Annotated in this window: 348 protein-coding genes, 4 pseudogenes, 4 riboswitches and 2 other annotated features (1 of these 358 running past the window's edge); of the genes and pseudogenes, 97 read left to right on the top strand and 255 right to left on the bottom strand. The window is 47.0% G+C overall.

Features of this window, described 5'->3' with window-relative positions:
• Positions 1 to 319 precede the first annotated feature (319 nt).
• The gene (locus tag AC2TF5_RS02510; protein WP_491300740.1) at positions 320 to 1,576 is read left to right on the top strand and encodes an MFS transporter; all 1,257 of its coding nucleotides are present in this window, start codon (positions 320 to 322) and stop codon (positions 1,574 to 1,576) included.
• A 159-nt stretch (positions 1,577 to 1,735) separates the two neighbouring features.
• Here the strand turns inward: AC2TF5_RS02510 and ligA are convergent, their stop codons facing one another.
• The 14 genes from ligA to AC2TF5_RS02440 all read right to left on the bottom strand — a co-directional run bounded on the left by ligA (position 1,736) and on the right by AC2TF5_RS02440 (position 19,184).
• Positions 1,736 to 3,748: an NAD-dependent DNA ligase LigA gene (ligA, locus tag AC2TF5_RS02505; protein ID WP_491300738.1), complete on the bottom strand. Its 2,013-nt coding sequence runs from the start codon at positions 3,746 to 3,748 to the stop codon at positions 1,736 to 1,738.
• A gap of 52 nt (positions 3,749 to 3,800) precedes the next feature.
• Positions 3,801 to 6,128 carry a DNA helicase PcrA gene (pcrA, locus tag AC2TF5_RS02500; RefSeq protein WP_491300736.1) on the bottom strand — a complete coding sequence of 776 codons (2,328 nt, stop codon included), beginning with the start codon at positions 6,126 to 6,128 and terminating at the stop codon, positions 3,801 to 3,803.
• Positions 6,129 to 6,245: 117 nt separating this feature from the next.
• Positions 6,246 to 6,941 carry a heptaprenylglyceryl phosphate synthase gene (pcrB, locus tag AC2TF5_RS02495; RefSeq protein WP_491300734.1) on the bottom strand — a complete coding sequence of 232 codons (696 nt, stop codon included), beginning with the start codon at positions 6,939 to 6,941 and terminating at the stop codon, positions 6,246 to 6,248.
• 175 nt (positions 6,942 to 7,116) lie between these two features.
• Positions 7,117 to 8,517 (bottom strand): undecaprenyl-phosphate glucose phosphotransferase, encoded by a 1,401-nt coding sequence (locus AC2TF5_RS02490; protein ID WP_491300732.1) that lies wholly within the window; start codon positions 8,515 to 8,517, stop codon positions 7,117 to 7,119.
• On the bottom strand, positions 8,514 to 9,425 hold the full coding sequence (locus AC2TF5_RS02485) for a glycosyltransferase family 2 protein (RefSeq protein ID WP_491300730.1): 912 nt from the start codon (positions 9,423 to 9,425) through the stop codon (positions 8,514 to 8,516). Before AC2TF5_RS02485 ends, AC2TF5_RS02490 begins: the two co-directional genes overlap by 4 nt.
• Before the next feature lie 104 nt (positions 9,426 to 9,529).
• A complete protein-coding gene (locus tag AC2TF5_RS02480; RefSeq protein ID WP_491300728.1) occupies positions 9,530 to 10,459 on the bottom strand; it encodes a glycosyltransferase family 2 protein in 930 nt (309 codons plus the stop codon).
• A gap of 84 nt (positions 10,460 to 10,543) precedes the next feature.
• Positions 10,544 to 11,422: a dTDP-4-dehydrorhamnose reductase gene (gene rfbD, locus AC2TF5_RS02475; protein WP_491300726.1), complete on the bottom strand. Its 879-nt coding sequence runs from the start codon at positions 11,420 to 11,422 to the stop codon at positions 10,544 to 10,546.
• Positions 11,422 to 12,441 (bottom strand): dTDP-glucose 4,6-dehydratase, encoded by a 1,020-nt coding sequence (gene rfbB / locus AC2TF5_RS02470; protein ID WP_491300724.1) that lies wholly within the window; start codon positions 12,439 to 12,441, stop codon positions 11,422 to 11,424. The genes rfbD and rfbB overlap by 1 nt, the downstream gene beginning before the upstream one ends.
• 14 nt (positions 12,442 to 12,455) lie before the next feature.
• Positions 12,456 to 13,004, bottom strand: coding sequence for a dTDP-4-dehydrorhamnose 3,5-epimerase (rfbC, locus tag AC2TF5_RS02465; protein WP_491300722.1), 549 nt, complete (start codon positions 13,002 to 13,004; stop codon positions 12,456 to 12,458).
• A 24-nt stretch (positions 13,005 to 13,028) separates the two neighbouring features.
• A complete protein-coding gene (locus AC2TF5_RS02460; RefSeq protein WP_491300720.1) occupies positions 13,029 to 13,766 on the bottom strand; it encodes a sugar phosphate nucleotidyltransferase in 738 nt (245 codons plus the stop codon).
• Positions 13,763 to 14,887, bottom strand: a complete 1,125-nt coding sequence (locus tag AC2TF5_RS02455) for a glycosyltransferase family protein (RefSeq protein WP_491300719.1) — start codon at positions 14,885 to 14,887, stop codon at positions 13,763 to 13,765. The genes AC2TF5_RS02460 and AC2TF5_RS02455 overlap by 4 nt, the downstream gene beginning before the upstream one ends.
• Before the next feature lie 36 nt (positions 14,888 to 14,923).
• Complete coding sequence (locus AC2TF5_RS02450) at positions 14,924 to 17,077, bottom strand: methyltransferase domain-containing protein (RefSeq protein WP_491300717.1); 2,154 nt, start codon at positions 17,075 to 17,077, stop codon at positions 14,924 to 14,926.
• A gap of 37 nt (positions 17,078 to 17,114) precedes the next feature.
• Complete coding sequence (locus tag AC2TF5_RS02445; RefSeq protein WP_491300715.1) at positions 17,115 to 18,368, bottom strand: ABC transporter ATP-binding protein; 1,254 nt, start codon at positions 18,366 to 18,368, stop codon at positions 17,115 to 17,117.
• Positions 18,369 to 18,380: 12 nt separating this feature from the next.
• Positions 18,381 to 19,184 (bottom strand): ABC transporter permease, encoded by an 804-nt coding sequence (locus tag AC2TF5_RS02440; RefSeq protein ID WP_491300713.1) that lies wholly within the window; start codon positions 19,182 to 19,184, stop codon positions 18,381 to 18,383.
• A gap of 134 nt (positions 19,185 to 19,318) precedes the next feature.
• Here AC2TF5_RS02440 and AC2TF5_RS02435 point away from each other — a divergent pair, with 134 nt between their 5' ends.
• Positions 19,319 to 21,784 carry an O-antigen ligase family protein gene (locus tag AC2TF5_RS02435; protein WP_491300711.1) on the top strand — a complete coding sequence of 822 codons (2,466 nt, stop codon included), beginning with the start codon at positions 19,319 to 19,321 and terminating at the stop codon, positions 21,782 to 21,784.
• Positions 21,785 to 21,868: 84 nt separating this feature from the next.
• On the opposite strand, the gene galU is transcribed toward AC2TF5_RS02435, so the two are convergent.
• Positions 21,869 to 22,750, bottom strand: coding sequence for a UTP--glucose-1-phosphate uridylyltransferase GalU (galU, locus tag AC2TF5_RS02430; RefSeq protein ID WP_491300709.1), 882 nt, complete (start codon positions 22,748 to 22,750; stop codon positions 21,869 to 21,871).
• A gap of 95 nt (positions 22,751 to 22,845) precedes the next feature.
• Positions 22,846 to 23,550 carry a CPBP family intramembrane glutamic endopeptidase gene (locus tag AC2TF5_RS02425; protein ID WP_491300707.1) on the bottom strand — a complete coding sequence of 235 codons (705 nt, stop codon included), beginning with the start codon at positions 23,548 to 23,550 and terminating at the stop codon, positions 22,846 to 22,848.
• A gap of 88 nt (positions 23,551 to 23,638) precedes the next feature.
• On the opposite strand from AC2TF5_RS02425, the gene AC2TF5_RS02420 reads away from it, so the two are divergent.
• Positions 23,639 to 24,406 carry a MerR family transcriptional regulator gene (locus tag AC2TF5_RS02420; RefSeq protein WP_491300705.1) on the top strand — a complete coding sequence of 256 codons (768 nt, stop codon included), beginning with the start codon at positions 23,639 to 23,641 and terminating at the stop codon, positions 24,404 to 24,406.
• Positions 24,407 to 24,504: 98 nt separating this feature from the next.
• Here the strand turns inward: AC2TF5_RS02420 and AC2TF5_RS02415 are convergent, their stop codons facing one another.
• From AC2TF5_RS02415 to AC2TF5_RS02395, 5 genes are all read right to left on the bottom strand, one after another.
• Positions 24,505 to 27,018, bottom strand: a complete 2,514-nt coding sequence (locus tag AC2TF5_RS02415; RefSeq protein WP_491300703.1) for a U32 family peptidase — start codon at positions 27,016 to 27,018, stop codon at positions 24,505 to 24,507.
• A 273-nt stretch (positions 27,019 to 27,291) separates the two neighbouring features.
• Entirely contained in the window at positions 27,292 to 28,377 is a 1,086-nt protein-coding gene (locus AC2TF5_RS02410; protein ID WP_491300701.1) for a DNA alkylation repair protein, read from the bottom strand.
• A 179-nt stretch (positions 28,378 to 28,556) separates the two neighbouring features.
• Complete coding sequence (locus AC2TF5_RS02405; protein WP_491300699.1) at positions 28,557 to 30,491, bottom strand: copper amine oxidase N-terminal domain-containing protein; 1,935 nt, start codon at positions 30,489 to 30,491, stop codon at positions 28,557 to 28,559.
• 2 nt (positions 30,492 to 30,493) lie between these two features.
• A complete protein-coding gene (locus AC2TF5_RS02400) occupies positions 30,494 to 31,627 on the bottom strand; it encodes a S1C family serine protease (protein ID WP_491300697.1) in 1,134 nt (377 codons plus the stop codon).
• Positions 31,628 to 31,808: 181 nt separating this feature from the next.
• Positions 31,809 to 32,024, bottom strand: a complete 216-nt coding sequence (locus tag AC2TF5_RS02395) for a hypothetical protein (protein WP_491300695.1) — start codon at positions 32,022 to 32,024, stop codon at positions 31,809 to 31,811.
• A 397-nt stretch (positions 32,025 to 32,421) separates the two neighbouring features.
• On the opposite strand from AC2TF5_RS02395, the gene AC2TF5_RS02390 reads away from it, so the two are divergent.
• On the top strand, positions 32,422 to 34,050 hold the full coding sequence (locus tag AC2TF5_RS02390) for a nitrite/sulfite reductase (RefSeq protein WP_491300693.1): 1,629 nt from the start codon (positions 32,422 to 32,424) through the stop codon (positions 34,048 to 34,050).
• 308 nt (positions 34,051 to 34,358) lie between these two features.
• Here AC2TF5_RS02390 and uvrA read toward each other — a convergent pair whose 3' ends face one another.
• Both uvrA and uvrB read right to left on the bottom strand, forming a co-directional pair.
• Complete coding sequence (uvrA, locus tag AC2TF5_RS02385) at positions 34,359 to 37,244, bottom strand: excinuclease ABC subunit UvrA (RefSeq protein ID WP_491300691.1); 2,886 nt, start codon at positions 37,242 to 37,244, stop codon at positions 34,359 to 34,361.
• 160 nt (positions 37,245 to 37,404) lie between these two features.
• Positions 37,405 to 39,396 carry an excinuclease ABC subunit UvrB gene (uvrB, locus tag AC2TF5_RS02380; RefSeq protein ID WP_491300689.1) on the bottom strand — a complete coding sequence of 664 codons (1,992 nt, stop codon included), beginning with the start codon at positions 39,394 to 39,396 and terminating at the stop codon, positions 37,405 to 37,407.
• 201 nt (positions 39,397 to 39,597) lie between these two features.
• On the opposite strand from uvrB, the gene AC2TF5_RS02375 reads away from it, so the two are divergent.
• Both AC2TF5_RS02375 and AC2TF5_RS02370 read left to right on the top strand, forming a co-directional pair.
• Positions 39,598 to 40,392, top strand: a complete 795-nt coding sequence (locus AC2TF5_RS02375; protein ID WP_491300686.1) for a flagellar motor protein — start codon at positions 39,598 to 39,600, stop codon at positions 40,390 to 40,392.
• Complete coding sequence (locus AC2TF5_RS02370) at positions 40,376 to 41,164, top strand: flagellar motor protein MotB (protein WP_241930947.1); 789 nt, start codon at positions 40,376 to 40,378, stop codon at positions 41,162 to 41,164. Before AC2TF5_RS02375 ends, AC2TF5_RS02370 begins: the two co-directional genes overlap by 17 nt.
• 508 nt (positions 41,165 to 41,672) lie before the next feature.
• On the opposite strand, the gene AC2TF5_RS02365 is transcribed toward AC2TF5_RS02370, so the two are convergent.
• From AC2TF5_RS02365 to AC2TF5_RS02355, 3 genes are read right to left on the bottom strand one after another with little or no spacing between them, the layout of a single operon-like run.
• On the bottom strand, positions 41,673 to 42,830 hold the full coding sequence (locus AC2TF5_RS02365; RefSeq protein ID WP_491300684.1) for an ABC transporter permease: 1,158 nt from the start codon (positions 42,828 to 42,830) through the stop codon (positions 41,673 to 41,675).
• A complete protein-coding gene (locus AC2TF5_RS02360; protein WP_491300683.1) occupies positions 42,823 to 43,992 on the bottom strand; it encodes an ABC transporter permease in 1,170 nt (389 codons plus the stop codon). Before AC2TF5_RS02360 ends, AC2TF5_RS02365 begins: the two co-directional genes overlap by 8 nt.
• 43 nt (positions 43,993 to 44,035) lie before the next feature.
• On the bottom strand, positions 44,036 to 44,971 hold the full coding sequence (locus AC2TF5_RS02355; protein WP_491302791.1) for an ABC transporter ATP-binding protein: 936 nt from the start codon (positions 44,969 to 44,971) through the stop codon (positions 44,036 to 44,038).
• Positions 44,972 to 45,163: 192 nt separating this feature from the next.
• On the opposite strand from AC2TF5_RS02355, the gene AC2TF5_RS02350 reads away from it, so the two are divergent.
• Together AC2TF5_RS02350 and AC2TF5_RS02345 are read left to right on the top strand one after the other, a co-directional pair.
• Positions 45,164 to 46,333 carry a sensor histidine kinase gene (locus AC2TF5_RS02350; protein ID WP_491300681.1) on the top strand — a complete coding sequence of 390 codons (1,170 nt, stop codon included), beginning with the start codon at positions 45,164 to 45,166 and terminating at the stop codon, positions 46,331 to 46,333.
• Between the two features lie 36 nt (positions 46,334 to 46,369).
• The gene (locus AC2TF5_RS02345; RefSeq protein WP_491302790.1) at positions 46,370 to 47,041 is read left to right on the top strand and encodes a response regulator; all 672 of its coding nucleotides are present in this window, start codon (positions 46,370 to 46,372) and stop codon (positions 47,039 to 47,041) included.
• Between the two features lie 736 nt (positions 47,042 to 47,777).
• Here the strand turns inward: AC2TF5_RS02345 and AC2TF5_RS02340 are convergent.
• The 5 genes from AC2TF5_RS02340 to ftsE form a co-directional block, all read right to left on the bottom strand.
• Positions 47,778 to 49,106: a PDZ domain-containing protein gene (locus AC2TF5_RS02340; RefSeq protein WP_491300680.1), complete on the bottom strand. Its 1,329-nt coding sequence runs from the start codon at positions 49,104 to 49,106 to the stop codon at positions 47,778 to 47,780.
• Between the two features lie 98 nt (positions 49,107 to 49,204).
• On the bottom strand, positions 49,205 to 50,674 hold the full coding sequence (locus AC2TF5_RS02335; RefSeq protein WP_491300679.1) for a S41 family peptidase: 1,470 nt from the start codon (positions 50,672 to 50,674) through the stop codon (positions 49,205 to 49,207).
• Between the two features lie 110 nt (positions 50,675 to 50,784).
• Entirely contained in the window at positions 50,785 to 52,110 is a 1,326-nt protein-coding gene (locus tag AC2TF5_RS02330) for a murein hydrolase activator EnvC family protein (protein WP_491300678.1), read from the bottom strand.
• Between the two features lie 97 nt (positions 52,111 to 52,207).
• Positions 52,208 to 53,125 carry a permease-like cell division protein FtsX gene (ftsX, locus tag AC2TF5_RS02325; RefSeq protein ID WP_491300676.1) on the bottom strand — a complete coding sequence of 306 codons (918 nt, stop codon included), beginning with the start codon at positions 53,123 to 53,125 and terminating at the stop codon, positions 52,208 to 52,210.
• Positions 53,115 to 53,801 carry a cell division ATP-binding protein FtsE gene (ftsE, locus tag AC2TF5_RS02320; RefSeq protein ID WP_491300675.1) on the bottom strand — a complete coding sequence of 229 codons (687 nt, stop codon included), beginning with the start codon at positions 53,799 to 53,801 and terminating at the stop codon, positions 53,115 to 53,117. Before ftsE ends, ftsX begins: the two co-directional genes overlap by 11 nt.
• 212 nt (positions 53,802 to 54,013) lie before the next feature.
• Here ftsE and AC2TF5_RS02315 point away from each other — a divergent pair, with 212 nt between their 5' ends.
• On the top strand, positions 54,014 to 55,444 hold the full coding sequence (locus tag AC2TF5_RS02315) for a VanW family protein (RefSeq protein WP_491300674.1): 1,431 nt from the start codon (positions 54,014 to 54,016) through the stop codon (positions 55,442 to 55,444).
• A 137-nt stretch (positions 55,445 to 55,581) separates the two neighbouring features.
• Here the strand turns inward: AC2TF5_RS02315 and AC2TF5_RS02310 are convergent, their stop codons facing one another.
• From AC2TF5_RS02310 to AC2TF5_RS02300, 3 genes are all read right to left on the bottom strand, one after another.
• The gene (locus AC2TF5_RS02310; protein WP_491300673.1) at positions 55,582 to 56,307 is read right to left on the bottom strand and encodes a hypothetical protein; all 726 of its coding nucleotides are present in this window, start codon (positions 56,305 to 56,307) and stop codon (positions 55,582 to 55,584) included.
• Positions 56,308 to 56,376: 69 nt separating this feature from the next.
• Positions 56,377 to 57,102, bottom strand: coding sequence for a bactofilin family protein (locus tag AC2TF5_RS02305; protein ID WP_491300672.1), 726 nt, complete (start codon positions 57,100 to 57,102; stop codon positions 56,377 to 56,379).
• A 204-nt stretch (positions 57,103 to 57,306) separates the two neighbouring features.
• Positions 57,307 to 58,290, bottom strand: coding sequence for a phosphotransferase enzyme family protein (locus AC2TF5_RS02300; RefSeq protein WP_491300671.1), 984 nt, complete (start codon positions 58,288 to 58,290; stop codon positions 57,307 to 57,309).
• 171 nt (positions 58,291 to 58,461) lie between these two features.
• On the opposite strand from AC2TF5_RS02300, the gene AC2TF5_RS02295 reads away from it, so the two are divergent.
• A complete protein-coding gene (locus AC2TF5_RS02295; protein WP_491300670.1) occupies positions 58,462 to 59,238 on the top strand; it encodes an alpha/beta hydrolase in 777 nt (258 codons plus the stop codon).
• Positions 59,239 to 59,406: 168 nt separating this feature from the next.
• Here the strand turns inward: AC2TF5_RS02295 and argH are convergent, their stop codons facing one another.
• The 77 genes from argH to prfA all read right to left on the bottom strand — a co-directional run bounded on the left by argH (position 59,407) and on the right by prfA (position 143,613).
• Positions 59,407 to 60,825, bottom strand: coding sequence for an argininosuccinate lyase (argH, locus tag AC2TF5_RS02290; RefSeq protein ID WP_491302789.1), 1,419 nt, complete (start codon positions 60,823 to 60,825; stop codon positions 59,407 to 59,409).
• A gap of 174 nt (positions 60,826 to 60,999) precedes the next feature.
• On the bottom strand, positions 61,000 to 62,232 hold the full coding sequence (locus tag AC2TF5_RS02285) for an argininosuccinate synthase (RefSeq protein WP_491300669.1): 1,233 nt from the start codon (positions 62,230 to 62,232) through the stop codon (positions 61,000 to 61,002).
• A 70-nt stretch (positions 62,233 to 62,302) separates the two neighbouring features.
• Positions 62,303 to 63,259, bottom strand: coding sequence for an ornithine carbamoyltransferase (gene argF / locus AC2TF5_RS02280; protein WP_491300668.1), 957 nt, complete (start codon positions 63,257 to 63,259; stop codon positions 62,303 to 62,305).
• Positions 63,260 to 63,320: 61 nt separating this feature from the next.
• Positions 63,321 to 64,565, bottom strand: a complete 1,245-nt coding sequence (gene argD / locus AC2TF5_RS02275) for an acetylornithine transaminase (protein ID WP_491300667.1) — start codon at positions 64,563 to 64,565, stop codon at positions 63,321 to 63,323.
• Positions 64,566 to 64,633: 68 nt separating this feature from the next.
• Positions 64,634 to 65,470 carry an acetylglutamate kinase gene (gene argB, locus AC2TF5_RS02270; RefSeq protein ID WP_491300666.1) on the bottom strand — a complete coding sequence of 279 codons (837 nt, stop codon included), beginning with the start codon at positions 65,468 to 65,470 and terminating at the stop codon, positions 64,634 to 64,636.
• A gap of 115 nt (positions 65,471 to 65,585) precedes the next feature.
• A complete protein-coding gene (argJ, locus tag AC2TF5_RS02265) occupies positions 65,586 to 66,812 on the bottom strand; it encodes a bifunctional glutamate N-acetyltransferase/amino-acid acetyltransferase ArgJ (protein WP_491300665.1) in 1,227 nt (408 codons plus the stop codon).
• Between the two features lie 15 nt (positions 66,813 to 66,827).
• Positions 66,828 to 67,883, bottom strand: a complete 1,056-nt coding sequence (argC, locus tag AC2TF5_RS02260) for an N-acetyl-gamma-glutamyl-phosphate reductase (RefSeq protein WP_491302788.1) — start codon at positions 67,881 to 67,883, stop codon at positions 66,828 to 66,830.
• Positions 67,884 to 68,007: 124 nt separating this feature from the next.
• Positions 68,008 to 68,577: a GNAT family N-acetyltransferase gene (locus AC2TF5_RS02255; protein ID WP_491300664.1), complete on the bottom strand. Its 570-nt coding sequence runs from the start codon at positions 68,575 to 68,577 to the stop codon at positions 68,008 to 68,010.
• Between the two features lie 266 nt (positions 68,578 to 68,843).
• Complete coding sequence (locus AC2TF5_RS02250) at positions 68,844 to 69,734, bottom strand: YitT family protein (protein ID WP_491300663.1); 891 nt, start codon at positions 69,732 to 69,734, stop codon at positions 68,844 to 68,846.
• 18 nt (positions 69,735 to 69,752) lie between these two features.
• Positions 69,753 to 70,866 (bottom strand): peptide chain release factor 2 gene (prfB, locus tag AC2TF5_RS02245; RefSeq protein ID WP_491300662.1). Its coding sequence is split into 2 segments (ribosomal slippage): positions 69,753 to 70,793 and positions 70,795 to 70,866, totalling 1,113 coding nucleotides; the frame shifts between segments, so codons are not numbered across the junction.
• 247 nt (positions 70,867 to 71,113) lie between these two features.
• Positions 71,114 to 73,621, bottom strand: a complete 2,508-nt coding sequence (gene secA, locus AC2TF5_RS02240; RefSeq protein ID WP_491300661.1) for a preprotein translocase subunit SecA — start codon at positions 73,619 to 73,621, stop codon at positions 71,114 to 71,116.
• Positions 73,622 to 73,944: 323 nt separating this feature from the next.
• Positions 73,945 to 74,505 (bottom strand): ribosome hibernation-promoting factor, HPF/YfiA family, encoded by a 561-nt coding sequence (gene hpf / locus AC2TF5_RS02235; RefSeq protein WP_491300660.1) that lies wholly within the window; start codon positions 74,503 to 74,505, stop codon positions 73,945 to 73,947.
• Between the two features lie 289 nt (positions 74,506 to 74,794).
• The gene (locus AC2TF5_RS02230) at positions 74,795 to 74,992 is read right to left on the bottom strand and encodes a cold-shock protein (RefSeq protein WP_491300659.1); all 198 of its coding nucleotides are present in this window, start codon (positions 74,990 to 74,992) and stop codon (positions 74,795 to 74,797) included.
• 270 nt (positions 74,993 to 75,262) lie between these two features.
• Positions 75,263 to 75,598 (bottom strand): hypothetical protein, encoded by a 336-nt coding sequence (locus AC2TF5_RS02225; protein WP_491300658.1) that lies wholly within the window; start codon positions 75,596 to 75,598, stop codon positions 75,263 to 75,265.
• Positions 75,591 to 75,986, bottom strand: coding sequence for a flagellar export chaperone FliS (fliS, locus tag AC2TF5_RS02220; RefSeq protein WP_491300657.1), 396 nt, complete (start codon positions 75,984 to 75,986; stop codon positions 75,591 to 75,593). The genes AC2TF5_RS02225 and fliS overlap by 8 nt, the downstream gene beginning before the upstream one ends.
• 18 nt (positions 75,987 to 76,004) lie before the next feature.
• Positions 76,005 to 77,495 (bottom strand): flagellar filament capping protein FliD, encoded by a 1,491-nt coding sequence (gene fliD / locus AC2TF5_RS02215; protein ID WP_491300656.1) that lies wholly within the window; start codon positions 77,493 to 77,495, stop codon positions 76,005 to 76,007.
• A 12-nt stretch (positions 77,496 to 77,507) separates the two neighbouring features.
• Positions 77,508 to 77,885 (bottom strand): flagellar protein FlaG, encoded by a 378-nt coding sequence (locus tag AC2TF5_RS02210; RefSeq protein ID WP_241930973.1) that lies wholly within the window; start codon positions 77,883 to 77,885, stop codon positions 77,508 to 77,510.
• Positions 77,886 to 78,087: 202 nt separating this feature from the next.
• Positions 78,088 to 79,140: a flagellin N-terminal helical domain-containing protein gene (locus AC2TF5_RS02205; protein ID WP_491300655.1), complete on the bottom strand. Its 1,053-nt coding sequence runs from the start codon at positions 79,138 to 79,140 to the stop codon at positions 78,088 to 78,090.
• A 335-nt stretch (positions 79,141 to 79,475) separates the two neighbouring features.
• Entirely contained in the window at positions 79,476 to 80,567 is a 1,092-nt protein-coding gene (locus AC2TF5_RS02200; RefSeq protein WP_491300654.1) for a flagellin N-terminal helical domain-containing protein, read from the bottom strand.
• 150 nt (positions 80,568 to 80,717) lie between these two features.
• Entirely contained in the window at positions 80,718 to 80,951 is a 234-nt protein-coding gene (gene csrA, locus AC2TF5_RS02195) for a carbon storage regulator CsrA (RefSeq protein ID WP_491300653.1), read from the bottom strand.
• Between the two features lies 1 nt (position 80,952).
• Positions 80,953 to 81,408 (bottom strand): flagellar assembly protein FliW, encoded by a 456-nt coding sequence (gene fliW, locus AC2TF5_RS02190; protein WP_491300652.1) that lies wholly within the window; start codon positions 81,406 to 81,408, stop codon positions 80,953 to 80,955.
• Positions 81,409 to 81,596: 188 nt separating this feature from the next.
• Positions 81,597 to 82,160, bottom strand: a complete 564-nt coding sequence (locus tag AC2TF5_RS02185; RefSeq protein WP_491300651.1) for a DUF6470 family protein — start codon at positions 82,158 to 82,160, stop codon at positions 81,597 to 81,599.
• Positions 82,161 to 82,173: 13 nt separating this feature from the next.
• A complete protein-coding gene (gene flgL, locus AC2TF5_RS02180; protein WP_491300650.1) occupies positions 82,174 to 83,103 on the bottom strand; it encodes a flagellar hook-associated protein FlgL in 930 nt (309 codons plus the stop codon).
• Between the two features lie 13 nt (positions 83,104 to 83,116).
• Complete coding sequence (flgK, locus tag AC2TF5_RS02175) at positions 83,117 to 84,706, bottom strand: flagellar hook-associated protein FlgK (RefSeq protein WP_491300649.1); 1,590 nt, start codon at positions 84,704 to 84,706, stop codon at positions 83,117 to 83,119.
• Between the two features lie 16 nt (positions 84,707 to 84,722).
• Positions 84,723 to 85,226, bottom strand: a complete 504-nt coding sequence (locus AC2TF5_RS02170; protein WP_491300648.1) for a flagellar protein FlgN — start codon at positions 85,224 to 85,226, stop codon at positions 84,723 to 84,725.
• A gap of 11 nt (positions 85,227 to 85,237) precedes the next feature.
• The gene (gene flgM, locus AC2TF5_RS02165; protein WP_491300647.1) at positions 85,238 to 85,522 is read right to left on the bottom strand and encodes a flagellar biosynthesis anti-sigma factor FlgM; all 285 of its coding nucleotides are present in this window, start codon (positions 85,520 to 85,522) and stop codon (positions 85,238 to 85,240) included.
• A 139-nt stretch (positions 85,523 to 85,661) separates the two neighbouring features.
• On the bottom strand, positions 85,662 to 86,075 hold the full coding sequence (locus tag AC2TF5_RS02160) for a TIGR03826 family flagellar region protein (RefSeq protein ID WP_491300646.1): 414 nt from the start codon (positions 86,073 to 86,075) through the stop codon (positions 85,662 to 85,664).
• A 111-nt stretch (positions 86,076 to 86,186) separates the two neighbouring features.
• Positions 86,187 to 87,065 (bottom strand): ComFC family protein, encoded by an 879-nt coding sequence (locus tag AC2TF5_RS02155; RefSeq protein WP_491300645.1) that lies wholly within the window; start codon positions 87,063 to 87,065, stop codon positions 86,187 to 86,189.
• Positions 87,066 to 87,090: 25 nt separating this feature from the next.
• Positions 87,091 to 88,983, bottom strand: a complete 1,893-nt coding sequence (locus tag AC2TF5_RS02150) for a helicase-related protein (RefSeq protein ID WP_491302787.1) — start codon at positions 88,981 to 88,983, stop codon at positions 87,091 to 87,093.
• 382 nt (positions 88,984 to 89,365) lie between these two features.
• Positions 89,366 to 89,797 carry a hypothetical protein gene (locus AC2TF5_RS02145; RefSeq protein WP_491300644.1) on the bottom strand — a complete coding sequence of 144 codons (432 nt, stop codon included), beginning with the start codon at positions 89,795 to 89,797 and terminating at the stop codon, positions 89,366 to 89,368.
• A 195-nt stretch (positions 89,798 to 89,992) separates the two neighbouring features.
• Positions 89,993 to 90,715 carry a response regulator gene (locus tag AC2TF5_RS02140; protein ID WP_208917482.1) on the bottom strand — a complete coding sequence of 241 codons (723 nt, stop codon included), beginning with the start codon at positions 90,713 to 90,715 and terminating at the stop codon, positions 89,993 to 89,995.
• Positions 90,716 to 90,719: 4 nt separating this feature from the next.
• Positions 90,720 to 91,874, bottom strand: coding sequence for a sensor histidine kinase (locus tag AC2TF5_RS02135; RefSeq protein ID WP_208917481.1), 1,155 nt, complete (start codon positions 91,872 to 91,874; stop codon positions 90,720 to 90,722).
• A 45-nt stretch (positions 91,875 to 91,919) separates the two neighbouring features.
• The gene (locus AC2TF5_RS02130; protein WP_491300643.1) at positions 91,920 to 94,619 is read right to left on the bottom strand and encodes a stalk domain-containing protein; all 2,700 of its coding nucleotides are present in this window, start codon (positions 94,617 to 94,619) and stop codon (positions 91,920 to 91,922) included.
• Between the two features lie 319 nt (positions 94,620 to 94,938).
• Entirely contained in the window at positions 94,939 to 96,141 is a 1,203-nt protein-coding gene (metK, locus tag AC2TF5_RS02125; protein ID WP_491300642.1) for a methionine adenosyltransferase, read from the bottom strand.
• A 233-nt stretch (positions 96,142 to 96,374) separates the two neighbouring features.
• The gene (locus tag AC2TF5_RS02120) at positions 96,375 to 96,665 is read right to left on the bottom strand and encodes an alpha/beta-type small acid-soluble spore protein (RefSeq protein ID WP_491300641.1); all 291 of its coding nucleotides are present in this window, start codon (positions 96,663 to 96,665) and stop codon (positions 96,375 to 96,377) included.
• A 104-nt stretch (positions 96,666 to 96,769) separates the two neighbouring features.
• Positions 96,770 to 97,273 (bottom strand): hypothetical protein, encoded by a 504-nt coding sequence (locus tag AC2TF5_RS02115; protein ID WP_491300640.1) that lies wholly within the window; start codon positions 97,271 to 97,273, stop codon positions 96,770 to 96,772.
• A gap of 281 nt (positions 97,274 to 97,554) precedes the next feature.
• Complete coding sequence (locus AC2TF5_RS02110) at positions 97,555 to 101,064, bottom strand: S-layer homology domain-containing protein (protein WP_491300639.1); 3,510 nt, start codon at positions 101,062 to 101,064, stop codon at positions 97,555 to 97,557.
• Positions 101,065 to 101,443: 379 nt separating this feature from the next.
• Entirely contained in the window at positions 101,444 to 101,788 is a 345-nt protein-coding gene (locus AC2TF5_RS02105) for a hypothetical protein (protein ID WP_491300638.1), read from the bottom strand.
• 151 nt (positions 101,789 to 101,939) lie between these two features.
• On the bottom strand, positions 101,940 to 105,821 hold the full coding sequence (locus AC2TF5_RS02100) for an S-layer homology domain-containing protein (RefSeq protein WP_491300637.1): 3,882 nt from the start codon (positions 105,819 to 105,821) through the stop codon (positions 101,940 to 101,942).
• Positions 105,822 to 106,018: 197 nt separating this feature from the next.
• Positions 106,019 to 107,143, bottom strand: a complete 1,125-nt coding sequence (locus AC2TF5_RS02095; RefSeq protein WP_491300636.1) for an MraY family glycosyltransferase — start codon at positions 107,141 to 107,143, stop codon at positions 106,019 to 106,021.
• Between the two features lie 114 nt (positions 107,144 to 107,257).
• Entirely contained in the window at positions 107,258 to 108,016 is a 759-nt protein-coding gene (locus AC2TF5_RS02090) for a WecB/TagA/CpsF family glycosyltransferase (RefSeq protein WP_491300635.1), read from the bottom strand.
• A gap of 4 nt (positions 108,017 to 108,020) precedes the next feature.
• Positions 108,021 to 109,145 carry a polysaccharide pyruvyl transferase CsaB gene (gene csaB, locus AC2TF5_RS02085; RefSeq protein WP_491300634.1) on the bottom strand — a complete coding sequence of 375 codons (1,125 nt, stop codon included), beginning with the start codon at positions 109,143 to 109,145 and terminating at the stop codon, positions 108,021 to 108,023.
• On the bottom strand, positions 109,121 to 111,139 hold the full coding sequence (locus AC2TF5_RS02080; RefSeq protein ID WP_491300633.1) for a DUF5693 family protein: 2,019 nt from the start codon (positions 111,137 to 111,139) through the stop codon (positions 109,121 to 109,123). Before AC2TF5_RS02080 ends, csaB begins: the two co-directional genes overlap by 25 nt.
• Before the next feature lie 95 nt (positions 111,140 to 111,234).
• On the bottom strand, positions 111,235 to 112,953 hold the full coding sequence (locus tag AC2TF5_RS02075; RefSeq protein ID WP_491300632.1) for a phospho-sugar mutase: 1,719 nt from the start codon (positions 112,951 to 112,953) through the stop codon (positions 111,235 to 111,237).
• A 48-nt stretch (positions 112,954 to 113,001) separates the two neighbouring features.
• Positions 113,002 to 113,433, bottom strand: a complete 432-nt coding sequence (fabZ, locus tag AC2TF5_RS02070) for a 3-hydroxyacyl-ACP dehydratase FabZ (protein WP_491300631.1) — start codon at positions 113,431 to 113,433, stop codon at positions 113,002 to 113,004.
• A gap of 313 nt (positions 113,434 to 113,746) precedes the next feature.
• A complete protein-coding gene (locus AC2TF5_RS02065; RefSeq protein WP_491300630.1) occupies positions 113,747 to 113,947 on the bottom strand; it encodes a DNA-directed RNA polymerase subunit beta in 201 nt (66 codons plus the stop codon).
• Between the two features lie 12 nt (positions 113,948 to 113,959).
• On the bottom strand, positions 113,960 to 114,781 hold the full coding sequence (locus tag AC2TF5_RS02060) for a flagellar hook-basal body protein (protein ID WP_491300629.1): 822 nt from the start codon (positions 114,779 to 114,781) through the stop codon (positions 113,960 to 113,962).
• 50 nt (positions 114,782 to 114,831) lie between these two features.
• Complete coding sequence (locus AC2TF5_RS02055) at positions 114,832 to 115,713, bottom strand: flagellar hook-basal body protein (RefSeq protein WP_491300628.1); 882 nt, start codon at positions 115,711 to 115,713, stop codon at positions 114,832 to 114,834.
• Positions 115,714 to 115,757: 44 nt separating this feature from the next.
• Positions 115,758 to 116,756: a rod shape-determining protein gene (locus tag AC2TF5_RS02050; RefSeq protein ID WP_491302786.1), complete on the bottom strand. Its 999-nt coding sequence runs from the start codon at positions 116,754 to 116,756 to the stop codon at positions 115,758 to 115,760.
• Between the two features lie 198 nt (positions 116,757 to 116,954).
• The gene (gene spoIIID, locus AC2TF5_RS02045) at positions 116,955 to 117,242 is read right to left on the bottom strand and encodes a sporulation transcriptional regulator SpoIIID (RefSeq protein ID WP_491300627.1); all 288 of its coding nucleotides are present in this window, start codon (positions 117,240 to 117,242) and stop codon (positions 116,955 to 116,957) included.
• 259 nt (positions 117,243 to 117,501) lie between these two features.
• Positions 117,502 to 118,239, bottom strand: a complete 738-nt coding sequence (locus AC2TF5_RS02040) for a peptidoglycan DD-metalloendopeptidase family protein (protein WP_491300626.1) — start codon at positions 118,237 to 118,239, stop codon at positions 117,502 to 117,504.
• Between the two features lie 59 nt (positions 118,240 to 118,298).
• Entirely contained in the window at positions 118,299 to 120,287 is a 1,989-nt protein-coding gene (gene spoIID, locus AC2TF5_RS02035) for a stage II sporulation protein D (RefSeq protein WP_491300625.1), read from the bottom strand.
• An 866-nt stretch (positions 120,288 to 121,153) separates the two neighbouring features.
• Positions 121,154 to 122,494, bottom strand: coding sequence for a UDP-N-acetylglucosamine 1-carboxyvinyltransferase (gene murA, locus AC2TF5_RS02030; RefSeq protein ID WP_491302785.1), 1,341 nt, complete (start codon positions 122,492 to 122,494; stop codon positions 121,154 to 121,156).
• Positions 122,495 to 122,915: 421 nt separating this feature from the next.
• On the bottom strand, positions 122,916 to 123,173 hold the full coding sequence (locus AC2TF5_RS02025) for a DUF1146 family protein (RefSeq protein WP_491300624.1): 258 nt from the start codon (positions 123,171 to 123,173) through the stop codon (positions 122,916 to 122,918).
• Between the two features lie 364 nt (positions 123,174 to 123,537).
• On the bottom strand, positions 123,538 to 123,951 hold the full coding sequence (locus AC2TF5_RS02020) for a F0F1 ATP synthase subunit epsilon (RefSeq protein ID WP_491300623.1): 414 nt from the start codon (positions 123,949 to 123,951) through the stop codon (positions 123,538 to 123,540).
• A gap of 92 nt (positions 123,952 to 124,043) precedes the next feature.
• Positions 124,044 to 125,444 carry a F0F1 ATP synthase subunit beta gene (gene atpD, locus AC2TF5_RS02015; protein ID WP_491300622.1) on the bottom strand — a complete coding sequence of 467 codons (1,401 nt, stop codon included), beginning with the start codon at positions 125,442 to 125,444 and terminating at the stop codon, positions 124,044 to 124,046.
• A gap of 102 nt (positions 125,445 to 125,546) precedes the next feature.
• Positions 125,547 to 126,404 (bottom strand): ATP synthase F1 subunit gamma, encoded by an 858-nt coding sequence (atpG, locus tag AC2TF5_RS02010; protein ID WP_491300621.1) that lies wholly within the window; start codon positions 126,402 to 126,404, stop codon positions 125,547 to 125,549.
• 271 nt (positions 126,405 to 126,675) lie between these two features.
• On the bottom strand, positions 126,676 to 128,190 hold the full coding sequence (atpA, locus tag AC2TF5_RS02005; protein WP_491300620.1) for a F0F1 ATP synthase subunit alpha: 1,515 nt from the start codon (positions 128,188 to 128,190) through the stop codon (positions 126,676 to 126,678).
• Between the two features lie 18 nt (positions 128,191 to 128,208).
• Complete coding sequence (locus AC2TF5_RS02000) at positions 128,209 to 128,754, bottom strand: F0F1 ATP synthase subunit delta (protein WP_491300619.1); 546 nt, start codon at positions 128,752 to 128,754, stop codon at positions 128,209 to 128,211.
• On the bottom strand, positions 128,751 to 129,239 hold the full coding sequence (atpF, locus tag AC2TF5_RS01995; RefSeq protein ID WP_491300618.1) for a F0F1 ATP synthase subunit B: 489 nt from the start codon (positions 129,237 to 129,239) through the stop codon (positions 128,751 to 128,753). The genes AC2TF5_RS02000 and atpF overlap by 4 nt, the downstream gene beginning before the upstream one ends.
• A 95-nt stretch (positions 129,240 to 129,334) precedes the next feature.
• Positions 129,335 to 129,547, bottom strand: coding sequence for a F0F1 ATP synthase subunit C (atpE, locus tag AC2TF5_RS01990; protein ID WP_208917457.1), 213 nt, complete (start codon positions 129,545 to 129,547; stop codon positions 129,335 to 129,337).
• Positions 129,548 to 129,645: 98 nt separating this feature from the next.
• A complete protein-coding gene (gene atpB, locus AC2TF5_RS01985) occupies positions 129,646 to 130,413 on the bottom strand; it encodes a F0F1 ATP synthase subunit A (protein ID WP_491300617.1) in 768 nt (255 codons plus the stop codon).
• A gap of 34 nt (positions 130,414 to 130,447) precedes the next feature.
• A complete protein-coding gene (locus AC2TF5_RS01980; protein ID WP_491300616.1) occupies positions 130,448 to 130,828 on the bottom strand; it encodes an ATP synthase subunit I in 381 nt (126 codons plus the stop codon).
• A complete protein-coding gene (locus tag AC2TF5_RS01975; RefSeq protein WP_491300615.1) occupies positions 130,821 to 131,054 on the bottom strand; it encodes an AtpZ/AtpI family protein in 234 nt (77 codons plus the stop codon). Before AC2TF5_RS01975 ends, AC2TF5_RS01980 begins: the two co-directional genes overlap by 8 nt.
• A gap of 176 nt (positions 131,055 to 131,230) precedes the next feature.
• Positions 131,231 to 132,388 (bottom strand): non-hydrolyzing UDP-N-acetylglucosamine 2-epimerase, encoded by a 1,158-nt coding sequence (wecB, locus tag AC2TF5_RS01970; RefSeq protein WP_491300614.1) that lies wholly within the window; start codon positions 132,386 to 132,388, stop codon positions 131,231 to 131,233.
• Positions 132,389 to 132,437: 49 nt separating this feature from the next.
• The gene (gene upp / locus AC2TF5_RS01965; RefSeq protein ID WP_208917452.1) at positions 132,438 to 133,067 is read right to left on the bottom strand and encodes a uracil phosphoribosyltransferase; all 630 of its coding nucleotides are present in this window, start codon (positions 133,065 to 133,067) and stop codon (positions 132,438 to 132,440) included.
• A 491-nt stretch (positions 133,068 to 133,558) separates the two neighbouring features.
• The gene (glyA, locus tag AC2TF5_RS01960; protein ID WP_491300613.1) at positions 133,559 to 134,809 is read right to left on the bottom strand and encodes a serine hydroxymethyltransferase; all 1,251 of its coding nucleotides are present in this window, start codon (positions 134,807 to 134,809) and stop codon (positions 133,559 to 133,561) included.
• A 59-nt stretch (positions 134,810 to 134,868) separates the two neighbouring features.
• Positions 134,869 to 135,456, bottom strand: coding sequence for a TIGR01440 family protein (locus AC2TF5_RS01955; protein WP_491300612.1), 588 nt, complete (start codon positions 135,454 to 135,456; stop codon positions 134,869 to 134,871).
• A 130-nt stretch (positions 135,457 to 135,586) separates the two neighbouring features.
• Positions 135,587 to 136,042 (bottom strand): ribose 5-phosphate isomerase B, encoded by a 456-nt coding sequence (gene rpiB / locus AC2TF5_RS01950; protein ID WP_208917450.1) that lies wholly within the window; start codon positions 136,040 to 136,042, stop codon positions 135,587 to 135,589.
• 141 nt (positions 136,043 to 136,183) lie between these two features.
• Positions 136,184 to 136,265: riboswitch (ZMP/ZTP riboswitch) on the bottom strand.
• Positions 136,266 to 136,385: 120 nt separating this feature from the next.
• Complete coding sequence (locus tag AC2TF5_RS01945) at positions 136,386 to 136,964, bottom strand: low molecular weight protein arginine phosphatase (protein WP_491300611.1); 579 nt, start codon at positions 136,962 to 136,964, stop codon at positions 136,386 to 136,388.
• A gap of 38 nt (positions 136,965 to 137,002) precedes the next feature.
• Complete coding sequence (locus tag AC2TF5_RS01940) at positions 137,003 to 137,563, bottom strand: manganese efflux pump MntP (protein ID WP_491300610.1); 561 nt, start codon at positions 137,561 to 137,563, stop codon at positions 137,003 to 137,005.
• Between the two features lie 212 nt (positions 137,564 to 137,775).
• Positions 137,776 to 138,885 (bottom strand): L-threonylcarbamoyladenylate synthase, encoded by a 1,110-nt coding sequence (locus AC2TF5_RS01935; RefSeq protein WP_491302784.1) that lies wholly within the window; start codon positions 138,883 to 138,885, stop codon positions 137,776 to 137,778.
• Positions 138,886 to 139,026: 141 nt separating this feature from the next.
• Entirely contained in the window at positions 139,027 to 139,191 is a 165-nt protein-coding gene (locus tag AC2TF5_RS01930; RefSeq protein WP_491300609.1) for a hypothetical protein, read from the bottom strand.
• A gap of 69 nt (positions 139,192 to 139,260) precedes the next feature.
• On the bottom strand, positions 139,261 to 139,956 hold the full coding sequence (gene spoIIR / locus AC2TF5_RS01925) for a stage II sporulation protein R (RefSeq protein ID WP_491300608.1): 696 nt from the start codon (positions 139,954 to 139,956) through the stop codon (positions 139,261 to 139,263).
• A 425-nt stretch (positions 139,957 to 140,381) separates the two neighbouring features.
• Positions 140,382 to 141,566: an FtsW/RodA/SpoVE family cell cycle protein gene (locus AC2TF5_RS01920; RefSeq protein ID WP_491300607.1), complete on the bottom strand. Its 1,185-nt coding sequence runs from the start codon at positions 141,564 to 141,566 to the stop codon at positions 140,382 to 140,384.
• A gap of 99 nt (positions 141,567 to 141,665) precedes the next feature.
• On the bottom strand, positions 141,666 to 142,541 hold the full coding sequence (gene prmC, locus AC2TF5_RS01915) for a peptide chain release factor N(5)-glutamine methyltransferase (RefSeq protein WP_491300606.1): 876 nt from the start codon (positions 142,539 to 142,541) through the stop codon (positions 141,666 to 141,668).
• 4 nt (positions 142,542 to 142,545) lie between these two features.
• Complete coding sequence (gene prfA, locus AC2TF5_RS01910) at positions 142,546 to 143,613, bottom strand: peptide chain release factor 1 (RefSeq protein WP_208917444.1); 1,068 nt, start codon at positions 143,611 to 143,613, stop codon at positions 142,546 to 142,548.
• A 279-nt stretch (positions 143,614 to 143,892) separates the two neighbouring features.
• Between prfA and AC2TF5_RS01905 the strand changes: the two genes are divergently transcribed.
• The gene (locus AC2TF5_RS01905) at positions 143,893 to 144,462 is read left to right on the top strand and encodes an RNA polymerase sigma factor (RefSeq protein WP_491300605.1); all 570 of its coding nucleotides are present in this window, start codon (positions 143,893 to 143,895) and stop codon (positions 144,460 to 144,462) included.
• On the top strand, positions 144,434 to 145,573 hold the full coding sequence (locus AC2TF5_RS01900) for a DUF4179 domain-containing protein (RefSeq protein ID WP_491300604.1): 1,140 nt from the start codon (positions 144,434 to 144,436) through the stop codon (positions 145,571 to 145,573). Before AC2TF5_RS01905 ends, AC2TF5_RS01900 begins: the two co-directional genes overlap by 29 nt.
• Positions 145,574 to 145,638: 65 nt before the next feature.
• Here AC2TF5_RS01900 and ychF read toward each other — a convergent pair whose 3' ends face one another.
• The 5 genes from ychF to fni all read right to left on the bottom strand — a co-directional run bounded on the left by ychF (position 145,639) and on the right by fni (position 151,244).
• Positions 145,639 to 146,739, bottom strand: a complete 1,101-nt coding sequence (gene ychF, locus AC2TF5_RS01895; protein WP_491300603.1) for a redox-regulated ATPase YchF — start codon at positions 146,737 to 146,739, stop codon at positions 145,639 to 145,641.
• 85 nt (positions 146,740 to 146,824) lie between these two features.
• Positions 146,825 to 147,655, bottom strand: a complete 831-nt coding sequence (locus AC2TF5_RS01890; protein WP_491300602.1) for an energy-coupling factor transporter transmembrane component T family protein — start codon at positions 147,653 to 147,655, stop codon at positions 146,825 to 146,827.
• The gene (locus AC2TF5_RS01885; RefSeq protein WP_491300601.1) at positions 147,648 to 149,354 is read right to left on the bottom strand and encodes an ABC transporter ATP-binding protein; all 1,707 of its coding nucleotides are present in this window, start codon (positions 149,352 to 149,354) and stop codon (positions 147,648 to 147,650) included. Before AC2TF5_RS01885 ends, AC2TF5_RS01890 begins: the two co-directional genes overlap by 8 nt.
• A gap of 20 nt (positions 149,355 to 149,374) precedes the next feature.
• Positions 149,375 to 149,935 (bottom strand): ECF-type riboflavin transporter substrate-binding protein, encoded by a 561-nt coding sequence (locus tag AC2TF5_RS01880; RefSeq protein WP_241931026.1) that lies wholly within the window; start codon positions 149,933 to 149,935, stop codon positions 149,375 to 149,377.
• Between the two features lie 268 nt (positions 149,936 to 150,203).
• Positions 150,204 to 151,244, bottom strand: coding sequence for a type 2 isopentenyl-diphosphate Delta-isomerase (gene fni / locus AC2TF5_RS01875; protein ID WP_491302783.1), 1,041 nt, complete (start codon positions 151,242 to 151,244; stop codon positions 150,204 to 150,206).
• Between the two features lie 290 nt (positions 151,245 to 151,534).
• Here fni and AC2TF5_RS01870 point away from each other — a divergent pair, with 290 nt between their 5' ends.
• Positions 151,535 to 153,025 carry a phospholipase D family protein gene (locus AC2TF5_RS01870; RefSeq protein ID WP_491300600.1) on the top strand — a complete coding sequence of 497 codons (1,491 nt, stop codon included), beginning with the start codon at positions 151,535 to 151,537 and terminating at the stop codon, positions 153,023 to 153,025.
• A gap of 173 nt (positions 153,026 to 153,198) precedes the next feature.
• Here the strand turns inward: AC2TF5_RS01870 and cls are convergent, their stop codons facing one another.
• Positions 153,199 to 154,701 carry a cardiolipin synthase gene (gene cls / locus AC2TF5_RS01865; protein ID WP_491300599.1) on the bottom strand — a complete coding sequence of 501 codons (1,503 nt, stop codon included), beginning with the start codon at positions 154,699 to 154,701 and terminating at the stop codon, positions 153,199 to 153,201.
• A gap of 257 nt (positions 154,702 to 154,958) precedes the next feature.
• On the opposite strand from cls, the gene AC2TF5_RS01860 reads away from it, so the two are divergent.
• From AC2TF5_RS01860 to AC2TF5_RS01840, 5 genes are all read left to right on the top strand, one after another.
• A complete protein-coding gene (locus AC2TF5_RS01860; RefSeq protein WP_491300598.1) occupies positions 154,959 to 155,540 on the top strand; it encodes a TetR/AcrR family transcriptional regulator in 582 nt (193 codons plus the stop codon).
• 33 nt (positions 155,541 to 155,573) lie between these two features.
• A complete protein-coding gene (locus AC2TF5_RS01855; protein ID WP_491300597.1) occupies positions 155,574 to 155,921 on the top strand; it encodes a DMT family transporter in 348 nt (115 codons plus the stop codon).
• Positions 155,921 to 156,235 (top strand): DMT family transporter, encoded by a 315-nt coding sequence (locus AC2TF5_RS01850; RefSeq protein ID WP_491300596.1) that lies wholly within the window; start codon positions 155,921 to 155,923, stop codon positions 156,233 to 156,235. Before AC2TF5_RS01855 ends, AC2TF5_RS01850 begins: the two co-directional genes overlap by 1 nt.
• 210 nt (positions 156,236 to 156,445) lie before the next feature.
• Positions 156,446 to 157,387 (top strand): TetR/AcrR family transcriptional regulator, encoded by a 942-nt coding sequence (locus tag AC2TF5_RS01845; RefSeq protein WP_491300595.1) that lies wholly within the window; start codon positions 156,446 to 156,448, stop codon positions 157,385 to 157,387.
• 47 nt (positions 157,388 to 157,434) lie between these two features.
• Complete coding sequence (locus AC2TF5_RS01840) at positions 157,435 to 160,668, top strand: efflux RND transporter permease subunit (RefSeq protein ID WP_491300594.1); 3,234 nt, start codon at positions 157,435 to 157,437, stop codon at positions 160,666 to 160,668.
• A gap of 206 nt (positions 160,669 to 160,874) precedes the next feature.
• On the opposite strand, the gene AC2TF5_RS01835 is transcribed toward AC2TF5_RS01840, so the two are convergent.
• Complete coding sequence (locus tag AC2TF5_RS01835) at positions 160,875 to 161,579, bottom strand: TorD/DmsD family molecular chaperone (RefSeq protein WP_491300593.1); 705 nt, start codon at positions 161,577 to 161,579, stop codon at positions 160,875 to 160,877.
• Between the two features lie 398 nt (positions 161,580 to 161,977).
• On the opposite strand from AC2TF5_RS01835, the gene moaA reads away from it, so the two are divergent.
• Complete coding sequence (gene moaA, locus AC2TF5_RS01830) at positions 161,978 to 162,982, top strand: GTP 3',8-cyclase MoaA (protein ID WP_491302782.1); 1,005 nt, start codon at positions 161,978 to 161,980, stop codon at positions 162,980 to 162,982.
• A 30-nt stretch (positions 162,983 to 163,012) separates the two neighbouring features.
• Here the strand turns inward: moaA and AC2TF5_RS01825 are convergent, their stop codons facing one another.
• Together AC2TF5_RS01825 and mobA are read right to left on the bottom strand one after the other, a co-directional pair.
• Entirely contained in the window at positions 163,013 to 163,630 is a 618-nt protein-coding gene (locus AC2TF5_RS01825; RefSeq protein WP_491300592.1) for a LysE/ArgO family amino acid transporter, read from the bottom strand.
• 41 nt (positions 163,631 to 163,671) lie between these two features.
• Positions 163,672 to 164,376, bottom strand: coding sequence for a molybdenum cofactor guanylyltransferase (gene mobA / locus AC2TF5_RS01820; RefSeq protein WP_491300591.1), 705 nt, complete (start codon positions 164,374 to 164,376; stop codon positions 163,672 to 163,674).
• A gap of 204 nt (positions 164,377 to 164,580) precedes the next feature.
• Between mobA and AC2TF5_RS01815 the strand changes: the two genes are divergently transcribed.
• Positions 164,581 to 165,810, top strand: coding sequence for an MFS transporter (locus AC2TF5_RS01815; RefSeq protein ID WP_491302781.1), 1,230 nt, complete (start codon positions 164,581 to 164,583; stop codon positions 165,808 to 165,810).
• Positions 165,811 to 165,900: 90 nt separating this feature from the next.
• On the opposite strand, the gene AC2TF5_RS01810 is transcribed toward AC2TF5_RS01815, so the two are convergent.
• Positions 165,901 to 167,628, bottom strand: a complete 1,728-nt coding sequence (locus AC2TF5_RS01810; protein WP_491300590.1) for a glutamine--tRNA ligase/YqeY domain fusion protein — start codon at positions 167,626 to 167,628, stop codon at positions 165,901 to 165,903.
• Positions 167,629 to 167,876: 248 nt separating this feature from the next.
• Here AC2TF5_RS01810 and AC2TF5_RS01805 point away from each other — a divergent pair, with 248 nt between their 5' ends.
• Both AC2TF5_RS01805 and AC2TF5_RS01800 read left to right on the top strand, forming a co-directional pair.
• A complete protein-coding gene (locus AC2TF5_RS01805) occupies positions 167,877 to 168,131 on the top strand; it encodes a DUF2164 domain-containing protein (RefSeq protein WP_491300589.1) in 255 nt (84 codons plus the stop codon).
• A gap of 40 nt (positions 168,132 to 168,171) precedes the next feature.
• The gene (locus tag AC2TF5_RS01800) at positions 168,172 to 168,720 is read left to right on the top strand and encodes a GNAT family N-acetyltransferase (protein ID WP_208917423.1); all 549 of its coding nucleotides are present in this window, start codon (positions 168,172 to 168,174) and stop codon (positions 168,718 to 168,720) included.
• A gap of 204 nt (positions 168,721 to 168,924) precedes the next feature.
• Here AC2TF5_RS01800 and AC2TF5_RS01795 read toward each other — a convergent pair whose 3' ends face one another.
• The 15 genes from AC2TF5_RS01795 to AC2TF5_RS01725 all read right to left on the bottom strand — a co-directional run bounded on the left by AC2TF5_RS01795 (position 168,925) and on the right by AC2TF5_RS01725 (position 190,094).
• A complete protein-coding gene (locus AC2TF5_RS01795) occupies positions 168,925 to 169,578 on the bottom strand; it encodes an MOSC domain-containing protein (RefSeq protein WP_491300588.1) in 654 nt (217 codons plus the stop codon).
• Between the two features lie 115 nt (positions 169,579 to 169,693).
• Complete coding sequence (locus tag AC2TF5_RS01790) at positions 169,694 to 170,188, bottom strand: GNAT family N-acetyltransferase (protein WP_491300587.1); 495 nt, start codon at positions 170,186 to 170,188, stop codon at positions 169,694 to 169,696.
• A gap of 70 nt (positions 170,189 to 170,258) precedes the next feature.
• Positions 170,259 to 173,636 carry a GH36-type glycosyl hydrolase domain-containing protein gene (locus tag AC2TF5_RS01785; RefSeq protein WP_491300586.1) on the bottom strand — a complete coding sequence of 1,126 codons (3,378 nt, stop codon included), beginning with the start codon at positions 173,634 to 173,636 and terminating at the stop codon, positions 170,259 to 170,261.
• Positions 173,637 to 173,675: 39 nt separating this feature from the next.
• Positions 173,676 to 175,805 carry a beta-glucosidase BglX gene (gene bglX, locus AC2TF5_RS01780; RefSeq protein WP_491302780.1) on the bottom strand — a complete coding sequence of 710 codons (2,130 nt, stop codon included), beginning with the start codon at positions 175,803 to 175,805 and terminating at the stop codon, positions 173,676 to 173,678.
• A 240-nt stretch (positions 175,806 to 176,045) separates the two neighbouring features.
• Positions 176,046 to 176,807 carry an alpha/beta hydrolase gene (locus AC2TF5_RS01775; protein ID WP_491300585.1) on the bottom strand — a complete coding sequence of 254 codons (762 nt, stop codon included), beginning with the start codon at positions 176,805 to 176,807 and terminating at the stop codon, positions 176,046 to 176,048.
• Between the two features lie 41 nt (positions 176,808 to 176,848).
• On the bottom strand, positions 176,849 to 177,838 hold the full coding sequence (locus tag AC2TF5_RS01770; protein WP_491300584.1) for a LacI family DNA-binding transcriptional regulator: 990 nt from the start codon (positions 177,836 to 177,838) through the stop codon (positions 176,849 to 176,851).
• Between the two features lie 42 nt (positions 177,839 to 177,880).
• The gene (locus AC2TF5_RS01765) at positions 177,881 to 178,699 is read right to left on the bottom strand and encodes a carbohydrate ABC transporter permease (protein ID WP_491300583.1); all 819 of its coding nucleotides are present in this window, start codon (positions 178,697 to 178,699) and stop codon (positions 177,881 to 177,883) included.
• Between the two features lie 43 nt (positions 178,700 to 178,742).
• On the bottom strand, positions 178,743 to 179,648 hold the full coding sequence (locus tag AC2TF5_RS01760) for a carbohydrate ABC transporter permease (RefSeq protein WP_491300582.1): 906 nt from the start codon (positions 179,646 to 179,648) through the stop codon (positions 178,743 to 178,745).
• A 105-nt stretch (positions 179,649 to 179,753) separates the two neighbouring features.
• The gene (locus AC2TF5_RS01755; protein WP_491300581.1) at positions 179,754 to 181,007 is read right to left on the bottom strand and encodes a sugar ABC transporter substrate-binding protein; all 1,254 of its coding nucleotides are present in this window, start codon (positions 181,005 to 181,007) and stop codon (positions 179,754 to 179,756) included.
• Between the two features lie 458 nt (positions 181,008 to 181,465).
• Positions 181,466 to 182,701: an MFS transporter gene (locus AC2TF5_RS01750; protein WP_491300580.1), complete on the bottom strand. Its 1,236-nt coding sequence runs from the start codon at positions 182,699 to 182,701 to the stop codon at positions 181,466 to 181,468.
• Between the two features lie 192 nt (positions 182,702 to 182,893).
• On the bottom strand, positions 182,894 to 184,672 hold the full coding sequence (locus AC2TF5_RS01745) for a sensor histidine kinase (RefSeq protein ID WP_491300579.1): 1,779 nt from the start codon (positions 184,670 to 184,672) through the stop codon (positions 182,894 to 182,896).
• Positions 184,669 to 186,243, bottom strand: coding sequence for a helix-turn-helix domain-containing protein (locus tag AC2TF5_RS01740; RefSeq protein WP_491300578.1), 1,575 nt, complete (start codon positions 186,241 to 186,243; stop codon positions 184,669 to 184,671). The genes AC2TF5_RS01745 and AC2TF5_RS01740 overlap by 4 nt, the downstream gene beginning before the upstream one ends.
• 181 nt (positions 186,244 to 186,424) lie before the next feature.
• Complete coding sequence (locus AC2TF5_RS01735; protein ID WP_491300577.1) at positions 186,425 to 188,122, bottom strand: extracellular solute-binding protein; 1,698 nt, start codon at positions 188,120 to 188,122, stop codon at positions 186,425 to 186,427.
• 66 nt (positions 188,123 to 188,188) lie between these two features.
• Positions 188,189 to 189,088, bottom strand: a complete 900-nt coding sequence (locus tag AC2TF5_RS01730; RefSeq protein WP_491300576.1) for a carbohydrate ABC transporter permease — start codon at positions 189,086 to 189,088, stop codon at positions 188,189 to 188,191.
• Positions 189,089 to 189,116: 28 nt separating this feature from the next.
• Positions 189,117 to 190,094 (bottom strand): ABC transporter permease, encoded by a 978-nt coding sequence (locus AC2TF5_RS01725; RefSeq protein ID WP_491300575.1) that lies wholly within the window; start codon positions 190,092 to 190,094, stop codon positions 189,117 to 189,119.
• 420 nt (positions 190,095 to 190,514) lie between these two features.
• Between AC2TF5_RS01725 and AC2TF5_RS01720 the strand changes: the two genes are divergently transcribed.
• Positions 190,515 to 191,432, top strand: coding sequence for an aldo/keto reductase (locus AC2TF5_RS01720; RefSeq protein WP_491300574.1), 918 nt, complete (start codon positions 190,515 to 190,517; stop codon positions 191,430 to 191,432).
• A gap of 106 nt (positions 191,433 to 191,538) precedes the next feature.
• On the opposite strand, the gene AC2TF5_RS01715 is transcribed toward AC2TF5_RS01720, so the two are convergent.
• On the bottom strand, positions 191,539 to 193,605 hold the full coding sequence (locus AC2TF5_RS01715) for a molybdopterin-containing oxidoreductase family protein (RefSeq protein WP_491300573.1): 2,067 nt from the start codon (positions 193,603 to 193,605) through the stop codon (positions 191,539 to 191,541).
• A 285-nt stretch (positions 193,606 to 193,890) separates the two neighbouring features.
• On the bottom strand, positions 193,891 to 194,736 hold the full coding sequence (locus AC2TF5_RS01710) for a formate/nitrite transporter family protein (RefSeq protein WP_491300572.1): 846 nt from the start codon (positions 194,734 to 194,736) through the stop codon (positions 193,891 to 193,893).
• A 230-nt stretch (positions 194,737 to 194,966) separates the two neighbouring features.
• Here AC2TF5_RS01710 and AC2TF5_RS01705 point away from each other — a divergent pair, with 230 nt between their 5' ends.
• Positions 194,967 to 196,376: an amino acid permease gene (locus AC2TF5_RS01705; protein WP_491300571.1), complete on the top strand. Its 1,410-nt coding sequence runs from the start codon at positions 194,967 to 194,969 to the stop codon at positions 196,374 to 196,376.
• 91 nt (positions 196,377 to 196,467) lie between these two features.
• Here AC2TF5_RS01705 and AC2TF5_RS01700 read toward each other — a convergent pair whose 3' ends face one another.
• From AC2TF5_RS01700 to AC2TF5_RS01665, 8 genes are all read right to left on the bottom strand, one after another.
• Positions 196,468 to 197,352 carry a GNAT family N-acetyltransferase gene (locus AC2TF5_RS01700; protein ID WP_491300570.1) on the bottom strand — a complete coding sequence of 295 codons (885 nt, stop codon included), beginning with the start codon at positions 197,350 to 197,352 and terminating at the stop codon, positions 196,468 to 196,470.
• Positions 197,339 to 198,586, bottom strand: coding sequence for an MFS transporter (locus AC2TF5_RS01695; RefSeq protein ID WP_491300569.1), 1,248 nt, complete (start codon positions 198,584 to 198,586; stop codon positions 197,339 to 197,341). Before AC2TF5_RS01695 ends, AC2TF5_RS01700 begins: the two co-directional genes overlap by 14 nt.
• Positions 198,587 to 198,725: 139 nt before the next feature.
• Entirely contained in the window at positions 198,726 to 199,322 is a 597-nt protein-coding gene (locus AC2TF5_RS01690) for a TetR/AcrR family transcriptional regulator (RefSeq protein ID WP_491300568.1), read from the bottom strand.
• Between the two features lie 188 nt (positions 199,323 to 199,510).
• Positions 199,511 to 200,107, bottom strand: coding sequence for a DUF4352 domain-containing protein (locus tag AC2TF5_RS01685; RefSeq protein WP_491300567.1), 597 nt, complete (start codon positions 200,105 to 200,107; stop codon positions 199,511 to 199,513).
• Positions 200,108 to 200,281: 174 nt separating this feature from the next.
• Entirely contained in the window at positions 200,282 to 201,643 is a 1,362-nt protein-coding gene (locus AC2TF5_RS01680; RefSeq protein ID WP_491300566.1) for an FAD-dependent oxidoreductase, read from the bottom strand.
• 411 nt (positions 201,644 to 202,054) lie between these two features.
• Complete coding sequence (locus tag AC2TF5_RS01675; protein WP_491300565.1) at positions 202,055 to 202,534, bottom strand: glutathione peroxidase; 480 nt, start codon at positions 202,532 to 202,534, stop codon at positions 202,055 to 202,057.
• Positions 202,535 to 202,706: 172 nt separating this feature from the next.
• Positions 202,707 to 203,057: a DUF3243 domain-containing protein gene (locus tag AC2TF5_RS01670; RefSeq protein WP_491300564.1), complete on the bottom strand. Its 351-nt coding sequence runs from the start codon at positions 203,055 to 203,057 to the stop codon at positions 202,707 to 202,709.
• A gap of 92 nt (positions 203,058 to 203,149) precedes the next feature.
• Positions 203,150 to 204,844, bottom strand: coding sequence for a DEAD/DEAH box helicase (locus AC2TF5_RS01665; protein WP_491300563.1), 1,695 nt, complete (start codon positions 204,842 to 204,844; stop codon positions 203,150 to 203,152).
• Positions 204,845 to 204,979: 135 nt separating this feature from the next.
• On the opposite strand from AC2TF5_RS01665, the gene AC2TF5_RS01660 reads away from it, so the two are divergent.
• Positions 204,980 to 205,597, top strand: a complete 618-nt coding sequence (locus tag AC2TF5_RS01660) for a hypothetical protein (protein ID WP_491300562.1) — start codon at positions 204,980 to 204,982, stop codon at positions 205,595 to 205,597.
• Here AC2TF5_RS01660 and AC2TF5_RS01655 read toward each other — a convergent pair.
• The 6 genes from AC2TF5_RS01655 to AC2TF5_RS01630 form a co-directional block, all read right to left on the bottom strand.
• Positions 205,544 to 207,214, bottom strand: a complete 1,671-nt coding sequence (locus AC2TF5_RS01655) for an ABC1 kinase family protein (protein WP_491300561.1) — start codon at positions 207,212 to 207,214, stop codon at positions 205,544 to 205,546. The genes AC2TF5_RS01660 and AC2TF5_RS01655 overlap by 54 nt on opposite strands.
• A complete protein-coding gene (locus tag AC2TF5_RS01650; protein ID WP_491300560.1) occupies positions 207,215 to 207,532 on the bottom strand; it encodes a phasin family protein in 318 nt (105 codons plus the stop codon).
• Between the two features lie 127 nt (positions 207,533 to 207,659).
• Positions 207,660 to 208,298, bottom strand: a complete 639-nt coding sequence (locus AC2TF5_RS01645) for a ThuA domain-containing protein (protein ID WP_491300559.1) — start codon at positions 208,296 to 208,298, stop codon at positions 207,660 to 207,662.
• Positions 208,299 to 208,424: 126 nt separating this feature from the next.
• Complete coding sequence (locus AC2TF5_RS01640; RefSeq protein WP_491302779.1) at positions 208,425 to 209,246, bottom strand: uroporphyrinogen-III synthase; 822 nt, start codon at positions 209,244 to 209,246, stop codon at positions 208,425 to 208,427.
• A gap of 146 nt (positions 209,247 to 209,392) precedes the next feature.
• Complete coding sequence (locus AC2TF5_RS01635) at positions 209,393 to 210,223, bottom strand: winged helix-turn-helix domain-containing protein (protein ID WP_491300558.1); 831 nt, start codon at positions 210,221 to 210,223, stop codon at positions 209,393 to 209,395.
• Positions 210,199 to 210,594, bottom strand: a complete 396-nt coding sequence (locus AC2TF5_RS01630; protein WP_208917392.1) for a Fur family transcriptional regulator — start codon at positions 210,592 to 210,594, stop codon at positions 210,199 to 210,201. The genes AC2TF5_RS01635 and AC2TF5_RS01630 overlap by 25 nt, the downstream gene beginning before the upstream one ends.
• A gap of 185 nt (positions 210,595 to 210,779) precedes the next feature.
• On the opposite strand from AC2TF5_RS01630, the gene AC2TF5_RS01625 reads away from it, so the two are divergent.
• The 4 genes from AC2TF5_RS01625 (at position 210,780) to AC2TF5_RS01610 (ending at position 215,054) form a co-directional block, all read left to right on the top strand.
• Complete coding sequence (locus tag AC2TF5_RS01625; protein ID WP_491300557.1) at positions 210,780 to 211,775, top strand: D-alanyl-D-alanine carboxypeptidase family protein; 996 nt, start codon at positions 210,780 to 210,782, stop codon at positions 211,773 to 211,775.
• 237 nt (positions 211,776 to 212,012) lie between these two features.
• Positions 212,013 to 212,708 carry a response regulator transcription factor gene (locus tag AC2TF5_RS01620; RefSeq protein ID WP_491300556.1) on the top strand — a complete coding sequence of 232 codons (696 nt, stop codon included), beginning with the start codon at positions 212,013 to 212,015 and terminating at the stop codon, positions 212,706 to 212,708.
• Positions 212,701 to 213,804 (top strand): sensor histidine kinase, encoded by a 1,104-nt coding sequence (locus AC2TF5_RS01615; protein ID WP_491300555.1) that lies wholly within the window; start codon positions 212,701 to 212,703, stop codon positions 213,802 to 213,804. Before AC2TF5_RS01620 ends, AC2TF5_RS01615 begins: the two co-directional genes overlap by 8 nt.
• 131 nt (positions 213,805 to 213,935) lie before the next feature.
• Entirely contained in the window at positions 213,936 to 215,054 is a 1,119-nt protein-coding gene (locus tag AC2TF5_RS01610; protein WP_491300554.1) for a GGDEF domain-containing protein, read from the top strand.
• 66 nt (positions 215,055 to 215,120) lie between these two features.
• Here the strand turns inward: AC2TF5_RS01610 and AC2TF5_RS01605 are convergent, their stop codons facing one another.
• The gene (locus tag AC2TF5_RS01605) at positions 215,121 to 216,062 is read right to left on the bottom strand and encodes an aldo/keto reductase family protein (protein ID WP_491300553.1); all 942 of its coding nucleotides are present in this window, start codon (positions 216,060 to 216,062) and stop codon (positions 215,121 to 215,123) included.
• A gap of 276 nt (positions 216,063 to 216,338) precedes the next feature.
• On the opposite strand from AC2TF5_RS01605, the gene AC2TF5_RS01600 reads away from it, so the two are divergent.
• Entirely contained in the window at positions 216,339 to 217,895 is a 1,557-nt protein-coding gene (locus tag AC2TF5_RS01600; protein ID WP_491300552.1) for an FAD-dependent oxidoreductase, read from the top strand.
• Positions 217,896 to 218,206: 311 nt separating this feature from the next.
• Here the strand turns inward: AC2TF5_RS01600 and AC2TF5_RS01595 are convergent, their stop codons facing one another.
• The gene (locus tag AC2TF5_RS01595) at positions 218,207 to 219,505 is read right to left on the bottom strand and encodes an NCS2 family permease (RefSeq protein ID WP_491300551.1); all 1,299 of its coding nucleotides are present in this window, start codon (positions 219,503 to 219,505) and stop codon (positions 218,207 to 218,209) included.
• Between the two features lie 194 nt (positions 219,506 to 219,699).
• Here AC2TF5_RS01595 and AC2TF5_RS01590 point away from each other — a divergent pair, with 194 nt between their 5' ends.
• From AC2TF5_RS01590 to ccmA, 6 genes are all read left to right on the top strand, one after another.
• Positions 219,700 to 220,563, top strand: coding sequence for a sensor histidine kinase (locus AC2TF5_RS01590; protein ID WP_491300550.1), 864 nt, complete (start codon positions 219,700 to 219,702; stop codon positions 220,561 to 220,563).
• Positions 220,532 to 221,173, top strand: coding sequence for a response regulator (locus tag AC2TF5_RS01585; protein WP_491300549.1), 642 nt, complete (start codon positions 220,532 to 220,534; stop codon positions 221,171 to 221,173). Before AC2TF5_RS01590 ends, AC2TF5_RS01585 begins: the two co-directional genes overlap by 32 nt.
• A 78-nt stretch (positions 221,174 to 221,251) precedes the next feature.
• Complete coding sequence (locus AC2TF5_RS01580) at positions 221,252 to 222,595, top strand: right-handed parallel beta-helix repeat-containing protein (RefSeq protein ID WP_491300548.1); 1,344 nt, start codon at positions 221,252 to 221,254, stop codon at positions 222,593 to 222,595.
• Positions 222,592 to 223,167, top strand: a complete 576-nt coding sequence (locus tag AC2TF5_RS01575) for a nitrous oxide reductase accessory protein NosL (protein WP_491300547.1) — start codon at positions 222,592 to 222,594, stop codon at positions 223,165 to 223,167. The genes AC2TF5_RS01580 and AC2TF5_RS01575 overlap by 4 nt, the downstream gene beginning before the upstream one ends.
• A gap of 6 nt (positions 223,168 to 223,173) precedes the next feature.
• Positions 223,174 to 223,995: an ABC transporter permease gene (locus AC2TF5_RS01570; protein ID WP_491300546.1), complete on the top strand. Its 822-nt coding sequence runs from the start codon at positions 223,174 to 223,176 to the stop codon at positions 223,993 to 223,995.
• Positions 223,988 to 224,707, top strand: a complete 720-nt coding sequence (ccmA, locus tag AC2TF5_RS01565) for a heme ABC exporter ATP-binding protein CcmA (RefSeq protein WP_491300545.1) — start codon at positions 223,988 to 223,990, stop codon at positions 224,705 to 224,707. The genes AC2TF5_RS01570 and ccmA overlap by 8 nt, the downstream gene beginning before the upstream one ends.
• Positions 224,708 to 224,928: 221 nt before the next feature.
• Here ccmA and AC2TF5_RS01560 read toward each other — a convergent pair whose 3' ends face one another.
• The 7 genes from AC2TF5_RS01560 to cidR all read right to left on the bottom strand — a co-directional run bounded on the left by AC2TF5_RS01560 (position 224,929) and on the right by cidR (position 234,341).
• Complete coding sequence (locus AC2TF5_RS01560) at positions 224,929 to 225,501, bottom strand: MarR family winged helix-turn-helix transcriptional regulator (protein ID WP_491300544.1); 573 nt, start codon at positions 225,499 to 225,501, stop codon at positions 224,929 to 224,931.
• Positions 225,502 to 225,557: 56 nt separating this feature from the next.
• Complete coding sequence (gene rsgA, locus AC2TF5_RS01555; RefSeq protein WP_491302778.1) at positions 225,558 to 226,652, bottom strand: ribosome small subunit-dependent GTPase A; 1,095 nt, start codon at positions 226,650 to 226,652, stop codon at positions 225,558 to 225,560.
• A gap of 458 nt (positions 226,653 to 227,110) precedes the next feature.
• On the bottom strand, positions 227,111 to 229,399 hold the full coding sequence (locus AC2TF5_RS01550; protein ID WP_491300543.1) for an ATP-dependent DNA helicase: 2,289 nt from the start codon (positions 229,397 to 229,399) through the stop codon (positions 227,111 to 227,113).
• Positions 229,400 to 229,539: 140 nt separating this feature from the next.
• Positions 229,540 to 230,334: a delta-lactam-biosynthetic de-N-acetylase gene (gene pdaA / locus AC2TF5_RS01545; RefSeq protein ID WP_491300542.1), complete on the bottom strand. Its 795-nt coding sequence runs from the start codon at positions 230,332 to 230,334 to the stop codon at positions 229,540 to 229,542.
• Between the two features lie 109 nt (positions 230,335 to 230,443).
• A complete protein-coding gene (locus AC2TF5_RS01540) occupies positions 230,444 to 231,484 on the bottom strand; it encodes an oxidoreductase (protein WP_491300541.1) in 1,041 nt (346 codons plus the stop codon).
• Between the two features lie 149 nt (positions 231,485 to 231,633).
• The gene (locus AC2TF5_RS01535) at positions 231,634 to 233,235 is read right to left on the bottom strand and encodes a catalase (RefSeq protein ID WP_491302777.1); all 1,602 of its coding nucleotides are present in this window, start codon (positions 233,233 to 233,235) and stop codon (positions 231,634 to 231,636) included.
• A 218-nt stretch (positions 233,236 to 233,453) separates the two neighbouring features.
• Positions 233,454 to 234,341: a cidABC operon transcriptional activator CidR gene (cidR, locus tag AC2TF5_RS01530; RefSeq protein ID WP_491300540.1), complete on the bottom strand. Its 888-nt coding sequence runs from the start codon at positions 234,339 to 234,341 to the stop codon at positions 233,454 to 233,456.
• A 128-nt stretch (positions 234,342 to 234,469) separates the two neighbouring features.
• Between cidR and AC2TF5_RS01525 the strand changes: the two genes are divergently transcribed.
• The 3 genes from AC2TF5_RS01525 to AC2TF5_RS01515 all read left to right on the top strand — a co-directional run bounded on the left by AC2TF5_RS01525 (position 234,470) and on the right by AC2TF5_RS01515 (position 237,614).
• Positions 234,470 to 234,841, top strand: coding sequence for a CidA/LrgA family protein (locus AC2TF5_RS01525; protein ID WP_491300539.1), 372 nt, complete (start codon positions 234,470 to 234,472; stop codon positions 234,839 to 234,841).
• Positions 234,838 to 235,527 carry a CidB/LrgB family autolysis modulator gene (locus tag AC2TF5_RS01520; RefSeq protein WP_491300538.1) on the top strand — a complete coding sequence of 230 codons (690 nt, stop codon included), beginning with the start codon at positions 234,838 to 234,840 and terminating at the stop codon, positions 235,525 to 235,527. Before AC2TF5_RS01525 ends, AC2TF5_RS01520 begins: the two co-directional genes overlap by 4 nt.
• Before the next feature lie 221 nt (positions 235,528 to 235,748).
• Positions 235,749 to 237,614 carry an LTA synthase family protein gene (locus AC2TF5_RS01515; protein ID WP_491300537.1) on the top strand — a complete coding sequence of 622 codons (1,866 nt, stop codon included), beginning with the start codon at positions 235,749 to 235,751 and terminating at the stop codon, positions 237,612 to 237,614.
• A gap of 93 nt (positions 237,615 to 237,707) precedes the next feature.
• On the opposite strand, the gene AC2TF5_RS01510 is transcribed toward AC2TF5_RS01515, so the two are convergent.
• Positions 237,708 to 238,586: a GNAT family N-acetyltransferase gene (locus AC2TF5_RS01510; protein ID WP_491300536.1), complete on the bottom strand. Its 879-nt coding sequence runs from the start codon at positions 238,584 to 238,586 to the stop codon at positions 237,708 to 237,710.
• A 261-nt stretch (positions 238,587 to 238,847) separates the two neighbouring features.
• On the opposite strand from AC2TF5_RS01510, the gene AC2TF5_RS01505 reads away from it, so the two are divergent.
• Both AC2TF5_RS01505 and AC2TF5_RS01500 read left to right on the top strand, forming a co-directional pair.
• Entirely contained in the window at positions 238,848 to 239,165 is a 318-nt protein-coding gene (locus AC2TF5_RS01505; protein WP_491300535.1) for a hypothetical protein, read from the top strand.
• A 122-nt stretch (positions 239,166 to 239,287) separates the two neighbouring features.
• Positions 239,288 to 240,562, top strand: coding sequence for a hemolysin family protein (locus AC2TF5_RS01500; RefSeq protein WP_491302776.1), 1,275 nt, complete (start codon positions 239,288 to 239,290; stop codon positions 240,560 to 240,562).
• A gap of 71 nt (positions 240,563 to 240,633) precedes the next feature.
• Here AC2TF5_RS01500 and AC2TF5_RS01495 read toward each other — a convergent pair whose 3' ends face one another.
• The 7 genes from AC2TF5_RS01495 to ade form a co-directional block, all read right to left on the bottom strand.
• Entirely contained in the window at positions 240,634 to 241,692 is a 1,059-nt protein-coding gene (locus AC2TF5_RS01495) for a hypothetical protein (protein WP_491300534.1), read from the bottom strand.
• 157 nt (positions 241,693 to 241,849) lie between these two features.
• On the bottom strand, positions 241,850 to 243,238 hold the full coding sequence (gene fumC, locus AC2TF5_RS01490) for a class II fumarate hydratase (RefSeq protein ID WP_491300533.1): 1,389 nt from the start codon (positions 243,236 to 243,238) through the stop codon (positions 241,850 to 241,852).
• A 223-nt stretch (positions 243,239 to 243,461) separates the two neighbouring features.
• Positions 243,462 to 245,231 (bottom strand): thiol reductant ABC exporter subunit CydC, encoded by a 1,770-nt coding sequence (gene cydC, locus AC2TF5_RS01485; RefSeq protein WP_491300532.1) that lies wholly within the window; start codon positions 245,229 to 245,231, stop codon positions 243,462 to 243,464.
• The gene (gene cydD / locus AC2TF5_RS01480) at positions 245,228 to 246,979 is read right to left on the bottom strand and encodes a thiol reductant ABC exporter subunit CydD (RefSeq protein ID WP_491300531.1); all 1,752 of its coding nucleotides are present in this window, start codon (positions 246,977 to 246,979) and stop codon (positions 245,228 to 245,230) included. Before cydD ends, cydC begins: the two co-directional genes overlap by 4 nt.
• The gene (gene cydB, locus AC2TF5_RS01475; RefSeq protein ID WP_491300530.1) at positions 246,979 to 247,992 is read right to left on the bottom strand and encodes a cytochrome d ubiquinol oxidase subunit II; all 1,014 of its coding nucleotides are present in this window, start codon (positions 247,990 to 247,992) and stop codon (positions 246,979 to 246,981) included. Before cydB ends, cydD begins: the two co-directional genes overlap by 1 nt.
• Positions 247,982 to 249,385: a cytochrome ubiquinol oxidase subunit I gene (locus tag AC2TF5_RS01470; protein WP_491300528.1), complete on the bottom strand. Its 1,404-nt coding sequence runs from the start codon at positions 249,383 to 249,385 to the stop codon at positions 247,982 to 247,984. Before AC2TF5_RS01470 ends, cydB begins: the two co-directional genes overlap by 11 nt.
• Positions 249,386 to 249,625: 240 nt before the next feature.
• Positions 249,626 to 251,431: an adenine deaminase gene (gene ade / locus AC2TF5_RS01465; RefSeq protein ID WP_491300527.1), complete on the bottom strand. Its 1,806-nt coding sequence runs from the start codon at positions 251,429 to 251,431 to the stop codon at positions 249,626 to 249,628.
• Positions 251,432 to 251,627: 196 nt separating this feature from the next.
• Positions 251,628 to 251,729, bottom strand: a riboswitch (purine riboswitch).
• 313 nt (positions 251,730 to 252,042) lie between these two features.
• Between ade and AC2TF5_RS01460 the strand changes: the two genes are divergently transcribed.
• Positions 252,043 to 252,423, top strand: coding sequence for a hypothetical protein (locus AC2TF5_RS01460; protein WP_491300526.1), 381 nt, complete (start codon positions 252,043 to 252,045; stop codon positions 252,421 to 252,423).
• Between the two features lie 111 nt (positions 252,424 to 252,534).
• Here the strand turns inward: AC2TF5_RS01460 and AC2TF5_RS01455 are convergent, their stop codons facing one another.
• Positions 252,535 to 254,274 carry a sensor histidine kinase gene (locus tag AC2TF5_RS01455; RefSeq protein ID WP_491300525.1) on the bottom strand — a complete coding sequence of 580 codons (1,740 nt, stop codon included), beginning with the start codon at positions 254,272 to 254,274 and terminating at the stop codon, positions 252,535 to 252,537.
• Positions 254,271 to 254,993, bottom strand: a complete 723-nt coding sequence (locus tag AC2TF5_RS01450) for a response regulator transcription factor (protein ID WP_491300524.1) — start codon at positions 254,991 to 254,993, stop codon at positions 254,271 to 254,273. The genes AC2TF5_RS01455 and AC2TF5_RS01450 overlap by 4 nt, the downstream gene beginning before the upstream one ends.
• Positions 254,994 to 255,134: 141 nt before the next feature.
• Here AC2TF5_RS01450 and AC2TF5_RS01445 point away from each other — a divergent pair, with 141 nt between their 5' ends.
• The 4 genes from AC2TF5_RS01445 to gdhA all read left to right on the top strand — a co-directional run bounded on the left by AC2TF5_RS01445 (position 255,135) and on the right by gdhA (position 258,762).
• The gene (locus tag AC2TF5_RS01445) at positions 255,135 to 256,346 is read left to right on the top strand and encodes a DUF418 domain-containing protein (RefSeq protein ID WP_491300523.1); all 1,212 of its coding nucleotides are present in this window, start codon (positions 255,135 to 255,137) and stop codon (positions 256,344 to 256,346) included.
• Positions 256,347 to 256,472: 126 nt separating this feature from the next.
• On the top strand, positions 256,473 to 256,784 hold the full coding sequence (locus tag AC2TF5_RS01440; RefSeq protein ID WP_491300522.1) for an antibiotic biosynthesis monooxygenase: 312 nt from the start codon (positions 256,473 to 256,475) through the stop codon (positions 256,782 to 256,784).
• A gap of 286 nt (positions 256,785 to 257,070) precedes the next feature.
• Positions 257,071 to 257,202: a DUF4023 domain-containing protein gene (locus AC2TF5_RS01435; RefSeq protein ID WP_491300521.1), complete on the top strand. Its 132-nt coding sequence runs from the start codon at positions 257,071 to 257,073 to the stop codon at positions 257,200 to 257,202.
• A 189-nt stretch (positions 257,203 to 257,391) separates the two neighbouring features.
• Positions 257,392 to 258,762, top strand: coding sequence for an NADP-specific glutamate dehydrogenase (gene gdhA, locus AC2TF5_RS01430; RefSeq protein ID WP_491300520.1), 1,371 nt, complete (start codon positions 257,392 to 257,394; stop codon positions 258,760 to 258,762).
• Between the two features lie 341 nt (positions 258,763 to 259,103).
• Here gdhA and menA read toward each other — a convergent pair whose 3' ends face one another.
• The 6 genes from menA to AC2TF5_RS01400 form a co-directional block, all read right to left on the bottom strand.
• On the bottom strand, positions 259,104 to 260,057 hold the full coding sequence (gene menA / locus AC2TF5_RS01425; protein ID WP_491300519.1) for a 1,4-dihydroxy-2-naphthoate polyprenyltransferase: 954 nt from the start codon (positions 260,055 to 260,057) through the stop codon (positions 259,104 to 259,106).
• A 210-nt stretch (positions 260,058 to 260,267) separates the two neighbouring features.
• Entirely contained in the window at positions 260,268 to 260,861 is a 594-nt protein-coding gene (locus AC2TF5_RS01420) for a DoxX family protein (protein WP_491300518.1), read from the bottom strand.
• Between the two features lie 141 nt (positions 260,862 to 261,002).
• Positions 261,003 to 261,917 (bottom strand): cysteine synthase A, encoded by a 915-nt coding sequence (gene cysK, locus AC2TF5_RS01415; RefSeq protein ID WP_491300517.1) that lies wholly within the window; start codon positions 261,915 to 261,917, stop codon positions 261,003 to 261,005.
• Between the two features lie 51 nt (positions 261,918 to 261,968).
• On the bottom strand, positions 261,969 to 262,709 hold the full coding sequence (locus tag AC2TF5_RS01410; RefSeq protein WP_491300516.1) for an ABC transporter ATP-binding protein: 741 nt from the start codon (positions 262,707 to 262,709) through the stop codon (positions 261,969 to 261,971).
• Between the two features lies 1 nt (position 262,710).
• Complete coding sequence (locus tag AC2TF5_RS01405) at positions 262,711 to 263,529, bottom strand: ABC transporter permease (protein WP_491300515.1); 819 nt, start codon at positions 263,527 to 263,529, stop codon at positions 262,711 to 262,713.
• A gap of 37 nt (positions 263,530 to 263,566) precedes the next feature.
• Positions 263,567 to 264,619: an ABC transporter substrate-binding protein gene (locus tag AC2TF5_RS01400; protein WP_491300514.1), complete on the bottom strand. Its 1,053-nt coding sequence runs from the start codon at positions 264,617 to 264,619 to the stop codon at positions 263,567 to 263,569.
• Positions 264,620 to 264,866: 247 nt separating this feature from the next.
• On the opposite strand from AC2TF5_RS01400, the gene AC2TF5_RS01395 reads away from it, so the two are divergent.
• Both AC2TF5_RS01395 and AC2TF5_RS01390 read left to right on the top strand, forming a co-directional pair.
• Positions 264,867 to 265,727 (top strand): lipoate--protein ligase family protein, encoded by an 861-nt coding sequence (locus AC2TF5_RS01395; RefSeq protein WP_491300513.1) that lies wholly within the window; start codon positions 264,867 to 264,869, stop codon positions 265,725 to 265,727.
• 251 nt (positions 265,728 to 265,978) lie between these two features.
• The gene (locus tag AC2TF5_RS01390) at positions 265,979 to 268,273 is read left to right on the top strand and encodes a helix-turn-helix domain-containing protein (RefSeq protein WP_491300512.1); all 2,295 of its coding nucleotides are present in this window, start codon (positions 265,979 to 265,981) and stop codon (positions 268,271 to 268,273) included.
• Between the two features lie 119 nt (positions 268,274 to 268,392).
• Here the strand turns inward: AC2TF5_RS01390 and AC2TF5_RS01385 are convergent, their stop codons facing one another.
• The 11 genes from AC2TF5_RS01385 to AC2TF5_RS01335 all read right to left on the bottom strand — a co-directional run bounded on the left by AC2TF5_RS01385 (position 268,393) and on the right by AC2TF5_RS01335 (position 282,342).
• Entirely contained in the window at positions 268,393 to 269,427 is a 1,035-nt protein-coding gene (locus AC2TF5_RS01385) for a glycoside hydrolase family 18 protein (RefSeq protein WP_491300511.1), read from the bottom strand.
• 19 nt (positions 269,428 to 269,446) lie between these two features.
• Positions 269,447 to 272,065 carry a transglutaminase-like domain-containing protein gene (locus AC2TF5_RS01380; RefSeq protein WP_491300510.1) on the bottom strand — a complete coding sequence of 873 codons (2,619 nt, stop codon included), beginning with the start codon at positions 272,063 to 272,065 and terminating at the stop codon, positions 269,447 to 269,449.
• A 6-nt stretch (positions 272,066 to 272,071) separates the two neighbouring features.
• Positions 272,072 to 273,094 (bottom strand): carbohydrate-binding family 9-like protein, encoded by a 1,023-nt coding sequence (locus AC2TF5_RS01375; RefSeq protein WP_491300509.1) that lies wholly within the window; start codon positions 273,092 to 273,094, stop codon positions 272,072 to 272,074.
• A 38-nt stretch (positions 273,095 to 273,132) separates the two neighbouring features.
• Positions 273,133 to 274,419 carry an alpha-L-fucosidase gene (locus AC2TF5_RS01370; RefSeq protein ID WP_491300508.1) on the bottom strand — a complete coding sequence of 429 codons (1,287 nt, stop codon included), beginning with the start codon at positions 274,417 to 274,419 and terminating at the stop codon, positions 273,133 to 273,135.
• A gap of 69 nt (positions 274,420 to 274,488) precedes the next feature.
• The gene (locus AC2TF5_RS01365) at positions 274,489 to 275,877 is read right to left on the bottom strand and encodes an alpha-L-fucosidase (protein WP_491300507.1); all 1,389 of its coding nucleotides are present in this window, start codon (positions 275,875 to 275,877) and stop codon (positions 274,489 to 274,491) included.
• Between the two features lie 136 nt (positions 275,878 to 276,013).
• Complete coding sequence (locus AC2TF5_RS01360) at positions 276,014 to 277,621, bottom strand: extracellular solute-binding protein (RefSeq protein ID WP_491300506.1); 1,608 nt, start codon at positions 277,619 to 277,621, stop codon at positions 276,014 to 276,016.
• Between the two features lie 42 nt (positions 277,622 to 277,663).
• Positions 277,664 to 278,572 (bottom strand): carbohydrate ABC transporter permease, encoded by a 909-nt coding sequence (locus AC2TF5_RS01355; protein WP_491300505.1) that lies wholly within the window; start codon positions 278,570 to 278,572, stop codon positions 277,664 to 277,666.
• A gap of 16 nt (positions 278,573 to 278,588) precedes the next feature.
• Positions 278,589 to 279,551, bottom strand: coding sequence for an ABC transporter permease (locus tag AC2TF5_RS01350; RefSeq protein ID WP_491300504.1), 963 nt, complete (start codon positions 279,549 to 279,551; stop codon positions 278,589 to 278,591).
• A 438-nt stretch (positions 279,552 to 279,989) separates the two neighbouring features.
• On the bottom strand, positions 279,990 to 280,844 hold the full coding sequence (locus AC2TF5_RS01345; RefSeq protein WP_491300503.1) for an HNH endonuclease: 855 nt from the start codon (positions 280,842 to 280,844) through the stop codon (positions 279,990 to 279,992).
• A gap of 101 nt (positions 280,845 to 280,945) precedes the next feature.
• Positions 280,946 to 281,395, bottom strand: coding sequence for a hypothetical protein (locus AC2TF5_RS01340; protein WP_491300502.1), 450 nt, complete (start codon positions 281,393 to 281,395; stop codon positions 280,946 to 280,948).
• A gap of 47 nt (positions 281,396 to 281,442) precedes the next feature.
• Positions 281,443 to 282,342, bottom strand: coding sequence for a LysR family transcriptional regulator (locus AC2TF5_RS01335; protein ID WP_491300501.1), 900 nt, complete (start codon positions 282,340 to 282,342; stop codon positions 281,443 to 281,445).
• A gap of 147 nt (positions 282,343 to 282,489) precedes the next feature.
• Here AC2TF5_RS01335 and AC2TF5_RS01330 point away from each other — a divergent pair, with 147 nt between their 5' ends.
• Both AC2TF5_RS01330 and AC2TF5_RS01325 read left to right on the top strand, forming a co-directional pair.
• Positions 282,490 to 283,539, top strand: coding sequence for a YeiH family protein (locus AC2TF5_RS01330; protein WP_491300500.1), 1,050 nt, complete (start codon positions 282,490 to 282,492; stop codon positions 283,537 to 283,539).
• 246 nt (positions 283,540 to 283,785) lie between these two features.
• Positions 283,786 to 285,261 carry an alpha-amylase gene (locus AC2TF5_RS01325; RefSeq protein WP_491300499.1) on the top strand — a complete coding sequence of 492 codons (1,476 nt, stop codon included), beginning with the start codon at positions 283,786 to 283,788 and terminating at the stop codon, positions 285,259 to 285,261.
• 24 nt (positions 285,262 to 285,285) lie between these two features.
• On the opposite strand, the gene AC2TF5_RS01320 is transcribed toward AC2TF5_RS01325, so the two are convergent.
• Both AC2TF5_RS01320 and AC2TF5_RS01315 read right to left on the bottom strand, forming a co-directional pair.
• On the bottom strand, positions 285,286 to 286,182 hold the full coding sequence (locus AC2TF5_RS01320; protein WP_491300498.1) for an ABC transporter permease subunit: 897 nt from the start codon (positions 286,180 to 286,182) through the stop codon (positions 285,286 to 285,288).
• A 12-nt stretch (positions 286,183 to 286,194) separates the two neighbouring features.
• On the bottom strand, positions 286,195 to 287,103 hold the full coding sequence (locus AC2TF5_RS01315) for an ABC transporter permease subunit (RefSeq protein WP_491300497.1): 909 nt from the start codon (positions 287,101 to 287,103) through the stop codon (positions 286,195 to 286,197).
• Positions 287,104 to 287,263: 160 nt separating this feature from the next.
• Between AC2TF5_RS01315 and AC2TF5_RS01310 the strand changes: the two genes are divergently transcribed.
• Complete coding sequence (locus AC2TF5_RS01310) at positions 287,264 to 287,746, top strand: glutathione peroxidase (protein WP_491300496.1); 483 nt, start codon at positions 287,264 to 287,266, stop codon at positions 287,744 to 287,746.
• A gap of 61 nt (positions 287,747 to 287,807) precedes the next feature.
• Here AC2TF5_RS01310 and AC2TF5_RS01305 read toward each other — a convergent pair whose 3' ends face one another.
• Together AC2TF5_RS01305 and AC2TF5_RS01300 are read right to left on the bottom strand one after the other, a co-directional pair.
• A complete protein-coding gene (locus AC2TF5_RS01305; protein ID WP_491300495.1) occupies positions 287,808 to 288,764 on the bottom strand; it encodes a class I SAM-dependent methyltransferase in 957 nt (318 codons plus the stop codon).
• A 100-nt stretch (positions 288,765 to 288,864) separates the two neighbouring features.
• Positions 288,865 to 289,596, bottom strand: coding sequence for an HAD family hydrolase (locus AC2TF5_RS01300; protein ID WP_491300494.1), 732 nt, complete (start codon positions 289,594 to 289,596; stop codon positions 288,865 to 288,867).
• A gap of 189 nt (positions 289,597 to 289,785) precedes the next feature.
• Between AC2TF5_RS01300 and AC2TF5_RS01295 the strand changes: the two genes are divergently transcribed.
• The gene (locus AC2TF5_RS01295) at positions 289,786 to 290,652 is read left to right on the top strand and encodes a class I SAM-dependent methyltransferase (protein ID WP_491300493.1); all 867 of its coding nucleotides are present in this window, start codon (positions 289,786 to 289,788) and stop codon (positions 290,650 to 290,652) included.
• A gap of 119 nt (positions 290,653 to 290,771) precedes the next feature.
• Here AC2TF5_RS01295 and AC2TF5_RS01290 read toward each other — a convergent pair.
• The 4 genes and pseudogenes from AC2TF5_RS01290 to AC2TF5_RS01275 all read right to left on the bottom strand — a co-directional run.
• Positions 290,772 to 291,312: pseudogene (locus AC2TF5_RS01290) on the bottom strand (glycerate kinase); the annotation flags it as partial.
• A 138-nt stretch (positions 291,313 to 291,450) separates the two neighbouring features.
• A complete protein-coding gene (locus AC2TF5_RS01285; protein WP_491300492.1) occupies positions 291,451 to 291,600 on the bottom strand; it encodes a hypothetical protein in 150 nt (49 codons plus the stop codon).
• A gap of 154 nt (positions 291,601 to 291,754) precedes the next feature.
• On the bottom strand, positions 291,755 to 292,204 hold the full coding sequence (locus tag AC2TF5_RS01280) for a threonine/serine exporter family protein (protein WP_491300491.1): 450 nt from the start codon (positions 292,202 to 292,204) through the stop codon (positions 291,755 to 291,757).
• Between the two features lie 14 nt (positions 292,205 to 292,218).
• Positions 292,219 to 292,944 carry a threonine/serine exporter family protein gene (locus tag AC2TF5_RS01275; protein ID WP_491302775.1) on the bottom strand — a complete coding sequence of 242 codons (726 nt, stop codon included), beginning with the start codon at positions 292,942 to 292,944 and terminating at the stop codon, positions 292,219 to 292,221.
• Positions 292,945 to 293,187: 243 nt separating this feature from the next.
• Between AC2TF5_RS01275 and AC2TF5_RS01270 the strand changes: the two genes are divergently transcribed.
• From AC2TF5_RS01270 to AC2TF5_RS01245, 6 genes are all read left to right on the top strand, one after another.
• Positions 293,188 to 293,514 carry a YnfA family protein gene (locus AC2TF5_RS01270; protein ID WP_208917280.1) on the top strand — a complete coding sequence of 109 codons (327 nt, stop codon included), beginning with the start codon at positions 293,188 to 293,190 and terminating at the stop codon, positions 293,512 to 293,514.
• A 123-nt stretch (positions 293,515 to 293,637) separates the two neighbouring features.
• Positions 293,638 to 294,162, top strand: coding sequence for a PadR family transcriptional regulator (locus AC2TF5_RS01265; RefSeq protein ID WP_491300490.1), 525 nt, complete (start codon positions 293,638 to 293,640; stop codon positions 294,160 to 294,162).
• A gap of 80 nt (positions 294,163 to 294,242) precedes the next feature.
• A complete protein-coding gene (locus AC2TF5_RS01260; protein ID WP_491300489.1) occupies positions 294,243 to 294,941 on the top strand; it encodes an ABC transporter ATP-binding protein in 699 nt (232 codons plus the stop codon).
• 167 nt (positions 294,942 to 295,108) lie between these two features.
• Complete coding sequence (locus AC2TF5_RS01255; protein WP_491300488.1) at positions 295,109 to 295,885, top strand: ABC transporter permease; 777 nt, start codon at positions 295,109 to 295,111, stop codon at positions 295,883 to 295,885.
• Between the two features lie 286 nt (positions 295,886 to 296,171).
• The gene (gene serS, locus AC2TF5_RS01250) at positions 296,172 to 297,458 is read left to right on the top strand and encodes a serine--tRNA ligase (RefSeq protein WP_491300487.1); all 1,287 of its coding nucleotides are present in this window, start codon (positions 296,172 to 296,174) and stop codon (positions 297,456 to 297,458) included.
• Between the two features lie 154 nt (positions 297,459 to 297,612).
• Positions 297,613 to 298,656 carry an LLM class flavin-dependent oxidoreductase gene (locus AC2TF5_RS01245; protein WP_491300486.1) on the top strand — a complete coding sequence of 348 codons (1,044 nt, stop codon included), beginning with the start codon at positions 297,613 to 297,615 and terminating at the stop codon, positions 298,654 to 298,656.
• Between the two features lie 89 nt (positions 298,657 to 298,745).
• On the opposite strand, the gene AC2TF5_RS01240 is transcribed toward AC2TF5_RS01245, so the two are convergent.
• From AC2TF5_RS01240 to uxaC, 7 genes are all read right to left on the bottom strand, one after another.
• Complete coding sequence (locus AC2TF5_RS01240) at positions 298,746 to 299,150, bottom strand: MarR family transcriptional regulator (protein WP_491300485.1); 405 nt, start codon at positions 299,148 to 299,150, stop codon at positions 298,746 to 298,748.
• A 269-nt stretch (positions 299,151 to 299,419) separates the two neighbouring features.
• Positions 299,420 to 300,058, bottom strand: a complete 639-nt coding sequence (locus AC2TF5_RS01235) for a nitrite reductase (RefSeq protein WP_491300484.1) — start codon at positions 300,056 to 300,058, stop codon at positions 299,420 to 299,422.
• Positions 300,059 to 300,086: 28 nt separating this feature from the next.
• A complete protein-coding gene (locus AC2TF5_RS01230; protein ID WP_491300483.1) occupies positions 300,087 to 302,528 on the bottom strand; it encodes a heavy metal translocating P-type ATPase in 2,442 nt (813 codons plus the stop codon).
• Between the two features lie 44 nt (positions 302,529 to 302,572).
• On the bottom strand, positions 302,573 to 302,773 hold the full coding sequence (locus AC2TF5_RS01225) for a copper ion binding protein (RefSeq protein WP_491300481.1): 201 nt from the start codon (positions 302,771 to 302,773) through the stop codon (positions 302,573 to 302,575).
• A gap of 308 nt (positions 302,774 to 303,081) precedes the next feature.
• The gene (locus tag AC2TF5_RS01220; protein WP_491300480.1) at positions 303,082 to 303,405 is read right to left on the bottom strand and encodes a metal-sensitive transcriptional regulator; all 324 of its coding nucleotides are present in this window, start codon (positions 303,403 to 303,405) and stop codon (positions 303,082 to 303,084) included.
• A 128-nt stretch (positions 303,406 to 303,533) separates the two neighbouring features.
• The gene (locus AC2TF5_RS01215) at positions 303,534 to 303,698 is read right to left on the bottom strand and encodes a hypothetical protein (protein ID WP_491300479.1); all 165 of its coding nucleotides are present in this window, start codon (positions 303,696 to 303,698) and stop codon (positions 303,534 to 303,536) included.
• 58 nt (positions 303,699 to 303,756) lie between these two features.
• Positions 303,757 to 305,157 carry a glucuronate isomerase gene (gene uxaC, locus AC2TF5_RS01210; protein WP_491300478.1) on the bottom strand — a complete coding sequence of 467 codons (1,401 nt, stop codon included), beginning with the start codon at positions 305,155 to 305,157 and terminating at the stop codon, positions 303,757 to 303,759.
• A 106-nt stretch (positions 305,158 to 305,263) separates the two neighbouring features.
• Between uxaC and AC2TF5_RS01205 the strand changes: the two genes are divergently transcribed.
• The 4 genes from AC2TF5_RS01205 to trpS all read left to right on the top strand — a co-directional run bounded on the left by AC2TF5_RS01205 (position 305,264) and on the right by trpS (position 309,756).
• Positions 305,264 to 305,926 (top strand): GntR family transcriptional regulator, encoded by a 663-nt coding sequence (locus AC2TF5_RS01205; RefSeq protein ID WP_491302774.1) that lies wholly within the window; start codon positions 305,264 to 305,266, stop codon positions 305,924 to 305,926.
• A 436-nt stretch (positions 305,927 to 306,362) separates the two neighbouring features.
• Positions 306,363 to 307,454: a mannonate dehydratase gene (uxuA, locus tag AC2TF5_RS01200; protein ID WP_491300477.1), complete on the top strand. Its 1,092-nt coding sequence runs from the start codon at positions 306,363 to 306,365 to the stop codon at positions 307,452 to 307,454.
• Positions 307,455 to 307,468: 14 nt separating this feature from the next.
• Positions 307,469 to 308,323: an SDR family oxidoreductase gene (locus tag AC2TF5_RS01195; protein WP_491302773.1), complete on the top strand. Its 855-nt coding sequence runs from the start codon at positions 307,469 to 307,471 to the stop codon at positions 308,321 to 308,323.
• Positions 308,324 to 308,433: 110 nt separating this feature from the next.
• Positions 308,434 to 308,716 (top strand) — a binding site (T-box leader).
• A 53-nt stretch (positions 308,717 to 308,769) separates the two neighbouring features.
• Positions 308,770 to 309,756 (top strand): tryptophan--tRNA ligase, encoded by a 987-nt coding sequence (trpS, locus tag AC2TF5_RS01190; RefSeq protein ID WP_491300476.1) that lies wholly within the window; start codon positions 308,770 to 308,772, stop codon positions 309,754 to 309,756.
• Between the two features lie 141 nt (positions 309,757 to 309,897).
• Here the strand turns inward: trpS and AC2TF5_RS01185 are convergent, their stop codons facing one another.
• The 3 genes from AC2TF5_RS01185 to AC2TF5_RS01175 form a co-directional block, all read right to left on the bottom strand.
• On the bottom strand, positions 309,898 to 311,205 hold the full coding sequence (locus AC2TF5_RS01185) for a 6-phospho-beta-glucosidase (protein ID WP_491300475.1): 1,308 nt from the start codon (positions 311,203 to 311,205) through the stop codon (positions 309,898 to 309,900).
• Positions 311,206 to 311,256: 51 nt separating this feature from the next.
• A complete protein-coding gene (locus AC2TF5_RS01180; protein ID WP_491300474.1) occupies positions 311,257 to 312,222 on the bottom strand; it encodes an N-acetylglucosamine kinase in 966 nt (321 codons plus the stop codon).
• 134 nt (positions 312,223 to 312,356) lie between these two features.
• Positions 312,357 to 313,226 carry an AraC family transcriptional regulator gene (locus tag AC2TF5_RS01175; RefSeq protein WP_491300473.1) on the bottom strand — a complete coding sequence of 290 codons (870 nt, stop codon included), beginning with the start codon at positions 313,224 to 313,226 and terminating at the stop codon, positions 312,357 to 312,359.
• Between the two features lie 347 nt (positions 313,227 to 313,573).
• Between AC2TF5_RS01175 and AC2TF5_RS01170 the strand changes: the two genes are divergently transcribed.
• The gene (locus AC2TF5_RS01170) at positions 313,574 to 314,722 is read left to right on the top strand and encodes an MFS transporter (RefSeq protein ID WP_491302772.1); all 1,149 of its coding nucleotides are present in this window, start codon (positions 313,574 to 313,576) and stop codon (positions 314,720 to 314,722) included.
• A 129-nt stretch (positions 314,723 to 314,851) separates the two neighbouring features.
• On the opposite strand, the gene AC2TF5_RS01165 is transcribed toward AC2TF5_RS01170, so the two are convergent.
• Positions 314,852 to 315,616 carry a TrmB family transcriptional regulator gene (locus tag AC2TF5_RS01165; protein WP_241934067.1) on the bottom strand — a complete coding sequence of 255 codons (765 nt, stop codon included), beginning with the start codon at positions 315,614 to 315,616 and terminating at the stop codon, positions 314,852 to 314,854.
• A gap of 499 nt (positions 315,617 to 316,115) precedes the next feature.
• Positions 316,116 to 316,316, top strand: a riboswitch (cyclic di-AMP (ydaO/yuaA leader).
• 104 nt (positions 316,317 to 316,420) lie between these two features.
• A riboswitch (cyclic di-AMP (ydaO/yuaA leader) is annotated at positions 316,421 to 316,588 on the top strand.
• A 123-nt stretch (positions 316,589 to 316,711) separates the two neighbouring features.
• Here AC2TF5_RS01165 and AC2TF5_RS01160 point away from each other — a divergent pair.
• From AC2TF5_RS01160 to AC2TF5_RS01135, 6 genes are all read left to right on the top strand, one after another.
• Positions 316,712 to 317,125, top strand: coding sequence for a hypothetical protein (locus tag AC2TF5_RS01160; protein ID WP_491300472.1), 414 nt, complete (start codon positions 316,712 to 316,714; stop codon positions 317,123 to 317,125).
• A gap of 150 nt (positions 317,126 to 317,275) precedes the next feature.
• Positions 317,276 to 317,353, top strand: a complete 78-nt coding sequence (locus AC2TF5_RS01155; RefSeq protein ID WP_491302771.1) for a potassium-transporting ATPase subunit F — start codon at positions 317,276 to 317,278, stop codon at positions 317,351 to 317,353.
• A 30-nt stretch (positions 317,354 to 317,383) separates the two neighbouring features.
• Positions 317,384 to 319,063, top strand: coding sequence for a potassium-transporting ATPase subunit KdpA (gene kdpA, locus AC2TF5_RS01150; RefSeq protein WP_491300471.1), 1,680 nt, complete (start codon positions 317,384 to 317,386; stop codon positions 319,061 to 319,063).
• A 21-nt stretch (positions 319,064 to 319,084) separates the two neighbouring features.
• On the top strand, positions 319,085 to 321,118 hold the full coding sequence (gene kdpB / locus AC2TF5_RS01145) for a potassium-transporting ATPase subunit KdpB (protein ID WP_491300470.1): 2,034 nt from the start codon (positions 319,085 to 319,087) through the stop codon (positions 321,116 to 321,118).
• Between the two features lie 55 nt (positions 321,119 to 321,173).
• Positions 321,174 to 321,779: a potassium-transporting ATPase subunit KdpC gene (gene kdpC, locus AC2TF5_RS01140; RefSeq protein ID WP_491300469.1), complete on the top strand. Its 606-nt coding sequence runs from the start codon at positions 321,174 to 321,176 to the stop codon at positions 321,777 to 321,779.
• Between the two features lie 101 nt (positions 321,780 to 321,880).
• Positions 321,881 to 324,199, top strand: coding sequence for a histidine kinase (locus AC2TF5_RS01135; protein ID WP_491300468.1), 2,319 nt, complete (start codon positions 321,881 to 321,883; stop codon positions 324,197 to 324,199).
• Positions 324,200 to 324,361: 162 nt separating this feature from the next.
• On the opposite strand, the gene AC2TF5_RS01130 is transcribed toward AC2TF5_RS01135, so the two are convergent.
• On the bottom strand, positions 324,362 to 324,943 hold the full coding sequence (locus tag AC2TF5_RS01130; protein WP_491300467.1) for an LOG family protein: 582 nt from the start codon (positions 324,941 to 324,943) through the stop codon (positions 324,362 to 324,364).
• A gap of 97 nt (positions 324,944 to 325,040) precedes the next feature.
• On the opposite strand from AC2TF5_RS01130, the gene AC2TF5_RS01125 reads away from it, so the two are divergent.
• Positions 325,041 to 325,370, top strand: coding sequence for a MazG nucleotide pyrophosphohydrolase domain-containing protein (locus AC2TF5_RS01125; RefSeq protein WP_491300466.1), 330 nt, complete (start codon positions 325,041 to 325,043; stop codon positions 325,368 to 325,370).
• Positions 325,371 to 325,457: 87 nt separating this feature from the next.
• Here AC2TF5_RS01125 and AC2TF5_RS01120 read toward each other — a convergent pair whose 3' ends face one another.
• From AC2TF5_RS01120 to AC2TF5_RS01095, 6 genes are all read right to left on the bottom strand, one after another.
• Positions 325,458 to 326,228 carry an SDR family oxidoreductase gene (locus AC2TF5_RS01120; protein WP_491300465.1) on the bottom strand — a complete coding sequence of 257 codons (771 nt, stop codon included), beginning with the start codon at positions 326,226 to 326,228 and terminating at the stop codon, positions 325,458 to 325,460.
• A 288-nt stretch (positions 326,229 to 326,516) separates the two neighbouring features.
• On the bottom strand, positions 326,517 to 327,326 hold the full coding sequence (locus AC2TF5_RS01115) for a GNAT family N-acetyltransferase (RefSeq protein ID WP_491300464.1): 810 nt from the start codon (positions 327,324 to 327,326) through the stop codon (positions 326,517 to 326,519).
• A 51-nt stretch (positions 327,327 to 327,377) separates the two neighbouring features.
• Positions 327,378 to 327,625 (bottom strand) — a binding site (T-box leader).
• 244 nt (positions 327,626 to 327,869) lie between these two features.
• The gene (locus AC2TF5_RS01110) at positions 327,870 to 329,261 is read right to left on the bottom strand and encodes an erythromycin esterase family protein (protein ID WP_491300463.1); all 1,392 of its coding nucleotides are present in this window, start codon (positions 329,259 to 329,261) and stop codon (positions 327,870 to 327,872) included.
• Positions 329,262 to 329,449: 188 nt separating this feature from the next.
• Complete coding sequence (locus AC2TF5_RS01105) at positions 329,450 to 330,901, bottom strand: FAD-dependent oxidoreductase (RefSeq protein ID WP_491300462.1); 1,452 nt, start codon at positions 330,899 to 330,901, stop codon at positions 329,450 to 329,452.
• Positions 330,902 to 331,094: 193 nt separating this feature from the next.
• On the bottom strand, positions 331,095 to 331,382 hold the full coding sequence (locus tag AC2TF5_RS01100; RefSeq protein WP_208917204.1) for a DUF6509 family protein: 288 nt from the start codon (positions 331,380 to 331,382) through the stop codon (positions 331,095 to 331,097).
• 220 nt (positions 331,383 to 331,602) lie between these two features.
• Positions 331,603 to 335,925 (bottom strand): S8 family serine peptidase, encoded by a 4,323-nt coding sequence (locus tag AC2TF5_RS01095; protein ID WP_491300461.1) that lies wholly within the window; start codon positions 335,923 to 335,925, stop codon positions 331,603 to 331,605.
• Positions 335,926 to 336,520: 595 nt separating this feature from the next.
• On the opposite strand from AC2TF5_RS01095, the gene yedE reads away from it, so the two are divergent.
• Both yedE and yedF read left to right on the top strand, forming a co-directional pair.
• Positions 336,521 to 337,675 carry a selenium metabolism membrane protein YedE/FdhT gene (gene yedE / locus AC2TF5_RS01090; protein ID WP_491302770.1) on the top strand — a complete coding sequence of 385 codons (1,155 nt, stop codon included), beginning with the start codon at positions 336,521 to 336,523 and terminating at the stop codon, positions 337,673 to 337,675.
• Positions 337,665 to 337,892: a sulfurtransferase-like selenium metabolism protein YedF gene (yedF, locus tag AC2TF5_RS01085; protein ID WP_208917198.1), complete on the top strand. Its 228-nt coding sequence runs from the start codon at positions 337,665 to 337,667 to the stop codon at positions 337,890 to 337,892. The genes yedE and yedF overlap by 11 nt, the downstream gene beginning before the upstream one ends.
• 148 nt (positions 337,893 to 338,040) lie before the next feature.
• On the opposite strand, the gene greA is transcribed toward yedF, so the two are convergent.
• The 3 genes from greA to rlmN all read right to left on the bottom strand — a co-directional run bounded on the left by greA (position 338,041) and on the right by rlmN (position 340,524).
• Positions 338,041 to 338,523 carry a transcription elongation factor GreA gene (gene greA, locus AC2TF5_RS01080; protein WP_491300460.1) on the bottom strand — a complete coding sequence of 161 codons (483 nt, stop codon included), beginning with the start codon at positions 338,521 to 338,523 and terminating at the stop codon, positions 338,041 to 338,043.
• Between the two features lie 67 nt (positions 338,524 to 338,590).
• Entirely contained in the window at positions 338,591 to 339,352 is a 762-nt protein-coding gene (locus AC2TF5_RS01075; RefSeq protein ID WP_491300459.1) for an AAC(3) family N-acetyltransferase, read from the bottom strand.
• Positions 339,353 to 339,462: 110 nt separating this feature from the next.
• Positions 339,463 to 340,524 (bottom strand): dual-specificity RNA methyltransferase RlmN, encoded by a 1,062-nt coding sequence (gene rlmN / locus AC2TF5_RS01070; RefSeq protein WP_491300458.1) that lies wholly within the window; start codon positions 340,522 to 340,524, stop codon positions 339,463 to 339,465.
• 272 nt (positions 340,525 to 340,796) lie between these two features.
• Between rlmN and AC2TF5_RS01065 the strand changes: the two genes are divergently transcribed.
• The gene (locus AC2TF5_RS01065) at positions 340,797 to 341,894 is read left to right on the top strand and encodes a PRK06851 family protein (RefSeq protein WP_491300457.1); all 1,098 of its coding nucleotides are present in this window, start codon (positions 340,797 to 340,799) and stop codon (positions 341,892 to 341,894) included.
• Positions 341,895 to 342,064: 170 nt separating this feature from the next.
• Positions 342,065 to 342,739: a lysoplasmalogenase gene (locus AC2TF5_RS01060; RefSeq protein ID WP_491300456.1), complete on the top strand. Its 675-nt coding sequence runs from the start codon at positions 342,065 to 342,067 to the stop codon at positions 342,737 to 342,739.
• A gap of 104 nt (positions 342,740 to 342,843) precedes the next feature.
• On the opposite strand, the gene AC2TF5_RS01055 is transcribed toward AC2TF5_RS01060, so the two are convergent.
• The 3 genes from AC2TF5_RS01055 to AC2TF5_RS01045 form a co-directional block, all read right to left on the bottom strand.
• Positions 342,844 to 343,971: an anti-sigma factor gene (locus AC2TF5_RS01055; RefSeq protein ID WP_491300455.1), complete on the bottom strand. Its 1,128-nt coding sequence runs from the start codon at positions 343,969 to 343,971 to the stop codon at positions 342,844 to 342,846.
• Positions 343,968 to 344,468 carry a sigma-70 family RNA polymerase sigma factor gene (locus AC2TF5_RS01050; protein WP_491300454.1) on the bottom strand — a complete coding sequence of 167 codons (501 nt, stop codon included), beginning with the start codon at positions 344,466 to 344,468 and terminating at the stop codon, positions 343,968 to 343,970. The genes AC2TF5_RS01055 and AC2TF5_RS01050 overlap by 4 nt, the downstream gene beginning before the upstream one ends.
• A 130-nt stretch (positions 344,469 to 344,598) precedes the next feature.
• Positions 344,599 to 345,648 (bottom strand): NAD(P)/FAD-dependent oxidoreductase, encoded by a 1,050-nt coding sequence (locus AC2TF5_RS01045; protein WP_491300453.1) that lies wholly within the window; start codon positions 345,646 to 345,648, stop codon positions 344,599 to 344,601.
• A gap of 191 nt (positions 345,649 to 345,839) precedes the next feature.
• Between AC2TF5_RS01045 and AC2TF5_RS01040 the strand changes: the two genes are divergently transcribed.
• The 4 genes from AC2TF5_RS01040 to AC2TF5_RS01025 are packed head-to-tail and all read left to right on the top strand — an operon-like array spanning position 345,840 to position 349,595.
• Complete coding sequence (locus AC2TF5_RS01040; RefSeq protein WP_491300452.1) at positions 345,840 to 346,688, top strand: ABC transporter ATP-binding protein; 849 nt, start codon at positions 345,840 to 345,842, stop codon at positions 346,686 to 346,688.
• Complete coding sequence (locus tag AC2TF5_RS01035) at positions 346,636 to 347,571, top strand: iron-hydroxamate ABC transporter substrate-binding protein (protein WP_491300451.1); 936 nt, start codon at positions 346,636 to 346,638, stop codon at positions 347,569 to 347,571. The genes AC2TF5_RS01040 and AC2TF5_RS01035 overlap by 53 nt, the downstream gene beginning before the upstream one ends.
• A gap of 9 nt (positions 347,572 to 347,580) precedes the next feature.
• Positions 347,581 to 348,591, top strand: a complete 1,011-nt coding sequence (locus AC2TF5_RS01030) for a FecCD family ABC transporter permease (protein WP_491300450.1) — start codon at positions 347,581 to 347,583, stop codon at positions 348,589 to 348,591.
• Positions 348,588 to 349,595, top strand: coding sequence for a FecCD family ABC transporter permease (locus AC2TF5_RS01025; RefSeq protein WP_491300449.1), 1,008 nt, complete (start codon positions 348,588 to 348,590; stop codon positions 349,593 to 349,595). The genes AC2TF5_RS01030 and AC2TF5_RS01025 overlap by 4 nt, the downstream gene beginning before the upstream one ends.
• Before the next feature lie 198 nt (positions 349,596 to 349,793).
• On the opposite strand, the gene AC2TF5_RS01020 is transcribed toward AC2TF5_RS01025, so the two are convergent.
• From AC2TF5_RS01020 to AC2TF5_RS00980, 9 genes and pseudogenes are all read right to left on the bottom strand, one after another.
• Positions 349,794 to 350,402, bottom strand: a complete 609-nt coding sequence (locus AC2TF5_RS01020; protein ID WP_491300448.1) for an acyl-CoA-like ligand-binding transcription factor — start codon at positions 350,400 to 350,402, stop codon at positions 349,794 to 349,796.
• 181 nt (positions 350,403 to 350,583) lie between these two features.
• A complete protein-coding gene (locus AC2TF5_RS01015; protein WP_491300447.1) occupies positions 350,584 to 350,949 on the bottom strand; it encodes a hypothetical protein in 366 nt (121 codons plus the stop codon).
• A 35-nt stretch (positions 350,950 to 350,984) separates the two neighbouring features.
• Positions 350,985 to 351,209, bottom strand: a complete 225-nt coding sequence (locus AC2TF5_RS01010; protein WP_491300446.1) for a hypothetical protein — start codon at positions 351,207 to 351,209, stop codon at positions 350,985 to 350,987.
• Positions 351,202 to 352,131, bottom strand: a complete 930-nt coding sequence (locus tag AC2TF5_RS01005) for an ABC transporter ATP-binding protein (protein WP_491300445.1) — start codon at positions 352,129 to 352,131, stop codon at positions 351,202 to 351,204. Before AC2TF5_RS01005 ends, AC2TF5_RS01010 begins: the two co-directional genes overlap by 8 nt.
• 413 nt (positions 352,132 to 352,544) lie before the next feature.
• On the bottom strand, positions 352,545 to 354,068 hold the full coding sequence (locus AC2TF5_RS01000; protein WP_491300444.1) for an MFS transporter: 1,524 nt from the start codon (positions 354,066 to 354,068) through the stop codon (positions 352,545 to 352,547).
• Between the two features lie 215 nt (positions 354,069 to 354,283).
• Positions 354,284 to 354,735: pseudogene (locus AC2TF5_RS00995) on the bottom strand (hypothetical protein); the annotation flags it as partial.
• 62 nt (positions 354,736 to 354,797) lie between these two features.
• Positions 354,798 to 355,832: an alpha/beta hydrolase gene (locus AC2TF5_RS00990; protein ID WP_491300443.1), complete on the bottom strand. Its 1,035-nt coding sequence runs from the start codon at positions 355,830 to 355,832 to the stop codon at positions 354,798 to 354,800.
• 188 nt (positions 355,833 to 356,020) lie between these two features.
• Positions 356,021 to 356,692: a response regulator transcription factor gene (locus tag AC2TF5_RS00985; protein ID WP_491300442.1), complete on the bottom strand. Its 672-nt coding sequence runs from the start codon at positions 356,690 to 356,692 to the stop codon at positions 356,021 to 356,023.
• 5 nt (positions 356,693 to 356,697) lie between these two features.
• Positions 356,698 to 357,861 carry a sensor histidine kinase gene (locus AC2TF5_RS00980; protein WP_491300441.1) on the bottom strand — a complete coding sequence of 388 codons (1,164 nt, stop codon included), beginning with the start codon at positions 357,859 to 357,861 and terminating at the stop codon, positions 356,698 to 356,700.
• 263 nt (positions 357,862 to 358,124) lie between these two features.
• Here AC2TF5_RS00980 and AC2TF5_RS00975 point away from each other — a divergent pair.
• A pseudogene (locus AC2TF5_RS00975) lies at positions 358,125 to 358,397 on the top strand (hypothetical protein); the annotation flags it as partial.
• Between the two features lie 203 nt (positions 358,398 to 358,600).
• Here the strand turns inward: AC2TF5_RS00975 and AC2TF5_RS00970 are convergent.
• From AC2TF5_RS00970 to AC2TF5_RS00960, 3 genes are all read right to left on the bottom strand, one after another.
• Complete coding sequence (locus AC2TF5_RS00970) at positions 358,601 to 359,494, bottom strand: carbohydrate ABC transporter permease (RefSeq protein WP_491300440.1); 894 nt, start codon at positions 359,492 to 359,494, stop codon at positions 358,601 to 358,603.
• 12 nt (positions 359,495 to 359,506) lie between these two features.
• Positions 359,507 to 360,442 (bottom strand): ABC transporter permease, encoded by a 936-nt coding sequence (locus AC2TF5_RS00965; protein WP_491300439.1) that lies wholly within the window; start codon positions 360,440 to 360,442, stop codon positions 359,507 to 359,509.
• A gap of 62 nt (positions 360,443 to 360,504) precedes the next feature.
• Positions 360,505 to 362,097, bottom strand: a complete 1,593-nt coding sequence (locus AC2TF5_RS00960) for an extracellular solute-binding protein (protein WP_491300438.1) — start codon at positions 362,095 to 362,097, stop codon at positions 360,505 to 360,507.
• A 290-nt stretch (positions 362,098 to 362,387) separates the two neighbouring features.
• On the opposite strand from AC2TF5_RS00960, the gene AC2TF5_RS00955 reads away from it, so the two are divergent.
• Both AC2TF5_RS00955 and AC2TF5_RS00950 read left to right on the top strand, forming a co-directional pair.
• Positions 362,388 to 363,482 (top strand): GntR family transcriptional regulator, encoded by a 1,095-nt coding sequence (locus tag AC2TF5_RS00955; protein ID WP_491300437.1) that lies wholly within the window; start codon positions 362,388 to 362,390, stop codon positions 363,480 to 363,482.
• Between the two features lie 36 nt (positions 363,483 to 363,518).
• Positions 363,519 to 365,711 (top strand): GH92 family glycosyl hydrolase, encoded by a 2,193-nt coding sequence (locus AC2TF5_RS00950; protein WP_491300436.1) that lies wholly within the window; start codon positions 363,519 to 363,521, stop codon positions 365,709 to 365,711.
• A 105-nt stretch (positions 365,712 to 365,816) separates the two neighbouring features.
• Here the strand turns inward: AC2TF5_RS00950 and AC2TF5_RS00945 are convergent, their stop codons facing one another.
• Positions 365,817 to 366,503: an FHA domain-containing protein gene (locus AC2TF5_RS00945; protein ID WP_491300435.1), complete on the bottom strand. Its 687-nt coding sequence runs from the start codon at positions 366,501 to 366,503 to the stop codon at positions 365,817 to 365,819.
• A 156-nt stretch (positions 366,504 to 366,659) separates the two neighbouring features.
• Between AC2TF5_RS00945 and AC2TF5_RS00940 the strand changes: the two genes are divergently transcribed.
• The 4 genes from AC2TF5_RS00940 to AC2TF5_RS00925 all read left to right on the top strand — a co-directional run bounded on the left by AC2TF5_RS00940 (position 366,660) and on the right by AC2TF5_RS00925 (position 371,804).
• Entirely contained in the window at positions 366,660 to 367,652 is a 993-nt protein-coding gene (locus tag AC2TF5_RS00940; RefSeq protein ID WP_491302769.1) for a glycerophosphodiester phosphodiesterase family protein, read from the top strand.
• A gap of 434 nt (positions 367,653 to 368,086) precedes the next feature.
• On the top strand, positions 368,087 to 369,442 hold the full coding sequence (locus tag AC2TF5_RS00935) for a sodium-dependent transporter (protein ID WP_491300434.1): 1,356 nt from the start codon (positions 368,087 to 368,089) through the stop codon (positions 369,440 to 369,442).
• Between the two features lie 138 nt (positions 369,443 to 369,580).
• Entirely contained in the window at positions 369,581 to 370,543 is a 963-nt protein-coding gene (gene mraY, locus AC2TF5_RS00930) for a phospho-N-acetylmuramoyl-pentapeptide-transferase (protein ID WP_491300433.1), read from the top strand.
• A gap of 52 nt (positions 370,544 to 370,595) precedes the next feature.
• Positions 370,596 to 371,804, top strand: coding sequence for an MFS transporter (locus AC2TF5_RS00925; protein WP_491300432.1), 1,209 nt, complete (start codon positions 370,596 to 370,598; stop codon positions 371,802 to 371,804).
• 64 nt (positions 371,805 to 371,868) lie between these two features.
• Here the strand turns inward: AC2TF5_RS00925 and AC2TF5_RS00920 are convergent, their stop codons facing one another.
• Positions 371,869 to 372,225: a nucleotide excision repair endonuclease gene (locus AC2TF5_RS00920; protein ID WP_491300431.1), complete on the bottom strand. Its 357-nt coding sequence runs from the start codon at positions 372,223 to 372,225 to the stop codon at positions 371,869 to 371,871.
• 381 nt (positions 372,226 to 372,606) lie between these two features.
• Here AC2TF5_RS00920 and AC2TF5_RS00915 point away from each other — a divergent pair, with 381 nt between their 5' ends.
• From AC2TF5_RS00915 to AC2TF5_RS00905, 3 genes and pseudogenes are all read left to right on the top strand, one after another.
• Positions 372,607 to 373,719: an amidohydrolase family protein gene (locus tag AC2TF5_RS00915; protein WP_491300430.1), complete on the top strand. Its 1,113-nt coding sequence runs from the start codon at positions 372,607 to 372,609 to the stop codon at positions 373,717 to 373,719.
• A 7-nt stretch (positions 373,720 to 373,726) separates the two neighbouring features.
• Positions 373,727 to 374,020 (top strand): annotated as a pseudogene (locus AC2TF5_RS00910) (ArsR family transcriptional regulator); the annotation flags it as partial.
• A gap of 249 nt (positions 374,021 to 374,269) precedes the next feature.
• Positions 374,270 to 375,037 carry a YybI family spore inner coat protein gene (locus AC2TF5_RS00905; RefSeq protein ID WP_491300429.1) on the top strand — a complete coding sequence of 256 codons (768 nt, stop codon included), beginning with the start codon at positions 374,270 to 374,272 and terminating at the stop codon, positions 375,035 to 375,037.
• A gap of 5 nt (positions 375,038 to 375,042) precedes the next feature.
• Here AC2TF5_RS00905 and AC2TF5_RS00900 read toward each other — a convergent pair whose 3' ends face one another.
• From AC2TF5_RS00900 to AC2TF5_RS00890, 3 genes are read right to left on the bottom strand one after another with little or no spacing between them, the layout of a single operon-like run.
• Positions 375,043 to 375,522 carry a methylated-DNA--[protein]-cysteine S-methyltransferase gene (locus AC2TF5_RS00900; protein WP_491300428.1) on the bottom strand — a complete coding sequence of 160 codons (480 nt, stop codon included), beginning with the start codon at positions 375,520 to 375,522 and terminating at the stop codon, positions 375,043 to 375,045.
• The gene (locus AC2TF5_RS00895; protein ID WP_491300427.1) at positions 375,515 to 376,423 is read right to left on the bottom strand and encodes a DNA-3-methyladenine glycosylase family protein; all 909 of its coding nucleotides are present in this window, start codon (positions 376,421 to 376,423) and stop codon (positions 375,515 to 375,517) included. Before AC2TF5_RS00895 ends, AC2TF5_RS00900 begins: the two co-directional genes overlap by 8 nt.
• Positions 376,420 to 376,959, bottom strand: a complete 540-nt coding sequence (locus AC2TF5_RS00890; protein ID WP_491302768.1) for a bifunctional transcriptional activator/DNA repair enzyme AdaA — start codon at positions 376,957 to 376,959, stop codon at positions 376,420 to 376,422. The genes AC2TF5_RS00895 and AC2TF5_RS00890 overlap by 4 nt, the downstream gene beginning before the upstream one ends.
• Positions 376,960 to 377,155: 196 nt before the next feature.
• On the opposite strand from AC2TF5_RS00890, the gene AC2TF5_RS00885 reads away from it, so the two are divergent.
• Positions 377,156 to 377,473 (top strand): hypothetical protein, encoded by a 318-nt coding sequence (locus AC2TF5_RS00885; protein ID WP_491300426.1) that lies wholly within the window; start codon positions 377,156 to 377,158, stop codon positions 377,471 to 377,473.
• A 566-nt stretch (positions 377,474 to 378,039) separates the two neighbouring features.
• Here the strand turns inward: AC2TF5_RS00885 and dhaK are convergent.
• Together dhaK and AC2TF5_RS00875 are read right to left on the bottom strand one after the other, a co-directional pair.
• Positions 378,040 to 379,800: a dihydroxyacetone kinase subunit DhaK gene (gene dhaK / locus AC2TF5_RS00880; protein ID WP_491300425.1), complete on the bottom strand. Its 1,761-nt coding sequence runs from the start codon at positions 379,798 to 379,800 to the stop codon at positions 378,040 to 378,042.
• A gap of 1 nt (position 379,801) precedes the next feature.
• Positions 379,802 to 380,938 (bottom strand): glycerol dehydrogenase, encoded by a 1,137-nt coding sequence (locus tag AC2TF5_RS00875; protein ID WP_491302767.1) that lies wholly within the window; start codon positions 380,936 to 380,938, stop codon positions 379,802 to 379,804.
• Positions 380,939 to 381,160: 222 nt separating this feature from the next.
• On the opposite strand from AC2TF5_RS00875, the gene AC2TF5_RS00870 reads away from it, so the two are divergent.
• Together AC2TF5_RS00870 and AC2TF5_RS00865 are read left to right on the top strand one after the other, a co-directional pair.
• Complete coding sequence (locus AC2TF5_RS00870) at positions 381,161 to 382,210, top strand: PocR ligand-binding domain-containing protein (protein WP_491300424.1); 1,050 nt, start codon at positions 381,161 to 381,163, stop codon at positions 382,208 to 382,210.
• 210 nt (positions 382,211 to 382,420) lie between these two features.
• The gene (locus AC2TF5_RS00865) at positions 382,421 to 383,677 is read left to right on the top strand and encodes an MFS transporter (RefSeq protein WP_491300423.1); all 1,257 of its coding nucleotides are present in this window, start codon (positions 382,421 to 382,423) and stop codon (positions 383,675 to 383,677) included.
• Between the two features lie 168 nt (positions 383,678 to 383,845).
• On the opposite strand, the gene AC2TF5_RS00860 is transcribed toward AC2TF5_RS00865, so the two are convergent.
• A complete protein-coding gene (locus AC2TF5_RS00860) occupies positions 383,846 to 385,129 on the bottom strand; it encodes an RCC1 domain-containing protein (protein WP_491300422.1) in 1,284 nt (427 codons plus the stop codon).
• A gap of 287 nt (positions 385,130 to 385,416) precedes the next feature.
• Positions 385,417 to 385,752 carry a zinc ribbon domain-containing protein YjdM gene (locus tag AC2TF5_RS00855; RefSeq protein WP_491302766.1) on the bottom strand — a complete coding sequence of 112 codons (336 nt, stop codon included), beginning with the start codon at positions 385,750 to 385,752 and terminating at the stop codon, positions 385,417 to 385,419.
• Positions 385,753 to 386,011: 259 nt separating this feature from the next.
• Between AC2TF5_RS00855 and AC2TF5_RS00850 the strand changes: the two genes are divergently transcribed.
• On the top strand, positions 386,012 to 386,434 hold the full coding sequence (locus AC2TF5_RS00850) for an SRPBCC family protein (RefSeq protein ID WP_491300421.1): 423 nt from the start codon (positions 386,012 to 386,014) through the stop codon (positions 386,432 to 386,434).
• A gap of 5 nt (positions 386,435 to 386,439) precedes the next feature.
• Positions 386,440 to 386,766: an ArsR/SmtB family transcription factor gene (locus tag AC2TF5_RS00845; RefSeq protein WP_491300420.1), complete on the top strand. Its 327-nt coding sequence runs from the start codon at positions 386,440 to 386,442 to the stop codon at positions 386,764 to 386,766.
• A 79-nt stretch (positions 386,767 to 386,845) separates the two neighbouring features.
• On the opposite strand, the gene AC2TF5_RS00840 is transcribed toward AC2TF5_RS00845, so the two are convergent.
• Both AC2TF5_RS00840 and AC2TF5_RS00835 read right to left on the bottom strand, forming a co-directional pair.
• Positions 386,846 to 387,220 (bottom strand): RidA family protein, encoded by a 375-nt coding sequence (locus AC2TF5_RS00840; RefSeq protein ID WP_491300419.1) that lies wholly within the window; start codon positions 387,218 to 387,220, stop codon positions 386,846 to 386,848.
• An 81-nt stretch (positions 387,221 to 387,301) separates the two neighbouring features.
• Positions 387,302 to 388,219, bottom strand: a complete 918-nt coding sequence (locus tag AC2TF5_RS00835) for a helix-turn-helix transcriptional regulator (RefSeq protein ID WP_491300418.1) — start codon at positions 388,217 to 388,219, stop codon at positions 387,302 to 387,304.
• Between the two features lie 415 nt (positions 388,220 to 388,634).
• Between AC2TF5_RS00835 and AC2TF5_RS00830 the strand changes: the two genes are divergently transcribed.
• Entirely contained in the window at positions 388,635 to 389,540 is a 906-nt protein-coding gene (locus tag AC2TF5_RS00830; RefSeq protein WP_491300417.1) for a cation diffusion facilitator family transporter, read from the top strand.
• 48 nt (positions 389,541 to 389,588) lie between these two features.
• Here AC2TF5_RS00830 and AC2TF5_RS00825 read toward each other — a convergent pair whose 3' ends face one another.
• The 4 genes from AC2TF5_RS00825 to AC2TF5_RS00810 form a co-directional block, all read right to left on the bottom strand.
• Positions 389,589 to 390,005 carry a hypothetical protein gene (locus AC2TF5_RS00825; RefSeq protein WP_491300416.1) on the bottom strand — a complete coding sequence of 139 codons (417 nt, stop codon included), beginning with the start codon at positions 390,003 to 390,005 and terminating at the stop codon, positions 389,589 to 389,591.
• A 166-nt stretch (positions 390,006 to 390,171) separates the two neighbouring features.
• The gene (locus AC2TF5_RS00820) at positions 390,172 to 390,942 is read right to left on the bottom strand and encodes a DODA-type extradiol aromatic ring-opening family dioxygenase (RefSeq protein WP_491300415.1); all 771 of its coding nucleotides are present in this window, start codon (positions 390,940 to 390,942) and stop codon (positions 390,172 to 390,174) included.
• Between the two features lie 32 nt (positions 390,943 to 390,974).
• Positions 390,975 to 391,619 (bottom strand): alpha/beta hydrolase, encoded by a 645-nt coding sequence (locus AC2TF5_RS00815; protein WP_491300414.1) that lies wholly within the window; start codon positions 391,617 to 391,619, stop codon positions 390,975 to 390,977.
• Positions 391,620 to 391,630: 11 nt separating this feature from the next.
• On the bottom strand, positions 391,631 to 392,047 hold the full coding sequence (locus AC2TF5_RS00810; RefSeq protein WP_491300413.1) for a DoxX family protein: 417 nt from the start codon (positions 392,045 to 392,047) through the stop codon (positions 391,631 to 391,633).
• Positions 392,048 to 392,196: 149 nt separating this feature from the next.
• On the opposite strand from AC2TF5_RS00810, the gene AC2TF5_RS00805 reads away from it, so the two are divergent.
• The gene (locus tag AC2TF5_RS00805; protein ID WP_491300412.1) at positions 392,197 to 392,748 is read left to right on the top strand and encodes a helix-turn-helix domain-containing protein; all 552 of its coding nucleotides are present in this window, start codon (positions 392,197 to 392,199) and stop codon (positions 392,746 to 392,748) included.
• 68 nt (positions 392,749 to 392,816) lie between these two features.
• Here AC2TF5_RS00805 and AC2TF5_RS00800 read toward each other — a convergent pair whose 3' ends face one another.
• The gene (locus tag AC2TF5_RS00800) at positions 392,817 to 393,170 is read right to left on the bottom strand and encodes a winged helix-turn-helix transcriptional regulator (RefSeq protein WP_208917091.1); all 354 of its coding nucleotides are present in this window, start codon (positions 393,168 to 393,170) and stop codon (positions 392,817 to 392,819) included.
• Positions 393,171 to 393,375: 205 nt separating this feature from the next.
• On the opposite strand from AC2TF5_RS00800, the gene AC2TF5_RS00795 reads away from it, so the two are divergent.
• Together AC2TF5_RS00795 and AC2TF5_RS00790 are read left to right on the top strand one after the other, a co-directional pair.
• On the top strand, positions 393,376 to 394,263 hold the full coding sequence (locus tag AC2TF5_RS00795; RefSeq protein ID WP_491300411.1) for a hypothetical protein: 888 nt from the start codon (positions 393,376 to 393,378) through the stop codon (positions 394,261 to 394,263).
• Positions 394,264 to 394,497: 234 nt separating this feature from the next.
• A complete protein-coding gene (locus tag AC2TF5_RS00790; protein ID WP_491300410.1) occupies positions 394,498 to 394,977 on the top strand; it encodes a GNAT family N-acetyltransferase in 480 nt (159 codons plus the stop codon).
• A 67-nt stretch (positions 394,978 to 395,044) separates the two neighbouring features.
• Here AC2TF5_RS00790 and AC2TF5_RS00785 read toward each other — a convergent pair whose 3' ends face one another.
• The 7 genes from AC2TF5_RS00785 to AC2TF5_RS00755 form a co-directional block, all read right to left on the bottom strand.
• Positions 395,045 to 396,100, bottom strand: coding sequence for an NAD(P)/FAD-dependent oxidoreductase (locus AC2TF5_RS00785; protein WP_491300409.1), 1,056 nt, complete (start codon positions 396,098 to 396,100; stop codon positions 395,045 to 395,047).
• 17 nt (positions 396,101 to 396,117) lie between these two features.
• Positions 396,118 to 397,119, bottom strand: coding sequence for an ABC transporter substrate-binding protein (locus AC2TF5_RS00780; RefSeq protein ID WP_491300408.1), 1,002 nt, complete (start codon positions 397,117 to 397,119; stop codon positions 396,118 to 396,120).
• A gap of 43 nt (positions 397,120 to 397,162) precedes the next feature.
• Positions 397,163 to 397,999 carry an ABC transporter ATP-binding protein gene (locus AC2TF5_RS00775; protein ID WP_491300407.1) on the bottom strand — a complete coding sequence of 279 codons (837 nt, stop codon included), beginning with the start codon at positions 397,997 to 397,999 and terminating at the stop codon, positions 397,163 to 397,165.
• A 31-nt stretch (positions 398,000 to 398,030) separates the two neighbouring features.
• On the bottom strand, positions 398,031 to 399,746 hold the full coding sequence (locus AC2TF5_RS00770; protein WP_491300406.1) for an ABC transporter ATP-binding protein: 1,716 nt from the start codon (positions 399,744 to 399,746) through the stop codon (positions 398,031 to 398,033).
• A gap of 30 nt (positions 399,747 to 399,776) precedes the next feature.
• Positions 399,777 to 400,787, bottom strand: coding sequence for a FecCD family ABC transporter permease (locus tag AC2TF5_RS00765; protein ID WP_491302765.1), 1,011 nt, complete (start codon positions 400,785 to 400,787; stop codon positions 399,777 to 399,779).
• A gap of 24 nt (positions 400,788 to 400,811) precedes the next feature.
• Positions 400,812 to 401,864: a FecCD family ABC transporter permease gene (locus AC2TF5_RS00760; RefSeq protein WP_491300405.1), complete on the bottom strand. Its 1,053-nt coding sequence runs from the start codon at positions 401,862 to 401,864 to the stop codon at positions 400,812 to 400,814.
• 65 nt (positions 401,865 to 401,929) lie between these two features.
• Positions 401,930 to 401,987, bottom strand: partial view of a hypothetical protein gene (locus AC2TF5_RS00755; RefSeq protein ID WP_491300404.1) — the 3' portion only. 275 nt of this gene lie beyond the right edge of the window; the window shows 58 of its 333 coding nt (coding positions 276-333); its start codon lies beyond the right edge, outside the window; its stop codon occupies positions 401,930 to 401,932.

Raw genomic sequence — 401,987 nt, 5'->3', positions numbered from 1 at the left:
CCGCTCTTCGTCGTTGATATTTCATATCAGCGCCTCAGCAGCGTAGGTTTACATTATATCAAGTGTTTCGATTGCTGTCAACACTTTTTTCGACAACTTTCGACGCCGTGTAAATCTGATGATTAGCTTGCGTCAAAAGCGACAAGAAATAATATACCACGCTGAAAGATATTTATCAAGCTTTTTTGCAAAATAAATTTTCCAAGGCGAAGTCATCCTCATTATAAACATAAAAATGAATTGATTTCCAGTTCGAAAGGTTTTAAGGTAAGTTCATTGCTTCATATCACCTTATATTATATAGAGAGGAGATGACCTGATGTCGGATAAACCGCTGATTCTGAACAATACCGCCTCTCCATCCAAGCCCATCCAAAACAACACACAGCAGGCTACGGTATACAAGATATTACTTGCAATCAGCTTTGTGCATTTGTTCAATGATTCAATCCAGTCGGTGATTCCCGCTATTTTTCCTATATTAAAAGACAACCTACTGTTGACGTTCACTCAGGTTGGGTGGATCTCGTTCGCCATCAACTTCACTTCATCCATCATACAGCCGGTTATTGGCTATGCTGCAGACAGGCGACCGACACCGATTCTCCTGCCCATTGGCATGTGTTTCACTTTTGCCGGAGTTTTTATCCTGGCTTATGCAGACTCTTACTTATTCGTGCTCTTCTCGGTGGTCTTGATTGGTCTCGGGTCTGCAACGTTTCATCCAGAAGGGATGCGTGTTGCCCACATGGCTGCGGGTATGCGCAAGGGGCTGTCCCAATCGATTTTTCAGGTGGGAGGTAATGCCGGGCAATCTTTAGCTCCCCTGCTCACCCGATATGTGTTCATTCCTTTCGGTCAAGTTGGCGCACTTGGATTCACGATTGTGGCCGCTGCAGGCATTGTTGTCCAGACATATGTGGCCCGTTGGTACAGAAGCATGCTGGACGCAGGCTATACGTTCAAAAAAAGAACTGGCGCCCGTCTCATGGATCCAGCCCGGCGCAAAAGCATCCGAAACGCAACCTTCATTCTGGTCACCCTGGTGTTTGTTCGTTCATGGTACGGCGCTGCCATCAGCAGCTACTATGCTTTCTATTTGATGGATGCATATAAAATATCTATAGATAACGCACAAATTTACATCTTCTTGTTTTTGGCTTCAGGGGCCGTCGGAACATTCCTCGGCGGTCCGCTGGCCGACCGCTTTGGCCGCCGAAATCTGATCATGTTGTCCATGATCGGAACAGCACCGATCGCGATTGTCCTACCGTTCGCCTCGCCTTTCTGGGCTGCCGTGCTGCTCGTGATTGGCGGATTCATCCTGCTTTCAAGCTTTTCCGTTACTGTTGTGTACGCCCAAATGCTGCATCCAGGCAACATCGGTACCGTCTCCGGCCTAATTACTGGCTTTGCGTTTGGTATGGGCGGTGTAGGTTCGCTTGCACTCGGGAGTCTCGGGGATGTATGGGGGATCGGAAACGTGATGATCGCTGTAGGATTCCTGCCGCTGCTTGGTCTGCTTGCCCTGCTCCTTCCGGGAGATGCTCAGCTTGACCGTTGGTCTACAGAGTAACTCGACTAGTTCCCTGAGGAAAGGGAAATGCAATCAGAGGTTAACAGCTTACCGATAACAGAATATGCTAGGTGAGTAAGCTTGCTAGTAAGAGGCTCATGTCAAAAAAGACACCTTCACTTGCGCAAATAAGCGCTTGAAGGTGTCTTTTTCAATTATCTATTCATTTAACAAGCGTACGAACTCATTTTCATCCTCAATGACCTGAATACCGAGCTGCTGGGCTTTGGCGAGTTTGCTGCCTGCTTTCTCCCCGGCGATCAAGAGATCGGTCTTCTTCGATACGCTGCCAGTAACCTTCGCACCAAGGCTCTCCAGCCGTTCTGTCGCTTCCTCACGGGTAAGCAAGTGGAGCGTGCCGGTTAGGACAACTGTTTTACCGCTGAAAAAAGAATCTGTACTCACAGGGCGCGGCGCTTCCGGCGCTTTAGCCTGAACTCCCAGGGATAACATCTTCTCAATACTTGTTTGTGCAAACGGATCGGCAAAATATCCGGCGATACTTTCCGCCACAATACCACCGACATCAGGTAAACCTACCAGTTCCTCCGCTGTGGCCGCCATCACCAGATGGAGATCGCGATAGTGATCCGCTAGCATTTTGGTCGTGGACTTACCGGTGTTCGGAATACCGAGTGCATAAAGGAAAGATGCGAGATCCCGCTCCTTGCTCTTCTCGATGGCATCCAGCAGGTTCTGCGCTTTCTTCTCCCCAAATCGCTCAAGCTTCACAAGGCTGTCAAACGACAGAGTGTACAGATCGGCCGGCTCACGCACATTTAGTTCCTCGTACAGCTGATTCGCTGTTTTGTCGCTGAAGGTTTCAATGTCCATGGCATCACGTGAAGCAAAATGGGTGATCCGCGCGATGGTCTGCGGTTTGCAGCCCAGCTTGTTGTTGCAGAATAAATGCGCACCCCGCTGCTCCAGTGGGAAACCGCATGCTGGGCACTGCTCTGGATAGATGATTTCCTCACCGTCATTCTCCTCCGTAACCTTGCCGAGAATTTCGGGGATCACGTCGTTAGAACGGCGAATGAACACGCGCGCGCCGAGTGCGAATTTGAGGTTTTTGCGTTCAATGTCACCGACATTGTTCAGCGTGCAGTTCTGCACCGTCACACCTGCCAGCTCTACCGCTTCCACACGGGCGAGCGGCGTGATTTTGCCGGTTCGGCCTACGTTCCAGGTAACTGATTCCAGAATCGTTGTTGTTTCCTCAGCCTCAAATTTATAAGCAACAGCCCAGCGAGGAAATTTATCCGTATAGCCAAGCGCTTCGCGGGTACGGATGTCCGTTACCTTCAGAACCGCTCCGTCAATCAGGTAATCCAGTTCTGATCGGCGTGCTTCGATGTCAGCCAGCTGCTCCATGACGTCGTCAAAGTTCTCGAAATAGAAAATGTACGGATTCACCTTGAACCGGTTGTCGCGCAGGAAATCCATCATTTCTTTGTGATCGTTGAACGTGATGTCATCCGAATAACCTACATTGTAAAAATACGCACTGAGTCTCCGCTCTGCCGTCACCTTCGGATTCAAGTTCCGCAGTGCGCCGGCTGCAGCGTTACGGGCGTTCTTAAGCGGTTCAGCTGCCGTCTTATTGTAGTCCTCCAGAACGCTCAGGTTCATAATGCCTTCACCCTGCACTTCGATCGTACCTTCCGTATAAGGAATCGTGAGCGGCAATGATTTAATCGTCTTGACCTGAGCCAGTATTCCCTCACCAACCGCACCGTTGCCCCGGGTGGATGCCTGAACCAGTTTACCGTCCCTGTAAGTCAGATTAAGTGTAAGTCCGTCAAACTTCAGTTCCAAAGCATAACAAGGGGTCGGCAGAGGATTGTCCGGATTTTTAGTATTGAAGTCATTGACCAGCCTGACCACACGTTCATGCCAAGTACGAAGTTGCTCGATATTTTGAGCCTTGTCGAGACTCCAAAGCGGAGCCAAATGGCGGTGCGGTGCAAAGCCCTTTAAAATATCTCCGCCCACCCGCTGTGTCGGCGAGTCCGGAAGCGCGGTTCCGGTTTCCTTCTCCAGTGCTACCAACTGATCGTAAAGGACATCGTATTCCTTGTCGCTCACAAGCGGCTGATCCAGCGTGTAGTAATGGTAGTTGTAATTGTTCAGCTCCGCGATGAGCTTCTCCATCTTTTCCTTGAAATCCATGCAGGGGCAAGCCTCCTTCGTATTTATGCTTAAATCAGCAAGTCTGTTGTCTCTATTCCACTTTCGTAATCGGTGCAAAACCAGCCAGCAGACGCTTAACACCGACAGGTGCCGGGAACGCGATCTGCAGCTCCATATCATTGCCCGATCCTTTTACGGAGACGATTGTTCCAGTCCCCCACTTGCCGTGGGCTACCTTATCGCCGGCCTTGAATCCATCCGAGCTGCCAGCAGATGTCGCCGGGCGGGTTGGCGCTCCCGTTGTAACCGTCACGCGGCTCTTCTGGGCTGCTGCTGCGGAAGCCGTTGAGCCTCCGAGCGATAAATCCTTGGAGCGGCCTCCTCCGAAGTTGCTGCCTCCCCCGCTGCCGAAGCCGCGTCCAGCATATGAGCCACCAACATTGCCGCCCCGACGGTAGCGATCTTGAGCCATTTGGGTGTCTTCTTTCAGCTCATCCGGAATTTCCTCCAGAAAACGGGAAGGCGGGTTGGCGGTCGTTCGGCCAAACAAGGTCCGCATCCGTGCACAGGAGAGAAACAGCTGCTTCTCCGCACGGGTAATACCAACGTAAGCCAAACGGCGTTCCTCTTCCAGCTCTTCGTTATCCGAAAAGGTACGGCTGTGCGGGAACACGCCCTCTTCCATACCGATGATGAACACGACAGGAAACTCCAGACCTTTGGCGCTATGCATTGTCATAAGTACGACGGCATCGCTGCGATCCTCTTCCTCATCATTCATGGAATCGATGTCGGCAATAAGCGCAAGATCGGTGAGGAACGAAACGAGGGATTTGTCCTCGTTATTTTTCTCAAATTCCTGCGTAACAGACAAGAACTCGTCAATGTTCTCAAGTCGGGATCTGGATTCAATCGTATTCTCTGTCTGCAGCTCCGTCCGGTATTGGGACATCTCCAGTATTTTTTCCGTCAGCTCGGTTACCGACAGGAACTCGACCATTCTGTTCAATGCTGCAATCATATCGTAAAACTCGACCAGTGCGTTGCGGGTACGGCCAGCAAACCCGAGGTCGTCCACCACTTCAAGCACACGGAAGATCGACGTTCCACGTTCACCAGCCGCAGCAGCCAACTTGCCAACGGTCGTGTCACCGATGCTTCTTTTCGGCACATTGATGATCCGCGTCAGGCTAATGTCGTCATCCGGGTTGGAAATCAGCCGCAGGTATGCGAGCAGATCCTTGATCTCTTTGCGATCGTAGAACTTGATGCCGCCGACGATCTGGTAAGGGATATCCGACTTGATCAAAATTTCCTCGATTACCCGGGACTGGGCGTTGGTACGGTACAGAATGGCATGGTCTTGATAGGACTTACCTGTTTTCACGTTTTTGTTAATTTCAGAAGTGACAAAATAGCCCTCGTCATGCTCCGAATCACCGCGGAACACCTTAATCTTTGGCCCTTCTCCCTGCTCGGTCCACAGGTTCTTGGGCTTACGTCCTGTATTTAGAGCTATGACCTTGTTCGCCGCGTTCAAAATATTCGAAGTGGAACGGTAATTCTGCTCCAGCAAAATCGTCCGCGCCTCCGGATAGTCCTCTTCAAAGTTCAAAATGTTGCTGATATCTGCTCCGCGCCAACGGTAAATGGATTGGTCACTGTCACCCACCACGCAAATACGATGATGGCTGTCAGCCAGCATGCGGCACAGCATGTACTGCGCCCGGTTCGTGTCCTGATACTCATCAACATGAATGTATTGGAACTTGCGCTGGTAGAAGTCGAGCACTTCCGGTACTTCCTTAAACAGCTGGATCGTTGTCATGATGAGATCGTCGAAATCGAGGGAATTGTTGCTCTTGAGACGTTTTTGATATTCGATGTATACCTTGGCAACGAGACTTTCAAAATAATCGCCCGCTTTTTGCTCATACTGCTGTGGAGAGATAAGTTCATTTTTGGCCGCACTCATCGTCGCAAGAATCGCTTTTGGTTCGAACTTTTTAGTATCGATGTTGAGATGCTTCATACAATTGCGGACAACCGACAGCTGGTCGGTGGAGTCCAAAATGCTGAAGTTTGAGGTGAATCCGATCCGTTCGATATCTTTGCGGAGGATACGCACACACATCGAGTGGAATGTAGATACCCAAATGTCTCGACCCTCATTGCCGACAAGTTTGGATACCCGCTCCTGCATCTCTCGGGCGGCTTTATTCGTAAAGGTTATAGCTAAAATGCTCCATGGCGGGGCTTTGCGCGTAGCGATGAGATAAGCAATCCGGTGCGTAAGCACTCGTGTCTTGCCTGATCCGGCTCCGGCCATAATAAGCAGCGGTCCGTCAGTCGCTTCAACGGCTTTCCGCTGCTCAGGGTTGAGGCGCTGGACGGCCTCTTGTATGTTAATGGGCTGCATAGGTTCAGTTGCCTCCTATTTGTATAGAGTAAATGAAAGTCTCAAATGAGTACTATTATATAGTAGAAAAGTCTGTCTTTGGGAGCTTGCGAGATGAGTTGTACTTGATTAATCCAATTAGCCTTTCACAGCTTTAACTGTTTCTAGTGCCTGAGCCAAATGATCATAAATTACGTTGCCGACCACTACGGTATCTGATACGGAAGCCGCTTCAGCTGCTTGTTCAGCTGTCGTAATCCCGCCGCCATAGAACAGTTGAGCGTTATCCAATGATCTGCGAACTGTACGCACCGTATCCATATCGCCAAAAGTACCGCTATACTCCAGATAGACAACCGGCAGGTTCATCAGCTTGTCCGCAATTTGGGCAAAAGCCGCCGCTGATTCTTCGCTGATCTGTGCCTCTGCTCTGGTAAGCTTGGCTACCGTGGCATCCGGGTTCAGTACAATATAGCCCTCGGTGACCACCAGATCCCATGGAATCATATATCCATAACGCTCGATTCCCTGGCGGTGACGTTCCAGGATCCATGTCGGGTCAGGCGTGTTAAGGACCATCGGAACCATATACAGGTCAAAACCAGGCACAACCGCCTCCAGATCGGATACCTCCTGTACACACGGAAGCTCGTAGCGGCGTACGCGTGACATCAAATCTACAGTATTTTCATAGGTCACTCCTGTAGAGCCACCCACCATAATCGCATCGGTTCCCGACATGCATATCTCATCCAGTGCGTCATCATGGATCTCTTTCTCGGGATCGAGCTTAAATACATGCCTCCAAGGCTTTATTATTTCTTTCAACGTCATTCCTCCACGTTAACGGTCTACTACTAAATTAAGTCTATGATAGCAACGTGAGCAAGTCAATTTATGTTCGCATAAAATGCGAACATTTTTATTGGTAATGGGATCACCCGCAAGCAAAATGCCCGTCATCCCTTATGAAAAGGAAACGGGCATATATTGAAGCTAAATGTTTAGATTAGTATGCATTTTTGAAGCCGTTGCGGATGGTTCGCAGAATGATTTTAATATCAAATAATATCGACCAGTTCTCAATATAGAAAATATCGTGTTTGATCCGTTCTTCTATAGAGGTATCTCCCCGTAAGCCGTTGCTTTGGGCCCATCCGGTGATGCCGGGACGCACATGATGCTTGACCATGTACTTCGGAATCTCTTCACGAAACTGCTCAACATAGTAAGGGCGTTCCGGACGGGGACCGACCACGCTCATATGGCCAAACAACACATTAAAGAACTGCGGTAGCTCGTCGAGACTGGTTTTGCGTAAGAATGAGCCGAACTTGGTGCGACGCGGGTCATTCTCGACCGTCCAACCAGTGTCCTCCACTCCCTCCGGTAAAAGCTTCATCGAACGGAATTTATACATATAAAATGTACGACGGTTCAATCCTACCCGTTCCTGCTTAAATATGACCGGACCTGGGGACGTCAGCTTCACTCCGGCGTATATACATGCCATCACTGGCAAAGTGATCAGGATCGCCACGAATGAGAAGGCGATGTCAAACATTCGTTTAAACAGACGGTTCCCCACCAGATCGAGCGGAATGTCGCGCACATTAATCATCGGCATCCCGGCAAAGTTATCAAATATCGGCCGGGCAGGCAAGAAGTCGAAAAAATCCGGAATGATGAGCGTACGAACACCGGCTTTTTCACAGGCTGCGATGATTTCTAGGTATTTGTGATGGGCGTTCAACGGGAGCGCTAGGATAACTTCGTCAATCATCATCTGATCTAAGACGGAAGCAAGTTTGTCGACGGTACCTAAAATCGGTTTGAAATGTTTAGCCTCTTCCTCGTTCCACTGTTGGTAGTCATCGAGAAAGCCGATCACTTCATACCCGAGCTCTGGGTACAGCCTTAGGTTGTTGTAAAAAGTTTTTCCCAGCGTACCTGCACCAACGATGAGAACAAACTGGCGGTTAAACCCCTTTTCGCGAAAATGATTTAACATCTTCTTCAGGAAGTAACGGTACAGGATGATATTCACAACGTTTAGCGTCATATAAATCGCCAGGTACCAACGGGAGATATTGACCTCTTTCACAAAAAACATCAAGCTAAGCAGAATAAACATGCCGACAAAGTGAGTCTGGAATATTTTCAGAAATTCATCAGCATAACGTTTCTTACGTTTCGGAGAGTACACTGCTAACATAACTCCAACTACAATTGCTACTGCTCCGTAAACAAGACTCCACATCGCATAAGATTCAATAGGAATTGGCTTCTCGTAAGGAATCCATCCACTCTCGAATTTAATCCACCATGCCAGAAGGAAAGAAACCTGTATGAAAGCGAAGTCCGAAAGCATATATAGCTTAGTAAGAAATCTTTGATTTTTGCGGATCATAGCTTCACCTCAGCCTGGTGATCAGAAGTTAATGACGTGGCCGGACGAACTGCCTTTAACCGATTGAACAGCAGTGCGAGAATTAGTTTGAGTCCAATGCCTGCATAGACTGTCCCGTTTACAAATATGTTGTATCGTTCGCGGTAATGCTTACGGTGGAACAGAATCATGGCCCGATGGAATTCATAGATGATCTTTACAGGTCGACGGCGAGCGCTGCCGCCTTTGAAATGAATGATGTGCGTCAGCGGATAGTAGTGAATTCCCCAGCCCGCCTCCTTGATGCGGTAACACCAGTCAATATCTTCACCATACATAAAAAATTCCTCATCAAGTCCCCCCACTTGCTCAATCGTCTCGCGGCGAACCATCATAAAGGCGCCCACAAGGCAGTCCACAGGATACTCTTGATCCGGATCGAGATAGCCCAACTGGTATTGGTTAAACCTCGGCTTGTCCGGGAACAGCTTGCTCAAACCGAAAGCATAATAAAAAGAAGCCGATGGCGTAGGGAAGCCTCTTTTGCAGGCTTTATCCAGCGAGCCGTCCGGCAGGAGCACTCTGCAGCCTGAAGCTCCGGTTATCGGGTTCTTGTCCATAAATGCGATCATGATATCCAGCGTATCTTCAAGCACAACCGTATCGGAGTTAAGCAGCAAGATATAACGCCCTTGGGCGATGTCCATTCCCTGGTTGTTGGCTTTGGCGAACCCGTTATTATCCGAGTTTACGATCAGCGTGACCTGCGGGAATAACTCAAGGATCGTCTCCACAGACTTGTCTTCCGAATGATTGTCGATGACGATGACCTCAAAGTTGTATTCCGTCTTCGAGGCAAATACTGAATGCAGACAATCCACTGTCAGCTGACAGGTATTGTAGTTAACGATTAGGATACTTATATCCATAACATGACTTCTCCTGCCAAAATTAGTAATCTATCGTCATTATAGCATATTAGAGGTAGGTGTCAGGGTAAGATTATATTGTACAGTTGATCTACAGCAGCAGTTTATATGTACTTTACTAATACCAAAAACTTAAACAATATATTTTCAACTAAAGATTGTCTGTAAAGTTTAGATTGGCTTAAATATCTGATTCGATCGATTAGCCTAGGACGTGCCTGTAAAAACAGATCCAGTTGCTCTTTTTTCTCCGGCGTTAATTTCATACCATAAACTCTTTCAAATTCCAACGCTTGATGGAACAACAGGTGTTTACCAAAGTGTTTTCTAAAGCTATTGAATTTATCTTTTAGTTTCTGGATCAGCGAGTTGCTGCCACCAACAAAGTTGTTTCCATGCTGACGATACATCATGGATGGCTTTTCCTCGTAAATAACCGTTCCAAATGCGGACACTAAGATGTAAAACCACCAGTCGTGCATTAATATTTTGCTTCTATCAGGCTGATGGTTCTCCAGGAAGAAGTTTCGGGAGTCTTTATTGAAAGTAATAGTGGCCCCGACTGCGATATTTTGTACCAATGCATTGTAAAAAGAGGGCTCTCTGGAAGGGGACTGCGGCCACGTACCTTTACTATTCAATTTATCATCTGTTAGCTGCGTTGAAGTAAATACCATAGCCGGTTCACCTACATGCGATATGGTGTCCAGATGAGTTACCGCGGACTTCACTTTATAATCAAACCACACATCGTCCTGGTCACAGAAACAATAGAAGTCAGCTTCAGAATCCGAATGAATCAAAAGCTCAAAAAAACTGCCGATTACACCTATATTAGACCCAGTGATCATCTGAATCCGACCCGGATAGAATTGCATAAGTTGCTGTACGATGTATATGGTTCCATCTGAAGATCCGTCATCACGAACAAGGACAGACACATCCGGATAACTTTGCTTCATAATACTTTCAATCTGTTCTGAAATGTATCGCTCACCATTATAGGCGGACAACAAAACTTGTACTCTTTTCACGCACCCGAACCTCCCAAGTAGCGAGCCATACAAAATAAAAAGCCCGATCATACAGATCAGGCTCGTTCAATCGCTGTATTTATTTCAGTATAGTTCAGGGTTATGTTTCATATCCAGTAAAAACTCCTTTAACGCCTCTCGCCAATGTCGAAAGTCATCAAACTCGTTGTTTCGAATAGCAAAGTGCTCCAGCACCGAATTTCTGGGTCTCGGAGCTGGCCGAGGAAACTCATCAGTCGCGCATGGTTCTAACTTAGCGGAAAAAGACAAGCCGAGCAGTTCATGTGATTCTTCAAAAATGGCCTTCGCAAACTCATGCCATGTACATGAACCGCTATTGGAAGCATGATAAACCCCGTACTTTTCTGTAGCTATTAAGTCCAATAAAAAACGGACTAAATCAACTGTATAGGTAGGTGATCCTTTTTGGTCGTTTACAACCTGAAGGAGAGGTTTCTCCTGCCCAAGACGCAACATGGTTTTGACAAAGTTACTTCCATAAGGACCGAAAACCCAAGAAGTTCTTACAATGAACCATTTGGAGCACAGACTTTGAACCAAGGACTCCCCGGCCCGTTTGGATTTTCCGTAGATTGTTTGAGGATCTGTATTATCATACTCATGATAAGGGTGAACGGCCTTGCCATTGAAGACGTAGTCCGTACTAATATAAACCAGTTTGGCCCCGACCTGCTCAGCCGAAAACGCAATATTACGGGTTCCTATTGCATTAACCAGGTATGCTTCATCAACGTTCGTTTCAGCCGCATCGACCGCTGTGTAAGATGCACAATGAATAATGGCGTCGGGAAGATAAGCAGATATCATCTGCTGGCATTGATCCATATTCGTGACATCCAATTCCTCTCTGCCACAACCGATAACCTGGTGACCTGCCTCACCAAAAAGCGAAACAACATCCTGTCCAAGCTGACCCTGAGCGCCCGTTACAAGTACCTTCATCAGGATCCACCCAAACGCCTACCGTATTGTCTCGTTACATACTCACGATAAACGCCCGATTGAATTCTTGTCCACCAATCCTTATTGTCAAGATACCACTGAATTGTTTCCTGAATACCTGTTTCGAAGTTATATTTAGGCTCCCACCCCAGCTCCTTCATAATCTTGGTCGGATCAATGGCATAACGGCGATCGTGTCCAAGGCGATCCTCCACGAAAGATATGAGAGATTCCGGTTTCCCGAGCTGCTCCAAGATCGTTTTGACGATATGGATGTTCGTCCTCTCGTTATTCCCTCCAATGTTATACACTTCCCCATTACGCCCTTGATGAATAACAAGATCAATGGCGCTGCAATGATCCTCGACGTACAGCCAATCGCGTATGTTCAAGCCATCACCGTAAATAGGGAGCGCGTCGTCACTCAAAGCACGGGATATCATTAATGGGATTAACTTTTCAGGGAATTGATAAGGGCCATAGTTGTTCGAACAGCGGGTTATATTAACTGGCAAACCAAATGTCTCATGATATGCCCTGACCAGTAAATCTCCTCCCGCTTTGCTTGCGGAATACGGGCTATTCGGTGCGAGCGGTGTCGTTTCAGAAAAAAGACCGTTCTCTCCTAGTGAGCCGTAAACTTCATCTGTAGAAACTTGAACAAACTTAGTTGCGCCGTATTTCTTAGCCGCATCCAAAAGTACCTGAGTACCTAATACGTTAGTGTTCACAAACACTTCCGGCTCCAAAATACTTCGATCCACGTGAGACTCAGCTGCAAAGTTAACAACCACGTCGATCCCCTGCTGGAAGACTTGATCTACGGCTTGTTTGTCTGCAATATCAGCCTTAACGAATGAATAATTAGGATCATTTTCAATGGATTTTAAGTTCTCGAGATTTCCCGCATACGTTAGCGCATCCATATTAATAATGTGATAGCTCGGATGCTGCTGCATCATATATAAGATAAAATTACTGCCAATAAATCCGGCACCGCCGGTTACAAGAAGTTTCATCTTGAAAAGCCCCCCTACTCAAAATTCACTTCTGCATCTTGTAGTAATGGATGCCGCTGATCTTTGTCAGACAGAATTGGGTTGGATGTTGGCCAATCAATTCCCAAAGCTGGATCATTCCATAGTATGCCGCGATCATGTTCAGGGGAATAGTACTCATCCACTTTGTAGAGTACTTGCGTGTTCGGTACAAGCGTGCAGAAGCCATGGGCAAAGCCTTTAGGAACAAGTAGCTGGCGCTTGTTGTACTCGCTTAGAATGACGCCGGTCCACTGTCTATAGGTGGGTGAGCTTTTACGTATATCTACGATGACATCGTAAATGGCTCCTGTTAGGACGCGGATAAGTTTCGTTTGAGCTTTGGGATTAAGCTGGTAGTGAAGCCCCCGAATTACTCCGGGTTCTAAGGACAGGGAGTGATTGTCTTGGATGAAGTTGTGATTTATGCCATGTTCATGAAATATTGTTGCGTTGTAACTTTCCATAAAAAAGCCCCGGTCGTCACGATGAACTACCGGTTCCAATAAACTTACACCATTTAATTTTAGAGGAGTTTTTTTCATTACATGTTTACCCCTTATCTACAATTAGAACTTACCAAATTCATCACCTAGTTCAATGTTTTTAGCTAATTCATTTGCACGAGCCAATGAGATATGTGTTCCAGCATCTGTCCACCAGCCCTGCAGAATATCAAAAGTAAGCTCTCCTCGTTCAATATATGCATTATTAACGTCTGTAATCTCCAATTCACCCCGCGGGGACGGTTTCAAGGTGCTGATAATATCAAAAACTCGACGATCATACATATAAATACCGGTTACAGCATAATGGCTTTTAGGCGCTGTTGGCTTTTCCTCGATTGAAATAATTCGATCACCTTGAATTTCCGGTACACCAAATCTTGAGACATCATCCACCTGTTGAATAAGTATTTTTGCTCCTGCCTTCTGCCTTCGAAATTGGTTAACATAAGGAGTAATATCATCAAGAAAAACATTATCCCCTAGAATAACGACCACTTGATCTTCTCCGACAAATTGCTTTGCCAAACCAAGTGCTTGAGCAATTCCCCCAGCTTCGTCCTGAACTTTATAGGTAAAAGAGACGCCTAGTTCACTGCCACTTCCAAGCAAGTTAACAACGTCACCCATGTGATCCCTACCGGTAATAATAAGGATATCGTGAAGACCGGCTTGTTTTAGTTTCTCAACTGAATAAAATATCATTGGGTATTTCCCAACCGGGAGTAAATGTTTGTTAGTCACTTTAGTTAAGGGATAAAGCCTAGAGCCAGTTCCTCCTGCTAGGATTATGGCTTTCATAGTGGTTCTCCTTCCAAAACTCGAACAATTTGTTTACATCGTTCACTCCACGTACTTCTCATTAAAAAACTCAACCTATCTTCAGCAGTATAGCTCTTCTCGTTATATTCATGAAGGTTCCTTACTAGTGCCAGAAACTCCGCTTCATTATTGTACAATTTTACATAAGGTAAAAACTTATCCATTTCCCCATAGTGAATAGCAATAATAGGTTTATTAAAATGAATATACTCATAGATCTTTACCGGATCAACCGCCCGAACCAGTTCGTTTAGAATAAATGGCATGATTAAAGCATCTGCCTGCTCAGCATAACATGGAATTTTGTCGTGTCCCATGACACCTAAATAATTCAAACGTGAATGTTGCGGAACTTTTGTGTCAATAGGACCGATCATAGTAACCATACTATTTGGTATCTGATGAAGAATACTTAGAATAAGCTCAAAGTCAATCCATCCACCAATTGTTCCGATGTACATTAAGTTCAACATATCATTTGGTAGGGTCAACTTTTCATTTTTCTTTATATACTTTATTTCATTTCTATGTAAAAAGGTCTCGCTCAATCCGTTATTGACCAAATATGGGGGGGCACTTATATATGCATAGTAACTAGATATAATTTTATCCCTAAGATAACTCGATGAAGTAAATATCACGTCAGCTCGTTGGATTAGATGAACCTCAAGTTCTCTCAATCTGGAAACCACATCCACATCTCGATAAAAACTCAAAAAGTCATCCATACAATCGTAAATGATGGTCTTTCCTTTTAATCTTTCCAGAGATACAAAATCCAGAATGATCGGAGAGGTAACCCAAATGTAATCATATTTCTCCAATGAATTTAATGCTTTTCGATTTATTAACTTTTCTAAGCCCTGTAACGTCCTGTATCGTCCCGATAAAGGTAACTTTGTCAGCGTAATAACATTTGAATCTGAATAACTATTTCGAGAATTCAAATTTTTGTTATGGTGACTGTCATAAAGCTTATCAATATAGAACAAATCCACATTATAGTATCGGGTCAATTCCTCATATAAAAAATGGGGGCGCTGCTTTATCCAATCCCAGTTTACATGCATTAGATAAGCCATTTTGGGTTTGTCTAACAAGCAATCAACTCCTCTTACCTACCTGAAAACTTTAATTTATAAATTTTGTCTAAGGAGACTTGCAATTACTTCGGCCTTTGAATCCCATGTATTTTCTAAAGCTTCTTTTTCTAGGATTTCTTCATATTGCTTGTCGCCTCTTAGTGTTAAACTTTTGTCTATTAATCTTATAAATTCATTTGAGTTTTTTCCAATAAGTACGGATTTATATTTTCTGCATTCAGGCATATCAGTTGTAACAATAGGCCGTCCTAGGGCCATATATTCAAATAATTTAATTGGAGAAGTTGAATCTGTAATGTCATTAATTTTAAAAGGAATGATAGAAACATCAAACCAATAGGCATATTCAGGGAGAACTTTATAATCAATTGGGCCGATTATTGAAATATTATCGTACTCATTCAGCTTAAACTGGTCCATCGAATTGTCATATTTCCAACCAATTAATAAGATCTGATATTCGGGCCTTTCCGTTGCTAGTTTTATAATTAATTCATAGTCAAACCAACTGGCAAATGCACCGTAGTAACCGATGACAGAGCTTTTTTTATTTAATACATTTTTAATTAATTCAGGTGCATCCTCATAACTGTAACTTTTTCGAAAATGATTGTAATCTACGCCATTTGTTACTAGTTCAAAATTGTTCATTCGAACGCTTTTAACCTCATCATACAATTTGTTAGCAGACGCTACTACAACACATTTTTCATTTTTCAGAATAAAGTCATGTTTCTGTATAACGAATTCCGGAATACTGCCAGAAAGCTCCTCATGAATCTCATCAATATATTCGTAAAAAATAAGATCACCATTCTCAACACTTTGTTCAATTAAGGCGTTTGTAGGATTCATATCCGTTGAATACAAATGAATAATTTTCTTAGTATCTAATTCCATCAATAAATCAAGTCGATTAGTCAAATAACACGAAGTATCAATTTCCTGAAAACCATTCACATTATCGTAACTGTTAGGTGAACAATAGAAGTACAAAAAACCGTGTTGGGCAAGCTTAAGCGCAATGTGTTGTGGTCTTTGAAATAATGGGATATTCCAGTCAACTAAATGAGGGAACACAATTATCTGCTTGTTTTTATGTTTTCTTAAAATTCGCTTTAATTGCTTTTGATGTTGATAAGAGTGAATCGTTTTATTTTTCACAAAAACTTTATCATATAGCTTTCGTAAAAAAACTCTTACTCCCGATGATTTAATGATTTTAGCTGACTTATAAATGTACAGAAATGGCTTGGTATCGCGGATTTTGTAATATTTTAATGCTAATTTCCAAACGCCAGAATTGTAAATTTCATTAAGTTCATTTTCTGACCTGAAAACTCTTTGACTAAGTAATTGGCTTTCTCTCTCCATTTCTTGCAGATTATTCTCCAGTCCACTTATGTTTTCTTGGAGAGTGATTGAATTGTTCTCTAATTTTTCTATTACTTTTGTTTTTTCATTTACTTCATTAATAAGTTTATTTTGAATTTCAGTGAGACTGCTAATATGTCTATTTATTATTGGAATATTTCCATTTGCCGACTCTATACTAAAATTGCTGTAGTCCACCGTTTGTTCATTGCTGTATATAATCATTATTTGCTTACCCTGCCAGTGGCTTGAATTTTCAAGAGTGCAGTCAATTTCTTGATAGTACACTAAAAGATAGTTCTTAAGCTTTAATGGAAAACTCTTATAATCAAACGTAAAAAAATGTTCTTCTATAAGAGAATATTCTTGAAACGGAATTAGAAACACCATGAATTCTTCGCTATTTTCTGTTAACTTCTCCATTATACTTATGGGGTTTGAAAAATGTTCTAATGTATTAGAAGAAAAAATAACATCATACTTTTCTGTCAGATGATTTACATCACCACTCTTAAAGTTCAAGTTGGGGTAGTAAAATTGCGCTCTTTCTATCGCTTCTTCAGAAAAATCAATTCCTACCACTTCTGAATCCACAAACTTCTGTGACAATAGTTGAGTCGCATCACCTTCCGCGCACCCAATGTCAGCTATACTCAACTTGTGATCAACAACTTCCCTAACAAACCATTCAGGAAACATGTTTAGAGCAAGTTGCCCAAAAAAAGCTGTTTGGCCTCTTCCCTTGTTATCCTCCCAGTCGGTTGTAAATCTGTTATTCCAATATTCTTTGCTATTCAATACTTGGTTACTCATTCCAATAGCTCCTTATTGATTATTTATGAGATAGGACCTACTTAAGAAAAGTGATATTTTGTTCAACCGGAACGTTAATTAAGCCGAATAGCTGCTTCTTAGAGGTGACTTTGAAATATGCCGCCCCTTCTATATAGTCATAGTATTCTGGGGATGGGTTTGTTCTATCTTCTAGAGCGGCGATTAAAACATAGTCCCCTTGATTCAAATAGTTATTCAAAGTGAATTGGACTTCGATAAGACAGTCTTTCCTGTTGATTCCTTTCAATTCATTATCATAAGTAGTAGATACAATTAAGTCTTGCCCTGTCGTATTTTTAATCGAGAAGGCTACACTAAGTGTACTCGCATTAACATCTGAGGAAATATAGGCTGTTATCTTTATTGTAAATGGCTCTCCAACTTCAAGAACTTCTGTCTCACGCAAAGAACTATTAAATAGAACAGCCGATTTAATTAGACCCACATTTCTCCCCCATCTATTAATAGGATTAAATTGAGTCACCCTTTCTTGAACATCCTCATTGACATCATTAGCAATTGCAGAGGTTTGATCTCTATTCATGTATTCAACGTAACTAGCAGTTACCTCAATAGTTGCACCGACTTGCTGTAGCTGCCCTTCATTAATCCAAATAACCCTATCACAAAAATTCCTAACCGAGTATACGTCATGGCTCACGAATAAAATAGTTACACCTGTTTCTTTTAGTTCTTTGAACTTCTTAAAACACTTCGCCTGAAATCTTACATCTCCTACCGCCAATGCCTCATCAACTATCAATATTTCAGGTTCCACATTAATAGCTACAGCAAAAGCCAGTCTAGCGAACATACCGCTCGAATACATTTTGACTGGCTGGTTTATGTAGTCTCCAATTTCAGCAAATGATAAAATATGATCTAATTTTGAATCCATATCTTCTTTTGAAAAACCCATTATGGTTCCATTCAAATATATATTTTCTAAACCAGTAAATTCAGGATTGAAACCAGCTCCCAGTTCCAACAATGCTGATATTTTCCCATCTACATAGATGCTACCAGAAGAAGGGGTTAATACTCCCGTAATCAGTTTTAACAAGGTGGACTTACCTGATCCATTTTTCCCAATGATCCCTACCGTCTCTCCCTTTTTAACTTCAAACGATATATTATTTAAAGCAAAAAATTCATGATAGTACTTCTTTCGACCGGGATGTAGAGTTTCTTTTAACCGCTCTATAGGTTTGTTATATAATTTGTATAACTTCGAAACATTAGATACCTTTATAGAAAGATCTGAAGACATAAGTTTAACCTCCTATAAAACGTCTGCAAAATGAGGCTTGAGCTTCTTATACAAAAACATGCCTATTGTAGAAAAAACTAAAACGACCAACCAGAAATATATTGTTTGATAATAGTGGTGCCAAAATCCAACTTGATGAATCATTGAGTCTCTGTATCCTTCAATAATATAAAATAAAGGATTTAACTTAAAAATAAATTGATATTCTGTTGGAACAACATTAAAAGACCAAAAAATAGGAGTCATCCAATAAAAAATTTGTAAAAACATTGATATTAATTGACCGAAATCTTTTATAAAAACAACTAAAGATGAAGTAATCCATGACAAACTTAAAACTAAAGCAATCATACATATTAAATAATAGAAGACTTGTAATTGATATAGACTTGGTGAGTACCCATACAGAAAAAAGAGTAGAAATAATATGAATACAAAAAACAAATGAATAAAAAGGGCACCAATTATTTTGATTAGTGGAAGAGCACTGACCTTAAAAACTACTTTTTTCACCAGATAGCTATTTTCAACAATTGAATTCATTGCACCTGTCATGGCATCAGAGAAAAAGAACCATGGGATTATTCCGGATATGAGCCAAAGAACGAATGGAAAATCTTCTACGGGGTTACTTTTAAAACCTACTTGAAATACAAACCAATAGATTAATATCATAAATGTAGGTTGAATAAATGCCCAAATAATGCCCAGATAATTGCCAAGATACTTTGATTTAAAATCTTTTTTTGCCAAACTGAAAATCATTTGTCTACTTTTATAAATATCTGTAATGAAATTACACAGATGTTTTAGCATTCTTTCGCTCCTTCCAAAGTTACATTTACGTTCTAGAACTACCCATTTATTAGAAACTACTCACCTCTAAACGTAGTTTCAATACATATACTATGATAAACTATCGTCGTACCTATAGGAAAAGGAGCTAATTAATGTTGCGGAAAACAGTAATTGGTAAAAAATCTACTACTCCCTCGAAGGGCAACAATAAGATACCTGCGTTATCTTGGATTCTATTGATTGGAACCATGTTATTTCTAGCCTGGACGCCGTTCCAAACCGCGTTGTTTAATGGCCAAATGCTAGAGTTTGAGAAGCCCATTTTCCAGGCAGCTGCTGCTGCTTGTGTTCTGCTGTTCCTATGGATCGCCAAATATTTTAAAAACATCCGATTGGATGATCAACGAGATTGGCTAATAGTAGGCGTCCTTCTTCTTCCTTTATCCTATGTTATTTCATTGTTAGGGGCTGCTTCCCATTATCTCGCTATGAACATGGTTATTGTCCAGTGCATTTATGCCATTATGTTTTTGATTGGATTATATCTGCTGCAAGATAAATTTGGCAACCGAGTAATCCAAACAACTATCATGACGGTAGCCTATGCTATCGTAGGTTTCGGACTTTTGCATTGGTTTGGACAGGGAAAGACCGCAGGTGCAATTGTAAACTGGTTCTCCAAGACGGTTCTGAACGGCATTTACACAAACGCTGTAATGGTAGACTCGAACGGCCTGCGTCTAACTTCCGTCTTTCAGTACGCTAATACATATGCTGCATTTCTAATGGCATTTTTGTTCGCAGCTGTCTTCTATATTACTACTTCACGTAAATGGTACAGCCAGGTTTTCCACAGCTTCATGCTGGTGCCAATCATCGTATCCTTACTGCTGACATTGTCTCGGGGCGGGCTTGTAATGCTGCCGGTAGTATTCGCTCTACTTCTCATGTTCCTGAAGCCTGCGAAGCAGATTCTCTGGATTCTATATTGCGCTATTGCAGGTGTGGCATCGTTACTCATCTCCAAACCCGTCACTGAACTGGGACTGCAGCTGAATGAAAAGTTTAACGCTGGTGGTGCCCTCAAAGGTTGGGGAATCTTGCTCGGAGTGTCCGTAGTAGTCGGATTACTCGGATGGGCCATTCAAACGTATGTTGCTCCAATGCTAGATAAAGCGCTGGAAAGATGGTCTGCGAAAAAAGGATCCAGTCTATGGATTCCGGTCAGTTCCGTTGTTCTTGGCGGACTGTTGATCTTCCTATTCATCGGCACGAGTGTGAAGAACATTCTGCCGCAGAACATCGCTATCCGTCTGGATAACATCAATCTTAACCAGCACAGTGTTCTGGAACGCTTTACATTTTATAAAGATGCGATGAAGGTGGTTGCCGATTATCCCGTATTCGGAGCTGGCGGAGGGGCTTGGGCCTCGCTTTACGAGCAATACCAAAACAACCCATACACCAGCCGTCAGGCTCACAACTTCTTCTTACAGTATTTGATTGAAGTTGGGATTGTCGGATTTCTTATTTTCATATCGTTTATATTGTTTATTTTCTATAAATATATTCGCGGTTACGTTAAAACCGATGAAGAGGACCGTAATTCTCACTTCTTGTATGTCATTATCGTGTTATCTATATTGATACACAGTATTTTGGACTTTAACATGAGTTATGTTTTTATCGGGATTCTAGTATTCCTTGGACTCGGTGGTATGGCAGCCGTGATGGACAGCAAGCCGCTGACAAAATGGAAGATGAAAGATACGACAGCCAGAGGGATGTACAGTGCTGCCGTAGGAATCGGTGCAATCGTGATCCTGATTACGTCTATTCGATATATTCAGGCAAGCAGTTCAGCACTGGAAGCTCGGAAATTGGCCCAAACAAGCAAGTCTTATAATGAGATTAAAGCACCTCTCGATAAGGATCTTAGCATACGCCCGAGCCATCCGGACTCCGTGCTTCTCCTGTCCTCTCTATATCACTCAGTTTATAAGCAGACCCAGGATGAAGCATTCTACAATATGTCCGTCGAGCTTCTGAGCAAAGCTCTGAAAGACGAGCCGAACAACAAGTTCATGATCAATCGCCTTATCCAGGGCCATCAACTGAAAAATGAGAAAGATAAAGCCTTCGATCTTCTTATGGCGAATGCCAAGAAGTTCAAGTGGGATATTGAATGGCATGAGCAGATTATTAATCAAGCCTTTGACCTGGGCTATCAAGCATTGGGAACAGACGATACGGCCGCCAAAGATAAGTACTTCAATAGTGGCACCGAGGTTTTCGAGAAAGTGCAAACAGGTATTAAGCATCTCACTACACTGCCAGAAGGCCAACTCCAAGGCCGGGCGTTTGAAAACACTCCTGAAATGATCCTGAACACGGGCAAAATGTACTTCATGACCGATCAGCCTGATAAGGCAGCCGTAGCGCTGAAGATGGGCCTTCAGGATGATCTGTCTCAGACGGCCAATCAGGATATTGCCCAATGGTACCTTGCCTCCCTTCAAAAGCAGGGGCAAAGCGATGACGTTCTAATGGACAAACTGATGCAAGTCAATCCGAATTCTAAGCAAGAAATTCAGCAGTTAGCTGAGCTACAATTCTAGAAAAACAGAGGGGCAGCTCCGGTAGAAATTATCTACCAAGAGCTGCCCCGCTTTATTATTGTATTTATGAAATGTAGTTATTATCTATTGCTTTGCAGTCTCTTTACACATTACGTCTTTCATATATTCCAAAAGTTCTTCACGCAACTCTTCCTTCTGCAACGCATAATGCAAATTAGTTTTTATAAATCCTAGTTTTTCCCCCACATCGTGACGCATACCCTCAAACTGATAAGCTAAAATTGGTTCTAACTGAGCCAATGTAGACAACGCATCCGTAAGCTGTATCTCACCGTTTTTCCCTGCCTTTTGTCCTTCTAATAAAGCAAAAATATCTGGCGGTAAAATGTAACGCCCCATAATAGCAAGATTGGAAGGCGCCTCATCTCTAGAAGGTTTCTCTACCAGTCTGGATGTCTCATAAATCCGATCCGCCTTTTCGCGCCCATCCACAATTCCATATCGATCCACTTCATCCCAAGATACCGGTTGTACACCTACAACAGCAGAATGATAGGTATCATAGACGTTTATCATCTGCTTCAGACACGGCACGTTGGCCTCTACAATGTCATCTCCGAGCAAAACCGCAAAAGGCTCGTCTCCGATGAACTTACGGGCGCACCAGATCGCATGACCGAGACCCTTCGGTTCCTTTTGCCGAATGTAATGGATATCTGCCAATTCAGAAGGACGACGCACTTCCTCAAGCAAACCCCACTTCCCTTTTCCCGCCAGATTATGTTCCAGTTCGAATGAAGAGTCAAAATGATCTTCAATTGCTCTTTTACCCTTGCCTGTAACAATAATAATATCTTCAATTCCAGATGCTACTGCCTCTTCAATGATATATTGGATCGTCGGTTTATCCACAATCGGAAGCATCTCTTTAGGCATGGCTTTAGTTGCGGGAAGAAACCGTGTGCCGAGCCCCGCCGCCGGGATAATGGCTTTACGTATTTTCATGTCTGGGCTCCTTTCAGAATAGGATGGAATAATCTGCCTAACATCTGTCTTTCAGACTATTATATCAGTCATCTGAGCCTTTTACATAGATATACCTACCCAAGTGCCGTTAATACCACAGCAATCCCATTCACCAACCCATGAATGATAACCGCCGGCCATATCGAATTCGTCCGCTCATACGCCCATGCAAAGACAACGCCGCACAAAAAATTTACCGGCATCGCATTATATGTTGGAATGTGGACAACCGTAAAAATCAGCGAGCTCAGTAGAATCGCCCAGCGCATACCTATACGTGTACGCAGCCAGCGGTATAAAAAGCCGCGATAAAATATTTCCTCATAGATCGGTGAAATAATTGCTGCTGCTACAAAAGCGATAAACACAGTGAAGATGGTTACGTTTTGCTGCATAGCCTCTGTTTTACTGTTCTCATATGTATTCCCGATAAAACTGGTAAGCACCATGACCAGTACACTACCAACAATTAATAGAAGCGTCCATAAAAGAATGCGTCCCCAATCCTTCGCCGGAAATGATCTTATGCCCACTTCACTCCATGACAACCGTTTGGGACGAAGTGCAACAAAATACACACCTGATATCAAAACAACTGCTATCGTGAGTCCCGTCAATGTTCCCGAATACAGCTCGTTTCCAAGCCACTGTGTATAAGCAGGTTTTACTACAAATTTGATAAATCCAATTACAAAAACAAACTCGAGCAGTAGCAAAGCTACAAACTCTTTCCATGTCCAGTTGTCTTGTTCCTTCCATCTCGTCACGCTGCTATTCATTGCTCATACCCCTTTATCTTCTGTGATATAATTTCACTATATAAGGTGACGCAACGTCACCTGCAAGCTTTTTATTAGGAGGTACAGCATGAATCGATGGACCACCGGACAAGTATCGAAGCAGAGTAATGTTTCTGTCCGCACACTGCGTTATTATGATCAGATCGGTCTTCTCACCCCCAGCTTTAAAGATGATAACGGCCGGCGTCACTACTCTGAAGAAGATCTTTTCACCCTTGAAAAAATCACACTGCTTAAATCGCTCTCACTGCCACTCGAGGAAATCCAAAATGTGCTGGAAAAGCTGTCATTTCGGGATATTTTAATCGCACATCACAATCATCTCCAAGAACAGTTGACCCTACTTCAGAGCAGTATTTCGAACACGAATTCCTTAATCAATATGATAGATCTGGAAGGCTCAATATCGTGGGAGAGAGTATCCAGTCTCGTGCGAATCGCTCAAACCAGCTCTAAAAAATGGATGGATTACTTTGAAGATGATGAACGTCTGTTCTTGAAGCAAGCTCTTCCCAATCTCAGTAACAACGACCGGATGACCCAGCAATACATTTCCTTATTACGGCGTATCGAATGCTGTGTAGAGCAGTCTATTGCACCAGAATCGGAAGAAGGATATTTAATTGCATCCGATTTGATCGAGGTTTCGAATGAAACCTTCGGAGGTGACGAGGAGCTGATGAACAAGTTCTGGGAGGTGCGGAAACAGCCTGTAGAAAAGTCTGGGCTGTACCCAGTATCTGAGGAAGTTCTGGATTTTGTGGAGCGGTGTATTTCCTATGCTATGGAACAAGATAAGCGAACGGAAGCAGCGTTGGTCATGGAAAAGCAATAATAATGATTTCATATGTAAAATAATAAAAAAGAGCACGATTGAGGCTTTATCCCTCGATCGTGCTCTTAAATATTTGTAGAGTTTAACCCGCTTCAACCCTACTTCACCAGTTGCCCACGCGTTACGCCGAGCTGGTTGGTCGCCTTCAGCTTCTTCCATACCTGTGTGCCGCTGATCTCGCCGCGAAGAGCGCGGTTGTAGAGGTCGATAACTTCGTGCACTTGCTCTGGAGTCTCTTCCAGGAATTCGACTCGGTAGCTTGATACACCGAGCTCCATGAAGTTCGCCAGATACTCTGCACCGGACTGCTCGATGGCGTTGTATACTGTGTTACGGCAGCCTTCGTCCACCCGTACAGGGTGAGACATGCCGATCCGGTCTTGAAGCGATACGCGCTGCTCCTCACAAGGACGGCCGCAGTTCGTAAAGTCCGTTCCTTCGCTCAGGAACGTGCAGTACACGCAGTGCTCCGTATGGAACATCGGCAAATGCTGATGGATAACAATCTCTATATTGGACGTATCCGCCTTGCCTAGCAAGTCAACCATCTGCTGGATGTTCAAGTCATACGACGGTGTGACAGCGTCACAGCCAGCTTCGAGGAACAGATCGACCGCTTTATGATTGGCGATATTCAGCGAGAAGTCACCGATGAGGCGCGGATGCTTCTTGTCCGGGTTCTCCATCCGGTGGCGCAGGTAGAAATACAGCGCACCAGTGTTGCGTACCAGCACGGCATCCGGCTGCAGGCGCAAAATATTGTTGTGGTAACCGTTCTCGCCCGGCATATGGATGCGCGGCGTAGCCAGCGCAATCTGCTTGCCCGCGGCGTGCACGGCTTCTACTGCTGCCGGGAACTGCTTGATAAACTCGAAGTCGGCGTATATCATCTCCACGCCGGCTTCGATTGCAGCCTCTACCTGCGGGAGGCTGCGGCACAGCGCGGTAAGCTGCGCTTCACCGCGCATGACTGGCGCTGCTGGCTTCGCCGCATCGCCATAAACCGACACTGCCCGCTTCACATACACGGGCGGCTTCGGACGCTCGCCTTCGAGCAGCTCCACCGCACGGCGGCGGATGCTGTTCAGCTCGCGCATAGGGACGATGACGTCTCCGTACAACTCGACGTCAAGCTGTTCCAGCTGGAACACCGTTCCGCCCAAGCGACCGAACTGCTCCTCAAGGAGCTCACGGTTCATTGGACGCTTCTGGGCGATCTCCAGTTCCAGCTCCGAATCCACCTGGACCGTTGTGCCCTTCTGCACGTCGGTCCACCAAGTTGACAGCGGCTGTCCAGGACGTCCGCTGACACGCACATGTACCGGGAATACCCGGTACGGCTTATCTGTCTCATACGTCTGCCGTAGACGTTTGTCGAGCGCCGGATCGTTAGTCTTCCAAATCCGGTCACCAACATGAAGCTTTCGCAGGTCCACATCACTGCGGCCTGGTACGATGTCGATGATCCAACCTTCCTCAGCTTCGCTCTCGAGCTTCACACCTTTACGGCGCACGTCGTACACGCGGCCGCCTTCTTCCTTCTTCGTCGGATCTCCAGCGTCAAACACAATACCGTCGCCGCGCTTCAGCGGTGCTTCCAGCTTACATACAACACCGTCGCGAAGAATCTGCTCTACCCGACCCAGATACACACCCCGGCTTTTCGGGAACGTGCCTTCCACCAGCTTTTTATTGTTCGTTCCGTCCAGGAAGCCGTGCGTAAATCCGCGCGAAAAGCTCTGCTGCAGCTCCCGTACCTCTTCCTTGCTCGGCTTCGAATCATCCCCATCAAAATACCGGTCGATGACCTTCCGATATTTACTGACCACATTCGCAACGTATTCCGGACTTTTCAGACGTCCTTCGATTTTAAAGGACATGACGCCCGCTTCAATCAGCTCCGGCATCAGATCAATGGCCGCCAAATCTTTTGGAGACAACAGGTATGCCACATCGCCCATCGGCTTTTGTTCGCCATCCACCATGAGATCATACGGCAAACGGCATGCTTGCGCGCATTCTCCGCGGTTCGCCGAACGGCCGCCCCACATCTCGGAGGTCAGGCACTGACCAGAGTAGGATACGCATAAAGCCCCGTGCACGAACACTTCCATCGGCAGTTTTGCCTGCTCACCGATTTTTTGAATCTGCTTCAAATTATTCTCGCGGCCCAGTACAACCCGCTCCATATCAAAAGGCTTCGTAAACTCCACCGCTTCCGGTGATGTAATCGTCATTTGTGTCGAGCCGTGGATCGGAAAATCCGGAGAGATCTCACGGATCAGCTTTACCAAACCAAGATCCTGCACAATCACCGCGTCCACACCTGCATCAACACAAGCGTCGATCAGTTCCTTGGCATCCTCCATCTCATTCTCGAACACCAAAATGTTAAACGTCAAAAATCCCTTCACACCATAACTGTGCAAAAATCCCATGATCTCCGGCAGCTCGTCCATCCGGAAGTTATTGGCACGTGCCCGCGCGTTAAACTTCTCTACCCCGAAAAAGATCGCGTCCGCACCATTTGCCACGGCAGCACGCATGCAGTCCCAATCCCCTGCGGGTGCCAGCAGCTCCACGTCTTCTCTTCGCAAATCTTTTGTATCCATCTATATCCTCCCAAACCAGCAAGTCCTGCCGGTTACTGTAAATATTTCATCACTTTCAGAAAACATTGCATATCCAACGTCAACAGCAGCTCTCTTTACGTGAATCATACCGTCTAGAGACCTATGGTTCTTTAACTTGTCTAGTGTACCAAATGTGGGGGGATACCGAAAGCTTTTCTATGAAATGGCAGAGGCGAACTCACGACTAAATTGACGCGTTTACGTAAAACGCTAACTCCTCTCGGTGGTCGTCAAGATCCACGTCCCAACCAGCTACTCCTCCAGCACAAACGAAACGGACGCCATCCTCTTTCCGTTAACCAAAATATCCAGACTGTGCTCTCCGGGATAGAAGCGCCGAGTTGAGATTACTTTAAAGGATTGCTTTTTCGTCACCTTATGACCGCCTGGAGCGTACACCTTATCCGAACATTTATAGCGCTTTGGCGCCTGCTTCCCATTCGCCTTCATGTACCCGATCTCATAGTCAATCCGAAGCGAGCTCGCTTGATCACTCCCGTTGATTAACGTAAAAGAAAATTCCAAGTCCTCACCCACGGCAATGACCGGATGCTTCACCTGCAGGGATGCAACCTCCATGGTTTCCTCAAGCTCTTCGTATCCAAAAATCGCCAAGGCCCGTACATCACCCCGTCTCAGCAGCGTGCGCAAAGCATGTCTTACAATCCAATCCGTTAGCGGATGACCTCCGTACCACTTTCCTGCCAGGTCTAACACCAACTCCGGATGATCCTTCGAAATGTCATTCAGATGGTTCGCCACACTTTTCCGAACATATAGCGACTTATCTTCCTTCAACTGTGTCAGAATCGGCAAAACAGGGCCCGGATCACGGATTAGCTCAGGCAACTGCTGCCCCCAAGGAAGACGCGGTCTGCACCCTTCACTGGCAAGCCTGCGTACATGTTCATTATCGCTCTGCGCCCACTCTGTTATCTGAGCAATCATCTTATCCTGTTCCCGAATAATGAACGGCCGAACGGCAAACTCCGAGGTAGAGAACTGAGTAAAGAACTGAAGCGCCTGCATGGATCGTTCAAAATCCTCCATCCCGTTCACCTCGACAAAGTCCGGGATAAACAAATGCTCAATTCCTCTGCATTCTGGGGCCACCTTATAAAGAACATCTAAAGCTTCGACATAAGAAGGCGGAAGCGTCCCCGTCAGAGCATGTGTAATATGCCTTATGCGCTGCTTAAACTCCTCAGCCTCCCAAGTCTCATCGTGAATTAGCGACTTGAATTGCTCTGTATTAAAAGCCGGATATTTCTCTTTTACCTTAACAGCAAACGATTCCACAAAAGACGTTGAAAACATATCTTTTAAAGACTCTCTCATTCCATCCCCTCTTCCTCTTCATTAAAAATGAAATTCATATGAATGTCATAAAGCGCACACGAATTAACGATATAAAAAGCCAAGCAGTCGTAAACTGTTTGGCTCTTTATCAAATGGTACTATCCAAGAAAACTCATTCATTCATTTAATAATTTATCATCTTAATAATAGCCTAACCCTCACTTCACCAATTCAAACGAGGCCAGTGCCTTCTCAATGGCTTGTTTCTGAGCTTCCGTGGCATTTGAATCATTGAGCACCGTCGATATGGTATACGTTATACCGTCGCTTTCAAAAACGATCTGATTGGACGTATACGCAATTTCATCCCTTATCTGGTACGCCTTGAACGATACAGCCGGAGCTCCGGCAAACGTAATGTTGTCTGTTCCGAGAAGTTTAACTTCACTATTGCTGCCTGAAGTTGCTTCCTTGTAATACTGCTTCAGCCCGCTGATCACGTATTCCGCCTTTGTCTCTTTATCAGCCGTTATCTCGAAGCTGCCTCCGACGAACCCGTATTCTACCTTTGATGTATCAAAGCGGTCACTGATCGCTGTCCAGTAGCGCGGAATAGCTACGTTGTAACGATAAGTGTTGGAGCTCTTGACTGTCATTTTAGACTTATCCATCAAAAAGTCTTCATCATCGATCCGGCCAAAGTTGGCGGGAACAACATCATAATCAATATATATCGAATTCAGCACATCTTTCCATGCCTTGGCGGTCTCTTCTTGTCCCTCAGGTACGGTATATTCCAAATAATAGCGGTAGCCATTCTCTTGCAGCATGACTTCGTACTCCGTCGTCCAACCGTCGCCAAAATTGTAGCGGACCTCCTGAACTTGACCTTTTACATCGTTAATAATCACTGGGGTTAATCCAACCACTTCGTAGGCTTCCGGCACAAATGCTTCCGCGAGCCAACTCTTCATCTGATCGACCCAGCCGTTAAGTGTGCCCGCCATTCCCTTCGGCGCAGAGGTCACCCTTATGGACAGATAGCCCTTCTCTTCATCTCCATAAAACATCTCCTGATTGTTGACCGCCCAGCTTGCCGGAACACCCGCCACAATACCGTAGTCCGGATTCACGACACTGCGGAGTCCATTTTCAATCGAAGAAAGATCCTTTAGACTCTTATCCCCTGTATTAAAGGATGGCTTGAAGGAATTAAGCAGTCCAGCGTATTTATCCAAATCCTTATAGTGCGAAGCATCACCATCGGCGAAATAAATTCCGTACACCTTGTTGTTCGCGTAATACCCCCGGCCTTCCCATAATACGCCTTCCGAATCACGTGAAATGATGCGTGCATAAGGCACTACTGCCCGCATCACAATCTCCCGGTCCAGCACAATATCTCCTGAACTGCGGGCGTCCTTCACCAGCCTCTGCAAAAGATCCTCGGTATCCAGCTTCACCTGCTGCGGCGTGGCATGAACCTCCAGATAATAACGTCCGGTCGCATCAGAGAACACCGCAACGCTCTCATTATCTGCACCGCCTCCGATAACCATGCCGGAAGGGTAATTCATGCTCCATTCGTAATAGCTATTGCCAATCCGTGTCTTGCCAGCCGTAGCGTCGATGCCCGTATTGTTCTGTGTCGACTCATCTTTATCCATCACGTCCAAGCTGATGCTCAGCTTGCCGTTTTTGTCAGCATATACCTTGGCTCCGATTCCTTCTGCTACCGGACGAAGTGGGACCATCAGTGTACCTGACACCATCTGAGGTTCCACCGTTAGGTTGATCTTCTTCCCATCCACCCATGCTGTCGTGCTACCGATGGACATCACAACAACATGTGGTCCCTGGAGAACCCGGACTCGGCTACTGCCTTCCAACTTAATTTGGCTACCGAATGCTTTTTTGAACACACCGACAGGAACCATAACCGTGCCTTGCTTGATATACGGTTTGGCAATCGTATAAGACTCGCCGTTAACGACAGCTGCACTGCTTCCCTTCTGCAGAGTGAGCACCCGTTTCTCTATCGAGTCTCCCCACACCGGCAGCGATAAGGAGGCGCTGAGTACGAAGGCAGCCAGTAGTGCGGCGGATGTTCGCCATACTTTATTGTGAACAAGCGTGTTCTCTGACTTCATCATTACTACTCCTCCCCTGCTGCCGCTATAGCCGCTACAGCTTCTGTTTTATTTTCACTACTAAGTGTGAGCGTGCGGTTTACGATATCCCCATCGCTTTGCATCAATACATTAACCTTTGCCCCAGGCATAAAATCCTTCAGCATTTCATTGATATCCACTACCGAATATACCCGTTTCCCATTGATCGAGTAGAGCACATCATCTTCTTTAATTCCAGCTTTCTTGGCTTGAGCCGACAGCACCTTTGTGACAGTTAGCGGATCATCACTCGGAAGGCCCACGATCGCAGACCAACTTTCCTCCAGTGAGAGTCCCAGTCCTGCCCGTTTCACTTCACCATACTTCAGCAGATGACTGGTCACATATTGGACAGTTTCCGTCGGAATGGAGAAGCCCATATTTTCGACCTCTACGCCAGAGAACTTCATACTGTTAATACCGATGACCTCACCCTTCAGGTTAACGAGCGGTCCGCCGCTATTCCCGGGGTTAATCGCCGTATCCGTCTGAATCAGCCGGTATGAACTGTCCACACTCCGGTCGAGGCCGCTGACCACACCTACCGTCGCAGAATTACGGAGCGTGAAATAGACCGGTGTACCAATCGCGATAACCTTCTCACCTACCTGAGCCGAACGGCTGCTCTTGGCGAACTTGGCAGGTGTTAGCGACTTAGCGTTGATTTTGACCAATGCTATATCACTAGTCGTATCGCTGAATACTTTTTCTGCTTTGTATGTTTTATTGTCAGCCGTAACGACCGTAATACCCGTATTCCCATCGACAACATGTGCGTTCGTAATAATCCAACCATCCGATTTGAAAATAACCCCTGTACCGTGAGTCAGATTATAGCGGTCTTCTCCGCTTTGAGTGTTTCCTCCGGATGTCTTACCGATGATTCCAACAACGGAGGGCGACATATTTTTAATCACTCGCGGAACCGGATCCTGTTCGTATGTATAGTTGGCACTGCTTGTATTTTCGCTAACAGATTTTGCCTCTGCCGTTGTCACGAAAATTGGCGACAGCCCCACGCCGAGTAACAGTGTTATACTCAATAGCGTGCCTACGGCCTTTCTACTCCCAGAAATCCTCATCTCTTCACCCGTTCCTCTCCATACGTTAGCCTGCATGGCTACGTGTACTCCTCAATGTATCACAGGGGCATGGCCCGTACAATTGCTATAAGACCTAATTTCCACCTAATATTTTCCTCCATTTATGCAAAATCTCTATCCTAGTAGACGCACATAGACGAAAAAAAGACGCCCTCACTGTGTCACAGCGGGACGTCCTCTTATGTATCTTGTTCATTCACTGACTGGTGCTGAACCAATTCATGACCATCGCATAGTCCGAGTAGAGAAAAACCAGCAGACTGACAATGCCGAAAGCGATTGCGAATTTATTCTTCTGACGGGCAGTTAACAAGCGGACTACACCGATAAAGATCAGGATCGTAAACAAAATCATGAAAATATCAAATGTTTTGAAATTGGAACCGGTTTCCGCAGCTGCTGCAAGGAACATAGAACGAACCTCCTCGTGGTTTCTCGGGCATTTTACATATCTTCTTCTATGTTATCCGCGCCCACGCCCTTATGCAAGCCCTTCCTCTCAAAAAAAGTAAAAAAGTCACAACTTTTTCTCATATTTAATCATTAATGCAACACATTTTATGAATTCCTTCCTTGACTAAAAATATTTGACCTAAAAATCACCCCGTCAGATTGTCTCTCCACTTGCCCGCAGACTCCATATTCCAAAAACAATCGATTTGAAAATTTGATAAAGAAATCCATTTTTTCATTTACGGACACGATGATGTGTGATAATATCAACTTCAATATCATACTATTCAAATCGGAATTAATTATTTAACAGCATGACATAACACTCAAATCATGATGCAGGAGGCGTTATTCACATGGCTTATGAACCGATATGGACGGCTAACCCCGACAAGCTGAACAAATTTGAATTTGTAAAGCTTGAGAAGGACGGATTGGACGTAATCCGTACCATTATTGAAAAATATGCAGTAGAAGGCTTTGACTCCATCCCCGCCGATGATATGGACCGGTTTAAATGGGCCGGTGTTTACCAGCAAAAACCGAAGGACGGACATTTCATGATGCGTGTCCGGATCAACACAGGAATCATGACGACTGCCCAGGCTCGTGCCTTGGCCGATATCGCCAGACTATATGGTCGTGATCTGGTTGATGTGACGACACGCCAGGCGATCCAGTTTCACTGGCTCACCGTCGAAAGCTTACCTGATATTTTCCAAAGACTTGAAGATGTCGGTCTATACTCCTATGAAGCGTGTGGAGACTGCCCGCGAACAATTGTTGGCAATCCCTTGGCGGGCATTGATCCGCATGAGCTGATGGATACAACTGAGCTTGTGGAGGAGATCAACAGCTTTTTCCTGCTGAACCGTGATTTCTCCAATCTGCCGCGTAAATATAAAATTTCGATTTCTTCGAACCGCTACAACAACGCCAATGCTGAAATTAACGACCTAGCATTAACTCCAGCGGTGAAAGTTATCGATGGTAAGGAGGTTATCGGCTTCCACGCGATGGTAGGCGGCGGCCTCTCTGCCAAACCTCATTTGGCTCAGTCTCTCGATATTTTTATCCGTCCGGAAGAAGCGCTAAAGGTTGCAGTCGGAGTCACCACGATCTTCCGTGATAATGGATATCGCGAGAAGCGGCACCATGCCCGTCTTAAATTCCTTGTTGCCGATTGGGGCCCGGATAAGTTCAAGGAGAAGCTCGTGGAACTGGTCGGTGAACTCCCTTCACGGGGAGAGGATAAAACCATTGGCTGGCAAGCAGCCTACTTCGACGGTGTTCACCCACAGCGCCAGAAAGGGCTCAACTATGTCGGATTGAACGTTCCGGTAGGACGCCTGAATGCCAGTGAGTTAGTGCAGCTTGCGGATCTGTCTGACAACTACGGGGATGGAAAAATCCGTACTACTATGTCGCAAAACATCATCCTGAGCGGTGTACCAGATCATCAGGTTGAAGAGCTGCTCAAGGCTCCTATCTTTCAGCGTCTTACCCCAGCTCCGAAACATTTTATGAGCCGTACGGTTTCCTGCACCGGTAACGAATTTTGTAACCTTGCTGTAGTGGAAACGAAACAACGTGCGAAAGTCGTTGCGGAGTATCTTGACGAGCATGTTGAACTCGATGAGAAGATTCGTATTCACTTTATTGGATGCCCGAACTCCTGCGGCCAAAAGCATATCGCGGATATCGGTCTACAAGGCACCTTGATCAGAACGCCAGCTGGTATGGTGGACGCATTCGATATTGCTGTTGGCGGATCGCTTGGACCAGGTGCACAGCTGAACAAAGCACTTAAAGGCCGGGTCAAAGGGGATAACGTGGGTCCCGTGCTCGCACAGCTCCTGTTGTTCTACAAAAATAACCGCCTGTCACCAGAAGAAAGCTTCTTCGAATACGTACAGCGTGTCGGTGTGCCAGCATTCCAGGAGAAGCTGACAGAAATTCTAGCTTCCGAAGTGGTCGCTTCCTAGTCCAGACCGCACTTAGCGATAGTTTTTCTTGCGAGATTAGGATCTGCTTACTCCGAAGTTTATACTTTCTCATCTTCAAAAAAAGAACCGAAGCCCTTGATGACAAAGGCTTCGGTTCTTTATGTTTCCTGTAAAGCTTTTCCCTCGCTGAATGATTACCCGTCACACATCGTTTTTAAGCGGGTAAAGCTCCCCGGAAGTTACTTCGGTTGATTCTTGACTGGTTACATCCAGTCTCGCCATTGACCTGCACCTCATGCAGAGCCATTAGACTTCCAGTCATGGAGAAGGCACATTGACTCTTACAATTACTTCGCCGCAGACTCCTCTATAACCGCATTTTCTTGATTCCAAACTTCCGTCCGTTTCGTATCCCGTTCCAGAACCGGTTTAAGATACTTGCCGGTGTAAGATTCAGACACCTTCACTATCTGCTCCGGTGTACCGGTGGCGATAATTGTACCACCGCCGCTGCCACCCTCCGGTCCAAGATCGATCAGGTAATCCGCGGTCTTGATGACATCGAGATTATGCTCGATTACGAGGACCGATTCGCCGGAATCCACCAACCGGTGCAGCACGACAAGCAAACGGTCAATATCATCAACGTGCAGACCGGTGGTCGGCTCATCGAGAATATACATCGTCTTGCCGGTGCTGCGGCGATAAAGCTCGGAAGCAAGCTTCACCCGCTGGGCTTCCCCGCCAGACAATGTGGTCGCAGGCTGACCCAGCTTGATGTATCCGAGACCCACATCCATGAGTGTCTGCATCTTCCGGTGAATCTTCGGAATGTTCACGAAGAATTCTGTTGCATCCTCAACTGTCATCTCCAGTACATCGGAAATATTCTTCCCTTTGTACTTCACTTCCAGTGTTTCACGGTTGTACCGCTTGCCCTTACATATCTCACATGGCACATAAACATCCGGCAGGAAGTGCATCTCAATCTTGATGATTCCGTCACCGCGACACGCCTCACAACGGCCGCCCTTCACGTTAAAGCTGAAGCGGCCCTTCTTATAGCCGCGAACCTTCGCTTCGTTCGTCTGGGAGAAAATATCACGGATATCATCGAACACCCCGGTATAGGTCGCTGGGTTGGAGCGCGGAGTCCGGCCAATCGGCGACTGGTCAATGTCAATAACCTTCTCGATATGCTCTAGACCGCGCATTTCACGGTACTGACCCGGACGAACCCTTGCCTTGTTCAAGTCGCGCGCCAGCGTCTTGTACAGAATTTCATTCACAAGTGTCGATTTACCGGAGCCAGATACACCGGTAACGGCAGTAAAGACACCGATTGGAATTTTGACATTGATATTCTTGAGGTTGTTCTCCTTGGCACCCCGAATTTCCAACCATCGGTCATCCGTCTTGCGGCGCTTGCTGTTAACCGGAATAAACTTACGTCCGCTCAGGTACTGTCCTGTCAGCGAATTCTCGTCTTCCATAATTTCTTTCGGAGTACCTTGCGCGATAACTTGACCGCCGTGGATTCCCGCTCCCGGACCGATGTCAATAATGTAGTCCGCCGCCATCATCGTATCCTCATCATGCTCTACGACGATCAGCGTATTGCCGAGGTCACGCATATGCTCCAGTGTTGAGATCAAACGGTCGTTATCCCGTTGGTGCAGACCGATGCTCGGCTCGTCCAAAATGTAAAGCACACCCATCAGACTCGAACCGATCTGGGTTGCAAGCCGGATCCGCTGAGCTTCCCCACCGGACAGCGTGCCGGCCGAACGGCTCAGCGTCAAATAATCCAGTCCGACATTGACCAGGAAGCCAAGACGGCTGTTGATCTCCTTCAGAATCAGGTTCGCGATCTGACTCTCTTTCGGGGTTAGTTCCAAATTTTCAAAGAAACGTGTGGCTTCCCCGATAGACAGACTTGTGGCATACGCCATATTCTGGTCGTTAATCGTTACAGCAAGGGTTTCTTTCTTAAGACGGTGTCCCTTACACACATCACAAGGCTTTGTGCTCATATATCCTTCAATGTGCTCGCGAATGCCGTCGGAGTTCGTATCACGGTAACGGCGTTCCAGATTCGGGATAATCCCCTCAAAAGTTACCATTGCTTCCTTCCGTTGCCCAAAATCATTCTCGTATTTAAAATGCACTTTCTGGCTGCCTGTTCCGTACAGCAGTTTATCCATCTGATCCGGGTCCAGCTCGCTTACCGGCACATCCTGCGGAATCTTGTAATGTTCACACACGGATCTGAGGAATTGCGGATAGTAGGTTGATGTACCTCCGGCCCATGCTTGAAAAGCACCGTCTTCAATGCTTTTGCTTGTATCCGGCACAAGCAGATCAGGGTCCACAATCATCTCAACACCCAGACCGTCACAATCAGGACAAGCCCCGAACGGCGTGTTAAAAGAGAACATCCGCGGAGACAGCTCGTCCATACTGAACCCGCAGACCGGGCAGGCAAAGTTCGAACTGAAGCGCAGCTCCTCCTGACCCATGATATCCACCAGAAGCTGTCCTCCCGATAGATTAAGTGCCGTCTCGATCGAATCAGCCAGTCGGGCTTCAATATCCGGCTTTACCACAATCCGGTCAACTACAACTTCAATCGTATGCTTCTTGTTCTTTTCCAGCTCGATATTTTCTGATAGGTCTCGCAGCTCACCATCCACGCGTACGCGTACAAAGCCCTGCTTCGTGATATCCGCGAACAGGTTCTTGTGCTCGCCTTTCCGCCCGGAAATAACCGGCGCGAGAATCTGCAGGCGCGTCTTCTCCGGATACTGAATGATACGATCTACCATCTGTTCTACCGTCTGGGATGTAATCTCAATCCCATGCTCCGGACAGTGAGGGTGGCCTATGCGGGCAAATAACAACCGCAGGTAATCATAAATCTCCGTAACGGTTCCCACCGTGGAGCGGGGGTTACGGCTTGTCGTCTTCTGATCAATCGATATGGCTGGAGACAGTCCGTCGATGGAATCGACGTCCGGCTTCTCCATCTGGCCCAAAAACTGACGGGCATACGCCGACAGTGATTCTACATAACGACGCTGTCCTTCTGCGTAGATCGTATCAAACGCAAGCGATGATTTACCGGAGCCGCTCAGTCCGGTAAGCACTACGAACCGGTCCCTCGGGATCGTTACGTCGATATTTTTCAGGTTGTGGGCACGCGCGCCCTTAATCACGATATTGTCACTTGCCAAAAGATATCATCTCCTCACTGCTTCACACAGCCAAACTATTATTCCAAGTAGAAACGGCTTTGCCTTCCTTATAAAGGCGGTGGCCGTTTCTATGCTCACTCTTTTATTACGATTACTCCAGACAGCGCTACATGCGCATTCTGCAGCATGCCCATTCCAATTATTCAGCCTTCAGTTCAAGCAGTGCATCGCGAAGCTCTGCAGCCCGTTCGAACTGAAGATTCTTGGCAGCTTCCTTCATCTCGACTTCCAGTCGCTCGATCACCGATTGGCGGTCTTTCTTGGACATCTTGCTGGCGGCACCTGTCAGGTAATCCGCCTTGCTCTCGGCTACCTTCGTAGCTTCGATTACGTCGCGCACCTTCTTGCGGATCGTTTGCGGCGTTATGCCGTGCTTCTCGTTATACTCCTCCTGGACGCTGCGGCGACGTTCCGTTTCCTTAATGGCTCTGTCCATGGAGTCGGTGATCTTGTCACCGTACATGATAACCCGACCTTCCGAGTTCCGCGCCGCACGACCGATCGTCTGGATCAGCGATCGATCCGAGCGGAGAAAACCTTCCTTGTCGGCATCCAGTATCGCAACCAAGGACACCTCCGGAAGATCAAGACCCTCTCTTAGCAGGTTAATACCTATCAGCACATGGAATGTACCAAGGCGAAGATCCCGCAAAATTTGCATCCGCTCAAATGTCTTAATATCGGAGTGCAAGTAACGGACCTTAATTCCGATCTCTTTTAAATAATCGGTCAAGTCCTCCGCCATCTTCTTCGTCAACGTTGTCACAAGCACCCGCTCATCGCGTTCGATCCGCTCATGAATCTCACCGATCAAGTCATCAATCTGTCCTTCGGACGGTCTTACATCAATCAGTGGATCAAGAAGCCCTGTCGGACGGATAATCTGTTCCACCATGGTGTCACAGTGCTCCTGCTCATACGGCCCTGGGGTCGCAGACACATATATAATCTGGTTTACCTTATCCTCGAACTCCTCAAACTGCAGCGGCCGGTTGTCCAGAGCCGATGGCAGGCGGAAACCGTGATCCACTAGAACGGTTTTGCGTGCACGGTCACCGTTATACATCGCCCGGATCTGCGGCAGCGTCACATGAGACTCGTCGATAACAATCAGCATGTCGTCCGGGAAATAATCCATCAGTGTGTATGGTGTTGCCCCCGTCTCCCGGAACGTAAGCGGTCCGGAATAGTTCTCGATACCTGAGCAGAAACCGACTTCCTTCATCATTTCGATATCATAACGCGTGCGCTGTTCCAACCGCTGCGCCTCCAGCAGCTTGCCATCGGCACGCAACATCTCAAGACGCTCCTCCAACTCCCGTTCGATATTGACAAGCGCAACGCGCATCGTCTCTTCCCGGGTAACGAAGTGAGATGCCGGGAAGATCGCAACATGCTCGCGTTCACCGACAAGCTCGCCGGTCAGAACGTTGATCTCGGTAATTCGTTCGATCTCGTCACCGAACAGTTCTACACGGACGGCATGTTCTCCCTTGGATGCCGGGAAGATTTCGATGACATCACCCCGTACACGGAACGTGCCGCGCACAAAGTTAATATCGTTGCGCTGGTACTGAATATCAACAAGCCGCGCCAAAATCTGATTGCGCGGCTTCTCCATACCTACCCGCAAGGAGAGCAGCAGTTCTCCATACTCCTGCGGTGAACCCAAACCATATATGCAAGATACACTGGCCACAATAATAACGTCCCGCCGCTCGAACAGTGAGCTCGTTGCGGAGTGGCGCAGCTTATCGATCTCTTCGTTAATACTTGAATCCTTCTCGATGTACGTATCCGAGGAAGGAATGTAAGCTTCCGGCTGATAGTAATCGTAGTAACTCACGAAATAATCAACCGAGTTGTGCGGAAAAAATTCCTTAAACTCGCTTGCCAGCTGTGCGGCAAGTGTCTTGTTATGCGCAATGACCAGCGTAGGCCGGTTTAACTTGGCAATGGTCTGCGCGATCGTAAATGTCTTTCCCGTTCCGGTAGCGCCAAGCAGTGTCTGATGCTTCTTGCCCTCTTGAATCCCCTCAACCAATTCGGTAATCGCCCCCGGCTGGTCACCCTGAGGCTGAAATTCCGACTCAATTTCAAAGGATTTGGTACTGACAACTATATCGCTCATTTGTCCAATATCACCCTTATCGTCTAGAATAGGTATACTAAAGGTTATGTCGAATTTTCCCGATAATATATGGAAGGGAAATTCATCCCTAAACATCCAATAAATAAGAATGCGTGTTCCCCTTCTATTATACTCTCTTCGTTTTTTCTATGCAAACACTATATATACAATTTTCATATATAAAGGAGATGGTTCATTGCTATGGATATAACTATCGTTATCGGAATATTAGCCGGTCTTGTCGCATTAATCGGAGGTTTCTTATGGGAAGGTGGACATATCAGCGGATTGCTGCAGAGTGCCGCTGCGCTTATTGTATTTGGCGGCACCTTTGCCGCTGTCATGATCAGCTTCCCCGCCTCCCGTCTACGCAAAATTCCGGAAGGCCTCCGAATTGCCTTCGGACATCGGAACCGTTCTTCCCAGGGGCTTATCGATGACATCGTGAGCATGGCATCTGTCGCCCGCAGGGATGGCGTACTCGCCCTGGAGCAGGTTTCTGCCGATCACCCTGATTCTTTTTTGCGGGAAGGAATGCAGATGGTCGTCGACGGTACCGATGCCGAGCTCGTTCAGCAAATTCTTGAACTTGAGATTCAGGCAACTGAGCTGAAGTACGAAAATCACGCCAAAATATTTGAGTCTGCCGGTGGCTATGCCCCAACGATGGGAATTATCGGTACCGTCATGGGCTTGATCCATGTCCTCGGCAATCTTCAGGATCCGACCCAGCTCGGCCCCTCCATTGCCGTCGCCTTTACGGCCACACTGTACGGTGTCGCAAGTGCCAATATTATCTTTCTTCCCATTGCATCCAAGATTAAAGCACGTGGTGAAGAAGAAATTGAAAATATGGAGCTTCTGCTTGAAGGTATTATAGCAGTACAGAACGGGGAGCACCCACTTCTCGTGCGCAAGAAGCTGGCTTCTTATGCTTCCGCCGACTTCTCCATTATCCCTGAAGCAAGGGGGACGGCTCATGAGACAACCGATTAGAAGACGCCGCAGAAAGCAGAACGCTGGCGGTGACCAGCGGGACCGATGGATGATCACGTATGCCGATCTGATCACACTGCTGCTGATCTTTTTTGTCGTCATGTATGCCATGAGCCGACTGGATACCGAAAAGTACAAGCTTGTCACTGATTCTCTGCAATCCACCTTCCGGAGCGGAGACTCCATCCTCGAGCAGGGATCCGGCCTAACAGGTACTGCGGACACCGAGAAACACAAAAACCCGCCGGCAGCAGCTACGGGAGAGAAAGACCCGGAACCAATGACCGAAAGGGAGCTCGCCTTCCGGAAGCAGGAGGAAGAACTCGCGGAGTTCATGAATGTAATTAAACAATATGTGCAAGACAATCAACTTCATAACGACATTTTTATTTCGGATGAACCTCAGGGCATTGCAATCACGCTCAGCGACCGCTTCCTGTTTGATCCCGGTCAAGCTGAGCTGAAAGAAGGTGCTGATCCGGTGCTCAGCAAGCTCGCCAGTCTGTTCCGTGATCTCAATACAACGGTCAGCATCGAAGGTCATACCGACAACGTACCTGCAGGTCCCTTCTATAAAGATAATTGGGAGCTTTCCGGTGCTCGTGCCATGTCGGTACTGCGTTATTTTCTTGACGTAAGCAAACTGAGCCCTGACATCTTTCAATATGCAGGGTATGCCGACACCCGTCCCGCCGCCGATAACACTACCGCTCAGGGGCGGCAGAAAAACCGCCGAGTTGAAATCACGGTACTGAGACAGTTGCGGCAGTAGACGTAGAACGAGTCGTATATAACCAAGAAGAAACGGCATTGCCATCCTTATAGAGGTTGTTTAAAAAGTCCGCTTTTGATCACGAAGTGAATCAGGAAGTGGACTCGGCATCGAATCTTGAATTCAGCCGGTCCTAAGTGGATGCTTACGAAGTATGTTTCCTCCGGAAACATTTTAGGTGCTCACGTACCCAAAACAGCTTATGCTTCCAAAGACGTTTTCTACGAAAACGTGCAGCTCCGCTCCTCAGTCCCTAGCTTCATCCAACTCAAGCGTTTTGAAAAAACGCATATCGGAAGCATATGCTTCGGTGCTGAAAACCGACCTTTTTGAACACGCACTTATAAAGACTGCGACCGTTTCTGCGAGTAGATTTTGAAATTCAATATGATTGCAAAAGGATCGATCCTCTTTTTTAGAGAACCGATCCTTTTTGTATTGTTAAACCTCAGACTCCTTCGCTAGATTCCTCTGTTCAAGGAAACCTGAACCCGCAGATACTTATGCCTTACGCATTCACACTCGTTTCGCTAGGTCGCAGAATTACGGAGCCTAACCCCAGCAAGATAACCGCCATCAAACCCAAGATAAGCAGCGGCAGTTGGATATCCGCCAGTGTACCACCCGAAGCAGCCGTCTCCACCGCTTCGATTGCCCATTTCTGAGGAATGAAGTTGGCGATTTTTTTCAGGAAATCCGGCATGATCGACAGCGGCCAGAAACAGCCCCCAAGCATGCACGTCGGTGTAATGATCAAGGAATTGAGCATCCCGGCATTTTGAGGATTGCGGATCATCCCTGCAACGGTACTGGCTATGCCCATCGCAACGAGCATGAACACCGTCAGGATTAAAAAGTGCATGAAAAACGGAATACCATATTCATAACCAAGCACATATTTTGTCAGGATTAATACAAACAGAACCTGTAGAGCACCTAAAGCAAAACTGCCGAGAAAGTTCCCAAGCGCAATCTGATACGAGCGAACCGGGGCGGTAAAAATACGTGACATGGTGCGCATTCTCCGGTCTTCCACGATAAGCATAACTGCACTAGAGATGAGACCCATCATGAACATGAGAGTAAAACCCGTTACGTTGGTTAAACCCGGCTTGGCGTACAGCCCCATATCCGTGCTGACGGCTTCGACCTGGTGTTTTGCCATCTGATTCAATATGTTCTCAAATGCAGCCTGTGGATCCTGATTCTTATCACTGTCATCGCGGATGACGGTGGCAGCATCCCCCATGCGTCCGATCGTTCCATTTACCGTCGTATTGACCAAAAAGGATGCCTCGCTGCTGGACAGCTCAAACAATTCTACTGTGGGTGTGTCGCCTGCCAGAAGAGCTTCACTAAAGTTTTCTGGTATCCAAATGCTGATCTTCCCTTTTTGCCGAATGATGGACTCCTTGAGTTCTTCTTCTGAACTGATTGGCTTCAAAATGTACTCTTTCGTGCGGCTTAATTCCTCTATCAGGTGCTTGCCCGCTGGACCGGTATCTGAATTCACGTAAGGGATCGTTACGCTGGTTGTCTCTTCATTTCCGAGGAGCGCTACAGCTGCTGTAACAACGACACATGGAATGATGACATAGGAGATCCAGCCTTTCTTACGGCCTAGCGTCCGTTTGATCATCTGCCAAGCGATGGTAAGACTATGCATGGTAACCCACCTTTCGATAAGCGATCATGGCCGCGGCGGACAAACCGAGCGAGATCGCACCCAAGACCCCGACACATGTTAAAATTTGAGATAACTCTGTGTTTAGCATCATGCGCAGAATTCCTTGTAGCGCCCAATGGTTCACGGTGAACTCACCTAAAGCCTGAATGAAATCCACCGGAAGCGGCGTAAATCCTCCGCTCAGGAATGTCATGGCAATGACCACAGCTTGAATAATCGCGGTTGCCGTCGAGGCAGTTTTGGTAACTAGCGAAACTATGATCGCAATGGTCATGGAAGTCATCGTAATCAGAACACATACCAGCATTAACAGCCAGACATGGTCGCCCCAATTTACTCCATACATCCAGCTAGAGCCCACAACGATCAGAATGGCTTGCATCACCGTCACAACGCTGCATCCCAGAATTTTGCCCGCAAAAATAGTCGCGCTAGAGACCGGTGTCGACTGCAGCCGATACAGCGTATGATTTTCTTTTTCCGAAAACAGGCTGTTGCTCGCAGTTAAACCCGAGTACAGCAGAAACATAACTAACATCGATGCGGCATAATACTGTACGGCCGAGTAAGTCTCGCCTTGGTCATTCAGCTTGCCGGTTTCTACATATGAAGGGCGTTCGTTCTCAGCGGAGCTGCTGTTCGTAAGCACTTGCGGTCCCACAATGACGGCCTGCGCCTGCTTACTGTTGGCCTCATCCATAAAAGCGCCGAACATCGATTCCGCAATCAAATTGCGCATACGGTTTTTTCCAAGGAGCATTTCCAATTGGACTTTACCGCCCAAAAATATCTGAGTATCAAGGTCCTCCGGTACCGTGATGGCAAAGTCAATACCGCCTGTGCGGAGCTTACTCTCCGCTTCCTTCTGCGTAAGTCCCATGGATGGAACTAGTACTTTTGCAATCTCTGGCGCCTCGATAAAGGTCCTAAAGCTTGATGGAAGCGACTCGCCGGACTCCACGCCAATGATTCCCACCATCACCTGCTCCGGGACATATTCCTCCACGCCGCCGAAAAAACTTGATAACGCCGATCCCAATATAAAAATCAATAACATCGGCAGCAAGAACAGGTTAAATAATACCGTTCGGCTTCGAGATATTCTTCTCAATTCAAACCATGTAATGGTTCTTATATTCACTGTGGTTCCCTCCTTCACATTGTTCCGCATTCAATCTTGGTATCTAATCGCGCAGCGTCCGGCCGGTCAGACTGAGGAAAAGTGTCTCGAGATCCGGTTCTTCGCATTGGATACTTTGGATAACCGCCTCATGCTTGCTGCATATAAACAAAACATCCTGCAGGTCATTTTGCGCCGACGGCAGATAGATCTCCAGAACACGCTCATCCCGATGAACTCGGGACACTCGGGGATGTGTGGTCAGTTCATCTACCATAGCTTGTGTGATGCCTTCCGCAGTCAACACGATTTTCTCTTCATGGGCAACCCGCTCTCTCAGTTCCTGCTGGGTCCCGAAAGCAATCACATGCCCTTTATCCATAATCGCCACACGGTCGCTGATCGCGGAAACCTCTTCCATGTAGTGGCTGGTATAAATTACGGTAGAGCCCATTTCGTTAAGCTTTCTTACGGATTCCAAAATATGATTTCGGGATTGCGGATCGATGCCGACGGTCGGCTCATCCATAATGATCATCTTCGGATGATGGGTTAAGGCACAAGCGATGTTCAATCTCCGTTTCATGCCGCCGGAGAAGGTCGAGGGTGCGTCTTTCGCCCGATCCTGCAGGCCGACAAACGTCAGTGCCTCTTCTACCCGTTCTTTCAACAACTTTCCCCGGAGACCGTACAACTTGGCGAAAAAGGACACGTTGTCGGCAGCGGACATTGTCTCATACAGCGCAAGATCCTGAGGGACGAGTCCAATTCTTTTTTTCACTTCCAGTGGTCGGTCCTTAATGGAGATGCCGTCCACTTCAATGCTGCCCTGATCGATTTTGAGCAGTCCGCAGATCATGTTGATCGTCGTGCTTTTGCCAGCCCCGTTGGGTCCCAGCAGTCCAAAGATTTCGCCTTCGTTTATGGTCAGGTTCAAGTGATCCACCGAAAGCTTACTTCCATATCGTTTGACCACATCGTTCATTTGTAAGAATGCCATTGTTCTTCGCTCCATTCTGATTTCCGTTTTCCATTTCTTGATTTCATTGTACCGGATCAGAATCTCCTCCACAGGTAGATTAAGTCATCCTCTCGGGTGACCAAAGTCACCTCTGACAGAAGCACGCGTTATGCTATAATGAAGCGAACTAATATAGGTCCCATTTCATGGAAAAAGGATGTCTTTTCATATATGCGTTATTCACTGACCCCACTTCGTTTTGGTCTCATTCTCCTCCCCGCTGTCGCAGGGCTATATGTGGACAGAATCGACCATTATGACCAGTACACCCTCTTTATCCTGTTATTTCTTGCTTTGGCCGTGCTTGGCCGTTACTTCGGCACAAGTCCGGTCATCATCACCGTAGCTTTTCTGGAGTTCATCATCTCGGGTTGGCTGTGCCAACAGTACGGCCTGCTGATGGTTTTTATCTCTTTGTCGACCGCTTGCACGTATCTGGCCTTATCCAATGTACCGCTTCGGTACATCCTCCTCGGCATCCATCTCCTGGTGCTTAATGTATCGCTTCAGGGTTACGATGTCTTATGGCTTATCTCTGCCAATTTCCTGTTGATCCTAATCGCCGTATTCATCGGCATACTGGTTAACACTTCGGTAAGCCGAGAGGAAACACTGCGACTGTATGATGAGCTTAAACGTAAACATTTCGAACTGGAAGAGGCTCGCAGCCGGATGCAGCAGTTCGCCTACCAGGTTGAAGGCGCCGCGCAGGCTGAGGAAAGGAGCCGGATTTCCAGGCAGCTTCATGATGACATCGGACACCGGTTGATTCGGGTAAAAATGATGATGGAGGCGGCTATTCACACCGTGCCGCAGGATAATGCCCGTGGGATGGAGCTGCTATACCAGATCCGTGATCAAATCGGGGCCAGCATGGATGAAATGCGGTCTGCGGTCAAACAGATGAATCCGGGCAGGCAGCTGACAGATGCTTACTCCTTGGACCGCCTGCTTGAAGAAACCGGTCGTGAAACCGGCATCCGGACAGGTCTTCGAATGGAAGGCCTTCCGTATCCACTGTACCCGAGCCAGCAGGTTGTCCTGTACAAAAATGCACGCGAAGCCATTACGAATGCGATTCGGCATGGGCACGCAGACAAAGTCGATGTGCTCCTCCGTTATAGGGATAACGAGATCTGTATGGAGGTTTCGAACAACGGGGAGGTCGCAGCCGAAGAAGTCTTAGCTGCGGAATGCTCCGGGATCGGAAAACAGGGCATCGGGCTCAGCGGTATGCTGGAGCGCACCAAAGTCATCGGAGGGACACTGGAAATTCACAGGCAAACGCCTTTTACCGTGATCACGCGGCTGCCTGTCTACCGGAAGAGTGAGATTGTGTAGGGAGTATAGATGATAAGAAAGAAAGTGAGTGTTCATATGATATCTGTACTGATTGTGGACGATGACCCGTTTATCCGGGAAAGCTTGAAACTGTTAGTCGGCATGGATGCTGAAGTGGAGGTTATCGGGGCTGCAGCTCACGGAGCCGAAGCGCTGGAATTGCTTGAGGGCGGGGCTGCGGCAGACGTCGTGTTGATGGATATCCGAATGCCGGTATGCGACGGCGTCGAGGGAACCAAACAGATCCGAGAACGGTTCCCGGATGTGAGGGTTCTGATGCTAACCACCTTTGACGACGACGATTATATCGTTGAAGCGCTGCAAAACGGTGCCAGCGGTTATTTGCTCAAGAACATTCCGCCAGACCGGATCATTCAAGGCATCAAGACGGTCCATGACGGCAACATGCTCATTCATCCCGATATCGCACGCAAGCTGACCGGGATGCTCCGACCGGCCCCGCACAACGCGTCAATGAAGCCTGCTGCAATGGACCACTATGGTCTCACACCAGCTGAGAAGAATATCGTCTCCTTGATTGCAGATGGCCTTTCGAACAAGGAAATTGCAGGCCAGCTGTTCCTGAGTGAAGGCACCGTCAAAAACTATGTAACCGAAATTTTAGGAAAGCTGAATCTCCGGGACCGGACACAAATCGCCATTTTTTATTTAAAAAAGGGGCAGGGATCGGTGGGAAACAGAGGTTGAAGTAACTTGAGGTATATTCCTTCATACGCTAAGATAGCAATAAATAAGGAGCAGCCGGCCAGCTGCTCCCCGTACAGCATTTGTGGTGGGATAACCTCCTCAAATGAATCGTGTGAAGTAACCCGTCAGGCCTTCAACCTGTGGCGGGTTACTTCTTTTTTGCATCGATATACGTCAGTAAAGCGACAACAAATGACGTAAAAATGGCCTCTGAACCCCTAGCCGTAACTGCCTGATTATGTGTACAAATCCTCCAAAGACGATAACCGGGATGAGCAGACTTTCTCTAGCTCTCAACTTCACCGACAGCATGAAGTAATAAGTAATTGTTGTATAACATACAATTTTGGAAGAGCTAGATGCCTGAACCTACTGATATTGTTGTAGATTCTACAGCAATTCGTCCTGTAAAGAGGACAATCGATGATTTCCTATCCGGATTGTTGTATGGAATACAATAATCCGGACTTCGCCGCTGTATGACGAAATAAAGTTGCATTTTATACAACATTCGTACCGCGCGCATCCCCTAGAGAGGTACGTTGTTACATAACGGCGGTCGACCCCAGACCCTGTTAGATGATATGAATAAGTGACATTCTAAACGAACGAAGTTCATACGCGCAGTGATGTATAACTGTTATAGTTAAGCTAAATCACTAAAAAAGCGATCTTCCTTCGTAATAAACGAGGAAGATCGCTTTTTAGATTCCATTAAGTCTTATTCAGACCCATTCTAAACCTCGACCGTCTCCGGCTTGTCCGTCGTAGAATCGGCCTTCGTCTGGCTGGGACTTCCAGCCACCTTATTCTTCACGTTCAGCTTCATCCCAAGAAGAGCAAACACACTAAGTGGCTTCAACTTCACCGACAAGTTGTCGTCTGGGTCCGGCGCAACGATGGCCCCAAGCTGGTGATGGTCACCAGCATATATCGCCCGCTGCATAAACTTGCTCTCACCTTGATGATTCTGAACCTCCAACTTGCAAAACGCCGAATTCTGTCGGAGAGCAGCATGCAGCTGTTCCTTGTTGTGTACAAGTGTCCCGTTCGCTTTAAGAATCGTCTCACCTGCCAATATGCCCAGCTCATCTGCGGGACTTCCCGGCAGCACAGCCAGTACACGTAAACCATGTGATGGATGAACAAAAACGGGACTCCGCTCATTCTCCTCGTTACGGCTGTACCAGACCAGTCCTTCATGTAGGACCAATGCTGCAATAGCAGCGATAACCATAAGCGGCGACCACCACTCGGCAAGAAGACTCATTACAAGTATCACAGCACTGTAAACGACAAGTCTCTTGGATGTAACTGCAGCCTTCTGCCGTGGTAGCATGCTGTGTGTCATCTCTCCAAAGCCGATCAGTACGGGCAGCACCAGCATACTGAACCCGCCGCTCCAAGCCTCACCGCCAAAGAACGGCGTCCAAGGCAATACCATGCTGCCACCGGAAGCCGGTATCAGCAGGAAGAGTGGCAGCGGCCAGAAGCTCTGCATGTGATAACCGCCCACCAGTTTACCCCGCTTCCCTTCCAGGAACAGCGGTGTTGCAAACTTCGAGCCCTGCAGTACAACAAGCGCCGCTTCTGCAAAGTGAAGCACAGCCGCTAACGCAAGCAGAGCAGGAATATCGAGGCTGCTTATCGTAGTTATCGCGCTCCCCAGCAGACCCTCAGGCTGCCACTCCGGAAACCAGCTTAATATGAACTGGATTATACCGAGCACGCCTATGGAATAAGCAAAGCATAAAAATCTCACCCGGAACAGCATTAGCACGAGCGCCGTTACCCATATGCATATGACGGCTGCAAAGGTGAGGGATATTCCGAAAAAGGCCATTGCAATCGAAACGGCAATCCCGGCAACGAGCCCTCCAAGAAATGTTCTCCATGTCTGCATTCCCCAACCATTTAGACGTACATGAAACAGCTTGCGCTCCAAAAGCACCTGCCTGCGATAAAGCAATGCAATAAAAATAATAGAAATATAATAAAACGGCTGCATTAACAGCTGTAATCCTGCATCCATCCCGAGCCACAGCAACTCTTTGGCTGTCTCCAAAAGCTTGCCACACTCCTTCCTCTTAAGGCGCTCCTTCGAAACATACTTCCTTTACATCTTTAATCTCAAGAAAAAAAGAAGGCTAAAGTTCAGCCTTCTTATTTCTTCGACGCCTTGGCCGCGATTTCCTCCCGGATTTCGGCGATTCCGCGATTCAATTGATTGTCATTCTTCGGATCTTGAATCTTCTTGATCAATGCAGCCTCAAGGGCTTCAGCTGTTGCGGTATTCACCATTCCGTCTGCTTTAAGCTTCTGGCTGCTTTGGAAGCTCTTCACGGCTTTTTCGGTAGCCCGGTCGAAGTAACCATCCTTCCGGCCTGGCTTATAGCCGACTGCCTCGAGCATGATCTGGGCGTTCATCACGTCAGAGCTGTTCATATCATATTTCAATGTTTTCTTCTTATCAATCGGTGCAACTGAGAAATAATCCGGCTGATCCACTTTCAAATCAGGTTTGATTCCTTTTTCATGAATCCATGAACCGTTAGGTGTTAGCCACTTAGCAATAGTTACCTTAAGCAGGCTTCCGTCTCCAAACTGCTTCTCAAAGCTGGTCTGTACCGTACCTTTACCAAATGTGTTCTCACCGATCAATACAGCTCCGGCTGATTGTTGCAGCGCACCCGCCAGTATTTCAGAAGCACTGGCACTGCCTTTGTTCATCAACACTGTAATAGGATATGGTTTGGATTGTCCGTTAGAAGGATGCTTCTCCCGTTTCTTGTCTTTATTCTCAACCTGGACGATTAATTTGCCCTTCGGCACGAATTGTTCAGCAATATCGATGACTACGGCGAGCACACCACCCGGGTTGTTCCGTACATCAATCACGAGTCCTTCCATCCCTTGCTCTTCTAACTTCTTCAACTCTTCCTTAAAGCGGTCACCTGTATTAAGGGAGAACTGTGAGATCTCAATAATACCAACTTTATTGCTCTCCATTCTAGCCGTAACAGTTTCCAAGTTCACGTTTTCTCGAATAATAACAAATTCAATGGGTTCAGACGAGCCGGCACGTTTCACTTTGATGACCGCTTTCGAGCCCTTCGGACCTTTGATTTTGGCCACTGCAGCATTCAAATCCAGACCTTGTAATGATTCACCGTTGACCGATAAAATCACATCCTTGGCCCGAATACCGGCTTTATCTGCTGGCGATCCCTTGATTGGGGACACGACCACAACATTACCGTCAACCGAGGAAACCTCTGCACCAATACCGCTGAACGAGCCCTCAATGCTTTCCTCAAATTGAGCCGCTGTCACCTTGCCCATGTAATTGGAATAAGGATCTCCAAGTGATTCCATCATTCCGTTAATCGCTCCATCAACCAGCTTGTCCCGGTCAATGTCTTTGTAATAATTGCTTTCAATTATGTCGAGGGCGGTACCAATTTTCTTGGCTTCATCCTGCTCCAACCCGTTCTTAGCGATGCTGGCCAGAAGGCCTTCCCCGCTAGCACTCGAACCTGCAAAATTCGGCAGTTGCGTGAACGCCATCGTCAGAAGTCCACCGCACAGCATAGCAGCTACAACGAGAAATACGACCGTTCTTTTTCTTAACATGAATTTCACCGCCTTTGTACGTATCAGCTATTTCGCTTCGCAGCTTCCCGATCATCCTAGTATATGATTAACTTCCGGGGAATATTTATACAGCGGCTTATACTTTTTAACTACAGATAAGGTGTCGGATTTACAGCAGAACCATTAATCCGCACTTCAAAATGCAAGTGAGGGCCTGTGCTTCGTCCTGTGGAACCAACCTCGGCGATTTTCTGTCCGCGGCTGACCTGTTGTCCTTCACTTACCTTGATGCCACCGTTACGGATATGGCCGTAAAGCGTCCATACACCGCCGCCATGGTCGACAATAACCGTATTACCATAGGTGCTCCACCATTCAGCAAGAATGATAGTACCGCTCTCCGCTGCCCGAATTTCTGTGCCTTCAGGTGCGGCAAGATCTTGTCCGGTGTGCATCGACATTACTTGACCGGTGACCGGGTGAGTACGTGGTCCGTAGCCGGAAGACAGGTAAGCACCGGATACCGGCATAGCGAACGGACCTCCATTGCCCGTAAACGCACCTCCGCCGCCTGAAGGTTTGGACGAAGCGACCGAATTCTTTTTCTTCGCAGCAGCTTCAGCTGCTTTAGCTGCTGCTTTAGCTGCTGCTTTAGCTCTTGCCTCAGCTTCAGCTTTGGCTTTAGCCGCTCTTGCTGCAGCTTCTTCTGCTGCGAGCTTATTTCTCTCCTGTTGGAGATTCGAACGCTTCGTAGCGAGCGCGACAAGCATTTGCTCCTGCTCAGCAGAAAGTTCATCAGATATTTCAATCTTCTGGTCGTACTCGGCAATGAGAACTCTCTTCTCTTTTTCTTTCTCATTCAGATCATGTTTACGGTCTTCCATCTGAGCGTACAGGTCCTTAGCCTTGGCGTACTGTCCCTCCAACTCTTTTTTCTTATCCAGCACGAGGATCTTATCCTGTTTATGCTGAACCAGAAGATCCTGGTCTTGATCGACAATAGTCTTGAGCGAGTCTGCACGATCCAGGAAATCTGTAAAGCTTGTCGAAGACAGAAGCACATCCAGATAGGAAACTTGCCCCTCCATGTATATTAAACGAATACGCTTCTCTAAAAGTTTCTCGCGGGCTGCGATTCTTTCTTCCGCTGACTTCAGTTCTTGCGCAGTCACGTGAAGCTCCTCTTCCGTTTCATCAATTTTCATCGTGATTTTGGTAATTTCGCCGCTGACGATATCGATCTGGTCCATTACATATTCCAAGGTTTTGTTTGTCTTATTCTTGTAATGCTGCGCCTCTTGCTTGTCTTCTGCAGCTTTGTTCTGCTGGTTGCGGGCCTGACGGACCTGCTCCTGAAGAGCTTTGATTTCACGATCAACATCAGCAGATGTTTTGTTTTCGGCTAATCCGACTGACGGTTGGAATACGACTGCGGCCAATAGTACGGCGGCTAATCCGGCGGCGATCTTTTTCAACTTGCGCTCCCCATCCTTTTTCAGTGTTTTAGTTAAAAATTTCATGACACTATTTAGAATAAATTGAAACTATTAGACGATCTCAACAGTTATAAGGTTATACCTTCAAGAACTTTCGAATAGACACCGTGCTTCCCCAAATGCCAATCAGCATTCCCAGTAGGAGTATCAATCCCCCAAGCAGCATCCATATATCTCCCAGCGGTATCAAACTTTGTGACAGGGTAATGTCACCTTTAACCGAGTTATGTAGACGGTCGTATCCGAAGAACAACACGCCAACTGTAACCAACGAGCCCATAAACCCTATCAAGGCACCTTCCACGAAGAACGGCCAGCGAATGAAATTATTCGTCGCGCCTACCAGCTTCATGATGCCAATCTCGCGGCGGCGGGCCAATATCGTAACCCGGATCGTGTTGGAGATCAGGAACATCGACATCAGGCCGAGTCCGCCAACAAAAATAAATCCGATATTACGTACGGTGCGGGTAATTTTGAACAGCGTTTCAACGGTACCTTCCCCGTACTTCACTCTTAGGATCGGCTGCTCCGGGTGTTTCTTGTTAAGCGTGCTAATCTTATCGGCTACAAAAGAAACTGTAGTAGGTTCAATAACCTGGATGACAAATGAGTCCGGCAAAGGGTTCTGGTCTTTGGTGTTGAACCCATCCAACATTCCCTTGCCTTCTTCTCCTAGGCTTTCGGTAAGCTCCTTCATTCCCTCGTCTTTCGAAACAAAAGTGATGGAGCTGACTTCAGGCATCGCCTTGATTTCTTTATGGATAGTCTCGCGCATCTTCTCATCGACGTTCAGATTAAGATAAGCGCTCACCTGTACTTCACTATCGGCTTTATCGGCCAATGCGTTTACATTCAATACTAATAAAATAAATACGCCCAAAATAAATAATGACACTACGATCGAGGTTACAGACGCTACGGACATCCAGCCGTTCCGGAATACGCTTTTGACCCCTTCCCGCAAGTGCCGTAGGAAGGTTTTAAAAGTCATATCCGTACTCCCCTCTGACCTGATCTCGGACGATTTGTCCGTGTTCAATGGCGATAACGCGTTTACGCATCGTATTTACGATATCTTTATTATGGGTTGCCATCACGATGGTTGTTCCTCGGAAATTGATCTCATCAAGCAACTGCATAATTCCCCACGAAGTCTCCGGATCCAAGTTACCTGTAGGCTCGTCCGCTATAATCACAGACGGATTGTTCACAATCGCCCGAGCTATGGCAATCCGCTGCTGTTCCCCGCCAGACAAATGAGCTGGTAGGCGGTTTGCTTTGGATTTTAGACCCACAAGATCAAGCACTTCCATGACCCGTTTTTTCATCAGACGCGTAGGCGCCTCAATTACTTCCATAGCAAAGGCTACATTTTCATAAGCTGTCATCTTCGGCAGGAGTCGAAAATCTTGAAAGATAACCCCGATATTACGCCGAACATAAGGGATTTTGCGCTGTTTCAGCTTGTCGATATTAAATCCGTTGACTGAAATCTGCCCTTTGGTAGGTACTTCTTCTCTATAGATGAGTTTCATAAATGTCGATTTACCAGCGCCGGATGGTCCGACGACGTAAACAAACTCATTGCGGTCGATTTTTACCGAGACCCCTTGAAGTGCATGGGTGCCGTTCGGATAGGTCTTCCACACATCCTGCATTTCTATCACTTCATCACTTCCCATTACTTGATTAGCCCTTATACTTTCGACACTTTCCATGTAATTCCTTTAAAATCCAATAAAAATCCTCATGACATCAACATCAACCATTGTAACAAATTTGTTACCTTTTGAGTACCCGAAAGTTTATCGGCCCTGTGACATATACATTAGAAGGTGCTTGAACTACGGTTAATCAGAAGTAAAAAAGGTGGTTTCGCATGAAAAAAATTCACATTGGTCTCATCGTTGTCATTAGTCTGCTGTTAATCGGGTCTATTTGTTATGGCGGACTGGCCCTCTATGCCAATCAAAATATCCTGCCTAAAGGTGTAATGCTATCCGGTTGGGACATCGGAGGAAGGCCCGCTCGTGAAGTTCTAAATGAACTGAATAAACGCTTAGAAGCTATGGAATCGATTCAGGTACAATTCATCGGGGGCCATCTTAATGGAGACGAAGAGACGCTTAGCCTGAGGGAAGCCGGGGTGCAGTATAAAGTGGACGATTTCCGCAATGCTGTATCCAAGTTCACAGAGGGGAACCTGTGGGAACGGGTTTTATATCGGTACCATTTCGAGAAAATCTGGAGCATCCACCCTGATTGGGATCTCGACACTCTAAAGAAGAGATTCCACACGGAATGGGAAAAAGACCGCTTCGGAGAACCGGTCAATGCGGTACGCAGGATTACCGACGACATCGTGCGCTATACACCTGAGCAGACGACGTTCCGGATTGATTGGACGGCGCTTAGCGATCAATTAGGGGCAGCCATTCCTGGCGATTTCTCTGTCCTGCAGTCTGATCCCCCTGAGATCATTACGGTTGAGCTGCCGCTCACTTTGCTTGTGCCGGATGTAACGGTAAAGTCTCTGCAAGCTGAGGGCATCGAACGGAAAATCATACAGTTCTCTACCCAACTAGGCGCAAGCGGGCCGGGCCGAGTACACAACATCACGGCTGCCGCCAAAGCCGTGAACGGGATGATTCTGAAACCGGGCGATGAATTTAACTACGCCGAAGTGGTGGAGAGAGCCCAGCAAAAATTCGGATTCAAGCAAGCGCCGGTCATCGTTAGCGGCAAGCTCGTGCCGGGGATTGGCGGAGGAATCTGTCAGGTGTCCAGCACTGTATACAATGCCGTTCTGTTGACCGGACTCGAAGTAACGGAACGAAGGAGCCATTCCCTTCCGGTCAATTATTTGCCCAAGGGTCAGGACGCCACCTTTGCTGAGGGATACATTAATTTCCGATTCCGCAACAATACCGGCAAGCATCTGCTGATCCACGCCGAGGTCACCGGTCGGACCCTGACACTCAAGTTTTTCGGAACTTTTCCGAAAGACACCGTCTATTCACTCGAATCAGAAACCGTGCAGAGTATTCCTGCTCCGCTAAAGTATGTCCAAGACGGTTCATTATCTCCCGGCAATCACAGGGTACTGCAGGATGGCAAACCCGGGTATGTCGTGGAAACATATCGTATCAAGAAGGTAAACGGAAAGGTAACCGAACGCATTCGAATTTCCCGCGACATTTATCGGGGGCAAAGCACAATCGTCGGTATGAATCCGTCAGATGGTGAGCTGCCTGGCGCAAGAGACCTGCCTGAAGCACCTGTTGTCGAGGATGGAGTCAGCAATCCGTAGTCTCATGTGGTCGACTGCCGTCATGCTGCGCCACACCGTACGGTTGGAAACTGTACGCGGTGCGAAACGATACACACAAAAAAGAACAGAGGCACTTCATGCCTCTGTTCTTTTTTACACCTTTATACTTTTTATATTCATATGCGCTCAGCATTCAAAATCTCCGCGCTCCTGTCCGTTCTCAGTTCCTCGCTATATTCAACCAGCCCAATGACGCATCCCTGGCCTATAGTCACCCTGCGACCGCGGACTGTGTCTGCTATCGTATTTTCTATAAAGATATCGTCACCCTCAATATGTCCGGTCTTCAGGCTACTAAAGCGAAGTGATCCAATTACTCTGGCAAGACGAGAAATAGATACTGAAATAGATCCCCCCGTCATTCTGGACACTTGGGAAGAGCCACCATGGAGCTTGATATTGATCTCTCTACCATACAGCGCTCCGCCAGCCTTAATTCTCCCTCTAACTGTCAAGTTCTCGGCACCAATCTCATCCCGGGCCTCCAAGGTTCCATTTACCGTCAGCTTTACAGCTGACAATGTGCCCCCAATCGACAAATCTCCATTGGTGTGAGTGTGGCCGATGCGGGCACTGCCGCCCGCCTTCAATCCACCGTTAATCTTCATTTGCTCCGCTTCCAGATTATCATTTACGTTCAACTGCCCATTAACCCGGGAATCCCGGGAGCGCAAGCTTCCTTCCACCTCAGCGCTTCCGTTGCACCGAAATATCAGACAATCCGCATCTCCATTAATCCGCCCGTCTCCATTAACACGCAGCTTACCCAGAATCCCTCCGTTAGAGGTCCCGCTGCCCATGATCGATACATTTTTTCTTACCTCTGTTTCATATACTGTCACCCAGAGTTCCCCTTTCAGCTTTCTACTATATACGTGTTACATGCTTTTATCTAACGATTCGGTTGCAGATCAGATTAAGCGTACTTCTCCAACCTCTGCAGAGGGGTCTTGAATAAGCTCTTCTCTGTATTCAACCAGTCGTACATTACAGCCCGGTCCAAGAATGATCCGGTTTCCACGGATAATATCCGCTTCCGTCTGCTCCACCTCGACCCTATTTCCTTCCAGGAATCGAACATACAAGCGAGCTGGCCTGAATGAAAAAGAGAGTTTTTCCCAGATACGATTTCCTTTTTTTCGTACCGTGATGTGATCTCCATAAATTTCCCGAGCTTCGCAGCGGTCATACAGTTTAACCTCGATCGTATCCGCTTGAATCACGCCGTCTATTTTAAATCCTCCCTTTACCTCGATGCTTTCCGTTTGAATATTTTCCGCTTTCAGACTTCCGCTCAGTTCTATTTTTTTTGCCGTCAATTTGCCGTAAATATGACATCTACCGCCCACCGTTATCTTTCGTGCACGTACATCAGATTTTATTTTGGCGGAACCGCCCACATTCACGTCCAGCGCATCCATGGGGCCATCCACACTTCCAGTACCATTAATACGGACCGTTTTTGCAGTAAGTGCACCTTTGACACTTACCGAACCGTTTCCAATAAAATCATCACAGTCCAGGTTCCCGCCGATCGTGCCCATGCCATCCAGCTGAACCTTGGCGTATACTCCTCCCTCTATTTTTCCAGCTCCCGCAATATGCAAGTTATCACGTTTTTGTACGAACTCTTCCATTCCGTTATCCCCCGTTTCTTCATGCTAGTGTTACTAGAGCGTTTTATCCGTCACATAGCTAATACCAGTAATGTAACATGAGACGACTGATCAGCAAACATTCTTTTGGCGGAAGTTTATCTCCGTCTAGAGACGGAGAAGCACTAAAAGAAACCCGATAGCCTTACATAGAAGTGGTTTGAGTGTTCTTCATTTTGTATGAGACTATAGATTGTAGAATATTCGCTCTCCAGATAGAAAGGGAATGCAATGATTAGCACATAATAACGGCATTCGTTCGCGCATCCAAGGATGAACAGCTTCGTTCTCTATCTGAAATGCATAATAACCAATAATCGCAACCAACATAAATCCTTCTAATAGAAGTATATCTTCCTCCGTTATTTCTTCATGACCATAATATCCCTCAAGAAAATTATTTCTGCGTTCAGATGGAATCATTAAGGCCCCCATAGATACGTCTAACAAATAATATCCGGATCCGAAAAAGCCAAAATCAATGAAACTCATATCCACCTGACCGGTTACGATAATATTCCCCATGGACAGATCGCCGTGAATAAGTCCCCAGGTATGTACTGACTTCCCTTTATCTTTGAGGCGCAAGTTAATCAATGTAATCGTTTCCTCAATAATATAAACATCTGAAGAAGCGAACAATCCCAGATCCAAACCGCGCTTTATCTTCGTGAGCATCTGATGGTTATAATCCATACCTTGACTAGGTCGTTTATCAGGGCTGACACCCTTATAATGACGGAAGAACGAATGAAGATCGGCAATTTGAGCTCCCAGCTTTGTAACAACGTTCTGATCAGAGACATCTTCCTTTTGCAGATCTCTTCCCTCTAGCCACGTAAGCACTGAACAATTTAGGCTGCGTCCTTCATGTTCTATGACCGTAAGCAAATCTCCATGAATGTTTCGTACTGGGGATTGAACGATAAGATCTGTATGGGCTGCCAAATTCTCCAGCATTTCCAATTCGGTTAATAACCCGTGATAGGTATGCTGCAGGCCTGTCATATTATCTTTAATGGGTTGATGAATGCGCAGTAAAAATGAGTTTCCACTAGCTGTATCATCAATTTTGTATGTTCTATTCTCATTATGTCTTAGAAACTTAATAACAGGCTCATGAATTCCATAGTACTTTATTAAAATAGCTATAAGAGCGTCATTCGTCATATAACAGACATCCTTTCATTGCTACATATAAAGTCTCACATTACATATTACCATTTATTTATGCTATCATCTGAGATAAATAGGAAACTCGACCTTATATTCTACGGCTACCATCATTGATTCAATTAGTTTTATAGACTGCTATAAGAAAACGAGAGGGGATATTTACGCATGGCACTAATGCAATGTCATTTTTTCTCGGAAGCACTCGGGCTTAGTACAACAATGACCGTCATTCTCCCGCAAAACACATCTACGCAAATCGGTATGGAAAACCGTGCAGGCTCGCATCGCCATCCCACACTCTATCTGCTCCACGGTTTATCCGATGACGATTCCATCTGGCTGCGCCGTACATCCATCGAACGGTATGTAGCATCTATGGGAATTGCGGTTGTCATGCCGCAAGTACATCGCAGCTTTTACACGGACATGGAGTACGGCGGTAAATACTGGACCTTTATCAGTGAGGAGCTTCCCGCTCTGGCCCGCTCCTTCTTCCCACTGTCGGATAAGCGTGAAGATAATTTCGTAGCCGGGCTATCGATGGGTGGATACGGCGCTTTCAAACTTGGACTGCGAAAGCCTGAGATGTTTGCAGCAGCGGCCAGCTTGTCCGGTGCATTGGATCTGGCCGGAAGTTCTTTGAACGACGGCCTTAACCGAGAGATGCAAATGATCTTTGGAGACAGCCCGATTCAGGGAAGCGACAACGACCTCCTATCACTTCTGCAGCAATTGGACCAATCCGAAGGGCCTAAGCCGGAGCTGTATCAATGCTGCGGAACGGAAGATTTTCTGTATGATGACAACCAGACGTTCCTGAAGGCCTGCCGAGATACATCGCTGGATTTAACTTACGAGGAAGGTCCCGGTGCACATGATTGGGGTTATTGGGATGACAAAATTCAGGACGTATTGAACTGGCTACCACTTCGCAAAGACTGATCAACAACCAACCGGCTTCCAATAAAGATACGTACACTTTTTTACTAGCTCAGGAAGCATGCGTTTTATCTATTTTGAAAATGAAGCAGGGGTGCCCCCACTGTAGAACAATCTACTTGGGGGCACCCCTTTAAACTGCGGATATTTTGCGGGTCAAACGGTTATTTTTTACTTATTCACTCCTGCAGAATGAGCTTGAATCCATTCAGCCGATGCCGACAAAGCCTGCTCCGCACGGTCGATCGCTGCCTTCACCTGAGGCGTAGCCGTGCCGCCATATACGTTACGGGCGTTAACGACCGTCTCCGGCTGCAGTACCTGATAGATGCTGTCGTCAAACAGTGGTGAGAACTGCTGGAACTCTTCCAATGTCAGATCAAGCAGGAACTTGTTGTTCTGGATGCAGTACAACACGGTTTTACCAATCACTTCATGCGCCTGACGGAACGGAAGCCCCTTCCCTACGAGGAAGTCGGCGATATCTGTCGCATTGGAGAAGTCGGTATTCACTGCTTCACGCATCCGGCCCTTGTTCACTTTCATCGTTGCGATCATCGGTGCGAACAGCTGCAGCGCACCTTCGAGTGTGGCTACGGTGTCGAACATACCTTCCTTGTCTTCCTGCATATCCTTATTGTAGGCAAGCGGTAGCGACTTGAGGACCGTAAGCAGCCCCATCAGATTGCCGTATACACGTCCGGTTTTTCCGCGGACAAGCTCAGGCACATCAGGATTCTTCTTCTGCGGCATGATACTACTGCCTGTGCAGAACGCATCGTCCAGCTCAATGAAGTTGAACTCCGTGCTGCTCCACAGTACAAGCTCTTCACTCAGGCGGGAGAGGTGCATCATAATCATAGAAGCATCCGACAAGAACTCCAAGATGAAATCACGGTCGCTCACAGCATCCAGACTGTTCTCATACACGCCGTCAAATCCTAGCTGCTCCGCTACAAAATGCCGGTCAATCGGGAAGGTTGTGCCTGCTAGAGCACCTGCGCCAAGCGGCAGGATGTTAATCCGCTTATAACTGTCGATCAGACGGCTAATGTCACGTTGGAACATGGACACGTAAGCCATCAGATGATGTGCGAACAGGATCGGCTGTGCACGCTGCAGATGCGTATAGCCTGGAATAATCGTGTCGAGATTGTCCTTAGCCTGTCCAATCAGCGCTGTCTGCAGTTCATGCAGCATTCCAGTCAACTCAACAACGCGGTTGCGCAAATACAGATGCATATCGGTTGCGACCTGGTCGTTCCGGCTGCGTCCTGTATGCAGCTTGCCGCCCACAGGCCCTACTTCTTCGATCAGATTTTTCTCGATGTTCATATGAATGTCTTCGTCAGAAACCGAGAACTCAATCTCGCCCTTACGGATCCGCTCCAACACTTTGTTAAGGCCAGACTTGATACTCTCAACATCCTCCTGCGGCACAATGCCGCATTTGCCCAGCATGGATACATGCGCAAGGCTACCCTGGATATCCTCCTCGGCCAATTGCTTATCAAAACCGATAGATGCTGTATATTCTTCTACCAAAGCATTGGTCTGCTTCGTAAAACGTCCTCCCCACAACTTGCTCACTACGTTTGCCCCACTTTCGTTTAAGGCAGAGGGCCGTCTCCCGTCATGGCTATGAAACTCATCCCCGTAAGAGATATGCTTCACATTACCATCTGACATGAAACGGCCTTCGCCTGTTTAAGTATAGTTATTATTGTTCTTGCTAGCCGATCTACGATATCCACTGACGAGTGGTTATTGATTCTGGTCTACGCCGGTAGCTACTTTCAAACGCAATGCGTTTAAGCGGATAAATCCGGTAGCATCGCCTTGGTCATAAGCTTGTGTCGGGTCCGCTTCCATCGTAGCGATGTCAGGATTGTACAGGCTGACAGGGCTTTTCACACCAGCCGATATCACGTTGCCTTTGTACAATTTCACGCGAACGGTTCCGGTTACGTTCTTCTGGCTTTCTGTGACGAGTGCTTGCAGAGCCAGACGCTCCGGTGCGAACCAGAAGCCGTTATACACAAGCGTGCTGTAACGGGTAATGAGACTGTCGCGCAGGTTCATCACTTCACGGTCCATCGTGATGGACTCCATTTTACGATGAGCGGTGAACAGAATCGTTCCGCCTGGAGTCTCATAGACGCCACGGCTCTTCATACCCACAAAACGGTTCTCCACCATATCCACACGGCCGATGCCATGCTTGCCGCCGAGTTCGTTCAACTTCTCCATCGCCTGGAGCGGACTGAGCGATTCGCCGTTCAGTGCCACACAGTTCCCTTTTTCAAATTCCAGCTCCAGGTATTCAGCTTCATCCGGAGCATCTTCAGGAGACACGCTGAGCAGGTACATGTCTTTACTTTCCGGTGCACTCGCATCAAACCATGGATCTTCAAGCACGCCACTCTCATAACTGATATGTAGCAAGTTGCGATCCATAGAGTACGATTTCGCTGCCGACGCAGTTACCGGAATGCCATGCTCTTCTGCATAGGCGATCATCTCGGCACGTCCCGGGAACTTGTTGCGGAATTCTTCGATACGCCAAGGTGCAATCACATCAATGTCAGGAGCAAGCCCTGCTACACCAAGCTCAAAACGAACCTGGTCATTTCCTTTACCCGTAGCACCATGCGCGATCATCGTTGCGCCTTCAGCGCGGGCAATGTCAACCATACGCTTCGCGATCAGCGGACGTGCAATGCTCGTGCCGAGCAGATACTGCCCTTCATAAAGAGCGCCGGATTGGAACATCGGATAGATGAAATCCTCAGCGAACTCTGCACGCAGATCGTCAATATATACTTTCGAAGCGCCGGTAGCCAGCGCTTTTTCTTCCAAGCCGTCAAGCTCTTCTTTTTGTCCGATATCAGCCGTAAATGCGATAATTTCAGCATCGTAGGTTTCCTTAAGCCATTTCAGGATAACCGAGGTGTCCAGACCGCCGGAATATGCCAGTACGATTTTTTGTTTTGCCATGATTTAAACTCCCTCTCTATATCGCTAGTAAATCCTGTGCTGCCATTGCTGCTGTTTCTATTACTGCCATTTAACCCATCAAGGCAACCATCAATGCTTTTTGGGCATGCAGACGGTTCTCCGCCTGGTCAAAAATAACCGAGTTCGCGCCATCAATGACACCCTCGCTTACCTCTTCGCCGCGGTGGGCTGGCAGGCAGTGCAAGAACAGATAATCCGGCTTCGCAACCTTAGCCAGCTCTTCATTGACCTGATAGCTCGCAAACGCAGCTTCCCGCTGCTTCTGCTCTTCTTCAAAGCCCATGCTTGCCCATACGTCCGTATAAATCACGTCTGCATCTTTCGCGGCTTCCTGTGGATTCTTCGTCACCGTAATTTCTGCTCCAGTCTCACGGGCGATTTCCCGGCTCAGCTGAACAATTCGCTCATCAGGCTCATATCCATCTGGGCTGGCGACCGCTACGTGCATACCCATCTTGGCGCCTCCGATCAGCAGTGAATTCGCCATATTGTTGCCGTCTCCGATAAATGCCATCTTGAGACCTTTCAGCGTGCCCTTGTGCTCAAGAATCGTCTGAAGATCCGCCAGAACCTGGCACGGATGCGCCATATCACTGAGACCGTTAATGACCGGAATCGATGCATAACGGGCAAGGTTGATGACATTGTCATGCCCGAAGGTACGGATCATGATGCCGTCCAGGTAACGCGACAACACCTGCGCCATATCACTGATCGGCTCGCCGCGTCCAAGCTGGATATCATTTTTGCTCAAAAAGAGCGCATGTCCTCCCAATTGGAACATTCCGGTTTCGAATGAGACTCTCGTCCGTGTGGACGATTTTTCAAAAATCAATCCGATCGTCTTGCCTTTGAGCGGCTCATATACCTCACCGTTCTTTTGCTTGCGCTTGATATCGATTGCTGAGTCGAGCAGATACTGAATTTCCTCTGTCGTGTAATCATCAAGCTCGATCATATCGCGTCCTTTAAAGGTCAACTCCTGCACTTGTCCGGTCGGGGTCATATGCTGCATCCTCCTTATACCATTTGCTTGATTTATCCATTGTATCACGGTGAAACTGCATTTACATTGGGTTCACTGCGGCTGCCGTATGTTCATGAATAAGCTGTGCCAGAATGCTCACTGCCTGATCGATCTCTGATTTCGTCACGAGCAGATTCGGCAGCAGACGGATCACATTCGGACCTGCTGTTACGAACAGAAGACCGCGGCACTGACCTGCAAGAACGATATCCCCGACAGGCTCCGCACATTCAATTCCGATCAAAAGCCCCATTCCGCGAATCCCTTTTACAAACGGATGGGCCCCGAGTTCCGCGTTCAGGCGCTCGGTTAAATACTGCCCCATTTCTGCAGCACGCTGTGGTGCCTGCTCCTCCAGTATGCTTTCGATTGTTGCGGTCACGACAGCCATCGAGAGCGGCGTTCCGCCAAAAGTCGAGCCGTGACTGCCCCCTGTAAAAGCTTCACGCAGATAGCCCTTACCAAGCATCGCGCCAACCGGGAATCCCGATCCGAGTCCTTTTGCCACTGTAAAAATATCAGGTTCAATCCCGTAATGCTCATGCGCGAACAACTTGCCTGTACGGCCCATGCCGGTCTGTACCTCATCAATGATAAGCAGCAGTCCGTGCTTGCGGCAAAGTTGATCCACAGCCTTCATATATTCCGGCTCCACGAGATAGACGCCGCCTTCAGCCTGCACCATTTCAATCATAATTGCAGCTGTATCCTTGTTTATCGCTGCTTCAAGAGCAGGGAGATCATGAAGTGGTACGCTTTTGAATCCGGCAGGAAGCGGAAGAAAGCCTTCCTTAACCTTGTCTTGACCTGTAGCTGTCAGTGTTGCCAGCGTCCGTCCATGAAAGGATTGCGTAAACGTGATAATCTCGAAGCGGCCCGTGCCTTTTACCTTCTGATGATAACGGCGGGCAATCTTAATCGCAGCCTCGTTCGCTTCCGCTCCGCTGTTGCAGAAGAAGACGGCATCCGCGCACGTGTTTGCAGTCAATAATGCAGCTGCTCTTTCCTGGCCGGGAATGTGGAACAGGTTGGATACATGCCACAGTTCGTCGAGCTGTGCCTTAAGCTTTTCCTTAACCTTCACCGGTGCATGCCCGAGATTCGTTACCGCGAGGCCGCACATGAAGTCCAGATATTTATTGCCTTTGTCATCCCAGAGCCAGCTGCCTTCCCCTTTGACCAAGCTGATCGGGTATCTTGCATAGGTTGGAAACAAAGAGCTTTCCGCTGCTGCTCCGTTCGAGCTTGTTCCACCACTCAACTGTACCTCACCACTATTGCTCATTCCTGCCACACTCCTATCCCTTAACGTATTCTGGCCGGATGGCTCCGGCCGGGGTATTTCGTTCCAGTCTACATGCGTACGATGCGCGTCCCGATGACCTCTCCGGACAACACTCGGCTCAGCACGCCTGGTTCGCTGCCGTCAACGATCACAACTTCACGGACTTTGCCGTGGATGCAGCTAATCGCTGCTCTCACTTTTGGAATCATGCCGCCGTAGATTTCACCGGTCCCGATCATATCCTCAATTTGTTGAACGGTTACGGTAGGAAGAACTTTTTTCTCGCTGCCTGAGCCTTTCATAATGCCCGGTACATCCGTCACCACGATCATGCGGTTCACGCCAAGATGAGAAGCAACTGCTCCTGCGGCCGTGTCAGCATTAATGTTGTATCGCTGTCCCGAAGCATCGACGCCGATTGGAGCAATGACGGGCATATATCCCATATCCAGCACACCTGTAATAATAGATGATTTCACTTCAGTTACATCGCCGACCCAGCCGACCTTCGCGCTGCCCGCTACCAGTTTGGCCTGAATCAATCCTCCATCCGAACCGGACAGCCCCAGTGCCTGCCCTCCGGCACTCTGAATGCGGCGTACAATCTGTTTGTTAATGCTGCCCGCAAGCACCATCTCCACCACATCCAGCACTTCTTCGGTTGTTTTACGCAGACCGTTCACGAACTCCGTCTCGATCCCGAGCTTCTCCAGATTCTCAGAAATGGCAGGTCCGCCTCCATGCACGATGACAGGGGTCACACCCTTCTGCTGCAGCTTCTTCAGATCTTCAAAAAAAGCTTCAGGCAGAGCAGCAAGCGTACTCCCTCCGCACTTCATCACAAAATTCTCTACGATTGCCGCGTTTTGCGGCTGCTCCGTACGATTGTCAGCGATCGTCTCCATACCGTTCCCCTCCTATGTCACTCTCCATAGTTGAACTAAAGATTCTAGCCTGAGCATCACTACGAATTCGGACTACTCTTTCCTTTCTTTAGTTCAATCTATATAGATGCAGCTCTTATGTCCGGTAAGCCGCATTAATTCGAACGTAATCATAAGTCAAATCACAGCCCCATGCCGTTGCACTTCCGCTTCCAATATGGAGATTCACATCGATATTGACCGTATCTCCTTGCAGGTATACGAGTGCAGCATCCTCATCAAAAGGGATCGGGCTGGACTGCTCCAACACCTGAATCGGGCCGATCGCAATGTCCACCGTTTCCGGGTTCACCGGTCTGCCTGCACGGCCGACAGCGGCGATAATCCGGCCCCAGTTGGCGTCGGCGCCGAATACAGCGGATTTCACGAGGCTGGAACCTACGATCGTCTTGGCGATCGCCTGCGCATCATCGTCACATTCTGCTCCTTGTACCCGAACCTCAATTAAATGTGCCGCTCCCTCGCCGTCCCTTGCAATCGCGATGGCAAGCATCCGGCACACATATTCAAACCCGGCCGCAAAAGCGCTCCAATCCGGATGACCCGGCGTCAAAACATCGTTACCGCCAAGCCCGCTCGCCATGGCAATCAGCATATCGTTCGTACTTGTATCCCCATCTACCGTAATCATGTTGAACGTCAGGTCGGTAGTGCCGCGCAGCAGTTGCTGCAGGGCTTCCTGTCCGATGACCGCGTCCGTTGTCACAAAACCGAGCATCGTCGCCATATTCGGGTGAATCATTCCCGAGCCTTTGGCTGCCCCTGCGATCGTAATATCACGGCCGTCTACCTTCACGGTGACGCAGGCTTCTTTTTTAACCAAGTCTGTTGTCAAAATAGCCTGGCTAAAGCCTTCCGCACCCGCGGCTTCCCCACTGATCCGCGATGGAAGTCCGGTTATGCCCGACTGTACACAATCCATCTTCAACAATTCCCCGATGACACCGGTGGAAGCTACGGCCACATCCTCATCGGCGATATCGAACTGTGCCGCCGTCTGTGAACGCATCGTATACGCGTCCTCTTCCCCTTGCTTACCGGTACATGCATTGGCGTTACCGCTATTTACGACTATTGCACGCAGTATGCCGTTCTGCAGACTTTCACGTGTTACCTTCAGCGGAGCCGCCTGGATCACATTCATTGTATAGACTGCTGCCGCAACCGCCGGTACATCACACACAATTACGCCGAGATCATGGCGATCCGTCTTCTTCAGTCCGCAGTGCAGTCCTCCAGCCTTAAAGCCCTGCGGCGAAACAATCGTTCCACCGCTTACGATAGTATATAAACTGTCTCCCATATGCTTTCCCCATCTTTACGGATACACTGGCGTATACGTAAGTCCGAGACTTTCCTCCCATCCCATCATCAAGTTCAGGTTCTGAATCGCCTGCCCTGCGGCGCCCTTCACCACATTATCAATTACGGATACAAAAGTGACTCTTCCCGTCCGGGAATCCACCGAAAAACCGATATCGCAATAATTCGAGCCGCTGACTTCCTTCGTCGCCGGCCAAGTACCTTGATCACGGACACGCACAAAACGGCGATCCTTATAGTACTGGCGGTACAGCTCTACAAAATCCTCCTCAGTATATGCGCCCAGTAGAGAGGCGTACATCGTACTCATAATTCCTCTTGTCATAGGGGCGAGGTGGGTCGTAAAGGTAACCGTCACCTTTTCACCGGCCACTTCGCTCAACACCTGCTCGATCTCTGGAATGTGCTGATGCTTATTCACCTTATAGGCTTTGAAATTCTCGTTAATTTCCGCATAGTGTGCCATCAGGCTGGTACCGCGTCCCGCTCCGGACACACCTGATTTGGCATCGATGATGATGCTTGCTGGATCAATCCAGCCTGCGCTGATCGCAGGGATCAGACCAAGCAGCGTCGCAGTCGGATAACAGCCTGGGTTCGAGATGAAATCCACGTCCGCGACCTCTTCCCCGAACACTTCACATAAACCGTATACCGCTTGTGCGAGCACATCGTCATCTGGCGCTTCATGCTTATACCATTCCTCGTACACGCCGCCATCCTTGATCCGAAAATCACCGGACAGATCAATGACCTTAAGTCCAGCTTCCAGCAGCTGCGGCACCAGCTTGGCACTCACGCCTGACGGCGTTGCAGTAAACACAACATCCGCTCGTTCCGCAATCTCCGCCGGTACAACACCGTCCAGGTTCCGTTCCACGATATTCGTCAAATGAGGAAATCCGTCAGATATCGGCACGCCTGAACTGGAAGAGGAGATGACCGACGTAATCTCCACTTGAGGATGATGCTGAAGCAATCGGATCAGCTCCACCCCTCCATAGCCGGTTGAACCGACAATTGCCGCTCTCAAAATCTTCTGTTCTGTCATCATGCTCATCCCTCTCTCCCACTCGCGTCTGGTAGATTTTCACTATCCCGTCTCATAAATATGTATTATTATACGTCCGTATTCATATTAATACAACAGATAAATTTCATTTAAATAAAAAAAATTATAGCTGCAACTCATATTCCTCTTTTAAAATAGCGAACGTTTTAAGGTCCCAGTGTACCCCTTTAATCTTCGCGGCTTTACGCTGAGTACCCTCATATGTCATTCCGATCTTCTCCATCACTCTTCGAGAACCTATGTTTTCGGCAAAACAACGCGCTTGAACACGGACCAGATCCATCTCCGCAAACCCAAAACGCAGCAGCTCTCTTGCCGCTTCCGACATATAGCCTTTGCCCCAATAGTTCTTATTCAACACGTATCCGATCTCCGCCAACTGATGCTGAGGTTTCCAAAAAACAAAATCAATCGTCCCAATCATCCGGCCGCTTTCCTTATCTTCTATGGCCCAAGGAGCTAATGCCCCATTGTCATACTGCTGCTCAATAAAATGAATGAATCCTTTACTATCCTCGATCGTCTGATGTGTATTCCATGTCACGTATCTGGACACGTCCTCGTCTGATGCATAGGCAAACATATCCTCGGCATCCCGCATGGTTACTTTCCTTAGAAGTAACCGTTCAGTTTGAAGCTGCGGAATGTTACCATATATTTCTTCAATTTCCATTTCGACACCCCCAATAGATTAGTTATCATTATATCGTGTACTCGCAAAAATAAAAGGAGAATATGTGTTAGGAGACGCTGTGGTCACAGGAAGCATCGATCCACTACAAACAAAACGGGTCAGCCAAGGATAAACCCTTGACTGACCCGTTTTTAATTTTTAACCTTTATTACATTGGACAACGATCCTCTTATAAGCAGGTATCACAAGTGTGTTAGATTAAACTAACAATCTGACGCAGACAAGGATGCCAGGCGACATAACAATCAAGCTTTAACCTTCTGGAAGCCTTCACCGAGCACCTCATGTGCATTGCTGATAATAACAAAAGCATCCGAATCGACAGATTGCACCAACGTCTTTAGCCTTGGAATTTCACTTTGGCCCACAACAACCATAAGCACGGTCCGGCTTTCCCCGGTATAGCCTCCCTCGGCGTTCAACTTGGTAAGACCACGATCCAAGTCCTGCAGGATAGCCTTCGTAATCGGCTCTGTATGATCAGAGATAATGTAAGCGACCTTCGTATAGCTAAAGCCAAGCTCGATTGTATCAATAACTTTACCTGTGACGTACAGAGCAATTAATGCGTACAGCGCCTGTTCCAGCGACAGCACCAACGCCGCCGAACTAATGACAAGCGCGTCAAGCATCACAACACAGATGGAGAAGCTGAGTCCGCTGTATTTTTGCACAATCTGCGCCACGATCATAAGCCCACCGGTAGAACCGCGCCCCCGGTAGACAAGACCGATTCCGGTACCCACACCAATCCCTCCGAAAATGGAGGCGAGGAGAGGGTTCGAAGTAGGCTCGACCCAGTCCTTAGTTATGAAAACAAACAGCGGCAGAACCACACTGCCAAGCAACGACCTAATTCCGTATTCCCGTCCCAACAGCCAAAAGCCAAGTACAAAAAGAGGAATATTGAACATCCACTGCGTATACGCCGGCTGAATGCCGAAGAGCGCTTCTAGCAGAACAGATATTCCCGAGACACCGCCAGAAGCGATGCGATTCGGGAGGAAAAACGAATTAAACGATAGTGCCATAATAAACGAACCAGCAATGATAAACAGCGTGTCTGCCAATTGGCGGATCGGGCCGTTCACCGGAATGAGTGGTTCTCTTCGTTTAGTGCGTACAGATTGGGCCATGATGGTTACATTCTCCTCTTACTCTACATCCTGCTTAATCTGACTGCGCAGGTATCCGTCGATAAAGCCGTCCAGATCGCCGTCCATCACAGCACCTACATTCCCGGTCTCCACCTGAGTCCGGTGATCCTTAACCATGCTATACGGATGGAATACATAAGAACGGATTTGACTACCCCAGGCAATTTCCGATTGCTCACCACGGATTTCATCCAGCTGCTGCCGCTGCTCCTCAATCTTACGCTCATACAGCTTGGAACGGAGCATCGTCATGGCTTGTTCACGGTTTTTAATCTGGGAACGCTCATTCTGGCAGGTTACGACAACACCGGTCGGCAAGTGCGTAATCCGTACCGCAGAGTCTGTTGTATTAATATGCTGACCACCCGCGCCGCTGGCACGGTAGGTGTCTATTTTCAGATCTTCGGTGCGGATTTCAATGTCCACATCGTCCGTAATTTCCGGTACGACATCACAGGATACGAAGGAGGTGTGACGGCGGCCCGAGGAATCAAAAGGCGAAATACGAACAAGACGGTGTACACCTTTCTCAGCCTTCAGATAACCATAGGCATTGTAGCCCTTAATGAGGAGCGTAACGCTCTTGATTCCCGCTTCATCACCCGGCAAATAATCAAGTGTCTCTACCTTAAAGCCGCGTTTCTCGGCCCAGCGAGTATACATACGGAGCAGCATTTGTCCCCAGTCCTGTGACTCGGTTCCGCCTGCACCGGGATGGAGCTCCAAGATGGCATTTAACTTATCATAAGGTTGGTTCAGCAGCTGTTGCAGTTCGAACTCTTCGACACGCCTCACGATTTCTTTAATGGACTCTCCAATTTCACCAGTAAGGCTTTCGTCGCCCTCTTCATCAGCCAGCTCAATCATAACAACCGCATCATCATAATCCTGCTGCAACTTCTCATACTGATCCACACTTGATTTCACGGCATTCATTTCAGCAATGAGACTCTGTGCCTTTTCGTTATCGTCCCAGAAATCGGGAGCGGCCATCTTCTCTTCGAAGTTCGCAATCATTTCCTGCTTAAGATCTAAGTCAAAGAGACCCCCTAAGATTGGTTAATTTCTTGCTAATTTCACGCAGGTCCTGCCTCACACTTGGATCGATCATGACACCTCGCCCTTTCTTTTCACTTATAAGTTCATTATACCCTTCATACTAACAAAAGCGTTCCTGGGTCAATCGGATTTGAGTGTACACCGTATTTTCTTATTTCTTCAGAACAACTCCCTTAAGGGTGCACAGGGGAATACCCGATGCGCATTAAAGCCATCCCGGTATTCCCTTGTTTACTCTCAAGGGAGTCTGTAATTGTACCGCTTGTCACAGCGGCACGCCTAACTATTTAATTGACATCTTATGCGTTCTGTCCATGGCAATGCTTATACTTCTTACCGCTACCGCATGGACAAAGATCGTTGCGCCCGATTTGATCAGCGACCTGAACAGGACGTTTCTCGGCAGGCTCACCGTTCGTGGATACCTTGCTCTCTTCCACAACCGCCTGACGCTCCTGGTTGGTCTCGATATGTGCCTTCATGATATATGTCGACACTTCCTCCTGGATGCTGGCGATCATCGCATTAAACATCTCGAATCCTTCGAACTGATACTCGCGAAGCGGATCTGTACCGCCGTAAGCACGAAGATGGATACCTTGGCGAAGCTGATCCATCGCGTCGATATGGTCCATCCACTTGCTGTCTACGGCACGAAGCACAATAACTTTCTCGAACTCACGCACCAGCTCTTCGCCAATGGACTGCTCACGTTCTTGGTACTTCTGCATCACACGCTCGAAGAGGTGTTCGGAAATTTCATTAGATTCCTTACCCCACAGCTCGTCTCGTGTTACAACACCTTCATCAAGAAGTTTGCTGTTCACGTAATCCGCAACATCCTGCAGTTCCCAGTTCTCCGGAATATCATCGCTACAGTGTGCATCAACGACACGGTCAATGACCGGTTTAATCATATCAATAACAATCTGCTTGATATCTTCGGATTCCAAAATCTCACGACGCTGCTTATAAATAATCTCCCGCTGCTGGTTCATCACGTCATCATACTGGAGGACGACTTTACGAAGATCAAAGTTATTGCCCTCAACACGCTTCTGAGCGGATTCTACAGCACGGGTAATCATCTTGCTCTCAATCGGCTGGTCTTCCTCAAAACCGAGGCGTTCCATCATATTCAATACATTATCCGTACCAAAACGCTTCATCAGTTCATCACCAAGAGACAGGTAGAACTGGGTCGAGCCCGGGTCACCCTGACGACCGGCACGGCCGCGAAGCTGGTTATCAATACGACGGGATTCGTGGCGTTCTGTACCGATGATGTGCAGACCGCCTACTTCCTGTACGCCTTCCCCAAGCAGGATATCCGTACCACGTCCCGCCATGTTGGTGGCGATCGTTACAGAGCCCGGCTGACCAGCGCGGGAGATAATCTCCGCTTCTTCCGCATGGTACTTGGCATTCAATACTTTATGCTGCACGCCTTTACGCTTCAGCATATCCGACAAACGTTCGGAGTTCTCGATGGACACCGTACCCACCAGTACTGGCTGATTCTTCTTATGTCGCTCCACAATCTCGACCACAGCTGCTCTAAACTTGCCTTCTTCGCTCTTGTACACGACATCTGGCATGTCAGCCCGCTGGTTCGGCTTGTTCGTAGGGACCTGTAGCACTTCCAAGCCATAGATCTTCTTGAACTCTTCTTCCTCTGTCTTCGCTGTACCGGTCATACCAGCCAGCTTGCGGTACATACGGAAGTAGTTCTGGAACGTAATTGTAGCGAGCGTCATGCTCTCGTTCTGAACCTCGATGCCTTCTTTGGCTTCGATCGCCTGGTGCAATCCGTCGCTGTAGCGGCGTCCTGCCATCAGACGGCCCGTAAATTCGTCAACGATTACAACTTCATCTTCTGTTACGACGTAGTCCACATCAAGGCGCATAATGACATTTGCTTTCAGCGCTTGAACCACATGGTGGTTCAACGTGACATGGTTGTGGTCATATAGGTTGTCGATCCCGAAGGCGCGTTCCGCTTTAGCCACACCTTTTTCCGTAAGAGAAACGGCTTTGACTTTAATATCCACCGTGTAATCCTCTTCCGCCTCAAGAAGCTTTACAAAACGGTCAGCCGCATAGTACAGCTCAGTCGATTTCTGGGCTTGTCCCGAAATGATGAGTGGAGTACGGGCTTCGTCAACCAGAATAGAATCCACTTCGTCAATAATGCAAAAATGAAGCGGACGCTGTACCATCTGCTCTTTATAAAGCACCATATTATCACGCAGGTAATCGAACCCGAACTCGTTGTTCGTTCCGTACGTAATATCGCAAGCATAAGCTTCTTGTTTATACGCATGGTCCATGCCGCTCAGGTTAACCCCAACCGTCATGCCCAAGAAATTATATATCTGCGCCATTTCTTCACTATCACGTGTCGCCAAATAGTCATTGACGGTAACCACGTGCACACCTTTGCCAAGAAGCGCATTTAAATAAACCGGCAAGGTTCCTACAAGCGTCTTCCCTTCCCCGGTCTTCATCTCTGCAATTCTGCCTTCATGGAGGGCCATCCCTCCAACTAGTTGAACGTCATAATGACGCTTGCCCAGTGTCCGCTTGGAGGTTTCACGGACTGTCGCAAACGCTTCTGGAAGCAGCTCATCCAGCGTCTCACCCTTCTCGATCCGCGCACGGAACTCCTCGGTTTTCGCTTTAAGCTGTTCATCCGAGAGCGCCTCGAATTCCGGTTCCTTTTTGTTAATTACATCGACTGTCTTCATGAGACGTTTGACATCGCGCTCGTTGGTGTCGCCGAAGATCTTTTTGACAAGTCCTAGCATGGTTAACCCCTTTCGTGCAAAACAGATGATAGAATCAACTTCATTAAGTGCCAAAGGGTTGTATGATGAAATCGATTCATTGAAACTAAATGAAAATTTTTCATTCCTGGCAGACAAAAACATACCTGCAGGATTAGTTTGTTTGCATAAATTGTAACAGTTTGTAAGAGATGCCGCAACATATTAAGGGATCTCTTCTTATATACGTATAAAGAGCCTTCCCCCGCTGTTCACGGGTGAAGGCTCGTCTTCCACTTTTCATGTTAAGCCGTAAATTCGGATCGTACGAGTACAGCTACATTTCCGGTAAGAGTTCGGTGAGCCTAATCCCTCTCGATTAAACCGTACTTTCCGTCATCACGTTTGTAAACGACATTCACTTCTTGTGAATCAATGTTGGTGAATACGAAGAAATTATGACCGACCATATTCATTTGCAAAATGGCCTCTTCCACATCCATCGGTTTCATGGTGAAACGCTTCGTACGGACTACTTCCAATTCATCTTCGTCGTGTTCCTCTTGTTGGACAGCTACGGAACCTGCTGCTCCATTCTCCACAAACAGCGTCTTCAGACTACCTTCCTGGCGGAACTTGCGGTTCAGCTTCGTCTTGTGTTTGCGGATCTGTCGTTCCAATTTGTCCACAACAGCGTCAATGGAAGCGTACATATCGTCGCTTCGATCTTCCGCCCGCAGGACAACGCCTGGCAGCGGAATGGTCACTTCCACCGTGTGCAATCCTCGAATGACACTTAGTGTTACGTATCCTTCAGAGGTAAGGGGTGCATCAAAATACTTCTCAAGTCTGTTGATCTTCTTATCAACGTAGTCCTTTAAAGCCTCAGTCACTTCAATTTGTTGACCTCGAATACTGTATTGCATAGGGCACTCCTCCTTTGCACCTTCATTATAACACTTTGTTAAGCCCATGTAAAAAGTCGAAATTGTGTATGTTATCAAGCTTATAAGCACTTCCGGATGGAGTGTAAAGGAACCCGTTCAGGGACAGTTGCGAGGCCCTTATTTGAAGGGGATTTAGTGCTGGAAAAGCGCTTGTTTTTATTAAAAAACCGAATAAAAAAGACTCCAGCATTCACCGGAGTCTGTCGCTATCGAATCTTCAATTGTTAACCATCTATACCGCATATGTAGGTCGGCTGAGCCGGGATGATTATATATTGATTACGTTAGCTGCTTGCGGTCCGCGGGCACCTTCAACGATTTCGAACTCTACGGATTGTCCTTCTTCCAGAGTCTTGAATCCTTCAGTCTGGATTGCGGAAAAATGTACAAATACGTCGCCGCCGTCTTCAGTCTCAATGAAGCCATAACCCTTCTCTGCGTTGAACCATTTAACTTTACCTTGCATGCACTAACATTCCCTTCATTATCAAATAAAAGTGTGTGTAGACACCTTTTGTCCACATTTCCGACTATATCATCCAAAGATATCCATTGTCAATGGAGATATGGGTATCCGTTAGCCAGAAAATGAAAGGGCTATCATTTTGTAATAATGAATTATTTAATTTCCTCGAATGACTATATTGAACGTAAAAAAAGATGACCTATTTCAAAAACTCAAGGTCATCTTTTTATTTGCCTCACATTTTATTATTTCATAGAGGCTCACAATATATTATTTTCTCTGATCCATCAACAAGCTATCTACGGAATAAGCACTTTCGTAAGCATTACGCTGTACCTTGGCAGCATCTCGCTGTCGTAGCCAATCCGAAGCCTCCTGCTTAAGAGATCTCATACGAGCTTCGATTAATATGTCATTATGGAGCAGCTTCTGAATCCGATCTCTTTGGTGGTGACTAAGAGCACCATTCGAAATTAATGCAGACATCTCATCCAGAATAGGTTGTCGGGATTCAACAAATGCAACCAACTCTTCATATGTGGTCTGATCAAGTTGTTCTACTACGGACTGACTCAATTTCTCTAAATTAAGAATCAAGTTATCCATTGGCAGTATCAGCACCTTCAGCCAAAGCCATCTTTGCCGCCTGTGCCCATGTTTCGCGGAGCTCTATCAGATATCCTAGCGCTTCTTCTGCGGGTGCTGCCTCTTTTTTAATATTGGCTTGTATCAATAAATGATTGATATATTCATACAGTGATGCAAGACCCTTGGACACCTCAAAACTATAGTCTAGCGTAACTATTAACTCACTAACAATCGTCTGTGTCTTATTCAGAAACGTATTCGCTTTCTGATAATCTTGTTCCCTGAGTCCATCAAGGCCCCCTCTAACAAAGCGGATAGCTCCATCATACGTCATAAGTAACAATTGGGCTGGAGTAGATGTTTGTACAGACGATTGTCTATATTTATCATAAGGAGATGCAATCATTACGCTCACCCCTTTTTCTTATTGTCCCATGAAACCAGCCAAGCTGGCTGACTGGGAATTCAGTTTATTAATGGCTTTCTCCATAGCAGTGAATTGTGTGTAGAAGTTGTTTTCAATCTGGGTAAGCTTTTTTGCTAATGTCGATATACGACTGTTCAAATCCGTCAATTCTTTACCCATGGTACTCTGCTCATTCAACGATATTGTAATATCTGTGCTGTATTTCGATGTTCCCGCTTTTTCAGACATTCTAGATAGTGTTACATTTAAATTATCGTACATATTATCAAAAATGCCTTTTCGGGTGCCGTCTGTTGACCCAATAAACAATTCCATTACTTGCTCCGGATTGTCTTCGATTGCTTTCATCAGCTTTGTCTCATCACTGAGATAAAGCTTACCATTCTCCGTATAGGCTCCCGTTGTAATACCAATAGATGCTAGGTTTATGGACTTGTCTCCAAATTTCACAGAAGAAGAAGACAGCAGAGTTCTCATACTGGAAAGTCCCTCGACCAATATCTCATCATTTCTCAATAGACCACTTTTAGCTCTTGCTTCCCAGTTTTTAATATCATCCTCTGTCATATCTTTTTTCTGCTCAGCTGATAACGGGGTATAGGTTCTGAATTTCTGTTCTGATACTTTACTGTTTAACGTGGCAATTAAAGAGTTGTAATCTGAAATAAATGACTTAATGGTTTCGATTGCTTTTTTGCCATCGGGTTTTGTGGTAATGGTGGCCAAGTCAGTTTTCCCCGTCTCCTTAAGAAGGGTGATCTGAACACCATTAACTGTCAGCTGGTTGGATGAAGGATTATATTCAGTACCGTTTATGAATACAGAAGCGGCTTGGCCCTTTGTTGTAGCTGTTTTCGGGTCAGTTCCAAAAGCCCCCGTTAATAAATTACCTTCAAACCGGACGGTTTCATTGCCGTATTCTTTAGACTTAATTATGAATTTCTTACCAGCCTCGTCAAAGGTCGCGCTTATACCTGCACTAGAATCCCCATTCAGTTTCTTTAGAACATCCTGTATTGTATCATCTTTAGAAAATTCAAATGTTTGCTTAACCGGTGAAGTTTCACTTCCTCGTAAGACAGTAAACGTAAATGGACCTGAGCCCGAATTAAGACTACCAAGCTTTGTACTGGCTGTGGTTCCAGCACCCAATGATGCTGTCTCTAAGGTGGTTTGGGTAGCAAGTGCATCCACCTTTACAGTCATAGGTACTTGATTTGCGGAAGTAGTTGCCTTTACACTTATCGCATCCTTATTTCCAGATACCTCAGCACTATAGATGTTCATCTCTGACACTTTTCTGTAGTTATTCAGCTTGTTCTGTCGGAAGTCTACCAATGCGCTATTCATGGTTCTGTAGCTGTCTCTGCGCCATTCCAGAATTTGTTTATTCTGATTCAACTTGTCCAGCGGTGCTCGCTTGGCAGTCATCATTTGTTTGACTAAGGTATCAATATCCATTCCTGATGATAATCCACTTACTCTCATATGTACTTCCTCCTATCTTCGCTCATCAATGATGAGACCTGCAAATTCCATCATTTTCGCCACGATTTCCAGTGTCTGTTCCGGTGGTATTTCTCTAATAATTTCCCCAGTTTCTTTATTTAGAACTTTGATCATAATGGCCTGCGTCTTCTCATGTACATTAACTTCTACCATGGTTTCGGGCCCTTGCAGCGCTTTAATGGCTCGGTCAATCGAACGGACTAATTGCTGTTCCCCCAAGGTGACATATTCACCTTGTCTTTCCATGCGATGAAGTTCTTTCTCCTGATTCACAAGTGGTTTAGGTTCGACTCCGTTCTTAGATGGCTGAGTATACGTTGTGTTCGAAGCCGCATGATTTCCTGTGATAGAAATTTGCAGATTCACCATTGCACCTTCCTTCGCGAAAATTACTATTGTTATATTTATCGGATATTTTGTTGGGATGTATTAGGAAAAAACCAACTTATACATATGTTATATCTAATGATGGCATTTCTACTAATATCGACATCTGGATCTATAAAATTTAGTCCAATAAAAATAAAAGAGACCTTGGAGATATCCAAGGTCTCTAGATGAAGCCATAAAATTAACGAAGCAATTGCAGAACGCCTTGTGGTTGTTGGTTAGCTTGAGCCAACATCGCTTGAGCAGCTTGAGTAAGAATGTTGTTCTTAGTGAAGGACATCATTTCTTTAGCCATGTCCACATCACGGATACGGGATTCAGCAGCAGTCAAGTTCTCGGAAGTAGCTCCCAAGTTGTTGATCGTGTGCTCCAAACGGTTTTGGTTCGCACCCAATTTGGAACGCTCTTCGGAAACTGTGTTCAAAGCATTGTTGATGGTAGTGATTGCTTTGTCAGCAGAAGATTGAGTGGAAATGTTAACTGCGAGGCCAACTTCCGTATCGGCAGCCAATGCAGCGTCAGCTTTAAGGAGTAATTTACCGTCTGCATCATAGTAGCCAGCGGCTGTAGCTGGTGAAGCTGGGGTCGGTGCTACATAGCCAGCGTCCCCAGGGTCCCCTCCAGTTCCTGGATCAAATTCAACAGCTTCAGCAGCAGCCTGCCACGTACCAACAACATCTCCAGCGGCATTCGTCAGGTCGTCTCCAGCAGCAGTAACTTTTTGAGATACTCCCAATTTTTCTGCGCTCATATCACCAATGCTCAACTTAATACTTTGCCCTTCGTTAGCACCGATATGGAAAGTTTTATCGGAAAAATCTCCGTTCAGAACTTTTTGGTTGTTGAACTCAGTGTCTGTTGAAATACGTGTGATTTCTTTAGCAAGCTCATTAACTTCAGCTTGCAGCTTCTCACGGTCAACACCTTCGTTAGTGTCTGAAGAAGCTTGAACAGCGAGCTCACGCATACGTTGCAGGATGCTGTGAGTTTCAGTCAGCGCGCCTTCAGCTGTTTGAATCAGGGAGATACCGTCTTGAGCGTTCTTTTGAGCCATGTCCAGACCGCGGATTTGGCCGCGCATTTTTTCGGAAATTGCCAGACCTGCAGCGTCATCTCCTGCACGGTTGATACGAAGACCGGAAGACAATTTCTCCAAGTTTTTAGAAGAAGCACCTGTGTTAGCACCGAGTTGACGGTGTGTATTCAATGCAGCAATATTGTGGTTGATAATCATTTGAATTTCCTCCTTGAAATGGTTTGTCCCACATCCATGTGGTTTCGCTTGCTTTCGTTAAGGTCGGCCGCCCCTCCGAAATAGCGTCTAATATTTATATCGTCAGATGGTTAATTCAACTTTAGAGTTTTAAGCATGGCTTAAAAAAATATTTGGTTTCTGCGGACTCTGACAGATCATATTCATAATTAGGGTGACAACAAATAGGGATATTCTAAGTAGCTCAAAATGGCTATCCTGCAAAAACTGCAGAAAGTGCACGGTCCGTCTAAAAGATCTATAATATTCAAATCAAAGGGACCTTGGAATACCAAGGTCCCTGAATGATTATAAAATTAACGAAGCAATTGCAGAACGCCTTGTGGTTGTTGGTTCGCTTGAGCCAACATAGCTTGAGCAGCTTGAGTAAGAATGTTGTTCTTAGTGAACGACATCATTTCTTTAGCCATGTCCACGTCACGGATACGGGATTCAGCAGCAGTCAAGTTCTCGGAAGTAGCTCCCAAGTTGTTGATCGTGTGCTCCAAACGGTTTTGGTTGGCACCGAGTTTGGAGCGCTCTTCAGAAACTGAGTTCAAAGCGTTGTTGATGGTAGTGATTGCTTTGTCAGCAGTAGCTTGAGACGAAATGTTAACTGCGAGGCTAACTTCCGTATCAGCAGCCAATGCAGCGTCAGCTTTAAGGAGTAAGTTACCGTCTGCATCATAGTAGCCAGCGGCTTTAGCTGGTTGAGCTGGGGTTCCTGGAGTTGCTGGAACAGCAGGAGTTATTACTGTTACACCATCATTAGGGTCAATTTCTGCAGGTATTTCTGGGGTTCCAGGGACTGCATCTTGAGCTTCTTGAGCTGCTTGCCAAGTACCTACAACCTCGTCATCAGCATTCTTCAGCTCGTCTCCATCAGCAGTAACTTTTTGAGATACTCCCAATTTATCTGCGCTCATATCACCAATGCTCAACTTAATACTTTGCCCTTCGTTAGCACCGATATGGAAAGTTTTATTGGCAAAATCTCCGTTCAGAACTTTTTGGTTGTTGAACTCAGTGTCCGTAGAAATACGTGTGATTTCTTTTGCAAGTTCGTTAACTTCAGCTTGCAGCTTCTCACGGTCAACACCTTCGTTAGTGTCGGAAGCAGCCTGAACAGCCAGCTCACGCATACGTTGCAGGATGCTGTGAGTTTCAGTCAGCGCGCCTTCAGCTGTTTGAATCAGGGAGATACCGTCTTGTGCGTTCTTAGAAGCCATATCCAGACCGCGGATTTGACCACGCATTTTTTCGGAAATTGCCAGACCTGCAGCGTCATCTCCTGCACGGTTGATACGAAGACCGGAAGACAATTTCTCCAAGTTTTTAGAAGAAGCACCTGTGTTAGCACCGAGTTGACGGTGTGTATTCAATGCAGCAATATTGTGGTTGATAATCATTTGAATTTCCTCCTTGAAATGGTTTGTCCCACATCCATGTGGTTTCGCTTGCTTTCGTTAAAGGTCGGCCGCCCCTCCGAAATAGCGTCTATTTCTTTTATCGTCATGTGCTTTATATAACTTTAGTCTTTTAAGCATGGTTAAAAAGAATTATTTCGGATTATTATAATGTTTTAACAGTTCTTCTACACCGATGGAGGACTGATTAGCCGATTCCCGGTTCGCTTCCTGAATCGATAAGTAAATTTCCTTGCGAAACACATCGACACTTTTCGGTGCGTTTATTCCAAGCCTTACATTATCACCGTCTACTCCAAGTATCGTTATTTCAATCTCGTCCTGAATGATGACGGATTCTCCCTTTTTACGCGACAGTACCAGCATGCTACTCACCCGCCTTTTCAGATGGAGTTGGCTTCTCACCGCTTAACCATAGAGGATGTCTTGATTGATATTCAGAATTGTGCAGGATCACTTGTCTCGCACTCTTATTCTCCAAATTAAAAATGAGCGGAGCCAGCAGATTGATCGTCGATTGGGCTGCATCCTCATTGATCGTTACGATACAGCGAATCAACAGAGCAGAATTCAGTTCCATTTCCTCTACAATCGATTCCGGCAGATCGAACTCATAGTTCTGGTAAAAAACAAAAGGATCTGTCATTAACAAAGAAATTTGACTCTCCTGCAAAGACTGCAAGTAAGAGAAAGGACCTTCACCGACATCTATGACCGCAAATCTCGAATGACTCTCAAATCCCGGTATTCCTTTGGAAAAATGATAGACTTGTTCATCAGGCACTTCTAATTGTCCAAACTGGGCTGTTTCTACGTTCATCATTCGCACTCCTTAACGTACTGAAATATTTTTTAACAAGAAGAAACGCCTTCGGCGTCCTTATTTAATGGGCAGCGGCGTTTCTTCGATAAATATAAGCCAAGTATGAAATATGGAACTTATACTTTCTTATATTTTAAAACAAGCTATAGATGGTAGCACGCCCCCCTATAGCTTGTAAATTTGAACTATTACATTGTCATATCGATTTGAGGTGGAATAATCTCAATCGATCCATACTGCTTCATTCGAATTTCTAAAAAGCCCGGATGGTACTCAATCTCTGGTGTGTACGCCTGGGCTGTAATTTGCGGTGCAATCGGCTCGATGTCAATCTCAGGACGGTTTCTATTCACATAGATATCTACGTTATCGTAAGAGGCCGGTGCACGATATTCCACAAACGGATCCCGCTTCCAATCCGAACCATAAATCTCGCTAATGGTGTTACCCGGCAAGTGGATCTCAGCCATCCGATTCCCTTGCTCTACCCGCTTAGCCAGACCCTCTAGAAATAAGGCAGGCAATTCCGAATAAATCTGCTGATTCATCTCAAGCGCAGTACCACCATTATAAGCTCTCCATGCTTGATGCTGATCAATCTCCATGTCCGGTCTGGGCTGACTTATATCCATATTGGCTTGTGAAGTTTCAATCTGCATATCAGGTCTTTGTTGTCTTATAGACAACTCTGCCTTCTTTGAATTCATTTCTTGCAAGGCAGGCTGACTAACAATCTGAAGCTGGGGAATCACAGGAGATCACCACCTATCTCAGAAAATCAACCAGCGAAGTGGAAATAATCTTCGCACCTGCTGAAAGTGAAGCATTATAAATGCTCTCCTGAATCTTCGATTGAATAATTACTTTCTCATAATCTGCATCTTCGGCCTTGGACTTCATTTCTGTTAAGTTTATTCCCATATCTTCGAGTCTACCAGCCATCAGCTCAATACGATTAGTTTTGGCTCCGATCTCGGCACGGGCTGTTACCACCTTATCCAAACGGGTGTCCAATTTGTCGAGTTCTGCAGAAATCGCAGGAAAGTCACTGGTGCTCATAGCTGTGGTCAGTCGATCAATCATCGTAAACAAGTGGTCGTCGTCTTTTTCAGACGGGCTTCCGAATATGTCATTCCCTGTCATATTGATCGGCATCTGAACACTTTCGCCAACGATGAAATGGATACTTCCCGGATCTGTCAACAAGTCGCCGGCACCGCTCGTATCCGACAAATTATTGCCGTCTTTCACAAAATCATAAGGTTTCTGATCATATTGCTCACCATTGAAAATATATTTCCCATTTAACTTGCTGTTGCCGATATCGATTAGTTGCTCCTTAAGCTGCTCAATTTCGGTCTGGATAGCGGTTAACGCAGATTGAGGATTGGTTGAATTGGATGCACGTACTGTAAGTTCTTTCAAATGCTGAAGAATATCCCCTACTTGTCCTAGCGCCGTATCATTATAATCGAGCCAAGACAAAGCACTGTCAACATTGCTCTGATACTGTGTATTCGCTGAAAGCTCTGTACGATAACGTAGAGAGTAGGTCATACCTACAGGATCATCTGAAGGCTTATTGAGCTTGCGCCCGGTAGCAAGCTGCAATTGGTTCTCATTCATTGCCCGCCCGTTACGGTTCAAATTCATCAGCAGTTGTGAATTCATCATATTGGATGTGACTCTAAGCATGGCTATTCACTCCTTAACGTCCTACTACACCAGTGGAATTAATTAATTTGTCTAACATTTCATCAAATGTGGTCATGAAACGGGCTGAGGCACTATATGCATGTTGGAATTTAATCATATTCGTCATTTCTTCATCCAATGATACCCCGCTCACTGACTGCCTCCGGCCTTCGACCTGTGTCACCAAGGTATAGGCGTTGTCTGTCTGCCGATTCGCTTCCTGCGCCTGAATACCAAGCTGTCCGACCATAGAGCTGAAAAATGAAGCAATCGTTCCCTTTGTTCCCCCTGCATCGCTAAATTTTGCAACGTTCAAACCGGCGATTAAAAGGGCTAGCGTATTGTTGCCTTTAACAACTGTTTCAGCCGTTCCTGTTCCCTGAGTTCGCATTGAGGTAGCTATCTTACTTGGGTCTGCCGCAATCTCAGGATTGAGGTTGATATTCAATTTGTTATTCTCACCGATAGACATCGTAAAGAAAGGAAGCCCGGGATTCGTTGTCCCGTCCATCGTATATCCCAATTGATGAAGTCCATTCAATCCCTTCACCGTCACTGTAGCTTCTTTGGCCAGCACAGCATCAGCAGGAACCTGTTGTCCTGCCGTAACGGTACTCACTGTGCCATTGACGGATACTTCAATATCTACATCAAAGGTAGACCCATCCGGAATTCTAGAGCCCGACGGAATCGTTACAGGCACATCCCCGCTCACAATGGTACTAGCCAAATTATTTAACTGGTTCTTATATTCCGTAACGTAAGTCCTTCTGGATACGAGCATTCCGTGAACTTCGCCGCCTTTAAGATCCCCAGTGGTAAACGCATTGTCTAAGGTAATGGCATTTACGTTAACAGGATCATTATCCCCTTCAAGGAGCACCTGATTTCCCATTGAAATATTGTAGCCGTTCTCGCCCTCGGTTACGGTAATATTAATGATTTTGGACAATTCATCGGTCAATAAATCACGTTGGTCACGAAGGTCATTCGCGTCATCGCCAAGGGACTCAATTCGTGCAATGGATCGGTTCAAGTCCTGAATCGATGTCAGATGCGTGTTGATTTCCATCGCTTTAACGTCAACATTCTTCCCAAGATCTGCATCAAGGTTGTCCAGTTGTCCACTCATATAATTTAAGGCATCTGTAAAAGCTTGTGCTGTCTGTACTACGATCTTGCGAGCTGTAGGATCCTCGGGATTCTTGCTTAAATCGGACCAGGATGAGAAGAACTTGTCCATAACCATCCGAAGGCCCGTATCTGAAGGCTCTGCAAAAATAGCTTCCAGTTTACTCAATGTATCGGCTTGTATATTCCAGCTCCCAAACGAAGTGTTCTCACCGCGGAATTGATCGTCGAGAAATTGCTCTCTAATCCGATTAATGCTAGTGAACTCAACGCCTGTACCCATCTGTCCAGCGATAGTGGAACGTGACAAACCGTAGGCTTCCATTGGAAGAGACGCTTGCATCTTCACCACTTGACGGGAGTACCCTACCGTATTGGCATTAGCAATATTATGACCTGTCGTTCCGAGTGCGGCTGTCTGTGTAAACAGGGCCCGCTTGGCTGTTTCTAATGAATGAAATGTAGATCGCATGACAAAATCCTCCTGTTTACGCTCGGGTATCGAACAGGCCCGGCCGTCCTGTGCTGCCGCCTTTGTCAGACGGGTGATGATATGTGACCTCGTCCTGTGATGACTTTCCAGTCAGCATGTCGAGGGAGAAATCGATGAAATCGAGAGATTGCACCAGCAACTGCTGATTCAGATCATTCTTCTCCTTTAGCTCATGAAGCGTGCGGGACAAGCGGGACTGAACGTCTAGCAGCTTCTCTTTTTCCTCCGGATCGAATACGAGTCGTGCAAGCTCAGTTAGTGTTAACTCCAGCTGTGACTTAACTCCCCGGCTCTGCAAAAAAGTATACGCAGCTTCGACGCGATTCCTCTCCAGCTGCTCAATCGTCTTCATTCCTTTAGACTCTCGATTCAGCAACTGGACGACGGCATCCACATCGTTCTTCATAATGGCCTGTTTCTTATCGTCAGCCACAGCCAGCATGTCGTTATATACCATTTCTAGCCGCTGCAGGGAATCAATCAATACCTGTACTGTCATATCAGACACCTTTAGTTCTCAGGAAACTGCTTAAAATAAGGCAGCAGCTTCTCCGCAAGTTTATCGGCACTCACTTGATAAGTCCCCGAGGAGACCTGTTCTTTCAGGGATTGAATCTTCTCTATGCGCGCCGGATCGCCAGCTCGTTCCTGAGCCTGAAGCATTTCCTTCGCTTCCGTTGAAATAGACACCTCGTCCTTGCGACGAGTCTTATTGTGTTGTTCCTGTCGGTGGGCCTCCATATTTCGTTGGTACGATTGGACAGCGCCAACGCGTCCGGTTTCGTTAATCTTCATAACGCTCACCTTCCTTTTATATAGAAAAAACCTGTACATACATTCTACAAAGAACTTAGAATAATGTGAAAAAACCGATAACCTTTACTAAGATTATCGGTCGGGAATGAAACATAGTTAATAGTTCGATTGTAGCGTTTTAGTATTTTCGTAATTTGTCAACTGCTCTATAGGTATGATCGTTCTTCTTACTTTGACTGTCGTTTCCAGATTCGTCATCCGCAGAAACGCTTCTTAATTCCTTCGTTAACCGTGTTCTGCACGATTCACACATATTGCTCTCGCGTATCAACGTTCCGCAAACCTCACAAGGATACGACAAATTCGGTGCGTTAGCAATTGAAATCCGCCCTTCACGAATAAACTTTGTGATCTGACGAATCGTAACTCCTGTCGCTTCGGATACTTCATGGATTGTAGCACCCTTTGTATCTCGTAAATATTGAGCGCAATCCTGGTACTCTACCTCAATGCCTTTTAAACAGTCAGAACACATATCCCGGAAGTTCAGCGCGTACAATTTACCGCACCGAGGACAATTCCCTAAGTTCATACTAACCGCCCTCCATGACGCATAGATCCTTTGATACCCCTAGATTAACTTATATTAGTCCTTGCGTCCATATTTTGCAGGAAAAATATTACGTATTTATTCCTGATTCTATCAAGAGCGTGCCCATGTCAGACTATACACTTCTACCAAGATTCCTTGTGCCTCCCCCGCGGCCTTTAGCTCTCTGGAACAAGCATTAACGGTGCTACCCGTTGTATAGATATCATCTATTAATAATATTCGTATTGGAAATGTACTGTCCGTTGGGACCTGGAATGCTCGCTGGGGAAATCTTGTATATGTATGGTTTGCTTGAAAGTCTAGTATTTCTCCCGCTTCCGGCATGCAGCGAAAAATCCCCTCCATATCTTTCAATCGATTCATCCGGCTCTTGAAACTCTGTTTGTCTGTGTGCCGATCACGCTGGAGCATTTCAGCATACGGTATCTTACAGGCAGCGGCCAAGCCGCGCGCAAGTATCTCTGCTTGGTTAAAGCCCCTTTCCTTAAGTCTCGTCTCACTAACTGGAACCGATGTAACGAGATGGGCACGCCAGTGCAAACCCGACTTTTTGACAGCATCATGTGAAGATATGAATAACTGCCATCTCTTTTGTGCCTCTCGCTGCAACTGATGGTACGCCCGCTCCAACATGCCAATCAAAAGAGGAGCATAAGACTCGTTCCCACGGTATTTATACTGTGCCAACCACTCCCTCATATCGGCGTTATATGCCGCTGCGCTTCGGTTACATACAAAATGCCACGGTTCAGTGCTCTCACGGGTACAATCCGGGCAACCAATATGTCTTCCGCAATACATACATCTTGGATTCGTAATCCACGGAATCGATAGGTAACATGTTCTGCATAATCCGAGGTGTTCACGTGACAAAGCTGTCGTTTTACCGCAGGTAAGGCACTTCTGACCAGAGACTGCCAGCATTCGGTGGAATGGTTTCAGAAATCGGTCCAGCGTATCCATTAGCATGATTATTGGCCTCCTAAGCTCTCACTCATACTTTCAGATAATTCCCCTTCCTAGCAATCCGGTTCATTCGCTTGATCTGGTTCACAGCCAAACGCTGAGACCGTGTCCATTGAGGTGAGCCAAATACAACCTTCCCTGCTGGATCATCCTTGGAACGGCCGGCCCGACCGGCCATTTGGATCAGCGCCGCTTCATCAAAAAGATCACTGTCTGCATCCACAATAAATACGTCACTTTTCGGCACGGTGACACCACGCTCCAATATCGTAGTCGTTACAAGCAGACGGATATCACGGTTTCGAAACGACATCACTTTATTTCCTCTGCCGGGGTCCACAGAAGATGTTCCTTCTATCGTAGTTTCCGAAAAATAGCGGCGTAACAGCTGCAAAAACGAATCAATATGGCGGATGCGCGAAACGAATAAAAAGACTTGGGCTCCCCGGTTAAGAGAGCTTTTAAGCTCACGCACCAGACTTGAAGGAAGGTTCTTTTGCGTCAGACAACGCTGGATGGAGGGGATTTTGAGAGGCTTCGGCACAGGCAGGGGATGACCGTGAAAACGTGCGGGTACTTTGGCATGAGGCAGTCTCCCTGCAGCCGCCTCACGCTGTAGCTTCGAGGGCGGGGTCGCGGACAGGTAAATATACTTCCCACCCGGCTTACACGCTCCCTTGGCGGCAAAATCCAGCATCGGATCGTTATGATACGGAAAAGCATCGATCTCATCAATGACAACCAGATCAAAAGCGTGACGGAAACGCAGCAGCTGATGTGTCGTCGCCAAGGTAATGCTGCCTCGCTTCCAGCGGTCCGGGCTTCCTCCATACAGCGTCACGATGCTCTCACTCGGAAAGGCGGTGGCTAGTCGTGGTGCTAGCTCCAGGACCACGTCTCTTCTAGGCGCTGCCACCAGCACCCGCCCGCCCGCTTCCAGTACGGCTTGAAGCAGCGGGAAGATCATCTCGGTCTTCCCGGCGCCTGTCACCGCCCAGATCAGAAAGCGGGCGGCCGCGGAGCCCGCCTCCGGCGGCTCCGCCAAAAACCGCAGCGCGGCGCCAGCAGCGACGCCTTGCGCTGCGCTTAGCCCCCACCGGCCCAAGGCCCCGGTGGGGGAACCCCCGGCCGTGCCGCGCACGGCCGGTTGCGCTGCGCCCTGCAGCAGCAGCGCACAAGAGCGGCTGCGCCCCATCGCGAGGCAGGCCTCGCAATAGGCGCAAGCCGCCGAGCCGCACGTGGCGCATGCCGTGCGGCTAAGGGCCTCGCTGCCGCAGCGCCGGCAGCGAAGGGCCATTGCCCGGCTGCGGCGCAGCCAGCCGGGCTTCTCACGCGGGGCGGGCTGTGCCAGCCCCGCATCCAGGCGCAGGCGGCCCAGCAGGCAGCCAAGCTGGGCCGCGGCAAGCCAGCCGACGGACAAGTCCGCGCCGGCCTGTGGTCGCGCGGCATCGTGCGGCGCCGCATCGCGTTCTGGAAGCTTCACACAGTCAGAAGCCTCCTCCAGCAAAGCCTCCACCTCGCCGGCCAGCAGTGCCCGTCCTTGCAGTCGTTCCCCTAACTCCTCCGCTTGCACAAGCAGCCTGTCCCACACGATAGCATCCTCAAATCCGGTATTTACTCCAGCTATTTGCTCGGACGTCCACATCACCATATCCTCAGCCTTGCCTATCAGTTGTTCTCCCTGACCTTGCGGCTCTGCGGCTAAATGCACAGCCAGAGACTGCAGCACATATTTGCGCCATTCGTTTAAACCCCAACGATCCATCACTCGGTTTCCACTGAATCTTTCCCTCAAACTGACTGCCCAGTCCAATGGCAAACTCCAGGCTAACAGGACAAACCGTTCTACTAATTGCGTATTCAGCCACCACTGTACATCCACTCGGACGTCCAGCGATACCTCAATTCTCCAAGCCCCCATACTCTTCACCGCATACAAAGCTGCCTGCACCAGACATCCTCCTTTCAACCTCTATTTCTAGCCATACAAATCTCAATACAGTGTGACTTTTCAAAACGAAGGTCGTGTACAAAAAGCTTGCCTTTCTCTTCTACAGACATATAACTAATCGCTGTCAATTCAATAGTAGTTAAATAATAGACGAAATTGCTCAATATAACGGAACGTGAGTCCGCTCGCATACTTCGGCTTCATACCCAATGGAACCATTGCCTATCACCTGACACCTACCCCCTCGTAACGCAAAAAAGCACCCTCCTCTCCCTTTAAAGGTTGGAGTGTGCTTCACGCCATAACATCTATAGCCCGGATAACAAAGCCGACATAACCACTTTCCTGCCGCCTAACCCTGTACATAGGGGATTCGGACAGCCTCACTTGGGATTCGCAGATCAATGCGAATAATATGTTCATCACTTTCAGAACTTATCTTCTTTATACCCTTGTTCGCGTCCTCATCTGAATTCAAGTCGCCAACATACAGCCCTATACCGGACAAGTTCGCCAATCTGTTCACAATTTCCATCGTACCATCATCCGACCGGTCATCAAGGACGGTAACGCGCACCCGCGTCCCGCTTAGCAGGGCATACAGTGAAAGGGCTCTCAAATACCATTCCACCTGCCGCTCATGGTTGGATGTAATCAGCATATAATGTTTCCGTGTACGCAGGTCTTCCGGCGATCCTCCACGACGCCGACGGGCATGCAGGATGTGTACCAACGCGACTGCGATCCCGTATATGGCCAGTATCCACAGTAAATGGGCAACCATGAGACTCACCTCCTTCTCTTGCCGACAGTATATGCCGAACAAAGAAAAGCGGTGACAAGGATGACACTGAAGCCCACACATTAGCCCCTGGTCACGGCACTCATTCTATTCCCACAAAAAACACAAAAGGAACCGCCACTTCCTGGCGATCCCTTCCCCCATGTGTACAGCCATGTCCGTGCTTCGGACGGCGGCTTACAGTGTCACCCAGCCATATTTGATGGAGTTGATAACCGCTTGCGTGCGATCGTCGACCTCCATCTTTTGCAAAATGCTGCTGACGTGGTTTTTTACGGTTTTTTCACTAATGAATAGGTATTCCCCGATCATCTTGTTGCTCTTACCCTCAGCCATCAGACGAAGCACTTCAGCTTCGCGGCGTGTCAACGGGTTATTCTCCCCAGCCACAAATTTAACGCCAGCTTCACGTGTACCGCCTTCCGCCATAGCTCCGGCTTCATTCACGTAAGTCATGCGGCGAAGCTGCTGGATAAGCTTACCCGTTACTTTCGGATGAATGAAGGCATAGCCCTCGTGAACGGAGCGGATCGCATTGATCAGCGATTCAGCTTCCATATCCTTCAGCAAATATCCATTTGCCCCTTTACGGAGCGTCTCAAACACATAGCTCTCATCATCATGAATAGAAAGAATAATAACTTTAATCTCAGGAAATAACTCACGCAGCTTCTCGGTAGCCTGCACGCCATTCTCCGTAGGCATATTGATGTCCATCAGAACGATGTCCGGCTTAATCTGATTGCAGAATTCCAGCACCTGAATGCCGTCTCCACATTCACCGATGACGTCAATGTCATCCTCCATATTTAAGATGCGTTTCAGCCCTTCACGGAAAAGCTGATGGTCATCTGCCAAAAGCACTTTAATGACCGGGTTTTCATTCTCGAAGTTTTCCATCCTGTTACTCCTTTCTCTTCTCTACGTTCGTCGGGATATGGATAATGATCTTAGTACCTTGATTCTCAGCTGATTCAATTTCCATTCTCCCTTCGAGCAGTTCGACCCTCTCCCGCATGCCGATTAACCCAAAGTGATCCTTGCTCTTCTGTTCCAGTAATTCAACCTTGAATCCTAGTCCGTTGTCTTGTACTACGATTTTAACCATTTGCGCCTGATATGTAAGTTCCACTAGCACATATGTCGGGTAAGCATGTTTGGCCGCATTTGTAAGTGCTTCCTGCACCAACCGGTAGATGGCCGCCTCCATCGCAGAAGAGAGACGATGCTCCTTGCCACGTGTTTCAAACAACATGCGGATTTTGGTTTTCTCTTCAAAATCATGCACGTATTTACGGAGTGTGGGGATAAGCCCCAAATCATCGAGTGCCATCGGACGCAGATTAAAGATAACTTTGCGCATTTCTTCAAGGCTGGATCGGACCTGCCCCTTCAAATCTACTATTTCGTCCTGGACCATCTTAAATTCCTGCTTAACAAGCATTCTTTCTACAATTTCCGTCCTAAGAACCAGATTAGCCAGCAGCTGTGCCGGTCCATCATGGATTTCACGTGCAATGCGCTTGCGTTCTTCCTCTTGAGCCAAAATAATCTTCAACCCAATAACCTGACGATTCTTGGCGGACTCGATAATCCGGGACACCTGTCCGAGTTCCCCTGACAAGTATTCCAACACTACACCCATTTGCGATCCGATGGATTCCGCTCGTTCCACCGAGCTCTCGACACTGCGAGCCCGTTTCTGGAGCTCGTCGCGTCTTGCTTTCAAGTACATTTCCTTCTCGCGATAAATCATGAGATCAAGCTGAAGCTGCGTTGCCTTCTCGTACGCCTGCTTGATGTCCTCTTCCTTATACCGGACAAAATCCCGGCTGACTTCCGTCAGCCGGATCCGGGAACGGCGGTAGTTCAGTTCCAACTGATCTACCTTCTCCAAGGTTTCCGTCGTTTCTTTCAATACCTGCTGCAATTCCTGATTGAGAGACACGAGCTCATCGCGCGATGTCTCCAATATTTCAAACATCTGGTATTTGCTGTCTTCCATCACTTGGATGGCGTTCTTTATGACACGGTCGATGGCATCAGCTTGATAATCCACGCACTCTACTCCATTTCTAACGTTTCATACACACATCATACCATATCATGATTTGATCGTAACGGTCTTCGTGTTCTTGTCCCATTTTACATTAAGGCCCAATTGCTCTGATACAAGGCGAAGAGGGACCAAAGTCCTACCGCCAGAGATGATAGGTGCAACCGACGCCGATATCCGCTTGCCATTTAAGACAAAATCCTTCTTGCCAACCGTAAGATCCATCAGCTTTCCGCCGCGAAGTACAGTTACACGCTGAGCTGATGAGTTCCATTTAGCCTGACCGCCAAAGGCGTCCAGCACGTGTTTGATCGGAACGTATGTTGTACCATTTTTCAGGATTGGAGCCGAATCAATAGCTACTTTTTTACCATTCATTGTTAATGATTTCTGACCAATTGTCATGACCGCTGTACCCGTTGGCAACCCTGCATCACTCGAAAGCGCAGGCATCGTAAACCGGATATCGTCAAAAGATACCGAACCGGTCAAAGCACGCTCATCCTGTCCTTCCTCCACGTTGACTACGTACATTCTTTTCAACTGTGCCGGGAAAGCAATGTTATAACCGCTCAGATCAATACTGAGTGTTTTCCAGCCGGTCCAATCGATCACTTTAGCCAAGTCAACATATACAGTTTTACCGTTGTTGTCTTTTAACTCCGCGCGGAGCCAGTTTAGACTATTATCCCCGGCCACGTCAAGCGTCATGGCTGTTGCCGCTGCCGGTATCGTTTTGCCGGTAGAGTTGTTTAACTCGGCGTAGGCGTACATTTTCTGCCCAATTCCACCGTTCATATCGTAATCCAGTTTCAAAACTTTGGAATTTGCATGAGTGCCGCTTCCCTTCACAACCGATGCGTTTCCGGTTACCCCAGACACATTCGTTGTAAAGTTAATCGGATAGTTCACATTTTCAAAATCCTCCCATGTGCTTTCCCCTGCTGCTGAGAGGATAACAACGGTGCTGAACCCGTCATAACGGGCGATAGCGTATCCTACTTTCGTATTCGCATTTACAGATGAAACGGTTAAACGGCCGTCCGTTACTTTACCTTTAAAACCGATAAATTCCCACTTGAGCGCGCTATCCGGAACCTCGATGCTCTTTCCATTGTTCAGTGTGGCTGTTACGGGCACAGAAACGGTTGTTCCTGCTGCTAATGGTGCTGCTGCTGTGCCGACCTTCAGGGATGCTACATCGGCTCCGCCAAGCACCTGTACCTGCATGGTTGCTTTAGCGTTTCCGCTAACAGCAGTTACCGTCGAAGTTCCTGGCGACACTGCTTTAACGTTCTGTCCACTCACCTTTATGTTGCCATTGCTAGACTTCCAAGTCGGATTCATAGATTTCATGTCAACCGGGTTATAGTACGTATCATAGCCTTTCAGTTGGTAAGAACCCGTCTGCCCGATTAACAGAGTCGTGTCACCGCTAACCTTAAAGCCCTTCAACGAACCTTTAGGTGCCGTAGAGAACACACCGAGCGCATTGACGATACTGCGCTGAGCCGTACCATATTCCGTGTTAAACGTTAAAGTTGTGTTCATCTCGGCCAATGGACGGTTAACCATCGTTGTCGATCCACCACCATCCAGATTAAGTCCCTTCCATACGCCGATTTCGGTCATGAAACTCTGCAGCTGTCCGAGTGACATGCCTGCACTTCCGCTATGTTTTTCCGTAGCAATCAGATAAGCGTATCGGCCATCTTTGGAATAGCCCACCGCTGTACGCGCACGATAACCACCGATGCTACTGACGTCCCGCGAGAACGATGACGGTTTTCCGTCATTTACCAGAATCGTATGCCCGCCAATCATGATCTGAAGAGATTCTGGATTAATCTGCTTACCGGTTTTCTTGGAGACTAATGAATAATCAGCCGTAAGTTTTTGTCCGACCGCCAGATTATTTTTCACAAAATTGGCCGCTGTGCCATGTGTCCGCAAAATATAGCTTCCTTCCGGAATGGACTTCTGGATGCTGGCTTTATCCGAGATTTCTGTAATGACTCCATCCTTTACCATGACTTCGGTTGGCGTGGTTGAGCTGTTTGTCGGACGCTCTACTGCTTTCCATGCACTAGTATATATATAGGCTGCATTTAAATGACTAAACGTGGAAGACGTTCCTTCCGGTACATAAGCCGATTTGTTCATGCCAGCAAGCGTAAATTTCTCACCATTCTCCGCGGTTACGCTGCCGGAGAACGTAAATTCATCAACCATCGGCGTGCCGTCTTTAGTCACTGCAAATGCGTACATTCCCTTCAGCACTGACGGTGTTGACATAAGCAAACCACCGGATACTTGTCCTCCCATAGGAGCACCTTGTGCACCGGTATTAAAAAAATCACCATTGATCGCCGCAACTGCACTGTTTTCCTTCGCCATCCCGCCTGTGCTCTGTTTCGTCGTAAAGTAACCTTCTTTACCTGTCATCACGTCGAGCTTCACGTTAGAGTTCTTCAAATCTACTCGAATGACGTTAGCGAGTGACTTCTGTGAACCTGCTGTGAATTGGTATTTCATTAGAATTGTACCGGATGTAATAATTTCTTCACCTAACTTTTTAGCTGAAGATGAAGCTGCCTCTACTACCGAAGAAGATAGTGGCCCATTCAGCACCGGGATTCCATTTCCCAGTACCGGACCAACCCAGATGACACCAGCAAGTGTAATAACCAACCATTTTTTCCCCGAATGACCTTTTGGTGACGGATTCAACTCTTCCTTACGCATCATGATTATTGTAACTCTCCCATCTATTAGTCCTAGCGACTCTACTGCAGAACGTTTTAAGTCTCTAATTAATAGACTGATTTTAAGAGGAAAAGTTACGAAAAAGGTCCGATAATCTACTAGTTTCGCAAAATTATTCTTGGTTTTGTACCAAATTTCAACATATTGAAACTAGTAACCACTGAATGACTCTACCTGAGACAAAAAAAGAAGCTGATACCTGAGATTCAGATATCAGCTTCTATATAGTTTTACTAGTAATTGTTGCTTCATGATTCGGGTATTGCTTACGTCCGAATCTTGTTTAAATGAGTCGTTTTGCTTAGATGCCTGCTTGAGCTTTCAAAACATCTGCTTTGTCCACTTGTTCCCAAGGCAACTCCAGATCGGTACGTCCGAAGTGTCCGTAGGCTGCAGTCTGCTTGTAAATCGGACGGCGAAGGTCCAGCATACGGATAATGCCTGCAGGACGAAGGTCGAAGTTGTTACGAACCAGCTCAACCAGTGTTTCTTCGCTTACTTTACCAGTACCGTAAGTATCTACACTGATGGAGACAGGGTTAGCTACACCGATCGCATAGGCAAGTTGAATTTCGCATTTATCAGCCAAACCAGCTGCAACGAGGTTCTTAGCTACGTAGCGAGCCGCGTAAGCTGCAGAACGGTCCACTTTTGTCGGATCCTTACCGGAGAAAGCGCCGCCGCCATGACGAGCATAGCCGCCATATGTGTCAACGATGATCTTACGACCAGTCAGACCGGCATCACCTTGAGGTCCGCCGATTACGAAACGGCCTGTTGGGTTAATGAAATATTTGGTTTCTTCATCAAGCAGTTCCGCAGGAACGACTGGAAGAATAACTTGTTCTTTAATATCCTTCTGGATTTGCTCCAGTGTAACTTCTTCTGCATGCTGTGTCGATACAACGATAGTATCTACACGCACTGGCTTGTTGCCATCATATTCAATCGTAACTTGTGTTTTACCATCTGGACGAAGGTAGTCCAGTGTACCGTCTTTACGCACTTCCGACAAGCGGCGTGCAATACGGTGGGACAACGCGATTGGAAGTGGCATCAATTCAGGTGTTTCGTTCGTAGCAAAACCGAACATCAGACCTTGGTCGCCTGCGCCAATGTTCTCGGTTTCCTGATCCACTTGGGAAGGGTCACGATTCTCCAGTGCAGCGTTTACCCCTTGCGCGATATCTGCTGACTGCTCGTTAAGCGATGTCAACACGGCACAGGTATTGTAGTCAAAACCGTATTTTGCACGGGTATACCCGATTTCCTTCACGGTATTTCTTACGATGGACGGGATGTCCACATATTCGGATTTCGTGCTGATTTCACCAATGACCAACACTAGACCTGTAGCTACGGACACTTCACATGCAACCCGTGCGTTGGGATCGTTGGCCAAAAAAGCGTCGAGTACCGCGTCGGAAATCTGATCGCAGATTTTATCCGGATGTCCTTCAGTTACGGACTCAGAAGTAAATAAACGTCGCCCTGTTACAGACATGAGATCAACCTCCCATATGGATAGTATGTTTAAGAAGAGATCCTACACAAAAAATGAACCTTTTCCGATTGGAAAAGGTTTGAATGTACAATCCTCAACATGCATATTAACTTATTTGAAACCTGGTGTCAATCCAGTTTTCAAGCCATTTTTCAAGGATTTTCGCGATTTTTCTTTACATTTACAAACGACAAAATATTCATGTAATAAGTACTTGTATTCTGTGAAAAATACTACAGTTGACCATACATGCTTTGCTCAGCTTGTCGAACCAGACGCTTCGTAATTTCTCCGCCTACAGAGCCATTTTCACGAGACGTTATATGTCCCCAGCCAGGACGGCGAGACGACGAATTCCCACCAATAGCCCCCAGTTCAGAACCAAACTCAGTATCAGCTCCATATGAGCTGCTGCCATGTCCTACGTTCAAACCAAATTCTGCAGCAATCTCATATTTCATCTGATTCAACATGTGGCGGCTTTCCGGTACGACCTGTCTGTTATTACGTCTGTTATTAGCCATTTCAATGCACCTCCTGCAATGTTGTTTACAGGAGTATTATTTGTGGTTTTTATCGTGCATACACGTATAAAACGTTGTCACATCTGGCAATAATTTGAGTAGGACTACTTAATGGTGTATCCACCGCGGACCATGACAATCAGATTGCTCTGCTGCCCTTCTTTAACCTGAATGCCCCGACCTTCACGTGGGAACGAAAGCAAATGGTTCTTAGGAGCAGCTTGTCCATTCAACAGGTCCTTACCATCTGTAAGATCGGCAACACCACTGGCAACTTCCGTGTAGATCACAGCATTACCTGAACGCACGATGAACTCCGTTCCTGCATCGGCAATCAGAAGCTTGCCAGGTTTCAGTGTTACGTTCTTGACTTCTTCAGCACCTTGGGATGGTGGAGTCGGATTCGTTGGGTTCGTAGATCCTCCACCGCCACCGTTTAGGGCTTGCTGAATTTGTTGGTCTACATAGCTCTTGGTTACGACAGGATCGTCGGTGGTGCCGGGTTGGCTTGTTCCTGCCCCAATGGCAGTGTTGCTATATGCTGCCCCGATCCATACGCCAGCTCCAATCGCCAGTGCAGCCAGGGACACTTTCCAATATGATTTCATGTTAGTCTAGTTCCTCCTCTGGTAATCTATCTCATTTTACTATAAAGAAAAAACGGAGTTGCGACAAGTGAAACCTCGCGGTTGATATATCAGAAACGAGGCTGACTCAATTGTTGAAGACGTCTTAACACTCTTCATTTGGGAAGCTCGGACTTAATTATAGCTGTAGTTTTGAATTGGTAAATCGGAATCGATACAAGTTCTCTGTTGTTATTTTGGATATAAAAAACACACCAGAGAACATTTTGTTCTCTGGTGTGTTATGGATGTTAATAAGTTAATTAAAGAACGATACCGGAATTTAGTTGAGCTTCTCTGTCATTGTTATTTGCGTCTTTGAAAGTAACTTTAGCTTTCAAACTTTTACTAATAACATCTTCAGTGCCCACGTTAACTACGAAGCTGTCGCCAGCAACAAAGCCAATAACGTCTTTAGCTTCACCATTAATTGTAACTTCCTTGACTCCAGTGATATCTTTAGTCAATTTAACAGTCAATTGACCTGGTACAGCCTCTTTACCACCTGTAAGTTTGAAAGTCGCAGTATCAATTGCTCCTGTAGACTGACCTTTTCCAACTTTGTATTCCAAGTTTTCAGTTTTTGCAACTTCAGCAACGATCTCTTCAACTGTAGCTTTTTCATTTACTGAAATTGCGTTTCCTGTTACTACAACGTTAGCTGATTGATCAGCACTATCAACTTTGGTCAATGAAACCGAAATCGTATCACCATCAACTCCAGGCTTCACAGCAGTTACTTTCAGACCAATTTGATCTGCATAGGATGCAACAGCAGCTTCGCTTGCTTTAACCGCAAAAGATTTAACTTTTACAGACTCAGCAATTGTAGAAGGAGCAGATACTTGATATTCGTCAGATTTAGCAGCCTTTGCATCTGAACCCAAAGCAATCAGGTATTGTGCGTCACTACGAACTTGAACCGAGATAGGGTTAAGTTTAGCTTTAGGGTCTTCAATTTTAATTTTAACCTGATTACCATTAACTGTAGCAGTGTAACCATCAATCGGGCTAATAATTGGGGAGTTTTTCTCACCAAGATTTCTAACAATAAAGTCATTTTTAACATCAGCATTAACTTTAAGATTTGTAGAGAAAGTCACAATGAATTCATTCTCATCATTTCTGGATTTTTCCACTCCTGTTACTCTAGGAGCTACAGTATTGTTAGCTGGCAATTCGATGCTGCTAGACAGGTTAAGTTTGTTGTTAGAATAAGTCTCAATGGAGTTATTCGCGAACAAAGTGATATAACCGCCATTTTCGTCATCGTTAGTTTTCAAAGTTACTTTATTTTCATCAATGCTTACAGAAGCAGGGTATTTACCGTTAACGGTGAAATCGCTAGTGCTTGCAGAAGCAATTACTTGGTTAAATGTAACTTCGAAAGTTTTAGCATCTTTTTGCTTAGCTTCAGTTGCTTTCAACTGATTCTCTGTAGCAGTACCCAAATCTTTAGTATCCAAGGAAACGAATTGACCTGTTTTGGACTTAAGACCTGATGTAGTGATGGACTTAACAGATCCGTTTGGACCAAATGTAACTCTAGTTCCATCAATGTATTCTGGGAACTGAAGCACTACAGACTTACCGCCGTTAACAGCATTTACAGTAACTTCAGTTGGCAGAGCAATTTGTTGTGGGCTAGTTGCACTATTCTTTTGGAATGAAAGGTAGTAATGAACTTTACTTTGGAGAGTAGCGAGATCCATTTCTCTACCAAAGTTCAAAGTAACTTTACGAGTTGCTTCGTTATAGTCCATTTTGTTAATTGTTGGATTCGCAGTATCAACAGCTACAAACGTACCATTATATTCAACCATAGTGTTTTGCAGTGCAGTTCTGTCTTTTACATCTTTAATCTTCAAATCATAAGTACCGTAATCAAGTGTATTGAAGAAACTTACGTAGAAGATTTTGTTAGATGAATCAGCAGCCACTACATCTTTTACAGGAATAGTGTCGCTACCTTTTTTAACAGTGAAATATTTCTTGTCATTTGCATTTACAGCTTTGTCAAAGCGAACAGTCAATGTGTTTGTTCTGTCAGCTCCGAATGTAGTTTCAACAATGCGTGGTTGAACCAAATCAACAGACGCAGTGATTTTATGTTCTTTCACAGCATTTGCGTTACCGGAGTAGTCTTTAACTTCAACAAACAATGTTGACTCATAACCTGGCAAACGGTTGTCTGAAGAGAACTCAACTTCATACACGTTTGATTCGATTTGAGTAACTGTACCTGTTTTCTTGCTGTCGCCATTCTTCCAGTAGAAGCTGTCTTTAGTTACAGAAGCTGGATCGATTTCTTCATCGAACGTTACAGTTACTTTTTCCAAAGTAGCAGTAATTTCAGTAACCTTAGGACCTTCAGTATCTACGGCAACAGTGAAGTCTTTAGTGTCAGCCAAAGATTTCAGACCAGCATGGTCTTCAATCATGGAAGTTGTCAATTTGTGAGCGCCAACAGCGATTGCACCTGTGTAGTCTCTCAAAATTACTTCTCTTTGGTTTGCACCTAGAGTTACAGAACCAACAAACGCTTTGTCATCCATTTGGAAGTTGCTGCTGCTTGGATTTACAATCGGCTCAGAGAAAGTTACTTTGACAACTTTAGTTCCCAGAGCTTTTACTTCAGTAACTGTAGGCAAAGTGTTGTCAGAAGATGTGAAGGAAACTTCACCTTGTGGCAATACAGAACCGTTGTCACCTTTAACGTTCTTAACAACTACTTTATAAGTAGTACCTTGGGAGAATTTGCTGGATTCATTCAGCAAGACACGTACAGATTTACCATCTGGCAACAAGGTAACCGATTTGATTCCTTTGGAGTTAGAATCTACAGAGTAGTTGCCTTTGTCAGTAGCAGTTGCTTTGTCAACTTTACCGTCAAATACTACTTCAACTTCTTTCAGGTTGCTGGAAGTTGCGGATTCAACTTTAGTTGCAGAAGTTACAACCCAAGTTACACTTTCAGCGTAATCGTAGTTGTTGTATTGGAACTTCACTTCAGTTGCAGTGTTAGCTTTCAGAGCAGTTTCAAGTTCTACTTTAACAAGCTCGTTGTTAGCAAGTTTGAACTCAACTACTTTACCGCTATCTTTAACTTCGTAAGAAACTACTTTTGGTTTCTGCTGTTGAATGTGAATTTCATAAGCAGTGTCAACCAATTGTGCTCTTGTAGCGTTAGCTTTAGCGTTCACGCTAGGCTCGATGATCTTAGCATCGATTGCTGCTTGAACATAACCTTTAGCCCAATCGGATGCGTTGTTGTTAGGGTTAGCTGGCACTTCAAGTTTCATAGCACGAACCAATACGGCAGCCATTTCTTGAACTGTCACTTTACCTGTGTAGTCGAAGATCATCTTAGTTTGGTTCTTACCTTGCATCAGACCTGCAGCGTAAACTGCTTCGATGTAAGGAGTAGCCCAATAATTTTCTGTGTAGCCTTTGTCTTTAAAAGACACTTTGCCTGTGATTGGCTCAAGACCCATCAAATTGGCAACCACTTTCGCGAACTCAGCGCGATTCATGTCTTTATCGAGGCCAGCAGAACCATCTGCGTAACCAGTCATGATCTTAGCTTCTTTCAAAACGTCAAACTTTTCTTGGGATGTAAGTTTTGCAGAGTCACCGAATGCAACAGAAGCAAACATGGAGAATGCCATTGCTGTAGACAGTGCTACGGATAAAATTTTCTTCATAACCTTTTTTTCTCCTCCTTGAATCATAACTTGATTATTTTCTTTAGAATGATAGCTCGTGTTACTCATTAGCCGTACACCTCCTTTCCCGAGTTGAGCAGAAATCATATAAATGATGTCTGTGACGGGTATCACAGAAACCGGTTAACGAGAGAACATTACAAACTAGAGTAGATTCCTATAATCCTACCTAGGTATTATACAATGAGTCCCCACAACCGTAAAGAACATTTTTCTAATTTATAGACAAGTTTCTTCAATCGGTACATATTGGTTTCTCATTGGGTTCTACATCTTAAACGTTTGCCAGCTGAAAAAGTTGCGGATGTTTCCAATTTTTTTTTGTTTTTTTTGAAAAAGTTTATACAAAGGACTCAAATTGAGCGTAACAACGCCAATTCGTGGCATAAGAACAAAAACAGACGCCTTTCGGCGTCTGTGTCATATTCTAGCGAATTTTCATAGCGAGCTGGATAACCCGGGCACGCATTTGAGGATCATCATTCAGCTTATCGTACATCATTTCGATCTCAACTTTATTGTCGCGGTAAGTTTTCTCATGTTTAATCGTGACGTGGGACCACTGAATTAACGCATTCTCTGCCAACGTCAGTTCATTGAACGCATCGTGAAAGCCAGTTTCCAAAACCAGACCTTCCATGATTTCCTGAGTAATCTCATCATGGACACCGCGGGCAAGCTCAATCTTCTTCTCCATGACCTTGGCTTTATCTTCAAACTGAGTCTTTGCCTTCATATAGTCCACTTGCGCTTTCGATAAAATCGGCTTCATAAATTCGTCTTCACCCTCTAAAAAATAGTATGTACTCTCGTTATTGTATAGCATTCTACATCAAATTACAAAGAATTGTAAATGGAAAGGGTTTACTGTCATATAAATACTGCCCTATCCTCACGGATAGGGCAGTGCTGTGTAATCTGTGTTAACTCAGGTTTTTAGGGAAAACATTAGTGCTCTTCTTCAACAGCTCGACGGCAATTTTGCCGGCTTCCGCACGGGTCAGATTACCTTTCGGATTAAAGCTGTACTGCGGTTTCTTCTGTCCCGGCGGCGTAGATGCTGAGCCCTCCATAATCTTGGCTTTGGACACAGCCATAACGGCAGGACGGGCATATCTATCGATTTTGCCGGAATCCACAAAGGATTTGGCTAATGAAGCATCAAGCTTAGCATCGTTGTTAGCTAGTTTCAGCTTCAGAGCACGGGCAATCATGACTGCGGCTTGTTCACGTGTCAGCGGCTGATCCGGACCAAACACTCCATCCGTCAGACCTGTCACAATGCCTGCTCTTGCTGCTGTCTCAATGCTGTCGTAATCCCATGTTGCGGAACGCGCACCCGGCACAAGATCCACAAACGTACGATTATTGTCCGAGTTTATAGGCAGACTCAGTCCTTTAACGAGCAGCGTTGCAAATTCCCCTCTAGTCGTATGATCATCTGTACCGAACTGTTCAAAACGTAAATTGTTCATAAACCCTTTAGAATACAGACCATTTAAAATATTGCGTGCCCAGTTATGATTCGTTATATCATTATAGCCGCGACTTAACTTCATTACTTTATAATAACCGAATTCGTCAAACGGAACGGTTATCGTATGACTTCGCATGTCCACTTCCCCGCCTATGTTTACCCATTCGCGATTTGACGTATAGCGATACACAGTTATCGTTGTACCGGCTGCATCAACCACATTAGAGTTAAAGGACAAGGTTAGTTCCCCACGTTTCGATGGAGTAATCTTACGCTCTGCAGGAGTCTGCGGATCTCCGAACAATCCTTCCACCGAATATGGCGCTAGCCCATTCGTACTAGGCGCATAGTTGGCTGAACCCATGTCACCAGCTTCCCCCAGTCCGCCACTAATCCAGTATACCTGCGAGACTCGACTAAAGTTACTCGATTGAGCTATCGAGCCAAAGTTCAGCAAATATTCATCCGGTATACTCCATGACGGAGTGCCGCTGTTCTCTCCTGTTCCAGGAAACCCGATGACGTTGCCGTAATCATTCCGGCGTTCAACAATTCCGGTTATCGGCTCTGCAATACCAAACAGAAGCTTGGTATCCGGGTAGTACTTTGAAATTCCTCTTGTATCCGTACTCTCCATTACCGTCCCTTTAGGAAAACTAAGCTGCAGTTCCTTATTAAAGACGGTATACTTTGTTGCTACTTTTGGAGCCATATATTGTGCATCCACACCTACGGTTCCTGTATAAAATACTTCGATGGTGTCCGTAACTTTTGTACCGGCACGATTGATGGTGATTTTAATCTTATTGGACTTATCCTGTTTCAATCCAACATAATCGTACACAAAGCGGTGCTCCCCTAAATCCGTACGTTTCACGGCCTTTTCATTGCCAATCGTTACCTCGGTTGCTCCCTCTGCTTCAATATCAAAGCGGACAAAGTTCTTATTAACTACGATCTGTTTACCTACTGTCGGTTGAGGAGAAAGAATTCGATATGCCCCTACTTCTCGTACCAGTTCCAATCGCTGAGTTGTCTTAGCTCCGGTCTCATTTATCAATTCCAGAGTGTACACATAGGTACCCGGTGCATCCGCGACGAGATCTTGAACCCGCATGATAAAGTCGTTCTGATTCCCAGCGAAATCATACGAATATCTCTTATTCGGATCTGCAAATGTAACCTCTGCATTTGTCGTTGAGTTCACAGGCAGGTCGACAGACAGAATCTTCTGAGTACCCATGTTCAGATTCATCTTGACGGCTCCACTGCCTCGCAGAACCAGATCATACGTATTCAGGCTTGTTGTATACTTGTTATCGTTGTAAATAAACTCAGGAGTTAAATTAAAAATCTGTTTCAACTGCGGATCATCTGCATTGAATTCTTTAGGCGGAAAGCTTGGGCGATCTTTGCCCAATGCCGGCTGAAAGTTCTTAATCGTGGATACATTGTTATCCACAATATAGATCCGCAACTCTTTCCGAATCTCCCGCGCCTGACCCTTCTCGTCCTTTCCTGTTCCGGTCAGAATAATCTTATTCTCTCCGAATACCAACGGCCCGTCGGCCATTGAAATGTTCAGATTGATATTGAATGCTCCGGTGGCTGTGTTCAGCCACGAAGGTTCGAGATTCTCGGAAGTATTTGTTGACCTTACTTTTTTACCGTTAACGAAAACCTCAGCAAGAAAATATGGACTGTTGATCGTATCTTCAAAGTCAATATACTGACCCTTGACTAGTAGTGAATTGCCACTCCCTGAATCAATCGTATACGTCTGTCCGTCAATTAGATTCTCAACATAAATGTAGTTCTTGGATGCAAAGGAAATGGTAGCATCCTTGTACGCTGTCGAACCATTATAGTTAAAACGCACCGTCTGGTTACCGTTCTTCAATCCAACGACTTTGTAGATATGGCTCGTATCGGATTTGGACGAAACATATTCTACTCTGATTGGGCTTGTTCCCAGCGGAAGATAGTTCGCTGTCAAACCGGTCAGCGGATCCGGTCTTCCGTTCGTGGTAACCAGGATGTAGAAATCCCCTGAATCTACCTTCGCTCCGTTCAGCGGCTCGCCTGCCGGGAGGTTGTCGATGTTGCCGCCTTCATATCCTTTGAGATACTTCAGGTCGGTAATGACCGTCTGTCCTCTCATAAATTGAAAGTCCATCCGTTTGCTAACCGTCTTGGTGCCGTAGGTTACGGATAAGGTATGATTCTGATCAACCAGAACCGCGCCGTTCGCATCCTTTTTAAAAGCAACATCGTTAATATCAAAAGATACTAGATAATATGAAGGTGTATTATCCTTAACGTTCGGAATAAAGGTTTCTTCCGTGAACACAGGTGTCACTGTGGTATCGTTGACCTTAATCTCGGCGCTTTCACTAAATTTCGTTTTGTTGGCTTCATCTTGAGGAATTAACATCTGCACATGAACCTTCGCGCTCTCTCTATCCTCAGTAAAGACCGGCTGTACGCCAAGCATACTTTGAGCATTGCCGGTCGAATCCAGCAGGTCGAGCTTCACGATCGGATTCTTCTCATCGTAGTAGAATAAAGAATAGTTAAATGTGAGCGTGTCCGAACCGTTCTGCGCGACCAGCTTAAGATTGTTCACACCTGGGTTCAGCTTAAGCTGTGGCGAGAAGAAGCTGCCATCCTGCAGAAGCGATGTTGACAAAGCCTGACCGTTATTGATCGATACCGTCACCTTTGTCGTGTTCATAGCTTTACCCTGCAGAGTGATCTCTTGACGGTTCACGACAATCTGAGCACCTTCATTCAAATCCAGATTGTCCGAACCGCCGAGTACTTGGAGCTTCTCCACGTAAGGGACTTGGTCAAACAGAACATAAAACGTCTCGGAACGTTCAACTTGTCCTTGCTGACCCGTAATTGTAATTCTGTTCATACCCGGATAGAGGGTAACACTTGCTCTGAAACGCTGATCCGGTCTTTCTGTGTCGAGTGTGACAACTGCTGGTGAAATACGGGCCGGATCTTCAACCCACCGATTGTTAGTCTGATCCCAGTTCAGCAGTTGAGTGTTGGCTCCCAGTGTGGAATCGGTAACCATTCTGTACGTTCCAGTTATGATCTGCTGTGATTCTGTTACTTTGTATACTTTATCTCTGGCTATTTGATTGGGCCCTTGCGTCAATGTCAAATCAACCGTATTTCGCAATTCGGAAATATCCGGAGTGAAATAACTAGTCGGCTTATCTGCTGCCGATGCGACTGGTATAAGCCCTGCCGGTATTAACGATATAACCATGGCTACCATCATCAGCCAAATAATCGGCTTCTTCGTGCGCTGCATTAAATCATCTCTCCTCTGTAAAATCAGATAAGTCTTATATCGGCACCCACCACGCCAAATTTTAGAAAAAGCCACAAAAAAGCCTCACCCTTTTTGGGTGAGGCTGCTTGTACACATTTTGTGCAAGTATATGAAATAAATTTTACGATAACAGGAAACATCTCTATAAATAGTAAATCTTCAGGCTGTAGTGCTTATTATTTCGTCCGGGATTCCGCATTCGTCTTTACACGCAACCGGTTAATCAATCCGAGCAGCGGGCGCTTGGTCTTGCCAACCAATCCGATAATCTCAGCACCGATCTGCATAAAGAACATCATAATACAGATAACTACAAAAGTGACCCAGTTCGCTTCATGCATGGCCGCCGAGGACTGAATAACAGCCAGCACACCAAAGAATCCAGAGATCCCATAAATAACTAACACAGTCTGGCGATGGCTAAAGCCAAGTTCGCGCAGGCAGTGATGCAAATGCCCTTTATCTGGAGCAAAGATCGGCTTCTTCTGAATCTTCCGGCGAATGATCGCAAAGAATGTATCCGACAAAGGCACACCGATAATGATCAGCGGCGTAATGAAGGAGACAATCGCAATCTGCTTAAATCCAAGCAGGGACAGCATGGCCAGACTGAAACCAAGGAACAACGAGCCTGCATCTCCCATAAAGATCTTGGCCGGATGGAAGTTAAAGAATAGAAATCCTATAATTGCACCAAGCAAGAGCAGACAGATCATGGCTACTGTCGTGTTACCCATCAAGAAGGACATGACCAGAATTGTGCCGATGGCAATAGCAGAGACGCCTGCTGCCAGACCATCCAGTCCGTCAATCAAGTTAATGGCGTTTGTTACACCGACAATCCAAAAAATCGTAAGTGGGATAGATATCCAGCTTTCCAGCATCGAATAACTGTCCTGAAAAGGTATATTAACAAAATCAACAGTAATATTAAATCCAAATACGACGACACATGCTGCAACAATCTGAGCCAAAAACTTTACTTTTGCTGAAAGCTGAAAGCGGTCATCCAAAGCTCCGATCAACACGATCATAGATCCGCCAACCAGAAATGCCTTCAGAAAATTCGCATCGCGCAGTGACAGACTTTCAGGAATAAAAGGAAGCACGGCGATCAATCCAAGAACAAAAGCCAGATATATTCCTAATCCGCCCAGCCGGGGCATGATTCGTGTATGCACTTTCCGAGCGTCAGGAACGTCCACAGCGCCAACCTTTATCGCGAATTTCTTCACGAGCGGTGTCAAGAGAAGAGCTAGTACTAACGACACGACAAACCCGATGATGTATATCGTTACCATGTAATCATTCAACCCCCAATATTGTCTACCGTGTTGAATTATACTCCCTTCGCAACCGAAAACCAATGCCAATTTCCGGCGGTATCCCGGATTTTCCCCACAAAATTGAGTTAATTAGCTAGTTTTAGTGACTTTTTCTTTCTCTCGCAGCACTTTAACTGCGAATTTCGGGAGCGCAAGCATTCTTTTGAACCGGGTTGGTTCCCTAAGTAAACGGTAAAACCATTCCAGCCGCAGCTTTTGAAATACCTTCGGGGCCCGCTTGGACTTGCCCGAAATAATATCAAAACTGCCGCCAACACCCATCATGACAGGTACACCGAGCTGTTCCTTGTAACGGGCAATCCATGGTTCCTGTGTGTCAGCCCCACGAGCAACAAACAGTAAATCAGGAGATACCGCTTTTATGCCCTCAATGACCTCATCATCCTGTTCCGGTCCAAAAAAACCATCACGATAGCCGGCTATAATAGCTGCCGGATATTGCATTTGTAACCGCTCGGCTGCTTCCTGAATCACTTCAGGCGTTGTTCCAAGCAAGTAGAACTTCCATCTATATCTTTCTCCGACTTTCATCAATTCATGTAACATCTCAAAACCAGTAACACGCTCCGTAAGCGGATCACCGCCTACCCCCGCTGCCCATACGATACCGGTGCCGTCAGGAACAATCAAATCAGCGTTTTGCATCATTTTCTTATATTCCGGATCATCCAGTGCAGCCATCACCATAATCGGATTAGCAGTAATCACCTGATGTGGACGGCCGGAATTGACCGCTTCCGTTAAGTGTTTTACCGTATCATTCATATTCAGCTTGGAAAAAGGTATACCGAAAATAGAAACGCTCGGAATCGTAGTTGTCTGCTTCACCTTATCACCTTCTGTTACCTAGATATTCAACAATATGCCGGGCAGGAAGCTGAGCTTCCAGCTTGAGTTGTGTAATCTGAGCTTCATGTTCTTCTTTCCATGCCTTCAGGCCATCCAGCAGTGATGTCATGTGCCGAGTAAGATCCGCGGGAACAAGAGAATCACTGCTTCCTACTGCTGCACTATGGAGTCGATTCAGAAAATGATCGATCTTCGGATCATACGATATTCCAATGAGCGGTACTCTCTGGTTAGCTGCATAGATCAGGCTGTGCAGCCGCATGCCGAGAATCAACTGACAACGGCTTACCTCACGAAGCATGTCCTGCGGCTGCTGCTCTTCCCGGTAGAAACTTATTACTCCGCCGTATGATGTAATATCACCCATCCTGTCGGTAATATACCGGGAAGCTTCTTCATCATCCGGCTTATGAAACGGAAGGAACCGAAGATGCACAGGCCGTTTTTTCATCAGTTCCTTCAGGCCATCGGCTATTGCGTTCAACTCCCGGCGTTCCGGATCCCAGAAGCGGACAGAAATTCCGATAACCGGAAGCTCGCTTATGTGTCCATTCACTGAGGCTGTACTCTCAGGCAGCGGCAGGCCCATGACCGGATCGGGTACAACGTGGATGTCCTCAGCACGAATTCCCATCGATTGGAGAAGCTCGCCTGATTGAACATCCCTAACCGATATATAAGAACATTTCCGGAATACGGATCGAATCATCGGATTAAAAATCTTGCGGTTTACAGGCCCCACACCTTGTGCATATACAAAGGTTGGCTTCCGGAGCCACTGTGCCATTTTGATAATGGCCAGATAATAGGGAATCGTCTTCGGGCTGGTCGCATCCTGCAGCAGACTGCCGCCCCCGCTAATTAATCCATCACTTTCCTTAATAGCCCGTCTAACTTCGCCCAGCTGCATCCGGTGAACTGATCGTACACCGTACATCTTCGAGGTCCATTCAGGATCGATAGAAAGCACGACAGGCTCGATCATGATACCTGCCGCCTTTCCCTGTTCTTCCAGAGCCGTCAGGATGGACTTTAGCACCGCTTCATCGCCACTGTTCTTAAATCCGTAATACCCGGAAATGACTATTGTCTTAGAAGTGGAGACCATCTTTTCCAGATCCTTTCCGCGATTTGCCATACATAGATAGCAATCAGACCAATAATTAATCCGAGCACAAGACCAAGCAGGCCGCGAACCGTCGAAATGTAAATCGGCGAATGAATATGGGTGAATGTTCCGACGATAGACAATTGACCCATCGCACCGAATATTAGCAGATATGCCGCATGGCGGTATTTGAATGACAGGAACAGACCGAGCAGCATGATCGGGTGTGCGAACAGGAATTCTTTATTCCGTGGACGTACACCGAAGGTATTCTCCAGGAATGAACGGAATGCCATTTCAATGGACGATACCGACCCTGCATTTCCCGTACGGCTCAAGTAATACATTCCAGCGACACCCAAGATACCAGCAGCGACAACCATGGCAATATTGATCGGCGTTTTGAGCAGTGAAAGCACACCACCACGAGTTGCTTTACCACCGCGGTACAGCAGCACATATATCGCCGTCAAAAGCATAGGCGTCATTGCCAGCAGGTTAACTCCACGGAACTGATCAAGCACCAGCATGTAAGTTACATTATTAAGCAGCGCGATCACGAACGGTACGGCTGCAAGTGAAAGAATAGTTGTCTTGAGGAACAGCACAATCGCATGTGTCACTCGTCTTCCAACGCTCATATCTGACAAAGACTGGCTGCCTTCGTTTACTTTTCTTATCGCGAGTATCATGGCAACCGTAGGTCCGCTGATTGATGTTGCCAGAGCCAAGGCCTGTTCCATCATTTCTGGTCTCAACACGTATAGACCCGCACTTCCAATTAATCCGATCACAAAGGCTGGAATCGCCAGGAAAGGAATAAAATAAGAGATCATTAGTGAAATTAGTGCAATAGCACCAACCACAGCCACAGCTTTAAAGTAACGCTGCATGGAGGAATCAGTTACCTGGAATGCCTCAGCTTGTCCGATCGTAAAGCCATTATCCTGAATATCCTTTATCGCATTGCCCGGTTCCGTCAAGCTCTCAATCAGGTTATCCATCTGATCCGTGATCGAAGCTATTGTTGTATCTCTGAGCGGTTCGGCGTTCAAATAAAACATCCGAATGTTCCGGTCTTTCGATGCCAACACAAAGCGATCACTAATGACTTCCACATCCAGCGATGCATCTCTTTCGCTAAGGGAGTATAGACGCGCTACGTTATAATCCGTTAAATAGGCAAGTGTATTGAAACCTTTTTGTTGTTTCTTAATATTTTCGATCGCCGTAATCCCGATGTTATGCTTCTTCAGCAGTTCTCCGAAGGCTTCCAGACTTTCCATATCCTCGTCGTCACTAAAGCCTTTAACCGACTCACCGTCGAACAGGATACGTGTAACCCCATTGTCGGCAAAATAGGCCATGAGTTGTTCCATATACGCTTGATCATACGGTGTGCTGTCTGACAAACGTGGAACAATGGCAAAGCCTTTATCCCGAAGCATTTTGAACGTAATTGGATCTGGAGACATCGGCTTCAGCACAGCATTCGATCTAGGTGTCTCCAGTATCAATCCCTCAGCATCGTTGTAGGTCCATGGACGAACTGGTATGCCTAGTCTCGTAAACGTCTCTTCAATCAAAGGTTTAATATGAGTTACGCTTTCCTCATTAGTAAAGGCAACGTACGTATAATTCTCGTTAGGGGAGATGACCTTTCCTGTCAGATCGGCCACTTGCTGCCCGTCGTATAGCGTGATCCGCCGTGATTTGACGAACTCATCCAGCGTACTTTCAAATAAAGCCATACTGCCGACACCGGCCTGCTTCAACCGGTCTAGCTGCTCTGCTATATAATCTTGCGGACGCGTCCGATATACGGAGATATCTACCAAGTCACGATAATCAAACACAAACTCGACATTTTTGGATGTCGATTCCGTTTGTAAGCGGTCATAGCCTACAGGCAGGGCGGCCGCAACGCCCAGAACAACCAGAATCCACAGCCACTTGCGGGCGGCGATATTCCAGCGTTTCCAATTCTGATACACGAAAGTTCCTCCTCATTGAACTTACGGGATTCTTCCGCCTCTGAACATTCAAATGCGAAAGAATCCCGGTCGTTTAAATCTCTATTATTTATTCATTAAGCATCCACTCTGGCCATCACTTGACCTGAGAGGCTTTGCATTTTTTGCTGTGCATCTTCAAGAGATTGGCCTCGAACCGCAAAATACACTTTAATCTTCGGTTCCGTTCCAGATGGACGCAGGCAGAACCACGAACCGTCTGCAAGCATGTATTTAAGTACGTTCTCCTTCGGCAGCCCGTCTAAACCTTCCGCGTAATCTAACACGGTCTCAATCGCAACGCCGCCTACTTGCTCTGGAGGAGCACTCCGCCAATCACTCATAATGCCCTGGATTTGAGCAATCCCGTCCTTGCCCTTCAGTGTGCGGGATTCCAGGTTCTCCAAGAAGTATCCGAATTGATCATACAGCTCTTCCAGCACATTATAGAGCGTCTTGCCTTGCCCTTTGTAATAAGCAGCAGCCTCACAGATTAGCATAGAGGCAAGTACCGCGTCCTTATCCCGTGCATAAGTGCCTGCCAAATAACCGTAGCTTTCCTCATATCCAAACAAAAATGTATGCTGACCGCTCTTTTGGAACTGATTCATTTTTTCGCCAATATACTTGAAGCCTGTCAGGGTATTCAGCACAGTTGCCCCGTAATGCTCGGCAATCGTTGCCCCCATCTCGCTCGTTACAATTGTTTTAACCACAGCAGCATTATCCGGCATTTTGCCTGCTTCCTTCAGCTGGCTCAGCAGATAGTGGATCATAATTGCACCGGACTGGTTACCCGTCAATACGACATATTCGCCTTGGCTGTTCTTCACAACAGCGCCCATACGGTCGGCATCCGGATCTGTTCCGATCAAGATGTCCGCTCCTACTTCCTCGCCAAGCTTAATCGCCTTGGTGAACGCTTCGCGCTCTTCCGGATTCGGCGATTTCACCGTTGAGAAGTTCGCATCCCGCTGTTCCTGTTCCGGAACAATGTGCACATTCTTAAACCCGATTTGATCCAGCACCTTGCGGACCGGCATATTCCCTGCACCATGCAGCGGAGTATACACAATTTTGATGTCCTGGCCGAGGGTGGAAGAGATCGCGTCACGGTTGACACTAATGTCAGCTACTGCATCAATAAATGCTTGGTCTTCCTTCTCTCCGAGCCACACCAAGAGTCCTGAAGCTTCCGCTTCTTCCGGAGTCATCTTCTTCACTGCTGCAAAAGAATCGACTTCCTGAATGCGGGCAATAACTTGCTCTGCTTCATGCGGTACCAGCTGGCCACCCTCATGATTATATACCTTATAGCCATTGTACTCTGGTGGGTTATGGCTTGCCGTAATGACGATACCGCCGGTCGCACCCAGATGGCGTACGCTGAACGACAGCTGCGGAGTGGAACGCAGTGACGGATACAACTTCGCGATGATTCCGTTACCTGCAAGGACCAATGCCGCTTCGAGTGCAAATTCCGGAGAGAAATGACGGGAGTCATGGGCAATAACAACCGAAGGCTTGCCTTCCGCTGCACCATGAACCTCCAGGATATATCGAGCTAACCCTTGAGTAGCACGGCCCACCGTATATTTATTGATCCGGTTACTGCCCGCGCCGATAATGCCCCGAAGACCTCCGGTACCAAACTCCAGATCACGATAAAAACGTTCCTCCAGCTCCTGGGGATCATTTTCAAAAGTGCGGAGCTCTTGTTTTGTCTCTTCGTCCACATACGGATCGTTCAGCCAACGCTGAACCGTATCAATTGTTCTTTGACTCATTTCGGCCATTGGTTTCTTCCCTTCCTTATCCAAAGAATATGGTTAACGGAGTTTCACTTACGCTTTGTCTTGTAGCGCGAACATAATCTCGCCTTCGGCGACGATGCGGCCATCTACGGTAGCGGTCGCCTTTCCTTTGCCGATCATACCTTTGAGGCGGATGATTTCCACTTCAAGGCGCAGTGTGTCTCCCGGCACAACCTGCCCACGAAAACGGAACCCGTCAATGCCCGCGAGGAAACCGAGCTTACCACGGTTACTCTCTACGCTAAGCATGGCCACGGCCCCTACCTGAGCAAGAGCTTCAACAATCAGCACACCAGGCATCACAGCGTATTCCGGAAAATGACCAACAAAAAAAGGCTCGTTAATCGTAACGTTCTTGATTCCCACGGCACGCTTGCCGTCCTCGATCTCCACAATTTTGTCCACGAGCAGGAACGGTGGGCGATGAGGAATAATCTCTTGAATCTGTCCGATGTTCAGCACAAAAAAACTCCTTTCTTATATACGTACCCGCCACACACCGCCTGTGAAAGATGTGAATCGTTCCACAGAGGCCAGCTTCATGCCAAATCATGCATAAAATAAGGCGTTTACGGAAAAAACTAAGGATATCCTTCCACGACTGCAGACGTGAAGGTTGAGATAAGGGGCTTTCTCTACAGGCATCTACCTGGGAGGAGGCCCTTTTTTAAGCTATTGATGAAATAGTCCATCCCATTATACCGTTATACTGAAAAAAAAGAAAACTCCCTAAGGGAGTTTCAATTCGTTATTCGTTGTCAAATCCCCGCTCCGATTAAGGAGCAAAGACCAAATCATAAACATGTTTCCAAGTACTCCACTCGAAGGCTTCACCGATATCCCGTTTACCTAAAATGACATAACCGCAAACCATTCCACCGGCCAGCGCCAGCAGCAGAAAGATTGGAATCATAATTCTGAACGCAATTTTCCATCCAGATCTCTTACGCCGTGCTGGTTCACTAGCTTCACTCACGCTTCATACCACCTATCCTCGCATAGTGTTGGCAAGGTTCATCATGGTGTCGCTGGAGCTCAGTGCACGTGCAGCCAGCTGATATGACCGCTGAACTTCCATCATTTTCGTCATTTCTGCCGAATAATTCACATTGGACTGCTCCAAGAAGCCGGATCGAATTTCTGATTTCGGCGGCTGACCAGCATTAGCCGCTGTCTGTTCGAACACCTCCGCCTCCGTTAAGCCAGCAGCAAGCATGTACAGGTTCCCATCCATCTGTACCAGTCCTTCCGGACGCTGCAGCTCAGCGAGCTTCAGCACTCCGGTAACAGACCGCCCTAAAGGGGTTTCAACCAGGACCTGTCCTGCTGCATCTATAGCAACTTTACCGTTCTCGGGAATAAGGATCGGGTTGTTATCTTGGTCCAGTACCTTATAGCCCTGGTTGTTCACCAGGTTCACGAAGCCTGGATTTTGCGGGTCAGGCGATACATGAAAGCCACCTTCGCGGGTATACGCGATAACGCCGTTACCTTGCACCGCAAACATCGCGTTACCCTCAATCGCAAGATCGAGCGGGTCCCCTGTTTCCTTATGGGAACCTGGCTCCATATTCTCAACAATCGACGCGAGCCTCGCGCCAAAACCCATCGTGTATCCCGGAGGCGTAGCTCTTCCAGCCAAAGTGAAATCTTTATGATGTCCCTGCACCTGAGTCAGCACATCTTCAAAAGATGAATTCTTGCTCTTATAACCAATCGTATCTACATTCGCGATATTATCAGCAATCACATCCAGCCGCTGTTGAATCGCGTTCATGGACACCATGGCGCTAATCATGGAGTTATTCATACGTTAAACCTCCTGTGGTGTAGACATTAGCTTTATAGACAGATACTTTATCAGACTCTGCCGATCTCATTAACAGCCTTCTCGAGAGACTTATCATAGAATTGAACGACCTTTTGGTTCGTCTCATACGCACGGAGTGCTGCGGTCAGTTCAACCATCGATTGTGAAGGGTCCACATTGGACGCTTCGATAAAGCCTTGACGAACGATCGCATTATCACCTGCGGCGAGAAAACGTGCACCTTCTCCATCCGTGCTGTTGAGGCGAAAAACGCCGTTGCCTTCCCGGACCAGCTCATGAGGCTTGCCTACCACACTTATTCCCAGCCTAACGCCAGTAGGATTACCGTCTTCCCCCACGATTTGCCCTTGCTCATTCACTGTAAAGTTACCGGCTTGGCCTGTCAATACAATTGGCGCGTTATTGGCATCCAATACTTGGTATCCGGTAGATGTCAGTAGATTTCCATCCTGGTTCACATGAAATTGTCCGTTTCTCGTGTACCTTACTTCCCCATTCTCATCTTGTACCGTGAAAAAAGCTTGTGGTCGGTAAATCACTTCACCGTTCCCATCAATATATTTGCCCGAAGCGTCAAAAGTCATGTTCTCCCCGGTTGCCGGATCAACGAGCCCTAACTCGGAAACGATGGCGAAATCGGAAGTTTGCCCCGTTTCACGGAGATCTCCCTGTTTATGCAGCGACAAGCTCTCTTCCGCAAACACACCTGTACTCAACTTACCGAGTGTACGGTGCTCGTTACCTGGCTCACCGCCGATCATGGAGACGAGCACTTCAGGGAACGAGCGCTGAACGCTGTCCGTCTGCTTGTACCCTGTCGTATTAACGTTAACGATATTTTGCGTTATGGTATCATGACGCCGCTCTTGTGTGATCATACCTGCAGCTGCGTTATAAAGTCCTCTTAACATGAAGGCACTTCCCTTCAATTCATTTACCTATTTATATCGGAAGATTAGAATCGTTTCTTAACCACTTTATCCAAATTATCGAGCATAATGCCCGTTCCCTTTACAACGCAGTGCATCGGATCTTCAGCAATCAACACCGGCACGCGCAGCTCCTCCGTCAGAAGCTCGTCCACTCCGTGAAGCAGTGCACCACCGCCTGTCAATATAACGCCACGATCAATAATGTCAGCTGAAAGCTCTGGCGGTGTCCGCTCAAGAACCGATTTTGCCGCCACAACGATCGATGAGATTGGATCCCACAACGCTTCCTGCACCTCAGCAGAGGTTACCGTCACCGTAATTGGCAGACCTGAAACCATATCCCGACCGCGGATATCCATCTCCGCCTGACGTCCATCCGGACGGACGGTACCGATGGATACTTTTAAATCTTCAGCTGTGCGTTCTCCGATAAGCAATTTATATTTATTCTTAATGTATTTTGTTATGGCCTCGTCGAACTTGTCCCCTGCCATTTTGATGGAAGCGGCAGTCACCACATCGCCCATGGACAGGACGGCCACGTCTGTTGTGCCGCCCCCAATGTCCACGACCATGTTGCCACTAGGCTGGAATATATCCATGCCTGCGCCAATCGCTGCTGCTTTAGGCTCTTCCTCCAGGAACACATCTTTGGCACCGCTGTGTTCTGCCGCTTCCCGGATCGACTTCTGCTCCACAGACGTAATATTCGTCGGTGCGCAAATGAGGATACGGGGGCGGCTGTACCAGCTGCGAGCGCCTACGCGGTCAATAAAATACTTAAGCATCGTTTCCGTAATTTCAAAATCAGCGATGACCCCATCCCGGAGCGGGCGGATCGCCATAATGTTGCCTGGGGTACGCCCAATCATACGCCGTGCATCTTCCCCGACGGCAAGGACTCTTTTGTTCTCGCTCTCAATGGTCACTACGGAAGGTTCGTCTAGCACTACCCCCTTCCCTTTGACGTGAATAAGCACGTTTGCTGTCCCGAGATCGATTCCAATATCCTTGCTAAGCATCATGAAAAGCCCCCAAAGTGTTATTTTATGGTACGTGAATGTTGGTCCCGAGCATAACTGCCGAGGATCGACAAATAGCAGCATGGCATGATGCTATTCGGCATAACAAGGTCTCATCATTCGATATGATACCATCTTTTAACATATCATACTTCAGGGGAGGGATTCAACGTCAATCTAGCGACCTAAGCCCTATAATTAGGATTTCGCCGTTGTAACAGGCTCACGACTGCCACTGGTCGTCTTTTTGTATTTAATCTTGGTGGCTTCGCCGCCTCTCAGGTGGCGGATCGACTTGTGGTACTCGAGAATATGCTTAACCTGATCCGCCAAGTCCGGGTTAATCTCCGGCAGACGTTCGGTCAAGTCCTTATGCACCGTGCTTTTCGACACGCCAAATTCTTTGGCAATTGTCCGAACCGTATGCCTCGTTTCCACGATACAGCGTCCGATCTTAATGGTCCGCTCTTTGATGTAATCGTGCACGCTCCCGCCTCCCTACTGTGTGGATAGTTTGGTACATTATATGAGTGGCATGGCGGGATATTCGCGGTTTCACGGGGTGACAAGCTTCATCAGTCCCATTTATTTTAGGGACATGCTGACCTGACTGAGCGCTTTGGTCCATTTTATTGGGTGTCTGTCAGGGTGCCCGGTGCTTCCAAAGCCTTGAGGACAAAGAAAAAAAGGCAGGGATTCATCCTGCCTTTCATGCGCGGTGGGCGCGTTGTATCATCTAAAAAATTTAATTTTTCGGAAGAAGCTCTATCGGGTTAACCAGGTTTTCACCATCGTACACTTCGAAGTGTACGTGGTTGCCAAGGTCTTTTTCAAACTCGCTGTGTCCCGCAGAAGCAATCGTCTCGCCCTGCTTTACTTCTTTACCCTGCTCCACCTTCACACCGCTCAAGCTTTGATACACGGTCTTCAGATCTCCAGGATGGGTGATTTCCACCACAGTTCCATTAACCGGATGATCTTCAACACGGGTTACTTTGCCATCGAGCGCTGCAGTTACATCAAACGTCTTGTCATCTTTACGGGCCAGGTCAATACCAAGATTCGGCGTAAAGGTGTCGTTATACTGCACCATAGCTTCCTGATGCTCGTCAGCCGAAGCATTCGCATCGTAGAACGGCTTTACAATAGTAGCTTCTGCGCCATCAGCTGTCGGCCAGATCATACTCTGTGAATTTGCGATGACTTCCACGGCTTCCTCTTGTTTACCACCCGCTGCAGTCTTCGCCTCGGCTCCCTTATCGGATTCTGTTATAGCCGTCTGCTCTTTCAGCGGTTTTTGGCTGGCGTCCTGGTAGACCCACACGAGGGTTAGTATAATTGCCGCTGCTGCCAGATAAGCTGCCGGGTACACCCACCGTTTGGACAACATTTTTTTCCACGAAGACGACGTTGCCGCCGGTACTCCTTGAGCTGTTTTAGGAGCTTCTTCGCGGGGTTGACTATTCTTGTTCTGTTCATTCATTTGCAATCACCTCAGTAATCATTGTTACCGGGGTAAACTCTTTTATACGTGCATCTCTATTATTTTTTTGAAGAGAGAAGTTTTGAAGTTTCGTCAAAAGAAATGTCGGTATAATAGTGTTGCAGAATCTCCTTCGCCTTATAGCCTTCCCTTGCCATTCCTTCTGCGCCGTACTGGCTCATGCCTACACCGTGGCCATAGCCGTAGGAGACGATCTCTACCTCTCCGTCTTTCAAACTCCAGCTGAATTGACTAGAGCGCAAATCTAATCTCTCTCTTATTTCCCTACCTGTAAATTTTTTGCCCCCAACTCTCACTTCATTAATACGGTTTCCTTTCGTATACGAGATTACTTTCCATAAGCTAGAGCTTCCACTTGATGTTGACACCGACACTGGAATGGCTGTATCCGATAATCCCAGACGCTCAATAAATTCATCACGAGGCATCCGGACGGTAGTTTTATATTTAGGAGAGATTTGTTTGTCCCATGGACTCTCCACACTTCGAAGATACGGAATCTCGTTCTTCCAATAATCCTCTGAATTTTCCGTATAGCCATTGCTGGTCGAGAAAAAAGAAGCCGTGATCGGCTTACCTTTGTACGTCATCACAATCCCTTTCGTTTCCTCCACAGCCTGACGCAGCTTAGCCAGCTCACCTTCTTTGCCAAGAGCCGCCCATTCCTTCTCCAGTTTCTCCTTCGATATGTATGCTTGATGGGCAATCGTATCGGTTACATCACTCTTGTTGTCCGGTACACCGCTCTTGTCGCCGGACTTTAGCCGCTGCACGATGAACGTCCGTGCAGCGATGGCCTGCGCCTTGAGAGCCTCCAGCTGGAATTCCGCCGGCATTTCGGCGGCTACAACGCCGATAATGTAGGTTTCCAGCGGGAGGGTTTCTACGGTGTCCGTCTTCGTTAAGTAGACGGACACCATCGGTTCTTCCGCCGCCTGCGGAGCGGCGGAAGGGGCGGGCGCCGGCCCGGGCGCGGGCGGTGCGGGCTTGTGGTCGCCTGGGGCGACTACAAGCAGCGGCAACGCGAGCGCGAGGGCCAGCAGGCCCGCGGCGGCCCAGACGGCGGGGTGCAGCCGCACCCGCCGGCCGGGGGCCGCAGGGCGCCGCGCGGCAAAGCCGCGGCGCCGGAAGCGTGAGGGCCGCGCACGGAACGTGCGGCCCTCACGCGGTGCGCCGCCGCCGGCAGGAGGCGGCGCGGAGCGGGACCCGCCGAGCGAAGCGGCGGGGTCTCCGCTGCGAGGCGGGGGAACAGTGTCCCCACCGCCAGGTTCTGCAGTGGTGCGATGCGAGGGCGCAGAGACCTCACCGCCAAGTTCTGTTGCGACGCGATGCGAGGGCGCAGAGACCCCACCGTCAAGGTGTTCCGCAGAACGGGACGAGACCGCAGGGCCCCCACTCCCTGGCTGTCCCTCTGCGTGAGACATAGTTGCAGGAACCTCATCACCAGACTGTGGAGCAATACGAGGTCCAGACGCAAGGTCCCCATCATCATGCTGTGTAGCGGCACGAACCGGGGCCGCGAAGCTTCTACTGCCAGACTGGCCAGTAAAACGAGTCTCGGCCCCAGGCTGCCCAATCCCATTTTGTCCAGCAGCAGAGTTGTACGCATCACCTATTGGCGAACTGCTCAATGTTCGCTCTCGATCCTCTATATCGCTATTCATTGAGCCTACTTCCATCCTAGCCTTCTTATCGGACCTGCCTCCCTGTATCCTTTCTCTTCCCCCTCCTGATGTACCTACCACCTCTAATGTATCAAGTCGCTCTACTGATTCAACTTTTGATTGGTCTATCATTTTATCCTTTTTTTCAGATGCCTTTCCTGATGACGAATTGCTATCAGATCTATCTTTATCCTCCGTTTCCCCAGCCGTCTTCTCTAGCGGCGGAAACTTCCACTCCAGAACAGGTGTTTTTGATCCATTAACAATATGGAGTCCCTCTTTCTGTCTCCTATCCTGATTACCCGGTTGGCGTTCTTTTTCCGGAGTAACCGGAATTTGTATTCGAACCTTCGAATCTTTCATTCGGCTCTCTCCTTTGTACAGATTAGAGCATATAAGCTTTCGTCACCAATTCTATAAGTGCTTCTGCTCCTCTAATTGCTAGTACTCATTAATATGAGAGCCTTTCAGTTGATAGAACCCTTTTTAAGAGAGAGCTAGGGGTTACCTCAAATGTCACCACGAGATTTTCTTGTATAAACTGCATCAGATTCCACGCACCTTGCATGACAACTGTCGATTATATTGAACAATTAAATGGCTCTACTCAACCATAGTTGTTTGACAAATGTCAGCAGTCCATATGATTTAAGGCACGCCAGTACTTAAATCAACTTGTGTTGTGACACTACTCATAAAATCCAGCAGAATTCAGCCAATGTTGTATAAAGTGCAACTCTATTTCTTGATATAGCGGCGAAGGACAGATTGTTGCATACAATACAACAATAAGGATAGGGAATTATTTATTTACCTCTTTCCATGAGAAATTGCTGTAGAATCTACAACAATATCAGACGATTCAGGCATTCTGCTTCTCCAATGTTGTATAACATACAACTAATGTTTGTAACCCATTCCATTATTAATAATCGTCAAGCGCTAACTTAAGTGATAAGCCATTTAAATATTTTTTCTTTCTTTTAAAACTGTTTGATACGATCCGTCGTCTATACCATATAGTAATTCTAACCAAAACCACGTCGAACCGTGGACAACCTCTATTTGGTTATATCCCTGCTGGTTATATCTACACTGGCTTATATCTATGCTGTTTTTGCTGTTTTCACCTTTACCGGATATTTTCTTGGACACAAAAAGACCCTACCATTACGGCAGGGCCCTTCGTATAAAAATCATGTTCCATCATATGAAGTTGTAGATTGTTATTACACCCAAGTCGGCTGTACTTTGAACAACTTGCTGTCTTCGGCCTTAGTGGTCTTGGACACTTTTTCGTAATCCTTTTCCTCTGTCGAAATACGCCAGATATCTGCGCCCAATCCGGAGAGCTTCTCAGCCAAATGAACATATCCGCGGTCAATGTGGTGAATACCACTAACCTCAGTCGTTCCTTCCGAAACTAGTCCCGCCAAAATCAGAGCAGCGCCGGCTCGAAGATCCGTTGAGCATACCTTCGCCCCCGTTAAACGGGAACCTCCGGTCACAATGGCCGAACGGCCTTCCACTTTGATTTCAGCATTCATCAGCTGGAATTCATCCACATGCATGAAGCGATTCTCAAACACCGTTTCTGTAACCACGCTTGTGCCTTCGGAAACGAGCAGGAGAGCCATCATCTGTGATTGCATATCTGTAGGGAATCCTGGATATGGTAAGGTCTTAACGTCTACAGCCTTCAGTGGCTTATCCGCAATGACGCGAACTCCGTTTTCATCCGGCTGAATCGTTACGCCCATTTCTTCCATTTTGGAAATTACCGGTCCCAAATGATCCGCAATAGCGCCTTCCACATACACATCACCACCGGTGATTGCGGCAGCAGCCATAAAGGTTCCTGCTTCAATACGATCCGGAATAACATGATGCTTCACACCATGCAGCTTCTCGACACCTTCGATACGAATGATGCCGGTACCTGCTCCGCGAATAATGGCACCCATGCCATTCAAATAATTAGCCAAATCGACAATTTCCGGCTCTTTCGCCGCATTTTCGATTGTTGTTACGCCTTCTGCCAATGTGGCAGCCATCATAATATTTTCGGTAGCACCTACGCTGGCAACATCAAGATAAACCTTTGCACCACGAAGCCTCCCGTTACTTTTAGCTTCAATATACCCCTGCCCGAGACTGATCTCCGCGCCTAGCGCTTCAAAACCTTTTAGATGCTGATCAATCGGTCTTGTACCGATAGCGCATCCGCCCGGAAGTGAGATGCGGGTTCGACCGCAACGTGCCAGAAGTGGTCCCATGACCAAAAAAGAGGCGCGCATCTTCCGCACCCACTCATAAGGTGCTTCACATGTAGTTATGTGCTCTGCATTTACACGTATGACTTCGTCTTGATATGTAACGCCTGCACCAAGCGACTCCAATACTTTGCTGATTGTGATTACATCGTCAAGAGGAGGCGCATCGATAATGACACTTTCTCCTACTTCCCCTAAAAGAGAGGCAGCGATGATCGGAAGAACTGAATTTTTTGCTCCGCTGACTTTGACGCTTCCGGTCAGTCTTTTGCCACCGCGGACGATAAATTTGCTCATCATGGTTTCCCTCCGCGTCCATAATTTTGCTGTAATATAATTCATTGATTAAAGAATTGCTAATTCACTAACTTCCATCTTATCATTGATGTTTTTCGTCTTTCAAGCGATTTTAGGACTAATTTCTGCCATCAAGAAGCTATTACCTCAATTGTTAATGATGTTCCTGATATCTTTGTGAGAAACATCCGGTTATACGCAGTCTGGCTCTGTATAAGTAGCCTATGCTGGATATTATTCTTGGTGACAGAGTTCATAAACGGGTGAACATTATAGTCCGGAAGTCGTAAGGTTCGCCCGGTTAGAATACTTATTTTCAGTGTTGACATAATAAAATGTGTTTATTCGACATCTTACGCTCAGCAACCTAACAGAGATATAACCATTCAAACCATAATTAAAACAAACATACTAAACAGCTTCAAAACATATATCGGATCATTTGGCTCCACATGACATAGTCGATAAAGAATTCGGCTACAAAACGTCCGAGCACCACTGCAAGCAGCAAATGCAGCAACTTACCCTGTGGGCTTTTGGGATTGCGGATTACCAAATCTAACTTTAAAGTTTGCAATGCCCACCACGCCAGCGCTATACAGACAAGCGAAATGACAATAGATAACAATCCGCTTATGCCAACGGCACCGGTAACAGTGTTCGAAAAATCCTGATTCATTGCTCCCTCCTCCATTATTTCGATATATATCATCCTCAAAAGGACCGACTCTTCTATAATACTTGTCAGAGCGGTAAGAATCCAGTACTTTCTCATACCATTTCCTTGGAAATAAAAAAAATTGATCAGAAGGTCACAAAAATGAATTATTAGCTATTAAGCTAGTTTTTTATGACGGTGCACACGTTTGCTTAAAAGATATAAAGCTATTAGTTCGTGATCAAAAGCGGACTTTTTGAACAACCTCTATTACTTTTTTTCTTGCGAATGGGATACAGTTTACTCCAAAGTTTATACTTTCTTATCTCTTATAGCAAAAAAGGCAGCCCGCTGTTCATAGCGGACTGCCTTTAATCCTTTTATCTTACTGTCCTTTGCCGCCGGATATGTTAATCCGGTTCATTGCCCGTTGAAGAGCCAATTCAGCACGTCGGTGGTCGATTTCATCTTGTCGTCCGCGCACATGCAGACGGGTTTCAGCACGTTCCTTCGCGGCTTCAGCACGCTCCAGATCGATTTCTCCCGCTCTCTCAGCGCTCTCCGCCAAAATAACAACCTTATCCTTTCGGACCTCCACAAAGCCCCCTTGTACAGCAAAAGAGGTTCTTTCGTTTCCGATCTTCACGAACAAAGGCGCTACCTGAAGTGGAGTTACAAACGGGATGTGTCCTGGCAAAATTCCCAGTTCCCCTTCGACCCCGCGCACCGTAACACTGTTAACCTGCTCGGAATAAACGAGACGGTCTGGTGTTACGATTTCTAACAAAAAGGTGCTCACTTCCATCCCTCCTCACCGTTTTCCGCAGAAAACTCGCGTAGCAGGCGTCGTTCGTAGTTGTACGGACGGCCCGCCGATCACGGAGCGTCAGCTTACATAGTTTTTGCTTTTTCTACTGCTTCTTCGATTGTGCCGACGAACAGGAAAGCAGCTTCCGGAAGATTATCGTGCTTACCATCCAGAATCTCTTTGAAGCTACGTATGGTTTCTTTAACAGGCACGTAAGTACCTGGCATCCCGTTAAACGCCTCCGCTACGTGGAACGGTTGGGAAAGGAAACGTTCTATACGACGAGCACGGGAAACGATTGCTTTATCGTCCTCACTCAGCTCATCCATACCCAGGATCGCGATAATATCTTGAAGCTCATTATAGCGGGCAAGAATTTGTTTAACGCCTTGAGCTACATTGTAATGCTCTTCGCCGACAATTTCAGGCGCCAGAATCCGTGAGCTAGAAGCAAGTGGATCCACCGCTGGGTAGATACCCTTCTCGGAAATTTTACGCTCCAGGTTGGTTGTTGCATCCAAGTGAGCAAACGTCGTAGCCGGAGCTGGATCCGTATAGTCATCCGCCGGTACGTAGATTGCTTGAATGGAAGTAACGGAACCTTTTTTCGTAGACGTAATCCGCTCTTGCAGACGACCCATTTCGGTTGCCAGTGTTGGCTGGTAACCTACCGCGGAAGGCATCCGGCCGAGGAGCGCGGATACTTCAGAACCTGCTTGAGTGAAACGGAAAATGTTGTCGACAAACAGAAGAACGTCTTTTCCTTCCTGATCACGGAAGTACTCAGCCATCGTTAAACCTGTCAAAGCTACACGAAGACGTGCGCCCGGAGGTTCGTTCATCTGTCCGAACACCATTGCTGTTTTGCTGATAACGCCGGAATCATTCATCTCATGATACAGGTCATTACCTTCACGGGTACGCTCACCGACACCCGCAAATACGGAAATACCGCCATGCTCTTGAGCAATGTTGTTGATCAGTTCTTGAATCGCAACGGTTTTACCTACACCTGCACCACCGAAAAGGCCGATTTTACCACCTTTTTGATATGGAGCCAGCAAGTCGATAACCTTGATTCCAGTTTCAAGCATTTCTGCTTGTGTAGAAAGCTCATCATAAGCGGGTGCCTCACGGTGAATCGGGTTGCTAGTCTCAGAGACTACCTCACCTGCATTATCGATAGGTTCACCCAGCACGTTAAATACACGACCAAGGGTAGCAGATCCTACAGGAACTGTAATAGGTGCACCCAAATCTACGGCTTCCAGACCGCGAGTGAGACCGTCTGTCGACGACATCGCGATACAACGAACCAGATTGTCACCCAAATGGTTGGATACTTCCAAAGTCAGATCAATAGAACGGCCGCCTTCCACGGTGCCTTCAATTTTGATGGCGTTAAAGATCTCGGGAAGCTGACCGCGCTGAAATTCAATGTCAACTACAGCGCCTGTAATGCTGACAACGCGTCCTTTGTTCATCTTTTCGTTTCCCTCCTACCCGCCCGCCTTATATAGCGAACGATCATCGTAAAGCGGCATATCATGCCGTATATCCGTAACAGTATCTTTTAATCATAAAAATTATTGAGCGTCGGCACCGGCCACAATCTCGGAAATTTCCTGTGTAATCGCAGCTTGACGGGCACGGTTGTACGTAAGAGTCAGCTCGGAAATCATCTTACTTGCGTTTTTCGTAGCTGCTCCCATCGCTGTCATCTTAGCACCAAGCTCACTTGCTTTTGCATTCAGCATCGCACTGAAAATGAGCGTCTCCGCGTATTTCGGAAGTAAAATCTCCAGTACACCTTCTGGTGATGGCTCATATTCGTAGCTGGATACATTCACTCCGCCCCCAATGTTCTCCATTGGAAGCAATTGGTCCACTTCCGGATCCTGAGTTAAAGCATTCACGAAACGGTTGTAGCAAATAAAGAGCTCATCAATCTGACCCAACTCATATTGACGTACTGCCGCGTTCGCGATGGACTTGATGTCCGCGTATGTCGGGCTGTCAGACAAATCTGTCAGCTCTTCCACAACCGGGAGATCACGGCGGCGGAAGTAATCACGGCCCTTACGTCCGATAACGAAGATGGAGTACTCATCCTTAGACTGATGGCGTTCTGCTAGAATAGCCGATACTTTACGCAAAATGTTGGAGTTTGACGCACCGGCAAGGCCGCGGTCCGAGGTAATGACCAAGTAACCGGTTTTCTTAACTGGGCGCTTCTCCAGCATTGGATGACTGATCCCTTGGGTTCCAGCCGCGATGCTGCCTACCACTTCTTTCAGCTTTTCCGAGTAAGGAAGGGCGGAAGTTGCCTTCTCTTGCGCTCTTCTCAGCTTGGCAGCGGCAACCATCTCCATTGCTTTGGTGATCTGCTTGGTGTTCTGGATACTCTTGATCTGCCGTTTAATGTCACGTAATCCTCTTGCCATGTTTTCACCACCTTAAAGCTTTGGCGAAGCCAAAGCTAACTTCGTAAGCACAGACCAAGCTTTGGCGAAGCCAAAGCTAACTTCGAAAGCGTAAACTTAACTTTGGCGAAGCCAAAGTTACTTCGTAAGCATACTAATATTTGGCAAAGACAAAGCTAACTTCCTAAGCATTAACCTAGCTTTGGCTAAGCCAAGGACAGCATTCCATATAATGAAAGAGGATACCGGGCATTCATTACCCGGCTCCCCTCCTATTGCTCAGCCGAGGAGCTTACTTCGAAGCCGCAAAGCCTTTTTTAAATTGCTCAATGGTACTCTTCAGTGCGTTCTCGTTATCTGCCACCAAGTCTTTAGTATCGCGGATCGATTGCAGAATTTCTGGACTGTTGCTATTAACAAACGCCAAGAATTCTTTCTCGAAACGGCGAACATCAATAACCTCAATATCATCGAGGTAACCCTTAACAGCAGTATATAAACTCACAACCTGCTGTTCAACGGACAGCGGTTGGTTTACGCCCTGTTTCAAAATTTCCATCAGCTTGGAACCACGGTTCAGACGAGCCAATGTGGATTTATCCAAGTCGGAACCGAACTGGGAGAATGCTTGAAGTTCACGGTATTGGGCCAGGTCGAGTTTCATACCGCCGGCAACCTTCTTCATAGCTTTAATCTGTGCAGATCCACCGACACGGGATACGGAAATACCCACGTTGATCGCCGGACGCTGACCTGAGTAGAACAATTCGGACTCCAGGAAGATCTGTCCGTCTGTAATCGAGATTACGTTCGTAGGAATATATGCGGATACGTCGGAAGCTTGTGTTTCAATGAATGGCAGAGCGGTTAATGAACCACCGCCGAGCTCATCGCTAAGTTTCGCAGCGCGTTCCAGCAAACGGGAATGCAGATAGAACACGTCACCCGGATAAGCTTCCCGACCCGGAGGACGGCGAAGGAGCAAGGACAATTCGCGGTATGCCGCTGCTTGCTTCGACAAGTCATCATAGATAATCAGGGCGTGTTCGCCTTTATACATAAAGTATTCGCCCATTGCACAACCTGCATATGGAGCGATATATTGCAGTGGAGCTGGCTCGGAAGCCGAAGCAGTCACGATAATGGTGTACTCCAAAGCACCGTGACGGCGCAATGTTTCAACAACTTGTGCAACTGTGGACTGTTTTTGTCCGATAGCTACATAAATACATTTCACGCCATTGCCTTTTTGGTTCAAAATCGTATCAATAGCAATGGTTGTTTTACCCGTCTGACGGTCACCGATAATCAACTCACGCTGTCCGCGGCCAATTGGAACCATTGCGTCGATCGCTTTGATACCTGTTTGCATCGGCTCATGTACAGATTTACGGTCGATAACGCCCGGTGCGTTACCCTCAACTGGACGGAATTCAGTAGCCGCAATCGGGCCTTTACCGTCAAGTGGTTGACCCAGCGGGTTAACAACGCGGCCGAGCAAAGCTTCGCCAACAGGAACTTGCATAATGCGGCCAGTACGTTTAACCTGATCGCCTTCTTTAATCTCGGAATATGGTCCCAAGATAACAACACCGACGTTGCTCTCCTCAAGGTTGAGCGCCAAACCTACGACGCCGTTCGGGAATTCTAGCAATTCCCCGGACATAGCGTTCTCCAGGCCGTATACGCGAGCAATACCATCACTTACTTGAATAACTGTTCCTACTTCAGAGACAGCAATGTCGGATTTATATTCTTCAATCTGACTTTTAATTAAAGTACTAATTTCTTCAGGTCTGATACTCAACGTTTTCACCCCTATCTACTATGCTTGTCTGTTAAAAGACTTTTCAAGACGATCCAGCTTGCCTGACAAGCTGCCATCGTACAGCTTGTCACCGATGACGACCTTTAAGCCGCCCAGCAAACTCTCGTCAACGACATTGGTCACGCGGATTTTCTGCTGTGCCATCTGTCCGAATTCTGCAGCCACTTGCTCCTTCTCCTGATCACTCAGCGAGTATGTGGAGTATACCGTGGCATCGGCCATTCCGAGGCTAGCCCCCTGAATTTTCACATAGCTGTTCAGCAGTTCAGCGAACATCTCTGTGCGCCCCTTTTCCAGAAGCAACTCAATTGTGTTTAGAACAGGCTTTGATATTTTTCCTGCGAGTGCCTTGTTCAAGGCATCCATCTTCACGGAACGGGGAATATTGGGTGTGGAGATGAACTTCTGTATATCAGCGTCTCCCTCGACAGCCGATACAACTACTTTCAATTCCTGTTCCACTTCCAGACCCTTCTGCTGCTGAGCCGCCACTTCGAACAGCGCCCGCGCATACCGCTTGGCTGCTACCGTATCTTGGCTCATGGTCTGCCTCCTACCTCTTTAAGGTATTGATCCACCAATTCTTCCTGTACGTTATCGTTCTTCACTTCCCGCTCAAGCAGTTTAGAAGCGATCTTAACAGACACACTACCCAGCTCCTCACGAAGTGCAGCAACCGCCTTGTTCTTCTCACTTTCAATGTCGCGTACAGCTTCTGATTTGATACGGCTCACTTCTTCGTTAGCGAGTTCCAGGATCTGTTCAGCCTGTTTGTTACCTGTTTGCTTGGAACGCTCGATAATTTCATGCGCATCTTGGCGAGCTTGCTCAAGCGCCTGCTTCTGTTGTTCAACATAAGTAATTGCTTGCTCCCGGGTCTGGGAAGCTTCATTCATTTGGCTCATGACTAATTCACGACGCTTCTCCATAATGGCGAACAGCTTGCTGAACGCATATTTATTAAGAAAATAGTATAGAACGCCAAATGCAATAATTGTAATTAGCATATTTTCCCATAATACTGTCATTGAAGTCACTCCTTTCCACTATTGCGAAGTGCAGTTCTTAACAAAACGAAGGCGCGGATGGCATCGGCCCTCCCCGCCAAACCGTTGTAATGTTATTAAGAAAACATGATCAAGAAAGCGATAACGGTAGCAGCGAGTGGAACTACCTCGACGATACCAACACCGATAAACATCGTTGTTTGCAATGGACCACGTGCTTCCGGCTGACGAGCGATAGATTCTACTGTTCTACTTACGATCATACCGTTACCAAGACCTGCGCCCAATGCGCCCAAACCTACTGCAATAGCTGCTGCCAAATATTCCATTGTTAAATATCCTCCTTAAAATTGGTTCAAATTTGTAGTAATATAATATATCTCTGCTGAAATCCTTCGCTATGCGCGCCTGAATTTCTTGGAGTTTATTAATGCGCTTCTTCTTCGTGAATCGTTGTTTGTCCGATATATACCATAGTCAGGATGGTAAAGATAAAGGCTTGCAATGCACCAATGAATATACTGAAGCCTTGCCATACTGCCATGAACGGAATTCCAAAGAATCCCATCTTCAGAATAACCGTAATCAATACCTCACCAGCAAAAATGTTAGCGAACAAACGAATAGCCAGTGCGACCGGCTTCGCCAGGTTCTCAATAATGTTCAGCGGCAGGAATACAGGATACGGCTCAATGTAATGCTTCAGATAGTGCTTGCGGTTCAGCTTCAGACCCAAGTAGTTCATGAGCAGGAAGACGACAAGAGCCAGTCCCGCGGTAACCGATACGTCTGCTGTTGGCGACTTCCACCACAATACATGCGCAGAGTGACCAGGCTCAAGCCCGACTGTAGCTAAAATCGGTTTACCGAAAACTTTGAAATCGGCCGGTAAATCGGTGATTACAGAAAACGGCAATCCCAGCAGGTTAGCTACAAAGATAAACAATATCAATGTCAACCCGAGCGATATGTACGGTTTGCCCTTTTTCAGATCCATGGCACTCGATACGATACCTTGTACAAATTCAACGACCCATTCCATAAAATTTTGAAGCTTGGAAGGGTTCTCTACGGATAGATTTCGAACTGATAACCGTGCCAGTACAAATACAATAATCCCGGTTACCAAAAGCATTAGCACGGCCGACAGATCTAGATTAAATCCGCCAAGTTTAATAATTGGTGATTCATGCATTTAGTTGTTTTCACCCCTTTCCAATTAGCGCTAATCAATTCTTGTTTCGCAAGCTAACAATAATGCTGACTGGAATGGTCAACAGTTGGGGGATGAACAGTCCGGCAATGGTTGCACCGAGCGATACTTGCTCGAGCTTCGCCGCAATCATCACAATCAGAAACGCGATGCAAAGTCTTGTGACAAATCCAAAGCTGAACCGTTTACGTTCCTGGCTAATTGCCAAGTCAGCCAACTGCCGTACTTTAAAGGAAAGAAAGCGAACATTGATCAAGCCGCCTGCCAAACCCAATATAAGTCCTACAAAAATCGGGCGATAGTCGACATATAAAGCCCATCCCATGAAGAGGACGGACAATAAGAGCAGTGTCACTCTCGTTACAGCGTTCACAATGGATGTCGTCAAATCATTCACTTTGCGCCCCCAAAAACTTTTTAATGAGAAGAGCAATATTCAAAATCCCTACAAAGAGCCCTGTAACGGTTCCAATCGCAAGCCAGTATCTGGGCCCGTCCAGCATTTCAGCCAGCCACTTCCCTCCAAAAAAACCGATAAGGATGTAAACAGCCAGCAATCCACCGGCACCACTAATATAAAGTGCAATCAACCAAGGGTGATCTTGACTATTCGGATTTTTCATATGAACCTCTAATCCCAACTCATTTTACTTAATATGACAAGGCTTTGTCAATCAATCGAAAATTGCATTTTAGCGTATAAAATCAGGCGTTTTACGCAATCTCAATTGCGAAAAACGCCGCCAGAACCGTACAGTATAACTGTATGCTGTTAACTTTATCACCAGAAGCCACTTATTTAGGACTTTGTGAACATTTTGTGAAATTTTTCTGGACGTTCATTTACAACACTAAAATGGTGCAAAATCGCATTGACAATGCGTTCGGAAGCATGGCCGTCACCGTAAGGATTTGCTGCCTGACTCATGGAGTCATACAACTCTTTATCGGTAAGCAGAGCCTTAGTCCGCCCATAAACATCCTCTTCGTTCGTTCCCACCAGTTCAAGCGTTCCAGCATCTATGCCTTCCGGCCGTTCTGTCGTGTCGCGAAGCACCAATACAGGCACGCCGAACGAAGGAGCCTCCTCCTGCATACCACCAGAATCCGTTAAGATCAGGTGTGTATGGGCATAGATGTTATGAAAGTCTACCACATCTAGCGGGTCGATAAGCTTGATGCGGGGATGACTGCCCAAGATTTCGTGTGCAGGTTCCCTGACCGTAGGGCTTAGATGAACCGGATAAACAATCGCGATATCCTCGAACTCATCCGCAATACGTTTAATTGCACGGAAAATATTGCGGTGCGGCTCTCCCTGGGATTCACGCCGATGTGCCGTCATGAGAATCAGACGTTTGCCTGACGCCCAGTCCAGAACGGGATGTGTGTAATCGGGCTGTACCGTATATTGAAACACATCTGTTACTGTGTTGCCTGTGACGTAAATGGTTGACTCGTTTTTGTTCTCTTTACGTAGGTTATCCGCAGACCAATCTGTTGGAGCGAAATGAATATCCGCAAGGACGCCTGTTAGCTGGCGGTTCATCTCTTCCGGGTACGGGGAGAGCTTGTTCCATGTACGAAGCCCAGCCTCCACATGCCCAACTTGAATTTTCTGTAAAAACGCCGCATAACTGGCAAGGAACGTCGTCAGCGTATCACCGTGTACCAACACGATATCAGGCTTAGCTTCCCGCAGAACGGGCTCCAAACCTTCCAGCACGCGGATGGTTATCTCATTCAGTGTCTGGCGGTCTTTCATTACATCCAGATCATAGTCCGGGACAATCTTAAACACGTCCAGCACCTGATCGAGCATTTGACGGTGCTGCGCCGTAACGCAGACCACCGATTCAATATGCTCGGGGTGACGCTGCAATTCCAAAATGAGCGGCGCCATTTTGATCGCTTCAGGACGAACGCCGAATATGGTCATCACTTTCACTTTAGACATGTTCGCTTCCCCCTCTTTACTTACATTCCATACTTATACGTACATGTTGTTACTTGGTTCCGTAAAGTCGGTCTCCTGCATCACCTAGTCCAGGAATGATATAGCCATGATCATCCAGACCCTTGTCCAAAGCAGCTACATAGATATCAACATCGGGATGCGCCTCTTGTACAGCTTTAACACCTTCAGGTGCAGCCACCAGGTTCATCATCTTGATCTGCGTGCAGCCACGTTTCTTCAGGACGTCGATTGCCGCGATAGCGGACCCTCCCGTTGCGAGCATCGGATCAATGACGATCAACTCCCGCTCTGTTACATCCGTTGGAAGTTTCGTGTAGTACTCCACCGGCTGCAAAGTCTCAGGATCGCGGAACAGGCCTACATGACCTACCTTAGCCGCAGGCAGCAGTTTAACAACACCATCAAGCATACCCAGACCGGCACGCAAAATCGGAATCAGACCCAGCATACGGCCGGAAATAACCTTTCCTTCGGTCTCAGCTACCGGAGTTTGTACGGAAATCGATTCCAGCGGAATACTGCGGGTTATCTCATAAGCCATCAGTGTGGCTACTTCGTCAACCAGCTCGCGAAAATCCTTCGTGTTGGTCCGCATATCGCGGATAAATGTCAGTTTGTGTTGAATCAATGGGTGATCACAAATCACCAATTTTCCCATGTCATGTCCCTCCGGTTGGTTACGATATGTTGAAATATAAGAAAGCACAAAATGGATTTTTATACTTTTTTATATTTCTCGCAGAAACGTCATCGCCCTTTGGAAAAGGACAACGGAATCGTTTCTGCTTGTTCAATATGGGCGTAAAATCTAGTGAGCTCCATAAATCTTGTCTATTATATCACTCCGTGAGATGATTTTACACCTGTATCCGTCATGTTTCTTACCTGCGTAAAAGTCCGGCGGAACAAGTGTAAACGGCTTCACCGTTCTTATCGGTGAAGCTCACGTTTCGCGGAGAAATATAGGCCAAGTATACATATAAAAATGCATACTTTCCTATATTTAAAAAAAACCTGGCATTATACTATCGTTTCCATTCTGTTCAAAAAGATGCCAAATCGCGCTGACAGAACCAAAAGCCCCGCCTTCTACGAAGACGGGGCCTGAAGAGCACCTTACAATACCTCACCTAACCAAGTTCGCATTAATTAGTATTTTAATTCCGGATAAAGCGGATATTGATCTGTCAATTCAGCCACCATACGTCCAGCTTTAGTGAGTGTTTCCTCATCCTTCGGCTGACGGAGGGTCATAGCAATAACTTTACCGATCGTAACCATAGCTTCCTCATCCATGCCACGGGAAGTCACAGCTGGAGTACCGATCCGGATACCGCTTGTTACAAACGGACTTGTAGGGTCAAATGGAATCGCGTTCTTGTTCACGGTAATACCGATAGAATCCAGCACTTTCTCGGCGTCTTTACCGGAAATGTCCAAATTACGGGTATCTACCAGCATCAGGTGGTTATCAGTTCCGCCGGATACGATGTTAAGTCCTTCAGAAATCAGTGTGTCCGCAAGTACTTTGGCGTTCTTCACCACTTTTTCAGCATGCTCCTTGAAGGATGGGTCCAACGCTTCACCTAGCGCAACTGCCTTGGATGCAATGACGTGCATAAGCGGTCCGCCTTGGGTGCCCGGGAATACCGCTTTGTCGATAGCTGCAGCCCATGGCTGCTTGCACAGAATCAAGCCGCCACGCGGTCCGCGCAGTGTTTTGTGAGTTGTTGTGGTAACGAAGTGTGCGTAAGGTACAGGGTTCGGATGCAATCCTGTAGCAACAAGCCCTGCAATATGAGCCATATCAACCATGAACAAGGCACCTACATCGTTGGCGATGGAAGCTAGTGCTTCAAAATCAATAATTCGCGGATAAGCGCTTGCGCCGGCAACAATCATACGTGGACGATGTTTGAAGGCTGCTTTGCGCACTTCGTTATAATCAATAAGGAAGGTATCTTCCTGCACACCATATGCTACAAAGTTATATAGAAGGCCGGATGCATTGACAGGACTGCCGTGCGTCAAGTGCCCACCGTGTGCCAGGTTCATACCAAGTACTGTATCGCCCGGTTTCAGTGCAGCCAGATAAACAGCCATGTTCGCCTGTGCACCAGAGTGAGGCTGAACGTTGGCATGCTCTGCACCGAACAGCTGCTTCGCACGATCACGTGCCAGATCCTCAACAATATCAACGCGTTCGCAGCCGCCATAGTAGCGCTTACCTGGATAGCCTTCTGCATATTTATTCGTCAGCACGGATCCCATTGCTTCCATAACCGCTTCACTTACAATGTTCTCCGAAGCGATAAGTTCAATGTTGCTGCGTTGGCGCTTCAGTTCCAAATCCATCGCTTCCAGTACTGCCGGGTCACTCTTGCGCAAATGTTCCATCATATTCGTATCCTCCCTAAATTAAAAAATAATATATGGTTAATCATCAATCACAACTACATCTAATTACATGCCACCCTATCATTCTCCTGCTCCATCCGATATACAGCCCGTTCTCCACCGATCAACTTAGGTCTCGTCATTGCCGCTGTCACACGAGCCTTCCCGATGTACCGGATACTCGGCCGAAATGGCACCGCAACACGGCGCAGATGCATTCCGATCATCGTCTCACCGATATCGATACCCGCATGAGCGGAGATGCTCTCAGCCAGACACGGATCATGGAAGCTCCGGTAAGCAGCAGACGCCATAGATCCGCCCGCTTTAGGAACGGGCACTGCAGCTACTTCCGTCAGTCCCAATCGCTCGAGTAGTTCCCGCTCTACAACAAGTGCACGGTTCAGGTGTTCGCAGCACTGGTAAGCCGTATCGAAACCGAACTCAGCCTGTACCTCTGCGATTCCGTCCAGCACCTGCTGCGCAGTCTCCAGCACACCGCCGGTACCGATCCGGCGGCCGGTGATTTCACTTGTACTGGTCCCGACGACCAGCACCTTACCTGCCCTGAGGCCTGCAGCCTCAGCCAATTCTCGCATGATCATTACCGTTTGTTCTCTCAAGCCATGATCAACCGGGTAATCTGTCATGTGTTTCAGCCCTCCTTGGATACGATAGTCTGAAAGCCAACTGCCTGATGTCTTAGTTACTTAGTTACTTAGTGACTTAGTGACTTAGTGACTTAGTGACTTTAGTAACGTCCATCCTTACAGTACGAACTTATCCCTTCAGATAGCGTTCCTCAATGGCCTTGATTTTGTTCACCCTTCCAACATGCCGCTCACCCTGACTGAAATCTGTCGTCAGCCAAGCTGTAACGATTTCTGCTGCAAGGCCGGGGCCCACCACTCGTTCGCCAAGGGCCAGCACGTTGCTGTCATTGTGCTCGCGGGTAGCTTTTGCCGAAAATACATCATGTGTCAGCGCACAGCGAATTCCTGGAACCTTGTTCGCCGCAATGCTCATGCCGATTCCCGTTCCGCAGATCAGAATTCCACGGTCAGCTTCTCCGGATACGACTTTTTCACATACCGGAAGCGCAAAGTCAGGATAATCCACCGAATCGGAACATCCACAGCCCAAGTCTTCCACCTCATGCCCGAGATTCCGAATGACCTCTGTGATCTCCTCTTTCAAACGAATACCTGCATGATCCGTGCCCAATGCAATTTTCATATGAAAAACCCCCTCGTATGTTTCATCTTTTGTATCGGCATTTACAAAATGCTCGTAATAACAACTCGTTTCATTATAACCCAAATTGTTAGCAAAAGACGAAAAAAAGAGCAGTCCGCGCACGTGTAACGTGCACCAATTGCTCTTTGCCCAGGCGACCGGCCGTATGTTCCGGTGCTCCATCGTGGTTTCATCCACTTCGTCGCCAGTTACACCGGAATCCGTGTTTTTCCCCTTCATCTTAAAACATACGGAAAAGAAAAGCAACGGATATTTATTCATAACTATGATCGATTAATAACTTCAACTATAACGACAACTGAACACCCGCAAATCACGTTGCTTACTCTCTCTCCAGCTTGTCCAGCAATCGGAACAGCGCTGAACGGATTTCTGCCGCTGTCGCCTCATACTCTTCCAGCGAACCTCCGAACGGATCGGAAATATCAAAACTCGGAATACGCTGCCGTAGCTCGATCAACCTCACCTTGTCTTGCTCCTGAAGCTCAACGCCTAGGGATCTCATCATCTCCATGGATGCCAGCAGACTGTCCTGCTCCTGCAGATCCGTCAGTACCTGCGCATCATTCTCGACGTATTCTTTTAGCGTATGAACCTTGTCTGCCGCATAAGGAAACTGACGAATCGCATACTGCTTATGGGATAACGTCAATGTCAGAATCAGATCTGCCCACTCGACAAGATCTATGCTCAGCGGCTTGGAAGACATGCCGTCCTTGATCTGCTGATCGCGGAGTACTGTTTCAGCATGACGCGAGATTGGCATTCCTTCTGCAGCCGAAACACCTGCGGAACGAACTTCAAGCGGAATCCCTCTCCCCTTAGCGAGCTTGCGCAGCATACCTTCGGCCATAGGACTGCGACAGGTGTTGCCGGTGCAGACGAACAATATGTTTTTCACGGTCTCCACCTCCCCGAAAGTTTACTGCCGTCATTGTATCAAAATATAAACATCAAACCAAATACCAACAAAATGACACCGCCGGTCATTTCTCCATATTCACCGAGCCTGCTGCCCGCCTTCCGACCGAGCATCAATCCGAGAATCGACATTAAGCCTCCGACCACGCCGAAAGACGTTACGATGATCGCCGTATCATTCACGAACATGCCAAGCGAAACCCCTACCGAAAAAGAGTCGATACTGACACTAAGCGAATACAGTAGCATTCCGAGCAGCGTGGTATGATTCACCGGCCGACCTTCCTCTTTATGAAAAGAGTTCCAAATCATATGTCCCCCCAGCAACAGGAGAAGGCCTCCTGCGGCAAGCCCCGTAACATGTCCGAGCAAAGCGCCGATATAACGGCCGGCGAACAGCCCAAGCAGCGGCATCAACATGTGGAAAAAAGCAATCATCAAACTAACATTCAGGACATATTTCAGCCGGATGCCTCTCATTCCAACACCGATACCGAGTGAAAATGCATCCAAACCGAGCGCCACGGCCATAATCAGGATCGTCGCGAGCTGTCCTGACTGGACAGACGTTTCGAACATGCCTATTTCCCCCAAGTCCTTATGGTCTTGTACACCATATGCGGACAAGGGGGGATTGATGCCTAAAACCCTTGTGGGCGGGTTCATGCCAGTGCCTCGAAAGATTAAAAGCGGCTACCTTAGCTTAGCAAGTTACTATGAACGTCTGAAGCTTGGGTGGCAGGGCGTCACCCCTCTCTCCAGCTTCAACATAGCAACTGTGCCGCGCTCTCCTAATCGACTGTCGGCTCATCACCCGACGCATGTATAATGTGATGACCCGCCGCCTTCAGCAGCCGGTTCATCACCGCTGCGCCAAGACCTTTATCCGGGCAGGATTCTGCCAGGATAAAGGTCGCGCCTTCTTCATCGAATTGGCGCAGCCCGGCGTAAAGCCGGTGTGCCGCTTCCTCCGGTGCGGCCAGGCTGCCGAGCGAGACGGCGACGTCCGCGCGGTAGCTACCGATGTGCTCGTCGAACGACAGCACACCGGTCGTCTCCCCGCGCGCTCCGGCGGCGTCAAGCTCGGTCTGGATCTTGGCGGACACGGCATCGGCCGTCCGCCCCTGGACGATGCACAGCGCACCCTTGGGTGCGTAGTGCGTGTACTTCATGCCCGGCGAGCGTGGCGCCGGGCTGTCTGCGCTCCCGGCGCGCGCAAGCGCCGGGTCGCGCTGCACGCTTGCCGTGAGCGCGGCAAGCTGCTCTTCCGTGACGCCGCCGGGGCGCAGCACCGTCACGGTACCGTCCTGGCCGGCCTGGACGACCGTCGACTCGACACCGACCCCCGCGGGGCCGCCGTCGAGAATGCCGTCGATGGCACCAGCCAGATCCTCAAACACATGGCCAGCCAGCGTAGGGCTTGGCCGGCCTGAGCGGTTGGCGCTTGGCGCAGCAACCGGACAGCCTGCGGCGCTGATCAATGCCAGCGCCACCCTGTGATCCGGCATGCGGACCGCAACCGTATCCAGTCCAGCCGTCACGCGCGGAGATACCGCGCCGGGCTTCACCGGCAGGACCAGTGTTAACGGTCCCGGCCAAAAAGCCTCCATCAACCGCCGCTCCGTATCATTCACTCCCAGCACGAGCCCGTCCAACTGAGACGTATCAGAAATATGCACAATAAGCGGATTATCGGAAGGGCGCCCTTTTGCAGCAAAAATCTGTTCCACCGCAGCTGTATTTCTGGCATCCGCACCTAGACCGTATACCGTTTCCGTTGGAAAAGCTACAGTCCCCCCGGCCGCAAGTACAGCACCAGCCTCATTTAGCGCTAAGGCGTCCTCTGATCCCGGAGTCCATAAGGAAAATTCCGCCTGCTCTCGATCTGATCCTGCAGTCAGTGGTTGTCCGGCAACAGAAGCTGCTGCTCCGGCTTCATGATTGACGCACACCTTCCACAATTCCGTAACCTTACCCCCGGCGTGAAAGTCCTGTCCCAGATTCCCGTTCTCTTTTCGTTCCATTGTTATCCCAAGCTTTCTTTATAATAGATCACCCAGCTCGGCAGCATGCTCAAACACCAAACCAGAATGGATTGCCGTCACCATTTGTCCAAAAGAAAAAGCGCTTGTATCCTCCAGCCCCGGCAGCCTCATGACGGCCCCTTCGCTAAAGAGAAAGCACTCTTCTGCTTGAAATTGTATCATATTTCGCTACCAATGACGATGAAGAATTGACCAGCAGCCTTGCAGCTATCTTGGTGCCAATCCATTGACTTAGAACAACCCGACAATCCAATCCCACAAACCGATGAAGAAGTCGAATAAGAAAAACCGCACCTCAGGCTCACTTGAAGCAGCATTTCCCCGTTCCTCCGAAGCATCGTTGTCACCGGCTTGCACTGAAGCCGTTCTTACTTCGTTGTCTACGGGCTGGGCAGCCGCATCGCCACTGCCTGCATCAATGAAGCAAAGCGGCGGGAAAAGCACACACCACCAGTTCTGGCCTTTGCCTTCACCCAGTGTAATCCGGACGGCTTCATATTCCCCCGCAGGATACACAGTTCCACCGTAAAGCTTTGTCGGGAACGGCACGGTTCCCAGATTCACATCATAGGCATAAGTGATTCCACGCTTGGATAGCTCTTCCCCAACCAACCGCTCAATTTCTGGCAGATGACTCCGTGTTAACTCTCTTGCTTCCTCCAGGCTTTGCGGATTGTCCAATTCTAAAACCCATCTCTGCATTTGAGCTACAACAGCATCACGAATTTCACGCTTGACGAGCTGATCAGACGGATTGTCCGAGTTAGCCAAAATACGAAGCCGGATCGATTCTTCCGGAATCGGGCCTCCCGCAACTGCCGCGTCAATCCGTTGTCCTTCCCAAGCCATCACAACCATAAACAATATGGATAAGAGCATGATCATTTGTTTTACAATAATACGGAGTGTCTCGCTATTCTTTCTCATTATGCTAGCCGCCTCTCCTGATAATCTATGATGTCTATCAGTATGTCCGGCTGAGAGAGAGCCTAAACGTGCAATCTAGCACTTTTATTAAAAAGATAGAGTAGAAGAGGTTGTTCAAAGAGTCCGCTTTTGATCACGAAGTGAATCAGGGAGTGGGCTCGGCATCGAATCTTGAATTCAGCCGGCCCTTCCGGTGCTCACGTACCCAAAACGTACGCTCCGCTCCTCACTCCCTAGCTTCTTCCAACCTTCTTGGTGCTGAAAACCGACCTTTTTGAACACGCACTAGATACAAAAAAAGCCCCGTAGGGCTTAATGATTAAGTACTAGGTGTACAGTAATCCAAATATTTTTAATTTTACTGACCAACGAATTAGAATATCCCGCATTTAAGTTTTGAGTAGATAACTATCCTTGTGAACGCCCTAGCTTTGCTTGGCAACTGTCCGGTACGTGCTCGGCTCCGGCAGATCTTCTTCAATCTCCCGTCCATGCAGCTTCACACTCATTGCCACACCCATACTGGCCATACTGATGACGAGCGACGTTCCCCCAAAACTGATAAACGGCAGCGTAATTCCCGTCAGCGGCATAAGACCAATAAACATACCGATGTTCTCAAAGATCTGGTACAAGAACATCGATACAATGCCGACGATCAAAAATGGACCCGCACGTTCCCGACACTCCAGTGAGATCAGAATCATCCGGTGAATCAAAACAAAATATAAAAGCAGCAGCACAGAAGAGCCGATAAATCCGTATTCCTCCGCGATTTGCACAAAGATGGAATCTGAATACGTGTAAGGCACGCGGCCCGACTGCACCGATGTTCCCTCCATAAAGCCTTTTCCGCCCATGCCGCCGGATGCTATAGCCAGCTTGGCATTATGGGTATGCCAACTTGCCTTGGCTGTAGCCTTCTCCGGTACCAGCCAAGGATCTATCCGCTCCATCCAGTGGGCGCGTGAACCCGTGCCGAGGGACTCCTTAATCTCATCGTGATAATGAACATAGGCCATAGCACCACCTATAGCTATGCCGCCTACCAGAACCAGCCCGATCAAAGCATGAAATAATTTGACGTTACCAATCCACAGCAATCCGACCAAAATAATGACATAACTGAGCGCATTCCCGAGGTCGTTTATCCCCATAACGAGCACGAATGGAATGAACGCAAGCAGGCCAACCGGGATCACATCTCGGATAAAAGACAGTTGGGGCTTGTTTTTGCGAATTAGTGCGTACGTGAGAATAATAATTAAAACAAGCTTGAACATCTCGGCCGGCTGCAAGCTGGCGAAACCAAGCGAGATCCAGCCCTGCGAACCGTTTATGGTTGCCCCGAAAAACATGACAAACAGCAGCAGCGCTATACCACCAAAATAAATATACCAAGCATATTTCATTAGAAGACGATAATCCAGTATGCTCATTCCAAAAAAGGCAATAAAGCCTACTATATAATATAGGATCATCTTAATATGGGAGCCCTCAAATTTCGGATCTCCCATGGTAACACTGTATATCGACGTAATACTAATAATCATCAACATGACCAATACAGCCACTATAACGAAATCAATCTTTTTAATCTTTTGAAGCATCTTCGGTCCCCCTGTGCCGGAGCTTCATGCTCCCCTGCGCCCTGAAGGCAATTTAACAATCATACTTACTATTGTAAGAAAAAAAGGGCCGAATGACAATTACAGCGAAATTCCCAATACATGTCTATTAATGCCGGCAAGGTCCGGGACCGTAATGATACGGTTCCAATGCCCTGTCGAACGCAGCAGGTCTGCCACATCTTTTGCCTGGCCCATGCCAAGCTCAAAGGCAATGATACGCGGCGCTGATGCCAATAGAGGCAACTGCTCCATCATGATCCGGTAAGGATTTAAACCATCCTCACCGCCGTCAAGTGCGGTGCGCGGCTCGTGATCCCGAACCTCCGGCTGCAGCTCTTCAATATCCTCCGCCGGAATATACGGTGGGTTGGACACCACAATATCAGGCGCAAGACCAGCGAACGGCTCCAACAGATTCCCTTGTCGAAATTCCACAGTCGCACCTAGTCGCTTCGCATTACGCTGGGCCACCTGAAGTGCTTCCGGAGAAATATCACTAGCGAGTACCTGCCACATAGGCGATTTCAGCGCCAGGCTTACACCAATGGCGCCACTCCCGGTACCGATATCCAAAACTGTAAGCCTGGATGCTGTGTCGGCATGCTTCAGCACGGCTTCCACCAACAGCTCTGTTTCCGGACGCGGAATGAGTACGGCCGATGTCACCTCAAAAGGAAGACCATAAAACTCCTGCTCCCCGATAATATACTGTGCAGGCACACCATCTCCCTTCCGGTTAATGGCCTCTTCCCATGCCGTGCGCCGATCCTCCGGGAAGGTCTCCGGTAGCGCCATATAGTAGGCTGTACCGGTCAATCCAAGCACAAACTCCAGCAGCAACTGGGCATTACGCTGCGGCTCCAGTACGCCGCAGTTTTCTAAAAAAGAAGAAGCCTCTATATAGGCTTCTCTTATGCTGCGCTCCGGCGTCGATACGAATAATTTCCGCTCCAAAGCGTTATTCTCCTCTATCCATCATTTCTGCTTGCTCCGCAAGGGTCAAGGCTGAAACGATTTCCTCAATTTCTCCGTTCATCACCTGATCCAGCTTGTGCAAAGTCAAGCCGATCCGGTGATCCGTCACACGGCTTTGCGGGAAGTTGTACGTACGGATCCGCTCACTGCGATCGCCAGTACCTACCTTGCTCTTACGCTCGCCGGAATATTTTGCTTCTTCTTCCTGACGCATCATATCATAGATACGGGTACGAAGTACCTGCAGCGCCTTATCTTTGTTGGAGTTCTGTGACTTTCCGTCCTGACATGTCGCAACGATACCTGTTGGAACGTGCGTGACACGTACCGCAGATTTCGTCGTGTTAACGGATTGTCCGCCTGCACCGCTGGAACAGAATGTATCCACACGAATATCTTTATCATGGATTTCGATATCCACTTCTTCAGCTTCCGGCATAACCGCAACTGTCGAAGTAGACGTATGAATGCGGCCGCCCGATTCCGTTGTCGGAATACGTTGTACCCGGTGTGCTCCACTTTCAAACTTCATTTTGCTGTAAGCACCGCGGCCGTTGATCAAGAAAATAACTTCCTTAAATCCGCCGAGATCATTCGAGTTGACGTCCATTAACTCAACCTTCCAGCCTTGGGTATCCGCATAACGGGTGTACATCCGGTATAGATCCGAAGCGAACAGTGCCGCCTCATCACCACCTGCCGCTCCGCGGATTTCGACAATAACGTTCTTATCGTCATTCGGGTCCTTCGGCAGAAGCAAAACGCGGATCGTCTCTTCGAGTGTCTGCTGGCGTGCGCTAAGTTCGTCGATTTCCATCTTCACCATTTCGCGCATCTCATCATCCAGCTTCTCGCCCTGCATCGTCTTGGCAGCGTCAAGCTCGTCAATCACATTTTTATATTCAACAAAGGCCTCGTAAGCAGGCTGCAAATCGGATTGTTCTTTGGAATAATCCCTCAACTTTTTCGAGTCGTTTGCAACATCGGGATCGCAGAGCAGCTCGCTTAACTTTTCATAACGGTCCGCAAGGGATTGCAATCGGTCCAACAAGGGAATTCACCTCTCTACATATATATTTCCTAATTATGTTTAAACAAAAGCACGTCATTTATTAACAAAGGTCATTGCATAAACCGTAATACAGCAGTAACAAACGACTTTTTATTTTAACATGAATCAACTGATTTGACTAGAAGGGAGATACCCAGTTTAGCATATAGATGGAAATATATTTTTCCTTGAAATAAAAAGGATAAACGAAAAGGAATTTTCTCCTTTGTCACAAAAGCCCATACTTTTCAGTTGTATATTTTGAAAGGGGGGATAAAGATGAGTCAATCAAATATGGATGATAGCGAATTAATGTCCGTACTGGAGAGAGTAAAGTTAGGGGATATTCCATCTTACGCCTATATTATAAGTCGCTTTCAAAAACGTATTTTTTTATATTGCTATTATTTACTTAAAAGTCATGAAGAGGCTGAGGATGCTGCTCAAGATATTTTTATTAAAGGGTTGGAGAATATAACGCGTTTTTCTTACAATGTCTCTTTTTCAGCTTGGCTTTATACAATAGCGCGAAATCATTGTACAGATCTACTTAAGATAAGAAGCAAACGTTATAAATCCTTAATGCAATACGAGATAAATAATGACTACAAGATGGAAAATGAATATACCGATCTGATCCATGATTTATTAGACAATCTAAATATGGAAGAAAGGCAAATTCTTTTACTTCGTTCTCTTGAGGAATATAGCTATGACGAAATAGCTTCGATTATGGACATTAAATCCACTACCATTCGAAAAAAATATGAACGAATTCGAAAAAAATTGATTCAGCAAAAAATAGAAGGAGGAAAAATCTATGAACACTCGTATAAAACTGGAGGATAAAGATTTTAATCAATTACAAAGTTTGATTAGAGAAACACCTATTGAAGTAGATTTAGTTGAGCGTACTATGGAGAAATATGCTGAAGTAAACAGTAAAGCAGCAAATTCCAGAGTTATAGCCACTCGCAATAAAAATAGAGCGGGTAGAACAATAATAGCTGTTGCTTCTGCGTTTGTGATTTTAATGGGTTCAGGATTTATTTCGCCAACGATGGCAGCATCTATTAAACAAATTCCCGGAATAAATTCAATATTTAAATTTGCTGGTGATCTTGGTCTGAAAACTGCAGATGAAAAGGGTCTGGTTACAACTGTTAATTCAAGCGATTCTCATGACAATTTGACACTAAATGTGCCAGTCGTAATGTTTGATGGCACACGTGTGTCGATTGGTATTGAGCATCAGTCTTCTGTGAAGAAATATTTAGATAAGAATATGCAGGAACTAATTAGCAACATAGAACTTTTCATTAATGGAGAACCAGTCAATTCTTATGCGCCTGCTAATACAAGTAATTCTATTGATCCATATATTATTCCCAGTATAGAAGATAATAGTGCAATTATACAATTTTCAGATCGACATAACCAAGGGGGAAAGGTCTTTCCTGATAAATTTGACTTAACATTGAAAATTTCAGTTTTGGGTATCCAGGAGCCATTTGAAATTGATATTCCAGTTGAAAAGAATACAAAGGATAATCTGGCTCTTAATCCATCAATAAGTCGGCAATATGAGAACATCAATTTGAAGTTGGATAAAGTAGAATTTACGCCGATTACAACCAACCTAACTACACGTATTGAGTTACCTAAAAATCTAGAGATTGCATCATCTCTTCCTCTTTTGGGCTACGATATATTCGATGAAAAGGGCAATAAATTAAAATTAATTAATGCAAATGGATGGAACCCAACAGACGGCAATGTTATGATAACTGATTCCCGATTTGAACCGTTTGAATCAATCCCCAAATCAATAACCATTAAGACATATAAGTACTTATTTAAAAATGAAGATAGAAATCAATTCGAGCTAGACTCAAATGGAATCCCAAAAATAGAGTATCTTCCAGATTTGGAGATCACTCTTCCGATAACATTGAAATAAAAAAGGCTATGAAAAAGACAGGCGCCTCCACAAAGAGACCCCTGTCTTTTTCAATACATTGTTAATTACACATTGAAACGGAAATGCATAACATCGCCGTCTTTCACAGTGTAGTCTTTACCTTCCAGACGCAGCTGGCCACGCTCTTTCGCCCCGTTCATCGATCCGGCTGCTTGAAGGTCATCATAGGAAACCACTTCTGCACGGATAAATCCACGCTCGAAGTCAGTATGAATGACACCTGCCGCCTGCGGTGCTTTAGTTCCTTTGCGGATCGTCCATGCGCGAACTTCTTGAACCCCTGCCGTAAAGTAGGTGTAGAGTCCAAGCAGGCTGTAAGCAGCCTTGATCAGACGATTCAGACCGGATTCCTCAAGGCCCAGTTCCTCAAGGAACATAGCCTTATCTTCACCTTCGAGTTCGGCAATTTCAGCTTCCACTTTAGCACTGATCGGCACGACAGCAGCGTTCTCGGCTGCAGCAAAATCTCTCACCTGTTGCACGTACGGATTGCTGTCCGCTTCGTTCACGCCGTCCTCACTCAAGTTCGCCGCATACAGAACCGGCTTCAATGTCAACAGATGCAAGTCACGAATGACCAGTTTCTCTTCATCGCTGAGTTCCACACTGCGGGCAGGCTGATCATTGTACAAAGCTTCCTTCACGCGCTCCAGCAGTTCGACTTCCTGTGCGTAAGTCTTGTTGCCGCCCTTCATATTCTTCTTCGTACGCTCAATTCGCTTCTCCACGCTGTCGAGGTCAGCCAGAATCAGCTCCAGGTTAATCGTCTGAATGTCACTGACCGGATTCACCTTACCGTCTACGTGAGTGATATTCTCATCCTCGAAGCATCTTACCACATGCACGATCGCGTCCACTTCACGGATATGAGCGAGGAACTTGTTCCCAAGACCCTCTCCTTTACTTGCGCCGCGGACCAGACCTGCAATATCCACGAATTCGAATGCGGTAGGTACAGTTTTGTTCGGCTGCACCAGTTCGGTCAGCTTGTCGAGCCGCTCGTCCGGCACTTCCACGACACCAACGTTAGGGTCAATTGTACAAAACGGATAGTTGGCTGATTCCGCCCCCGCCTGTGTAATTGCGTTAAACAATGTGGATTTGCCGACGTTCGGCAGACCGACGATTCCTGCTTTTAAAGCCATTTATGTGACAACTCCTTATGGGTTTCTCTAAACAATCCTACTAATTATATCAGATCATACCTTTTGTTCAAACCATGAATATCTCTTATTCAAAAGGATACCAAAAAGCGTTCAATCCACGGCTTCTAAGCCAGATTCCAAATCCGAGAACGGATAGAGCCAATCCGATGACTACCCAATCCGCAGCAGTCATATCCCCTCCGCTGTACCATGTTCTCTTCTTCCCAGCCCCGAAGCCCCGAAGCTCCATCGCATTGGTGACAGAATCAATCCGATGAAGTGCCGACTGAAGCACTGGTACAACAACCGCTGACAGATTCGAAAGCCGCTTCGCAATACTGCCGTCTTCTTTAGAGATTCCCAATCCACGGGCCTCCATCGAATGCAGCGTGCTGCGGAATTCCGCGATCAAATCCGGAATATAACGAAGGGCAATGCTGACAGCATATGCAACTTTATAAGGAACGCCTACCCGGTTCAGGCTGGCTGCAAAAGCGCTCGGCATCGTCGTAAACAGACAGAGAAGCGTCATCGGTAGCAATGTTAAATATTTGGCCGACAAAGTCAGCACATAAAACAGCGTCTCCTGATTGATCACAGCGTAACCGATTGGAATAACCGGTGTGTCCGTTCCGGTCAGCCTTGTCCCGAAGGTCGGCGTAATCAGAAGAATAAACAACCCATTTATAATTGAAAAGAGAACGATTAATCCAAAAAGAAAGGCCATTTTGCGAAAAGGCACACCCGAATAAATCAGCATGGCAGCGCCAGCAGCCAGCATCACAACAAACACCCGAAGGTCCATGAACATAAACGCCAGCACGGTCCAGACAACAAAGAGCACCAGTTTGACCGCTCCGTCCATCCGATGAAACCAGGAACGACCGGGCACATATAGACTACCTGTTCTACTCATAAGACTTCCCTCTTTTCTCACGCGAAACAAAAGCCTGGACGAAGCGCTCTGGATGTTCAAGCCTGTTAGCCCGAGCAAATACGGACAGGGAAGTCTCCCTTAAGTGAGCGGCTTCCGTTACCTTTGCGTCGCTCAAAATCGAGGCCGGGGAAGCGCAAGCAATCATTCGCCCACCGCACAGCACTGCTGCCCGGTCCGCATATTCCAGTGCAAGGTACATGTCATGCGTAATAAACAGAAAAGCGGTTCCCTGCTGGGCAAGCTGCCCGATAAAATCCATAAACTCTTTATAATGACGATAATCCTGTCCTGCTGTCGGCTCATCCAATATGATAAGTTTTGGCTGAAGCACCAGAATCGAGGCTATGGTCAGACGCTTCTTCTGACCATAGCTAAGTGCGGAAACCGGCCAGCTTCGGTATGGATACAATCCGCACACCTTAAGCACCTGCTCCACCCGCTCTTGTATGACAGCCGGATCCACTTTTCGGGCTTTCAACCCAAGTCCGACCTCTTCCATAATGAGGTGCTGGCTGATCATGCGGTTCGGATTTTGCATAACATACCCGATTTCTTCTCCACGGCGCCGTATGGACCACTTGGCGATATTTTCCCCATGAAGCAAAATTTCACCGGAACGCGGTTTCAACAGTCCTGTAATGAGATTAGACAAGGTTGATTTACCCGCTCCGTTCGCACCGAGCAGAGCGACCGTTTCCCCAGCCCCGATATCGAGACTCACATCTTCTAGCACCGTCCTGCCTGCTTCATAGCGGAACCCCAAATTTCGAAGGCTAAGCAGAGCCTCTTTATCCGAAATCTCGTTCCTGAGCAACGCATGATTCGCAAACTGGTTCAGCTTATCCTGAGCACCTACGATATCAAGCCTGCGGGGAACTGCCAAATCTGTCATGCCTTCAAGCGATATTCCTGCATACTCCATCGCATCCACGAAAAGAGGCGGACGCAGGCCGTATTGTCGAAGAGTACCTGCTATCAGAAGCTCATCCGGAGTTCCCTCGGCGACAATGCGTCCCTTGTGCAGCAGCACGATCCTGTCTACCGGTTCCAGTAGCACATCTTCCACCCGGTGCTCAATAATAATGACCGTTTTGCCGCTGTCTTGGCGAATGCTTTCAATCAGCCCCATAGCCCGTCTCCCCGCAGCCGGATCCAGATTGGCGAGCGGCTCATCAAAGAGCAGCACCTCTGCATCTGTAGACAGAACACCTGCAAGAGACACGCTCTGCTTCTGTCCCCCGGACAGGTCATGTGGGCTATCTTCGATCCGGTCCAGCATGTCCACCATTTGCAGTGAGGAGATGACGGCGCTTTTCATCTGTGGACGGGGAACTTCCCGGTTTTCCATAACAAATGCGGTATCTTCTCCAACGGTAAGCCCAACAAACTGGGCATCGGAATCCTGCAATATGGTGCCTACGGTCCGGCTGCGCCCAAAAACGCCGCCTTCCGTATAGCCGGCTCCTCCTACCGTAAGACTTCCGATAACCTCACCTTCGTACATAAAAGGAATTAGCCCATTTAGACAATGGGCTAAAGTTGATTTGCCGGAGCCGCTTGGCCCAGCGATCCATATTTTTTCCCCCGGGTAAATGTCGAGGGTAATATCACGGAGGGTTGGCTCCGACTGGTTTTTATAGCGAAAGCTGAATTGTTGAAATGAGATGATGGGCTGCATGTTAGTCTGCACTCCTCAGTTTATTCGTTAATCGTCAAATTGCTGGACTTCGCACTCCGTTTTGAGTACCCTAATACGGCCGGAAGACCGAGTACTACGAACACCGCGATGTTGGCCAAGGAAGCCACACTCACTTGAAGAATCAATTTATCCGTTGGTTCACCCATAAAGACAGCATCAAACCATCCGGAGAAGAAAAGAGACAACACGATGCCCACAACGCCGTATACCGTCAGCATGCCAATCTGTTTACCTGTTACCGAACCGCTGTGAGGGTCAAATTTTTTGTGCATATAGATCAGACCCATGAACGCTCCTGTAATGCCGGAACCGAGCGCCCATCCCCACCACACCATACCACTGCTCATCAAATCAGTAAGCACGTGTCCAATCAAACCTGCCGCAAAAGCGACCATCGGACCGAAGAGCGCTCCAAAAATCGCCAACAGCGCAATAGCCGGCTTCAAAAAGGTGTCTGGCCCCGCGGGAATACCAATCATAAAGGTTGCTCCATACAAAGCTGAACAGATTCCGATCGTCACTACAGTTCTCGTACTAAATTGAAATGCAGGTCTCTTCAAAAGAGTTCACCCTTTCTAATATCCTTCTCCTTACCTTTAAAAGCGAACAATTATTGCTATAAGTACTCCTAATATAAGGTTTTTAGCACGAATTGGCAAAAGGTTTTTTTGAATTTGAGATCATCTTGTAAATAAACAAAAATTCTGATAAGACGTCATTTACATATCATTCATCGGGTCGAGATATACTTATTTTCTGCCTGCATAGAAAAAGACCCCTAATCCTTGTCGGAAAAAGGGCCATTAAATGAATGTTTGGATTTAAAAGTCAGAACCGTTTCACCAGACGGTCCGTCTCTTTCAGAGCCGTAATATTTACCGCTCCGATGCCGAACATCGCCGTCCGCAGCTCCAGCTCAACCTGCGCCAGCTTGTGGTCCAGCGCCTCCTCGGAAGACACTGCCGAGCCGAGCAATCCTCGGCCAAAACCTGCCAGATCGGCACCGATCGCAAGAGCCTTAGCCGCATCCACGCCGTTGTTCAGACCCCCGCTGCCAATCAGGGCAGCGGTTGGTGCAGCCTCTCTCACCTCGGCGATGCAGTCAGCGGTCGGGTTGCCCCAGCCTGCGAACGCCTCCGCCGCCGCACGGCGGACAGGATCGCTGCTGCGGAATTTCTCGACTTGGCTCCAAGAAGTCCCCCCCGCTCCGGCCACATCAATAAATGCAGCTCCGGCATCCAGCAGGCTTCGCGCTGTAAAGCCGTCGATTCCCCAACCCACTTCCTTGATGCCTACCGGAACTTCAAGTACCCGGCATAACTCTTCGATCTTGGGCAGTAGTCCTCCGAACCGGGTGTTGCCTTCGGGCTGGAACACTTCCTGCAGTCCATTCAAATGCAGTACGAGCAGGTCTGCTCCGGCAATGTCCACGGCCCGCCGGCAATCATCCGGACCAAACCCGTAATTGAGCTGCACCGCGCCAAGATTGGCGATAACCGGAATGCTGGGCGCCTTTTCCCGAACCCGAAACGTAGGCGCAAGCTCTCCACGCTCCACAGCCGCCCGGATGGAGCCGACACCAAGCGCCCAACCTCGGCGCTCCGCGGCTTCAGCCAGACGCATGTTAATCTCCCCCGTTGCCTTGCTACCTCCAGTCATGGAGCTGATCAAAAGCGGCGTTACCATGGAGAACCCGAGAAAAGAGGTTGCCAGACTCACATCGTCAAAGTCCACCTCTGGCAAAGCCGCATGGCGGAACCGGTAATTCTCAAACCCCGTTGTCACATCCCGGCCTCCTACTTCTTCCTCAAGGCATAACCGGACATGTTCTATTTTCCGCTCACCTGTGGGCACCTCCGGCAGGAGCATGCCTTTGTTGTCCGAAACTGTTTCATTAGATGCAGGTCTAATCTCTCCGCTGGCAGGAGCCACCTGCTTGTTCCGATTGTTCATACGTCCCTCCCGTTAAGTAGCCGTTTCTAGATTGCGCTTCTATGTATCTTCTGATATTTCATAAATTGTTTAAACCAAATTGCTTTTGGTAAATAATAAAATGCTCTTATTGAATCATCCGACTTTATATAAATTTAGTACATCGATTATACATTTTTACCAATCGACTGTCGACCAGACATAAAACAACAGAAAGAAGGTGGATTATGCTGTTCTGGTCTTTCTTCAACATTCACCGAAAGTCTCCAAGAAAGAAACGGATACATTGGCTCCGTACTAGTGTTGTTCTGCTAGTCCTCTGGCTCATTGCTGTCATGTTGTATCATACCCACAAGCCGCTGCCACCTGGTCTTTCATACGAAAGCCCGCTCTACCGTACGGATAAGGTCCAATTCTGGACAGATATCACCTACAAGGGGCCGAAGGGCCAACCTGTCTATGAGCAGCAGATCCACAAACGGATCGGGCAAATTATTGACGAATCCCGGCAATTTCTCGTGATCGATATGTTTTTATATAACAATTACACTCACAAAGACCAGCAATTTCCCCCTGTGAGTGGAAAATTGACTGAACGGCTTATCCGTCATAAACAAGCCTATCCCGAAGTGGACATGGTATTTATCACAGATGAGGTGAACACCAATTACGGCTCGGCGCCGAACCCGCTGCTTGAAAGCATGAAAAACGCAGGCATCACTGTTGTGATAACGGATGTCAATCGGCTACGAGATTCTACACCGGTTTATTCCGCTATATGGCGTACCTTTTTCCAATGGTTCGGACAAGCCGGTAAGGGAAAGCTGCCCAATCTGATGGCAAAAGAAGGACCTCCACTTACGGTGCGCTCATACCTGAAACTGCTTAATTTAAAAGCAAACCATCGAAAACTCATCGTCAGTGAGAAAACAGCACTAGTAACCTCCGCCAATATCCATGACGCCAGTGCCTATCATTCCAACATCGCCATTGAGGCAGGAGGAGAGGTCATCAAGGACATCCTAGCTATAGAGCAGGCTGCAGTTGACCTCACGGGCGGTGTGAAGCTTCCCGAATACCAATCGGCAGCTGCGCCAAAGACAACCATCTCCTCTGAAAGATCCGTGGATATCCGCTATGTAACAGAGGGCAAGGGGTATAAATATATACTGGAGAGCATTCATCACGCGGATCCGGGAGATGTGCTATGGATCGGCATGTTCTATTTGGCTGAAGGAAAGGCCATGAACGGATTGGTTGATGCTGCCAAACGGGGAGTCGATGTTCGTCTCATCCTGGACCCGAACAAGAACGCCTTCGGACAGAACAAATTCGGCATTCCTAACCAGCCCGCAGCGGCTGAGCTGATGAAACGGTCGAAGAAGTCCATCACGATCCGATGGTACAATACTGGAAAAGAACAATACCACCCCAAATTGTTGTATGTAGCGAAGCCTTCCGGTAAATCGGTCATGATCGGTGGCCCCACCAATTTCACACCGCGTAATCTGAAGGATTATAATCTGGAGAATAACCTCTGGGCTGCTATTCCGCTGAATCATCCTTTGAAGAAACAGGTGGATGACTATTTCGACAGACTGTGGTTCAACCGTGGAGCGGAATTCACGCTGGAATTCAGTGTCCATCAAGAAAAGACAACCTGGCTGAAAAATATTGTGTTCAAGCTCCAGAAACTGCTGGGCTTTACTACCTTTTGATAACGTTTGGGAAAACTCGGTCGGCCCGCATATATTTCAATGCACAAGTTCAACCGGCAGGCTGCTTATTCTCTGTTTCCGTTCAACGCATACAAAAAACCACCGACTGCAGAGCATGTTCCTTTCTGCTGTCGATGGTTCTTTTAACTATTATCTATCACTGCGAAGAACAATTACAACAACGGTGACATCAGACGTGCACCTGATTCCAGCAGACGAACAATAATCCGCTTATTCATGAATGTGTCCCGGTCAATCAGAGTCGTAAATTGCAAATCACGCTCAAAATCATTAACCATCTGCTGCACACTCTCCGTCTCGACGAGTAAGGCGTTCACTTCAAAATTCAAGTGAAAGCTGCGCATATCCATATTTGCTGTTCCAATGGTCGCAATCTCGCCGTCCACAATCAACAATTTGGAGTGCAAAAATCCCTTTTCGTACTCATAAATACGGACTCCCGCATCGAGAAGAGTCGGAAAGTAGGAATGCGACGCTAAAAACGGGAGCCACTTATCGGGCTTGGCCGGAAACAGAATCCGGACATCCAATCCGGACAGCGCTGCTACACGCAGAGCTGTCAAAATATCATCATCCGGAATAAAATACGGTGTTGCAATCCATACTGACTTACGGGCCGATACAATCATAGAGAAAAAAATGTTTTTGAGCGCCCTCCGCTCATTATCCGGTCCACTGGCGATAATCTGAACCGCCCCGTTCCGGTTCTCCAGCAGATCCGGTGAATAATATTCCTGCTCCGTTACAACCTCATCTGTAACGTATTTCCAATCTTGCATGAATATGACCTGCAGCGTCCGCACGGCCTCGCCCCGGACAAGCATATGCGTATCACGCCAGAAGCCATACGTTTTGTTGCGGCTTAAATATTCATCTCCGATATTTAAACCGCCTATAAAGGCTACGCTGCCGTCGATCACGACGATTTTGCGGTGATTGCGGTAATTAACCCGGCTGGTAAAAAAAATCGTCCGCGGACTGCCGAACACAGCGACCTGGACACCGGCTTCCTTCATCTCATTCAAGAATGACGGAGGCAACTGCAAGCTGCCCACAGCATCGACCATAAATCTTACGTACACGCCCTCTCTTGCTTTGTTCATAAGAATTCTCTGAATTTGTGTACCGATCTCATCCCCCCGGTAAATGTAATACTCCATATGGATATGATGCTGCGCCTTTTGCAGCTCAGGAAGAAGTGCGGAGAACGTCTCTTCGCCGTTCGTGAGCACCTTCGTTTCTGTCGAAAAGGAGATCGGTGTACGCGCCAGACGCTGCGACAGCTGAAGAAGCTGCTGATGATCCTGCCGGAACGAAGTCAGATCCGGAGTACTGCGCTGAAGCACTTCACTTTCGTATGCCAAGAGATCACGTTGCGCTTTTTTATCGTATTTTCTACGTTTGAAATAGTTCTGCCCGAACAGCAAATAAAAAAAGAGACCCACGATCGGTATCAGGGCCAGCAGCAAAATCCAAGCCATCGTTGCTGAAGGTTGGCGGTTCTCCATAAAAATCATTAAACCAATGGAAACAACCGTAAGCGTAGAGAACACACTGACAACCGTACCGGCCGTTTTACCAAAATAATCGAAACCAAAGTAATAAAAAGCGAATAATATCGCCGATATGATAACAGCCTGTATTCCCTTTCTCATTTCTTGTAACCCCACTCCCACCAATAACGTTTTTCCGGATGTTAGTTATGTTGTCCACCATATTCTACATGAAGTTATACGTTCTTCCTACGAACAGGATACAGAAACCCCTAATTACGACAAAGTTGTAACCTTTCAGTGTCATATAATTAGAATGTTTGTCGAACATTTTTTTTTTTGCTTTTTTTCTTGACAAGTGACTCTCAATTTGAAAAAATAAACCTAACGACCGTTAGTTAGAGAGGTGGATTAAAAATATGACTTCATCAAATATAATGCAGGCGGCACTAACCCATTTTGCCAGAGACGGTTATGAGGGGGCATCTTTGAAAAATATCGCCGATGACTGTGGTATTAAGAAACCATCGATATATGCGCACTTTGCAAGCAAAGAGGATCTATTCATGAAGGTGCTGCAGTCTGTCTTTCAAAGACAGGAGCAACAAATAAAGCACTATTTCATTGAACACGAGCAGCTTCCTCTCGAAGAGCAATTGAAAGGATTTTTGACGAATAGACAGCGTGAGTATCACGAAGATAATGAAGCGAAGTTCCTTTTACGAATGTCGTTCTTTCCGCCAAAATCACTTTACAACGAGGTTATGGGCATACTTTACCCTTTTCTCGACAGTCTGGAGGATCACTGGTCACGTCTTTTTGCCGCTGGCTGCCCTGTTAAAGGACAGATTATTCTACATCCCCGGCAGGCTGCCTCAGCCTTTCTGACGCTGTTGGACGGTATCGACGTCGAAATGCTCTATGGGGGTGAAGAGCGTTCATTCCGCCGGCTTGAACAAGCATGGCCTGTGTATTGGTCGGGCGTTACGAAGGAAAGATAACATCAAGAATTCCAACTAAAGGGAGCATCTATTATGAATCGTAATTGGTTATACGTATTAGTCGCCGGATTGGTTGAGATCATCTGGGTTATAGGATTGAGTCATTCCAATAGTGTATGGGAGTGGCTGGGTACCGCGATTGCCATTATTTTAAGCTTTTATCTCATTATAGAATCAGCAAAACGCCTTCCAGTAGGAACGGTCTACGCCGTCTTTACAGGTATCGGTACTGCCGGGACAGTCACTACCGAAATGCTCCTATTCGGAGAACCGTTTAAACCTATCAAAATCATTTTGATACTCGTTCTGCTGACAGGCGTTATTGGACTTAAGCTTGTAACAGATGATTCAGCTGGTCAAGATCAGGAGGTGGCGAGCTAATGGCTTGGATCGCATTGATATTTGCCGGAACTTTCGAGGTCACGGGTGTAATTGGGATTAAAGGCGTTTCCCAGCGCAAAGGTTGGGCGTATCTGGCCCTATTGATTGCTTCCTTTGCCGGCAGCTTTTCTCTTCTGTCCTACGCGATGACAGCAATTCCGATGGGAACCGCATATGCAATATGGACCGGTATCGGGACGGTAGGCAGTGCCGTAACCGGCATGTTTCTATTCGGGGAGCCGAAAGAATGGCGCAGAGTGCTGTTTATTTCCATGATTCTGTGCGCTGCGGTAGGCTTAAAGGTACTCACTTAATTGTTGACAAGAAAAATGAAGACAGACCGCGTTTAGCGGTAGTTTTTCTTGCGAGATAAGGATGCCGTTACTCCGTAGTTTATACTTTCTTATCTCTTAAAAGCCGACCGTTACGTGAAGTTGTAACGGTCGTTTTTTTTATATATAATTATCTTTGACCAATGGGTCAATCACAGAACTACATAGTTCTTGAGCGAGGTGAATGACAGATTGTCGGATAAGACGGCGGAGAAACGCAAACAAATTTTGGTGACCGCCATGCAGCTGTTTTCTACTAAGGGGTCTGCCGCGACCTCCATGCAGGAGATTGCAGAAGTATGCGGGATGTCGAAGGGCAGCCTGTATCTCCATTTTAAATCCAAAGAGGAACTGGAGAAAAGTATCTATGAACATATTGCTCTCCGGATCCGGGATGAAGTTGTTAAAGTAGACCAGGAATCTCAACTTGCACCGAAGGAGCAGCTGCGCAAGCAAGCTGAGGTGCTCCTGGTGCATTTCCTGGAGGTACGCGAGTTTTTGCTGAAGCAGTTTCATGAGAATCCCGGACCTGGAAAGTCCCCTTTTGATCGTCAATGTGCTTATCAGGAAATGGGCAAAGCTCTGCTGTGGTTTAAAAATAAGCTTTCTTCCGTGTATGGCGATGAGATTACTCCCTACACGATGGAAATCGGGATGTTTGTCGGTGGCATGCTGGGCTCGTACATCCGGTTTTTATTCATGCCGGGCCTGCCGCTGAATGTCGGTATTTTGGCGGACCACCTTGTTGCCATGCTTGATGATGTGACAGACAGCCTGCTGCGCAGGCGCCCAGATCCACTTGTACCTATAGAGACATGGGAACGGCTTAATGGCATTCCTCCAGAGGAGTCTCACTTCTCACGTCACCCTCTAGTGGTCATCAAGTCGATGAAGGTTCAGCTAAAAGAACTCCCCCTGGAACCAGACGTCCGGCGCGATGGTCTGGACTCACTCAGTCTGATGGAGAAGGAGCTGCTCGAACTTCATCCCCGTCGGATAGTGCTGCAAGGCATGCTCCGGAACCTTGAAGGGATTGAAGGCATGGAGGATCTGTACGGGGAACTGAAAACAACAATCCACAGCGTCCTGGACCTTTATCTTGCATCTGATGGACGGATTCAGGAAAGTCTGTAGATTCATAGACAAAAAGGGATTTTTTGGAGAGGAGAAACAACCGCCTTATGAAAGGAATTATTAACTTCTCACTTCGCAACAAATTTGCCATCTGGCTGCTGACAATCATTATTATTATCGGTGGATTGTACAGCGGAATGACCATGAAACAGGAGACCATACCGAACATCAATGTTCCCTTCCTGAGTGTCACGGCCATTTATCCTGGGGCAGCGCCTGAAGGCGTAGTACAAGATGTAAGCAAACCGCTCGAAACACGGCTCCGGAATGTGGACGGGGTTAAAACGATCACCTCCACATCGATGGAGAATGTGTCCAACCTTATGGTCGAATTCAATTATGGCGCTGATCTGGATAACGCTACAGCAGCGGTCCGGGAAGCACTCAACGAGGTCAAGCTGCCGGATGGTGTGCAGAAACCTCAGATTTCCAAGTTTAGCATGAGCTCTATGCCGGTCGTATCCTTGAGTATCGCGAATAAAGAAGGCACATCTCTTGATGAGCTAACACGCATTACTGAGAACGATATCGTACCGAAGCTGGAAGATCTGGATGGTGTTGCTTCCCTTCAGGTTTCCGGTCAATTCGTTAATGAAGTACAGCTGAAATTTAATCAGAAGAAAATGGATGAGCTCGGCCTTACGGAAGATACCGTTAAAGGAATTGTTCAAGGCTCTGCTCTGTATGCACCACTCGGACTGTTCGAAATGGAACAGTCACAAAAGGCCGTCGCGGTTGATGGCGGCATCATCGGCATCGATGATTTGAAAAACATTGCTATTCCGGTTATGCCGGGCGGTGGCGCGAATGCTACCGGAGCTGGAGCACCTGCCGCTGGGGGTACACCGGCTGCTGGAGCAGACGGTGGCGCGAATGCCGGTTCTATCGGGCAAAATGCAGGTCAATCACCCGCTGCAGGCCAGCAAGCGTCTAGCGCTTCTTCGCAAGCAGAAGCTGCCGGGATGCCTAATGCCCCCGCTTCCTTCGGTATCCCTACCGTGAAGTTGGGTGAAATTGCCGATGTTGAAGTCATCGGTAAAGCGGAATCCATTTCCCGGACGAACGGCAAAGAATCCATTGGTGTTCAAGTCGTTAAAGCAAACGACGCAAATACGGTGGATGTTGTTAACCGCGTCAAGGACAAGGCAGAAGAACTTAAGGAACTATATCCGGGCATGGATCTGACGATCATGCTGGATCAAGGCAAGCCGATCGAGGATTCCGTTCATACCATGCTCTTTAAAGCCTTATACGGAGCGCTGTTCGCCGTGATCATCATTATGATCTTCCTGCGCAACATCCGTTCCACCATCATCTCGATCATATCAATCCCTTTATCACTGCTCATTGCCGTGCTCTGTCTGCAGCAAATGGACATTACATTGAACATGATGTCCCTCGGTGCCATGACGGTTGCAATTGGCCGGGTAGTCGATGACTCTATCGTCGTTATCGAGAACATTTACCGGCGATTGTCGCTCTCAAGCGAGAAGTTGAAAGGTCGTGAGCTCATTAGCGCGGCTACCCGCGAAATGTTTACGCCTATCCTGTCATCGACGATTGTTACGATCGCAGTGTTCCTGCCGCTCGTCCTTGTCAGCGGCATGGTTGGAGAACTGTTCATTCCTTTTGCCATGACGATGGTGTTCGCCCTACTCGCTTCTCTCGTTGTAGCGGTCACTCTCGTGCCTGCAATGGCGCACTCCATGTTCCGCAAAGGACTTAAGAACAAGCATAATCATGATGAAAAACCAGGCGCCCTTGCCCGCGGATATCAATCCGTACTGAGATGGTCCCTGAACCATAAACTGATCACCTTCGGAATTGCCATTGTTCTTCTGGTTGGCAGCTTGTTCCTGACCAAGTTCGTTGGTGTCAGCTTCCTGCCGGAACAGGAGGACAAATATGCGATGGTTACCTACTCTCCTCAACCAGGCGACCGTCTGGAAGATGTGGAGCAGCGTGCATTGGAAGCCGAGAAATACATTCTCGGTCAAGATGGAGTCCAAAGCATGCAATATTCCATCGGCGGCAGCAACCCACTCGGTATGGGTTCAGCCAATTCGGGGTTGTTCTATGTCATGTATGATCCAGATACGAAAAACTTTGAGGATGTAAAGAAAGATCTGGTGGAAGGACTGGAGAAACAAGTTCCGGAAGGCCAATGGTCCAGTATGGACATGGGTGGCTTTGGTGGCAGCCAGCTTACCGTCAATGTCTTTGGTGATACACTGGAGCAGATCAAGCCTGTAGCTGAAGACATTTTGGAGCTGGCTAAAGAAGACACCGCCAACTTTGAAAATGCAAAAACCAGCTTGTCTAAAGCCTATGAACAGTACACACTGGTAGCCGATCAGGAGAAACTCAGCTCGCTCGGCCTGACTGCCGGACAACTGGCTATGAAGCTCAGCCCGGTTCATGAGCGTCCGGTATTGACTGAAGTGAAAATCGATAATAAATCATATAAAGTGTATATCGAAGCTGACAGTCAGACATATAAGAGTATCGAGGATATTCAAAACGAAACTATCACTTCACCGCTCGGAATGGAGATTCCGATCAAAGATGTCGCAAAAGTGGAAAAAGGTACATCACCTGACTCCATTATGCGTATCGACGGCAAGATGGTCGTTACCGTTAATGCAGATATGATTACAACCGACGTAGGTTCTGCTTCCACTAACCTGCAGGCAAAAGTGGACGAGATGAAGCTTCCTGAGGGTGTATCTGTTAGCTTCGGCGGGGTTACTGAACAGATCAATGACACCTTCGGACAGCTGGGGCTCGCTATGCTGGCAGCTATCGCTATCGTGTACTTCGTTCTCGTTGTCACCTTCGGTGGTGCGCTCGCACCGTTTGCGATTCTATTCTCGCTTCCGTTCATCGTCATCGGTGTGATTATCGCCCTGCTCATTACGGGTGAAACGCTGGACGTATCCTCACTGATGGGTGTGCTCATGCTGATCGGTATCGTAGTGACAAATGCTATCGTATTGATCGACCGTGTTATTCACAAGGAACGTGATGGCTTGTCTACTCGTGAAGCGCTGCTTGAAGCCGGAGCGACACGTCTTCGTCCGATTCTCATGACCGCACTCGCCACGATTGGCGCTCTGCTCCCGCTTGTGTTCGGATGGGAGAGCAGTGCAGGCATCATTTCCCGCGGACTCGGCATAACCGTTATCGGCGGCTTGATCAGCTCAACACTGCTTACGCTGGTCGTTGTACCTATTGTGTATGAATTCCTGATGAAGTTCCGCAAAAAGCGGATCGAAGATTAAACCGGTCACTAAACGTAATGCTTAAAGAATAACATTCCATTCCATAGAGGGGCTGCCTCCATAAGGTCTGAACTAGACCTGCGAAGGCAGCTCCTTTTTTGGTGTTTGTGTAGAACAAAAAGCCGTTGCTTCTACACCCCATAGAAAAAAGGCATGCTTCCGTCTGGAAAGCATGCCTTTATATATACCCTGATCGTTATTCTCTGTTACACTAACACAACTTCACGGACCGGCTCATCTGCTACCAGACAAGACTGCTTCCAGGTGCGGAGCATTGACAAATCATATTCAAGGAACTCTTCTAGCAAACGCGAAACTGCCAAGTAAAGCGGGCTTGTCGTAGAAGCATTCAGCTCTCTGCACATCGCTGGAATCCAGGTGAGTAGATGCTCTTCCAGAAATTTTTTCTGTATATCTATCAAACGTAGCATGCTGTCCTCGCAGTATGCACTGTTCAGCATGCGATCATGCAGTATGGTCATAAATTCAAGCTCGATCGCAATATGATCGTCAGGCTCTCCGCTGACTTTCTTAAAGGCAGTTCCAGCTGAAGCGTAAAAGTCAGATAGATCCTGCGCACGACAGGAATAAGGAGAATAACGGGATTCTGCAAGCGGCCGCTGCTTCGAGTGCTGCAGCAATCTGCTGTACTCTGTGCCTTCCCGTTCGCAAATTCGCACGAGTTCCTCCGGTGAACGACCGCTCAAGTACTGCATGAGCTCGCGTCCTCCGCGGGTCAGCTCCGCCGCTTTACCAATTCCGCTGCTGCGGCTCCAATGTGCAACTAAAGACAGTGTAGGCCAGTGGCCCAAAAATTCAGTGAGCAGCTGATAAATCGTCCCCCGATTTTCCAGCCACCTGTGACAGACTTCAGGTACCTCCAATGTTCGAACAGATGATGATATCGTCATATCGAACCTCCTAATGGTGATCTCTTTGTTGGATGTTGATATCTTTCACATTATATCTTAAAAGATTCTAGGATGGGGTAATTTTATGAAAAATGATTTCCGAAAGTTTCGGAAAATTTCGGAAATCATTTTGAAAACATGCTTACCATCTTCACTTGGATGGTTCAGCTATTCTATGAGCGGCACACTTTTCAGGGGAGAAGCATGTGCCTGTAAGCTCAGTATAATGAACCTTGTAAACGTTTTCTGTGATACAGTTCACACGCTCCGACTTTTACAACAAATTTAACTGTTCAAAATTCAATATTTTTTAACGTCCCTTCCATTGACTCCCGCTACAGCAATCGCTACAATGTGACCATGCCAAGCTGGAAAGGGGATTCCGATAGATGAAACCGATGATTGAACCTTTGACGGACTCCTTTGGGCGGATTCATGACTATATCCGAATATCCGTAACGGACCGCTGTAATCTGCGATGTGTGTACTGCATGCCAGAAGAAGGCATGGTGTTTCAGCCGCATGACGAGATCATGAGCTATGAAGAGATTGCTTCCGTTCTGCGAGTGCTCGCACCTATGGGCGTATCCAAAGTACGGCTAACCGGCGGTGAACCACTCGTCCGTAAAGATCTGGAGTCACTGGTTGCCATGATTTCAGATATTGAAGGAATTCAAGATATTTCACTTACGACAAACGGGCTTCTGTTGTCTTCCAAGGCCCGTCTTTTGAAAGAAGCAGGACTTACCCGGATCAATATCAGCCTTGATTCGCTGCACAAAGAACGCTATGCCAAGATTACCCGGGGTGGAGATGTGCAGAAGGTGCTTGAAGGCATCGAAGCCGCATATGAAGCCGGGCTTGATCCAATCAAGCTGAACATGGTACTTATGAACGGCTTTAATGAGGATGAGATACAAGATTTTATAGCTATGACGATTCACCGTCCGCTGCATGTTCGCTTTATAGAATATATGCCGATCGGGCAGGCTTCAGAGGAATGGCGCAAAACATACATTCCGCTTAGTCATGTGACGGATGTGTGCCACGAAGCCGGCTGGACCTTTCAAGATGACCAGGGACCTGCAGGCAACGGCCCCTCTCGTAATATGAAAATACAGGGTGCTGCAGGCACTTTTGGACTCATCCATCCGGTAAGCGACCACTTTTGCGACTCCTGCAACAGGCTGCGTCTAACGGCTGACGGACATATTAAAGCGTGTCTGTACTGGTCGGATGAATTGAATGTCCGCCGCGTTGCTCACGATCCTGAAGCCACGGCTTCCTTGTTCCGCAAAGCACTCGGCGGCAAACCGCAAAACCACGAGATGGCCCTGGCTCTTGAAAAAAAAGCTCAAAGTCATACCCCGACCAACCGGCGCATGTCGCAAATCGGCGGGTAACAAAAGAAGCTCCGCAACTGCGGAGCTTCTTTATGTAATAACACCGAATAACTGCAGCGCCATATAGAGAGCCAGTAGCCAAATGATCAAGGCCGAAACGGTATTCAGTACCGCAATGCTCCGGCCCGTCGTGTCCACTCTGCCCAGCATCCGGCCTGCCAAGGCCAAACCTAGAAACCACAGCCACGAAACGATTGCCGCAGTCAATGCGAATATCCATTTAGTCATTCCTTCGTAAGCGAGTGAGCTCGTCCCGATTACGCCGATGGTATCCAATATCGCATGCGGATTCAGAAGGGACACCGACGCCGCATAAAGTACTTGCTTGCGGGCAGACAGCGGATCGGATTGTCCACCTCCTCCGCCTTTGGATCTCCAGATACTGAATCCCATGTAGAGCAGAAACAGAACCCCCACGGCGTATATCGTCGTTTCGAGCCAAGCGAACTTCAAAATAACGAGTGAAACACCGCCTACCGCTGCGAAGATCAACAGTGTATCGCATACCGATGCCGTTAGAACGGCAGGTAATGCACGGATAAAACGCGAGTTCACCGCTCCCTGATTAAAAATGAATATATTTTGCACACCTAGCGGCAAAATCAGCCCGAAAGCCAGCAGCACCGCATGGAAAATCGCTTCAATCAATCTCTCTCTCTCCCCTTTTAACGATCATTCTCTAATGATCCTCATTCAACCCAACCACAAGCAATCTCATAATCCTCCGGCTGGTTCATATTAAACAGCCCCTTCGCGGCGTCTATCCCCGTCAGCCGGGCCAGCTCCTCCACCGGAATGTAAAGAACGTTCAAATCGCTTAACCAATCCGTCATGCGCAGCTCATTCCTGCGCAAGCGATATTCCAAACTTGTGCAGACATCAAGGTGGTATACGGCAAGGAGCGGCTGCGGCTTCCCATCCATAACAGGAACAACGGCATCCCACGGAGCAACATCATCATGACGATCATGGCGGTCCATTGTTCTGACCCGTATTCCTGACTCTGGTGTCAAGGAATCTTCAGCGGCTATCCGCAAAAGTATCTGTATAATATCAGCGGTAACAAATGGCATATCACAAGCCGCTACTGCATTCCAGGCCGAGCGGGAAGCAGATAGACAAGCGTGGAGCCCTGCCATGGGCCCTTTCCCGCTAAATATATCCCTTACAGACCGCAATCCCAAAAAGCCATACGGTTTCGGATCATTCAGGGAAAGAAGCACCTCACCGCATACTTCGCCAAGGCTTAGAGCTGTCCTTTCTATGGATGCCACCCCACCTACAGGCAGCATCGCCTTATCGCACCCCATCCTCCGCGAAGACCCGCCTGCCAATACGATTCCCGTCGTGCCTGGAACTACCGCTAGTGCCCGTTTTATCTGGGGTTTTTCCATCCCTGCTCTCCCCCTATAGCTGTAATGTAAGAAATTCCCCTCATATATTACACTTGTATTACATTAGTAAAAAATGGGTAAAAACATAGAAGATGGTTTGTATCCCTTTTCAATGCGTGATACATTGAGAGAGGATAATCGGCTGTTCAAGCCATTTCTCTGTATTGCACTCGGTTTGAAAGGAATGACACCCACTTGCGGGATATGAACTACGATCAATCATCATTAAAGTCACTGAAACTCTTTAACTTTTTCATCTATGGAACCATGGTTATATTCACCGGGTTCTTTCAACTATATCTGCAAGATATCGGAATGGACAAAGTGGAAATCGGTAGCCTGATGGCTATTGCCCCTTTCGTCTCCGTGTTTGCCAACCCATTTTGGGGGTATTGGGGCGACCGGGCCGAGAATATCAAACGTGTCCTTATTTTCATGATGACGGGAACTTTACTGCTTGTCCAGTTTGTTTTTCAGGCGAACACATACACCATGATTTATACGTCGATGATTTTCTTTTATTTCTTCCAGACACCCATGTTCTCGCAGACAAACTCGCTTATTCTTGGATACATTGAAGGTACACGTCACAAGTTCGGTTCGTTCCGAATGTGGGGCTCGCTTGGTTGGGCACTGACAGCCGTTGCGGCTGGACCTGTGATCGAGCGGTTGGGATCAGGGCGGATTTCGATTGTATTTTCCATTATGCTGGTCATAGCCGCCGTGTTCATGCTGTCCCTTCCGAATATCCCGAAGGCGACCGCCTCTGCCACAGTAAATGTCCGTGGACTCAGCAAGCTGTTTTTGAATCCGTATTTCGTCTGGTTCATTCTGCTCGGCATTATTGTCTCTATTCCGAATACGATGAACAATACATTTATGTCCCTGTACATTCTGGATCTCGGAGGAACCAAACAGACGGTAGGATTAGCGATATTTTTCGCCTCCATATTCGAGGTAGTCGTCTTCCTGCTCTGTGACCGTTACTTGAAGCGCAAGATCAACGTAATGATTGCCTGTCTAACCGTTGTAAGCCTGCTCTTCTCGCTTCGCTGGTTGCTGATGGCTGAGGCCTCCACTCCGCTGGAAGTAGCCCTTATCCAGATCCTTCACTGCATCACCTTCGGCGGTTATTTCTATGTTGGGACTCAGCTGACCATGCTGTTTGTCCCAAGGTCGTACCGCGCCTCGGGGCAAGCGATTTACACCCTTTCCTGGAGCGGGATTTCTGGTGTGATCGGCGGCATCGCCGGCGGCTGGCTGTTTCAAAATTTCGGCGCCCAGACCATGTACCAGATCGGCATGATGCTGGCGTTGGTAGGTGCACTTGGTTTTGGATGGATGTGGTATATGCTGCGCAAGCAAGAATACCATCTGACGTCTGCCACTGAAGCTGATGAGGATATTCAGGAAGAGACACTACCCAGTGAATAAAATGAAGAGAACATAGGACAAGGCCCGGAAGTTTGCCCCAATGGGGAACTTCCGGGCCTTGCTAATTCAACCACATCATATATCAGCTGTTTAGGATTTCGGCAGCTGGAAAGAGCTCTTCAGGGATACAACCCGATTAAATACGGGACGGCCTGGCTCAGAATACTTAGAGTCTACATTAAAGTAACCATGACGGAAGAACTGGAATTTATCCTGCGACTTGGCATCCTTCATGTTCCGCTCCACAAAGCCGTTTACAATCTGCAGAGAGTTCGGGTTCACGTAGTCAAGGAACGTCTTTTCGATAGTCTCAGCAGCTTCCTCGGAGATATCTCCTGCCACTTCTTGCTCCATTTCCTCCTCCGGCTCCTCATCCTTGATGAGCGGCTCATACAGGCGGAATTCAGCAGGGACAGCCTGAGTAGCTTCCACCCAGTGGATCGTACCCTTTACCTTGCGGCCCGTAAATCCGGTTCCACTCTTTGTCTCCGGATCGTATGTGCAATGAATCTCAATAACTTTACCATTCTCGTCCTTAATAAACTCATTGCATTTAATGAAGTAGGCATGCTTCAGGCGAACCTCATTACCCGGAAACAAGCGGAAGTATTTGTTCGGCGGATTCTCCATAAAATCTTCTTGTTCAATATATATCTCACGGGAGAATGGAATTTGACGTACACCCATTTCCGGGTTTTCGGTGTTGTTCTCTGCCTCAAGCCATTCCACCTGTCCTTCCGGATAGTTGGTGATCACAACTTTAAGCGGATCAAGTACAGCCATCGTGCGCGGTGCCTTCAGCTTGAGATCCTCACGGATAAAATGCTCCAGAACTTGGCGGTCTATTTGGCCATATGCTTTGGAAATCCCTGTCTCGTACACAAAATTACGGATCGCATCCGGTGTATATCCGAGACGGCGAAGACCAGAAATCGTTGGCATGCGCGGATCGTCCCAGCCATCCACATACTTCTCGTCAACAAGCTGCTTGAGTTTCCGCTTGCTCGTTACCGTCTGAGCTACATTCAAACGGCCGAATTCATACTGGTGCGGAGTGCTTGGCATTTCGCATTCAGCGATAATCCAATCATAGAACGGACGCTGATCCTCAAATTCTAGCGAACAAAGGGAGTGCGTTACACCCTCAATCGCATCCTCAAGCGGGTGTGCAAAAGCATACATCGGGTAAATGCACCATTTGTCCCCGGTATTGTGATGGTGCGCATGCGAAATACGATAAATAACCGGATCGCGGAAGTTGATGTTCGGTGAGGACATATCGATTTTGGCACGGAGAACACGTTCTCCATTGGCGAACTCTCCGGCACGCATCCGTTCAAACAAGTCCAGATTCTCTTCCACACTGCGGTCACGATATGGACTGTTCTGTCCTGGCTCGGTCAACGTGCCACGGTTCGCACGGATTTCCTCTGCAGACTGATCATCCACGTATGCCTTTCCTTTTTTGATCAGCAAGACAGCGCGACTGTACATCTCATCAAAATAATCCGAAGCAAATCGCAGCTGTTCCCAGTCGTAGCCGAGCCACTTCACATCTTCCTTGATGGAATTGACGTATTCCACATCTTCCTTGACCGGATTCGTATCATCAAAACGAAGATTCGTTTTACCGCCGAACTCATCCGCCAACGTGAAATTGATCCAGATCGCCTTCGCATGGCCGATATGAAGGTAGCCATTCGGTTCCGGCGGGAAGCGGGTAACAATTTCTTTCACTTTACCGGATTTAAGGTCTTCGGTAATGACATTTTTTATAAAGTTAGAGGGTGTTACTGGTTGGTTCTCCACGTTAATCAACCTTTCATCCTGTTTATTCTCTCTATTCCTGTATAAACGCGTTTCTCTTAAATATACCCGTTACGCCCCGATTGTTCAAGGAATCTGCAGGGATTAAAGCGTCTTGATAGCTGACAGGCCGTAATCCTGTTCCGAAAGACAGTTGAGCGGAAAAGAACATGTATGCCAATTGATAAAAACAGCTTTGACTAGGACTTTTTAATAGGGTAGCATGGAAGAAAATAGCGAAAAGGAGGTCCGTTCAACCGATGAAACCGATGAAATTTCCGAAAGAGCAGCGCGAGCTAATCATCGAGCAGATTCAGGAATATTTTGAAAAAGAACGTGGTGAATCTCTCGGGCATCTGGCAGCGGACAACATGCTGGAGTTTTTTATGGGTCGAATCAGTCCATACATATATAACCATGCTCTGGAAGACTGCAGACTGTTGGTCACCCAGCGGATGGTCTCCTTGGAGGAGGATATCTACGCCCTCGAACAACAAGTGAAGCCTGCGCGCTGAGCTGAGCTTCCCCCATTCTTAGAGATAAAGGAGTTGTATTATGTTTACCTATGCCTTGGATGATCATGTGGAATTGCGGCCGCTTGTACCTGAGCATGCACGCGCCCTCTTTGAACTTACGGACCGGTCACGTGACCGTCTGCGCCAATGGCTTCCATGGGTGGATTCCGTTACGGAAGTGGACCATAGCGCCAACTATATCAAGGGAGCCATGAAGCAGGCTGCGGATAACGGCGGATTCTCCGCTGGCATTTGGGTACGTGAAGAGCTAACAGGAACGATATCGTTTCACGAGATCGATTGGCATAACCGATCGGTCGGCATCGGCTATTGGCTGGATAAGCAGTTTCAAGGACAAGGTCTTATGACAAGCGCCTGCCGGGCTTTAACCGATCATGCCCTGATGCGCATGGGTCTGAACCGCGTGGAAATCCGCTGTGCTACGACCAACCGCCGCAGCCGAGCCATTCCGGAACGACTCGGATTCGTCCTGGAAGGCATTATCCGTGAGGCGGAGAAGCTTCCGCAGGGATTTGTCAATCATGCGGTATACGGCATGATTCAAAGCGAATGGAAGCGGATGAGGTAGCAAAGTGCTTCTATGCTGAAAAAGGCCTTCATCTGCAATTACCCCGTAATCATCATGAATTCTACTTAACTTGTTTACCGAAACCGTCCTTCTTCCGCGATCCGGCCGAAGGGCGGCTTTTTACTTTTTATTATCAACGAACAAAATAAGCATACCTTAGCCCTCCTACCCGGAGATTCTGGTATGCCTATCCCTGTACCACTGCTATTGCAGCTTTTCGATCCAGTCCTCGAACCTGTGACGTACTTTTTCGGCCAATGCCTCAATTTCCACCATCCGCCGCAGTCCCGCTTCATCCTGTCTTCCGTTCGTTAGCAGCTTTAGAACCTCAAGAACGGTCACCTGTGCGGGATGGGATTCCAGCTGCTCAAGCCGCGAGTCCGCGGACACATGCCCCTCTTCCAGCACCCGCAAATAAAACCCGCTGTAGCCCGTTGCCAGAACCTGAGCAGGCATATCCTTTACTCCGTGCTTCTGAGAGAGCTTGAAGCAAGGATAGCGCGGCTGGCTCACCTGCACGACTGCATCTCCGACCTTAAACACATCCCCGATACAGACAGCGTCTTCCAACAAGCCTCTTACCGTCAGATTTTCACCAAACGATGCATGTTCCATCTTCTTCCCCAAAACTTCCTCCCAGTAGGCATAGTGTTCAAAAGGATACACACACACCGCCTTATCCGGACCTCCGTGATTCACAAGATCAGCCTGTCCGTCTCCGGCAAATTTAACAGAACCCAAAAACAGCGGCCCTTGAACCGGCTGCTTGTAGATGCCTGTCGACAAGGCTTTACCGAGATAATCGACGGTTATAGGCTTGCCCACATTCAAAGACACAATGCCAATGCCTGCTGTCATAGAAGAATCCCTCCGTCTTTTCTTTTGATTAACTATAGTGCAGACACAAAGGCATTGTCCAGCCAAAATAGAGGAAGAAAAAGCCCGGCAATATGCCGGGCCATTCTCAGAAATATTATATGAAGTAACTCATTAATATATCGTCCACGTAACGTCCATCCACGAAAAATTCCTGAACCAATCGGCCCTCTTCCTGAAATCCGCACGCTTTGTAAAAGGTGATCGCGCCCGGGTTGCAGGAAAGCACCCGCAGTCTGAGCTTAGTCTTGCCCTCCAGCCGGGCCATATCCTTGACTGCTTGTATAAGCCGGCGCCCAATCCCGGTACGCTGATACGAAGGATGTGTGGCAATATTCAGCTCGTACACATGGCTGTTACTCTCAAGCCCTGTCGGTTCACGGAATCCGACATATCCACATACGTCATCACCGCTGACAGCCAGGAGCTGAGATCCCGGCGGACAGTGCAGCAAGTAGTTATCCCTTGAGGTCCAGTGCAGCGGCTCGGGTGCCGTATTCCTGTCCCATACCAGATCGTCCAGCTCCATAAGAAGAGCCGCATCCTTCATTTCGGAGAATCGGATCGTCACGGTTTGTAGACTGATACTCATCGTCACATCCCTCGTTTCGATAACAATCCTCTTTATTATATCAGCTATTTTCAACTACATAATGAATTATTTATTGTTGAGGCACCCCGCTGTAAATTTCCACGGTACAACCACTTATACTGTTCCCAGCTAGCCGCTTAAAATCGGCTCTTGAGATACGTACGCCTCCTGTACGATAACGGTTCTGAAGCATATCAGTATGCACATCTTGTCCGTTAATCGTGACGCGGGACTGTTCAACACCTTCCACATGATAGCTGAATGTTACTGGAACTCCAGCATATTGGAACTTGAACTGAAGACCATGTAGCGATTGGGGCAGAACCGGATCGATCACCAAATCCCCTCCCGCTTCACGGATGCCAAGCGCATTCGAGATCAGCTGGTTCATGTAGATCCCTGGGCCGCTGGAGTAAATTTTCCATCCCCCTTTAACAGGAACATGACCGCTGCGCAGTTTATCAAAAGACTCTTGAGCTTCATAACGGGTATTAAACTTCCCGTCCGAGCTGCTGAAGTAAGCATTGCTCTGCCGCAGCTCCGCATTTGGCACAACCTCGGTAATACCGATCGGGTTAATACGCTCAAGCCCGCTCCATACCTCACTGCTCTTACCGAGCTTTGCCATCGCTTCGACAAAACGGATGTGCGCATGCACGTATTGTAGACCGACCTCCCGGCCAAAATTCGCCGCCTGCTCCGCCCGCTTAAAGTGTGTGCTGACGCCGCCCGCATACACGGCAGGACGGTTCATCAGCCTTACCCCATCCGGGCAGAACAGTTGTTCACGGATGATCTCATAATGACTCTCCGCCTGCTCCGGCGTTAACAACTCACTGATCATACCGCGTGTCATTGGCAGCAGACGGTACTGAATTCCCGTCTCCTGATCTGTCGGATGAAGCAGTAACTTGCTCTGCTCCGGACTTTCCATATACACAAAGCCGGGAATGACTTCCGACTTGAGTATATAACGGTTGAAATCACGCTGTATTCCTTCCGTCAGGCTTCTCACATGCTGGGCCATTGCCGGGTCGGCATTCTCCATGACACGGGAGAACTGATTCAATGTCTGATATGTCAAGGCTACAGTCCAACTGCTGACCATGTACTGTTTTAGTTGGGCATTGGCTGGCTGAAGCGTGTCGTCCCAGTCTCCGTCCCCATAAGAGGACAGATGTGTATCATGCAGGAAATGATTTTGAATGTATGCAAGTTGCTTCTTCACGTGATCAAGTACGGTATATCGCTCCTCCGTGAAATCGAAGCTATGTTTTCTAGTATAAGGAACGGTCTGCTCCAGAACGCTGTAATCATGGGTAACTGCCAAATAATCGCCAAGCACCTTCAGTGGCCATACGATGATGTCTCCGTGACTCTCTTCCTGCTGAATAGCGGCATACTTATCAAACATGAACCACTGCGGCCAGTTCCCGTCATCTTCATATTGGTGGGAATACACCTCAAACAGAATATCCCGTACCTGCTCGTATTTATGAGTAGCCATAAAATATTCCACAGGTCCCTGGCACACATCGCGTGTTCCCCAAGCCGCGCCGCCGTATTGTTCCAGACCGTGCGGAACCGAGTAATGAACGAGCATATTGTGTGTATACCACCAGGCCAGAGCATTCACCTTGAACAAGCTGTCATCATGACCATCCTTAAAGCTCAGGTTGAACCCGTTCATTACGGAAGCGTAGAACGAGCGGTAGCTTGTTATTTCTTCATCGGCTTGGCGTACCTGCAAAGGAGCCGCATCTTTATGAAGGCTGCCCTGAATCGTCATTGTCCAATCGGCGCTTTCACCAAGCTCTAATACCGTTAAGGAAGCACTACCCGGTAATACATTGCATGCCAGTCGTGTCTCGTCTGTAACATTCATGTCTGTTCCGGTCACCTGAAGGCGGTAATGAAGATCCGGGTACACGGATGCGCTGAGCGAAGTATGATCTGCACGGAACATCAGCACATCATCTTCCTGGGCCATATGATAAGGAACCTCATACTCATTGACATGCATCGTCATCTGATTAGTCACCAGATAACGGTAAGCTCTTCCGCTTTCGGAACGAACCTGTAGTGTCACCTCCAGTGATGTTGAAGCCGTAAAGTTTGTAATCACGAGCATGTCATCTTCGGTCTTATAGTACCACCGCACGTAATTAAAGCCGATCTCGAACAGAGATGGCATGGTCAGCAGACGATACTTCCCATCGATCTCAACATAGATCCGCTGTCCGGACGTTTTGTGCACATTAAGTGCATTCCGGGCGTTGCTCATCATTTTGTTGAAATTGGTGTTACCGATCACGAGTTGGGAATTAAACAAGCCGTACATATAAGAGGTTGTCGTGATCACAGGACTGCCAAGTGACACGTTATTGCCGCTCATCAGGATATGACCGTGCGGACGTTCAACGCGAAGCTCTTTTTCCTTCAGGACGATATGTTCATAGGTATCCGTGAAAAATGAAAGTAGCTCCTCCCCATCCCGCTCCTCCTGTCGGCGCACAGGGAACAAGACCTTCAACTCATCTTCCGTCATAGGCAATGTACGCAGGTGATCTCCCAAGATTGATGAATGCTCCACACGCGGGAGCTTCTCACCAGCGTTTGTGATGCGCTGTGATTCAACCTGCTGCCATACGGCCTGAAGCTCATCCTGGAATTCCAGTGATGTGACAGCATCCGGGTGATTGTCTTTATACATTCCGTAAAAAACGAATCGGGACGAGCCATCAAGCTTTACGCACGGTGACTGCAGAGCGGTATAAGCGAACTCATATTGATACACTTCATTTGCCAAGCTTTCCTTATACAGAGCTTCTGCCTTATTTGTCTCTTTGTAAGAAAGGCCGAAAAACTGAAAGCCGTCTGTTGCGTAACCGACCGCCTGGGTAAGCGAGCCTTGTTGTAGGTATGGGAATACACCGCCTTGCGGCTGGTTTTGACGGGAACAGATAACGTATCCGTTCTTTTCCTGTTCAAACACGGCATGGTCGATATACTGGGACAGATACGCTTCATTGGTCCGAACTGCGCCCGGATGTGCGATCCCGATATCCTGCCCATACATAAGGTCGGCCTGAATCCCTTCCCCTTGAAGCTCAACATCCCAGAACCATATACCGCTGTCTGTTGGGGTGAACAAAACCTTGTAGGCAACACCGCTAGCGCTTCCTTCCCACATCATCCGGTTATCCAGAAGAGTGACAAGGCTGTTCGAATGCACACCAAGAAGCGGAACAGCTTCAATGCCGTCCGGGGTATGAATTCTTAAAAACAAATTGCTGATGGCACCGTCAATCGGATTCGTGAGCAGCTGGTTAATCATCATACTGCCATAGAACGCCTGATAAAGATCACCACTTGGCAAAAACGAAAACGTCAAATCTCCTGCCTGAAGCACTATTTTAGAATCTCTCTTTTCAATCTTGGCTGTCATCGTTTCACTTCCTATCTGTAAAAATATATGACTTTATTGCTATTTCCGAAGTCGAAAATATCGTGTCTCTGTATCCTGACTGTTCCTTCCAACCATGATACAGAACTGTCCCGCATCACTTTCGAAGGATAGATCCGAATGGTGATATCGAAGCTGTTCTTCCGTCAGAGTAAATGCTACATTCTGTTGTTCGCCCGGCTGCAGCAGTATCTTGCGAAAATCTTTCAGCTCCTTGAGGGGTCTAACGACCTCGCCTGACATATCACGGATATACAGCTGCACCACCTCTTCACCGGCCTTATCTCCGGCGTTCGTGACAGGGACTGTAATTTCAAGAGGCTCATCCGGCGACATCTCTTCAGCCGACAGCGTCATTTCCCCGTAACTAAAATCCGTATAGCTGAGGCCAAATCCAAACGGCAGCAGCGGCTCATTCGGGATGTCCAAATACTGCGATACATAGCGTTCCTGGGCGTCTGGAGCGTCTTTCGGACGTCCGGTGTTAAAGTGGTTATAATATACCGGCACCTGTCCAACTGAATAAGGGAACGACATGCTAAGACGGCCTGACGGATTCACTTCTCCTGTCAAAAGTTCAGCTACAGCCGCTCCACCTTCACTTCCCGGATACCAGGCTTCCAGTACCGCATCCGCCTCATCCAATACACCGTGCAAGTCCAGCGGCCGGCCATTGAACAGAACGACAACCGTCGGCTTCTGCAGCGGTTTGAGACGCTTAATCAACTCAAGCTGCGGCTCCGGCAGTGTAATGAATGCGCGGCAGCCCGCTTCTCCACTCATCTCGGAATCTTCGCCCAGCGCAAGCACGATAACGTCGGATTCCTTGGCGACCTTCAACGCCTCATCCAACTGTTGCTCAGTTATAGAGCTCACTCCGCAGCCTTCGGCTGTTATGAGCCCACCGGAAGACAGCTTAGACCGAAGTCCCTGTTCAACAGTCACCGCATCTTCTTTCGAGCCCGTCCATGACCATGGGCCCAGAATATCTCCGCTTGTTGCAAAAGGACCGATCAATGCGACACGCTGCTTAGACTGCAGCGGTAGAACAGAGTTATTTTTCAGCAAAATACAAGATTTGGCTGCGGCCTCACGTGCCACCTGACGATGCTCATCACAGAATACGAGCTCCCGCTCCGCTACGGGATCTGCCCCTCTCATCGGACGTTCAAACAGCCCGAGTCGTTTTTTCAAGGACAGAATACGCAGCACGGCTTCATCAATAAGGCTCTCTTCTACCTTTCCTGCACTTACAAGCTCCGGCAAATGGTGAATATAGCAAGATGTCATCATTTCTATATCCACACCCGCTTGAATCGCCTTAAGTGCTGCCTCTGCCTCGTCCTCGGCTACCCCGTGAGGGATCAGCTCTTTTACCGCTCCCCAATCGGAGATCAGCACACCGTCAAAACCCCATTCGCTGCGCAGCAGATCACGCATCAATCGTTTATTGCCCGTAGCTGGAACCCCATGCACCGTATTAAAGGCTGTCATCACCATCTCGCAGCCCTCATCCAGCGCTGCCTTGTAAGCAGGCAAGTAATACTCCCGCAGCTGCCGTTCTGACATATCCACCGTATTGTAGTCGCGACCGCCCTCAGCTGCTCCGTAAGCGGCAAAATGCTTCACGCAAGCTGCTAACCGGTGAACATCACCGCTAAGGTCATCTCCCTGAAATCCTCTGACAAAAGCTCGGGCAAATTCACTGTTCAAATACGGATCTTCACCAGTGGATTCCATCACACGTCCCCATCGGGGATCACGTACCAAGTCAACCATCGGCGCAAACGTTACATGAAGACCGGATACTGAAGCTTCACGAGCAGCAATTTCCGCACTTTGCTCTGCTAGTCCCGGATCCCATGAGCATCCCATTGCCATCGGAACCGGAAAAATGGTCTTAAAACCGTGAACGATATCCGCCATGATCAGCAGCGGGATACCCAGTCTGTTGTTACGCAGATGGGCCTCCTGAACAGCTATGACCTCCTCCGCGCCCGCCAAACCGAGCACAGAGCCGCTATTTCGCACCATTTCATCCGTTATGCCGAGCGACTCCATCGGTCCTGTAATCTGCCCGGATTCTTCAGCTCCTTCGAAAAAAGGAACGGCCAGCTGCATAAGCTGCGCAATTTTCTCCTCCAGTGTCATCTGCTCTACAAGAGAAATCAGTTGTTGATCTGCCACTCCTCATCCTCCTTCTGTCCTTGATAGGACAATACAAACTAAAATTAGAAACGTTTCGATAAAAAACACCAAACTCTAAAAAAACGAAAAATATACAGACCTGAAAGCATTTTACCTCAAAATTAACCCATCAAAATACCTGATATTAAAAGGCCTTTATATTCCATATAATCGAAACGTTTCACAAAATCTGAACGCAAAAAATCAGGGCAGGGGTAGCCAATCCAGCACACGCTGAATTTTGTAGTCCCAGTATCCCCATTCATGTCCACCCGGTTCTTCCTCATAAGTCATCTCAATCCCCAGGTTTTCCGTATACTGGCGGAAGGTTTGATTATCATGATACAAGAAATCTTCCGTTCCGCAGCACTGATACAGCTTCGGTTTATTCCCTTCATATATCGCGAATTCCCCGGCCAAGAAGAACAGATCGTCACGGCTGCCTTTCAACCTCTCAATACTACCAAAGATTGTGCGGATTTCAGACTCCTTAAAGCCCGGTCCAGCAGCACGATTAGCAAGATCCAACCCACCCGACAAGCTTGCTCCCGCCGCATAACGCTCCGGGAAACTCAGGGCTAACTTAAATGCACCATACCCTCCCATCGAGATTCCAGCCACAAAGGTGTCTTCTCTTCGGCCAGATACCGGAAAGAATGACTGAACGAGTTGAGGAAGCTCCTCGCTAAGAAATGTAAAGTACGGCAATCCATTCGCCATATCCATATAATAGCTTCGTCCAACACCTGGCATAACCAGTGCAATGCCCTTTCGCTCAGCATACCGCTCAATGGACGATTTCCGCATCCACTCCGTATGATCAGCTCCCCGGCCGTGCAGTAAATACAGCACCGGCAGCTTGGAAGAATGGCAGGATGGATCTAAGCCTGACTGCGGTAAGAAAACATATATACTCGTAGAAAGTCCAAGTGTCTCTGCATAAAAGTCACAAGTTATCCATGCCATGCCTTTTCATCTCCCTGTCCGGTACTTTGCTTATCAGAACTTTATTTGTTACCTACAGAGCCGCGCTCCATCATTTCAGTTGTCAGCATATACGCCTTGTTCACTTCTTCACCGCTCAGTATCTGAAAGAGCAAATGCGCGGCTAGTGATCCCGCCTCACTCTTAGGCTGACGAATCGTGGTTAGCGGCGGATTCACATATTCGGCGATTTGAATGTCATCGAATCCGATGACGGATACATCTCCCGGCACCGATATGCCACTTTCCTCAAATGCCTTCAGTCCCCCGATCGCCATCTCGTCATTACCGTAAAACACTGCTGACGGAAGCGACCCCTGCATAATCATCATTTTAGTGGCATTATAGCCACCCTCTCGCACGAAATTGCCGTTGAGCCTCCATTTCGACTGCTCTTCCAAACCCGCTTCCGACAGCGCCCGCAAATACCCCTGATAGCGAAGTTGACTGTCGTACGAGTTAGTCGGACCGCTAATATAAGCAACACTTCTGTGACCAGCCTCAATCAGGTGGCGAGTAGCGGTATAACCGCCCTGCTCACCGTCTACAAGGACATTGACCAAATATTCGCTGGATATTTCCCGATCCATCACAACAATCGGAAAGCGGGGTCCAGATGTCTCTATTAACACTTCGTCACGAATGTTAGGCGCAAGTATGATTGCACCGTCTGCCCGCTTCTCCTGCAAAAACTTGACTGCCGTGGAATCTCTGCCGCCCATAGAACTGCAGGCAATCAGATCATAACCATTGGTCAATGCCACCTCTTGAACACTACGGATCAACTCTGAGTAATACGGTCCGGAAAGATCGGTCAAAATGAGAGCGATTGTCTTTGTGCGGCTACGCTTCAAATCCATGGCAAAACCGTTTTTCCGGTAATTCAGCTGCCTTGCCGCCTCCAGCACCTTTGATCTTGTCTTGGCACTCACCCTGCTATCGCCGCTTAACGCATACGAAGCAGTCGACAATGCAACCCCAGCGAGCTTCGCCACATCCTTTATCGTTGCCATTTCATTCCGCCCCTTCTATTCCAAGAAAAACTCTATCTATTGTTATTTCATACCGGAGATCGTATATCCTTCTATAATGTGCTTTTGGAAAAAAGAAAAAATGATAATGATCGGTACGACCATAAATGCCGCACCTGCCATTTGCAAACCGAAATCACTACCGTGCTGGCCTTTAAGAAGCTGCAAGCCGACGGAAAGCGTATAAAGAGATTGATCGTTCGCCATAATGAGCGGCCACAAAAAGCTGTTCCAGGCGCCGATAAAAGTCAATATCCCTTGTACCGCAAATACCGGTTTGGTGATCGGGACAATAAGCCGGAAAAATATCCGCAGCTCTCCTGCTCCATCCAGTCGGGCTGCCTCGATTAGGTCCATCGGAATCGTCGTCATAAACTGACGGAACAGAAAAATACCGAAGGCTCCAACCAGACCCGGCAGCACAATGCCTGCCATCGTGTTCGTCAAACCCATTGCATTAATAATCAGGTAAACAGGTATCATCGTTACCTGCCCCGGAATCATCATCGTTGCAAGCACGAGGTAAAACAATTTTTTATTACCCGGAAACTCGAACTTGGCGAATGCATACCCTGCAATCGCATTGAGCATCAAGCCAACGAACCCAAAAAACACGATAATAAGTGTATTTCTGAGGTAAACCAAAAAGTCCAACTTCACAAATAAATTCACATAATTCTGAATGGTAAAATCTTTCGGAAAGAGTGTCGGCGGAATCGCCGTAAATTCATTTTCCGGCTTGAATGAGGAAGTGATCATCCAGATAAATGGGATCATCATCAGTAATCCTCCTGCAATGAGCAGAGCCGTCATGAGTGTTTTTTCTATTCTTTTAGATGCCATGCTCTATACCTCCTTCGGTTACGATACGGTTTTCCCGCGTGACTTAATACTCAACATCTTTTTTCTTCAAGGCGAATTGCGCCATCGTCGTGATAATGAGAATGATGAAGAGCACAAATGATCCTGCGGCCGCATAGCCGAAATTGCTGAGCTGGAAGCCGTTGTTGTAAATGAATAGCGCCATCGACATCGTTGCGTTGAGCGGGCCGCCTTTTGTCATGACCAGCGGCTCTTCGAAGAATTGAATCCAGCCAATCAGCGTTGTAATCGTTACAAAGAAGGTTGCAAAGCTAAGCAGCGGTACTGTAATAAAGAAAAGTTTCTGCCGCTTGTTCGCACCGTCGATCTCCGCAGCTTCATAATAAGAACGCGGGATACCCTGCAGTGCAGCAAGGAAAATAATCATGTTTAAACCGATAGATTTCCAGACCGCCAACAATATGAGTGACAGCTTCGCAAGTGTCGGATCGGTCAGCCACTGCTGTGCCGGAATTCCAACCAAGGACAATATATAGTTAAAGAGGCCATAATGGCTGTTGTATAAGTAACCCCAAACAACCGCGACCGCCACGATGTTCGTAATGGAAGGCATATAATAGACAACACGGAACGTCTTAAACAACCATCCCGTACCGTAGTTAAGCAGTAGTGCAGCGCTCATGGCAAGCAGTACAACGAGCGGCACCCCGATAATAACATAGAACAAAGTGTTATAAACGGATTTCAGGAAAACCGGATCTTTAAAAACATTAATAAAATTGTCGAAGCCGACGCCTTGAATGTTTGAGTAATCTGCCAGACCAGCAAGGTCAATATTCGTGAAACTGATGACCAGTGCAATGATGATAGGAATGATCGAGAACGTCAAAAGCAGCAGAATCGCGGGCGCAATGAACATATAAGGGTACTTATACTTGTTAAAGCGCTTGATAAAGTTCTGCAATGTCATTCACCTCCTGTAAGTGTAGGTTTCCGGTAACACGTAACTCTCCTTGATGCAGTCAGGCCTGTTTCGTCCTATGACGAAACAAGCCGGGCTGCGTAACACTAATTTTTATTTCTTCGACAATAGCTCAGTAGCCTTCGTGTTCAACTGATCCATTTCTGTCTTAATGTCAGCACCGCCAACGGTAACTCTCTCAAAGGCTGAAATTGCCTCTTGGGAAATGGCATCCCATTCTTTAATGAACGGAACTGGTTTGGCGCTTTCCAATTGCTTACCAAATGTAGCGATGATCGGATCTTCAAATCGCGCGTCCTCCCATGCACTCTTAACAGCAGGCAGGTTTTTGGATATATCGTAGTTTTTCAGCTGCGTTTCTTTTTGACTCACGAAGTCGATGAATTTAACAGCTTCTTCTGCGTTCTTGGTAGTGCTGAATACAGACATGTTTGCGCCACCGAGGAATGATGAATTGTTTTCTTTGGCTGGAAGTGTTGTGGTAGCCCATTTGCCTTCAATCTCAGGCGCTTTATCTTTAACACCTTGAATCATCCAAGGACCGCTGATAAACATCGGAAACTGTCCGTCTTTAAATGCTGCAAACAGATCCAGGTCGCTGTGCAGCGGTGTCATTCCATCATCATAGAAGCTCTTCAGATATTCCATAGCTCCCATAAATTCCGGTTCGTTAAAGTGAGGCGTGCGGTTCTCATCAATCATTACGCTTCCATTCTGCCAAGCAAACATGGACAGATAGTTCATATCTTTAGCATCGATCGTTATAGCGTAGTTGCCTTCTCCTCTAGCTGCCAGCTTTTTACCCGCATCCTTCATATCATCCCAAGTCTTCGGACCTTCCGGATAGCCGACTTCAGCCAAAATGTCTGTACGGTAGAACAGTGTGCGTGTTTCCACGTAATACGGAATACCGACAACCTTGCCATCGAAACTCATCGTTTCTACGGCGCCGTCAAAATAATTCTCTTGTTTCAAACTCGGGTATTTCTCCAAATATGGCGTCAGATCCAGCAGAGCTCCGGCTCCTGCAAATTCCGGAATCCAGGTTGTGCCCATCTGTACGACATCGGGTCCGCTTTTGGATGCAACTGCTGTAAGAAGTTTATCGTGCGCGCTGCCCCAAGGAATGGATTGAACACTCACCTTAATTCCTGGATTCTTCTCTTCAAATTCATTAATCAAGGTCTTATCTGTTTCGTCGCCCATAAGCCAAACCTTCAATTCCTTGTCCTTGCCTCCGCCTTCTCCGCCAGAAGAACTATCAGATTCCTTCGAACCACATCCGGCTAATACGACTGAGAACATAAGCAGTGCTGCTAAGATCAGCGATAATGATTTCTTTTTCATTCTACATTCACCCCGTTTTTTTATTTACCTGCCTGTAAAAAGTAATTTGAAAGCACTTACTTCGAAACGTTTCGATTTTGTTCGAAAAAATAAAGACTCCGGATAATCAGTTGATTTATAATCCTTTTGTCCCTTTATTGCTTGTATCAAGCACCTTCTCATGCTTTATCTACGTATGCAGGTGCTCATGGAGATGATGTTATGTTCTAGTTGATTGCTTGATAACTTAAATAATTGTGTTATGTTTTGAAACGTTTCGACAGGTTCATTATAGCGCCCCCTGAGAGCGATTTCAATATACTTTTTTTAATTTTTTAAAGTCTTTTTTTGACATCTGGTTTTACATCGTTTGCACAAATTACAAAAGCAGCAGGCTCTTATTTGTGCCTGCTGCTCTCATAACCATGTATGTTTCTCTATCTCCTGAAGTAGTTAAAGCGTTCGAATAACTTGTACTTTTATGCGGAAATGCTCTCGTACACTGGACTGCCCTTACTAAGCCGTGCATGAATAATAAATGACAAGAACGACATCACCGCCGTTCCCACAGCCAACCAGGCTACCGGTGTCAGTCCTCCGCCATCATAAAGCGTGCCCATGGCGTAAGGCCCGATAACCCTTCCGGCCGAGCCCACACCGCCAGCCACTCCAATGTAGAATGGGGCGGCATTTCCGGCACGGTCCGCAATGAATGCGGGAATCGCTGGTGAGATTAGCATTTCACCAAGTGTCGCAAGCACCATAGCCAGTATAAAGCCCGGGTAGTTGTTCACCACAGCAATGACTATATATGCCGCAAAATAAAATAATGCACTTATCGTCATCTGCATCGTTTCGGTACGGGCGAACCAACGCTTGATGAGTGTGATCAGCGGCTGGGCAGCAAAGATGAGAATGCCGTTAAGTGTCCACAAGTAACTGAAGGCGGTCTTGGACATCCCCTCTGAAATGATATGCGGCGATACACCGGTATTCCATACCGACATACCAAACCACATAAAGAGCGACCCAAAACCCATGAACAAGTATATCCGGATGTTCCCCAAAAGCGCCCATGCACCAGGTCCTGCTGGCAGCGGTGTCTTCACCTTCGGATGATGACCTTTCCCCTCCCCTTTTTCCTCCCGTCCATCGAGACGAGTTAGGTAGGATAAGAAGAAGATTGCAAAGCCTACTGAAGTCAATCCGTTCGCCACAAAGCTCAAATGGTACGAAATTTCGGCCAGGAAACCGCTCATGGCAGTCCCCAGCGCAATCCCTATGTTATTAGCCACATAAATAACGTTAAACAGCTCTCCTCGACGGTCGGCAAATCGGAAACCGATAAATGCCTGGATCGCTGGCAAGGATACCGCGTTGCAAAAACCGATAAACAACATCATCGGGAGCAGCAGAGGCCAGAAGCCGTTAATAAACGGCAGCGAGAACAGTCCAAGCGCATTCAGCGCCAACGAACCGACGATCAGCCTTTTTACACCGATCCGGTGATACAGCGCACCGCCTAACAATTGTCCGGCTATACCGCCCACAGACTGTAGCAAAATAACAAGCCCCGCGTCCTGCATACTGCGTCCGAGCTCGTCGAACACATACATCGTTGTCAGCGGCCACATGAGTGAACCGCCGGCGGAATTGACGAGGCTTGCTACGAGAAAACCCCTTACTTCTTTAGGATACTGCTGTAAAAATTTCATCTGTCACTCCCGTAACTCGTAAGAATTAATCTCTACAAAACAAAAAGCCCTAATGGGCTTTTCTATTTTTCGTATAAGAAAAAAATTAGTCTCGGCCTAGAAATATAGTATTGCTCAATTTAGCGTCTCAAGCAAGTTCTTTCAGTGACGCTTTACCTTAGCTACAACAAGTCGGGAAGTCTTCGAGTGTTGTTATTCTTTGTTTCTACTCTGTAGATTCCGCCTTCTTACCGGTATACGGATTTGCACAGAGGTACCGATCCCAACCCGGCTGAAGATAGATACGCCATACTCACTGCCGTAATGCAGCTTCACGCGTTGATCGATATTTCGAATACCGCAACCCATGTGACTATCATCTCGAGGATCAAATATTTCATCAATTCTCTCCTGCTTCATGCCCAGGCCATCATCAATGATTCGGTATACGATGGAGTCGCCTTCCTTCATTACAGAGATTCGAATATGAATCCGATCCCCGCTCCAGGCATGTTTCAGCACATTTTCGATAAAAGGCTGTAAAATCAGCTTTACCGTTTCGTAAGACCATATATCCGCATCAATATCGAAGCTCACTTCCATACGTTGGCCGTATTTCACCTTTTGGATATCCAGATAAGCAATTGCCTGCTCAATCTCTGCCGCAATCGGAATCATCGTTTTTCCTGAATTCAAAGTAAGACGATAAAATTGCGCCAACTGCACAACCATGTTCTGAAGTTTTTCGTTTTCACCGAATTTTGCAAGCTGGTTAATAGACGACAACGTATTGTACAAAAAATGAGGATTAATCTGCGATTGCAGCATTTCAAGCTCCGCTTCCTTCTTTTGCAGCTGGGTTAGATACACTTTATTGATTAACGCTTCGATATCCTCGCCCATTGCGTTCAGAGCATTGGCAATCTGAGGGAACTCTCCCTTTCCACGGTACGTAATCCGTTTATGCAGATCCCCTTCACGAAATGAATTAAGCACCGATACAATTTTCATAATTCGTTTGGAAAAATACTGAGAAACTAAAAATCCCGCATATGTAAAGAGAACCACACACAGTATACAAATAATAATAAAAACGGTACGAACCCGCTTGGCTTCCTGTTCGATAATGTTAAGCGGAACTTGCGCAACGATCTTCCAATTTTGCTGTGGCAGACTCTCTTCAATCGCCAAATAGTTCTGTTTATCTTCTTCAATCGCTTTTCCTGAAGTAAATACGACATTCCCGACAGGGTCCACCACCGACAGCACGCTGCCTTCCCCAAGCTTTGTGTAGTCGACACTTTCGAACAACTCCGAGATACGTACACTGAACCGCATGATCCCTACTTCCTCGATTTCAAGCGGGTTGTTCATGTCAACTATACGGCGAATCAGCGAGATACGTTCATCCCTCTCATCCTCTTCGACCTGTCTCCACAACATCGTCACGTTATATCTTTCTTTCGGCAGCGTAAAATACCAGAACTTATTAATGATATGCTTCATATGATAAACATCAAACGTTTGCTCGGCAAAGTCTTGTTTATTTTTCTTTTCCCATATCTGGTATTTTTGATCGATCGTTTCATTATGAAAATAGACAGACAGCCTTAAATTTAATCCCACGGCTTTCGAGGCACTCTCCAGCTTCGGTATAATCACCTTAGTCATTCGATTATAATTATCTAAGCCAGTCTCCTTCCGCCGAATACTCTGGATCAGGGTTTGATCGTCGTAGAGTGTAGCGGACGTTTGAACGATATCATCGACTTTATAGGCCACATTATCACGTATCTGCATCAACGTTCCCTGGATGTTCATACGGGTCTGCTTACGCATTGTGGCGTCATACATAGAGTGGGATATATAGAAGTTTACCGAAACCAGTAACAATATAAATATTAAAAAAGTCAGTATCAGTTTATACCCGATCGGTATGTATCCCAGCCTCTTTTTATCGGCTCTGACTGATGGTATCCAGCGCTTAATCATTCATTCTCTCTCTTTCGATATTCCATCGGAGTCATACCGAACTTCTCCTTGAATTGCCTGCTGAAATATGGAAGATACCGGTACCCTACCTGATCTGCCACTTCATAGATTTTCATTCCGGGCTGTCTTAACAGCTCACACGCCTTTTCCATCCGGAGCTGCACAAGCAATTCATTAAAGGTATTTCCTGACTTCTCCTTGATCAGAAAGCCAATGTGACTGGGCGAAAAAGAAAAATGCTGCGCGATATCTTTAATCGTAATATTCTCACTCATTCGCTCTTTCATGGTGTTGATAACATTTCGAATGAATTTGCTGTCCTTCGAATTGGTTTTCTCATACAGCCTCTCGGAAATTTCAAACATACGCTGTCTAAACCATGAACGTATATCACTGACGGTTTCGAATTTCATCAAAATATCCAGATGGTGAATTTCCATGCCCAGTAGCTCAAACAAGTCTTCATTCCTACTGCTTAAATACTGATCCAGCTTCCAAATAATATAGTTGGACATATTATGAACGGTAAATCGGGAGCGAAGACTCGTTATCGTTCCGAATAATTTTTCGAGCTCATCACAGATTTGAACAAGTTCGTACCCCTCCATCGCGTTCAAAAGGGCGTGCATCCGTTCCTCAAGCATACGTGCATCAAGCATCCCCGGTTCTGTACTTACATCCTCGTACTTGATCACACTTCCCTTACCCAGGAACATCTTCCCTTCAACTGCTTCCAAAGCCTGCCGGTAGGACATTTGTAACTGATCCATCGCGTGCACAGGTTCCCCAATTCCCGTTGTAATCGATGACGATAGATGCTGCTGTACTCTTTCGGTCAATGTATTTACCATACGATTGGCTGAATCGTCTTCAAGTAATAACGCAATTCGTTGAGAAGAAAACTTGCAGTAGGGGATCATGCCGAGACCGGTCATACTCTCGTGAATTTGCTGCAGAAATATCCTTGACATTTTCCGTTGCGAAGTAAAGTCCCCTGCCTGTCTCCATGGCAAATTATCTAGTTCCATCACCGCTACGCGAATCGGCCAATTCATCTGATCGAATCCATAAGACACCGCTATCTTGGATAACGATTCCTCTGATTCCTCCCTTTCGAGCAGACGAATGAGAATATCGCTTTTGACGATGGGGATCATCTCATGATACGCCATCTCCACCTCACGCTGCTTGATTTCTTCATCCAAATCCCGCTTTACCTTGAGCAATGAAGAAACCAGCTCGCTGTCATTCATCGGTTTTAATACATAGCTGTACGCCTTCAAGGACAACGCTTGCTGTACATAGCTGAATTCCTGATATCCACTGACGAATATAATCCGTATATTAGGTTTGCGTTCAAGCGCAATGCGCGCAAGCTCAAGTCCGGACATGTAGGGCATATTGACGTCGCTGACTAAAATGTCGATCGTTTCCTTCTCCATAATTTCACAAGCCGACAGTGCATTGTTTACGCTTCCTTTCACTTCCATGCCCAGATCGGACCAAGGAATGAATCTCTTCATCCCTTCCAAGTCGAGTTCTTCATCATCCACCAGCAGCACCTTGTACATGGAATTCCTCCCAGATCATTATCAGAGCCTAGCAAAATCCGCGATTATATCATTATCATACTCGACAAGCCACCTATCAGGTACTACAAAATAAGAAAAAAATTGGATGTTAAAATAGAGATATCCCAAAGAATCCATGGATTCTTTGGGATGTCATCAACACTTTATTGGCTCAGTTCCATTATTTTTTATTCATTTTAGTCAAGTTATCCTGCCATTTAGCAGTACGCCATTCCAGAAGTTTCTCATAGCCAAGTCCCATTAAATCATTGTTGCCCTGATCGAGAATTTGGTCGACTTCTTCGTCACTTTTGGCCATAACTGATTTGGCGTAAATCTCCAGGAACATTTCATCGACGGATGTCTGAATAACTCCTTCTTCAGACTCCGGATCCGGATTAAGGTTAATAAATTCCGTAACGTTATATTGGGTAGGCCAAGTGATCGTTTGCTGATAACGCGTTCTCCAATCCTGCTCCTCGAACGGAAGCTTTGCCATGTATTTGTATTTGGCAGGATCAATGTAGCTCGTATTACCTACAAACATAACCGGTTCATTCTTGGTTTGAATTTCGGCTACTTCTTTCGGATCATAAGTCTCAGGGAAATTCGGTTTGCCTTCTTCATCAAAACCTTTCCAGTTCTTGCCCTCTGGACCAAAGAATTGAACGTTCATACCTTCTGGACTTGTATACCAGTCAAGGAAAGCGAAGATCGCTTCAGGGTCTTTGGCAGCTGTTGTAATATACGCCGCGTTCCATCCAAAACTCGTGTACGTGCCTGGGTAAATTTTATTCTTATCCAGACCCGGCTTGTGTATTGGCCAGATCATGAAATATCCGCCGTTCGGATCGTTTTTGATTAATTCCGGTTGCGCTTCACCAGCAAACGTTGTCGGACTGGATCCGGCAAATACGGCTACTCTTCCTGTCATAACTTTTTCTAATACCTGGTCTTCGGTTTGGTTAAAGGCGTCTTGAGAAATGAGTTTCTCTCTATACAACTTAGCGATGTATTTCTGAGCCTCGCGGAATACCGGATCAGTCAATACGGACGTCAGTTTGCCGTCCTTCGGAACGGCGCGCAAGCCACTGTTGAGATAAGTATAAAGTGCACCTTCACCGAATGCTGTGTACAGAACACCCAGTCCTTGCATATCCTGTGCACGATGCGGCTCAAAAGGAATAATGCTGTCACCGTACTTCGCTTTTACTTTGACCAGATAGTCGTACAGATCATCAGTTGTTTCAAGCTTAGGTGATCCCAGCTCTTCATAGATTTTTTTGTTAATGACATAACCTGCATTACCAAAAGGATTGGCTGAATACCAGTTCGGGAACATATACAGCTTGCCATCTTCTGCACGTAGCATGTTAAGATCGTCGCCCATCCACGTTTTCAAGTTAGGGTACTTATCCAGATACTCATCAAACGCTACCAGCTTTCCTGCCTTGAGAAGTCTTTCCATATCCGGATGATTACGATCCGTCCAGATCATTTCAGGCAGCTCATCCGACGCCATCATCGCACTAAGCTTTTGGGAGTGGGCTCCTGCTGCCGCGATCATATTGATTTTTACCTGCTTTTCCTCACTAAGATATTTACCGATAGGAGTGCTTTCATATTTAGGGAAATCGGAATTATTATAGTGGGCGTAAGCCGAAAATTCCAACGGTTTTTCTCCAAGTACCCATTTGCTATCTGTATTTTCAGCTGGTGGTTCTTTGTTTTCGTTGTTTTCCTTCTTTTCCTCGTTCTTCACTGTTGTTCCAGGATTGGACGTGTTGCCGTCACCGGACTTACTGCATCCAGCTAGTGCCGTAACCAGGACCAGAAACAGCGATACCATGACTAGTAGCGGCTTTCTCATCTTTCTCATTCACTAAACCCCTCTCATTCTTGAATATATATGTTCAAAGCTATTCGCCTTAAACCGTTCCCCATGCTACTCTTTCAGTGAGCCTACCAGTACGCCTTTGACAAAATACTTTTGCAAGAAAGGATATACTGCGATAATCGGCATGGTCACAACGATCATCATCGCCATTGTGAGCGATTTCGAAGTGATTTGCCTTGTCTTCTCCATAAGTGCAACCGATGCGCTATCCAGCAAAGAGCTCTGCCCGGATACAATATTGGCATTCAAGGTTTGACGTAATATCGTCTGGATCGGCAGCAATTTTTCGTTGGTAATATAAATGCTCGGCAAGAACCAGTCGTTCCAGTGGGCAACAGCTGTCAACAGAGCCAGCGTAGCGATAACCGGTCCGGACAGAGGGAGAATAATTCGAAAGAATATGCCCCATGTACTGCAACCATCAATATTTGCGGATTCTTCCAATCCGACCGGAAGACTCTTGAAGAAAGTACGGAAAACAATCATGTTCCACACACTGATCAAAGACGGAATAATGAATACCGCAAACGAATCCATCATGCCAAGTGAACGGATCAGGAGGTAGGTTGGAATCAACCCCCCACCAAAGTACATCGTGAAAACAAAGAACACCATGTAGTAGCTACGTCCGATCAGGTATGTGCGGGTCATTCCATACGCCAGGAGTGCAGTCATAAATATGGAGCTTACCGTCCCGACAATGACACGAGCCACAGATATTAGAAATCCGTTTATCAAACGTTCGTCTTTCAATATGATTTCATAGTTTTCCAATGTGAACTCTCTTGGCCAGAAAGTGATCCCGCCCTTGGCGGTATCTACGCCCACGTTGAACGATACGGCGATCGCATTCCAGAACGGATAGAACGCCGAGAAGGCTAGTAAACTGAGCAAGGTATATATCACAATAAGCATGATCTTATCGTTAAAGCTGATTCTTTTTAACATGTTGCACCTCCTACGGGTAGACTAGTTCTTACCATAAGCTGTTACCGGATCTACGGGCTACATAATTCGCAATCGTAAGCATCCCGATACTAATGATCGCCTTGAATAATCCGATAGCAACCGCATAGGAATAGCGATGTGTCCCAAGACCCACGCGATATACGTAAGTGTCAATGACGTCCGAAACTGGCCTCAGCACCGGATTAGTCGCCAAGAGCAAGATGTCTTCGAAGCCCGCATTGAGCAAGCTGCCGATGGCAAGAATCATGAAGATAGCGACTACTGGTATGATGGAAGGCAGCGTAATGAGATAGATCTGCTTAAACTTGCTTGCCCCGTCAATGTCCGCGGCTTCATACAAATGCGGATCGACACTGGCAATCGCCGCCAGATACACGATAGAAGAGAATCCGATTTCTTTCCACACATTGACCGAAACTAGGATTGACCAGAAATATTCTTTCAACGAGAGGAAGTTGATCGGGTCGTCTATCGCTCCCACTTGTTGCAAAATCATGTTTACGCTTCCATTCTCCGTGGATAGCATAGCCATTGTGAGACCCGCTACGATAACCCATGAAAGGAAATGGGGCAGATAGGTAATCGTCTGAATGATTCTTTTGAAAAACATATGGCGAACTTCATTCAGCATGAGCGCGAGTATAATTGGCGCCGGAAAGCCGATGCAAAATTTCAGTAAGCTGATGATAATCGTATTGCGGATCAGCCTCTCAAACTCCGGGGCGTTGAAAAAAGCTTCAAAATGCTTAAATCCTACCCAGGGATTTTCCCAGATGTTCGAGCCTGTAAACAGGTTGTAATCCATAAATCCGGTTAATACCCCGTACATCGGCAGATAGGAAAATATGAAAATCAAAATAATTCCTGGAATGACCATCAGCTGGACATCCCATTGCTTCAGAAAGCGTACTAAAAGGCTTTTGTTGTGAGCTTTAAGCTGCCGGGACACCGGTGGTTGCTGCTGTTCTGTTGTCGCTTGCGGCATGTTCTTCCTCCCGTGTTCAATTAATATAGATACCTGCGGTACTTCAGAAATCGTCTCTATTCATCTGTAAGTAACCGTTTGCAATGCACTTAAGAACATTCTACCTTTGGGAATTTATTGAAACTATATAATAAAACCCCGATTTTTTATACTTCTACGGGATTTTTTATTAATTGCTTATTTAAAAAAGTATAAAAAAGAGCACGGGCTACCTTTTTTTCATCATGAGATACGGTTAAACCGCGCTATCTGTGAGATCTTTTATGGAAATATCGAGACTCGCTCCATTGGCAACAGTATCTTGTAAACCACTAAAATAGATGTCACAATAAATAGAATATAAGTGATGTCTCCAAAGACCTCACCAAACCGTTTGAGGAAAAAACCAATGTGCATTTGACATGAGGAGGACACAAACTTATGAGAACAATGAAACTTGGAAGCAGTACATTAGAGATACCGGTCGTTGCCGTTGGCTGCATGCGTATGAATTCACTGGATAAAACCGAGGCTGAGAAATTTGTTCAGTCAGCTCTGGAAGAAGGTGTGAACTTCTTTGACCATGCGGATATTTATGGCGGTGGAACATGTGAGGAAATATTTGCTGATGCAATTGATATGAACGATGATATTCGTGAAAAAATCATCCTTCAATCCAAGTGTGGAATTCGACAAGGGATGTTCGACTTTTCCAAAGAGTATATTTTAGAATCGGTGGACGGTATCCTTAAACGACTGAAGACTGATTATTTGGACGTTTTGCTTCTTCACCGTCCAGATGCGTTGGTTGAGCCTGAAGAGGTAGCGGAAGCTTTCGATCTTCTTGAAAGTTCGGGAAAAGTCCGACATTTCGGTGTTTCCAATCAAAATCCACTACAAATCCAATTGCTGAAGAAGTCGGTCAAGCAGCCGCTTGTTGCAAATCAACTGCAATTAAGCATTACTAACGCCAACATGATTTCTAATGGAATTAATGTAAATATGGAGAACAACTCTGCTGTAAACCGAGATGGCAGTGTACTTGATTATTGCAGACTTAACGACATTACCATTCAACCTTGGTCGCCATTCCATTACGGATTCTTTGAAGGTGTTTTCCTTGGAAACGAGAAGTTCCCAGAATTAAATCAGACGATTGATAAAATTGCGGAGAAATATGAAGTTAGCAACACGACCATCGCGATCGCTTGGCTTTTACGCCATCCTGCACACATGCAACCGGTTATCGGTACGATGAATATCGATCGGTTAAAAGATTGCTGTAAGGCAAGCGAGGTCTATATGACACGTCAAGAATGGTACGAGATTTATCGTGCAGCAGGCAATGTGCTTCCTTAAAGCAGTGCGCTCAGTTGTGTGAAAAAAGGGGATGTCCCAAGAGGTCTATTGACCTGGGACGTCCCCTTTTGTCTGTTATAAGACGCTACGGTGTACGCATCGTTCCTTATATATGAAGCTTTACCTCAACCACAGTCGAGAAGAAGGTAGCACCTTCCCCGAGATCAGAAAGCCGGTCTGATGTGAGAGCATTTGCCCGCTGCTTGCGCCCCTCACCTTCCCACCACAGTCCCTGACTTACAACCGTACCGGGCAGCATTTTATCCGTCACCTTGGCACGTACCTCATATGTTCCACGATCATTATATACGGTAACCCACATGCCATCCTCGATGTCCCTCTCTGCCGCATCTTCCGGATGGATTTGCAGAAAAGGCTCCTTCTCCAGCTTCTGATGCTTGGGAACGTTAGCGAATGTGGAGTTTAGGAAGTTATGGTTCGGTGGCGAAATAAACATTAGTGGGTATTTATGACCCCGCCCCCGACGAATGCCGTCATATCCTTCCTTCAGCGGTACATAGGTCGGCAGCGGTGGAAGCCCTGCTGTCTCCATTGCAGCCGAATACAGCTCGATTCGGCCTGATGCCGTCGGCAGGTTGTTCAAGTAAGAGGCGTATGGCGTCATATCCAGCTTCACATGACGGTGTTCTTTCAAGCCGCTCAAGGTAACCCCGTTCAAATACGGATTGTCTGGATAATCCAAAGCACGAGCAATCATCTCTTCTTCACTTTCAGAGAAAGCAGCCTCATTAAAGCCCATTGCACGTCCCAGAAGAGAGAATAGCTCCACATTACTTTTGCTCTCACCCAAAGCTGGAATGACCGGTTCCTGTAATTGTATATATTGATGCCAGTAAGAAGCGAACACATCGGTATTCTCGAAAGAGGAGGTCGCAGGCAGTACGATATCGGCGTACTTGGCCGTATCCGTCATAAACAAGTCATGTACGACGGTGAACAGATCCTCCCGTTCAAATCCGGCTCGTACCCGCTCCGTATCCGGTGCGACAACGAGCGGATTGCTGCAATAAACGAACAGCCCTTTGATAGGCTTGTCCGTCATGGCAAGCGCCTCACCGATCCGGTTCATGTTAATCGTACGCGCTTCTGGATTCGGACGCAGATCCGGCCGTTCCAACGCTTCGCTATTCATGCTGTTATATTCGCCGTTCATTTTGGTTGCACCGCCGCCCTGCTTCAGCCAGTGCCCGGTAAGACCCGGCAGACAGGTGATACTGCGTACGGCCATACCGCCGTTGTCGTGATGCTGAAGTCCGTTGCCAATATGGATATGAGCGGCCTCTGCCTGTCCGTACATAGCTGCCAATCTTTCGATATCGCTGGCAGGAATGCCCGTTACCGAGGATACATATTCAGGCGTATACCCTTTCACATGCTCCCTAAGCTCCTCATGTCCCAAGGTGTATTGCTGCATAAACTCCTCGTTCACCAGACCATCCCGAAACAAAATATGCATTATACCAACAGCAAGAGCCGTGTCGGTTCCCGGATAAAGCGGAATGAACCAATCCGCCCACTGCCCGGTCTGGTTCCGATGCACATCAATAACGACCACCTTGGCCCCGTTTTTCCGTGCCTTCTCCGCGAGCACCACCTGATGCATATTGGTGCTGACAATGTTACCGCCCCAGACGATAATTACATCCGCATGAACCGTCTCCTCCGGAATGGTCCCTCCGTTAAAACCCATGACCGACTTCCAGCCTTCATTTCCAGCTGAATTGCAGATGCTCTGCTTCAGCTTGCTCGAGCCAAGCGAGTTGAAGAACCTCCGGTCCATTCCGTCTACGCCGAGCACGCCCATATTGCCATAAAAGCTATACGGTAAAATACTTTCGGGCCCATATTCCTCGGAAAGCGTCTTAAACCGCTCCGTAATTTCCGACACCGCTTCATCCCAGCTGATCCGCTCAAAAATCGCAGCTCCCTTCGGGCCGGTCCGTCGAAGGGGATACAATAGGCGTTCCGAATGATACACCCGTTCCGCCATGTTCCGTACTTTATTGCAGATTGCGCCCTGGGTGACAGGATGCTCCGGATTTCCGGCTACCTTCACAATTTTCCCGTTCTCTTTATGCAGCAGCAGGCCGCAAGTATCCGGACAATCCAGCGGACAAACCGCTGGGAATACGCCATTCTCCTCATGAATCATTCCGTTATCTCCCCCTTGAAGTAAGCTGCACAGATCCTTATATCTTAAAACGAAGAAGGCTTTTTCGTAAAGTGAACACATTTTATATACTTTCTATGAAATTCCTTTTTCTTATGTGTTTCAGCCTTCATCCAGCTGGGTAAGTTCGTAACAAGAGCATGTAAGAGGAGCCAGACCCTTTCTCTTATTGCCGAATCATGGACTACTCCCAAAAAAAATTCGCCGTGCCGTGTTTCTTCCCCCGAAACCTGGCATGGCGAATTTGTTTTTGTATCCTTTTATAGATTAGGCATGTTTCTTCTTCAATTCAGGTGAATGGGCCGCTTTAGACGAAGCTTGAGCCTGATCAGCCGCTACCGGTTTACCATCCTTCAGGTATACAGCCCAGTATGCCAATGCTACGAATATCGCTCCTCCGACCATATTGCCAAGCCAGACAGGAATAAAGTTCATGAAGTATTCTCCCCAGCTGAAATAGCCTTCAAAAATCGCTGCCGGAATCAAGAACATATTAGCAACCACGTGCTGAAATCCGATCGCTACAAAAGCCATGGTCGGGAACCAAATTCCGAGAATTTTACCGCTCATATTGTCAGATCCATAGGAGAGCCATACGGCTAGTGCTACAAGCCAGTTACAACCGATACCGGAAATGAACGCCTGCAGGAAGCTGTCATCCAGTTTATGTCCTGCCAAATCCACCATCTTGTCTAGATAAACACCACTGCTCGTCAGTCCAACGACATGCCCGAAAAAGTAAGCTACAAATATCGCGCCCACAAAATTACTCAAGGTAATGAGGGTCAGATTCTTAAGCGCTTCACCCCAAGTGATCCGCTTTGCCACTTTCGCCAGGGATATCGCCATCATATTGCCTGTAAGCAGCTCCCCTCCGGCAAGCAGAACTAAGATGAGTCCGATCGGGAACACGGCTGCACCGATTAAGCTGACTATTCCGCCCAACTCTTTAGGTGCACCGGCAATTACACGTATATCTAGCAGATAACCGAGCGCAATAAATGCTCCCGCCAAAAAACCAAGGATTAACACGGTCAAAAGTGGATTATGTGCTTTTTTGACCCCATTTTCCACAGTGATTTCCGCAATCTGTTGCGGCTTATAGTATGCCATCCCTCTATCCCCTTTGTACCATTTATCTTAAAAATTATCTATTTTATTTCATTTTAACGTAAGTAAGAAATTTCGAACGTAAATTATGTCACGTTTGTTTACTGTAATACATTTCCTTACCGCAACACCGCTTTAAGGCTTTAAATCAATTTGTTTTTTCTTTATAATGGCGGAATGGATGGGTCATACATCGGGAAATCTATCTAAATAACATCTAGGAGACTCCATTTATGAATTTGAAACAAAATCTGCTTCGCAAAAAACCAATCCCCCAACTGCATGGCGGTGAGGTTCGCTCCTCTTTGAAAAAACAGCTGGGCGCAATGGACCTCATCATCCTTGGCGTCGGCTCTATTGTGGGGACAGGAATTTTTGTATTAACGGGCGTAACAGCGGCTACCCATGCGGGACCGGGACTGATTCTCTCGTTCCTGCTGGCAGGCATGATCTGCGCCTTCTGCGCGCTGTGCTATGCAGAATTCGCTTCAACAGTACCCGTATCAGGAAGCGCCTACACCTACAGTTATTCTACTTTCGGAGAAGGATTCGCCTGGATTTTAGGCTGGGATCTTGTTCTGGAGTATGGCTTTGCCAGTGCACTCGTCTCCAGCAGCTGGTCCGGTTACGTTCAGAGCGTACTGGCGGGACTCGGCATTCATCTGCCGACGGCGATCAGCAGTGCCTTTAACCCTGCCGAGGGCACTTACGTTGACGTTCCAGCCATTATCATCGCTTTGATTGTCGCTTGGATCATTTCCCGCGGTGCCAAGGAATCTACCCGTCTAAACACGTTCATGGTATATCTGAAGGTGGGTGTCATCCTGCTGTTTATCGGAGTCGGTGTGTTCTATGTCGAACCGGATAACTGGACTCCCTTCATGCCCTTCGGATTTGGAGGGGTTATGACCGGTGCAGCCATCGCTTTTCTGGCGTATATCGGATTCGATGTCATTGCAACGGCAGCAGAAGAAGTGAAACAGCCGCAGAAGAACCTCCCGATCGGCATTCTTGGATCGCTCGCCATCGTATCCGTTCTATATGTAGCGGTTACCGCTGTACTGACGGGTCTCGTTCCGTATAACCTGCTGAACGTAAAAGACCCTGTCGCTTTCGCACTGCTTTATATCCAGCAGGACTGGATGTCGTACTTTATCTCGCTTGGCGCCATCGCTGGTCTGACAACGGTGCTTATGGGAGTTATGTTCGGACAATCCAGACTGCTGTATTCACTGGGCCGGGATGGACTGCTGCCGAAAAAAATGAGCTCCGTTCATCCCAAGTCACAATCGCCACAATTCAGCACTTGGGTAACCGGTATTGGAGTCGCACTGTTCTCTGGCCTCGTTCCCCTTGGTAATCTGGCCGATCTCGCAAGCATCGGAACGTTGTTCGCCTTCATCTCCGTATCGCTCGGAATTATCGTGCTGCGCAAAACCCATCCGGACCTGAAACGTACATTCCGCGTGCCCTTTGTGCCGTGGCTTCCGCTGATTGCAATCATCAGCTGTGTATACTTGCTGACTACGCTGCAGCGTATCACCTGGATCGGCTTTATTGTATGGCTGGTGATCGGGATAATCATTTACGCTGCATATGGATACCGTAATAGCAGACTTGGTAAAGAGGAACCGTCCGAATAAGACTTTTATTAAGAAAAAACCTCACTTTGAACAAAGTTTGATCAAAGTGAGGTTTTGATTATTTAACTCCAGTATAGATATTGCACTCCAATTAACAATGTGATGTTAACGGGAACATAAAGTTACCCTTCAGCAATGACTTTTTCGTAAAGACGAATAAAGCATCATCATCATTTGGCATAATGGTTTGTGTCATGCCCTCAATTGTAAAATCAGGTGTGAAATAAAATACCACTTTTTTCGTTGTTTCCTTCACAATGCTTGCTAATACAGCTTCAACATTTGGTGCATTTAACGAAATGATATCAAAAATATGCAGAGTATCTTCTTCTTCCTCCATTAGCACAATCGTTTCTAAATCTTCCACATATAAAATGGCTTCATGAAATACTACTGTGAAATAAAACATTAATAAACTTTCGTTATGCTCAACATCTAAAATCATTGAGTTTACATGGCGATTTTTCGCAAATTTCTCAAGTAATGCAAGATCATTTTCAATAGCAAGCTGCATTACTTTTGCATCCATATTCATTTGAATTGAGCTTTTTGCTAGGTCTAAGCTAAACTCACTTTCATTTAGACGTGTAAAGCCAAACTTCGGGTAAAAATCCAATACAGTATCATTCGCAAAAAGATACATGAAATCACAGGTATTTTCGTGTTCTTTCATAATATGTTGCATTAATTGCTTAGCCAAACCTTGATTGTGATAATTTTCATCTGTCATTACTGTACCAATCTGAATCCCTTTATACTTTTTACCATTAATAATTATTGACATTTTATTAACCGAAGCATTTGAGATAACCTTATCTTCATCAACAAATGAATACGGTATATATTTGTCATTCCAATACCCTTTGTTGTACCAGCCTCGAAAATCTAATTCGAATGTTTTCATAGCTAAGGCATTAAAACTCTCCTTCAAGCTTTCATTATTACGATAATCACTTACTAATTCATATTTTCCCATTTAAATCCCCTCCAATTTTTGTTTCAGATGATGCCGGATCAACCGAGAGAGGAAGTCTCAAGCTGACTACAGAAGCTAACAAAAACAGAATACCTGCCGTGAAATATACAACGACGATGGAGGTGGAAGCCATAAACATGCCTGTGCTTCCCGACCCGATCAGCAACATGGCAGTAAAGACCGGCGTCATGAGTCCGTTTAACCTTCCTACAAATTTCTCATCCACCTTCCGAATCATAACGGCCATCAAGGCGGTCTGGGCCATCGCTAGAAGCAAGCCTGTCAGGAAACGCATCGTTCCGGTCAGGACTGGCCATATGGACAGCACCTCAACAAAGGTGGATATACCCAGAAAGGCAAGTCCGCTGAACAACAGAACAGAACCTTTTAACTTCCCGGCGATAACTGCAGCGATGACACCGCCGATGAGCATGCCAAAGCCTTCTAGCGCTGTGAACCACTGTACGCTTGTCATATCCAGATGAAGCCGTTCCGTTATAACAAAAATATCAAGCGGCTGAATTAAACCGGAGCCCAGTGCCAGGATGATATAAACAACAAGCATCATTTTAATCAGCTGGCTCGTTCTGATATAGGAGAATCCTTCACGGAGTTCTTTCATAAATGATCTATCGGATGACGCCTCTACACCTGTTGAATCGTCGATCGAGGACGGAATGAAACTGATTAGAATCGCCGACATACCGAATACCGCGAGCAAACTAGTGAGCGACGCCTCCAGCCCGAAGGTCTGGTATATCGCCGTCCCTACAATCGGCCCAGCAATAATAAAGAGAGACATCATCGTCTGTGACAACGCCGTTGCGGCTGGAACGTGTTCATCTGGTAAACAACGTTTAATTATTTTCATCGAAGAGGGCTGCGAGAATTGGGACACCACCGCTGATATGAGTGTAACACCAAAGACGGCCTGCCAATATCCCGCCAGAACGACAAACAAGACGAGGAGTATGGACAGAAAGCTGAGTATATCTCCCCAAAGCATCGTTCGCTTGGGACGCCAACGATCCGCCAGAACACCTCCTATAATTGAAAAGATGAATATTGGAGCATATTGGATCACGGTCAATAGAGATACCGCAACCGGGCTATTGCCGCTTTTCTCCATAATAAAGTACAGCAAAGCCATGTTACGAATCCAGATGCCGACATTCTGTAAAAGGTCGGACATCATCAGAAGAACAAACGAACGGTTAGTAATCAGATGTTTCATAGAACATTTCCCCCTTTAACAAGATTAAACCGACTAGTCGGTTTATATTAAATCGACGAAACAGTATACCCGCTCGTTTAAGCCGGATACTGTCCGCGACAATTACACTTAAACAAATTAGAGACTATAGCTGGTTCAGCTATTGAACACTTTTCGCCCTCATCACCCCGTGCAGAAAGTAACCGACACCTTTACGGTACAATAAACGCAATTCTTCAGTAGAGCGTTCATAGGAAGAAGTAGACATGCCGTCCAGCATCGAGGCAAAAATAACTGAAATCTCATCAACATCATTTTCTGGCAGAAGCCCCTGCTCAGCACCCTCCAGAAAAATTTCACGATACAGCTTCCGTGGTCCTAGCACAATGGTAAGAATCTGATCCAACAGACTCTTATTATCTGGATTGCTGAGATAAAATTCCTCTCCGACCTTTGCGAGCGGGTTCTGAAAGTCATTCACCATATGTTCCGCAATACCGTATAATTTCTCCTCAAAGCTCGTAAAACTGCTTTGTTTCTCTGTCCAAGCATCTATCCACTCCCGGTTCTGCCGAGCGAGAAGCTGAAGAAAGAGCTCTTCTTTGCTTTCAAAGTGATAGTAGATACTTCCTTTACTGACACCAATGTAACGGACAAGCTCATCCATAGAGGTCGCAGCGTATCCGCGCTGGATAAACAGTTCTTTCGCTTTGTCGAGGATCAGGTCGCGTTTTCTGAGTGCTTTATCGGTAGTCAATGCAAACCCTCCCTTACAAGAAAACAGTTACTTCACCAAAAAACCGACTGTACGGTTTAATTCTAAAGGAGATGTGTTTGGATGTAAAGAGACACCCTCCCCATAATTTTACCTAAAATAAGGATGCCGTATATCCGGCATCCTTATTCATACGTTTATGATCGATATTGTTCAACCAAAAAGCCGTCTTATTCAATGTTCCACACCGCTTCTCCATCCTTTAACGGAATCCTATAAGTCAGCTTCAGACCTTTGACCTCTTTACTTACCTCATATGGGATTTCTCCCTGCAGCTGTTCTCCCGGGGCGAGCTTGCCGTCCAGGCTTTGCTTAATATCGGAAGTGACAACAGGCATGTACATCTCACCGCTGTCATCAGACAAACTGAATGAAAGAGCCGAGGAAACGACCAATTCCTCATCTCCCGTGTTCTCCACGCTTATATCAAGAACTTTCAGAATGTTGCCTTCCTGAGGTTTCAGGAAATCATCGCCATTCGACTCCCTGACAGAATGAACGGTAACGATCATACCGTGATAGTTCAGCGCTTCTCCGATGCTTGCAGGCTGATCTGAAGGTGCCTTGACAGTCGTCTCCTTGGGAGCCTCTTCTGAGTCCGCCATCTTCTCTTCTGGCTCGCTTCCCGCCTCTGTTCCTTGATCCTGTTCTACATTGGTAGTGATTGTATCCGTAATCGGTTCCTTTTCTTTATCATTCGAGCATGCCGCGGTCAACAGCAGTCCGCATAATGCCGCTGTTAGGATCATTATTTTACGGGTAGTCATCGTCTCTCATCCTCCATGTTCAGTTTCTGTTCTCTATCTACCATGGATTAATTCGCCATAAACTTCCATATTCCTGCCAATTGTTAAAAAAAGCCCCCCTTGCTTGCAGGGAGGCTCTGTTCAACGTAGATGGTCAAACGTAATTGGAAGAAATACTCGGTGCCTAAGATTGCTTTATGCGTGAACTGGCTCTTTTGCCTTCACCTCAGGCAACGCCGAGAGTCCTACAGTATTCAGGAAGTTCCAAGGTTTGTTGTAATGCGGTTGGAAGAAGAAGTCGATAAATGCAAGCTGGTCTATCGTCATCCCGTTCTGGATACATACCGACAAGGTGTTTATCGACTGGGTCAAATCCACTTCGGAAAGGATCTGCGCACCCACCATTTTGCGGCTGTCTTTTTCAAAAACGACCTTCAGGGTTACCGATTCAAAAGTCGGCATGAATTCAGGGCGGTAATGGTCGGTAATTGTGACCGTGTCCACATTCATTTTTTCACCTGCACAGGCCCCTTCGGTCAATCCCGTGGAAGCAATGTTGAGATTGTATATTTTCAAACCAGAGGTTCCTTGAGTGCCCATGTACTCTGTCGTCGGCTGTACAAGATTACGCGCTACCAAGGTCCCCATCCGGACGGCATTTGTCGCCAGTGGGATATAAGCCGTCTTCCCTGTTGGATTATAATGTACAGAGCAGCTGTCTCCAGCGGCGAAAACGTCCTTTTTACTGGTTTGCATATATTTGTCTACAATAATCGCTCCATTCGGGAGCATATCCACTTGATCCTTCAGCAGTTCCGTGTTTGGACGGAAGCCGATACAGAGAATGACCAGATCCGTTTGTATTTCCCCATTATCGGTAATTACACGGCTGACCTTTCCGTCTTGCCCCCCAAATGATTGAACCGTCTGATTCAGTGCCAACTCTATGCCTTTGTTCAGGAATGACTCCTCAATTTTCTCGCTGAACTCAGGATCCAAATATTTATTAAGAATCCGCTCTTCACTGTCAATCAGCGTCACTTGTTTGCCGTTCATCTGAAAGGCCTCTACAAGCTCAACACCGATGTAGCCTGCACCCACCACTGTAATATGCTTGGCATCCTTCGCTTTTTCAATAATGGTATTGGAATGGTTATAGTTTTTGCAGAGCAATATATTATCAAGATCAATTCCATCCAGCTTCGGAACAATCGGCCAGGAACCAGTCGTAACAATCAGCTTGTCAAAAGAGTCCTCGAAGCTTTCACCTGTCAGAACATTGCGGACCTTCATAGTCTTGGCATCGGTATCCACGGACAGAACCTCATGAAGCATCTTGGTGTTCACACCAAGCTCATCCAGTTTCTCAGGCGAAGAATAGAACAATCCGTCTGGATCTTTAACGACGCCTCCTACATAAAGAGCAATACCGCAGGACAAAAAGGAAATATTATCATTTCGCTCATAAACGGTAATTTCGGCATTAGGATAAAGCTTAGCTGTGTTGACAATGGCTGCCGTTCCGGCATGTGTACATCCGATAACTGCTACTTTCATGGGTAGGTTCCTCCTCAGAATAAATCTTTATTTGTTTAAGATGGTCTGTTTGATACAGAATCATGCTTGCTTTCTTGTGAATTATTTCACCTTTGATTAGTCTTTATTCTAGTGTGATTTATTTCACATTGCAATAGGTATGTTGCAATCGTCATACTTTGTTCATAATTTCACATGTTCTATGTGAAATTGCATCTTGACAGTAAATAGGTCATGTTGGATGTCATTGATCTCTGTTTTTCTGCTCATTCTCCTGACATACAGTTGATGAATCCATACGGGGCTATGGGGACTCATCAGGCTGAAGCGGTATTGGAGGAAAACAGCAAAAAACCACCGGATACAGGCTGCAAGGCCTGTCCCGATGGTTCTTGTATAGATGATGTGTTAGCACTCATATGCAGCTAATCCTTACCCAAGCAGTGTTTCGATCGCTTCTTTCATCAACTCAGGCGATTCTTTCGGTTCAAAACGCTGAACTACCTTCCCATTACGATCCACCAGAAATTTCGTGAAATTCCATACGATTTCACCATCCGGTGTGTCACCTGGCTGCTCACTTTTCAAATGCCGGAACAGCGGATGGGCTTGTTCACCATTCACGTCCACTTTGGCGAATACCGGGAATGTTACACCATAATTCAGCTGGCAGAACGAAGCTGCCTCTTCACTCGTGCCGGGCTCTTGTCCGCCAAATTGATTGCACGGAAACCCAAGAATTTCAAGGCCTTGATCGCGGTACTGATCGTACAATTTCTGAAGCTCTCCATATTGCGGTGTCAGTCCGCATTTACTGGCTGTATTAGCAATAAGCAGAACCTTACCTCTGTAATCCTCCAAAGAAACATCGCGTCCGGCCGAATTTGTTGCGTTCAAGTCGTAAAGAGTCAAATCCATTCCCTCCCCTTCGTTTAGAGAACAAGGCCCCTGTACCTTCGAAACCTTTATCATCTCTTGCTAACCATCATACCGAAAACGATATCTTAAAAACAAATATCAGGATACAAGAATTAAAAAATCCCTCTCCGGTCTCAACCGGAGAAGGATTAAGCAATTCTAATGATTAATGTGCCGTTCCACCTTGAGCCAATTTCAGCAGCAGATGAGCCAGATTATGCTGCTCCTCCTGCGTTCCGACTTTCCACAGCTCCTGCAAAAGCTTTTCCTCACTGTTGCGGGGTTCTTCATTCGCTGCCAAATATCCAGCCACTTTCTCAGCAGCTTGTGCCAGCTGTTCCTCGTCCAAGCCAATACTTTGCGCGAGTTGAATACGTTTGTGTAAATACGATTTGAAGGAATCGAAATCATTTAATATCCGCTCCTTCTCCCCATCGTCAATCCGGTTCATTGCGTCATCCATCATACTCATATCCAGTTCGCCGTCTTTTTTCACTACATGATTATGTTCAGACATGGTAACGCCTCCTAATTTTTGACTATGGTAACGTATTTTACTTAACTTGCTATGCCAAGCTTGAATCAAGGTTTAACGTATATGCCTACTTATTAACGGTTTCTGCCCCGCCGTCCGCCGCCCTGACTTTTCCCTCCTTGACGGCTGTTAAAGCCGCCGCGGTCCGGTCCGGTCGAGCTGCGTCCGCCAGAAGCTCTGCCTCTGCCTGCGTCCTGCGATTTACGGGCAGAGCCAGTTCCGCTCTGACTCCGGCTACCTTGCCCTCTACCAGCGTCCAGCCCGCCTTGACCCTGACCTCGGTATCCACCCGCACCCCGGTCTATACCATACTGCCCGCGGCCCCCAGATGTGCCGCGATCTGGGCTGCTTTGACCTCGGTTACTCGGGTTCTTTCGCGCGCTACCGATACCGCTCGACAATTCATTTCGGCCGCCCCGCCCTTCTTGAGCACGGCTGGCATTACCGCCACGTCCTCCGGCGTCCGGACGTCTGCGTCCCTCACTCCGGTCATAATCCCGTAGAGCCGATATATCCCGGCCCTTACGACCGCTACCGCCGCGTTCAGACATTGAACGATCCCGATCGCGAGATGATCCGCTACCCGTTCTCCGCGGTTTGTCTTTATCCAGACCACCCTTAGGAGAGGCTTCACGCATCTCGCCGCTCTGTCCATCCCATCTTGTACGTTTTAACCGCATCGAAATGCCATGCTCGATGCGCTCGAGATCACCGCGGTCCTTCGGAGCCGCAAACGTCACGGCGACACCGCTGCCACCCGCGCGACCCGTACGGCCAATCCGGTGGATGTAACTCTCAACATCATGAGGCATATCATAGTTAAACACATGGGTGACACCTTCTACATCCAATCCTCGTGCCGCAACATCGGTTGCCACCAGAAGTTGAAGCTTCGCTTCACGAAACCGCTTCATGACGGCTTCCCGCTTCGCCTGTGACAAATCACCATGCAGCTCGTCCGATTCATAACCATGAGCCAAAAGCGCTTCGTTCAGTGTCGTCGCCCGGCGCTTCGTCCGGCAAAAAATAATCGCCAGAAACGGTCGGTATTGTTCAATCATGCCTCGGAGCGCATCTTGCTTCGCCCGATCGCTGCACTCTACGACAACCTGCTTGATCTGCTCCAGCGGGATCGGGGAAGTACCTTTTACAACGATGTCCACCGGCTGATTCATATAATTTCCAGCCAGCTGCTTTACACCTGCTGGCATCGTCGCTGAGAAGAGCATCGTCTGACGGCGATACGGCAAAGCCGCAATAACGGCTTCAACTTCATCCAGAAAGCCCATATGCAGCATTTGGTCAGCTTCATCCAATACGAGCTGTTTGACACCGCCAAGCTCAAGTGTGCCCCGGCGCAAATGATCCAGCAGCCTTCCTGGCGTGCCGATGATAAGATGGCGCCCGCCCTCCAGTTTACGCAGCTGTTTCTCCACATCCTGGCCGCCGTATACAGCCAATATCTTAACTCCGTCCTGCACACCTGAAGTAAGCTTCCGCGCTTCCTCCGTAATTTGCAATGCCAGTTCACGTGTCGGAGCCACAATCAGTGCCTGCGGATACGACCGCTTCGGGTCGATACGCTGCAGAATCGGCAGCATAAAAGCCAGCGTTTTGCCTGTCCCGGTGCGTGCTCGGGCAATGACATCTTTTCCATCCAGCAGCAGCGGAATGCTCTCCAGCTGTACCGGCGTCGGCACGGTAATTCCTTGTTCTTTTAACGTGCGTACCATTTGTTCGTCTATGCCCAGTTGTTGAAAGTTCGGCAAACGTTCCACCTCATTTATATTATTTCCCGGTATAATCCGGATTCATTAGAATGACTACGGAAAGAAACTGACAAATGTTCCTCTCTCTGGTAATGTCAATATATAGCCCACTTTTTCGTTCAAGGAGGTACAGGTATGAATGCATTTCAGCTTACACTAGCCTTCTTCGTGCTGATGATGCTGTTCGGTATTATGAATGTAACCATCAATTATATTAACCGGCGCGATGGTGAAAAGCCTGTCCCCTTTCGGGTGAAATTATGGCTCATTCCTGTGCTGTCTGTATTTGTTATCGTACCGATCGCACTATTTTCCGTCTTGTTTACACTTATTTTTCATACGACCAGTGAATATGGACAAGTAATATCCTATGAAAGCATCGGAAGCCTGTTCAGCTTTTCTCTGATTGTGCTCCTCGGATTCCTGCTGTTCGAGAGCTTTGTCCATCCCATCAGCATTGCCCTGCTCCGCCTGTGTCTGGGCCGGGATGTGTCCGTGTACGCCAAGCAATCAGTCACAATTATCACGGACACATTCATCCTATACTTCATCTCGTTACTTATTCCTGGCGTTCATATCGGTGGACTGCTTGAGGCTCTTTCAGTCGCAGTATTCTACCATATTATCGAGTGGGTGCTTATGGGTGTCCAGACATGGATTCAACACCGCAAGCGAACCCGTTCCATACAATCTTCCCGGCTAGAACCTTCCCGATTTGAAAATAGCGTACAGCAGCCACACCACCATGAGTAATGCCACGACAAATCCGATCTCAATCGCTGGAAAACTCCACAGCATCGTCGGCTGTCGGCTTAAGGATGCGCCGATGATCAATCCGACCATGATAATGCTAAAAGCCAAGAGCGCGACACTAAACGACAATCGGTTGCTGATCTGATCCAGCTTGCGCATTAGCTGCTGCAGCTCCGGCACACTGATCTCCACCTTCAGCTTTCCCTTGCTGACTAGTGCCGACAACTGTTTGGCTTGTCCAGGCAGGTCCAACAAACTCTCCGCAAGATTGGTAACACCGTCCAGCACTTTACGGCCGATTCGCCGGGAATTAAATCGTTCCTTCAACAGTTTCCTTCCGAACGGTTCAGCCATATCAATAATGCTGACCTCAGGGTCAAGATGCTCAATAACACCTTCAAGTGTTAGCATCGCTTTTCCCATGAGTGTCAGATCCGGAGGCAATGCAATCCGGTGACGCTGGGTCACCCCAAACAGATCACTCAGCGCCTTACCCACACGCACCTGTACAAAAGGCACATCATAATACTCATTTCTCAACCGTTCCAGATCGGCCCTTAGAAGTTCAAGGTCACAGTCTTCCGGTACGATTCCCATCCGAAGAACCGCACGGATCATGCCCTCCGTATTCCGCCTCATCAGCGCAATAACGAGCCCCGACAGATGATCCTTCATATCCTCGCTCAAATGGCCGACAAGGCCGAAATCCAAGAATATTAGCTTTCCATCTTCCTTCACCAGCAAATTGCCGGGATGAGGGTCGGCATGGAAGAAGCCTTCGATAAATATCTGATGGAGCATTCCCTCAATTAAATGCTCAGCAGCGGCCTTCAGGTCGTATCCCTTGTCTGCCAGCTCCTTGCTGCGGCTTAGTGTAATGCCTTCTACATATTCCATCATCAGCACACGGGATGTTGTGTATTCCCAGTAAATAGTCGGAACTCCAATGACTTTACTGTCACTGAACTGGGCTGCAATCTTCTCCGCATTCCTCGCTTCATGACTATAGTCCATTTCCGTCATCACGGCACGGGTAAATTCATCCACCATCCGGTCCACCCGGTACTGCTTCACCCAATCCCAATGCTTCTCAGCCAATGAGACGATATCCTTCAGAATTTCAAGGTCTCTTCCAATCATATTCTCGACCCCGGGACGCTGGACCTTAATTGCTACCGCTTCTCCACTCTTCAACCTCCCGGCATGCACCTGACCGATCGAAGCTGCAGCAAGCGGGCGGTCCTCAAATGATTGAAGCACCTGGTCAATAGGCGTACCCCATTCTTGTTCAATCAGGGCTCTGGCACTTTCTGAGGAGAAGGGGGGAACACGCTCCTGCAGCTTCACCAATTCCTGGATGATATGGTCAGGAAGCAAATCTGAGCGTGTGCTGGCCAATTGGCCGAATTTAATGAAGGCCGGGCCGAGATCTTCGAGGACCCTTCGGATCCTCTCTCCCAGCTTGATGCTCTGCGGCTCCTCCCGTGATATCCACTTTACAGGGAGGGAGAGAATATGGAACAGCCCCATCTCCTCCACCATATAGCCAAAGCCATGACGCATAAGCGCCATGGCGATTTCCCGGTAACGGCCGGCATGCCTAATTCGGACAGCCATTTATTCGGACCGTGTCCCTTCCAGCTCTGCAACTTTCATCTCCAGAGCCGTGATGCGCTGTTCCAGGATGGCAACATCGTTCTCTGAAGGGACGTCCAGTTCGGACAGAACCCGTTTCACTTGGTCATAAATGATTGATTTGATCTGAGACTGCTCTTCTTCGCCCCGCTCAATGAGTCGGTTTACTAGCGCTTTGGATTCATCGGGAGCCAGTTCTCCCCTTTTGACCAAATCATCTACAATTTTCTCTACTTTTTCCTTGCTGACTACGGTAAGGCCTAATCCTAACGAGATTGCTTTCTTAAAAAGATCACTCATCGCTTTTCCCTCCCGATCGTTGTCTTTGTCGCATTGAAATCATTATAACCTGAATACACGCAAGAAAAAAACGGTCCCACATCCAGCATTACCGAAAAGGTTCTGATTAACCCTTGCTTATCCTTGTTTATCCTGGAAACCGCGACGCCCACTTTGCAGCCTGCGTGATCATAGATCTTACTGAAGGCTGCAAGAACGACGGCTCGTGATGGCCCGGCATGAGAAACACAACTCTTCCAATTCCGTACGTGTGGCACCAAGCTGCTGGCCAAAAATCTCCCTCATACTCATACTGGAGCAGCACCGTTTTATCCGTAAACGGATCGAATACGAACCGGTATGGTTCTTCTTCCAGCTCAAACGGATCGATCCCCTTCATAATGTCATGATTCGGGGCAGCCGGTGTAAAAGATAACTTCTGAATCGGCGGATGGCCGTCGAAGCGACCACCGATTAATTGGGCCAATTCATAACGGTTTGCCAGTGTAATGCCATTATGTAGTACCAGCAGTCCGCCGCCTCCGCTCACGTACGAAAGCAGACCCGCCGTCTGCTGTGGCGATACCTTCTCGTCCCACAAATCACTGTAAGCAATGCAAAGATCATAGGGATACAGATTGCTTTCCTTTAGCATTTTATGATTTTCAGTACACTGTACCGTGAACATATCATTCAGCAGATGAGAAACTTGCGTATCAATTCCTTGCAGTGGATGAAATTTAGGGTGCGTGTAGCTACCAATTAAGAGTGCTTTTTTTCTTTCCATTCTTCAAATCCTCCTTACATAATGATGTTAACCGCTTTGCTACTATGGCAGCGTTGGTCTGTTCGCATCGAGACCAAGGGGTTTAGTACCAATTTTCCCGTTATGCACTGAACATAATCATAGCCGTCAAGAAGAAATCGACGCCCGAGCGAAATATCGTCCCAACTCAACCATCATGCTGCCCATTCGTTCTTCTTCCGGCACCACTTTCACTTCAATGCCTTCCTCACGCAGGCCCTGAGCCGTGACTTTGCCAACAGCCGCTGCGGTAACCTTGCCGCTGAAAGCTTGCACAAGCGCCTCGAACTTGCCCTGACTGCGGGCAAACTCCGACAGAAACCGGTACTGCGGCGCGCTGGTGAAGGCAACCGCATCAACTTTACCTTCAATAATCTCATTCATCAGCAGCTCAAGATCCTGCTCTTCTGGAGGGATATGCTTGTAGGGCAAAATCTGAACGATCTCGGCTCCTCTTTCCTGCAGCCATGATACCAGCTGCGGTGCCGATTCACCGTGCAGCTGCATCATGACACGCTTTCCGTTCAGATCATGAGATTCAAATGAGCGGATCAAACCAGCCGTGCTGCCATCATCATCTCTTACAACCGGCACAAGCCCGTGTTTTTTCAAAGCGTTTACTGTCTTGTATCCTCTTGCGGCAATCGATGTACCTTCAATGATCTCAAGCAATCTGTCTGACACTTCCATCTGTTCCGCTACCGCCATAATGGCCTCAAAGCCGATCCCCGTTGTGAACACATTCCAGGCGGGAGGCTCGCTTACCCAAGCTGCAATAGACTCTCTCAGTGTCTCATCATCCAAAAAAACAGTTCCCTGAGCTGGACGCAGCACAGGTGTTCCGCCCATTTTCTCCACCAATTTCGCCATGTCCGCTGCCTTGCGGGGGCCCGCCAATGCAATGACTTTCCCCTTCATATATTGAGCCATCATTTCGCCTCCCGTTCTTCTCTTCCCTCTTATCTGCTATGTTTTGTTATTTTAATACAGTATACTTGCCCAGCCCATTTATATAAAGCCACTTTGGTCTTATTTACGGTTATCATCCATAGAGCCGCCAACAAAAAAAAGAGAAGTCAATCCGCCAAGCGGTATCCGACTCCTCTAACTGTTGCGATATAGCGCGGTGAGCTCGCATTATCATTGAGCTTTTTCCGCAAACTTTTAATATGAACATCGACCACATTGCTGCCCCCAAGAAAATCGGTATCCCAGATTTCACTCATCAGCTCTTCACGGGTGCGGACAGCACCCTCACTGTCCATGAGAAGGACAAGCAAGCTGTACTCTGTCTTTGTCAAATGTATAGGCGTTTGTCCGCGCTGCACAATCATTTTGTCTCGGTCGATCCATAAATCCTTATATATATTCCGGTTGGCATCGGTAAGATCTCCAGAAGGAGCTGCCGATATGGAATGCACCCGAATGGCCCGCTGAACCTGGTACAGCAGCGTTCCCTTGGAACGTGGAGGCCACACCATAAGCTCTTCCTGTAGCAGTCTTCCACTTGCCCGGCTCATCAGCTCTTCACTCACGAGATACATCACCGGGACATTCAGACTGTCTGCCAATGGAATCAGCACATTCCGCTCACCTTCAAATTCCGCCATATCTCTACATGCTGTCATATCCACCACAATTAAACCCGTATTAAGCGCGGACTGCAGTAGCGGTTCCCACCGCCGCATTACCATGACGTCAAAGCAGTTCTCCGACAAGGTACGGACCAGCTCATGTACACGGCCAGGGGAACGACTGATCATCGCTGCCCGGAATAAAGACACCGGACATGTTTCTCCCGTCGGCTCCTCCGGAACAGGTCGGCCATATGGAGTTCCTGCCTGCCAACCCTTCATCGAATATATATCGTTCAACCCTTCAATTATTTGTTCCGCTTGATTTGACACTCCGGACACACCCCTCCAAACACTACGTGAGCGTGATTTACAACATACCCCGTTTCTTCCGAGACGGTTTCGGCCCAGTCCTTAGGCACTTCGGTCATGACCTCATCCACCTTGCCGCAGACCTCGCACATAATATGCTGATGATCATCGGTACGGGCATCGTAGCGGCTCGCACTTTCACCAAGCTTCAATTCCCGGATGAGCTGCTTATCCGTCAAGTAGCGAAGTGAGTTGTACACCGTACCGTATGCCAGATTATTACCTTTCTCCATTAACCGGTTCATGATGTCCGCGGCAGTGGGATGATCCTTAGACTGCTTAATCACATCGTAAACTGCTTGACGTTGTGTCGTTAAATTTAATGATTTCAAGGTATTCACCCTTTTAATTTATTTTTAGACCAAGTATAAATCTTAATCCTTCTAAGGTCAATCATTCCCGTTCAAGTTGATGCGAACTAATCTTTAACTTTTCTTAAGAATCAATTTATAAATACTTAATTCCATTTGTCTACACTAGTGGATATTAACAGAAACGGGAGAGGAGAAAGTCATTAATGGAATCTATATCAAAACAATCATCCGCTGCACAAGACTTGCAGAAACCCCGGGTTCGACCTTGGCGGCAGAACAGGAGAATACGATCCAAGCTCTCCCTTATGCTTCTCACCTTGGGTGTCATTTTGATCGCAGTATACATAATAAAGATATTCATCCCTCCACAATTAAAAGTGCGGGCAGCCGTACTGATTAACGCCGATACCGGTAAAGTTCTATATTCTCATAACGCCGATCAGGCACTACCCCCAGCCAGTATGTCGAAGATGATGACTGAGCTTATTGTCCTAGAGGCTGTCGATTCGGGACAACATTCATGGAATGAGGATGTATCTGTCAGCCATTACGCCGCAGGGGTACCGGGTTCTCAGATAGGTATAGCGGCAGGTGAAATCTACAGCTTGAAGCAGATGTTTGACGCACTTGTCATTCACTCCGCAAACGATGCCGCTGTAGCGATCGCAGAGCATCTAAGTGGATCCGAAACAGAATTTGTTTATCTAATGAACGAGAAGGCCAAACATATCGGCTTGTCCGCCAAGACGGTATACGCGAACGCTTCGGGCCTTACATCCGGTGATCTCATCGGTTTTGCAGAAGCCGCTTCCTACTCGGATACGGAAATGACCGCACGGGACGCAGCTTTGCTTACGAGATGGCTTCTTCAAACTTATCCGAATGTACTGGAAGTGACCGGGCAAAAAGATATTTACATCCCCCAAAGGGAAATATCGCTGCATACGACCAATCTCATGCTCCCTGGTGAAACTCACGCTTATAACGGCATTGACGGCTTCAAAACCGGGTACACATCGCAGGCAGGCTACTGCTTCACTGGAACATCTAAACGCGGCGGCAGCCGGCTGATCTCCGTCGTTATGGGTGCAGGGAATTCCAATGAACGCTTTACCGAAACTAGGAAGTTGATGGATTATGGATTTCGCAGACAGAGTGCTTTTTGGGATACCCTAACGTCCGTTTTTTGGGTAAACTGAATCTATTAGTGTGTGTTCAAAAAGGTCGGTTTTCAGCACCGAGAAGGCTGGATGAAGCTAGGGACTGAGGAGCGGAGCGTACGTTTTGGGTACGTGAGCACCGGAAGGAACGGCTGAATTCAAGATTCGATGCCGAGCCCACTTCCTGATTCACTTCGTGATCAAAAGCGGACTTTTTGAACAACCTCTATTACAGAACTAGGAAGCCAATGGGTCTTAAAAAATGGAGGATCGTTTATGCGAAGCATATTAGTTGTAGATGATGATAAAGAAATTGCCGGTTTGATCTCCATCTATTTAGAGAATGAAGGATATCAAGTCATCAAGGCTCATGACGGGGAAGAGGCAATTTTACAGCTGGAGCAAAACCAAGGCTCTATCGATCTGATTATACTCGATGTCATGATGCCCAAGTTGAACGGAATGGACGCCTGCCGAAAGATTAGGGAAACATCGTCTATTCCCATATTGATGTTAAGCGCCAAGAGTGAGGATATGGATAAAATACTGGGGCTCATGACCGGAGCCGATGATTATATGATCAAGCCCTTCAATCCATTGGAGTTAACGACTCGCGTGAAATCGCTGCTGAGACGTTCCCTGCAGTATAACGCCGAGCATCAGGCTTCGGTTCCTGCAAGCCTGTATCTGGACGGACTCGAGATCAACCGCTCCACACATGAGGTAACAGCGAATGGAAGAGAAGTATCCCTTACAGCCAGGGAATTCGATATCCTGTATCTTCTTGCGCGTCAGCCGGGGAGAATATTCAGCGCGGAAGATATTTTTCAACAAGTATGGAAAGAGAAATATTACGTCTCTAACAACACCGTGATGGTTCACATCAGTAATCTGCGGGACAAACTTGAAAAGGAGCTAGGTTATAAGCTTATTCAGACCGTGTGGGGCGTTGGGTATAAGATCAATGCGTAAATTTCAGTGGAAAATTATTAATCTGTTCTTCATAAGCGGAGCACTGACCTTGCTTATTTTGTTCGGCATTCGTCAAGGGGCAAGGATACTCGGCCGGAAATACTGGAATAACACATGGGTGGATCAGCTTTTTTTGATGAACCGATTCCTTGAGGATTTTTTCGGGTTTCCCATTCTTGCCACGATCAGCGGCATCGCGCTGTTTGTGTGCATTGTGCTGCTGCTCAGCCGAAGAACGATCACCACGATGAATCAGCTAATAGAAGGCACGAATCGGCTTGCCCGGGGCGAGCTGGATCAGGAGATCAAGGTGAAATCTGAGGATGAGTTCGGATTGATGGCTGATCACATTAACCGGATGGCCAAGCAGCTCAAACTTTCTATGGAAGAGGAGCGTATGGCCGTACAGGCTAAAAACGAGCTGATTAGCAACGTATCCCACGACCTGCGCACACCGCTTACTTCCATAATCGGCTATTTGCGACTGGTCAGCGAAGACCGGTATAAAGACGAAGTCGAGCTGCGGTATTATACAGACATCGCTTTTGAAAAGTCGATGCGTCTGGGCAGGTTGGTGAACGACCTCTTTGATTATACACGTATGGGATACTCACCCCTGAACCGTGCAGACATTAACCTCGTGGAACTACTCGGCCAGCTTGCTGCTGACTTCTCCTTATCAGGTCATACGCGTCAAGACAATGTTCAGGTAATGTTTACGGCAACAGAAGAAAAAATAATGATTGCAGCAGACGGGGACAAGCTGATGCGAACCTTTGAGAACCTGCTTTCCAATGCTATCCGGCACGGTAAAGATGCCGGAAGGATTGACCTGACGGTCAACCGGGATCAGCACCACGCCATCGTGCAGGTTATTAATTTCGGGCCGCCTATCCCCTCCCATTCCATCAACCATATATTTGATCGGTTTTACCGTGCGGACGCCTCTCGTACTGATCAAACCGGCGGAGCCGGGCTTGGCCTTGCCATTGTCAAAAGCATTATCGATGCGCATAACGGAACGATCCATGTCAGCAGCAGCGAGGCGCAAACGATGTTTGAAGTCCGTCTTCCCTTTACCAGCAGTTCAAAGTAAATAACGTAACTTTAATCTTATTCGACATACAATTCCATTTTCCGATAAAATAGGAAGTAACATTTTCTTTTTACATCCCTATGAAATCCATGCCGTTTATTTCGGTGTGTGAAAGGAATGGAATTCGTCTTATGATTAACATACTTTTCACGAATTTCTGTGTATTTGTAACTTTCATATATGTCTCGGGACTGTTATCCCAAAAATATGTAATCGGTGTACAGTCCCCCTCCTTTATCGTAAAAATAAATGCGGGACTGCTCTTTGGGATATACGGCATCATATTAATGTACTATTCTTACCCGATCAATCCGTTGCTTTTTGCCGATTTGCGCCACCTGGCGATTGTCGTCATAGCGAGTTATATGGGCTGGCTGCCATCCCTTATTGCAGGAATTCTGGTCGCGGCTGGGCGATTGCTGTTATTCGGTCTGACTGCCTCCTCGGCAATCGCTGCCACGGGCATGTTTCTGATTGGGATCCTATGTGGGCTCATTTCCAGCTTTCGATGTAACCGCCTGATCAAAATGATGATCATGAACGTTACGGGTATGCTCGTCATTCTGGTGGTCATGGAGATTAATCTGAAGTCACAGGGCAGCATCTTTGAATTCTTTATAACTCAATTAATCATCTCGGTGCTCGGGACGTTAGTCATCTACACCCTGACGGAATATATTAACACCTCCAACAAGCTGTTTCTGCAAATGAAGAAAAACTCGGAAACCGATTATCTAACCAATCTGAATAACTTGCGGCAATTCGAACAGCTTCTGTCCGAGCGCTTTCTTGAAGCCCATCATTTCAATGAACGGCTCGGAGTCCTCGCAGTCGACATCGATCACTTCAAAAAAATAAACGACACCTACGGCCATGCGGTCGGAGACGTCGTTTTACAGCAGCTCAGCAGGGTGCTGAAGGATCACACTCGTTCATTTTGCGAAGTGGCACGCACTGGCGGTGAAGAGTTTTCGATACTCGTTCCTGAGGCTTCTCCGGCTGAAGTATCGCTACTTGCCGAGAAGATCCGAGCCGCCGTGGAGGGCCATTCCTTTGATCCTGGAGATGGGACAGTGCTCAAGATAACCGTCTCGATCGGCGCTGCTGTACATCCAGATACGATACAAGCTTCGGATGCCGGCGATCTGCTCAAGCAAGCTGACCTGGAGTTATACCGGGCGAAAGATGGTGGCCGGAATCGGATCTGTACCGCGGCTACTCTTAGCCGGTATACAAGATTGAATGCTTGATCTAAATGCTGATACAGTAAGAGCTGTCCCTCGGTAGAAAAATCTACTTTTGGGACAGCTCTATTCTTATTTCTTTAGAATATCCTCAATAGCTGTCAGCGTGTCAGACGACAACTTGATGCCCGACGCTTTTACATTCTCCTCTACCTGCTCCGGACGGCTTGCACCGACAAGGGCACTCGACACATTGCCCTGACGTAAAATCCAGGCCAACGCCAGCTGTCCGACACTGATGCCAAGCTCGTCCGCAATGTGGCCAAGAGCCTGTACCTGACGGATACGCTCCTCGCTGATCTTAAGTCGGTCCGTCCCGAGTTTGGACGCGCGGCTATTCTCCGGCACATCCTCTCCGGATGCATATTTACCTGTCAGCACGCCTTGCGCCAGCGGAGAGTATACAACCTGACCGATACCCTTCTTCTCGCCAAGCGGGATAATTTCGTTCTCAATGCTGCGTTCAAACATGTTATACAACGGCTGGTTTACGACAATCCGGTCCAGTAAATAACGGTCTGCAACCGCTAATGCCTCTTCCATCTGAGCCGCGGTCCACATACTGACACCGACATACAACACCTTACCTTGACGAACCAGGTCGTCCAATGCTCGAAGTGTTTCCTCAACCGGTGTTTCCGTGTGGAACCGGTGGCAATAATAAATATCTACATAATCCGTGCCAAGGCGTTTCAAGCTGGCATGGCACTGCTCCATAATATGCTTACGGGATAGTCCCTGATCATTAGGTCCATCGCCCATCTTACCAAATACCTTGGTAGCCAGTACGTAAGATTCACGTGGAAATGCCCTCAACGTCTCTCCGACAACCACTTCAGCAGCACCTTGTTCATAAACATTAGCCGTATCGAAGAAGTTTACACCCATGCCGTAGGCTGTCTGGATTGACTTCACGGCATTTACCCGTTCAACGTAGCCGCCGTACGTCAGCCAGCTTCCCAGACTGATGTCACTTACCTTTAATCCGCTGCCGCCTAGTCTTCTGAATTCCATATTCGGAACCTCCTTGTGCAAGATAGATAACCACTCTTATTTTAACATAATCTTCCACAATTGATAGTGCTTAACGTCAGCTCCCCCCTCCCTCCTTCTCTTCCCGTGTTCCTTGGACTTCACAGCGACGACCCTGCACTTAACCGGAAGGGTGAAATGGTAAATGGACATGTCTTAAAGCTCTTCTAGTTTCTTTTTCCCCGACCGTGGTAATAATGGATGACAGTTAGATGAGAACCGAATATACACATTTTGCAAGGAGGAGGCTTTAATAAAATGAATGAACAGGTTCGGATGGGGCAAGGGCTTCCACAATACCCGGAATCCTTTTGGAGAGCGACAACAGATCTTCCTTCTTTTCCACGGCTGGCAGAGGATATTGAGACCGATGTGGCTGTCGTGGGTGCTGGTATCACCGGCATTACTACCGCTTATTTGTTAGCAAAGGCAGGGAAAAAGGTAGTTTTACTCGATGCCGGACGGATTCTGGACGGAACCACCGGCTTTACGACCGCTAAAGTAACAGCACAACACGGTCTGATCTATCATGAGTTGATTCAGCATTTTGGCGAGGAAAAGGCGCGGCTCTATTATGATGCCAGCCATAAAGCGATGAATTTTATCGGGAATAAGATCAAGAAATGGGACGTCGACTGTGGCTGGGAGCAGGAAGATGCCTACATTTACACTACTTTGGATGAGCAAAATATGCGACCAAAGCTGGAGGATGAGTTCAAGGCATATGAGAAGCTGAGGATTCCCGGAGAATGGCTGGAATCCATACCGCTACCTATGCCGGTACGCGGAGCGATTAAGATGCCTGACCAGCACCGATTCCACCCGCTAGCTTATTTGAAGCGTATGGTTGAGGAATTCCTCCGCATGGGCGGAGTGATCTACGAGAACACCACTATTGGGGAAAAGGCGGAAACCGAAGGCCCGATTACGATCAAAACCCAGCGGGGAAATCACAGCATTACATGTCAGTTTGCCGTGTCCGCATCGCATTTTCCTTTCTATGACGGGAAAGGGTTCTATTTCACAAGACTGCATGTGGAACGTTCCTATGTCATTGCTGTAAAACCGGAAACAGCTTACCCGGGCGGCATGTACATCAATGTTGATAATCCCACCCGGTCTCTGCGGTCCGTATCTTATAACGGTGAAGAGCTGGTTCTTGTCGGCGGAGAGAATCATCCAACTGGCAAAAGCGAATGCACACACAGGCATTACGAGAATTTGGAGAAATTCGCCGGTGAGCTGCTCGGTCCCCACCGTATTCCTTTCCGCTGGTCGACACAGGATCTGATTACCTTGGACAAGCTGCCTTACATCGGACCAATCACCTCGAGCAAGGACCGAATTTTGGTGGCGACCGGCTACCGGAAATGGGGCATGACGAACGGCACGGCCGCTGCACTGATCATTACGGATCAGATTCTGGGCAAGGATAATCCTTACACGGAGCTGTATACACCTTCCCGATTCAATGCGGACCCGGCGCTGAAAACATTTATTGTACAAAACGCCGGAGTCGCCAAAGAGTTTATTTCCGGCAAAGTAGATATGACCAACAGCAAGATCGAAGAGCTTCAGACAGGTGAAGGCGCTGTCGTCCGTCATAACGGCCAGCGAGCCGGAGCTTACAAGGACGAGCAGGGAAATCTGTATCTGGTCGATACAACTTGTACGCACTTGGGCTGTGAAACTGAGTGGAATGAAGGCGAGCGGTCCTGGGACTGTCCTTGCCACGGCTCCCGGTATAGCTATGACGGTGAAGTGTTGGAAGGTCCGGCTATTGACCCGCTCAAAAAGCTGGATCCCTACGAATAATCAAACCAAAAAGGCAAGCTCAAAAGGACGCCTCCGTCCGCATGAGCCTGCCTTTTTATAATTTAACCAGATCCAATAAGATCTCTATATCAACAAGTAGAAACGACTTTGCTTCCTTGTAAGTGCATGTTCAAAAAGGTCGGTTTTCAGCACCGAGAAGGTTGGATGAAGCTAGGGACTGAGGAGCGGAGCGTACGTTTTGGGTACGTGAGCACCGGAAGGACCGGCTGAATTCAAGATTCGATGCCGAGCCCACTTCCTGATTCACTTCGTGATCAAAAGCGGACTTTTTGAACAACCTCTTTAAGTCTCTAATGTGCGAAAAAAATAAGCTGAATCAGGAACAGCACCGCGAATACATACACGAACGGATGCACATCACGAAACTTCCGCTTGGCGATTTTCATGACCGGATAGGAGATGAAACCGAGAGCAATACCATTAGCGATACTGGATGTCAGCGGCATGCTGATAATGACCAGAAAGGCAGGAAACGCCTCTTCAAAGTCGTTCCACTCAATATCCGAAACGCTGCGGATCATCATGCAGCCGACGATAATCAAGCTTGGTGCCGTAATAGCCGCAACCCCTGACAACGAGCCGATCAACGGGCTGAAAAAAGCCGCTGCGATAAACAGCACAACTACGGTGATACCCGTAAGGCCTGTCTTACCGCCTGCTCCGACACCTGCCGCGGATTCCACCGTAGCTGCAGTCGGGCTTGTCCCGAACATGGAGCCAACAATGGTACCGACAGAGTCCGCCGCAAAGGCGCTTCCGGCACGGTCCAGCTTGCCGTCTTTCAGCAGGCCCGCCTGCTTCAGAATAGCGAGCATGGCGCCTGTCGTATCAAATAACATAACGAGCAGGAACGAGAACACCACACTGTATAGCCCGTACTCAATAACATCGCCGATCGAAGTGATCGGGTTATACACGAGAATGCCCTCGGGCAGTTTCGGCATAGAAATAAAACCCTGATCAAAATGCAGCTGACCGGTTAGCCAGGCGATAATTCCGGTAATGATCATTCCGAGAAACAGCGCACCTTTAAAATTCAGGGCAAGAAGCGCAATCGTTACGGCGATTCCGACCAATGTCAAAGCTACGCCAGGCTCCGTAAAATCGCCGAGTGTGACCAGATTGGTCTCATGGTCTGCAATAATACCGGACAAACGCATACCGATGAAAGCAATAAACAGCCCGATCCCCGCTGCAATCGCATGCTTCAGGTTTTCAGGAATCGCTTGAATCAGCTTCGTACGAAGCGAGGTTAAAGAGATTAGTAGAAAAATAATCCCCGAAATAAATACGGCCGAGAAACCTACCATATAAGGGATATCATGTCCGCCGATAACAGAGTACGTAAAGTAAGCGTTCAGCCCCATGGCCGGCGCAATTACAATCGGATAATTCGCAAACAGCGCCATGAACAGGGTGCCGATGACAGCTGCAGCAATCGTTGCTGTAAAACTTTGATCAAAAGGTACTCCGGCGTCCTTCAGGATCATCGGATTAACGATGATGATATAAGCCACGGTCAAAAAGACCGTAAGCCCCGCCAGCACCTCGGTTTTTATCGTCGTGTTGCGTTCTTTCAACTTGAACATGGTAACATCCCTTCATGCTGTGATTTTTCCATTGTAGAGCACAAACGATAAATCACACAACGACTTATTTTCCCGCAAAAATTATAAATCTACTCAGCTTCGTGTCTAGGTCCTCCCTGGCAATTGAAATATCTGCCATTTGGAATTAGATTATATAAAGACTCATAACTAATTCCGAAACGAAGGTGAAACCTATGAATTATAAAATGATCAAAATTCTCATTCTATTTATTCCAACACTTACGATCGGCGTATGGGAGTTTGTCCGCCATGAATATTTGCTTCCCTACATTTCAATGGAACTCGGGAACTGGCTCGCGCCGATACTCGTATTTCTCGTTAGCATTACTCTCCTACTTAAGCTGTTCGGCAAGATGGAAGAGCTCCAACAACAGCTGCTGAAAGAGCAAGCCGCTAAAACTGTTTTGCAAGAACGTGAGACTATAGCTCAGGAGCTGCATGACGGAATCGCCCAATCTCTGTTTCTTTTATCCGTCAAAGTTGACCGCATTAAAAATGCCGATAATACTGAAAATCCTAACTTATACACCAGTCTGCGGATGACGACACAGCAGATTAATGAATACGTAAGACAAGCCATTAGCAGCCTTCGTCAGCCGCCGCAGAGCGAAACTCTTGTCTGGCAGAGTTCCATACAGCATTTAGCCGAGAAGTTTGAAGATGAGAGCGGCCAGCGCGTACGCCTGGATTGGAACATTCGGGATGAGGATCTATCGACCAAGGAAAAGGTTGAACTATACTCTTCCATCCGCGAAGGTCTTCAAAATATACGAAAGCATGCCGATGCAGAGCTCATTTCCATCGAAGGAACACAAGTACCCGGCGGATGGAAGGTGCTAATTACGGACGACGGAAAAGGTTTTACCGGACAGCCTATAGAATATCCCGAACGCTTCGGCTTGAAAATTATGAAAGAACGAGCTGAAAGGCTGGGATGGCTTATGAAATTAACCCGAGAAGGTCAACAGACTATTTTATCCATTGAAAAAAGAGAGGATGACGCTTATGCAGCCCATTCGAATTCTGATCGCGGATGATCATAAACACGCAAGACAAGGCATACGGGAAATTCTTGAGATGGACTCGGCGTTTGAAATCGTTGCAGAAGCTTGGAATGGAGAGGAGGCTCTCCTGTATACGGAAAAATATATGCCTAACATGATCCTTATGGACATTAATATGCCGGGCATGAACGGACTGGAAGCAACCCGGCAGATCAAAGGGAATTACCCTTATGTCAAAATCATTATCGTCACGGTCTCAGATGACATCACTGATCTGTTCGAAGCTATAAAAAAAGGTGCCCAAGGGTACCTGCTCAAAAATTTAAATCCAGAAGCCTGGCTGGAGTATTTAAAGGCAATCGCTCTCGATGAGGCCCCCCTGTCGCGCGAGCTTGCCGTCCAATTGCTTAAGGAATTCTCCACCAAGCCGGTAGCAGCATCGGAGCATTCTCCACTGACGACCCGGGAGCAAGAGATATTGGAGCAGGTTGCCAAAGGAAAAACAAACCGGGAAATATCTGAGGACCTCATCATTTCAGAGCATACGGTCAAGAACCATCTGAAAAATATTATGCAAAAGCTTCATCTCGATAACCGTGTTCAGTTGACACGCTATGCCTACGATCAGGGCTGGGTCAAATGACTCTTTCGAGTCATACCCATGAATAGCGCATTTCTTTAGGATAGATAGGGAACAGCCGGAAACGGAAGGGGGAAATTGATGCATGCCATAAATCTTAAACGTACGGCATTCTGTGTATTTCTGCTGCTGGTTCTCATCACGGCCATCCTTCCCTTGTCCGGTACCACCAGGGCCGAGGAAGAAGTCATTGCCTTGCAGCCGCTGATCGACAGAACACCGCGAGGGGAAGTGCTAGAGTTGGGATCAAGCACTTACAGTGGGCCCGCAACGATCGATAAGCCGCTCACAATAAAGATGGAAAATGGCAAAATTGTGAACGAAAGTGAACAGCCTGCGCTGATCCTGGAATCCGGTGGTATTACACTGGACGGCCTGAGCGTTGACCATCTTTATCGAAATGCTGCTGTTCCGGCTGTCCTTGTCGGTTCATCTGACAATAGACTGCAGTCTCTTAAGGTAAAGACGCTTGGTGGCGGCATCCATCTGCGAGGGGCGCATAACAATGTGCTGACGAACAATATTATCGTTGGAGGGGAAATGCGCAGCCGGAATCCAGCAACGGTCCTAAGGGGAAATGGAATCGACCTATTCGAGTCCGATGACAATACCATTAGGGGAAATACGATTGATCTCATGCAGGACGGTATTTATGTGGAGTCAGGCAAGTCATTAATCGTGCAGGAAAATAAGGTATCCCGTTCACGCTACGGCTTTCATTTCATGTTCACAGAAGATCTGTTCTTGGGCAGCAACAATGGCTCAATGAACGTGACCGGAGCGATGGTGATGGGTGTCAGCAACGCGAACATACGGGACAACCATTTCGAGAAGCAGAACAGCAATGTCCACTCTCAAGGGCTTCTGCTATATGACGTGAACCAATCCATCATCGAAGGAAATGAAGTGCAGGGGAACCGTGTCGGCCTGTTCATCCAGCAATCTCGGGACAATAAGCTGACCCATAATCAAGTGACGGGCAATTTCATCGGACTGCAAATGCTGGACTCGAACGACAACCGGCTGAGCGCTAATACATTTCTGTCCAATGTCGTTCCTGCCCAATCTATGAACAGTCCGGACAATAATGTGGACGGAAATTACTGGGACGATGCCCAGGTTCTCGACCTGACAGGGTCAGGATTCAGCGATCTCCCGTACGAGATCAATCCTTTTTTTCTAAAAGTGACCGGATCCATACCCGCATTTCAGCTATTGTTTCATTCACCGGGCTTGCCGTTTCTCGAACAGCTGTTTCACACCGAAACGGAAGACTGGTTGAAAGACATGTCTCCGCTGCTGAAGCCAGCAGAGATTCCAGCAGGAGACGGGAACGCTGCTAACTACAATATTGCAACGCTCTCTGTCCTGCTGCTGGCCATAAGTTTATATTCAATTTACCGGTATGGGGGAAGTAAACCATGAAAAAAATGCTCATTATGATTACGCTATGCTTAACCGTAGCTATTTCTGCAGGCTGCGGCAAGAAAGAATACAAGGCCGCGGACATTGACGAAAATGTGGATAAGTGCGAAGTTTGCCAAATGCAGGTCGGGGACAATGAGTACGCTGTCCAAATCCAGCTTAAAGACAAAAAGACATTGAAGTTTGACGACCTGGGCGATCTGTTTGTCTGGAAGCAAAAAAATGGAACCGAGCAAATCGGGGCCCAGTTTGTAAGAGATTATTCTACAAAAACATGGATCCTGCTGGAAAATGCCACTTATGTATATGATAAGAACATCCGAACTCCAATGGCTTATGGGGTCATTTCCTTTACGGAAAAAGCCGATGCTGAAAAGTTTGTTAGTGAACAAGGCAGTGGACAGATCATGACCAGCGAAGATCTTGACGGGCACAAATGGGAGTCTGACAAAGAAATGCTGAAAGAAATGCATGGCGGCCACAGCGGGGACATGAACCATGACGGTGAAGCTCATGAGGATCAGGAGCATGAGGGACATGACGATAGCCAGGAACACAAGGAACATAAATAAGCCTATATGCACTCCATAAGAGTAATCGCCCTCCGGGAAATAAAGCTTGGCTTTCGCAACCCCTGGTCTTATTCCTTCATGGTCCTGTTCGCCCTGTTCAGTCTGGCACTCCTGGCCATACAGTCCCAGCAGGGAACCGTAGATTATTCCGGAACGACCGGCGCGATGATCAACCTGATTCTTTACCTGCTTCCACTCATGACGCTGCTGCTCGGTTCCTTCTCTGTTACGGCGGAAAAAGAAGAAGGCGGTTGGCAGCTGCTGTCGACGTATCCCCTGAGCTCATCTGTCTATTTGATGGGCAAGTTCATGGGAATGACGTATGTTCTGCTCATCATCATATTTATTGGATTCGGCTTATCTGGGATCGTCAGCTCGCTGTTTACCCATTCCTATACATGGAAATCGTTTATGCTGTTTCTCATGTTCTCTGTGATGCTTGTCCTTCTGTTTCTCGGCGTGGCTATGTTTATTGGGACCCTATGCAAAAACCGCTGGCAAGCGTTAACCTACAGTGTCGCTATCTGGTTCTTCTTCGTCCTGGGCTGGCCAACCCTGCTCATTGCCGTGCTTGGCCTAGTTCCATACACGCTGATCAAACCGCTGCTCCTTCTGCTGGAGTTCTTAAACCCAGCAGAGATTTCTCGGCTCTTTCTAGTCATAAAGCTGGGCGGCGGTTCAGTCCTTGGGCCGGAATATTATAAATGGGTTAAATGGATGTATCAGCCTGAGGGAACCGTCACTTTTTTGTTCGTGTGTATTATGTGGATAGCCGTTATGTTCTCGGCCGCTATATTTATGCTTGAGAGGGGGAGAAGACATGTCTGACAAGGTGCTTCAGCTCGAAGAGGTGACCAAAACAATCAAGAAACAGACCATTGTCCATCCTATCAGCTTCTCACTTGAGCCCGGCGATGTGCTCGCCCTATGCGGAGGTAACGGTGCCGGGAAAAGTACCGTTCTTCGAATGATAACCGGCATCGTCAAGCCCACTACAGGAACCATCCGGGTTAACGGGTTGCAGTGGGCTAAAGACCGGAAAACCTATGCGGACAGCATCGGTTATATGCCGGATGATTTTCAGTTTGGGGATGCCCTAACTGCTCAGGAGACAATGCAATTCTACGCCTCGTTAAGAAGAGCACCCAAAGAGCGGGTCACGGAACTGCTTCAGAAGACCGGACTTGAGGAGGTTCGGCATAAGAAAGTGTCGGCCTACTCCAAAGGAATGCGTCAACGGCTGCTGTTTGCGCAGGCCATGCTGGCCAAGCCCCCTTTGCTCATTCTGGATGAGCCCACCAACGGGCTAGACCCGTACTGGATGGAGTCCTTCTCTGCTCTTGTACGACAAAGCGCGAAGGAAGGACAGACCATCGTGTTCTCCACCCACCAGTTAAATGTTGCAGAACAGACGGCTGATCAGGTCATCTTTCTAGATGCCGGCCAGATCCGGTATTCCGGAAGTGCAGACCAGCTGAAGCAGAAATACCGGAATGCCGGCGGCTTATATGGAGCTTTCTCAGATCTGGTCACATATTGATTTCAAACGAACTTCTTCATCAATATATGTTCCATGAAACACTGGCATCGAATTTTGCAAAATGGTGAAACAAAAAAACCACCCTACGGTGGTTTTTTTTCGTGTTAGGTTAGCCCGCTTCTTGTGTACCGCTGAACTGGCTGTTGTACAGATCCGAATATAGCCGATTTAGACGCCAGATAACTGGCGGGGCAATGGAACATATCATTTCGCATGCCCCTCTATTTCTTCGTCTCTGACGAGTTCAACTTGATTTCAGTCTCACTCATATATTGGTATACCTTCGTTAACAGTCGGGCTAGCTCATCGCTATCCTCTTCTCCCATATGTGCGACCAGGCCTCTAAAGTTCACCTTGAACGCCTCATGCGCCTGACGGACGATTTCCTCTCCTTCACCCGTCAGTTTGACACGGACCGCGCGTCTGTCCTTCTCATCCATGACACGCTCTACGAGACCCTTTCCCTCTAATCCGTTGATAAATTGGGTGATCGTCGGTGAAGTTACCCGCATGTAATTGCTGATCTCGGACACTTTGAGGCCCTGCCCACCCTCAGACCGTGCCTCGAAACCTTGCCCCGCATCAGACTTTTCCTTATATTTCAACGTCATCAGAACCTTGATCTCACCGGATGTATATCCAGAAATCGATATTTGGTCCCAATTCTTCTTGCGGAACAGACTGAAGCTACGCATAAGCCTTCCTGCTGCGTCACTGCCGAAAGCTTCCTCCTCTTGGTTGGAATCCCCTTCGCAGGCGAAGCCGCAAGCTTGCCGTTTATCTTTCTCTGACATGACGCACCTCTCTTTCGACATAAATGGATAATCTGCCTGTTAAGATAACTTAACGATCAATCATAATCATAACCGTCATTCGAGAAAGAGTATACGCCTGCTCTTCTATCCCGCCGGGATTTAGAAGAATGGGGCCGCCCATGCTCTTTCTGTCGCTTCGAAGCGCTGTTCTCTTTCTTCGCGAGATATGCAAGCTCTTTTTCCGTTTTCTTATAATTGGTAAAGCGCCCCGGGTCCAGCGTTCCATCACCCAGCGCTTGCTGGACGGCACAGCCGGCTTCCGATTCATGGCGACAGTCATGGAAACGGCACTGTCCGGCAAGCTCTTCAATGTCCGAAAACGCCTCCCCCCAGCCACCTGCCGAGTCCCACAGCTGAAGCTCCCGCATCCCCGGTGTGTCCACCATAATGGCTCCCCCTGGCAAGAGGAAAAGCTCCCGATGCGTCGTAGTATGCCTGCCTCTGGCATCCTCTTCCCGAATACTTTGAACACGCTGGATCTCCTCGCCGGAAAGCCAGTTGAGCAGTGTGGATTTACCCGCGCCGGAGGAACCGGTAATCGCAACCGTATGTCCAGGTATGAGGTACGGTAAAATATTTTCTTTCCCCTGATCCAGCACGGAGCTTACCGCGTGTACAGGTACGCCCGGCGCTGAAGAAACAACCTGTGATACATATTCATCGGGATCATCGCACAGGTCTGCCTTTGTTAACAGCACCACAGGCTGTGATCCGCTTTCCCATACCGCGATTAGATAGCGTTCAATTTTTCGAACGTTAAAATCCTGATTCAGCGCGCTGACAATAAATACGGTGTCCGTATTTGCGGCAATAACTTGTTCATCTGGCACACTCCCGGCTTCTTTACGAGTCATGGCCGTGGCCCGGGGAAGAAGCTTGTGAATGACCGCTCTCGGCTCTCCCTGTAGAGGTTCTACGAGTATCCAGTCCCCAACGGCAGGGAAATCACTACGGCTTAATGCTTCGTATTCATATTTCCCTGTAACTGTGGCAGTTTTCTCTCCTGTCTCCGTTATAATACGATACTGCTTAGAGTATTGAGCTGTAACCCGGCCGGGAACAAGCGGCTTATTAGGGTCTTGCATATTGTCCATAAGTGATTGCCAATGTTGATTCCATCCATACTTCATTAATTCTACTTTTTCACGATTCAAGCCGATAACCCCTTTATCCAATTGGTATAGTTAAACGCAAGAAGAAACGCCCTCAGTGTCCTTTTTTAAGGGCTGCGGCGTTTCTTCGAGAAATAAAAAAACCGCAGAATTGTTCTGCGGTTTACTTTCCATCAGGCAGCAGCCCACTTCATCACTCACACGAAACACGAATGTTAAAGAGGACCCCCCTTAGAAATGAAAAAACCGCAAGAAACCGTGTAAGGTCTCCTGCGGCCCGTCATCAGAATTCATGCATTCACCATCGCAAGGCACGAATTAAACGACTATCTTTCCCCGTCCGTAGAGACCAACGTCAACGTGTGCATACGCTTCATCGAGTTTTTCATTAACATCAGCCTCCTTTTCTCAAAAGTATATCCGTATTATAGATCCCGTATCCTCATGTGTCAACATTTACCACTTAGAAACAAATATTATATCCTTCTGTAATACCGCCACTCCTCCGGCAGAAGAGCATGGTACTGACGATTCTGAAAACGGTCGTCAACCAATACGAGCGTTCCCCGGTCCTGTTCGGAGCGGATCAGCCTACCCCCGGCCTGCAATACCTTGTTCATGCCGGGATACACATAAGCATAGTCGTAGCCGTTTTTCTCATTACGGTCGAAATACTCCTTGATAATATCATTCTCGAAGGACAGCTGTGGCAGACCGACGCCAACAACAACGACGCTAGCCAGCCGATCCCCCTTCAGGTCAATCCCCTCCGAGAAAATACCGCCCATCACAGCGAAGCCGATCAACGGCACTTCAGCATCTGCTTGAAAGGAGTCCAGGAAAGATTCCCGCTCATCCTCCCGCATCGCGTGACCCTGGAGCAGCGTCCGCGCCCCTGGGTTTAACACCGTAAAGCCATCATACACAGCCTGCATGTACGGATACGAAGGCAGAAATACCAGCGTATTGACCGGTTTCTCCTTCACCAGCTTATCCAGCATATTGACGATAGCGTCCTTATTGCGATCCCTATCTTTGTAGCGGGTAGAAATAGGCATCAGCCGGACATCAAGCTGTTCATGAGAGAACGGTGACGGAATGGAGAGACTGTAGTCCTCTTCCTCTGCTCCGAGCATATCCCTGTAATACATTAGCGGGGTTAAGGTTGCTGAGAATAGCACCGTGCTGCGGTAGTTCTTCCCGGCCTGTTGAAGCAAAAATGAGGGGTCAAGGCAGAACAGCTTGAGGAACACCTCATTGCCGTCCATTTCTGCATAAGTTACAAACCGATCGTCATATAACTTGGAGATTCGTAAATAAGACTGGGCGGCAAAATAACACTCCAACAGCTGCTCCACCTCTTCCCCGCCTTTTCCGGTCATCAGCTCGGCTTCGGCATGCAGGACAAAGTCCTCCAACAGCTCATCCATCATCTCTGGCTGATGCGATCCCACAATACGTTCTTCTTCGTTGCTGACCTTGCGGAACACAATAAAGCGGTTGTTTACCGTCTTAGCCGCTTGATAAAGTCCCGGATTAATCTCCTTAAAGGTTCGCTGAATGTCCAGAAACATAGATTTTCTGAGTTCTGCCGAGAACATCCCACGCGCCCGGTCCACCAAATTGTGAGCTTCATCCACCAGAAGTACGCTCCGCTTCTTAACCTCCTCTGGCATCCGTTTGAACGAAACGCGCGGGTCAAACACGTAATTATAGTCACAGATGACGGCGTCTGCTGCATAAGCGGCATCCAGCGAGAATTCGAATGGACAGACCTGGTGCTTGCGTGCGTAAGCCTCAATGACCGGACGCGTAATCGATGTCTCGTGCTGCAATAGGTCAAGTATTGCCCCGTTGATGCGGTCATAATAGCCCTCGGAAAAAACACAGGATTCTTGTCCACATCCTTCCTCCGTGCCAAAGCAAATCTTGTCTTTCGCCGTTAGTGTCACAGTGTGCATATGCAGTCCCCCGGACTGCATGAGCGCTACAGCTTCCTCTGCTGCCGTCCGGGTAATCGTTTTGGCGGTGAGATAAAAGATCCGCTGTACGGTTCCTTCCCCCATTGCCTTAATAGATGGGAATAGTGTGGAAATCGTCTTGCCGATACCGGTCGGAGCCTTGGCGAACAAACGCCGGCCTTCACCGATGCTCTTATATACGGCGCCCATCAGCTTGCGCTGGCCTGTCCGGTAAGCGGGAAATGGAAACGCGAGATCACGTATACTCGCGTTCCTCCGCTCGGCATGCTCACGCAGAAGGGTAGCGTAAGGTGCATAAGCCTCCACTACCTCCAGCGCAAAACGCTCCAGCTCTTCAATGCCGAAAGTACGCTTGAACCTTTTTATATTCCCGGCCGGTATTTGAAAATACGTCAGCTGAACGGCCATTTCCTCGTCACCTTGCTGCTTGGCATACATGTAAGCATACATTTTTGCCTGAGCCCAGTGAACCGGATAAGAATCCTCTCCGATGTCATCAAGGTTACCGGAGGTGGACTTGATCTCGTCAATCATGACCGGTCCCTCTCCCACAATAAGGCCATCACAGCGCCCTTCTACAGCAAATATCAGATCCTCGTAAGGAATTTCGGCTTCCAGATGGACCTCTTTCTGATCCTGTTCTCCGTATTCACGCTGGATCTGCTGATGTGCCCTCGTTCCCTCGGTCAGCGTTGTCGCCGTCCGAAAGCCGGAAGTAATGCTTCCGCTGCGAAAGACATACTCTACCAGCGGCCTTACGGATATTTGAATGGTATGAGGCATATGCGGTCTCCTTTTGAACACAATCTTCTGGTCCGTATTATACCAAACATCCGTTCCTGAGGTGCAAAATGCAAATAAAACGGGCACATTTCATGGCATGTTTGTTCACCATGAAATGTGCCCGCTACTTATACTTGCTGTTACGGCGCTTTTATCTCCATATCGTCCAGGCTTTTAAACTCGTAGCCCTGTTTCCGGGCTTCATCAATAATACGGCCGAGCGCCTCCGCATTGTCGCGGGAGATGGAATGGAGCAGCATAACGGCACCAGGGTGGAGCTGCCCTGTCACTTTCTCATAAGCATACTGGGAGCCGCGCTGGGCGTTTACGTCCCAATCTTTGTAAGCGAGCGACCAGAACACATTTGTATAACCCAGCTCCTTGCTCACGGCCAGAGAGCGCTCGTTAAAAATTCCGCGCGGCGTCCGGAGGTATTTCATCTCTTTTTGCCCAGTCACCGTGGCAACCTCGGTCTTCACCCGATTGAGCTCCTCCGTCAGCTTTTCCGGTGAAATCGTGGACACGTCCGGATGGCTCCAGGAATGGTTACCGATAATATGTCCCTCCGCTGTCATTCGTTTCAGAAGTTCTGTCTGCGTCTTAACATAATGGCCGGTTACAAAAAAGGTTGCGGGTACCTTTTTGGCTTTCAACGTATCCAGAATTCCCGCGGTAAATCCATTTTCATACCCGTTATCAAACGTCATGTACAATTCTTTCTTGCTGGAATCTCCCATAAAGACAGCGCCATGCTTCTTAAGAAGCTCTTTAAAGCCCTCCTGATCAATAGACGGAAGCTTACCGTTCACACTTCGCTTAAAGCCGAAATGGAAAGGCCCGCTGCCCGATGCGAAAGCCGAGAGCGAAAACGTCAACAGTAGTGCACAACATAGCGTAATTATAGACGTCACTCGAAAAACGCAACGTTTATTCATGCTTTTGTACTCTCCTTCTCCATGGTATAGTCAGTCGCCCACCGTCACTTGTCATGACAGGGCTATTACTGCATACTATCCCACGAACAGGGGAAACTTATGTGCCCGATCAGGATACAGTGACTATGGAGCCCTTGCGATGGCTCTCTATGGCATACTCGATCATGGAAATCGTGTCACGTGCATCCTCGGGCTTCACTGGCACCTCAGATCCTTCCAAAATCGCTTCAGCAAGTCCCTGATAGAATGCCTGATATCTTCCTGGCAGAGTCTCGATTTCACCTTGAACAGCTAATCCACTGAGTTCCGTTGCCAGCTCACCGTACTGATCTGGCTGGTCTTCTCCCCACCCACTATCACCAGGGTGCATTCCCTGCTTCAGCTGCGCTTCCTGCGGATCCTGTCCATACTTCAGGAAACTGCCCTTGTCCCCATGCAGCTCAAACCGCGGTCCTGCCTGCCGTACGAGAGAGCCTGAATGCAAAATGACACGGTACTTCTCATATCCGAATACAAGATGAAAATAGTCTGTGACTTCCGATCCCTCGCGTTCAGCACGTATATCAGCCCATACGGTCTTCGGCTTACCGAACAGGAATAAAGCTTGGTCGATCAGATGAGAGCCCAAATTGTACAACTCTCCTGCTCCAGGCCCTTGCTGTTCTTTCCACCGCTGCTGAACCAGCGGACGGTATCTGTTGTGATGCACTTGATACACGGAAAGATTACCCAAGGCTCCGGTTTCCAGCAAGTTGCGCACCGTGAGAAAATCATTATCCCAGCGGCGATTATGGTACACCGTCAGCAGAACTCCTTTTTCCCGTGCAAGACGGATCAGGGTGTCCGCTTCCTCTGAAGTGACTGTGAATGGTTTCTCCACAACCACATGCTTTCCGGCTTCGATTGCCTTTTGAGCGTATTCAAAATGGGTCGCATTCGGGCTGGCTACCACCACAACTGCAATTTCTTCATCCTGCAGCAACTCATCCACATGACTAACTACCTTGGTGCGGGGAAGATCATTCTTCACTTTATCTGGATTGGAGGATACGACGCTCCGGATTTGATAGTCCGGTATACTCGTAAGAAGAGGAGCGTGAAAAGTAGAGCCGGATAATCCATAACCAATAATACCCACTTGTATTGTCATCTTTCGACCACCACTTTCTTATTTATGTAATATACTTTACTGTCAATAGGCTTCTTAGAATATATATATTAGCACTTCAACTTCGCTCTCAGCAAAGAAAAAACGCCGCCCGACCATCGTATCTGCGAGCGGCGTTCATCTTTTGTTGTTTAGTACGGATCAGCACCGTGACTTTTTCTCTCGGCATCCTGCACCGCTTCATCCCGTATGCTCTCGCCAGCGTCACTGCCGCGATCCTTCTTAGCTTGATCAAGACCTTCACTTACCCGTCTTCCGTATTCTTCATCCGCATTCGTGAAGTATTCCACCATTCCCTCCTGAATGCGGGTATCACACTGGATCAATGCAGCGACCAGGTTACTGATCAGTTCATCCCGTTCCCAGTTCTCGAATGCCCGATACGTATCTCCAGCCTGCTTAAAATCGAGCGGACGGTCAATCTTCTCGCGAACGAGATTGGCATGATAGTTCGGCTGATGCGGCTTCGCTGTCTGCTGCGCTTCCTTCAGACCGTCCGTCATGGACGGCTCGTAATCCACATGTGGGCTTTGACCCGGTGCTTTATCTACAAAATATTGCATTTGACCGCCTCGTTGGTTCGTCGCCACCCTTTTTTTCGGAGCATTGATCGGCAGTTGCAAATAATTCGTCCCTACCCGATGACGCTGGGTATCGGAATAGGAGAACGTTCGGCCCTGAAGCAGCTTATCGTCCGAGAAGTCCAGTCCGTCCACCAACACCCCCGTACCGAAGGCGGCCTGTTCCACCTCGTTGTAATAGTTTTCTGGATTACGATCGAGCACCATTTTTCCTACTTTAAGAAAAGGGAACTGATCGGCAGGCCACAGCTTTGTCGGATCCAGCGGATCAAACTCCAGCTCCGGGTGGTCGTCATCACTCATAATTTGAACACACAATTCCCATTCCGGATAATCACCGCGTTCAATCGCCTCGTACAGGTCCTGTGTCGCATGACTATCGTTCATTCCCTGAATTTCATTGGCTTCCTTCTGGGTCAGGTTTTTGATGCCCTGCTTAATTGGCTCCCAGTGATACTTCACCAGAACTCCCGTACCTTCCGCATTCACCCACTTATATGTATTCACACCGGAGCCCTGCATTTGACGGTAGTTCGCTGGAATCCCCCAAGGGGAGAACAGAAATGTAATCATATGTGTCGCTTCCGGAGATCGGGAGACGAAGTCGAACATGCCGACCGGTCCGGGAACGTTCGACACCGGATCCGGCTTGAATGCATGCACCATATCCGGGAACTTCAACGGATCGCGGATAAAAAAGATTTTCAGATTGTTACCCACCAAATCCCAGTTACCTTCCTCCGTGTAGAACTTAACAGCAAAGCCGCGGGGATCGCGAAGCGTCTCCGGAGAACCCGAGCCGTGAACCACGGTTGAAAAGCGAACGAACACCGGGGTACGCTTACCCGGCGTTTGGAACAATTTTGCCCGGGTATATTTGGATACCGGTTCATCACCCGCTTTGCCATATGCCTCGAAATAGCCATGCGCGCCTGCACCTCTGGCATGAACGACACGCTCCGGGATACGCTCCCGGTCGAAGTGAGTGATTTTCTCAAGAAAATGGTAGTTCTCCAGTGTCATAGGGCCACGGTTACCGACCGTTCTCACATTTTGGTTATCATGAATCGGATGACCTTGACGATCTGTCAGTGTATCCTCCTGCTCCGTTTCCCCGGCATTCCGGGAAAAGTTCTCCCGCTCCTGATCCATCTGCCGACCGCCTCCTTCATAATCCTGATCTGTCACTGTATTCATCTCCTTTTGCAAAATAAATCGCGTCGCCACGTCCTTTACTATGGATATTATATCCACCGTATCAAAATGTATGAACGTCTGGATATTCTCATCAACTACAGTTTTTCATGCTCATTTTAACAAAAGAAGCCTCCCCGCCTATTGAAGGCGAGAAGGCTTGTTAAGCTTTCCTCCTACCCTTTCTCCCCAAGCAGGGAGCGGGTAAATGAAATCCATTCTCTGGCGGCAAATGACAAGTACCGATCCTTGCGCCACACCATGCCAAGCTGCCACGGTACTGGGTTATCTAGTGAAAGGATCGTGACACGCGAAGCATCGATCTCCCTGCATATCGTCTCCGGTAACAACGCAATGCCCAGGTTGGCCGCAACCATCCCGCTGATCAAATCCCACTGTGAGCTTTCGTATACGACACGCGGCTCAAACCCGGCCCCAATGCACTCCCGGATAATCCGGTCATGCAGTGTAAAGTCCTCCCGAAACAATACAAAGGGTTCATCCGCCAGCTCCTCAAGGGAAACCGAATCACGTCCTGCAAGCCGGTGAGACGGATGGAGCAGAAGCCGTAAATTCTCCTGAACGAACGAATAATAGTGAAACACTTCCTCGTTTACCGGCAGCACGGCAACGCCAATGTCGGTCTGCCCGCTCTCCACGTCCGCTTCCACTTTCTTGGCTCCATCTTCAATGAGCTGGATCGTAATCTGTGGGTACTTATGATGAAACTGCCCGATCACTTCTGGAAAAAAGCTGGAACCGATCATTGGCGGCAGCCCGATCCTTAAATGTCCCCGCTTCAAATTCATCAGATCCTCAAGCTCGTCCGAAACCCGCTGGAAGGCCTCAACCATCTGCTGTGCCTGCTGATACATAATCCGGCCCGCATCGGTAAGCTCGATCCCCTTGCCCTGCCGATGAAAGAGGGTAACCCCCCACTCATCTTCCATATTTTTGATCGTCTTGCTGATCGTCGGCTGGGTTATGTACAACATCTCTGCTGCTTTGGTGAAGCTGCGAAGACGCGCTACCTCCAAAAAGTACTGTAAATGCCGGATGTCCACAACAAAAGCCTCCTCTACATGTCATGTATTACTAAATGGAATGACATTGATTCGATATATGCATTTTACCTATGAAAGTTATTGTTGTAAAATTTTCATTAACGATGAAAAGAAAGGAGAGACCGGTCGTGAAACAAATCATCAAAGGAAGTCTCCAAGTGGCCGGTTTCATGCTTATCTCTATACTCATGGATAAACTGGCCGGACTGCTTAATCTAAGCATACCTGGCAGCATTTTAGGTATTGCACTCGTATTTATTCTGCTTGAAACCAAAGTTATCCGCCTGGAATGGATTGAGCTTGGAGCCAGTTGGCTGCTTGCTGAACTGTTACTGTTCTTTATTCCGGCTGCTGTTGGTGTCATGAACTATTTCCCGATGCTGAGGAGCGACGGGATTCAAATACTCGCTGTCGTATTACTTAGCACGGTGACCGTTATGGTCAGCTCCGGGCTGATGGCTACACTTATATCCAGACGAAAGGAGCGGAAGAACCCATGACATTATCCTGGCTTGCATGGTTTGGCCTACCACTAACTGCAATTATTTACTGGGCTGCTAAAAAGCTGTATCAACGAAAATCAAAAGTGTATTTATCTCCGCTCCTGATCACCCCAATCGCCATTATTATCATTTTGACGCAGACCGGGGTTTCCTATGAAGCTTATAACGAAGGAGCTGGGTGGCTCAGCGATCTACTGCAGCCGGCAACGGTAGCTTTTGCTGTACCCCTATATAAAAATTTTCAGACACTCAAAAAACACGCGGCCGAGATCATGGTCAGTGTCGTCTCCGGATCGGTTATGGCGATCATATCGTCAGCCCTTTTTGCCAAATGGCTGCATCTAAGCAGCTCCCTGACGACCAGTCTCGTACCGAGATCTATTACTACCCCGATTGCTATGAACGTTTCCCAAGTGATTGGCGGTGTCCCAAACATGACGGCCGTATTCGTCATTATGACCGGTATCCTCGGCTCCATGGTCGGCCCGTCCGTTATGAAGGTGTTTAGGATCAAGGGCGATATCGCCCGCGGGATATTGTTTGGAACAAGCGCTCACGGTACAGGTACCTCCAAAGCGTTCGAGTTCAGTTCCCTTTCAGGGACCATTTCAAGCATCTCCATGATACTCGCTGCGCTGTTCACACTCGGTGCTGCACCGATCTTAATGTCTTTTCTGTTTTAACTATAATTAACGGGTTTCCTCCACCGGCTTTTCAAGCCGGTTTTTTTTGTCTAATCTATATTTTTTTAGATATAATCGTGAACGTGTGCCCTATCTCTTTGACAACCCTGTTCAATAGGAGGCATAATAATTTTGTTCATCCTTTTACAAAAATTATAAGAAAACGCGAGGTTGTGTTGTATCCATTAGCCCCCTTGCGGCTTGAAAGGAAGGCGGTATTGGTGTTTGCATCGAACCGGTTTCGGTTAACAATTACAAGACCATTTATTTTTTTCTCCGTCATTATGCTGCTTAAAAGCTACCTGGCTTGGATGGTAATCTTTGATGATATGATACCTTGGCGTCCGCTTATTACCGAGATCCCCTTCATCTGGTTAGTATTCAGCCTGATCGAATGGTTCGCTTCCAAACGCAAGATGGCTGCTTATATGACCGTAAACTTACTTCTTACCGGAATTTTTTTCGCAGCCATTATGTACTATAAATATTACGGTGTCATCGTAACCTATCATGCCCTGGAGCAAGTTAATCAGGTGACTGCAGTCACCAACAGCGTATTTTCACTCATGGACCCATATTTTCTGCTGATCTTCACAGACATTATCGTGCTGTTCGTTCTCTTCTGGAGAAACGACCGGATCAAGACCTGGAAACAGGAACATTCGAAAAAAGGGAAACGCACCTTTGCGTCGACGATGTTCGTCATTTCCCTAGTCATCTGTCTGTTCCAAATTCTCCCTAACCGTGCCAGCATGAATGAAAACGTCAAAGCACAGGAGATGGGAATTCTCAATTATGAGGCCTACACCATCTTCCAGCAGGATGATACGGAGCTGGCAGACGCCAAGTCCATTAACCAGGACGAAGTCAATAAACTAAAAGGAATTGCTCCTGTATCCACTCCCGCATATGAGGGAGTGGCCGAAGGAAAGAACGTCATCATTATCCAAATGGAATCATTCCAGCAATTTTTAGTGAATTTGAAGCTGGACGGTCAGGAAGTTACACCGGTTATGAACAAGCTGGCCAATGAAAGCATTTATTTCCCGAATTTCTTTCAAAACGTCGGTCAAGGCAATACGTCCGATGCTGAATTTGTTGTAAATACGTCCTTTTATATCCCGCCGCGCGGAGCAGCCGCGCAGCACTATACGGACAAACAGCTGCCGAGCTTGCCTAAGATGCTGAAGAAGGACGGCTATCAGTCCGCTACATTCCATACGAATGTTGTAGAGTTCTGGAACCGCGGTGAGATGTATAAGGCACTTGGATTTGATCAATATTACGATAAAGATTTCTTCGGTGAGCCCGATAAAATATTTTTCGGCTCCTCCGATGAGGTGTTATATACAAAAACTGCGGAACAGCTGAAAAAGATGAGCGAGTCGGGCAATCCCTTTTATGCCCAGGTTATTTCTATGACCGCCCATCATCCGTTTACGATTCCGGAATCCAAGTATAAGATGACGCTGCCGGAGCGATATGAAGGGACCTTTGTAGGCGATTATATCCGCTCTCAGAACTACGCGGACTACGCACTGGGCCAGTTTATCGAGCAGCTCAAAAAAGACGGCATCTGGGACAACAGTCTCGTCATCGTATACGGAGACCATTTAGGTCTGCCAATTTATTCATTGGACAATAAAGATAAAGAGCTTATGAAAGAAATATACGGCCGTGATTATGTGTCTGCTGACATGATCAACATTCCGCTCATGATCCATGGCGAAGGATACATTGAGCCTGAAGTTATGGAACCCATCGGAGGCCAGGTGGACATTTTACCAACGATCGCCAACCTGACTGGCATATCACTAGATGATCAGCTGCACTTTGGCCAGGATCTATTGAACCAAAAGGATTACAACCTGCTGCCTGAACGTTATTATCTGCCATCAGGGACGTTCATTAATAATACAACCTTGTTTATTCCAGGCAACACTTTTGAGGACGGCACTCTCCACCCGCTGCCGCACACCTCGCAGGAGGCAACAAAAGCTTCCAAAGATGAGTTTGACCGAGCGCTCAAGCTGCTTCATCTATCGGATAGCTACTTGCGGCGATTACCAGAACACAGCAGTAAATAAAAGAGTAAGGGGCATCTCCAAGGTCTTGATGACCTGTAGAGACGCCCCTTGTTTTTTGTCACCCTGTGCAATAGGATGATGTACGGCTTGGACTTACATACCCTGCTTCATATGAAGCAGCTCAAAGCCAGTTGTAAATCCGGCCTGATCCAAAATGTTACCGAGAAGTGGCCGGGTCGAACGCACATGGTTAGCCTGGCGCTTCAGCCCCTGCTCTTCCGGCTTCATCACATAACGAAGCAGCGCCTTCAAGACGTCTTCTGGATTTTCCAAATCCGGATGAACACCAGTATTCGTTACAACTACCGACACATGTTTACCGGCCTCATCAAAGTCATTACGGTAAAGAGCATATCCGAGTGGGGTCTGCCCATTCGACAGAATCAAGGATTGCCCTCCCTTAAGACTCTGCCAATGCGTCTGCCACGGGCCGCTATGATCATAGAAATTCAAAGCACCGACTTCCACAGGAACTCCTGTCTTATAGCGAAATCCTTGATCATCACTGCCGAATATGGAGGCTTCCAAATCTTCCGCACAAGACATGAAACGAAGTCTTTCAAATTCTTCGTAGCCGCATGATTTATAGAGGCGTACAGCCGGCTCATTTTGTACAAAAGCCTCTAGCAAAGCTGTGTTCACACCACGTGTTCTGTATGTATTCAGGCTTGCTTCGATCAAATGCCGCCCCAACCCCTGGCCTCGCCGGGATTTAACGATACCGGTGCCCCCATTCCACACTTTCCACTCTTCCCCATACTTCCGGTAACCGTTCATCGTTAATCCAGCGGGCTCTTCATCTACATACATAACAACGGAACCCTCGAGGTCCAACTCTTCAAATGCCGCGCGTTTAATAAACAGATTCAATCCCATACTCATATCAACCAGATAATCCTCAAAAGACGCGTTCCAAATATCCAATAGTTTTTCTACGGGAATTTCACTTGCTCGTTTGAAATGAATGTTCATCGTAATCTCCTTTTCGTCCTCATGCCAAAATGGCTGATTAGAAGCCCTCCGTATGGCGCTATTTGACATGTGCACTTACTTTTTCTTATTATAGATAACATATACCTTTTTTTTCAGTATGTTTTTTCTCTTTATAAATATATTACGAATAATATAATCAAACGACAATGTTTAAGTTTAATACAAGGTAACGCCCATTAAGTTAATAGGAGTGAGACATACGAATTGGACCCCATACGAAGGATAAGCAGATTCGTGTATTTGGCACTTGGTTTAAGTGTTTTGGCTTCATCTACTCCCATAAGTGGAGAGGATAAATCCAAATCCGCTGTTCCATCACAGGAATTGGCACCAGCTAAGAGCAATCGCGTTGCATCGGCTCCCGTACCTACCGGTCCCGTACCGGAACGGATTCTGTCTGCTGCACCGCGCCAAATGTATCTGATATCCACCCGTTTGACCGAATTCAGTCTACAGACTGCTCATATTTTTCTGATTTTAAAGCACATGCTGCTTGAACCTTTAAAATTCAGGTCGAATTATGTTGATGGTAATGCATATTTGCATCTTGCTTTGTAGTAAGCTATTGAAAACAAATTCGGACCAGAAAAGAAAAGGATGTGTTTTGATTGGATGGTAGTAGTATAGGCTTCAATTTATTTTTAGTAGCACTTCTTATTGCTTTTACAGCGTTTTTCGTTATGACGGAATTTGCCATTGTAAAAATTCGTACCAGCCGAATCGACCAACTCGTGCTTGAGGGACGCAAAAACTCTCTGGCTGCAAAAAAAGTGATTTCCAATCTTGACGGATATTTATCTGCCTGTCAGCTCGGTATTACCATTACAGCTCTCGGCCTAGGTTATTTGGGCGAAAGCACGTTTGAGGCCATATTCCACCCGTTATTTGACGCACTCGGACTGCCTGTCGAGCTCTCAGGAGCCATGTCATTCTTGTTTGCGTTTATCTTTATGACATATATTCACGTCGTTATTGGTGAGCTTGCTCCTAAAACATGGGCTATCCAAAAAGCCGAGCAAGTCACACTCATGACAGCCAAACCTATCATATGGTTTTACCGGATCATGTATCCGTTCATCTGGCTCTTAAATGGCTCTGCGAACGGCATTATCCGTATTTTTGGCCTTCATCCAGCCAGTGAGCATGAGGAAGCCCACTCGGAAGAGGAACTGCGGATGATCCTTAGCGAAAGCTATGAGAGCGGCAAGATCAACCAAAGTGAATATGGCTATGTTAGCAACATCTTTGCCTTTGATGATTTGTTGGCTAAAGAAATTATGGTACCCCGTACCGATATGGTGTGCCTTTATGTAGATAAACCTCTCGCAGCTAACCTGCAGATTATTAAAAGAGAACAGTATACCCGATTCCCCGTTGTTCGCGGGGATAAGGATCAGGTCGTCGGCATGGTGAACACGAAGCAGTTCTTCCTGGAGTTCGATGACAATTCCAATATCGATCTTTCCAAGCTTATTCACCCGGCCATGACTGTATCGGAAGCCATTCCGATCAAGAAACTGCTAAAGAAAATGCAGCAGGAAGGGACGCATATGGCCGTCTTGATTGATGAATATGGCGGTACCTCCGGTATGATTACGATTGAGGACATTTTGGAGGAAATCGTCGGAGAGATCCGCGATGAATTCGATGATGACGAAGAACGCGATCTGGTTCAACCAGAACCGAACCGTCTTATCGTAGACGGAAAGGTATCCATCAATCGTGTGAATGATCTGCTGCACTGCGATCTGGACACAGATGAACTCGATACGATCGGCGGATGGCTGTACGGTCATAACTCCGAGCTCGTCAAAGGTGACAGCTGGACCTACCGTGACTTGATCTTTACGGTTCTCGAGAAGAAAACACACCGGTATACCAAGCTGCAAATTCTCAAAGAAACAGCGGAACAGCAGGAAGCCGAAGCTGCTGTTGCTGAAGAGATTGAAAGATAAGCATGACCTAGTAGACATGACGATGCCCTGTAGAGGAAGTTTTCTCTGCAGGGCATCGTTTTTTCTCAAACCTAATCCTTGCCAAGCTCTCTGATCTCAATATCAGTAACAGAAGTAATTTCTGAAATATTATCGAGCCTCAAGATATGAGTCTGTCTGCCAGCATTAAAATCACCATCAAAGGTACCTTTGTTGATCTTCTTTACGTTGCCAGGGGTATTAAGATCAGAAGAATAGTAATCAATCTGAATCCCCGTCTCACCTTCCACCATCACTTCCGGCATTCGCCGTATCAGATCCATTACACGTTCCTGTTCTGTTGAAAGGTTATCTGCAGTAAGATCCGCAAATACAGTCAGGCTGACGTGCTGACTGACGACCTCCGCTCCGTTCTCAATGGTTAGATTATTAAAATTTCTTTCAACTGTGTTGTTATGACCGACGTTCACCCATGTACTTAGGAATGCAGTCTTTGGATATAGCTCATCAACCAGTGGTGTCAGGTTTTCCTTGAGCTGAAGCGCCCATAACTCATTCAAATAATTCTCATTCGATATTTCTGGAGGATTGTCGTCATTGCTCTCTAGCCGGAATACCAGCTCAGGATTTTGCTCTGGATGTGCCCTCAAATAATAAGTACCAGTTGCCCAGGTGTATCTCACATCCGTTACCTTAAATGATTCATTGTATTTCTGCTCCAGATAGCTCTCGGCCGCCTCCTGAACTGCCCGTTTCTCCTCACCACTCTTCGTGAAAGGTGCTGACCCTGTAGTGTATCCCCCATAAACAGCCCCTACAAAAAGAGCTAAACCGATCACCGTCCGCACCCTAATTTTCCATGGAGAGGAGAACTGCCGCTGCCTCTTCTGAGCTTTAGACGGATCCTTGGGTGTTCTGTAATTGAAGTAGACCACAGTTATAATGAGTCCAACAATATGCACTCCCAGTGCCACCGGAGCCACGATAAGCCCTAAAAATCCCAACGTCATGAAAAAAATGAAAAGTGAGGCTCCTTGCAGTGCCATGAGAATTATACCGCCCACAATCATACCCGGCGTACCGATATAGAACATACCGAGACCGGTACAGATCAGAGAGAGCAGCGTAGCAACCCATTGATGTTTTTTCAATTTTACATCCTTCCCTTATTAGCAATTTAGCAGATTTCCAAACCTTATTATACCAGTGCTCCTCAAGCAAACAAAGAACCCATTTACACCGTAGTGAAATGGGTTCTCGATGTGACCATTGCTGTTAAAATTACCGTTCCGATATAACGAGTCCTGACTACTCCTTCGGCTGGATCATTTCTTCAGGACGGACAATCCGGTCAAAATCCTCGCCGGAGAGCAATCCGCTCTGAAGTGCCGCCTCCCGAAGCGTCGTACCTTCCTTATGTGCCTTCTTAGCGATGGCAGCTGCATTCTCGTAACCGATGTGAGGGTTCAGTGCCGTAACAAGCATGAGCGAACGCTCCATGTTGCTGCGGATCACGTCCAGATTGGCCTCAATCCCTGCGGCACAGTTCCGGTCGAACGAATCCATCGCATCGCCCAGCAGGCGTACCGACTGCAAGAAGTTATAGATGATTACCGGCTTGAACACGTTCAGCTCAAAATTGCCCTGGCTTGCCGCAAAGCCGATGGCCGCATCATTGCCCATTACCTGGCAGACGACCATCGTCAGCGCTTCGCTCTGTGTCGGGTTTACTTTACCCGGCATAATGGAGCTTCCCGGTTCGTTCGCCGGAATGGTCAATTCACCTATGCCTGAGCGGGGACCACTCGCCAGCCAGCGTACATCGTTCGCAATCTTCATCAGATCGGCGGCTAATGCCTTCAACGCCCCATGGGCAAACACCAGCTCATCGTGGCTTGTCAGCGCATGGAACTTGTTGCTGGCGGTAGAAAAGCTTTTGCCGGTTTCCGCACTGATCTCCGCTGCTGTCATTTCGCCGAATTTCGGATGGGCAATAATCCCGGTCCCGACAGCTGTACCTCCAATCGCCAGCTCCCGTAGCGGCTCCATTGCCATAGCAATCATAAGCTCACATTTCTCCAGCATCCGGTGCCAGCCGCTGATTTCCTGTCCCAGCGTCAGTGGTGTTGCATCCTGCAGGTGGGTGCGGCCGATTTTGATCAAATCCTTATATTCATCACTCTTCACCGCTAACGTATGCTTCAGCCGCTGCAAAGCGGGAAGAACCTGTTCCTCCACTGCAATTAGCGCGGCCATATGCATAGCTGTTGGAAAGGTGTCATTTGAACTTTGTGATTTATTGACATCATCATTCGGATGGATGGATTGTGCTATGCCCTTTTCCTGCAAAAGCTGGTTGCCACGGCTTGCGATCACTTCATTCACATTCATGTTGGACTGGGTGCCGCTGCCCGTCTGCCAGACGACAAGCGGAAAATGTTCATCCCGCTCCCCGGCCATAATCTCATCCGCCGCTGCTGCAATGACATCCGCTTTATCCGGGTCCAGCTTACCAAGCTTGGCATTGGCAATAGCTGCACTCTTCTTCAGAATGGCGAAGGCCCGGATAATCTCCATCGGCATCCGTTCCGTACCGATTCGGAAATTTTCGAAGCTGCGCTCGGTTTGAGCTGCCCACAGCTTATCCGCAGGCACCTTGATCTCGCCCAGGGTATCTTTTTCAATACGGTAATCCATTTTCATTGTCCTCCTCTGCATGTATCTAAAACCCTTTATATTCCATATTGTCTTATTATCGCATAATTAGCAGGCGAAAGGAAAATGTTGGACGCGAAATGAGTCTAATACGTACCGAAACACCAATGGGCATGGGATTAAAACAAAAAAGAGCTGGGAACAACCAGAGTTTCCTCTGACCATCCCAGCCCTCATTCTTCCGCCGTCAAACCAATGTACTTGTTTACAGTTGAACTGGACGGTCCAGTTCATACAAGTGGCGATAGCGCGGATAACGCTCCATCAATTCAGCATGTGTGCCACGCATGACGACGCAGCCCTCTTCCATAAACACAATTTCATCCATCTGCTCCACACCAACCAGGTGATGTGTCACCCAGATTAGCGACTTGCCCTTCAGGCTTGCGAACATGGTGGACAGCAGCTCGCGCTCCGTCTTCGGATCGAGACCTACGGTCGGTTCGTCAAGAATGACAACCGGCGTGTCCTGCAGCAAAATGCGGGCAAGCGCCACACGCTGCCGTTCTCCGCCGGAGAAGCGCTGCCCGGTTTCCTGCATCCGGGTCTCAAATCCCTCTGGCAAGGAGTCCACGAGGTCACTCAACCGGGCTCTCCGAACCGCATCCTGAAGGTCTTCATCAGACGCATTCATCCGGCCAAGCCGGAGATTATTCGCCAGTGTCGTATCGAACAGATGCGGACTTTGGTTCAGTACGGACACTACGGAAGCCATACCATCACCAAACCGGTAAGCATCGGTACCATTCATCGTGACGCGCCCCTCTACTGGAGAGAGCGCCCCTTGAATCAGATTCAGCAGCGTCGATTTTCCGGCTCCGGAGCGTCCGATCACAGCTACCTTCGCTCCTTGTGGAATATCCAATGAAAGTCCGCTTACCGTAGGCTGATCACCGGACCGCTGCTCTCCGTAGTCAAAGAAGACATCCTCAACCTTTACGTGAACACCGTTAAGGGCGATAGCCGCTGCTTCATTCCTTGTCATACCGGCTTGACTTCCTGCGCCTTGCAGGTGATCAGGCACTTCTTCCTTGATCCCATTCAGCCGGTTTATGGACTGCTCATACTGCGGAATCCGCTCGACCGCTTCCGAGATTGGGAGGAAAGCATCCATAAGCGGAAATACAACGAGCACAAATGCTGCAATTAGCGTTACATCTATATGACCATCCGCATATTGTTGTCCCGACCAATACACCATGGATAGTACGGTTGCCGCCACCACGCACTGGCTGATAAAGCCGCGAAATCGTCCCCATCGCTTCAATGATCGGTCTGTACGGTCAACACTGGCTTCGTCTTGTTCATATCCTGTAAGGAAATCTTTCTGACGGCCGCTAATGAACCACTCGCCCATACCGAGCACCGCGTCAGTCAGCTTTTGGTACAGAGCGGCACGCTCATTCTTAATCTCCCGGTTCTTACGCTTGGTAAGCAGTAGTGATACGATCGGCAGTACGAACACCAGCAGGAACACATACGCCGCCATCAAAAGTGCAAACCACGGATCAAATGTGCCGATAGCGATGATTGCACCGCCATACAGCACCAAAGCCACAATAGCAGGGAATACCGTGCGAATATACACATCTTGCAGATATTCAATATCGTCGGCAAGCACGCCTAGCAGATCGCCCGTCTTAAAGCGTGAGGAAAAACGAAGCGCCTGCGGTTCCAGCAGCTGATACAGCCGGACACGCATTTTGGATAAGATGCGGAGAATGGTATCATGCCCTACCAATCGCTCCACATAGTGCATAACGGCTCGGCTGATCCCGAAGGTGCGCACACCGACAACCGGCACATACACCATCAGAATGTTCTCAGGCCGAAGCGCCGACTTCGAGATGAGATAGCCCGAGGTAAACATGAGCATCGACGCGGACAGTATAGTCAGCACACCCAGGATCACAATGAGCAGAAAACGCCAGAAATAGGCTGTGACATACGGACGAAACCACTGTTCCTGCTTCAAAGCACTCCCTCCATTTGCAATGTGATGAGGCCGTAATATACACCTTTACGCGCCATTAACTGTTCATGCGTACCCGTCTCAGCTAGTCGTCCCTGATCCATCACCAGAATGTAATCCATTTCCGTCATCCAGTGCAGGCGATGTGTTGCAAGAAACACCCATTTATCTTGAAAAAGGGATACTAGCGTCTCTTTCAACTCATATTCGGTCTCGATATCAAGATGAGCTGTCGGCTCATCCAGCAGCAGGACAGGACGCTGGCTCAAAAATGCTCTCGCCATCGCGACCCGCTGCGCCTGTCCTCCGCTTAAGCTCCGACCTCCGCCGCCAATCAATTCGTCCAAGCCGTTCGGCAGAGATGCTGCCACACCGGTCAGCCCTGCCGCCTCCACCGCTCGCTCCACCTCAGTCCATGAAGCGTCGGGAGCGTAAAATCTGACATTATCGGCAAGTGAGGTGCCGAACAGATACGGATGCTGCGGAATGTAAGTCACGTTCTTTCTCCATGCCTCCGAAGCTGTATTCTGCAGCTTCACACCATCCAACATAACTTCGCCGCTGGTTGGTGCAAGGAATCCCCCCAGAATGTCGATCAGTGTGGATTTACCTGCACCGCTTTCACCTACGATGCCAATCCGGCCTCTGCCTTTCAAGCGGAAGCTTACATCCTCCAAAGATGCAGGACCACTCTCATCATGCCGCATGCTGATACCAGACAGCTCCAATACGCTATTGTCCTTCCAATCCAGCACAGGCCCTGGTGTATTGCTGTCTTCACTTGTCAGCTCATTCACCGGGCTGTTCTTCGGCTCATCCTTGATCATCTCCTGGATGGCCTCACCTGCCTGCTTGCCGTCCAGGGTAGCGTGGAAATCCGCTCCCACCATACGTACCGGCAGGAAATATTCCGGTGCCAGAATAAGAATCGTCAGAGCCGGCAACAGCTCCAGACCGCCGTTGATCAGGCGCAAGCCCAAGTTGACCGCCACAACGGCGACGGACAGCATGGTGAAGAAATCGAGTGCAAAGGATGATAGAAACGCGACACGAAGCGTGCGCATCGTTGCCTTGCGGTAGCTCTCGCTTACCTCTCCGATGCTCTCACTATGCCTTCTGCTCTGCCCCAGAAACTTCAGTGTTTCCAGACCGCGAAGGGAATCCACGAAATGGTTGGACAGCATCCGGTACGTATGCAGCTGGCGCTCCGTCTGCTTCCGTGCCGCCAAGCCAACCAAAATTAGAAATATGATCAGAATCGGCATCGTTACGAGCAAGATCACAGCCGAAATACGATCAATATAAAACACATACAACCATACCAGCGCAGGAGTAAAAGCCACTCCCATCATGCGCGGTATGGTTAGCTCCGCATATTTGCGGAATTTGGCGATGCCCTCCAGCACAAGCGTGACCACATTGCCTGTTCCCTCGGACCGGACAAATCTCGGGCCCATATGGAACAGCTTATCCATCAGCTGCTTTCTCAGGTCCGTGCCCGTCTCCTCGGCAAACCGCTGCGCTATGCCCTGCTGCAGCAGCCCAATGGCGTGACGTGCCAGAAAAGCAAGCAGGAACAATACCATTTTACTGTACTGTTCCTGCAGAGAGGATCCGGCAAACAGGGCGGAGATAACCTCCGCCAACCATTTTGCCTGCAATATGATGGCCATGCTTTGTGCCAGGGTACATACGGCGACGACGAGAAATACCGTCTTGACTCCTTTGTATCCCAGCAGATCTTTACCCATCAGTACTCTAAATGCTCCTTCTCATGTACCCGTTTATGGAAAACGTAGTAGCTCCAAATTTGATAACCTAATACGAACGGCAGCAGTGTAACCGCCACAATCGTCATCACCTTAAGGGAGTATTGCCCTGAGGCGGCGTTTTGGATCGTCAGATCAAACGCACTGTTAATCGAGCTGATCATGACACGCGGGAACAATCCGATGAACACGGACATAACCGACAGGATGATGACCGCCCCGGTCATACCGAAAGCCCAGCCGTCTTTCTTGGTTTTCATAAAATAACCGGCTGCCAGGAATGCAATAACACCAAGCACCAGTACGGCTGACAATATGCCGCCCCGAACTTTGAACACGTCCGTCATGAAATACGTCATAATTCCGAATAGCGCAAGCAGCGCTGCAACCGGGAACAACAGGCGCCGGGCCATAACCCGGGCACGCTCCTGCAAATCTCCTATGGTGCGGAGTGTCGTAAACATGAGTCCATGCAGCAAGCATAGCATAACTACCGTGATTCCGCCTACAACCGTATACAGATTGACTACATCAAAGAATCCAGCGTGAAGCTGCATCGATTCGTCAATCGGCAATCCCTGGATTAGGCAGGCGAACACTACACCGAAGAGGAATGGAGGGAGGATGCTTCCTGTGAAGATGGCACCATCCCAAACCTTTTTCCAGCGTGCATCCCCGACCTTGCCACGGAATTCAAATGCGACCCCACGGGCGATCAAGGCTAGCAGGAGAACGACGAACGGAAGGTAAAATCCGCTGAACAGCGTGGCGTACCAGTTCGGGAAGGCCGCGAACATCGCTCCGCCTGCCGTAATCAGCCACACCTCATTTGCATCCCAGAACGGGCCAATAGAGTTGATAAGCACCCGGCGCTGAGTATCATTTTTAGCCAAGAATTGTGTTGACATACCTACACCAAAGTCGAAGCCTTCCAGGAAGAAGAACCCGATAAACAGAACGGCAACCAGTACAAACCACAGCTCACTAAGAGACATTGCCGATTCCCCCCTTATTGAACGGGTCAGCTGCGTTGTGATCGTCTTCCTCCACCGCATATGGCCCTTTCTTGATAACTTTAACGAACAGATAAGCCATTACCGCAGCCAGCACAGCATAAATCGTACTGAATGCAATGAGTGAGAACAGAATGGAACCTGCGCCTACGTTTGGCGAGATGCTGTCCTTCGTCTGAATCAATCCAAATACAGTCCAAGGCTGACGCCCGATTTCTGTCATAATCCATCCCGCCGTATTGGCGATAAACGGCAATGAAATGCTGAACAGCAATACTCTCAGGAACCATTTCCCAGCCTGTTCTACCTTCTTGCGCATTGTCAACCATGTGCCGTACAAACCGAGCAAAATCATAATAGAGCCTGCAGCCACCATGATACGGAAACTCCAGAATGTAGTCCGGACTGGAGGAATGTAGTCACCAGGCCCATATTGCTCCTCATACTGTGCCTGCAGTTCTTTCATTCCGATAACTTCACCGGAAAACTTACTATAAGACAAGAAGCTGAGTAGGTAAGGGATTTTCAATTCCATCGTATTTTTCTGATTATCCGGATCAATCCCGGCAAAAACCGTCCATGGAGCCGGATCATCACTCGTTTCCCACAGACTCTCGGCTGCAGCCATTTTCATAGGCTGTGTATCCACCAGATATTGTGCTTGCTGGTGACCGAAGAGAGCAACGAGCACGGAGGAGATCAGAGCGATAATGATAGCAATGTTAAACGATTTTTTAAAGAAATCGATATCCTTCTTCTTCATCAGCTTGTATGCGCTGATCCCCGTAACGAGAAATGCGCCTGTGGCCAATGCCCCGAATACCGTATGCGGGAACTCAACCAACAGCTGACCATTCGTGATCAGAGCGAAAAAATCATTCATTTCGGCGCGTCCATTGTTCATCTCAAATCCGACAGGACGCTGCATGAACGAGTTAGCGGCCAAAATCCAGAAAGCCGACATTGCTGTACCGAAGGACACGAGCCAAATACAAAGAAGGTGAACCTTCTTGGACAAGCGGTCCCATCCGAAAATCCACAGTCCGATAAACGTGGACTCCAGGAAAAATGCGAGCAGCGCTTCAATCGCAAGCGGCGCTCCGAACACATCCCCGACAAATCGGGAGTAATCCGACCAGTTCATACCGAACTGGAATTCCTGCAAAATACCGGTAACGACCCCTACAGCAAAGTTAATGAGAAACAATTTACCCCAGAATTTTGCCATCTTCTTGTATACTTCGTTGCCCTTGACGACATACATCGTCTGCATAATGGCAATCAGAAATGCCAAGCCGATGGACAGCGGAACAAAGATGAAATGAAAAATGGTTGTCGAAGCGAACTGGATACGTGCGAGCATAACCGGATCCATAAAATACCCCTTCCTTTTGGTTCACGTAATAAAACTTTAAAATTTATCTTTTATTATTTTCGCAGACCACGAACGGAAGAATTGTGATATTTATCACATTTAAATGCCTGGAAGGGGTTAAATAGTTATAAATTTGTGACGAAAATCACGTTCTCGATAAAAACAAACAAAAAACAGGGTGGACCATGCTTGGTCACCCTGTTTTTTGCAATGATAAGTGTCTCAATCATTTCGTTTTTTTTAAACCGTAGATGGCCCAATTTCCGTTTCAATCAACTTGAACTCGGTCACATCAGCCAGTCCCCGGTTCGTGATCCGAATGTCCGGTATAACCGGCAGAGCGATCAGCGAGAAGGTCATGAACGGTGCATTCATCGGGCAGCCCAGTTCCTTCCACGCTTCCTCCATGGACACCACTTCAGCAGCTACCGTCTCGAGCGGACGATCCGCCATCAGACCTGCCACCGGCATCTCCACCTTGGCTAGCACCTCACCGTCCCGTACCACGATCATGCCTCCGCCGCATGCGGCAAGCTCATTGGCGGCAAACGCCATGTCCTCAGGGCTCGTACCCATAACGAGCAGGTTATGGCTGTCATGAGCCACCGTGGAGGCGACTGCACCGGATTTCAACTGAAATCCACTCGCATAGCCGAGGGATATCTGCCCTGTTCCCTTGTGGCGCTCAATGCAAGCCATCTGAATGACATCCTGTGCCAAATCCGGCTGGATGACTCCATCTATCACCGGGAGGGTCGCCGTCATTTTAGCGGTCCGGGCACTGTTCTCAATAACACGCACCACGTTTACCTGTGTCTGAGCGGCATTTCCTTTGCTGCGGAGCAAGAAATCATCGACGGTTAGAGCACGCTGCAGCCGTACCGAACTGCGGGCTTCCGCTGGATATTCATAAACAGGAAATTCCTTTACGATCTTTCCGGAATCCGCTACCACTTCACCATCAGCAATAACAAGCGAAGGCACCATTTGCTTCAGATCATCGATAAGCAAAATATCCGCTGCTTTACCTGGTGCAATGCTGCCAATTTCCTGCTCCATACCGAAGTAACGAGCCACATTGATCGTGCCCATCTGAATGGCTTTAACCGGATCAACGCCTTCCTCAATCGCCCGGCGCACAACATGGTTCAGATGGCCAAGATTCAGCAGTGTCATCGGATAGACGTCATCTGTCACAAGGGACATGTTATCGGTACACACGTTATCTTCCGTTACCACTTTAATAACTTCCTTAACATCATGCCATGCGGAACCTTCACGGATCATCAAATGCATGCCGAGTCGAACCTTCTGCAACGCCTGCTCCCTGGTAACTGTCTCGTGGCAAGAGCTGACACCTGAAGCGATGTAAGCCTGTAGCATACGTTCATCCTCAGAAGGGAAATGACCGGTAACGGTTTTTCCAGCCTTTAAGGTTGCCTCAATTTCTCCGCACATGGTTGGGTCACCATAGACGACGCCCGGGAAGTTCATCACCTCGCCGAGGCCTTCCACACCTGGCCACTGTAGTCCCGCTTCAATATCGGCTACGCCAAGTGCCGCGCCAGCGTCTTCGAGGTCCGTTGTAGCTGGCACACAAGAAGGAAAGGTTGTAAATACTTTTAGTGGAAGCTGCTGCCCTTCTTCGTGCATCCAGCGTACGCCTTCTGAACCGAATACGTTCGCAATCTCGTGCGGATCCATAAAGATGGAAGTTGTGCCTTTAGCCATCGCGGCTTTGGCGAATTCAGTCACCGTCAGCATCGTGCTTTCCACATGCATATGTCCGTCCAGCAGACCCGGTGCAATGTATCGTCCGTTCGCCTGAATCACATTCGTTTTCTCACCGATTGTATGATCAGCTTGTCCGATATAAGCAATTCTTCCGAAGGCCATGGCGACATCGACATGCTCCTGAAGCTCTCCAGTAAACACGTTAACGAGTGTGCCGTCCTTGATCACAGTTTCCGCTGCTGCCTGTCCCATTGCGATTTGTCCAAGTCGGTAGCTGACCTCATAACGCTTCTGTCTCTTTTGTGAACTCATATATGACACTCTCCCTTATGATTATAGAAACTTGATAGCTTCAGGCTTCCCCATAACTAGACACGAAATAACCCGGACAGCGCTTCTGTCCGGGTTATCAACAATACATAAAGGAAGAGAGAGTCTGAATTTATACCATACGAATACGTCACGCGGCTTTAACGTGTTGTAAGACCTCGGTTTAATCGAAGGATGATGATTCTCTCAGCTTTTATGTAGTCAAGTCATTTACGGTAACCTGGTAGAGACGCCTGAGCCTTATTCTCTGGCATATACATAAAAATCTTTTCAGTTGTTGTAAGAATTATAATCCTTTGGTGTCGTAAGTCAATAGAGTGGGAGAATATACTTGAACAAGTATATCAATCAGAGAAGTAAGTATTTTTAATACATATAATAGTTGCTGCGCGTACGAACCATTCCTACAATCGCTGTTGCCCCCGAATTTCTTGAATTATTTCTTTATAAGAAGAAATTCGGGGGCAAAGGCGACCGCTATCGCTTCTCCGGAAACGCTTCGTCCGCTCCGCTGCTTCGAAGCAGATCTTAAAATACTAGTTCATGGCTATCATTGGTATACTTATTCCAAGCATTAGGGGGGGCAGGTAGTTATGAAGGATATTAGCCAGAAGATGCATATTTGGATTGAAGCCGAGAAATGGGCTGAAGGAACATGGGATGAGACCAATACGAATTCGGATGTCATCGTTGTATTTCCTAACCGTTTAAAGTGGATCGCCACCTTTTTTACATATAACAACATTCAGACCTTACGGGAAAAGAACAATCAGACAGGCGAATGCATGAACGGCGCTTATTTTTGGTCGAGTGATATGGTGTTAATCGACATTATGACCAGGGAACGAATTGAACAGGTTATTCATGATCTCGTTGAAGGCAGATCATTTGAATCCGTATTTACACGTTATCCTGATGTTGAGATTGAAGAGGATGAACATTATCCCTCCCGTTTTTTCTCAACAACTAGTTGAATATCACAGGTTTTCGAAACTTCATAGCTTCGGATCCACATAAAAAGGAGCTGTTTCCCATATGCATCTCGCATGGAAACAGCCCTCTCATTTTAAATATTCAATGGCTCATCAACCTTTCAAGCCCCGGGGCAAAATAACCCTGATACACGTTCCTTTTCCGGCCTCCGATTGGATCTCTACCGTACCGTGATGGGCTTCCACGATGGCTTTTGCAATGCTCATCCCAAGGCCTGAGCCGTCAATACTTCCCTCCGTGTTCGTCCCGCGATAATAACGTTCAAACAGATTCCGCTTCGTTTCCTCGTCCATCCCAACACCGTTGTCCTTCACTACGATCGCAGCAGAATTGGCATGCTGCTCTACACCTACCGTAACCGTAATCCCGGGTGGGTTATGCTTAACGGCATTGGAGATCAGGTTATCCATCAGACGGTGAAGCCATTTGGCACTACCAGCCGCAAGCACCGGCTCATCACCGCCTTCGAACTGAAACGTCACGCCGTCAAGCGTCGCGTCGTTGACGTACTTCAATACACCGCGGCGGACAAGCTCATTCAGATCAAGCGGACACATATCCTGCGGTTGGATTTCGGTCTTCAGCCTGAATACAAGCGAGAAATCATCGATAAGTTCCAGCATGTATTCCCCTTTTTCCCGTATAACCGTTCCCATCTCCCGAAGTTCGCTCGGGCTCCAGTCTTCTGGTGCGCTTTCCAGCATGTAGCCGTAACCTTGAATGGAAGACAGGGGGGTTCGAAGATCATGGGAGATACCAGACATCCACTCCTCGCGGTTTTGTTCCAGTGCCTTCCGCTCTCTCTCGGTTGCTGCCAGCTGCTCGGCCATATGATAGAAGGAGTGAATAACTTCCTTGTACAGCTTGTAGGGCATTCGCAGCTTCCCGTTCTTTCGGAATACTTTCTTACGGTCTTTGGGGGTGAGTACTTCCTCGTAGGAGCCGCTGCCCATCCGCTCGAACCATCCGGTAAACAGCAACAGCGGACGGCTGTATCGGTATCCATGCCAGATCGACATAGCTAACGCAACGACCAGCACGATGATGCATATCCACATTACAGCGAGCAGAATCTGGTTCATGATCGGCTGCTTGCCGACCGAATCGTACGGCGTGTGATACACCCAGGTCATTCCGCTGGCCTTATCCCAGTACACATTTACATTTGTTGCGTATGAACCCGGTTCTTTCTGCATCGACATCAGTTCTAAAGGATGGTAGCTCTTCTTGTCCCCGATTGCCTTACCGATCGACTGCTTGATGCCGCCCTCCCCATCGATGATATGCAGATAGCCCCCTGCCTTCCGGACCTCCTGTTCCAATCTCTCGTGCTGCGACGGATCCGGCAAGCCGCCTACCTGATACTCCGTAAACCAATGTCTCAGCCGATCCGTACTCTCATCTACCCCACCAAGCAAAAACAACAAGGGATCCTCATAGGCCAGATCCATTTCCAACTCCATCGTATATTTGCTAAGCCGCCGTTCCTCCTTGATTTCCAGCAGCCGACTGACTGAATATGAAGAAGGCACATCCTTGGGCGTGTTCGTAGCATGGATAACGCGACCTTCCATGTCCACGACCTGCAGCCACATGTTCTGCTCGTATAAAAGCTCTTTCCAGTGTCCTTGCAGATTGACTACACCATTCTCCGTCACCGTTTCTGCTGTTAGATTGCTTAGAACCCCCGAAGGGAAGTTAAGCCGTATTTCCTCGTTCGCGATATGCTTGATTAACACAAATAGAAGCGTAAGGAGAAACAGAAACATGAATATCGAGAAGGCAATAAGCTGATATGTTAAATGAAACGCAAGTCTTCTGCTTACCTTCATCTTTTTGACCCCTTAACCAGCTTGTAGCCTAGCCCGCGGACCGTAACCAAGTATTGCGGATCACTCGGATTATCTTCAATCCGTTCCCGGATCCGGCGGATATGCACCATCACGGTGTTGTCCTCACCCATCCCATCGATTCCCCACACCGCCTCATACAACTGCGACTTGGAAAAAACAACGCCGGGATGCTTGCAAAAGTATAACAGCAGCTGAAACACCTGGGCTGGACAAGGCACCGACTCACCAAGCACCTTCAGCTCTCCTGCCGTCTCATCCAGTACAAAGCGGCCGAAATCCCACACCCGCTGTATCGGCTGTTCCTGTACACGTACCCCTGTGTCGCCCCATCCGCCCCGCCGAAGCCGGGCTTTAATGCGCGCTGCAATCTCAAGCGGGTTAAACGGCTTTGTCACATAGTCGTCCCCGCCCATAGCGAAACCGGTCAGAACATCCAGATCGGACGCCTTAGCTGTCAAAAACAAAATATGCGGACTGCCAAATGCCCGGAGCCTCGGACAGATCTCAAATCCGCTTCCGTCCGGTAACATAACATCCAGCAGCACAACATCAGCCCGGTGCACTTCCATTTCGCGAAGCGCCTCGGCGCAGCTGCCTGCTGTATAGATGCGGTTAAAACCTTCCTTGCGAAGGACCATCTGCAACATTTTTACAATAGCTGGTTCATCATCAACGATTAAAATTTTAGTGTTTTCCATATTATCTTCACCCGATACCATGCTAGCACAACAACCTTAACAGCAGTTAAACAATAATGCCCATCGTTAAGAAAAAGTTAGGTTGCCGTTTCTGAGTAATTTAAGTTAGGACGATATACTGAATTCCAAGAGGTGATTAATGTGGAAAATCCACGGAAAAGAGCTGTCGCTGTTGATGCGATCCGGGGTTTCAGTTTACTTGGCATTTTGATGGCCAATATGCTTATTTTTCAATACGGTATGTTCGGAAAAGAAGAAATGTGGTTGTTTAAACCTTCATCCTTGGATTTGATCGGTCATGATATGTTAAAAATATTTATCGAAGGCAGCTTCATGCCAATCTTTACGTTCCTGTTCGGGTACAGCATGATCAAAATGAAGGAGAGTATGAATGCCAAGGGTGTGAAATACGGGCGTAACGTGGTAAGACGTTCGATATTGCTAATTGTTCTCGGTATTCTACATTCTCAACTCTGGGATGGCGATATTTTGCTCTTCTACGGTGGCATCAGCTTCTTCCTTCTATTATTTGTGAACCGGAAGCCGAAAACTTTAATGATCTGGGGTATTATTTTCCTTCTTCTTAGCATCGGGATCAGCTATGGTGGTACCTCCGCAAAGTCTCCCGAGGATGTAATGCGTATGGAGACCCACGTTAGGGAGACAATCAACTTATATGGTACCGGGACCTATTTAGAAATTATGAACCACCGGACGACTTCAGATCCGCTTGGTCTGCCTGGCGGGATGATGTTCTTTATGTTGCTTCTGACCCCCCTTATTCTCGGAGCCTTGTTCCTGTTCGGGATGGCTGCGGCCAAACGCGGTAAATTTATGTCTCCGGAACAGGAAAAAGGATCGTATCTGCGGTACGCGATCATGTTTGTCCCGTTCGGTATCGCCGCAAAAACGGCATCAATCATGCTCGGCTCTACCCATGCATGGAGTGGGATTTTGAACATGGCAGGCGCTCAAATTCTCTCGCTTGGATACATTTATCTGTTTGCCTATATTTATGCCCTCTCTTCTAACAGAAATGTTGTCTTCCGTTCATTTGAAGCGGTTGGCCGGATGTCGTTGACGAACTATCTCATGCAAACCGTCATCTGTACAACGATCTTTTACGGATACGGGCTGGGGATGTTCGGTAGACTCGGTGTTTTGACTGGCATCTTACTTGCACTCGGTATCTATGTAGCTCAGGCCATGTGCAGTCTACTGTATCTGAACCGTTTCCGAACGGGTCCAATCGAGTTCCTGCTGCGTATCGGTACCTATTGGTCATGGAGCGGGCAGGCGAAGCCAAAGAAACCTAAGAGTCCTCCAATTCAGACAGAGGCTTCCTCTTCTTGAGGAGCCTCGGGGTAATTCCTCCAAGATGAAATCGCCTGCACCCATAAGGTATAATGGACATGCAGATATCATCGACTGACATACCGGATAAGGTAAGGCCGGATTACAGCCTAAGGAGGAACAAAAATGCTGGTAGTAACGAATTCGATCAAGATCAAATCGGGACATGGCAAGGAGCTGTCTGAGCGGTTCGCGCAGGCGAAAGGCGTACAGGAGATGCCGGGGTTCATCCGGATGGAAGTATGGCATGAGGCCAAGGAAGGGGCCGAAGCCGAAGAACTCAAGATTTGTACGGTGTGGGAGAACGAAGAAGCCTTTAAAGGCTGGACTTCCAGCGAATCCTTCCGTCAGTCACACCGCGGAGGAGGCAGCGAGTTTATTCTGGGTGCTTCCCTCAATAAATATGAGCTGCTTGTCAGCAACCCACCTATAGGTTAACCCTTGTTACCCGTGAAAAGCTTTCGCTTTTCACGGGTTTGTTATATCTGGGGATTTAACATCAATTCACTGAGTTTGTTTAGTACTTTTCGACTCATATTTCATAAATAGAGCGCTGTCATCACTATTTTTTCACCACTTGATAGGAAAGTTTTATGACCGATGTAAACTTCATGTATTGGCCACATATAAATTCACATTATCAATACAATTTTAATCATTGGGATATAGTAAACAGGAACGACGCCGAAACCCGGCAGATCCCATTTTAAAGGAGGATTTCATCGTGGAAAACACACATGAATTCGTGGAAAAGATGAAAGATAATGCCGAAAAAGCCCGTCATAACAAGGAAAATCACGGCAAGGGTACGCCGAGTGCACAATTACCTACCAAACAGCACGGTACGAAAAAGTAAACCACCGATGAGCAGAACAGCGATCCTAAGATCGCTGTTTCTTTGCACTAATCGTATAATTTCTGAAAGCATTTTTTAGGTAAAAATGTATATATAATTAGCATAGATGTATAAATTTTAACTTGCAAGGATGCTGGATTTTTGATAAATACAACATAATACATATTTATGAGAGAGGTGGACCTGTACATGAATCTTACTACACAACAATCGCAAGAAGCGGTATCTTATGTCCAATCCGTATTTGAGACTGTACAAAAGCGCAACCCGAATGAGCTTGAATTCCATCAGGCCGTCAAAGAGATCCTTGATTCACTCGTTCCGGTACTCACCAAATGTCCGCAATACCAATCTGCTGGAATTTTAGAGCGACTCGTTGAGCCTGAGCGCGTGATTACCTTTAGAGTTCCATGGGTAGACGATCAAGGTAAAGTCCAGGTTAACCGCGGCTATCGTGTTCAGTTCAATAGTGCCATTGGACCGTACAAAGGCGGCCTCCGCTTCCACCCTTCCGTTAACGTTAGCATCATTAAATTCCTCGGCTTTGAGCAAATTTTGAAAAACTCCCTGACAGGTCTCCCAATCGGTGGCGGCAAAGGCGGCTCCGACTTCGATCCAAAAGGCAAATCCGACAATGAAGTTATGCGTTTCACACAAAGTTTCATGACAGAGCTGTATAAATATATCGGACCAGACGTTGACGTACCTGCAGGTGATATCGGTGTTGGCGCACGTGAAATCGGTTATATGTTCGGCCAATACAAGCGTATCCGTGGCGGTAATGAAGCAGGTGTCCTGACGGGTAAATCCATTCAGTACGGCGGAAGCTTGGGACGTCCTGAAGCAACAGGCTATGGCTGTGTTTATTTTGTAGAAGAAATGCTGAACTCCAAAGAAATGAGCTTTGAAGGCCAGACTGTCGTTGTATCCGGCTCCGGTAACGTGTCCATTCATGCGATCGAGAAAGCTCAGCAGTTCGGTGCAAAGGTTGTGGCTTGCAGTGATTCTAACGGTTATGTGTACGATCCTCAAGGCATCTGCCTCGAAACCGTTCGCCGTCTGAAAGATGTAGAAAGAAAGCGGATCAGCGAATATGTGAAAGAGCATCCACATGCGGCATACACAGAAGGCTGGATGGGTATCTGGACGATTCCTTGTGATATCGCTCTTCCATGCGCAACGCAAAATGAGATTGACGAAGCATCCGCAGCCATCCTGATCTCTAACGGTGTGAAAGCGATTGGCGAAGGAGCTAACATGCCTTCCACTCTGGAAGCCATCGACCTGTTCCTGAAGAACGACGTTCTGTTCGGTCCTGCCAAAGCGGCAAATGCCGGAGGTGTAGCTGTATCAGCACTTGAAATGTCCCAGAACTCGATGAGACTTTCCTGGACGTTCGAAGAAGTGGACAGCAAGCTTCATCAGATTATGAAAAACATTTACAACAGCAGCGTGCAGGCGGCTGAGGAATTCGACTGTGCTGGCAACCTTGTCGTGGGCGCCAACATTGCCGGCTTCCGCAAAGTAGCCGATGCTATGCTCGCTCAAGGTATTGTTTAAAGAACTTTTAAAATCTATTCATTGATTCGTTGGGTTACTCGGTATAAGCAGTAAACCTTAATTGTTATATGTTAATGTTTCGGCCCATACCCTGTACTCGGGTTTCAGATTGTAGGCAAAGTCTAACGGAAGCTGATAAGCGCATCAGGTAAAGCGGTATCCATCATCTTCTTTTTGACTTTGTCATCAGCCTGAGACCTGACGGTGCAAGGGAATGGATTGTAATAACTGAACAAGCCACCTCAGACCCCCTGTTGCTTTATTACGCTGATGGGGTTATGCACAAAAGCCTCCGTTATATCTGAAACGGAGGCTTTTGTGTATGCTTTTTATTCAATATGCTATAGACCGGTCAGCAGAACCGCTGTGCCAAGTGCGATAATCCGGGCCATGTTCATCATGACAAAGTTCTGGACGGAATTCGCAAAGGTCTTTTCCTTGGACGGATTCGCGGTGAATTTTTTAATGTTTTTCTGTACAGGAATAATTGTTAGCAGGACGAGCAGCAGAATGATCGGGTTCACCTTCAGGAACAGCAACACAATCAGGTCTACATAAGCGAGATAATACATAATACGAAACAGAATTATGGAGTTCGGACGGCCGATATAAACCGGAAGGGTATATCGTTTGTTCTCGATATCGTCTTCAACATCACAAATATTGTTCGCCAGCATGATGTTAGCAATACCGAGAATGGCCGGAACAGAAATTAGGAACACCAGAATGACCTCAAGCAGATTGACCTGTAGGAGAACCATCCCTCCATCTAATACAAGACTTGCAAGTTGACTTTCATCCACATGAATCCATGTCGAGATAAAGATAATAACAAAACCCATGAACAGACCGGAGAACAGCTCACCGAGCGGCATCCGGGATATCGGAATCGGCCCGAAGGAATACAGAATACCGACTGCAAAAGACAACCCGCCCAGGAGCAGAATCAAAAGTCCGGTATCCAAAAACAGGGCAATGCCTGTGCTGAATGCAGTCAGCAGCAGGATCGCGATTACAGCCACCACTGCCCGCTCCTTCAGCTTATAGTGCACAATAGCGTTATGGGATTCATAGCCGAAGCCATGAGTTTTGATCGCTTTTTTATAATCGTAGTAGTTGTTAATTGCTGTGGTCGCCATGTCAAATGAGAGCAGCGATGCCAGCATCAGCACGAAATGGTACGCGTCAAACTGCTGAAAGCGGAACAGCGCATACACCGTCCCGATCAAAAATGGGATTATGCTCGCCACCTTTGTTTGAATCTCCACCAGTTTTAAAAATGGTTTGATTCCCATCTCCATCCATCCTTCTTAATAAATTATCTAAAAATAGGATAGATTAATTTTTATCTTTTGGCTGTGGGAATTGTTCTTGACAATAGTTTGTTTTGTGAAAAAAGTTGCAAATCGGCTCTTATTTCACTTTAACGACAAAAATCACCCTTGGACAGAAGCACATATGCGGCTGATCCTATCCTAAAGGGTGCTTCGACGTAAGCTATTCCGTTATGAAGTAACTTCATCCTCTTTCGCCGTGCTGCGCCGGCGGGTCCACGGGGTGCCGAGGAGCGGCAGAGCCCATCGGTCCAGACCGTACCAACCTGCCACTTTCCATGCCAGCACGATCCACGTCGCTATAATGAACAGCAGCGGGTTTGAGCTCAATGATCCAGCAAACAAGTAACTGGCATTCATCAATCCGCCAAAGAAAGCGGCGACGCCGGTCAGAAGACCCACAACAAGCCCTATACCGACCAATACTTCTCCGAACGCTACCAGAAATGAAAACAGCTTGGCGTTAGGCAGCACAAAGTTTTCCAGAAATGATGCGTACCAACCGGAGACATCCTTACCGGTTTCCGCTTTTGCAAGCGACCCTTTAACAAAACCTTGAATCGCGGCTCCCGCCTCGCTTCCTGTCCAAGCGTCAGAGGTCATTTTCTTAAAACCTGCTGTGAACCAGATATATCCCAAGTATAGGCGCAAAATCAGCCAGATCCACGCTGAACGGGTACTGCTAAAAAGAAACATTAACACGGGATTTTCAGGTACCACCACATACTGATTTTTTTTAAAATCCTGCTTCGCCAAACTCTTCATCTCCATTCCACTTTATGAATTTTGTGAATGTAATCCTTCTAAATTTAACCATATTCACAAAATGTACACAACTAATAAATTGAATTAATTTCAATTTTTGTAGCATATGCCTAGAGAATGGTATTAATTGAATATAATGTATTAAAAAATATCCATGCTCAAATAACGCTCTCCGGTATCTGGCGCAATACAGACAACCCGTTTCCCAGCACCCAGCGACTTGGCTACGGTAATCGCAGCGAAAACCGATGCACCGGACGATGGTCCGACCAGAATACCCTCCTTCCGGGCCAAATCGCGAACCGTCTGCAGCGCATCATCATCCGCAATCTGAATGATTTCGTCGTAGACGTCCGTATTCAGAATATCAGGCACAAATCCGGGGCTTGTGCCAACCAGCTTATGGGGTCCTGGCTGTCCACCAGACAATACAGGTGATCCTTTCGGCTCTACTACCGCGATATGTAGCTCCGGCAGATGCTTCCGCAGCTCCTCGCCGGTGCCTGTAATCGTCCCGCCCGTTCCCGCTGTAGCAACAAACGCATCCAGCTGGCCTTCCATCTGCTGCAATATTTCCGGCGCTGTTGTCACACGGTGTATGTCCGGATTCGCCTGATTCTCGAACTGTTGAGGGATAAAACTGCCCGGGATTTGCTCCTTCAGTTCCAAGGCTTTGGCGATGGATCCCGGCATTCGTTCACTGCTCGGCGTCAGTACCACTTCCGCACCGTAAGCCTTCAGTATATTAATTCGTTCCTTCGACATGTTATCCGGCATGATCAGAATGGCCCGGTAGCCTTTGGCTGCTGCAATCATAGCCAGACCGATGCCAGTGTTGCCACTTGTCGGTTCAATGATTGTGCCTCCCGGTGTAAGCACTCCCTGTTTCTCAGCCGTATCGATCAAATTAAAGGCTGCCCGGTCCTTCACACTACCGGACGGATTAAACATTTCCAGCTTCACATACACATCGGCTGCCCCATCCGGCACGATACGCTGCAGCTGAACCACTGGTGTCCCGCCGATCAAATCTACAATATTATCGAATATTCCCATGGTGGTGTTCTCCTTTGTAATAGCAGAATGATTTCAAGGATATTTCAAAAATCAATGATTGCTCAAATCCAGGTGCTTCATAATCCGTTCCCGTAACGTTACAAATTCCGCGCCGTTACGGTTACGCGGCCGCGGCATATCCGTAGAGATCGACTCCACAATCCGGCCCGGACGAGGGCTCATCACATAGATCGTATCTGCCAAATAAATAGCTTCATCGATATCATGCGTGATCAGAAGCACCGTCTTGCCTGTACCTTCCCATAAAGTAAGCAGCTCATTCTGCATCGAGATCTTCGTAATAGCGTCCAGTGCGCCAAACGGCTCGTCGAGCAGCAGTACCTCCGGGTCCATGACTAAAGCGCGGGCGATAGATGCCCGCTGGCGCATACCGCCGGACAACTGGTGCGGATAGTATTTCTGAAATCCGCCAAGCCCCACCTTCTCAAGCATGGCATCAACACGGGATTTGCGTTCTTTTTTGGGAATACCTGTAAGCTCCAGACCGAAACCTACGTTAAATTCCACTGTGCGCCAAGGGTACAAGGCATGCTCCTGAAAGATCAGCATCCGGCTGGGGTCCGGCTTAACAATACTCTGCTCACTCGCTGTAACCTTCCCGTCCGACGGGTATTCCAGACCTGCGATCATGCGCAGTACCGTGCTTTTCCCGCAGCCCGAAGGGCCTACAATGGCAGCGAATTCACCTTGGTGGATGGTGATATCCACCTGCTCTAGCACATTCAATGATCCGAAGGATTTGGATACGTTATCTACTTGGATGGTCTGCATGCTATTCATCTCCTCCCGGTTGGACGTAACGATAACGAAGCAGCTTTCTTTTTAATCCTTCAAGCAGCACCAGATCGAGCAGCGCTGCAATCGTGCCGATGACAATAATGCTCATCAATACGCCTTCCATGTCGGCAACCTCACCGCGCCAGCGAGAGTAGAAGCCTAACCCTGCCATAGCACCACCGACCATTTCCGCTGCGATCAATGAACGCCAGGCGTTCCCGAAAGCAACCTGCGCCCCGGTAACAAAGGCCGGCAGCGATTCAGGAGCGAATACCTTTGCGAGCAGTTGACGACGGCTTGCGCCCATAACCCGGGCCAGCTCCAGATGTGTCCGGTTTACGCCCTCCGTTGCATTCAATACGGAGAGCGCCATGGGGAAGAAGCTGGCGATGATGATGACAGTAATGATGGTTTTGTTGCCAAAGCCTAGTAATATAACGAAAAATGGCACCCATGTAATCGGAGGTATCGCCTGAAGAATAGATATCAGGCTCCGCAGATATACCGCAAAACCTTTCGATATGCCGCCGATCAGGCCAAGCAACGCACCGAACAGGCAAGCAAGCGGATATCCCCACAGCAGACGAATCAGGCTATCCCCGATGTGGCCTCGGAATTCAGGATCTTGGATGCTGCTGAATAATCGAACAAACACATCAGGCACATCCGGCAGCAGATAGGACGGCAGAAACAACGCCGTTATCTGCCAAACAGCAAGAAGGCTCCCTACTGCAAGCAGATAGGGGAGCACTTTTCGCCAGAAGGAGCCTGATGTCGGTTTAGTCCGCGGCACTTTCGTGTAGGATGGATTCACCAGAAACTCTCCTTTTTATAAGTGATATGGTCACTCCTTACTTCTTCTGCTGATCCTGCCAGCTTAAATCAATAATATCTGCCACCTTCACTTCTTTTTCCAGAACACCCTGCTCTTTCATCATGTTGGATATTTCTTGCATGCGGGTTACCTGATCTGGCGTGATATCCCAGTTAAACACTTGGGTTTCGATCGCCTGCTTGATAACGTCGACCGATTCCACAGTGCCACCATGATGGGATTCCATCGTATCCGAGTCCACAAAATGCTTCATGATAAGACCTGCTGATTTCTTCGGATCCTGCTGAAGCATTTCGATTGCTTCTTTCTGAGCATCCAGCAGCTGATTTACCGCTTCATGATTATTCTCCAAATTCTCATCGGTCGTAATGACGACCATGCAAGGGAACGGCCATACTTTGCCGATCTCATATATTTGCTTCGCGGCTAACGTGTGGGTAGCGATACTGTCGTACGGTTCAAACACGAATGCTGCATCCACCGCGCCGGAAGCGAGTGACTGAATAGCCTGGCCCGGGTCAACGTATACCATCTGCACATCTTTGCTGGTCAGTCCCGCTTCTTTCAGCACGACACCGTTCAGAACGATATCTGCCGTGCTTCCTTGGCCTTGGGAGGCAAGCTTCTTGCCTTTCAAATCTGCCACACTAGCGATACTACTGTCGTCTTTTACGAGCACACTGTGAAATCCGAGCTGTGCTCCGCCGACAACTTTTACCCCTGCACCCTTAGAGGCCCATGAAACAGCATTCGTAAACCCGAGCACCCCGGCATCCACCTGCTTGCCGACCATCGCTTTAATAAGGTCCGTGCCACTCTTGAACTGCTGCATCTTCACGTTCAATCCATGCTTCTCATACAGCTTCGCCTCATAAGCGAGCATAGCCTGCGCATCGTCCATGACATTCAAGTATCCGACTACAAACTCTTTCTTGGCTTCACCGTTTCCTCCGGCCGATTCGCCGCTGTTTCCTTGCTTGGCGTCACTGCCGCAGGCTGTAACCGCCAGCATAGTGATCAACAGCAGCCCTATCATCAGCCCTTTAATACGTCGGGCACTATTTGCCATGGTAAATCCCCCTTTATATATAAAGCCGATAAACTTACTAGGATTATAAAAAGAATACCCCGGGATGTCAATTGATTTACCGGAAATTAAAGGAAAAAAACTGTTTCAATCTCACGTTATGGTATTCTGTACATATTCGATTTAAAATGCCGATCCTGTAGCACAAGTGTAGGAGCCGGTACGGAGTGTATGTGGAACTAGCTGAACCAACTTGACGGTTCTTTATATTGAAGGAGGCCCCTCTGTCATGACTACAACTTCATGCCTGCCTATTGAGACAGGTCCCATTCTGCTGCTGGACCGCAGCCAAGATCTAAACGAACCGGACGTGCTCTACTCCTTCGCGCTGGACGAGCTGTTGTGCCGGCAGACCGGTCGTGGCGGCCCCGCAATCTGTCACCTATGGCGTCATCCCCGTGCATTCGTTATGGGCGTGAGAGACAGCCGACTGCCCAAGGCTCAGGAATCCGAGCACCAGCTTCGCGATCTTGGTTACGACACAGCGATCCGCCACTCAGGTGGTGCTGCCGTGCCTCTGGATCCAGGCGTTGTAAATTTATCTCTTATTCTGCCACTCGGGGAGAACCGTCACCACAATCAGGACTTTCATCAAGATTTCGAAATAATGGTGCATTTGATCCGCGAAGCATTACGGGATACCGGGTATACGGTCGATACTGGAGAGATTGCCGGAGCGTTCTGTCCAGGCGCATTTGACTTAAGCATTGGTGGACGCAAATTTTGCGGCATTGCCCAGCGCAGACAGAACAAGTCCTTCATTATCCAGGCGTTTATTATCGCCGAAGGCTCCGGTGCAGAACGGGCGGGTCTTGTCCGTTCCTTCTATGACGGGGCCGCCGCTGACGCCGATCCAGCCCTCTATCCGCTGGTTCAGCCGGAGTCGACCGCGAGTCTTCAGGAGTTGGCGGAATTAGGACCTCATGCAGCCCCGATGTTTACTGAATCGGTCAAGAAGGTCATCCGTCAATGGCAGGCAGCCATGGACCCGGCAGATATAACATCCTCCGCCTCCAAGCTGGATCTTCCTACCCCGGATGATGTCCGTGAGATGGCCCGCTCCTTACGGCAGCGCTATATCCGGAAATAAAGCACAAGAAGCCGCCCCTTTCGGGGCGGCTTCTTATGCATATTGAATCAGATATACCATAACTGATTCGGACACTCCTTTTAGGGATTCAGGCTCAAATCGCCCGTTCACACTTGATTTTTCTTTGTTTTTCTTGTTTTTTACCTGATTCAGGAAGAAGCCCCCTTTATTTGCTTTGATTTATGAAAACGTTTACCTTACAATTTTATTAACAGCTTTCCCTTTAGAGAGGCGGCCTAGGAGGTTTATTCATGAAATGGAATCATTTCAAGTCCAAGCTATTGCTTAAATATACGTTTTCCTATATCGCTATTTTCCTTATTCCGCTCGTTATTCTAACTGTCTTTATCTATCAGAGCGCCGTACAAACTCTCCGCTCCGAAATCGAGCAAACGAACGTCAATCAAATGACACAGGCCAAGACTGTTATCGACGAACGCATGAAGGAACTGCAGGATATGGCATCACGCATCTCTTACGATGAGAAGCTTACGTCATATTGGGTTCACCACCCTTTCTACAGCCGAGAAGCAATTGGAACTCTGGCCAAATACAAGGCGACAAGTTCCATCATTAATGAGCTTTTCCTGTTCTTCCGTGGTGACGAGAAAATTTATTCCGCTCAGGGCCTTGAGAACCTGGATGTTTTCAACGGGCGCTACACATTTCATAACTGGAACAAAACAGACCTGATCCATGATTTGAATACGATGAGTTTTCCAACGATGCGTCCAGCGGAAAAAGTCGATCAAGGAGAGCGGGGACAGCAATCCATGCTAGCCTACCTTGTACCGATCACGCCAAACAATCCAACTCCACACGGAACGGTCATGTTTCTGATTAACGAATCCAATCTGACCGATTTAATTGAATCAATCCTTAGTGACTACCATGGTATGACTTATATTTTTGACAATAACGGGCAAGTGCTTGCCGCCAATCACCAGGGTGAAACGATTACCGCGACGGAAGTCAACGCCTTGTACAGGCTCGAACCGGGAACGCATAGTCTCACCCTGAACAATGAGTCGCATTCGGTCGTATCCGTCAAGTCAGACGCCGGCTGGACTTATGTGACGGCCATGCCGAGCAGCCAGTTTTTTAGCCGTATTGTTCATATCCAAACCATTATTGTTCTTGTTTTTTCCCTTGTAGTCGTGATGGGTACCATTCTTGCTATCATTTTGGCGCGGAAGCAGTACCATCCGATTTCCGACTTGATGGAGTTCGTGAGGCTAAAAACCGTCACCGATACGCCCACATCCAGCAACGAACTGGAATGGATCAAAAAAACACTGCATGACTACAGCCAGCGGGTCGATCTTCAGGAGCCCTACGCCCGCAATCATATACTGCAGCTATTGCTGAAGCATGGCCATACGAAGGAATTCACTACCGAATTCAAAGAAACTCTCGGTATCCGCTTCAACCGCTCCCATTATTTTGTCGTCTGCATGGGCTGGGAAGCTCACGCTTTTCCTATGGACGACAATCCAGATCGGAGACCTGTCATGCAACTGATGAACGAAGTGGAGCTGCCGGAGCTTTCCGCACACATGTATAGTGTCGAGCTTCCTCAGCCCAACCGGCTGGCCCTCATTGTCGGATTTGACACCGATACCGGACATGATGCCCGTCTGCAAGCCCGGATGGAATCCATTGTTGAAGCTCTGCGTAAGATGGTAACAGAACAAACAGGTCTGTCTCCTGCCATTGGAGCAGGTACGCGCTACAGCCATTCAGAACAGCTTAATCAATCCTACATCGAAGCATCGACCGCTTTTGAATCATCCATGCTCAATGGTGAGGGCAGTACCACTTTCTTCAACAAACTCTCAGGCACCCGGGATTGTACCTTCTGGGTACCGAACGACGTGCTGCTAAAGCTCGTTCAGAGCCTGAAGCAGGGCAGCTATGATGTGGCCGTCCAGATGGTGTCCACTGCGCTCAACAACCTGAAAGCGGAAAAACCTGCGGTGCCGCTTCTGCGCTGCATTTGCTTCGACATTCTTAACACGATGCTGAAAACCGCTTCAGAGCTCGGCATTCACCATGTTGTCAATGAGATTCCGCGAGTCACCAGCTTTGATTCTTTGGAGGAATTGGAGAAGAAGCTCGTAGGCCTTGCTGCAGACATCTGCGCTCAGGTCGAAGCCAAAAACGAGACAGAAGAAAGCAGCTTGATTGAACAGATTACAGCCTTTATCGACGAAAACTTTACAGATTACGACCTAAGTCTGGGAACCATCTCATCCAAGTTCTCCATCTCATCTTCTTATTTCAGCCGCTCTTTCAAAGAGAAAATGGGCATTAACTTCTCCCAATATATATGGCAAAAACGGATGGATGAAGTGATCCGGCAGCTCCTACATACAGCCGATCCTTTAAAAGACATCATTACACGCGTCGGTTACCTGGACACACCAAACTTCATCCGCAAGTTTAAAAAAGAAATGGGCTGCACCCCTGGCCAGTACCGTAAAATGCATAGCCAAAACGGAGCCTCCGTTCCCCCTGATGATGAGGATGAGGAGTACACCGGATAATAGACAAAACACCAATTCCCCTGGGCCGCGCCTTGGGGAATTGGTGTTTGTGCTTTCGATGCAAGCTTTTCTTCGAAAAGCTTTGTAACGCTCCCGATGCTAGCTTTTCTTCGAAAAGCTTAACCTTGAAGTCCTTGATCCAATGCACTGAGCAGACGATGCGTCTTGTCACAGCTGTACTCCCAGAACATGATACCTGCTAGCCCCTTGGCCTTCACATAATCACACTTGCGCTGAATGGATTCCTCGTCATCATAAGATATGAAGCTGGACCCGTTAAACAGATACGGTGCGCAAGCTTCTTCATCCCAATAACGGATATAACCGTTCTTATTGATGTAGTCAGCAGCAAGCTCAGTAAAAGCGGGACCGTACCCGCCGGTGCTGCCAGCCATTTGATGAAGACCTTGATTGCGGTCCGGAACCGAATTCCAGACACGGGAATAAAATGCGGCACCGATCACGATCTTTTCCTTCGGCACTCCTGCCCGGAGAAACAGGTTCACGGAAGCGTCTGTACTAATTCGGAACAGATCGCCGGGCGGCGTGTATAGATTCGTATGATGTCCTGACAGAATTTGAAAACCGCCCCGCATATCATAGGTCATTAGCTGGACGAAATCCAGATACTGCTGCACTTGATCCATCTCCGTGCCGTCTACATAATATTGATCCGCGCCTGCCGCAATCGTAAGCAGATAATAACGTCCATCTTGCGAGCCTTTCACATTTAGAGCTTCCCGGATTGTCTTGAGAAGCAAAGTGAAATTTTGCTTGTCATCAGGACTCGACTCAATATCAGCTTCGCCATAGCAGGGATATTCCCAATCCAGATCGATTCCGTCAAAAGGAAGCTCGCTTAGCACCCGCACTGCCGAAGCCGCCATGCTATTTCTTCCTTCCTCGGTGGAAGCCGCCTCAGAAAATCCGCCAGCGCTCCACCCTCCTACCGACAGCAGCACCGTAAGTTCGGGATGCTCCAGCTTTATTCTCCGGACCACCTCGGTATGCTTTAAATGCTCTGTGCTGATCTCATGATTCCGAACATGACCGAAGGCCACGTTCAAATGCGTTAATTTCAATAAATCTTCCCGCGTCATCTCTGGAAGCGCGGCATCGACGACATAACCGGCAGCAATATATTGCTTTGACATTCCCCTTCACTCCGATCCTTTAAGCTTTCTGAAGTAAACCAGTCAAAATGTGTAAGGCTTCCTTCCCTGTGCCAATCTTATACCCGGATGACGTATATCGGATTTGATCCTCACTGTCGAGCGCGAACAGATGCGGGAATCCGGCTTCATGAGCCGGTGAATTCGATATGAAATCCGGTAAAGAAGCATAGGTCGAATCCCGTACAAAAATCGTGCGTGACGGTAGCTCACTAACATTCTCAGGGCTAAATGAAGCCGTCCATTCCGAATCACCGACCACAAGAACGACCGGAATCCCCAACGCATCAACTGGTTCGGCCAGTTCTCGCAGCTCACGAAGCAGATGCTTGGTCGGCTCCCGCTCAGGCTCAAGCCATGCAACAATGGCGCCTTCTGCTCCAATGAGATCTCCCAGTGTTCTGGTGCTTCCATCCAGCTGTGTAAGGGTACTGGTACGGTCTAAAGTACCAAGTACAGGGATGTCTTCTGTCGTCTCGCGGTAGCTCAGGGTAACGTCAGTTTGCTTACTAGCAAGTACAGTGAAATAAGTAAAGCGTACTCTCACAGTGCCGTCCTTAAGGCGTATACCCGACGTTAAACGGTAAGCGCCCGGTTCCACCTCGAACGCCTCATCATAAACGTCGGTTTTGCCATAAGGATAGACCAGCGTTTTGTATACTCCCTTCTCAAGGCGGGCGAATGTGAAGTTTTCATAATAAGAAGCTGCCGGAGCGTCCTGCGCTGCCTCTGGATCACGGAGCAACCGCAGCATCCCCCATGCTATGTTCTCCTGTTGGTCGGAGGCAATTAAAGTGAATAATGCATCTTTCCAACTGCCGTTCTTTAAATACTGCGGTTTCTGTTCGCTTGGGTGCAGACGTGCCGGAATTCCCAAACTGCGACATGCAGCTACAAACAGAATAGTCAGTGATACCGGATCGCCCATCTTCAGATTGTATGTACCCAGCGGATTTCCTTTTCCCCTCAGATTGGGGAGATCCTCCCAAATCTCAAATCCCCGTTCCAGTCTTCGAGCAAGCTCCGCGGGATTTGATCTGAACGCTATGGACTCGTCTCCACTAAACGCTTCCTGGAGAATCTGTCTGTAAGGCACAATCATTTCATATGAGACACGTGGACAAAGAACATACTTGGTAAACGTCTCCTCATCAAGATCTCCGCGCTGCGGTAGAGCATAGATCAGATGGTCATCCAGCACAGGCTTGAACGTATCGATCAAATCTTTATCATTCAAACTCTCCAGCAGCAGCAGCGGCCACTCGCCATATTCCCCGGAACGTTCCTGAAGGAAAGCTGCGATTTCCCGACTGTTCCCGCGCGCCTTCTGCAGAACATCCCATACCCGCTCCGACGGAAGTCTTGTTGTCTGAGCAAGCAGGGACGCCTCCTCCTCGCTCAGGAATGTTCCCTCGTAGTCAGTCCGAATCTTCGTCCCTTCTTCAAGACGGCTATTATGCCGCTGGGTCTTCTCACCGGAAAGCGTCTCTACGGCTTCTCCTTCTCGCTCCGGAGGAGGAACCAAGTCGAAATCCAGCGTTCCATCGGTCTGATCCGAAACATCAAGTATAAGCTCAAGGCGGTCATCTGCCACGGTTACTTTCATTTCACTCCACTTACCGTCTTTCACGGCACGAATCACCAGTTCGCCGAAACCCGTTTTAAAGCAAGCTTCTCCTTGATCATTCGTCGGCAGTGTAGCGATCGGATACAGCTCCGCCATATTGTACAGTTCGAAATGAACTTCTGCCTCGTTCACCGGGTCACCCTGTACATCCTTCACGGTAACGTGTATGGAGCGTGTAGGCGCATAATTCTGTAGCAGGTTAATTTCTGTAAACCACTCGTCAGAGACCGTAATATCCTCGGGTCCCGGATAGTCTGCATAAATACGTGTATTGATCAGCATCGCCCGGCGGGCAGGCGGACTGAACCATCCCTGGTTAAGACGGGCTTCCGGTTCGCAAGCGCCTATATAGTACCACTGTCCGTCAGCCCAAGCTTCCACCCATGCATGGTTATCATCACAATGAGCCCAGCGCGGTGTGTATACCTGGCGCGCAGGGATACCAATGCTGCGCAGCGCAGCCACGGCCAGCGTGGATTCCTCGCCGCAGCGTCCACGAGCGTTTCGGATCATGGTGAGTGGCGATATCGTCCGCTGATCGCTTCCTATGTACGTCGCTTTCTCATGGCACCAGTAGTTTGTCTCCAAAATAGCGTCCGCCATAGATAAGTCCCTTGTTCTCTCGGACAATTCGTTATACAGTATGCCACGGGAATCCTCGATATTTTCCGTATTTACCCGATACGGCAGCACAAAATGCAAGAAGAGATGATCCGGAACACGTTCACCCCAAGGCATCCGCTTGCGGATTTCCAGCGTCTGACGAACATGACTTAAGAACAATGACCCGTCATAGTCAGCCATATCATTTACCGGCATGTATGCGTATAAGTACTTTAGAGCCCAGGTCTCTTCCTCGGTCAGATCCTCCTGAAAAACATCGAACAGTTCATGTTGGCGTGCCGCAGCAATAAGCTGCTTCTTACGGAATTTCTGATCGATTTGCTCCATTGTATAAGAATTCAAAGAAAATATGGATGTCTGTATTGTCACTTGATCTCACTCCTTCCATAGCTTTCCGTCTTCCCTAATACAGATATGGCCTTCCCCGTCCAAGGACGGAGCTGTAATCTGGAACAGACTACGGGTCGTCTCAATGACAGGATCAATGCTCCACGAATCATCACCCATGAGCAGTTTCTTGTCCGCTGTGAATTCACCATGGGCTTCAAAGTAATTACGCTCACGGTAATAGAGCCTGCGCAGTTCCCATTTAATGCGTTCATCCTGCGGAAGCTCAAAGGACAGCGGATTGTCTCCTTCCGCAAACACAACATAGCCCCACAGCTCGGGATAATGCATATTGATAAGGCCCATAGGTGACCATACCCAGTTATCCTCCGGATATGGCTTGCCTGTTTCGGGATTCAGCACTTTACGATATTCGCCGTCTTGTACCTCCGTCTGCCACTGAACACGGGAGAAATTGACGCGCCAGAACTCGCCTGGGAATGGCTGGCGGCTTCCGGCTGCACATTCCCGTAAGCTGGCCCAAGGTATAGCCACTTCAACACTCCACTTCCGGTTATCTGCACCGGGACGATTCAGCTCACCATCGATATGCACGGCTGTCTTCAGGCCGCTAATATCCCAGCCATTCACCGGAGGGCCGCCGTCACGGTAAGGCTTGACCAGCAGCAGATCCCATACCGTATTCAGCGCATTGATCTCAAACTCGTAATATTGATGACTATCTCCATCCGGATCAATGAAAATCTCAAAATCATTATCATAATAAATGACGGAATCCCGCTCCGTTAGCGTCGCCCAAATCTGATCTTCGATCAGTTCTGCCGCGAAGTAGAAATATTCATCATCCCACAGCATTTTAACCCGGGTCTGTTTTGCCGGCATCGGACGAAGATCACCTTCGATATCGACAAAATCATCACTCCAATCCGCTCCAGCCCAGAACGGCTTATCTACACGGCCATCCAGTGCAAGCGTCCCTTGAGCGCGTCTGCATATATAGTGTTTAGGTGCGTAATCAATCTTCGGCTCTGGCACTCCACTTAAGTTCATTGTCGTTCCCCACCTCGTTTTTTAGGGTTATTTCATTTTCAGTTATGGGTTACAACAGCTCCCGAACCACCGTACATCTCCAGCTCTTCGTCAAATTCCAGCTTAAGAACCGTAACCTGTTCATGTGTATCCTCAGGAGTCATATGAATCCATGTCGTTCCCGGAATATTAAACCACGGCACACCGCCATGGATTTCATGAGACAGCTCTTTACCAGAATGAAGAACGGTAATCTTTTTAATCGGATTGCACAATCCTTTAAGGCATATATTTTCTTTCGGATCGTCATATACGAATAAGTACAATGTCTTTTTGTCCTTAGAGACCGTGCTGCCGCCCAGATAATAGCGAGTCATAATTCCTTCATCGGTCCCAAAAACAGCTTCTTCATGAGTCCGGATCCATTCTCCCAGTCCGAGCAGAATGTCCTCCTGTCTCTTATCAATCGTCCCGTCTTCCCGGGGACCGATATCCAGCAGCATATTGCCGCCCATAGAGATGCAATCACAGAACATCCGGATGATCTGGTTCAGTGATTTGTACATGTCATCGGTTGGCACATAGCCCCAAGAACTGTTGATCGTTGTGCAAAATTCCCATGGTCCTTCCGGTCTTGTGATCGGAATTCCCTGCTCCGGCGTCTTATAGTCACCATGTCCCTGAAGGCGAGAATTAATAATAATATCCGGGTTTAGGGACTGCAGATAATGCTTGAATTCAGGCAAATTCCACTGCTCAGCACTCCGCTCCCAATCGCCGTCGAACCACAGCAAATCCACCTTGCCGTAATTCGTTAAGATTTCGCGCAACTGATTATTGTTGAACTCGAGAAACTTCTGCCACTTTTCTTGATCCTGAACGCCGTCCAGTGGACCTGAATGCGGGTTGACCTTGCTGAGATCCTCAGGAACCCTGCCGCCTTCATATACGCTTGGATAATCGGGATGTGACCAGTCAATCAGGGAATAGTACATCCCGAGGTGGATGCCTCTTTTTGTAATTGCTTCCGCATATTCTTTAATGATATCCCGTTTGGCTGGTGTCTTCTTGACCACATTCAAGTCGCTGTATTGCGTGTCCCAAAGGGCGACGCCGTCATGATGCTTTGTTGTAAGCACCGCGTATCTGGCACCTGATTTCTCAATCAAATCAGCCCACTGTTCACCATCAAATTTGGAAGCCGTAAAGCCATCCAGCTGCTTCATATACTGTTCATAAGGGATTCTTCCGTTATAAAAAGACCATGACTCCGAAACCCCGTCTACCGCATATATACCGTAGTGAATAAATATTCCCAGTTTGGCGTCCTCAAACCATTTTTGCATATTTGGTCGCACCTTTCACCATTTATTCGTATGATCTTATTCATTCTTCATGGAAGACTTGTCACTTATTTACCGAATCCGGAATACATGTGCAATCGGCGCCAATCCTTGACGCTCCTTGTCCGGAAGTTGAACCGTGATGCCGCTCCCCGTACGCCGGTACTCAAGCATTTCCTGACCGCCCACCAGATCAATACGGCTGAAATCAGCCTCAATCGGCAGGTACAACTCCTCTGAAACAACCTCATTCTCATCCCTATATAGGTAGAGAGCATATGTTGTATCGTCTTTTTGAGTGAATTGGATGTTACCTACAGAATACGGCTCACACACGCGCGTTCCATAGATGGCCTCGCCATGAACATTCAGCCATGCCCCCATGCCCTTGATGCGAGAAATGGCGGTCTTGGATATTCTTCCGTCCGGCTGCGGCCCCACATTGAGAGCCAGATTGCCGCCTTTTGCGACTATTTCCACGAGAAGATGTATGAGCTGGCGCACCGACTTATAGTTATCCTCATAGCGGAAAGAGAACGCCGATCCCATCGTGATGCAGCTCTCCCACGGCACATGAAGCGCACGCTCAGGCAATGTCTGCTCCGGTGTGATCAAATTCTCGTATGGCCCGCCGACCGTGCGATCCGCCGAGAGAAGCCATGGCTGAATTTTGCGTGCCTTCTCTACCACTTCACCCAGTCTGATGTTCTGATCGCGATAGTCATTGACCCATCCGGCATCAAGCCACAGCACATCGATCCGGCCGTAATTCGTCATCAGCTCCATAATCTGCTCATGTGTAAACTGGACGAATTGCTCCCACAGCCAAGGGTATTCCTTCGGATCATAAGTAGGTCCCCGTGATGTAAAGGTTCCCGGCTGCATACCCGGTGCCCAGTAGTAAGGCGTATGCCAATCGGCTTTGGAGAAATAAGCGGAGATGCCGAGGCCCTTCGCACGGAAAGCATCGAACAGCTGCTGCGTAATGTCCGCATATTTATGCGTATGAAACGGGCAGTCCGGACCTGTGACACGGTAATCGGTTGTATGCGTATCCCACATACAGAACCCATCATGATGCTTCGTTGTAAAATTCAAATATTTGAAGCCGTTCTCAGCAGCCAGGTCAGCCCATAAGTCAGGCTGAAAACGGAGAGGATTAAACGTCTTGTTTAAATCAAAATACTGCCGTTTCAACTCCTCCGCATCGATATCCCAATCGATCTCATTGCGCGACCACTCCTCATCCTTGTCGCTAAGTGCCCATGATTCAACAAGACCGAGCTGAGAGTACGGTCCCCAGTGCATCATTAGCCCTAGTTTCTGATCCTTGAACCATTCCAAACGCTCCAGCAGCAGCGGATCCTCCGGCTTGACCCATTGTTCCTCACTGCTGTAATTATGAACTCCTTGCTCAACAACGGATTCCTGCTCTTCCTGAATCAGCTTGTTCTCACTCATCGCGCACCTCCGGTATCGTTAGTTCTGCCATTCCGACTTGCTTCATAGCTTCTTTGGATTGAATGAATAACAATAGCCAACCCCCGGTCACGTCGGACCGGGATACGTTGGCCTCTTGCTTCATGTAGGGATAGATTTATTTCCCAGAGTCCCAGCGATCGTATGCGCCCTGATACAGCTCGACTAAACGGTCGCCACCCATTTTTTTGATTTGTGCAACATACTTGTCCCAATTGGAGAGCGGTTCTTGCCCGGTAACGAACTTCGCTTCCATCTGTTTCACATAAGTGTCCAGGTCAGACAATAAAGCCGTTGCCTCGCTCTGCTCTTCATTTGTCAGATAAACGTTAGGGAAAGGAGCTTTACCGATAGGTACAAGTTTCTCTTGGTTTTGCTGGTCAATCCACTCGTCAAACTCGGTGCGAAGACCGTTCGCAACCTCCGGATCATTAATGCCTGGTGTCAAAATACCGTAGTTCGGCGTGAGTTTGCCGCGGTATTCATCACGGTCACCGCCGCCAGGAACTGGAAGCCATTCTTTCACTTGGTTTTCCTTGTCTTTATATTTCCAGAGCACGCCTTCAGGTCCTTGATTGAACAGTGTGGAACCTTCATAACTGTACAGATAGTCGATCCAGCGCATTGTAGCTTCCGGAGCGGGATTTTTGTTTGTAATAGCAAAGGTCCCCTGTGTAGATATACCTGGATGCTTGCCGTATACCGGAGAGCCCTCAATCTCACTCTTCACTGGTGTCATCAACGGGTTATCACCGCTTGGCTCACCTCCGAGGGTGAAGTATGGATGATAATCACTGAACAGAGCAACCTGCTTGTTCTGCCCTTTTGCCTTTTTCTGTTCAGCCGTTTGGGAGAAGGTTTCATGGTCAAGCAAATCTTCTTTCCACAAACGGTTCATGAAAGTCAGGTAGCCTTTATAGCCTTCTTCCTGGAAAGGATAGTGAACTTTTCCATCCTTGTCGGCATAAATTCCTTCATTGTACATCCCCCAGAAGCCGAAGAAGTACATACGCAGATCATCCAGTTTCACGGAAGTCAGCGGAATCTCGTCTTGTTTACCGTTTCCGTTAGGGTCTTCTTCCTTGACACGCTTCAAATACGTATACAATTCTTCTGTTGTCTTAGGCTCAGTTGCATTGAGCGCTTTCAAGAATTCACCGTTATACCACACAGGGCCTCTGTACCATACGGCTGTAGCGTCAATGAATGGCAGTGCATATATATGCCCGTCAGGCGTTGTAAACGACTTCCGAATATCCGGGTTCTCATCAAAAATTTTCTTGATGTTTGGCGCATAACCTTCATCAATGTATTTTTCCAGCGGAATCAAAACGCCTTGGGTGCCATAAGTCACTTGTTCAGCCGATTTGATATCGGCTGCGTAGAACATATCCGGCAAATCGCCGCTCGCAAATACCAGGTTCTTCTTCGTTTCAAAACTGTCGATCGGTGAGAGTTGATACTCCAGCTTGATGCCTGTTAATTTCTCCATCTCTTCTAGTACAGGCATTTTGTTCCAGTCTGCTATACCGGCATCCTGCGACATAACCTTGAGAGTTAGCGGCTTCTCTACAATCGGAAAGCCTTCTTTCTTAACATCGGCGTTGGGTGAACCAGAAGCCGAAGACCCATCTTCATTCCCTTTGGAAGAACCACAAGCTGCTAGCAGACTTGCTGATAGCGTGAGGCAGAGTAAAATGGATGATGCCTTGCGAAGCTTTTTCATGACAACAACTCCCCTTTTAAAGTTGATTGAACTATGGCAAGATCAGCCCTTTACAGAACCAATCATAACACCCTGAACAAAATAACGTTGAAGGAATGGATAGACGGCAATAACTGGAATGGTCGCCACGATGATGACCGCATATTTGACGAGTGCGGCGATTTCCGCCTTGCTGTTCATCGCCGCAGCCGAAGAAGCGTCGATGGCTCCTCCACCCTGCGCGGACATTTCCTGAAGAACCAGAATCTGGCGCAGAACCAGCTGCAGCGGGTACTTCGCAGTATCATTCAAATAAATGAGAGCTGAGAAGTAGCTGTTCCAGTTGCCGACCCCATAGAACAAGGCCATGACCGCAATAATTGGCATCGACAGTGGCAGAACTATTTTGATGAACAACCGCATATTGGTACAACCATCGATCTGGGCTGCGTCCTGCAGCTCCCTTGGAATGGAGCTCTGGAAGAAGGTGCGGGATACGATAATATTCCAGATCGATGCGGCCGACGGAAGGACAAGTGCCCACATCGTATTGACCATACCGAGCTCTTTGACGAGAAGGTATGTAGGTACAAGCCCGCCTCCAAAGAACATTGTCACCATGAACATGCCCATAAAGAAGTTTCGTCCAACAAAATCCTTGCGGCTCAAAGCATACGCCGCCGGCAGAGTAACCAACAGATTTATCGTCGTTCCGACTACGGTGTAAAGAATGGTGTTCGCGTATCCAGACCAAATACTGCTATTCTCGAACACTCTTTTGTATCCGTCAAAAGTGATTCCTTTGGGCCACAGCCACATTTCCCCGGAACTGACAAGCTTCGGATCACTGATCGATGCGCTGAGCATATATACCAAGGGATAGAACACAACGATAAAAGCTAGAAAGACGAAAAAGTAATTGCAAATCAGAAATATTTTGTCTCTTTTAGTTTCTTTAACACCCGTTAGCATTCATGTCTCCTCCTCTCTACCACAAACTGTTTTCGCTCGTACGGCGAACAACCTGATTCACGACAACAAGCAGAATTGCATTGATGACGGAGTTAAACAAGCCGATCGCGGTCGAGAAGCTGTACTGGGCATCCACAAGCCCCGAGCGGTATACGAAAGTTGAAATAACGTCTGACGCTCCCATGTTAAGCGGGTTCTGAAGCAGCAGGATTTTCTCAAATCCGACCCCGAGCAGACTCCCTATATTCAAAATCAACAGGATGGTCATCGTCGGAATGAGTGTTGGGATGTTAATATGGCGTAACCGCTGGAAGCGCGAGGCTCCGTCAATGACTGCAGCTTCATGAAGTCCTGGATCCACGCCCGAAAGCGCTGCCAAGTAAATGATGGTGCCCCAGCCTGCGCTCTGCCACACACCAGAAAACACGTACATTGTCTTAAACCATCTTGGATCCGTCAAAAAGTCAGGGGCACTAAATCCGAGCCATTCAATCATATGAACGACAATCCCTGTCGATGGGGAGAGGAAGGTAATAATCATCCCCGCCATAACGACGACCGAAATAAAGTGAGGCGCATAGGTGACCGTTTGGGCCATTTTTTTAAAGAAACCGTTTCTTATTTCATTGAAGGCCAGTGCCAAAATAATTGGAATCGGAAATCCGACGGCCAGTTCATATAAACTGATACTTAGTGTGTTCCATAACAGATCCCAAAAATAGTAAGAATCGAAGAAGCGTAGAAAATGGTCGAAACCAACCCAAGGGCTCCCTGTAATCCCCATCGTGGGAATGAAATTTTTAAATGCGATTTGAATGCCGTACATCGGTCCGTAAGAGAAAATAAGAAAGTAGAAAAATGCGGGTGCAATGAAGATATAAAGTTCCCAGTTCTGAAGCATTCTCTTCCATACACTCTTATGTCCCTTGCCGAGCGCCACATCTGGACTACTTGTAAGGACAGTTTTTGTATCCTGCATAGGACCACCCCTTCCTGATTTGATATGATTCTCTCTCGTTTCGTTACCCACAGTGCGTCAAAATTGATAACGCTTACACAACTAACGATAGTCGACTTTCGTAAACGCCGTAAATATGTCATTTGTGTGCACTGTAAAAGCCTTTACTATCAAGGCTTTCAGCCTTATGACAATCATTTTTGACAACTGGACAATGTGTCATTTTTGACTAAAATGTAAGCGCTTTTTATTGATGGTCAAATTTGACCAATTCCGAATTCATCGATGAGATGCGATTATTTAGCAGATGTCACAGCAAATACTCCGTTTTCTACGAGAAAACAAGCAAGCCGTCCAAGGAATGAATCTTGGACGGCTTGCTTGAACATCTCTAAGCGAGGTGGCTTGTTTCATTTAGTTGTAAAAAGAAAACATCCCCTGCAGAATACAGGAGATGTTCTAATGGCTTAAATTCATAAAATCATCAAGATCCCGATCTGCTTTGGATTGATTGCATTCCATACATGCACAGACACAGTTCACTGGCGTTGTATGGCCTCCTTTGGCACGCGGCAGTAAATGATCAATCGTATCCCCGTATCTCCCGCAGAAATAACAGGTATAACGGTCGCGCTCCAGCACATATCTGCGGAATCCCTTATTTGTGTAGAGACGGCGGATGGTATGGCGGTTCACAACAACGGCCGCATTCTCTTTCACCAGGATGATGGCTAGCTCCGGATCAATCTCTTGATGCCACCCCCGGCCTTTATCGGTGCGCCCACGCATCCGTATCGTACCTGCCCGAGTCGGCACAAGTCGTGTCACATCATACAGATTGAGATGTTCATTTGCTATAGCCGTTCGGAGCAGCGGTCTTGGCGGATTCGGCGGGGTAGGCTTGCGTTTGTCCCCCGTCTCGCGGACTTCAACCCGCTTTGGAGAAATGTGCTCCGGCTGCTGCCCGGCAGTATAGTTGCATTTGGCTGCAATGGCTGCTCTCGCTTTAGCCCGCTTGCGAGCAGCCCGGCGTTTCTGCGAACGGGATGTTCTGGGCTTGGACGGTTGGATCTCCGGAGAGGAAACCGCATCATCCCTGACTGGAGATGAATCCACTTTACTGACAGGGCCATCTTCCTTTTCGAGAATCGCTTCCGGGATTCCTTCAGACGCCTGACGGCGGCATTCCGCGCAGATTCCCCGCCGAGAATTCGGTCCTGAACGGCGCCCCGTCCGGCGGCGAAACTCAGATAAAGGTCTTTCCATTCCACAGTGTACGCATTGTTTATATAAAGACTGTTCTATTCCGTTCATCGGCATCAGCACCGGACTATTCCGGTCTATGTCACCCCAAACCTGTTATTGGTTAACATGTATTCTTCGCTATTATTATACCTCAATCCATGATTTGTCACTCACATGGTATTGCGGCGAGGGCGGGTTGAGCCCATTCTTAGTTTCCTCCCGATGAGCCTAATGATCTCCTGAATCCCCCAAAAGAGTAATGCACCCAGCATGAAAGGATATTTATACGTGTTCCATCCTCCGGTTCCAACCAAGAGAGAAAATAACCATCCTGCCGCGACGCTTGCCAGCAAATAGGAGATTGGCTTCATGCAAAACGCAACTCCCTTCGGGGCTTCGTAAAAGAAACGGGCTACTGCCCCATCCATGATTAGAGACAGCGGGATTCCGAGAACCAAATACATGGGGAAAATGATGATCCAGCCTACAATAAAGAGCCTGAAGTACGAGTAGTAGCTAACCCCTGCCTCCCTCACATCCATCGGTGTATAATCCAGATACGCTGCAACCAGACAGATCAGCAGTGAGGAAAAAAGTGCAGCCAACAATTTCGACATCACATAAACACACCTCCACTCCTTATAACACTATTAGAGAGCAAGATGTTTCATATATAACTATCCGGAAAGGCTTTATTCATCCGAAGCAGATCCAGAAAAATTTCTGCAGCCTTCGTATGGTAGGGAGTCGCCTGCGTAATTAGAGAAAAATGTCTGCGCACAGGTTCACCGTCCGGCTTTAGCATGATGAGCGTACCGAGCGAAATTTCCTTCCGAACCGCCCAGTGGGACAGCAGAGTTACACCAAGTCCCGCTTCCACAGATTCCTTAATTAACTGGGTACTGCCGAATTCCACTTTGTAATCCGGTTTAAAATGACGGCTTGTAAACATATGTTCTGCTGCTCTACGCGTACCTGATCCGCTTTCACGCACGATCCATGTTTCTTTGCCAAGCTCGGAAAGGCTAATTTCTTCTCTTCCTGCATAACGCTCCTCATTCGGCACAATAACAAACATTTCATCCTCCGCAAAGGCTTCAATATGAAGATTCTCATGATGGTATTCTCCTTCAACAATTCCGATATCCGCCTGGTGATTCAGAATTGCCTCAGCCACCTCGGTCGTATTCCCGATGTTGATTCTCGGCCGGATCAATGGATATACCTCATGCATATACGCCAAAAGATGTGGTAGCACGTATTCTCCAAAGGTATAACTTGCGCTAATGGAGAGATCACCGCTAGCCCGGTGCAGCAGATCGTCTACCAATGTCTGCATCCGTGTGTACATTCCCAAAATATCCTTGGCATGATGAAATACAATTTCTCCTGCCTGATTAAGACGGACGTACTTGTTCGTTCTTTCCAGCAGTTTAGCGCCCACCGTGCGCTCCAATGCCTGTATGTACTGGCTTACCGCAGGTTGGGTCATCCTCAGCTCTTCGGCAGCACGAGTGAAATTTCCTTTTTCCACAACCGTGACAAACACCTCTAACGATACATCCATGTCAAAAACTCCTTTACTGACTTCCTAATGCAATCAGCTTATCATAACTATTTACTTATGATGATCATTATAATGATTTATTTTTCTTATTTAAAAAACTAAGCTACGATGGATTGAGGCCAACCGAACATATCGGAGGTTACAATCATGAACAAACCTGCTTATCAAACCATGTCACACCATGAACCACAAAGAACACCCCGACCGGAGTTTCGGAATAAAGCTCTTTCCTGGGCCGGTGGGATCGGATTCACCTTTATCATTGCCCTAATGGGCTACGGGCTTTCTTACATTCCCGGACTAAACATTCTGGGGCAGCTGGCGTGGGCCATCCTCATTGCTGCCGTATTCCGTCAGGTATGGGGTTATCCCGAGGCACTTCGAGCCGGTATTCAATTTACAGCCAAAAAGCTGCTTCGACTCGCCATTATTCTATACGGACTAAAACTCAACATCGCCATTGTATTCAGCCAGGGCCTGGGGCTGCTACTGCGCGATGTTATCACGGTGGTCTTCGCCATTCTTGTAACGATGCTGCTGGCAAAATGGCTAAAAGCCGATGGTTCCCTCTCTCTTCTGCTGGGGATTGGCACCGGCGTATGCGGCGCAGCGGCCATTGCTGCCGTCTCGCCGATCCTGAAAGCAAAAGATGAAGACACCGCGCTGGGTGCGGGAATCATCGCCTTTATCGGCACCGTGTTTGCCGTCGGCTACACTTTGCTTCAGCCGTTTCTTCCGCTTACGGACACGCAGTACGGAATATGGTCAGGCATCAGTCTTCACGAGCTTGCCCATGTAGCCTTGGCGGCAGCCCCGGCAGGTGAGGACGCGTTAGCCGTCAGCTTGCTTGCAAAGCTTGGCCGCGTCTTTCTCCTCATCCCGCTGAGCCTTATATTAATGTACTGGATGCGGCGTACAGGACGGGTTGAAAAAGGATCCAAGCTGGAATTTCCATGGTTCCTGCTTGGTTTCATTGCCCTGAGCCTGCTCGGTAGCGCGGAGTGGGGCGGTCAGAGTATTATCCCTGACGGCTTGAAGAACGGTATCGCGAAGTCTGCGTCCTTTATTCTGGCTATGGCAATGGTGGGTCTGGGGCTGAACATCCATCTCCAATCACTGCGTAAAGCATGGCGCCCGCTGCTAGCGATGACCATTACCTCTGTGCTACTTGCATTGCTCACTTTTTGGATGTCCTAAGGTGCACACGCCAACTTCACCGGAAGAGGCGTGCGAGTATGAGGGCACGCAGCTGCGATAGAAATAATAAAAGCAGAGTTTCTTCCTGTGAGGAGAAACTCTGCTTTTTTATGCTACTTTGAAGAAGTCAGAGGCCCGTCTTTTTTATCCGTAATTTGGGTAAAATTAAATACAGTAATCACAGCAAGCTGTCTGTGCCTGGATGGCATAGAGTCATAGGGATAAACAATTGAGGAGATGGGTTCATTGCAAAGAAATCATACCATTATGCAGTTTTTCGAGTGGCATATTAAAGCCGACGGGTCGCATTGGAACTGCCTCAAGGATGCCGCGCCACAATTAAAACAAAAAGGGATCGACTCCCTATGGATTCCTCCAGTCACAAAAGGCCAATCCGCTGAAGATACCGGTTATGGTGTATATGATCTTTACGATCTTGGAGAATTTGACCAAAAAGGTTCAGTCTCTACGAAATACGGTACGAAACAGGAGCTGATCGATGCCATAAAGGTATGCAAGGAACATGGCATTTCCGTCTACATTGATCTTGTCATGAATCATAAAGCAGGAGCCGATGCGACCGAGCGGTTTAAGGTGATCCAGGTGGACGAAAAGGATCGGACTAAGGACATTTCCAAGCCCTTCGAGATCGAGGGATGGACACAATTCACATTCCCTGGACGGGGTGATACCTATTCGGCGTTCAAATGGAACTTCAACCATTTTAACGGGACCGATTATGATGCGAGCCAAAAACGCAGCGGCATCTTCCGGATTGTTGGTGAGAATAAAACGTGGAGCGAGAATGTAGACGATGAATTCGGTAACTATGACTATCTGATGTTTGCGAATATTGATTACAGTCACCCTGATGTTCGCCGCGAGATGATGGAATGGGGCAAGTGGCTTGTCAACACTCTGCAATGCAGCGGATTCCGTCTCGACGCGATCAAGCATATTAATCATGATTTTATTAAGGAATTCGCCACCACGATGAAACAAGAACACGGTGAATCCTTCTATATCGTCGGTGAGTTCTGGAATCCCGAGCTAGATGGATGCCGAGGTTTCCTGGATACTGTCGATTACAAAATCGATTTATTCGATGTGTCCCTGCATTACAAGCTCCATGCCGCTTCCAAAGAAGGGAAGGGATATGATCTTCGCAAGATTTTTGACGATACGCTTGTCCATTCCCACCCATTAAATGCGGTGACCTTTGTTGACAATCATGATTCGCAGCCTCATGAATCTCTGGAATCCTGGATTCAGGACTGGTTTAAGCAGAGCGCTTATGCCCTGATATTACTGCGCAAGGATGGTTATCCAGTCGTATTTTACGGAGATTACTACGGTATCGGCGGAGAAACGCCTATACCCGGGAAGCAAATCGCTATCGATCCGCTGCTTTATGCCCGGTACCATAAGGCATATGGCAAACAGGATGATTATTTTGACCACCCCAACACGATCGGCTGGGTTCGCTGGGGCGTTCCCGACATTCCCCGTTCCGGCTGCGCAGTTGTTATATCCAATAGCGATGAAGGCAGCAAACGGATGAATGTCGGCAAAGAACGCGCGGGTCAGGTATGGGTTGATCTCACCAACACGAGGAAAGACCGCACTACCATTGGTGAGGATGGCTTTGCGGTCTTCTCGGTAAATGGCGGCAGTGTGTCCGTCTGGGCTCTTCCCGAAGTCGATGTTGGCTCAGGCAAGTGAAACTCACGCCGGAACCGTTACACTCTAGCCTTTAAGTTGAAACTTGCGGCGGAATCCTTCACCAAGCATATTAAAGGTTAGGATTGCGAACATCATCGCGAATGCCGGATAAAAAACAAATGCGAATTTTCCCATATAAATTTCGGTTCGATGGTTGGAAATCAGTGTTGCCCAATTAAACTGGGTATTTACGAACTGCCATACATAGTAATTGACTTCCACCCATTTCTGGGACAAAAATAAGTTCAACACGGCAAGCTGGCCGAGTAGGATCGTCACTTTTCCGAGATCCGTGCAGAAGTTGACGATCAGCTCGGGAAGCATTTCCGGTATATAATATTTACGGATCATCCGTTTGGAACTTAGACCGAGAGCCGTTCCGGCTTCCACATACAACTCCTTTGAAATACGGTTCGCCTTCGCCTGAACCGTGACAGCAACCCGCCCTGCTTCAACCACCGCGATGATGATTAAGGCCCAGTACAGACGACTTGTCGAGAATAACAGCACCGGAAGCGCTAACAACAAAACTACCAAAAAAACAGATGGCAAGAATGAACACACCTTATTCAGCAGTGTAACAATAAAATGTGATATCCCTTTTTTCTTACGGGACAACAGACCAAGCGGCACACCGATCAGATACCGAATCACAGCAATGGTCAAAATGATAAAAATCGTCTCTTTGGCGCCTACGACGAGCTTGCTCAAATTGTCCACGCCCTTTTTATCACTACCAAGGATATTGTCAGGGGAAGGGCTGTATGCCGGAAGGTGTAACTTTTTCCCCACCCATCGGTGAGGTTCACCCTGCAATTCCTTATCGATAAACGGTAGATACGGTCCGGCAAGCATTGTAAACACAAGAATAGCTAATAAAGATACACCAATCCATAAAGGAATGTTCTTCTCTTTTTTCATCGTTCACACCTCTTAAATCGGATCAAAGTATTTTTTGGCAACATGACTGATCCACTGCACCAGTAAAATCAGCAGCATAATACAGAACGTAATCCCGATAATAATTCCTGCTTCAAAGTCTTGCCCAGTACCCTGGTACGTGTTGTAATCCATAGCAGTATAGAGACGCCATGCGGCACCAGGATAATTCCGGTAAATTTCGACCATGAGCAGATTGGATAATATATACACAAGCAGGGTCGGGAGTTGTGTAAGCAGCGTGCCCATACTGTTGCGAAGCATATGCTTGAACAAAATAATCCGATTACTGAGACCCTTAGCCTTGGCAAACAGAAGGTACAGCTTCCCTTCCTGGGCAGCAAGCGAAGCCGAGGTCAAACTGGCTATGTAGACGATCGGATATAGCGATACCAGAATAGAAGAAATGGCAAATGACTGCCAACCATCTGGAGCAAAAAACCTTATGAAAGGCAAATGATCAATAATAAACCACTGAATAATCAGAAGCACAAAAAAATCCGGCATAGACTGAAAAATCCAAGTTGTCCAATGTCCCAAAATGTTAAAACGTGTCTTTGACAGCTTGTAATCGGCAATGCCTTTTAGTATGCCGAATATAAAGCCTATTACGAGTGCTGCTCCAATGACAGACAGGCTTTTACCCATCGCTCGAATGACAGCCTCACCTGCGGATTCATCAATAAATCTGGAATAGCCTAGACTTTGGTTTTGAAAGACATCCACAAAAAAATGTTTGATATTAGCGAAAAATTGCTCCATACTCGCGTCATAGGTAGCAACAATCAGGTTCCCCTCCAGAGTAAGATCGATCTTACGAGGGAACAGTACAATCAACATAACCACCACAAATGCCAGAAGGCTGATTCCTAGTGTTCGGAGCATCTGTGTTCTCAAACGCATGCCATAACCTCCTTAAATACCCCTTCATATCCTCATTTTGGTTTAACTGTATAAATCAAATAAACCATACTCTATGAATCTCGTCCATAGAAATTACATATTTTCTTAACAGATAAATAAACTTTATTACTTCATTTTAGAAGAAAAGGAGCCACCACTCATGTCCATTTACGATTTCGAGGTTACTACCATCAGCGGAAAGCAGCAAACGCTGGAGCCTTACAAAGGCCAAGTCATGCTCATCGTCAATACGGCAACCAAATGCGGATTTGCTCCACAGTTCAGTGGTCTGGAGAAGCTCCATGAAACATTCCACGATAAAGGTCTGGCCGTACTCGGATTTCCGAGCAGCCAGTTTATGAATCAAGAGCTTGCGGACAACTCCGACATTGCTGAAGCGTGCAAGCTCAATCACGGGGTCACCTTTCCTCTATTCGCCAAGATTGATGTCAACGGGAACAGTGCGCACCCTCTGTTCAAGCATTTGGCTTCCGAGGCTCCAGGCGCTCTGGGTACGAAACGGATCAAGTGGAATTTCACCAAATTCCTTGTAGATCGGGACGGAAAAGTCATCAAACGCTTCGCGCCGGCAGATACACCGGAGAAAATCGAAAGCCATATCAAGACACTTCTTAACAGCTAATTATAGATCCAATTCAAAAAAACCTTGCCCCTGAAAGAAAGGGCAAGGCAATTGTCGTATCTTAACCTATGGATCCGTCTGATTGCCCGGACTGCCGTATTGCGCGCCAGGCAGCTCCTATATACAGATCGCGGATATCGAACAAAACGCGAGATTCTGATGTATTACGTTGAAGCGAAGGGCCACCTCCCTCGCGAACCACGCTTTTGACGCGGATCAGCCTGCTTCGTTTTTTTCCCTTCTTCATCTTTAATGCCCCTTTTCTTTTCGCTACCGATGAAGGCCGTTTGCCAGCCGGTGTAATGGTTGAACGCGTGTCTTCGGGTTCTGCAAGCTCGATATACAGTGGATTGTCGAAAGTCTCCCGTGGAATTTGCGAGGTAACCGGTGTCGGAGGCTCTCTTCGCCTTCGCTCCGCTATCCGATTCGGCTCCTCCAGCTTACCGGCTGCAAGCACACAACACTCCAGGTTCGTCACCGGTTTTTTGACAACAATAAAGTGATACATAACTTCATCCGCCACGTCGATGAGTGACTGCCTTATTTCCTTACGTTCCGGCATTTTGTTACTCGATCTCACATCCGGGAAATAGAACATTTCCATTCGAAGAAGGCGAAACCCAAGTCCTGGCGCCTCCTCCGGGATATAATTCGGTGCAAATCCAAAGGTCGTCTCAAGGTCTCTGTGGTACTCTTTAGAGGTCAAGTAGAACGGTGTATATTCATTGAAATAAGTCTTGATTGCCGGATTTGCGATGTGAAGGGCGGACCGAGAATAAGGAGCCAAGATGCAGACCAGCGCTTTATGCTCGCAGACCCGGTATATTTCCCTCATTACGATGAGCAAATCACGGGAATATTCCAGACTGCGGCTCGCCATGACAAAGGAAACCGCATCATCCAACAGTGGAATAGACTGTTCAAAATCATGAACAATATCGACACTCTTCCCTGGTTGGATATCGATTCCGGTGCAATTGGAATGCTTGTCACTGCCGCACCCAAGGTCGATTCTCAAGACGTCCGCCCCCCTCTGTACAGATTATGCCCGGGAGGGCTTAAGTGGTACATGGATATGCCGCCAGCGGCGGCATATCACACACATGAGCCTTCCACTGCTACAGCGATTTCTCCAAGATTTGTGCCAGCTCTGTATAGCTTCCTGCTGTGTAATGTGGTGTGTGCTCTGACTCAGGCGTGGTTCCCCGGTGGTTAAACCAGATCACGTTCCAGCCTGCTGCCAGCGCACCGATGACATCATTACGCCATGAATCCCCAATATAATAGCTGTGCTCCGGGCTTGTCCCGGTGCGCTCGTTCACATGAACAAAAATTCGGTGATCCGGCTTGTCCCAGCCGACATCTCCGGATACGAATAACCGATCTGCCGGTATGATATTCCCGAGTTTCATTGCCGTAATTTTGTTCATTTGATGTTCCAGCGGCCCGTTCGTGATCAGTCCGACGACATGACCATCATCTGCCAGACGCTGTAGCAGCTCCCGTGCGCCTTCAAACATATCAATCTCATACTGGCATCCGATATAGGCCGCTTGCATACGCTCCGCCTGCTCCGGACTCAGCTCGATATCGAATTCCTGTAAAGCAAGCTGAAAACGACGGCATCTCATGTCCTCCACGGCGCTCTCGTATTCGTCCGAACCAGCGCCTCCGATCTCCAGCGACAGCATGTCGCTGTAATAACGCAGCCGGTGATAGGCTGCCTCATATGGAAAACCCTCCTTCGGCCGGGCAACTGTCTCGACAGCGCTGCGGAACGGCGTCAAATGATCATATAATGTATCGTCCACATCAAAAAAGACGGCTTTTTTACTTTTGTCCAGTTTCATATTGTTCCCTCTCTCTGCTCTATCCTTTTAGTATCCTATTATTGTACCTTTTTCACGGTCTCACTGCTTGCTGCCTGCAAAATATGGAGGTAAGTGATGAACAATCCATTCGGAATTTCAGAAGCTCTGCTATAATTAATAATAAACCTGATCCAATACAAGGAATATTTCAAAGGAGATGAAGAGACAATGGATAACTATTCAAAACCGCTGGGCTCCGGTGTGGACCCTCGGCACATTCCCGAAGGAAACCGGCAGAGTAATGTGGAACGGTTCTCGGGATATGAGAACACCTATGACCAGTACCGTCCAGAGGCACCTGAACAAGTCATTAATATTTTGACAGGCTATCTGCAGCAAAAACCTTCGCTAGTTGTCGATCTCGGCTGTGGTACAGGATTATCTTCTTTTGTATGGAAGGACGAAGCGGAACGGATCATCGGCATTGAGCCGAACGACGACATGCGTGGTAAAGCAGAGGAGAAACTTCAAGAGCAGGATAACACGAAACATATCACGTTCGCTGCCGGCTACTCCAACCAAATTGGACTCGAAGCAAGCTCTGTAGATATCATTACTTGTTCGCAATCCTTTCATTGGATGGAGCCAGCAAGCACACTCAAAGAAGCGGCAAGAGTATTACGTCCAGGGGGTATTTTTGCTGTCTATGACTGTGACTGGCCTCCAAGCCTGCATTGGCCGATTGAGCAATCCTATCATGAGCTGATTGAGTTCAGCGAAAGCATCATCGATCGGCATATAGAGGAGGACAGGAAGGCTCATAAATGGAACAAAAACGAACATTTGAAACATATCCGGGAGAGTGGACTGTTCCGTTTTGCCAAAGAAATCGTCTTTCATCATTTGGAACCGTGCACCGCAGAAAGATATGTTGGCCTTGCCATTAGCCAGGGAGGAGTTCAAACCCTGCTACGCCTTGGAATACAGGAGCTCAATCCGGCAATAGATACCTTTAGAAAGCAGGTAGAGGAATATTTTCACGGAGAGACCCGGGAGGTTATGTTCAGCTACCGGATGCGACTCGGTATCAAATGAGGGGCGTTTAGCGACAGCATTAGTCGTATCACGTTCTCGGACGTTCTCTCCACATTTTCCTGTCCATTAGCCAAAGCTTCCTCTATTGTGGCTGCACCCGGCATAATTCCAAAAATACTATCAATGCCACTTGCCAGCCTACCCAGCTGACCGCCACCAAAAGGAAGTTCTATTCCTTCACTATCCAGCAGCTTGCCGCCCAGTGCCTGAACTACACCTGCTCCACCATCGTTCGTTGCACTGCCGCCGATCCCGATCAAAAGCTTGCGGACACCGTGGTCCAGACACATCTTGATCAGCTCGCCTGTACCGTAGGTTGTTGTAACCAGCGGATTTCTGCTCTCCGGGGATACGAGATGGATGCCGCTTGCACTGGCCATTTCCAAAACACCTGTCTCACCATCACCCGATATTCCGTAGGAAGCCTCCACTTCGTTGCCAAGAGGCCCTCTCACCTTCATCGTATGAAATGGTACCCCCTGTTGCATCTACGAGGGACTGCATCGTCCCCTCACCGCCATCCGCCATTGGTACATGGATGCAAGTGATCGCTGGATTCGCCTTCTGGATCCCCCGTTCCATCGCTTCACACACTTCCTTGGCTGTCATGCTCTCTTTAAAGGAATCCGGTGCCAGTACGATTACGAAATCATTGTTCATCTCTAGTCCCACCCATCACTATATAAATTACAAAGTTTTATTTTCATGTTTCTTTTTATAAAAGACAGCCCTTATACGTAGAAACAGACCGGATTAGCTTCCGGTCTGTACTTGTATATAAGTATTTCACTTTTGCATTTACTTTTGCTGAGGGCATTCCATTTCCGCAGTTTTCTCGTTATCCTGGGTACACTTTATGTTTCGAGCACGGCTGCCGGCAAGAACAACAATCGCACTGAGTAAGGAATATACGATAACCTTCCTGTTCAGCAGTTCTTTCTCGTTCACGGCCCATCACCTGCATCCTTTCCGTCTAAGGTATTATTATGTATAACACAAGAAAGGAGATGGAAGTTCGCTAAAATTAACAATATTTTGAAAATTCTGATGATGGGCAGAATCCACCCGCTTTGAAGCCAGAAAACTGTGGACAGCCGTTCCGCTATGGACGCCGAGCCGATGCAACCTTCTTGATCACCTGGTTTGTCACTTCCGCGAGTACAAGGCCCGCCGCGATCGCTCCGGAAATCATGAACGCCCGGGCTCCGAACTGAACGGCAAGATCGTACTGGTCCTGGGCAACGTAGCGCAGCGCATTGTAGGCTAGGCCTCCCGGGACAAGCGGGATAATACCGGACACACTGAAGACGATGATGGGCGTTTTATATTTTTTGGCGAAAACGTAACTGATCATCGTCACCCAAAAAGCTGCGACCACTGTCGCCGCCACCGGCTTCACTTCCATATCCTGTAGCCAAATGTACAGCATCCATCCGACCATGCCGGCGAAGCCACACTGCATCAGCGCTTTTCGCGGTGCGTTAAAGATCATGCCGAAAGCAGCGGAGGCGATAAAACTGGTTATGATCTGTTGTAGGTATATCATGAACATGTCGCCTCCCCCTTTCAGTAAAATGACAGCATAAACGCAATACCCGCGCCAATGGCAAACGAGGTAATAAACGCTTCTGCTCCCTTGGACAACCCCGAAATGAGATGCCCGGCCATCAGATCACGTATCGCATTTGTAATGAGCAGACCCGGAACAAGCGGCATCACCGAGCTGATAATAATGATATCGATCTGCCGGCCAAAGCCATTCTTCACCATCCACACAGCGGCAAGTCCTATCATTAGTGCTCCGGAAAACTCCGCGAAAAAGCGGACGGGAATGACCCGCTGCAAATAGACCGAGCAGGAGAAACCAAGACCACCGGCGATCGCAGCCGGAATAAAATCATGCCAGGTTCCCTTAAACATGATCAGGAAGCAACCGCTCGAAATGGTCGCCATGAGGATAAGAAGCCACATCGGATAGTTCGGCTTCGCTCGCTCTACGTCCTGAAGTGATCGATGTGCTTCCGAAATGGTCAGTTCCCCCAGGCTAATGCTTCTGGATATCGTGTTAACCTGATCAATTTTATATAAGTTGGTGGTGCGTTCTGAAATTCGGATCAGCCTTGTAATATGCTGCGGCTCCTCTACCGAAAAAATAATGCCTGTTGGTGTCATATAACTGTGGCTGTTGTCCACACCGTAGGATGCGGCGATCCGAATCATCGTGTCCTCCACGCGATACGTCTCCGCTCCGCTTTGCAGCATAATTTTGCCGGCGAGGAGGCAGACTTTCATAATTTCATGTTCCCGTTGCAGCTCGTCCAATCCCGTACCTCCCTGATGATCTATGGTTATCCGTCAAGAACTTGCCTTTATTATAGTATTTTTGCCGGGGATAAGCACCGTGAAACTACAGAGTAAAAAACCGCTCCTAAAAACATACTTTGCGTATTTTCAACATCGGCCTTAACATATGTCATAACTGAATCACCAGGCTTCAATACTGAACATACATTTTTGTGATAGGTAAGGTGAAATATGATACATTCCATCATTATTTTTCTGTTGGCAGGACTCGCTGAAATCGGCGGGGGTTACCTGGTGTGGCTGTGGCTGCGCGAAGGGCGGCCATACTGGTACGGAATAATTGGGGCTGTCGTGCTCGTCGTGTACGGAATTCTTCCGACACTTCAGAAATTCCCGGATTTCGGAAGAGTGTATGCTGCGTATGGCGGCTTGTTTATCATTCTTTCGGTCTTATGGGGATGGGGAATCGACAAAAAGATGCCTGATACGTATGACTGGATCGGGGCAGCCGTTTGCCTCGTTGGCGTTGCCATTATGCTTGGGGCTCCGAGGCATTAAACTCTTTCTGATCGGCATATTGACAAAGATATCCATAATATTCTATAATCCAATTATCAGAAATATCCAACGTTGGATATACAATCGTTTCATTCATGAACCCATCAGGAAGGAAGTTATGAAGTGACCAATCTTATTCTGCTCTCTTTTCTACGCCAGCGTCCGATGCATGGTTATGAAATTCAGCAATTGATACAGACCAGCAGAATGGATGTGTGGGCTAACGTACTTTCCGGCTCCATCTACTACGCACTGAACAAAATGGAGAGCGAAGGACTGATCGTTGCCACGGCTGAAGAACGAACCGGCGCCAGAATCCGCAAAATATACAGCATTACAGAGGAAGGTGAGTCGCTGTTCCAGCGTATGATCCGGGAGACGCTTACCCTGCCTCCGCATTCAGCCAAGTCAGATTTCTCACTGGGACTCAACTGGATTGAGAACATCCCCGTCCCCGAGGCTGTCAACCTGCTGGAACAGAACCTGAAGCAAGTGGAGGAATCGCTGGCCCAGTGGCGGTTAGGCAAAGAGATCAAAAGTCAATATGGACTTACTCCTATTGCCATAGCTACCTTTGATAACGCGATTGCCCTGTTAGAGCAGGATGCAAGGTTCCTCAGGCAGGTAATATCTCTCGTACAGAAATAAGCCGCTTCTACCCTGCGGCTTTTATTTCAAGCATATATCCAACATTGGATAATAAACATTGGTTAAAGGAGTGATAAAAAATGAAAACATTAATTCAGGCCCATGGTTTAGTTAAAACCTATGGTCACAAACATGTCGTCAACGGAATTCATCTAGATATCCGGGAGGGTGAGGTACTGGCAATCATCGGACCAAACGGTGCCGGAAAATCAACAACGCTGGATCTCATACTTGGGCTCCGGCGCCCAGATGCCGGGTCCGTTACCTACTGGACTTCTCAGCCTTCCCGCCACATCGGCTTGCAGCTACAGTCCACTCCCTTCTTTCCCGGCTTTACAGCACTTGAGAACCTGCGGATGTTCGCCGCCTTCTATGGATTGCAGCTGAAAGACCATCAGCTCATGCCCCACCTGGAACGCTGCGGACTGGGTGATGCGGCCAAGACGGATGCTCTGAGACTATCTGGCGGACAGCAGAAGCGACTTGCCATCGCCATGGCGCTTGTGCACGATCCGAATTTGCTGTTCCTCGATGAACCAACGGCTGCCCTTGATCCCCGTGCCCGCCGCGAAATCCGCGAACTGATCCACTCACTGGCTGATGCCGGCACCTCCATCGTGTTCACTTCGCACGACATGGAGGAAGTAAATAAGCTTGCACAGCGCATACTTCTGATCTGTAACGGCAAAATCCAAGCGGAAGGCTCATCCGAATTCCTACTGTCCACGTACGGGGCTGAAAGTCTGGAAGAGCTCTATATCTCATTAACAGAGGTCTAAGCAAGATTACGGCTTCAGTCCAGTTCACGGAGCTTTTTTCAGATCTTACCGCGTGAAGCTTCTAGATGCTGTATGTCGCATGACGGCGGTCGACCACATGTCATGTTTGAAATTCTCATGAATACAACAGCAGCAAAAGCTGCCAATCACGAAGGAGGAACCTGTTCATGTTTACGATTCTTACCACAATGCTGCGGGGCATATTCCGCGACATTCATACGATGGTCTGGAACATCGCTTTTCCAATCGCCATGTTGGTGGGGCTTGGACTATATTTTGATAATCCGGCCTATTCGAACCGCCTGCTCAGCGGTGTATTGACCACTAATGTTCTGTTTGGCGCGACCATGGTTACGGCCTTTTACGTAATGTCCCACCGTAACCGCGGCGTTTATAAGCTGCTTCGAGCTACGCCCTTTTCCACCCTTTCGTTCATCACGGCCATGACCGGAGCCAGAACCGTGTTGGCACTTTTCGTCAGTGTATGTGTAATCATCGTCAGCGTGTTGCTGCTTGGCGTCTCACTCAGCCTAACCGGATTGGCCCTTATGCTACTGGTGCTTCTCATTGGAACCGTCTGCTTTACCGCCATCGGATTTATTGCAGCCAACCTTTCCCGTGATGAAAGTAACGTCAACATGATCTCTAATCTGATGAGCTTTCCGTTACTGTTCACCAGCGAAGCCTTTTATTCCCTGGAGCAAGCACCACAATGGGTCCGCGTCGTCGGCCAATTGCAGCCGTTTCATTACCTTGTGGAGGCGATGGGTATTGCCGTAAAGGCCAATGGCGGTTCCCTCTCCGATATAGGTCTGCCGCTCTGCATCCTGACCGGGTTTACCGTCGTCTGCCTGGTGTTGGCTGCGCTTACCTTCCGTTGGGATAGCGAACGCCCGGTGAGCCGCGTGGGTAAACGTCGTGAACAGCATTTTTCCTCGGTATGAGCACAGGTTTCCGCAATGCTCTTGAATAAAAGAACATATCTGCGGTATACTGATACAAATATCGAAATCAGGCCAATGAAGAGCATCCAACTCCGAGGCGTTCTCGTCAAGGGATATCCCCTAAGTTAACCGGACCCGCCCGTTATCGCGGAATCAAAGTGGATTGAACCCTGAAGCTATAGCGGTTCAATCAATTTGGGTGGCACCGCGAGCGCAAAAGCGTCCCTCGTCCCATATGGACTAGGACGCTTTTTTATTTTTTCCAAATCAAAGGAGCGCGGTGACCATGTTAGACATGAAATGGCTAAGAGAACGTAAAGAAAATCAGGCTGAAGTTCAGCAGGCAGCAGATCAAAAGGGCATTAAGCTGTCGATTGATGAGCTGATGGAGTTGGACGAGAGACGTCGTTCGATGCTGCAAGAAGTGGAGACGCTCCGTCAGGATCGCAACCGGTTCACACAGGAGATCAGCAACCTTATGCGGCAAGGAAACCGAGAGCAAGCCGAAAATATCAAACAACAAGTTAAAGAAATCAACGAACGGCTTGGCGGGCAAGAGAATACCCTGCGAGAGACCGATGCGGCGTACACTGAGCTTTTGGCGCTTGTGCCAAACATCGTATCGCCGGACACCCCTGTCGGAACTTCGGATCGAGACAATGTAGAGTTGAAAAAGGTCGGTCTGCTTCCGGCGTTCGAGTTTCCACTTAGAGACCATGTGGAGCTCGGTGAAATACACAAAATGATCGACATTCCCCGTGGTGTCAAAACTGCCGGCAGCCGGAATTACTATCTGACCGGCACCGGTGTCATGCTTCACCGGGCTGTGCAACAGCTGGCACTGGACCTGCTTGTCAAGAAGGGCTTCACCCTGTTCGATGTGCCGCTGATGGTACGAACTGAGGCACTTATGAATACAGCCTACTTCCCGCTTGGCAAAGACCAGACCTTTCATATTACAGACGAAGACAAATGGCTGGTCGGTACCTCGGAGGTTCCGCTTGTCTCGTATTACAGCGGTGAAACGGTAGATGTTGTCGAACCGCTCAAGCTTGCTGCCGCCTCGCTCTGTTTCCGCAGCGAAATCGGGTCGGCGGGCAAGGATGTCCGAGGCCTGTACCGGGTTCACCAGTTCGCAAAAGTTGAACAGGTCATCCTGTGCGAGGCCGGTTTAGAGCTTTCGGAGCAGCTGCTTCAGGAGATCACCGCCAACGCCGAAGAGCTTCTGCAACTGCTCGAGCTCCCTTACCGGGTTATGGCAGTGTGCACTGGAGACATGTCGCAAAAAACTTACAAGCAGTATGATATTGAAACATGGATGCCGAGCCGAGGTGCCTACGGAGAAACCCATTCGTCGTCGAACCTGCTTGATTTCCAGGCACGGCGTTCGAACATCAGGTATCGGGACGAAACCGGTGCTCTGCGTTACTGTTACACGCTGAACAATACGGCGGTAGCTTCGCCCCGTATCCTGATTCCCCTGCTGGAAAACCATCAGCAGGAAGACGGATCGATTGCCATTCCGGCAGCTCTCCGTCCTTATCTGAACGGGATGGAGAGGCTGACAATATAAAATAAACGTTGGACGAACAAAGGGACTTCTCAGCGGAGAAGTCCCTTTGTTCATGGCTATTTCGGTCAGAATGGATTTTGGTTATTTCAGTACAAGGTATATAATTGTTATTGTATTACAAAAAAATAGTACTTATCTTAAGGAGGCTATTTAGATGACGGAACAAAATATGAACTCTTCACATACATCCAAGCATCTTCAACATATACCGATATCCATTTTGGATCTGGCTCCGATAACCGAAGGTAGCACAGCAGCTGTATCGCTGAGAAACTCGCTCGAGCTGGCACAGCATGCCGAACAGTGGGGATATCACCGCTACTGGCTGGCAGAGCATCATAACATGCCGGGCATCGCAAGCTCAGCCACGTCCGTTGTGATCGGGCATATCGCAGCCGGCACGAAAAAAATGAGGGTTGGTGCCGGTGGCATCATGCTGCCAAACCATTCCCCACTCGTCATAGCGGAGCAGTTCGGCACATTGGAATCTCTGTTCCCGGGCCGCATTGACCTCGGTCTCGGGCGGGCACCAGGTTCAGATCAGCTGACTTCACGCGCACTGCGGCGTGGTCCCGGCAGCGACGGTCAAGATTTCCCTGAACGACTTGGCGAGCTTCGCAATTACTTCCATCCGACATCCGACCCCTCTATGAGAGTCAAGGCCGTTCCGGGTGAAGGTCTGGATATTCCGATCTGGCTGCTCGGTTCCAGCGGCTTCAGTGCACAGCTCTCGGCACAGCTTGGCCTGCCGTTCGCGTTTGCCAGCCACTTCGCGCCAGATTATCTGCTCCCCGCACTTGATCTGTACCGCAGCAACTTCAAACCATCCGAAGAACTGCAGACGCCGTATGCGATGGTTGGTGTCAATGTCATCTGTGCAGATACAGATGAAGAGGCCCAGCGGCTGGCTACCTCGGCTCAGCAGCAATTTCTGAACATCATCCGTGGCCGGACCGGTCAGCTTAAGCCTCCGGTCGATAGTATGGATTCGGTCTGGACCCCACAGGAAAAAGCCGTGGTAGGACGCACTTTAAGCTTCTCTGCAATCGGCAGTCCGACTTCAGTGCGTCAACAGCTTGATCGTTTCATGGATATGACGGATGCGGACGAGATCATTGTGGCGTCTGCCATTTATGATCATAAGGCCCGTCTTCGTTCCTATGAATTGCTGGCAGATGTCGGTATAGCAAAGGCTTGATTAAACACGAGTTAGAACTCCATAGCCCAATATAGATCAGCTCTGTTACTTATATAAGAAGACCAGCCTTTACCCGTTCAAGGGAGAGGCTAGCGATTTCTTCCGGTTCTGCTGGACGGCTGTTGTAAGCGTTCGATCATTTTTTCGTAGGATGCAATTAGCAAATTCACTTCCTGTTCGGAAAAATCGGACTCTAACCCATCGGTCATTTCCTTGTACCTCTCCAGCATTTGTGCATTAACGTTCAAACCTTGTTCAGTAATCTTCAAATAAATACTTCGTCTGTCCGTCTGTGACGGAATACGCTCCACATACCCCTTGCGGACGAGCTTGTTGCTCAAGTTCGTTACAGCTGAAAGAGTGACATCCAACGCGCTTGCAATCTCAGTACTCGTATACATATTTTCGCTTGCAAGCATTTGAAGGATAAAATATTGAGAAGCCGTCAGATCGTTGTCCAACAGCTTGGAGAAACCAACCACCAAACTGTTCATATGTGAAGCTATCAGGTAAGATAATTTCTCTTTTTTGTCCAGTGTCCATCACCTCATAACTTTTTGTGTTCACCCAAAATCCCGAAAAATTAAATAGTTAAAAACTATTAATAATTAAAAATTTAACTCTTCCTCATAAGACAGTCAATGTCAAGGAACTTCCTAATTTTCTAGGATCCCCCAGATAGATTCAACCCTATCCAAGATCAAAACGTAAGGGCTCATATCAAAAACACCGCCCTGAAGTTACAGGGCGGTGTGTTATACTGTTATGCCATAATCTCTACAGAGCTGCTCACCAGCTCATGTAGCTTTTCTGGTGTCATTCTTTTTACGAACCGGGAGTAGGTCTCCTTCTTCTTTCCGTTCTCCTGAAATATAGAGATCAGTCTAAGGATAATCGGGAGAAGCTGTTCTTCCGTTACACCTTTCATAAATAGCTGAGCGATGTTTGCCTTGATCCCTTTGGGCTCCCCGCCGATGTAGATGTCAAATACATCCTTCATTTTGACAACGGCGATGTCTTTCAGAAGCGGTTCGCTTGTGCCTAGCGCACACCCCGCATATCCAATCTTGAGCGGACTTGGCACCTCATGATCGGCCACCGCCTCGTCAAGCCTTTTGGCGACATCCAGCCCAGCATCCTCCGCACCCCGGCAAAAGTTGCATGTGATCAGGGTTTTGGATACGAACCCTGCAGGATGTACCTCCAAACCGACCTGCTTCAACTGCTCCTGTACTTCAGAAATCCGCTCTTCATCCATCGCCACGTACAGCTGTTTGAAGGTTGTCATCTCAATCTGCGCATCAGACCCTACAATGGAACCGAGCACAGCGAGCTGTTCCGGCCGGAAGAGTGTCCCTCCGACTTCAAAGCCCGGTGTCACCGCGAATTTCTTAACCGTCATTTCTCCCCAACTCCCATTCGCGCTGTCGTTATACCTTCATCCGTTGCAATCTGAGTGCATTCAGTACGACGGATACCGAGCTCAGTGCCATCGCAGCACCGGCAACCCAAGGAGCCAGAAGGCCGAATGCGGCAATCGGTATGCCCAAAGAGTTGTATCCAAGCGCCCAGATAAAGTTCTGGCGGATGTTCGACATCGTTTTGCGGCTCATATAGATAGCGTCTGGAATGCTGTTCAGATCGCCCTTCATCAGCGTAACGTCAGCCGCTTCCATTGCAACGTCTGTACCTGTGCCAATCGCCATACCGATATCCGCCATGGCCAATGCTGGCGCATCGTTGATACCATCTCCAACCATTGCCACTTTTTTGCCTTGCTGCTGTAATTTCTTAACTTCTTCCGCTTTCCCCTCCGGGAGTACCTCTGCACGGACATGGTCAATGCCTGCCTGCTTGGCGATCGCCTGAGCAGTGCGTTCGTTGTCCCCGGTAATCATAATGACATCAATGCCCATACCTTTCAGCCTAACGACTGCTTCCCTGGACGTTTCTTTGATCGTATCAGCTACGGCTACAAGACCCGCATATTGACCATCCACAGCTGCAAGCATAGCCGTTTTGCCCTCTGTCTCCAGTTGGGACATCCGGGTGTCAGCCTCACCGATTCCAATCTGATGCTGATTCATCAGCTTCCGTGTTCCAACCAGCACGGTGCGGCCTTCTACTACGGCACGGATACCGTAGCCGGGAATCGCTTCGAACTGTTCCGTTGCTGGAAGAGTTGTGCCTTCACCAGTTATGCCTGCAACTATGGCTTCCGCCAACGGATGCTCGGAGTTTTTCTCAGCCGCGCCAACCAATCGTTTGAACTGCAATTCATCTATTCCATTGACCTCAACATCCGTAAGTTCCGGTTTCCCTTTCGTAACCGTACCGGTTTTGTCGAGGATAATCGTATCGATTTTGTGCGTGGACTCCAAATGCTCCCCGCCTTTAAACAGGACACCCATCTCTGCTGCACGCCCGGAACCGGCCATGATAGAGGTTGGTGTTGCAAGACCCAATGCACAAGGGCAGGCAATGACCAGAACGGCAATCGCAATTTCCAGCGAACGGGCGAAGTCGCCCGGTGTCACCAGGAAGAACCATATCAAGAACGATACAATCGCTATACCTACAACAATCGGGACAAATACACCCGAGATTACGTCAGCAACCCGCTGAATCTTCGCTTTAGAGCCCTGTGCCTCTTCCACAACCCTGATGATTTGTGCAAGTGCTGTATCCTTACCGACTTTGGTCGCTTTAATCATCAGTCTGCCGTTCTTGTTCAACGTTGCTCCGATGACAACGTCGCCAGCCTTCTTCTCTATCGGAATGCTCTCACCGGTCAGCATCGATTCATCAACCGCTGAGATCCCCTCCAACACTTCACCGTCAACCGGAATCTTCTCACCCGGCTTGATGATGACCATATCACCACGGAGTACCTGCTCTACCGGAATGGACATCTCCTGACCGTCACGGACGACCACTGCTGTCTTCGCCTGAAGACCCATGAGCGACTTGATCGCTTCCGAGGTCCGACCTTTGGCTAAAGTCTCAAATAGCTTACCGAGCAGCACAAGTGTGATCAGAATGGCACTCGTCTCATAATACATCGCAGGTCCATGGTGCGCATCTGCTCCCGCAACGAACCAATCTATAGTTAAATACAGACTGTAGAAGTAAGCTGCAGACGTGCCGAGAGCTATCAAAACATCCATATTCGCGCTTTTATTACGTAGAGCCGTATATGCTCCCATATAAAACTGCTTACCTATATAGAACTGTACTGGTGTTGCCAATATTAATTGGAACCACGGATTCATAAATATATCTGGTATCCAGAGCCATGACGTAAACGAGAAGTGACTCACCATGGACCAGAGCAGTGGTAGTGATAGAAGAGCCGATATCAAAAGCTTTCGCTTTTGCTTCTTGATCTCAAGTTCCCGGTGTTCTGACTTATCCTGCTGCTCTTCCTTGGGCACCGCCTGATATCCAAGCTTATCGATACGCTGTTGAATATCTGGAATACTTACTTCCGCCGGATTGTACTCCACCCGGAGACTTTCCATCGCAAAGTTTACTGCCGAGTTGGAGACGCCGGGCATTTTTCCTACAACCTTCTCAATCTTGACGGCACAAGCTGCACAGTACATGCCAACCAGCTGCAAATCCGCAGTCTCTTGAAGCGTACCATAACCGAGTTTCCCAATCTTCTCTTCCATCTGCTGAACGTTGACGACCTTCGGATCGAAGGTTACCGCCGCTCTTTCCAGCGCAAAATTCACATTCGCTTCCTGTACGCCTTCCATCTTGGCCAGACCTTTCTCAATCCGGTTCGCGCATGCCGCACAGGTCATACCCGTCAGCTGTAAAGTCGTTTTTTTCATTTCCTTTTGAAGTGACTCATTTGCTGCTCCCATATGCTATTCCCACCTCTTTTCAGTCTGCTGTAAGGTCAAGACAATTACACAACGCTGTAGCCCTGATCCTCAATCGCTTGTTTTACCATTTCAAACGTCAACTTGCTTTCATCGTATTCCACGGCAACTGTACCTTCGCCGAGATTTACCTTTGCATGGGCTCCGAGCTCTTTCACTGCACCTTCTATGGAATTGACACAGTGTCCGCACGACATCCCTTTTACATTAAGCGTAACGTTCTGCATTATAATCTCTCCTTTTTGATATATTGCAGCTTGCTGACTTTATCGTTACCGCGCTATCTGCCGCTCATACTTTAATATCCTTCTAAGCTGGTGTTCAGCTTTATGTGGCTGACCGGTTGAACCCTCAACTGTTTACAGTTTGTAGTTTACCCCCCTACCCTATATATGTCAAGCGATAAATTTCTTATTCCTGTAAAAATAATACTGCCACACCGAAACACGGGTGGCAGACTATAAACGCATTTATATCAGCAGTACCGAGTACTGCCACTTTACACGGCTTTATGCCTTCTTTAATGAATTAAACATTATTTCATCAATTTATTCATGGTGACCAGAAGTTCTGAAATAACTTCATCGTCGCCTTCCTGAATTCTCTCGATCACGCAGCTCTTCATGTGATGCTCCAACAACAGCCTACCAACACCGTTCAGCGCTGACTGGATCGATGAAATCTGGTTTAACACATCATCACAGTACGTATCTTTCTCGATAAGCCCTTTTACTCCGCGGATTTGACCTTCAATCCGATTCAACCGACTGATCAAATTGCTTTTGGTTTTGTCGGAATGATGGCTTTTGCGTTCACTTGGAACTGCACATGACGCGTGTGATTGATTTTCTGCAGTCACTTGTGATCCCCCTCTCTGGTAAACATATTTTATAATAATAGCTGTCTATTCGTATAGATGCCTGACATATCTGCTGGATCTTCATATATTTGATAGCGACAGCCGTCTAAACCTATCCTTGATTATGGTTAGCCTAACAGCAGCTTTTCAATCTCCTGTCGGTTAAACACAAAGCCGAGAAAACACTTGATCATTAATGTATATTGTGGGAGCCAGCGCCTTTCCCGAGCGTTTAGGGAGTTCATCAGCATATTTCGGCTCATTGGCGATACTATGTTATTGAGTTTCATCATATCACATAGCCCCCCACCCTATCCACCCTTATGAAAATATCCCCGCGTAATCTAGGAATTAAATCTCAAAATAGCGTTCAGCGTTCCTGTAGCAGATATCCTGGATAATGCCACCGATATAATCATAATCCGCCGGAAGCTCTCCATCCTTGATCCACTCCCCGAATAGACCACACAGGACTCGCCGGAAATATTCATGACGCGGGAAGGACATAAAACTGCGGGAGTCGGTCAGCATGCCGACAAACGTGCTGATCAGACCAATCGAAGATAAGGCCTTCAGCTGCTGGAGCATACCTTCCTTCTGATCATGGAACCACCAGGCCGAACCGAGCTGAAGCTTCCCTTCGACTTCTGAGGATTGAAAATTGCCGATGGTGGCAGCGATCATTTCATACTGTGCTGAGTACAGGCTGTAGACAATCGTTTTGGGCAGTTCATGATTCCGATCCAACTCACTTAAAAACGCGTTCAATGATGCTGCTAAATGAAAGTCGAGAATAGAGTCATACCCACTGTCCTTGCCGAGTTTTGCGAACATTCGCGCGTTGTTGTTACGGATCGCTCCGATATGCAGCTGCATGGCCCATCCACGAGCGCGGTACATGCGGCCGAGCGCCAGCAACGTAAAGGTGCGGTATTTACCTTCCTCTTCGGGTGTAATGGCCACTCCTTGCATTGCTTTGCTGTAAATATCCGCTGCTTCCTTTTCTGTAACAGCCGTATACGGAAAAGCACCAAACCCGTGATCCGACAGGCGGCACCCTTGCTCGTGAAAGTAAGAAATTCGCTTCTCCAATCCGTCAATGAGTCCCGTATAGGCTTCGACCGTTACATTAGCGGACTCTCCCAGTTCCTGTACATATCCGGCAAATCCGGCGTGCGTAATATCCAGAACCCGGTCAGGGCGAAAAGCCGGAGTGACAACAGTTTTGATGTCGGGGTTATTTCTGATACTCCGATGGAATTCAAGATTGTCTATAGGATCATCGGTCGTGCAAGCCACCTTGACCTTAAACTTCTCCAGTATGCCTGCCGCATGTAAGGTAGACTCCTGCAGCCGCTCGTTACAGCGGTCCCACACTTCCTCCGCATTGTGCTCAGTCAGCCTCTCTTGTATATCGAAATAACGGGACAACTCCAGATGTGTCCAATGGTACAGCGGATTTCCGGCCATGCGCGGGACGCTTTTGGCCCAAACCATAAACTTATCTTTATCGGAGGCATTCCCTGTAATAAGTTCTTCCTCTACACCAAGCCAGCGCAGAGCTCTCCATTTATAATGGTCCCCATCCAGCCACATTTCCGTCAAATTGCGGAACTGGCGATTCTCGGCAATATCTTGCGGATTCAAGTGGTTGTGATAATCAAAAACAGGCATTTCCGCAGCATAATCGTAATAAAGCTTTCGGGCGCTTTTACTGGTGAGCAACAATGATTCTGTATCGAAACGACTCATACTTGTTCCCTCCCACGATCTCGTCTGAATAATCAGTTCCATACTACCATACAAGTATGGTAGTATGGAATGACAGGAGATGATTCAAGTGGAAAATTCTTTTCGTATGCAGCCCGGATCAGCCGGAAATATCGTGTACAACAAGCTGAAACAGCAAATTGTGAACCTAGAGCTTCCGCCAGGGACAACGCTGTCCGAGAAGGAAGTATCCCTAGCCTTCGACGTAAGCCGGACACCAGTCCGTGAAAGCTTTGTCCGCCTTGCTCAGGAAGGGCTAGTGGTTGTATTACCGCAGCGGGGAACCCGGGTATCGCTTATAGATTCCGAGCTCGTCGAAGAAGCACGTTTCATGCGGGAACAGCTGGAGAAGGCTGTTATCCGTCTTGCCTGTGAGTCTTTCCCTGCAGATAAACTTGAGGAGCTGGAAGCCAATCTGGCACAGCAGAAGGAAAGCATTGAGCGGCACGATGGCAAGCAAATGTTCGAGCTGGATGAGACATTTCACCGAATTTTGTTCGAAGGCTGCCGCAAACAAGGCACATGGAACGTCATTCAGCAGATGAACGCTCACCTGAACCGGAGCCGGATACTATGGTTATCCGCTGATCCGCATTGGAGCCACCTGTATGAGCAGCACCGGATAATGGCTGACGCGATCCGCAGACATGACAGTGATCATGCCGAGCGTATCATGCAGGAGCATTTGAGCCTGATCATCTCGAATTTGACCGTGCTCAAGGAGAAGCACCCGAATTATTTTAAAATATAAGAGGTTGTTCAAAAAGTCCGCTTTTGATCACGAAGTGAATCAGGAAGTGGGCTCGGCATCGAATCTTGAATTCAGCCGGTCCTAGCATATGCTTACGAAGTATGTTTCCTCCGGAAACATCTCAGGTGCTCACGTACCCAAAACAGCTGATGCTTACGAAGTCGTTTTCTACGAAAACGTGTAGCTCCGCTCCTCAGTCCCTAGCTTCATCCAACTCAAGCGTTTTGAAAAAACGCACATCGGAAGCATATGCTTCGGTGCTGAAAACCGACCTTTTTGAACACGCACTATAAGAAAGTCAAAATTTTATTTTGTATACTTTCTTTATATGTCTCGAAGAAACGCAGTCGCCCTTTTAAAAAAGAACGACGAAGTCGTTTCTTCTTGGCTAAGCCATGGTTTGTTTCGAATCCTATATGGAAGAGGCGGTGGAAAAATGCGTATGGTATTCCGCTGGTTCGGCGATGGCAATGATACGGTCACGCTTGACCAGATCAGACAAATTCCCGGCGTAGAAGGCATCGTATGGGCACTGCACGATATCCCGGTCGGTGAGGAATGGCCGATGGAACGGATTCAGGTAGTCCATAAACAAGCAGAAGCGTACGGACTTCATTTGGATGTAGTTGAAAGTGTGAATGTGCACGAGGATATTAAGCTGGGCCTTCCTTCCCGCGATCACTACATAACCAACTACATCCGCACGATGGAGAAGCTGGCGCAGGTCGGTATCAAAGTCATCTGTTACAACTTCATGCCGGTGTTTGACTGGGTGCGTACGGATCTGCATAGAGCTACTGGCGACGGATCAACGGCACTCTTTTTCGAAAAAGCATTGATTCACGGCATTGATCCGATGGAGCTGGTGCGTAACATTAATGACAACAGCACACTGACCATGCCCGGCTGGGAACCGGAGCGCCTTGCTCATTTAACTTCCCTGTTCGAGGCCTACCGGAACGTGACGGAAGAGGATTTGTGGAACAACCTAGAGTATTTCCTGAACGCTGTCATTCCAGCGGCAGAGCAGTACGGCATTCGAATGGCGATTCACCCGGATGATCCACCTTGGTCGATCTTTGGACTGCCTCGTATCATTACGAGTCAGGATAATATCCGCAGATTCTTGAAGCTGTATGACAGTCCGGCGAACAGCGTAACGCTGTGCAGTGGGTCTCTCGGAGCGAATCCTGACAATGACATCATCGGGATGATCCATGAATTCCATGACCGGATTCCGTTCACGCATATTCGTAACGTGCGCGTATTCGATAACGGAGATTTCATCGAGACGTCACACCGGACGCAAGATGGAACCGTTGATATCGCCGGCATTGTTAAAGCCTATAATGATAACGGTTTCAATGGATACTGCAGACCCGATCACGGGCGTCATATCTGGGGTGAGGAGTGCCGACCGGGATACGGACTGTATGACCGCGCACTCGGCATCATGTATTTATGGGGTGTATGGGATTCCTTGGAGAGATCCAGAATCGCCAAGGAAAAGGAGGCTTCCACCGTATGAATGAATCTCCACAGATCACGAAGCTTCCGAAGCATCCTGCTCTTGAAGGTAAAGTAGCCGTTGTAACAGGTGGTTCCGGTGTCTTATGCCGCGCAATGGCACTGGAGCTGGGCCGCCAGGGCGTTAAAGTAGCTGTGCTGAACCGCACAGTGGAGAAAGGCCAACTCGTTGCAGGCGAGATAAAGGCAGCAGGCGGCGAAGCGGTTGCTATCGCATGCGACGTCACCGATGCAGACAGCGTGCGCCATGCCGAGCAGTCGGTACGTGAGCTGCTGGGACCGTGCGATATTCTCATTAACGGAGCCGGCGGCAATCACAAGGATGCCAATACGACTAACGAAATTTTTCGGCCGGAGGATTTGGAGAAACCTGGGGTTTCAACCTTCTTCGACCTCAGTGTTCCCGGATTCCGGAGCGTAATGGATCTGAATTTCATCGGTACACTCATTCCTACGCAAATTTTTGGCCAAAGTATGCTCGGCCGCCCGGGCGCAGTTGTGCTCAACGTCTCATCGATGAGCGCCCCGTCGCCGATGACCAAGGTGCCTGCCTACAGTGCAGCGAAAGCGGCAATCAACAACTTCACGCAGTGGCTGGCTGTGCATCTCGCCGAGTCCGGCATCCGGGTCAACGCTATTGCCCCGGGGTTCTTCCTGACGGAGCAGAACCGCAATCTTCTGACTCATGAAGACGGCTCATTGACCGAACGCTCTCATAAGATTATTACCCATACCCCCATGAGGCGGTTTGGCGTGCCGGAAGATCTGCTCGGCACGGTTCTCTGGCTGGTGGATGAGCAGACATCCGGATTCGTAACAGGAACTGTCATCCCGGTGGACGGCGGATTTATGGCTTATTCCGGTGTGTAGAATCAACCAGCCTTGCTCTCTGAGCCTATAAGATCAGAAAGTTTTTTTGTATTGAATATTGCCAGCTTGACGATCTTTCTGAAATATGGCATCTTTATAGGAACGAATACACGAAAGCGATGAAGGGAAAATAGTAGCTTATCCATCATTGTCCAAGCGAGCCGGCGACAGGTGTGAGGTCCGGTACAATGAGATATGTGAATGGGTCCCTTCGCTTCAAACCGAACCCCTGCCTGGCAGGCCAGTAGGCTTTGACGGCTCTCCCCCGTTACCATGGGAGAAGTGATCGGAACAGGCATTCAGACTTAAAGCCTTTCTTCCCGTCATGTTAAAGTGCGGCACATGATTGCCGAAAAGTGGTGGTACCGCGGAGTCAAACACTTCGTCCCTGAGCAAGGGGCGAGGTGTTTTTTTATTTTTTCATAAACTTAAGGAGGTCAATCAATATGAACAAGAGAATGTTGTCAGGCATCAAACCCAGCGGAGATTTGAACATTGGAGGATACAGCGGCTCACTGAGCCAATTTGTGGCTCATCAGCACGACTATGAATGCTACTTCTTCATCCCTGATCTGCACGCAGTAACGGTGTATCAGGACCCCAAGGAGCTACACCAGCGGTCCCGGGACATTGCCGCCCTGTACATTGCCGCAGGCATCGACCCGAAGAAGGCTGTCATTTTCCTTCAGTCACAGGTGCCTGCTCACGCCGAGTTGTCATGGCTGCTGGAGACACAGGCACATTTCGGTGAACTGAGCCGGATGACGCAGTTTAAAGACAAATCCGAAGGTAAGGATACCGTCAGCTCAGCCCTGTTCACTTATCCGGTTCTGATGGCAGCTGACATCTTGCTCTACCAGATTACTCACGTACCTGTCGGGGATGACCAGAAGCAGCATATTGAGCTGACACGCGATCTGGCTACGCGATTTAATAATAAGTTCGGTAATACATTTGTGTTGCCTGAGCCGATCATCCAGGACACGGGTGCACGAATCATGGGTCTCGACGATCCATCTAGTAAAATGAGCAAAAGCAACCCGAACCAGAACAGCTACGTGTCGCTTCTTGATGACCCGGCCGTAATCCGCAAAAAGTTCTCCAGAGCCGTAACGGACTCCGAAATGAACGTCCGTTATGACTGGGATACCAAACCTGAGGTCAGCAACCTGATTGAGATTTATTCCGTATTTTCAGGCGATTCCATTGAGACGATTGAGAAGCGCTATGAAGGCCAAGGCTACGGCGCGTTCAAAAAGGAACTGGCGGAGGTCGTCATCACCAAGGTGGAGCCGATCCAGAAAACATACCATGAAATCGTCCACTCTGAAGAGCTGGACAACATTCTGAAAGACGGCGCCCGCCGCGCCAATGAAGCTGCTCAGGAGACACTGCTTGCCGCGAAACGCGCCATGGGATTTGTAACGTTCTAAACATGTAGAAACGGTTTTACCGTCTTTAAGAAAAAGCCTCCCAAGAAAGAGGATGACAACGCCGGAACACAGGCTGTATCTTCCTCTTCTACGGGAGGCTTTTTATTATAAAACCATAGGATTAATCCAATATCTAATCAATTATTTAAAGAATGCAGGCAAGTACGGTTTGTGTGCTTCCAGCAGCTCATCCAGCACCTTCTTGGCCACGTCAACAGATGGAATAAGCGGATGATGGGCTAGTGCTTGCAGAGCAATGCCGCGATCACCGGTCACTGCTGCGTCAATCGTTAACTTCTCATATACTTTCACTGCATGCATCAGGCCTTTTACATGCTCCGGAACGTTCTTAGGCGCCAATGTAACTGGACCTTGCCCTGTCACTACACAGTTGACCTCAATGCTCGCATCCGGCGGCAGGAAATCAAATGTATTGCCGTTCGCCACGTTCAACGCCTGGATATCGCGTTTGTCGTTATAGATGGAATTCATCAGATTCACCGCTGCTTCGGAATAGAAAGCTCCGCCCCGCTGTTCCAGCTGCTTCGGCTTCACATCGAGATTTACGTCTTTATACAGCTCGAACAATTCTGTTTCCACACGGCTGACGATGTCGGCACGAGTGCCGTCTTTTTCAAGCGAAGCCTTCATGTCTGCGAACATTTTGTCCTTCATGTAGAAATATTTCAAATAATACGTCGGGATCGCGCCCAAGGATTTCAGGAAATCGGCATCCCAGCCGAGGGTAGGTACGTTTTTCGCTGTATAGCTTTTGCCGCCGTCCAGCAGTTCCGGAAGCTTCTCTTCCCCACGAATGATAGCCGAGGTTACCCAGTGCAGATGGTTGATACCTACAAACTCAGGCAATACATCCTTCTCTGGTACCTGATACTCTGCAGCCAAGAACTTCTGGAAGTTAATCGGAGAGTTGCACAGACCGATCGAGCGAACTTTGCTGTGCTTCAACACCGCTTCAGTAACAATTCCCGCCGGATTCGTAAAATTCAGCATCCACGCATTCGGTGCCAACTCCTCGATGTCGCGGCAAATATCCAGAATGACCGGTACCGTACGAAGCGCCTTCATCATGCCCCCCGGACCTGTTGTCTCTTGGCCGATAACTCCGTGTTGAATCGGAATATGCTCATCCAGCTTCCGCGCCGCCAGCAGGCCGACACGCATCTGTGTTGTCACGAAATCCGCACCTTCAATCGCACGCTTGCGGTCGAGCGTCAGATGAACTTCAATAGGAAGTCCAGATTTCTCAATCATGCGTTTAGCCAGATTGCCAACGATGTCCAGCTTGTGCTTGCCTTCCTCGATGTCCACGAACCATAATTCGCGAATTGGCATTTGGTCATAATTGCGAATGAACCCTTCTACGATTTCGGGTGTGTAAGAGGAACCTCCGCCAATGACGGTTATTTTGAGACCGGTTGATTGTGACACTTGAATCGCCTCCATAAGATGATGTTATATGAATTAGTGAAATGAGATCCCTTAAAAAGATAATGATTTCAATTTGCTTTCCGTCTCAGCGTCAATCACTTGACCATCTGACTCCATCGCGCTCATCAGGGCGCCTGCTACCGGGTCTGAGGTTAAATGAACGCATCTTGCATGAGGTGCCCGTGCGGCAACTCCGCGTTCAATGGCATCGGTGAGAATTGAGCTTTTTCCCTTGTTCAAAACGCTTCCAATATAGACGATATCAAACGTTTCATCCGACATGCCAAGACGTCTGATCAAGGCACATACGGCATTAGCCATCTCTTCACCTTCAGTTTCAAGAATGGAGATCGCTACAGCATCCCCTGCTTCAGCCACTTCCAGTAAAATTTTCACCAGACTGGACGGAATGGAGATTTTATCGTACAGCACGTCCTCGAACAATGCTTCAACAGAAGTATAACCCATGTGATCGAGCACCAAAGAAGTTAATCGCGTCTCAGGCCCGCGGCCATCCCACGCCCTCATGACAGACCGGAACGCGAGCATTGCTAAACCCGACCCTCCAGCGTAACCATCACCATACTTAAAGCCAAAACCGCCATACTGCAGCTCCTCGCTATCCGCATTACGGGCCGCGCTGTTAAATCCGGTTCCGCAGATAATCGCCGCACCGTAAGAACGGTTTGTACCCGCGCGCATGCCGATCATCGTATCACAGGCAATCTCGTGCTTCAGGTACCCCATTCCGCCGATCATCGGGCGCAAAATCTCATAATCCGCTTCACGGTCCGCTCCAGCCAATCCGAAGTAGGCAAAGCTGACGTCATTCTTTGTTATTCCGGCTTCAAGCAGTGCTGCGTCGCAGGCAGCGTTGATGTTGCTTTCCGCCTTTTCACGGTCAATTTGATGATTTCCGTTACCTGCCATTCCTTTGCCGAGCACATTACCGCGCTCATCTACAATAACGGCATGAGTCTTGCTTCCTCCGGCGTCCACGCCCAAATATCTCCTCATGTACATCACTCCTTCCGCTGATCACGGGATCAAACTGTTGTTATATGTACAAGATACTCTTCTACGGCAGCTCAAACTACTGCTATATATGTAAGAACTGATACTATCTTACTGTCCTATGCTTGAGCTCTCTATTATGACCGCTCTCTCAGTTCACTTGGTGATAAACCGATATGCTGTTTAAACAGCCGGTTGAAGTTAGACAGATTCCGAAACCCGCATTCCTCGGCAATACCGATGATTTTCAAATCTGTTGTCTCGAGCAAATGCACCGCATGGGTCAGTCTCAATTGAATTAAATAGTTCAGGGGTGAAGTGCCGACAGCCTGATGAAATAGAGCACTAAACCGCGAGGGACTTAAATGGGCGAGATCGGCCAGCTCATTCAGTGTCCAGCCGTAACCAAGATTCAGTTCCATTGTATGAAGTACATCCCTCAGCACATGCATACCTCGATGCTTCATGGACAGATGGACCGTCTGCTGCGGTGTCTCGTGTAGGTGACGGTTGGTCAACCCCAGAAAGCGAATCAGATCCGCACGAATCAGACTCATAAAAACATCGTCTTTCATACGGTTCTCTTCCATCATCCGTTGGAACAGCCCCACCAATTCCCGGCTAACGGGCTTATCGTGAGTGACGATATGGCCGAAATGCACACCGGCTTCGCGGAAAGGATGCATCAGTTCCGGGTCATACTTCAGATCAATGGCCAGGAGCGAGGGATCGAACATAATAATATCCATCACCAGATCTTTCGTTTCAAAAGCCCGGTGCAAATCGTCGCTGTTAATGAAGACAAGATCGCCTTCTTCAAACGGTACTTTCATACCATTAATGAGATAGTAACCGTTTCCACTTCGTATATAGTTCATTTCCAGAGTTTGATGCCAGTGCAGACGTTGGAATCCGGGGTTAACCCCCTCCGTCGTCGAAGCCGTAAATGGAAAAGAGCTGTCCGGAAAAAGAATATGATCACGTATGACACTCTGAGGCCTGTCCATCTGGCAAATTCACCTCCACCAAAAGTTCTGAGTTTCTTGAAAAAGGCATTATCGTACCCTATCAAGTCGAATTATTCAAATATTACCACGATGATATAGGACAGGCTATCACTCCGGGTTGACTTTAAATCGGCTAAAAAGAGTATACGGGCACTTGAAACCTTTTTGGGTGAAAAAGTGTATTTTTACATTGCTCCACTTCTTCCCAAATACACGAAAAAGGGTTGCATCAGATAACCGAGGTTACTATAATGGTAGTAACTTAAATTTGATACTTTATGAGATAAGGATGTGTCTGTTTGAATTTTCGCGTATATATCTTGGCCATCGCGGCGTTTGTCGTCGGTATGGTTGAACTCATCGTTGGAGGTATCCTGAATCTCATTGCAGAGGATCTTCAAATATCTATCAGTTCTGCCGGTCAGTTTATCACCATCTTTTCCATTGCCTTTGCGATCTCAGGTCCGATTCTAATTAATGTGACCGCCAAAATGGAACGTAAAAAGCTCTATCTGTACACGATGACTGCCTTTATGATCAGTAATCTGATCGTAGCTTTCACATCAAGTTATGCAGCAATCATCGCAGCCCGTGCATTATCCGCTATGAGCGGATCCGTTATCGTTGTACTGTCCGTCTCCATGGCAGCCTCGCTCGTTCCGGAATCGCACAAAGGTCGCGCGATCGGAATTATCTATATGGGAATCAGCGGATCACTTGTACTCGGGGTACCACTCGGCATGGTGATCGGTAATGCTTACGGCTGGCGGACTCCGTTTCTCGTCATTGCGATTCTTAGCCTGCTATCTATGGCCGGCATTGCGTTATTCACGACACGCACAGCTCCGAACCCGGTAGTACCGCTTCGTGAACAGCTTGCGTCCTTGAAGAACAGCAAGATTATCAGCGCCCAGCTTATCGTCCTGCTGCTGCTCACCGGTCATCTGACTTTGTACGGATACCTGAAGCCTTATGTACAGTCCACATTCGACGTCAGCAACGACATGATGAGTGTCGTTTACTTTTTGTTCGGCATCGCAGCCGTAACAGGCGGCGGGGTCGGCGGCTGGATATCTGACCGTTTCGGTACGAAACGTTCAATCCTCACCATTGTGGCCTGCTTCTCGGTATCGATGTTCGTGGTCATGCTCACAGCTCAAATCTCGTTCTGGGTGTTCCTAATAGCCATGATGATATGGAGTGCGCTGAGTTGGGCCATTTCTCCAGCTCAGCAGACTTATCTGCTTCAGCTGGCTCCAGACAATGCAGAAACACAGCTTAGCTTGAATTCCTCCATGCTTCACCTAGGAATCGCTGCCGGTTCAATCATCGGCGGTACCGTTATTGATCAGAGCCACACGGTAGCCCACAACCCTTGGGTCGGCGGTATCATTGCTACCGTTGCCTTCGGTGTCGCGTTATTCTCGCTAACTCGCCGTTCTGCTCCTGACAAGGATGGAGCTGCTGCTTCGTCCCGAACCGCAGAGCAGTTGTAAGTTTGGTTCAAACTCATACTGTACACACTTAAAGGGGCATCCCAAAAGGTCCATTGACCTGTGGGATGCCCCTTTGCTGTTGTGAGAGACTGCACGGAGTAGTCATTCCTCCATACTTTCTGTCCTTGTTTAATAGCGCAGCCGGAGCAAAAGCGCTTTAATCTCTTCGTCTTTGAACATCTCTTCCGGATATTTACGACTGAATGCAGTCAATGCCATATCGTGGTAGAAAAATTCAACAAACACCTTCACAAAGGGCTGTGCCTGCGTCCGGATTGCCTGCCAGCTGCCCTGCTCGACGCCTGCGAATAGAAGCTGCTTCGTATCTGTCACCAGAAGCATGAACCGCTCCAGCTTATCGTGATCCGCCGTAGGATTCAGCACATACAGCTTGGACAGCGACACTTCCGGATGGTCATCCCCCGTCACCAAAGCTTCAACGCGCACACCTTCCCGCTCTTTCCGGTCCAGCAGATCGGTTATTTCATTAAACTCATCGCTCCACATTGAGACGAGAACAGACTCCTGCGCTTCCTCAATCATCTGTTTGCAGAACGCCTGGATCGAGCTGTGCGATTTCAGACTCCACACCTGATCATCCACAACCGTTTTGCGGACCCCCGCCGAGCGAAGCTCCTTAATGTCACTCTCAAACTCATGCGTCAGTTTATCAATCACGGCTTCCACAGGGAGTGCCGTATAGGTACGCTTTTTGCCAGATACCGTATCCATGACAATTCCCTTGTCCACTAACCGGTCCAGCACCTCATAAATTTTAGCCTTCGGAACACCGGACAACTTCACGATACTCGATGCATCCATCGCCTCGCCGCTCGTCACAAGTGTTTCATATACTTTGCTCTCATACTGGGAGTAACCGAATTGTAGAAGCATAGCTCCTCCTTGTACATTTGTTACCCTCTATGTTACCGGAGCGTGAGACGCTTGACCAGTACTATGGAAATGTGAATGCATGTTTATAGATACTCCTGAGTCCGTTTGCTCTGAAACCTGCTCATTGTCCGGGTTCCCCCGACTCCCTTTAGAGAGCTCAGCGTTTAGATCATGGTTAAATTCGGATGAATCATACGTCATTGCCCTTTCAAAGTAAATGTTCATTTATGGTCTAAAAATTCAAAATATCGACGAAAAAGCCAAAAGAAAACGTGTACATTAGGGCTTGACATCGATTATCCATACAAATACACGGTATCTTGCCACTTTACGAGAAATCAACGAAATACAGAGAAATACAGAGTATGGAGCAGTATTCTGGTGACCAATCCCCCTTTCCCCCGATATCCTGTTAAAAAACACCTCAAATGTGCCTCTCCCTCGATTTACATTACGAACCGCCAGACGTATGATACGAATCATGAAATGAACAATGTTTTCACATGAATCGCTGAATTCCCTTGCTGGGCAAGGGAAGCGGGGGAACCAAACAAGGAGATGGACCAGGTGGTGTGAGAGCCACCATGAACATCTTCAGGGGTGAATCTTGATCCGAAGACTCTATGGAATCGGATCAGGTAGGGCGACTCTCACCGCCCGAATCCGACAGCTAACCTCGTAAGCGTTGAGTTAAGCAGTCACGCATTCAATTGACGCGGTCTGCTCACAAGGAGAGGATGATGAAGCTTGTGATCGAGAAACACGACCACAGGGCTTAATGTCTCTGTGGTTTTTTGCAAAGTGCTTTTTTATTCGCTGAATCCTTGAATGGAAAAGGAACGGGGGAACCAAACGGGAGACTTGCTTTTCTTCCAGGGGTGAATCACATCGGCAGAATACCTGCCTATGGGTAGGGCGACTCTCACGCCCGAATCCGTCAGCTAACCTCGTAAGCGTATCGAGAGAGGCAACGATTGTCGTGTGCAGGGCACGGTGTATTTCACTGTGTCATCAGAAGCCGCGGGAAGAGTGACTCTCCTTCCCTGAGGCTTCTTTTTTGTTGCCTTCTCTTTCTAACAAATAGGAGGAGAAAACATGGAAAAACCGCAGGATCTGATCATCGTATCCGCTCCAACCAAGGCAGGGGAGGAATTCGTACTCCAGCTTATCCGAAATAAAATTCCGTTTGCAGCCATCGTGAACAACCGGGTAGAGCAAGATCGTCTGGATAAGCTCGGAGCCAAAAACAACATGATCTTGATCGACACCACCGATGAACAAACCTGGATCATTCCCGAGTTTTCCGTCGGCAGGGTGTTTCTGTTTGAAAGCAGTCTGAACCTGTGCTGCCGTTACTTGCGGATTTGCCGTACTTGGACTTTGGATCCGATCTATGTCATCACTCATTCAAGCAACCCGAGATTAATTTATAAAGGACTTGGCGCAGATATCGTGCTGCATACGAACCATACCAATGTTTCCTTCTTAATTTCATCACTCGTCAGCTAGACCATATTCATAATCTTTCAAAAAATATTTTGGAGGGATTTACATGCAGGATCTGTGCATGGTGCTCATTCTGGGAGGAACCTACGCACTGTTCACCTTATTTTTATCCTGGTGCGGACGCGTGGTCAATGAACCGGAGGCTGATAACCAATGATCATCATTATCGCATTTATGATCTTTATTTTTCTGTATTTGATTTACGCGCTGATTCACCCGGAAAAATTCTAGGGGTGTTATTGAAGGAGGAAGCAATCAATCATGGGCATTGTACAAATTGCCATCGTTATTCTGGTTCTGGTGCTGCTCGTTAAGCCTCTCGGAACCTACGTATATAATGTATTTCGCAATGAAGCGAACGGAACGGATAAATGGTTCTCCTGGGCGGAGAAACCGATCTATGCGTTGATCGGACTTAAAGAGCGCAAAGGCATGACCTGGAAGGTATATGCAATCAGCTTTGTGATGACCAATATTGTGCTGGTTGCAGCCGGGTATCTCATACTACGACTGCAAAAGATACTGCCGTTCAATCCAAACGGAATTGACAATATGGAGCCAACGCTATCGTTCAATACTATTATCAGTTTCATGACCAATACAAACCTGCAGCACTACAGCGGAGAATCGGGTCTCTCCTACTTCTCGCAGATGGCCGTCATCACCATGATGATGTTCACCTCCGCTGCTACCGGCTTATGTGTCGCTATCGCGTTCATTCGGGCAATTACCAGCAAGGGAACAACGATAGGCAACTTCTTCGAAGATTTTGTTAAGGCACATACACGGGTGTTCATCCCGCTGGCCTTTACAGTGGCCATGCTACTTGTTGCGCTGCATGTTCCTCAAACCTTAAAACCTACCATCAATGTAACGACGCTTGAAGGCGCCGAGCAGCAAATTTCAGTTGGTCCAGTGGCTGCACTGGAATCGATCAAACATCTGGGTACGAACGGTGGTGGACATTTCGGCGTCAATTCGTCTCATCCGTTTGAAAATCCGAATCCGCTGACTAACGTAATCGAGATTTTATCAATGTGGTGTATTGCGGCGGCTCTGCCTTACACATTCGGTTTATTTGCGAAAAACCGCAAGCAGGGCTGGATTATTTTCTCGGCCATGATGGTTCTGTTCATCGGATTCCTGTCACTTGCCTACGTATCGGAATCGAATGGTAACCCGGCGATGAGTCGACTAGGAATCGATGCTTCCCAAGGCAATATGGAAGGCAAAGAGGTCAGGTTCGGTATTGCCCAGTCTGCTCTGTTTACGACCGTAACCACAGCAGCCACAACCGGATCGGTCAATAACATGCACGATACGCTGACACCGCTTGGCGGTATAACACCGTTGTCTCTCATGATGCTGAACTCTGTCTTCGGCGGAAAAGGCGTCGGTCTGATGAATATGTTAATGTACGCTATTCTGGCCGTATTCCTCGCCGGGCTGATGGTTGGACGAACGCCGGAGTTTCTTGGGCGGAAAATCGAAGCCCGGGAGATGAAGCTGATTGCGATTGCCATTCTGGCTCATCCCTTCATTATTCTGGCGCCGACTGCTCTCGCTCTCATGACAGACGCTGGTCAAGCGGGCATTACGAACGCAGGCTTTCATGGCATTTCACAAGTGCTGTATGAATACACTTCCTCGGCAGCGAATAACGGCTCTGGCTTTGAAGGTCTTGCGGATAACACGCCGTTCTGGAATATATCAACAGGGCTTGTCATGCTCTTCGGCCGCTATATTTCGATGATTTCGCTTCTAGCGGTAGGCGGCTCTCTGCTGCGTAAGCAGTGGATTCCTGAGACACTAGGGACATTCCGCACGGATAACCGGCTGTTTGCGTTTATTCTGATTGCGGTAGTCCTGATCATCGGGGCGCTGACATTCCTGCCCGTGATGGTGCTTGGCCCGATTGCCGAGCATTTAATGATCCGTTAATAGAAAAGGTGGATTATCCCAATGAATAACAATAGAAAAAAGGTATTAAACGGAGATATGGTTCGCCAGTCGTTAAAAGATAGCTTCATCAAGTTGAACCCTATTGCCATGATGAAAAACCCCGTGATGTTTGTTGTCGAGGTTGGTACATTTATTGTCCTCCTCATGACTATCTTTCCCCATTATTTCGGGACAGAAGACAGCATCGGCTTTAATCTGACCGTATTTGTGGTTCTGCTCTTAACCGTCTTGTTTGCCAACTTTGCCGAAGCTCTTGCTGAAGGGCGTGGTAAAGCTCAGGCTGACTCCTTAAAGCAGTCAAAGAAGGAAATCGCGGCCAACAAGGTTATGGACGGCGGCGGCATCAAGCGTGTTCCGTCTACCGATTTACGTAAAGGTGACATCGTGGTGGTCTCGCAAGGCGAAATGATTCCCGGTGACGGCGAAGTGATCGCGGGTCTGGCATCTGTCGATGAATCGGCCATTACCGGAGAATCAGCCCCGGTTATTAAAGAGGCCGGCGGGGATTTCAGCTCGGTAACCGGCGGCACACGGGTTGTTAGTGATCAGATTAAAGTCCGGATCACTAGCGACCCCGGCGAGTCATTCATTGATCGGATGATCTCGCTCGTAGAGGGGGCATCCCGGCAAAAAACACCAAATGAAATTGCGTTGAATACCCTTTTGACCGTACTAACATTAATATTCCTGATTGTGGTTGTCACGCTTGCCCCGATCGCCAAATATCTCGGAATCGAGCTTTCGATTCCCGTCCTGATCTCTCTTCTCGTCTGTCTTATCCCAACCACCATCGGTGGTCTGCTGTCCGCAATCGGGATTGCTGGTATGGACCGGGTAACGCAGTTCAACGTGCTGGCAATGTCCGGTAAAGCGGTTGAAGCTGCCGGCGACATCAATACGATGATTCTCGATAAGACAGGAACGATCACGTTTGGTAACCGGATGGCAAGCCAGTTTATCCCGGTCGGTTCGGAACCTGTCGGCTCTGTTGCCCAGTGGGCAGCTGTAAGCTCAGTTATGGATGAAACGCCTGAAGGCCGCTCTGTTCTCGAACTGATGAAGAAGGAAAGCTTAGGATTTGACGAATCCATTACATCCGGTGCCGAATTCATCGAATTTAAGGCCGAGACACGGATGAGCGGTATGGATCTGAAAGACGGCCGAAAAGTTCGCAAAGGAGCAGTCGATGCCGTAAGAGCCTGGGTTCAGTCTCAGGGAGGCATGATCCCATCCGATCTGATTGCCAAAGGAGACGCCATCGCTACCGAAGGGGGAACACCGCTGGCTGTGGCGGTAGATAACCAGATTTACGGCCTCATCTACCTGAAGGATACGGTGAAGCCAGGCATGAAGGAACGTTTTGACCAGCTCCGCAAAATGGGCATCAAGACGATAATGTGTACCGGCGACAATCCGCTGACTGCAGCTACCATTGCCCGGGAAGCAGGTGTGGATGACTTCATCGCCGAAAGTAAGCCTGAAGATAAAATAGCCGTCATCCGCAGGGAGCAGGCCGAGGGCAAACTGGTCGCCATGACCGGTGACGGAACGAACGATGCTCCGGCACTTGCGCAGGCTGACGTTGGTCTTGCCATGAATAGCGGCACAACCTCCGCGAAGGAAGCAGCCAACATGGTCGATCTGGATTCCGATCCATCCAAAATTATTGAAGTGGTTGCCATTGGGAAACAACTGTTGATGACCCGCGGCGCATTGACCACCTTCAGTATCTCGAACGACATAGCCAAATATTTTGCCATCATTCCGGCGATGTTTACGGCAGCCATTCCGAGCATGAACGCACTGAATATCATGGGGCTGGGTTCCCCTATGTCCGCGATTTTATCGGCTTTGATTTTTAACGCCCTTATTATCCCGCTGCTCATACCACTTGCAATGAAAGGTGTAGCTTATAAGCCGATGAGCTCGACCAAGCTGCTGCAGCGTAACATTTTGATCTACGGACTGGGCGGTGTGATCGTACCGTTCATCGGTATCAAGCTGATTGATATGATTGTCCATTTGTGGATTTAATGAAGAGACAGAGCGGAAATTAATCTAAAGATAGATATGGAAAGGTCGAATAACGATGAATAACCATGATCCGAAAAAAGCTCATACGGCCCGATTTTTGTTTAGTACCGCTCTAAGAGCAAGTCTTGTATTTATCATCCTGTGCGGTATTTGTTATCCGCTCGTAACGACAGGCGCGGCGCAGCTTCTGATGCCGGATCATGCGAACGGAAGCCTGATCAAGAACAGCGATGGAAAAGTGGTTGGCTCGGAGCTCATCGGGCAAAACTTTACGGACCCGAAATATTTCCATAGCAGGGTCTCGAGTATTGAGTATAACGGCGCTGGATCGGGAAGCAACAACTACGCACCCTCCAATCCAGACCTGATGGAAAGAACGAAAGCATCGATTGAGTCCTGGAAGAACAACAATCCGGATGTGCCGGTAAGCGAGCTTCCGATTGACCTTATCACGAACTCTGGCTCCGGTCTGGACCCTCACATCACGCCAAAATCGGCTGAGGTCCAGATTCCCCGGATCAGCAAACTGACAGGCATCTCAGAAGGAGAACTCGGAAAACTGGTTGATCAACATACCGATAGCCGGGATCTGGGTATATTCGGTGAACCGCGTGTCAATGTACTGAAGCTGAATCTTGCGCTAAGTGAACTTTTGAAATAATTAGGTAACAAAAGCTCAGGAAACCTAATAGCAGCCGGCCCTTCCACTTAAAGGGTTCGGCTTTACTCCTTTTAAATAAAGTGGTAAGGAGGTAGAAGTCCATGGACCCGTTCAGAAAAAAATCGCCAGAGGAAATCCTGCTGTCCATCTCAAAGCTGCACCAAGGCCGGTTGAAGGTATATATCGGAGCCGTAAGCGGATCCGGGAAAACCTATCATATGCTCCGCGAAGGCCATATCCTAAAAAATCAAGGCATTGATGTTGTCATTTGCGCCGTATCCACCATGCAGCGTCCGGACACGATAGAGCAGATCGGCGATCTGGACCGGGTACCCAGCATTCATTGGCACAAGGGCAATGAGAAAAAAAAGGATCTAAATCTGGAGCTGCTGGTGCAGCGAAATCCTGAGGTACTGCTCGTTGACGGATTGGCACACCGTAACCGGGAGGGAGCGCAGCATGCTACCCGGCTTGAAGATATTCGATTCCTGCTGAGCCGCGGCATCAGTGTGATTACAACAGTTAACGTTTATGAACTGGAGGATGTGCGGGAGCTCGCAAGCAAGCTGACCGGAATTCTGGCAGTTGATACCGTACCGGCAGACACGCTGGAATTGGCGGACGAGGTCGTTTTAATTGACGTAACCCCCGAAACGATGCTAGTTCGCGCAGCCGACGGATTATCTGGCGGAAACAGCGATTTGTTCAAGCACGGCAATCTGGCCGTACTGCGGGAGCTAACCCTGCGCCTTGTAGCGGAAGGTGTTAGCGACTCCCTCGAAAGGTATCGCAAGGAGCTAGGGCTTATCGGACCATCAGGGGCCGATGAACGGATATTGGTATCCACCCAATATCACTGGAACGGATCGATTTATATGCGCCGCGGACAGCAGATCGCGAAACGGTTGAACGGTGATCTGCTGGTCGTTACTTTTGTGAATCAGGATAAGGAGCTCAGCAAGGAGCAGGCTACCTTCAAACGCTCTATCGTGAAGCTCGCCAAACGGATCGGAGCAAAATTCGATGAGCTTCCCCTCTGTTCCCGGAGAAAGCTGGCTGATGTGCTGGTCCAATATGCGCTGGAGCATCACGTTACCCGGATTGTGCTCGGCCATTCGAAGCAGACACGTTGGCAAGAGCTGCTTCAAGGCTCCATCATTCAAGATCTGCTTCTAAAAACACGGGGCGTTGATATTTTTATCGTAGCCGACCGCGCCGAGTCAGACGGAGAACGCATTCTTCCAGCCCAGATTAACCCGCCTCCCGCTCCATTCGAGCCGTTCCACCGGCTGAACTCACAGGAGATTGACCAAAAGATCAAGCAGATTAAGCGGGGCCGGTTCAAGGTGTACATCGGAGCAGCCCCGGGTGTTGGCAAAACGTATACGATGCTCCGGGAAGGCAACGATCTGCTCAAGAAAGGGCTGCATGTCCTCGTCGGATTACTGGAAACCCATGGGCGCAAAGATACACAAGATCAGGTTGGTGACCTTGAAGTCCTCCCACGCAGAATCATTGACTACCGTGGGGTACATCTTGAGGAAATGAACACTGATGACATTATCTCCCGAAATCCCGATGTCGTGCTGGTGGATGAGCTGGCACATACCAACGTACCTGGAAGCATGCATAAGAAAAGGTATGAAGATGTGCTGAATATACTGGCCGCAGGCATCTCCGTCATCACAACCGTAAATGTACAGCATTTGGAAAGCTTGAATGATTCGGTGGAGCAGATTACGGGCGTCCGTGTCCGGGAGACCGTGCCAGATCATATTTTAGGATTGGCTGACGAAGTCCAATTGATTGATGTGACCCCCGAATCGCTGCAGCAGCGAATGAAGGATGGCAAAATCTACAATATGGCAAAAGTGGATCAGGCGCTCAGCCACTTTTTCAAGACAGGAAACCTGATTGCTCTACGTGAGCTTGCTCTGAGGGAAATTGCAGATGATGTGGATGAGAGACTGGAATCGTGGGAACGGAGCAGCTCGCTCCGAGGACCTTGGAGACGTCAGGAGGTCATTTATGTGTGTGTGGACATCGGATCTCAAGCGGAACGATTGATTCGGCGCGGCTTCCGGATTGCCCACCGCCTAAAGGCAACTTGGTATGTGACCTTTGTTCAGGTGGAGCATATGCCGCATAGCCCTGGAATCCCCGAGCGATTAGAGGCGCAGCGTACCTTGACGGAGCGATTAGGCGGAACATTTGGAATTTTGAAGGCAAACCGACATAAAGATATCCCTCATCTGCTGATCGCAAAAGCCTGTGAAGTAGGAGCAACCCAGATGATTATCGGTCAATCCAAAAGGGCAGCCTGGAAGCAGATGACTCAAAGGAATATCGCAAAAACATTACTCCGGGGTACAAGGCATATGGATGTGCTTGTGGTCGCAGATTATGAACCGATGAAATAACGGGATAGGAACTGCCTTCAGCTTGGGAATAAGAATGGGGGTGTCCAAAAGGTCTGTTGACCTGAGACACCCCCACTATCTGTTATGAGACACTACGCCTACGAATCATTCCTGTAATCGCGGGGTCAGGCCCCTTATAGTGCATCGCCTGTTCTATGTTGTTTAAGTTTGGTCTTCCTTAATGTAAGTTTTCACGGAAGGCGGGGTATATGTATTGAATTTCTCAATCAAATCCGCCGGATCGGAATCAACAAGAGCCATGGAACGGTATTTTTCCTGTAAAAATTGCTGTCCATGCATATGATCAAAGAATGAAATAAGCAAGTCGTAATAGCCGTTAACATTCAGAATCCCACACGGCTTTTGATGAAGTCCCAATTGAGCCCAGGTGAAAATTTCGAAAAATTCCTCCAGCGTTCCGGGCCCTCCTGGCAGAGCAATAAATCCGTCCGCTAAATCGGACATTTTCGTTTTTCGCTCATGCATCGAGCCAACTACGATCAATTCCGTTAAATTGCGATGGGATATCTCCCTGTCCTCAAGCATTTGGGGAATGACGCCAATCACTTGCCCTCCCGCTTCCAAAACCGCATCCGCTACAGTTCCCATAATTCCGACACTGGCGCCTCCGTATACGAGCGTAATTCCCCGTCTGGCGAGCTCCTTGCCCAGCTGGACAGCACCTTCTTTATATGCTGGTGAAACACCGTCACTAGATCCGCAAAATACAGCAATTCTCTTCATGTTGTCCCTCCGTATGTTTTCTTTTTGAATTATACTTCTTTAATATATATGATTATCTGCTTCATTTAAATTATTGCATTTGGGGAGGAAAACAGCTATGGACGTCAATCAATTTCAACAATGGGTCAAAGAATATTACGAATCCCGCGGGTGGTCTGAGCTTGATATCTTTATACGAATCGGATTTTTAGCTGAAGAAACGGGTGAGGTCGCACGGGCCATCAGAGCTCTGGAGATCGGACGGGATCGGCCCGATGAAGACAACGGTACATACCTTGAGCATAAACAAGAACTGGTAGAGGAACTTGGTGACGTCCTGGGAAACTTGATCGTTATCGCCAACAAATACGACATTAACCTTGAAGATATTTTTCAATCACATCAACAAAAATTATTTCAGCGCTATTCAGAAAGCAGCCTTTCATAGCTAGCCCTTATAACGATGAAGGACCGGCAGCAAGCTGCCGGTCCTCTTTATATATTAACCTCAAAACTGATCCCATGAACATCGGATTTACATAAATCCGCCATCCGAATGGATAATCTGTCCGGTAATCCAGCCAGCTTCATCCGAAGCCAGCAGCTTCACTAGACGTGCAGCATCCGAAGGCTGACCAAGGCGTTTCATCGGAAACCTTGGGAGCAGGAAGCTCTTCAATCCCTCGCTCATCCATCCCGAATCGGTCGGACCGGGGTCAACGGCATTCACCGTGATCTGCAGCGGTGCCAGTTCAGCAGCTAATGAGACGGTAAATGCAGAGATGGCTCCCTTGGTAGCCACATAAGCAAGCTCGCCCGGCATCGGACCCTTATCCTGACCTGAGGTCATATTAATGATCCTTCCTCCAGAAGGCAGCTGAAAGGCCTTGGCGAACTCCGCACAGAGCATGCACGTACCACGCACATTCACAGCATAGTGCGCATCCAGAATGTCAGCGCTCAAATTTTCATAGCCGTCCAAAGTCGAATGCGCTGCATTGTTAACGAGAATAGACGGTTGCCCGAACACTGCGGATACTTCCTCTATAATCTGTTTTGGTGTCGCCGGATGAGACAGGTCTGCTTCCATGCCATACGCACGAACCCCTTCCTGTTCCAACTGCTGTACAAGAAGCTGCGGCCAATCGTGATCTTCTCCCCACTCCATCGTGCGGTCGTATGGCCGCCAATATGTGAAAAAGATATCGGCTCCCACCTCAGCGAGTGCCTGACAAATAGCCGATCCAATACCGATCCGACGACTGGCTCCGGTTACGATTGCGATTTTACCCTTTAATGCTTTCATTTATAACTCCTCCTAATATTTAAGGAAGCAACAGCAAGGGTTAAAGGAGATGAATCTGACAAACACAAAAACGAATACCCTAAAGGTATTCGCCAGGTCATTTATAACTCCTTACCTAGCGTCCTTCGTAATGGTATGAACAGACACACCTATCCCGTGATCCTATCCACGATAAAGGTGTTCTATTTCATGAAATAACCATTACAAAGTACCAGCCATGAAGTTTCAATTCCCCTTTCACTACATCTCCGCCGCCATTATACCAGCACCTTCCAGTTAAGATCAAACCTATTCGAAACGAATATCTGAAATTTGACCGCTTTGGATAAAACCTATCTTCTGATAAGCCCGGTTCGAAGCCGGATTAACCATATCCGCATAAAGCATCGGTACAATCCCTTCACCTAGCAATATGGAACACAAGCCTGATACGACAGCCCCAGCATACCCTTTTCTCCGCTCATTCCTCGGCGTAAAGACCGCATTGATCCGTCCATGTCTGGGGGAACGATGCGCAATTTGCGCCATGGAAACAGGGCGATCGTCTACCCGCCACATGTACAACCCGCCCTTACGGATCATCATCTCTGCAGCTTCCATCTGGCTTGCCGGATCTACAGCGATTCCATAAGCGTCCTCAGAAAATCCAGCTAAATACAGTGCTACCGTCTCCACATCACCGAGCTGAACCGGTCGCAAACAACCGCTCACTCCCTCTGGTTTCACAACCTGCGGGCAAGCATACGCCTCCATGTCCATACGCCTTTTTATACTTGTGTGATACCTTGCCCCATAAAGATTAGCAAACATCTCTGCCGTCCGGGGTTCACTGGATACTCCAGTCAATGGAGCCTCATCCAAGTGCTCAATAAGGAGATTTAGCGCGTTTTCCCTCTCCTTTTCCGACAGGTCTCTGTTGACCCACAGCCAAGGGTTTCCTCTTGGAGATTGGGCGAACAGAACTTTGTTATCACAAGATTTAATCGTTAGCGCTTCTTCAAACCCGGTAATCAGATAAAACAGATTGTACGATACCTCCTCTTGAATAAAGCCGTCTACCCCTTCTAAAAGATACTGCGGATCAACCTTTTCAAACATCCTCTTCATCCACCTCCATCGAATTGGAAAAACAAAAAAACTCCGCCCCCAAAAAGGGACGGAGTATTCTTCCGCGTTACCACCCTGATTCGTGCCATTAAGCGCACGCTCCTCTTCCATCATCCACCAATGATGTCCTTATGATAACGGTAGGATTCCGTGTCTGTTTACCGTCGAATGAAATTTCAACAGACCTGCTCTGAGGTGATAGCTTCGATCGTGAGGGGCTGTTTCACACCAGTATAACAGCTCTCTGTACCGCTCACTTGTGATCTTCGCTTCCTCTTCACTGCATTTACAATAAAATTTCATTCAGTGTATAACATCCATTTTTTTCCGTCAAGACAGCTGCCAAAGCGCTTGTCGCTAAGTGGCCCTGGGATCAAAAATAGTATCCATCAACCGAACCACCTCAAGAAAATCGTCCTTGATTAACAAACTTATGTATAAAACGACATCACATCCCCCCTTGATTTGACGCCTTTTTACAAGTTCTGTTTAACAGACCCTATGTTAGACAATCATCTAGTCAATGGTTTGTTTTCATCGCTTCGAAGGGTGAATCGTGTCAATGAACACGAGACCGTCGTATTGATCACGGATAATCATAACTTCATCCAACACTCCCCAAGCCTTCGCAATGCGAGGCGTGTACATCCACGATGTCTCTTGCTTCAGCGACTGATTCTTCAGATCAACAAACGAAGCAGGGTACCCGCTTGCCTTCAGAATATCTTCAAGACTGCCAGCCAGATGTGGTAACTGAACGGCCTCCGTTTCGTTGTTGTTCTTCAGAGAGCTGCCTTGGTAGGCATACAGACCAATCGCATAATGCTGACGCTGCAGCTCCACCGGAAGCATCTCGCCCATCGTCGGATAGGGGTCATTAGTAAATCCTAGACCGTTATGCTCTGTAATCATTGTCGAGTTATTATTGCGAATATGGTAATTATGACCCCATAGTATCATTTTTTTGTCAGGGTACATCTCTTCTGCTAACCAAGCTACATTGTCTGCCATCATCTTGTCTCGAAGATAGCTTGCTTTCGGAATGTGTTTCGTATCCATATCAGCAAACATCTGGACCATGTGCTCCACATAGTTATCCAACATGTCGATTCGATTTTGCAATACCCTTTTCATGATCGGTACCATGTCCTTATGCTGCGGCATTGGAGAATTCAGCTTCTTTTCATTTTTAACAATGAATGTTTGAAGCGTCTTATACTCCTGAATCAGATCTTTTTGTACGTTACGGAATTTCTTCATGTCGTCATAGCTATGTATTTCGATAAAGAGCTTCTCAGCTTGTTCAAAGCGACGGCCCTGCTTCGGGTCTACTGTGTCAAACCACTCCTTCCCAAACGCCATAAACGGCTCCGTCGTCCCCTGGACATCGAAACCAGTCAAAATAAGCGGCCGGTCCGTCTTGCTCTGCTTAGCGATATACTCAAACAGCGCTAAGTTCTCTTTCACCTGCCATACGCCGTAAACAGCCTTGTTCATCGTCTCTTCCGACTTATCCTTACCAATCCGTGCATATGCAGCGGTAGCATCTCCTAACGGAGTTTCGAACGCAATGACATCGAATTCCATCTCTTCATGAAGGAATTGAATTAATCTCACTTTAGCCGAATTGTATTCCGATGCCCCATGCGATGCTTCCCCGAGACTGACGATACGTTTGTCCTTCAGCAGCGGTTTTAAAAACTGCAAATCCTGAAAGGCGTCCTTCTTCTTTATGGATTCCACATTCTCCGGCTCGATTTGCACAGGAACAGCATTCTTTTTTACCCATTGCTTCCATACGGCTACCTCATCCTTATGATGTTGAACGGCAGCTGCTGTCACTACAGAATTCGTCATTGGCAGGATGGCTCCTCCCAACATACAGATCGTACATACGATTGCCCATTTATGTAGTTTTCGTATCATTTCCTCTTCCCCTCTCTATTCTGATGGTCAACTTTTTAGTTCCTTCTCATGGTAGCATCAGGAAGTTAAAAAGGGTTTAAGCTTCGTTTAACTTTCATTTAAAAAACCACCAGAAGTGTCGCAGAGAAAAAAAGCAGCAGGAACCCTTCCAATCAGAAAAGGGTTCCTGCTGCTTTTCATTATGTACATTATTTATCCAGAACGATCTTATAATCCTTCTTCAAGTAGGCATGAATCCGGAGGAAATCATCCTCAGTAAGATCCTTCAGCCTCTTATCCTTCATCTCACGACCCAGAATGATGCCCATCGTCTGAGCTGCCAATGCCGTATTCGGCATAATCCGTGCAGTGCCGTAGGCCTTGATGCTAGCACCTACATTTTTACCGGTGACCAGCACATTTTCGTAAGATTTTAACTCAAACGAGCGCAGAGGCATCCCGTACCGATCGGTTTTGCCGAATCCGATGCCTTTCGGAATGCGTGTCGTAGCTTGAAGATCTATCGAATATCCACCGATACTGACGTTATCCCAGAACATGCGGCCGTTCTTCACATCCTCATATTCCATAACATACTCCGTCTCAAATCGGTTATAGTCCCGGATGTATAAATATTCCGGATAGCCATTCAGTTCAGCCTTGGAGAAACCCGGAATATTCTTCCGCATATACTCCAGTACGTAAGGCGCTTCGGCCTTTCCTTTGTTAATCGCATTTTGGACCGATTTATTATCCGCTGGATCGACATCATATATCAATAAAGCATTCATAATGACTTCCCCATGCCCCTGATCAAGCGTATTCATCCCTCTAAGTACCAACTGAGGATCACGCGGCTTGTATTTCATCATAATGTTACTGAGGCCTGTCGCTATGTTCCAATCTACGTAGGTGTTTGGGCCGTATTTCTTTTGTACATTGGTAAGCGGATAATCATTCAAAATTGCTTGGTGCAACTTGCGCCAGTCCACCTTCTTAAAGCGAAGCATAAGCGTAGCCGCCATATGATCAGGATCATGTCCACTTCCTTGATATAAGCTTTCGATTCCTGGTATCCGCTTGGCATCCAGCTTTCCGGTCAGGGCATTAAAGTCCGTATTCTCCACCCAGTAACCAGCCTGTACTTGATGGCTCCGGCCATTCATCCGGTAAGTCAGCGATTGAAGGGACTTCTCCCCCTTGGCTGCAACCGTCTTCACCGATTGAATCTCAATCCCACTCTTTATCGGAATATCCTTAATCATTTTCTCATAGTACTTGTTAAACTCGGAGGCTTTACGGATTGACCCCTTCTTGAAACCATCAAACAGCTCTTTGATGTCACCCTGCACGAGACTCTTCTTGTTCTTATCGTTAGGCTCGTCCAAAAAGTGCATCTGCCCCAAAATCAACTCTCCACCCGGCTTACTGCGCGGATCAAGAATAACCACATCAAGCCCGTGCTTCATGGCTTCCCTTGCTAGAAGAACACCTTGTATTTCACTTCCAATGACTACGATATCATACCGGATGCAGCCCGAACCGCAGGAGGCTGGAGCCTGAACCGTCTTAGCTTGCGGATAAGGTACAATCCATTGGACAATCAAAGCAGCAATAAGAAGTGCAGTGATCGACCGAAAACTTACTTTTAAAATGTTCATGTACTGTAGTTACTTCCCTCCGAGTATAATAGCCGGCATCACATATATAGAGCCTACGGGCAAATGGAACCATCCAAAAAAACGCAACAATTTTTTCCATTCAAATGGTAACATACTTGCTTATTCCTTTCAATTGCTACCGCACAAAGATAAAGGACACCCCCGCAGGAATGCCCTTTACTTATTGTGCTATTTAATCCGGTATATTATCTTTGCAAAAGGCAGCCAGCTGCTCTTCTTCTTCAGGTTCCATATCAAAGTCCAGATACAAATCGCTCGTTCTCTCGTAGAAATCATATTTCACAATTCGAGACTGGTCTTCATCGGATAAAAAGATGACACGTACATAAACTCCATTCTCCCGAAACAGCTCATCATCTTCCGGAACGTCCAGATCAAACACATATTCATACCTTTTACCAGTCAATATTCCGAACGGATCTTTAACAAATTCAGCAGTATATTCCTTTATCGTTAGCATGTGATCATCCTTTCAAAACACGATACCTATCATTATACACATTATAATGATGGTTAAGAATTAAATAGGCACTGCTGGGGCTTAGCGTGGTTATTTCCAGCAGAAAAACTGCCGGCAGGATTTATTGTGACTTCATTCTTAATGAAACTCAACCTACAACGAAGGGCTGGCTCCGAAGTTAAAAGCTTCGGCGCCAGCCCTCTCTCAATTCGTTCTAAATTTAATTGATCAATTCTCCCTTCTGAAGAAGAATGTACAGTACTTTTGCCGCTGCCTCGCGTGTAGTCGGTGCCTGCGGACGGAAGTAGGATACACCACCCGAAGTTTCACCATTCATCAAGCCAAGCGCTGTTACAGCTTCAATGCTTTGCTGTGCATAACGGGCTAATGATTCCGAATCCCCATAAGGTACGCGGGCTGGCCCTTCTGCCTTCGGCTCAATGTGAAGCAGCGCGATTGCTTTAGCAAGCATGACAGACATATCCTGACGGCTGATGTTTGCATTCGGATCAAAGCTTCCATTGGCATGTCCACCTATAAGTCCCGCCTCATAAGCGGCGGCAACGTGACCTGCATACCAACTTCCTGCTTTAACGTCTGTAAACGGAGTCGCTGTAGATGGTGTCAAACCAAGTGCTCTGGACAGCATCGACGCAAATTCTGCGCGGGTTACATTGTTCTTCGGTGAGAATGTCGTTTCCGACGTACCGTTCATCAACAGTTTACCTGCCAGCGCTTTGATCTGGGATTTCGCATAGGAAGACGATATATCAGTAAACTTTACCGGGCGTGAGGCCGCAACATAAGTGGATACGCCCGAACGATTCACGGTTACCACCGTAGTTCCGTCTTTTTGTTTCGTCAGAACAGAAGGTGTCGGATTTACCTTGCCATCTTCCGCATACAGCACACCTGCCGAATAAGCTTCCAGCTGCCCAGGTACGGTGAAGGAGCTGAGAATTCGCTGACCTGCCGGTAATGTGAAATCTTTACCCGTTCCACTGTTAACTGTACGCATATCAAAAGTGACTGGAGACCCTATCAACGTTACACCTGGAAAACCTTTCGTAAACACTCCGCTGAAGGAGTCACCTTTACCAATGATCAGCTCCAGGCTTGATCCGGTAGGTACTGTTTTCAACACCGCTATAGGTACGGACATCGAAGAACTTGTATTACTTATAATAAGGCTGCTTCCGGTTGCTGACTTTAACAATATCGCCAATTGGGAAGGTGTAAGAACAGCCTTGGTTGTCTGTCCTTCCGGCTTGCTAACTGACAGTACAATGGCTGACGGGCTTGTGCCTGCCGCACTCACAGCAGCCTGCAAATCCTCGTCTTTCACAGTCAAAGACTGAATTTGATCTGCCACAGCCGATGTAGTCAGCACACTCTTAACGACCTGTCCTTGCTTCACCACGGACTGTAATGCCGGTGCTCCTGAAGGAGCTGGCTGTGCTGGGCCTGGAGTTACCGGTGTCGGGGCTGGAGTGGTCGAACCTCCTCCTGAACCACCGCCAGATCCCCCGCTGTTACCTCCACCGTTATTACCTCCACCGTTATTGCCTCCGGAGCCGTTTCCGTCTCCTGGATTCGTCGCCGGCGTATTATCGACCCGGAACGCTCTGTATGCTTCATACTTCTTGAGCAAGCCCTTGTCTCCAATCAAGTAAGCAAGTACACCAATTGAATACGTTCCGTCTTTGAGTTTGCTTTTCACCCACTTTCCATCCTTATCTACTTCAGGGTTGCCCTTCGCATCTAATTTCGTGTAAGAACCATCGATAGGTATCTTGTAATAACCTTGATCGAGCAGTTCGATTCCGCCCTTGCCGTCTTCTTTAATGAATTCGCCTACGATGCCGAACTCATTACCTTGCAAGTCTATTACCAGTAACTGCATATAGTTTACGTCTTCCGTAATCCGGAAGGACAGATTAGCCGAATTATGCTTACCATCCCCATTCGGTGTAATGACCGTAGGGGTAAAAGACAGTTCCTGAATGCCGTATCCAGTAGCCGGAGGTGCTTCACCGACATGCAAGGAGAATGGAAGATGCAGTGACGGCAAGCCACTCGCCTCCAGCACAACGGCGCCCTCATATACTCCGTCTACTGCTGTATTCTTCCTCTCGACTGACAGGAAGAACGGCTGACTTTTTCCTGCCTCTGCCGATATGGTCCCCTCTGTACTGATACCGACCAGGTTAACAGATATTCCATTTACATCCGGCGTCTTAATCGGGTTCAACGGATCGGATGTAACACTGTCGTGCAATTCAATGGTTGCCTTATACTGAACTTTTCTTCCCGAAATATTTTTCAGCTGCAACTCCATCATCTGGGCACCGCTTCCAGCTTTCCCAATACCGAAGCTTGCAGATGAGCCATAGTTCACGACCTGCTTCGGATTCAGCTGTTGGTCCAGAATGGTAAGCTGCTCTACCGTTTGCAGCAATGCCGGTGTTTCCAGAGCACTACCTACATCAGCACGTCCTGCACCCTGAGAGTATACATCATACAACTGATTGTTCTCGTCAAACATGGAGTCCGATGTATTCGCCAAAGCAGCGCGCACATCAAACGGCGACCAATCCGGATTTTTCTGCAGAAGTAGAAGAGCCAGTCCAGCTACATGCGGTGTAGCCATACTTGTGCCGCTGATCCGGTTATAGGCTTCATCATAAGAAGCGTCGGGATTACCCAGTCCATAGGCCGGCCATGTCGACCGGATGTTAACACCCGGTGCTACCAAATCCGGCTTGATGCCAAGAAGTCCGTCTGCGTTCGGTCCGCGTGAGCTGAAGGAAGCCATCGTATCGCCTCTCACATCGATCCGCGGATACTCCCCTCCGAACGAGATGGTTACAGCCTTATCCGGATGACCCACCATTTGCCGTGCAATTCCTCGCCCTAACGCTCCCTGCATATCAAAAGTTGGGATAAATTCAAAACTTTCGCCGAGAATGGCGCCAATGAAATCATTTCGATTATTAATAGATTCCGACAGATCCGCTTCATTTACATTCCCCGGTTTCGTATTTCCGTTGAAGAAAATAACGGCTTTTGCGCCCTTCAGCTTGGCGTTAGCCAGCTTGTCCACAAACGCTAAATTACCTCGGGATATAAGGACAACCTTATCCTTTACGTCCAGATTCTCAAAGTCCTCAGCCTGTCCCAAGTTTGCATATACAAGTTCAATCGGCTCAGTTCCCAGAATAGAAGCAAAGTCCTCACCTGCAACCTTCCAGCCCATCACACCCAGATCCATATCCGAGTAAGTTGCTTCGGTTGCATTGACCGTAGGTTCAGCTTCCTCCTGATATGTTGCCTGCGTGACGGAAGCCGAAGCGTTAAAGTAATAACTTGGGCTCGTTGCAGCGCCGACAGAGATTGCCAGCTGTGAACCTGCCGGTGAACCCATTGAATAGTAATAAGGACCTTTGTCTGCTGCGTTACCGTTCGCTACTACGGCCACAACACCAGATAATACAGCGTTATTCACGGCCATCGAATCCGGCGAATTCGCGTCCTTCTCTACATCTGAACCCAATGAGAGATTGATCACGTCCATGCCGTCCTTTACAGCTCTTTCAATGCCGTCAATGACTTGGGCTGAAGAACCGGATGCTCGACCTGTTTCGGGATTTCGTCCAAGCACCTTATATACATAAAGGTCGGCCTCGTGGGCTACCCCTTTTTGGTATATATCAGAGCTTTTGTTAGCCGCTCTACCCACAACCGTACCGGATACATGTGTGCCGTGAGATGTTCCTGCAAATCCGATTCCAAAGGGATCATCCTCGATAGATACCGGCGGCTCTTCATATGGATCATCATCTTGCTCGAATGAATCCCACCCGCCTTTATAGGCATCAATCAAGTCAGGATGCTTGTAATCTACGCCAGTATCTATAACGCCCACTTTCAGACCCTTGCCCGTTAAGCCTTTAGCCCACGCTTCCGGAACGTTGATCTGGTCCAGCGGAGCATTGTCATAGGTTGCTTGGCCTGTGGTCAAAACAGGCGCTTCTTGCACAGGAATAGGATAATATGTTTTGTTCTCGTATACGGATTTCACACCAGGTATTACCGCCAGCTCCGGAATCCGGTCGGCGGGAACCGTAACCTCCAGACCATTCAGCACCGTATTGTAACGGTAATTGACCTGGATCGGGATGCCAAGTCTCTTGGCCTGATCCTCAAAGGATGACTGCTCCCTTGTAGCAGTTGATTCCATCGAGGCAGCCGACATGCTGCGAAGCCCCATTTGAGCAGCAAATTTGCCGACGGCAGCAGGCTCACTGCTGAGCTGTACAATGACATTAATCTCTCTCGAAGAAGAGGTGCTGATTTCAGGTGAAATATACGCCTCTGCCGTTTCTTCAGCATACACACCACCTTGAAGCGCTTTCAACTCAATCTGTGAGCGAATATCCGGATTCAGGTCGGCGTAGCCAACCGACGGAACAGCAAAGCTAGCTGACAATAGTAGAGCAAGTGAGACTATGGGTAATTTTCGGAAGAATGATTTCTTTTTCAATGAACTCCCTCGATTCTCTTATAATATCAACTTAGGTTATGTATACCGGTTATGTTGCTTCGCACTCTTCTCCTTTCGTGATCATATGGATTCGTATGGTATATAGTTAATTTTGGAAATATAGTATCACCTATTTTGATAGATTACTATATTATGTATAATTTGGGATATTCGCATATACAATCCAGCAAATGAGACGTAATGTCATTCATTTGAGGATTTTGTCGACATAAGAACCCCTTTTGCTATCACATCTTGTCGAAGAATACGGAATAACATCGTTCTATTGAGTGAAGTCGACTGTTCGTGGGTCTTTTCTATTATTTTTCAGACATCAGGTTGTGCTGATTATTTCGTACTGGAGTCCTGCCCTCAAAAATTCCAAATACTGGGTCGTCACTCTTGATTCCCCCACTGGAGAAAAATATCAAGTCAATATTATGCCCCAAGCAGCGTATGTTTGTAGTAAAATGAAACTTGTGCTTTTTCAGCAAACATGGAAGGGTTGTAGACTCTTACCGATTGAGGAGATATAGAAACTGTGAAAAACTTGTACATCAAATGTTTCGGAAATTATTGGAGCCCTTACCTGGTCATGGGCATCGCAGGTATCCTGAGTGCGGTTTATTTCGGAATTACCGGAACCGTCTGGGCGGTAACCGGCGAATTTACCCGGCTGGGAGGTCATATACTGGAATTTTTTGGGATGGATATATCGGATTGGGCATATTTCAATCTCGTTCATATGGATGGAACCACATGGACACGGACTGATGGTTGGATTGTGTGGGGCATGTTTATTGGTGCCATGATCACCATTCTGCTTAGCAGCAACTTCAAGATCCGGATTCCGAAGCAAAAGCGCCGTTATGTGCAGGGATTTGCCGGTGGAATTATTGCCGGTTTCGGCGCGCGGCTTGCACTGGGTTGCAACCTGGCAGCCTTCTTTACAGGGGTTCCCCAGTTCTCTTTTCACTCCTGGATTTTCATTGTAGCGACCGCAATCGGTACATTCCTGGGAGCTAAAGTCGTAAACACGAGATGGTGGAAAGGCAAGCCTGTCCTGAAAAAAGGCAGCATGGCTCCTGCCGCTAAACCGAGACGCAACATTCAGCCCCTTGTCGGAGCTGTTCTCGGACTTGCTTATGTCGGACTCATTGTGTACTTCTTTGTAACGGGGCGTAACATGCTGGGCACAGCCGCGCTCTTCGGTGCCGCATTTGGTATCTTGATTGAACGCGGACAGATTTGTTTCACATCCGCCTTCCGCGACCTGTGGATTAGCGGACGTGCTACAATGACAAAAGCGATCACGATCGGTATGGCGGTCAGTTCCGTTGCCACCCTGGTGATCATCCTTGTATACGGGCTGGACCCAATTACGAAAATTGCCGCTCCAAGCACCTTTGTCGGCGGCTTGCTGTTCGGCATCGGTATCGTGATGGCTGCTGGCTGCGAGACAGGCATGATGTACCGGTTGATGGAAGGCCAGATCGTCTTTTTACCCGTCTTTGTCGGCAACATTCTGGGAGCTACTGGCCTTGCTTACGCTTGGGATCATATGGGTGTTTATAATCTGCTCGTGAAGAGCGGATCGCCGGTGAACCTGATTACAACGATGGGCCCTGCCGCCGCACTTGCTGTCACACTGATCGTCTTGGCTATCGGCTTCATCATTGCTGTCTATTGGCAAAAAAACTACCGCTTCGGCGTTGGATTTAAGAAAGGGGATTATACAAATGTCCGTTGATTTCACGCTTGATCTTCGAGGAGAATCTTGTCCTTATCCTGTTATTTACACACTGGAAACGCTGCGCGATATGAAGAAAGGCCAATTGCTGCAAGTCATTTCTGATTGCCCGTCCGCCTTCCGTAACGTACCTGAGGAAGTTGTTAAGCATGGCTATACCATGGCTCAAGAGCCCGAAAAGACCGGGCAGGAGTTCAGTCTATTTATCCAGGTTTAAAGATCACCGTTACGTCATTCACAACAAAAATATCGCACCAACGAAAAAAGACGAGCCCAATGCAGCTCGTCTTTTTTTATATAAGAAACAAATGGGGACGTCCCAGGTCAACAGACCTTGTGGACATCCCCCTATTTACGGTGTTCGGCTAATCCGCTTTAATCTCGAGCAGCTCATATTTTATGATCCCCATAGGAGCACTTACATGAATAACGCTTCCTACCTCTTTGCCCATCAGCTCTTTACCCAGCGGGCTTTCGTAGGATATTTTATGATCTGCAACGTCCGCCTCAGCCGGTCCAACGATTCGGTACTCAATCTTTTCAGAAAATTCAATATCATTTAAGACAACGACAGAGCCCACACTAACTTTGTCTAAGTTCAAATTGTCCGCGTCAATGACTTTGGCCTTGGTCAACATCTTTTCAAGCACGATGATTCGGGTCTCCATAAACGCCTGATCATCTTTCGCGGAGTGATACTCACTGTTCTCCTTCAGATCACCATAACTGATAGCCAGCTTCAGGCGTTCTGCCAGCTCTTTACGTTTGGGCCCTTTCAAATACTTCAGTTCTTCTTCCAACTTGGCGTAACCCTCGGCGGTGACAATTACCTGTTCTTCTTTAGACATTTTTACAGCTCCTATTATCTTGGTTTATTCCATTGTACCCTAAATCGGAGAACTGTGTTCATTAAGCCTACCGCTGAAGCGGCTCGTTGTCTGAAAACAGGAGTGGATTGTCCCGCAGCAACGGCGAGATAATGTCGGTTAACTTCACCGTGTCACACACCCGTACGATCGAATCTCCCCACTTCCCTTTGTACATAGCCCCTTGTTCTTCCAGCAGCTCATCTACCTTCCAAAAATATTCAGAAGAGGCAGGACCAGCATGTCTGCGAGAAGGTACCGGAATTTCTGTACCGTCTCCCAGCACCGTATACAGCGCCTCATGTCCCTCAGTAAGGCGACCCGGTACATCTACCCACTCCTCAATACCATGAATGAAAGTATTCCGTCGCAAGTCCACACCCAGCAGCATAATGGTCGCCTTGCGATCCAGAAGCTTGCCCCATACCGATTCCCGGTGACATGGCGAGTCAAATCGTTCAGCCCCGTCGGTAAATGCTGCAGCATCCTTTCCTAGAGCCGCCACGGAGTGGGTCGGATGATATGAACGGATTACCCCTGTACGCTTGCGAAACAGCTCTGGAAGAATCCCAACACAGGAAGGCGAGTGTTCCACCTCAAATTTGGGGTTATCGGCCTTGATATACGACCATGTATGGGTAGGCAAGACAAGCAATCCACCCTCCATATATTCCGATAGGGCATCCAGTACTGTTTCTGCGCCTCCTTCGACTTCACCAATACTTTTCATAGAAGAATGGACAAGAAGAGTTCCTGTCCGGTCAATACCCAAGTCTTCAAGTTCTTTCAATAAACTGGATTTGGTATGCATATATGAAAGTCCTCCTTATTATGAAAGCCGGGAATGGCACGCTAGAAAAAAAAGCGTACCCCAAAAATCCGATACGCTTTGCGGCTTCCCTGATGTTATTTAGAAAAGCCTTACTGTGCTTTATTAATTTGTTTGCTTCTGAGCTGTCCGCAAGCAGCATCAATATCGGTTCCGTGCTCAAGACGGACACTGACACTGACTCCCTGCTTTTTCAAGGTGTCATAGAAGGCTGTGATAGACTCCTGTGTACTGCGCTGGTACTGACTGTGTTCATCTACCGGGTTGTATGGGATCAGATTTACGTTCGCCAATTTCTTTCTGTTGCCCACAAGCTCTGCAAGCTCCAGCGCGTGCTCCTTCTGATCATTAACATCCTTCAGCAAAATATATTCCAGCGTAATTCTCCGGTTGGATTTCTCAAGATAGTAATCAATGGCCGGCATCAGTTTTTCCAGCGGATAAGCTCGGTTGATCTTCATAATCCGGGTACGAAGCTCGTTATTTGGTGCATGCAGAGATATCGCCAGGTTTACCTGCAGATCGCTATCAGCGAATTCAATAATTTTGGGAGCCAGTCCGCTCGTTGAAACGGTTATATGTCTCGGTCCGATCGCTAAACCTTTATGGTCTTTAATAACACGAATGAAGTCAGACATATTCTCAAAATTATCAAACGGCTCACCGATTCCCATAACAACGACATGGCTCACACGTTCATCGTTGCTCGCTTCGTCCAAATGAAGCTGGACCTTCATGATCTGTTCAACGATTTCTCCACTGGACAGATCACGGCTCTTGCTAATAAGTCCGCTCGCACAGAAGCTGCAGCCGATGTTACAGCCAACCTGGGTGGTGACACACACGGACAATCCGAACTTATGACGCATCAGCACCGTCTCGATCAGGTTGCCATCCACTAGCTTGAACAGGAATTTTACAGTACCGTCTGCAGACTCCTGCTTCGTGTGCACTTCTAGCGTCAATATAGCAAAATGATCCTCAAGAAGCTGAAGGCATTCCTCATTAACGTCTGCCATGTCCGAAAAGCTCGTGACCCGCTTCCGGTACAGCCAGTCCCATACCCGTGCCGCGCGAGATTTCTTATGTCCCCGTTCTTCAAGCCATGAAGCCAGCTGATCTAAAGTTAATCCATATATGGATGGTTTGTTCATTTATCTGTCCTTTCTCTATACGAAAACAGTAAAATTTAATCTCTCTATAAAAATGACTTATACATCAACATTCTGTTTATTATTGTCCCAAAATTCCATGATGAACACAAGGGTAGTTATTGGACTCTTCTCTATAGAGAGACCGATCCTTAGAAGAATGTTCAGTGCCTCTGATGAAACAGCATCGTTCAGGAATACCCCGCACCTTTTTCGCCCAAAGATAATACCATGAAGAAAAACCCATGACAGCAGCCTAGAAAGGTGTGATCGTTATGACTGGAGTCATTAGAAACTTCTTTACGAGCGGCAATACGGCCCGTGGCTTTGCAAGCCTTCTTCACTCTTCCCTGCAGGGAATTGAGTCACTTTTTATCGTCGATGGATCCCCTGGCGGCGGCAACTCGAACCTCATACGGGATATCGGAGACGAAGCGTCCCGGCTCGGCTATGAGCTGTGGATCCTGCACTCTGCTTCGGATAATGATTCAATTGATGGTTGGATCGCCCCTGGTTTGAAGACTGGTATGATCACTGGCGCGGCCTTCCGGGGCATGAACGTTGATGGAACAGGAGCAGCTATCCAGTTTCTTAACCTGGACGATACCTGCATTGACCTGGAAGGGCTGAGCGGCTCCCAAAGTGAAATTGAAAATCTAAATCTCCAAATAAAGCAGTTCCATGAGGATGCCTATGCCGGTTTTGCGGAAGCTCTTCGTATACATGATGATTGGGAAGAACTGTATATACACAATATGGATTTTGGTGCCGCTAATGAGATGACTGACGAATATATTCAACAATTGTACGGTGAGCAAAAGCTGGAGAAACAGCCCCGCGTAGACCACCGCTTCCTTGGAGCAGCAACTCCAAAAGGCGCAGTGGATTATGTCCCCGATCTGACTAACGGCTTGAAGAGGTATCTCGTAAAGGGGCGGGCGGGCTCCGGCAAATCGACCATGCTCAAGAAAATAGCAGCAGCTGGTGAGAAACAAGGGTTCGATGTGGAAATCTACCACTGCGGTTTTGATCCGAATAGTCTCGATATGGTTATTGTGAGAGAAGCCGGATTTGCGATCTTTGACAGCACAGCACCACATGAATACTTCCCTGACCGCCCTTCCGATGAGATCATCGATACGTATGCTCGCTGCATTCAACCAGGAACGGATGAACAACATGCCGAAGTTCTTAATGACTTCAAACAGCGTTATTCGGCCAAAATGAAAGAATCAACCCAGCATCTTACAAATGCCAAATCACAGTTGGATCTGCTTAAAGAAATTTGTGTACCATTTGTTAATCATGACAAAGTTGACGAGATCAAGGAGGATCTCCAACGTGAAGTCCTCGGAATAGGGCAGAAATCTTAACGATCATCAAAAAAAATAACGGGAAATCGAAAAAACAGCCGTGTGAGGTACGGGATACGTCCTTCATAGCGCGGCTGTTTTTATTTATGAAAAACTCAATATAAAGAGGATTCAACGGGCATATGGTGAAAGTGTACTGCAGTACATTTTTTCGGGGGGACGTGTCTATTATGAAAAAATACGGGTTGCCTTTGATCATCCTCTTGATGAGCATTCTTTACATTTTCTTCATTCCATCCGACCAGGTAGCGATCAAAACTCTGTTCAAGCTGATTCCTATGATGCTGATTATCGGTTATGCCTACCTGCATATGCCTTATTCAAAAACACGTATACACTATATGATGCTGATCGGATTGTTCTTCTGCATGCTGGGCGATGGCCTGATCATATGGTGGTTCGAGTTCGGACTGGCCGCATTCCTGATCGGGCATCTATTTTATATGACGGGCTTCTTCAGCCGTTGGAAGTTTTCCATCATCCGTTTCGCCTGTATCATGCCTATTGCGGTGTATTCTTTCTTCATCGGTAAGGAACTTATCGCTGCACTGCAATTGAACGGACAAGAGTCTTTGATCATCCCGGTACTGGCATATATTGTGGTGATAACCCTCATGCTTTGGTCAGCCATCATGACCGGTAACCTGTGGGCAATCGCGGGAAGCATTCTGTTTATTATCTCTGACTCGATTCTGTCCTGGAATATGTTTGTATCCGACATTTCTTATTCCGATATGCTCATTATGACGACCTACTACAGCGCACAGTTTTTGATTGCACGGAGCATTGCGGCGTTTCAAGGTTCGAACCGATATCCTTCAACCAGGCATTTCCCTGTAAATTAATGGTTGTTAGTATACACCGTGTTATGTTACCATGGCATTAATTACGAAGCATTAAGCAAAAAGAGCAGCTCCCGGAGTCTAATTAGACTTCGGAGCTGCTTTTTTTATCTATCCCGCCAATTCCATAAACGGGCTTCACCCATATGAATATCCCTTACCCAGGGCTCTTTCTTGAGCTTTAACAGCTCTTTCGTCGGCCCGGTAACGACAGCTCCATAGATCTTTACACCGTTCGATTCAACATACTGCGTGATTTGATCGATCTCTAGGAACGGAGCAATCCTCCGGGTAATGGACGGGTAATCCTGCAGCAGTTGAAGTGTTTTGATGAAATTTTCATTTCTCAAATCACCGCTTCCATATTCCTCAACCGTCGGATAAGAGCCACCCTGCATTACCGTTTTACCAAACCAGCCTGATTTCTCTTCCTTGTAACTCGTAATCGTTATATCATCGTGGTGCCACATCGGGTTATAAGGAAATCCGATCAGATCGTTCTCTAACCCGGCATCTACCGCAAACCAGATGGGATCCATGTTCTTACCCTCTAACTGCTTCAATATTTCGTCCGTCGTGAAAAAATGATCGAATGATAAGTACGCCTCAGCTACGGTCCCTTCCGGGAGTTTCTCTAGTGTACTCCAATCCTGCTCCATATCTTCGTAAGTTTCTTCAGGAAGCTTAAAATGATTGTTATATTGATTATCATTGGACCATGTCATCTGCTGTATATTCGGTTTTCCAAACCTAAAGGACAACGAGTAATCGCCAATCTTATACCTTTCGTCACCCACCTGCTTTTTCATATCCCCGGTTAGCTCAAAATTGAAAAATCCATTCGTATTGCTGTTTAAGAAAACACTCACATTCGGATGGGTTACCGCGATCGCAAAAGAAGCCACATCACTATAGATTTCTCTTCGGCTCGGGTTACCCTCATTATAATAAATAGAACTAAATATACTACTTGCCCATGAAACCAAAATGAATATAAAGAACACACTTATAACCGTATTAATACGCGCTTTCCATTTCCCTCGCCGTATAATTTTCGCTTCAAGTCGCGACTCTGCCGGATTGTTGGCCCCGTCACGCTCCTTCCCCAGCAACTCATCTAAATGTGCCTGATAAACTTCCATTTTCTCAAGCTCTTTCTCGACCTCTCCCCGTTCCTCTTCAGACAGTTTACCTTCTTCATAATCCTGTAGCTTCCGCCGAAACTCATCACTCATTCTGACCCACCCTTCCCTTTCTGCTGCCGAAGTTTTTGTCTCGCACGAAACAGTAGTATTTTAAAATGAGACAGCCCCACCTTCATCAGATCGGATGCCTCCTGATATGACATCTGGTGAAATTCATACAGTATAATGGCCTGTTTCTGCTGTTCCGGCAATTCGTCGATTGCTAGCTTCAATTCGTCCCACCGCTCTTGCTCCATAACTTGTTTCTCTAACGTCTCGGGCCCAGATAATGTGTTGAAAAATCCGATATCCTGAATTATGGTGCGTTTGTTTTTTCGCTGTGCATCAATAAACGCATGATAAGCCACCCGGAACAGCCACGGCTTTACTTGATCGTCCTTGCAGTTTTCCAAGTGCAAGTATGCGCGATAAAAGGTTTCCTGCAATATATCCTCGGTCATATGGTGATCCCGACAGAGAGAGTACAAGTAACGATAAACGTCTTTCATATATTTTTGATAGATCCGGTCCAAGTCGTCTCGTTTCATTGCCTCCCCCCTCACCCTATACACGTATTGACCCTGCCAAAAGTTACACAAAAAACTTCATCAGCCCCAAAGAGCCAATGAAGTTTCATTTTGTAACTTATATAACACCGCAATACTTTGTATATTGGCTCTAGCGCATCATCTCTTTTACGAGCTCCCGGTTACGCTGTTTAAATAAATCATTGTGTGAGGATACCATACCCGACTTGTACGCATCAGGCTGGATATACTGCTTCGCTTGGTTAACCGCGTTAGCTGCATCCTGGAAGGCACCTGCGATAAGATGCAGCTTCCCGTCGTGCTTCAGAATGTCTCCTGCCGCATATAGCCCCTCAATCGAGGATGCACTATTGGCATCGCCTGCAATGTAATATTGATCCGCTATTTCAATATTAAGCTCACTGTTCTCAAGCAAGGTCTTATCCCGCTCATATCCGTGATTGATAATCACTTCATCGATGGATAATGTCGTTACCTCACCCGTCTCATGATTCGTGAGCTCCACTCGCTCGATCGTTTCATGATTGGCACCAGCGATCAGCTTGGTGATCGACGTATTCAAACAACAAACTGCCGAACTGCTCATCAGCTGCGCTGCTTGAGCCTCATGTCCTGCCAGCGCACCTTTTCGATAGGTCAGATAAACTTTCTTGGCAATCGGTTCAAGTTCATTGGCCCAATCGATGGCCGAGTTACCTCCCCCTGAAATAATGACCGTTTTATCCTTAAATCGCTTTAAAGATTTCACCGTGTAATTTAGGTTAGACACTTCAAATCTTTCTGCTCCTTCAATCTCAAGCTTTTGCGGATTCAGAATCCCGCCTCCGACAGCAACGATTACTGTTTTAGAATAATGCTTCTGCCCTGAAGCGGTATGTAATACGAATATTCCGTCATCATCCCGTGTAATCGACTCCACTTTCTCATTAAGATGCACTTCCGGATTAAACGTTAATCCCTGCTCAATCAATTGTTCAATGAGCTTTGCTCCAGTAACCGGTGTAAGTCCACCAACATCCCAGATCATTTTTTCTGGATACACATGTATTTTACCGCCCAAATGCGGCTGATACTCAATAATTTTCGCTTTCATCTCCCGAAGCCCACTATAAAAAGCAGAGTAAAGCCCTGCAGGCCCTCCTCCGATTATCGTCACATCAAACAAATCTTGTTGTTCCACAATCGCCCACCCCCTGAATTAATCGTTAATGATTATCATTCTCAATACAATATAATCTCATTCTGCTCTTTTTACAACTAAAATTAGAGGTTGACAACATAATTGCATAACTTTAAAGTAATAAAAGTAGTGAAACTGATAATCATTATCAATAAAATCAATCTTTAATCAATCTAAATGGAGGTTCCCTCATGACTCGTCTATATACAGAGGACTTAAGCATTGGCTATGGTGAGCGTCTTATTGTGAAGCGGCTTAGCGTGAAGATTCCTGACAAAAAAATCACCACGATCATCGGGGCCAATGGCTGTGGTAAATCAACACTGTTAAAAGCCATTACGCGCATTATTTCACATCAAGATGGAACGATCCTGTTGGATGGAAAACATATCGCCAAAGAGGACACCAAGGCTCTAGCCAGAAAGATGGCGATTCTCCCCCAGTCACCCGAAAGTGCTAGCGGACTCACCGTCGGCGAGCTTGTATCCTACGGTCGCTTTCCATACCAGAAAGGTTTCGGTCGTTTAACGAAAAAAGATTACGAAGTCATCGACTGGGCTCTTGAGGTGACAGGAACCATAGAATTTAAGTTCCGCCCTGTAGATGCCTTGTCGGGAGGACAGCGTCAACGGGTCTGGATTGCCATGGCTTTAGCCCAGGAAACAGACATTATTTTTCTGGATGAGCCCACTACCTACCTGGATTTGGCGCACCAGCTGGAAGTTCTGGAACTGCTGCAAAAGCTGAATCTGGAGCAGGAACGCACCATCGTCATGGTACTGCATGACCTGAATCAGGCTGCACGTTTTGCCGACTATATCATCGCCATGAAAGACGGTGAAATCGTCAAATCCGGAAGCTGCGAGGAAGTGATCCATCATGATGTGCTGCGAAAAGTGTTTCAGATTGATGCCGAAATCGGCAAGGATCCCCGAACGGGTAGACCGATGTGTATCACATACAACTTACTAAAAGGAGAACCTACTCATGAGAAGAAAAATATACATCCCGTTCGTTCTACTGTTACTGCTGGCTCTTAGTGCCTGCGGCAATCCGTCTACCGATAAAGAGGGCGTCAAGGCCCCTACCGATAAAGAAAAAACCGAATCAGCAACCATTACGTACCAATCGGAAAGCGGTCCTGTCAAGGTGCCTGCTGATCCGCAGCGTGTCGTCGTGCTGTCCAGTTTTACAGGGAATATTATGTCACTTGGCGTTAACGTCGTCGGCGTAGATTCCTGGTCCAAGAATAACCCTCGTTTTGAACAACAACTAAAAGATGTTGCAGAAGTGAGCGATGAAAGCCTCGAGAAGATCATCGAGCTCGATCCCGATCTGATCATTGGTTTGTCCAGTATTAACAACGTTGATAAGTTGAAAGAGATTGCACCAACCGTAACGTACACCTACGGTAAAGTAGACTACCTGACACAGCATCTGGAAATTGGTAAATTGCTCAACAAGGAAAAAGAAGCTGCTGCATGGGTGGATGATTTTAAAAAACGCGCAGCGCAAGTCGGAGAAGACATTAAGACCAAAATCGGGCCAGATAAGACCGTATCCGTTATCGAAAATTTCGATAAACAGCTATACGTATACGGCGACAACTGGGGCCGCGGTACGGAAATCCTGTACCAAGAAATGAAGCTGAACATGCCGGAGAAGGTAAAAGAAACAGCGCTCAAAGCTGGCTATTATGCCTTATCTTCAGAAGTTCTCCCGGAATTCGCCGGTGATTACGTCATTCTGAGCAAAGACCCAGATCAAGACAACTCCTTTCAGCAAACCGAGACGTACAAGAACATTCCCGCTGTGAAGAACAATCAAGTGTTTGAGGCCAATATGAAAGAGTTTTACTTCAATGATCCGCTTACGCTCGACTTCCAGCTGGATTTCTTTAAAAAATCATTTCTTGGTAACTGATGAACGATCATGAGTACTGAAACGAAACGTACCATTCCATTTGTTTATAAGCTGATAGCCGGTATAGCCATGTTTGCTGCCATGTTTATCGTCGCCATGTTATTTGGAGCAGCCGATACAACCATAAACGATGTATGGCTGGCGCTTACCTCGAATGCCCAAGGAGATAAAATTACGATCCTCCGAGAAATTCGGATGCCCCGCGAAATGGCTGCCATCTTTGTCGGCGCTGCACTGGCAGTCTCGGGTGCTGTTATGCAAGGCATGACCCGTAACCCATTAGCAGATCCCGGTCTGCTTGGGCTCACAGCCGGTGCCAATGCGGCACTGGCTATAACGATGGCTTGGATGCCTTCTGTGAATTATTTCGGCATTATGATTGCCTGTTTTATCGGTGCTGCTGTCGGTTCTTTCATGGTGTTCAGTTTAGGCGCCATAAAAAAGGGCGGCTTTTCTCCTCTTCGTCTTGTTCTGGCAGGATCTGCCGTATCCGCGTTCTTGTACGCGATCGCTGAAGGCGTCGGCATTTATTTTAAAATATCCAAAGATGTCTCCATGTGGACAGCCGGAGGTATGATCGGCACCACCTGGAGCCAGCTTCAGATTATCGTCCCTGTTATCGTGATCGGCATCATCATTGCCCTCCTCCTCTCAAGGCAGCTTACGATTCTTAGCCTGAGTGAAGAGGTCGCCGTAGGCTTGGGCCAAAAGACGGTTCGTATCAAAGCCATTCTATTTATCATCACGATTTTGCTTGCTGGGGCATCTGTCGCCCTCGTCGGGAACATGGCATTCATCGGACTGATGGTTCCCCATATTGTTAGAGCGGTTGTCGGAACGGATTACCGGTTTATTATACCGATGTCGGCAATCTCCGGCGCAACCTTTATGCTGTTTGCTGATACGCTCGGACGTACCCTCAATGCTCCGTTCGAAACTCCAGTGGCGGCTATCGTGGCGATGATGGGCTTGCCTTTCTTCCTGATAATCGTTCGTAAAGGAGGAAAAGCATTCTCATGATCCATCCGGCACTTATAAAAAAACGACGATTGATTCTCATCGGATTGACTGCACTTATTGTTGTAACAGCCATCATCAGTATGGGGATAGGCTACTCTTCCTTGTCCCATGACAGACTGATCCCGACTCTGCTCGGTCAAGGGACGTTCAAAGAAAACTTTGTGCTTTTCTCTATTCGTTTACCGAGATTGCTGATTACGCTGCTTGCAGGAATGGCGTTGGCGTTATCCGGTGCTATTTTGCAAGGAATAACACGTAATGATCTCGCAGACCCGGGGATCATCGGTATTAACTCGGGTGCGGGTGTAGCGATCGCCATATTCTTTCTGTTCTTTCCGATTGAGGCGGGCTCATTCGTGTACATGCTTCCTTTGGTCGCATTCCTCGGTGCATTGATTACGGCATTTCTGATCTACGCACTTTCGTACAACCGCATTTCAGGCCTGCAGCCGACAAGATTAGTACTGATTGGTGTCGGTTTCTCGATGGCTCTGTCGGGCGTGATGATTGTCATCACTTCATCCGCGGAGCGTTCTAAAGTCGATTTTATCGCAAAATGGATCGCCGGAAACATATGGGGCTCGGACTGGCCATTTATATGGGCTATTCTCCCTTGGCTGATCATTCTCATACCATTTACGCTGTACAAGGCGAATCGGTTGAATCTGCTGGGGCTCAGCGAGCCAGTCGCCGTCGGCGTTGGGGTATCCATTGAAAAAGAACGTCTTATTCTGCTTCTGACAGCCGTGGCACTTGCCGCTTCTGCGGTTTCGGTAACAGGCGGTATCGCCTTTATCGGACTCATGGCTCCGCACATCGCCAAAGCGATGGTCGGACCGCGAAACCAGATGTTTATCCCGGTCGCTATTCTGGTCGGCGGATGGCTGTTGATGTTCGCTGACACAATTGGACGCAATCTGGTTGATCCTGATGGCATTCCGGCGGGGATTATGGTCGCGCTGATCGGCGGACCTTACTTTATGTATCTGCTCCTAAAAAAATAGATTGACAGCGGTGTCCGAAAAAAGTTGAAAGTCCCTTGAGCCTAACGCTCAAGGGACTTTTTCTACGGCTTTGCACAAGGGTCTACATGATTGACCGTGCACCTTGCTTATTTTGAAATATTAATGAGCCCTTCGCCGAACACGTCTCATGAAAAAAAACACCTGACGAATATCTCAAGGAAAATCTCATCGTTTATGTTACTTTCCCGGCAATGGCAGGCCTACCTCCAGTTGGCTTAAGGCCGTATCCAACAATTGCTTGAAATCAGCATCCGGATGTTCTGCATAATACATCATGACTGAAATGTTCACACCGATGACCGCCCCGGCAAAAGTACGAACTGCCATATCGTCCGGCGAACAGCCAATACGCTTGGCCACCATCTCCGAAATCAACTTCATCGTCTTGGTCATGTTGTTCAAGGTTGCCGCCCTGAGCTCGGGAATGCTCATAATCAGTTGATCTCGTTCTCGCATCGTGGCCAGCTCGCCATCCGACAGTTCTTTAACTCCCGAGGTCATCGCTTGACGGACAGCTTGAATCGGACTTAGATCTGAAGGTTGATCTTCAAAAGCAGCGATAAGAAGCGGATCGTAATTATCTGTAGTGACTACCTCTTCCTTGGTTGAAAAATATCGAAAAAAAGTACTCGGTGATATTTCCGCAGCCTCGGCAATTTGTTCGACGGTAGTTTCGTGATAGCCCAGTTCTCTAAAAAGACGCAACGCATGCATCTGAACTGCCGCCATGGTCTTGGCTTTTTTGCGTTCTCGCAACCCAATGGTTTTTTGGTTACCTGATGACACGCCGCTCACTCCCCAATGGTATTTTGCTTCGAACTCCATTTATTCGATCCCATAAACCGTCCCATAATCAATCATATGTAAGTTTAGCATGATTACGAAATGATGAGAAGTTAGCATACTCTAGCATGATCATTCAACTGTTCTTGCATCATCGCTGGTTTTTATATTTTCACCGCGAATATCACAAGTCCCTTTGAACAATACCGGCCCATCCTGCACAGCTCCCCGCTGCAAGCAGCCCCAATGCGCCGAACACTGATGCGATAGGCAGCCCCTCTCCCCCACTAATGGCTGCTGCATCAAACAATTTAAACAAGTTAGCCTCTGCCATCCACATAAAACTATCATTCAGGCCAGAGATTATATTGAATAAAAACATAATTGATACTATTCCAATCCCAATCGACAAAGCTCCGCGTTCAGAGTTCAGCCATGGAGATAATGCAAATCCGATTCCCATAAATGCTAATGAGGTCAATAATCCTGCCAACATAACGTTCGCTACTGCCCAAGGCGCATTCAGCATACCGATAAAATTTCCTATCAACAAGACAATTCCTGTCGATACAACAGCAATCACAATCACTTGATTAATATGTGCGAGCCATTTAGCCCAATCATGGAGAAAAAGCCAAGGAGAAGTAAAAAAAATGTGAATGGCTGTCCGGATACCCATCCTTCAAAAGTAGTGAGGTTTTCGGACTTGGAGGCTGCCGCGGGGATGGCTTGGAGAAGCCCTACGACTAATAAAGCAATCCAGAAGCTTCTTTTATTTTGGTTAAACTCATAACGCATCATTTTATTCATGTCCGAGCCCCCCATCTGACCCATTAACTCCCGAAACATACTCGCTCATAAATTTTTCCTCAAGCGACGTTCTCCGCACGCTCAAATCCTTAACTGGCATTTTGGACAGTACAGCAAGAAGAGAACGAAGTTCCTTATCCTGAACACGGAATCGGTAAATACCGTTTTCACATCTGGTATTCGGATCAATTTTATACAGTTCCTGCAGCTGACCGCGTTCATCTATTTCAGAAAAAGAAACCTCAATGAAATGGTCGCCCGCAGCGGAAATCTCTGATACCGTTGATACTTGTATTAAGCGCCCGTCTCGGATAATGGCAACATGGTCACATAATTTTTCAACTTCAGTCAGTATATGAGTTGAGAAAAACACAGTCGTTCCTTTTAACTCATTCCATTCACGGAGTATTTGGAAAAATTGTTGCTGCACGAGTGGATCCAATCCCGAGGTTGGTTCATCTAGAATTAGTAATTCCGGATTATGAATAAGCGCAAGAAGAATGCCGAGTTTCTTTCGATTGCCCAATGAATAGGATTTGATTTTCTGATTCCCATTCCATTGAAGTCTTTCTGCATAATCATGAAGCGGCGACTTTTTTAAATTTACTCCGTGTACGTTTGCCGTGAAGTTCAGGACCTGATTGCCTGTCATATCTGGATAAAGCTGAACCTCAGAGGGGAGATAACCTATTTTTCTGCGCAGTCGCGGGTCGTCACCGTTGATACGATGTCCCAAAATAAATATCTCTCCTGAAGTAGGAGCAATCAATTGCAAAAGCAGTCGTATCGTCGTCGATTTTCCAGCCCCGTTAGGCCCGATGAATCCGAAGATTTCGCCTCGCTCTACCTTTAGATTCAGATCAATCACACCACGCTTGCCGCTGTATGTTTTATTCAGATTCCGGAGGAGAATGGCAGACATACTACACCACCTTATTAGTGATTTTACTTTACGAGGTTGTTCAAAAAGTCCGCTTTTGATAAGAAAACCTCTAACGAGGCCATTCAAGGATGAGCGACCGCGATTCAAAGGTTGGTTTTCTTGCGATATAGAATTTCATCAGCTCCGCTGATAACTTATAAATTCTATATCTAACACGAAGTGAATCAGGAAGTGGGCTCGGCATCGAATCTTGAATTCAACCAGTCCTTCCGGTGCTCACGTACCCAAAACAGATGATGCTTCCGAAGACGTTTTCTACGAAAACGTGCAGCTCCGCTCCTCAGTCCCTAGCTTCATCCAACTGAAGCGTTTGAAAAAACGCACATCGAAAGCATAAGCTTCGGTGCTGAAAACCGACCTTTTTGAACACGCACTTTATGTAACAAACTTGCTTATTCCCCACTCACATTTTGATTCAACTCTGGCGTTCTGTTGGAGTTTGTCTTCTTTTGTATAAAAATTATTGTTAGAAGTAGTCCTAGAACCGCGACTCCTCCGCATACCCACAGCATCATTTCCATTCCAGCAACGAAGGAAGCGCGTACTGAGTTTAATAAAGCTGCCGATTCGATTTTCTGTGCTACTGCTGCTCCAGCGGATACGCTGCGCTGCACAACTTCTGCAACATCTCCCGGCAAACCGCTCAAATCAAGATTATTTCGATAGTAAGTGCTGAGAACGGTCCCTAATATAGCAACCCCCATCGTCCCCCCAACTTGACGTAGTGCCATAATTAAAGCCGAACCTACGCCGCTGCGTTCCGCCGATAGCGGCGACATCGCGACGTCCATTGCCGCGGGCAAGGCCAATCCAATCCCAAAACCAACTACAGTAACCCATATTGAGGCAAAGCCGTATCCACTATCTATACCCGTATTGGCTCCAATAGCTAAGCCGGCAAACAGTATTAAGAAACCAAGCGCCATAGTAGCCCGGGTACCAAACTTCGATTGAAGTTTATCGGATATAGGGGCACCAATCAGAAGACCTAAAACTAATGGCAGCAAGCGTAATCCGGAATGTAACGCATCTACCCCTTGAACCGCTTGGAAATATTGAGGTGTAACGAATAACACTCCAAACAAGGCAAAGGATATGACAGTGGCCAGTATTGAACCCCATGTAAATTTGGATGAGCGAAATAATGATGGATCAATAAGCGGTTGCTGGACACGTTTTTCCCATAACATGAAAATTACTAAGCACAATATCCCACCAATCATAGTAGATAATGCTGTAACGTCTCCCCAGCCATTTTCGCCAATTTCAATGACTCCGTATGTCAAGCTGACCAATCCAAGGCTTGAAGAAAGGATACCTATCGTATCCACTTTTTGCTTAATTTCGCTGCGCGTTTCAGGCAACAAGATAGAAACGGAGAATAAGGCAATGATGACTAGTGGGACATTGATCAGGAAAATTGAACCCCACCAATAGTTATTCAGCAACCAGCCCCCCACAATCGGCCCCAGCGGAATACCGAGCGCGTTAGCCATCATCCATACGCCTATTGCTTTAGGACGTTCTTCCTCAGAGAACAACACCGGTATGATCGACATTGACAAAGGTACCAGAAATGCAGCACCAAGTCCCAGAACTGCGCGTCCAGCAATCAGCTCCCAGGTTGTACTAGCGTAAGCACATACTGCAGAAGCCACCCCAAACACGAGCAAACCAGTAATAAGCATCTTCTTTCTTCCCAATCGATCACCTAGCAAGCCTGCTGGCAAAAGCATAGCAGCAAATATTAGGTTATACGCATCCGCAAACCACTGCAGATCCCCATTCGTTGCATGCAAATCCGTAGCAAGAATAGGCAGGGCGAGGTTAAGAATGGTCATATCTAGTCCGACCGCAAGGATCCCCACTGCAAGAGCACCCAGTACCCACCATCTTCGATTCCCTTGATTAATCATGAGAGTTACCTCCTTTTCAATTTCAATAATGAGAGTTTATTTCATTTGATAGTTACTGTCAAATTATTTTTATCCTAATTCCTGGTTTTTTTAAAGCATCTGACAACGACCTCCTCCCATCCATGCGGCAATCGACAAGGTTACACTCTTCAGCCGTTGCATCGTCCGGACAACGCAAAAAAACCCGGGAACACTTCCCGGGGCAGATCTCTGACTTATAAAAGTAAAATGGCTACCGCGGTCGTCACAGCTAAACCAATCAATACCGGCTTAAGGTTCCGCCGCACCAGCTCAAACGGACTCACACCGCAAATGGCGGCGGCCGGAATAAGGGCCCACGGGATAAGCGTTCCGCCGCCCACCCAGATTGCCGCTACCTGGCCAAGCGCCGTTAAAGTCGCCGCACTTGAATGAGTTGCCACGGCAAACAGCTGCGCGATCGACCCGGCAAGCGAGATGCCGGAGAAGCCCAACCATCCAATCCCGTAATCGCTCCGGTAATCGTCAAGGTTACGGCCCCTACCGCTCCATTCATCGGCACACTACCAGCTAAAGCCACGCCAAGGTCGTTCACAATGCCATGCGAAGCTTCCGGCAGCACTTTACCGAACAGATCTGTGAATGCCGAATCGCCCAGATAGAAAAAGGCCGCAATGGGAATCACCGGTAGGTTGCCTGTTAAAGTACAATTCTTCACAATCTCGCATTCAATGTAACAAAAAAGATACCCTATTTAAATGTATCGCACATCCATTCATAAAACTTTTCCCTCTCTTCAAATTGTGGATAATGAGCTGACTCTTCAAAAGAAATGAACTCCTTGTGATCCGCTTCAATCATATCAAAATATTTTTTTGCTGCATTAGATGATGCCATAGCGTCGTATTTACCCATTACAAAATAAAATGGTAAATCAAGTTTGGTAACGATCTTAGATAGCGGCTTATCAAGAACCTCATTTACAAGCTGTGCTTGTGTCTTAAATCCACTAGTATAGCGAATTAAATCTAACAAATTATATTCACGACTTAATAGTATCCCTAATATATTGCCATCCGGCATATTGATAAGTCTTGTAGCGCCGCCGTACTTCCCTACATAATCTCTTGGAGCCACTGCCTCTCCTTTATATATATTTTCAGCGATCCCCTCTAAGTACTTCACATCTTCTGTATTTCCGGCTTTTTTCGCTTCACTTATTGTATAATTCAAATTATCTATTTCACTTTCTTGCATATTACCCAGTTGACCAATCCCAATATAGGTTTCATATTTTTCTGGTGCTTTATAAGCAGCCATTGTTCCTAAATATGTACCGTAAGAATGACTTAATAAGATCACTTTCTCTTTACCTAATCGTTTCGAAATATAATCGGTAAGTTCTAATAAATCATCTACAAGTACATCTGCCGTTAAATTAGAATAATCCTCATTAAAATGATATGATTTACCGCTTCCTCTTTGATCGTAATTAACGATAGTGAAATCCTTTTCTAACAAGTCCTCGTACTTAGCTGCATAAGGAATTTCGGAACAAGCCGGTCCCCCGTGTACAGAAATAATAACCGGGTTATTTAGATCACGGCCTCTAATCATGATTTGCTGTTTGGTGCCATTGATCTCAACTTGTTCTAAGACACTAATACTGTTATCCCCTTTTATATTCGAAGTCCATGTGGGCCTGAAAAGTGCAATTACCAGTATGATAATAATGAATACACCGACATATCCGACATATTTTATGAATCTCTTTAAATTTTTCATCTAACCCCTCCTTACCCAATACTCTACAATTGAAAAGTAATATACTGTAGTGCCGGTAAGTCATTAATAAGTCATAAATATTTTTAAATACAACGAAAATTATGACCTTTGGCTAATATTTAAATAAGGGGCTGCAATCAAAAAAGAGCGTAGACAAAGTCGAATTAACTTCATCTACACTCTCTTATTTAATGTTTCTTATCTTCTATAAGACTCTCTTCCATTGCTTTAGTAATAGCGGAAGATCTATTTTTTACATTCAATTTTGAATAAATGGTAGAAACATAATTTTTCACAGTCCCCATGGAAAGAAACATTTTTTCTGTAATGTCTTTATTGGACAATCCTTGGGTTAAACATTTGAGTACTTTTATTTCTTGATGATTTAAATCATAGGGATGATTCATAGCGTTATAGTCTTGATCCGAGTGTGAGTTATGATTTAATTGTATTTGACCAAACACCTCTTTTGCTAATTGTTGAGGAATAAGGGAACCTCCGTGATACACCATTTTAATTCCCTGAACTAAATATTCTGGATCAACAGCCTTTAATATATAACCCTCTGCACCAGCATTTAGGGCATTCAAAACGTGAGTGACATCTTGAAAAGTAGTAAGGATGATCACTTTTATATTGGGCCAACGTTTTTTTATTTCTTCTGTCGCCCTAACCCCATCCATCACCGGCATTTGAATATCCATTAAAAGAATATCAAGGTTTTCCCTTTCGCATAAAGCAATTGCCTCTTCTCCATTTTCTGCAGTTCCAACAATCTCAATGTCAGAAATATTTTCAATCACAATTTTTAAACTTTTTCTTAGAATCTCTTGATCTTCAACGATTGCCGCTTTAATCATGATCATTAAACTTCCTTTGCCATAGGTATGTTACACGTTATCCTCATGCCATTATTCAATTTAGAATCAAAGTTAACTGTACCTGCTAATGCCGATATTCGATCTTTCATGGAGCGTAAGCCAAATCCTAAATTCAATTCATTACAACCATTTCCATTGTCTTCTATAAGAACAATTAATTCTTCTTGTTTAAACGAAATATTTACAGCAATAAAAGTAGCCTGACCATGTCTTTTCGCATTTGTAAGTCCTTCTTGGATACAACGAATAATGGCAAACTTTACTCTTTCACTGACTTTGGTCGCTTCCCCTTCGACATTCAGTTGTATATCTGTTGATGTATGTTTCATAAAATCAGCAATCAATTCTTTCACTGATTCAACAAGTGTCTGATGGTCCGTTGGAGACATATGGTGAATTGTCTTTCTCACATCGTTCAAGCCATTCCGTGCTAAATCTGAAATCTCTTTTATACTTTTTTCTGCTTCTTTTTGATCTGCCCGATATAGAAAAGGAAGGGCATCTAAGCTTGTTATGACCGATGTGAAAATATGGCCTACCGTATCATGCAAATCTTGTGAAACTCTATTTCGTTCTTCCTTTATCGTCAGTTCCTCAATTTTTTTGGAGTAATACTCCAAATCCTTATTTTTTTCCTCTATAGAGGCAATTAACTCTTTATTAGCTTTATTGACGATGGTCATCCTTCCTAAGCAAAACCCAATACCATAAAAAATAGTAGTATCAATGAAGAGTTTAAAGAAATCCTGATTAGTGAAGAGACTGCCTGCCCATGTACTAGCTAATACGGCGAAAGGTCCTAACCAAATTAATGGCTTAACTTGACAAGCATAAGCAAGAGTAAGGATAGGCACAAGTAAAAAACTGTACGTCACTGATATATCATACTGACTTGATAAGTAAATAAACAAAGACCCCGTTAACAACACCTCGGCCATTAAATAATAATGGAACTTTATAAGCCCAGGCCGATAAAATAGATGGGGTATGATATAAGAACAACTAGCCCATAAAAGTATAATCCACTTTTCCGAACCAATCGTACTAACGAATATCGCGTATCCATTAAAAGAAAACCATACCGTACGCATGAGAAATAGAAAATAGTCGGGCCAATGCCATTTCCTTTGATCTATTATTGCTTCCACTTTTATTCCCCCATCTTCGGTGTATATACCATCATTCCTAATACTAATCATTTTCGAATCCTACCTGGAGATGATAAATTAAAACTGTACTGTAGTTTCAAAAGAGTCAACATTTTCAATTCTTTTTTGTATTTATTTGTTCTAAACTTCTAACAATTATACCATTTCCTTCTTCACTGAAACTCCAGTTAGTTTAGGTGAGACACTTCATATTTTTCTCTTCATGTTCTATAGAACCAGACTGAATTTTGAGGGGGAAAAGTATGGGGATAGAATTCACGGCTCTCCATTGGATTTACGTTGTTTTTATTGTCCTTATCATTGGCTTTATGGTTAAACGTCGCGATACCACCCTCATTTGTGTAGTAGGCATCTTCATGCTAGCAATCTTTGCTACAGGCGATTTAACTGCGTCCATTAGTGGTGTTTTTAATAGTTTTATTTATGCCATTACAGAGCTGTTGTCGATTATTCTTATTATTTCTATCATCGTTGTATCCCGCCGCCGGATCAGCAGCGCCATAATAAACACGATAAACGCCAGATATACATAATGAATTGCCGTCAAATGAATGCCCACCACGAGGCCACACCCTTCCCGAAACCTCCAAAAGTTGTGTTATATGCTATGCATGGGCCTGGGCAAGTGTTCAGGGGCATGAAAAAAACACCATTCTATTTCCCATCACAGGAAAAAAGAATGGTGTCTTTCATGAAACACAGAACGAGCGTATGATACTTAACCTTTGATAGCACCAATCATGATCCCTTTTTCAAAATACTTGGACACAACCGGATAGAAAAGGAGTACCGGAATACTGGATACAACAACCACAGCATATTTAATTGACTGCTTGATCATATTGACCTCGCTTTGGTTGCTCGTCATGATCGCCTGATTAGCCACATCACCCATCTGGTTCTGTACGAGGATTTCCCTCAAAATCAGCTGCAGCGGGAACAAGTCACGATCTGACAAATAAATCATAGCATCGAAATAACCGTTCCATCTGCCCACACCATAGAACATCATCATTACCGCAATAATTGGCGTTGAAAGTGGCAATACAACCTTAATCAGTAGCTGCATATCGGTAGCTCCGTCAATAAATGCACTTTCCTCCAATTCTATGGGAATGTTCTGCTGGAAGTAGGTACGCATAATGATCATGTTGTATACGCTGACCGCACCCGGCAGGATCATAACCCACATGGTGTTAATAATGCCCAATTGTTGGTTAACCAAATACGTAGGAATGAGACCGCCGGAGAAGAACATCGTGAACGTAAACAGGATCGTAATAAAATTCCGTCCCCGAAAATCCCGCCGGGATAACGGGTATGCCGCCAGCGTTGTCATCATGACGTTTACGGCTGTTCCCAGCCCGGTGTAGATCACTGCATTTTTGAAGCCCATCCATATATCCGGGTTATCAAACACCCGCTTATATCCTTCTAATGTAAAGCCTTTAGGCCAGAGCAATAAGGCATTATCGAATATTTGACGAGGATCACTGAGCGATGCAAACACAACAAACAATAATGGATACAAAATAATCAGTGTGATGATTCCAATAATCGATATGTTGATCCAATTAAAAATTTTGTCTTCTCTAGATAGAAATAACTGCATAGTTGCTCCTCCTTACCACAGGCTTGTCTCACTAAATTTCTGAGCGAACTTATTCACCAGATACAGAACGATAAAGTTAATGATATTGTTAAAAAAGCCCACAGCAGCGGAGAAGCTGTATTCCGCATTCAAAATACCCGCTTTATACGTATATGTTGACAAAACCTCGGATGTAGCAAGGTTTGCATCATTCTGCATTAACAGTACCTTTTCGAATCCGACTGACATGACGGACCCGGTGGCTAAGATGGCGCAAATCACAATGGTCGGCATGATTGCCGGAATCGTAATATGGCGAATGCACTGCATTCGGGACGCACCTTCAAGATAAGCTGCTTCATATTGGTCTTGCGGAATGCCGGACATCGCAGCAGTATAGATCAACGTCCCCCAACCGACCGTCTGCCAAATACCAGACCAGACAAAAACATGTGGAAACAGCTTCGGACTACCGATAAAATCAATTGGCGTGCCGCCAAAATACTCAATTATGGCATTAATAACACCATCGACAGGAGACGTGAAAAACGTAACCATACCGACAATGATAACAATCGAAATGAAGTTAGGAATGTAGGAAATGGTTTGTACAAGAGACTTATACTTCTTACTGCGCAGCTCGTTAAACATGACAGCTAATATAATCGGTAGCGGAATGCCAACAAGAAGGCTGTATAGACTGATTCGCAGGGTGTTGATAATTACATCCCAGAAATAGAAGGCGTTAAAAAACCTTTCGAAATGGGCAAAGCCCACCCACGGACTGTCCATAATTCCAAGTGCTGGAGAGTAGTCTTTAAACGAAATAATAATCCCGTACATCGGGATGTAGTTCCATATAATCAAGGAGGTTAGTGGCAGAAGCATCATGATATACAACCATTTATGCTTCCGAAATGATTTACGTTTCGACTTAAGAAGATTTTTCTTGTGAAGTGAAGATTCCATAGTTTTCCCCTCTCCTTAAAATTTGGGGAGATTCCCTAAGAATCTCCCCAAAAACGGATCGTTTAGCTCTCTTTATAACGTTTGTATTGCGCTTGCTTGATTTCCAAGTATTTATCCGAGCCCATTTTTTTCAACTGTGCAATGTAGTTATCCCACTCTTTGTCGATATCCTTGGTGCCTGTAACAAACTCAACACGCATCTGTCCGACAAAGTTACCTACGTCTGCAAGAATAGAGGAGGATTCATTCGCTTCCTCGATGGTTGCCGGCAGGTCTGGCAGCATTACACTTGGCAATGTCTCTTCCGTCAAATCCGTGTAGACCATTGCTTCTTTTTTGCCTGCAGCCGCTCTAACTTCCGGAGAAAGCTCAATGTATGGGAAGTACCCGCCATACACGTTATCGACATGTTGGAATGCTCCGAGCCCGATACCATCTTTATAGTTCAAGATCTCATCGATGTAGACCATCTTGCCGTCTTCCATATTGTAGGTAACGCCCTCTTTACCGAGATAGCCAAACACGCTGCCTTCTTCACTGTAGAAATAGTCAACCCATTTCAGAATAGCTCCTGGGTCCTTCGCATCCTTCGTGATGACAAGACTGGATGCGCCTGCAACCTGGGAATCGGTCAGAGAAGCGGTATCTCCGTTAGGACCAGCAAGTACGTTAATTGCGACAAAATCATCCTTTACGCTCTCACCGACATAGTCCGGTGCCGCCCAGTTCCAAGCACCGACCGTATCTTTTGCAGCGTCAGCAGTCCATTTGTCATAATCAACACCGCTGAAGGCCTGCTTGTTGATAGCCCCGTTTTCATACAACCGGTTCTCGTACTTCAGAAGCTCTTTATACCCATCAGCTGTAATCGTAAGCTGAACCTCATCGTTATCATCAACATAGATAAAGTTACCTAATGCCTTACGGCCGCCGTTGCCAATGCCAAAGGAACCCATCATCATCTGCTCGAAGGTCCAGCCAAGCGAACCACTTGGCATATACCAGCCCTGCTCATCGTTCTGGCCATTGCCGTTTGGATCCTTCGTAACGAATGCCATCAAAGCCTCTTCCAGCTCGGCAGTGGTCTTAGGAACCTCCATGCCGAGGTTGTCCAGCCACTTCTTGTTGATCCACAAGCGGATCGTCCGGTTACCTTCCGGATAAGGGTCGAGATAAGGAGTTGCGTAGATGTGACCATCCGCACTAGTTAACCCTTTTCTTACATCTTCGTTCTCCTCGAGATACTTCTGCAGATTCGGCGCATGCTCCTTGATCAAATCCTCAAGCGGCAAGAACAGACCTTGCTTACCGTATTTCAGCAATTCTCCATTGTTCCAGTCCACTTGATAGAACGCATCAGGCAGATCGCCTCTGGTCAAAATGACGTTTTTCTTCTCGCCGATATCTGTGAGCTCTTCCCAGTTCACTTTAATTCCGGACATCTTCTCGTATTCTTGCCACATCCATAAATCACTTGATGCAGGTCGCAGATTGTTCCAGCTTGGTCTTAAGAGCGAAATTTCTGTCGTTTTTGCGCTCTCACCAGTAGAATCCGTGTTCTTCGCTTCCTCTGATTTACCACCACAAGCTGTAACAAGCAGGGACGATGCCAGTAACATTGATATTACAACTTTGCCCTTCTTCGAAGTAAACACTCAATCAACCCCCAAAATTTGATATATCATGTCCAATCACAAACTGATTATATGATATACTATCTCATTTGTCTAGCGCTTACATTTCTGTTTTATGGTAAGTAAGCGATTGTCCTTGAAATATTTCGCACATAAATATACTATGGAGACTAGGAGCTTTCTCAGGGATTGAAACCTAAGAAATGAACTACAAGTGAAAGTTCTCATGGAGAATCATTATTAAAAATATTCACAATACTTTGACATATCTATAGTTAAATGATATATCAAATTTAGCAAGGGGATTGTATATGGGAAACATTCCACTATATCAACATATCGTCATTGCCTTAAAAACGAAGATTGAATCTGGTGAATTTAAGAGCGGTGACAAACTTCCGACAGAAGCCGAAATCTCCAAAGAATACAACGTGAGTCGAATTACATCCAAAAGAGCGCTCACCGAGCTGGAGAATGCCAATCTGATCTACCGCATACAGGGCAAGGGCAGCTTTGTCAATTCCGTGCTTTCGGCCAATCGTTCCTTGGATAAAGCCAGCAAAGAGATTTTGCTTATCCTGCCGTTCACTCATAATCCGGGTCTTGGCGATTACGAAAAGGGAATCAATGAATACCTTGCGGGAACGGAATACACCCTCAATATCCAGTCCAACACGATTGTCGGACAAGGGAAACTGCTGCAGTCTGCTCTTCAAAGCTCGAATTCGGGCATCATTTTTTATCCTGTGAGCAGCATTTCGGACCTCGGCATTTTGTACCAATGTCATTTATCCCAATTCCCTTTTGTAACGATGGATAAAGGTGTTGAAGGCATTCCGTTTCTGTCCGTCGTGTCGGATAACTTTGATGGTGCTTACCAGGCAACCAAGCATCTGATCGAGAACAACCACAAAAAAATAGCCTTTATCTCCTCGCTAAAGGTGGAATATTCCTCTTCGATACGCGAACGATACTTAGGCTATTTAAAAGCGCTGTTTGATTATGATCTGATTGATCACAGCGTGAATGACGTAACTGAACGTTATTTAAAGCATGATGATGACAACGGGCGAGAGTATTATATCCGCTTCATTCAAACGATCTTGGAGCAGGGAATCACGGGAATAGTCACCGAGAACGACATTATCGCCATCGAGATTATTCAAATCGCCAAGGAGCTTGGTCTGTCTGTACCTGATGATTTCTCTATTGTGGGATTTGATAATATTCATCTCGCAAGCTTTGTAGAGCCCAAGCTGACTACCATTTCACAAGACTTTGGCAAAATGGGATATCTGGCTGCACAGAGCCTGATACAGCTTATTGAAAAACCTCACGAACAATCAATGGAAAACGTAGTCGTTCCGGTCAAGCTCATCGAACGACAGACCGTGAGGAGATTGTAATACCTATCACTTTCATTACTAAAGGAGACTCTTAGCATGCTGCACTATATCGATACTAGACAAGGCTCTAACAACAAACATTCGTATTCGAATGGCAATACGCTGCCGTACACTTCGGTACCTTTCGGTATGAATCACTTTGTTGTTCAAACCAACGATCAGGGAAGCTGGTTCTTCAATCCGAATGACCGTGTTTTTCAAGGAATACGTTTAACACATCAGCCGAGTCCTTGGATGGGAGACTTCGCCCATTTCTTGTTGACGCCGATCGCCGATGACAAGATCAGAGGGTCTATCTTCTCCTGTCAAAGCTCCTATCGTCCGGAAGAAGCCATCTTCAAACCACATTATGTTCGTGTAAAGCAGCAGCGCTACAACATAATGACTGAACTCGTTCCGTCCTGCTACGGCGCATCGCTTCGAATCAAATACAACTCCAGTCAACAAGCAGGTCTTGTGCTGAACGCCAAAGGGAAAAGCTCGCTGCAATGGGATGCGGCAAGCCGCAAACTCTCCGGCTTCATTAGCAATTTCTCCGGTTGTCAGGATGAGAATTTTGGCATTTATATCGTTATGACGTTTAACAAGGACATCGATCCATCCACTTCTGGCTTTTACAATGCCAAAGAACAACTAGAGAATGTTGCAGTGCTGGAGGGAACCGATCAGCATGCGGTCATTCGCTTTACGGATTGCGAGAGGGATACGCTGGAGGTCAAACTTGCCACCTCCTTTATTAGCCTCGAGCAGGCGGAGCTCAACTACCAGCGGGAGATTGCAGCCTCTTTTGAAGATATGAAAGAAGAAGCAGCAGGCGCCTGGAATCACTATTTAAACAAGATCAAAGTGACACATCACAATGAAGAATATTTAAAAACCTTCTACACATGTTTGTACCGCATGTTCCTGTTCCCTCAGAAGTTCTATGAGTTGGATGGTAATATGGAGCCGATTCATTACGATACGACCGCCAAAGCCGTTAAGAAGGGCATTCTGTACACCAATAACGGATTCTGGGACACATACAAAACGGTGTACCCGCTCTATTCCATTATCGCCCCTCAGGAGTACAAGGAAATGCTGGAGGGCTATCTGAATTCGTATCAGGAAGCCGGCTTCTTGCCTAAATGGCTATCTCCGGATGAGCGCGGTCTGATGCCTGGTACACTGATTGATGCCGTTATTGCTGACGCAGCCGTAAAAGGCATTGCTGATCCTCTACTGTCAGAACTGCTTGAAGCGATGCTGAAGGCAGCAACAACGCAGAGCGAGATGAACATTTACGGTCGCCAGGGCACTCTGGACTATTTGAAATACGGTTATGTGCCAAGCAACTATCACGAAAGCGTCAACCATACGCTCGATTATGCTTACAGCGATTACTGTATCAGCCGGGTAGCGGATGTATTAGGGAAATCGGAATTGGCTGATCGATACAGACAAAGCGCGCTGAACTACCGCAACATTTTTGATGCCGAAACCGGGTTTATGCGGGCCAAGGACCAAAATGGACAATTCCGTCCGGACTTCAACGATACGAGTTGGGGGCTTGATTATGCCGAAGGTAGTGCGTGGCAGACCAGCTTTGCGGTATTCCAAGATTTCGAAGGATTGATTGAAGGTTATGGATCGAAGGAACGATTCTTTAACAAAATAACCGAATTGTGCAACAAAGCTCCGGACTTTGATGTGAAGGGTTACGGCTTTGAAATTCATGAAATGAGTGAAATGGCGGCGATCGATTTCGGACAGGTGGCGATTTCCAATCAGCCGAGCTTCCATATTCCATATCTGTTCAACTATGTCGGACAGCCGGCTTCGTCCCAGGTTGTGATCAAGCAGATTTTGACGAACTTGTTCAACAGCGGCTTTGACGGATTCCCGGGTGATGAGGATAACGGAAGTATGTCCGGATGGTATGTATTCAGCTCCATGGGCTTCTATCCGGTATGTCCGGGAAGCGGAGAATATGTACTCGGTATTCCGCTATTCGACAGCGTAACGATTGAGTTGCCAAACGGCAAACAGATGCAGGTTCATACCGATAACAATAACCCTCAGTCCAATTTCGTAGCCAATGTTACGCTGGACGGCGAAGATTACACTAAGCTGTACATTAAGCATGAGGATATTATGGATGGTAAAACACTGGATTTCCGCCTTGGGTTGGCTCCTAGCTTCCGCCAATATGAACAAGACGAGATTCCATTCTCGATTTCAAAAAAATAACGATTAATCATATTATGCACTCCATTTAACAAGAACAAAGGGACATCCCAAGCAAGCCAGATTTACTGGTCCGGGGTGTCCCTTTTTTTAATATACTCCGGCATCTTAATCTTCGGAATGTAGAATGTATCCTTTCCCCCGGATACTTTCAATAGACAAAATATGGCGTGTTTTCTTCCTTACCCGGTAGATTAGAGCATTTAGCTCCTCCGCGCTCACGTCCGGAATCTCTCCTATGCTGTAACCTCGTTCAGGCCATACCTCCAGCTTTAGCTGTTCCTTGGACACGAACTGTCCTTTATGCTGGATCAGCAGCTCCATGCATTTATACTCTTTTTCTGAAAAAGCATAAACGTCTTCTCCGAAAACAAGCTCCTGTTTGAACGGGTCCATTTTAACCCCGCCAGGTGCCTCAACGACCACCATTTGTTTCATCAGTGGCGTAATGTCCATCGTTTCATCCATACTGAGGATGGAGAACGACAAGACAATCAAATCCCCCGCAAGTGCTACCAAATCCGCATGTTGAAGGGGTACCTCCCCGTTCGGCGCCAACCGTTCCTGATTCACGAAAGTCCCGTGCTTACTGTTCAAATCTTTAATGAAGAAACGCCCGTTTTTATACAATAGAGCTGCGTGTTTTCGGGACACAAATACATTATCAAAGGAAATATCGGGATCCCACTGCTTTCCCTTCCTACCCAAAACCATCACCTTGCTTGTCAGCGGAATGATATCCCCTCGTTCGTAAGGATTTCCCCGTTCCACCATCAAAAAGGAGGATTTATCCATAACTTCCCCTCCCGTATCTTTATCATTATATTGCTATTATCAGATCGTTATCATGTAACTGTTATGGTTCAGCTATTGAGTGAGCTCGCCATATGGATAAGATTAAATAAGAAGGTCTTTATTACTGTATATTGTAAACAGATTGTGGAGGATCGGATAGTGAAAAACAAAAAAAGATGGAAGAAAATCATACCATTTATTCTCGTATTGTTCGTATTCATATTTTTAAATAATACTTCACTTCTTACCAAAGAACGCAATATTAAACCTTTGATTCTAGCACACCGCGGTCTCGGCCAAACATTTCCCATGGAGGGCATTGAAGCAGACACTTGCACAGCCTCCCGCATTTATGAGCCAGAGCACCCCTATTTGGAAAATACAATTCCGTCCATGGAAGCCGCTTTTGACGCGGGAGCGGACCTGGTTGAGCTGGATATCAAACCGACAAAGGACGGTCAGTTTGCCGTATTTCATGATTGGACCCTAGGGTGCCGTACGAACGTACAAGGCATGGTCATGGATTATACCATGGAAGAGCTGAAAAACATAGACATCGGCTATGGATACACGGCTGACAAAGGAGCTACTTATCCGTTTCGGGGTAAAGGAATAGGTCTTATGCCTTCCTTGAGCGAGGTTCTCTCAACATTCCCGGACAGCTCTTTCCTGATCCATATCAAGAGCAGCGATGCTAAAGAAGGTGCTCAAATGACGGAATATCTTCAAAATCTACCGGAGGAGCATTTGAGCAAGCTCACGGTGTATGGTGATGATGCACCAATTAGTACCTTGAAAGCAGAGCTCCCTTCTCTTCGGGTCATGTCCAAGGCTACCCTGGAGAGCTGCCTCGTTTCCTATACAGGCGCCAGTTGGACAGGTTACATACCGTCGGTATGTCGCAACACCCAGTTGCATATTCCTGAAAAATATGCCCGTTACTTATGGGGATGGCCGGATAAATTTTTAAACCGGATGGATAGCGTAAATACGCGGGTAATTGTAGTGGCTGGCAACGGTGGATGGTCGGAAGGATTTGATTCAGAGCAGGACCTGGAAAGACTGCCCGCTGATTATAGCGGCGGCCTCTGGACAAATCGCATTGACTTGATCGGCCCGGCACTGAAACTGGGCGAGTTGAAACCATAAAGAAGGACTTGGTATATGAACGCTATCTCGTGTAAATGTCACCTTTCATACGAGTCCGAGTCAACTCTAGTAAAGCTGTACCTTCTGTCTCTATTAGACAATCGAGAGATACAGCTTTTCCATATAGATTATTGAAGTTTGTATCCTATCAATAGCAATTTTCCCCCATTCCTACGGTTTGGTTGATTTATATGATATGTGGAGCGCTGAATTCACAAGGTGAATCAGCGCTCTTTTTCTATAAAATGTCCGATCTGATTACGAGTGGCGATTATACCGTAACCATCACGGGGTAACTGTTTATAAGGAAAACCTATATAAGTTATAGGTTTATTATCTAAGGCTTATGAGATTTTACTCATGACTTTGTGACACGATATGAAATATAATAAAGAAACTTTAATATTGTAATACAATCGACTGGGGGTTAATTTATGAGTTTACAACAAGGGAATCCGTCAGCTCCCGGTAAGAATGATCGTTTTTCTTCAATGGGTTTTATTCTGGCTGCAATCGGAAGTTCTGTAGGCCTGGGGAATATGTGGAAATTTCCGTACATTACCGGGGAGCATGGCGGAGCGGCTTTTTTCCTTCTCTTTATCATCTGCCTGATCATTATCGGTCTGCCTGTGCTTCTGGCTGAACTTGCAATTGGACGAGCAGGGCGTGGAAGCGCGGCCACTTCTTATGTTAAGGCAGGCGGTCCCAAAGCATTCGGCCCTTTAGGGCTGCTGCAGGTTATTGCGCCATTCATCATATTGTCCTTTTACATCATTATCGCAGGCTGGACGCTTCATTATGCATTTTTATCGTTCAGCGGGCAGTTATTTGTGGATTCCGATTTCGGAGGGCAATTTACTGCCTTTACTGGCGGTTATATGCCGATGGTATGGCAGATAGTAGCCGTTGCGCTTACAGGGTTCGTCGTGGCACGCGGTATATCCGGAGGTATTGAGAAATTTAACAAAATACTGATTCCGGGCCTTATTATGCTGTTGATCGTGCTCATGATCCGAGCTGTTACACTGCCAGGGGCAGGAGCCGGGGTATCCTTCTTCCTGAACCCGGACTTCTCCAAGCTGTCTACAGAAGCTGCATTGGTCGCTCTGGGACATGCCTTCTTCTCACTATCCCTGGGCATGGGTATTCTGCTTACCTATGGCGCTTATGTAGACAAGCGTCAATCGCTAGGTACTGCAACGCTTGCCATTGGAGCCGGTGATCTTATCTATGCATTCATTGCTGGACTCATTATTTTCCCGACCACTGCTTCTTTTGGTATTGAGCCGGACGCAGGACCATCACTTGTCTTTATCGCCCTGCCAGCCGCCTTTTCAGCCATGCCATTTGGTACATTCTTCGGCGGTCTGTTCTTTACCCTGCTTTCATTTGCAGCATTAACCTCTACCGTCTCACTGCTTGAAGTACCGGTATCCTTCGCCATGGAACGTTGGCGCTGGGGTCGTGCAAAATCGGTAGTAATTATCTCCGTAGTACTCCTGCTGATCGGTCTTCCGTCCGTCCTATCGTTCGGGATGGCGCCTTCACTTTCCGATATGGGAGGTAAGAGTTTCTTTGACTGGTTGGATTTCATCACCTCCAACATCATGCTTCCGATCGGCGGACTTATAACTACGATCTTTGCAGGATATTACTGGAAAGGGGCTGCCGAAGGCGCAGGCCTGAAATCCGGCTGGTTCCGTATATGGCTCTTCATGCTGCGGTATGTAGCACCGATTCTCGTGTTCCTCGTGTTGCTGCATACGACAGGAGTTATTAACTTTGAATAAACTAGCATAAAGATAATTTGAAAGAAGGCCACTCCTTTAAGGGGTGGCTTATTTTATTGTTCACAAAAGGAATAATTGTCCATATAATCGAAATATATAGTAAAAAAGGACAATCCGTCAGGAAGCGGTGTTTATTATATGTTCGGAATTTTAGGCGTGTCTGGTTTATCATTCTTGCTAGTCGCGGTGTTGACGCCGCTGCTCATTAAAGGATTACACACGCTGAAGCTTACGCAGCCAATTCGCACGGAACTGCCACCGGACCACCAAGCCAAGCGTGGAACACCGCTCATGGCAGGTCTTATTCTGCTAACAGGTGTAGCGATGTCACTCCAGTTTCATCCCACTCCTCTAATGATGTTTCTATGCATTACGTTTATATTGTTTAGCTCCATCGGCTTTATGGACGATTACAAAAAGGCCGCGTTTCAGGACCCCTCAGGTATTTCAGGTCGCATGAAACTCGCCTTTCAATTTGCTTTTACCGGTGCGCTGCTATTTGTACTGTTTCGTTCGTTTGGCCTGACAAGTGACATCTCACTGTTTCAGGGATTCCAGCTGCAATTGCCCATTTATATATATCTACCGGTCATGCTGCTGTTCGTGGTCGGCTCTGCCAATGCCATCAATTTTACGGACGGACTGGACGGACTTTTAATTAACGTGGCGATCCCGACCTACTTTTTCTTCTTTCTGATTTCAGAGAAACCGGAAGTACAAGTATTCTCGCTCGTTATGATTGGCTGTCTGCTTGGCCTATTTCTGTACAATATTTATCCGGCTCGAGCTTTTATGGGCGATACCGGATCACTCGCGATTGGAGGTTCACTCTCCATTTTGGCGGTGATCGAGAAGGTTGAGATTTTGATCCCGATTCTGTTCTCTGTTTATTTAGCAGAACAGCTATCTGTCATCTTACAAGTCTGGTATTACAAACGCACGAAGCTACGTCTGTTCAAGATGGCCCCTATCCATTATCACTTCAGTCTCAAGTATGGTTGGAGCGAGAACAAGATTGTTATGGTGTTTGGTTTTATTTCCTGGTTTTCAGTGCTTATTTGCTGGCTTCTATGGAAGTATGTACTCGGAGGAAATTCATAAATGTAATGCAAGTGACTTCATTATAGACAGAAGAAAGGTTGGCATCTTCACCATGAATCTAACTCAAAGTATGAACAGAAAACAGGTACGTAAAGAACCATTCCCTGTCTCTATACTATCTCTTACGGCAGGCGCTTTTGCGATCGGCATGACTGAATTTGTTATTATGGGGATTCTACCCAATGTAGCTGATGATCTGCATGTTAGCATTTCAACGGCAGGACAACTCATTACAATGTACGCTCTCGGAGTAGCCGTGGGTGCTCCCATTCTGACCATCCTTACACAACGAATCCCGCAAAAAAAGCTGCTGTATCTACTCATGGTCCTATTCATTCTAGGCAATGGCATTTCTGTGTTCGCTCCGAATTATGCTGTACTTATGGTAGCCCGCATGATAACTGCATTAACCCACGGGACGTTCTTCGGGGTTGGCGCCGTTATCGCCTCTAATCTGGTGCCACCGAATAAGCGCGCCGGGGCTGTGTCCATTATGATGGCGGGCTTAACCATTGCTAATATCATTGGGGTTCCTCTAGGTACATTCATCGGACAAAACATGGGATGGCGGGCTTCTTTTGGCGCAATTGCAATCATGGGTGTTGTGGCACTGATCGGCATTATTGCCTTCATTCCGCATATGAAACAAGACAAACCGGTTAGTCTTGTACAGCAAATTTCCGCTCTGATTCAGCCCAAGTTACTCCTATACTTGCTAATCGGCGCTCTAGGCAACGCCGGCTTATTCACCGTATTTACGTATATTACTCCCCTGCTCGTAAAAGTGACCGGTTTCGCCGAATACAGTGTAACCTGGATTCTGGTCCTGTTCGGCTGTGGCGTCACGATTGGTAATATCGTTGGCGGCAAGCTTGCAGACTGGAAGCTGATGCCTTCTATACTGGGGCTATATTTTGCAATATGTGTCATTCTTACCCTCTTTACCTTTACCGTGTATAGTCCGCTAGCTGCTGTACTGACTATATTTCTATGGGGTACTGCTTCCTTCGCAGTGATGCCGGGACTACAAGTACGGATTATGAGTCTGGCCCAGGCCGCTCCAGCGCTTGCTTCTACTTCCAGTCACTCTGCCGGTAATCTGGGTAATGCCGCTGGAGCTTTCATTGGAGGATGGGTCATTACACATCTGTCCATAACATCCCTTCCTTGGGTTGGTGCGCTGCTTGTAGGGCTCGGTCTAATCCTGGGTACGGCCTGCTACATCGTTGAACGTAAACATAGTGCGCTACAAGCCCGTTAAACACAAAAAAAGCAATAACGGAGTCCCGAGAGGCTGCGTCTATTGCTTTTTTATTGTCTACTAATTATTTGAAAAACACTTTATCTACGTTGTATTTGGCCTTGAGCTCATTAATAATGTACGTTTCATAGATTTCCCTGTGTACAGGATCCTCGATGATACAAACTTCAATTTTTGTAACTTCGTTTCTATGGTCCTTGATCACGGAGACAGAGTCCTCAAAATGTTTTTTGATTCTCGGTCTCAGCTTTCTAGCTTTACCAACGAACAATAGCTCGTCATTATCGTTGTAAAACATAAAGATTCCACCCTTTTCTCTGGAGATCAGGTGAAAATCCGTAAATCCGTAAATATGACTTAGCTCTGGAGCATCTTGTTTGGTAATGGTAACATCCGGTGTTGGAATGGTTATGTTTATCACTAAAGCTCACTTCCTCATCTTATATAGATGTAAATACTATCACACTTACAAACGCGAAACCACCTGGATTTGATGCGTATACGCATCATCTCGTTGTGTTTCCGGATGAATTAGGCCGACATGGCCTTCTCACGGTCTAAATAACATATCCATAGGAGTGGCGAACTGAAGGCAATTTCTTCGGCTCGCCGTTTTTCATTAAAGAAATCAGCCATCAATTATATGTTATCACCCGGGCTTGTCCAAAACTAACAGTTGAGTTTACAGCTGCTTTACCACATACTCTATTTATAAAATGTAAAGTTTCCCCAGATAAAACAAGGCATAGGCATGAGGCAGCGGGAAAACAAAAAAATAATTGTGATAATGGAGGAAAGAAAAATGCCTCGAAAGAAGCTGCGAAACACACTTTGTATACTTAGCCTCGGTGTTTCAGTTCTAGCCGCATGTTCATCAGGGTCAGGCAGTAACGTAATTGTTGAACCTCTTACAGACTATAAGCCAAGTCAGGAACTGGACTTGATCCAGAAGATTCGCACATCTAAGGATACGAGTACGGATGTACAAGAGTTATACCGGGACATCACCCTCATTGATATTCACAACCATGACGCTGGTAATCCTAATGCGGTGAAGACCTGGACCTCCTACGGAATTGATCGAATCGTATTATTCGGAGATATTTCAGAACCGAGTGCTAAAGTGACGGATCAACTGGCTTGGGATCATTATCGCAAAAACCCGTCCCATGTTTACCCGTCTTTTGCAGGATTTCCGGTCTACGACGAAGAGGGCCTGTCCATAGTGAAAGAAAATCTGGAGCAGGGTTATCTAAACATAGGTGAAATCGCTGCCGCCTCCACCTACTCCCCGATTGTCTCCAAATTAGAGTGGAAATCCGAGCATCCGAATGACGGCAATCTTCCCAAAGTCTATGAATTGGCGGCGACTTACCGCGTTCCTGTCCTACTGCATATCGATCCAACAAATGGCCCGCCCATTGAGCATCTGAAGCAAGCATTAGAACAGCACCCGGATACGACTTTTATTTTCGGACATGCCAATGCATATAATATGCCCGAAAATATAAAACCACTATTGGAAAAGTATCCAAATCTGTACATCGATTTTTTCGCAGGCTTTACCGCGTATAACCCTGACAGTACGCATAAGCTGGAGGATTATGTACCGCTCATGGAGCAGTATCCAGATCGGTTTATGTTATCGACAGATTCGGGATACGGCTTAAACGCATATCAAGTTGCCCATGCTTTATACGAAATCATTGATCTTCTTTCCCCGGAAACCGCACAAAAAATAGCTTATCAAAACTATGAACGATTAATTGAGCTCCAGCCCCCAACAGACACTCAAATTGCAAAGATTAAAGAGCTTTCTGCCCAAATTGGCGAAAAGAAAACCCATCGCTTGAACAAGCGGATGGCCAATGAATTGATATTTGAACTGGAGCAAACTAGCGAGAAAGCGAAATAAAAACCTAGGGAGTGAAAAGGGGATTAGCATTCCGATTGTTAACGCACTCTCAGAAAAGCTTACGGTTGAAATTCGACGCGAGGGCAAGGTATTCCGTCAGGATTACAAACACGGAATCCCTCAGACAGCTTTACTGACAGTAGGTGTAACGAATGAAACAGGTACCAGTGTTACCTTCTTGCCTGATCGTGAGATTTTTGCATCGGCTTTTGACCCAAATGTTTTATTAGAAATCACGAATGAAATCTCCTTAAATTATCCTCGCTTATCTATACACTTCAGCAAAAGTGATATGACATAAGCTGCAAAAAGGGAGTGTCCCATAAGGTCCATTGACCTGGGACACTCCCTTTGTCTGTTGTAGACGCTGCGTGTACGAATCGTTCCTACAATCGCTCTTGCCCCCGAATATCCTGAACTATTCCTTGCAGCACCTTCATATGGGCATTCGCATAAGCTGGAGCATATTCATGGCTCTTTTATGACGGGAGCCTTGTAGAACATGGCTCTCATAAACAGAACGATAATACAATGAGCAAGGAGATGTCCTATGGGATATTTAAATCACAGCCCTTACTGGGGATATCCATCCTATCGACAAGCTCGCCCTTCAGTCTTATTAGACATGAAACGCGGCGACGTTAATGGGGACGGTATACTGGATACCGTGTATTTAGTTGGCAATAAAGAAGACCCCACCAGCATGTTTGCTGACCATATTACGATCATTATCGAGGATGGGGCTACTAAACAAACAACAGCCGTTCATCCTCCAGACAATGCCGGATATAATGCTGGGCTGTTTCTTGGTGATTTTAACAAGGATCGGGTCGCGGACATATTCTTAGGCATGGAGTCAGGAGGCAGCGGAGGATACGGCTTCTTTTATATCTACTCATTCCGTAATAACCATCTGCATGAACTGTTTAACGTACAAAAATATAATGAATTATATCAGTTTAAGGTTAATTATGAAGACTTTTATAAGGTGAGTGTCGGAAGCCCTCAACTGGACATCCTGTTTACGATCGATATTAGCAATCGGGGCTATGACTATTTGTCACCACTCTACACAGATCAAGGGAAGCTTAAGCAGCCTGTAAGCGGCGAAGTACTTGCTTTGGGGGCATTATACCCTATCGTTACTGATATTAAGGGGTCGAGTTATGATTTACTCGCTCTCCAGCGTATCATTGGACCAACGAATGCCGATACATTAGGCTATGTCGAAAATCTATTGTCATGGGACGGATCTACTTTCAAATCTGTAAGACTGAACGTATCCATTCTCGGTACAAAATTAATCGCGCTTTATTAGCTTCCTCATACGCTCGTCGTACGTTCATGCTGAAGAAGCCATTCCTTTCTCCACAAGCCACCTGCATAACCTGTCAATTGTCCATTCGAACGGATAATCCGATGACAAGGAATGACGATACTTAATTTGTTCTTACCATTTGCACTTCCGACTGCCCTAATGGCTTTCCCATGACCAATGGAAACAGCAATATCTTTATAGGACCCCGTTTTTGCGTAGGGTATTCCGGTTAAAGCATTCCATACCTTTTTTTGAAAATCGGTTCCTGCAAATCGATAGGGAAACGTAAATTCACTGCGCTCACCTCTGAAATACTCATCAAGCTGACAACAGCAATCGACCAACACCTTGGGAGTTTGCTGTTGCTTCATATGGACTATGGTATCTCGTTCAGAGAACATAATAGAGTAAATGGCCTCATCTGTTCCAATGATTTCGATAACTCCAATCGGTGATTCGTAATCTAATTGATATAGTTCACTCATACAAAGACCTCCATAAATAAAAGGTAGCATATGCCTGCCAGCCTTCCCAATGCGCTGCCATCTCTTTGATTTCCTCGATCGTCGGCTTACGATCAAGTCCTGTTAGAAGTTTTAACGCATTTTGAAGTCCCACATCCGCCATTGGAAAGGCAGCGGGAAGATGCAAGCATTTCATCATCACATAATCGGCCGTCCATGCCCCTATTCCTCTTATGTCCATCAATGATTGTTTTATTTTTTCATAATCTCGTTTCTGAAGGAGCGATTGCTTCGTAATTTCACCATTAGCCATGGCTTTAGCAATTCCTATAATATACTCAGCCTTTCGAACAGTAAATTGAAGCTTCCTTAAATCCTCGACATCTAAAGCTGCTATTTTTTCATGTGTCGGGTATAGCCAATGGGTTTCACCTTTAAAAGAAAGACATTCCCCAAAGTGCTCCGTAAAACGTTTTTTTAATGTGTGTGCAAATGTTAAATTGATCTGTTGTCCCATAATCGCCCATGTCAGAGCTTCAAATAAGTCTGGAATACACATCATCCGTAATCCGTAATATTTATGGATAAGCTGTCCCAGTACCATATCTTGACTGACTGCGTTGTAAAAATTGTTCAAGTTTTGATCTAAATCAAACCATTCCCGTATATAAGATACGACCTCTACGCGTGCGCTTTCAGATGGGTGACCCATTGGTAGTTCTACTAAGATTGATCCTAAGGAGCTCCGGATTTTCAATAAAATTATTTCGTCATTTATTTTCACCAGTTTATATAAACAACCATCCTTGATCTGATGAAGCACTTCATGCTCAGACCTCCCTAAGAACACTAAACACTCCGAAAAATCAAATTCAGTTGGCGTACAAATCTCGATATAAGATTCTGAATTTTTCTCATTCATTGCTGCTCCTTACTGTTCAGGCCACGATATTCGCTGGGAGAACAATTTTGCAATCGACGAAACACCTTATAAAAATTCGAAGGGCTCTGGAATCCAACCTCATAACAAATCTCAAGATTTGTTCCTGATGTGTTTGTTAATAAATAGGCCGCTTTATCAACTCGTATTTTATCCAGGTAGGTACGAGGAGTTTCAGATGTCTCCTGTTTAAACAGTCGTTCAAGATAATAGGGACTTACACCAACATGGTTTGAAATATCTTTTAATTCCAGCCTTTGTTTATAATGATTTACCAAAAAAGCAATGACATCTCGGACAAGTCCAACATGCGGAGAGTGGTCAACCTCTGGTTGACATCTTTTGCAAGCTCGATAACCAGCCTTTTCAACTTCCCCGATGTCAAAAAAGAACTCTACATTTATCTTTTTCGGCTTTCTTGATTTACAGGAAGGACGGCAGTAAATTTTAGTTGTTTTCACTGCTGTAAAAAATAACCCGTCATATTTACGGTCGCACGCAATGATCTTCTCCCACATTTCTTCAAAAGAAAGATTGATATGAACCACGATTATACTCCCGCCTCCTTTCACATTACTGACCTTATTGTATCAAGGAATTCCTATTCAATTCGTCCTCATTTTTGCTCTTATGGTCTAAGAAAACTGCACCCTCCTATGGTCATCCGCATATATTGCAGATATGGATAAACACCCAGAGATGGAGGTCTAAACGATGAGCATTCAGTACCCCGGCTCCGGGCATCAGGAGCATATCTTGCATCAAGTTGGATCGAACAATATTCACTCCCTAAAATCTACTCGAGATCACATACACCATATGTGCAGACTTCATGTGAATCAATTCGTTCGCGTAGAAACACTCGATGGAGACGTTTTCGAAGGGTCCATCACATACTGTGATAAGGGCATTTTATACTTAAAATTGCCAGGTCAAGGCAGTCCGCGCGGCTTCGGCCCCAATTACTACAATGATGTTATTTTACCCCTTGTCCTGTACGAACTGCTCGTGATCACTCTGCTGTATACCTAGAATTAGGGCCACACACTCTCACTCGTGCAATAACAGCGCGTGCGGCGCCGCATGACGGCGGTTGACTACATTGCGCGCTGGACTCATCAAAAACTCAGTTCAGATTTCATTACATCCTACAGAAGGAGTGATCATTCATGGCATTTATGCCACCACAAGGACCACAGGGTTCGCAGCAGGCACCGACATCCCCGCCCCCTCAAGCTACCCCCCAAAAGCCTGTCGCTACAACATTTGCCGTCGACCCTGGTGCGATTTCAGGCTGTTTGTTCCGAAACACCTTTATTTGGCCGAGATTCGGAATAGGCTTTTGGTTTTTCCCCACTTTTGTCGGCCGCACTTCCGTTGCCGGCTTCAGATGGACCGGGAGCAGATGGGTTTTCTCCGGATTTGATTTAAGAAGTATCGAATCCTTTACATGTTTCTAGCAAGCAGAAACGACTTCGTTGTCCTTTTCGAAGGGCGACGGCGTTTCAAAAAAAAGCAGCACAGAAATTTCATCTGTGCTGCTTTCATTATTTTAAAGCGAACGTTCCCACTAACTTCAATGGGATATTTCCATTCAGTTACCGTAAAGCTTGATCTAACTGAGTGAAAATAACCCCTAATGCGTAAGCTCCAGCATCGGGATAGCCAATGCTTCGCTCACCAACGGTGCCGGCTCGTCCCATACGGGCAACAATACTTTCCGTCTGCTTCGCCCCTTGTACTGCCGCATCTGCCGCTTTTGCCGACGCAGTTTTAATATCATCACCTTGAAGGGCACTCTGTTCCCAAGATTCAGCATAAGGAGCAAGCGCATCAATCAATGTTTTGTCACCAACAACCGCACCTCGGCCAAACGATCTCTCGCCAGTATCTTGAATCCCTTTCACCACGGCGGACATCATGCCGGCAAACTCCTGAACCGACAGCTCCTGTTTATCCCCGGCATATTTACTGGCTGCCCGGAATGCCGATCCCCAGATCGGGCCGGAAGCTCCTCCGCAATGCTCCATAATGATCAGGGAGCAAGCATCCAGAAAATCCCCAATATCCGATGTATGGTTACTTATAATGTCTTTCCACTCGGTTTTTAATTGCTTAAATCCTTTCGCCACACTCATGCCAAAATCACCGTCTCCGGCATGTGCATCCAGCTCACAGAATGGTACCTCATTATCAATGATGACTTCACTCATCTTGTCGATGAGATAAATGAGATTGTTTAAAGAAAATTGATTATTTTTAATGGTGGCGTAATCTTCATTCGTCTCACAAGTAAAGGATACAGACTTATTCTCCTCTTGTTTCAATACAACCTCAGTGAAGTTGACTTGTTCGAATGGCTCATGAACAACCAGCGCTGGTGTATCACATGGTTCAGCCAACAATTGCTTCAACTGATCATCCAACTTCATAATCGAAACAGACGCACCGGCCATATCGATACTCGTCATGAAATTGCCTACAAAAACTTTATAGACCTTTTTATTACGAGATGACAATTCACGAATGACCGAGTTGTTTAACAGATACAATTCCTGCATCGGCGTTGCTCCAAAACCGTTGATCAATACAGCAACTTCCTGCTCTGTACCATCGTCAATCTTCAAGTTTTCCAACAATGCGGTCACCATTCGGACCGCCAACTCATCAGCCGGAACGATCTTTTCTCTGCGGATTCCGGGTTCGCCATGAATGCCGACACCGTATTCCATTTCATTGTCCTCAAGAGTAAACGTTGGGGTTCCCTTGGCAGGAACTGTGCAAGAAGTAAACGCAAAGCCAATACTTTTCGTATGGTCTATCGCTTTTTGAGCGGCTTCCTTTACTTGATCCAAGGTCATGCCCGCTTCAGCCGCCGCACCTGCTATTTTGTGGACTAGGACCGTTCCCGCTACGCCCCTTCTTCCAACGGTATAGAGACTGTCCTCTACCGCAATATCATCATCCACTTTCACAAAATCGACTACAATGCCGTCTTCACCTGCAAGGTGAGCCGCATTTTTGAAATTCATAATATCGCCGCTGTAGTTCTTGATAATTAATAGCGTTCCTTTATTGGATGCTGAGGACCGGATCGCTTGATACACTTGAATTTGGGATGGGGAAGCAAATACATCGCCAGCGACAGCCACATCCAGCATACCTTTGCCGACAAATCCGGCATGCGCGGGTTCATGACCGCTGCCACCGCCGCTGATCAGCGTTACTTTGTTCTGGTTGAGTTCTTTTTTCTTAATGATCTTATACTTGCTATTAAACTCCAGGTTCGGATGTGCCAAGACTAAGCCGTTACACATCTCTCTTACTAATGTTTCTGGTTTATTAATAATTTTTTTCATCTTATTCATCCTTACTCATCTTGTATTTCCGACCGAGCTGATCGGCTACCATAATGGCTGCTGCCACCGCTTCCTCTGTAATTGGGAATGGCATCGAATGAATGGATTCTTCAGGGATACAAGCTTTTTTCGCTACAGTCAGCAATTCTTCGTACGTTACGCTGTCGACCCCAAGATCAGGGAGGCATATTGGAAGACCCACGGCTGAACAGAACGCCAATACTTCATCCAACTCTTTTTTATCCGCATTTTCAAGAACCAACTGAGCAATGGTTGTAAAGGCTACTTTCTCGCCATGGTAATAATGATGAGTTCCTTCAAGTGAAGTTAATCCATTGTGAATAGCGTGAGCCGCAGCTAAGCCTCCACTTTCAAAACCAAGTCCTGACAAAAGGATATTCGCCTCGATAATATTCTCAAGCGCAGGAGTGACCATATTACTATCACAAGCTACCTTGGCCTGAATACCATCCTTCATTAAGGTTTCGTAACAGAACTTGGCGAGCGCCAGCGCGGTATTGGTTCCTATTGCCGCTCCACAGACTCCTTCGCGAACGCCGCACGGTAATCCTGCATTGACGTTTGAATACGATCTTGCAGTAGCTCTAGCTTCAAAATAGGTCGAGAGCGCATCTCCCATACCCGCCACCAGAAATCTTGTAGGAGCGTTGGCAATAACGGTTGTATCAATCATGACCACACTAGGGCTTTGTTTAAAATATGCATAGTCATCGAATTCACCTTCTGGTGTATAAAGAACTGCGGAATGGCTCGTTGGCGCATCGGTTGCTGCGATCGTCGGAACGATGATTAAGGCTTCGCCTTCTGCTACACATTTCGCGGTATCAATCGCTTTTCCTCCGCCTAAACCAATCGTACAGGAACAGGCCTTTTCTTTCGCCAGCTCTTGCAGTCTCTTCACTTCTTCGCGGGAGCACTCTCCTTGGAAGTTGCTTTCAACCAATGTGATATTAAATTTATCTATAGTAGATTTTAGTTTATCCTTGACCCGATTTACATCATCTGGATGAGCAATAAGCAAAGCAGAATCCCCGAATGTCTTTACGAAATACCCCAAATTTAACAGCTCATCTTCTCCCTGCACATACTTCGTTGGGCTAATAAACGCTTTTCTCATCATAAATTCCTCCCTTGCTTTCATTGCTTCCATTATAATCTTTCCACAAATTTTAATCATTGAACTATACCCCTGTATTTAAGCGCTTTCAGATTGTGTTTTTTTGTCATACAGCTGACAAATTGTATAATCTTGTCCTCTAGGCAGGTTGTCATAGTATAATTGAGTAGATTTGTTCAGTACTATTGCACAAGCGCAGCAATATATAGGGAGTGAGCCATAATGAAAAATTCATTGTTTCAGTTAGATAAACTTATTGATTTAGAGAAGTGGCATACGTTACAGGACTCCCTTGCGCTGGTCACCAAAATGGCCATTATTACCGTCGACTATAAAGGGGTTCCTGTTACAAAACATAGCTACTGTCAATCCTTCTGCGAGTCCGTCAGAAAAGATCCCTCACTGTCTCCATACTGTCAGAAATGTGATGCCAGAGGTGGTCTAGAAGCTGTACGGCTCAATAAACCGTATATTTATATGTGCCATTTCAATATTATCGATATTGCCATTCCGATCATTGTTGATAATCAATACATTGGAGCCATCATGGCCGGGCAAATCAAGCTGCGCGATACCGATCAGCCTCAGCCGCTTGAACAAATCGTAACTCGTCCGTCCAATTCGGAAACGAATAAAAAGTTCAAAACGTTGAAGCAAGACTATCTTTCTCTGCCTACTTTGTCATACGAAGAAGTGACAACCATCGCCGATATGTTATTTCACCTATGCAACTATATTGTGGAAGAAGCGATAACCAAGAGCTCAACCATCGATATGTACAAAAAAGCTTTAACCATGGACATCGATAATCCGTCTCAAGATTCCATCAGCCCTTCGGATCGTACGTACCGGAATATACAAGCGATTCAACACGAGCTTTCCAGTACGCTAATTGAGAATAAAATAAAAAAGACAACATCCAATGAATTCCGTTCTTCCAATACACTGCTGCAGCCCGCATTTGACTATATTTATCATCATAAAAATAAAAATATAACATTAGGTAAGATGGCCAAGCTGTGTCACATTAGTTCAAGCTATTTCAGCCGAATCTTTGTAAAAGAAACCGGTGAGAACTTCTCCGTCTTCATTTCACGCCTAAAAATTGAATGGGCCAAGCAACTTCTAGAGACAACAGATCTATCCATTAATCAGATCGGTGATGAATTGGGATTTTGTGATGCCGGATATTTTATTAAAACCTTTAAGAAATTCGAAGCTTTAACACCTGCCGTTTACCGAACGGTTTATCAAGGAAATCATGTGGAGTAAAAATTCGCACCAAAAAAGACGCTCTTATAACAGAGCGTCTTTGTATTTAGAACAAATGTTCGTTTTGTGGGACAATTAAATCAAAGGGTGCTCCCTCGACTTTCATATTATTAGTATAAACTAAAGCGAATTATAAGTCTATATTTTCCCTGGAAAATATTTTATAGTTTGGAATACCCGGCCGGGAAACGATAGAAAAGAGGGTATCTTGTGAAAATTCGTTTATGGGATAACAATTTAAAAGTCCGGTTAATCGGTGAAGCCCTGTTCAATATGCTGTTTTGGATGTACTTTCCCTTTATAGCGGTTTATTTTGGTGCTGCATTAGGTAACCACATTGCAGGAATCTTGATGATGGTTCCCCCGATATTCAGCATCATTGGCAACCTGCTTGGGGGAGCTTTAGCGGACCGAATAGGACGACGTCCTGTCATGCTGCTTGGAGCTTCCCTTCAGACCATGATGTTTGTACTGTTTGCGATGTCTTCTTCACATTGGATTGATTATGTTGCATTTATCGGTATTGGACTAGGGGGGACAATCTATAAACCTGCAAGCTCTGCTATGGTTGCTGACCTGGTTCCTGCACAAGATCGCAGGCAAGTCTTCGCAACGTTTACGACAGCCAATAACATTGGTGCTGTTCTCGGGCCTGCACTGGGTGCCATTTTCTTCTTCCAATACCGGCATGAACTCTTATGGACCTGTGCTTTCGTCTTGTTGTTGTACTTCATCGCCATTTATTTCATGGTTCATGAAACATTACCACAGTCAGCCAAAAGAATGGAACGTTCGAAATCAATGTCCCATGTATTCAAGGAACAATGGAAAGGATATGGCATCATTTTTCGGGATAAAGTGTTTCTCGTGTATATTTTGGCAGGTATTTTTTCGCTTGTGACCATTATGCAATTGGATCTGTATTTGGCGGTGTATGTGATCAATTATGTCCCGTCTCAGGCCCTATTCGCTTGGAATGGTGATTCATTTATGCTTACAGGCAAGGAAATATTTGGGTGGTTGCTGGGGTTAAATGGGCTCTTATTTGTTCTGTTTATCCTTCCTGTTACGAAATGGTTTCGAAATTGGAGAGAGCGTAACGTATTCATCCTGTCGTCGCTGTTGTCCGGAGTTGGCACATTCGCGCTTGGACTAAACACGAATATTTGGTTCTTATTTTTCGTTACAATTATTTTTACATTTGGCGAAATTGTACGTTCCCCAGTGACAGAGAGCTTTATTAGTCGTTATGCCCCAGAGCAGGCTAGAGGGCAGTACATGGGAGCAAACAGTTTACAGTTTACGATCGGAAGGTTTTTAGCACCGCTGACCGTTTTTCTGTCTACTTGGGTTCCACCTATGGGGGTTTTTAGCATCATACTCGTTTTTGCATTAATTAGTGTTGTTCTATACATTCAGTTATTTAGAATTTATGTGGAGCGCCCAACCGTTCATTCAAATCCATGATGTGCGTTACCTGATTTATCCCATTTTTCTTTAGAAGGATACAGGGCTTGGTCGGCTTTTTTCAGTATGGTGTATCTGTATCCAGCGGAGTAAACGTAGCGATGCCAAGACTCACCGTAATGTTAACGGCTGTCCAAGCCAAAGTGGGCTACAACATATCATCACACGTTATATTGAAATTGCTTCATAATTTATGTAATTCTTTTGGAGTGACCATTCTGCATCATAACTACCGCGGAAAATCATGAAGAACCCTTCACCTGTAATCATGTGGAACTTGATAATTTCATCTAATTTAAAGGGTAAGTACGGGGTGCTATCCTCACGTAGGGTTAAGCTCCATTTTGATTCATTGCTAAGCGGAGTATGCCCTAGCCAAGGTGGATCGGAGGCGTCCAGACCTGGTGATGGATCTGCTCTGAGCTCGATTCTTTCGAAATTAAAATATTTCCCAACATCATTCATTTGATCTTCCACGTAACCCCAGGCCCATACAGAACCGTCCGCCTTCACAACTTGGCTTTGCATATTCCCTGCAAATACTTCTGAGAATACATCACCCAAATTCGTAATCGGCTTGGCAACATTCCAGATCATCTCATCCTTATAGTATTCAGTCATATAATCCATCAACGTGTAAAAATGATCCGTGCGTACCACTTCACCCAAAGTGAAGCTTACTTCATTCCCCCACGACAACAGAATCTCCTCTACTATGCTCTCCAAATGAATGGTCTTATCAAATCCCAGCGCTCCATTCCAATTCGCTCCCCAGCCCCAGATCCGTCCGTCTTTATCCAGAGCGAGGCTGTGATACGATCCTGATGAGATTGATTGGATATGGTTTAAGGGTCCATCGGCTGTATTCACTTGTATCGGATTAAACTGTGATTCCCCATTGTTGTGATAACCGATGCCCAGTTGACCTTCCTCATTATCGCCCCAAGCCCAGACATGACCCTGGTCATCCAATGCTAAGCTAAAATCAGCTCCTGCAGAGATTTCTACGATATGTACATCCTGAGGAAATACAACATGTGTTACTGCATGAATACGATTTGCATCATTTATACGGCCAATGCCTAACTGGCCTGCACTATGATCTCCCCAAGCCCACACCTGACCCCGATTATCCAAAGCAAGATTATGAAAGCCTCCTGCGGCAATGGCCTTAATGTTGGATAAGAATCTTCCCTCTTCACTTGTTACCACAAAGTGGGCAGCCTGCTCTGTAACCATCGTTGTATTCTCCGGTTGATTGTCTTGGTTACAGCCTATAGCCATTACCGTTCCATCACTCATAAGAGCAAGGAAGTGGTCATCTGAAGAACTGACTTCTATCATATTCAGCTCTGTAGCTGAACCTGCTTTAGAGGTAGCCATTACCGGAAACAAACCGATCACAGATGTTTTGTTAAGAACCATTTTCCATCTGTTCTGGATTGGGTGCATTTTTCATATCACTCCTTTTAAATAAAATTGTTGCTTTTAATATAGTCCACTGCTCAACATCGATATAGTGAGTGTTGTCATTAGTGTTGTCATATGACAACATGATGTGAGCAGAATTGATCTGTAATCTTATGTCGTTAGATTATGGTGGCAGAGTAGCATTTATACCACGTTGAACCGTTTTATTACACTAAGGAGATATCATTCTGGAAATAAAAAAATATCGGTCATAAGACCGATATTTTCATATATATAACACACTGTACTATGTTTGAGTTAATAGGACTTTATATCTTTTTTACGAACTCTGATTTTAGTTTCATAGCCCCAAACCCATCGATTTTACAATCAATATCATGATCCCCATCTACCAGACGTATATTTTTAACCTTCGTACCGATCTTCAAGACAGATGAACTTCCCTTTACTTTAAGATCTTTGATGACTGTTACGGAATCACCATCGTTCAAGACGTTTCCATTAACATCTTTGACGACTTTGGTATCTTCACTGTTTTCGGTTTCCAGACCCCATTCATGAGCACATTCCGGGCAAACAAAAAGATTCCCATCTTCATAAGTGTATTCTGAATTACATTTTGGACAATTTGGCAAATTAGACATTGTTTTAGGTTCTCCATTTCTTTGTTGTTCGTATTTCATACTATTCTGCCATAGACCTGTCTACATTTACAATTAAATATATCCCCGCATATGAACCATATAGCGTAACTTGATGATGGATAAGCTTGATCACGAAGGATACACTACGAATATTCAGCTTATAATTCACACTTTGTATTAAGGGTTCCTACATGAACCCAAAGGTGTTATAATCACTTATGACACCTTTGGGTGTCACATTAACCAAGGAGGCACAACTATGGACAATCGAGAAATACCGGAAATACGAAAAACCATTACACTCAACGCACCTATCGAAAAAGTATGGAAGGCTGTTGCAACGTCAGAAGGTATTGCCTCATGGTGGATGGGGAATACGTTTGAACCTATTGTTGGATATGAATTCATACTTCATACGGGCCAATTCGGAGATTCACCTTGTAAAGTGACTGAAATTGACCCTCCGAATCGTGTCGGGTTTGACTGGGATAAAGATTGGCATCTTGCTTTTGAATTAAAGACGTTAGAAGACGAAAAGACAGAGTTCACTCTGATTCATTCAGGTTGGGATTCAGAAAAAGTCACAGCGTTTGGACAACCGCACTCAGTCATTCGTGAAGTTATGAACGGCGGATGGGAAAGCATTGTCAACGAAAGCCTTGTTAAATACGTAGAGGCTTAAGATTATTGGAAGCATCCGCGTCAAAACATGATGTATTCCAAGCAATAGCAGACCCTACCCGCCGTAGGTTGTTGAAATTGCTTGCTGATGAAGAAATGCCGATTACCGCATTGACCGCTTGTTTTCCAATCACCCGTACCGCTATCAATAAACATCTGAAAGTGCTGAATGAAGCAGGCCTTGTCAGCAGTCAGAGGGTTGGACGGGAAACACGGTATATGCTTCAGCCAGAACCCCTGGCCGAAATAAAGCAATGGCTCGCCTTTTTTGATGAGTATTGGGATGATAAGCTTGCTGCTCTAAAAGAATTCGTAGAGAGCGATCTTGATTAGTGAAGGCCCGTATTAGCTCTGTATCGAGCTAATCGGGCCTTTTTAGATGTCTCTGCCTTTTCCACGTGTATCACTATTATCATTTTGGCTTGGGGTTATATGCCACGCCATCAATTTGAACCTTAAGTCCATTTGGGCCGCCACAATGTGCAAACTCGGTAGAAATAGTTTTTCTAGCTGGAAAGTTACCTTTAAATCTACGTTTGAAAACTTCCTCCATTACAGGTATATCCCAGACATCCCGAAGCAAAATATCCACCTTAACTATAGAGTCCAATGTCAGGTTTGCCCTCTGTAATCTGTTACTCATATCATCAAGGGCTCCTTCAACCTGCTGCTCAATCGATTGACCAACATTACCAACACAAAAGCTGAGAAAAATAAAATCACCCGCTTCAACATAACCAGAGTATGCATTTTCTTCATTCACATCATATCTTATGATTTCACCCAATTTCGTCATCCCCTTCATATTCTCTTTTTCATAGATTAAGCTCAGTATAAAGGAAGATATCAGACAACATTATGTCGTCATTCAACGATATTTTTGTAAAATGTCCTCAGCATATGTAATCAATGTGTGTTTTAATTTCTCAGGTTCCAAAACAGTTATCTTATTACCATATCCGAGCAAGGTTCCAAACCATCCTTTCTCATTTTCCGGAACACTGAATTCAACCATTAACTCGTTATTACCGGTTTCTGTTATACGTGAATTAGGAAAGCTTTCTTCGATCGAAATCCTGATGTCAGACTGGCATGCCAGTTTAATATTCATATACGGCCGGGTATCTTGCTTTTCGGCTAAAAGTTCTTCTGCATTATGATGTACATTGGAAAAGTCCTGACATGTTAATTTCAAATCTCGAATTCTTGAAAGACGGAACATACGGTATTCCTGCTTATCACAGCAAAACCCTAACAAGTACCATGAATACCACTTATACGTGACCGCTACGGGTTCAACAAGTCTTCGTGATTTAAAATGTTCAGCGTTTGTGTATTGAAATTCAATTACAACTCTTTTGCGAATTGCTGTTTCTATACTAGTCAAATAATCTCTTACATCAAACCCCTCACGCAGCACACTAAAATCAAGATGAATATTTTGTTGGAATAGCTCATCCTTCGGTGAAAGTGACAGCAGCTTTTCAAATGTAGCTTCGATCTGTCTACTTTCATATGCTGAACATAATCCTTTTAAGGCTGTTATGATGAGAACATAATCATCTGTACTAAAGATCTGCCTGTTCATTTTAAAGCTGTTAATAATGCTATACCCGCCATGTGTACCCTGTGTCGAAGTCACTGGAATACCAGCCATGCTCAGTGTTTCAATATCCCGCTGAATTGTACGAGAGGATACCTCAAATTTTTCCGCCAGTGACCGTCCACTAACCGTATCACGATTTAAAAGATAGATCAGGATTCCAAGCAGTCTATCGATTTTCAAAAATAACCCCCTCTTCATTATGAGGTTCTGTTACTCCGGTCTGTGCTTTAGTTTCAATAAAAATTATAACATTTGGCTGTACCACTTCTTATGATACGGTTCACCCAATCATGGTCATCGACCATAGTAAGTTGTCGAATGACAAGAACATAATTGCTTAGTGGGAGCGCGTAAATCGCGGTCTTTTTTGTTTTATGGATATAATAACTGGAAATACTTTTGTTTCATTCACTCAACTTTTTATACCCTAACTTAATCTTTAGGAGAGGGGAAAAGCTGTTTCTCTAGACTCACACGATGTTTATACGCTAATATTAAGCCCTACTATTCATATCATTGGAATCGAAGGAACTTGTCTTGCTTATGGTCACGATGTGAATGATTAAAACTATGGTTCATAAGGGGTTATAAAGACATGGTCAGTGAAAACAAACAGTCCGCTTTTGCTATTTGGATTAGCTTAATCAGCAACATTATACTAACAACCGTCAAATTGGCTGTCGGACTCATATTCAACAGTCCTGTATTAATTGCAGATGGTGTACATAATGCAGGTGATATCGTGGCTACAGGAGCTGCACTAAGTTCTATGCGTGTTTCAAAACTACCTCCCGATGAGGATCATCCTTATGGACATGGTAAAGCAGAAGTTATCGGTGCAGGTATTGTTGCTATTATTTTAGTGATGGCTGGGATTTATATGGGTTACCATTCCGTAACGGTTCTATTTGAACCCCCTCAAAAAGCAAGCGTCATCGCACTAATCGCCGCGGGGTTTTCATTGGTGTTGAAACAAATCCTGTACGTTTATACAATGTCAGTTGGTAAGAAGAACAACAGTAATGGTTTGATCGCTACCGCCTATGACCATCTTGCTGATGTATATGCATCGATCGCAGCGGTCATCGGAATTGGCTTGGCTCTAATTGGTGATTATTATCAAATGACACTGTTGTCCTACGGAGATCCGATTGCGGGTATTATCGTCGCTTATTTTGTGTTGAGACTGGCTGTTCATATGGGGAAGTCATCCGTGGGTGTTCTGATGGAGAAAAATGTAGACTCTGAAAAAATGAATGCATTGATCAACCTAGTTCGTGAGGTTCCAGATGTTAAACGGATTGACCGAATCCGTGCTAGAGATCATGGACATTACATTATTGTTGATGTGAGAGTAAGCATTCCTGCTCAGTTAAGTGTCCAAGAAGGACATGATATTTCAAGACAAATCAAACACTCGATCATTGAACACCACCCTGAAGTCGAAGAAGTATTGGTTCATTTGAACCCTTGGTACGACGACAATACAAATCTGCTATGAAAAAGAATGCAAAAAAGCCACTCTTAGGAGTGGCTTTTTCCAACCAATTTACATTTCTTTTTGGTATCTATTCGTAAAGTACTCGGTCAATACATTGTACAAAAGAAACACACCTAAGGTTACCATGATCACCCATAAACTCGCGTCGATCACAATCAATAAGCAAGCAATCCCCAATACAAACCACTGGATCATATCCCCCGCTTTAGCTTTTGCCTTGTAGCGCATGGATGAGCTCCGCTCATCTTTGTACTCCGTTCGGCCTTGCTTCGTCACCGCAGGATTACGCTGCTCAAAATGTTTTGTTAACAAATTGACTGTACTTATTACAAATAGTGAAGCACCAGCGCCAATGAGTATATCCGATATTACTTTGAGGTCATTTCCCAAAAATATAAAGCTTAATAAGAATAGAGCGACTCCAAGTATCAAAGTCCCTATATAAAACGATGTTTTCTTGAACATTATTGTTCCTCCTCATAATTAACTATATCTAAGGAACCTAAGGTTACTTTAAACATCCAATATACAACATTTCCCTTAATTTATAAAGAATCTCCACAAAAGCAATGCAAAAAGGACACCCTCGGGGTGCCCTTCAAGCCTAAATCTGCGTTCTTCCGCCTTCATTTTAATCAAACTGCCAGCAGCTCAAGCTCAAGTTGCCGTACTGATAGCTGCGGTGAAGTAGTTGGGCTTTCCGGTCCTTATCACCAGCTCCCATTGCGATTAAAAGCGGGATAAAGTGTTCACTGGACGGCACGGCTTCTCTGGCATAAGGTGCTAGCTCCCTATAGTTAAACAGGGAAGCAGTATCCCACGTTTCCAGCTTGCTCTGCAGCCAGCTATCGAACGCTTCTGCCCAAGCGTCTATGCCATCCGACCGCCAATTCAATCCCATTAGATTGTGTACGGTCCCTCCACTGCCAATAATCAAAACATCCTGTTCTCTAAGTGACGACAACGCCTTACCAATCTCATACTGCTGTTTATTGGTCAGATAACGGTTAACGGAGAGGGCTACAACCGGAATATCCGCATCCGGATAGATCAGCTTGAGAACCGCCCAAGCGCCGTGATCGAGCCCTCTTTTCTCATCCAACGCGCTCTCAATCCCATGTTTGGTAAACAATCTTTGGATCTGGTCGCTTAGGGATCGATCGCCTTTGGCCGGATACGTTATCCGGTAAAGCTCATCCTGAAATCCGCCAAAATCATATATGGTGCTGTACTCATCTACCGCGCTCACGGTTTGAACAGACTCTTCCCAATGAGCGGAAAATAGTACAATCGCTTTTGGTTTTATTGTATGGGACGCAAAATTTTTCAATAAATCAGTGTAGGCATGTTCCTCAAGAACAAGAGAAGGCGCACCATGCGCGATAAAATAAGCTGGCATCATAAAACCGTTCACTCCTTATCGGTTTAAACTCCTTAAACTCCGGCATCCCGTTCAATCCATCTTACAAAGTCACGTTGATTCTCCTCCGAGACGCCATGAGCGGCTGGATAGGTATTGAAAGTCAGATGCGGTGTCCGTGGTTGAAAATATGCTGCTGTCTCGTGCCCAATAGAAATAGGAAATACCGGATCGAACTCCCCATGAGAGAGAAATACCGACACGTCTCTAACCGGTTGCAGTAAATACTCTTTCTTTACAAAGTCAGGTACATATCCGTTTAACGCGACAATTCCTTTCAGCTGATCCCCCATCGTAAGCGCAAGTGTCATTGATAAGATCGCGCCTTGGCTAAAGCCGAGCACATAACGCTTGCTCACATCGACTGGGTATTTATCCGACGCATAATCGATAAATGCCTCCAGCTGCTGAACGGATTGATCAAACATCTCCCGAATCGGGTTTCCTAAACTTTTCAACTCATAAAATTGGTACCCGGGGCCAAAAGAAAGATTCCCTCGAATATGGATCATAATAAAATCGGCGGCCAATGGAGCAACTAAGCCAGACATATCTTTTTCATCCGAACCCTTCCCATGAAGCGTAAAAATTGTAGGGTACGTTTTTTCAGGGTCCATATGGGCTGGCAGTTGAATGTCATATTGGTAAGCTGGTGTCATAACATATCTCCTTACTTTTGGACTGCTGCACTACGCTTGTTACGAATAAAATGATCCACCGATAGAGGTGTAGGATTCACTACTAACAAATGCAAGGAGATCAGCATCAAAGCGATTTCCAACTCGTACCCAGGTGACTGATCGTTTCCAAGCAGTCCTGCAGACAGCTTAACCGTAACGATCGCGCCAATCATGATGAGGATAAGCAGAGCCGAGACAGAGCGGGTAAACAATCCGGCAATAAGCATAATACCCCCGACCAGTTCAATAATTGCGGCAACATACGCCATAAATCCAGGAATGCCCATCGAGCTAAACCACGCGTCCACATTGCCTAACCCCATTTGAAACTTACTTACTCCGTGGACAAGAAATATAATTCCCAGCACCACGCGCATAATAGTAGATACCCCTGTCATTTTCGTCATTCTTTATCTCTCCAATCTAAAATATTAGTAATAATAAAATATATTTCATATGAGTAATTTATATCATAGGACTATGGTGTGTCAACAATAAATTTGTTAATATAAATATATATTCTGTATTACAAATATTTTGAGAGCGAGTGAAGACAATGGACATCGGCTCCAACATACGAGCAATCCGAAAACGCAAGAACATTACTATCGCTCAAATTTGCGAAGAAACAGGCTTATCCCAAGGCTTCTTAAGCCAGGTTGAAACGAATAAAACCTCACCATCCATCGCGACGTTAGAAAATATTGCACAAGCATTGAAGGTACCTCTGGCCTACTTATTGCTGAAAAAAGAAGAACGTATGGGCATTGTTCGAAAAGAGGAACGAAGAATCACGACAAGCGGAATCGAGAATTTAAAGGTAGAGCATCTGAGCTCTACTAAAAATGTAAGGATGATGCTCGTTGAGTTCCCTCCCGGAGCTTCAACTGGTGAAGTTCCGCATGCTCATGAGGGTGAAGAAGTACATGTGGTGATTAAAGGGGAGATCTACGCCGAACAGGGGGAAGATCACGCTGAGTTTGGGGAGGGGGATTCCTTCTCCTGGAACGCCTGCACACCCCATTTGGTAAAAAATATCGGTGATGAACAAGCGATTGTACTGATATCCGTCTATACGGAAACAGATCATCAAGGGGATTTGCTGTAAGCAAGCATTACCTTTTCTTGATTCAATTAAAAAGGAGAGGCACTCGGCCTCTCTTTCTTTATTGATATTCACTTGACTTTAGCTAGTTTGTGATTACAGGTTGATTCTATCCTGCTTAGTTCCAAATGACTTGTTCCCCAATTGAAAAGGATATCAATTACAGGACGAATGGATTCACCATAGGTAGTTAAAGAATATTCAACTTTGGGTGGAACAATCGGATACACATGTCTAACAATAATTCCATCCTCCTCAAGATCACGAAGTTGCTGAGTTAGTACTTTCGGAGAGACACTGGGAATATATCGCTGCAGCTCCGAAAATCGCTTAGTGCCATTGAGCAGATAATACAAAATAAACGGTTTCCATTTCCCCCCAAGCACTTCAATCGACACTTCAATCGGGCATTTATCCGATACCATTACGCTTCCTCCTTACCTCAAAGTAACTCTATAACCATATTGTAACTTATTGCCATACATAACCATTACAACTATAATTTTCAATAAGCTGCAGCTTTATTATACCAATTATAGAACACTCATGTACAAGGAAAACGACGAGGGAATCGGCCAATCCCTTCCGATGTTTTCCAATCGACTAATACAAATAAGGAGTGTTATTTTAATGCGTAAAATGATGGTTCTCTTACTCACTACTTGTATTACCTTCACTTCAGCATCCGTGGCGCTGGGTTCTGCGGAGTCCAAACCGAAAGACGATTTAATCGAACTAAGTGATGAGTTCACCAATAAAGATTCTCTATCGAATTGGAAGCTGCATCATGAAGTCGAAGGATGGCCAAGCCAAGTTGAAGTACTGGACATTAATAAGAGCAAACCTGGTGCACTTCATTTAATTCCAAAGACCGGCACATGGTACGGAGACTTCCGAGGCGTGTATGCATTCAAAGAAATTAATGGTGACTTTATCGTTACAACACGCTTGAAAGTGTCCGGCAAACAATCAGAACGCCCTACGGGAATTTTTGAACTCGCTGGTCTCCTTGTAAGACAGCCAAAAAACACAACAGCTTCTAATTGGAAACCGGAACAGGAAAATTGGATTTATCTCAATTACGGTACCCCAGATACAGCTAATGAATTGGTATTAGATAGCAAAATCAACCTAAAAAGCCAGTTTACTTATACAATAACTCCTGTAGCAACCGATTGGCTTCAGCTCAAGATCGCAAAAGTTGGACCGTGGTTCTTCCAGTTCTATAAATTTGACCATGATGACAACTGGACCCTTCATCGACGCGTGAACCTCCCAGAACTACCAAAGACTCTTCAGGTAGGGATTAACGCGCATGGCAACACTGTCAAATCATTTAGTACTGATGCTAAAACATTTAACGAAACCGTATATAATAGTAAAGAAGACCATGCTGATCTGGATGTGGAATTTGACTTCGTACGCTTTCAGCGGCCCGTCGTGACAGATGAGTTAAAGGCTAAGATCCTAAAGGGAGAGGCACTGGATCGAGAAATCGTAGATGCCCTCACCCATTAAAAATAATCGTTCAATCTCTCATCCTTGTTTTCAAGGATGATTTTTTTTATGCATTTTCCACAAACTCCGCTTTAATTTAATAGCGCTAAATTTTGCAATCCATTATTATGATCGCCATCAATCAGAGCAAAGCACCCGCCGCTGGTTCTTTTAGTTCTGCAACGTTTTTACGGCTTTGTATTCCATGATATGATAGATAAACGTTTCCTTACATACATTCAGGCGGTGAGAGATATGAACATAAGAGAGATCCAAGAGCAAGACAATAAAGCCATCGAGAACGTCATTAGAACTTGTTTAAAAGAATATGGTGGAGATCGAGCGGGCTTGGCGTGGGAAGATCCACTGCTGGGCTCTTTATCAGAAGTCTATAGAGGAAACAACTCCAGGTACTGGGTTGCCGAGCACCATGGTAAGATTGTAGGCGGCTGCGGCATCGGCCCAATGGACAAGCTTGAGGGTGTCTGTGAGCTGCAGAAGATGTACTGCCTGCAAGAGGCAAGGGGAACCGGAATCGCACACAAGCTCATGAATACGGCACTAGAGTTTGCACAAACATGCTATGAGCAGTGTTACCTCGAGACTTTGAGCAATATGGAAGCTGCAAACCGTTTTTACCAGAAATACAACTTCGTAAAGCTAAGCAAGCCCCTTGGTGACACCGGGCATTTTTCATGCGATATATGGTACCTTAAAGATCTTCAACAAAGCTAAACAATAAGAAAAATCCCTCAACTCCTTAAGTGACTTGAGGGATTTAATCGTGTATCCACATTTTCTGCTACCCTTTTACTTCTCTGTAATCTTCATCATGCAAACCAAGCTGTTTGTTTCGTTCTTTAAACCGGATATTATGTGAAGAAACGTATGCCGCTTTCGGTGCATCTGGGTCAATATGTAACTTAGCACTATTTAATGCGAGAACTCCATCCGTGAAGGCCCCAGCAATATATCTCACCTTGCTCTCATGATCAATGAAGTCTCCTGCGCCATAAATACCAGGGATATTCGTTTCCCTTTTGGCATTCACAACCGCTACATCATCTTCCATCTCCAATCCCCATTCAATTAATGCGCCATAATCACACTTCAACCCATGATTGACAATAACGGCATCCACAGAAATTCTCTCCATTTCACCTGTTTCCGAATGAGAAATGGTTACTTGATCGATCATATCTTCATTACCATGCAGCTGTACAACTTCATAAGGTGTACGTACATCCACAGAAGATTCTTTCATCTTAATGACATTCTTTTCAAGCCCGCCAAAGTCGTTGCGTCGATGCACGACGGTTACACTTACAGCGATGGGTTCTAATTCATTTGCCCAATCAACCGCTGAGTTTCCTCCGCCAGAAATCAGCACATGCTTGTCACGAAATACATCCAGCTCTTGCACCGTATAGTGTAAATTTGTGACCTCATAGCGGTCTGCTCCTTCAATTTCCAGCTTCTGCATGGTTAATACACCATACCCGATTGCTAAGATAACCGTTTTTGTATGATGCTTCTCACCTGTTGCAGTCGTTAACATAAAGGTTCCATCCTGCAATCTCTCTAGTCCTTCGACCTTCTGGTTCAATACGATAGTTGGATCAAAAGTTCGTGCTTGCTCTTCTAATCGAGCGATTAATTGTTCACATAGAATTGGCGTAACTCCACCAACATCCCATATCATTTTCTCTGGATAAATGAGCATTCTTCCCCCAAGCTTGGGCCCATACTCAATAATTTTGGTTTTTAAATCACGCATTCCACTATAAAAAGCGGTATACAACCCGGCAGGTCCCCCACCAACAATCGTTACGTCAAATAACTCTAATTCCTCAGTCATTTCCGTCCCCCATACATTTACTTCGTTTCTGTTAACAGTGCTGCCATTTCCTCTGCTTGTAACAGTGCTGATAATGGATCACTCGTAAAATATTTTTTCATATCTAGTTCATATACACGCTTATTCTTCACAGCGTCGAGCGAATTCCAAACGCTTGGCAATTCGAGTTCGCCCCCCACACCATTTCTAACCATAAAGACATAATCACCAGCGTAGTCGCCTATCTTTTCCCACGATACATCAAGTCTGATTTCTCCCTTATCAATGATGTCTCTCTTTACTCGAGGTTGCGGCGTAACGCCCAAAATCTGATACAGGGCATCTCCACCACGCTCTCCCGACTCACCAACAACAATGGTAGATTTCGTAGTAGCCACATCAATAATGGAGAAGGTAGCGTCTTCTGGAATCACTCCTCTTATTTTTTCCTTAGCGACTTCGACTCGTTTATCAAAAGAACTAAGCCATTCTTCAGCTTCTTTTTGTCGATTCAATATTTCACCCATTGCCGTAATTTCCTCATGAATATTGTCATATTTTGCCGTATCATACACGACGGTCGGGGCTACTTTACTATATTGTTCAACCATTTTAGGATCCCAAGTAATAATTAAATCTGGATTTAATGCAAGCATTTTTTCTACAGACACTTGCCCATCACCCCCGATATCCTGGGTCCGGTCTGTTACGTATGACTCAAGAAACTGTCCGTACTCCAGAATCGTCTTGGAAGCACCAACTGGCTCTACTCCTAGTGCCAACACATGGCCCAGATCCCAGTCGACAATAACTCGTTCGGGATGGCTAGGAACTTCAACTTCACCTGTTATCGTGGAGATGATTCTCGTCTTATTCTGATCATCTGTTTTCTGTTCAGCTGGCTGTGCTGATGTTTGTTCTTCTTTCGCTTCATTTGAACTTGTATTGTTGGCTCCTTCGCTTGAACAAGCGGCAAGAAAGAGCAGCAAGCACAACATAAGCAGCCAAGATCCTGATCTTTTTATATTCCGTTTGAACATGTATACTCAATCCTTTATTTAGTTTTCTATTGGGCCCACCATTTTAATAAGCTGCTGCTAATGCTTTTATGTTTATTGGTTTCTTTTCCGATCCATCTGCTAATTCGTATGGTAAGCAAAGCGGGCCACCTGTACGTGGATCCGTGATAATATCTGCTTCGATCGCAAATACCTCACGCAGCACTTCCGGGGTAACGACCTTTACGGGTGCTCCAGAACTCACTACAGCTCCTGATTTGATCGCCACCATATGATGGGCAAATCTAGCCGCATGATTCAAATCGTGAACGACCATTATAATCATCCTCTGTTCTTCTTTATTCAGCTTTTGCAGCAATTTCAGCACTTCAAGCTGATGGGCCATATCCAAAAAGGTTGTTGGTTCATCAAGAAACAAAATGCTTGTCTGCTGGGCGAGTGCCATGGCAATCCATGCCCGCTGACGCTGTCCTCCCGATAACTGGTCAACAGCCCGATCATAAAATTCCATCATTCCAGTTACTTTTATCGCCCAATGAATGATTTTCCGGTCTTCCTTGGTCATGGTGCCCATTCCTTTTTGATGCGGATAGCGACCATAGCCGACTAGCTCGTATACGGTTAAACCATCTGGTGCGGTCGGATTTTGCGGCAGAATGGCTAATTCCTTGGCCACTTCTTTAGTTGATTTTGTATGAATCATCTGCCCGTCAAGCATGACTCCCCCATCCATAGGTTTCATGATGCGCGCCATCGTCTTCAAAATAGTTGACTTGCCAGAACCATTCGCTCCTACCAAGGCGGTAATTTTCCCATTCGGTATAGACAAATTCAGCTTATCGACGATTGTTTGATCCCCATAGCCGATGGTTAAGTCTTGGGTTGATAAACGATCAGCCATTATCTATTTCCTCCTATCATCTAATCTTCTTCTACATGTGGAATTGGGCATGGTGTAGTCTGCTATATGTGCCTCCTGCTTCAAGCAGTTCCTTATGTGATCCCTGCTCTTGAATACCTTCTTCCGTTATGACTAGAATGCGATCGGCATTTTTTATCGTTGCGAGACGATGCGCAATTACGAGCGTAGTCCGTCCCTGAGACAGTTCATTTAACGCTTTCTGAATCGCTGCCTCCGTTTCCGTATCCAGCGCAGATGTCGCTTCATCCAGAATAAGAATCGGCGGATTTTTCAGGAACATCCGAGCAATTGAAAGCCGCTGCTTCTGTCCTCCGGATAACTTGACGCCACGTTCACCAATTAATGTATTCAACCCATCTGGAAGTCCGAGAATCAAATCTTCCATCTGCGCTCGCCTCGCAGCATCCCATATTTCCTCTTCTGTCGCATCAAGCTTTCCATAGGCAATGTTTTCCCGAATCGATCCATCAAATAAAAATACATCCTGCTGTACGATCCCTATTTGCTGACGCAAAGATTGAATGGCCATATTTCTAATATCAATGCCGTCAATCCTAATGCTGCCTGAGTCAATATCGTAAAACCTTGGCAGCAAACTACAGATCGTTGTCTTTCCAGCTCCCGATGGACCGACAAGTGCTACTGTTTCTCCTTTTTTCACCGTAAAATTAATATGGTTGAGCACTTTTCCTTTGCCTTCATAACCGAACGTGACATCGTTATACTCAATATCACCCTCTAGATGTTGAACCTTGATTGCATCTGGCACATCTTCTTCATCCGGTGCAGTGTTAAGCAGATCCAAATAACGGCGGAAACCAGCGATTCCTTTCGGATAAGTTTCAATGACAGAATTAATCTGTTGAATCGGATTAAGAAAGATATTGGATAAGAGCACAAAAGCCATAAATTCACCAAACGTCATTTGTCCTTCGATGACAAACCACGTACCACATCCTAGTACAAAAAGCGATATAACCTTCATCAGCAAATGGCTGATTGATGAGTTCCAGGCCATCACCTTATAAGTAACAAGCTTCGTTGTGCGGAAACGCCCGTTGTTTACAGCAAATTGATCAATTTCATGGTCCTCGTTAGCAAATGCTTTTACGACACGAATTCCGCTCACATTGTTTTCAACTCTGGCATTAAAATCGGCGATGTCGGCAAACATTTGGCTGAATGCCCGCGACATTTTCCTGCTGAAATAAATGGATAGACAAATCAAGAACGGAATAATAATGAATGTCAGAACGGCAAGCTTCCAATTAATCGATAGCATTAAACCAAAGGTTCCAGCCAGGGTCATCACCGCAATAAACAAATCTTCCGGGCCATGGTGGGCAATTTCCCCAATATCCATTAAATCATTGGTCATCCGTGAAACGAGATGGCCTGTTTTGTTATTGTCAAAAAATCGAAAAGACAGCTTCTGGACATGGTTGAACAATTTTTTTCGCATATCTGTCTCAATATTAATCCCCAGCATATGTCCCCAATAGGTAACAACATAATGTAGGAAAGAACTAAGCACATATATCCCAAGTAAGCCGACACACGCCCATATAATGAAATTCCAGTTGCCGCTTGGCAATAAGTCATCAATCACTCTATTTATCGCTAGAGGAAAAACAAGCTCCAATAAAGCAGCGAAAATCGCACAAGTAAAATCTGCAATAAACAACCATTTATATGGCTGATAATAAGAAAAAAATCGCCTTAACATATGGAGTAAGATCTCCCTTCTTTGGGATCGTCACGCTTTTGAACGGGCAAGTAGATATAAGAAATACGGCGCTCCTATCACAGCAACAACAATACCTGCTGGAATTTCTGATGGTTGTATAATCCAGCGCCCAATGGTATCCGCAACCAGAACGAGCAGCGCCCCTGCCAGAGCAGATCCTGGAAGCAGGAATTGATGCTGCGGACCGATCAGACGGCGAACAAGATGGGGGGCAATCAATCCGACAAACCCGATGCCACCGCTAACAGATACAGAAGAACCTGCTAATCCAACCGCTGCTGCGAGAAGAACCAAGCGTTCTTTTTCCACAGAAGCTCCTAACCCGATAGTCAACTGATCGCCCAGGCTCAATACATTCAATACACGAGCTTTATAACATACAAACGGCAATAGAATGATAACAAACGGAAGCAGGGAACCAACGAATTTCCAGTTTGAACCCCAAATGCTTCCCGCCATCCATGTTGCAACAAACTGATATTGCTCTGGAGTGAAGCGTATAGTCAGTACAATCGTAACCGCACTAATACCTGCAGCCACAGCAATACCCGTTAATAAGAGTCTGGTAGGTGACAAGCCCTCTCCTTTTTTGAGCGATAGGACATAAATTAACGCAGCGACAAGACCAGCTCCCAACCAGGCCAATATCGGCAGGAGCATCACAGAACCAACCGTTTCTGTTGGAAAAAAAGCAATGTAAAGCATGACAGCGAGCCCTGCTCCCGCATTAATTCCGAGAATTCCGGGGTCTGCCAGTGCATTTCGGGAAAGCCCCTGCATGACGCAGCCAGAAACCGCGAGTGAAGCTCCGACAAGAACAGAAATGATAATACGCGGAAGCCTGAACTCAAACAAAATCAGCTCTTGCTTATCCGTACCCCCACCAAATAACGTTTTGATTAATTCTATAGGTGTTAATCGGATATGACCTGTATTCACACTGATAATAAAGGCAACAGCAATTAAAACGATAAAGATGGTCAACGTCGTTATGTTCCGTCTTCTCTTTCTGGACTCCACCGGAGAAAAATCAGATAATTCCACTTACAACCCTCTCCTTTCTTTACGAGCAAGGTAGAGGAAGAACGGTACCCCAATTAAAGCAATTAAAGCACCGACCGGTGTTTCATAAGGCGGATTAATCATCCTGGCGATTAAATCGGCCCACAGAAGCAATAGACTTCCAAGGACTGCAGAGCATGGAATAATGTAGCGGTAATCGACTCCAACTAAATATCGGGTTACATGGGGAACGATAAGCCCGACAAATCCAACTGCACCAACAACGGAAACAGCCGATCCAGCTAATATCAGCACCAGAATCGTTGCCATAAGCTTAACCAGTTTTGTTTTTTGTCCTAACCCGGAGGCAATCTCCTCACCAAGACTAAGCAGCGTAATCGATCGGGAAAGCATGATGGCACCAAGAATCGCGGCTCCAACCCACGGAATCATAATCTTCAACTGCTCCCATTTCGTTCCGGCTACTCCGCCCGCATACCAAAAGGCAAGATCCTGCCCGATCCGAAAATATAAAGCAATCCCTTCACTTAAGGCACTGAACAACGCACTGACTGCTGCACCAGCAAGTATGAGACGCAGTGGTGTCAAACCACCCTTAGCCATGGAACCAACGCCAAACACAAGTCCCGCTCCGACTGCAGCTCCGATAAACGAAAATAGAATTAAATACGTATACGAGAGCCCTGGGAAAAAGGCGAAGCACAGCGCCATCACCAATACGGCACCTGAATTCAAACCGAGCAGCCCCGAATCAGCGAGCGGATTTCTTGTCATGCCCTGCATAATGGCACCTGCAACTGCAAAGCTTGCACCTATCATTGCTGCCCCTAGTACTCTTGGCATCCGCAATTCCCTGATAATCTGATGATCGTTGATATCCGGATTAAAATGAAAAACAGAATCCCATACGACAGACAATTTAATATCAGCTGCTCCAAAAGAGATTGAAAGAGCAATACTAAATAGGAGTACGACAATTCCACCTATCATAATGATCGTTGCGGCTATTGGACGTGAACGGAGCTTAGGCTCCACTGCTTCAATCCCCGTTCCATCTACCTTCACTGCAGTCATTCCCATCATCCATTCACCTTTACTTTGAATTATCGCTTTTAAATGAAATTGATTATTATTATCAATTAAAAAAGTACAGAAATCCCCCTAAATCCAGAAATCATTAAACTATTTATCAAGGGC

It is taken from the genome of Paenibacillus sp. JNUCC 34, assembly GCF_058269055.1.
The sequence above is the reverse complement of the archived record's forward strand: the minus strand, read 5'-3'. Positions and strand labels throughout refer to the sequence as shown.

What these genes read in the sequence shown, in the direction of transcription:
- AC2TF5_RS02510 (WP_491300740.1), top strand. Translation starts at nt 320, where the DNA reads ATGTCGGATAAACCGCTGATTCTGAACAATACCGCCTCTCCATCCAAG.
- ligA (WP_491300738.1), bottom strand. Translation starts at nt 3,748, where the DNA reads ATGGATTTCAAGGAAAAGATGGAGAAGCTCATCGCGGAGCTGAACAAT.
- pcrA (WP_491300736.1), bottom strand. Translation starts at nt 6,128, where the DNA reads ATGCAGCCCATTAACATACAAGAGGCCGTCCAGCGCCTCAACCCTGAG.
- pcrB (WP_491300734.1), bottom strand. Translation starts at nt 6,941, where the DNA reads ATGACGTTGAAAGAAATAATAAAGCCTTGGAGGCATGTATTTAAGCTC.
- AC2TF5_RS02490 (WP_491300732.1), bottom strand. Translation starts at nt 8,517, where the DNA reads ATGATCCGCAAAAATCAAAGATTTCTTACTAAGCTATATATGCTTTCG.
- AC2TF5_RS02485 (WP_491300730.1), bottom strand. Translation starts at nt 9,425, where the DNA reads ATGGATATAAGTATCCTAATCGTTAACTACAATACCTGTCAGCTGACA.
- rfbD (WP_491300726.1), bottom strand. Translation starts at nt 11,422, where the DNA reads ATGAAGGTACTTGTAACGGGCGCTCAGGGTCAGCTTGGACAGGATGTT.
- rfbB (WP_491300724.1), bottom strand. Translation starts at nt 12,441, where the DNA reads ATGAAACTTCTTGTAACCGGCGGTGCCGGATTTATTGGCAGTAATTTT.
- rfbC (WP_491300722.1), bottom strand. Translation starts at nt 13,004, where the DNA reads ATGAAAAAAACTCCTCTAAAATTAAATGGTGTAAGTTTATTGGAACCG.
- AC2TF5_RS02460 (WP_491300720.1), bottom strand. Translation starts at nt 13,766, where the DNA reads ATGAAAGCCATAATCCTAGCAGGAGGAACTGGCTCTAGGCTTTATCCC.
- AC2TF5_RS02450 (WP_491300717.1), bottom strand. Translation starts at nt 17,077, where the DNA reads ATGAGTAACCAAGTATTGAATAGCAAAGAATATTGGAATAACAGATTT.
- AC2TF5_RS02445 (WP_491300715.1), bottom strand. Translation starts at nt 18,368, where the DNA reads ATGTCTTCAGATCTTTCTATAAAGGTATCTAATGTTTCGAAGTTATAC.
- AC2TF5_RS02440 (WP_491300713.1), bottom strand. Translation starts at nt 19,184, where the DNA reads ATGCTAAAACATCTGTGTAATTTCATTACAGATATTTATAAAAGTAGA.
- AC2TF5_RS02435 (WP_491300711.1), top strand. Translation starts at nt 19,319, where the DNA reads ATGTTGCGGAAAACAGTAATTGGTAAAAAATCTACTACTCCCTCGAAG.
- galU (WP_491300709.1), bottom strand. Translation starts at nt 22,750, where the DNA reads ATGAAAATACGTAAAGCCATTATCCCGGCGGCGGGGCTCGGCACACGG.
- AC2TF5_RS02425 (WP_491300707.1), bottom strand. Translation starts at nt 23,550, where the DNA reads ATGAATAGCAGCGTGACGAGATGGAAGGAACAAGACAACTGGACATGG.
- AC2TF5_RS02420 (WP_491300705.1), top strand. Translation starts at nt 23,639, where the DNA reads ATGAATCGATGGACCACCGGACAAGTATCGAAGCAGAGTAATGTTTCT.
- AC2TF5_RS02415 (WP_491300703.1), bottom strand. Translation starts at nt 27,018, where the DNA reads ATGGATACAAAAGATTTGCGAAGAGAAGACGTGGAGCTGCTGGCACCC.
- AC2TF5_RS02410 (WP_491300701.1), bottom strand. Translation starts at nt 28,377, where the DNA reads ATGAGAGAGTCTTTAAAAGATATGTTTTCAACGTCTTTTGTGGAATCG.
- AC2TF5_RS02405 (WP_491300699.1), bottom strand. Translation starts at nt 30,491, where the DNA reads ATGATGAAGTCAGAGAACACGCTTGTTCACAATAAAGTATGGCGAACA.
- AC2TF5_RS02400 (WP_491300697.1), bottom strand. Translation starts at nt 31,627, where the DNA reads ATGCAGGCTAACGTATGGAGAGGAACGGGTGAAGAGATGAGGATTTCT.
- AC2TF5_RS02395 (WP_491300695.1), bottom strand. Translation starts at nt 32,024, where the DNA reads ATGTTCCTTGCAGCAGCTGCGGAAACCGGTTCCAATTTCAAAACATTT.
- AC2TF5_RS02390 (WP_491300693.1), top strand. Translation starts at nt 32,422, where the DNA reads ATGGCTTATGAACCGATATGGACGGCTAACCCCGACAAGCTGAACAAA.
- uvrB (WP_491300689.1), bottom strand. Translation starts at nt 39,396, where the DNA reads ATGAGCGATATAGTTGTCAGTACCAAATCCTTTGAAATTGAGTCGGAA.
- AC2TF5_RS02375 (WP_491300686.1), top strand. Translation starts at nt 39,598, where the DNA reads ATGGATATAACTATCGTTATCGGAATATTAGCCGGTCTTGTCGCATTA.
- AC2TF5_RS02370 (WP_241930947.1), top strand. Translation starts at nt 40,376, where the DNA reads ATGAGACAACCGATTAGAAGACGCCGCAGAAAGCAGAACGCTGGCGGT.
- AC2TF5_RS02365 (WP_491300684.1), bottom strand. Translation starts at nt 42,830, where the DNA reads ATGCATAGTCTTACCATCGCTTGGCAGATGATCAAACGGACGCTAGGC.
- AC2TF5_RS02355 (WP_491302791.1), bottom strand. Translation starts at nt 44,971, where the DNA reads ATGGCATTCTTACAAATGAACGATGTGGTCAAACGATATGGAAGTAAG.
- AC2TF5_RS02350 (WP_491300681.1), top strand. Translation starts at nt 45,164, where the DNA reads ATGCGTTATTCACTGACCCCACTTCGTTTTGGTCTCATTCTCCTCCCC.
- AC2TF5_RS02345 (WP_491302790.1), top strand. Translation starts at nt 46,370, where the DNA reads ATGATATCTGTACTGATTGTGGACGATGACCCGTTTATCCGGGAAAGC.
- AC2TF5_RS02335 (WP_491300679.1), bottom strand. Translation starts at nt 50,674, where the DNA reads ATGTTAAGAAAAAGAACGGTCGTATTTCTCGTTGTAGCTGCTATGCTG.
- ftsX (WP_491300676.1), bottom strand. Translation starts at nt 53,125, where the DNA reads ATGACTTTTAAAACCTTCCTACGGCACTTGCGGGAAGGGGTCAAAAGC.
- AC2TF5_RS02315 (WP_491300674.1), top strand. Translation starts at nt 54,014, where the DNA reads ATGAAAAAAATTCACATTGGTCTCATCGTTGTCATTAGTCTGCTGTTA.
- AC2TF5_RS02305 (WP_491300672.1), bottom strand. Translation starts at nt 57,102, where the DNA reads ATGGAAGAGTTCGTACAAAAACGTGATAACTTGCATATTGCGGGAGCT.
- AC2TF5_RS02300 (WP_491300671.1), bottom strand. Translation starts at nt 58,290, where the DNA reads ATGACGAATGACGCTCTTATAGCTATTTTAATAAAGTACTATGGAATT.
- AC2TF5_RS02295 (WP_491300670.1), top strand. Translation starts at nt 58,462, where the DNA reads ATGGCACTAATGCAATGTCATTTTTTCTCGGAAGCACTCGGGCTTAGT.
- AC2TF5_RS02285 (WP_491300669.1), bottom strand. Translation starts at nt 62,232, where the DNA reads ATGGCAAAACAAAAAATCGTACTGGCATATTCCGGCGGTCTGGACACC.
- argF (WP_491300668.1), bottom strand. Translation starts at nt 63,259, where the DNA reads ATGACCCCGACCGGACAAGTGCAGGAGTTGACCTTTAAAGGACGCGAT.
- argD (WP_491300667.1), bottom strand. Translation starts at nt 64,565, where the DNA reads ATGAGCAATAGTGGTGAGGTACAGTTGAGTGGTGGAACAAGCTCGAAC.
- argB (WP_491300666.1), bottom strand. Translation starts at nt 65,470, where the DNA reads ATGGAGACGATCGCTGACAATCGTACGGAGCAGCCGCAAAACGCGGCA.
- argJ (WP_491300665.1), bottom strand. Translation starts at nt 66,812, where the DNA reads ATGGGAGACAGTTTATATACTATCGTAAGCGGTGGAACGATTGTTTCG.
- argC (WP_491302788.1), bottom strand. Translation starts at nt 67,883, where the DNA reads ATGACAGAACAGAAGATTTTGAGAGCGGCAATTGTCGGTTCAACCGGC.
- AC2TF5_RS02255 (WP_491300664.1), bottom strand. Translation starts at nt 68,577, where the DNA reads ATGGAAATTGAAGAAATATATGGTAACATTCCGCAGCTTCAAACTGAA.
- AC2TF5_RS02250 (WP_491300663.1), bottom strand. Translation starts at nt 69,734, where the DNA reads ATGGCCCAATCTGTACGCACTAAACGAAGAGAACCACTCATTCCGGTG.
- secA (WP_491300661.1), bottom strand. Translation starts at nt 73,621, where the DNA reads ATGCTAGGACTTGTCAAAAAGATCTTCGGCGACACCAACGAGCGCGAT.
- hpf (WP_491300660.1), bottom strand. Translation starts at nt 74,505, where the DNA reads ATGCAATACAGTATTCGAGGTCAACAAATTGAAGTGACTGAGGCTTTA.
- AC2TF5_RS02230 (WP_491300659.1), bottom strand. Translation starts at nt 74,992, where the DNA reads ATGCAAGGTAAAGTTAAATGGTTCAACGCAGAGAAGGGTTATGGCTTC.
- AC2TF5_RS02225 (WP_491300658.1), bottom strand. Translation starts at nt 75,598, where the DNA reads ATGGATAACTTGATTCTTAATTTAGAGAAATTGAGTCAGTCCGTAGTA.
- fliS (WP_491300657.1), bottom strand. Translation starts at nt 75,986, where the DNA reads ATGATTGCATCTCCTTATGATAAATATAGACAATCGTCTGTACAAACA.
- fliD (WP_491300656.1), bottom strand. Translation starts at nt 77,495, where the DNA reads ATGAGAGTAAGTGGATTATCATCAGGAATGGATATTGATACCTTAGTC.
- AC2TF5_RS02210 (WP_241930973.1), bottom strand. Translation starts at nt 77,885, where the DNA reads ATGGTGAATCTGCAAATTTCTATCACAGGAAATCATGCGGCTTCGAAC.
- AC2TF5_RS02205 (WP_491300655.1), bottom strand. Translation starts at nt 79,140, where the DNA reads ATGATTATCAACCACAATATTGCTGCATTGAATACACACCGTCAACTC.
- AC2TF5_RS02200 (WP_491300654.1), bottom strand. Translation starts at nt 80,567, where the DNA reads ATGATTATCAACCACAATATTGCTGCATTGAATACACACCGTCAACTC.
- csrA (WP_491300653.1), bottom strand. Translation starts at nt 80,951, where the DNA reads ATGCTGGTACTGTCGCGTAAAAAGGGAGAATCCGTCATCATTCAGGAC.
- fliW (WP_491300652.1), bottom strand. Translation starts at nt 81,408, where the DNA reads ATGATGAACGTAGAAACAGCCCAGTTTGGACAATTAGAAGTGCCTGAT.
- flgL (WP_491300650.1), bottom strand. Translation starts at nt 83,103, where the DNA reads ATGCTTAGAGTCACATCCAATATGATGAATTCACAACTGCTGATGAAT.
- flgK (WP_491300649.1), bottom strand. Translation starts at nt 84,706, where the DNA reads ATGCGATCTACATTTCATTCATTAGAAACAGCCAAGCGGGCCCTGTTT.
- AC2TF5_RS02170 (WP_491300648.1), bottom strand. Translation starts at nt 85,226, where the DNA reads ATGACAGTACAGGTATTGATTGATTCCCTGCAGCGGCTAGAAATGGTA.
- flgM (WP_491300647.1), bottom strand. Translation starts at nt 85,522, where the DNA reads ATGAAGATTAACGAAACCGGACGCGTTGGCGCTGTCCAATCGTACCAA.
- AC2TF5_RS02160 (WP_491300646.1), bottom strand. Translation starts at nt 86,075, where the DNA reads ATGAACTTAGGGAATTGTCCTCGGTGCGGTAAATTGTACGCGCTGAAC.
- AC2TF5_RS02155 (WP_491300645.1), bottom strand. Translation starts at nt 87,065, where the DNA reads ATGCTAATGGATACGCTGGACCGATTTCTGAAACCATTCCACCGAATG.
- AC2TF5_RS02150 (WP_491302787.1), bottom strand. Translation starts at nt 88,983, where the DNA reads ATGGGGGCTTGGAGAATTGAGGTATCGCTGGACGTCCGAGTGGATGTA.
- AC2TF5_RS02145 (WP_491300644.1), bottom strand. Translation starts at nt 89,797, where the DNA reads ATGGTTGCCCATTTACTGTGGATACTGGCCATATACGGGATCGCAGTC.
- AC2TF5_RS02140 (WP_208917482.1), bottom strand. Translation starts at nt 90,715, where the DNA reads ATGGAAAACTTCGAGAATGAAAACCCGGTCATTAAAGTGCTTTTGGCA.
- AC2TF5_RS02130 (WP_491300643.1), bottom strand. Translation starts at nt 94,619, where the DNA reads ATGATGCGTAAGGAAGAGTTGAATCCGTCACCAAAAGGTCATTCGGGG.
- metK (WP_491300642.1), bottom strand. Translation starts at nt 96,141, where the DNA reads ATGTCTGTAACAGGGCGACGTTTATTTACTTCTGAGTCCGTAACTGAA.
- AC2TF5_RS02120 (WP_491300641.1), bottom strand. Translation starts at nt 96,665, where the DNA reads ATGGCTAATAACAGACGTAATAACAGACAGGTCGTACCGGAAAGCCGC.
- AC2TF5_RS02115 (WP_491300640.1), bottom strand. Translation starts at nt 97,273, where the DNA reads ATGAAATCATATTGGAAAGTGTCCCTGGCTGCACTGGCGATTGGAGCT.
- AC2TF5_RS02110 (WP_491300639.1), bottom strand. Translation starts at nt 101,064, where the DNA reads ATGAGTAACACGAGCTATCATTCTAAAGAAAATAATCAAGTTATGATT.
- AC2TF5_RS02105 (WP_491300638.1), bottom strand. Translation starts at nt 101,788, where the DNA reads ATGAAGCCGATTTTATCGAAAGCGCAAGTGGACTATATGAAGGCAAAG.
- AC2TF5_RS02100 (WP_491300637.1), bottom strand. Translation starts at nt 105,821, where the DNA reads ATGCAGCGCACGAAGAAGCCGATTATTTGGCTGATGATGGTAGCCATG.
- AC2TF5_RS02095 (WP_491300636.1), bottom strand. Translation starts at nt 107,143, where the DNA reads ATGGTAACGATATACATCATCGGGTTTGTCGTGTCGTTAGTACTAGCT.
- csaB (WP_491300634.1), bottom strand. Translation starts at nt 109,145, where the DNA reads ATGGTCTCCACTTCTAAGACAATAGTCATTTCCGGGTATTACGGATTT.
- AC2TF5_RS02075 (WP_491300632.1), bottom strand. Translation starts at nt 112,953, where the DNA reads ATGGCCGAAATGAGTCAAAGAACAATTGATACGGTTCAGCGTTGGCTG.
- AC2TF5_RS02060 (WP_491300629.1), bottom strand. Translation starts at nt 114,781, where the DNA reads ATGAATAACTCCATGATTAGCGCCATGGTGTCCATGAACGCGATTCAA.
- AC2TF5_RS02055 (WP_491300628.1), bottom strand. Translation starts at nt 115,713, where the DNA reads ATGTTAAGAGGACTTTATAACGCAGCTGCAGGTATGATCACACAAGAG.
- AC2TF5_RS02050 (WP_491302786.1), bottom strand. Translation starts at nt 116,756, where the DNA reads ATGCTTAGCAAGGATATTGGAATCGATCTCGGGACAGCAAACGTGCTT.
- AC2TF5_RS02040 (WP_491300626.1), bottom strand. Translation starts at nt 118,239, where the DNA reads ATGAATGAACAGAACAAGAATAGTCAACCCCGCGAAGAAGCTCCTAAA.
- spoIID (WP_491300625.1), bottom strand. Translation starts at nt 120,287, where the DNA reads ATGAAAGATTCGAAGGTTCGAATACAAATTCCGGTTACTCCGGAAAAA.
- murA (WP_491302785.1), bottom strand. Translation starts at nt 122,494, where the DNA reads ATGAGCAAATTTATCGTCCGCGGTGGCAAAAGACTGACCGGAAGCGTC.
- AC2TF5_RS02025 (WP_491300624.1), bottom strand. Translation starts at nt 123,173, where the DNA reads ATGAATCAGGATTTTTCGAACACTGTTACCGGTGCCGTTGGCATAAGC.
- atpD (WP_491300622.1), bottom strand. Translation starts at nt 125,444, where the DNA reads ATGAACAAAGGACGCGTTGTCAGCATTACAGGCGCTGTAGTTGACATT.
- atpG (WP_491300621.1), bottom strand. Translation starts at nt 126,404, where the DNA reads ATGGCAAGAGGATTACGTGACATTAAACGGCAGATCAAGAGTATCCAG.
- AC2TF5_RS02000 (WP_491300619.1), bottom strand. Translation starts at nt 128,754, where the DNA reads ATGAGCCAAGATACGGTAGCAGCCAAGCGGTATGCGCGGGCGCTGTTC.
- atpF (WP_491300618.1), bottom strand. Translation starts at nt 129,239, where the DNA reads ATGACAGTATTATGGGAAAATATGCTAATTACAATTATTGCATTTGGC.
- atpE (WP_208917457.1), bottom strand. Translation starts at nt 129,547, where the DNA reads ATGGAATATTTGGCAGCAGCTATTGCAGTAGGTTTGGGCGCATTGGGC.
- atpB (WP_491300617.1), bottom strand. Translation starts at nt 130,413, where the DNA reads ATGCATGAATCACCAATTATTAAACTTGGCGGATTTAATCTAGATCTG.
- AC2TF5_RS01975 (WP_491300615.1), bottom strand. Translation starts at nt 131,054, where the DNA reads ATGAAAAATCCGAATAGTCAAGATCACCCTTGGTTGATTGCACTTTAT.
- wecB (WP_491300614.1), bottom strand. Translation starts at nt 132,388, where the DNA reads ATGTCTAAAGTGAAAGTGATGACCATATTCGGCGTTCGTCCTGAAGCG.
- upp (WP_208917452.1), bottom strand. Translation starts at nt 133,067, where the DNA reads ATGGGAAAATTGGTGATTTGTGATCACCCATTGATTCAACACAAACTG.
- glyA (WP_491300613.1), bottom strand. Translation starts at nt 134,809, where the DNA reads ATGATGGAACATTTGCGCAAGAGTGACCCGGCAGTACTGGAAGCGATG.
- AC2TF5_RS01955 (WP_491300612.1), bottom strand. Translation starts at nt 135,456, where the DNA reads ATGACAGATTACCCGGTTGATCATGGCTTGAGAGAACAAACGGTAATG.
- rpiB (WP_208917450.1), bottom strand. Translation starts at nt 136,042, where the DNA reads ATGAAAATTGCATTGGGCACGGATCATGCAGGTATTCGTTTGAAAGAG.
- AC2TF5_RS01940 (WP_491300610.1), bottom strand. Translation starts at nt 137,563, where the DNA reads ATGTTCGAAACGTCTGTCCAGTCAGGACAGCTCGCGACGATCCTGATT.
- AC2TF5_RS01930 (WP_491300609.1), bottom strand. Translation starts at nt 139,191, where the DNA reads ATGATACAATTTCAAGCAGAAGAGTGCTTTCTCTTTAGCGAAGGGGCC.
- spoIIR (WP_491300608.1), bottom strand. Translation starts at nt 139,956, where the DNA reads ATGAGAAAGAATAGCGAGACACTCCGTATTATTGTAAAACAAATGATC.
- AC2TF5_RS01920 (WP_491300607.1), bottom strand. Translation starts at nt 141,566, where the DNA reads ATGCTTCAAAAGATTAAAAAGATTGATTTCGTTATAGTGGCTGTATTG.
- AC2TF5_RS01905 (WP_491300605.1), top strand. Translation starts at nt 143,893, where the DNA reads ATGAGTCAATCAAATATGGATGATAGCGAATTAATGTCCGTACTGGAG.
- AC2TF5_RS01900 (WP_491300604.1), top strand. Translation starts at nt 144,434, where the DNA reads ATGAACACTCGTATAAAACTGGAGGATAAAGATTTTAATCAATTACAA.
- ychF (WP_491300603.1), bottom strand. Translation starts at nt 146,739, where the DNA reads ATGGCTTTAAAAGCAGGAATCGTCGGTCTGCCGAACGTCGGCAAATCC.
- AC2TF5_RS01890 (WP_491300602.1), bottom strand. Translation starts at nt 147,655, where the DNA reads ATGAGTAGAACAGGTAGTCTATATGTGCCCGGTCGTTCCTGGTTTCAT.
- AC2TF5_RS01885 (WP_491300601.1), bottom strand. Translation starts at nt 149,354, where the DNA reads ATGCAGCCCATCATCTCATTTCAACAATTCAGCTTTCGCTATAAAAAC.
- fni (WP_491302783.1), bottom strand. Translation starts at nt 151,244, where the DNA reads ATGCTCCTGCCGGAGGTGCCCACAGGTGAGCGGAAAATAGAACATGTC.
- AC2TF5_RS01870 (WP_491300600.1), top strand. Translation starts at nt 151,535, where the DNA reads ATGCTGTTCTGGTCTTTCTTCAACATTCACCGAAAGTCTCCAAGAAAG.
- cls (WP_491300599.1), bottom strand. Translation starts at nt 154,701, where the DNA reads ATGAGAAAGGGAATACAGGCTGTTATCATATCGGCGATATTATTCGCT.
- AC2TF5_RS01860 (WP_491300598.1), top strand. Translation starts at nt 154,959, where the DNA reads ATGACTTCATCAAATATAATGCAGGCGGCACTAACCCATTTTGCCAGA.
- AC2TF5_RS01855 (WP_491300597.1), top strand. Translation starts at nt 155,574, where the DNA reads ATGAATCGTAATTGGTTATACGTATTAGTCGCCGGATTGGTTGAGATC.
- AC2TF5_RS01850 (WP_491300596.1), top strand. Translation starts at nt 155,921, where the DNA reads ATGGCTTGGATCGCATTGATATTTGCCGGAACTTTCGAGGTCACGGGT.
- AC2TF5_RS01840 (WP_491300594.1), top strand. Translation starts at nt 157,435, where the DNA reads ATGAAAGGAATTATTAACTTCTCACTTCGCAACAAATTTGCCATCTGG.
- AC2TF5_RS01835 (WP_491300593.1), bottom strand. Translation starts at nt 161,579, where the DNA reads ATGACGATATCATCATCTGTTCGAACATTGGAGGTACCTGAAGTCTGT.
- moaA (WP_491302782.1), top strand. Translation starts at nt 161,978, where the DNA reads ATGATTGAACCTTTGACGGACTCCTTTGGGCGGATTCATGACTATATC.
- mobA (WP_491300591.1), bottom strand. Translation starts at nt 164,376, where the DNA reads ATGGAAAAACCCCAGATAAAACGGGCACTAGCGGTAGTTCCAGGCACG.
- AC2TF5_RS01815 (WP_491302781.1), top strand. Translation starts at nt 164,581, where the DNA reads ATGAACTACGATCAATCATCATTAAAGTCACTGAAACTCTTTAACTTT.
- AC2TF5_RS01805 (WP_491300589.1), top strand. Translation starts at nt 167,877, where the DNA reads ATGAAACCGATGAAATTTCCGAAAGAGCAGCGCGAGCTAATCATCGAG.
- AC2TF5_RS01800 (WP_208917423.1), top strand. Translation starts at nt 168,172, where the DNA reads ATGTTTACCTATGCCTTGGATGATCATGTGGAATTGCGGCCGCTTGTA.
- AC2TF5_RS01795 (WP_491300588.1), bottom strand. Translation starts at nt 169,578, where the DNA reads ATGACAGCAGGCATTGGCATTGTGTCTTTGAATGTGGGCAAGCCTATA.
- AC2TF5_RS01790 (WP_491300587.1), bottom strand. Translation starts at nt 170,188, where the DNA reads ATGAGTATCAGTCTACAAACCGTGACGATCCGATTCTCCGAAATGAAG.
- AC2TF5_RS01785 (WP_491300586.1), bottom strand. Translation starts at nt 173,636, where the DNA reads ATGACAGCCAAGATTGAAAAGAGAGATTCTAAAATAGTGCTTCAGGCA.
- bglX (WP_491302780.1), bottom strand. Translation starts at nt 175,805, where the DNA reads ATGACACTGGAGGAGAAAATTGCGCAGCTTATGCAGCTGGCCGTTCCT.
- AC2TF5_RS01775 (WP_491300585.1), bottom strand. Translation starts at nt 176,807, where the DNA reads ATGGCATGGATAACTTGTGACTTTTATGCAGAGACACTTGGACTTTCT.
- AC2TF5_RS01770 (WP_491300584.1), bottom strand. Translation starts at nt 177,838, where the DNA reads ATGGCAACGATAAAGGATGTGGCGAAGCTCGCTGGGGTTGCATTGTCG.
- AC2TF5_RS01765 (WP_491300583.1), bottom strand. Translation starts at nt 178,699, where the DNA reads ATGGCATCTAAAAGAATAGAAAAAACACTCATGACGGCTCTGCTCATT.
- AC2TF5_RS01760 (WP_491300582.1), bottom strand. Translation starts at nt 179,648, where the DNA reads ATGACATTGCAGAACTTTATCAAGCGCTTTAACAAGTATAAGTACCCT.
- AC2TF5_RS01755 (WP_491300581.1), bottom strand. Translation starts at nt 181,007, where the DNA reads ATGAAAAAGAAATCATTATCGCTGATCTTAGCAGCACTGCTTATGTTC.
- AC2TF5_RS01750 (WP_491300580.1), bottom strand. Translation starts at nt 182,701, where the DNA reads ATGAAATTTTTACAGCAGTATCCTAAAGAAGTAAGGGGTTTTCTCGTA.
- AC2TF5_RS01745 (WP_491300579.1), bottom strand. Translation starts at nt 184,672, where the DNA reads ATGATTAAGCGCTGGATACCATCAGTCAGAGCCGATAAAAAGAGGCTG.
- AC2TF5_RS01740 (WP_491300578.1), bottom strand. Translation starts at nt 186,243, where the DNA reads ATGTACAAGGTGCTGCTGGTGGATGATGAAGAACTCGACTTGGAAGGG.
- AC2TF5_RS01735 (WP_491300577.1), bottom strand. Translation starts at nt 188,122, where the DNA reads ATGAGAAAGATGAGAAAGCCGCTACTAGTCATGGTATCGCTGTTTCTG.
- AC2TF5_RS01730 (WP_491300576.1), bottom strand. Translation starts at nt 189,088, where the DNA reads ATGTTAAAAAGAATCAGCTTTAACGATAAGATCATGCTTATTGTGATA.
- AC2TF5_RS01725 (WP_491300575.1), bottom strand. Translation starts at nt 190,094, where the DNA reads ATGCCGCAAGCGACAACAGAACAGCAGCAACCACCGGTGTCCCGGCAG.
- AC2TF5_RS01720 (WP_491300574.1), top strand. Translation starts at nt 190,515, where the DNA reads ATGAGAACAATGAAACTTGGAAGCAGTACATTAGAGATACCGGTCGTT.
- AC2TF5_RS01715 (WP_491300573.1), bottom strand. Translation starts at nt 193,605, where the DNA reads ATGATTCATGAGGAGAATGGCGTATTCCCAGCGGTTTGTCCGCTGGAT.
- AC2TF5_RS01710 (WP_491300572.1), bottom strand. Translation starts at nt 194,736, where the DNA reads ATGGCATACTATAAGCCGCAACAGATTGCGGAAATCACTGTGGAAAAT.
- AC2TF5_RS01705 (WP_491300571.1), top strand. Translation starts at nt 194,967, where the DNA reads ATGAATTTGAAACAAAATCTGCTTCGCAAAAAACCAATCCCCCAACTG.
- AC2TF5_RS01700 (WP_491300570.1), bottom strand. Translation starts at nt 197,352, where the DNA reads ATGGGAAAATATGAATTAGTAAGTGATTATCGTAATAATGAAAGCTTG.
- AC2TF5_RS01695 (WP_491300569.1), bottom strand. Translation starts at nt 198,586, where the DNA reads ATGAAACATCTGATTACTAACCGTTCGTTTGTTCTTCTGATGATGTCC.
- AC2TF5_RS01685 (WP_491300567.1), bottom strand. Translation starts at nt 200,107, where the DNA reads ATGACTACCCGTAAAATAATGATCCTAACAGCGGCATTATGCGGACTG.
- AC2TF5_RS01680 (WP_491300566.1), bottom strand. Translation starts at nt 201,643, where the DNA reads ATGAAAGTAGCAGTTATCGGATGTACACATGCCGGAACGGCAGCCATT.
- AC2TF5_RS01670 (WP_491300564.1), bottom strand. Translation starts at nt 203,057, where the DNA reads ATGTCTGAACATAATCATGTAGTGAAAAAAGACGGCGAACTGGATATG.
- AC2TF5_RS01660 (WP_491300562.1), top strand. Translation starts at nt 204,980, where the DNA reads ATGAATGCATTTCAGCTTACACTAGCCTTCTTCGTGCTGATGATGCTG.
- AC2TF5_RS01655 (WP_491300561.1), bottom strand. Translation starts at nt 207,214, where the DNA reads ATGGCTGTCCGAATTAGGCATGCCGGCCGTTACCGGGAAATCGCCATG.
- AC2TF5_RS01650 (WP_491300560.1), bottom strand. Translation starts at nt 207,532, where the DNA reads ATGAGTGATCTTTTTAAGAAAGCAATCTCGTTAGGATTAGGCCTTACC.
- AC2TF5_RS01645 (WP_491300559.1), bottom strand. Translation starts at nt 208,298, where the DNA reads ATGGAAAGAAAAAAAGCACTCTTAATTGGTAGCTACACGCACCCTAAA.
- AC2TF5_RS01640 (WP_491302779.1), bottom strand. Translation starts at nt 209,246, where the DNA reads ATGGCTCAATATATGAAGGGGAAAGTCATTGCATTGGCGGGCCCCCGC.
- AC2TF5_RS01625 (WP_491300557.1), top strand. Translation starts at nt 210,780, where the DNA reads ATGGAATCTATATCAAAACAATCATCCGCTGCACAAGACTTGCAGAAA.
- AC2TF5_RS01620 (WP_491300556.1), top strand. Translation starts at nt 212,013, where the DNA reads ATGCGAAGCATATTAGTTGTAGATGATGATAAAGAAATTGCCGGTTTG.
- AC2TF5_RS01615 (WP_491300555.1), top strand. Translation starts at nt 212,701, where the DNA reads ATGCGTAAATTTCAGTGGAAAATTATTAATCTGTTCTTCATAAGCGGA.
- AC2TF5_RS01610 (WP_491300554.1), top strand. Translation starts at nt 213,936, where the DNA reads ATGATTAACATACTTTTCACGAATTTCTGTGTATTTGTAACTTTCATA.
- AC2TF5_RS01605 (WP_491300553.1), bottom strand. Translation starts at nt 216,062, where the DNA reads ATGGAATTCAGAAGACTAGGCGGCAGCGGATTAAAGGTAAGTGACATC.
- AC2TF5_RS01600 (WP_491300552.1), top strand. Translation starts at nt 216,339, where the DNA reads ATGAATGAACAGGTTCGGATGGGGCAAGGGCTTCCACAATACCCGGAA.
- AC2TF5_RS01595 (WP_491300551.1), bottom strand. Translation starts at nt 219,505, where the DNA reads ATGTTCAAGTTGAAAGAACGCAACACGACGATAAAAACCGAGGTGCTG.
- AC2TF5_RS01590 (WP_491300550.1), top strand. Translation starts at nt 219,700, where the DNA reads ATGAATTATAAAATGATCAAAATTCTCATTCTATTTATTCCAACACTT.
- AC2TF5_RS01585 (WP_491300549.1), top strand. Translation starts at nt 220,532, where the DNA reads ATGCAGCCCATTCGAATTCTGATCGCGGATGATCATAAACACGCAAGA.
- AC2TF5_RS01580 (WP_491300548.1), top strand. Translation starts at nt 221,252, where the DNA reads ATGCATGCCATAAATCTTAAACGTACGGCATTCTGTGTATTTCTGCTG.
- AC2TF5_RS01575 (WP_491300547.1), top strand. Translation starts at nt 222,592, where the DNA reads ATGAAAAAAATGCTCATTATGATTACGCTATGCTTAACCGTAGCTATT.
- AC2TF5_RS01570 (WP_491300546.1), top strand. Translation starts at nt 223,174, where the DNA reads ATGCACTCCATAAGAGTAATCGCCCTCCGGGAAATAAAGCTTGGCTTT.
- ccmA (WP_491300545.1), top strand. Translation starts at nt 223,988, where the DNA reads ATGTCTGACAAGGTGCTTCAGCTCGAAGAGGTGACCAAAACAATCAAG.
- AC2TF5_RS01560 (WP_491300544.1), bottom strand. Translation starts at nt 225,501, where the DNA reads ATGTCAGAGAAAGATAAACGGCAAGCTTGCGGCTTCGCCTGCGAAGGG.
- rsgA (WP_491302778.1), bottom strand. Translation starts at nt 226,652, where the DNA reads ATGAAGTATGGATGGAATCAACATTGGCAATCACTTATGGACAATATG.
- AC2TF5_RS01550 (WP_491300543.1), bottom strand. Translation starts at nt 229,399, where the DNA reads ATGCCTCATACCATTCAAATATCCGTAAGGCCGCTGGTAGAGTATGTC.
- pdaA (WP_491300542.1), bottom strand. Translation starts at nt 230,334, where the DNA reads ATGAATAAACGTTGCGTTTTTCGAGTGACGTCTATAATTACGCTATGT.
- AC2TF5_RS01540 (WP_491300541.1), bottom strand. Translation starts at nt 231,484, where the DNA reads ATGACAATACAAGTGGGTATTATTGGTTATGGATTATCCGGCTCTACT.
- AC2TF5_RS01535 (WP_491302777.1), bottom strand. Translation starts at nt 233,235, where the DNA reads ATGGATCAGGAGCGGGAGAACTTTTCCCGGAATGCCGGGGAAACGGAG.
- AC2TF5_RS01520 (WP_491300538.1), top strand. Translation starts at nt 234,838, where the DNA reads ATGACATTATCCTGGCTTGCATGGTTTGGCCTACCACTAACTGCAATT.
- AC2TF5_RS01510 (WP_491300536.1), bottom strand. Translation starts at nt 238,586, where the DNA reads ATGAACATTCATTTCAAACGAGCAAGTGAAATTCCCGTAGAAAAACTA.
- AC2TF5_RS01500 (WP_491302776.1), top strand. Translation starts at nt 239,288, where the DNA reads ATGACGGAATTTGCCATTGTAAAAATTCGTACCAGCCGAATCGACCAA.
- fumC (WP_491300533.1), bottom strand. Translation starts at nt 243,238, where the DNA reads ATGGATTACCGTATTGAAAAAGATACCCTGGGCGAGATCAAGGTGCCT.
- cydD (WP_491300531.1), bottom strand. Translation starts at nt 246,979, where the DNA reads ATGGGTAAAGATCTGCTGGGATACAAAGGAGTCAAGACGGTATTTCTC.
- cydB (WP_491300530.1), bottom strand. Translation starts at nt 247,992, where the DNA reads ATGTCTCTTAGTGAGCTGTGGTTTGTACTGGTTGCCGTTCTGTTTATC.
- AC2TF5_RS01470 (WP_491300528.1), bottom strand. Translation starts at nt 249,385, where the DNA reads ATGGATCCGGTTATGCTCGCACGTATCCAGTTCGCTTCGACAACCATT.
- ade (WP_491300527.1), bottom strand. Translation starts at nt 251,431, where the DNA reads ATGAGTTCACAAAAGAGACAGAAGCGTTATGAGGTCAGCTACCGACTT.
- AC2TF5_RS01460 (WP_491300526.1), top strand. Translation starts at nt 252,043, where the DNA reads ATGAAGGATATTAGCCAGAAGATGCATATTTGGATTGAAGCCGAGAAA.
- AC2TF5_RS01455 (WP_491300525.1), bottom strand. Translation starts at nt 254,274, where the DNA reads ATGAAGGTAAGCAGAAGACTTGCGTTTCATTTAACATATCAGCTTATT.
- AC2TF5_RS01450 (WP_491300524.1), bottom strand. Translation starts at nt 254,993, where the DNA reads ATGGAAAACACTAAAATTTTAATCGTTGATGATGAACCAGCTATTGTA.
- AC2TF5_RS01440 (WP_491300522.1), top strand. Translation starts at nt 256,473, where the DNA reads ATGCTGGTAGTAACGAATTCGATCAAGATCAAATCGGGACATGGCAAG.
- gdhA (WP_491300520.1), top strand. Translation starts at nt 257,392, where the DNA reads ATGAATCTTACTACACAACAATCGCAAGAAGCGGTATCTTATGTCCAA.
- menA (WP_491300519.1), bottom strand. Translation starts at nt 260,057, where the DNA reads ATGGGAATCAAACCATTTTTAAAACTGGTGGAGATTCAAACAAAGGTG.
- AC2TF5_RS01420 (WP_491300518.1), bottom strand. Translation starts at nt 260,861, where the DNA reads ATGAAGAGTTTGGCGAAGCAGGATTTTAAAAAAAATCAGTATGTGGTG.
- cysK (WP_491300517.1), bottom strand. Translation starts at nt 261,917, where the DNA reads ATGGGAATATTCGATAATATTGTAGATTTGATCGGCGGGACACCAGTG.
- AC2TF5_RS01410 (WP_491300516.1), bottom strand. Translation starts at nt 262,709, where the DNA reads ATGCAGACCATCCAAGTAGATAACGTATCCAAATCCTTCGGATCATTG.
- AC2TF5_RS01400 (WP_491300514.1), bottom strand. Translation starts at nt 264,619, where the DNA reads ATGGCAAATAGTGCCCGACGTATTAAAGGGCTGATGATAGGGCTGCTG.
- AC2TF5_RS01395 (WP_491300513.1), top strand. Translation starts at nt 264,867, where the DNA reads ATGACTACAACTTCATGCCTGCCTATTGAGACAGGTCCCATTCTGCTG.
- AC2TF5_RS01390 (WP_491300512.1), top strand. Translation starts at nt 265,979, where the DNA reads ATGAAATGGAATCATTTCAAGTCCAAGCTATTGCTTAAATATACGTTT.
- AC2TF5_RS01385 (WP_491300511.1), bottom strand. Translation starts at nt 269,427, where the DNA reads ATGTCAAAGCAATATATTGCTGCCGGTTATGTCGTCGATGCCGCGCTT.
- AC2TF5_RS01375 (WP_491300509.1), bottom strand. Translation starts at nt 273,094, where the DNA reads ATGAACTTAAGTGGAGTGCCAGAGCCGAAGATTGATTACGCACCTAAA.
- AC2TF5_RS01370 (WP_491300508.1), bottom strand. Translation starts at nt 274,419, where the DNA reads ATGCAAAAATGGTTTGAGGACGCCAAACTGGGAATATTTATTCACTAC.
- AC2TF5_RS01365 (WP_491300507.1), bottom strand. Translation starts at nt 275,877, where the DNA reads ATGAGTGAGAACAAGCTGATTCAGGAAGAGCAGGAATCCGTTGTTGAG.
- AC2TF5_RS01360 (WP_491300506.1), bottom strand. Translation starts at nt 277,621, where the DNA reads ATGAAAAAGCTTCGCAAGGCATCATCCATTTTACTCTGCCTCACGCTA.
- AC2TF5_RS01355 (WP_491300505.1), bottom strand. Translation starts at nt 278,572, where the DNA reads ATGCTAACGGGTGTTAAAGAAACTAAAAGAGACAAAATATTTCTGATT.
- AC2TF5_RS01350 (WP_491300504.1), bottom strand. Translation starts at nt 279,551, where the DNA reads ATGCAGGATACAAAAACTGTCCTTACAAGTAGTCCAGATGTGGCGCTC.
- AC2TF5_RS01345 (WP_491300503.1), bottom strand. Translation starts at nt 280,844, where the DNA reads ATGAACGGAATAGAACAGTCTTTATATAAACAATGCGTACACTGTGGA.
- AC2TF5_RS01335 (WP_491300501.1), bottom strand. Translation starts at nt 282,342, where the DNA reads ATGGATGTATCGTTAGAGGTGTTTGTCACGGTTGTGGAAAAAGGAAAT.
- AC2TF5_RS01330 (WP_491300500.1), top strand. Translation starts at nt 282,490, where the DNA reads ATGAACAAACCTGCTTATCAAACCATGTCACACCATGAACCACAAAGA.
- AC2TF5_RS01320 (WP_491300498.1), bottom strand. Translation starts at nt 286,182, where the DNA reads ATGAAAAAAGAGAAGAACATTCCTTTATGGATTGGTGTATCTTTATTA.
- AC2TF5_RS01315 (WP_491300497.1), bottom strand. Translation starts at nt 287,103, where the DNA reads ATGCGTTTGAGAACACAGATGCTCCGAACACTAGGAATCAGCCTTCTG.
- AC2TF5_RS01310 (WP_491300496.1), top strand. Translation starts at nt 287,264, where the DNA reads ATGTCCATTTACGATTTCGAGGTTACTACCATCAGCGGAAAGCAGCAA.
- AC2TF5_RS01300 (WP_491300494.1), bottom strand. Translation starts at nt 289,596, where the DNA reads ATGAAACTGGACAAAAGTAAAAAAGCCGTCTTTTTTGATGTGGACGAT.
- AC2TF5_RS01295 (WP_491300493.1), top strand. Translation starts at nt 289,786, where the DNA reads ATGGATAACTATTCAAAACCGCTGGGCTCCGGTGTGGACCCTCGGCAC.
- AC2TF5_RS01280 (WP_491300491.1), bottom strand. Translation starts at nt 292,204, where the DNA reads ATGTTCATGATATACCTACAACAGATCATAACCAGTTTTATCGCCTCC.
- AC2TF5_RS01275 (WP_491302775.1), bottom strand. Translation starts at nt 292,944, where the DNA reads ATGAAAGTCTGCCTCCTCGCCGGCAAAATTATGCTGCAAAGCGGAGCG.
- AC2TF5_RS01270 (WP_208917280.1), top strand. Translation starts at nt 293,188, where the DNA reads ATGATACATTCCATCATTATTTTTCTGTTGGCAGGACTCGCTGAAATC.
- AC2TF5_RS01260 (WP_491300489.1), top strand. Translation starts at nt 294,243, where the DNA reads ATGAAAACATTAATTCAGGCCCATGGTTTAGTTAAAACCTATGGTCAC.
- AC2TF5_RS01255 (WP_491300488.1), top strand. Translation starts at nt 295,109, where the DNA reads ATGTTTACGATTCTTACCACAATGCTGCGGGGCATATTCCGCGACATT.
- serS (WP_491300487.1), top strand. Translation starts at nt 296,172, where the DNA reads ATGTTAGACATGAAATGGCTAAGAGAACGTAAAGAAAATCAGGCTGAA.
- AC2TF5_RS01245 (WP_491300486.1), top strand. Translation starts at nt 297,613, where the DNA reads ATGACGGAACAAAATATGAACTCTTCACATACATCCAAGCATCTTCAA.
- AC2TF5_RS01240 (WP_491300485.1), bottom strand. Translation starts at nt 299,150, where the DNA reads ATGAACAGTTTGGTGGTTGGTTTCTCCAAGCTGTTGGACAACGATCTG.
- AC2TF5_RS01235 (WP_491300484.1), bottom strand. Translation starts at nt 300,058, where the DNA reads ATGACGGTTAAGAAATTCGCGGTGACACCGGGCTTTGAAGTCGGAGGG.
- AC2TF5_RS01230 (WP_491300483.1), bottom strand. Translation starts at nt 302,528, where the DNA reads ATGGGAGCAGCAAATGAGTCACTTCAAAAGGAAATGAAAAAAACGACT.
- AC2TF5_RS01225 (WP_491300481.1), bottom strand. Translation starts at nt 302,773, where the DNA reads ATGCAGAACGTTACGCTTAATGTAAAAGGGATGTCGTGCGGACACTGT.
- AC2TF5_RS01215 (WP_491300479.1), bottom strand. Translation starts at nt 303,698, where the DNA reads ATGATGAAACTCAATAACATAGTATCGCCAATGAGCCGAAATATGCTG.
- uxaC (WP_491300478.1), bottom strand. Translation starts at nt 305,157, where the DNA reads ATGAGTCGTTTCGATACAGAATCATTGTTGCTCACCAGTAAAAGCGCC.
- AC2TF5_RS01205 (WP_491302774.1), top strand. Translation starts at nt 305,264, where the DNA reads ATGCAGCCCGGATCAGCCGGAAATATCGTGTACAACAAGCTGAAACAG.
- uxuA (WP_491300477.1), top strand. Translation starts at nt 306,363, where the DNA reads ATGCGTATGGTATTCCGCTGGTTCGGCGATGGCAATGATACGGTCACG.
- trpS (WP_491300476.1), top strand. Translation starts at nt 308,770, where the DNA reads ATGAACAAGAGAATGTTGTCAGGCATCAAACCCAGCGGAGATTTGAAC.
- AC2TF5_RS01180 (WP_491300474.1), bottom strand. Translation starts at nt 312,222, where the DNA reads ATGAGGAGATATTTGGGCGTGGACGCCGGAGGAAGCAAGACTCATGCC.
- AC2TF5_RS01175 (WP_491300473.1), bottom strand. Translation starts at nt 313,226, where the DNA reads ATGGACAGGCCTCAGAGTGTCATACGTGATCATATTCTTTTTCCGGAC.
- AC2TF5_RS01170 (WP_491302772.1), top strand. Translation starts at nt 313,574, where the DNA reads ATGGTTGAACTCATCGTTGGAGGTATCCTGAATCTCATTGCAGAGGAT.
- AC2TF5_RS01165 (WP_241934067.1), bottom strand. Translation starts at nt 315,616, where the DNA reads ATGCTTCTACAATTCGGTTACTCCCAGTATGAGAGCAAAGTATATGAA.
- AC2TF5_RS01160 (WP_491300472.1), top strand. Translation starts at nt 316,712, where the DNA reads ATGGAAAAACCGCAGGATCTGATCATCGTATCCGCTCCAACCAAGGCA.
- AC2TF5_RS01155 (WP_491302771.1), top strand. Translation starts at nt 317,276, where the DNA reads ATGATCATCATTATCGCATTTATGATCTTTATTTTTCTGTATTTGATT.
- kdpA (WP_491300471.1), top strand. Translation starts at nt 317,384, where the DNA reads ATGGGCATTGTACAAATTGCCATCGTTATTCTGGTTCTGGTGCTGCTC.
- kdpB (WP_491300470.1), top strand. Translation starts at nt 319,085, where the DNA reads ATGAATAACAATAGAAAAAAGGTATTAAACGGAGATATGGTTCGCCAG.
- kdpC (WP_491300469.1), top strand. Translation starts at nt 321,174, where the DNA reads ATGAATAACCATGATCCGAAAAAAGCTCATACGGCCCGATTTTTGTTT.
- AC2TF5_RS01135 (WP_491300468.1), top strand. Translation starts at nt 321,881, where the DNA reads ATGGACCCGTTCAGAAAAAAATCGCCAGAGGAAATCCTGCTGTCCATC.
- AC2TF5_RS01130 (WP_491300467.1), bottom strand. Translation starts at nt 324,943, where the DNA reads ATGAAGAGAATTGCTGTATTTTGCGGATCTAGTGACGGTGTTTCACCA.
- AC2TF5_RS01125 (WP_491300466.1), top strand. Translation starts at nt 325,041, where the DNA reads ATGGACGTCAATCAATTTCAACAATGGGTCAAAGAATATTACGAATCC.
- AC2TF5_RS01120 (WP_491300465.1), bottom strand. Translation starts at nt 326,228, where the DNA reads ATGAAAGCATTAAAGGGTAAAATCGCAATCGTAACCGGAGCCAGTCGT.
- AC2TF5_RS01115 (WP_491300464.1), bottom strand. Translation starts at nt 327,326, where the DNA reads ATGTTTGAAAAGGTTGATCCGCAGTATCTTTTAGAAGGGGTAGACGGC.
- AC2TF5_RS01110 (WP_491300463.1), bottom strand. Translation starts at nt 329,261, where the DNA reads ATGATACGAAAACTACATAAATGGGCAATCGTATGTACGATCTGTATG.
- AC2TF5_RS01105 (WP_491300462.1), bottom strand. Translation starts at nt 330,901, where the DNA reads ATGAACATTTTAAAAGTAAGTTTTCGGTCGATCACTGCACTTCTTATT.
- AC2TF5_RS01100 (WP_208917204.1), bottom strand. Translation starts at nt 331,382, where the DNA reads ATGCTAACGATAAAGGAATATACTGCTGAATTTGTTAAAGATCCGTTC.
- yedE (WP_491302770.1), top strand. Translation starts at nt 336,521, where the DNA reads ATGGGCATCGCAGGTATCCTGAGTGCGGTTTATTTCGGAATTACCGGA.
- yedF (WP_208917198.1), top strand. Translation starts at nt 337,665, where the DNA reads ATGTCCGTTGATTTCACGCTTGATCTTCGAGGAGAATCTTGTCCTTAT.
- greA (WP_491300460.1), bottom strand. Translation starts at nt 338,523, where the DNA reads ATGTCTAAAGAAGAACAGGTAATTGTCACCGCCGAGGGTTACGCCAAG.
- AC2TF5_RS01075 (WP_491300459.1), bottom strand. Translation starts at nt 339,352, where the DNA reads ATGCATACCAAATCCAGTTTATTGAAAGAACTTGAAGACTTGGGTATT.
- rlmN (WP_491300458.1), bottom strand. Translation starts at nt 340,524, where the DNA reads ATGAACAAACCATCCATATATGGATTAACTTTAGATCAGCTGGCTTCA.
- AC2TF5_RS01065 (WP_491300457.1), top strand. Translation starts at nt 340,797, where the DNA reads ATGACTGGAGTCATTAGAAACTTCTTTACGAGCGGCAATACGGCCCGT.
- AC2TF5_RS01060 (WP_491300456.1), top strand. Translation starts at nt 342,065, where the DNA reads ATGAAAAAATACGGGTTGCCTTTGATCATCCTCTTGATGAGCATTCTT.
- AC2TF5_RS01055 (WP_491300455.1), bottom strand. Translation starts at nt 343,971, where the DNA reads ATGAGTGATGAGTTTCGGCGGAAGCTACAGGATTATGAAGAAGGTAAA.
- AC2TF5_RS01050 (WP_491300454.1), bottom strand. Translation starts at nt 344,468, where the DNA reads ATGAAACGAGACGACTTGGACCGGATCTATCAAAAATATATGAAAGAC.
- AC2TF5_RS01040 (WP_491300452.1), top strand. Translation starts at nt 345,840, where the DNA reads ATGACTCGTCTATATACAGAGGACTTAAGCATTGGCTATGGTGAGCGT.
- AC2TF5_RS01035 (WP_491300451.1), top strand. Translation starts at nt 346,636, where the DNA reads ATGAGAAGAAAAATATACATCCCGTTCGTTCTACTGTTACTGCTGGCT.
- AC2TF5_RS01030 (WP_491300450.1), top strand. Translation starts at nt 347,581, where the DNA reads ATGAGTACTGAAACGAAACGTACCATTCCATTTGTTTATAAGCTGATA.
- AC2TF5_RS01025 (WP_491300449.1), top strand. Translation starts at nt 348,588, where the DNA reads ATGATCCATCCGGCACTTATAAAAAAACGACGATTGATTCTCATCGGA.
- AC2TF5_RS01010 (WP_491300446.1), bottom strand. Translation starts at nt 351,209, where the DNA reads ATGAATAAAATGATGCGTTATGAGTTTAACCAAAATAAAAGAAGCTTC.
- AC2TF5_RS01005 (WP_491300445.1), bottom strand. Translation starts at nt 352,131, where the DNA reads ATGTCTGCCATTCTCCTCCGGAATCTGAATAAAACATACAGCGGCAAG.
- AC2TF5_RS01000 (WP_491300444.1), bottom strand. Translation starts at nt 354,068, where the DNA reads ATGATTAATCAAGGGAATCGAAGATGGTGGGTACTGGGTGCTCTTGCA.
- AC2TF5_RS00990 (WP_491300443.1), bottom strand. Translation starts at nt 355,832, where the DNA reads ATGAAAAATTTAAAGAGATTCATAAAATATGTCGGATATGTCGGTGTA.
- AC2TF5_RS00985 (WP_491300442.1), bottom strand. Translation starts at nt 356,692, where the DNA reads ATGATTAAAGCGGCAATCGTTGAAGATCAAGAGATTCTAAGAAAAAGT.
- AC2TF5_RS00970 (WP_491300440.1), bottom strand. Translation starts at nt 359,494, where the DNA reads ATGCAGTTATTTCTATCTAGAGAAGACAAAATTTTTAATTGGATCAAC.
- AC2TF5_RS00965 (WP_491300439.1), bottom strand. Translation starts at nt 360,442, where the DNA reads ATGGAATCTTCACTTCACAAGAAAAATCTTCTTAAGTCGAAACGTAAA.
- AC2TF5_RS00955 (WP_491300437.1), top strand. Translation starts at nt 362,388, where the DNA reads ATGGGAAACATTCCACTATATCAACATATCGTCATTGCCTTAAAAACG.
- AC2TF5_RS00950 (WP_491300436.1), top strand. Translation starts at nt 363,519, where the DNA reads ATGCTGCACTATATCGATACTAGACAAGGCTCTAACAACAAACATTCG.
- AC2TF5_RS00945 (WP_491300435.1), bottom strand. Translation starts at nt 366,503, where the DNA reads ATGGATAAATCCTCCTTTTTGATGGTGGAACGGGGAAATCCTTACGAA.
- AC2TF5_RS00935 (WP_491300434.1), top strand. Translation starts at nt 368,087, where the DNA reads ATGAGTTTACAACAAGGGAATCCGTCAGCTCCCGGTAAGAATGATCGT.
- mraY (WP_491300433.1), top strand. Translation starts at nt 369,581, where the DNA reads ATGTTCGGAATTTTAGGCGTGTCTGGTTTATCATTCTTGCTAGTCGCG.
- AC2TF5_RS00925 (WP_491300432.1), top strand. Translation starts at nt 370,596, where the DNA reads ATGAATCTAACTCAAAGTATGAACAGAAAACAGGTACGTAAAGAACCA.
- AC2TF5_RS00915 (WP_491300430.1), top strand. Translation starts at nt 372,607, where the DNA reads ATGCCTCGAAAGAAGCTGCGAAACACACTTTGTATACTTAGCCTCGGT.
- AC2TF5_RS00905 (WP_491300429.1), top strand. Translation starts at nt 374,270, where the DNA reads ATGGGATATTTAAATCACAGCCCTTACTGGGGATATCCATCCTATCGA.
- AC2TF5_RS00900 (WP_491300428.1), bottom strand. Translation starts at nt 375,522, where the DNA reads ATGAGTGAACTATATCAATTAGATTACGAATCACCGATTGGAGTTATC.
- AC2TF5_RS00895 (WP_491300427.1), bottom strand. Translation starts at nt 376,423, where the DNA reads ATGAATGAGAAAAATTCAGAATCTTATATCGAGATTTGTACGCCAACT.
- AC2TF5_RS00890 (WP_491302768.1), bottom strand. Translation starts at nt 376,959, where the DNA reads ATGTGGGAGAAGATCATTGCGTGCGACCGTAAATATGACGGGTTATTT.
- AC2TF5_RS00885 (WP_491300426.1), top strand. Translation starts at nt 377,156, where the DNA reads ATGAGCATTCAGTACCCCGGCTCCGGGCATCAGGAGCATATCTTGCAT.
- dhaK (WP_491300425.1), bottom strand. Translation starts at nt 379,800, where the DNA reads ATGAAAAAAATTATTAATAAACCAGAAACATTAGTAAGAGAGATGTGT.
- AC2TF5_RS00875 (WP_491302767.1), bottom strand. Translation starts at nt 380,938, where the DNA reads ATGAGAAAAGCGTTTATTAGCCCAACGAAGTATGTGCAGGGAGAAGAT.
- AC2TF5_RS00870 (WP_491300424.1), top strand. Translation starts at nt 381,161, where the DNA reads ATGAAAAATTCATTGTTTCAGTTAGATAAACTTATTGATTTAGAGAAG.
- AC2TF5_RS00860 (WP_491300422.1), bottom strand. Translation starts at nt 385,129, where the DNA reads ATGCACCCAATCCAGAACAGATGGAAAATGGTTCTTAACAAAACATCT.
- AC2TF5_RS00855 (WP_491302766.1), bottom strand. Translation starts at nt 385,752, where the DNA reads ATGTCTAATTTGCCAAATTGTCCAAAATGTAATTCAGAATACACTTAT.
- AC2TF5_RS00850 (WP_491300421.1), top strand. Translation starts at nt 386,012, where the DNA reads ATGGACAATCGAGAAATACCGGAAATACGAAAAACCATTACACTCAAC.
- AC2TF5_RS00830 (WP_491300417.1), top strand. Translation starts at nt 388,635, where the DNA reads ATGGTCAGTGAAAACAAACAGTCCGCTTTTGCTATTTGGATTAGCTTA.
- AC2TF5_RS00825 (WP_491300416.1), bottom strand. Translation starts at nt 390,005, where the DNA reads ATGTTCAAGAAAACATCGTTTTATATAGGGACTTTGATACTTGGAGTC.
- AC2TF5_RS00820 (WP_491300415.1), bottom strand. Translation starts at nt 390,942, where the DNA reads ATGATGCCAGCTTATTTTATCGCGCATGGTGCGCCTTCTCTTGTTCTT.
- AC2TF5_RS00815 (WP_491300414.1), bottom strand. Translation starts at nt 391,619, where the DNA reads ATGACACCAGCTTACCAATATGACATTCAACTGCCAGCCCATATGGAC.
- AC2TF5_RS00810 (WP_491300413.1), bottom strand. Translation starts at nt 392,047, where the DNA reads ATGACGAAAATGACAGGGGTATCTACTATTATGCGCGTGGTGCTGGGA.
- AC2TF5_RS00805 (WP_491300412.1), top strand. Translation starts at nt 392,197, where the DNA reads ATGGACATCGGCTCCAACATACGAGCAATCCGAAAACGCAAGAACATT.
- AC2TF5_RS00800 (WP_208917091.1), bottom strand. Translation starts at nt 393,170, where the DNA reads ATGGTATCGGATAAATGCCCGATTGAAGTGTCGATTGAAGTGCTTGGG.
- AC2TF5_RS00795 (WP_491300411.1), top strand. Translation starts at nt 393,376, where the DNA reads ATGCGTAAAATGATGGTTCTCTTACTCACTACTTGTATTACCTTCACT.
- AC2TF5_RS00790 (WP_491300410.1), top strand. Translation starts at nt 394,498, where the DNA reads ATGAACATAAGAGAGATCCAAGAGCAAGACAATAAAGCCATCGAGAAC.
- AC2TF5_RS00785 (WP_491300409.1), bottom strand. Translation starts at nt 396,100, where the DNA reads ATGACTGAGGAATTAGAGTTATTTGACGTAACGATTGTTGGTGGGGGA.
- AC2TF5_RS00780 (WP_491300408.1), bottom strand. Translation starts at nt 397,119, where the DNA reads ATGTTCAAACGGAATATAAAAAGATCAGGATCTTGGCTGCTTATGTTG.
- AC2TF5_RS00775 (WP_491300407.1), bottom strand. Translation starts at nt 397,999, where the DNA reads ATGGCTGATCGTTTATCAACCCAAGACTTAACCATCGGCTATGGGGAT.
- AC2TF5_RS00770 (WP_491300406.1), bottom strand. Translation starts at nt 399,746, where the DNA reads ATGTTAAGGCGATTTTTTTCTTATTATCAGCCATATAAATGGTTGTTT.
- AC2TF5_RS00760 (WP_491300405.1), bottom strand. Translation starts at nt 401,864, where the DNA reads ATGACTGCAGTGAAGGTAGATGGAACGGGGATTGAAGCAGTGGAGCCT.